Source organism: Streptomyces albidicamelliae, assembly GCF_025642175.1.
Classification (GTDB): Bacteria; Actinomycetota; Actinomycetes; order Streptomycetales; family Streptomycetaceae; genus Streptomyces; species Streptomyces albidocamelliae.
The window spans coordinates 6394874-6853271 of sequence record NZ_CP106795.1 but is presented as its reverse complement, the minus strand read 5'-3'; the positions used below and the strand labels follow the sequence as shown (position 1 = coordinate 6853271).

386 protein-coding genes, 1 tRNA gene and 28 pseudogenes (2 of these 415 cut by a window edge) are annotated in these 458398 nt (G+C 73.3%); 177 read left to right on the top strand and 238 right to left on the bottom strand.

Going from position 1 to position 458398, the window contains the following annotated elements; all coding sequences use genetic code 11:
• The 3 genes from N8I86_RS30990 to N8I86_RS30980 all read right to left on the bottom strand — a co-directional run.
• On the bottom strand, nt 1-567 hold the beginning of the coding sequence (locus N8I86_RS30990) for an ABC transporter substrate-binding protein (RefSeq protein WP_263279230.1). It extends 786 nt beyond the left edge of the window; only the first 567 of its 1353 coding nucleotides appear in the window; the start codon lies at nt 565-567; its stop codon lies beyond the left edge, outside the window.
• Nucleotides 568-698: 131 nt separating this feature from the next.
• The gene (locus N8I86_RS30985) at nt 699-1697 is read right to left on the bottom strand and encodes a LacI family DNA-binding transcriptional regulator (RefSeq protein ID WP_198960363.1); all 999 of its coding nucleotides are present in this window, start codon (nt 1695-1697) and stop codon (nt 699-701) included.
• A 170-nt stretch (nt 1698-1867) separates the two neighbouring features.
• Nucleotides 1868-2539 carry an MmyB family transcriptional regulator gene (locus N8I86_RS30980; protein WP_263279229.1) on the bottom strand — a complete coding sequence of 224 codons (672 nt, stop codon included), beginning with the start codon at nt 2537-2539 and terminating at the stop codon, nt 1868-1870.
• Nucleotides 2540-2779: 240 nt separating this feature from the next.
• Here N8I86_RS30980 and N8I86_RS30975 point away from each other — a divergent pair, with 240 nt between their 5' ends.
• Nucleotides 2780-3436, top strand: coding sequence for a helix-turn-helix domain-containing protein (locus tag N8I86_RS30975; protein ID WP_263279228.1), 657 nt, complete (start codon nt 2780-2782; stop codon nt 3434-3436).
• A 184-nt stretch (nt 3437-3620) separates the two neighbouring features.
• Complete coding sequence (locus tag N8I86_RS30970; protein WP_073891612.1) at nt 3621-3848, top strand: hypothetical protein; 228 nt, start codon at nt 3621-3623, stop codon at nt 3846-3848.
• Between the two features lie 80 nt (nt 3849-3928).
• Here the strand turns inward: N8I86_RS30970 and N8I86_RS30965 are convergent, their stop codons facing one another.
• Entirely contained in the window at nt 3929-4609 is a 681-nt protein-coding gene (locus tag N8I86_RS30965) for a 4'-phosphopantetheinyl transferase family protein (RefSeq protein ID WP_263279227.1), read from the bottom strand.
• Nucleotides 4557-5459 carry a metallophosphoesterase family protein gene (locus tag N8I86_RS30960; RefSeq protein ID WP_073891616.1) on the bottom strand — a complete coding sequence of 301 codons (903 nt, stop codon included), beginning with the start codon at nt 5457-5459 and terminating at the stop codon, nt 4557-4559. The genes N8I86_RS30965 and N8I86_RS30960 overlap by 53 nt, the downstream gene beginning before the upstream one ends.
• A 397-nt stretch (nt 5460-5856) precedes the next feature.
• Between N8I86_RS30960 and N8I86_RS30955 the strand changes: the two genes are divergently transcribed.
• Together N8I86_RS30955 and N8I86_RS30950 are read left to right on the top strand one after the other, a co-directional pair.
• Complete coding sequence (locus N8I86_RS30955; RefSeq protein WP_263279226.1) at nt 5857-6978, top strand: ATP-grasp domain-containing protein; 1122 nt, start codon at nt 5857-5859, stop codon at nt 6976-6978.
• A 139-nt stretch (nt 6979-7117) separates the two neighbouring features.
• Nucleotides 7118-8803 (top strand): carbohydrate binding domain-containing protein, encoded by a 1686-nt coding sequence (locus tag N8I86_RS30950; RefSeq protein ID WP_263279225.1) that lies wholly within the window; start codon nt 7118-7120, stop codon nt 8801-8803.
• Between the two features lie 52 nt (nt 8804-8855).
• On the opposite strand, the gene N8I86_RS30945 is transcribed toward N8I86_RS30950, so the two are convergent.
• The gene (locus N8I86_RS30945; protein WP_263279224.1) at nt 8856-10193 is read right to left on the bottom strand and encodes a 6-phospho-beta-glucosidase; all 1338 of its coding nucleotides are present in this window, start codon (nt 10191-10193) and stop codon (nt 8856-8858) included.
• A gap of 148 nt (nt 10194-10341) precedes the next feature.
• Here N8I86_RS30945 and N8I86_RS39095 point away from each other — a divergent pair.
• A pseudogene (locus N8I86_RS39095) lies at nt 10342-10887 on the top strand (DUF4981 domain-containing protein); the annotation flags it as partial.
• A gap of 585 nt (nt 10888-11472) precedes the next feature.
• Here N8I86_RS39095 and N8I86_RS30935 read toward each other — a convergent pair.
• Nucleotides 11473-11811 (bottom strand): nuclear transport factor 2 family protein, encoded by a 339-nt coding sequence (locus tag N8I86_RS30935; protein ID WP_073891624.1) that lies wholly within the window; start codon nt 11809-11811, stop codon nt 11473-11475.
• A 343-nt stretch (nt 11812-12154) separates the two neighbouring features.
• On the opposite strand from N8I86_RS30935, the gene N8I86_RS30930 reads away from it, so the two are divergent.
• The gene (locus tag N8I86_RS30930; protein WP_073891626.1) at nt 12155-13549 is read left to right on the top strand and encodes a glycoside hydrolase family 16 protein; all 1395 of its coding nucleotides are present in this window, start codon (nt 12155-12157) and stop codon (nt 13547-13549) included.
• A 299-nt stretch (nt 13550-13848) separates the two neighbouring features.
• On the opposite strand, the gene N8I86_RS30925 is transcribed toward N8I86_RS30930, so the two are convergent.
• Nucleotides 13849-14790: a helix-turn-helix domain-containing protein gene (locus N8I86_RS30925; protein WP_263279223.1), complete on the bottom strand. Its 942-nt coding sequence runs from the start codon at nt 14788-14790 to the stop codon at nt 13849-13851.
• A 146-nt stretch (nt 14791-14936) separates the two neighbouring features.
• Between N8I86_RS30925 and tkt the strand changes: the two genes are divergently transcribed.
• The 9 genes from tkt to N8I86_RS30880 all read left to right on the top strand — a co-directional run bounded on the left by tkt (nt 14937) and on the right by N8I86_RS30880 (nt 26174).
• Nucleotides 14937-17012, top strand: a complete 2076-nt coding sequence (tkt, locus tag N8I86_RS30920) for a transketolase (RefSeq protein WP_073891628.1) — start codon at nt 14937-14939, stop codon at nt 17010-17012.
• 19 nt (nt 17013-17031) lie between these two features.
• Nucleotides 17032-18174, top strand: a complete 1143-nt coding sequence (gene tal, locus N8I86_RS30915) for a transaldolase (protein WP_073891630.1) — start codon at nt 17032-17034, stop codon at nt 18172-18174.
• Nucleotides 18174-19763 carry a glucose-6-phosphate dehydrogenase gene (zwf, locus tag N8I86_RS30910; RefSeq protein ID WP_263279222.1) on the top strand — a complete coding sequence of 530 codons (1590 nt, stop codon included), beginning with the start codon at nt 18174-18176 and terminating at the stop codon, nt 19761-19763. Before tal ends, zwf begins: the two co-directional genes overlap by 1 nt.
• Nucleotides 19760-20686: a glucose-6-phosphate dehydrogenase assembly protein OpcA gene (gene opcA / locus N8I86_RS30905; protein WP_073891634.1), complete on the top strand. Its 927-nt coding sequence runs from the start codon at nt 19760-19762 to the stop codon at nt 20684-20686. The genes zwf and opcA overlap by 4 nt, the downstream gene beginning before the upstream one ends.
• Nucleotide 20687: 1 nt before the next feature.
• A complete protein-coding gene (gene pgi / locus N8I86_RS30900; RefSeq protein ID WP_263279221.1) occupies nt 20688-22349 on the top strand; it encodes a glucose-6-phosphate isomerase in 1662 nt (553 codons plus the stop codon).
• 2 nt (nt 22350-22351) lie between these two features.
• Nucleotides 22352-23230, top strand: coding sequence for a phosphogluconate dehydrogenase (NAD(+)-dependent, decarboxylating) (gene gnd / locus N8I86_RS30895; RefSeq protein WP_073891638.1), 879 nt, complete (start codon nt 22352-22354; stop codon nt 23228-23230).
• A gap of 6 nt (nt 23231-23236) precedes the next feature.
• Nucleotides 23237-23830, top strand: a complete 594-nt coding sequence (locus tag N8I86_RS30890) for a histidine phosphatase family protein (protein ID WP_263279220.1) — start codon at nt 23237-23239, stop codon at nt 23828-23830.
• 45 nt (nt 23831-23875) lie between these two features.
• A complete protein-coding gene (locus N8I86_RS30885; protein ID WP_263279219.1) occupies nt 23876-25333 on the top strand; it encodes a pentapeptide repeat-containing protein in 1458 nt (485 codons plus the stop codon).
• A gap of 175 nt (nt 25334-25508) precedes the next feature.
• Nucleotides 25509-26174, top strand: a complete 666-nt coding sequence (locus N8I86_RS30880) for a TetR/AcrR family transcriptional regulator (RefSeq protein ID WP_263279218.1) — start codon at nt 25509-25511, stop codon at nt 26172-26174.
• 37 nt (nt 26175-26211) lie between these two features.
• Here N8I86_RS30880 and N8I86_RS30875 read toward each other — a convergent pair.
• Nucleotides 26212-26807: pseudogene (locus N8I86_RS30875) on the bottom strand (TetR/AcrR family transcriptional regulator).
• A gap of 104 nt (nt 26808-26911) precedes the next feature.
• On the opposite strand from N8I86_RS30875, the gene N8I86_RS30870 reads away from it, so the two are divergent.
• On the top strand, nt 26912-27790 hold the full coding sequence (locus N8I86_RS30870) for an NAD(P)-dependent oxidoreductase (RefSeq protein WP_263280176.1): 879 nt from the start codon (nt 26912-26914) through the stop codon (nt 27788-27790).
• 22 nt (nt 27791-27812) lie between these two features.
• Here the strand turns inward: N8I86_RS30870 and N8I86_RS30865 are convergent, their stop codons facing one another.
• Nucleotides 27813-28250, bottom strand: coding sequence for a PPOX class F420-dependent oxidoreductase (locus N8I86_RS30865; RefSeq protein ID WP_073891651.1), 438 nt, complete (start codon nt 28248-28250; stop codon nt 27813-27815).
• Between the two features lie 110 nt (nt 28251-28360).
• On the opposite strand from N8I86_RS30865, the gene N8I86_RS30860 reads away from it, so the two are divergent.
• The 4 genes from N8I86_RS30860 (at nt 28361) to N8I86_RS30845 (ending at nt 32200) form a co-directional block, all read left to right on the top strand.
• Nucleotides 28361-28945: a TetR/AcrR family transcriptional regulator gene (locus N8I86_RS30860; RefSeq protein WP_073891653.1), complete on the top strand. Its 585-nt coding sequence runs from the start codon at nt 28361-28363 to the stop codon at nt 28943-28945.
• The gene (locus N8I86_RS30855) at nt 28942-30291 is read left to right on the top strand and encodes an MFS transporter (protein WP_263279217.1); all 1350 of its coding nucleotides are present in this window, start codon (nt 28942-28944) and stop codon (nt 30289-30291) included. Before N8I86_RS30860 ends, N8I86_RS30855 begins: the two co-directional genes overlap by 4 nt.
• Nucleotides 30292-30355: 64 nt before the next feature.
• Nucleotides 30356-31579, top strand: a complete 1224-nt coding sequence (locus N8I86_RS30850; protein WP_263279216.1) for a serine hydrolase domain-containing protein — start codon at nt 30356-30358, stop codon at nt 31577-31579.
• 24 nt (nt 31580-31603) lie between these two features.
• Nucleotides 31604-32200 carry a hypothetical protein gene (locus tag N8I86_RS30845; RefSeq protein WP_263279215.1) on the top strand — a complete coding sequence of 199 codons (597 nt, stop codon included), beginning with the start codon at nt 31604-31606 and terminating at the stop codon, nt 32198-32200.
• A gap of 140 nt (nt 32201-32340) precedes the next feature.
• Here the strand turns inward: N8I86_RS30845 and ribA are convergent, their stop codons facing one another.
• Entirely contained in the window at nt 32341-33000 is a 660-nt protein-coding gene (ribA, locus tag N8I86_RS30840) for a GTP cyclohydrolase II (RefSeq protein WP_263279214.1), read from the bottom strand.
• A gap of 39 nt (nt 33001-33039) precedes the next feature.
• Between ribA and N8I86_RS30835 the strand changes: the two genes are divergently transcribed.
• Nucleotides 33040-33804, top strand: coding sequence for a creatininase family protein (locus N8I86_RS30835; RefSeq protein ID WP_317633654.1), 765 nt, complete (start codon nt 33040-33042; stop codon nt 33802-33804).
• Between the two features lie 143 nt (nt 33805-33947).
• Here the strand turns inward: N8I86_RS30835 and N8I86_RS30830 are convergent.
• The 5 genes and pseudogenes from N8I86_RS30830 to N8I86_RS30810 form a co-directional block, all read right to left on the bottom strand.
• A pseudogene (locus tag N8I86_RS30830) lies at nt 33948-34874 on the bottom strand (lysylphosphatidylglycerol synthase transmembrane domain-containing protein); the annotation flags it as partial.
• A 104-nt stretch (nt 34875-34978) separates the two neighbouring features.
• Entirely contained in the window at nt 34979-36145 is a 1167-nt protein-coding gene (locus N8I86_RS30825) for a class I SAM-dependent methyltransferase (protein WP_263279212.1), read from the bottom strand.
• A complete protein-coding gene (locus tag N8I86_RS30820; RefSeq protein ID WP_404830883.1) occupies nt 36142-37341 on the bottom strand; it encodes a glycosyltransferase family 4 protein in 1200 nt (399 codons plus the stop codon). Before N8I86_RS30820 ends, N8I86_RS30825 begins: the two co-directional genes overlap by 4 nt.
• 29 nt (nt 37342-37370) lie before the next feature.
• Nucleotides 37371-37769, bottom strand: coding sequence for a 6-pyruvoyl trahydropterin synthase family protein (locus tag N8I86_RS30815; protein WP_073891665.1), 399 nt, complete (start codon nt 37767-37769; stop codon nt 37371-37373).
• A 111-nt stretch (nt 37770-37880) separates the two neighbouring features.
• On the bottom strand, nt 37881-38870 hold the full coding sequence (locus tag N8I86_RS30810) for a zinc-dependent alcohol dehydrogenase (RefSeq protein ID WP_073891667.1): 990 nt from the start codon (nt 38868-38870) through the stop codon (nt 37881-37883).
• A gap of 107 nt (nt 38871-38977) precedes the next feature.
• Between N8I86_RS30810 and N8I86_RS30805 the strand changes: the two genes are divergently transcribed.
• Nucleotides 38978-39763, top strand: coding sequence for a CDP-alcohol phosphatidyltransferase family protein (locus N8I86_RS30805; protein WP_073891669.1), 786 nt, complete (start codon nt 38978-38980; stop codon nt 39761-39763).
• Between the two features lie 237 nt (nt 39764-40000).
• Here the strand turns inward: N8I86_RS30805 and N8I86_RS30800 are convergent, their stop codons facing one another.
• Nucleotides 40001-40714, bottom strand: a complete 714-nt coding sequence (locus tag N8I86_RS30800; protein ID WP_073891670.1) for a YcnI family protein — start codon at nt 40712-40714, stop codon at nt 40001-40003.
• Between the two features lie 39 nt (nt 40715-40753).
• Entirely contained in the window at nt 40754-41440 is a 687-nt protein-coding gene (locus N8I86_RS30795; RefSeq protein ID WP_263279211.1) for a hypothetical protein, read from the bottom strand.
• Nucleotides 41441-41650: 210 nt separating this feature from the next.
• Here N8I86_RS30795 and N8I86_RS30790 point away from each other — a divergent pair, with 210 nt between their 5' ends.
• Nucleotides 41651-42772 (top strand): hypothetical protein, encoded by a 1122-nt coding sequence (locus tag N8I86_RS30790; protein WP_263279210.1) that lies wholly within the window; start codon nt 41651-41653, stop codon nt 42770-42772.
• 323 nt (nt 42773-43095) lie between these two features.
• On the opposite strand, the gene N8I86_RS30785 is transcribed toward N8I86_RS30790, so the two are convergent.
• From N8I86_RS30785 to N8I86_RS30770, 4 genes are read right to left on the bottom strand one after another with little or no spacing between them, the layout of a single operon-like run.
• A complete protein-coding gene (locus N8I86_RS30785; protein ID WP_073891676.1) occupies nt 43096-44460 on the bottom strand; it encodes a GH1 family beta-glucosidase in 1365 nt (454 codons plus the stop codon).
• A 29-nt stretch (nt 44461-44489) separates the two neighbouring features.
• The gene (locus tag N8I86_RS30780; protein WP_073891678.1) at nt 44490-45329 is read right to left on the bottom strand and encodes a carbohydrate ABC transporter permease; all 840 of its coding nucleotides are present in this window, start codon (nt 45327-45329) and stop codon (nt 44490-44492) included.
• 13 nt (nt 45330-45342) lie between these two features.
• A complete protein-coding gene (locus tag N8I86_RS30775) occupies nt 45343-46329 on the bottom strand; it encodes a carbohydrate ABC transporter permease (protein WP_263279209.1) in 987 nt (328 codons plus the stop codon).
• A gap of 8 nt (nt 46330-46337) precedes the next feature.
• On the bottom strand, nt 46338-47654 hold the full coding sequence (locus N8I86_RS30770; RefSeq protein ID WP_263279208.1) for an ABC transporter substrate-binding protein: 1317 nt from the start codon (nt 47652-47654) through the stop codon (nt 46338-46340).
• Nucleotides 47655-47851: 197 nt separating this feature from the next.
• On the opposite strand from N8I86_RS30770, the gene N8I86_RS30765 reads away from it, so the two are divergent.
• Nucleotides 47852-49141, top strand: a complete 1290-nt coding sequence (locus tag N8I86_RS30765) for an ROK family transcriptional regulator (RefSeq protein WP_263279207.1) — start codon at nt 47852-47854, stop codon at nt 49139-49141.
• Between the two features lie 620 nt (nt 49142-49761).
• Nucleotides 49762-50040: a ribosomal protein L7/L12 gene (locus tag N8I86_RS30760; RefSeq protein WP_123440266.1), complete on the top strand. Its 279-nt coding sequence runs from the start codon at nt 49762-49764 to the stop codon at nt 50038-50040.
• A gap of 63 nt (nt 50041-50103) precedes the next feature.
• On the opposite strand, the gene fusA is transcribed toward N8I86_RS30760, so the two are convergent.
• Together fusA and N8I86_RS30750 are read right to left on the bottom strand one after the other, a co-directional pair.
• On the bottom strand, nt 50104-52161 hold the full coding sequence (fusA, locus tag N8I86_RS30755) for an elongation factor G (RefSeq protein ID WP_263279206.1): 2058 nt from the start codon (nt 52159-52161) through the stop codon (nt 50104-50106).
• Between the two features lie 429 nt (nt 52162-52590).
• Nucleotides 52591-53637: a nucleotidyl transferase AbiEii/AbiGii toxin family protein gene (locus tag N8I86_RS30750; RefSeq protein ID WP_263279205.1), complete on the bottom strand. Its 1047-nt coding sequence runs from the start codon at nt 53635-53637 to the stop codon at nt 52591-52593.
• Between the two features lie 483 nt (nt 53638-54120).
• Between N8I86_RS30750 and N8I86_RS30745 the strand changes: the two genes are divergently transcribed.
• Nucleotides 54121-56133, top strand: coding sequence for a serine/threonine-protein kinase (locus N8I86_RS30745; RefSeq protein WP_263279204.1), 2013 nt, complete (start codon nt 54121-54123; stop codon nt 56131-56133).
• Between the two features lie 59 nt (nt 56134-56192).
• On the opposite strand, the gene N8I86_RS30740 is transcribed toward N8I86_RS30745, so the two are convergent.
• From N8I86_RS30740 to N8I86_RS30730, 3 genes and pseudogenes are all read right to left on the bottom strand, one after another.
• Nucleotides 56193-56280, bottom strand: a tRNA-Leu gene (locus tag N8I86_RS30740).
• A 221-nt stretch (nt 56281-56501) separates the two neighbouring features.
• Nucleotides 56502-57169 (bottom strand): annotated as a pseudogene (locus N8I86_RS30735) (GntR family transcriptional regulator); the annotation flags it as partial.
• 160 nt (nt 57170-57329) lie between these two features.
• Nucleotides 57330-58277, bottom strand: coding sequence for a beta-ketoacyl-ACP synthase III (locus N8I86_RS30730; protein ID WP_073891690.1), 948 nt, complete (start codon nt 58275-58277; stop codon nt 57330-57332).
• Nucleotides 58278-58412: 135 nt separating this feature from the next.
• Here N8I86_RS30730 and N8I86_RS30725 point away from each other — a divergent pair.
• Nucleotides 58413-58625: pseudogene (locus N8I86_RS30725) on the top strand (2Fe-2S iron-sulfur cluster-binding protein); the annotation flags it as partial.
• An 8-nt stretch (nt 58626-58633) separates the two neighbouring features.
• Nucleotides 58634-59482 carry a formate dehydrogenase accessory sulfurtransferase FdhD gene (gene fdhD, locus N8I86_RS30720; RefSeq protein WP_073891692.1) on the top strand — a complete coding sequence of 283 codons (849 nt, stop codon included), beginning with the start codon at nt 58634-58636 and terminating at the stop codon, nt 59480-59482.
• Between the two features lie 130 nt (nt 59483-59612).
• Here fdhD and N8I86_RS30715 read toward each other — a convergent pair whose 3' ends face one another.
• Nucleotides 59613-60050, bottom strand: a complete 438-nt coding sequence (locus N8I86_RS30715; RefSeq protein ID WP_073891694.1) for a MarR family winged helix-turn-helix transcriptional regulator — start codon at nt 60048-60050, stop codon at nt 59613-59615.
• A gap of 157 nt (nt 60051-60207) precedes the next feature.
• Here N8I86_RS30715 and N8I86_RS30710 point away from each other — a divergent pair, with 157 nt between their 5' ends.
• Together N8I86_RS30710 and N8I86_RS30705 are read left to right on the top strand one after the other, a co-directional pair.
• On the top strand, nt 60208-61125 hold the full coding sequence (locus N8I86_RS30710; RefSeq protein WP_263279203.1) for a quinone oxidoreductase family protein: 918 nt from the start codon (nt 60208-60210) through the stop codon (nt 61123-61125).
• A gap of 115 nt (nt 61126-61240) precedes the next feature.
• On the top strand, nt 61241-63118 hold the full coding sequence (locus tag N8I86_RS30705) for an exo-alpha-sialidase (RefSeq protein WP_263279202.1): 1878 nt from the start codon (nt 61241-61243) through the stop codon (nt 63116-63118).
• Here the strand turns inward: N8I86_RS30705 and N8I86_RS30700 are convergent.
• Nucleotides 63068-64084: a bile acid:sodium symporter family protein gene (locus N8I86_RS30700; RefSeq protein ID WP_198960364.1), complete on the bottom strand. Its 1017-nt coding sequence runs from the start codon at nt 64082-64084 to the stop codon at nt 63068-63070. The two genes, N8I86_RS30705 and N8I86_RS30700, sit on opposite strands and share 51 nt — an antisense overlap.
• 209 nt (nt 64085-64293) lie before the next feature.
• Here N8I86_RS30700 and N8I86_RS30695 point away from each other — a divergent pair, with 209 nt between their 5' ends.
• The 3 genes from N8I86_RS30695 to N8I86_RS30685 all read left to right on the top strand — a co-directional run bounded on the left by N8I86_RS30695 (nt 64294) and on the right by N8I86_RS30685 (nt 68254).
• Entirely contained in the window at nt 64294-65163 is an 870-nt protein-coding gene (locus N8I86_RS30695; RefSeq protein WP_263279201.1) for a LysR substrate-binding domain-containing protein, read from the top strand.
• A 321-nt stretch (nt 65164-65484) separates the two neighbouring features.
• Nucleotides 65485-67311: an AMP-dependent synthetase/ligase gene (locus N8I86_RS30690; RefSeq protein WP_263280174.1), complete on the top strand. Its 1827-nt coding sequence runs from the start codon at nt 65485-65487 to the stop codon at nt 67309-67311.
• A 106-nt stretch (nt 67312-67417) separates the two neighbouring features.
• On the top strand, nt 67418-68254 hold the full coding sequence (locus N8I86_RS30685) for an aldo/keto reductase (protein WP_073891706.1): 837 nt from the start codon (nt 67418-67420) through the stop codon (nt 68252-68254).
• A gap of 86 nt (nt 68255-68340) precedes the next feature.
• Here N8I86_RS30685 and N8I86_RS30680 read toward each other — a convergent pair whose 3' ends face one another.
• The gene (locus N8I86_RS30680) at nt 68341-68952 is read right to left on the bottom strand and encodes an antibiotic biosynthesis monooxygenase (RefSeq protein WP_073891708.1); all 612 of its coding nucleotides are present in this window, start codon (nt 68950-68952) and stop codon (nt 68341-68343) included.
• A gap of 208 nt (nt 68953-69160) precedes the next feature.
• Here N8I86_RS30680 and N8I86_RS30675 point away from each other — a divergent pair, with 208 nt between their 5' ends.
• Nucleotides 69161-69868 carry a glycoside hydrolase family 75 protein gene (locus N8I86_RS30675; protein WP_123440256.1) on the top strand — a complete coding sequence of 236 codons (708 nt, stop codon included), beginning with the start codon at nt 69161-69163 and terminating at the stop codon, nt 69866-69868.
• 15 nt (nt 69869-69883) lie between these two features.
• Here N8I86_RS30675 and N8I86_RS30670 read toward each other — a convergent pair whose 3' ends face one another.
• The 4 genes from N8I86_RS30670 to N8I86_RS30655 all read right to left on the bottom strand — a co-directional run bounded on the left by N8I86_RS30670 (nt 69884) and on the right by N8I86_RS30655 (nt 73033).
• Entirely contained in the window at nt 69884-70585 is a 702-nt protein-coding gene (locus N8I86_RS30670; protein ID WP_263279200.1) for an SDR family oxidoreductase, read from the bottom strand.
• A 385-nt stretch (nt 70586-70970) separates the two neighbouring features.
• A complete protein-coding gene (locus N8I86_RS30665) occupies nt 70971-71888 on the bottom strand; it encodes a class I SAM-dependent methyltransferase (protein WP_073891712.1) in 918 nt (305 codons plus the stop codon).
• Between the two features lie 87 nt (nt 71889-71975).
• Nucleotides 71976-72722 carry a class I SAM-dependent methyltransferase gene (locus N8I86_RS30660; protein WP_263279199.1) on the bottom strand — a complete coding sequence of 249 codons (747 nt, stop codon included), beginning with the start codon at nt 72720-72722 and terminating at the stop codon, nt 71976-71978.
• Between the two features lie 5 nt (nt 72723-72727).
• The gene (locus N8I86_RS30655) at nt 72728-73033 is read right to left on the bottom strand and encodes a 4a-hydroxytetrahydrobiopterin dehydratase (protein WP_073891716.1); all 306 of its coding nucleotides are present in this window, start codon (nt 73031-73033) and stop codon (nt 72728-72730) included.
• Between the two features lie 156 nt (nt 73034-73189).
• Here N8I86_RS30655 and N8I86_RS30650 point away from each other — a divergent pair, with 156 nt between their 5' ends.
• From N8I86_RS30650 to N8I86_RS30600, 11 genes and pseudogenes are all read left to right on the top strand, one after another.
• Nucleotides 73190-74023 carry a helix-turn-helix domain-containing protein gene (locus N8I86_RS30650; RefSeq protein ID WP_073891718.1) on the top strand — a complete coding sequence of 278 codons (834 nt, stop codon included), beginning with the start codon at nt 73190-73192 and terminating at the stop codon, nt 74021-74023.
• A gap of 98 nt (nt 74024-74121) precedes the next feature.
• On the top strand, nt 74122-74985 hold the full coding sequence (locus N8I86_RS30645; protein ID WP_123440253.1) for a helix-turn-helix domain-containing protein: 864 nt from the start codon (nt 74122-74124) through the stop codon (nt 74983-74985).
• Between the two features lie 121 nt (nt 74986-75106).
• On the top strand, nt 75107-75793 hold the full coding sequence (locus N8I86_RS30640) for a hypothetical protein (RefSeq protein WP_263279198.1): 687 nt from the start codon (nt 75107-75109) through the stop codon (nt 75791-75793).
• Nucleotides 75793-76287 (top strand): nitrate reductase molybdenum cofactor assembly chaperone, encoded by a 495-nt coding sequence (gene narJ, locus N8I86_RS30635; RefSeq protein ID WP_073891724.1) that lies wholly within the window; start codon nt 75793-75795, stop codon nt 76285-76287. Before N8I86_RS30640 ends, narJ begins: the two co-directional genes overlap by 1 nt.
• 88 nt (nt 76288-76375) lie before the next feature.
• Nucleotides 76376-76535, top strand: a pseudogene (locus N8I86_RS30630) (respiratory nitrate reductase subunit gamma); the annotation flags it as partial.
• Nucleotides 76536-76587: 52 nt separating this feature from the next.
• Nucleotides 76588-77472, top strand: coding sequence for an LLM class F420-dependent oxidoreductase (locus N8I86_RS30625; RefSeq protein WP_073891726.1), 885 nt, complete (start codon nt 76588-76590; stop codon nt 77470-77472).
• 239 nt (nt 77473-77711) lie between these two features.
• Nucleotides 77712-78974: a phenylacetate--CoA ligase family protein gene (locus tag N8I86_RS30620; RefSeq protein ID WP_263279197.1), complete on the top strand. Its 1263-nt coding sequence runs from the start codon at nt 77712-77714 to the stop codon at nt 78972-78974.
• Nucleotides 78971-80251: an MFS transporter gene (locus tag N8I86_RS30615; protein ID WP_263279196.1), complete on the top strand. Its 1281-nt coding sequence runs from the start codon at nt 78971-78973 to the stop codon at nt 80249-80251. Before N8I86_RS30620 ends, N8I86_RS30615 begins: the two co-directional genes overlap by 4 nt.
• Nucleotides 80248-81384 carry a GNAT family N-acetyltransferase gene (locus tag N8I86_RS30610; RefSeq protein WP_263279195.1) on the top strand — a complete coding sequence of 379 codons (1137 nt, stop codon included), beginning with the start codon at nt 80248-80250 and terminating at the stop codon, nt 81382-81384. Before N8I86_RS30615 ends, N8I86_RS30610 begins: the two co-directional genes overlap by 4 nt.
• On the top strand, nt 81381-82547 hold the full coding sequence (locus tag N8I86_RS30605) for a LuxE/PaaK family acyltransferase (RefSeq protein ID WP_123440247.1): 1167 nt from the start codon (nt 81381-81383) through the stop codon (nt 82545-82547). The genes N8I86_RS30610 and N8I86_RS30605 overlap by 4 nt, the downstream gene beginning before the upstream one ends.
• On the top strand, nt 82544-85045 hold the full coding sequence (locus tag N8I86_RS30600; RefSeq protein WP_263279194.1) for an acyl-CoA reductase: 2502 nt from the start codon (nt 82544-82546) through the stop codon (nt 85043-85045). The genes N8I86_RS30605 and N8I86_RS30600 overlap by 4 nt, the downstream gene beginning before the upstream one ends.
• Before the next feature lie 23 nt (nt 85046-85068).
• On the opposite strand, the gene dnaK is transcribed toward N8I86_RS30600, so the two are convergent.
• From dnaK to N8I86_RS30580, 4 genes are all read right to left on the bottom strand, one after another.
• Nucleotides 85069-86970, bottom strand: coding sequence for a molecular chaperone DnaK (dnaK, locus tag N8I86_RS30595; RefSeq protein WP_123440245.1), 1902 nt, complete (start codon nt 86968-86970; stop codon nt 85069-85071).
• A 138-nt stretch (nt 86971-87108) separates the two neighbouring features.
• Entirely contained in the window at nt 87109-87534 is a 426-nt protein-coding gene (locus tag N8I86_RS30590; RefSeq protein WP_073891740.1) for an OsmC family protein, read from the bottom strand.
• A 167-nt stretch (nt 87535-87701) separates the two neighbouring features.
• Nucleotides 87702-89777 (bottom strand): phage holin family protein, encoded by a 2076-nt coding sequence (locus tag N8I86_RS30585; protein WP_263279193.1) that lies wholly within the window; start codon nt 89775-89777, stop codon nt 87702-87704.
• Between the two features lie 111 nt (nt 89778-89888).
• On the bottom strand, nt 89889-90290 hold the full coding sequence (locus N8I86_RS30580; RefSeq protein ID WP_073892197.1) for a hypothetical protein: 402 nt from the start codon (nt 90288-90290) through the stop codon (nt 89889-89891).
• Nucleotides 90291-90404: 114 nt separating this feature from the next.
• Between N8I86_RS30580 and N8I86_RS30575 the strand changes: the two genes are divergently transcribed.
• Nucleotides 90405-91178, top strand: coding sequence for an MBL fold metallo-hydrolase (locus tag N8I86_RS30575; protein WP_263280173.1), 774 nt, complete (start codon nt 90405-90407; stop codon nt 91176-91178).
• An 8-nt stretch (nt 91179-91186) separates the two neighbouring features.
• The gene (locus N8I86_RS30570) at nt 91187-91828 is read left to right on the top strand and encodes a DedA family protein (RefSeq protein WP_263279192.1); all 642 of its coding nucleotides are present in this window, start codon (nt 91187-91189) and stop codon (nt 91826-91828) included.
• Nucleotides 91829-91902: 74 nt separating this feature from the next.
• Here N8I86_RS30570 and N8I86_RS30565 read toward each other — a convergent pair whose 3' ends face one another.
• The 3 genes and pseudogenes from N8I86_RS30565 to N8I86_RS30555 form a co-directional block, all read right to left on the bottom strand.
• Nucleotides 91903-93033 (bottom strand): MBL fold metallo-hydrolase, encoded by a 1131-nt coding sequence (locus N8I86_RS30565; protein ID WP_263279191.1) that lies wholly within the window; start codon nt 93031-93033, stop codon nt 91903-91905.
• Nucleotides 93030-94285 (bottom strand): annotated as a pseudogene (locus tag N8I86_RS30560) (aminotransferase class I/II-fold pyridoxal phosphate-dependent enzyme). The gene N8I86_RS30565 and the pseudogene N8I86_RS30560 overlap by 4 nt, the downstream one beginning before the upstream one ends.
• Nucleotides 94286-94503: 218 nt before the next feature.
• Nucleotides 94504-94905 (bottom strand): hypothetical protein, encoded by a 402-nt coding sequence (locus tag N8I86_RS30555; protein ID WP_263280227.1) that lies wholly within the window; start codon nt 94903-94905, stop codon nt 94504-94506.
• Between the two features lie 955 nt (nt 94906-95860).
• Here N8I86_RS30555 and N8I86_RS30550 point away from each other — a divergent pair.
• From N8I86_RS30550 to N8I86_RS30540, 3 genes are all read left to right on the top strand, one after another.
• Nucleotides 95861-97657 carry a thiamine pyrophosphate-requiring protein gene (locus N8I86_RS30550; protein WP_123440241.1) on the top strand — a complete coding sequence of 599 codons (1797 nt, stop codon included), beginning with the start codon at nt 95861-95863 and terminating at the stop codon, nt 97655-97657.
• Nucleotides 97658-97757: 100 nt separating this feature from the next.
• Nucleotides 97758-98135: a DUF2795 domain-containing protein gene (locus N8I86_RS30545; RefSeq protein WP_073891750.1), complete on the top strand. Its 378-nt coding sequence runs from the start codon at nt 97758-97760 to the stop codon at nt 98133-98135.
• A gap of 166 nt (nt 98136-98301) precedes the next feature.
• Complete coding sequence (locus N8I86_RS30540; protein ID WP_123440240.1) at nt 98302-98844, top strand: type 1 glutamine amidotransferase domain-containing protein; 543 nt, start codon at nt 98302-98304, stop codon at nt 98842-98844.
• Nucleotides 98845-98932: 88 nt separating this feature from the next.
• Here the strand turns inward: N8I86_RS30540 and N8I86_RS30535 are convergent, their stop codons facing one another.
• The gene (locus N8I86_RS30535; RefSeq protein ID WP_073891752.1) at nt 98933-99190 is read right to left on the bottom strand and encodes a DUF6158 family protein; all 258 of its coding nucleotides are present in this window, start codon (nt 99188-99190) and stop codon (nt 98933-98935) included.
• An 87-nt stretch (nt 99191-99277) separates the two neighbouring features.
• Between N8I86_RS30535 and N8I86_RS30530 the strand changes: the two genes are divergently transcribed.
• On the top strand, nt 99278-100390 hold the full coding sequence (locus tag N8I86_RS30530; protein ID WP_073891754.1) for a baeRF2 domain-containing protein: 1113 nt from the start codon (nt 99278-99280) through the stop codon (nt 100388-100390).
• A gap of 26 nt (nt 100391-100416) precedes the next feature.
• On the opposite strand, the gene N8I86_RS30525 is transcribed toward N8I86_RS30530, so the two are convergent.
• Nucleotides 100417-102036 carry an ABC-F family ATP-binding cassette domain-containing protein gene (locus N8I86_RS30525; RefSeq protein WP_263279190.1) on the bottom strand — a complete coding sequence of 540 codons (1620 nt, stop codon included), beginning with the start codon at nt 102034-102036 and terminating at the stop codon, nt 100417-100419.
• Nucleotides 102037-102078: 42 nt separating this feature from the next.
• Nucleotides 102079-102798: a histidine phosphatase family protein gene (locus tag N8I86_RS30520; RefSeq protein WP_073891758.1), complete on the bottom strand. Its 720-nt coding sequence runs from the start codon at nt 102796-102798 to the stop codon at nt 102079-102081.
• A gap of 82 nt (nt 102799-102880) precedes the next feature.
• Here N8I86_RS30520 and N8I86_RS30515 point away from each other — a divergent pair.
• Together N8I86_RS30515 and N8I86_RS30510 are read left to right on the top strand one after the other, a co-directional pair.
• A pseudogene (locus tag N8I86_RS30515) lies at nt 102881-104376 on the top strand (phosphatase PAP2 family protein).
• A gap of 123 nt (nt 104377-104499) precedes the next feature.
• Nucleotides 104500-105321: a class I SAM-dependent methyltransferase gene (locus tag N8I86_RS30510; protein ID WP_263279189.1), complete on the top strand. Its 822-nt coding sequence runs from the start codon at nt 104500-104502 to the stop codon at nt 105319-105321.
• A 94-nt stretch (nt 105322-105415) separates the two neighbouring features.
• Here N8I86_RS30510 and N8I86_RS30505 read toward each other — a convergent pair whose 3' ends face one another.
• The 13 genes from N8I86_RS30505 to N8I86_RS30445 all read right to left on the bottom strand — a co-directional run bounded on the left by N8I86_RS30505 (nt 105416) and on the right by N8I86_RS30445 (nt 115535).
• A complete protein-coding gene (locus tag N8I86_RS30505) occupies nt 105416-105706 on the bottom strand; it encodes a gas vesicle protein K (protein WP_073891764.1) in 291 nt (96 codons plus the stop codon).
• Nucleotides 105703-105891 carry a gas vesicle protein gene (locus tag N8I86_RS30500; protein ID WP_073891766.1) on the bottom strand — a complete coding sequence of 63 codons (189 nt, stop codon included), beginning with the start codon at nt 105889-105891 and terminating at the stop codon, nt 105703-105705. Before N8I86_RS30500 ends, N8I86_RS30505 begins: the two co-directional genes overlap by 4 nt.
• Nucleotides 105888-106727, bottom strand: coding sequence for a GvpL/GvpF family gas vesicle protein (locus N8I86_RS30495; RefSeq protein WP_073891768.1), 840 nt, complete (start codon nt 106725-106727; stop codon nt 105888-105890). The genes N8I86_RS30500 and N8I86_RS30495 overlap by 4 nt, the downstream gene beginning before the upstream one ends.
• Entirely contained in the window at nt 106724-107089 is a 366-nt protein-coding gene (locus N8I86_RS30490; protein WP_073891770.1) for a gas vesicle protein, read from the bottom strand. The genes N8I86_RS30495 and N8I86_RS30490 overlap by 4 nt, the downstream gene beginning before the upstream one ends.
• Complete coding sequence (locus tag N8I86_RS30485; RefSeq protein WP_073891772.1) at nt 107086-108303, bottom strand: SRPBCC family protein; 1218 nt, start codon at nt 108301-108303, stop codon at nt 107086-107088. The genes N8I86_RS30490 and N8I86_RS30485 overlap by 4 nt, the downstream gene beginning before the upstream one ends.
• Nucleotides 108300-108956, bottom strand: coding sequence for a DNA primase (locus tag N8I86_RS30480; RefSeq protein WP_263279188.1), 657 nt, complete (start codon nt 108954-108956; stop codon nt 108300-108302). Before N8I86_RS30480 ends, N8I86_RS30485 begins: the two co-directional genes overlap by 4 nt.
• Nucleotide 108957: 1 nt before the next feature.
• Nucleotides 108958-109215 (bottom strand): gas vesicle protein GvpG, encoded by a 258-nt coding sequence (locus N8I86_RS30475; RefSeq protein ID WP_073891776.1) that lies wholly within the window; start codon nt 109213-109215, stop codon nt 108958-108960.
• A 29-nt stretch (nt 109216-109244) separates the two neighbouring features.
• Complete coding sequence (locus tag N8I86_RS30470) at nt 109245-110015, bottom strand: GvpL/GvpF family gas vesicle protein (RefSeq protein ID WP_073891778.1); 771 nt, start codon at nt 110013-110015, stop codon at nt 109245-109247.
• Nucleotides 110012-110446: a gas vesicle structural protein GvpA gene (locus N8I86_RS30465; RefSeq protein WP_073892207.1), complete on the bottom strand. Its 435-nt coding sequence runs from the start codon at nt 110444-110446 to the stop codon at nt 110012-110014. Before N8I86_RS30465 ends, N8I86_RS30470 begins: the two co-directional genes overlap by 4 nt.
• Before the next feature lie 60 nt (nt 110447-110506).
• A complete protein-coding gene (locus tag N8I86_RS30460; RefSeq protein WP_073891780.1) occupies nt 110507-110926 on the bottom strand; it encodes a gas vesicle protein GvpO in 420 nt (139 codons plus the stop codon).
• Between the two features lie 76 nt (nt 110927-111002).
• Complete coding sequence (gene ligD, locus N8I86_RS30455) at nt 111003-111965, bottom strand: non-homologous end-joining DNA ligase (RefSeq protein ID WP_263279187.1); 963 nt, start codon at nt 111963-111965, stop codon at nt 111003-111005.
• Nucleotides 111962-113809: a transketolase gene (locus N8I86_RS30450; protein ID WP_263279186.1), complete on the bottom strand. Its 1848-nt coding sequence runs from the start codon at nt 113807-113809 to the stop codon at nt 111962-111964. The genes ligD and N8I86_RS30450 overlap by 4 nt, the downstream gene beginning before the upstream one ends.
• Nucleotides 113810-114131: 322 nt before the next feature.
• Complete coding sequence (locus N8I86_RS30445; RefSeq protein WP_185091650.1) at nt 114132-115535, bottom strand: NAD(P)/FAD-dependent oxidoreductase; 1404 nt, start codon at nt 115533-115535, stop codon at nt 114132-114134.
• Nucleotides 115536-115757: 222 nt separating this feature from the next.
• On the opposite strand from N8I86_RS30445, the gene N8I86_RS30440 reads away from it, so the two are divergent.
• Nucleotides 115758-116714 (top strand): LLM class F420-dependent oxidoreductase, encoded by a 957-nt coding sequence (locus N8I86_RS30440; RefSeq protein WP_073891786.1) that lies wholly within the window; start codon nt 115758-115760, stop codon nt 116712-116714.
• Between the two features lie 396 nt (nt 116715-117110).
• Here the strand turns inward: N8I86_RS30440 and N8I86_RS39460 are convergent.
• Nucleotides 117111-117320: pseudogene (locus tag N8I86_RS39460) on the bottom strand (phage holin family protein); the annotation flags it as partial.
• Nucleotides 117321-117401: 81 nt separating this feature from the next.
• On the opposite strand from N8I86_RS39460, the gene N8I86_RS30430 reads away from it, so the two are divergent.
• Nucleotides 117402-117749 (top strand): VOC family protein, encoded by a 348-nt coding sequence (locus N8I86_RS30430; protein WP_073891791.1) that lies wholly within the window; start codon nt 117402-117404, stop codon nt 117747-117749.
• A gap of 5 nt (nt 117750-117754) precedes the next feature.
• Here N8I86_RS30430 and N8I86_RS30425 read toward each other — a convergent pair whose 3' ends face one another.
• The 11 genes from N8I86_RS30425 to N8I86_RS30375 all read right to left on the bottom strand — a co-directional run bounded on the left by N8I86_RS30425 (nt 117755) and on the right by N8I86_RS30375 (nt 133191).
• On the bottom strand, nt 117755-119716 hold the full coding sequence (locus N8I86_RS30425) for a DUF5107 domain-containing protein (RefSeq protein WP_263279185.1): 1962 nt from the start codon (nt 119714-119716) through the stop codon (nt 117755-117757).
• 40 nt (nt 119717-119756) lie between these two features.
• A complete protein-coding gene (locus tag N8I86_RS30420; protein ID WP_263279184.1) occupies nt 119757-120656 on the bottom strand; it encodes an arginase family protein in 900 nt (299 codons plus the stop codon).
• Nucleotides 120657-120738: 82 nt separating this feature from the next.
• Nucleotides 120739-121290 (bottom strand): GNAT family N-acetyltransferase, encoded by a 552-nt coding sequence (locus tag N8I86_RS30415; RefSeq protein ID WP_263279183.1) that lies wholly within the window; start codon nt 121288-121290, stop codon nt 120739-120741.
• 82 nt (nt 121291-121372) lie between these two features.
• Nucleotides 121373-122296: a S66 peptidase family protein gene (locus tag N8I86_RS30410; protein WP_263279182.1), complete on the bottom strand. Its 924-nt coding sequence runs from the start codon at nt 122294-122296 to the stop codon at nt 121373-121375.
• Entirely contained in the window at nt 122293-124260 is a 1968-nt protein-coding gene (locus N8I86_RS30405) for a prolyl oligopeptidase family serine peptidase (RefSeq protein WP_263279181.1), read from the bottom strand. The genes N8I86_RS30410 and N8I86_RS30405 overlap by 4 nt, the downstream gene beginning before the upstream one ends.
• 3 nt (nt 124261-124263) lie before the next feature.
• Nucleotides 124264-125568: a M20/M25/M40 family metallo-hydrolase gene (locus N8I86_RS30400; protein ID WP_123440225.1), complete on the bottom strand. Its 1305-nt coding sequence runs from the start codon at nt 125566-125568 to the stop codon at nt 124264-124266.
• Nucleotides 125561-126394, bottom strand: coding sequence for a M55 family metallopeptidase (locus N8I86_RS30395; protein WP_263279180.1), 834 nt, complete (start codon nt 126392-126394; stop codon nt 125561-125563). The genes N8I86_RS30400 and N8I86_RS30395 overlap by 8 nt, the downstream gene beginning before the upstream one ends.
• 267 nt (nt 126395-126661) lie before the next feature.
• Nucleotides 126662-127381, bottom strand: a complete 720-nt coding sequence (locus tag N8I86_RS30390) for a class I SAM-dependent methyltransferase (protein ID WP_073891813.1) — start codon at nt 127379-127381, stop codon at nt 126662-126664.
• A gap of 139 nt (nt 127382-127520) precedes the next feature.
• On the bottom strand, nt 127521-129965 hold the full coding sequence (locus N8I86_RS30385; RefSeq protein WP_263279179.1) for an ATP-binding SpoIIE family protein phosphatase: 2445 nt from the start codon (nt 129963-129965) through the stop codon (nt 127521-127523).
• A 143-nt stretch (nt 129966-130108) separates the two neighbouring features.
• A complete protein-coding gene (locus N8I86_RS30380; protein WP_263279178.1) occupies nt 130109-132595 on the bottom strand; it encodes an MFS transporter in 2487 nt (828 codons plus the stop codon).
• A gap of 152 nt (nt 132596-132747) precedes the next feature.
• Entirely contained in the window at nt 132748-133191 is a 444-nt protein-coding gene (locus N8I86_RS30375) for an SRPBCC family protein (protein ID WP_073891822.1), read from the bottom strand.
• Between the two features lie 134 nt (nt 133192-133325).
• Here N8I86_RS30375 and N8I86_RS30370 point away from each other — a divergent pair, with 134 nt between their 5' ends.
• The 4 genes from N8I86_RS30370 to N8I86_RS30355 all read left to right on the top strand — a co-directional run bounded on the left by N8I86_RS30370 (nt 133326) and on the right by N8I86_RS30355 (nt 137152).
• Complete coding sequence (locus N8I86_RS30370) at nt 133326-134378, top strand: Rv2578c family radical SAM protein (RefSeq protein WP_123440221.1); 1053 nt, start codon at nt 133326-133328, stop codon at nt 134376-134378.
• A gap of 136 nt (nt 134379-134514) precedes the next feature.
• Nucleotides 134515-136104 carry an alpha/beta hydrolase gene (locus tag N8I86_RS30365; RefSeq protein WP_263279177.1) on the top strand — a complete coding sequence of 530 codons (1590 nt, stop codon included), beginning with the start codon at nt 134515-134517 and terminating at the stop codon, nt 136102-136104.
• 49 nt (nt 136105-136153) lie between these two features.
• Entirely contained in the window at nt 136154-136552 is a 399-nt protein-coding gene (locus tag N8I86_RS30360; protein WP_263279176.1) for a RidA family protein, read from the top strand.
• A 75-nt stretch (nt 136553-136627) separates the two neighbouring features.
• Nucleotides 136628-137152: a GNAT family N-acetyltransferase gene (locus N8I86_RS30355; RefSeq protein ID WP_263279175.1), complete on the top strand. Its 525-nt coding sequence runs from the start codon at nt 136628-136630 to the stop codon at nt 137150-137152.
• Between the two features lie 7 nt (nt 137153-137159).
• Here the strand turns inward: N8I86_RS30355 and N8I86_RS30350 are convergent, their stop codons facing one another.
• A complete protein-coding gene (locus N8I86_RS30350; RefSeq protein ID WP_073892210.1) occupies nt 137160-137744 on the bottom strand; it encodes an adenylosuccinate lyase in 585 nt (194 codons plus the stop codon).
• 374 nt (nt 137745-138118) lie between these two features.
• Here N8I86_RS30350 and N8I86_RS30345 point away from each other — a divergent pair, with 374 nt between their 5' ends.
• The 9 genes from N8I86_RS30345 (at nt 138119) to pssA (ending at nt 149062) form a co-directional block, all read left to right on the top strand.
• Nucleotides 138119-139933, top strand: a complete 1815-nt coding sequence (locus tag N8I86_RS30345) for a 3-hydroxyacyl-CoA dehydrogenase family protein (RefSeq protein WP_073891837.1) — start codon at nt 138119-138121, stop codon at nt 139931-139933.
• A gap of 145 nt (nt 139934-140078) precedes the next feature.
• Complete coding sequence (locus N8I86_RS30340) at nt 140079-140900, top strand: TetR family transcriptional regulator (protein WP_185091649.1); 822 nt, start codon at nt 140079-140081, stop codon at nt 140898-140900.
• Nucleotides 140901-141325: 425 nt separating this feature from the next.
• Nucleotides 141326-142669: a crotonyl-CoA carboxylase/reductase gene (gene ccrA / locus N8I86_RS30335; RefSeq protein WP_073891842.1), complete on the top strand. Its 1344-nt coding sequence runs from the start codon at nt 141326-141328 to the stop codon at nt 142667-142669.
• A 9-nt stretch (nt 142670-142678) separates the two neighbouring features.
• Entirely contained in the window at nt 142679-144706 is a 2028-nt protein-coding gene (locus N8I86_RS30330) for a protein meaA (protein ID WP_073891844.1), read from the top strand.
• Nucleotides 144703-145665, top strand: a complete 963-nt coding sequence (locus N8I86_RS30325) for an HpcH/HpaI aldolase/citrate lyase family protein (RefSeq protein WP_073891846.1) — start codon at nt 144703-144705, stop codon at nt 145663-145665. The genes N8I86_RS30330 and N8I86_RS30325 overlap by 4 nt, the downstream gene beginning before the upstream one ends.
• A 5-nt stretch (nt 145666-145670) precedes the next feature.
• Nucleotides 145671-146183 carry a MaoC family dehydratase gene (locus N8I86_RS30320; RefSeq protein ID WP_073891848.1) on the top strand — a complete coding sequence of 171 codons (513 nt, stop codon included), beginning with the start codon at nt 145671-145673 and terminating at the stop codon, nt 146181-146183.
• Nucleotides 146184-146185: 2 nt separating this feature from the next.
• Nucleotides 146186-147391 carry an acyl-CoA dehydrogenase family protein gene (locus N8I86_RS30315; RefSeq protein ID WP_073891851.1) on the top strand — a complete coding sequence of 402 codons (1206 nt, stop codon included), beginning with the start codon at nt 146186-146188 and terminating at the stop codon, nt 147389-147391.
• A gap of 170 nt (nt 147392-147561) precedes the next feature.
• The gene (locus tag N8I86_RS30310) at nt 147562-148218 is read left to right on the top strand and encodes a phosphatidylserine decarboxylase (protein ID WP_073891853.1); all 657 of its coding nucleotides are present in this window, start codon (nt 147562-147564) and stop codon (nt 148216-148218) included.
• Nucleotides 148219-148240: 22 nt separating this feature from the next.
• Nucleotides 148241-149062: a CDP-diacylglycerol--serine O-phosphatidyltransferase gene (pssA, locus tag N8I86_RS30305; protein ID WP_073891855.1), complete on the top strand. Its 822-nt coding sequence runs from the start codon at nt 148241-148243 to the stop codon at nt 149060-149062.
• 81 nt (nt 149063-149143) lie between these two features.
• Here the strand turns inward: pssA and N8I86_RS30300 are convergent.
• Nucleotides 149144-150261: pseudogene (locus tag N8I86_RS30300) on the bottom strand (glycerate kinase).
• 288 nt (nt 150262-150549) lie between these two features.
• Between N8I86_RS30300 and N8I86_RS30295 the strand changes: the two are divergent.
• Nucleotides 150550-151638, top strand: a complete 1089-nt coding sequence (locus N8I86_RS30295) for an ADP-ribosylglycohydrolase family protein (protein WP_198960366.1) — start codon at nt 150550-150552, stop codon at nt 151636-151638.
• 28 nt (nt 151639-151666) lie between these two features.
• Complete coding sequence (locus N8I86_RS30290; RefSeq protein ID WP_123440214.1) at nt 151667-152161, top strand: NUDIX domain-containing protein; 495 nt, start codon at nt 151667-151669, stop codon at nt 152159-152161.
• Between the two features lie 25 nt (nt 152162-152186).
• Here the strand turns inward: N8I86_RS30290 and N8I86_RS30285 are convergent, their stop codons facing one another.
• A complete protein-coding gene (locus N8I86_RS30285; protein WP_123440213.1) occupies nt 152187-152387 on the bottom strand; it encodes a type II toxin-antitoxin system VapB family antitoxin in 201 nt (66 codons plus the stop codon).
• Nucleotides 152388-152512: 125 nt separating this feature from the next.
• Between N8I86_RS30285 and N8I86_RS30280 the strand changes: the two genes are divergently transcribed.
• On the top strand, nt 152513-152848 hold the full coding sequence (locus N8I86_RS30280) for a hypothetical protein (protein WP_263279174.1): 336 nt from the start codon (nt 152513-152515) through the stop codon (nt 152846-152848).
• Nucleotides 152849-152897: 49 nt separating this feature from the next.
• On the top strand, nt 152898-153635 hold the full coding sequence (locus tag N8I86_RS30275) for an SIR2 family NAD-dependent protein deacylase (protein ID WP_263279173.1): 738 nt from the start codon (nt 152898-152900) through the stop codon (nt 153633-153635).
• Nucleotides 153636-153669: 34 nt separating this feature from the next.
• Here N8I86_RS30275 and N8I86_RS30270 read toward each other — a convergent pair whose 3' ends face one another.
• The 3 genes from N8I86_RS30270 to N8I86_RS30260 all read right to left on the bottom strand — a co-directional run bounded on the left by N8I86_RS30270 (nt 153670) and on the right by N8I86_RS30260 (nt 156659).
• On the bottom strand, nt 153670-154170 hold the full coding sequence (locus N8I86_RS30270) for a methylated-DNA--[protein]-cysteine S-methyltransferase (RefSeq protein WP_073891871.1): 501 nt from the start codon (nt 154168-154170) through the stop codon (nt 153670-153672).
• Nucleotides 154171-154183: 13 nt separating this feature from the next.
• Complete coding sequence (locus N8I86_RS30265) at nt 154184-155734, bottom strand: DNA-3-methyladenine glycosylase 2 (protein ID WP_263279172.1); 1551 nt, start codon at nt 155732-155734, stop codon at nt 154184-154186.
• Nucleotides 155735-155837: 103 nt separating this feature from the next.
• A complete protein-coding gene (locus N8I86_RS30260; protein ID WP_073892216.1) occupies nt 155838-156659 on the bottom strand; it encodes a methylenetetrahydrofolate reductase in 822 nt (273 codons plus the stop codon).
• A 451-nt stretch (nt 156660-157110) separates the two neighbouring features.
• Between N8I86_RS30260 and N8I86_RS30255 the strand changes: the two genes are divergently transcribed.
• Entirely contained in the window at nt 157111-157566 is a 456-nt protein-coding gene (locus N8I86_RS30255; RefSeq protein WP_073891876.1) for an SRPBCC domain-containing protein, read from the top strand.
• A 102-nt stretch (nt 157567-157668) separates the two neighbouring features.
• On the top strand, nt 157669-158937 hold the full coding sequence (locus tag N8I86_RS30250) for an FAD-dependent oxidoreductase (RefSeq protein WP_263279171.1): 1269 nt from the start codon (nt 157669-157671) through the stop codon (nt 158935-158937).
• A 119-nt stretch (nt 158938-159056) separates the two neighbouring features.
• On the opposite strand, the gene N8I86_RS30245 is transcribed toward N8I86_RS30250, so the two are convergent.
• The 7 genes from N8I86_RS30245 to N8I86_RS30215 form a co-directional block, all read right to left on the bottom strand.
• Nucleotides 159057-160307: a cytochrome P450 gene (locus tag N8I86_RS30245; RefSeq protein ID WP_073891879.1), complete on the bottom strand. Its 1251-nt coding sequence runs from the start codon at nt 160305-160307 to the stop codon at nt 159057-159059.
• A gap of 186 nt (nt 160308-160493) precedes the next feature.
• Nucleotides 160494-160910, bottom strand: coding sequence for a hypothetical protein (locus N8I86_RS30240; protein ID WP_123440207.1), 417 nt, complete (start codon nt 160908-160910; stop codon nt 160494-160496).
• Nucleotides 160911-161035: 125 nt separating this feature from the next.
• Entirely contained in the window at nt 161036-162094 is a 1059-nt protein-coding gene (locus N8I86_RS30235) for a ketoacyl-ACP synthase III family protein (protein WP_263279170.1), read from the bottom strand.
• Between the two features lie 54 nt (nt 162095-162148).
• Nucleotides 162149-163801, bottom strand: a complete 1653-nt coding sequence (locus N8I86_RS30230; protein ID WP_073891888.1) for a phosphopantetheine-binding protein — start codon at nt 163799-163801, stop codon at nt 162149-162151.
• Nucleotides 163791-165377, bottom strand: coding sequence for a class I adenylate-forming enzyme family protein (locus N8I86_RS30225; protein ID WP_123440204.1), 1587 nt, complete (start codon nt 165375-165377; stop codon nt 163791-163793). Before N8I86_RS30225 ends, N8I86_RS30230 begins: the two co-directional genes overlap by 11 nt.
• A gap of 281 nt (nt 165378-165658) precedes the next feature.
• Nucleotides 165659-167002: an MFS transporter gene (locus tag N8I86_RS30220; protein ID WP_263279169.1), complete on the bottom strand. Its 1344-nt coding sequence runs from the start codon at nt 167000-167002 to the stop codon at nt 165659-165661.
• Between the two features lie 146 nt (nt 167003-167148).
• Nucleotides 167149-167361, bottom strand: a complete 213-nt coding sequence (locus tag N8I86_RS30215) for a DUF6059 family protein (RefSeq protein WP_073891896.1) — start codon at nt 167359-167361, stop codon at nt 167149-167151.
• Nucleotides 167362-167580: 219 nt separating this feature from the next.
• Here N8I86_RS30215 and N8I86_RS30210 point away from each other — a divergent pair, with 219 nt between their 5' ends.
• From N8I86_RS30210 to N8I86_RS30195, 4 genes are all read left to right on the top strand, one after another.
• Nucleotides 167581-167754, top strand: a complete 174-nt coding sequence (locus N8I86_RS30210; RefSeq protein WP_176985518.1) for a hypothetical protein — start codon at nt 167581-167583, stop codon at nt 167752-167754.
• Nucleotides 167751-170072: a TOMM precursor leader peptide-binding protein gene (locus N8I86_RS30205; protein WP_263279168.1), complete on the top strand. Its 2322-nt coding sequence runs from the start codon at nt 167751-167753 to the stop codon at nt 170070-170072. The genes N8I86_RS30210 and N8I86_RS30205 overlap by 4 nt, the downstream gene beginning before the upstream one ends.
• 219 nt (nt 170073-170291) lie before the next feature.
• Nucleotides 170292-171407: a sensor histidine kinase gene (locus N8I86_RS30200; protein ID WP_241840898.1), complete on the top strand. Its 1116-nt coding sequence runs from the start codon at nt 170292-170294 to the stop codon at nt 171405-171407.
• A 139-nt stretch (nt 171408-171546) separates the two neighbouring features.
• Nucleotides 171547-172155, top strand: a complete 609-nt coding sequence (locus N8I86_RS30195) for a response regulator transcription factor (RefSeq protein ID WP_073891905.1) — start codon at nt 171547-171549, stop codon at nt 172153-172155.
• Nucleotides 172156-172186: 31 nt separating this feature from the next.
• Here the strand turns inward: N8I86_RS30195 and N8I86_RS30190 are convergent, their stop codons facing one another.
• Nucleotides 172187-172882 (bottom strand): NADH oxidase, encoded by a 696-nt coding sequence (locus N8I86_RS30190; RefSeq protein ID WP_263279167.1) that lies wholly within the window; start codon nt 172880-172882, stop codon nt 172187-172189.
• Nucleotides 172883-173051: 169 nt separating this feature from the next.
• On the opposite strand from N8I86_RS30190, the gene N8I86_RS30185 reads away from it, so the two are divergent.
• From N8I86_RS30185 to N8I86_RS30165, 5 genes are all read left to right on the top strand, one after another.
• Entirely contained in the window at nt 173052-174935 is a 1884-nt protein-coding gene (locus N8I86_RS30185) for a 2-oxoacid:acceptor oxidoreductase subunit alpha (protein WP_404830845.1), read from the top strand.
• Nucleotides 174925-175983, top strand: coding sequence for a 2-oxoacid:ferredoxin oxidoreductase subunit beta (locus tag N8I86_RS30180; protein ID WP_263279166.1), 1059 nt, complete (start codon nt 174925-174927; stop codon nt 175981-175983). Before N8I86_RS30185 ends, N8I86_RS30180 begins: the two co-directional genes overlap by 11 nt.
• Complete coding sequence (gene fdxA / locus N8I86_RS30175) at nt 175980-176303, top strand: ferredoxin (protein ID WP_073896923.1); 324 nt, start codon at nt 175980-175982, stop codon at nt 176301-176303. Before N8I86_RS30180 ends, fdxA begins: the two co-directional genes overlap by 4 nt.
• A 209-nt stretch (nt 176304-176512) precedes the next feature.
• A complete protein-coding gene (locus tag N8I86_RS30170) occupies nt 176513-177517 on the top strand; it encodes an AfsA-related hotdog domain-containing protein (protein WP_263279165.1) in 1005 nt (334 codons plus the stop codon).
• A gap of 46 nt (nt 177518-177563) precedes the next feature.
• Nucleotides 177564-180395: an AfsR/SARP family transcriptional regulator gene (locus N8I86_RS30165; RefSeq protein WP_263279164.1), complete on the top strand. Its 2832-nt coding sequence runs from the start codon at nt 177564-177566 to the stop codon at nt 180393-180395.
• 117 nt (nt 180396-180512) lie between these two features.
• On the opposite strand, the gene N8I86_RS30160 is transcribed toward N8I86_RS30165, so the two are convergent.
• The 18 genes from N8I86_RS30160 to N8I86_RS30075 form a co-directional block, all read right to left on the bottom strand.
• Nucleotides 180513-181529: an alpha/beta fold hydrolase gene (locus N8I86_RS30160; RefSeq protein ID WP_073896932.1), complete on the bottom strand. Its 1017-nt coding sequence runs from the start codon at nt 181527-181529 to the stop codon at nt 180513-180515.
• Nucleotides 181526-181708, bottom strand: coding sequence for a hypothetical protein (locus N8I86_RS30155; protein WP_073896935.1), 183 nt, complete (start codon nt 181706-181708; stop codon nt 181526-181528). Before N8I86_RS30155 ends, N8I86_RS30160 begins: the two co-directional genes overlap by 4 nt.
• Nucleotides 181705-182817, bottom strand: coding sequence for an esterase FrsA (locus N8I86_RS30150; RefSeq protein WP_263279163.1), 1113 nt, complete (start codon nt 182815-182817; stop codon nt 181705-181707). The genes N8I86_RS30155 and N8I86_RS30150 overlap by 4 nt, the downstream gene beginning before the upstream one ends.
• A gap of 111 nt (nt 182818-182928) precedes the next feature.
• Entirely contained in the window at nt 182929-183759 is an 831-nt protein-coding gene (locus tag N8I86_RS30145) for a 4'-phosphopantetheinyl transferase family protein (protein ID WP_385326523.1), read from the bottom strand.
• Entirely contained in the window at nt 183713-184579 is an 867-nt protein-coding gene (locus N8I86_RS30140; protein WP_263279161.1) for a 2-oxo acid dehydrogenase subunit E2, read from the bottom strand. The genes N8I86_RS30145 and N8I86_RS30140 overlap by 47 nt, the downstream gene beginning before the upstream one ends.
• Nucleotides 184576-184818: an acyl carrier protein gene (locus N8I86_RS30135; RefSeq protein ID WP_073896941.1), complete on the bottom strand. Its 243-nt coding sequence runs from the start codon at nt 184816-184818 to the stop codon at nt 184576-184578. Before N8I86_RS30135 ends, N8I86_RS30140 begins: the two co-directional genes overlap by 4 nt.
• Nucleotides 184815-185837 carry a 3-oxoacyl-ACP synthase III family protein gene (locus N8I86_RS30130; RefSeq protein ID WP_263279160.1) on the bottom strand — a complete coding sequence of 341 codons (1023 nt, stop codon included), beginning with the start codon at nt 185835-185837 and terminating at the stop codon, nt 184815-184817. The genes N8I86_RS30135 and N8I86_RS30130 overlap by 4 nt, the downstream gene beginning before the upstream one ends.
• Nucleotides 185834-187249 (bottom strand): acyltransferase domain-containing protein, encoded by a 1416-nt coding sequence (locus N8I86_RS30125; protein ID WP_263279159.1) that lies wholly within the window; start codon nt 187247-187249, stop codon nt 185834-185836. The genes N8I86_RS30130 and N8I86_RS30125 overlap by 4 nt, the downstream gene beginning before the upstream one ends.
• Nucleotides 187250-187317: 68 nt before the next feature.
• Nucleotides 187318-188868 (bottom strand): beta-ketoacyl synthase N-terminal-like domain-containing protein, encoded by a 1551-nt coding sequence (locus tag N8I86_RS30120; RefSeq protein WP_263279158.1) that lies wholly within the window; start codon nt 188866-188868, stop codon nt 187318-187320.
• Complete coding sequence (locus N8I86_RS30115) at nt 188868-189146, bottom strand: acyl carrier protein (RefSeq protein WP_073897824.1); 279 nt, start codon at nt 189144-189146, stop codon at nt 188868-188870. The genes N8I86_RS30120 and N8I86_RS30115 overlap by 1 nt, the downstream gene beginning before the upstream one ends.
• A 50-nt stretch (nt 189147-189196) precedes the next feature.
• Nucleotides 189197-190981: an acyl-CoA dehydrogenase gene (locus N8I86_RS30110; protein WP_123440193.1), complete on the bottom strand. Its 1785-nt coding sequence runs from the start codon at nt 190979-190981 to the stop codon at nt 189197-189199.
• Nucleotides 190982-190990: 9 nt separating this feature from the next.
• Nucleotides 190991-192766, bottom strand: a complete 1776-nt coding sequence (locus N8I86_RS30105) for an acyl-CoA dehydrogenase family protein (RefSeq protein ID WP_263279157.1) — start codon at nt 192764-192766, stop codon at nt 190991-190993.
• Between the two features lies 1 nt (nt 192767).
• Nucleotides 192768-194552 (bottom strand): fatty acyl-AMP ligase, encoded by a 1785-nt coding sequence (locus tag N8I86_RS30100; RefSeq protein ID WP_073896951.1) that lies wholly within the window; start codon nt 194550-194552, stop codon nt 192768-192770.
• Nucleotides 194553-195035: 483 nt separating this feature from the next.
• Complete coding sequence (locus tag N8I86_RS30095) at nt 195036-196967, bottom strand: HAD-IIIC family phosphatase (protein WP_263279156.1); 1932 nt, start codon at nt 196965-196967, stop codon at nt 195036-195038.
• 218 nt (nt 196968-197185) lie between these two features.
• On the bottom strand, nt 197186-197881 hold the full coding sequence (locus N8I86_RS30090; protein WP_263279155.1) for a hemerythrin domain-containing protein: 696 nt from the start codon (nt 197879-197881) through the stop codon (nt 197186-197188).
• A 109-nt stretch (nt 197882-197990) separates the two neighbouring features.
• On the bottom strand, nt 197991-198461 hold the full coding sequence (locus tag N8I86_RS30085; RefSeq protein ID WP_263280171.1) for an SRPBCC domain-containing protein: 471 nt from the start codon (nt 198459-198461) through the stop codon (nt 197991-197993).
• A 145-nt stretch (nt 198462-198606) separates the two neighbouring features.
• A complete protein-coding gene (locus N8I86_RS30080; RefSeq protein WP_073896959.1) occupies nt 198607-199239 on the bottom strand; it encodes a TetR/AcrR family transcriptional regulator in 633 nt (210 codons plus the stop codon).
• A gap of 1086 nt (nt 199240-200325) precedes the next feature.
• Nucleotides 200326-202515, bottom strand: coding sequence for an MMPL family transporter (locus N8I86_RS30075; RefSeq protein WP_263279154.1), 2190 nt, complete (start codon nt 202513-202515; stop codon nt 200326-200328).
• Nucleotides 202516-202662: 147 nt separating this feature from the next.
• On the opposite strand from N8I86_RS30075, the gene N8I86_RS30070 reads away from it, so the two are divergent.
• Both N8I86_RS30070 and N8I86_RS30065 read left to right on the top strand, forming a co-directional pair.
• Nucleotides 202663-203784: an amidohydrolase family protein gene (locus N8I86_RS30070; RefSeq protein WP_263279153.1), complete on the top strand. Its 1122-nt coding sequence runs from the start codon at nt 202663-202665 to the stop codon at nt 203782-203784.
• Nucleotides 203781-204188 carry a metal-sulfur cluster assembly factor gene (locus N8I86_RS30065; RefSeq protein ID WP_158075362.1) on the top strand — a complete coding sequence of 136 codons (408 nt, stop codon included), beginning with the start codon at nt 203781-203783 and terminating at the stop codon, nt 204186-204188. The genes N8I86_RS30070 and N8I86_RS30065 overlap by 4 nt, the downstream gene beginning before the upstream one ends.
• A 216-nt stretch (nt 204189-204404) precedes the next feature.
• Here N8I86_RS30065 and N8I86_RS30060 read toward each other — a convergent pair whose 3' ends face one another.
• The 10 genes from N8I86_RS30060 to N8I86_RS30015 form a co-directional block, all read right to left on the bottom strand.
• Nucleotides 204405-205013 (bottom strand): NADPH-dependent FMN reductase, encoded by a 609-nt coding sequence (locus tag N8I86_RS30060; RefSeq protein ID WP_263279152.1) that lies wholly within the window; start codon nt 205011-205013, stop codon nt 204405-204407.
• 41 nt (nt 205014-205054) lie between these two features.
• Nucleotides 205055-206329, bottom strand: coding sequence for a phytoene desaturase family protein (locus N8I86_RS30055; protein WP_263279151.1), 1275 nt, complete (start codon nt 206327-206329; stop codon nt 205055-205057).
• Complete coding sequence (locus N8I86_RS30050) at nt 206326-207822, bottom strand: aminotransferase class III-fold pyridoxal phosphate-dependent enzyme (protein WP_263279150.1); 1497 nt, start codon at nt 207820-207822, stop codon at nt 206326-206328. The genes N8I86_RS30055 and N8I86_RS30050 overlap by 4 nt, the downstream gene beginning before the upstream one ends.
• 46 nt (nt 207823-207868) lie before the next feature.
• Nucleotides 207869-208750: a methyltransferase domain-containing protein gene (locus N8I86_RS30045; RefSeq protein WP_263279149.1), complete on the bottom strand. Its 882-nt coding sequence runs from the start codon at nt 208748-208750 to the stop codon at nt 207869-207871.
• Nucleotides 208751-208794: 44 nt separating this feature from the next.
• Entirely contained in the window at nt 208795-209898 is a 1104-nt protein-coding gene (locus tag N8I86_RS30040; protein ID WP_263279148.1) for a type III polyketide synthase, read from the bottom strand.
• A complete protein-coding gene (locus tag N8I86_RS30035; RefSeq protein ID WP_073896978.1) occupies nt 209895-210374 on the bottom strand; it encodes an SRPBCC family protein in 480 nt (159 codons plus the stop codon). The genes N8I86_RS30040 and N8I86_RS30035 overlap by 4 nt, the downstream gene beginning before the upstream one ends.
• Before the next feature lie 117 nt (nt 210375-210491).
• Nucleotides 210492-211307, bottom strand: coding sequence for a bifunctional 2-polyprenyl-6-hydroxyphenol methylase/3-demethylubiquinol 3-O-methyltransferase UbiG (gene ubiG, locus N8I86_RS30030; RefSeq protein WP_263279147.1), 816 nt, complete (start codon nt 211305-211307; stop codon nt 210492-210494).
• Nucleotides 211307-212521, bottom strand: a complete 1215-nt coding sequence (locus tag N8I86_RS30025; protein WP_263279146.1) for an acyl-CoA dehydrogenase family protein — start codon at nt 212519-212521, stop codon at nt 211307-211309. The genes ubiG and N8I86_RS30025 overlap by 1 nt, the downstream gene beginning before the upstream one ends.
• A 5-nt stretch (nt 212522-212526) precedes the next feature.
• Entirely contained in the window at nt 212527-213717 is a 1191-nt protein-coding gene (locus N8I86_RS30020) for an acyl-CoA dehydrogenase family protein (RefSeq protein WP_263279145.1), read from the bottom strand.
• A complete protein-coding gene (locus N8I86_RS30015; protein WP_143050254.1) occupies nt 213714-214028 on the bottom strand; it encodes an acyl carrier protein in 315 nt (104 codons plus the stop codon). The genes N8I86_RS30020 and N8I86_RS30015 overlap by 4 nt, the downstream gene beginning before the upstream one ends.
• Nucleotides 214029-214223: 195 nt before the next feature.
• Between N8I86_RS30015 and N8I86_RS30010 the strand changes: the two genes are divergently transcribed.
• Nucleotides 214224-215735 carry an MFS transporter gene (locus N8I86_RS30010; protein WP_263279144.1) on the top strand — a complete coding sequence of 504 codons (1512 nt, stop codon included), beginning with the start codon at nt 214224-214226 and terminating at the stop codon, nt 215733-215735.
• 379 nt (nt 215736-216114) lie between these two features.
• Here N8I86_RS30010 and N8I86_RS30005 read toward each other — a convergent pair whose 3' ends face one another.
• The 7 genes from N8I86_RS30005 to N8I86_RS29975 all read right to left on the bottom strand — a co-directional run bounded on the left by N8I86_RS30005 (nt 216115) and on the right by N8I86_RS29975 (nt 224904).
• Nucleotides 216115-217893, bottom strand: coding sequence for a fatty acyl-AMP ligase (locus N8I86_RS30005; RefSeq protein WP_263279143.1), 1779 nt, complete (start codon nt 217891-217893; stop codon nt 216115-216117).
• 26 nt (nt 217894-217919) lie between these two features.
• Nucleotides 217920-218714, bottom strand: a complete 795-nt coding sequence (locus N8I86_RS30000; protein ID WP_073896998.1) for a thioesterase II family protein — start codon at nt 218712-218714, stop codon at nt 217920-217922.
• Between the two features lie 204 nt (nt 218715-218918).
• A complete protein-coding gene (locus N8I86_RS29995; protein ID WP_263279142.1) occupies nt 218919-219719 on the bottom strand; it encodes an AfsR/SARP family transcriptional regulator in 801 nt (266 codons plus the stop codon).
• 374 nt (nt 219720-220093) lie between these two features.
• Nucleotides 220094-220603, bottom strand: coding sequence for an O-acetyl-ADP-ribose deacetylase (locus tag N8I86_RS29990; protein ID WP_073897001.1), 510 nt, complete (start codon nt 220601-220603; stop codon nt 220094-220096).
• Complete coding sequence (locus N8I86_RS29985; RefSeq protein WP_073897003.1) at nt 220600-222009, bottom strand: phytoene desaturase family protein; 1410 nt, start codon at nt 222007-222009, stop codon at nt 220600-220602. Before N8I86_RS29985 ends, N8I86_RS29990 begins: the two co-directional genes overlap by 4 nt.
• Before the next feature lie 142 nt (nt 222010-222151).
• Entirely contained in the window at nt 222152-222997 is an 846-nt protein-coding gene (locus N8I86_RS29980; RefSeq protein ID WP_073897829.1) for an inositol monophosphatase family protein, read from the bottom strand.
• A gap of 92 nt (nt 222998-223089) precedes the next feature.
• Nucleotides 223090-224904 (bottom strand): gamma-glutamyltransferase family protein, encoded by a 1815-nt coding sequence (locus N8I86_RS29975; RefSeq protein WP_263279141.1) that lies wholly within the window; start codon nt 224902-224904, stop codon nt 223090-223092.
• A 120-nt stretch (nt 224905-225024) separates the two neighbouring features.
• On the opposite strand from N8I86_RS29975, the gene N8I86_RS29970 reads away from it, so the two are divergent.
• The 3 genes from N8I86_RS29970 to N8I86_RS29960 all read left to right on the top strand — a co-directional run bounded on the left by N8I86_RS29970 (nt 225025) and on the right by N8I86_RS29960 (nt 227621).
• Nucleotides 225025-226089 carry a lipoate--protein ligase family protein gene (locus tag N8I86_RS29970; protein WP_073897833.1) on the top strand — a complete coding sequence of 355 codons (1065 nt, stop codon included), beginning with the start codon at nt 225025-225027 and terminating at the stop codon, nt 226087-226089.
• Nucleotides 226090-226237: 148 nt separating this feature from the next.
• On the top strand, nt 226238-226801 hold the full coding sequence (locus N8I86_RS29965) for a hypothetical protein (protein WP_263279140.1): 564 nt from the start codon (nt 226238-226240) through the stop codon (nt 226799-226801).
• A 151-nt stretch (nt 226802-226952) separates the two neighbouring features.
• Complete coding sequence (locus N8I86_RS29960; RefSeq protein WP_263279139.1) at nt 226953-227621, top strand: hypothetical protein; 669 nt, start codon at nt 226953-226955, stop codon at nt 227619-227621.
• Between the two features lie 15 nt (nt 227622-227636).
• Here N8I86_RS29960 and N8I86_RS29955 read toward each other — a convergent pair whose 3' ends face one another.
• The 9 genes and pseudogenes from N8I86_RS29955 to N8I86_RS29915 form a co-directional block, all read right to left on the bottom strand.
• A complete protein-coding gene (locus N8I86_RS29955) occupies nt 227637-229163 on the bottom strand; it encodes an NCS1 family nucleobase:cation symporter-1 (protein ID WP_263279138.1) in 1527 nt (508 codons plus the stop codon).
• Nucleotides 229164-229284: 121 nt separating this feature from the next.
• Complete coding sequence (locus tag N8I86_RS29950; RefSeq protein WP_073897014.1) at nt 229285-230304, bottom strand: TIGR03842 family LLM class F420-dependent oxidoreductase; 1020 nt, start codon at nt 230302-230304, stop codon at nt 229285-229287.
• A gap of 11 nt (nt 230305-230315) precedes the next feature.
• Nucleotides 230316-231719 carry a dihydropyrimidinase gene (hydA, locus tag N8I86_RS29945; RefSeq protein ID WP_123440174.1) on the bottom strand — a complete coding sequence of 468 codons (1404 nt, stop codon included), beginning with the start codon at nt 231717-231719 and terminating at the stop codon, nt 230316-230318.
• 91 nt (nt 231720-231810) lie between these two features.
• Nucleotides 231811-232653 (bottom strand): nitrilase-related carbon-nitrogen hydrolase, encoded by an 843-nt coding sequence (locus N8I86_RS29940; protein ID WP_263279137.1) that lies wholly within the window; start codon nt 232651-232653, stop codon nt 231811-231813.
• 155 nt (nt 232654-232808) lie between these two features.
• A complete protein-coding gene (locus N8I86_RS29935; protein WP_263279136.1) occupies nt 232809-234392 on the bottom strand; it encodes a PucR family transcriptional regulator in 1584 nt (527 codons plus the stop codon).
• 120 nt (nt 234393-234512) lie between these two features.
• Nucleotides 234513-235763, bottom strand: a complete 1251-nt coding sequence (locus N8I86_RS29930) for an aspartate aminotransferase family protein (protein ID WP_185091739.1) — start codon at nt 235761-235763, stop codon at nt 234513-234515.
• A 29-nt stretch (nt 235764-235792) separates the two neighbouring features.
• Complete coding sequence (locus N8I86_RS29925) at nt 235793-236635, bottom strand: nitrilase-related carbon-nitrogen hydrolase (protein WP_263279135.1); 843 nt, start codon at nt 236633-236635, stop codon at nt 235793-235795.
• An 876-nt stretch (nt 236636-237511) separates the two neighbouring features.
• A pseudogene (locus N8I86_RS29920) lies at nt 237512-238758 on the bottom strand (hypothetical protein).
• Nucleotides 238759-238891: 133 nt separating this feature from the next.
• A complete protein-coding gene (locus N8I86_RS29915) occupies nt 238892-239143 on the bottom strand; it encodes a helix-turn-helix domain-containing protein (protein ID WP_073897033.1) in 252 nt (83 codons plus the stop codon).
• Between the two features lie 64 nt (nt 239144-239207).
• Between N8I86_RS29915 and map the strand changes: the two genes are divergently transcribed.
• Nucleotides 239208-239984, top strand: a complete 777-nt coding sequence (gene map, locus N8I86_RS29910) for a type I methionyl aminopeptidase (RefSeq protein WP_263279134.1) — start codon at nt 239208-239210, stop codon at nt 239982-239984.
• Nucleotides 239985-240277: 293 nt separating this feature from the next.
• Nucleotides 240278-242821 carry an ATP-dependent Clp protease ATP-binding subunit gene (locus N8I86_RS29905; RefSeq protein WP_123440169.1) on the top strand — a complete coding sequence of 848 codons (2544 nt, stop codon included), beginning with the start codon at nt 240278-240280 and terminating at the stop codon, nt 242819-242821.
• Nucleotides 242822-242881: 60 nt separating this feature from the next.
• Here the strand turns inward: N8I86_RS29905 and ggt are convergent, their stop codons facing one another.
• A complete protein-coding gene (gene ggt / locus N8I86_RS29900; protein ID WP_073897835.1) occupies nt 242882-244681 on the bottom strand; it encodes a gamma-glutamyltransferase in 1800 nt (599 codons plus the stop codon).
• Between the two features lie 142 nt (nt 244682-244823).
• Between ggt and N8I86_RS29895 the strand changes: the two genes are divergently transcribed.
• On the top strand, nt 244824-245570 hold the full coding sequence (locus N8I86_RS29895) for a hypothetical protein (protein ID WP_263279133.1): 747 nt from the start codon (nt 244824-244826) through the stop codon (nt 245568-245570).
• Between the two features lie 25 nt (nt 245571-245595).
• On the opposite strand, the gene N8I86_RS29890 is transcribed toward N8I86_RS29895, so the two are convergent.
• Nucleotides 245596-245868 (bottom strand): hypothetical protein, encoded by a 273-nt coding sequence (locus N8I86_RS29890; protein ID WP_073897045.1) that lies wholly within the window; start codon nt 245866-245868, stop codon nt 245596-245598.
• Nucleotides 245869-246285: 417 nt separating this feature from the next.
• Between N8I86_RS29890 and N8I86_RS29885 the strand changes: the two genes are divergently transcribed.
• Nucleotides 246286-247851: a CocE/NonD family hydrolase gene (locus N8I86_RS29885; RefSeq protein ID WP_123440168.1), complete on the top strand. Its 1566-nt coding sequence runs from the start codon at nt 246286-246288 to the stop codon at nt 247849-247851.
• Between the two features lie 48 nt (nt 247852-247899).
• Here the strand turns inward: N8I86_RS29885 and N8I86_RS29880 are convergent, their stop codons facing one another.
• From N8I86_RS29880 to N8I86_RS29800, 18 genes and pseudogenes are all read right to left on the bottom strand, one after another.
• On the bottom strand, nt 247900-248778 hold the full coding sequence (locus N8I86_RS29880; protein ID WP_263279132.1) for an amino acid ABC transporter permease: 879 nt from the start codon (nt 248776-248778) through the stop codon (nt 247900-247902).
• A complete protein-coding gene (locus N8I86_RS29875; protein WP_073897054.1) occupies nt 248775-249419 on the bottom strand; it encodes an amino acid ABC transporter permease in 645 nt (214 codons plus the stop codon). The genes N8I86_RS29880 and N8I86_RS29875 overlap by 4 nt, the downstream gene beginning before the upstream one ends.
• A 10-nt stretch (nt 249420-249429) precedes the next feature.
• A complete protein-coding gene (locus N8I86_RS29870; protein WP_263279131.1) occupies nt 249430-250353 on the bottom strand; it encodes a glutamate ABC transporter substrate-binding protein in 924 nt (307 codons plus the stop codon).
• Between the two features lie 17 nt (nt 250354-250370).
• On the bottom strand, nt 250371-251114 hold the full coding sequence (locus N8I86_RS29865; RefSeq protein WP_263279130.1) for an amino acid ABC transporter ATP-binding protein: 744 nt from the start codon (nt 251112-251114) through the stop codon (nt 250371-250373).
• Nucleotides 251115-251283: 169 nt separating this feature from the next.
• Nucleotides 251284-251703, bottom strand: a complete 420-nt coding sequence (locus N8I86_RS29860; protein WP_263279129.1) for a DUF6278 family protein — start codon at nt 251701-251703, stop codon at nt 251284-251286.
• A 15-nt stretch (nt 251704-251718) separates the two neighbouring features.
• Entirely contained in the window at nt 251719-252498 is a 780-nt protein-coding gene (locus tag N8I86_RS29855; RefSeq protein ID WP_123440164.1) for an exodeoxyribonuclease III, read from the bottom strand.
• 41 nt (nt 252499-252539) lie between these two features.
• Nucleotides 252540-253175, bottom strand: coding sequence for an MBL fold metallo-hydrolase (locus tag N8I86_RS29850; protein WP_073897067.1), 636 nt, complete (start codon nt 253173-253175; stop codon nt 252540-252542).
• Between the two features lie 36 nt (nt 253176-253211).
• Nucleotides 253212-254528 (bottom strand): bifunctional 3-oxoadipate enol-lactonase/4-carboxymuconolactone decarboxylase PcaDC, encoded by a 1317-nt coding sequence (gene pcaDC / locus N8I86_RS29845; RefSeq protein ID WP_263279128.1) that lies wholly within the window; start codon nt 254526-254528, stop codon nt 253212-253214.
• A gap of 148 nt (nt 254529-254676) precedes the next feature.
• On the bottom strand, nt 254677-255090 hold the full coding sequence (locus N8I86_RS39620; protein ID WP_450169256.1) for a hypothetical protein: 414 nt from the start codon (nt 255088-255090) through the stop codon (nt 254677-254679).
• Between the two features lie 400 nt (nt 255091-255490).
• Nucleotides 255491-255943 (bottom strand): annotated as a pseudogene (locus tag N8I86_RS39615) (SWIM zinc finger family protein); the annotation flags it as partial.
• Between the two features lie 530 nt (nt 255944-256473).
• Complete coding sequence (locus tag N8I86_RS29835) at nt 256474-256878, bottom strand: hypothetical protein (protein WP_263279127.1); 405 nt, start codon at nt 256876-256878, stop codon at nt 256474-256476.
• Complete coding sequence (locus N8I86_RS29830; protein WP_263279126.1) at nt 256875-259733, bottom strand: DEAD/DEAH box helicase; 2859 nt, start codon at nt 259731-259733, stop codon at nt 256875-256877. Before N8I86_RS29830 ends, N8I86_RS29835 begins: the two co-directional genes overlap by 4 nt.
• Nucleotides 259734-259829: 96 nt before the next feature.
• On the bottom strand, nt 259830-260411 hold the full coding sequence (locus N8I86_RS29825; RefSeq protein ID WP_073897076.1) for a sugar kinase: 582 nt from the start codon (nt 260409-260411) through the stop codon (nt 259830-259832).
• A complete protein-coding gene (locus N8I86_RS29820) occupies nt 260408-261553 on the bottom strand; it encodes an ROK family glucokinase (RefSeq protein WP_073897079.1) in 1146 nt (381 codons plus the stop codon). The genes N8I86_RS29825 and N8I86_RS29820 overlap by 4 nt, the downstream gene beginning before the upstream one ends.
• 117 nt (nt 261554-261670) lie before the next feature.
• On the bottom strand, nt 261671-262462 hold the full coding sequence (locus N8I86_RS29815) for an ATP-binding cassette domain-containing protein (protein WP_073897082.1): 792 nt from the start codon (nt 262460-262462) through the stop codon (nt 261671-261673).
• A complete protein-coding gene (locus N8I86_RS29810; RefSeq protein WP_263279125.1) occupies nt 262459-263550 on the bottom strand; it encodes an ABC transporter permease in 1092 nt (363 codons plus the stop codon). Before N8I86_RS29810 ends, N8I86_RS29815 begins: the two co-directional genes overlap by 4 nt.
• Nucleotides 263547-264551 (bottom strand): sugar ABC transporter substrate-binding protein, encoded by a 1005-nt coding sequence (locus tag N8I86_RS29805; RefSeq protein WP_263279124.1) that lies wholly within the window; start codon nt 264549-264551, stop codon nt 263547-263549. The genes N8I86_RS29810 and N8I86_RS29805 overlap by 4 nt, the downstream gene beginning before the upstream one ends.
• A 202-nt stretch (nt 264552-264753) precedes the next feature.
• On the bottom strand, nt 264754-265491 hold the full coding sequence (locus N8I86_RS29800; protein WP_123440160.1) for a GntR family transcriptional regulator: 738 nt from the start codon (nt 265489-265491) through the stop codon (nt 264754-264756).
• Between the two features lie 130 nt (nt 265492-265621).
• Here N8I86_RS29800 and N8I86_RS29795 point away from each other — a divergent pair, with 130 nt between their 5' ends.
• Entirely contained in the window at nt 265622-266644 is a 1023-nt protein-coding gene (locus N8I86_RS29795) for a Gfo/Idh/MocA family protein (RefSeq protein ID WP_073897091.1), read from the top strand.
• Nucleotides 266645-266676: 32 nt separating this feature from the next.
• Here the strand turns inward: N8I86_RS29795 and N8I86_RS29790 are convergent, their stop codons facing one another.
• The 3 genes from N8I86_RS29790 to N8I86_RS29780 all read right to left on the bottom strand — a co-directional run bounded on the left by N8I86_RS29790 (nt 266677) and on the right by N8I86_RS29780 (nt 270005).
• Complete coding sequence (locus N8I86_RS29790) at nt 266677-267867, bottom strand: cytochrome P450 family protein (RefSeq protein ID WP_263279123.1); 1191 nt, start codon at nt 267865-267867, stop codon at nt 266677-266679.
• A gap of 73 nt (nt 267868-267940) precedes the next feature.
• A complete protein-coding gene (locus tag N8I86_RS29785; protein WP_263279122.1) occupies nt 267941-268615 on the bottom strand; it encodes a response regulator in 675 nt (224 codons plus the stop codon).
• A 130-nt stretch (nt 268616-268745) separates the two neighbouring features.
• Nucleotides 268746-270005, bottom strand: a complete 1260-nt coding sequence (locus N8I86_RS29780; RefSeq protein WP_263279121.1) for a sensor histidine kinase — start codon at nt 270003-270005, stop codon at nt 268746-268748.
• A gap of 179 nt (nt 270006-270184) precedes the next feature.
• On the opposite strand from N8I86_RS29780, the gene N8I86_RS29775 reads away from it, so the two are divergent.
• The gene (locus tag N8I86_RS29775; protein ID WP_073897100.1) at nt 270185-270385 is read left to right on the top strand and encodes a hypothetical protein; all 201 of its coding nucleotides are present in this window, start codon (nt 270185-270187) and stop codon (nt 270383-270385) included.
• 64 nt (nt 270386-270449) lie between these two features.
• Here the strand turns inward: N8I86_RS29775 and N8I86_RS29770 are convergent, their stop codons facing one another.
• The 6 genes from N8I86_RS29770 to allB form a co-directional block, all read right to left on the bottom strand.
• Nucleotides 270450-270845, bottom strand: coding sequence for a guanyl-specific ribonuclease (locus tag N8I86_RS29770; RefSeq protein ID WP_263279120.1), 396 nt, complete (start codon nt 270843-270845; stop codon nt 270450-270452).
• Nucleotides 270846-270930: 85 nt separating this feature from the next.
• A complete protein-coding gene (locus tag N8I86_RS29765) occupies nt 270931-271839 on the bottom strand; it encodes a DMT family transporter (RefSeq protein WP_263280170.1) in 909 nt (302 codons plus the stop codon).
• Nucleotides 271840-271972: 133 nt separating this feature from the next.
• Nucleotides 271973-272581 (bottom strand): dihydrofolate reductase family protein, encoded by a 609-nt coding sequence (locus tag N8I86_RS29760; RefSeq protein WP_263279119.1) that lies wholly within the window; start codon nt 272579-272581, stop codon nt 271973-271975.
• A 74-nt stretch (nt 272582-272655) separates the two neighbouring features.
• Nucleotides 272656-273471, bottom strand: a complete 816-nt coding sequence (locus tag N8I86_RS29755; RefSeq protein WP_073897112.1) for an AIM24 family protein — start codon at nt 273469-273471, stop codon at nt 272656-272658.
• Between the two features lie 145 nt (nt 273472-273616).
• Nucleotides 273617-274732, bottom strand: coding sequence for an allantoicase (gene alc / locus N8I86_RS29750; RefSeq protein WP_123441296.1), 1116 nt, complete (start codon nt 274730-274732; stop codon nt 273617-273619).
• A 47-nt stretch (nt 274733-274779) separates the two neighbouring features.
• The gene (allB, locus tag N8I86_RS29745) at nt 274780-276120 is read right to left on the bottom strand and encodes an allantoinase AllB (protein WP_263279118.1); all 1341 of its coding nucleotides are present in this window, start codon (nt 276118-276120) and stop codon (nt 274780-274782) included.
• A 273-nt stretch (nt 276121-276393) separates the two neighbouring features.
• Between allB and N8I86_RS29740 the strand changes: the two genes are divergently transcribed.
• Nucleotides 276394-277188, top strand: coding sequence for an IclR family transcriptional regulator (locus N8I86_RS29740; protein ID WP_123440155.1), 795 nt, complete (start codon nt 276394-276396; stop codon nt 277186-277188).
• 165 nt (nt 277189-277353) lie between these two features.
• Here N8I86_RS29740 and N8I86_RS29735 read toward each other — a convergent pair whose 3' ends face one another.
• Nucleotides 277354-277668 (bottom strand): DUF5955 family protein, encoded by a 315-nt coding sequence (locus N8I86_RS29735; RefSeq protein ID WP_073897121.1) that lies wholly within the window; start codon nt 277666-277668, stop codon nt 277354-277356.
• Nucleotides 277669-277811: 143 nt separating this feature from the next.
• On the opposite strand from N8I86_RS29735, the gene N8I86_RS29730 reads away from it, so the two are divergent.
• Nucleotides 277812-278420, top strand: a complete 609-nt coding sequence (locus N8I86_RS29730) for a nucleotidyltransferase family protein (RefSeq protein WP_263279117.1) — start codon at nt 277812-277814, stop codon at nt 278418-278420.
• 184 nt (nt 278421-278604) lie between these two features.
• On the top strand, nt 278605-280230 hold the full coding sequence (aceB, locus tag N8I86_RS29725) for a malate synthase A (RefSeq protein WP_263279116.1): 1626 nt from the start codon (nt 278605-278607) through the stop codon (nt 280228-280230).
• A 99-nt stretch (nt 280231-280329) separates the two neighbouring features.
• Here aceB and N8I86_RS29720 read toward each other — a convergent pair whose 3' ends face one another.
• The 7 genes from N8I86_RS29720 to N8I86_RS29690 form a co-directional block, all read right to left on the bottom strand.
• Nucleotides 280330-281244: a HipA family kinase gene (locus N8I86_RS29720; RefSeq protein WP_073897845.1), complete on the bottom strand. Its 915-nt coding sequence runs from the start codon at nt 281242-281244 to the stop codon at nt 280330-280332.
• A gap of 156 nt (nt 281245-281400) precedes the next feature.
• Nucleotides 281401-282384 (bottom strand): carbohydrate kinase family protein, encoded by a 984-nt coding sequence (locus tag N8I86_RS29715; RefSeq protein WP_263279115.1) that lies wholly within the window; start codon nt 282382-282384, stop codon nt 281401-281403.
• 125 nt (nt 282385-282509) lie between these two features.
• Nucleotides 282510-283736 carry a methionine adenosyltransferase gene (gene metK, locus N8I86_RS29710; RefSeq protein ID WP_123440150.1) on the bottom strand — a complete coding sequence of 409 codons (1227 nt, stop codon included), beginning with the start codon at nt 283734-283736 and terminating at the stop codon, nt 282510-282512.
• A 229-nt stretch (nt 283737-283965) separates the two neighbouring features.
• Nucleotides 283966-284613, bottom strand: a complete 648-nt coding sequence (locus N8I86_RS29705) for a class I SAM-dependent DNA methyltransferase (RefSeq protein WP_263279114.1) — start codon at nt 284611-284613, stop codon at nt 283966-283968.
• A 45-nt stretch (nt 284614-284658) separates the two neighbouring features.
• Nucleotides 284659-285657 carry a DMT family transporter gene (locus N8I86_RS29700; protein ID WP_073897134.1) on the bottom strand — a complete coding sequence of 333 codons (999 nt, stop codon included), beginning with the start codon at nt 285655-285657 and terminating at the stop codon, nt 284659-284661.
• Entirely contained in the window at nt 285657-286655 is a 999-nt protein-coding gene (locus N8I86_RS29695; RefSeq protein ID WP_263279113.1) for a PLP-dependent cysteine synthase family protein, read from the bottom strand. The genes N8I86_RS29700 and N8I86_RS29695 overlap by 1 nt, the downstream gene beginning before the upstream one ends.
• A 291-nt stretch (nt 286656-286946) precedes the next feature.
• Nucleotides 286947-287933: a class I SAM-dependent methyltransferase gene (locus N8I86_RS29690; protein ID WP_123440146.1), complete on the bottom strand. Its 987-nt coding sequence runs from the start codon at nt 287931-287933 to the stop codon at nt 286947-286949.
• Nucleotides 287934-288718: 785 nt separating this feature from the next.
• On the opposite strand from N8I86_RS29690, the gene N8I86_RS29685 reads away from it, so the two are divergent.
• Genes N8I86_RS29685 through N8I86_RS29675 form a run of 3 tightly spaced genes read left to right on the top strand, consistent with a single transcriptional unit; the run spans nt 288719 to nt 291673 of the window.
• A complete protein-coding gene (locus N8I86_RS29685) occupies nt 288719-289393 on the top strand; it encodes a class II aldolase/adducin family protein (protein ID WP_263279112.1) in 675 nt (224 codons plus the stop codon).
• Nucleotides 289390-289998, top strand: a complete 609-nt coding sequence (locus N8I86_RS29680; RefSeq protein ID WP_263279111.1) for a cupin — start codon at nt 289390-289392, stop codon at nt 289996-289998. The genes N8I86_RS29685 and N8I86_RS29680 overlap by 4 nt, the downstream gene beginning before the upstream one ends.
• A gap of 31 nt (nt 289999-290029) precedes the next feature.
• Nucleotides 290030-291673, top strand: a complete 1644-nt coding sequence (locus N8I86_RS29675; protein WP_317633625.1) for a helix-turn-helix domain-containing protein — start codon at nt 290030-290032, stop codon at nt 291671-291673.
• Between the two features lie 43 nt (nt 291674-291716).
• Here N8I86_RS29675 and N8I86_RS29670 read toward each other — a convergent pair whose 3' ends face one another.
• Nucleotides 291717-292277, bottom strand: coding sequence for a TetR/AcrR family transcriptional regulator (locus tag N8I86_RS29670; RefSeq protein ID WP_073897145.1), 561 nt, complete (start codon nt 292275-292277; stop codon nt 291717-291719).
• 311 nt (nt 292278-292588) lie between these two features.
• Between N8I86_RS29670 and N8I86_RS29665 the strand changes: the two genes are divergently transcribed.
• Nucleotides 292589-293293: a haloacid dehalogenase type II gene (locus tag N8I86_RS29665; protein WP_123440142.1), complete on the top strand. Its 705-nt coding sequence runs from the start codon at nt 292589-292591 to the stop codon at nt 293291-293293.
• A 49-nt stretch (nt 293294-293342) separates the two neighbouring features.
• Here N8I86_RS29665 and N8I86_RS29660 read toward each other — a convergent pair whose 3' ends face one another.
• Nucleotides 293343-294842, bottom strand: coding sequence for an IucA/IucC family protein (locus N8I86_RS29660; RefSeq protein WP_073897151.1), 1500 nt, complete (start codon nt 294840-294842; stop codon nt 293343-293345).
• Nucleotides 294843-295015: 173 nt separating this feature from the next.
• Between N8I86_RS29660 and N8I86_RS29655 the strand changes: the two genes are divergently transcribed.
• The 3 genes from N8I86_RS29655 to N8I86_RS29645 are packed head-to-tail and all read left to right on the top strand — an operon-like array spanning nt 295016 to nt 298629.
• A complete protein-coding gene (locus N8I86_RS29655; protein ID WP_263279109.1) occupies nt 295016-296557 on the top strand; it encodes an IucA/IucC family protein in 1542 nt (513 codons plus the stop codon).
• A gap of 9 nt (nt 296558-296566) precedes the next feature.
• A complete protein-coding gene (locus N8I86_RS29650; RefSeq protein WP_073897157.1) occupies nt 296567-297829 on the top strand; it encodes a VWA domain-containing protein in 1263 nt (420 codons plus the stop codon).
• Complete coding sequence (locus tag N8I86_RS29645) at nt 297829-298629, top strand: hypothetical protein (protein ID WP_073897851.1); 801 nt, start codon at nt 297829-297831, stop codon at nt 298627-298629. The genes N8I86_RS29650 and N8I86_RS29645 overlap by 1 nt, the downstream gene beginning before the upstream one ends.
• A 66-nt stretch (nt 298630-298695) precedes the next feature.
• On the opposite strand, the gene N8I86_RS29640 is transcribed toward N8I86_RS29645, so the two are convergent.
• Nucleotides 298696-299322, bottom strand: a complete 627-nt coding sequence (locus N8I86_RS29640; RefSeq protein WP_263279108.1) for a winged helix-turn-helix transcriptional regulator — start codon at nt 299320-299322, stop codon at nt 298696-298698.
• Nucleotides 299323-299409: 87 nt separating this feature from the next.
• On the opposite strand from N8I86_RS29640, the gene N8I86_RS29635 reads away from it, so the two are divergent.
• The 5 genes and pseudogenes from N8I86_RS29635 to N8I86_RS29615 all read left to right on the top strand — a co-directional run bounded on the left by N8I86_RS29635 (nt 299410) and on the right by N8I86_RS29615 (nt 304591).
• Nucleotides 299410-300618, top strand: a complete 1209-nt coding sequence (locus N8I86_RS29635) for a pyridoxal phosphate-dependent aminotransferase (protein ID WP_263279107.1) — start codon at nt 299410-299412, stop codon at nt 300616-300618.
• A gap of 253 nt (nt 300619-300871) precedes the next feature.
• Nucleotides 300872-302683, top strand: a complete 1812-nt coding sequence (locus tag N8I86_RS29630; RefSeq protein WP_263279106.1) for a trypsin-like serine peptidase — start codon at nt 300872-300874, stop codon at nt 302681-302683.
• A gap of 113 nt (nt 302684-302796) precedes the next feature.
• Entirely contained in the window at nt 302797-303396 is a 600-nt protein-coding gene (locus N8I86_RS29625; RefSeq protein ID WP_263279105.1) for a histidine phosphatase family protein, read from the top strand.
• Nucleotides 303397-303483: 87 nt separating this feature from the next.
• Nucleotides 303484-304115, top strand: a pseudogene (locus N8I86_RS29620) (hypothetical protein).
• A gap of 53 nt (nt 304116-304168) precedes the next feature.
• Complete coding sequence (locus tag N8I86_RS29615; RefSeq protein WP_123440135.1) at nt 304169-304591, top strand: acyl-CoA thioesterase; 423 nt, start codon at nt 304169-304171, stop codon at nt 304589-304591.
• Nucleotides 304592-304654: 63 nt separating this feature from the next.
• Here the strand turns inward: N8I86_RS29615 and N8I86_RS29610 are convergent, their stop codons facing one another.
• Nucleotides 304655-305509, bottom strand: a complete 855-nt coding sequence (locus N8I86_RS29610; RefSeq protein WP_185091641.1) for an SDR family oxidoreductase — start codon at nt 305507-305509, stop codon at nt 304655-304657.
• A gap of 95 nt (nt 305510-305604) precedes the next feature.
• On the opposite strand from N8I86_RS29610, the gene N8I86_RS29605 reads away from it, so the two are divergent.
• On the top strand, nt 305605-306402 hold the full coding sequence (locus tag N8I86_RS29605) for a helix-turn-helix domain-containing protein (RefSeq protein ID WP_404830844.1): 798 nt from the start codon (nt 305605-305607) through the stop codon (nt 306400-306402).
• Nucleotides 306403-306475: 73 nt separating this feature from the next.
• Here the strand turns inward: N8I86_RS29605 and N8I86_RS29600 are convergent, their stop codons facing one another.
• From N8I86_RS29600 to N8I86_RS29565, 8 genes are all read right to left on the bottom strand, one after another.
• A complete protein-coding gene (locus N8I86_RS29600; RefSeq protein ID WP_073897168.1) occupies nt 306476-307843 on the bottom strand; it encodes a nucleobase:cation symporter-2 family protein in 1368 nt (455 codons plus the stop codon).
• A 272-nt stretch (nt 307844-308115) separates the two neighbouring features.
• Nucleotides 308116-309501, bottom strand: coding sequence for an 8-oxoguanine deaminase (locus N8I86_RS29595; RefSeq protein WP_263279104.1), 1386 nt, complete (start codon nt 309499-309501; stop codon nt 308116-308118).
• Nucleotides 309502-309570: 69 nt separating this feature from the next.
• Entirely contained in the window at nt 309571-310983 is a 1413-nt protein-coding gene (locus N8I86_RS29590; RefSeq protein ID WP_263279103.1) for a nucleobase:cation symporter-2 family protein, read from the bottom strand.
• Between the two features lie 64 nt (nt 310984-311047).
• Complete coding sequence (gene pucL, locus N8I86_RS29585; RefSeq protein ID WP_073897176.1) at nt 311048-311971, bottom strand: factor-independent urate hydroxylase; 924 nt, start codon at nt 311969-311971, stop codon at nt 311048-311050.
• A 4-nt stretch (nt 311972-311975) separates the two neighbouring features.
• Complete coding sequence (gene uraH, locus N8I86_RS29580; RefSeq protein ID WP_073897178.1) at nt 311976-312371, bottom strand: hydroxyisourate hydrolase; 396 nt, start codon at nt 312369-312371, stop codon at nt 311976-311978.
• A 4-nt stretch (nt 312372-312375) separates the two neighbouring features.
• Nucleotides 312376-312888: a 2-oxo-4-hydroxy-4-carboxy-5-ureidoimidazoline decarboxylase gene (uraD, locus tag N8I86_RS29575; protein ID WP_073897180.1), complete on the bottom strand. Its 513-nt coding sequence runs from the start codon at nt 312886-312888 to the stop codon at nt 312376-312378.
• A gap of 128 nt (nt 312889-313016) precedes the next feature.
• Nucleotides 313017-313328: a helix-turn-helix domain-containing protein gene (locus N8I86_RS29570; protein ID WP_073897861.1), complete on the bottom strand. Its 312-nt coding sequence runs from the start codon at nt 313326-313328 to the stop codon at nt 313017-313019.
• Nucleotides 313329-313375: 47 nt separating this feature from the next.
• On the bottom strand, nt 313376-313639 hold the full coding sequence (locus N8I86_RS29565; RefSeq protein ID WP_073897183.1) for a YkoF family thiamine-binding protein: 264 nt from the start codon (nt 313637-313639) through the stop codon (nt 313376-313378).
• A gap of 160 nt (nt 313640-313799) precedes the next feature.
• On the opposite strand from N8I86_RS29565, the gene N8I86_RS29560 reads away from it, so the two are divergent.
• The 5 genes from N8I86_RS29560 to N8I86_RS29540 all read left to right on the top strand — a co-directional run bounded on the left by N8I86_RS29560 (nt 313800) and on the right by N8I86_RS29540 (nt 318761).
• Nucleotides 313800-314630: a TIM barrel protein gene (locus N8I86_RS29560; RefSeq protein WP_263279102.1), complete on the top strand. Its 831-nt coding sequence runs from the start codon at nt 313800-313802 to the stop codon at nt 314628-314630.
• Nucleotides 314631-314671: 41 nt separating this feature from the next.
• Nucleotides 314672-315562 carry a 2-hydroxy-3-oxopropionate reductase gene (locus N8I86_RS29555; protein ID WP_263279101.1) on the top strand — a complete coding sequence of 297 codons (891 nt, stop codon included), beginning with the start codon at nt 314672-314674 and terminating at the stop codon, nt 315560-315562.
• A 223-nt stretch (nt 315563-315785) separates the two neighbouring features.
• On the top strand, nt 315786-317249 hold the full coding sequence (locus tag N8I86_RS29550) for a catalase (protein WP_073897190.1): 1464 nt from the start codon (nt 315786-315788) through the stop codon (nt 317247-317249).
• A 402-nt stretch (nt 317250-317651) separates the two neighbouring features.
• Complete coding sequence (locus N8I86_RS29545) at nt 317652-317885, top strand: hypothetical protein (RefSeq protein ID WP_073897192.1); 234 nt, start codon at nt 317652-317654, stop codon at nt 317883-317885.
• Nucleotides 317886-318239: 354 nt separating this feature from the next.
• Complete coding sequence (locus N8I86_RS29540) at nt 318240-318761, top strand: TIGR04222 domain-containing membrane protein (RefSeq protein ID WP_263279100.1); 522 nt, start codon at nt 318240-318242, stop codon at nt 318759-318761.
• Nucleotides 318762-319097: 336 nt separating this feature from the next.
• Here the strand turns inward: N8I86_RS29540 and gcl are convergent, their stop codons facing one another.
• Entirely contained in the window at nt 319098-320885 is a 1788-nt protein-coding gene (gcl, locus tag N8I86_RS29535; RefSeq protein WP_073897197.1) for a glyoxylate carboligase, read from the bottom strand.
• A 260-nt stretch (nt 320886-321145) separates the two neighbouring features.
• Here gcl and N8I86_RS29530 point away from each other — a divergent pair, with 260 nt between their 5' ends.
• Nucleotides 321146-321955, top strand: a complete 810-nt coding sequence (locus N8I86_RS29530) for a hypothetical protein (RefSeq protein WP_263279099.1) — start codon at nt 321146-321148, stop codon at nt 321953-321955.
• A 149-nt stretch (nt 321956-322104) separates the two neighbouring features.
• Here N8I86_RS29530 and N8I86_RS29525 read toward each other — a convergent pair whose 3' ends face one another.
• Entirely contained in the window at nt 322105-323715 is a 1611-nt protein-coding gene (locus tag N8I86_RS29525; RefSeq protein ID WP_263279098.1) for an AMP-binding protein, read from the bottom strand.
• On the bottom strand, nt 323712-325385 hold the full coding sequence (locus N8I86_RS29520) for an AMP-binding protein (protein ID WP_263279097.1): 1674 nt from the start codon (nt 325383-325385) through the stop codon (nt 323712-323714). The genes N8I86_RS29525 and N8I86_RS29520 overlap by 4 nt, the downstream gene beginning before the upstream one ends.
• A gap of 110 nt (nt 325386-325495) precedes the next feature.
• Here N8I86_RS29520 and N8I86_RS29515 point away from each other — a divergent pair, with 110 nt between their 5' ends.
• The 3 genes and pseudogenes from N8I86_RS29515 to N8I86_RS29505 all read left to right on the top strand — a co-directional run bounded on the left by N8I86_RS29515 (nt 325496) and on the right by N8I86_RS29505 (nt 330355).
• On the top strand, nt 325496-326380 hold the full coding sequence (locus tag N8I86_RS29515) for a response regulator transcription factor (RefSeq protein ID WP_382984065.1): 885 nt from the start codon (nt 325496-325498) through the stop codon (nt 326378-326380).
• A 160-nt stretch (nt 326381-326540) separates the two neighbouring features.
• Nucleotides 326541-329359 (top strand): annotated as a pseudogene (locus N8I86_RS29510) (ATP-binding protein).
• Nucleotides 329360-329563: 204 nt separating this feature from the next.
• Entirely contained in the window at nt 329564-330355 is a 792-nt protein-coding gene (locus N8I86_RS29505; protein WP_073897211.1) for a S1 family peptidase, read from the top strand.
• A 98-nt stretch (nt 330356-330453) separates the two neighbouring features.
• Here N8I86_RS29505 and N8I86_RS29500 read toward each other — a convergent pair whose 3' ends face one another.
• A complete protein-coding gene (locus N8I86_RS29500) occupies nt 330454-331635 on the bottom strand; it encodes a winged helix DNA-binding domain-containing protein (protein ID WP_263279096.1) in 1182 nt (393 codons plus the stop codon).
• Between the two features lie 158 nt (nt 331636-331793).
• Between N8I86_RS29500 and N8I86_RS29495 the strand changes: the two genes are divergently transcribed.
• On the top strand, nt 331794-332933 hold the full coding sequence (locus tag N8I86_RS29495) for a magnesium and cobalt transport protein CorA (protein ID WP_263279095.1): 1140 nt from the start codon (nt 331794-331796) through the stop codon (nt 332931-332933).
• On the opposite strand, the gene N8I86_RS29490 is transcribed toward N8I86_RS29495, so the two are convergent.
• On the bottom strand, nt 332911-334296 hold the full coding sequence (locus N8I86_RS29490) for a diacylglycerol/lipid kinase family protein (protein WP_263279094.1): 1386 nt from the start codon (nt 334294-334296) through the stop codon (nt 332911-332913). The genes N8I86_RS29495 and N8I86_RS29490 overlap by 23 nt on opposite strands.
• A gap of 185 nt (nt 334297-334481) precedes the next feature.
• Between N8I86_RS29490 and N8I86_RS29485 the strand changes: the two genes are divergently transcribed.
• Nucleotides 334482-335324, top strand: a complete 843-nt coding sequence (locus tag N8I86_RS29485) for a patatin-like phospholipase family protein (protein ID WP_073897220.1) — start codon at nt 334482-334484, stop codon at nt 335322-335324.
• Between the two features lie 377 nt (nt 335325-335701).
• Here N8I86_RS29485 and N8I86_RS29480 read toward each other — a convergent pair whose 3' ends face one another.
• Nucleotides 335702-336343, bottom strand: coding sequence for a phosphoribosyltransferase (locus N8I86_RS29480; protein ID WP_263279093.1), 642 nt, complete (start codon nt 336341-336343; stop codon nt 335702-335704).
• 159 nt (nt 336344-336502) lie between these two features.
• Here N8I86_RS29480 and N8I86_RS29475 point away from each other — a divergent pair.
• Together N8I86_RS29475 and N8I86_RS29470 are read left to right on the top strand one after the other, a co-directional pair.
• Nucleotides 336503-336597, top strand: a pseudogene (locus N8I86_RS29475) (polysaccharide deacetylase family protein); the annotation flags it as partial.
• A 173-nt stretch (nt 336598-336770) separates the two neighbouring features.
• Nucleotides 336771-337211 (top strand): SRPBCC family protein, encoded by a 441-nt coding sequence (locus tag N8I86_RS29470; protein WP_263279092.1) that lies wholly within the window; start codon nt 336771-336773, stop codon nt 337209-337211.
• Between the two features lie 13 nt (nt 337212-337224).
• Here N8I86_RS29470 and N8I86_RS29465 read toward each other — a convergent pair whose 3' ends face one another.
• The 5 genes from N8I86_RS29465 to N8I86_RS29445 form a co-directional block, all read right to left on the bottom strand.
• Nucleotides 337225-338376 (bottom strand): XdhC family protein, encoded by a 1152-nt coding sequence (locus N8I86_RS29465; protein WP_123440122.1) that lies wholly within the window; start codon nt 338374-338376, stop codon nt 337225-337227.
• Between the two features lie 48 nt (nt 338377-338424).
• On the bottom strand, nt 338425-339882 hold the full coding sequence (locus tag N8I86_RS29460) for an NCS2 family permease (RefSeq protein WP_263279091.1): 1458 nt from the start codon (nt 339880-339882) through the stop codon (nt 338425-338427).
• Between the two features lie 210 nt (nt 339883-340092).
• Entirely contained in the window at nt 340093-342477 is a 2385-nt protein-coding gene (locus tag N8I86_RS29455; protein WP_123440121.1) for a xanthine dehydrogenase family protein molybdopterin-binding subunit, read from the bottom strand.
• 5 nt (nt 342478-342482) lie between these two features.
• Nucleotides 342483-343067, bottom strand: coding sequence for a (2Fe-2S)-binding protein (locus tag N8I86_RS29450; RefSeq protein ID WP_073897234.1), 585 nt, complete (start codon nt 343065-343067; stop codon nt 342483-342485).
• Entirely contained in the window at nt 343067-343960 is an 894-nt protein-coding gene (locus N8I86_RS29445) for an FAD binding domain-containing protein (protein WP_093697896.1), read from the bottom strand. Before N8I86_RS29445 ends, N8I86_RS29450 begins: the two co-directional genes overlap by 1 nt.
• Nucleotides 343961-344303: 343 nt before the next feature.
• On the opposite strand from N8I86_RS29445, the gene N8I86_RS29440 reads away from it, so the two are divergent.
• Both N8I86_RS29440 and N8I86_RS29435 read left to right on the top strand, forming a co-directional pair.
• Nucleotides 344304-345977 (top strand): PucR family transcriptional regulator, encoded by a 1674-nt coding sequence (locus tag N8I86_RS29440; RefSeq protein ID WP_073897238.1) that lies wholly within the window; start codon nt 344304-344306, stop codon nt 345975-345977.
• A gap of 166 nt (nt 345978-346143) precedes the next feature.
• Nucleotides 346144-346910: pseudogene (locus N8I86_RS29435) on the top strand (hypothetical protein).
• Between the two features lie 185 nt (nt 346911-347095).
• Here N8I86_RS29435 and N8I86_RS29430 read toward each other — a convergent pair.
• The gene (locus tag N8I86_RS29430) at nt 347096-347887 is read right to left on the bottom strand and encodes a GntR family transcriptional regulator (RefSeq protein ID WP_263279090.1); all 792 of its coding nucleotides are present in this window, start codon (nt 347885-347887) and stop codon (nt 347096-347098) included.
• Nucleotides 347888-348055: 168 nt separating this feature from the next.
• Here N8I86_RS29430 and N8I86_RS29425 point away from each other — a divergent pair.
• Nucleotides 348056-348897 (top strand): annotated as a pseudogene (locus N8I86_RS29425) ((2Fe-2S)-binding protein).
• A 315-nt stretch (nt 348898-349212) separates the two neighbouring features.
• The gene (locus N8I86_RS29420) at nt 349213-350253 is read left to right on the top strand and encodes a DUF2637 domain-containing protein (protein ID WP_073897244.1); all 1041 of its coding nucleotides are present in this window, start codon (nt 349213-349215) and stop codon (nt 350251-350253) included.
• A gap of 114 nt (nt 350254-350367) precedes the next feature.
• On the opposite strand, the gene N8I86_RS29415 is transcribed toward N8I86_RS29420, so the two are convergent.
• From N8I86_RS29415 to N8I86_RS39450, 4 genes are all read right to left on the bottom strand, one after another.
• Nucleotides 350368-350814 (bottom strand): ATP-binding protein, encoded by a 447-nt coding sequence (locus N8I86_RS29415; RefSeq protein ID WP_123440116.1) that lies wholly within the window; start codon nt 350812-350814, stop codon nt 350368-350370.
• Nucleotides 350815-351192: 378 nt separating this feature from the next.
• Nucleotides 351193-352935: a pyruvate dehydrogenase gene (locus N8I86_RS29410; RefSeq protein WP_263279089.1), complete on the bottom strand. Its 1743-nt coding sequence runs from the start codon at nt 352933-352935 to the stop codon at nt 351193-351195.
• A 74-nt stretch (nt 352936-353009) separates the two neighbouring features.
• On the bottom strand, nt 353010-353966 hold the full coding sequence (locus tag N8I86_RS39455; protein ID WP_351947290.1) for a protein phosphatase 2C domain-containing protein: 957 nt from the start codon (nt 353964-353966) through the stop codon (nt 353010-353012).
• 298 nt (nt 353967-354264) lie between these two features.
• Nucleotides 354265-354624, bottom strand: a complete 360-nt coding sequence (locus N8I86_RS39450) for a hypothetical protein (protein ID WP_404830843.1) — start codon at nt 354622-354624, stop codon at nt 354265-354267.
• Nucleotides 354625-355028: 404 nt separating this feature from the next.
• Here N8I86_RS39450 and N8I86_RS29400 point away from each other — a divergent pair, with 404 nt between their 5' ends.
• Both N8I86_RS29400 and N8I86_RS29395 read left to right on the top strand, forming a co-directional pair.
• Entirely contained in the window at nt 355029-356012 is a 984-nt protein-coding gene (locus N8I86_RS29400) for a TrmB family transcriptional regulator (RefSeq protein ID WP_073897252.1), read from the top strand.
• A gap of 45 nt (nt 356013-356057) precedes the next feature.
• Complete coding sequence (locus tag N8I86_RS29395; RefSeq protein WP_263279088.1) at nt 356058-356540, top strand: DUF456 domain-containing protein; 483 nt, start codon at nt 356058-356060, stop codon at nt 356538-356540.
• A gap of 97 nt (nt 356541-356637) precedes the next feature.
• Here the strand turns inward: N8I86_RS29395 and N8I86_RS29390 are convergent.
• The 8 genes and pseudogenes from N8I86_RS29390 to N8I86_RS29355 all read right to left on the bottom strand — a co-directional run.
• A pseudogene (locus N8I86_RS29390) lies at nt 356638-357803 on the bottom strand (GDSL-type esterase/lipase family protein); the annotation flags it as partial.
• A gap of 231 nt (nt 357804-358034) precedes the next feature.
• Nucleotides 358035-358529: a methylated-DNA--[protein]-cysteine S-methyltransferase gene (locus N8I86_RS29385; protein WP_073897258.1), complete on the bottom strand. Its 495-nt coding sequence runs from the start codon at nt 358527-358529 to the stop codon at nt 358035-358037.
• Nucleotides 358526-359918, bottom strand: a pseudogene (locus tag N8I86_RS29380) (DNA-3-methyladenine glycosylase 2 family protein). Before N8I86_RS29380 ends, N8I86_RS29385 begins: the two are co-directional and overlap by 4 nt.
• A 170-nt stretch (nt 359919-360088) precedes the next feature.
• Nucleotides 360089-361183: a ribosome small subunit-dependent GTPase A gene (gene rsgA / locus N8I86_RS29375; RefSeq protein WP_263279087.1), complete on the bottom strand. Its 1095-nt coding sequence runs from the start codon at nt 361181-361183 to the stop codon at nt 360089-360091.
• A 228-nt stretch (nt 361184-361411) separates the two neighbouring features.
• Nucleotides 361412-362896 carry a cellulose-binding domain-containing protein gene (locus N8I86_RS29370; protein ID WP_263279086.1) on the bottom strand — a complete coding sequence of 495 codons (1485 nt, stop codon included), beginning with the start codon at nt 362894-362896 and terminating at the stop codon, nt 361412-361414.
• Nucleotides 362897-363130: 234 nt separating this feature from the next.
• On the bottom strand, nt 363131-364462 hold the full coding sequence (locus N8I86_RS29365) for a radical SAM protein (RefSeq protein ID WP_263279085.1): 1332 nt from the start codon (nt 364460-364462) through the stop codon (nt 363131-363133).
• A 58-nt stretch (nt 364463-364520) separates the two neighbouring features.
• Nucleotides 364521-365195: a pyridoxamine 5'-phosphate oxidase family protein gene (locus N8I86_RS29360; protein WP_263279084.1), complete on the bottom strand. Its 675-nt coding sequence runs from the start codon at nt 365193-365195 to the stop codon at nt 364521-364523.
• 103 nt (nt 365196-365298) lie between these two features.
• On the bottom strand, nt 365299-366306 hold the full coding sequence (locus N8I86_RS29355; protein ID WP_263279083.1) for a hydroxyacid dehydrogenase: 1008 nt from the start codon (nt 366304-366306) through the stop codon (nt 365299-365301).
• 108 nt (nt 366307-366414) lie between these two features.
• On the opposite strand from N8I86_RS29355, the gene N8I86_RS29350 reads away from it, so the two are divergent.
• The 5 genes from N8I86_RS29350 to N8I86_RS29330 all read left to right on the top strand — a co-directional run bounded on the left by N8I86_RS29350 (nt 366415) and on the right by N8I86_RS29330 (nt 373518).
• Entirely contained in the window at nt 366415-367659 is a 1245-nt protein-coding gene (locus tag N8I86_RS29350; RefSeq protein WP_263279082.1) for an FAD-binding protein, read from the top strand.
• A 146-nt stretch (nt 367660-367805) separates the two neighbouring features.
• The gene (locus N8I86_RS29345) at nt 367806-369119 is read left to right on the top strand and encodes an ROK family protein (RefSeq protein ID WP_263279081.1); all 1314 of its coding nucleotides are present in this window, start codon (nt 367806-367808) and stop codon (nt 369117-369119) included.
• 71 nt (nt 369120-369190) lie between these two features.
• Nucleotides 369191-372067, top strand: coding sequence for a glycoside hydrolase family 2 TIM barrel-domain containing protein (locus tag N8I86_RS29340; RefSeq protein ID WP_263279080.1), 2877 nt, complete (start codon nt 369191-369193; stop codon nt 372065-372067).
• A gap of 129 nt (nt 372068-372196) precedes the next feature.
• On the top strand, nt 372197-372799 hold the full coding sequence (locus N8I86_RS29335) for a TetR/AcrR family transcriptional regulator (RefSeq protein WP_073897277.1): 603 nt from the start codon (nt 372197-372199) through the stop codon (nt 372797-372799).
• Nucleotides 372796-373518: an alpha/beta fold hydrolase gene (locus N8I86_RS29330; protein ID WP_263279079.1), complete on the top strand. Its 723-nt coding sequence runs from the start codon at nt 372796-372798 to the stop codon at nt 373516-373518. The genes N8I86_RS29335 and N8I86_RS29330 overlap by 4 nt, the downstream gene beginning before the upstream one ends.
• Here the strand turns inward: N8I86_RS29330 and N8I86_RS29325 are convergent.
• Both N8I86_RS29325 and N8I86_RS29320 read right to left on the bottom strand, forming a co-directional pair.
• Nucleotides 373452-374242 (bottom strand): annotated as a pseudogene (locus N8I86_RS29325) (isocitrate lyase/PEP mutase family protein). The gene N8I86_RS29330 and the pseudogene N8I86_RS29325 sit on opposite strands and share 67 nt — an antisense overlap.
• Before the next feature lie 87 nt (nt 374243-374329).
• On the bottom strand, nt 374330-376021 hold the full coding sequence (locus tag N8I86_RS29320; RefSeq protein ID WP_263280168.1) for a DUF2264 domain-containing protein: 1692 nt from the start codon (nt 376019-376021) through the stop codon (nt 374330-374332).
• Nucleotides 376022-376167: 146 nt separating this feature from the next.
• Between N8I86_RS29320 and mmuM the strand changes: the two genes are divergently transcribed.
• Entirely contained in the window at nt 376168-377097 is a 930-nt protein-coding gene (gene mmuM / locus N8I86_RS29315; protein WP_073897286.1) for a homocysteine S-methyltransferase, read from the top strand.
• Nucleotides 377098-377212: 115 nt separating this feature from the next.
• Here the strand turns inward: mmuM and N8I86_RS29310 are convergent, their stop codons facing one another.
• A complete protein-coding gene (locus N8I86_RS29310) occupies nt 377213-378820 on the bottom strand; it encodes a carboxylesterase/lipase family protein (RefSeq protein ID WP_263279078.1) in 1608 nt (535 codons plus the stop codon).
• A gap of 198 nt (nt 378821-379018) precedes the next feature.
• Here N8I86_RS29310 and N8I86_RS29305 point away from each other — a divergent pair, with 198 nt between their 5' ends.
• On the top strand, nt 379019-379249 hold the full coding sequence (locus N8I86_RS29305) for a hypothetical protein (RefSeq protein ID WP_263279077.1): 231 nt from the start codon (nt 379019-379021) through the stop codon (nt 379247-379249).
• 80 nt (nt 379250-379329) lie between these two features.
• Here N8I86_RS29305 and N8I86_RS29300 read toward each other — a convergent pair whose 3' ends face one another.
• Entirely contained in the window at nt 379330-379608 is a 279-nt protein-coding gene (locus tag N8I86_RS29300; protein WP_263279076.1) for a hypothetical protein, read from the bottom strand.
• Nucleotides 379605-380468, bottom strand: coding sequence for an isocitrate lyase/PEP mutase family protein (locus tag N8I86_RS29295; RefSeq protein WP_263279075.1), 864 nt, complete (start codon nt 380466-380468; stop codon nt 379605-379607). Before N8I86_RS29295 ends, N8I86_RS29300 begins: the two co-directional genes overlap by 4 nt.
• Nucleotides 380469-380839: 371 nt before the next feature.
• Here N8I86_RS29295 and N8I86_RS29290 point away from each other — a divergent pair, with 371 nt between their 5' ends.
• Nucleotides 380840-381679 (top strand): DUF817 domain-containing protein, encoded by an 840-nt coding sequence (locus tag N8I86_RS29290; protein WP_404830841.1) that lies wholly within the window; start codon nt 380840-380842, stop codon nt 381677-381679.
• Nucleotides 381680-381703: 24 nt separating this feature from the next.
• Nucleotides 381704-382108, top strand: a complete 405-nt coding sequence (locus N8I86_RS29285) for a VOC family protein (protein WP_073897297.1) — start codon at nt 381704-381706, stop codon at nt 382106-382108.
• On the opposite strand, the gene N8I86_RS29280 is transcribed toward N8I86_RS29285, so the two are convergent.
• The 3 genes from N8I86_RS29280 to N8I86_RS29270 all read right to left on the bottom strand — a co-directional run bounded on the left by N8I86_RS29280 (nt 382088) and on the right by N8I86_RS29270 (nt 385369).
• A complete protein-coding gene (locus tag N8I86_RS29280) occupies nt 382088-382777 on the bottom strand; it encodes a helix-turn-helix domain-containing protein (protein ID WP_263279074.1) in 690 nt (229 codons plus the stop codon). The two genes, N8I86_RS29285 and N8I86_RS29280, sit on opposite strands and share 21 nt — an antisense overlap.
• A 288-nt stretch (nt 382778-383065) precedes the next feature.
• Nucleotides 383066-384019 (bottom strand): AraC family transcriptional regulator, encoded by a 954-nt coding sequence (locus N8I86_RS29275; RefSeq protein WP_263279073.1) that lies wholly within the window; start codon nt 384017-384019, stop codon nt 383066-383068.
• Nucleotides 384020-384205: 186 nt separating this feature from the next.
• Nucleotides 384206-385369, bottom strand: coding sequence for a YihY/virulence factor BrkB family protein (locus N8I86_RS29270; RefSeq protein ID WP_198960477.1), 1164 nt, complete (start codon nt 385367-385369; stop codon nt 384206-384208).
• A gap of 129 nt (nt 385370-385498) precedes the next feature.
• Between N8I86_RS29270 and N8I86_RS29265 the strand changes: the two genes are divergently transcribed.
• The 15 genes and pseudogenes from N8I86_RS29265 (at nt 385499) to N8I86_RS29200 (ending at nt 400445) form a co-directional block, all read left to right on the top strand.
• A complete protein-coding gene (locus tag N8I86_RS29265) occupies nt 385499-387136 on the top strand; it encodes an acyl-CoA dehydrogenase family protein (protein ID WP_073897303.1) in 1638 nt (545 codons plus the stop codon).
• 316 nt (nt 387137-387452) lie between these two features.
• A complete protein-coding gene (locus N8I86_RS29260) occupies nt 387453-388742 on the top strand; it encodes a GAF domain-containing protein (protein ID WP_185091735.1) in 1290 nt (429 codons plus the stop codon).
• A 160-nt stretch (nt 388743-388902) separates the two neighbouring features.
• The gene (locus N8I86_RS29255; RefSeq protein WP_123440093.1) at nt 388903-390237 is read left to right on the top strand and encodes a hypothetical protein; all 1335 of its coding nucleotides are present in this window, start codon (nt 388903-388905) and stop codon (nt 390235-390237) included.
• A gap of 127 nt (nt 390238-390364) precedes the next feature.
• A complete protein-coding gene (locus tag N8I86_RS29250) occupies nt 390365-390937 on the top strand; it encodes a GNAT family N-acetyltransferase (RefSeq protein WP_073897309.1) in 573 nt (190 codons plus the stop codon).
• Between the two features lie 127 nt (nt 390938-391064).
• Nucleotides 391065-391148: a putative leader peptide gene (locus tag N8I86_RS39090; RefSeq protein ID WP_310739661.1), complete on the top strand. Its 84-nt coding sequence runs from the start codon at nt 391065-391067 to the stop codon at nt 391146-391148.
• A gap of 127 nt (nt 391149-391275) precedes the next feature.
• Nucleotides 391276-392973 carry a nitrite/sulfite reductase gene (locus N8I86_RS29245; protein WP_263279072.1) on the top strand — a complete coding sequence of 566 codons (1698 nt, stop codon included), beginning with the start codon at nt 391276-391278 and terminating at the stop codon, nt 392971-392973.
• Nucleotides 392970-393152 carry a hypothetical protein gene (locus tag N8I86_RS29240; RefSeq protein WP_073897313.1) on the top strand — a complete coding sequence of 61 codons (183 nt, stop codon included), beginning with the start codon at nt 392970-392972 and terminating at the stop codon, nt 393150-393152. The genes N8I86_RS29245 and N8I86_RS29240 overlap by 4 nt, the downstream gene beginning before the upstream one ends.
• Nucleotides 393149-393859 carry a phosphoadenylyl-sulfate reductase gene (locus N8I86_RS29235; protein WP_123440091.1) on the top strand — a complete coding sequence of 237 codons (711 nt, stop codon included), beginning with the start codon at nt 393149-393151 and terminating at the stop codon, nt 393857-393859. The genes N8I86_RS29240 and N8I86_RS29235 overlap by 4 nt, the downstream gene beginning before the upstream one ends.
• On the top strand, nt 393856-394422 hold the full coding sequence (cysC, locus tag N8I86_RS29230; RefSeq protein WP_073897317.1) for an adenylyl-sulfate kinase: 567 nt from the start codon (nt 393856-393858) through the stop codon (nt 394420-394422). Before N8I86_RS29235 ends, cysC begins: the two co-directional genes overlap by 4 nt.
• Nucleotides 394419-395354 carry a sulfate adenylyltransferase subunit CysD gene (gene cysD / locus N8I86_RS29225; RefSeq protein ID WP_073897319.1) on the top strand — a complete coding sequence of 312 codons (936 nt, stop codon included), beginning with the start codon at nt 394419-394421 and terminating at the stop codon, nt 395352-395354. The genes cysC and cysD overlap by 4 nt, the downstream gene beginning before the upstream one ends.
• A gap of 2 nt (nt 395355-395356) precedes the next feature.
• A complete protein-coding gene (locus N8I86_RS29220) occupies nt 395357-396691 on the top strand; it encodes a sulfate adenylyltransferase subunit 1 (RefSeq protein ID WP_263279071.1) in 1335 nt (444 codons plus the stop codon).
• A gap of 223 nt (nt 396692-396914) precedes the next feature.
• The gene (locus N8I86_RS29215) at nt 396915-398015 is read left to right on the top strand and encodes an aliphatic sulfonate ABC transporter substrate-binding protein (RefSeq protein ID WP_073897325.1); all 1101 of its coding nucleotides are present in this window, start codon (nt 396915-396917) and stop codon (nt 398013-398015) included.
• Nucleotides 398016-398049: 34 nt separating this feature from the next.
• Nucleotides 398050-398835 (top strand): ABC transporter ATP-binding protein, encoded by a 786-nt coding sequence (locus tag N8I86_RS29210; RefSeq protein WP_073897327.1) that lies wholly within the window; start codon nt 398050-398052, stop codon nt 398833-398835.
• Nucleotides 398822-399700 carry an ABC transporter permease gene (locus N8I86_RS29205; RefSeq protein WP_263279070.1) on the top strand — a complete coding sequence of 293 codons (879 nt, stop codon included), beginning with the start codon at nt 398822-398824 and terminating at the stop codon, nt 399698-399700. Before N8I86_RS29210 ends, N8I86_RS29205 begins: the two co-directional genes overlap by 14 nt.
• 5 nt (nt 399701-399705) lie before the next feature.
• A pseudogene (locus N8I86_RS29200) lies at nt 399706-400445 on the top strand (sirohydrochlorin chelatase).
• Between the two features lie 34 nt (nt 400446-400479).
• Here the strand turns inward: N8I86_RS29200 and N8I86_RS29195 are convergent.
• From N8I86_RS29195 to N8I86_RS29180, 4 genes are all read right to left on the bottom strand, one after another.
• Nucleotides 400480-400800, bottom strand: a complete 321-nt coding sequence (locus N8I86_RS29195) for a hypothetical protein (RefSeq protein WP_123440088.1) — start codon at nt 400798-400800, stop codon at nt 400480-400482.
• 651 nt (nt 400801-401451) lie between these two features.
• The gene (locus tag N8I86_RS29190) at nt 401452-402357 is read right to left on the bottom strand and encodes a sigma-70 family RNA polymerase sigma factor (RefSeq protein WP_263279069.1); all 906 of its coding nucleotides are present in this window, start codon (nt 402355-402357) and stop codon (nt 401452-401454) included.
• A gap of 87 nt (nt 402358-402444) precedes the next feature.
• On the bottom strand, nt 402445-403470 hold the full coding sequence (locus tag N8I86_RS29185; RefSeq protein ID WP_263279068.1) for a ketopantoate reductase family protein: 1026 nt from the start codon (nt 403468-403470) through the stop codon (nt 402445-402447).
• Between the two features lie 55 nt (nt 403471-403525).
• Nucleotides 403526-404077: a DUF1697 domain-containing protein gene (locus N8I86_RS29180; RefSeq protein ID WP_073897873.1), complete on the bottom strand. Its 552-nt coding sequence runs from the start codon at nt 404075-404077 to the stop codon at nt 403526-403528.
• Nucleotides 404078-404478: 401 nt separating this feature from the next.
• On the opposite strand from N8I86_RS29180, the pseudogene N8I86_RS29175 reads away from it, so the two are divergent.
• A pseudogene (locus N8I86_RS29175) lies at nt 404479-406721 on the top strand (MMPL family transporter).
• Between the two features lie 85 nt (nt 406722-406806).
• Here the strand turns inward: N8I86_RS29175 and mgt are convergent.
• Nucleotides 406807-408100, bottom strand: a pseudogene (gene mgt / locus N8I86_RS29170) (macrolide-inactivating glycosyltransferase).
• Between the two features lie 103 nt (nt 408101-408203).
• Here mgt and N8I86_RS29165 point away from each other — a divergent pair.
• Entirely contained in the window at nt 408204-409067 is an 864-nt protein-coding gene (locus N8I86_RS29165) for a phosphotransferase enzyme family protein (RefSeq protein ID WP_263279067.1), read from the top strand.
• Between the two features lie 52 nt (nt 409068-409119).
• Here N8I86_RS29165 and N8I86_RS29160 read toward each other — a convergent pair whose 3' ends face one another.
• From N8I86_RS29160 to N8I86_RS29145, 4 genes are all read right to left on the bottom strand, one after another.
• Nucleotides 409120-409842, bottom strand: coding sequence for a 3'-5' exonuclease (locus N8I86_RS29160; protein WP_073897345.1), 723 nt, complete (start codon nt 409840-409842; stop codon nt 409120-409122).
• A gap of 102 nt (nt 409843-409944) precedes the next feature.
• The gene (locus N8I86_RS29155) at nt 409945-411183 is read right to left on the bottom strand and encodes an SAV2148 family HEPN domain-containing protein (RefSeq protein ID WP_123440083.1); all 1239 of its coding nucleotides are present in this window, start codon (nt 411181-411183) and stop codon (nt 409945-409947) included.
• A 116-nt stretch (nt 411184-411299) separates the two neighbouring features.
• Nucleotides 411300-412622: a copper amine oxidase gene (locus tag N8I86_RS29150; RefSeq protein WP_263279066.1), complete on the bottom strand. Its 1323-nt coding sequence runs from the start codon at nt 412620-412622 to the stop codon at nt 411300-411302.
• A 76-nt stretch (nt 412623-412698) separates the two neighbouring features.
• Complete coding sequence (locus N8I86_RS29145) at nt 412699-413508, bottom strand: Tat pathway signal sequence domain protein (RefSeq protein ID WP_073897351.1); 810 nt, start codon at nt 413506-413508, stop codon at nt 412699-412701.
• A gap of 194 nt (nt 413509-413702) precedes the next feature.
• Between N8I86_RS29145 and glgX the strand changes: the two genes are divergently transcribed.
• Entirely contained in the window at nt 413703-415811 is a 2109-nt protein-coding gene (gene glgX, locus N8I86_RS29140; protein ID WP_263279065.1) for a glycogen debranching protein GlgX, read from the top strand.
• Nucleotides 415812-415902: 91 nt separating this feature from the next.
• Here glgX and N8I86_RS29135 read toward each other — a convergent pair.
• Nucleotides 415903-416201: pseudogene (locus N8I86_RS29135) on the bottom strand (hypothetical protein); the annotation flags it as partial.
• Between the two features lie 81 nt (nt 416202-416282).
• Here N8I86_RS29135 and treY point away from each other — a divergent pair.
• Both treY and N8I86_RS39085 read left to right on the top strand, forming a co-directional pair.
• Nucleotides 416283-418651: pseudogene (gene treY, locus N8I86_RS29130) on the top strand (malto-oligosyltrehalose synthase).
• Complete coding sequence (locus tag N8I86_RS39085; protein WP_317633623.1) at nt 418590-420077, top strand: M14 family zinc carboxypeptidase; 1488 nt, start codon at nt 418590-418592, stop codon at nt 420075-420077. The pseudogene treY and the gene N8I86_RS39085 overlap by 62 nt, the downstream one beginning before the upstream one ends.
• 45 nt (nt 420078-420122) lie before the next feature.
• On the opposite strand, the gene N8I86_RS29115 is transcribed toward N8I86_RS39085, so the two are convergent.
• Both N8I86_RS29115 and N8I86_RS29110 read right to left on the bottom strand, forming a co-directional pair.
• Nucleotides 420123-420401, bottom strand: coding sequence for an SSI family serine proteinase inhibitor (locus tag N8I86_RS29115; RefSeq protein WP_404830840.1), 279 nt, complete (start codon nt 420399-420401; stop codon nt 420123-420125).
• Between the two features lie 256 nt (nt 420402-420657).
• The gene (locus N8I86_RS29110) at nt 420658-421209 is read right to left on the bottom strand and encodes a DUF1707 and FHA domain-containing protein (protein ID WP_073897361.1); all 552 of its coding nucleotides are present in this window, start codon (nt 421207-421209) and stop codon (nt 420658-420660) included.
• A gap of 176 nt (nt 421210-421385) precedes the next feature.
• Here N8I86_RS29110 and treZ point away from each other — a divergent pair, with 176 nt between their 5' ends.
• Nucleotides 421386-423131, top strand: coding sequence for a malto-oligosyltrehalose trehalohydrolase (treZ, locus tag N8I86_RS29105; protein WP_263279064.1), 1746 nt, complete (start codon nt 421386-421388; stop codon nt 423129-423131).
• 37 nt (nt 423132-423168) lie between these two features.
• Here the strand turns inward: treZ and N8I86_RS29100 are convergent.
• From N8I86_RS29100 to cyc2, 5 genes and pseudogenes are all read right to left on the bottom strand, one after another.
• Nucleotides 423169-424103: pseudogene (locus N8I86_RS29100) on the bottom strand (phosphotransferase).
• A 51-nt stretch (nt 424104-424154) separates the two neighbouring features.
• Complete coding sequence (locus N8I86_RS29095; RefSeq protein ID WP_263279063.1) at nt 424155-425282, bottom strand: aminopeptidase P family protein; 1128 nt, start codon at nt 425280-425282, stop codon at nt 424155-424157.
• A 263-nt stretch (nt 425283-425545) separates the two neighbouring features.
• The gene (locus N8I86_RS29090; RefSeq protein WP_263279062.1) at nt 425546-426109 is read right to left on the bottom strand and encodes a PDZ domain-containing protein; all 564 of its coding nucleotides are present in this window, start codon (nt 426107-426109) and stop codon (nt 425546-425548) included.
• 119 nt (nt 426110-426228) lie between these two features.
• Nucleotides 426229-428103 carry an O-aminophenol oxidase PhsA gene (phsA, locus tag N8I86_RS29085; protein WP_123440071.1) on the bottom strand — a complete coding sequence of 625 codons (1875 nt, stop codon included), beginning with the start codon at nt 428101-428103 and terminating at the stop codon, nt 426229-426231.
• A 181-nt stretch (nt 428104-428284) separates the two neighbouring features.
• On the bottom strand, nt 428285-430447 hold the full coding sequence (cyc2, locus tag N8I86_RS29080; RefSeq protein ID WP_263279061.1) for a germacradienol/geosmin synthase Cyc2: 2163 nt from the start codon (nt 430445-430447) through the stop codon (nt 428285-428287).
• A gap of 176 nt (nt 430448-430623) precedes the next feature.
• Between cyc2 and N8I86_RS29075 the strand changes: the two genes are divergently transcribed.
• Together N8I86_RS29075 and N8I86_RS29070 are read left to right on the top strand one after the other, a co-directional pair.
• Nucleotides 430624-431451 carry an alpha/beta fold hydrolase gene (locus tag N8I86_RS29075; RefSeq protein ID WP_263279060.1) on the top strand — a complete coding sequence of 276 codons (828 nt, stop codon included), beginning with the start codon at nt 430624-430626 and terminating at the stop codon, nt 431449-431451.
• Complete coding sequence (locus tag N8I86_RS29070) at nt 431448-432728, top strand: cytochrome P450 (RefSeq protein WP_263279059.1); 1281 nt, start codon at nt 431448-431450, stop codon at nt 432726-432728. Before N8I86_RS29075 ends, N8I86_RS29070 begins: the two co-directional genes overlap by 4 nt.
• Here the strand turns inward: N8I86_RS29070 and N8I86_RS29065 are convergent.
• The gene (locus tag N8I86_RS29065; protein ID WP_263279058.1) at nt 432673-433887 is read right to left on the bottom strand and encodes a damage-control phosphatase ARMT1 family protein; all 1215 of its coding nucleotides are present in this window, start codon (nt 433885-433887) and stop codon (nt 432673-432675) included. The two genes, N8I86_RS29070 and N8I86_RS29065, sit on opposite strands and share 56 nt — an antisense overlap.
• 22 nt (nt 433888-433909) lie before the next feature.
• Nucleotides 433910-434557, bottom strand: coding sequence for a ScbR family autoregulator-binding transcription factor (locus N8I86_RS29060; protein ID WP_073897378.1), 648 nt, complete (start codon nt 434555-434557; stop codon nt 433910-433912).
• Between the two features lie 436 nt (nt 434558-434993).
• On the opposite strand from N8I86_RS29060, the pseudogene N8I86_RS29055 reads away from it, so the two are divergent.
• A pseudogene (locus N8I86_RS29055) lies at nt 434994-435945 on the top strand (lytic polysaccharide monooxygenase auxiliary activity family 9 protein).
• Nucleotides 435946-435960: 15 nt separating this feature from the next.
• Here N8I86_RS29055 and N8I86_RS29050 read toward each other — a convergent pair.
• Nucleotides 435961-436614, bottom strand: coding sequence for a Tat pathway signal sequence domain protein (locus N8I86_RS29050; RefSeq protein WP_123440066.1), 654 nt, complete (start codon nt 436612-436614; stop codon nt 435961-435963).
• A 636-nt stretch (nt 436615-437250) separates the two neighbouring features.
• On the opposite strand from N8I86_RS29050, the gene N8I86_RS29045 reads away from it, so the two are divergent.
• The 3 genes from N8I86_RS29045 to N8I86_RS29035 all read left to right on the top strand — a co-directional run bounded on the left by N8I86_RS29045 (nt 437251) and on the right by N8I86_RS29035 (nt 438968).
• Nucleotides 437251-437952 (top strand): DUF6230 family protein, encoded by a 702-nt coding sequence (locus N8I86_RS29045; RefSeq protein WP_263279057.1) that lies wholly within the window; start codon nt 437251-437253, stop codon nt 437950-437952.
• 5 nt (nt 437953-437957) lie between these two features.
• A complete protein-coding gene (locus N8I86_RS29040) occupies nt 437958-438416 on the top strand; it encodes a DUF6114 domain-containing protein (RefSeq protein WP_241841184.1) in 459 nt (152 codons plus the stop codon).
• Between the two features lie 96 nt (nt 438417-438512).
• On the top strand, nt 438513-438968 hold the full coding sequence (locus N8I86_RS29035; RefSeq protein WP_263279056.1) for a tellurite resistance TerB family protein: 456 nt from the start codon (nt 438513-438515) through the stop codon (nt 438966-438968).
• A gap of 99 nt (nt 438969-439067) precedes the next feature.
• Here the strand turns inward: N8I86_RS29035 and N8I86_RS29030 are convergent, their stop codons facing one another.
• The 9 genes and pseudogenes from N8I86_RS29030 to N8I86_RS28990 form a co-directional block, all read right to left on the bottom strand.
• Nucleotides 439068-440024, bottom strand: a complete 957-nt coding sequence (locus tag N8I86_RS29030) for an ABC transporter substrate-binding protein (protein ID WP_263279055.1) — start codon at nt 440022-440024, stop codon at nt 439068-439070.
• Nucleotides 440025-440191: 167 nt separating this feature from the next.
• On the bottom strand, nt 440192-440860 hold the full coding sequence (locus tag N8I86_RS29025; RefSeq protein WP_073897391.1) for an ABC transporter permease: 669 nt from the start codon (nt 440858-440860) through the stop codon (nt 440192-440194).
• Nucleotides 440857-441510 (bottom strand): ABC transporter permease, encoded by a 654-nt coding sequence (locus N8I86_RS29020; RefSeq protein ID WP_073897393.1) that lies wholly within the window; start codon nt 441508-441510, stop codon nt 440857-440859. Before N8I86_RS29020 ends, N8I86_RS29025 begins: the two co-directional genes overlap by 4 nt.
• Complete coding sequence (locus tag N8I86_RS29015) at nt 441507-442637, bottom strand: ABC transporter ATP-binding protein (RefSeq protein ID WP_073897395.1); 1131 nt, start codon at nt 442635-442637, stop codon at nt 441507-441509. Before N8I86_RS29015 ends, N8I86_RS29020 begins: the two co-directional genes overlap by 4 nt.
• Nucleotides 442638-442765: 128 nt before the next feature.
• The gene (locus N8I86_RS29010; protein WP_073897397.1) at nt 442766-444046 is read right to left on the bottom strand and encodes a PP2C family protein-serine/threonine phosphatase; all 1281 of its coding nucleotides are present in this window, start codon (nt 444044-444046) and stop codon (nt 442766-442768) included.
• 63 nt (nt 444047-444109) lie between these two features.
• Nucleotides 444110-444517: a peptide-methionine (R)-S-oxide reductase MsrB gene (msrB, locus tag N8I86_RS29005; RefSeq protein WP_073897399.1), complete on the bottom strand. Its 408-nt coding sequence runs from the start codon at nt 444515-444517 to the stop codon at nt 444110-444112.
• Between the two features lie 14 nt (nt 444518-444531).
• Nucleotides 444532-445923: a UDP-N-acetylmuramate--L-alanine ligase gene (murC, locus tag N8I86_RS29000; protein ID WP_263279054.1), complete on the bottom strand. Its 1392-nt coding sequence runs from the start codon at nt 445921-445923 to the stop codon at nt 444532-444534.
• Between the two features lie 98 nt (nt 445924-446021).
• Nucleotides 446022-446495, bottom strand: coding sequence for an indole-3-glycerol phosphate synthase (locus tag N8I86_RS28995; RefSeq protein WP_107423773.1), 474 nt, complete (start codon nt 446493-446495; stop codon nt 446022-446024).
• Nucleotides 446496-446645: 150 nt separating this feature from the next.
• Nucleotides 446646-447510 (bottom strand): annotated as a pseudogene (locus N8I86_RS28990) (pyrimidine reductase family protein).
• Between the two features lie 37 nt (nt 447511-447547).
• Here N8I86_RS28990 and zapE point away from each other — a divergent pair.
• From zapE to N8I86_RS28950, 8 genes are all read left to right on the top strand, one after another.
• Entirely contained in the window at nt 447548-448651 is a 1104-nt protein-coding gene (zapE, locus tag N8I86_RS28985; protein ID WP_073897407.1) for a cell division protein ZapE, read from the top strand.
• A gap of 194 nt (nt 448652-448845) precedes the next feature.
• Nucleotides 448846-449241, top strand: a complete 396-nt coding sequence (locus tag N8I86_RS28980) for a hypothetical protein (protein ID WP_263279053.1) — start codon at nt 448846-448848, stop codon at nt 449239-449241.
• A gap of 78 nt (nt 449242-449319) precedes the next feature.
• The gene (locus tag N8I86_RS28975; RefSeq protein ID WP_073897411.1) at nt 449320-449898 is read left to right on the top strand and encodes a carbonic anhydrase; all 579 of its coding nucleotides are present in this window, start codon (nt 449320-449322) and stop codon (nt 449896-449898) included.
• Between the two features lie 8 nt (nt 449899-449906).
• On the top strand, nt 449907-451421 hold the full coding sequence (locus N8I86_RS28970; protein WP_073897413.1) for a SulP family inorganic anion transporter: 1515 nt from the start codon (nt 449907-449909) through the stop codon (nt 451419-451421).
• Between the two features lie 172 nt (nt 451422-451593).
• Nucleotides 451594-452532 carry a slipin family protein gene (locus tag N8I86_RS28965; RefSeq protein WP_079192623.1) on the top strand — a complete coding sequence of 313 codons (939 nt, stop codon included), beginning with the start codon at nt 451594-451596 and terminating at the stop codon, nt 452530-452532.
• A gap of 29 nt (nt 452533-452561) precedes the next feature.
• Nucleotides 452562-454088, top strand: a complete 1527-nt coding sequence (locus N8I86_RS28960; protein ID WP_263280166.1) for an FAD-dependent oxidoreductase — start codon at nt 452562-452564, stop codon at nt 454086-454088.
• 93 nt (nt 454089-454181) lie between these two features.
• Complete coding sequence (locus N8I86_RS28955) at nt 454182-455030, top strand: polysaccharide deacetylase family protein (protein ID WP_263279052.1); 849 nt, start codon at nt 454182-454184, stop codon at nt 455028-455030.
• A gap of 18 nt (nt 455031-455048) precedes the next feature.
• A complete protein-coding gene (locus N8I86_RS28950; RefSeq protein WP_263279051.1) occupies nt 455049-455231 on the top strand; it encodes a hypothetical protein in 183 nt (60 codons plus the stop codon).
• 40 nt (nt 455232-455271) lie between these two features.
• On the opposite strand, the gene N8I86_RS28945 is transcribed toward N8I86_RS28950, so the two are convergent.
• Nucleotides 455272-455712, bottom strand: coding sequence for a DUF6086 family protein (locus N8I86_RS28945; RefSeq protein ID WP_263279050.1), 441 nt, complete (start codon nt 455710-455712; stop codon nt 455272-455274).
• Between the two features lie 170 nt (nt 455713-455882).
• Between N8I86_RS28945 and N8I86_RS28940 the strand changes: the two genes are divergently transcribed.
• From N8I86_RS28940 to N8I86_RS28930, 3 genes are all read left to right on the top strand, one after another.
• Nucleotides 455883-456599, top strand: coding sequence for a peptidyl-tRNA hydrolase (locus N8I86_RS28940; protein ID WP_263279049.1), 717 nt, complete (start codon nt 455883-455885; stop codon nt 456597-456599).
• Nucleotides 456600-456738: 139 nt separating this feature from the next.
• Nucleotides 456739-458193: an MbnB/TglH/ChrH family RiPP precursor modification enzyme gene (locus N8I86_RS28935; protein ID WP_404830839.1), complete on the top strand. Its 1455-nt coding sequence runs from the start codon at nt 456739-456741 to the stop codon at nt 458191-458193.
• Nucleotides 458194-458258: 65 nt separating this feature from the next.
• On the top strand, nt 458259-458398 hold the beginning of the coding sequence (locus N8I86_RS28930; RefSeq protein ID WP_263279048.1) for a DUF4142 domain-containing protein. Its footprint extends 604 nt past the window's final position; only the first 140 of its 744 coding nucleotides appear in the window; the start codon lies at nt 458259-458261; its stop codon lies off the right edge, out of view.

Sequence of the window (458398 nt, the reverse complement as noted above, 5' to 3'; positions counted from 1 at the left end):
GATCCTCTTGGCGTCGGCGCGTACCTCGTCCCAGGTGGCGGGGGCCCTGTCGGGGTCGAGACCGGCCTTCTCGAAGAGCTTGCGGTTGTAGATCAGCCCCATGGAGTAGCCGGTGCGCGGGATGCCGTAGACCTTCCCGTCGACGGTGTAGATGTCCCGCAGCTGCTTCTGGATGGTCGCGTAGCTCTTCAGTTCCTTGAGGTACGGGGTGAGGTCGGCGGCCTGGCCGATGTCGACGACGTGCCGCGCGTCGGTGAAGTACGTGTAGAAGACGTCCTCCATCCGGCCGCCGGCGAGCTTGGCGTCGAAGGTCTTCGGGTCCTGGCAGGGGAAGGCGTCGTGCGCCACGACGTCGATGTCCGGGTTCTTCTTCTCGAAGGCCGCGACGTCGTCGTCGAAGAACTTCCGGTCGACCTTGGCGCTCTTCGGCGGCTCACAGTTGACGGTGATGCGCGTCTTGCCGTTCGCCGCGTCGTCGTCGCCCGACCCGCAGGCGGTCGCGGTGAGCGCGAGGGAGGAACAGACGCCGATCGCGGCGAAGGTGCGGCGGAACCCGGTGCTTCTCATCGGTGGACCCCTCAAGGCAGGAGCGGTGGGCGCCGCACACTCAAGCACCGCCGACACCTCTTCGCAAGATGCGGCGCAGAATCTGTAATTATTTGACAGCCAGGTGGAACTCTCCGTCGTGTCGGGGGATGTCAGTCGCGAGGCGCCTGCCCGGTGGATCCGCGCACCACGAGTTCGGGTTCGAACAACAGCTCCTCGGCGGGTACGGCGGTGCCGCCGATCTGCGCGTTCAGCAGCTCGACGGCCGCGCGCCCCATGGCCTCGATGGGCTGGCGGACGGTGGTGAGCGGGGGTTCGGTGCAGTTCATGAAGGCGGAGTCGTCGTAGCCGACGACGGAGATCCGGCCCGGGACGGCGTATCCCTTGCGGCGGGCCGCCCGCACGGCGCCGAGCGCGAGCGGGTCGCTGGCGCAGATCAGGCCCGTGACACCGCGGTCGATGAGCCGGGAGGCGGCGGCGTGCCCGCCCTCGATGGAGAAGATGGCGCGCGCGACGGAGTCCTCCGGCAGATCGCCGGCGAACGACCGCGCCGCGGCGAGCTTGCGGGCCGAGGGCACGTGGTCCTCGGGGCCGAGGACGAGGCCGATGCGCTCGTGGCCGAGGGAGGCGAGGTGCCGCCAGGCCTGCTCGACGGCGACGGCGTCGTCGCAGGACACGCTGGGGAAGCCGAGGTCCTCGATGGAGGCGTTGACCAGCACGACGGGGATGTTCCGCTCGGCGAGCAGCCGGTAGTGGTCGTGCGGCGCGTCGGCCTGCGCGTACAGGCCGCCGGCGAACACGACGCCGGAGACGTGCTGTTGGAGCAGCAGCTCCACGTAGTCCGCCTCGGAGACGCCACCCTTGGTCTGGGTGCACAGCACCGGGGTGAGGCCGAGCTGGGCGAGCGCGCCGCCGATGACCTCGGCGAACGCGGGGAAGATCGGGTTCTGCAGCTCCGGCAGGACAAGGCCGACGAGCCGGGCGCGTTCGCCGCGCAGCTGGGTGGGGCGTTCGTAGCCGAGGACGTCGAGGGCGGTGAGCACCGCCTGCCGGGTGGGCTCGGAGACTCCGGGCTTGCCGTTGAGCACCCGGCTGACCGTGGCCTCGCTGACCCCGACCTTCTTCGCCACTTCCGCAAGTCGTCGCGTCATGGACGCAAGTCTAGCGCAAATCACGCAAGCGGCTTGCGTAACCGTGCGGGGAGAACGCGACGCGGCGACACACTCCCGCCCTCGCCCACCGGGTGCAGGGGGGCGGGAACGTGTCGCCGCGGAATCTTCGACCCGGCGCCGCCGGCGACCTGAACGCCGGCGGTGCCGGGTCAGTCCTCGGGCGGCGGAACGACCGTGAGGTGGGTGGCGGCGCCGTGCGGCCGGCGCGGGCGGCGTACCGGCGGGGCCGGGCGGCGCGGGTCGCGCAGGACCATCGTCAGGCGCCGGTGGCCGAGGTCCCGCAGGGTCCGCGGGGTCTCCTCGACGATCCGGCACTCGGTCGGACCCCGGCGCGGGTCGGGGTGGAGCAGCAGCCGGACGGCCCCGTCCAGACGGGTCGCGGCCTCACCGACGGCCCGGATCCAGTGCGGCAGGCCCTGCCGGTAGGCGGCCTCCATGAGCGGGTCCTGGGCGATGTCCCGGCGGACCGTCTGGAGTTCGTGGTCGTGGCCGTACGTGTCCAGCGCGGTGCGCAGATGGGCCAGCATCGGCAGGCACCAGCCCGGCTCGTGCTCGCCCAGGATCTCGGCCGCGTCCGGGTGGAACAGCACGAAGCGGAGGAAGTTGTCACCGGGCATGGCGGTCGGATGAGGGCGCACGCCCCGGAAGAGCGTCTCGAAAGCGCCGTTGGCCATGACCACGTTCCAGCGGTGGTCGACGACCAGGGAAGGAAAGGGCAGCGACTCCAGCAGCATGGCGTAGTCCTGGACGTAGGCCCAGGTCTCGTCGGTCTCGGGGACGGGCCGCGGTGCCGGCCGCTGCCCTCCTGCCTGATGTGCCATCGGGAGGTCACCCCTCTTGCCTCTGCGGCCTTCACGCGGCGATGCGATCCTGGTGCCCAGCGACAAGTGATGTCAACTATCGTGGCATTCCATGCCGGTTGACGGCTGAAATTCGCCACAGTTGTGGCGAGACCTGGATGTGGGTTCGACGCACCCGCTACTCTCCGGGAAGTTCACGGCGACCGCTTGCGAGATGCACGCACGCGTCTGAAACCCTCGAGAGACGTAGGAGTTCTGTCGGTGACGGATGGCTACGAGGATCCGGGCGCCGCGGCGACCGCCCAGCTGCCGGCCGTCGTCGCCCGCGTCACCGCGCTCGCCGAGCGGCTCGGTGTGCCGCACCCCGAGGTCTTCGACGTCGCGCGGCTCTCCACCGCCTGCGGGGTGCCCGAGCCGGTGGTCAAGGCGCTGCTCAGCGGACGGCCCGCGGGTGAGCCCGATGTCCAGGCACGCTTCCTCCAGCGCCTGGACCTGCTGCGCCGGACCCGGCTGAAGCCCAACGGCCGCAAGTACACCCAGCAGGAGATCGCCGACGGCGCGGGCATGTCCCGGCAGCAGGCCGGCGCCCTCATCAACGGCGACCGGCGGCCCACCATGGAGCACTGCGACGCGTTGCAGCGCTTCTTCCGGGTGCACGCCGGTTTCCTCACGGCGGAGGACCCGGAGGCGCTGGCGGGTGCGCTCCAGCGCACCGAGCAGGAACTGTTGCAGAAGCTGGCCGACCGTGAGCGGGCCGCGGCGGAGACCGCCGAGGACCCGCTGGAGCGGCTGCTCCAGGACCACGGGGTGCGCGGAATCGCCTGGCGGGCCGCGCAGTTGCCCACCGACCAGCACCGGGACAAGGTCGCGGAGTGGCTCGACATGCTCCTGGAGAGCGTCAAACGGCCCGAGTCGTAGGAGGGGCGTCAGGGCTCCCTCCAGGGGATGCCGGTGTGTTTCCGGTCCGCTGAGCGGGCGAACCGGCGCGGAGCCGGACGGCGTTGTCAGTGGTGGACGGCAAGCTGGATGCGTGCGCCGTCCGACTCGGCGCACGGCGCCGCAGGGCGCGCGACCGTGACGCCTACTCGGGGAGAGCCGACCGATGCCCACCGCCGTACTGACCGACCGTGAGCGTACCGCCGTGCAGGCCTACCTGCGGCTGCTGCATACGGTGCGCGCCGCCTTCGACGGGCCGCCGGACGGCGACCGGCCCGCCGTCGTCCCGCCCGCCGTGCTCGCCGAGGCGGAAGCGGCACTCACCCGGGCCGGACTCGCGGGGAACGAGGAGCAGTTCTTCCGCCTGCTGCGCGAGTGGTGCCCGCCCGCCTGACGCACGGCCCCGCCGATCCGCCGCCGTCACGCGAACCGGAGCGAGGACGGCGGCGGTCGCGCGGGCGTCCCGGCGGGCCGTCAGGCGTGCGGCACGGTGACGGCCGTCGCGACCACTCCGCCGTGTACGAGCCAGCGGCCGTCGAAGGACTGGAGCCGGTGGCCGCCGACCAGGGGCCCGGGGACGAGGAGTTCGGCGTGCAGCGTGCCGGCCGTCCTGCCGCCGGGGTCCGGGCGGAGGGTGATGTCGGCCTCGGAGAAGTCCAGCCACTTGCGGGTGAGGGGGTACCAGGCCTTGTAGACGGACTCCTTGGCGCTGAACACGATCCGGTCCCAGTGCACGGCGGGCCGCTGTGCGGCGAGCAGCGCGACCCGCTCGGCCTCGGCGGGCAGCAGGACGGACGGCCCGACGCCCTGCGGGAGCGGCCCGTGCGGTTCGGCGTCGATGCCGAGGGAGGCCAGGTCGCGGACACGGACCAGGGCGGCGGCGCAGTAGCCGTCGCAGTGGGTCATGCTGCCGGTCAGGCCGGCCGGCCAGAGCGGGACGCCCCGGTCCCCGTTGACGACGGGGTGCGCGGCCACCCCGAGCTTCTCCATGGCGCGCCGGGCGCAGCCGCGCACGGCGGCGAACTCGCGGCGCCGCTTGGCCACCGCGCGCGCGACCAGCGGCTCCTCCTCCGGGTGGAGCGGGGCGTCCCACAGCGGGTCGTCACCGTGTGCCTCCACGGCCACGACCGACTCCGGGAGCAGCTCCTCGATCACCGGTGTCCTCCAGGGGCAGGATGCGGCGCAGCCGTCCCGGGGGCCCGGGACGCTTGCGCCATTCGCGGGGGTATCCGACGGAGACCTCTTCGAAGCGGACGCCGTCGAGCCAGGTGGTGCGGGGGATGTGCAGATGGCCGTACACCATCGTGGCGACTCGGAACCGGCGGTGCCAGTCCGCGGTCAGCCCGGTGCCGCACCACATGGCGAATTCGGGGTACCACAGGACCTCGGTGGGGTGCCGGTCCAGCGGGTAGTGGTTGGCGAGCACGGTCGGCAGGTCCGCGGGCAGCGCGGCGAGCCTGCGCTCCGTCTCGGCGACCCGGGCGCGGCACCAGTCCTCCCGGGTCGGGTACGGGTCGGGATGCAGCAGGTGCTCGTCGTTGCAGACGACGCCCGTGCTCCGGGCGTAGGCCAGGCCCTCGGCCTTGGTGGCGCTGCCGGCCGGCAGGAACGAGTAGTCGTACAGCAGGAAGAGCGGGGCCACGGCCACCGGGCCGCCGGGGCCCTCCCACACCGGGTACGGGTCCTCGGGGGTGACCACGCCCAGTTCCCGGCAGAGTCCGACCAGGTGCTCGTAGCGCGCGACGCCGCGCAGCTGGACCGGGTCGCGCGGGTGCGTCCACAGCTCGTGGTTGCCGGGCGCCCAGATCACCTTGCGGAAGCGGTCCGCGAGGACGGCGAGGGTCCCTCGGATGTCGGCGACGGTCTCGGCGACGTCTCCGGCCACGATCAGCCAGTCGTCCTCGCCGTCCGGCCGCATCCGCTCGACGAGGGCGCGGTTGTCGGGGTACCCGACGTGCAGGTCGCTGATGGCGAGCAGCTGTCCGGCCCCGGCCGTCGACTCCACCGCACGCCCCCTTCCGATCACCGTCCCGCCGTGACCACCAGAACACATTCAGGGACGGCGGACAAGAGGCGCCGGACGGCGCACGGGCGTCCGGCACGGCTCGGCGTACGGCCACGGGCCGGCTCGGGCGGGCCGGATCAGGGCGTCCGCGCGGCCGTCGGCGGGCGGTGCGACGACCGCCTCCGGGGCCGTCGCGGGCGGCCGCGAGCCCTGGGGACAGCGCCCGGGATTCCGTAACATCCGCGTTGCACGCGGGGGCCTTCGCAAGCCGTATGATCGCCCCAACACCGGCGCCCCTCACTCCCTTTCGCACAGGGCCGTTCGGTGTCCCTTCCTTCCTTCTGCCCGGGCACGGGTCGCCGAGCCCTGCCCGCACACCCCCGAAAGGCGGCCCTGCATGGTCTCTCGCGTACGCGTATGGCTCAACCGCACGTACGCGGAGAACGTGTTCTTCATGGATCAGCTGCGGAGGAATCCCAGCGACCGTGCCGTGGAGATCCACGCCACGCACGGGGACCCCGACTCCCCCGTGCTGGCCGCCGCCGACACCGCCGACCTGGAGCCGGAGGGCCTGTCCCCGGCCGGCTACGTGGAGTACGCCCTCGACCAGTGCGCCCGGCGCGGCATCGACGTGTTCGTGCCCCGCCTGCACCAGTCCGCGATCGTGCGGCACCGGGCCGACTTCGCGGCGGCGGGAACGGCACTGATGGCCCCGACGCGCGAGGCGGTGGCCGTGTTCGAGGACAAGGCCACCGCGTACGAGGCCGTCCGTTCGGTGGGGGTTCCGGTGCCGCCCTGGTGGCGGGTCCGGACGGCGGACGAACTGCTCGTCGCCGTCGAGGAGTTGGAGTCGGCAGGCCACAAGGCGTGCTTCAAGCCGGCGGCCGGCGCGGGCGGGGTCGGCTTCCGGGTGATCACCCGGGCCCCCTTCTCGCTGGCGAACCTCGCCGGCTTCCCCGGCCCGCACGTGCAGCTGGACCTGGTCCTGGAGGCGCTGGCGCGGGCCGGGGAACCGGTGGACTGGCTGGTGATGCCGCGCCTGGAGCAGCCGGAGGTGTCCGTCGACTGCCTGACCGGGCCGGACAACGTGGTGCGGCTCGCGGTGGGCCGTACCAAGAACGGCCGCCGCCGGGGCTTCACGCTGGACGAGCGGTGGCTGGCACCGGCCCGGCTGATCGCCGGCGGCTTCGGTCTGCACCACCTGTCCAACATCCAGTTCCGTATGTTCGGCGACCACCCGGTGCTGCTCGACGTCAACACCCGGCCCGCCGGCGGCCTGCACCAGCTGGCACTCTGCGGGATCAACGCCCCTTGGGCGGCGGTGCAGTTGGCGCTCGGTGAGGACCCGGGGACCCTGGAGCCGCCGTTCCTCGGGCAGGACTACACGGTGGTGTCCGGACCGCGCCCGCTGGCACCCGTGACACTTCCGCGGCAGCGGACGGGGCCGGCGGAGGTGCTGTTGCCGGCCGTGCCCGCACCCGCGCAGCCGGCCTCGGCGGCGCAGGCACTGCCCCTCTGACCGGTTCCCGTCGGTCCATCGGTATGGACCAATCCCGCTCTTCTCCTTGACAGCGGGATTGGTCCATACCAAATTCGTTGGCGCACCTGTTCCGCACCTCCCGCACTCCCCGACACCCCCATCCCCACAGGGAGATCGCGTGCGTCATCCACTCGGGCGTTCCAGACGCCGACTCCTCGCCGTCCTCGGCTCCGCGGCCCTCGCGCTCGGCGGGGCCGTCGCCCTTCCCGGTACGGCCCATGCGGCGAACGTCCTCACCAACCCCGGCTTCGAGTCGGGCGGCCTGTCCCCCTGGAGCTGTTCCGGCAACCTCGGCTCGGTCGTCTCCTCCCCCGTGCACGGTGGCTCCAAGGCCCTGCAGGGCGCGGTGACTTCGAGCGACAACGCGCAGTGCAGCCAGACCGTCGCGGTCCAGCCGAACACCACGTACAAACTGACCGGCTGGGTCCGTGGCAGCTACGTGTACCTCGGTGTGAACGGCGGCGCCTCCACCTGGACGTCGTCCCCGTCCGCGTACAGCCAGCTCAGCGTCTCCTTCACCACGGGCGCCTCGCAGACCAGCGCCACCGTCTACGTGCACGGCTGGTACGCCCAGGGCACCTACTACGCCGACGACATCGGTCTGGACGGACCCGGCGGCGGAGGCGGCGGTGACACCCAGGCGCCGACCGCGCCGAGCGGGCTCGCCTCCACCGGCAGGACCTCGTCGAGCGTGTCGCTGAAGTGGAACGCCGCCACGGACGACGTGGGAGTGACGGCGTACGACATCTACAGCGGCGCCAACCGGCTCCTGAGCGTGTCCGGCACGTCGGCCACCGTCAGCGGGCTGTCGCCCAGCACGTCGTACACCTTCACCGTGAAGGCGCGCGACGCGGCCGGCAACACCTCGCCCGCCTCCGGCCCGGTCACCGTGACGACCGACGCGGGCGGTGGCGGCGGCACCGGCTTCAAGCAGGCCGCGCCCTACCTGTACGAGGGTTGGGGCGATCCCCCGAACCCGACCACGGTGATGAACGCGACCGGGGCCAAGTGGTTCACGATGGCGTTCGTGCTGGACTCCGGCGGCTGCACCCCGGCCTGGGACGGCAGCCGGGCCCTGACCGGCGGCGTGGACCAGACGGCGATCAACCAGATCCGGTCCGCGGGCGGTGACATCGTCCCGTCGTTCGGCGGCTGGCAGGGCAGCAAGCTCGGCGCCAACTGCTCGTCCGCGAGCGCACTCGCCGGTGCCCTGCAGAAGGTGATCGACGCCTACGGTCTGAAGGCCGTGGACATGGACATCGAGAACACCGACGAGTTCGAGAACGAGGCCGTGCAGGCGAGGATCCTGACCGCGCTCAAGACGGTCAAGGCCAACAACCCCGGCCTGAGGACCATCGTCACCTTCGGCACGTCCACCACGGGCCCGACGTACTACGGCAACCGGCTCATCGAGCAGGCCCAGTCGCTCGGCGCGAACATCGACGTGTTCACCATCATGCCGTTCGACTTCGGCGGCGGCTCGGACATGTACGGCAGCACCGTGAACGCGACGGAGGGACTGAAGAACAAGCTGAAGTCCACCTTCGGCTGGGACGACGCGACCGCCTACGCCCACATCGGCATCTCCGGCATGAACGGGCTGTCCGACCAGCAGGAGACGACCACTCCGGCGATCTGGACCCAGATCCGGGACTGGGCGAACGCGCACCACATCGCCCGGCTCGCGTTCTGGTCCGTCAACCGCGACCGGCCCTGCCCGGGCGGCGGCGTCGCCGAGAACTGCTCCGGCATCAGCCAGAACACCTGGCAGTTCACCTCGATCACGGCCGGGTTCACCGGCTGACGATCGCCCCCCGGTACGGCGGAGGGCCGCTCGGCGGAGCGGCCCTCCGCGCTCACTTCAGATACGCGAGCCCCGGGTGGGCCCGGGTGTAGCCCTCCACCAGCCGGCGGGCAACGGTGACCGAGTCGACCAGCGGATGCAGGGCGAACGCCTTCACGGCCGTCGTACGGGATCCGGACGCGGCGGCGGCGAGCACCTCCCGCTCCACGGCCTTGACCGCGCACACGAGACCGGTGGCGTGACCGGGCAGCGGGTCCGCGGCCAGCGGGTGGGCACCGTTGGCGTCGACCAGGCACGGGACCTCGACGACCGCGTCGGCGTCGAGGGCGGACAGGGTCGAGCGGTTGCGCACGTTGAGGATCAGCGTGGCGCGCTCGTCCCGGGCGATGGCGCGCATCAGGGCGAGGGCCACCTCCTCGTAGCCGCCGGACAGGTCGGCCTCCTCACGTTCGCCGGCGCCGGCGCTCTCCCGGTTCTCGGCCATGTACGTCGCCTCGCGCTCGGCGCGGGTGCGGTCCCAGGCCGCCAGGGCGGAGACACCGGGGTCGCCCGCCTCCTCGTAGAACCGGGCCTGCTGGTCGCGCAGGAAGGCGCCCCGGGTCCGCTCCGCCCCCTGGTAGGCGCGGACCGTCTCCCGGTTGAAGTAGTAGTAGTGCAGGTACTCGTTGGGGATCGCGCCCAGCGACGCGAGCCACTCGGGACCGAAGAGCCTTCCCTCCTCGAAGGAGCCGAGCAGCGCGGGATCGGCCAGCAGGTCGGGCAGCCGGTCGCGTCCGGCGACGCGCAGACCCCGCACCCAGCCGAGGTGGTTGAGGCCGACGTAGTCGACGAACGCCTCTCCGGGGCCGGCGCCCAGGACCCGGGCGATACGGCGGCCCAGGCCGACCGGCGAGTCGCAGATGCCGATGACGCGGTCGCCGAGGTGGCGGGACATGGCCTCGGTGACCAGGCCGGCCGGGTTGGTGAAGTTGATGACCCACGCGCCGGGCGCGCGACGGGCCACTCGGCGGGCGATGTCGACGGCGACGGGCACGGTGCGCAGGCCGTAGGCGATCCCGCCCGCGCCGACGGTCTCCTGGCCGAGCACACCTTCGGCGAGGGCCACCCGCTCGTCCTCGGCACGGCCGGCCAGGCCCCCGACCCGGATCGCCGAGAAGACGAAGTCGGCGCCGCGCAGGGCCTCGTCGAGGTCGGTGGTGGCGGTCACCCGGGGCGGGTCGGGCACCCCGGCGGCCTGTTCGGCCAGGACCCGGCTCACCGCGCGCAGCCGCCGGTCGTCCAGGTCGTGCAGGACGACCTCGGTGACCCGCCCCTCGGCGTGATCGGTCAGCAGTGCCCCGTACACGAGCGGCACCCGGAACCCGCCGCCGCCCAGAATCGTCAGCCTCACACCCGCACCTTCCTCACGTCCGACGCTCGCCGCCTTCCTCCCGGACCACCTTGTCAGCACCGGCGCGTCCCACCCCCACCGGGCGGCCATCGACTCCACGCCGCGTCTTCAGAGCGGCTTCATCCGAGGGTTCCGGGCCCAGGAGATCGTGCGGTACGTGAGCGACACAGGAACGGCCGCACCCGTGCACGCCGGACCACGGAACACCCGGGCGGACGGCCATGCCCCGGAGATCGTGCGGTACGTCAGCGACGCGCGAGCGACCGCACCCGTGGACGCCGGACCACGGGACACCCGGGCGGACGGCCATGCCCCAGGGATCGTGCGATGCGTGAGCGACGCGCGAGCGACCGCACCCGTGGACGCCGGACCACGGGACGCCCCGGTGGACGACCGTGACCACGCCGGGCCGGCGCACGACGAGGTCGCGGCGGTCCGCATCCGGTGCCACCGGCACGAGGGCATCGTGGTCACCAACCAGCAGCGCCTCCAGGGGCTCGCCCGGCTGACGGCCACCTGGGAGCTCACCCTCCCCGACGGACGGACCCTGACCGCCCCGGCCGCACTGCCCGATCTCCGGCCCGGGGAGACCGCGGCCGTACCGCTGCCGCTGCGGCTCCCGAAGGACGACGGCGCGATCCGGCTGACCCTGCGCGTGCTGACGGCCGAGGACCGGCCGGGGACACCGCGCGGTACGCAGCTGTGCGCCCCACGACTCACCCTCCGCCCGACGGCGCGTTCCCCGCACCTCGACGGCCACGGGGCAGCGTGCCAACCCCTGCGACAGCTCACCGCCGGCAACCGCACGGCCGGGTCCCCGTACATCGCGAGTGCCCCGCTGGAGGGAGCATCCCCCCACCGGACGCCGGAGGGATCGCCGCTTCGCACCGGCGACCGGATGCCTGACAGCCGTCGGCCGGACCCCCGCGCTGGCGGAACCATGCCGACAGGTCACCCACGCCTCCGCACGCACGACCGGGGCACGGACGGCCACCACCCGGTGGACCACTCCACGACGGACGATCCCGACGAGGCCATCGGCGCCGGCCCCGCAACGGACGGACGCATACCGCCCCTCCCCATCGCCGAGGCCACACCCGCGGACCGCCCACAGACCCCCACGCACGACCGGGGCACGGACGGCCACCCGCCGAACGACCGCACCACGACGGACGCCTCCCGTCATGACGCCGCCGGCGACGGAGCGGCGGTGGGCAACCCACTCCGGCCGGCCCTCGGCAGAGCCGTATCTGCGCGAGGCACAGCGCCCGCGTCCCGCTCAGACCGTGCCGCCGAAGAAGACCCGCACCTCCCGGATCCGGCCGTCCCGCACGGTGATCGCCTCGATGTTGCGGTAGCGGCCGCCGGTGACCGGCGCGTACTCGTAGTGGGCGAGGACCAGTTCCTCGTCGACGGCGACGATGTGCAGGATCCGGTAGTCGGTGAAGTGGTCGGCGGTGGGAAAGCATCGCTCGAAGAACGCCGTCCTGTCGATGTGGTCGTCCTGCGGGCTGGTGAAGGTGAAGTCGTCGGCGTAGAGCGGAAGGGCCGCCTCGCGGTCCTGTGACCGGTAGTGGCGGAACGCCGCCTCGACGACGCTGGCCGGGGAACCGTTCATGCGCTGTCCTCGGTCGGGAGCGGGACCGTACCCAGCCACGATAGGCCCGGGCGGGCAGGCGCGGGCGGAGCGCGGCGCCGCGCGTCCTCACCGCGATCGGCGTCCGGCCGTCGGCGGGTGAACCGGCGGCCCGCACAGCCACCCGCGGCCCGGACGCCGCGCGCTCCGAGCGGCGTCGGGTGGCTTCGGGCGGTGAACTCCCCTACCTGGCAAGGACTTTCCTTGCTTCAAGTCTTGACGACCGACGGGCCGGGGAGCACATTGGCCGCATTGTGAGAGCGCTCTCAGATCGACGTGGGAGCGCTCTCACGGCCCCCGCACCCTTACACCGAGAGGCTCCCTCATGAGCGCATCCCCCGGCCTGCCCAGACCCCGCCCGCTGCGGCGGGCGTTCGTCGCCGCGGCGGCGACGCTCGGCCTCGCGGCGGCCGTCGCCATGGCGGCCACCGCGCCCGCCGACGCCTCCGCGCCCACGCCTCCGTCGGGCTGGACCCAGGTCTTCGCGGACGACTTCGACGGCGCGGCGGGCTCCGGTGTCGACACCGCGAACTGGCAGTACGACACCGGGACTTCCTACCCGGGCGGCGCGGCCAACTGGGGCACCGGCGAGGTCGAGACGATGACCACGAGCACCAGCAACGTCGCGCTGGACGGCAGCGGCAACCTGCGCATCACCCCGCGCCGGGACGCGTCCGGCAACTGGACCTCCGGCCGGATCGAGAGCACCCGCAGCGACTTCCAGCCTCCCTCGGGCGGCAAGCTCCGCGTCCAGGCCCGGATCCAGATGCCGAATGTCACCGGTGCCGCGGCGAAGGGCTACTGGCCGGCGTTCTGGATGCTCGGCTCCCCGTTCCGCGGCAACTACTGGAACTGGCCGAGCGTCGGTGAGCTGGACATCATGGAGAACGTCCAGGGCCTGAACACCGACTGGTCCACCGTGCACTGCGGCACGAACCCCGGCGGCCCCTGCAACGAGACCACCGGCATCGGCGGCTCGACCTCCTGCGCCGGTTCCACCTGCCAGGCCGGCTTCCACACCTACGCGATGGAGTGGGACCGCTCGACCAGCCCCGAGGAGATCCGCTTCTACCTCGACGGCGTCAACTTCCACACGGTGCGGGCGAACCAGGTCGACGCGACCACCTGGGCCAACGCCACGAACCACGGCTACTTCCTCATCCTCAACGTGGCGATGGGCGGCGGGTTCCCGGGCGCGTTCGGCGGCGGCCCCGACGGCGGCACCGAGCCCGGCCACCCGATGGTCGTCGACTACGTGCAGGTCCTCAAGTCCTCGGGCGGCGGCACCACTCCCCCGCCGTCCGGCGGCCGGGACGCCTACAGCGCCATCCAGGCCGAGTCCTACGACGGCCAGTCCGGCATCGGCACCGAGACCACCACGGACACGGGCGGCGGCCAGGACATCGGCTACATCGCAGGCGGGGACTGGGCGCTGTACAAGGGGGTCGACTTCGGCTCCGGCGGCGCCAGGCAGTTCTACGCCCGGGTCGCGAGCGGTGCCGCGAACGGGGTGAGCGGGCTGGTCGAGGTGCGTCTGGACAGCCGGAGCAACGCGCCCGTCGGCAGTTTCGCGGTGGGGAACACAGGCGGGTGGCAGTCGTGGCGGACGGTCCCGGCCAACATCGGCACGGTGACCGGTACGCACGACGTGTACCTCACCTTCAGCAGCGGCCAGCCGGCCGACTACGTCAACGTGAACTGGTTCGACTTCGGGCACTGACCCGGCACACCGCGCAGGGTCCCGCGGCGGCGCGGGGGCCGGCCCCTGGCAGGGCGGCCCCCGTATCGCCGTACAGCCGTGTCCGGGGCACGGCCCGGCGCCCGACGGGCGCCCTAGGGCCTGTCGTTTGGATCAGGCCGGCCTGGCCCACGGTGCCTTGTCTGCCGACCCGAGCGGGGCGTGGTGCGTGCATCTGCAAGGCGGAGGAGGGCGGCGACGCGGAGCGTCGACAACCGACGACAACGCCGCAGATGCGCGTGCCACGCCCCGCGACGCCGGCATGATCCAAACGACAGGCCCTAGCGCAGCTCCGCGCGGAACGCGGCCGGGGTGCGGCCGGTGTGCAGGTGGAAGAACTTGGAGAAGTTCGCCGCGTCCGGGAAGCCGACGGCGGCCCCGACGCGGCCGATCGGCAGGTCCGTGTGGGCGAGGAGGCGTTTGGCCTCCAGGACGACCCGCTTGTCGATGAAGCCCTTCGGGGTCTCGCCGGTGGCCGCGCGGACGGCCCGGACGAGGGTGCGCCGGGAGTATCCGAGCGTGTCGGCGTAGGCGCTGACGCTGTGGTTGGCGGGGAAGCCCAGTTCGACGGCGTCCCGGAAGCGGGTGAAGGTGCTGTCCGTCTGCTGTCGCGAGGCCCGCGACGAGCTGGCCGCGAGATGGGCGAGGCGCAGCAGGAACGCCGTCAGGGAGTGCCTGAGGACGGCCGTGTGCAGGCTGAGCGGGAGTGTCGCGGTGTCCTCGTACTCGCGGCGCAGTTGGCCGAGGGCCGCCTGGAGCGCGGTGAGCTGCGCGGGAGCGGGGCGCAGCAGCGGCGGGAGGTCGTAGCGGTACAGGCCGGTGGCCTCGACGGTCGCACGCGGGAGGAAGCCGGGCTGCATGGTCAGCACGGTTCCGCGGTACACGTTCTCGCGGGAGAACCGGTGGACCTGTCCGGGGCGGATCCACAGCAGGTCGCCGGCCAGGGCCTCGTACTCGGTGAAGTCGACCATGTGCCGGACCGGGCCCTCGGTGAAGAGCATGACCACGTGGAAGTCGATGCGGTGGACGCGGTGGAGGGGGGCGTCGGCGTGCCAGGTGCGGTCGGTTCCCATGCGGCCGATCTGTATGCCGACGCCGCCGACGGCCAGTTCGGCGGGGAAGGGGAAGGTTCTGATCCCGTCGCCGTCCGTGCCGCGGTCGCCGTGGGTGCCGTCGTCGCCTTCCATGGCGCCGTCGGCCGCTTCGCGGGTTCTGTCAGCCATGTCCTTTTCGTGCCGTCCCTGTCGCGCGATCACTGTCCCAGATTCACCACAGGCTGACACACCCTGCCCTTCCTTCGAAAAAGTCAGACTTTTAAGTTTGAACGCGTCCGGCCCGCCATTCCGCACTTTGCGAGGACTTCTTGAAGATGAGCACGCAGACCTCCGACAGCTTCGAGTGGACCGACCTCGACCGGCGCGCCGTGGACACCGCCCGCCTGCTGGCGGCCGATGCGGTGCAGAAGGTCGGCAACGGCCACCCGGGCACCGCGATGAGCCTGGCTCCTGCCGCGTACACGATCTTTCAAAAGGTGATGCGTCATGACCCCGCCGACCCGGAGTGGGCCGGCCGTGACCGCTTCGTCCTGTCCCCGGGCCACACCTCGCTGACGCTGTACACCCAGCTGTTTCTCGCGGGGTACGAGCTGGAGCTCGACGACCTGAAGGCGTTCCGCACGCACGGTTCGAAGACGCCGGGCCACCCCGAGTACGGCCACACCGCCGGTGTGGAGACGACCACGGGCCCGCTCGGCCAGGGTGTCGCGAACGCCGTCGGCATGGCGATGGCCGCCCGCTACGAGCGCGGCCTGTTCGACCCGGAGGCCCCCGAGGGCACCTCCCCGTTCGACCACACCGTCTGGGCGATCGTCTCCGACGGCGACCTGGAGGAGGGCGTCTCCGCCGAGGCCTCCTCGCTCGCCGGCCACCAGCGGCTCGGCAACCTGGTCCTCCTCTACGACGACAACCACATCTCGATCGAGGGCGACACCGCGACCGCGTTCTCCGAGGACGTGCTGAAGCGGTACGACGCCTACGGCTGGCACACCCAGCGGATCGAGCCGACAGCCGAGGGCGACGTCGACGTGCCCGCCCTCCACGCCGCCCTGGAGGCCGCGAAGGCCGAGACCGGGCGCCCCTCCGTCATCGCGATGCGCACGATCATCGCCTGGCCGGCCCCGAACGCGCGGAACACCGAGGCCTCCCACGGCTCGGCGCTCGGCGAGGACGAGATCGCCGCGACCAAGCGCGTCCTCGGCTTCGACCCCGAGCGGACCTTCGAGGTGGCCGACGAGGTCCTGAAGCACACCCGCCGGGCCCTGGACCGGGGCGCCGAGGCGCACGCCGCCTGGGACAAGCGGATCGCCGAGTGGCGCACCGCCGACCCGGAGCGTGCCGTCCTGTTCGACCGGATCGGCAAGGGCGAGCTGCCCGAGGGCTGGGAGGACGCCCTGCCCGTCTTCGAGGAGGGCAAGTCGGTCGCCACCCGCGCCGCCTCCGGCAAGGTGCTCCAGGCCCTCGGCCCGATCCTGCCCGAGCTGTGGGGCGGCTCCGCCGACCTCGCCGGCTCCAACAACACCACCATCGACAAGACGTCCTCCTTCCTGCCGAAGGGCAACCCGCTGCCCGAGGCCGACCCGTACGGCCGAACCGTGCACTTCGGTATCCGCGAGTTCTCCATGGCCGCGGAGATGAACGGCATCGCGCTGCACGGCAACACCCGGATCTACGGCGGCACCTTCCTGGTGTTCTCCGACTACATGCGCAACGCCGTCCGTATGTCGGCGCTGATGCAGCTGCCGGTGACCTACGTGTGGACGCACGACTCCATCGGTCTCGGCGAGGACGGCCCCACCCACCAGCCGGTCGAGCACCTGGCCTCCCTGCGCGCCATTCCGGGCCTGAACGTCGTCCGCCCGGCGGACGCCAACGAGACCGCGATCGCCTGGGCCGAGATCCTGAAGAGGCACGCCACGAACCCCGCCCCGCACGGGCTCGCGCTCACCCGCCAGGGCGTGCCGGTGTACGCGCCCGACGAGGACGCGGCCAAGGGCGGCTACGTCCTGCGCGAGTCCTCGACGGAGGTCCCGGAGGTGGTCATCATCGCGACGGGCTCCGAGGTGCACCTCGCCGTGGCCGCGCGCGAGCTGCTGGAGGCCGAGGGGATCGGCACCCGGGTGGTGTCGATGCCGTCCGTGGAGTGGTTCGAGGAGCAGCCGCGCGAGTACCGCGAGCGGGTGCTGCCGCCGGCCGTGCGGGCCCGGGTCGCCGTGGAGGCCGGCATCGGCCTGACCTGGCACCGGTTCACCGGCGACGCCGGACGCATCGTCTCCCTGGAGCACTTCGGTGCCTCCGCGGACGCCTCGACCCTGTTCGCCGAATTCGGCTTCACCCCCGAGAACGTCGCCGCCGCAGCCCGGGAATCGCTCGCTGCCGCGCGCGCCTGATCCGAACGCGACAAGAAAGATGAGTACCGTGACCGAAGCAATCGCCACCGCCGGAGCCCTGAAGCGCCTGTCGGACGAGGGTGTCTCCGTCTGGCTGGACGACCTGTCGCGCACCCGGATCACCTCGGGCAACCTGGCCGATCTGATCGAGAACCGCAACGTCGTCGGTGTGACCACCAACCCGTCGATCTTCCAGGCCGCCATAGGCTCCGGCGAGGGCTACGAGGAGCAGCTGAGCGACCTCGCCGTCCGCGGGGTCACGGTCGACGAGGCCGTACGGATGATGACGACCGCCGACGTCCGCGCCGCCGCCGACGTGCTGCGCCCCGTGTACGACGCCACCGGCGGCCGGGACGGCCGGGTGTCCATCGAGGTCGACCCGCGGCTCGCCCACGACACCGCGGCCACCGTCGCCGAGGCCAGGCAGCTCGCCTGGCTGGTGGACCGGCCCAACGTGATGATCAAGATCCCGGCCACCCGGGCGGGTCTTCCGGCGATCACCGAGGTCATCGGCCTGGGCATCAGCGTCAACGTGACACTGATCTTCTCGCTGGAGCGCTACCGCGAGGTCATGGCCGCCTACCTGGCCGGTCTGGAGGAGGCCCGCGAGCGGGGCGTCGACCTGTCGGGGATCCACTCCGTGGCGTCCTTCTTCGTCTCCCGCGTGGACGCCGAGATCGACGGGCGGCTGACCGCCCTCGGCACCGACGAGGCCCAGGCGCTCAAGGGCCGCGCGGCCCTCGCCAACGCCCGCCTCGCCTACCAGGCCTACGAGGAGGTCTTCGCCTCCGCGCGCTGGACGGCCCTCGCCGGGGACAGGGCGAACCGCCAGCGGCCGCTGTGGGCGTCCACCGGGGTGAAGGACCCCGCGTACAAGGACACCCTGTACGTGGACGAGCTGGTCGCACCGGGCACTGTCAACACCATGCCGGAGGCCACCCTGAACGCCACGGCCGACCACGGCGAGATCACCGGCGACACCGTGACCGGCGGCTACGCGCAGGCCCACGCCGACCTGGCCGCCGTGGAGCGGCTCGGCATCTCCTACGACGAGGTCGTCCGGAAGCTGGAGGACGAGGGCGTCGCCAAGTTCGAGGCGGCCTGGCAGGACCTGCTGCGGGCCGTCACCAAGTCCCTGGACAGCAAGGGAGTTGACGCGTAATGACGAACCAGGCCCCGGAGGCCCCGGCCGCGCGACAGGACGTCCGCGTGCCGGTGGCCCCGGCCGCCGACTGGGTGAACCCGCTCCGGGACACCCGCGACCGCCGGCTCCCCCGCATCGCGGGCCCGTCCGGTCTGGTCATCTTCGGCGTGACCGGTGACCTGTCCCGCAAGAAGCTGATGCCGGCCGTGTACGACCTGGCCAACCGCGGCCTGCTGCCGCCGGGCTTCTCCCTCGTCGGGTTCGCCCGCCGGGACTGGGAGGACCAGGACTTCGCGCAGGTCGTGCACGACGCGGTGCGCGAGCACTCGCGCACCCCGTTCCGGGAGGAGGTGTGGCAGCAGCTCGCCGAGGGCATGCGGTTCATCCCCGGCGACTTCGACGACGACACCGCGTTCAAGCAGCTGAAGGACGCCGTCGACGAACTGGACGCCTCCCGTGGCACCGGCGGCAACTTCGCGTTCTACCTCTCGGTGCCGCCGAAGTTCTTCCCCAAGGTCGTGCAGCAGCTGAAGAAGCACGGCCTGGCGAGCCCACCGGAGGGCTCGTGGCGGCGCGCGGTCATCGAGAAGCCGTTCGGCCGCGACCTGGCCAGCGCGCGCGAGCTGAACGCGATCGTGCACGAGGTGTTCGAGCCGGACCAGGTGTTCCGCATCGACCACTACCTCGGCAAGGAGACCGTCCAGAACATTCTGGCGCTGCGCTTCGCCAATCAGATGTACGAGCCGATCTGGAACCGCAGTTACGTCGACCACGTGCAGATCACGATGGCCGAGGACATCGGCATCGGCGGGCGGGCCGGCTACTACGACGGCATCGGCGCCGCCCGTGACGTCATCCAGAACCACCTGCTCCAGCTGATGGCGCTCACCGCCATGGAGGAGCCGATCGCCTTCGACGCGGAGGCACTGCTCACCGAGAAGCTGAAGGTGCTGAAGTCGGTGCGGCTGCCGCAGGACCTGGGCCGCAGCACCGTGCTCGGGCAGTACGCGGGCGGCTGGCAGGGCGGCGAGAAGGTCGTCGGCTACCTGGAGGAGGACGGCATCGACCCCCAGTCGAAGACCGACACCTTCGCCGCGATCAAGCTGGGCATCGACAACCGCCGCTGGGCGGGCATCCCGTTCTACCTGCGCGCCGGCAAGCGGCTGGGCCGCCGGGTCACCGAGATCGCGGTGGTCTTCAAGCGGGCCCCGCACTCGCCGTTCGACTCCACGGCCACCGAGGAGCTGGGCCAGAACGCGATCGTCATCCGCGTCCAGCCCGACGAGGGCATGACCGTGCGGTTCGGGTCGAAGGTGCCGGGCACCTCCATGGAGATCCGGGACGTCTCCATGGACTTCGCCTACGGCGAGTCCTTCACCGAGTCCAGCCCCGAGGCGTACGAGCGCCTCATCCTGGACGTGCTGCTCGGCGACGCCAATTTGTTCCCCCGTCACCAGGAAGTGGAAGAGTCCTGGAAGATCCTCGACCCGATCGAGGAGTACTGGGCGGCGCACGGCAGGCCGGCGCAGTACGCGTCGGGCAGCTGGGGACCGAGGGAAGCGGACGAGATGCTCGCACGAGACGGACGGAGCTGGCGCAGGCCATGAAGATCGACCTGACCGACACCACGGCAAGCAAGATCAACAAGGCGCTGGTGCAGGGCCGCCGCGCCATCGGCACACCGGCCGTGGGCATGGTCCTGACGATGGTCATCGTCACGGACGAGGAGAACGCCTACGACTCGATCAAGGCGGCCGAGGAGGCCTCGCACGAGCACCCCTCGCGCACCCTGGTCGTCATCAAGCGGCACGCCCGCACCCTGCGCGACCGCACCGCCTCGCGCCTCGACGCGGAGGTCCGGGTCGGCTCCGAGGCGGGCACCGGCGAGACGGTCGTCCTGCGCACCTACGGAGAGGTGTCCGACCACGCCGACTCGGTCGTCCTGCCGCTGCTGCTGCCGGACGCCCCGGTGGTCGTGTGGTGGCCGGTGGACGCGCCCGAGGCACCGGCGAAGGACCCCCTGGGCGCGCTGGCCCAGCGGCGGATCACCGACCTGTACGCGGTCGAGCGGCCCATGGAGGTCCTGAACAACCGCGCCCGCACCTACGCCCCCGGCGACACCGACCTCGCCTGGACCCGGCTCACGCTGTGGCGGTCCATGCTGGCCGCCGCGCTGGACCAGGCACGCGTGAAGGTGACGTCGGCGGCGGTCGAGGCCGAGGCCGACAACCCCAGCGCCGAGCTGCTCGCCCGCTGGCTGGAAGCCCGGCTGCACGTCTCCGTGGACCGCGTGGTCACCGCCGGACCCGTCGTCACCGCCGTGAAGCTGGGTACCGGTACCGGCGAGATCGTCATCGACCGTCCCGAGGGCCCCCTCGCGACCCTGACCCTGCCGGGGCAGCCGCCGCGCACCCTCGCCCTGAAGGTCCGCCCCACCTCCGAACTCATCGCCGAGGAGCTGCGCCGCCTCGACGCCGACGAGATGTACGCCATCGCCCTGACGGGCGAGGCAGCCAAGGAGAACGCCTGACATGTCCGACGCCCCGTCAGACACCACCGAGCTCAACCGCCGGCCCGAGTGGACGGCCCTGGCCGACCACCGCGCCAAACAGCAGCCGCACCTGCGCGAGCTGTTCGCGACTGACCCCGGCCGCGCCGAGCGGTACGTCGTCGAGGTCGGCGACCTCCACATCGACTACAGCAAGCACCTGATCATCGACGAGACCCTGGCCCTGCTGAGAGAACTCGCCGAGGCCACGGGTGTGTTCGCGTTGCGGGACGCGATGTTCCGTGGTGAGCGGATCAACGTCACCGAGAACCGGGCGGTACTGCACACGGCGTTGCGTGCGCCGCGGGACGCGGTGGTCGAGGTCGACGGTGAGAACGTCGTGCCCGGTGTGCACGCCGTGCTGGAGAAGATGGCCGCTTTCGCGGAGCGGGTGCGTTCGGGTGAGTGGACCGGTCATACCGGCCGGCGGATCCGGAACGTGGTCAACGTCGGGATCGGTGGGTCGGATCTGGGTCCGGCGATGGCCTATGAGGCGCTGCGTGCGTTCACCGACCGTGATCTGACGGTGCGTTTCGTGTCCAATGTGGACGGTGCGGATCTGCACGAGGCCACGCGGGATCTGGATCCGGCGGAGACGCTGTTCGTCATCGCGTCGAAGACGTTCACGACGATCGAGACGATCACCAACGCGACGTCGGCCCGCTCGTGGGTGCTGGACGCGCTGGGTGATCAGGCGGCGGTGGCGCGGCATTTCGTGGCGCTGTCGACGAACGCCGAGAAGGTGGCGGAGTTCGGTATCGACGTGGCGAACATGTTCGAGTTCTGGGACTGGGTGGGGGGCCGGTACTCCTTCGACTCGGCGATCGGGCTGTCGTTGATGATCGCGATCGGTCCGGAGCGGTTCCGGCAGATGCTGGAGGGTTTCCGTCTGGTCGACGAGCATTTCCGGAGCGCGCCGGCGGAGGCGAACGCGCCGTTGCTGATGGGGCTGCTGGGGATCTGGTACGGCAACTTCCATGACGCGCAGTCGCATGCGGTGCTGCCGTACGCGCATTATCTGTCGCGGTTCACGGCGTATCTGCAGCAGCTGGACATGGAGTCCAACGGCAAGTCGGTGCAGCGTGACGGTGAGCCGGTGCACTGGCAGACGGGTCCGGTGGTGTGGGGCACGCCGGGTACCAACGGGCAGCACGCCTACTACCAGTTGATCCATCAGGGCACGAAGCTGATCCCGGCGGACTTCATCGGGTTCGCCCGTCCGGTGGGTGAGCTGCGGGGTGAGCTGAGGGACCAGCACGATCTGCTGATGGCGAACTTCTTCGCGCAGACGCAGGCCCTGGCGTTCGGCAAGACCGCCGAGGAGGTCCGTGCGGAGGGTGTCGCGGAGGAGCAGGTCCCGCACCGCACGTTCCCCGGCAACCGTCCCACCACCACGATCCTGGCCCGGGAGCTTACCCCCTCGGTCCTCGGCCAGCTCGTCGCGCTGTACGAGCACAAGGTGTTCGTCCAGGGCGCGATCTGGAACATCGACTCCTTCGACCAGTGGGGCGTCGAACTCGGCAAGGTCCTCGCCAAACGCGTCGAACCCGCCCTCACCGAAGGCGCCGACGTCCCCGGCCTCGACCCCTCCACCAAGGCACTCGTCGCCGTCTACCGCACTCTCAAGAACGCTCAGGAGAACTGATCATGCAGCTCGGTCTCATCGGTCTCGGCAAGATGGGCGGCAACATGCGCGAGCGGGTCCGCCGCGCCGGCCACACCGTCATCGGCTACGACCGCAATCCCGAAGTCTCCGACGTCAAGAGCCTCGCCGAGCTGGTCGAGAAGCTGGACGCGCCCCGCCACGTGTGGGTGATGGTCCCGGCCGGCACGGCCACCCAGGGCGTCATCGACGAGCTCAAGGACCTGCTGTCCGAGGGCGACACCGTGATCGACGGCGGCAACTCCCGCTGGACCGACGACGAGAAGCACGCCGCCGAACTCGGCATCAAGGGCATCGGCTTCGTCGACGCGGGTGTCTCCGGCGGCGTGTGGGGCCTGCAGAACGGCTACGCGCTCATGGTCGGCGGCGACAAGGAGCACGTCGAGAGGCTGAAGCCGGTCTTCGACGCCCTCAAGCCGGAGGGCCCGTACGGATACGTCCACGCGGGCCGGGTCGGCGCCGGGCACTTCTCGAAGATGGTCCACAACGGCATCGAGTACGCCATGATGCAGGCCTACGCCGAGGGCTGGGAGCTGCTGGAGAAGGTCAAGTCGGTGGACAACGTCCGCGAGGTCTTCCGCTCCTGGCAGGAGGGCACGGTCATCCGCTCCTGGCTGCTCGACCTCGCGGTCAACGCCCTGGACGAGGACCAGCACCTGGAGAACCTGCGCGGCTACGCGGAGGACTCCGGCGAGGGCCGCTGGACCGTCGAGGCGGCCATCGACAACGCGGTGCCGCTGCCCGCGATCACGGCCTCCCTGTTCGCCCGGTTCGCCTCCCGGCAGGACGACTCGCCGCAGATGAAGATGGTCGCGGCGCTGCGCAACCAGTTCGGCGGCCACGCCGTCGAGAAGAAGGACTGATCCGCCGTGGGGGACCTCCTGCTGGTCCGCCACGGTGAGACGGAGTGGAGCGTGTCGGGCCGGCACACCAGCTGGACCGACCTGCCCCTGACCGGGCACGGCGAGGAACAGGCCAAGTCCCTCGCCCCGCTCCTCACCGGCCGGACCTACGCCCTCGCGCTGTCCAGCCCGCTGGGCCGCGCGATACGCACCGCCGAACTGGCGGGTCTGCCCGGGGTCGTGACCGATCCCGACCTGCACGAGTGGGACTACGGAGGCTACGAGGGCGTCACCACCGCCGAGATCCACCGCGCCCGGCCCGACTGGGACCTGTGGACCGACGGCGTGCCGCCCGGCCCGCAGGGACACCCGGGCGAATCCCCCGCGGAGACCGGCGCCCGCGCCGACCGGGTCCTGGCCCGCGTCGACGCCGCCCTCGCCGAGGGCACCGGCGACGTGGTCCTCGTCGCCCACGCCCACTTCCTGCGGGTCCTCACCGCGCGCCGCCTGGGCCTGCCCCCGGCGGAGGGCCGCCTGTTCCAACTGGCCACGGCCACGGTCAGCCGCCTCGCGACGGAGCACGGCCGCCCGGTGATCGCGGAGTGGAACGTGCGTCCGTAAACAGGCGGTTGACACGGTTCCCGGGGCCCGCCAGAGTCACGGCCGATGGAGATCAACGATCCGACACCGGCCGAACGACGACTCCGGCGGGCCTTCGCCACGGGGGCGGAGGTGGACTTCCGCGACGAGAGCGGCGACACGGCCGGACGGTGGGGACCGGAACGGACCGTCCGCGCCCGCGTGTTGCGCACCCTCCTCCTCGACGGCCCCCGGGAACCCGGCGAGACGGCCGCCCTCAAGCTCAGGGGGGCGCGTATCACCGGAACGCTGGATCTGCGGGACGCCACGGTCGAGAACGTCGTCCACCTCACCCACTGCCGCTTCGACGACGCTCCGCTCCTCGACGGCGCCCATCTGCGCTATGTCAGCCTGCGCGACTCCGAGTTGCCCGGTCTGATGGCGACCCGCGCCCGAACCGACGGCAACCTGCGGATGACGCGCTGCCGGTTCGACGGGCCCGTGCGTCTCGACGGGGCGCGCATCGGCGGAGTGCTGCTCCTGGACTCGGCGGAGCTCACCGCCGGGGAGGCGGCCGGGACCACGCTGCGCCTCAACCATCTCGCCGTCGCCGACGACCTGTACGCACCGGGTCTGTCCGTCCGCGGTCCGGTGCGCCTGGACGGCGCCGATGTCGCCGGGTCCGTCGACCTGACCGGGGCGCGCCTGGAGAGTGCGGGCCCGGAGGCCGTCCTGCACGCGCAGAGTCTCGCCGTGGCGGGCGATGTCCTGCTGCGCGAAGCCCGTGTCACGGGCCGGACCGACCTGCGCGGCGCGCGCGTCGCGGGGCGCCTGGACCTGTCGTACGCCGACCTGTCGCACCCGGGGCGGACGGCGCTGCGGGCGAGCAGCGCCACGATCGGCGAACTGTGGCTGCGCGCCGGTCCGGCCGTGCGCGGAACCGTGAACCTGCGCCGCTCCCAGATCGACGTGCTCTTCCTGGACTCCGAGAAGGTCACCGGCGAGGTCCTGTTCAACAGCCTCGGCTACACCTCCCTCACCCCGCACGAGCCCGCCGAGCACCGGCTGGCCCTGCTGGAACGCGACGGCGACGGCTATGTCCCGCACGCCTACGAGCAGTTGACCGCCGCCTACCGCCGCATCGGCGACGACCACGCGGCACGGCTGGTACAGCTCGCCAGGCAGCGCCGCCACCGCCGCACCCTGCCGTGGTACGGCCGGCTCTGGGGCTTCGCCCAGGACGTCACCGTCGGCTACGGCTTCCGGCCGCTGCGGGCCGCCGGGTGGCTGCTGTCGCTGCTGGCGATCGGCTCCGTCGCCTACGCCCTGCACCATCCGCAGCCGCTGAAGGCGGGCGAGGCGCCCCCGTTCAGCCCGGTCTTCTACACCCTGGACCTGCTGCTGCCCGTGATCTCCTTCGGGCAGGAGTCGGCCTTCGCGCCGCGGGGCTGGTACCAGGCCCTCGCCTACGCCCTCGTCCTGACCGGCTGGATCCTGGCGACGACCGTGGTCGCCGGTGTCACCCGTGCCGTCAGCCGGCAGTGAGGGCGTGCGGGCGGACCTCCCGAGGGCGCCACTGACGTACCGGCCAGTCCATCAGTGGCGCAGGCCGGGGCCGGGTGTGACGAAGACCCCGGCCGGTACGGGCGGTCCGGCTTCTAGAATCACCGCACGCGAACGCGCGTGCCGCCCAGGCGTCCCCTGGCCCCGAAGGAATCCGATGACGAGCGTCGAAGAACCGCCGCGATCCGCGGGACGCGTGCGCGACGCCGCCCGCACCCGGGCCGAGATCCTCGACGTGGCCACGCAGGAGTTCGCCCGCGCCGGCTACGACGGCGCCCGCGTCGACGAGATAGCGGCGCGCACCCGCACCACGAAGCGGATGATCTACTACTACTTCGGCGGCAAGGAGCAGCTGTTCACGGCCGCACTGGAGCGGGCCTACGGCGCGATCCGGGAGGCCGAGCGACAGCTGGACGTGGAGCACCTGGACCCGGTCGCGGCGATCCGGCGGCTGGCCGAGGTCACCTTCGACCACCACGAGCGGCATCCGGACTTCATCCGTCTGGTCAGCATCGAGAACATCCACGGCGCCGAGCACATCGCGGCCTCGGGGAAGCTGGACCGGATCGGCTCCCCGGCGCTGGAGGTGATCCGCCGGATCCTGTCGGCGGGGCAGGAGTCCGGGCTGTTCACGGCCGACGTGGACGCGGTCGACCTGCACGCGGTGATCAGCTCGTTCTGCTTCTTCCGGGTCGCCAACCGGCACACCTTCGGGGTCCTGTTCGGCCGGAACCTGGTGGATCCGGGGCAGCGCGAGCACTACCGGACCATGCTCGGGGACATGGTGATCGCGTACCTGACGGCGGACCGCGCCGCCGGCTGAGCTCCGGCCGGCCGCGCCGAGCCCACTCGGGCCGCTTTCACCGCGCGCCGGTCGCCGCCTCGTCGAGGAGGGGGCCGAGTTCGCGTGCGACCGTGGTCAGGGGGCGGCGTCCTGTTCGGCGCGGGCGAGGATGATGGCGCCCTCCAGGCTGCTGATCATCAGCGTGGCCAGGTTCCCGGCGCGGCGGGCCGGTACGCCCATGCCGGTGAGGGCCTCGGCGAGCGGGCCGCGCCAGGTGGCGAACGCGGCGGCCGCCGCCTCGCGGGTGGAGGCGCCGGCCGAGGCGCAGTCGACCGTGGCGGCGGCCACCGGGCAGCCCTTGGCGAATCCGTCCGTACGGTACTCCTCGGTCCACTGCCCGACCATCGCCGCGAACAGCGCGCTCGGTGTCGGTTCGTCGAGCCCCTCGAGGAAGCGCGCGATCCGCCCGCCCGCGTACCGGCCGGCCCAGTCGACGGCCTCGTTGACCAGCTGCTCCTTGCCGCCCGGGAAGTAGTGCTGGAGGGAGCCGCGCGGCGCCCCGGCGTGCTCGGCGACGGCGCGCATGCCGGTCGAGGTGACCCCGTCGCGCCGGATGAGCTGGGCCGCGCTGAAGACCATCCGCTCCCGCGGTCCCCGCCGCTCATCGCCCATGGTCCGACCTCCGCTCGCCTCCCCCCCACTCTATGACGGGTGACATAACGCCCGCTACTATGACCACTGTCATAGTCAGGCCCGCGTCGGCGGAGGGCGGCCCCATGGACATCGGATTCCTCGGTCTCGGCGTCATGGGCCGGCCCATGGCGCTGCGTCTGGCCTCGGCCGGCGTCCCCCTGGTGGTGTGGAACCGGACCCCGGAGCGCGCCGAACCCCTGCGCGCGGCCGGGGCCCGGGTCGCCGACGGCGTCGACGAGGTGTTCGCGCGGGCGGACGTGGTGCTGCTGATGCTGGCCGACGAGGCCGCCGTGGACACGGTCCTCGGCCGCGGCACCCCCGGACTGGCCGCACGCGTCGCGGGGCGGACCGTCGTCCACATGGGCACCACCTCCCCCGAGTACTCCCGCGCCCTGGAGGCCGACGTGCGCGCCGCCGGCGGCCGGTACGTCGAGGCACCCGTCTCCGGATCCCGGGTCCCGGCCGAACAGGGGCAGCTGGTGGCGATGCTCGCCGGGGAGGAGGACGCCGTGGACGCCGTACGGCCGCTGCTCGCCCCCCTGTGCCGGGAGACGTTCGTATGCGGTCCCGCGCCCGGCGCCCTGCTGATGAAGCTCTCCGTGAACCTCTTCCTGATCACCCTCGTGACCGGACTGACGGAGGCGTTCCACTTCGCCGAGCGGCAGGGCCTGGACCGGCGGCTGTTCCTGGACGTCCTCGACGCGGGCCCCATGGCCAGCGGGGTCTCCCGGATGAAGGCGCCCAAGCTGCGTGAGCGGGACTTCGCGGTGCAGGCGGCCGCGCTCGACGTGCTCAAGAACAACCGGCTCATCGCCGAGGCGGCCCGCGGGACCGGCCTCGCCTCACCGCTCCTCGACGTCTGCCACGCCCTGTTCGAGGAGACGGTGGCGCAGGGGCACGGCGGCGAGGACATGGTCGCCGTCCTGCGGGCGATCGAGGCGCGGACCGCCGGGACCCGGTGACCGCTTCCCGGCGGGCCGCGCCTCAGCGCTTCGGGGCGCCGTACGCCCGCTCGACGCGCAGCCGCACCACGAGACGGCGGTCGCGGACCATCGCGGCGCGGTACTCGTCCCAGTCCGGGTGTTCGCCGAGCACCTCGCGGTAGAGCCGGATCAGTTCCTCGACGGTCTCGTCGTGCGGGTCGCCGGCGACCGGCGTCAGCTCCGCCGTGCCCTCGGCGACGGTGTACGCCCAGCGGTCGGCGCTGGTCACGTGGTACGAGGCGCGGGGGTCGCGGCGCAGATTGCGGGTCTTGGCCCGGTCGTCGGTGACCGAGATCCGGATGGTCCGCTCGTCCGGGTCGTAGGCGTGGCTGACGTTGGACAGCTGCGGGCGGCCGTCGCGCTTGAGGGTGACCAGCACCCCGCCGTGGCCTTCGGAGAGCAGTTCGAGCAGCGCGTCCTGCGCGGAGTCCTGGTTCATATCCGTGTCAACTGTCGCGGGCCGTGCGGGCATTCCCCGGCGCCGGATCGGCGGACACCACTCGGTCACCTCGGTAGACACTGTCTACACGCCCCTGGTAGACAGTGTCTATGACCGAATCCGACACCACCCTACGCGACCGGCTCGTCGACGCCGGCGTGGAGCTGCTGGCTGCCGAGGGGCCGCAGGCGCTGACCCTGCGGGAGATCGCCCGGCGCGCGGGCGTCTCGCACGGGGCGCCGCGCCGCCACTTCCCCACCCACCGGGAACTACTGTCGGCCATCGCCCGGCGGGGCTTCGCCGAGCTGGCGGCCCGGACCGAGTCGACGCTCGCCCGGGAGGCGGCGGCCGGTCCCCGCGCCCGGGTGGCGGCCCTGGCGCGGACCTACGTGGAGTTCGCGCTGGACAGCCCCGGCATGTACGAGCTGATGTTCCGTCACGATCTGCTGGAGAGCGGTCACCTGGGGCTGCGGGAGACCAGCCTTCCCCTGTTCGCGCTGCTCACGGAGCTCGTCGGCCGGGCCGCCCCCGAGGCAGAGGCCCGGCTGGTGGCCGGTGCGCTGTGGGCGAACCTGCACGGCCTCGCCCAGCTGTGGCGCTGGCGCAGCCTGCAACTGGCCGTCGGAGAGGCGGACTTCGGACCGCTCCTCGACGCCGTGCTGCTCGCGCACCTCGGCCCCGGCGACGACCGGTGAACCGGCGGTGGACGCTGGTGAGCAGCGTGGCCGGCGCGGTGATCGTCGCCCTGGACGGCACGGCCCTCACCGTCGCGCAGCCCAGCCTGCAACGGGAGTTGAAGGCGGGCTTAGCGGGCGTGCAGTGGACGAGCACCGCGTATCTGGTCGCGGTGGCGAGCCTGCTGGTGTTCACGGGGCGGCTCGGCGACCGGTACGGGCACCGGCGCATGTTCGGCCTCGGCATGCTGGGCTTCGGCGCGGTCTCGGCGGGCATCGGACTCGCCCCGAGCGTGGAATGGGTGATCGGACTGCGAGCTGCGCAGGGGGTGTTCGGTGCGCTGCTCCAGCCCGCGACGCTCGGCATGCTGCGGGCCGCGTACCCGCCGGACCGGCTGGCGAAGCCCCTCGCCGTGCGGACCGCCGCCATCGGACTGGCGGCGGCAGCGGGCCCGTTGGCGGGTGGGGCGCTGGTGTCCGGGCTGGGCTGGCGTGCGGTGTTCTTCGTCAACGTGCTGCCCGCGCTGGCCTTCGGACTGCCGGCCCTGCTGCGGCCCGAGCACCGACCGGCGCACCTGCGGACTCCGCTGGACCTGCCGGGTGCCGCACTCCTCGCGGTGACCCTGGGCTGTCTGGTGCACACCCTCGCCGGCCGGTCCGCCTCTCCGACGGGTGTGGTCGTCGCCCTGCTCACGGCCGCCGCTCTCGTCCGGCACGAGCGGCGCACGGCGAGTCCGCTGCTGCCGCCCGAGGTGATCGGCTCCCGGGCGGTCGGGGCGGCCCTCGGCGTCCTGGTCACCGTGTCCGCGTCCCTGTTCGGCACCCTGTTCGTCGCCACGTACGTCCTTCAGCGCCGGCTCGGCATGGACGCGTTCCGCAGTGCGGTGATCAGCCTGCCGCTGGCGGTGCTGATGATCCTGTCCGCCGTCCTGTGCCCCCGGCTGCTGCGCAGGCTGGGCACGCGCCGGGCGACGGCGGGAGCGACGGCGCTGCTCGCGCTCGGTGTCCTCGTACTGTCCGCTACCACTGCGGTACCCGTCCTGGCCTGCGGGTTCGCGGCACTGGGCGCGGGGTTCGGCACGGTGATGGTGACGGCCACCCACGTGATCGTGCACCGGGCGGACGTGGCGGTGGCCGGAGTGGCGGGCGGGCTCCAGCAGACCGCGCTGAACATCGGCCCCGCCGTGGGCGTGGCCGCGGCGGCGGCGCTGCTCGGCGCGGGCACCGGGCCGGCCCTGCTCACCCTGGCGGCCGTGGCCGCGCTCGCCGTACCCCTGAGCGGCGCGCTGCCCACCGCCGCCGACGTCACCTCGCGCACGGAGAGCGCCGACGAGCGGGTCCCCGGCGGCGTTCCTGCGCGATCATGAGGGACGGGTGGGTGCCGGTGGGGTAGACGGTACGCACCGCGAGGGACGCGAGCGGAGGAGAGCGATGGGACGACTGCGGCTGGAAGCCGAGCCCGGCGAGGTCGGGCTGGACGCCGAGGCGCTGGCCCGCCTGGACCGGTGCTTCGCCCGGCACGTCGACGAGGGGCGGCTGCCCGGCCACCTGGTGGCCGTGGCCCGCGGCGGGCGGGTCGCCCACCTGACGGCGTACGGCCTGCGCGACGTCGCGGCCGGGCTGCCGGTCGAGCCGGACACCCTGTGGCGGATCTACTCGATGACCAAGCCGGTGACGGCCGTCGCGGTGCTCATGCTGGCGGAGGAGGGCGCGCTGTCCCTGGACGATCCGCTGGAGCGCCATCTGCCGGCGTTCGCCGAACCGCGTGTGTACGAGGGGGGTTCGGGCGCGGGCGTACGCACCCGCCCGGCGGCCGGGCCCATCCTGCTGCGGCACCTGCTCACCCACACCGCCGGCCTGACGTTCGGCTTCTATCACAAGCACCCGGTCGACGCCCTGTACCGCGAGGCCGGCCTGGAGTACTCGGTGCCGCCGGGCGCCGGTCTGGCCGAGACGGTCGAGGTGTACGCGCGGATGCCGCTGCAGTTCGATCCGGGCACGCAGTGGAACTACTCGGTCGCCTCCAATGTGCTCGGCCGGGTCGTCGAGGTGGTCTCCGGGCAGCCGCTGGACGCGTTCTTCGCCGGGCGGATCCTCGGCCCGCTCGGCATGTCCGACACCGGCTTCCAGGTCCCGCCCGAACAGGCCGGGCGGCTGGCCGAGTTGTACGGCGAGACGGAGGAGGGCGGGATCACTCCGGTGCCGGGGCTGCCGGTGCACGGCCGGCCGCGGTTCCTGTCCGGCAGCGGCGGCCTGGTCTCCTCGGCGCTCGACTTCCACCGGTTCATGGAGATGCTGCGGCGGGGCGGTGAGCTGGACGGTGTCCGGCTGCTGTCCGCGAAGACCGTCGCGGCGATGACCCGGAACCAGCTGCCCGGCGACGCGATCCTGCGGGAGTTCGGCGCGCCCGTCCACCGGGAGCCCGGCATGGACGGTCTCGGCTTCGGCTTCAACGTCTCCGTGGTGGTCGATCCGTCCCGCACCCTCGCCCCGTCGAGTCCCGGCACGTACGGCTGGACCGGCGCGGCCACCACCGCGTTCTGGGTCGCCCCCCGTCACGACCTCACGGTGCAGTTCATGAGCCAGGTGCGCCCGAAATCCCTGAAGCTCTTCCCGGAACTGCGCCGCCTGGTGCACGAGTCGATCGTGGACTGACGGCCCAGGCCTACAGTCCCACCCATGGGAATCACCACCGCCTGGAGCATCACCGCCCACGACGACTCGTTCATCGCCGAGTTGGCGCCACGCGCTCTGCCGCTGATCGAGGCGGAGCGGAACGAGCCGCTCGCCCGTGACCGCTGGGCCCGCTGGACGGCCGGGGGTATGACGGCCGAACCGTCCGAGGAGTTCCTGGATTTGGTGCGGGGCGGTGGGCATGTCCAGCGGATGTACGACGGGCTGTCCGAGGACGACCCGTTCTCCCTGCTGGACGACGTGTGGGGCCAGGAGGACATCGGCGACCGCGTCTTCCTCGCCGTGCGGAGCAAGGACTGGGCCGTGTGGTCCTTCTTCCACGCGGTCGGGCCCGACCGGGCCGCGCTGCTCCCCGGGTGGTGCGGCACCTTCCTGCTCACCTCGGCCGAGGTGCGGGCCACTCTGCCCGATGTCGAACGGGCGTTGGCGTTCCGTCCGGTGGACCGGGCCGTCGCCGAGCGGCGGGACTGGCTGGAGTACTCCGACGGCGAGGAGTCGGTCCTCGACGGCCCACTGCGCCTGTGGCGGCTGGCGGCACGGCGCGGACTGGGGCTGTGCGGTGTCTCCGTGGTGATCTGCTGAGAGGTTCACGCGGCCGCCTCCTGGAGGCCGAGCCCCCGGGCCGGTGGACGTCCACGGTCGCACCGGACGCGGGGGCGGCCTGGAGGGGCGCCGCCGGGCACCGCACCCGGCGGAGTGTCGAGGCGGCCGCGGCCCCCGGATCAGGAACCGTGGGCGACGGCGTCCAGATGCGGCAGGTGGTGGTCCATCCGCTCGCGCTTGGTCCGCAGATAGGTGATGTTGCTCTCGCACGGCTCGATGAGCAGCGGTACCTGCTCGGCGACCTGGACGCCGTGCCGGACGAGCGCCTCCCGCTTGCGCGGATTGTTGGACATCAGACGCACCGAGCGGACCCCGAGGTCGTGCAGGATGTCCGCGGCGACACCGTAGTCCCGGGCGTCGACCGGCAGGCCCAGCGCCAGGTTGGCCTCGACCGTGTCCAGGCCCTCCGCCTGGAGCGCCATCGCGCGCAGCTTGGCCAGCAGGCCGATGCCGCGGCCCTCGTGGCCCCTCAAGTAGACGACGACGCCGCTGCCTTCGGCGACGACCGCACGCATCGCCGCGGCCAGCTGGTCACCGCACTCGCAGTGCTGGGAGCCGAACGCGTCGCCGGTCAGGCACTCCGAGTGCAGCCGCGTCAGCACGCCCTCAGCACCGATCTCGCCGTACACCAGGGCGACTTGCTCGTCGCCGCGGTCGTGGTCCAGGTAGCCGATCGCCTGGAATTTCCCGTACACGGTGGGCAGCGGCGCATTCACGACGCGTTCCGCGCCCGAACGCCGCGGGGACTTCTTGCCGAGGACACCGATGTTTTCTGTCATGATCTGATTCCTAAGCAGAGATGAAAGGCCGTGAGAAAGATGACTGGTTCGGGCGCGCGTACGGTGGCACACGGGGTGCTGCCGACGGACACCACAGAAGATGTCCGGACGCGGGGGGCGGGCGTTTCAGCACAGGTGGCCGTCCTTCCCGTGGGGAGTTTCGAGCAGCACGGTCCGTTCCTTCCGCTGGCGACCGACACGCTGATCGCCTGCACCGTGGCGAGGGAGATCGCCGCCGCGTACCCGGTGCACCTCCTGCCTCCGCTGACCGTCGCGTGCTCGCACGAGCACGCGGACTGGCCGGGGACCGTCAGCATCTCCGCCACGACGCTGCACGCGGTGGTGCGGGACATCGCCGAGTCGCTGCGCCGCTCGGGCGTGGAGGCGCTCGTCGTGGTCAACGGGCACGGCGGCAACTACGTGCTGGGCAACGTCGTCCAGGAGGCCTCCGCGCGCGGCGAGCGGGCGGCCCTGTTCCCGGCCTCCGAGGACTGGGAGGCGGCCCGGGAGCGGGCCGGGGTGCAGACCTCGCTGCTCACCGACATGCACGCGGGAGAAATCGAGACCTCGATTCTTCTGCACGCTCACCCCGAATTCGTCCGCCCTGGTTACGAGTCCGCCGATTTCATCGCCGACGACCGTCGTCATCTGCTCACCGTGGGAATGTCCGCCTATACCGAATCGGGCGTCATCGGCCGCCCTTCCCTGGGTTCGGCGGAAAAGGGGAAGGAACTGCTGACGAGCCTCGTCGAATCCTTCGAGCCGTATTTCGCGTTGCTCACCTCGGCCGGCCGGCAGGGGTAGTCCGCCGCGGGTGCGCGGCCGGGGTCCGCCGACGCGGCTCCGGCCCGCAGGCCCGCGTACCAGCGGGCGACCAGGACGACGGCACCGGGCAGGCTCGCGACGAAGCTGAGCACGCCGTAGACGACGGCGACCGCGACCCCGCTGCTCGCGCCGAGCCCGGCGGCGCCGAACGCCCAGGCGGTGACGCCCTCGCGGGGGCCGAAGCCGCCGACGTTCAGCGGCACGCCCATGGCGACCAGGGCGAGCACCGCGAGCGGCACCAGCGCCGCGACCGACGCTCCGGAGCCGGCGACGCGGGCCGCCACCACGAACATCGCGAGGTGGCCGGCGAGGACGACGGCCGAGGACAGCGCGATGCCCGGCCCGCCCTGCCGGGAGAGCAGGCCCTGCCGGGTCTCGCGCAGCACGGCGTGCAGGGCGCCGCCGCGCCGCGCGGGAGCGCGGTTCAGGCGGACGGCGAGGACGACGGCGAACGCCCCGGCGGCCGCGAGGGCCACCAGCGGGGCGAAACCGCGGACCTCGGCACGCACCGGCGACGGCAGCGTCACCAGCACGGCCGCTCCGAAGAGGGCGAGCGCGACCTGCCCGGCGACCCGCTCCAGCACGACCGCCTTCACCCCGCGCCGGACGTCGCCGGCGCTCTGCCCGTGCCGCACGGCCCGGTGCACGTCGCCGAGGATCCCGCCGGGCAGGGCCGCGTTCAGGAACAGTGCCCGGTAGTAGTCGGCGACGGCCGGCCCCAGCGGCAGCCGGAGGAGCAGCCCGCGGGCCACCAACTGCCAGCGCCACGCGCTGAACACGGTGGTGACCAGGCCGATGCCGAGGGCGGCGAGCACCGTCCGGGTGTCGATCCGCCGCAGCCCGTCGAGCAGCGGGCCGGTACCGAGCCGCCACAGCAGCGCGCCGAGGATGACCACACCGGCGGCGGTGCCGAGGTGGGTGCGCAGGGCCCGCGCACCGGAGCGACGGCCGGCCGGGCCCTGCTCCGCACCGGGGGCTTCGGGGGCCACGGTGACCGTTTCGGCGCCGGGGCGGGTGCCGGCGGAGGGTGTCCTGGGGGGACGGACCATGACCGCGTCACGGGTACGGCCCGTACCGGACGTTCTCCTGCGCGTGCCCGGCGTGGCGGCGGTCCGCGCCTCCGTCGCCGCGCCCGCCGTCGCCGCCCGGGTGCTCATGACACGCCCCCGAGGGGACCGGGCAGCGCCAGCAGGTCGCTGTGGTGGATGACCACGCGCAGTTCACCGGCCGCGCAGGCGGCGAGCCGGTCGCGCAGGTAGCGCTCGGCGCGCTCGCGCAGTTCCGGGCGCTGCTCGACGGCCGCGCCCACCCAGCCGCGCAGCCACTGCTCGGTCAGCGCGGCCTCGTCCGGGCCGAGCCGCCAGGGGCTCGGTGCCACCCGTACGGTGACGCCGCGCTCGCCGAACGCCTCGCAGGCCGCAGCGATCGCGTCGGGGCCGAGCAGCCCGTCGCGCCGCTGGTGGGCGTTGAACGCCTCGGCGATCTCGGCGTCCAGGGGGTCGGCGGGGACGAGTTCGACCCGTCCGGCGACGGACAGCGTGAGCAGCGCGGGGCAGCCGGCCCCGGCACAGGCCTCCGCCAGGGCGCCGATCTCGTCCTCGGTCAGGACGTCGAGCAGCGCGGACGCGGTCAGCAGCGCGGCCCCTTCGAGCGCGTCCGGGGTCAGCCGGGCCACGTCACCGCGGCGCGTCTCGACCGTGACGCGGCTGCCGTCGGCGGCGGAGCGCGGGGAGGCGACGGCCGCGAAGTGCAGCAGGTAGGGGTCGCGGTCGTGGAGGACCCAGTGCTGGGCACCGTCGAGCCGGGGCGCCAGCCAGCGGCCCATCGACCCGGTGCCGCAGCCGAGGTCGTGCACGACCAGTCCGCCCTCCTGGCCCGGCATACCGGCCAGCCGGGCGCGCAGCGGGTCCAGCAGCTCCTGCGCACGGGCCGCGGCGTCGGCGCTCTCCCGCAGCTGGAGCCACTCGGGCGCGTAGCGCGGCGGCTCCTCCGAGCCGCCGTCCCGCAGCCGTACGGTGGCCCGTTCACCCGGGCGGCCGACGGGTCCGGCACCGGCGATGACCGGGGCGGGGGCGCCCTCGTCCGTCGCGTCGCCGGCGGCGTCGCGGTCCTCGGCGCCACGCGCCGCTTCGTCCGGGGCGTCCACGATCCGCGCCTCCTCGTGTGCCGGACCACCGGCGTTCCGCATGACGGCCTCCCGCTCGCTGTCCGTTCCGGTCCCGGACTCCGCCTCGCCGGGGCCGGGCTGGGCCGGGATCGACCCGCCCGGCGTCTGCCGGGCCGTGGCCGGCCCGCCAGGTGCGGTCCTCTGGGTGCTCATGCCGCCCTCCGCGGGGGTTCGGGGAGCCGTCCGAGGACTCCGGCGAGGCTGCGGGCCGTGGTGGCCCAGCCGTCGAGCGCGGCGCGCCGGCCCCGGGCGGCGGCCTTGAGACGGCGTCGTACGTCGGGCTCGCCGAACCAGCCGCGCAGTTCCGCCGCGATCGCGGCCGGCTCCTCCGGCGGGACGAGAATGCCGGGCACCCCGCCGTCGGGGGCGCGGCCGACCGCCTCGGGCAACCCGCCCACGTCGGTGGCGAGGACGGGGATGCCGCGGGCGAGGGCCTCGGTGACCGCCATGCCGTAGGTCTCGGCGTAGGAGGTGAGGACCATCAGGTCGGCGGCCGCGTAGGCGGCGTCGAGGGCGGCGCCGGAGCGCGGCCCGGACAGCTGGAGGCGGTCGGTGAGGCCGTACCGCTCGATGAGGGCGCGCAGCTCGGCGACGTACTCGGGGTCGTGGCCGAGGCCGCCGACGCATTCGCAGGTCCACGGCAGGTCCCGTACCGCCGCCAGTGCCTCCACGAGCCGGTGCTGCCCCTTGCGCGGGGTCACCGCGGCCACGCACAGCAGCCGGGAGACGCCGTCGGTGCCCGGCGCGAGGGGCGCGATGTCGGCACCCGGCGCGGCGACGTGCACCCGGTCCGGGGCGAGCCCGTGGTGGGAGACGAGACGGCGCACCGCCCAGTCGCTGGTGGCGATCACCGCGGGCACCGCCCGCAGCACCGCGCGCTCGCGGGCGTCGAGGTCGGCGGCCACGTCCGGGGCGAGACCGGTCTCGTCGCCGAGCGGCAGATGGACGAGGACCGCGAGCCGCAGGCGCTGCGCCTCGGGGACGACGATCTCCGGTACGCCGCAGGCCACGATTCCGTCGAGCAGGACGACCGAGTCGTCGGGCAGGTCACCGAGGGTCCGGGCGAGGCCCTCCCGGGCGTCCCGGCCGGGGCTCGGCCAGTCGCCGGGCACGGCGTGCCGGGCCACCTGCCAGCCGAAGCCCGGCAGGTCCAGGCAGACCCGGCGGTCGTAGGCGTTGCCGCCGCTGGGCGCGGCCGGGTCGTCGACGCCGCCCGGCATGACGAAGTGCACGGTGCGCAGGGACATGGAGATGATTCCGGCGGTGTCGGCGGCGATGGGCTGCGCGGGCACGTACGTGAGGCGTGGCCGCTCCACGGTGTCGCGGCTCCCGGTGCCGAGGCTCGGCACGGACGGCTCCGGACCCACGGTCAGATCGGTCACAGGTCACGCTCGTAACTCGCCCAGGCGATGTGCGACTCGTGCAGGGTGACGGTGAGGCCGGCGAGGCCCTTGGCGCCCTCGCCGAGGGCACCCTTGTGGACGCGTTCGGCGAGCCGGTCGGCGATGACCTTGGCGAGGAACTCGGTGGAGGTGTTGACCCCCGCGAACTCGGGTTCGTCGTCGAGGTTGCGGTAGTTCAGCTCGGCGACCACGGCGCCCAGTTCCTGCGTGGCCAGACCGATGTCGACCACGATGTTGTCCTCGTCCAGCTGCTCGCGGCGGAACGTCGCGTCCACGAGGAACGTGGCGCCGTGCAGTCGCTGCGCGGGTCCGAACACCTCGCCGCGGAAGCTGTGGGCGATCATGATGTGATCGCGGACGGTGATGCTGAACAACGGACGACCCTCCAGGTGCGGCGCGTCTGGTCCCCCGGCCCTTGGCCGCCGGGGGATGCCGTGTAGTACGGCTCTTCGCTTCCCCGTGTTCAGCCCCCTCTCACTCTTTTCTCAGGTCAGACCCGTCTCGGCGTACCGCACCCGGTGGCACAGGGCGGGGATCTCCCCGGAGGCGAGCCTGGGCATGACGTCCGGTAGATCGTCGAAGGCGCTCTCGCCGGTGACGAGCGCGTCCAGCGCCGGGTCGGCGAGCAGGTCGAGGGCGAGGGCCATCCGGTCGGCGTAGGTGCGGCCGGCGCGCGCCGCCGGGGAGACGGTGCCGACCTGGCTGCTGCGCAGGGTGAGCCGGCGGGAGTGGAAGGCCTCGCCGAGCGGCAGGGCGACCCGCCGGTCGCCGTACCAGCTCAGTTCCACCACCGTGCCCTCCGGGGACAGCAGTTGCAGGGCGCGGGCGAGGCCCTGCTCGGTGGCGCTGGCGTGCACGACGAGGTCGCAGTCGCCGAGGGCGTCGGCCGGTGCCGCGAAGTCGACGCCGAGCGCCTCCGCGGTCTTCGCGCGGGCCGGGTCGGCGTCGACGAGCTGCAGCCGTACGCCGGGGAAGCGGGCGAGCAGCGCGGCCACCGAGCAGCCGACCATGCCGCCGCCGATCACCGCGATCCGGTCACCGATCAGCGGCGCGGCGTCCCACAGGGCGTTCACCGCGGTCTCCACGGTCCCGGCGAGCACGGCCCGGGCGGCGGGCACCCGCTCGGGCACGACGGTCACGGCGCTCACCGGAACGACGTAACGGCTCTGGTGCGGATACAGACAGAAGACCGTACGGCCGATCAGCTCAGCCGGGCCCTCCTCGACCACGCCGACGTTCAGGTAGCCGTACTTCACCGGGCCCGGGAAGTCACCCTCCTGGAACGGCGCCCGCATCGCGGCGTGTTGGCTCTCGGGCACGCCCCCGCGGAAGACCAGCGTCTCGGTGCCGCGGCTGATCCCGGAGTACAGGGCACGCACCAGCACCTCGTCCTCGGCGGGCTCCGCGAGGGTGACGTCACGCAGCTCGCCGTGGCCGGGCGAGCCGAGCCAGAACGCGCGGGCGGAACGGTTCATCGGCATCCTCCTGAACGATCGGCAAGTTGTTCACGTACCGAGAAGTGCACAGGCCGCGCAGAGTACGCGGCGTTGATCGACTCTGTCACTCGGCCGGAGGGTGTGCGGTGGCCCTGAACAACACGTACGACGCGAGGCTCCAGCAGGAGACCGCCGTGGGAGCGGGTATCCAGATCCTGCTGCTGGCCCTGCTCGGCTCGGTGATCGGCCTCGGGCCGGCCGGCTGGCTGACGGGGCTGGTCTTCGCGTTCGCCACCTGGGCGGTTCTCTCCCGCGCCCTGCACCGCTCCCGGCTCAGTTCCTTCGGGCCCGCGAACCGGGTGACGCTCGGCCGGGCGACCCTGGTCGGCGGGGTGACCGCGCTGGTCGCGGACTCCTTCGAGAGCGCGCCGCCGGTGACGCTGCTCGTCGGTCTCACCGCCGTCGCCCTTCTCCTGGACGGTGTGGACGGCAAGGTGGCCCGCCGTACGGGCACCTCCTCGGCGCTGGGCGCCCGCTTCGACATGGAGGTCGACGCGTTCCTGATCCTGGTGCTGAGCGTGTACGTGTCCATGCAGCTCGGCCCGTGGGTGCTGCTGATCGGCGGCATGCGGTACGCCTTCGTCGCCGCGGCCCGGGTCGCCCCCTGGCTGAACGCCGCGCTGCCGCCGTCGTTCGCCCGCAAGACCGTCGCCGCGGTGCAGGGCATCGCCCTGCTGCTGGCCGGCTCCGAGCTGCTGCCGTCCGCGGTGAACCTCACCATCGTGCTGTCGGCCCTGGGTTCGCTGCTGTGGTCGTTCGGCCGGGACGTGCTGTGGCTGCGGCGCAACTCCCGCACCCTGGCCCAGGACCCGGTCCCGGCGCCGGCCCCGGCCGCGCCGGAGCCCATGGTGCTGGAGCTGGCGGGGCGGTGACCCGGGGCGGGCGGCCGGCGGGGGCGCTCCGAGGGCGACGGGATCGCAGCCGCCCCTCCTGACCGCCCCCGGCCGACAGCGACCGTCTTTCATCCGCACGTCAGCATGGAGAAGGGCCCGGACCGGTGGACGGTCCGGGCCCTTCTCCATGTGCCTACGAGGTGCCTGTTCGGTGCCTGCTCGGTGCGTCCGAGGCGGTGCGTCCGAGGCGGTGCGTCCGAGGCGGTTACGGCGTGCCTACGACCGTGCCGACCGCCCCCGGAGGATCGCGAACGCGGCCGCGGCGAGGCCGAGTACGCCGACGACCAGCCCGGCGATACCGAGGCCCCGGGCGGTCGAGTCGGTGGAGTCCGCCGGGTCGGCGGCCCGGGGCGTGGTGCTCTTCGACGCCGTCGACGCCGAATCCGCACCGGCCGCGGTCAGCTTGAGCACCGGTGCCGGGTTCTCCGGCTCCTCCCCTCCCGTCGGCTCCTCGATCCAGCGGGCGACCTTGCCGTCGGAGTAGGTCTGCAGCGTCTTGAACGTCAACTGCCCGGTGTCGTCGGGGAGCTGGCCGAAGGCGACATCGAAGTCCTCGTACTGGCCCGCGCCGATCTTCCCACCGGTGAAGGTGATGGCGGAGGCCGCCTCGGTGACGGTGCCGTCGTCGGTCTCGACGGGCTTCTTCAGCTTCGTGGTGGTGACCTTGGCGGTCCAGCCGTCCTGCGGGTGGACGAGGACACCGAGCACGGGGTGGTCGGTGGGCAGGAACACCTGGACCTTGGTGGTGGCCGCGCTGTCCTCCTCGTTCGGGACGCGGAAGGTGAGCACGCCGTCGGTGGCGCCCTTGGCGTAGCTCTCCGGGTGCACGGTGACGTGCGCGGAGGCGGCGCCGGCGGCGAGGAGGACGGAGGCGGCCGCCACGGCGGTGACGGTTCCGGCGCGGCGCAGGGTGATGCGGGACGTGGGCATGGGTGAGTCGATCTCCGTACGAACGAGATGGGTGAGGGGTCAGGCCGAGTACGGGATCGGGGCGGGGGGCCCGCGCCGATGTACCGCGTGCCGCAGCGGGGTTCGGCGCGGTGGTGCCGGGCCGGCCGGGACGCGCGGGGCGGAACCGGCGGGGGCGGGCAGGGGCGCGTCCCGCCACCAGGCGACGAGCCCGGGTACGAGCGTGCCGGCCCGACGGAGCAGCGACCACAGCGCGGCCTCGCCCCGCCGCAACCACCAGGCGGCGACGAGGGCGGCGAGGAGGTGGGCGAGGGTGGCGTGACCGGTGGCGGTGGGGTGGGCCGCGGTGTGGAGGTGGACGGGGTGCGCGTGGGTCATGTGCGCCATCTGGGCGATGTGGGCCACGTGCGCCTGCATCGCCGTCATGGTGTGTCCCGGCGCGGAGGCCGTCCGCGAGGAGCTGTCGGGCGTGCTCCGTCGGTGGGCCGCGCCGAACACCAGGTGCAGCCCTGCCTGCGTGCCGAGCATGGCGGCACCGATGCCGGCCAGCGACCGCTCGCGCCCGCCGAGCGCGCAGCCGAGCACGAACACGGCGAGGAACCCGCCGGCGTCTGCCCACGGCGACGGCATGTCCCCCACGGCCAGCCCGTGCCCGGCGGCGGCGAGCAGCACGCACACCGCGGCGAACACCGCGGCCCGCAGGCCTCGCACCACCGGGGACGCGCTCATGGTGAGGGATCTTCCCATGGTGGGGGGATACGGGGTGGGTGGTCGGGGCGTTCACTCACGACTCGGGCAGGTACCGGTCACCCCGGCGTCGGCCCGCAGTTCGGTCAAGGCCTCCTCGGAATAAGAAGCCCCCCGGCGGTTGTCGAAAGGGCCGGTATCAACCACATGATGACGCGTAAAGTTGCCGCAACCTGGCTATTCGCTGAACCGCCCGGGGGGAAAATCGTCATGCCCAAAGCTCCTATGGACGCTGCCGACATCGAGGCGGACGACGCCGCCGACCGGAAGGTCGTCGAGCAGGAGCAGGACGAGATCAAGGACTTCGTCAAGGGACTGAGCGCGGACGACATCAAGTCGGGCAACTGGTTCACCAAGCTCGCCGCTCATGCCATGAACTCGTACACCAAGAAGGTCGACTGGCAGTATTTCCAGGACCGGTACGCCGGTGTTCCCGCGGACGCCATCGTCGATCAGCGGACCAAGATGGCGGCTCGGTACGCCGCGCTCGAAGGAGGACTCTCCGCGGGGGCCTACACGGCGACTGTGGCCGCCACCATCGGGAGCCTCGGGGGTGCCTCACCGGCGACGGTTCCCGCCGCCGTCGCCACCATGATGGTCGATGTCGCGTACATCACCAGGCTCCAACTCCACTTGGCCTACGACATCGCAGTCCTGTACCGGGTCCCGCTCGACCTCTCCGACCCCGACGACCTGTGGAAGCTCATTCGAGTGGCCTTCACCATCAAAAGCGGGGAAGCGGTCCGGGAAGGCGTGACCAAGGCGGTCCCGGCTCTCGTACGGCCGGTGATCAAGCGCTTCTTCTCCGGAGAGGTACTCACCGCCGCGAAGACTCTCCCGGTCGTCGGGAAACACCTCCTGCAGCGCAACGTCATCAAGATCGGTATCCCCCTGGTCGGCGTTCCCCTCGCCGTCCTGCTGAACCGCTACACCACGCTCCTCGCCGGCCGGCACGCGCAGGCCGTCTTCCGGAACGAGGCGCGGGTGATCGAAGTCGCCGAGGGTATGACCAAGCGGAGTCGGCACCCGCAGTTGATGCTGTGGGTCGCCTGGCTCGTCATCAGGGCGAACAACAAGATCGCCGATGATGAGGCGCTGCTGATGCGGCACCTGGTGAGGCTGGTCCGGGAGCGGCATCAGGTCGTCGACGACCAGCTCGCCCAGCTCGTCGACATCGACCCCGCCGAGGTGTGGGAGCGCGTAGAAGCCGAGTCCGGGGATCTGAGCGACATCCTCGACGCCGCCGACCGGGTGGCCACGGTGGACGGTGCCCCCGACGCACGCGAGAAGGCCGTCATCTCCGAGCTGCGGGAGCGCTGCCTCCGCGTCTGACGCCGACATGCGCTGCCTCTTGAACGGGCAGCCTCCGGTGAATTGACACCACTCCCCCGCAGCGGTCCGCCGGCAACTCCACATCGGAAGGAATCCACTGTTCAGCCAGGCGCTCCGGCGCGACGCCCGCCATGGGCTGGTCGTTGATGGCGATGTTGGTGGCCCGGTCCCGCGCGGTGTCTCGCGGCGCGGCGATGTGGAGCAGCTCGAAGACAGCGTGCGTATGACAGTCCAGAAGGCGTCGCGGCGTTCGGGCGCGATCGGGTCCGGAACCGGTGGGCGCGGGCTCGCGCACCCGCGCCCACCGGTCGTCCGGGCCGGACTCAGGCGGCCCGGCGTGCCTGCCCCCGGTGCACCCGGACGATGTCGGCGTACCGGTGGCCGCTCCCCTTGATCGTGCGGACCTGGGTGCGGTAGTCGACGTGGACCAGGCCGAAGCGCTTGTCGTAGCCGTAGGCCCACTCGAAGTTGTCCAGCAGCGACCAGGCGTAGTAGCCGGCGAGCGGGGCACCCCGGCGGACGGCCGAGGCGCAGGCGGCGAGGTGGCGCTCCAGGTAGTCCTGGCGTTCCGGGTCGTCGACGCTGCCGTCGGGGCGGACCACGTCCGGGTAGGCGGAGCCGTTCTCGGTGACGTAGATCTTCCGGGCGCCGTACTCCTCGGTGAGCCGGAGCAGCAGTGTCTCGATGCCGGACGCGTCGATCTCCCAGTCCATGCCGGTGCGTGCGACGCCTTCGCGGCGGACGGAACGGACGTACGGCGCCGGGCCGTCGGGGTCGTCGGCGACGTAGGCCGGGAAGTAGTAGTTGAGGCCCAGCCAGTCCAGTGGTGCGGCGATCGTCTCCAGGTCGCCCGCCCGCTCGGGGAGTTCCACGCCGTAGACCTCCCGCATGTCGGCGGGGAAGCCGCGGCCGTGCACCGGGTCCAGCCACCAGCGGTTGACGTGGCCGTCGTGCCGGCGGGCGGCCGCCAGGTCCTCCGGGCGGTCGGTGGCCGCGTGCACGGTGGAGAGGTTGTTGACGATGCCGACCTGCGCGCCGGGGACGGCGGCGCGGATGGCCCGGGTCGCGAGGCCGTGGCCGAGGAGCAGGTGGTAGGAGGTGCGTACGGCGGCGGTCAGATCGGTCCAGCCGGGGGCCATCGTGCCTTCCAGGTGGCCGATCCAGGACGAGCAGGAGGGCTCGTTGAGGGTCGCCCAGAGCTTGACGCGGTCGCCGAGGCGGGCGGCGACGGCCGAGGCGTACTCGGCGAAGGCGAGGGCCGTGTCCCGTTCGGGCCAGCCGCCGCGGTCCTGGAGCACCTGCGGCAGGTCCCAGTGGTAGAGGGTGACGGACGGGGTGATGTCCGCCTCAAGCAGTGCGTCCACCAGTTCGTCGTAGAAGGCGAGCCCCGCGGGGTTGACCGGACCCGTCCCGCCGGGGACCACACGCGGCCAGGCCACCGACAACCGGTAGGCGTTGACGCCGAGTCGCCGCATCAGGCCGATGTCCTCGCGCCAGCGGTGGTAGTGGTCGCAGGCGACGTCGCCGTTGTCGTCGTTCGCGACCTTCCCGGGCGTGTGGGAGAAGGTGTCCCAGATCGAGGGCGTACGGCCGTCCTCGGCGACGGCCCCCTCGATCTGGTACGCCGCTGTCGCCGTGCCCCACAGGAAGTCGTGCGGGAAGGCGGCGAGGTCGATGGGTTCGGACACGGAAGTCCCTTCGGGATCAGGGGTGTTGTTCACTTGACGGCGCCCGCCGTCAGACCGGCGACGAGATAGCGCTGCAGGAGCAGGAACCCCGCGACCACGGGCACGCTCACGACGAGCGAGGCGGCCATGATCTGGTTCCAGTAGACGTCGTTGAGGGTGGAGTAGCCCTGGAGGCCGACGGCGAGGGTGCGGGTGGTGTCGTTGGTCATGACGGACGCGAAGAGCACCTCTCCCCACGCGGTCATGAAGGCGTAGACGGCGACCGCGACGATGCCGGGGATGGCGGCCGGCACGACGATCCGGAAGAGCGCCTTCAGCGGGCCGCAGCCGTCCACCAGCGCCGCCTCGTCCAGGTCGCGCGGCACCGAGTCGAAGTACCCGATCAGCATCCAGATCGAGAACGGCAGCGAGAAGGTGAGGTACGTCAGGATCAGCCCGCCGCGCGAGCCGAACAGGGCGATGCCGGTGGCGTTGCCGATGTTGACGTAGATGAGGAACAGCGGGAGCAGGAAGAGGATGCCGGGGAACATCTGCGTCGACAGCACGGTGACCGTGAAGACGCGCTTGCCGCGGAAGTCGTAGCGGCTGACGGCGTACGCCGCGAACACGGCGATGACGACGGAGCAGACGGTCGCCGCGCCGGCCACGATCAGCGAGTTGGCGAAGTACCTGGCGAGAGGGACCGTCGACCAGATGTCGATGTACGGCCGGATCGTCACCTCGCTGGGCACCCAGCGGAACTTCCCCGTGACGTCCGCGAGCGGCTTCAGCGAGCTGGAGACCATCACGTACACCGGGATCAGCACGAACCCGGTGAGCAGGACGAGGAAGACCCGGCGGGACCAGATGAACGAACGCGGCGGCGCCATGGGTGAGTTGGTGCTAGACATCGGCGGCCCTCCGTCCGCGCGAGGTGAACAGCAGGTACACGCCGGTCACGACCAGCAGGAAGAGCAGCAGCAGGACGGACATGGCGGAACCGGTGCCGAAGTTCCAGGTGACGAAGGAGGCCTGGTAGATGTGGACCGAGATGAGGTCGGCGGCCTCCGGGGCGGCCTTGCCGAACAGGACGTACGGGGTGTTGAAGTCGTTGAACGTCCACAGGAACAGCACGAGGACCAGCACCTGGTTGACCGGGCGCAGCGACGGCAGGGTGATGCGGCGGATCTGCTGCCACATCCCGGCGCCGTCCAGTGCGGCGGCCTCGTACAGCTCCTTGGGGATGTTCTGCAGGCCCGCCATCACGATGAGGAAGGCGAACGGCCAGCCCTTCCAAACCGACACGGTCAGCAGGGCGTAGAAACTGTTGTCGCCGATCAGCCAGAAGGACGGCTGGTCGGTGAGGTGCAGCTGGTCGTGCAGGACGTGGTTCACCAGGCCGTTTTCGTGCTGGAACATGAACACCCAGGTGATGACGGCCGCGTAGACCGGCAGGGCGTACGGCACCAGGAACAGCGCCCGCAGCAGACCCCGGCCGCGGAAGGTGTCCTGCAGGTAGACGGCCGCCGCGGTGCCGATGAGCCAGCACAGGCCGACCGACAGCAGGGTGAAGCCGACGGTGACGAAGAAGGAGTGCAGCAGGGCCTCGCCGACCGGCGCGTCGAAGTCCACCGACACCTGGTAGTTGCCGAGGCCCGACCAGGGCGCGGTGCCCCAGTCGCGGATGTAGAACTGGGTGAGCTCCTTGAAGCTCATCACCATGCCGATGACCATCGGCACCAGGTGGACGAGGAGTTCGAGCAGCAGGGCGGGCAGGAGCAGCAGGTAGGGCAGGGAGATCCGGCGGATCCGCCCGGTGCGGCGGCGGGATTCGCGCGCCGCACCGGGGGACGTCTTCCGCACCGGCTCCTTCAGAGCGGTGGTGGTCATGGTCGTGCTCACGCCTTCGGCATCTGCTGCTGGGCCTTCTCCAGCTTCGCCTTGACGGAGCCGGTGGTGACCGCCCGTCCGGCGGCCACGTCGGCGAACAGCTCCTTGACGGCCGTACCGACCGCCGTCTCGAACTGCGACTCGGACGCGACCTGCGGGAGTGCCGCGGCGCTGGTGGCGAGCGTCTGCTTGAGCACCGCGGTGGCCGGGCTGTTGAACGCCGCGTCGGTCTGCGCGCCCTTGACCGGCGGGATGGACGTGTAGGCCGTGTTGAGGGTCTTCTGTTCCTCGTCGCTGGTCATGAACTTCACGAACTTCGTGGCGCCGTCGAGGTTGTGGCTGTTCTTGAAGACGGCGATGTTGATGCCCGCGACCATCGAGTTGGTCTGGGCGCCGGCGCCGGGCGTCCCGGAGCGCACGGGCACGGGGGCGATGCCGTAGTCGTCCTCGCTCATGCCCTGGGACTTGAGGTTGGCGGCCGCGGACTGCCAGAGCAGCATGGCCTGCTTGCCCTTGGCGAAGTCGCTGACGGACTGGTTCTGGGCGTACTCGGCGTCGCCGGTCGGGATGACCTTGTCCTTGGCCATCAGGTCGACGTACTGCTTGACCGCGTCGACCACCTTCGGGTTGGTGAAGTCCGGTTTGCCGTCGGCGGTGAAGAATTCGGCGTCGTGCTGCTTGGCGAAGACGAAGACGTGGTGAATGTTCTCCGACAGGTTGGAGCCCTCGGCGCCGAGCACGGACTTGCCCTTGGCCTTGATTTTCTTGCCGTCGGCCACCAGCTCGTCCCAGGTGGCGGGCGGCTTGGCGATGCCCGCGTCGGCGAAGATCTTCTTGTTGTAGTAGAGCGCGTACGCCATCGAGTAGAGCGGGACCGCGGCCGGGTCCTTGCCCTCGGCGCCGGTGGAGCCCAGCGCGGAGTCGACGAAGCGGTCCCTGCCGCCGATCTTGCCGAAGTTCTTCGCGTCCCAGGGCAGCAGGGCGCCGGTCGCCTGGAGCGAGGCGCTCCAGGTGTTGCCGATGTTCAGCACGTCCGGGCCCTGGCCGGAGGTGGTCGCCGTGAGGATGCGGTTCAGCAGGTCGGACCAGGGTACGACCTCCAGCTTCACCTTGATGCCGGTCTGCTTCTCGAACTTGTCGAGTTCGGGCTGGAGGACCTTCTTGTCCACGGCGATACTGGCGCCCTGGTTGGAGGCCCAGTACGTCAGCGTCCTGGGCGAGTCGTTGGACCCGCCACCGCTGGACGAACCGCCTCCGCAGGCCGTGGCCGCGAGGGCGAGAGACATGGTCACGGCGCCTACGGCCGCGGCTCGGATGCTGCGCATGGCTCCTGGTGTCCCTTTCCGGGAGTCGAGAACCCCGAGGGGCGTTTTCGGGGAGCCGACACCCCGTTCGGCCCACGAAGCCCCCTCATGGCTTAATTTAGGACGTGAGTTAAACCTCAAGAGAAACGCACGTCAAGGGATCCGGCAGCGACAGACGGTCCAACGGGCCGGAAAAGCACGGACATTTGGGAGGCCAGGTGGCAGGGCTGAGCGGTCGCACGGTGCGTGACCTGCGGCGGGAGAGCCGGAGTACCGTTCTGCAACGGTTGTATGTCGACGGGCCGATGAGCCGGCACGCGCTGGGCCCGGCGACCGGTCTGAGTTCGGGCTCTGTCAGCAACGTCGTCGCCGAACTGCTCGCCGACGGCCTGGTGGAGGAGGCCGGACTGATCGGCGCGGACGTCGGCAGGCCGCGCCGGCTACTGCGGGTACGGCGGGACAGCGGGCGGCTGATCGGGGTGGACGTCGGCGAGACCCGGGTACGGGTCGAGCTGTTCGACCTCGGCATGAGTGAACTCGCGCGCACCGAACGGCCCCTGGGGCCGCGCGGGTACGAGGTCGACGCCGTCGTCGGCCATGTCGCGGACGGCATCGGCGAGGTCCTGCGGCTGTCCGGCCTCGCCCCCGGCGAGCTGCTGGGTGTCGGTATCGGCGTGCCCGGCATCATCGAGGACGGCGGCGCGGACGGAGCGGTCGTGCACGGGCAGACGATCGGCTGGGACGCGGTGCCGCTGGAACTCCTGCTCCGCCGGACGGGCCGGCTCCCGGTGCAGGTCCCGTTCTTCGTCGACAACGGTGCCAAGGCGCTGGGGCAGGCGGAGATGTGGTTCGGCGCGGGGCGCGGGGCACGCAACGCCGTGGTGGTGCTGTTCGGTTCGGGGGTCGGCGCGTGCGTCGTCGCCGAGGAGGCCGAGCAGGGGCGGGCGGTGGAGTGGGGGCATCTGACCGTGCGGGTCGGCGGGCGCCGGTGCCGGTGCGGGGCGCGCGGCTGTCTGGAGGCCTACGCGGGCGCGGAGGCGCTGGTGGCGCGCTGGCGGGAGGCGGGCGGACGGCCGTCCGCCGGGGCCGGTGAGGAGCGGGCGCTGACCGAACTGCTCGCCGCGGCCCGCCCCGCCGACGGCCGGGAGCCGGATCCGGTGGCCGCGGCCGTACTCGCCGAGACCGCCGCGTACCTCGGCGCCGGGCTGTCCGACCTGATCAACCTCTTCCAGCCGGAACGAGTGCTGATCGGCGGCTGGGCGGGACTCCAGCTGGGCGGCGGCTTCCTGGACGAGGTCCGGGGGCAGGCCCTCGCGCACGCCCTGCGCTTCCCCGCGAGCCGGGTGGGCATCGACCTGGGCCGCCTCGGCCCGGACGCGGTCACCGTCGGCGCGGCGGTCCTGCCCCTCGCCGCGTTCTTCGGCCGCGGCGGCAGACACCCGCGACCGTCCGACGGCACGGTGCCGTCACCGGCGTGGCGGGCGGCACTGGACGGGAGGCTGGCCTGACCTGGGTCTCTCGGGCCTCCTTGGCGAGGGCCGAGAGCCGAGGGCGCAGAGCGGTCGCGGGACCTCCCGGCGAGGATGGCCGCGGGATTCCGCGTGGGCACGGCGCGGTCGCAGAACTTCGGGCAGGGACGGCCGCGGGACTCCCGGCGGGAACGGCTGCGGAACTCCCGGCGGGGGCGGTCGCGGCAATCCCGGCGGAGACGGCTGTGGTACCCCGGCCGGGGACGGCCGCAGGACTCCCGCGGGACGGCCGCAGGACTCCCCGCGGAACGGCTGTGACCCCCGGCCCGCGACAGCCGCAGGACTCCCCGCCGAACGGCTGTGACCCCCGGCCCGCGACAGCCGCAGGACTCCCCGCCGAACGGCTGTGACCCCCGGCCGGCGACGGCCACAGGACTCCCCGCGGGACGGCCGTGACACTCCGGCCGGGGGACGGCCGCAGGACTCCCGGCGGGTAAGGCCGCAGAACCCCCTGGCGGAGACGACCGCGGCACTCCTGGCGGAGACCCAACCGCAGGACCGCCGCCCGCGTCGATGTGCCCGGCGCCACGGCCGCGGTGGCGGCATGGCAGGCGTGTCCACGTCAGAGGGACGGAGCCGCGCGTCTAGCATGCTCGGTCATGAACACAGTGGTGTACCTCGCACTCGCCCTCGCCTTCGTCGGCTGCGCTCTCGGCGTGACAAGCCGGTTGGCACGGGCCGAAGGGCGTCTCGCGCGTGTCGAGCGCAAGCTCGACCTGATCATGGAGCATCTGGACCTGCGGGAGGACGTCGCGCGGATGGACGAGGTGACCGCACTGGTACGCGAGGGCAAGAAGATCCACGCCATCAAGGTGTACCGGGAGACCACCGGCGCCGGCCTCAAGGAGGCCAAGGAAGCGGTCGACAGGCTCGGCTAGGGCGGGCAGGGGCGCCGGTGCGGACTCGCCGCACCGGCGCCCCACCCCCGCGCCCCCGCTCCCCTACCGCACCGGCACCGGCCGCGGTGCCGGGGCATGACCGGCCGGACGGGTCGTGAAGGTGCCCCGCCCCTGGGTGCGGCCGCGCAACCGGGTGGCGTAGCCGAACAGTTCGGCCAGCGGCACGGCGGCGGTCACCGCCGTCGAGCCGCCCCGGGTCTCGGATCCGCTCACCCGGCCGCGCCGGGCGGCCAGATCACCGAGCACAGCGCCGACCGCGTCGGCCGGCACCGTGACCGTCACCTCGGCCACCGGCTCCAGGAGGACCATCTCGCAGGCGCGCAGCGCCTCCCGCAGCCCCAGCCGGCCGGCGGTGCGGAACGCCGTGTCGGACGAGTCCTTCACATGCGTGGCACCGTCGGTCAGCGTGACCCGCAGCCCCGTCACCGGATGCCCGTCGAGCGGGCCCTCGGCCAGGGCGTCCCGGCATCCGGCCTCCACCGCGCGGACGTACTCCTGCGGCACCCGCCCGCCGACCACGGCGGACCGGAACTCGAAGCCGGTGACGCCTGCTTCGGGGCCGAGCGGCTCCACGTCGAGCACGACGTGGGCGAACTGCCCCGCCCCGCCGTCCTGTTTGACGTGCCGGAAGACGAACCCGCCGACTCCGCCTACGACGGTCTCGCGGTACGCCACCCGGGGGCGGCCCACGCCGACCTCAGGCCCTCCGGCACGGCGGATCTTCTCCACCGCGACCTCCAGGTGGAGTTCGCCCATCCCCGACAGCACGGTCTGCCCGGTCTCGGGGTCCGTCCGCACCACCAGTGAGGGGTCCTCCTCCGCGAGCCTCGCCAGCGCCGACGCCAGCCGGCCGGTGTCCGTGGCGCGCCGCGCCTCGACCGCCACGGACACCACGGGGTCGGCGGCCACGGGCGGTTCGAGGAGCAGCGGAGCGCCCGGATCGCACAGCGTGGATCCGGCCCTGGCCGACTTCACCCCCGCGAGCGCGACGATGTCACCGGCCACCGCCCGGTCGAGCTGGACGTGCCGATCGGCCATGACCCGCAGGATCCGTGCCACGCGCTCGGTGCGCCCGGTGCCCGGGTCCCGCACGGTGTCCCCCTTCTCGATCGTGCCCGAGTAGACGCGGACGTGGGCCAGCCGTCCCGTGGTGTTCGCGCTCACCTTGAACACCAGCCCCGCGAACGGTGCTTCGGCGTCGGTGGCCCGCCGCTCCTCGGCGCCCTCGTGGACACCGCGTACGGCGGGCACGTCCAGTGGCGACGGCAGATAGGCCGCCACCGCGTCCAGCAGCGGTTCGATGCCGCGGTCGCGGTAGGCGGAGCCGCACAGTACGACCACGCCGTCCCCGCTGCGCGTGAGGTCGCGCAGGGCCGCGTCGAGGGTGCCGATGGAGAGCGACTCGCGGTCGCAGAACTCCTCCAGCGCGGCCGGATGCAGGGCGGCGACCGCCTCCTCCAGCACGCGGCGGCGCCGTGCGGCCTCCTCCCGCAACGCCTCGGGCACCGGTCCCCGGACGGCCGTACCCGCGCCGTCCGGCCAGGTCACGGACCGCATCCGCACCAGGTCCACCACGCCCGCGAACGCGTCCTCGGCGCCGATCGGCAACTGGACGACGAGCGGGGACGGGTGCAGCCGTTCCCGGATGGAGTCGACGGCCCGGTCGAGGTCGGCGCCCGCGCGGTCCAGCTTGTTGACGAGCGCGATCCTCGGTACGCCGTACCGGTCGGCCTGCCGCCACACCGACTCGCTCTGCGGCTCCACGCCGGCCACGGCGTCGAACACGGCGATCGCCCCGTCGAGTACGCGCAGCGAGCGCTCGACCTCGTCGGCGAAGTCGACGTGGCCGGGGGTGTCGATGAGGTTGATCCGGTGCCCGTCCCAGACGCAGCTGACCGCGGCGGCGAAGATCGTGATGCCGCGGTCGCGTTCCTGCGGGTCGAAGTCGGTGACGGTGGTGCCGTCGTGCACCTCTCCCCGCTTGCGGGTGGTGCCCGTCGCGAACAGGATCCGCTCGGTGACGGTGGTCTTGCCTGCGTCGACGTGGGCGAGGATGCCGAGATTGCGGACGGCGGCGAGGGTGGTGAGGTCGGTGCGCACGGCCCGGGGCCTTTCGGGAAGTTCTGCTGAACAGGGCAGCGCGATCTCCCGTGTGCCGGGCGGACGGGACCGTAGGGCGGGAACGGCCGTACGGAGGTGGCGGCTCGGCCGCTCGTCGGAGCGGTCCGCCGGGTGTCAGCGAGGCGTCACGGGCGTCCGGTGCCGGCCGCGCAGCGGGCACCGGGCGGACGAGGACACCAGAATCACCTCGGTCCGCGCAGGGGGGACGACGACGGCGGTACGGTCACGCACGGCCCGGCTCCCCTCTTCCTCACACTTCGCGGACAGCGCCGCCGGCGGTGTCCGGTGCGGCGCGCGATGCTTCGGCGAGTGTAGGAAGAGGATCGGTCAGGCGCGTAGTGATTTTCTCCCGGCAGGACAGGTGCGGTGCGCCAAGTGGTCGGTGTGAGAATGGAGTTGAGTCCCCCGCTATCCGACGCTCCGCTGCCCGACGACCGGCTCCAGGGCCCGGACGAGTCGCCGGAGCCACTCCCCCGCGGTCCCCTCCGCCCCGGGGTGCCCCTCCTGGAACACGGCCCAGTCCACGTCCCATCCGGCCACCGCGTCCGGACGGAGGGCGCCCGAGGACGTGGCCCAGTCCGGCGTCTCGCCGAAGACCTTCCGCAGCAGACGGGGTGACAGCGGCGCGTCCGTCGCCTCGGCGAGGAGCACCGCGTCGTACAGGTCCTTGCCCCGGGCCCGGCCGCCGTCCCTGGTGTCGGTGTGCAGCCACAGCAGCTTCCAGGCCAGGGACAGCTCCCGGCTCGCGGTCCGCACCGGCACCGGGCGCCCGCCGCGTCCCGTCGGTACGAGGGTCCACACCGGGGGCTCGGGGAGTGGTTCGTCGCGGGCGAAGTCCAGGCGCACCTCGCCGGACGGCAGGCCCTCAGCGTGCCAGGGGACGAGCAGCCGTATCCCGGGTGTGTCGTAGTGCCGGTACGTCCACGTGCCGTCCACGCGGGCCCCGGCCGCGTCGAGCCGGACCCCGCGGGCCGCGCCCGGGCGCCGGGCGAGGCGTTCGAGCAGGTCCAGGTACGGCGGGCCGGTCTCCACCGCGGCCTCCTCGGGCACCCAGGAGAGTCCTTCGGGAGGCAGGACCGGGCGGCGGCCGCCGGTGCCGAACTCCTCGTACGTCCACATCTCGTACCGCGCGGCCCCGTCCGCCGCCTCGGGCCACTGCTGCACGGCCTCCAGCAGGTCGACGTACGGGTACGGGTCCAGCGGGTCGACTCCGGCGGCGTCCTCCAGCACCACCCAGTCGAGGTCGGCGGGTTCGCGGGCCGCCTCTCCCACCCAGGCGGGCATGACCATGCTGCCGCGCAGGACCAGGCTTCCGCTCCAGGGGGCCTCGGCGACGAGGGTCAGCACATGGTCGAGCGCGGCCCGGCGGGCCGCGGCCGCCGACAGCGGCGGACAGCCCCCGGCCACCGTCGGGAACGGGTCGTCGGGCCCGCCGTCACCTGGCTGTGGGATCACGCGGCCGACCGTAGCGCGGGCCACTGACAAGCTCGGGATCACCGGTTCACGGACCGGCGCCCGAGGCACGCTCGTATGCTGTTGATGTACGGAGTTCACAACAATTCCGTCCACATGTGGGGACTTGCCCTGCCCGTGGCCGCCAACGGCACATAGGCTCGACGGGACAGGGGCGACGGTCGGGAGGGGGACCGCTCATGCGGAAGGTGAAGGTCGCGTACGGACAGGACGGGGATCCTTCGCCAGGACGTCCGCGGCGGCTCTGACGACCCGTGCGGCCGCCGGTGGGCGCCCCTCGCGGCGGCACACCGTAGGTCGCACCCCGTAAGTCGCACACCCGCACGCCTTACCCGGCCGGTACGCCGGCCCGGGAGAGGCGTTCCGCCGCGCGGCCCGAGACGGCCCCGGACCCCGCACGCCTGTCCGCCGGCCGCGCACGCCGACGCCCCACTCAGGCCATCACCCAGTTCGAGGAAGTACTTCGTGAGCGAAATCGGCCCGGCCGGAAGAGTACTGCCGGCGCGCCCCGGTGACCCGTCCCACATAGGCCCGTACCGCATCGTCGGCCGTCTCGGCGCCGGAGGCATGGGCACCGTCCACGCCGGAGTCGCCCCGGACGGTCTGCGCGTGGCGGTGAAGGTGGTCCACGCCGAGCAGGCCCAGGACCCGGAGTTCCGGGCGCGTTTCCGGCGCGAGGTGGAGCTGTCCTCGCGCGTCACCGGGCCGCACCTCGTCCCGCTGCTCGCCGCCGATCCCGACGCGCCGACCCCGTGGCTGTCGACCGCCTACGTCCCCGGGCCGACGCTGAACCAGCACGTGAGCGCCCAGGGTCCGCTCACGGAAGGCAGCCTGTACGCCTTCGCGGCCGCCACGGCCCAGGCCCTGGCGGCGATCCACGCCGCCGGTGTGGTGCACCGCGACGTCAAGCCGCAGAACGTCCTCCTCACGTCCACCGGTCCCCGGGTGCTGGACTTCGGCATCGCGCACGCCGTCGACGGCACCAGCGTCACCCGCACCGGCATGATGACCGGCACGCCCGGGTGGATCAGCCCGGAGCAGTACCGGCAGGGCACCGCGGGTCCGGCGAGCGACGTGTTCACCTGGGCGGCGCTCGTCGCGTACGCGGCCACCGGACGGCTGCCGTTCGGGGCGGGCGCGCCCGATGTGGTGGCTTTCCGCGTGATGTCCGGTGAGGCCGACCTGGACGGCATGCCCGCAGCGCTGCGCGCGATCGTCGAGCGGGCGCTGTCCCAGGCGCCCGGGGACCGCCCGACCGCCGCCCAGGCGGCCCAGGAGTGCGGGGTCCTGCTGGCCGCGCAGGTCACCCAGGTGGTGAGCACCGGCGCGATGCCGGCGACGGGTGCGGACATGGTCGCGGCCGTCTGGGACATGCCCACGGCGGACGGCCCCGTCTGGCACGTGCCGCCGGAGCGCGGCCGGTCGAGGAAGAAGCAGATCATCGGCGCGGTGGTCCTGGCGGCGGGACTCGTGGGGGGCGTGGCCGGTGGCGTGGCGGCCCTGCTGCCCAAGGACACCGGGACGAAGACGCACGCCTCGTCGACGGACTCGGCCTCGTCCGCCACGACCGGTTCCGGACGGCCCTCCGCGAGTACCGCGAAGAGCGACGCGTCGGCGAAGCAGCAGGCGGGGAGCGGCGGTTCGGCGACCGCGGCGAGCTGGAGCCAGGCGCGGGCGGCACAGGGCACGGGCGAGCACGACATGGCGCGCTCGATCCTGCACGACGAGGGGGTCGTCGCGCAGGAGATGAGCGACGGCGTCGACTTCTCCCCGGAGAGCGTCCGGTTCCACGAGACGCGGCGGGAGGTCTACCTCTCCTACCGGCTGACCTCGGACGAGGCGGCGAAGATGTACGCCGAGACCCAGATAGCCAAGAGCATGTGCCTCTCGGCGCGGGATGCCGTGCTGCGGCTGCACCCGGATCTGCCGTACAGCAAGTTCGTCATGGTGAACGACGAGAGCGGCCGGGATCCCGAGGTGACCTGGCAGGACGACTTCATCAGCAACGCGCAGTGCCGGTCGGCCGCCGACGACGGCAGCGGTCAGGGCACGGGCGGTGCCTCGCAGGGCTGGAAGCCGGACAAGGACGGCCTGGCGCAGGCGATGGTCCCCAGCACCGACAGGACCGAGTTCCGGGTCGCGGACGGCGCCGCCACGAAGATCATCGCGGGCACCAACGGCATGCGGGACACCCTGGGCACGGATCGCGTCGTCGGGAACGACGAGATCAAGGTCGGCTACGACCCGGGCAACTCGGCCATGTACGTGTGGTCGGACTACGGGCAGTGGAACCAGTCGCAGACCGAGTCCTGGGCGGACATGGCCGCGGGCAAGGCGTGCCGGGCCCTCGTGAACGAACGCGAGAGCGCGGGCAGCGCATGGCCGTACACCCGCTACGCGGTCGCGGAGATCATCGGCAACGGCTACCGGATGGTCCGCTGGGGCACGGCGAAGACGTCGGCGGACTGCCCGGCGTAGGCCGCGCGCGGAGGCACACGACAAGGGCCCCGACCGTCAGGTCGGGGCCCCTGTCACTCTGGTGTCCGAGGGGGGACTTGAACCCCCACGCCCGATAAAGGGCACTAGCACCTCAAGCTAGCGCGTCTGCCATTCCGCCACCCGGACCAGGTGTCTGCCGCCCGGCCGGGGTGTTCCCCGCGGCGACGAGACAACAATACCAAGGTTTCGGAGTGCGTTTCACCTGCGTATATCGGGGCCGGGCGGGGGCCGGACAGGGCGCCGTACGGATGGTGACCGGACAGTCGCGTTGGGCGCCCGCACGGGATGGGCCGACGGGCCGGAGGGGGTGTCCGCTCACGTCGCGTCGCGTCGTGCTCGTGCTCGTGCTCGTGCTCGTGCGACGGCAGCCGGGCGTGCCCGGTGTGCGTGCGCATCACACGGTGGGCGCGCTGCTCGTCCCGCTCGGCGATCGCGGTGATCAGCTCGCGGTGTTCGGTCCACGACCGCCGGCCGCGCCGCCCGGCCACCGGGGAGCGGTACCAGCGGGCCCGGCGGCCCACCTGCGCGGCCAGTTCCGCGAGAGCCGCGTTCCCGGCGAGCTCCATCACCTCGGTGTGGAAGGCCGCGTCGAGGGTGTCCGCGCGGTCGGCGTCCTCGGCCGCCACCGCCTTCTCCCCCTCGCCGCAGAGCTCTTCGAGGGCATAGATACCGGGACCGTCGGCGTGCGTCGCGGAGGCCGGGCGGCCTCCGCCCCCAGGAGCGTGCGCACCGGGGGGAGCTTGTCGGTCTCCTCCCGTGTGGGTTCGTGGACGAACACGCCCTGCGCGGGGAGCAGATCGACCCTGCCCTCGGTGGCCAGACGCTGGAGCGCCTCGCGCACCGGCTGCAGGGAGACACCCAGGTGCGCGGCGAGTTCGCTCTCCACGAGGTGCCGGCCGGGCCGGAGGGCACGGGTGGTGATCAGCTCAGGCAGCGCCTCGTGGACCCGGTCGCGCAGCGGGCCGGGCCGCTCCAGTCCGGGCGTGGCGCCCTGCGGCAGCCCGGTCGGCAGCATCGGTCCCCCTCCTGGGCCGGCGGCCGTGCCCGCCGGGCCGCCCGCGTGCACGGTGGACTGCCCACTATGGGTGTCCTCCGTCCCCAGTCGACGGCGGCCGGGAGCCGGAGGGCAGGGAGGCGGTCGCGTCACGCCGCCCCGCGCACCCGCGCGGAGGGCGTCACGGGCACCGGACGACCTGCCCCGCGTACGACAGGTTGCCGCCGAAGCCGAACAGCAGGGCCGGGTCGCCGCTGCGGACCGCCCCCTGCTCGATCAGCTTGGACAGCGCGAGGGGGATGCTGGCCGCGGAGGTGTTGCCGGAGTCGGTGACGTCGCGCGCGACGACCGCGTTGACCGCGCCGATCTTCCCGGCGAGCGGCTCGATGATGCGCAGGTTGGCCTGGTGCAGGACGACCGCGGCGAGTTCGGCGGGGTCGACGCCGGCCTTCTCGCAGGCGCGCCGCGCGATGGGCGGCAGCTGGGTGGTGGCCCAGCGGTAGACGCTCTGCCCCTCCTGGGCGAACCGGGGCGGTGTGCCCTCGATGCGCACCGCGTTGCCCATCTCCGGCACCGAACCCCACAGCACCGGCCCGATCCCCGGCTCCTGTCCGGGTCCGCACGCCTCGACCACGGCGGCCCCCGCGCCGTCGCCGACCAGGACGCAGGTGGTGCGGTCGCTCCAGTCGGCGACCTCGGACATCTTGTCCGCGCCGATGACCAGTGCCCGGGTCGCCGCACCCGCCCGGACCGTGTGGTCGGCGGTGGCGAGCGCGTGCGTGAAACCGGCGCAGACGACGTTGACGTCCATCGCGGCGGGCCGCGGGATGCCGAGGCGGGCGGCCACCCGGGCGGCGGTGTTCGGGGAGCGGTCGATCGCGGTGGAGGTGGCGACCAGGACCAGGTCGATGTCGTCCGGTGCGAGGCCGGCGGCGGCCAGTGCCTTGGCGGCGGCGTGCGCGGCCAGCTCGTCCACCGGTTCGTCCGGGCCGGCGATGTGCCGGGTGCGGATGCCCACCCGGCTGCGGATCCATTCGTCACTGGTGTCGACCATGCCGGCCAGGTCGTCGTTGGTGAGCACCCTGGCGGGCTGGTAGTGGCCGACGGCGGCGATGCGCGAGCCGTTCATGACGTGGGTCCCCCTCGTTGCCGTGAGTAGCGGGATCCACCAGTCTGATCAGTGACCGGCTGGTACGGGGGCAGGCACAGCAACAGGAAACCGGCGCCGGAGTTGTCGCTTTCGGCAGACCCTCGGACGACCGAGGAGTTCGGCGTGCGGGCCGCGGGTACCTGGGACGCGTCCCGGCTGACGGGGACGGGCACGGTGTGCGCCCACCGCGGAGCGGGCCGCACCGTCGCGCTCCTGTGCAGGACAATGAGATCGTCGGGTCACCTCACCGCACGACGGCGCGGTGACCCACGGCGACCTCCGCCACAGGGCCGATTCGGCTGCCAGAACGTACAGAACCGGGGCTGATCAGAGACATGGGACGAGTCACGGAACGCCGCAAGGTCCTCCGCATCCGCGACGGGGCCGTCTCCACCCGGCCGGACACGCTCGTCGCCGAGGAACCCCTGGAGATCCGGCTCGACGGCAAGCCGCTCGCCATCACCATGCGCACGCCGGGCGACGACTTCGCGCTCGCCGCCGGATTCCTGGTGAGTGAGGGGGTGCTCGCGAGGGCGTCGGACCTGCAGAACATCGTGTACTGCGCCGGGGCGACCGCGGACGGCTCCAACACCTACAACGTGGTCGACGTGAAGACCGCTCCCGGTGCCACCCTGCCCGACTTCACCCTGGAGCGGAACGTCTACACGTCCTCCTCCTGCGGACTGTGCGGCAAGGCCAGCCTGGACGCCGTACGTACGACCACGCGCTGGCCCATCGCCGACACCCCGGCGGTCCGGGTCACCCCCGAGCTGCTGGCGAGCCTGCCCGAGCGGCTGCGGGCCGCCCAGCGGGTGTTCGACCGCACCGGCGGACTGCACGCGGCGGCCCTCTTCACCGAGGACGGGGAACTGCTGGACATCAAGGAGGACGTCGGCCGGCACAACGCGGTCGACAAACTGGTCGGCCGGGCCCTGCAGAACGGCGATCTCCCGCTGTCCCGGACGCTCCTGCTGGTCTCCGGCCGGGCCTCGTTCGAGCTGGCGCAGAAGGCGGTGATGGCGGGCGTCCCGGTACTGGCCGCGGTGTCGGCGCCGTCCTCGCTGGCGGTGGATCTGGCGGCGGAGACCGGCCTCACCCTGGTCGGCTTCCTGCGCGGCAGCTCGATGAACGTCTACGCGGGTGAGGACCGGATCGCCCTGCGGGAGTCGGCCGACCGGGGCTGACGGGCGGGGCTGACGGGCGGGGCGAGGTCCGCGACGGGAGGGCGACGGGAGGGCGACGGTGGGCGGTGCGCCGATATCGCGCGCGTCGGCCTCAGCCGTGACGGAACATCAGCCCACCCAGGACAGATCGTCAGCCGTCCGTTCCGGAGATCCGCGTCAACAGGGCCGTGAACTGCTCGCGTTCGGCGGCCGTCAAGGGGGCGAGCAGCTCGTCGTTGGCCGAACGGGCCGCCGTTTCGCAGCGGTCCAGCACGCGGGCGCCGTCGTCGGTGAGGGACACGGCGTTCTTGCGCCGGTCCGCGGGGTCGGGGACGCGTACGACGAGACCGGCGGACTGCAGGTCGTTCAGGATGCCGACGACGTCCTTGGGATCCAGGCCCACACCGCGGCCGAGGTCGGCCTGGGCCACCGGGGCGAGGTCCCGGACCGCCGAGAGGACGACGTGGTGCCACATCTTCATGCCCTCCGCGGCGAGGGCGTCGGCGACCAGGGCGCGGCCCCGCGCGGCGGCCCGGCCGAGGAGCCAGCTGGGCAGGGAGCGGATCGCGGGCAGGGGTGCTTCGGCCATGACGGCAGCCTAACCGATAATCATTGGACTTCCCAACGAACCTCTCTTATCGTTGGGACTCCCAACGAAATCGTGGGTGCCCGAATCAGGGGTGTTCCCCATGTTCAGGGGTGTTCCCCGTGAACCGATCGCCGGATGCCCGGCAAGGAGATCCGTGATGCGTCGCGTCCGGTACGAGTCCACCGGCGGCCCGCTGTTCCCGGAGGAGGCGCCCGTTCCCGAGGCCGGCCCCGGCGAGGTGCTGGTGCGCGTCGAGGCGGTCGGCGTCACCCTGCCGGTCGTCCGCAAGGTCACCGAGGCCGCGGAGCCGGTCCCGCTGGGAGGCGAGATCGCCGGCGAGGTGGTGGCCGCGGGGGACGGGGTGACCCGCTTCCGCGCGGGCGACCGGGTGACCGGACTCTGCTTCGGCCACGGATACGCCGACTACGCCCTGCTGCGGGAGTCCATGACCTCCCCGGTGCCGGACGGCGCGTCCGCCGTGGACGCGGTCGCCCTGGTCCGCGGCGGACTGGTCGCGCTCGGGGCCCTGGACGCGGCCCGGCCCGCACCCGGCGAGGCGGTGCTGGTCACGGCCGCGGCGAGCGGTGTGGGGCACCTCGCGGTGCAGCTCGCGCGGCTACGGGGCGCGGGCCGGGTGGTGGGTGCCGTGTCCGGCGCGGGCAAGGCGGACTTCGTCCGCTCCCTCGGCGCGGACGACTGCGCGCTGTACGGCGACGCGCGCTGGGGCGAGCCGGTCGACTGCGTGCTGGACGCGGTGGGCGGCGACCTGCTCACCCCCGCTCTCGCCGCGCTCGCCCCGCACGGCCGGCTGGTCGCCTACAGCTCGGGAGGCGGCACGATCCGGGCGTACGACCTGCTGGTGGGCGCCAAGTCGGTGATCGGCTTCCAGATGGCCCTGATCGCCCGCGGCCGGCCGCAGCTGTACGAGCGGTGGCGGCAGGAGCTGTGGCGGCTGTTCGCCGACGGCGCGCTACGGCCCGTGGTGCACGGGGAGTTCGCGCTGGAGGATGCGGCGAAGGCGCACGCGGTGGTCGAGTCCCGGGCCAACCTCGGCAAGGTCGTCCTGCGCCCGTGACCGCACGCACGCTTCTTGTGGGGTGCGCGGGCCGCAACTACCTTCGATGGAGCGCACGTTGGACGTGGGATGTCCGGATGTCCAGTCGTCCGGCCGACGAAGGGCAGGTCGCACCGTGCCGTCAGGTCTTCGGGTCCGTACCGCCTCCGCACTCGCCACCGCCGCCCTCGCGGTGACCGCCCTGTTCGTGTCCCTCGCCCCGGCTCCCCCGGCGGCGGCCCAACCCTCCCGGGCGGCGCCGGAGTTCGAGCAGCAGGTTCTCTTCCGGGCCTCCCAGGACCCGGGTTACGCCTGTTTCCGCATCCCGGCGGTCGTCCGGACCACCGACGGCACGCTGCTGGCCTTCGCCGAGGGGCGCGTCCTCAACTGCGGCGACGCGGCCGACATAGACATCGTGGTCAAGCGCTCCACCGACGGCGGCCGCAGCTGGGGCCCGCTGCGGGTGGTCACCGAGGGCGCCGGGGACACCCACGGCAACCCGGCACCGGTCGTGGACCGCGACACCGGCCGGATCTGGCTGGCGGAGACCTACAACACGGGCCGTACGGACAGCGCGAGCTGCTCGGTCCCGTGCGACCGCACCCCGCATCTCCAGTACAGCGACGACGACGGACTGAGCTGGTCCGCCCCGCGCGACCTGAGCCCCGAGATCCTGCCCGCCGACTGGAACTCCTGGTACGCCACCGGGCCCGTGCACGGCGTCCAGCTCACCCGCGGCCGGTACGCGGGACGCCTGGTCTTCGGGGTCAACACCGAGACCTGGGACGGCGGCCGGGTCAGCGCCAACCACGCCGCGCTCGTCGTCAGCGACGACCACGGCGGCCACTGGCGGATCGGCGCGAGCGACACCTGGCCCATCGCCGCCGACGGCACCTTCCGGCAGAAGCCGTCCGAACTCACCCTCGCCGAGCGCGCCGACGGCTCGCTCCTGGTCAGCGGCCGGGAGCAGGACGGCACCGATCCGGGCCACCGCACCCAGGCCGTCAGCCGGGACGGCGGCACCGGCTTCACCGCGCCCTTCCGCGACCTGCCCGACCTGTACGCCCCGCAGGTCCAGGGCTCGCTGCTGCGCCTCGGCGACCGCCTGCTGCTGGCCTGCCCCGGCGACCCGGACCGGCGCCGCACCATGATGGTCCGGTCCTCGTACGACGGCGGCCGCACCTGGGAGGGGGCGGACCGCGGCACGGTCGTCACCACGGACTGGTCCGGCTACTCCGACCTGGTCCGCGCGGGCCGGGACACGGTCGGCCTGCTCTACGAGGGCGGTGCGGTGGACGCCCGCGACGAGATCCGCTTCGCCCGCTTCACCGAGGACTGGCTCGCGCCGCGCCGGGGCCCCGACCCGGTCACCGCCGACCTCGCCCGGCACGCACGCCCTGCCCTCGTCCTGGGCGGCGCCACGGAGACGGACGGCGTGTCCGGGGGCGCGCTGGAGTTCGACGGCACCGACGACGCCGTACGCCTGCCGTACCGCGACGGGCTGCCGCTCGGGTCGGGGAACTTCACGGCGTCCCTCTGGTTCCGGTACACCGCCACGAGCGGGGAGCAGCCGCTGCTGTGGATGGGCGGGATCGGCACCAGCCAGCCGCAGGTCTGGGTGCGTGGCGAACCGGCCTCCCACCGGGTGCAGGGCCTGATCACGGTGCGGGACGGAGCGGCGGCGCCGCGGACCGTGTCCGTGCGCACGGACGACGCGTACAACGACGGCGCCTGGCACCACCTGGTGCTGCGCCGGGGCGGCGGCCGGCTGTCGCTGTCCGTCGACGGCACCGGGTCGTCCGCCGACGACGTCCCGGGCTCCGTCAGCCGCAACTCTCCGTTCGGCGTGCACGTCGCCCAGCGCATGGACGGCCGCGCCTTCTTCACCGGGGCCATCGACGAGGTGCACGTGTGGGACCGGGCGCTCACGGACGAGGAGCTGGCGGACCCGGCCCCGCGGCGGTCAGCGAAGGGCACGGTGCTGTGGCTGCCCCTGGACCGCGTCCGCGGCTGACTCCCGCGCCGGGTCCGGGGTCTCCTCCGGATCGCGGGCCCGGCGTTTGGCGATGACCGCGCACACCATCAGCTGCATCTGGTGGAAGAGCATCAGCGGCAGCACGGCCAGGGAGGCGTGGGCGCCGAACAGCACGCCGGCCATCGGCAGACCGGAGGCGAGGGACTTCTTCGACCCCGCGAACTGGATGGCGATGCGGTCCTCCCGGCCGAACCCGAGCGCCCTCGCGCCGTACCAGGTCAGCAGGAGCATGACGGCCAGCAGCACCGCCTCGACGGCGAGCAGCGCGGCCAGCCGTACGACGCTGACCTGGTGCCAGATGCCGCGGGTCATGCCCTCGCTGAAGGCGGTGTACACGACCAGCAGGATCGAGCCGCGGTCGACGAACCCGAGGATCTTCTTGTGCCGGGTGACGAATCCGCTGATCCAGGGCCGCAGCAGCTGCCCCGCGAGGAACGGCACCAGCAGCTGGAGCACGATCTTCACCAGCGAGTCGGCGGAGAAACCGCCGCCGCCGTTGCCGAGCAGCGCCGCCGCGAGCAGCGGGGTCAGGAGGATGCCGACGAGGGACGAGAAGGAGCCCGCGCAGATCGCCGCGGGCACGTTTCCGCGGGCGATCGAGGTGAACGCGATGGACGACTGGATCGTGGACGGCACCAGGGTCAGGAACAGCAGGCCCTGGTAGAGGGGCTGGGTCAGCAGGGCCGGCACCAGTCCGCGCGCGGCCAGGCCGAGCACCGGGAAGACGACGAAGGTGCAGATCAGCACGGTGCCGTGGAGCCGCCAGTGCTTGAGCCCGTCCAGTGCCTCGCGGGTGGAGAGCCGGGCGCCGTAGAGGAAGAAGAGGAACGCGATCGCGGCCGTGGAGGCACCCGAGGCCACATCGGCGCCGACACCGCGGGCCGGCAGCAGCGCCGCGAGGCCCACCGTCCCGAGCAGCAGGACGATGTACGGGTCGATCGGCATCCAACTCGGCCAACGAAGGCGTGTCACGGTGCTCCGATTGCTGTGCGGGTCTGTGCGGGCCCATGCGGGCCTGTGGGGGTCCGCGCGTGCCGTGCGGTCCCGGGGCACGGGGCCCTCCTCCATCGTCCTCCGCGGGCCGCCGATCGGGAATCCCGCACACCACTCTGACTGTCATCGTGTTCCGTGATGGGCGGGTAGGCTCGGGAGGCGTGTACGAGCCGACGCATCTGCGTACGTTCCTCGCGGTGTCCCAGACGCTGAGCTTCACCCAGGCCGCCGCCCGGCTGGGGCTGCGCCAGTCCACGGTCAGCCAGCATGTGCGGCGGCTGGAGGACGCGGCCGGCCGGCAGCTGTTCTTCCGGGACACCCACTCGGTGGAGCTGACCGAGGACGGCGAGGCGATGCTGGGCTTCGCCCGCCGCCTGCTGGAGGTGCAGGAGCAGGCGGCGGCCTTCTTCACCGGCACGCGCGTGCGGGGCCGGCTGCGGTTCGGCGCCTCGGAGGACTTCGTGCTCACCCGGCTGCCGGAGATCCTCGAGGGCTTCCGTCACGACCATCCCGAGGTCGACCTGGAGCTGACGGTGGAGCTCTCCGGCATCCTGCACGAGCGGCTGGCCGCCGGGAAGCTGGACCTCCTGCTGGCCAAGCGGCGCCCCGAGGACCCACGCGGCGAGCTGGTCTGGCGCGACGACCTGGTGTGGATCGGCGCGGAGCGGCTGCGGCTGGACCCGGACCGGCCCGTGCCGCTGATCGTGTATCCGCCGCCCGGCCTCACCCGCGCCCGCGCGCTGGAGGTCCTGGAGCGGCAGGGCCGCGACTGGCGCATCGCGTGCACGAGCGGCAGCCTCAACGGGCTGATCGCGGCGGCCCGCGCCGGCCTCGGGGTGATGGCCCACTCCCGGCGGCTGATCCCGCCCGGTCTTGTCCGGCTGCCCGACCGGGCCGGCCTGCCGGATCTGGGCAAGGTCGACTTCGTCCTGGTGCACGGCAGGCGCCGGGACACGACGGCGGGCGCCGCGCACGCCCTGGCGGCCGCGATCCTCTCCGGAGGCGCGCGCCTGCGGCGGCACAGCGACTGACCGGCGGTGCACGCCTGCGGCCGGCACAGCGGCTGACCGGCGGCGACGGCCGACGTGGCCACCGCGCCTTTCGTGGGCCGCCACGCCGTAATCGGCGCGTACAGATTCGGTGGAGATTACGGTGCCGAAACTTACTGACCCGTCAGTATTGTGTCCGTCCCTTCCCCATGTGGGGGCATTTTCCGGCCACCGTGCTGGGAAAACGTGAGGTTTGCTAGGTTTCCGACCCCCTCCCGCCCGGCGGAACCGTGGGGTAGCTTTCACGGCGCTGTGCCGAGCGTCACGGGCGTGCCCATGCAGCGAGGATCGGGGAGCGAGGTTTTGCGCGAGTTCACCAACCCGCCGTTGGCGTCGGGGCCGCCGGTGGGCGGTCTGGCCGATGTCGTCTTCGAGCATGCCCTGACGGACCCGCTGCATGTCGCGCTCGGCCGCAAGGGCACCGCCGGAGAGTGGCGCGATGTGACCGCCGCGGAGTTCCGCGACGAGGTCGTCGCCCTCGCCAAGGGCCTCCTCGCCGGCGGGATCCGTTTCGGCGACCGGGTCGCCATCATGTCCCGCACCCGCTACGAGTGGACCCTGTTCGACTTCGCCCTGTGGTCGATCGGTGCCCAGGTGGTGCCGATCTATCCGACCTCGTCGGCCGAGCAGTGCTTCTGGATGCTCTACGACGCCGAGGTGACGGCGGCGGTCGTGGAGCACGAGGACCACGCGATGACCATCGCCACGGTCATCGACCGGCTGCCCCGGCTGCGCCAGCTCTGGCAGCTCGACGCGAACTGCGTTCAGGAGCTGTACGACGCCGGGGCGCACGTCGACGACGAGGTGGTGCACCGGCACCGGCAGGCGGTCACCCCCGACTCCGTCGCGACGATCATCTACACCTCGGGGACCACCGGCCGCCCCAAGGGCTGCGTCCTGTCGCACGCGAACTTCATGTTCGAGGCGGACACGATGATCCAGCGGTGGGAGCCGGTGTTCCACACGAAGAAGGACAGCGAGGCGTCCACGCTCCTGTTCCTGCCGCTCGCGCACGTCTTCGGGCGGATGGTGGAGGTCGCCGCCGTCCGCGGCCGGGTCCGCTTCGGCCACCAGCCGCAGCTGCACGCCGCGGCCCTGCTGCCCGACCTGGCCGCGTTCAGGCCGACCTTCATCCTGGCGGTGCCGTACATCTTCGAGAAGGTGTTCAACGCGGCCCGCCGGAAGGCGGAGAAGGAGGGCAGATCGGGCCCGTTCGAGAAGGCGGTCGACATCGCCGTCAAGTACGCCGAGGCCGTCGAGGCCAAGGCGTGGGGCACCGGGCCCGGTCCGTCGGCGGGGCTGCGCATGCAGCACCAGCTCTTCGACAAGCTCGTCTACTCCAAGGTGCGCGCGGCGATGGGCGGCCGGATCCGCAACGCGATGTCGGGCGGCTCCGCGATGGACCGCCGGATGGGCCTGTTCTTCGCGGGCGCCGGCGTGCAGATCTACGAGGGCTACGGCCTGACCGAGTCGACGGCCGCCGCCACCGCGAACCCGCCCGAGCGCACCCGCTACGGCAGCGTCGGCCAGGCCATCCCCGGTGTGACCGTGCACATCGCCGACGACGGGGAGGTCTGGCTGCACGGCGGCAACGTCTTCCAGGGCTACCTCAACAACCCGAAGGCCACCGACGGGACCCTGCACGACGGCTGGCTGGCCACCGGCGACCTCGGCGTGCTGGACGAGGACGGCTATTTGACGATCACCGGCCGCAAGAAGGAGATCCTGGTCACCTCCGGCGGCAAGAGCGTCTCACCCGGTGTCCTGGAGGAGCGGGTCCGCGAGCATCCGCTGGTCAACCAGTGCATCGTCGTCGGCAACGACCGCCCCTACATCGCCGCCCTGATCACCCTCGACCAGGAGGCCGTGGAGCACTGGCTCCAGATGCGCGGCAAGCCGGGGATGCCGCCGGCGCAGCTGGTGCACGACGCGGACCTGGAGACGGAGGTGCGGCGCGCGGTGGTCGCCGCGAACACCCTCGTCTCGCAGGCCGAGTCGATCCGCACCTTCCGCATACTGGCCCAGCCGTTCACCGAGGAGCACGGTCTGCTGACCCCCTCGCTGAAGCTGAAGCGCAAGGCGATCGAGAAGGCGTACGAGAAAGAGGTCGACGCGCTGTACCGGACCTGACGCATCCGGTTCGGCCCGGCCGATCGCGGCGTCAGGAATGCATTGCGGGCCGTGATCGTTGACCATAGGAGAGCCACCTGTAGACAACCGAAGGATCAAGAAGCTCGTGAGCAGCAAGGTCCCCCCGATCATCCTCAACAACGGCGTCGAGATGCCCCAGCTGGGCTTCGGCGTATGGCAGGTGCCGGACGACGAGGCCGAGCGGGCCGTCGCCACGGCACTGGAGGCCGGGTACCGCAGCATCGACACAGCGGCGATCTACGGCAACGAAGAGGGCACCGGCAAGGCGATCGCCGCCTCCGGCCTGCCCCGCGAGGACATCTTCGTCACCACCAAGCTCTGGAACAGCGACCAGGGTTACGACGCCGCGCTGCGCGCCTTCGACGCGTCGCTGGAGCGGCTGGGTCTGGACTACCTGGACCTGTACCTGATCCACTGGCCGCTGCCGTCCCGGGACACGTACGTCGACACCTACAAGGCGTTCGAGAAGCTGCACGCCGACGGCCGGATCCGGGCCATCGGTGTGTCCAACTTCCTCCCCGAGCACCTGCGGCGCCTGATCTCCGAGACCTCCGTGGTCCCGGCGGTCAACCAGATCGAACTGCACCCGCACCTGCAGCAGCACGCCGCGCGCGAGCTGCACGCGGAGCAGGGCATCGCCACCGAGGCCTGGTCCCCGCTCGGCCAGGGCAGGGGCCTGCTGGAGGTGCCGGCGATCGTCGCGATCGCGCAGAAGCACGGCCGGACACCGGCCCAGGTCGTACTGCGCTGGCACGTCCAGCTCGGCAACGTCGTCATCCCGAAGTCCGTGACGCCGTCCCGGATCCAGGAGAACATCCAGGTCTTCGACTTCAGCCTGGACGACGAGGACCTCGCGGCGATCAGCGCCCTCAACGAGGACCGGCGCCTGGGTCCCGACCCGGCCGCGTTCGACATGGCCTGAGGCCCCGATGGCCTGAGGCCCCGGGAATCACGCGAGATCACCCCGTGCGCCCCGCCGGACCGGCGGGGCGCACGGCCGTCTCCGGCTCACTCCGCCCGCGCGTCCGTGTGCACGACCTCGAACTCCTCCAGGCAGACCACCGTCACGTGCGCCTTGGCCGCGCCCTCGTGCCGGGCCGCCGCCTGGCCGGCGCGGGACGCCGCGAGGTGGCGGCGGTCGGTGAAGAACGTGCCGACCAGCCCGCGCCCGTGCTCCCGGTCCAGGAACAGGACCGCTCGCGCCAGACCGGGCAGCGTCTCGTACCGGGGCACCACACTGGAGTGGAACGTGTCGGCGAACAGGTCGGCGTCCACCGGTTCGAACTCCACCCGGCTCAGGCGCAGTCCGCCGCCCGCCGTGGGGTGCTCGATCGAGTGGAACACCGCGACCTCGTAGTTCTCGACCGCGACGGTGCCCGCGAAGGGTTCCAGCAGCGCGGGCCGGCGCTCGCGCATCACCTCGTCGCTGTTGTGCCGGGCCTCCTCGGAGTCCCACCAGCTCACCGTGAGCAGTTTCCCGAGTTCCCGGTCGACGTAGACGTCCGCGCCCCGGTATCCGGGCCGCTCCTCCAGCAGGTCGCGTCCCTCGGAGTTGAGGGCCCGGATCGCCGTGTCCAGCTCGGCCGGATCGCCGGTCGCGTACACCGTGCGTACGAACATGGAACCCCTCGCCTCCCGGTGCGGTGACCACTGACAGGGTCGGACACTTCCGGAACATCCGGTGCATCCACTCTTGCCCAAGTCACAATTCGCCGCAATCGGCGCCGGTTTCGTGACTTCACCCCGGAGGGTTGACGCGAACATGCAAGCAGGGCCATTTTGTACGACACTCGGTAAGGAAACTTTCCTAACAGAAGGGTCCCCCACAGTGCGTCTTCGATCACTGACCCTCACCGCGGCTTCCGGGGCCGCCCTGCTCGCCGCCGGAGTCCTCCCCGCGAACGCGTCGGCGACCTCGGCACCCCGAACCACCCCCGCATCCGCTCAGGAAGGCACCGTGAGCGCCTCCGACCTGCTCGCGAAGGTGACGTCCTGCTCCCAGATCTCCAACGGCAAGTACAAGACGGACGACGAGACCTCGGCCACGGTGCCCGTGTGCGGCAAGAACGGCGCGGTGTTCTGGAAGGCCGACATGGACATCGACTGCGACGGCCAGCGCACCACCAACTGCAACGAGGACCGCGACCCCTGGTACCAGGACGACACCGCCTTCCACCAGTCCGACGGCAAGCCGCTGAAGGCCGAGTCGCTGCCGTACGTGGTGGTGCCCAGCTCCAGCAGCATCTGGAACTACTCCGGCGCGGGCATCAAGGGCGGCGGTGTGGTCGCCGTGATCTACAACAACAAGGTCGAGTACGCCGTCGTCGGCGACACCGGCCCCACGAAGATCATCGGCGAGGCGTCGTACGCCACGGCGAAGGGGCTCGGCATCGACTCCGACCCGGCCACCGGCGGTGTCGACTCGGGCGTGACGTACATCCTCTTCAAGAACTCCAAGGTGTCCCCCATCGAGAGCCACAGCGCGGCGGTGACCCTCGGGGACCAGCTGGCCAGGCAGTTCCTCGCGAACAACTGACGACGTCCGCGTACGTCAGTTGGGCTGCCCCAGCGGGCGTACGACCACGGTGTTGACGTCGACCCCGGCCGGTTGCCGGATCGCCCAGAGGACCGAGTCGGCGATCTGGTCGGCGGTGAGGAGACGCCCCGGCGGCAGGCTGCCCAGGCCGTCCCAGAACGGGGTCTCCACCCGGCCGGGGGCGACCAGGGTCACCCCGATACCGAACTCGGTGACCTGCCGCCGGGTGTTCTCGGCGAGTCCGGTGACGGCCCACTTGGTCGCGCCGTAGAGGTTGCCGGGTGTGTTCACGAACCCGGCGACGCTGCCCACCAGCACGATCCGGCCGCGGGTCTCCTTCAGCGCCGCCACGGAGGCGCGGACGAGGAGGGCCGGGCCGAGGACGTTGGTGAGCACCATCTCGGTCCAGCCGGCCGGGTCGCCGTCCGCGACGGAGTCGTGGGTGGCGACGCCGGCGTTCGCGACGACGGTGTCGAGCCGGCCGTACGCCTCCAGCGTGCGGCCGACCGCGTCCCGCACGTCGTCGTACTCCGCCGCGCTGCCGACCACAGTCAGCAGCCCGTCGGGATTCCCCAGCTTCTCGGCGAAGTCCCGCAGCCGCCGCTCCCCGCGCCCGGTGACGGTGACCCGGTACCCGGCGTCCAGCAACTGCCGCGCGACGGCGGCGCCGATACCGCTGCCCCCACCGGTGATGAGCGCGACCGGAGAGTCGTTCATGTCTTCCCCCTGTGTCTCGGTGAACTCCGCCCAGCCCACCACTTGAAGAGCACTCGAAGTCAAGTGGGACGGCGCGCGGGCGTCACGGGACGCCGACGCCAGGGGGCTCAGCCGCCTCGCCGCCTCCCGGCACGACATTGCCGGGGCGGCACGGTGATCCGGCGTGAGCCGGGTGGCCCGCGGCGACCGACGGCACCGGCCGGTGGCCGGGGCGGGGCCTCGTGCCGGGCCCGGCGGGCCGGCCGGGCGCGGTCTCGCGGCACCGCGACCCGAGTCGCGGCCCCCGGCCGGACAGGAGAGGGCGCGCCGGACCAGCAGAACCGCCGGGTGTGGCGCGTCAAGACCCTCGCCCGGGCGGCAGCCCCGCCGGACTGGACTGGGCCGGTCAGAGGGGGCGTACCGCTGCGTGGACCGTGTAGGCGCTCAGGATGAAGGCGTCCGGCCTGCGGTGGACGCTCGCCGGGTCCGCCGGGTCGAGCAGGCGGTCCAGCGTGGCGAGGTCGTCGGCGTCGAGTCCGTCCCCGATGCCGTCGCGCAGCCGGGCCAGGTGCGAGGCGATGTAGGCGCGGGCCCGGTCGCTCAGCGGGGCCGGGAGGTCGAGCAGGAAGCTGCGGGTGCGGGCGTGCCGGAGGCCGGCGGCGGTCAGCAGGGCCGGCCAGTCCTCGATCTCCGCGACGGAGCCGGGCAGGTCGGCCCGCATCCGGGCGAACCACTCCTCCTCCAGCACGTCGATGCGCGCCGACAGCCCGGGGCGGCCGATGCCGATGTCCCGGGGCAGGAGGCGGGTGGGCAGGCCGCCTTCGAGGAGGGCCAGCGTGCCGCCGGGCGCCAGCCGCTCGGCGAACGCGGTGAGCCCGGCGCGCTGGTCGCCGAGGTGGTGCAGACTGCGGCTGGCCCACAGCAGATCGGCCGGATATTCCAACTCGCCCAGCACGTCCGGAAGTTCACCGGTCAGGGTGTCGAAACGGTCGGCGACGCCCTGCCGGGCGGCCCGGGCGCGGGCGCGCTCCAGCAGCGGACCCGCACTGTCGACGGCGAGGACGCGGGCGCCGGGGAACGCCTCGGCGAACAGGCACGCGACGACTCCGGGGCCACTGCCCGCGTCCACGATGAGCCCCGGCTCGGTCACCTCCTTCGCGAGCCAGGCCATGGCCCGCTCGTAGACGGGCGAGAGCAGTTCCGCCTGCGCCTCCAGCAGGGAGCCCATCTCGTTCCAGTCGATGTCCGTGCCCGAGCCGTGCCCGTGGCCGTGCCGGTGACCGTGGGCGGAACGGTGCTCGGTGCCGTGGTGGTCGTGCGCCATGTGGGTCAGCCTCTCGTCCGGGTGCCGCCAGCGTGCGACGGCGCACCGGCCGGGGGCCAGCCCCGTTGCCGGTACGGCAAATCCCGCTCAGTCCGCCACCGGTTTCCGGAAGGCGCGCAGGTGGAACACCGGGTCGGGGCGGGGACGGTCCTGGTCCGGCAGCCGGGCCAGGCGGGCGGCGAACCCCTCGGTGCGCGGCTCGCCCGGCGGAAGCATCGTGAACCAGCCGCGGCGCAGGTCGGCGATGGTGGCGCGGGGGCTGCGGCCCTGCCCGGCCCCGGGGAACGAACCGCGGCCCGCGGGCCGGAGTCCGTGCCCGGCGGCGTGCGCGGTGACCGGGCCGGCCGCGTCCGCGGCGGGGCGGCGCGGACGCCCGGTGAGGACGGCGTCGATGTCGCTGCCGACGTCGTGCGCCGCGGCCTTGTCGACGGTGGTGACGTAGACCCCGCCGGGCCGCAGCACCCGGGCGCACTCGGCGATGGTGGCGCGCACGCCCTCGGGGTCCAGCAGGTGCAGCAGCCACACGGTGGTGACCGCGTCGACGCTGCCGGTGCGGAAGGGCAGGCGGCGGCTGTCGGCCCGGACGACCGCGCCGGGCAGCCGGGCCGAGGACGTACGGACCATGGCGGGGGTGAGGTCGGCTCCCGTCACCCGCAGCCCGGGGCGGGCGGCGGCGAGCCGCCGGGTGACGATCCCGGTGCCGCACGCGACGTCCAGGAGCCGGCCCGCGGCGTCGGGTATCAGGCCGAGCAGGGCGTCGGTCGCCGCGGCGGCTCTGGCCTCGCCGCCGCGGGAGCTGTCGTAGTGCCGGGCTTCCTCGTCGTAGTCGAGCACGCCCCTCAGTGTGCGCCGTGGGCCGGGGCGATGTCCTCCACCCTGCGGGCGAGGTCGAAGTCCTTCTCGGTGACGGCGCCGCCCGCGCTGTGCGTGTTCACGCTGAGGGAGACGGTGTTGTAGCCGAGGGTGAGGTCGGAGTGGTGGTCGAGCTCGTCCTGGATGCCGGCGACGTGCATCACCAGTGCGGCCGCCGCGAAGTGGGAACCGAGGCGGTAGGAGCGGGTGAGCCGGTCACCGTCGGCCGACCAGCCGGGCAACTCGGCCAGCCGGTCCTCGATCTCCTTCTGCGACAGCGGTTCGACGGCCATGGCGGGGGCTCCCTTCGGGGCGGGGGGTGTCCCTCTCGGGGGAAAGCGGGTACGTCCTCAGCCTGCCACGTCGGGAGCGTCCCCACTCCGCCGACGCGGCGGGCCCCGGCCGCCGCTCCTCCGCCGGCCGGGTGCGCCTCGACTAGGGTCGTCGGTATGACCACTGTCGCGTCCGGTCCTCCCGCATCCGGGTCCGCCGCCGTCACCGACAAGGGTGTCGGCCCGATGCTGCGCGCCTGGCGGGAGCGGCGCCGGATCTCCCAGCTGGAGCTGGCGCTGCGGGCCGACTCCTCCGCCCGGCACATCAGCTTCGTCGAGACCGGCCGGTCCCGGCCGAGCGAGGAGATGGTGCTGCGGCTCGCCGAGCACCTGGAGGTGCCGGTGCGTGAGCGCAACTCCCTGCTGCTGGCGGCCGGTTACGCCCCGCGCTTCCCCGAGACCCCGCTGGACGACCCGGCGCTGGACGCGCTGCGCGACGGCATGGAACGCCTCATCGTGGGCTACGAGCCCTACCCCGCCCTGGTGGTGGACGCCGGCTACACCGTGGTCGCGGCGAACCGGGGCATCGCGATGCTGCTGGAGGGCGTGCCGGAGGAGCTGATGGCACCGGCGCCCAACGCGATGCGCCTGACCCTGCATCCCGACGGGCTGGCGCCGCGCATCCGGAACCTGCGGGAGTGGCGCGGGCACCTGCTGGCGCAGATGGAGCGGGAGATCGCCCTCCAGCGCTCCGAGCGGCTGCGCGCCCTGTACGAGGAGGTGTCGGCCTACCCGGTGCCCGAGGACGCGCACGACGGCGAACCGGCCGAGCCCGTCCCCTATTTCGCGCTGCCGCTGCGGATCGAGCACGACGGCCGCATCCTGTCCTTCGTGTCGTCGATCTCCACCTTCAACACCCCGATGGACGTCACGGTCGCGGAGCTCGCCATCGAGACCTTCCTGCCGGCAGACCCGGCGACCACCAAGTACCTGCATTCACTGGCGGGTTGACGAAGGAGCCCGGAACCGGGTCCTCTCGACCGCGTGTGCGAGACGGCGTCCCGTGGCAGACTGCCCGCGTACTTCCGGCGCGTAGGGGAGGGCGTGGCGTGAGTGAGCGGCGTGCCGCGCCCACTGTGGGTCAGGTGGTGCTCGGGAAGCGGTTGCAGGAGCTGCGCGAGGCGTCCGGGCTGAGCCGCGAGGAGGCCGCGCGGGTGCTGCGGGTGGCGTCGGCCACGGTGCGGCGCATGGAGATGGCCGAGGTCGCGCTCAAGATCCCCTACGTGCAGGTGCTGCTGGACGCCTACGGGGTGGCCGAGGACGAGGCCGCCGCGTTCGTGGGGCTGGCCGAGGACGCGAATCAGCCCGGCTGGTGGCAGCGGTTCCACGACGTGCTGCCGGACTGGTTCAGTCTGTACGTCAGTCTGGAGGGCGCCGCCCGGGTCATCCGCTCCTACGAGCCGCACTTCGTGCCGGGGCTGCTCCAGACCGAGGCGTACGCGCGTGCGGTGATGGAGGCCGGGACGATCGGGCAGACGGTGCCGGAGACGATAGAGCGGCACGTGTCACTGCGCATGGAGCGGCAGACGCTGCTGGAGCGTGACGATCCGCCCCACCTGTGGGTGATCATGGACGAGACGGTGCTGCGGCGCCCGGTCAGCGTGCGGCCCGAGGTGATGCGCGGCCAGCTGGACCGGCTGCTGGAGTACGCGGAGCGCGACCGGGTCACGCTGCAGCTCGCCGAGTTCGCGTCGGGCCCGCATCCGGGGACGTACGCGCCGTTCACGCTGTTCCGGTTCGCCGAGCCGGAGCTGCCGGACATGGTCTTCACGGAGTACCTGACAGGCGCGCTCTACCTGGACTCGCGCCGGGAGGTCGCGGCGCATCTGGAGGTGCTGGACCACATGACGGCCCGGGCGGCCTCGGCACAGCGCACGAGGAAGCTGCTGCAGGAGTGCCGCGAGAGACTGTGAGACCACTCCCCCGGCCGAACGTCCGTCCCCGGTGACCCGATGACCCGTACGGGTCTGTGAACGGGTGCGCTCCGGTGCCCGCCCCTAGGTTCGAACCACAGGGCGAGGCCGAGGAGCGCAGGTGACCGACACGCACATACCGCCCGGGGAGCCCGGCGCGGCCCTGCCGGCGGCCGGGCGGTTCTTCCGGCCCGGCACGCCCGCGGCCGACCTGCACAGTCTCACGCTGACCGGCGGCCGGGAGGGGGACGCGTTCCACCGGGACCGGTGGAGCCGTGACAAGGCCGTGCACTCCACGCACGGGGCGTCGGTGGGCCCGGACCGGCCGGAGTACGAACCGCGGGGCTGCCCGCGCGGTGCCGCGTTCTCCTGGTACACCTACTCCCCCACCCGGGTGCGCCACCCGTACGTCAGAGGCGTGCTGCTGGAGATGTACCGGGAGGCCAAGGGCCGGCTGCGGGACCCCGTGGTGGCCTGGGCGGACATCCTGGACGAGGAGCCGGACACCTGCGCCGCAGAGGCGGTCGGGACGGCGCCGCGGGAGATCGAGGAGATGTACCGGCTGCCGGCGATCGCCAAGTACGAGGACCGGTACGTCATCCCCACCGCCGCCGTCGGCGACGCCCGCCGGCTGGAGGAACCGGCCCTGCCCGAGGGATGCAGCCTGGAGTACGAGGGCGGCCCCGGCATGGGCGGCGACGGCCCGTTCGGGCAGGACTCCGGCCGCAGGAACCTGCCGCTGGTGTCCGTGGAGAACCTCCGTCTGCTGCGCAGACGGCAGACGTCCGACGACACGGAGGAGGCGTGATGCCCGCGGACGCGGTGCTGTACCAGGCGGCGGCCCTCTGCCTGACCTACCCGGACGACGACTTCGTGGCCCGGCTGCCGCTGCTGCGTGAAGCCGCCCCGCAGCTGCGGGAGTTCACCGACCACGCGGCCGTCACCCCGCTGCCCGAGCTGGAGGCGCACTACGTGCAGGTCTTCGACCTGCGCAACCGGCACAGTCTGTACCTCAGCTGGTGGCACGACGGCGACACCCGGCGGCGCGGCATGTCCCTGGCGCGCTTCAAGGAGGTCTACCGCGAGCACGGGCTGGAGTTCACCGGCGAGGAGCTGCCGGACTTCCTGCCGGCGGTGCTGGAGTTCACGGCGCGCACCGGCGAGACCGGGCTGCTGACCGGGCACCGGGACGGTCTGGAGCGGTTGCGCGCCCGGCTCGGCGAGCACGGCACGCCGTACGCCAGTGTGCTGGACGCGGTGTGCGCCGCGCTGCCGGCCGCACGGTGCGGGGTGCGCCCATGACCACCCTGCTGTGGGGCGCCCTGCCGTACACCGCCTTCGCGCTGCTGGTCGCCGGTCTCCCAGGTACGTCCTGCTTCTGGGGGCCGTGGTGCTCGGCATGGTGGTGATCGCGTTCGTGCCGTACAGCCGTCCGGTGCACATGTTCGGCGCGCCGGTGCAGTACCTGTTCCGGCCGTACGTGGTCTACCGGGCCCGGGACCCCCGGCAGTTGGGGCCGCGTGGAGCGGCGCGGCTGGGAGCGGCAGGGCGGTCAGGGCCCCTTTCCGGGCGGCCGTGGGCAGACGAGTCAGGAGGCGGCGCATGCGGGTGGCCCTGCACGCCCTGGGCATCGGGCACGGCGCCCGTCCGGAGGTCGTCCGGGCGGTCGCGCGGGCGGCCGAGGCGCACGGGTTCGCCCGGCTCTGGGCGGGTGAGCACGTGGTGCTGGTCGACGCGCCGGTCTCGCGGTACCCCTACTCCGACGACGGCCGTATCGCCGTCCCGTCCGACGCCGACTGGCTCGACCCGCTGCTCACGCTGAGCTTCGCGGCGGCGGTGACCGAACGGATCGGGCTCGCCACGGGGGTGCTGCTGCTCCCGGAGCACCAGCCCGTCGTGGTGGCCAAGCAGGCGGCGACGCTGGACGTGCTGTCCGCCGGGCGGCTCACCCTGGGGGTCGGCATCGGCTGGTCGGCGGACGAGTTCGCCGCGCTCGGCGTCCCGTTCGCGGGCCGGGGCCGGCGGACCGAGGAGTACCTCGCCGCGATGCGCGCAGTGTGGCGGGACGACGTGGCCACCTTCGAGGGGGAGTTCACCCGCTTCCGGGACATCAGGGTCAACCCGAAACCGGTGCGGGAGCGGCGGGTCCCGGTGGTGATGGGCGGCAACGGCGACGCGGCCCTGCGCCGGGCCGTGACGCTCGCGGACGGCTGGTACGGCTTCAACCTCTCAACGGCGCAGGCTCTGGAGCGGGCGTCCGTGCTGGCCGGGCTCTGCGCGGCGCGGCGGCGTCCGACGGACGCGCTGACCGTGGCGGTCGCCCTGACCGACGCCACTCCCGCCGTGCTGCCCGAGCTGGCCCGGGCCGGTGTCACCGAGGTGGTGGTCGTCGGCGCGCCGCCCGGGACACCGGACGAGGCGGCCCGCTGGGTCGGCGGTCTCGCCGCACACTGGTTGAACGGTGGCCATTCCATAAAGGCCACTTGAGGGGTATTCAACAATTACTTATGGGAGTGGCCGCCCGGCGGGATTCCGAAGTGCCACTGCTCACATGCGTAGTTGCCACGCAAGTGCGTCCCGGATTCTGAGATATCCTTCTGGTCCGGCACCCCTTTTCCGCGGGTGGACCGTTGATTCGTATTTTCAACGACTTTTCTTTCGACGACTCTTCGCACCGCCGTCCGCCTTTCTCGCGCCGACGGTTCCACGCCTTCGAGCAGGAATTGATGCCCGTTCAACCACTGGCGGAGCTCATACGCTTCGCACGCCTCAACTCGCCCTTCTACCGGGAGCTCTACGCCCATCTGCCCAGCCATGTGGCGGACCTCACCGAACTCCCGCTGGTTCCCCAGGCCGACTTCTGGCGGGCCAACTCCCCCCGTGACAACACGCTGCTGACCGCCCCTCTGGAAGAGGCCGTCGTCTTCCGCAGCGGCGGCACCACGGGATCGCCGAAGTTCTCCTGCTACACCCGCGACGAATGGCGCGAGTTCACGGCCGCGTTCGGCGCCGGAATCGTGAACGCCGGCCTGCGGCCCGGACACCGGGTGGCCGACCTGTTCTACGCGGGCGACCTGTACGCCAGTTTCAGCTTCGTCCTCGACTCGCTGCACCGCTCCCCGGTCGCGAACGTGCGCCTGCCCATCGGCGGCGCGGCTCCCTGGGAGTCCACGACGGCCACGCTGGAGGAGTTCCGGGTCCAGGTCGTGGCCGGCACACCCACCACCCTGTGCGCGCTCGCCGAACGCCTCGTCGCCGCCGGCCGGACACTGCCGGACGTGGAGCTGCTGTTCTTCGGCGGGGAATGCCTCTTCGGCGACCAACTGCCGCTGCTGCGCGCCGCGTTCCCCAGCGCCGAGGCCCGCTCGCTCGGCTACGCCAGCGTGGACGCGGGCCTGCTGGGCGAGGCCGTACCTGGCGGCGATCCACGCGTCCACCGGGCCTTCGCACCGCACACGGTGGTCGAGATCGTCGACGAGGAGAGCGGACAGCCGATCCGGCGGGCCGGTGTGCCGGGGCGGCTCGTCGTCACCGACCTGCGCAGACGGCTGATGCCCGTCCTGCGCTACCCGGTCGGCGACCGGGCCGAGTGGGTGGACCCGGGCGCCGCCGTCTTCCGCATCCTCGGCCGCGCCGAGGAGGGCGTGCGGGTCGGCCCGGTGACCCTGCACACCCAGGACGTCCACGACATCGTCACGGCCGCCGACACGGCCGGCGATGTCACCGGACTGCAACTCGTGGTGCGCCGCGAGGACGGCCGGGACGGCCTCGTCCTGCGCCTGGCCACGGCCGGACCCGCCCGCCCGGGGGCGGCGCTGGCCGACGCGGTCACCGCCGCGGTCCTCGCCCAGCGCCCGCTCTACGGCAGCGCCGCCGCCGCGGGCCACGTGAACCCGCTCGCCGTCGAGTGGGCCCACCACCGCGATCTGGCCGTCAACTCCCGTTCCGGCAAGCTCGTGCGCGTCGTGGACGAACGGCCCCTGTCATGAGCGTGTCACCGCATCGGCCCCTCGTGCTGCGCAACCCCTCGTTCGGCCGGGTCTGGGCCGGGCAGCTCCTCACCCAGGCGGCCGGCCGGATGTTCCAGGTCGGCGCGGTCTGGTGGCTCGTCGCCGTCGCCGGCGGGGCGCACCGCGGGCTCGGCTCCGGGCTGTTCCTCATGGTCAGCACCCTGCCCGCGGTCGCACTGGCCCCCCTGGTCGCCCGGATCGTCGCGGGCCGCGCGCACCGCACGGTCCTGGCCGGCACGGCGGCCACGGCGGGAGTGGCGGCCGCTGCCGCCGCCGCGGCCGCGCAGGCCGGGGCGCTGCCCCTGGCCGCCGTCTACGCCGTGGGACTGGTGCTCGCCGCCTGCCAGGCGGTGTTCGACCCGTGTCTGACGACCTCCGTGCCCGAACTCGTGGAGGACGCCGACATCGAGGCGGCCACCGGCTTCGAGCTGTCCACCCAGTCGGTCGCCGGGCTCGGCGGCGGGCTGCTCGGCCCCCTCGTGGTCGACTCCGGCGGCCTCGCCGGTGTCGTCGCCGGATGCGCGGCCGCCTATCTGCTCGCCGCCCTGCTGGTCGTCTCGGTCCGCTTCCCGCACGCCGGGACGGCGGCCCAGGACCCCGCCGGCGCTCCCGCGCCACCGCGGCGGACGCTGCGCCGGATCCTGGCCGGGCTGCCGTTCATCCGCCGGATCCTCATCTGCTTCGCCGCCGCCAACGTCTGCACCACGGCCGTCTTCGTCGTGATGCCGCTGTACACCCGCGGTGTCCTGCACTCCACCGGATCCACCGTCGCCCTGCTGGAGGCCGCGCTCGGCGCGGGCACGCTCGTCGGGTCCTTCACCGGCGCCCGTGTGCCGGGGCGCCCGGTCGTCATCGGCAGCGTGTGCCTGGCCGGGACGGCGGCGGCCCTCGCCCTGCCGGGCCTGGTCGCCGCCCGCCCGGTCGCGCTCGGTGCGCTCGCCGTCGTCGGCTGGTGCGTCGGCGTGATCGGCGTCCGGTTCGTGGCGCTGTTCCAGCGCCTGGTGCCCGCCGAGGACAAGCCGGGGTTCTTCGCGGTGATGCAGGCGCTGCTCGGCGCCGCCTTCCCGCTGTCCTCCCTCGCCTTCGGAGTGCTCGGCGACCACCTGACGGCCCGTGTGCTCTGCCTGGTGCAGGGCGCCGGTCTGGCGCCGGTGGCCGTGGCGCTGTGGTGGCTCGGCGGCCGGACGGGCACCGACGGGACGACGGCACCCGCCGAAGCCGTACCGGCGCTCGCGACGGCGGGTGAGCGGTCGTGAGCGTCGTCCTCGCCCCCGCCGCCCTCCAGGACGTGGCGGAACTGCGGCAGTTGTACTTCGACGTGTACGGGCACGGCTACCCCGTGCCGCTGGGCAGCGACCCGGCCGTCATGCGCCGGCTGATCACCGGCGGCAGCGACCACTGGCTGACCGCCCGCACGCCCGGCGGTGCCCTGGTCGGCTCCGCGGTCGTGCAGACCGATCCGGGCAGCCGTATCGGCAAGCTCCTGGGCCTCGCCGTGCATCCCGGCCACCGCGGCGGCGGTCTCGCCTCTCGGCTGACCGGCGCGGTCTGCGACGAGGCCTTCGCGACCGGCCTGCTGGACTCGGTGTACGCCACCGTCCGGGTCGTCACCGAGGGCCCGCAGCACGTCGTCGTGCGCAACGGCTTCCGCCCGCTCGGTCTGCTGCCCAACGCCGTCGAGGTCGACGGGTGCGAGACCCTCGCGCTGTTCGCCCGCTACGCCGACGGCGTGCTGGACCACCGCGCCCCCGTGCCGCACGTCCCCGAACGCCTCTCGGAGCTGCTGTCCGCCGCCCGCGCGGGCGTCGGCATCGACTACGCCGGCACCGGCCGCCTGCCGGCCCGCGCCCCGCTGCCCACCGCGCCCGGTGCCGAGCCGATCGAGCTGATCGCCGCCCCGGCGTTCGTGCGCCGCCGCTTCCTGGAGCACTTCCCCGACGCGGGTGACCGCTTCTTCCCGCTGCACACGCCCAACGCGGTCCTGGTGGCCGCCGACGGCAGCTTCGAGGCGTACGCCGATCTCGACCCGGTCGCCGGCAGCTGTGCCCTCGTCGCCGTCCATCCGCGTCCGGCCGCGGTCAGCGGCGCGCTGGAGCCGCTGATGACCGCGGTCACCCGGGCCGGCGCGGACTACGCCGAGACGCTGCTGCCGCTCGCCGACACCGCGGCCCTGGACGTCTTCCTCGCCTCCGGCTTCGTACCGAGCGCGGTCTATCCGGCCATGCGCCGCATCGGCGACCGGCTCCACGACTACGTCGTGCTGTCCCGTACCAGCCGTCAGATCGACTTCCGCGCGACGGCCGCCGGGCCGCTGCTCCAGCCCTACCTCGGCGCCTACCTGAGCGCCTGGACCACCACCTACCTGCCCCTTCACGAGGTGTCCAGTTGAACCCCCATCTCGCTCCCGTCGAGGTCCCCGACCCGGCGGCGCTCGGCCGTGTGCAGGCGCTGTGCGACCTGGCCGAGCCGTACGCGTCCGGAGCCGGACCCGACGCCCTGTTCGCCGCCGCCATGGCCGAGACGCACGCCTGGCACGCCGAACGCTCCGCCTTCTTCGCCGGTCTGCTCGCCGATCCGCCCGAGGACCCGGCGCCCACCATCGGCGCGGGGGTGCGCGCTCCACTGGTGCCCGCCGCCTTCTTCAAGCGCCACGAAATCCTCTCGATCCCCCGCGACGAGGTGTTCCTGCACCTCACCTCCTCGGGCACCACCGGTCAGAAGTCGCAGATGTTCTTCGACGAGTGGACCATCCGCTCGGCACAGCGCATGGTGGCCCGGATCTTCGACCACTACGGCTGGATCACCCCAGAGCAGCCCGTCAACTACCTGCTCTACAGCTACGAGCCCGCGCCGTCGCTGAAGCTCGGCACCTCGTTCACCGACAACTACCTGTGCGACTTCGCCCCGGCCCGGCACACCACGCACGCTCTGCGGCACACCGGCGGCGGCCACGAGTTCGACGTGCACGGCTGCATCGCCGCGCTGCGCCGCTACGCCGAGGACGACGTACCGGTGCGCATCCTGGGCTTCCCCGCCTTCCTGTACTTCACCCTGGAGCGGATGCGGGCCCTGGGTGCCGAGCCGCTGCGGCTGCCGGCGGGGTCGCTGGTGATCCTCGGCGGCGGCTGGAAGGGCCACGCCGACCGGGAGATCGGCAAGGAGGCGTTCCGCGCCGAGGTCACCGAGCTCCTCGGCATCCCGGGCGACCGCATCCGCGACACCTTCGGGTCCGTAGAGCACTGTGTGCCGTACGTCGAGTGCGCCCACCACCGGCTGCACGTGCCCGTCTGGTCCCGGGCCGCGGTCCGCGACACCGCGACCCTCAGGCCGCTGCCGTACGGCGAGCCCGGCTTCCTGCACCTGGTCAGCCCGTACATCACCGCCGTGCCGGCGCACAGCGTCGTGATGGGCGACCTCGCCTCGCTGCATCCGGGCGAGGAGTGCCCCTGCCCGTCGCCCACCGACTGGTTCACCGTGCACGGCCGTGCCGGAGTGAGCCGCAACCGCAGTTGCGCGGTCGCCGCCGCCGAACTCATGAAGGGAATGTCGTGACCGCCGTACTCCAACTCTGGCAGGGCGAGTTCGTCGACGACGCCGAGGCGGGCCGGCGGCTCGCGGGGCTGTCCGAGCGGGCCGGGCGCGTCCTGGCCCGCCCGCTGCCCACCGACGTGGTCCTCGACGCCTGCGCCGCCGTCGGCGGCCGGCTCGCCGATCCCGACTCGGACCTGTACGGCCGCCTGGCCGGGCAGCTGCCCGCCGGCGAGGCCGCGGGCGTCCTCGCGGAGCTGGCGGCCGCCCTCACCCGGCAGGCGCTGGAACGCAAGCTGCGCCGGGAGCTGGGCGGGCTGCGTCCGGAGCGCCTGACCCGGCCGGACGCCCGCGCGACGGTCTACGAGTCGTGGGCGCCCGTGGGCCTGCTGGTGCACATCGCCCCGTCGAACGCCGCCGCCGTGGCGCCGCTCAGCGTCGTCGAGGGACTGCTCGCCGGGAACCTCAACGTCCTCAAGACGAGCAGCGCCGACAGCGGACTGGCCACCGCACTGCTCACCGCGCTGGGGGCGGCCGACCCGAGCGGTCTGATCGCCGAACGCGTCGTCGTGCTGCGTTTCGCGTCGTCTCGCCGGGACTGGCTCCGGACGCTGTGCGGGCAGGCCGACGGGATCGCCGTGTGGGGCGGCGAGGACGCCGTGCGCGCGGTGGGCGAACTCGCGCCGCCCGGCTGCCGCGTGGTCGAGTGGGGCCACCGGATCTCCTTCGCCTACCTGACCCCCGGCGCGGCGGCCGACGACGCCCTGCTCGACGCCCTCGCCGACGACGTCTGCCGTTTCGAGCAGCAGGCGTGCTCCAGCCCCCAGGTCGTCTACCTGGACACCGCGGACACGGCGGAACTCCTCGCGTTCGCCGCCCGGTTCGCCGAGCGGCTGGCGAAGGTGTCCGACGCCCGCCCCGCACCGCTGCCCGGCACCGCCGAGCAGGCGGAGATCACCACCGTGCAGCAGCTCGCGCGGCTCGAACAACACCTGGGTCTCACACGGGTGTTCGCCGCCGAGGACGGCTCCTGGCGGGTGCTCGCGGACACCCGTCCGGCGCTCGACGCCTCCCCGCTGCACCGCAGCGTGTGGGTGAAGCCGCTGCCCCGGGCCGAGATCGTCGCGACACTGCGGCCGATGCGCCGCTACCTCCAGACCGCCGCCGTCGGCGGCGACCGGCCGGACCTCGCCGCGCTCTCCCGTGCCCTGCTCGCCGCGGGCGTCACCCGTGTCACCCCGGTCGGCTCCATGCTGGACGGCTACGAGGGCGAACCGCACGACGGGGTCTACGCGTTGCAGCGGTACAGCCGCCGGGTCGGCGTCCGCGCGCCGGGCGCGGACTTCGGCGACGTCGCCTGCCTGGACGACCTGGTGGCGCCCCCGGTGCTGCCCCCGGCCCCGGACGCGCCCCTGCTCGGCAAGGAGGGCGTGCAGCGCGCGCTCGCCACGCTGGACCCGCGCCACGCGCACCTGTACTTCCGCAGCGGAGGTTCCACCGGCGCGCCCGCCCTGTCGGTGTTCACCTGCGACGACTACGACAACCAGATGCGGGCGGCGGCGCACGGGCTGCTCACCGCCGGGTTCGACCCGGCCCGCGACCGGGCGGCCAACCTGTTCTACTGCGGCGGGATGTACGGGAGTTTCATCAGTTTCTTCTCCATCCTGGAGCGGCTCGACGCCACCCAGATCCCGATGGCCGCGGGTCCCGACCACGCCGTGGTGGCCGAGGCGCTGGTCGCCCACCGCGCGGACACCGTGTTCGGCATGCCGTCCTACCTGTGGCAGCTCTTCCACGCGGAGGCGGACCGGCTGCGGGCCTACGGCGGCGTGAAGAAGGTGTTCTACGGCGGCGAGCACTTCACCGACGAGCAACGCCGGGTGCTGCGCGAGGAGTTCGGGGTCGAGACGATCCGGTCGGCCGCGTACGGAAGCACCGACCTGGGGCCGCTCGGCTACCAGTGCACCGCGTGCGAGGGTTCCGTGCACCACGTGCTGACCGACCTGCACACGCTGGAGATCCTCGACCCGCTCCAGGACCGGCCGGTGGCGCCGGGCGAGCCGGGCCGGCTGGTCTTCACCTCCCGGGCCCGCTCCGGTCAGCGGCTGGAGCGCTACGAGATCGGGGACCTGGGGCGGGCCGTGGAGGGGCCGTGCGCGTGCGGCAGCCACGTACCGCGCCTGGAACTCCTCGGACGCCACGGCGACGTGGTGCGGGTCGGCACCTACTTCGTCAACTACCGGCGCGTCCTGCGGGCGGCGCAGGAGCGGCTGGCGTACCACGGCGAGGTGCAGTTGCTGGTCGCCCCCGGACCGGGCCGGGAACTGCTGACGGTCCGGCTCGACGAGCAGTACGCCGGGGACGCGGCCGCCGCCCGCGAGGCGCTGGCCGCCGAGGTCCCGGAGCTGGCCGCGGCCGAGGCCGAGGGCCTGCTGACCGTGGCCGTGGAGACGGTGCCCAGGGCGGCCTTCGCCCGCACGGCGACCAGCGGGAAGCTGCGCACGGTCGTCGACCTGCGGTAGCCGGCCCGCCGGAGGGGCGCGGCCTAGGCCGCGCCTCCCTTGGCGTCCCCGTCCTCGTCGACGATCTCCGCGTCGACGACGCCGTCCTCGTCGGGGGCGGTGCGGTGCTCCCCGCCGCTCCGCTCCCCGGCCCCGTCACCGCCCGACGCGTCACCGCCGGGTCCGTCACCGCCGGACGCGGACGCGTACATCGCCTGGCCCATCTTCTGGCTGACCGTGGCGAGCTTCTCCACGCCCGTGCGCAGCGCGGCGGTGTCGGCCTCCTGTTCCAGCAGGGCCTTGAGTCCGGCGGTCGCCTCCTCGACCTCGCCCCGGGTGTCGGCCGGTACGCGGTCGCTGTTGTCGGCGAGGAACCTCTCGGTCTGGTAGACGAGTTGTTCGGCCTGGTTGCGGGTCTCGGCGGCCTCCCGGCGCCGGCGGTCGTCCTCCGCGTACTGCTCGGCCTCGCGCATCATGCGGTCGATGTCGTCCTTGGGCAGGGCGGAGCCGCCGGTGACGGTCATCTTCTGCTCGCGGCCGGTGGCGAGGTCCTTGGCGAAGACGTGCATGATCCCGTCGGCGTCGATGTCGAAGGCCACCTCGATCTGCGGGACACCGCGCGGCGCGGGCGGCAGCCCGGTGAGGTCGAAGACGCCGAGTTTCTTGTTGTACGCGGCGATCTCGCGTTCGCCCTGGTAGACCTGGATGGCGACCGAGGGCTGGTTGTCGGCGGCGGTGGTGAAGATCTCCGAACGGCGGGTCGGGATCGTGGTGTTGCGCTCGATCAGCCTGGTCATGATGCCGCCCTTGGTCTCGATGCCCAGGGACAGCGGGGTGACGTCGAGCAGCAGGACGTCCTTGACGTCACCGCGCAGGACGCCCGCCTGGAGGGCCGCGCCGACCGCGACCACCTCGTCGGGGTTGACGCCCTTGTGGGGGTCCTTGCCGGTGAGTTCCTTCACCAGCTCGGTGACGGCGGGCATCCGGGTGGAGCCGCCGACCAGGATGACGTGGTCGACCGCGGACAGCTCCACCCCGGCGTCCCGCACCGCCTGGTGGAAAGGGGTCCTGCAGCGGTCCAGCAGGTCGGCGGTGAGCTCCTGGAACTGGGCCCGGGTGAGTTTCTCCTCCAGGTGCAGCGGGCCTTCGGCGGAGGCGGTGATGTAAGGCAGGTTGATCGACGTCTCCGAGGAGGAGGACAGCTCGATCTTGGCCTTCTCCGCGGCCTCCCGGAGCCGCTGCACCGCCATCTTGTCGGCGGCGAGGTCGATGCCGTACTGCCCCTTGAACCGCTTGGCCAGGTGCTCGACGACCCGCTGGTCCCAGTCGTCGCCGCCGAGGTGGGTGTCGCCGTTGGTGGCCTTCACCTCGATGACGCCGTCGCCGATCTCCAGCAGCGACACGTCGAAGGTGCCGCCGCCCAGGTCGAACACGAGGACCGTCTGCTCCTCACCGCGGTCCAGGCCGTAGGCGAGGGCGGCGGCGGTCGGCTCGTTGATGATCCGCAGCACCTTCAGTCCGGCGATCTCCCCGGCCTCCTTGGTGGCCTGCCGCTGGTGGTCGTCGAAGTAGGCGGGCACGGTGATCACCGCGTCCGTGACGTCCTCGCCCAGGTAGGCCTCCGCGTCCCGCTTCAGCTTCTGCAGCACCCGTGCCGACAGCTCCTGCGCGCGCAGCCGGGTGCCGTCCAGGGAGCCCTGCTCGGGGAAGCGCCACTGCGGATCGCCCATGTGCCGTTTCACCGAGCGGGCGGTGCGCTCCACATTGGTCACGGCCTGCCGTTTGGCGACCTCGCCGACCAGCACCTCCCCGTTCTTCGCGAAGGCCACCACCGACGGGGTGGTCCGCGCACCCTCCGCGTTGGCGACGACCGCCGGCTCGCCGCCCTCCAGGACGGCGACCACCGAGTTCGTCGTCCCGAGATCGATTCCGACCGCACGTGCCATGGTCCGTCCCCTTCCGCCCGGGCGCCTTCGGCACTTCCAGCACAGGACGTGCGCACGGCGCTGTCAATCCACGGGTTCCCAGGAAACGGCGGTGCCGCGCCCCCGGCGAGGGGCGCGGCACACGGGGGCGTACGAGCGTCAGGCCAGCTCGGCCGTCAGGGTGATGGTCGTGCCGGTCAGCGCCTGGCTGACGGGGCAGTTCTTCTTGGCGTCCTCGGCGGCCGAGGCGAAGCCCTCCGCGTCCAGGCCGGGCACCTCGCCGCGGACGGTGAGGTGGATGCCGGTGATGCCCTCACCGGGCTGGAAGGAGACGTCGGCGTTGGTCTCCAGCCGGGTGGGCGGGGTGCCGGCGCCGGCCAGGGCGTGCGAGAGGGCCATGGAGAAGCAGCTGGAGTGGGCGGCGGCGATCAGCTCCTCGGGGCTGGTCTTCCCGTTCGCGTCCTGGGCGCGCGAGGCCCACGTGACCGGCTGCTGGCCGATGCCGGAGGAGTCGAAGGTGACGACGCCGTTGCCCTCGAGCAGGTTGCCTTCCCAGACCGTGTGCGCGGTGCGCGTGGTAGCCACGATGGTTCCTTTCGCGAGTGGTCCCGTGTGCGGACTTCCTGCCCCTATCCGATCACATCCCGGCGCGTCGCACTCCGAAGACCGGCCCGCGCGGGGTGAACGGGAGGTGACTTCCCGGCCGGACCGGCCGGGGCGGCGGACGCGCGGAAGCACGGGCGGGCCCGTGTTCAGGCGGCCCGCTCCGGGGCCGTGTCCGTGGTCAGCGGCACCTGGGGCCCGTCCAGTTCGCCGAGCCAGCGGCGCAGCAGGCGGTGCACGTCCTCGGCGCCGGTCAGCAGCTCCCCGTCCGCCGCGGGTGTGGACAGTTCCCGCGGGGCGAGCAGGAACGGATGGGACTGGGCGCCGCCGAGGCCGCCGTGCGAGCCGATCTGCTCCTCGAATGCGAGGACCTCGCCGTCGGCGGGGTCGTGCGCGGAGTTGACCATGATGTCCGCGGTGTGCGGGAACGCGTGGGTGCGCCGGACGGCGTCGGCGGCGCCGGGCCCGAACCGGGCCAGCGGGCCGGGGTCGTCGTCCAGTGCGGCCAGCGGGATCTCGGCGCCGTACGCGCCGAGGACCACGCCGTCGTGCCGCTCGCTGCGCACCAGCAGGAAGCCGATGCCGGGGTGGTTGGCGAGGGTGGTGAGCAGGCCGGGGTGGCGGGCGTCGATTTCCTCCCTGGTCATGCGGTGCGGCACGTCGGGGAAGGAGACCAGGCCCAGGTTGCCCGAGGCCAGCACGATCGGGTCGGGGCCGCCGGCGGCGGGGTGGCGCGCGCCGTTCTCCTCGGGGCGGCGCAGGGCCGCGCGGACGGCGGCACGGGCCTCGGCGCCGCTGCGGGTGCGTTCGGCGCGGCGCGGCACGGGCAGTCCGCAGCCGGCCCGGACGAGGTCGCCGAGGGTGAGGCCGTAGCGGGCGCGGAAGGTCTCGCCGGGGCTCTGGCCGTGGTCGGAGAGGACGACGATGCGGTAGGGGCGGGGGGCGTGTTCGGCGACCCGCTGGAGCAGGGCGAGGGACCGGTCGAGGCGTCCGAGCACCTTCTCGGCGTCCCGGCTGTGCGGTCCGGAGTGGTGGGCCACCTCGTCGTAGGCGACGAGGTCGGCGTAGACGGCGGTGCGGCCGGCGAGCATGTCGCCCAATACCGCGGCGACGACGACGTCCCGTTCGACGACGGTGGCGAAGGCGCGGATGAGGGGGTAGAGACCGCCGCGGCCGACGCGCGGGCGCTGTCTGCGCAGGCGGGCGCGGGTGGACTGGCCGATCTCGCGGCCGACCTCGGCGGCGAAGGACAGGGCGGTCCGCACGGCGTTGGCCGGGTCGGAGAAGTAGGCGAAATAGCCGGCGCGGGAACGGTTCTCCCGGCTGCGGCGGCGGGCGGCGATGGACAGCACGAGGGCCTGTTCGCCGGCTCCGCCGCTGAACAGGTTGCCGCGGCTGGCGCCGTCGACGGCCAGCAGCCCGCCGTCCCCGGTGCGCTCGACGGCGCGTCTTTGGAGCTCGGCGGCGCTGGTCGGCCGGTTGGACACCATCACCTCGCCCCGGTCCTTCTCGTACCAGCGGAAGGCCGGCACGTCGAAGGTGCTGCCGTGCAGGATGCCGAGCTGGCTGGCGCCGGTCTGGCTGGACCAGTCGGTGCGCCAGGGCACGAGGCGGTGGGTGGGCCGTGCGCCGTCGGCCGTGGCCAGCCAGCCGGCGAGGGTGGGCATGAGGCCCTTGCGGACCGCGGCGGCGAGGACGTCGTGGCCGACGCCGTCGAGCTGGACGCAGACCAGACCGGGGGCGGGCGGGCAGGGCGGGTGGGCGCGGCGGCTGCGGGTGGCGAGCCGGTGCAGCCGGCGCCGGTAGGTCTCGTCGTCGCGTACGGCGAGGCCGGCGCCGGTCGCCGAGGCCACGGCGGACATCACGGCGGCCACGATGACGGCGGTCTCCGGCGCCGCCTCGCCCTGCCCGGTGGGGTTGATGCGCAGGGCGAGCAGCAGCAGGGAGCCGTTGAGGAAGAAGACCAGCAGGCCGAGCACCAGCGCCGGCACCAGCAGCAGCAGCCGGACCAGCAGCGGCCAGACCACGGCCGACAAGGCACCGAAGGCACCGGCGCCGCACGCCGCGGTGACGGCTATGCGGGTGGTGCTGTCGCCGTCGTCGGACTGGAGCTGGAAGTCGGGCAGGATCCCGGCGAGAAGCAGCATGGTGACCGTGGAGACCGCCCACACGGCGATGCTCCGCCCGATCTGACTGGCGATCCGCCGCCACCGCACCCCACGCACGCCCCGCACCCCTCACGTCCCGGCCCCTGAACCGGCCGGGCCGGTCTCCACCTTGTCATACCGGTCAGGGGAGGTAGCGGGCCGTCGGGCCACCGGCGAAAGCCCAGGGGGTCAGCGGCCGTCGTAGCCCGCCGTCGGCATGGACAGCCGGCGGTGGACGTGCGCCTTCATCTGGGCGTCGTACGACGGCTCGGCGCGCCCCACCGTCTCCACCCGCACGCCCCGGCGCGCGCACTCGGCGGTGAACTCCTCCACCGAGGACAGGGCCCGCTCCAGCACCCGGCGGCTGGGGGCGACGAACACGTCCACGCCGGCCCGCACCCCGTCCCACAGGGCGCAGTGGTCGAAGCGCAGCCCGCCGACGAGCAGTTCCCGGGCGATCACATAGCCGCGCTCGGCCGCCCAGCGGGCGCACATCGCGTGCTGGCTGCGGGAGTCCACCAGGAAGGGGTCGGCCTCCAGCTCCTCCAGAGGTGTCAGGCTGGCGATCGCGGTCACCCGCACCGGCATGATCGCGCCGAAGGCACCCCGCAGCTGTCCCATGGCGTCCCCCTCACCTCCGGGTTTCGCCGCCGACCCTACTCCTGCCCGTAGGCTTCGGGGAGTCGCGTGAAGGAGGCGAAGAAGGTGCCGGTGGAGATCACCTGGTGGGGTCACGCCACCTGCACGGTGGAGGACGCGAACACACGGGTGCTCACCGATCCTCTGTTCGCCCGCAGGCTGGCGCATCTGCGGCGCCGCCGCGGGGACGTTCCGCCCGCCGAGGCGCGCCGCGCCGACGTCGTCCTCGTCAGCCATCTGCACGCCGACCATCTGCATCTGCCCTCGCTGGCCGGCCTGGCACCGGGCACGCGCCTGCTCGTGCCCCGGGGCGCACCACGGGCGGTACCGGGTGTGCGCCGGCTGCGGCAGCTGCGGGTGACCGAGGTGGCGCCCGGGGACGAGGTGCGGATCGGCGACCTGCTGGTGCGGGTGGTGCCCGCGCTGCACGACGGCCGGCGTCTGCCGGTGGGTCCGCACAGCTGCCCCGCGCTCGGTTACGTCGTCGAGGGCGAGGCACGCACGTACTTCGCCGGGGACACCGGGCTGTTCGACACGATGGCGGAGCAGGTGGGCCCGGTGGACGTGGCCCTGCTGCCGGTGGGTGGCTGGGGTCCGTACCTCGGCGAGGGGCACCTGGACGCGGGGCGGGCGGCGCACGCGCTGGCCCTGCTGGCGCCGCGGGCGGCGGTGCCGGTGCACTACGGGACGTACTGGCCGATCGGGATGGACGCGATCCGGCCGCACGAGTTCCACGCGCCGGGCGACGAGTTCGTGCGGCTGGCGGCCGTGGCCGCACCGGAGGTCTCGGTGCACCGGCTGGGACACGGGGAGAGTGTCCGGCCGGAGGTCGCCCGGTGAGAGGTTCGGTGCCCGCCGCGATACTCGCGGCCGCCTCGGTCTCGGCCGTGCCGACGGAGTCGACCCGACAGGCGCTCGGGTATCCGTCGTTGTTCCTGCTGGTGCTGATCGGCGCGCTGGTGCCGGTGGTGCCGACGGGGGCGCTGGTGAGCTCGGCCGCGGTGGTGGCGTTCCATCAGACGGCGCCGTTCTCCCTGCTCCTGGTGTTCGTGACGGCGTCGCTCGCCGCGTTCCTCGGGGACGCGGCGCTGTACTGGCTGGGGCGGCGCGGGCTGCGGTCGAGGAACGGCTCCCGGTGGCTGGAGGCGATCCGGTCGCGGGCGCCGGAGGAACGTCTGGAGCAGGCGCAGGGCAAGCTGGCCGAGCACGGGGTCGCGGTGCTGGTGCTGTCCCGGCTGATCCCGGCGGGGCGCATACCGGTGATGCTGGCGTGTCTGCTGGCCGAGTGGCCGCTGCGGAGGTTCGCGCGGGGGAACCTTCCGGCGTGTCTCGCCTGGGCGGTGACGTACCAGGTGATCGGCATTCTGGGCGGGTCGCTGTTCCCGGAGCCGTGGGAGGGCGTGCTGGCGGCCGTCGCGCTGGCCGTGGTGGTCAGCGCGGTGCCGGGTCTCGTACGGCGGTTCCGTCAGCAGCCGAAGAGGGCCGGGTAGCGACCGGGGAGGGCCGGGCGGTGGCCGGTGTGGTCCCGTGGCGGCCCGCGAGGCCCGGTGGCGGTCCGGCGGTCCTACGGGGTGCCGTCCGCCAGCACCCGCGATCCGCCGACCGGGAGGTCCCACAGGTCGCCGGCGTCGAGTCCGGCCTGCTTCCAGGCCGTCCGCACCCGGGTGAGCGGTTCCAGGACCGGCTCGGCGGAGAGGACGAAGGTGCCCCAGTGCATGGGGGCCATCCGGCGGGCGCCCAGGTCGAGCGTGGCCCGCACCGCCTCCTCCGGATCGCAGTGCACGTCGCTCAGCCACCAGCGGGGGTCGTAGGCGCCGATGGGCATCAGCGCGAGGTCGATGCCCGGGTAGCGGCGGCCGATGCGGGAGAACCAGTGGCCGTAACCGGTGTCGCCGGCGAAGTACAGGCGCTGCCGGCCGGGTGCCGTGAGGATCCAGCCGCCCCAGAGGCTGTGGCAGGTGTCGGTGAGGGTGCGCTTGGACCAGTGGTGGGCGGGCACGAAGTCGAAGCGGACACCGGCGAGTTCGGCTCCCTCCCACCAGTCCAGCTCGGTGACCCGGGTGAACCGGCGGCGCTTGAACCAGCGACCGAGTCCGGCGGGGGCGAACACCGGGGTGTCGCGCGGGAGTCGGCGCAGGGTGGGGGCGTCGAGGTGGTCGTAGTGGTTGTGGCTGATGACGACGGCGTCCACGCGGGGCAGGCTGTCCCAGGGCACGCCGACCGGGGTGATGCGGGCCGGGGTGCCGAGGATGCGGCGGGACCAGACGGGGTCGGTGAGGACCGTGAGGCCGCCGATCCGGACGATCCAACTGGCGTGCCCCGCCCAGGTGACGGCGAGGGCACGGGTGTCGACGGGGGGCAGTGGCGCGGGCTCGTAGGGCACCCGCGACGCGTCGGCGAGGCCTTCCGGACCGGGGCGTACCGCGCCTTCGCGGGCGAAGCGGGCGAAGGCCTTGAGGCCGGGCAGGGGGGCGGTGAGCCGGTCGTGGAAGGTCCGCGGCCAGACCCGGTGTTCGCCGAGGGGGCGGGGCTCGGCGAGCGGTGGCGAGGCGGGCACGAGCGGGGTCGGGGCGTCGGGCGCGTGGGCCGCCGCGGTCGTCGCGGCGGTGGGGGGCGTCTCGGCGGTCGTCGTGTCGGCGATCGTCGTGTCGGCGGTGGTCGTGGCCGGTCCGTGCTCGTGCGTCTGCTGCGTCATCGAGGAGGCTCCCATCGCTGAGCGTCGTCGCGGAGATCGTCGAGAGCCGACCCCAAGGAGATCAACGCGCGTTCCACGTGTGGCAGTTCCAACGGCTCGGGGGACATGAGGCATTCCGCGCGATCCTCGTCCGTGCCGCGCAGCAGGGATCCGGTGGCGAGCCGGACGCGCAGGGCACCTAGGTCGTCGCCGAAGCGGTGGCCACCGGGCGCGGGCATGCCGAGCCGGGCGGTGAGGAGGTCCTCCAGTTCCTGGGCGTCGCCGACCCCTTGCGCCGTCAGGGACGCGCGCAGCGGGGCGAGATCGGCGTAGAGGTGGCGGCCGGCCTGCGGCGGGCGGGCGAGCGCGCCCGCTGCGACGACCGCGGCGTGCACGGCGGCGGCCAGCCGGGCGTGCAGCCGTACGGCGGCCTCGCGGCGCTCGGTGACGGGCGGGGGTTCGTCGAGGGCGTAGCCGGCGGCCGCGGCGACGGGTGCGGCGATCCGCGCGTCGAGCGCGGTGAGGATGTCGAGCACGCGCGCGTGGAGGTGCCGTCCGTCCCCGGTCGCGGGGAAGCGGGCCACGGCGGCGGGCCAGCCGGGGGGCAGGAGGGAACCTCCGAGGTCGGTGACGACGGTGACCCGGTCGGGCTGCATCTCGGCGGGGCTGAGCAGCACGGTCGCGTGCGGGGCGTGCAGGGTGTCGCGCCAGGTCTCGTCGCTGACCAGGTGCAGTCCCTCGGCCGTCGCGGCCTCGACGGTCTCGTGCAGCAGTTCGGGCGGGGCGACGGTGGCGGTGGGGTCGTCGGCGACGGAGAGGACCAGCAGCCGGGGGTCGCCGCCCTCGGCGCGGACCCGGCGGACGGTCTCCAGCAGGGCGTACGGGTCGGGGACGCCGCCGCTCTCGGCGGGGGTGGGCACGTGGTAGACGGGCCGGCCGAGCAGGCGCGCGTACGGCGCCCACCAGGCGGCGCAGGGCCGGGGCACGAGGACGTCGGCGCCGTCCCCGGCGAGGGCGGCGGTGAGGGCGAGCAGCAGTGCCGGGGCGCCGGGGCCGACGGCCACCTGGTCGGGGGCGCAGGCCAGTCCCCGGCGCGTGAAGTAGCCGCAGGCCGCCTCCAGCAGCGCGGGGCGCCGCCGACGGGCTGGGCCTCGGCGCGGTGTGCCGCGCCGGCGAGGACGGCCGACAGCTCGGGCAGCACGGGCAGTCCGTCGGCGGGCAGGGGCGGGCCGTACCGGACGGGTCCGTGATCCTCGGGTTCCGTCCGCCGCATGTCCGCCTCCGCGCAGTCCGTGGTGCCGTGTGCTGTCCCGTCGGGTCGTGCTGTGGCCGGGGATCCGCGGCTGGTGCGTGGGGTGCCCGTGGCCGGTGCGTCCTCGGGGGGTGTGTACCCGCCGGGCGGTCCTCCATGGGCGGCGTCCGCGGGAGCGCGGGTCACCGGTCGGTGTCCGGGGCGGCCGGGATCACGGGGCGCGGTCCCGGCCGCGGCGGTCACACCGCGGACCGCCCGCGGCCGTACACCCGGTACACGGCTCCCGCGCAGGCGGCGGCGATGAAAAGGCCGCCGGCGACGAGGGCGGGGACCGAGTCGCTGAAGGTGCCTCCCGTTCCGGCCTGCACGGGACGCTGCACGGCGGCCGGGTCGCAGTCGCCGGCGTCGCGGGTGTCGCGGCAGCCGTGGTCGCCGGAGCAGTCCGCGCCGTGCGACTCCCCGCACGGGCGGTCCTCGTCGGAGCAGACGGCGCCGGCGCAGTCCCGACCCCCGCCGCCGCCCTGGCACTGCTTGCCCGCCCCGGTGTCCCCGGCGTCCGTGCAGCGGTCCCCGCCGCCCGGGCACTGCTCCCCGTCCCCGCGCAGGGCGTGTCCTCCCGCCCCGGGGTCCGGTCCGGGCACGGCTCGTCCGCCCGGCAGCCGGTGCCGGTCGGGCAGGACTGCCCCGCCCGGCACTGGCCCCCGTCGGCGCACTGCGCTCCCTCCTCGCAGGGCCGGGTGTCGCCGCCGGGGACCGCGAAGGCCGGGTCCCTGGGGTCGGCCGGTCCGCTCGGCGCCCCCGGGCAGGCGCCGTCGTCGGTCGGGACGGGGCCCGGCACGCCGCCGAGCGACAACTCGTCACCCGCGGGGCCGTCGGAGGCGGTGCCGGCGGCGCTTTCGAAGGCGTCCCCGGCCGGCGGGCCGGCCCTGCCGGTGACCCGGCCCGGCTGTGCGGTGACGCCCTCGTAGGAAGGCAGGGCGGGGTCACCGGAAGGCGAGGCGGGGTCACCGCCGCGTGGTGGCGGCCCGGTGCCGGGATCGCAGGCGGCGGACACGGCGGCGGAGCCGGCGGCGGCTGCCGGGTCCGCGGAGGCGGCCGGCCCGGCGAGCACGAGCGCGGCACCGGCGGCGAGGGCGACGGACAGGGCGCGGGCGGTGCGGCGCATGCGAAGGGCTCCTCGGCGGATACGGCGGATACGGCGGGGTCCGTGGCGCCGGGACGGCGCTGCCGCCGGGCCGTGCCACGGGTACGGGCACGGGGCGTGCCCTCGCTGCCATGACAGCCCGCACCCCGGCGCACCGCGCGCGGCCGGACCCCATTCGAGGGGACCCGGACGCCCGGCCGGGTGACAGACCCGCCCGGCAGGCGTAGGCCGGCCCGCGGAGAGCCGGCCGGCGGACACCTCGGCCGGACCGTCACGGCTCGGCCGGCGGGCACCCGGCGGGGCCGTCCGGGGATGCCGGCCGCGCCCGGCCCGCCGCCACCGGACGAGAGCGGCCACGCGGCCGGACCACGAAGGTTTTCCGTGCCTCCCACAGGTGACTCGGCACGTACTGACCGGATCGTCCAATCGGCACCGCACCGGGAGGTTCCTTCATGACCACCAAGGTCTCCGACCACATCCTCGAACGCCTGCGCGCCTGGGGCGTGGAACAGGTCTTCGGCTATCCGGGCGACGGCATCAACGGACTGCTCGCCGCCTGGGGCCGCGCCGACGACAAGCCGCGGTTCGTCCAGTCCCGTCACGAGGAGATGTCCGCGTTCGAGGCCGTCGGCTACGCGAAGTTCAGCGGCCGGCTCGGAGTGTGCGCGGCGACCTCGGGACCGGGCGCGATCCACCTGCTCAACGGCCTGTACGACGCCAAGCTCGACCACGTGCCGCTGCTGGCGATCGTCGGGCAGACCAACCGGACCGCGATGGGCGGCTCCTACCAGCAGGAAGTGGACCTGCACACGCTGTACAAGGACGTCGCCTCCGACTTCGTGGAGACGGTGACCGTCCCCGAGCAGCTGCCGAACGTCCTGGACCGGGCGATCCGCACCGCCTACTCCCGGCGCAGCCCGACGGCGCTCATCATCCCCGGCGACGTGCAGGAGCTGGACTACTCGCCGCCGACGCACGAGTTCAAGATGGTGCCCTCCAGCCTGGGCATGAGCGACTACACGGCGACCCCGACGGACGAGGCGCTGCGCCGGGCCGCGGACGTGCTCAACGAGGGCGACAAGGTCGCGATCCTGGTGGGCCAGGGTGCGGCGGGCGCGGTCGTGGAGGTCCAGGAGATCGCCGAGCTGCTCGGCGCGGGCGTCGCGAAGGCGCTGCTGGGCAAGGACGTCCTCAGCGACGAACTGCCGTACGTCACCGGCCCGATCGGCCTGCTGGGCAGCCGGCCGTCGTACGAGATGATGCGGGACTGCGACACGCTGCTGACGATCGGTTCGTCGTTCCCGTACACGCAGTTCATGCCGGACTTCGGCAAGGCGCGCGGGGTGCAGATCGACATCGACCCGCACATGATCGGCATGCGCTTCCCGTACGAGGTGAACCTCGTCGGCGACGCCAGGGCGACGCTCCAGCGGCTGATTCCGATGCTGAAGACCGACCGGGGCGGCCGCGAGTGGTACGACACGGTGTCCGCGAACGTGCGCCGCTGGCACGAGACGATGGAACGGCGGGCCGGCCTGTCCGCCGATCCGATCAACCCGGAGTACGTGGCCCGGGCGCTGGACCCGCTGCTGCCGGACAACGTCATCCTGACCTCGGACTCCGGTTCGGTCGCCAACTGGTACGCGCGGCACATCACCATGCGGCCGGGCATGCGCGGATCGCTGTCGGGGACGCTGGCGACCATGGGTCCCGGGGTGCCGTACGCCATCGGCGCCAAGTTCGCGCATCCGGACCGGCCGGTGGTCGCGCTGGTCGGGGACGGCGCGATGCAGATGAACGGGCTGGCGGAGATGATCACCGCGGCCAAGTACCGGGACCGCTGGTCGGATCCGCGGATGGTGGTCGCCGTGTGGAACAACCGCGATCTGAACCAGGTGACGTGGGAGATGCGGGCCATGGAGGGCTCCCCGTCGTTCCTGCCGTCGCAGGAGATCCCGGACGTGCAGTACGCCGCGTTCGCCCGCTCCCTCGGTCTGACCGGCATCCGGGTGGAGAAGCCCGAGGACGTCGAGGCGGGCTGGCGCGCCGCCCTGGACGCCGACGGACCCGCCGTCGTCGAGTTCCTCACCGACCCCGCCGTACCACCGATCCCGCCGCACGCCACGTGGGAGCAGATGGAGGCGACGGCGACGTCGATCCTGAAGGGCGACGCCGACCGGGGCTCGATGATCAAGCAGGGGCTGAAGGCCAAGATGCAGGAGTTCCTGCCGGGCCGGGACAAGAAATAGCGGGACGACCGGATCCGGCCGCCTTCCGGTGGCCGCATCCGGTGTCGGCCCCCGGACCGCCGGGTACGCGGTGCGGACCACCGACCCTCTGGAGGGAGATATGCAGCGAGGCAGTGACCGGCTGAGCGTGCACCGGGACGACGAGATGAAGCACGAACTGCAGGGCCTTCTCAGGTCCGGCCACCCGACACGCGTCGAGGAGTGGCACGACCCGGAGCCGGCCGCGGACGACGACCCCCAGGTCTGGAGCGGCCCGGTGGGCGGCCTGGGATCGCAGGCGTCGCTGGAGCGGTGGCGGCTGGAGCTGGCCCGGCACCTGAGCCGGCACACCTTCCCCGCGCGGACGGGCGAGCTGGCCCGGGCCCTGCGCCGGAGCAACGCCCCCGGCGGGCTCGTGGACGCGGTCGCCCGGCTGCCGCACGGGGACCGGTTCGAGAACGTGCAGCAACTGGCGGAGGCGCTGACGGGCGGCGAATGAGCCGCCCGGGCGCCCGGGCTCGCGAGGACGAGCACCGCCGTCGACGCCGGTGAGGCCACCACGGCGAGGAACCCGCTGCCCTGCCGGCGGGCGGCGAGGGACAGGAAGCGGCGCGTGTCCGGGCGGCCGAGGCCGCCGTGCGCGCCGGGAAAGGGATGTGAGGATCATGCGTATCGCGTTTCTCGTGGCGCCGGAGGGCGTCGAGCAGGTCGAGCTGACGGAGCCGTGGCAGGCCGCCTCGGACGCCGGGCACGAACCGGTGCTGGTGTCGACGGAGTCCGGGAAGATCCAGGCGTTCAACCATCTCGACAAGGCGGACACCTTCCCCGTGGACGAGGTGGTGGGCGAGGCGTCGGCCGGTTCGTTCGGGGGGCTGGTGCTGCCCGGCGGGGTCGCCAACCCGGACTTCCTGCGGATGGACGACAAGGCCGTGGGGTTCGTGAAGGACTTCTTCGAGCAGGGCAGGCCGGTGGCGGCGATCTGCCACGCGCCGTGGACGCTGGTGGAGGCCGACGTGGTGCGCGGCCGCGTGCTGACGTCCTGGCCGAGCCTGCGGACGGACATCACCAACGCCGGCGGCACCTGGGTGGACGAGCAGGTCAAGATCTGCGACCACGGCCCGAACCAGCTGGTGACCAGCCGCAAGCCGGACGATCTCAAGGCGTTCTGCGACGCGTTCCTGCACGTCTTCGCCGGGGAGGCCGGCTGACCGGACGGTCCGTCGCGCGGAAGGGGCCGGCCCGTGCGGGCCGGCCCCTTCCGCGTCCCGGGCTCTCGGGTGCCGGGGCCGCCGCGGGTCAGGTGGCGGGCGTACCCGGAGTCGCCGCCTCGCCGCAGCTCCGCTCGCGGGCGCCCTCACGGGTGCGGCCCGCGCTCACCAGACGGCGCGGGTTGCGGCGCAGGTACTCGCCCTCCAGCTGCGCCATGCGCTCGTTGTGGGCGCGCAGCGCGTCGTTCGAGGCGTACAGGAGGGTGTCGTGGCGCGTGCGGTGGATCGTCTCCAGCTCCTTCATGAGCTGCTGGTCGTCCAGCCTGCTGGGGTCGACTCCGGTCATCGTGGTTCCCCGCTCGTCGTGTTCGTGTCCGCGGTCCGGGTACCCGCCCGGCCGGCACTGCCACCAAGCGGTTTCCGGGAGGAATCCATGGAGCTCGCGTTCCTGAATCCACTGTACGAACATCCGGGGTCCTGGGCCTCCGCATACGTCGACCTCTCCCAGCACGACGAGGACATGGACCACCGCAGGCGCCTGACGGCGGAGGCGGTGTCCCGGGAGCTGCGCGACCAGGGCGCCGACGAGGCCACCTGCCGGGCGGTGCACGACGCCGTCGAAGGGCTGAGCCCGTCGGAGCCGTACGGCAGGGCCGTGTTCGCCCGCGACGGCGAGGTGGCGCTCCTGGTGCCGCTGACGAAGGCGCCGCCGCAGGGCCTGGTGCACTGGGGCACGCTGCCGCACGTGACACCGCTGCTGGACCTGGCCGGTGAGGACCCCGTCTCGCTGGTGGCCTACATCGACCGCACGGGCGCCGACCTCGAACTGCGCAGCGCGCTGCTGCAGGAGGAGGCGGGGCAGGTGACGGGCCGGCAGTGGCCCGTGCACCGGGCGAAGTCCTCCGACTGGTCCGAGCGCCACTTCCAGCTGAAGGTGGAGAACACCTGGGAGCACAACGCCCGGGAGATCGCCGACGCGCTCGCCGAGTGTCAGGAGGAGACCGGCGCCGATCTGCTGCTGCTGTGCGGGGACGACCGGGAGTGCCGTGCGGTGCACGAGCGGCTGCCCGGACATCTGCGCGACCGGGCGGTGGAGACCGAGCACGGCAGGGGCAGCCGGCTGCTGCCCCAGGAGGTCGACGACATCCGCGCCCGGCACGTGCGCGAGCGCGTCCTGGCCGAGGTCGAGCGGTACCGGGCGGCCCGGGTGCCGGACGAGGAGCGGCGGACCGCGGCCTGCGAAGGGGTGCCCCAGCTGATCGAGGCGGCGCGTGAGCACCGGCTCGCCGGGCTGCTGATCCGCCCCGACGCCCCGGACACGCACCGCCAGGTGTGGATCTCCGAGGATCCCGACCAGCTGGCGGCCCGCCGTACGGAGCTGACGAACCTCGGTGAGCGGCAGTCCTGGCCGGCCCGCGCGGACGACGCGCTCGTCCGGGCGGCCGTGGTGACGGACGCGCCGGTCTTCTCGCTGACGCCGGTCCTGGAGGAGACCGGCGACGAGGTCCCGGCGGGCGGTATGGGCGCCCTGCTGCGCTGGAAGTGACCGCCGGGCGGTGACGGGCGGGCCCGCTAGCGGGCCCGCTCGACGCGTCGTTCGTCCCAGACCGGCTCCGGCGTCTCGCGGACGCGGCCGTCGGAGCCGAAGACCAGGTAGCGGTCGAAGGACCGGGCGAACCAGCGGTCGTGGGTGACCGCGAGCACCGTGCCCTCGTAGGCCTCCAGGCCCTCCTGGAGCGCCTCGGCGGACTCCAGGTCGAGGTTGTCCGTGGGCTCGTCCAGCAGGAGGGCGGTGGCCCCCTCCAGCTCCATCAGCAGGATCTGGAAACGGGCCTGCTGGCCGCCGGAGAGCCGGTCGAAGGACTGCTCGGCCTGCTGGGTCAGCTCGTAGCGGCGCAGCCGGGACATGGCCGCGCCCCGGTCCTGGGCGTGTTCCTTCCACAGGATGTCCAGCAGGGTGCGGCCCCGCAGCTCCGGGTGGGCGTGGGTCTGCGCGAAGTGACCGGGTACGACCCGCGCGCCCAGCTTGAACGCGCCCGTGTGCGCCACGTCCTGCCCGGCCAGCAGCCGCAGGAAGTGCGACTTGCCCGAGCCGTTGGAGCCGAGGACGGCGACCCGTTCGCCGTAGAACACCTCCAGGTCGAAGGGCTTCATCAGACCGGTCAGCTCCAGCCCCTCGCAGGTGACGGCCCGCACACCGGTACGGCCGCCCTTGAGGCGCATGGTGATGTCCTGCTCGCGGGGCGGCTCCGGCGGCGGCCCGGCCTCCTCGAACTTGCGCAGCCTGGTCTGCGCGGCCGCGTACCGGGACGCCATCTCGTGGCTGACGGCGGCGGCCTGGCGGAGGTTGAGGACGAGCTTCTTCAGCTGGGCGTGCTTCTCGTCCCAGCGGCGGCGCAGCTCCTCGAAGCGGGCGAAGCGCTCCCGGCGCGCCTCGTGGTAGGTGGCGAAGCCGCCGCCGTGCACCCAGGCGTCCGCGCCGGCCGGCCCGGGCTCCACCGAGACGATCTTCTCCGCGGCGCGGGCGAGGAGTTCCCGGTCGTGGGAGACGAACAGCACGGTCTTGCGGGTCTCCCCGAGCTGTTCCTCCAGCCAGCGCTTGCCGGGGACGTCGAGGTAGTTGTCCGGCTCGTCCAGCAGCAGCACCTCGTCGGTGCCGCGCAGCAGCGCCTCCAGCACGAGGCGTTTCTGCTCGCCCCCGGACAGGGTGCGCACCTGCCGCCACTGCGCGCGCTCGTAGGGCATGCCCAGCGCGGCGGTGGTGCACATGTCCCACAGGGTCTCCGCCTCGTAGCCGCGCACCTCGGCCCAGTCGGCGAGGGCCTGCGCGTACTGCAGCTGGGCGGCCTCGTCGTCGACGGTCATGAGGGCGTGCTCGGCCTCGTCCACCGCGCGGGCCGCCTCCCGGATGCGCGGCGGGGCGACGGACACCAGCAGGTCCCGTACGGTGCTCTCGTCGCGCACGGAGCCCACGAACTGGCGCATCACGCCGAGGCCGCCGCCGACCGTGACGCTGCCGCCGTGCGGCTTCAGCTCGCCGGAGATCAGGCGCAGCAGGGTCGTCTTGCCGGCGCCGTTGGGGCCGACCAGGGCGACGACGGCGCCTTCGCCGACCCGGAAGGACACGTCCCCGAGCAGGGTCCTCCCGTCGGGGAGGTGGTACTCGAGGTGCGCGGCTTCCAGATGTCCCATGGTCAGGCATTCTGCGGGGCGGCCGGGACCGGGGGCAAACCCTTATCGGCCGCTACCGCCCGGCGGCTCCGGCGCGTGCCCGCGCCGCCCCGCCGTGTCCGGCGGTCCCGCGAACGGGTCGAGCGGTTCCCCGGCCGGGCCGCCCTCGCCCGCCGGTTCCACGGTCGCCCCCTCCCACGTCAGGGCGTTCCAGCCGGTGGCGGGCGAGCCCTCCAGGACGACCACGCCGGTGTTCTCCAGGGGGCGGGCCGCGGCGTAGGCCACCTCGACGTTGCCGGCGCGGGCGGCGGTCCACATACGGATCGCGGCGCCGTGGCTGACCATGGCGACCGTGCGGGCGCCGTCGGCGGCGGCCTCGGCGACCACGGCGTCGTACCGTGCCAGCACCTCCGCGCCGCTCTCCCCGCCGGGGATGCGCAGCGCGGTGTCGCCCGCCGCCCACGCGAAGACCGTGCGCAGGTACCGCTCGCCCTCGGGTGAGCGGCCGGGGCGCATCTCCAGGTCGCCGGCGGCGACCTCCCGGATGCCGTCGCGCACGAGCACGTCGAGACCGCGGGCCGCGGCCAGCGGGGCGGCCGTGAGCTGGGTGCGGACCAGGGTGGAGGCGTACAGCGCCTCGATGTCCTCGCCGGCGAGCGCCCGGGGCAGGGCGGCGGCCTGGGCCTCGCCCAGCGCGGTCAGTCCCGGTCCCGGTGCGGCCGTGTCCAGCAGGTGGTGCAGATTGGACGGGGTCTGGCCGTGGCGGACGAGCAGCAGGCGCATCCGGGCGATCTCCTTACGCGACACCGGTCGTGCGCGCGGCACGGGCGCACAAGATACGGGCACTTCAGGGTAACCGGAGCCCATGAGCCCAGACCTGGACCTGACCGCCCTCCCCACCGGCCGCAAGGCGCTGCGCAAGTTCCTCGACGTCGACGGCCGTGTGTTCGAGGCGGCCGCCGCCTGGCACTGGCCCGGTGCCGAGCGCGTGCTGCCCCGGCTGAGCCGCAGCGCGAACCACGGGGTGCTGTGGTTCGCCACGGCCGCCGCGATGGCCGCGATCCGGACGCCGCGGGCCCGCCGGGCCGCCGTGCGGGGGCTGGCCTCGCTGAGCGTGGCGTCCCTGACGATCAACACCATCGGCAAGCGTTCGGTGCGCCGGGCGCGGCCGGTGCTGGATCCGGTGCCGCTGGTGCGGCAGCTCAAGCGGCAGCCGATCACCACCTCGTTCCCGTCCGGGCACGCGGCGTCGGCGGCGGCGTTCGCGACCGGGGTCGCGCTGGAGTCGCCGGCGTGGGGCGCTGTGGTGGCGCCGGTGGCGTTCTCGGTGGCGGCCTCCCGCGTGTACACCGGGGTGCACTTCCCGAGCGACGTGCTGGCCGGGGCGGCGCTCGGCGTGGGCGCCGCGTTCCTGGTACGGCGCCTGGTGCCGACCCGGGCGCAGATCCGGCGGCCCGCCCGGCCCCGCGCGCAGGCGCCGGCGCTGCCGGAGGGCGAGGGTCTGGTGGTGGTCGCCAACCGGGCCTCGGGCACGGCGGACCGGGTGCGCGCCCTGCACGCGGCGCTGCCGATGGCGGAGACCGTCGAGTGCGCGCCCGAGGAGGTCAGGGACGAGCTGGAGAAGGCGGCGGCCCGGGCCCGGGTGCTCGGGGTGTGCGGCGGCGACGGCACCGTGAACGCGGCCGCCGAGGTGGCGCTGCGGCACGGCCTGCCGCTCGCGGTGCTGCCCGGCGGCACCCTCAACCACTTCGCGTACGACCTGCACGTGGAGGACGAGCGCGATCTGGCGCGGGCGATCCGGCACGGCGAGGCGGTCCGGGTGGACGCGGGGCGGTTCGTCACGAGCGACGGCGAGGGGCTGTTCCTCAACACGCTCAGTCTCGGGGTGTACCCGGAGCTGGTGCGCGAACGGGAGCGCTGGTCGCACCGGATCGGCGGCTGGCCGGCCGGGCTGCTGGGGACGCTCAAGGTGCTGCGCGCCGACCAGCACCCGCTGGAGGTGGAGCTGGGCGGTGAACGGCGTCCGCTGTGGCTGCTGTTCGTCGGCAACGGCGTCTACCACCGCATGGGGCTCGCGCCCGGCCGCCGCACCGACCTGGCGGACGGCCTGCTCGACGTACGGGTGGTGCACGGCAGCCGCCGGCCCGCGCTGCGGCTGCTCGCGGCGGCCGTGGCGGGCCCGCTGACCCGCTCCCGGCCCACGCCGCGGTGCAGGTGAACCGGCTGCGGCTGAAGGGGATCGCTCCCGGCACCCCGCTCGCCTACGACGGTGAGGTCGTGCCCGTCTCGGGCGGCGAGGTCACGGTGGAGAACCTGCCCGAGGCGCTGACCGTGTACCGCCCGCTGGAGCCCACCCTCTGACGACCCGTCAGTCCACCATGCAAAACGTGGATCTCATCATTCGGCAGGCAGGCGTACCGTGACGCGTACCGCCGGCCCGGTGCCGCAGGGCGCCGGGCCGGTACGACGAGAAGGGGTGCAGCCATGCCGAGAGCGCAGGAGACCGCCGTCTACACACACGGGCACCACGAATCGGTGCTGCGGTCCCACACCTGGCGCACCGCCGCCAACTCCGCCGCCTACCTGCTCGGTTCGCTGAAGCCGCACATGCGGATCCTGGACATCGGCTGCGGCCCGGGGACCATCACCGCGGACCTGGCCGAGCTGGTCCCCGAGGGGCACGTCACCGGTGTGGACCACGCGCCGGGCGTCCTGGAGCAGGCCCGGGCCACCGCCGCCGCCCGCGGACTGGACAACACCGACTTCGCGGTCGCCGACGTGCACGCCCTGGACTTCCCCGACGACACCTTCTGCGTCGTCCACGCCCACCAGGTGCTCCAGCACGTGGGGGACCCGGTGCAGGCACTGCGCGAGATGCGCCGCGTCACCAGGCCGGGCGGCTACATCGCGGTACGCGACGCGGACTACGCGGCGATGACCTGGTACCCGGCGCTGCCCGGCCTGGACGCGTGGCTCGACCTGTACGAGCGGGTGGCGCGGGCCAACGGCGGGGAGCCCGACGCCGGGCGCCGGCTGAGGGCCTGGGCGCTGGCCGCCGGGCTCCGGGACGTCACCGCCACCTCCGGCACCTGGACGTTCGCCACGTCCGAGGAGCGTGCGTGGTGGAGCGGGCTGTGGGCGGACCGCACGCTCGCCTCCGCCTACGCCGAGCGGGCCACCGGGGGCGGCCACGCCACCGCCGAGCAGCTGCGGGCGGTGTCGGAGGCCTGGCGGGAGTGGGGCAACCGGGAGGACGGCTGGTTCGCGGTCCTGCACGGGGAGATCCTGTGCCGTAAGGAGGCCTGACCGGGCCGGCCCGGGCGCGGGGAGGCGGAGGACGGCCGCGGGACAGCCGGGGGCGTTCGCGGAGAAGTGCGGGTCACAGGCGGGAGAGTCCGGGTCACTCGCGGGGAAGCAGGGGGCCGAGCGGCCCGAGGTCCAGATTCAGGTCCTCGGGCCGCAGGCCGTACCGGTCCCGCAGCTCGGCCATCCGGTCCTCCAGCAGCATCAGGGTGAGCCCGATGCGCTCCTCCTGCTCCTCGGTCAGCTCCCCGGTGTCGAAGCGGCGCACCGCCTGCCGTTCCATCAGCTGGCGCAGCAGCTCCACCACGGTGAGGACGAGTTTCACCAGGTCGCGCTCGACCGTGTCGGGTTCGAGGTCGAGCCGGGCCCGGCTCTTGCCGGCGGTCATGCGAGCTCCTCGAAGGGCGAGGGGACGTTCTCGTTCACCGAGCTGATCAGGGCGTTCAGGTCGATGCGCACCAGGTCGACGTCCGCGATGCGCAGGGTGAGGTCGCCGGTGATGACGACCCCGCCGGCCAGCAGCCGGTCGAGGAGGTCCACGAGGGCGATCTCACGCCGTTCGACGACGGTCACGACGCATCCCCCGCTGTCTCCCCCGTCGGCTCCGCGGCCTTCCCCGCCGGCTCCCCGACCGTCTCGCCGCCCGTCTCTCCGGCGGCCTCCCCGGAGAACGAGTAGGCGGCCCACGGCCCGGTGAGTTCCACCCGGATCCCGGGGGCCTCGTCCTTCGTACGGTCGACCATCTCGACGAATTCCTCGGAATGCGCCCGGGGCACCAGGTAGGCCGCGTTGAGCACGTTCCGCCCCGGGGCCGTGGACAGCGCGGCGTTCTGCGGGGCGTGCAGCCGGAAGTCCTCGGCGTGCCCGCGCAGCCTCTCGTGCAGGGAGTGGGCGAAGGCCTCGGCCCGCTGCCACTTCTCCTCGTGCGCGTGACTGCTCGCGCGCCGCCGGCGCAGATAGTCCCGGCCGCTCGCGGGCTTCTCCGGCGCGGCGGGCTCGGGTTCCGCCGGCTCGGGCTCCAGGTACACCTTGACGCCCCACTCGACCCGGCCGGCCAGCCGGTCGAGGATGCGCCGGAAGTCGTCCTCGCGGGCCTCGATCATCGTGCGGAGCCCGCTGTCGTCCCGGAAGACGGTCGCGAGCCGCATCGGCAGCGGCGTGGTGACCGTGGTGAGCGCGTCGATCACCCCCTGATGGGCGCGGGCGGTCGCGGCCAGCCAGTCCAGGTCCTCCAGGTGGGCCTTCAGGGCCTCCTCGGAGAAGTCGGCCTCCGAGACGGTGCTGACGACCGCCACCAGGCCGTGGTGGTGCACCACCGCGGGCGGGGCGCCCCCGATGCCGGTGAGCTGGGACTGCAGGGGCAGCTCGAAGGGGCGGCAGACGGCGTACACGTACCGCAGTCCGGTCATGGTGCCTCCCTCTTCGGCGTGCGTCCGGTCCGCTCCGCCGAGCCGGGTTCGAGGCTCAGCTCCTCGAGCCGGGCCAGCCGCTCGCGCAGCTCGGCGTTCTCCCGTGCCAGCTCGTCCCGGCGGGCCCGGGAGGAGAGCGCCGGATCGGTCTCCCACCAGTCGATCCCCATCTCCTTGGCCTTGTCGACCGAGGCGACGATGAGCCTCAGTTTGACGGTGAGCAGCTCGATGTCGAGGAGATTGATCCGGATGTCACCCGCGATGACGACACCCTTGTCGAGCACGCGCTCCAGGATGTCGGCGAGGTTGGCCCCCGAGCCCTGACCACCGTAGGGCTCGGGGAACCGGCTGGCCGTCGTCATCGACGGCTCCCGCGCTCGGCGTACTCGGGCTCCTCGTCCTCGTACTCCTCAGCCTCGTCCTCGTACTCCTCGGGCTCCTCGCCCTCTTCCTTGCTCTCTTCCTCGCCCTCTTCTCCGTCCTCGTAGGGCTCCTCGCCCTCTTCCTCCTCGTCCTCGTACTCGTCCGCCTCGTCCTCGTAGGGCTCCTCGCCCTCCTCCTCGGACTCCTCGGGCTCCTCGGACCCTTCGGGCTCCTGGCCCTCCTCCTCGGACTCCTCGGATTCCTCGGATCCGGCGGACCCTTCGGGCTCCTCGCCCTCCTCGTCCGCCTTGCCCTGCTGTTCCTGCTCCTCCTCCTCGGCCACGGCGTCCTCGTGGGTCTTGACGACCTCACCGTCGCGGATCTCGCCGCGCCAGCCGTCCTCCGCCTCACCCTTGAGGGAGATGTGGCGGGCGAAGTGCTTCAGGTCCAGCCTGGCCCGTCGGCCCTGGGCGCGCCAGATGTTGCCCGTCTTCTCGAACAAACCGCTCGGGTAGTACTCCAGAACCAGCAGCACCCGGGTGAGGTTCTCCCCCAGCGGGTGGAAGGTGACGACACCCTTGACGGTGCCCTTCGCGCCCTCGGAGGTCCACTGGATGCGGTAGTCCGGGATCTGCTCGGTGGTGTGGGCCTTCCAGCTGCGGCTGGACCAGAAGATCTTCGCCTGCCAGTCGGAGTCGGTGTCACTGGCGCGGCTGGCGCTCTTGACTCCCTTGGTGAAGTTGGAGAAGTCCTGGTATTGCGTCCACTGGTCGTACGCGGTGCGCGCCGGGACGCCGACGTCGATGGACTCCAGGATGACGGTGGGCTTGTTGCCGCCGCCGCCCTTCTTCCTGCCCTTGCCTCCCCCGAGGTTCTTCAGCGCGCCCATCACGTTCTCCTTGGCGTGGGAGGCGCCGAGCTCCAGCGCGGAGCGCAGCGGGCCCTTGCCCTCGGCGATCTTGCGTCCGCCTTCGAGAGCGAGTTTGGCAAAGCCGGGGCTCTTGCCGTCGGCTATGTCGTTGAGCTTGAGGGTGGTCTCGCCGAGCTTGCGGCCGAGGCCGACGAGCATCTTCTGAGCCTGCGCGGCCAGGAAGTCCTGGGCCTCCGCCTTCAGCCGGTCGGCGGCCTCGCTGTGCGCGAGGTCCGCGAGCGGATTGGCCTTGCCCGCGGCGCCGCCGGCCTTGGAGGCCGCTGATCCGAGGGTCTCGGTCATCCGTCATCACCGCCCTTCGCCTGCCGGGACGTGGCGCGCCGGGCGGCGCCACCGGTGCCGGCCGTCTTCTTCGCCGCCGTCCTGCGCGCCCCGTCGGCCTTCTTGGCCGCCGCCTTCTTGGCGGGGGCCGCCTTCTTCGCCGGGGCCTTCTTGGCCGCGGCCTTCTTGGCGGGCCGCTTCGCCGCGGGCCGGTCCTCCGACCGCTCGCCGCGTGCCTCGCGCTCGCCGTCGCCGCGCTCGTCGTCGCCGCGCTCGTCGTCGTCGCGTCCGCCCGACTCCTCCGCGGAGTCGTCGTAGGCGTCCTCGTCGTCCTGATCGTCGGAACCGGTCGGTGCCACCCCGGAAAGCTGGTCGCGCATCGACGCGGTCCGGCCGTGCAGCCGGTCGGCGAGCGAACCCATCTGCCGCTCGACCATCGCCCCGCCGGCCGCCTTGCCGACGCCTCGCAGGTCCTGGCGGAGCTGGTCCCCTATCTCCTTGAACTGCGGGTTGTTCTGCAGCTGCTGGTTCACCAGGTCCGCGATCCCCCGCGGACCGAGGTTCAGCTTCTTCCCGGCCACCAGGGAACCCACCGCGAGCGCCATTTTGAGTTTCTTCGTGCGTCCCAGGAAATATCCGGCCCCTACGGCGAGGCCCAGTGCCGTTCGGTTCATGTCACGTCCCGTTGCCTGTGGTGGTGCCGGAGCTCAGCGCGGTCTCCAGCCGGTCGAGCAGTTCGTCCTCGCGCCGGTCGAACTCCTCCTCGGTGATCTCGCCCGCCTCCAACTGCTCCTCGAGGCGGGCGAGTTCGGCCCGTACGGTGGCGGGGTCGTAGTAGATCCGTTCCGCCTCGCGGAGCACCTGCCTGATGGCCCACGCACTGCCGCGCACGGGCGCGAACGGCAGCAGCAGTACTTCGCCGATCAGTCCCACGGTGTTCTCCTTCCGCTCGGGCCGGTGCGCTACTGCGCGCCGGCGTCCGCGCCGGCCGTGCTGCCGGCGGGCTCGGCGGGGCCGGGCTCGACGAAGCTGTACGGCGGCAGCGGACCGTTGACCCGAAGGTCGAGGTGGGTGTGGCTGCCGCGGACCTGTTCGACGGCGGCCAGGAAGCGCTCGGCCGTGTCGCGGGCGACCAGGAACGACACGTTGACCAGCCAGCCGGTGGACTCGGGGCCCACGCTGACCGCGGCGGCGGTCGGCGTCAGCGCGCTCTGCACCTCGCTCGCGTCCTGGGCCTCCCGGGCCTTCACGGCGGCCGCGACCATCTCACCGAGGCGGATCTTGTCGTCGTAACTGCCGCCACCGGACTTGCGGTTGGCCTCGGCGAGCGAACGCACCTCCGCGTTCTCGGCCATCACCAGGTGCAGCACGGCCTCTTCGACGTGCGTGGCCTTGACGTTGTACTCGACCTTGCCGTCGAGTTCGCGCAGCCGTTCCTGGTAGTGCTCCGAGCGCTCGGTGAGCACCTGCGTGACGGAGTCGTCGTCGTCGGCGACGCTCCCGAAGCGCATCGGCAGGATGCAGCCGGCCGCGCCGGTCTCGGCGAGTACGTTCTGGTGGGCGAGCAGGTCCCTGCGCTTGGGCCGCAGGTCCTCCGGGGCGTCGCTGACCACGGCGGCGAGGGGGCCGGCCGAGAGGATCCGGACCGGGCGGGCCGGTTCGCCCACACCGGTCATGCCCTCGGGCAGTTCCGGGTGCGAACTCGCGGTGATCCCGTAGACGTACGTGCTCACTCCTGCTCCTCCTTACGACGGCGCGCCGGAGCCTTGCGGGCGCGCGGCCGGGACTCGGACTCCGACTCCGACTCGCCCTCGCGGGCCTGGCTGAAGGCGTCGGATATCGTCTGCGCGGCGCCGGAGAGGGCTCCCTTGGACTTGCCGCGGGCGCCGGACTCGGTGACCTCGCCGACGATCTCGGGCAGGCCGGGGCTCTTCTTGGGCCCGGATTCCAGGTCGAGGCGGTTGCACGCCTCGGCGAAGCGCAGATAGGTGTCCACGCTGGCCACGACGACCCGGACGTCGATCTTCAGGATCTCGATGCCGACCAGGGAGACACGCACGAACGCATCGATGACGAGCCCCCGGTCCAGGACCAGCTCAAGTACGTCGTAGAGGCCACTGCTGCCGCCTCCGCCTCCGGTCTGCTGTGCCGGAACAACAGTCATGCCGGACATTCCTCCTCGTACGTAGTCGGTTTCTTCGTGAGTGGGGTCGCGGGCGGCGGCCTAACGGCCGCGCGCGTCGGCCCTTCCGCGTTCGTAGCGGCGGACGCGCCGGTAGCCGGTGAGCTGGCCCTCCGGGTCGAGCTCGACCTGGTAAGTCGCCAGCAGACTCATGGTGTCGGGCACCCGCTCGAGTTCGAGGACCTCGACCTCCAGCGACCACCCTTCCTCGGTCTGCTCGAACGAGGACACCGACTCCGGTACCAGACCGGTGAGTTCGGCGAGCTGGGCACGCGCCTCGCGCAGCACCTCCATGAGGGGCGGACGCCGGTTGCCGCCCGCCGCGCGCCTGTCCGTGCTGCCCTGCGGCTCTTCCGCTTCCGTCTCTTCCGCCTCTTCCGTCTCTTCCGTCTCTTCCACGTCCCGGGAGTCTTGGGGCTCCCGTGAACCCTGTGATCGGGATGTGCTCTTTGTGTTCGACATGGCCACCTCTCCCTGCGTGTGGCCGCCACATCCATGGCCAAACCTCAAGCGCGGAAGGCATACCGCGAACGGGCCGTCATGCCTGGTCGGAATGGATGTCCGCGTCACCACGCAGCGTCGCCAAACGGCTTCGCGCGGTGTTCAGGGACCGCCCGCGGACCGGCAGTGCGGCCCAGGGTTCCGTACGCGCCTGGTCCACGGCGTCGGCGATCGTCCAGTGGCGGGCATTCGTGCCCGGTTCGTCCACCTGTTCCCAGGCTAGGGGCACCGCGACGGGCGCGCCCGGCAGGGCGCGCACCGTGTAGGGGGCGACGGCGGTCTGGGCGTAGCCGTTGCGCTGCACGTCGAGGTACAGCCGGCCGCCGCGGTCGCTCTTGCGGGCCGCGGTGGTGAGCCGGTCGGGATGCCGGGACTCGGCGACCTCGGCCACCTCGTGGGCGAACCGCCGGACCTCGTCGAAGTCCTGGCGGCCGTCCAGCGGGGTGACCAGGTGCAGCCCGCGCGATCCGGTGGTCATCGGCGCGGCGGGCAGCCCCAGCTCGTCCAGCAGCTCGCGCAGCCATCCGGCGGCCTGCCGCACCGCCGCGAAGTCGTCACCGGGCGGGTCGAGGTCGAACACCAGCCGGTCCGGGTGGTCGAGCCCGCCCGCGCGGTCGGTGCGCGAGAGCCAGCGGTGCAGGGTCAGACACGCCTGGTCGGCCAGGAACAGCAGGGTGGCCGTGTCGTCGCAGACGACGTGCGTCACCGTGCCGCCCTCCTTGGCGACCTCGGCCCGCCCGATCCAGTCCGGGTAGTGGTCCGGCGTGTTCTTCTGCATGAACCGGGGCCCGTCGACGCCGTCCGGATGCCTCTCCAGCATCAGCGGACGGCCCCGGACGTGCGGCAGCAGCCAGGGCGCGACGGCCCGGTAGTAGTCGGCGAGGTCTCCCTTGGTGTACTCCGCGACGCCCGCACCGCCCGGGAAGAGCACCTTGCCGGGCCGCTGGATCCGTACCGTGCGGCGGCCCGCCCGGACGGTCCTGGCGTCGCCGGGGCTCATCGCACGACCGCCTCCTCCACCAGCAGCTTCGCGGCCGCCGCGATACCGGCGGCGTCGATGCCGGCCGCGTGCAACTGCTCGTCGGGGGCGGCCGATCCCGGCATCACGCGCACCGCGAGCCGGACCAGCCGGGGTACGGGCCCGCCGTCGGCGAACGCCTCCGCCACGGCGTCACCGAGCCCGCCCTCGGGGTGGTGGTCCTCGACGGTGAGCAGGCAGCCGGTCTCCTGCGCGGCCCGGCGCAGGGTCTCCTCGTCCACGGGCTTCACGGAGTACAGGTCGACGACCCGCACCCGGATGCCGTCCTCGGCCAGCCGGTCGGCGGCGGCCAGCGCCTCGGGCACGGTGACCCCGGCCGCGACGACGGTCAGCCGGTCGTCCTCCGAGGAGCGCAGCGTCTTGCTGCCGCCGACCGGGAACTCCTCGTCGGGACCGTAGACGACCGGGCTCTTGCCCCGGGAGGTGCGCAGGTAGCGGACGCCGTCCAGGCCGGCCATCGCCCCGACCAGCCTGGCGGTCTGGTTGGCGTCGCACGGGTACAGCACGGTCGAGCCGTACACGGCACGGAACATCGCCAGGTCCTCGAGGCCCATCTGCGAGGGCCCGTCCTGCCCGATGGAGACACCGGCGTGCGAGCCGACCAGGTTGAGACCGGAGCCGCTGATGGAGGCCATCCGCACGAAATCGTAGGCACGGCTGAGGAACGCGGCGAACGTGGAGGCGAACGGCACCCAGCCCCGCGCGGCCATGCCGACGGCCGCGGCGACGAGCTGCTGCTCGGCGATGTAGCACTCGAAGAACCGGTCGGGGTGGGCCTTGGCGAACTCCTCGGTCCGGGTGGAGTCGCCGACCTCGCCGTCCAGGGCGACGACGTCGCCGCGGGCGCTGCCGAGCGCGGCGAGGGCCGCGCCGAAGGCGTCGCGGGTGGCGACCTCGTCCCCCTGGTCGTAGCGCGGGAGCTGGAGGACGTCGGTGGTGGCCGAGCGCAGCACGGCGGCGGCCGGCGGCTCGCTGACGCGGACGTGCACGTCGCGCGGTCCGCCGAGTTCGGCGATGGCCTCCTCGGCGTCCGGCAGCGGCTTGCCGTGCAGTCCCTCGCGGTCCTCGACGGCCGCCACGCCCTTGCCCTTGAGGGTGCGGGCGAGGATCACGGTGGGCTGTCCCGTGGTGGACAGCGCCTCCCCGTACGCGCGGTCGATCTTGTCGACGTCGTGCCCGTCGATCTCGACGGTGTGCCAGCCGAAGGCCTGGAAGCGGCGGGCGTAGGCGTCCAGGTCGTGGCCGTGCCGGGTGGGGCCGCGCTGCCCGAGCCGGTTGACGTCGACGATCGCGATCAGGTTGTCCAGGTTCTCGTGCCCGGCGTGCTCGGCGGCCTCCCAGACCGATCCCTCCGCCAGTTCGCTGTCGCCGCACAGCACCCACACCCGGTAGTCGACGCGGTCCAGCCGCTTTCCGGCGAGGGCGATGCCCACGCCGACCGGGAGGCCCTGGCCGAGGGAGCCGGTGGCCGTCTCCACCCAGGGCAGGCGCCGCGGGGTGGGGTGGCCCTCCAGCCGGCTGCCCAGCTTGCGGAAGGTCAGCATCTCGCCGTCCTCGACGGCGCCGGCGGCCTTGTAGGCGGCGTACAGCAGCGGCGAGGCGTGGCCCTTGGACAGGACGAAGCGGTCGTTGGCGGGGTGTTCGGGGCGCTCGAAGTCGTAGCGCAGATGGTTCGCCAGCAGGACCGCCATCAGGTCGGCCGCGGACATCGAGGACGTGGGATGCCCGGACCCCGCGGCGGCGGCCGCACGTACGCTGTCGACGCGCAACTGCTGTCCCAGTTCGGCGAGTTCGGCGGTGTTCATGTGTCTCCTCGGTCTCCTTGCGCAGAGTCGTCGGGGTGGGGGCGGTCCACGGGGCCGGGGGAATCGGTCCGCCTGACCGGGCCGGGGGCGGGATGGCCGGGCGCCGTGTGCTCCGGCCGGTTCCCGGCGGGCTCCGCGCCCGGCTGGTTCTTCGCCGGTTCACCGCCCGGCTGGTTCCTCGCGGGCTCACCGCCCGGCTGGTTCCTCGCGGGCTCACCGCCCGGCTGGTTCCTCGCGGGCTCACCGCCCGGCTGGTTCCTCGCGGGCTCACCGCCCGGCTGGTTCTTCGCCGGCTCGGTGCTCCGCCGGTACGGCTGCTTCGTCATGAGGTCGCCTCCTTGCCGTCCGGCCCGGTACCGGACGCCGGCGGCGCCCCGGAGTCCGGGCCCTTCGCGGTCCGCTCCCCCGTGCGGTCCGGTCCGCCCGGTACCCGCGCCAGCTCGGGTGAAGCCGTGTCGAGGGGAACCGACCACGCCCGTACGAGCCCGAGCTGGACGCCCTGGCGCGGCAGTACGGCGTCCAGCAGCCAGTCGGCGGCGACCCGGACGCGGTTGCCGGGCAGCGAGGCCAGGTGGTAGCCGCGGGTGACCGCGCCGGCCGCCGCGCCGGACAGCGGGACGCCGAAGGGGTTGGCGGCGGCCCGGATCCCGCCCAGGTCGACGGCGAAACCGAGGTCGCGGTGGCGGTACGGGCGCCGCCGCCGGCCGAGGCCGAGCGAGGCGGCCACGTTCTCCCCCGCCACCCGGCCCTGCCGCCAGGCGTGCTGGGCCGTCATCGACGTGAACTGCCCGGGCCGTTGCAGATCCGGTACGGCGGCCGCGTCCCCGCAGGCGAACACCTCGGGGCGGCCCGGCACCTGCAGATACGGGTCCACGATCAGCCGGCCCCGCTCCAGCGGCTGCCCCACGGCCTCCACCAGGGGATCGGGCCGTACGCCCACGCACCACACCAGCGTCCGGGAGGCGACGAACTCGCCGTCCGTCAGCAGCACCCCGTCCCGGGTGGCCTCCTTCACCGACGTCCCCATCCGTACGTCCACGCCCCGCGCGCGCAGCACGCGGTCGGCCGTACGGGACAGCCGCTCGTCCATCTCCGGCAGCACCCGGGGCGCCACGTCCAGCAGGATCCAGCGCGGCCGCACACCGGCCGGCAGCGGGCTGTGGCGGGCCAGCCGGTCGGTGAGCATCTTCAGGTGGGCGGCCACCTCGGTGCCGGTGTACCCGGCGCCGACCACGACGAAGGTGCACCGGGCCGCGCTGGTGGCGGGGTCGTCGTCCGCCGCGGCCAGTTCCACCTGCCGGGTGACGTGGTCGCGCAGGTAGAGCGCCTCGGGCAGGCCGCGGAAGCCGTGCGCGTGCTCGGCGACCCCGGGGATGGGCAGCAGTTTGTTCACGCTGCCGACGGCGAGCACCAGGCGCTCGTAGCCGAGGGTGCCCGTGCCGCCCTCCGGATCGGTGTAGTGGACGGTCTGCCCGTCGAGGTCGACCCGGCCGGCCTCGCCGAGCACCGTCCGCACCCCGCGCAGGGTGCCGGGCAGCGACACGGTGACCCTGCGGGCCTCCAGGACGCCGGACGCGACCTGGGGCAGCAGGGGCAGGTACAGGAAGTAGTCGGTCGGGTTCAGCAGGATGATCTCGGCCCGGTTCCGGGTCAGGCGGGCCAGGGTGCGGGCAGCCCGGTACCCGGCGAAACCGGCGCCGACGATCACGACGCGAGGTCGACTCACGGTGCGCCTCCGGCAGTGTGGCTCGTCCCAGGTTTTCCGCGTAACCGGGGCCGGGGCACCCAAACGCCGGGCGGGTCACCCGTACGCGGGTCGGAGCACCCGAACGCCGTCCCGCGGGACCCCGCGCGCCCGGCAGCGGCGGCGTTTCGCCCGGTCGCGTCCGGTTACCCGGCCGGGGACCGTTCGAAGACCCCCTGCCGATGCTCCCGCGGAGGTGCCCCCATGCCCGAGTACGGCTATTTCCTGGCGAGCGAGGAACACGACCCCGCCGGTCTCGTCGAGCAGGCCCGGATGGCCGAACAGGCCGGCTTCCAGGCGCTGTGGATCTCCGACCACTTCCACCCGTGGAACGACGCGCAGGGGCAGAGCCCCTTCGTGTGGTCGGTGATCGGCGCGCTGTCCGAGGCGGTGTCGCTGCCCATCGAGACGGCGGTGACCTGCCCGACCGTGCGGATGCACCCGGCGGTGGTGGCGCAGGCGGCGGCGACGAGCGCGGTGATGACCGAGGGCCGCTTCCGGCTCGGCGTCGGCACCGGCGAGGCGCTGAACGAGCACATCCTGGGCGACCGTTGGCCGCCGCTGCACGTGCGCCTGGAGATGCTGGAGGAGTCGATCCAGGTGATGCGCCGGCTGTTCACCGGCGAGGAGGTCGACCACCACGGGAAGCACTACACGGTGGAGAACGCCCGCCTCTACACCGTCCCCGACGAACCCGTGCCGATCGACATCTCCGGCTTCGGCCCGAAGGCCACCTCGCTCGCCGCCCGGGTGGGCGACGGCTACATCACGATGATGCCGGAGGAGGAGATGGTCACCAAGTACCGCAAGGGCGGCGGCGGGGCCAAGCTGGTCAGCGGCGGGACGAAGGTCTGCTACGGCACGGACCGCGACGCCTGCGTCCGTACGGTGCACGGGCTCTGGTACAACGAGCTGCTGCCCGGCGAGATGGGCCAGGTGCTGCCCTCACCGCGGCACTTCGAGCAGCTGCACGAGCTGGTCACCGAGGACATGGTGCGGGAGAAAGTGGTCTGCGGGGACGACGCCGAACAGCACGTGTCGGCGCTGCGGGCGTACGCGGACGCCGGGTTCGACCGGGTGTACGTGAACCAGATCGGGGCGGATCAGCGGGGGTTCTTCGACTTCTACCGCACGAAGGTGCTGCCGCGGCTCGGCGAGTGAGGGGCGGGTCGGTACCGGTGCGTTTCCGGGTGCCGGTGCGCTGTGGCCCTTCGCGCAGTTCCCCGCGCCCCTGAGGCCGGTCGGCCCGGCCTCGGGCGAAGGGCCCCGGCCACTCCTGGTGGCCGGGGCCCTTCGCCTTCCGGTGCTGTGCTGTTCGTCAGGCCCGGTGGTGGGGGCCGCCGGGGTCCGTGGGGGCGGGGGCGGGGGGTCCGTCGGCATCGGGGGATAGGGCATGCCGAGACCGCTGGGCGGGCCGGGCGGCGGCGTGCCTCCGACCACGTGGTGCGGCGCGTGCGGCGCGTGGTGCTGCCCGTGGCCCGGGCGTGCGGCACCGCGCAGCAGGAAGGCCGCCACGCCCATGATCGCCGCGGTGATCAGCGCGGCCGCCCAGCCGGGGAGGCCGATCGCGAGGGCCAGGCCGACGGCCAGGGCCACCGCGGCGCCCGCGTAGAGAGCGGTGGCACCGGAGGCGGCGTAGAGCATGGCGGTGCGGCGTTGCTTGCGGCTCTGCTCGCGCAGTTCGTCGCGTACCGTCTCGCGTGCCACCTGTGCCAGCTCTTCGACAAGGTGCTTGTCCAGATGTTCCAGGTGATCCAAACGGTCCATGTCCTGCGTCTACCCGGTGGGAACAGCGGGTAACGCCCAGGACCCTGCGCCGCCGGCGCCGCCCCAACTAGGCTCGGGCGCATGGAGATTCTGGGCGCCTCGCTGCGCATCTGCGTCGACGACATCGACACCGCGATCCCGTTCTACGAGCGTCTGGCGGGCGGCAGAGCGCAGCGCTTCGACCGCGGCGGGGTCCAGGTCGCCGCCGTCGGCTCCTTCCTGCTGATGAGCGGCCCGGAAGCGGAACTGGAGATTCTGCGCCGGGTGACCGCGACGATCGCGGTCGAGGACGTGGAGGAGGCCCACCGGCTGCTGACCGACCTCGGCGCCCGGGTCCTCGCCGGGCCGGTGCCGACGCCCGCGGGCCGCAACCTCCTCGCGATGCATCCCGACGGATCGGTCTTCGAGTACGTCGACCAGCGGGGCTGACCCGGTCAGACCGGATCCGGCCGCATCCGGAAGTCGTACCGGCCGGGCAGCGGCTCGTCGCCGAGGCGGGCCCACAGCCGGCCGATCACGTCCGCGCCCTCCCGGAGGTCGGCGACCTCGAAGTCCTCGTCGAAGACGGCCCTGGCCCGCGCGCGGCTGCCCTCGGCCAGCAGCAGTTCCGCGTGGAGCAGCCGGAACCGGCCGCGCTGCCGTACGGCGGGCAGCAGCCGGTCCCACACGGCCCGTGCCTGCGCCGTGCGCCGGGCCCGGAGCAGTGCCTCGAGGGCCTCGCGGCCGAGCGCGGCGACGGCGGCCGTCCAGACCTCGCCGTCGTCGCGGCGCTCGCGGCACAGGTCGTCGAAGGCGTCCGCGTACCGCTCGGCGGCCCGCTCGTGGTGCCCGGCCTCCTGGTCGGCGACGGCCAGGCAGCGCAGCAGGGGCCAGAGGGAGGGCGCCAGCGGCAGGGCGCGTTCCCAGCTGCGGACCGCCTGGGCGCGGTCGCCTGCGTGCCACTGGGCGACGCCGAGGTGGTACTCGGTGTGCGGGGTCGCCGGGGCCGTCTCCAGCATGTCCCGCCAGTGCGGCGCGACCAGGGTCTCACCGGGCGGCCGCACCCGGCGCGGCTCGGGCAGGGATCCGGTGCGCAGCAGCTCCCGCCAGGGCGCCTGCGCCTCGCCGAGGGTGGACTCGGGGAACGGGGTGCCCGGCAGTTTCCAGTCGGCGCGCAGTACCTCGAGCGCGCCCCAGCCGGAGCCGACGGCCAGGGTCTGAGCGGGTTCGGTGTCGGCGCACGGCTTCCAGGCGGCGTACGCCTCCTCGACCCGGGTGCGGGGCAGTGCCGACGCGAGCCGCCCCTCCGCCTCCCGGACGGCCTCGGTCCACTCCCCGCCGGGCGGGGCGCCGAGCGGCCCGTACGCCTCCAGCCAGGACACCTCGCTCTCCGCCTCCAGCCGGACGTGCTCCAGCTGGGTGCGGGCGAGTCCGGCCTGGATCTCGCAGTAGCCGCCGGTGCCGGGCTCGGTCAGCCACTGCTGCCAGCGCCGGCCGCCGGGTCCGGCGCCCCACACGAAGAGCTTGCGGCCGCGCAGTACGTCGGTGGAGGTCTGCACCAGGCCGTGCCCGTCCGCGTCCAGCGCGGCGATCCAGCGGCGGCGGCCGTCCGGCACCTCGTAGAAGTAGTCGGCGGCGTACGGGCTGTTCGCCGGGTAGGTGCGGTCGACACCGTCGTACGACGGGACGGGCACGCGGCGCAGCCGGCGCTCGTAGCCGAAGAACCAGGCCTCCTCGGCGGGGGCGAGGACCCTGACGTCCTCGGGGACGGCGATGTTGGACCACCAGTAGGTGGCCACCGGCCGCTCGTGGGGGTTGCGGATCCGGGCGCCGACGTAGAGGAAGTCGGAGCCCTCCGGCAGCCACAGGTCGACCTGGAAGGGCAGGTCGCGCAGCCGCTCCCACTCCCACAGGCGCAGCATCTCGCCGCCGTCGGGGGCGGGGACGCGGGCGGCGTGCAGGGGGGCGCAGGAAAGAGTGGTGTGGCCGGTGGCGCCGATGTTCCATTCGATGCCGCCGGAGTACCAGGCGCCGTTGAGGGCGAAGTTGGCGGGCTGGAACACCGGGTTGCGGTAGAGGAGTTCGCGTCCGGTGGGCAGGTGGAGCAGGGAGGCGATCCGGCCGCCGAGGCCCGGCAGGACGGTGGCGCGCAGCCGGTCGTTCTCGATGACCAGCGCCTCGACCCGGCGGGGTTCGCGGGTCCTGCCGTAACCGTCGCGGACACGGACCGGCAGCAGGCCGGCCAGGGGTTCGAGGCCGAGCTGGCGGGCCATGTCGCGGGGCATCTCCTCCCGGTCACGGTCGTCGATGCGGTGGACCTCGTCGAGCGGGCGCAGCGGGGGCAGCGGGTTGTCGGCCCCCAACCGCGCGGCGGGCAGGGTCAGTACCTCACGTCGGATCCTCGTCACGACGACCATGGAACCCGGCGGGGCGGGACTCGGCCAGGGGAGCTGCCGGTCAGGATTGCGCAAAGGCGGCCACGACCAGGTCGGCCAGGAGCGCGCCCGCCGTGCCGTCGGGGTCCAGGTCGGGGTCGTAGATGGTGATGTTGAGGCCCACGCAGCGCGGTGCGGCGAGCAACGGGCGCAGCAGCCGCTCCAGTTCGCCGGGCAGCAGGCCGTCCGGGTCGGGGCTGTCGACGGCCGGCATCACGCTCGGGTCGAGGACGTCGGCGTCGAGGTGGACCCAGAAGCCGTCGAGTCCCGGTGCCCCGAAGGCCTCGACGGCGGCCCGGGCGACCGCGTCGGGGCTCTCGGCGCGCAGGTCGCCGACGGTGGCGACGGACATCTTCAGCGCGGCGAGCTCGGCCGTGTCGTCGGTGTAGGCGTCGCGGATGCCGAAGAACCGTACGTCCTCGTCCCTGAGGTAGGGGCCGAGGCCCTCCAGGTCGCTCAGGTCGGCCTGGCCGCGGCCGGTGGCGAGGGCGACCTCCTCGCCGCCCGCGGCGCCGATCCGGTCGGAGTTGCCGGGGTGCCGGAAGTCGTGCGAGGCGTCGACGGCGGCGAGCCCGTACCGGCCGATGCGGCGCAGGGCGAGGGAGGCGCCGAGCTGGATCGAGCAGTCGCCGCCGAGGACGACGGGGAACTCCCCCGCACGCACGTGGTGTTCGATGCGGTCGGCGAGCTTGACGGTGTACGCGGCGAGCGCGGCGGCGTTGAAGACGCCGTCGCCCTCCTGCCAGTCGCCGCGGTCGTAGCGCGGCGGTACGACCACCCCGCCCTCGCGGGCGCCGAGCCGCCGCGGGAGGCGCTGCTCCCTGAGGGCGCCCGCCAGCTTGTAGCAGCCCGGGACGGTGCCGGGAGCGGGTGGGCGCAGGCCCAGGTTGGAGGGGGCGTCGAGCACGACGAGCGTTCGCATGGCGGCCTTCCTCGGCGGGACTTCCTGGCGGGTCTGCGGCGGCCGGTCCTCCCCGGCGGCTCCTCCGTGACCGGTGACGGGATCAGCCGCCGGGGCGCATCTCGGCGGTGAGGGCCCAGCGTTCGTGGTCGCGCCAGGCGCCGTCGATGTAGATCATGCGGGGCGAGAAGCCCTCCAGGCGGAAGCCGGCGCCCCGGGCCAGGGCGATGGAGGCGGTGTTCTCGGGCTGCGCGTTGATCTCCAGGCGGTGCAGGCCCAGCGGCCCGAACGCGTACCCGATCACCAGGTCCAGGCCCTCCCGCATCAGCCCCCGTCCGGCGGCGTGGGCGAAGGCGCCGTAGCCGAGGGCGCCGCACTGGAAGCCGCCCCGGACGATGTTGTTGATGTTGATGAACCCGGCGAGGTCACCGCTGTCCTTCTCGCACACCAGGAAGCCGGCCTTGGACGGGTCCTCGATCAGCCGGTCCGCGTAGGCCGCGTAGGCCTCGTCGGTGTCCGGCGGGAACAGCCACGGCCGGTGCAGGTCCTTGCTCTCCTGGGCCCGCGCGGTGAACTCGGGTCCGTCCTCGGCGGTGAAGTGGCGGACGGCCACGCGGGGGCCCTCGGCGAGGTGGCGGGGGGTGGAGTGGGGCATCCGGCCAGCCTACGGCGTCGCCGCCTCCGGTGCGCCGGGATTTCCCGGCCCCGGCGCCGCGGGGCGTCGCGCGGTCCGGGGCTCAGCGCAGGGCGGGCCGGTCCAGGGTCAGCGTGGCGGCGCCGGCGTCCAGTTCCGCCGTCGCCCCGAAGGGGATCGTCAGGGCGCCCGCGCAGTGGCCGAAGCCGAAGTCCTCCACGACCGGCACCCCGAGCGCGCCGAGCCGGTCGGCCAGCAGGGGACGCACCTCCGTGTACTCGGCGCAGTTCTCCCAGGAGCCGAGCAGGACCCCGCGCACGCCGTCCAGCCAGCCCGCGCGCAGGAGGTGGGTGAGGTACCGGTCCAGCCGGTACGTCTCCTCGCCCACGTCCTCCAGGCACAGCAGCCCGCCGGCCGCCGAGGCGCGGGCGTGCGGGGTGCCGAGTTCCGCGGCGAGCAGGCACAGACAGCCGCCGAGGGTGACGCCACGGGCCCGGCCGGGCACCAGGGCCGTGCCGCCGGACGCGATGGTGCGCACGGTCTCCGGGGCGAAGAGCGTGGCCCGCAGGTGCTCCTGGGCCCGGGTGTTCTTGACGAAGTCGATGCCGGCCGCCATCGGCCCGTGCAGCGTGGCGAGTCCCAGGCGGGTGGCGAAGGCCTCGTGCAGGACGGTGATGTCGCTGAAGCCGACGAAGACCTTGGGGCCGGCCGCGCGCATCGCCTCCCAGTCGAGCAGGTCGACCATGCGCTGCACCCCGTACCCGCCGCGGGCGCAGAGCACCGCGTCCACGGCGGGGTCGCACCACGCGTTCTGGAAGTCGGCGGCCCGGTCGGCGTCCGTGCCCGCCAGGTAGCCGAAGTCGCGGTGCCGGTCCAGGACATGGGGTGCGACGACCGGGTCGAGGTCCCAGCCGCGCAGCACGTCGAGCCCGGCCTGGAGCCGCTCCTCGGGCACCGGCCCGCTGGGGGCGACGACGGCCACCCGGGCGCCGGGGGCGAGCCGGGCGGGCCGCAGCAGTTCTCTCACGTGCGCAAATCCACCTTCGGGACCTCGGGGACCGGCTCCAGTCCGAACACCTGGGCGTACAGGGACAGTTCCGCCTCCAGGGCGCGGACCATCGTCTCGGCCCGACGGAACCCGTGCCCCTCCCCGGCGAAGGTGAGGTAGGCGTGCGGTACGCCCCGGCCGTCGATGCGGGCGAGGAGGCGCTCGCACTGGGCGGGCGGGCAGATGACGTCGTCCAGGCCCTGGAGCAGCAGGAACGGCACGCCGATCCGGTCGGCGTGGGCGGTCGGCGAGCGTTCGGCGTAGCGGGCCGGCACCTCGGTGAGCGGGCCGATCAGCGACTCCAGGTAGCGGGACTCGAAGTCGTGGGTCTCCCCCGGCCCCCAGGTGGCCAGGTCCAGGACCGGGTAGAGGATGGTGCCGCAGGCGTACAGGTCGGTGGTGGTCAGGGAGGAGGCGGTGGTCCAGCCGCCCGCGCTGCCGCCCCGGATCGCGAGGCGGGCGGGGTCGGCGGTGCCCTCGTCGGCGAGGGCACGGGCGACGGCCGCGCAGTCCTCGACGTCGACCACGCCCCACTGTTCGCGCAGCCGCTCGCGGTAGGCCCGGCCGTAACCGGTGGAGCCGCCGTAGTTCACCTCGGCGACGCCGATGCCCCGGGAGGTGAAGTAGGCGACCTCCAGGTCCAGTACGAGCGGGACGCGGCTGGTGGGGCCGCCGTGCGCCCAGATGACGTAGGGCGGCAGCTCGCCGTCGGGTGCGGTCCGTTCGGGGTGGTGCGGCGGGTAGACGTGGGCGTGCACCTCGCGCCCGTCCGGCCCGGTGAAGACCCGGATCTGCGGTTCGGGGTAGTACGCGGGGTCGACGGGGTCCTCGTGCGGGGCGCCGATCGGGCGGGCGCGTCCGCTCCTGGTGTCCAGCTCGATCACCTCGTAGGCGGTGCGCGGGCTGGCGCCGACGGCGACGACCCGCTCCCCGTGCGCGGTGAGGCCGGCGGTGAACTCGGTCCAGGGTCCGGCGGCGTCGACGAGCTCGCCGGTCTCGGGGTCGAGTATGCCGAGTATCGTCGCGCCCTTGCCGTGCACGACCGCGATCAGCCCGCTGTCCAGCGGCGCGAACCAGCGCAGGCCGAGCTGCCAGAGGGCGCCGCCGAACTCCTCCTCGCGCGGGCACAGCGGCGTGCCGTCGCGGTAGAGGTTCCACCAGCCGCTGCGGTCGCTCGCGTACAGGAGCCTGCCGTCCGCGCTCCACTCGACCTGTGCGACCGCTTCCCGGGGCCCGCCCGCGACCGTGCGCGCGTCGCGCAGGGTGCCGTCGTCGGCGACCTCCGCCACGAGCAGCTCCGTGCCGTCCCAGGGCATCCGGGGGTGGTCCCAGGTGAGCCAGGCGGCCCGCCGGCCGTCCGGCGACAGCTTGGCCCCGGTGACGAACCGCTGCCGCTCGGGGGTGAGTTCGCGGACGGCGCCGCGGTCGTCGGCGGCGGAGCCGTCGAGCGGTACGGCGGCGAGGACGCGCCGCACGTCGTCGGGTCCCTCGCCGGTGAACTCCTCCAGCACGCACCACACTTCGCCGCGTTCGAGGTGGATCTGCGGCTCGACCCAGCGCAGTCCGCCGCCCACCGCGGAGTGGGGGGTCAGCGGGCGCGGCTCGCCGCCCGGCTCGAAGAGGTACAGCCGCTGGTCGGCGAAGTGCGTGAACACGGCGAGCGGCCGGCCGTCGCGCATCACCCCGGACCAGGGGCGGCCGCCGTACTCGATGACCCGGCTGCGCACGTTCCACGGCGCGGGCAGCACCGGCTCCTCGCCGCCGTCGGCCCGCCGCCGCACCAGTGCCCGGCGGCCGCCCTCGGCGGGCCGGGGCTCGGTCCACCAGATCTCGTCGCCGACGACCCCCACCCAGTCCGGCCGGCCGTCGTGCGCGGCGGCCAGCGCCGCGTCCACGGGCGAAGGCCACGATCCGTACGGTGACTTGAGCACCTCGTCCCCCATCGTCTACGCCGTCCGCAGGAAGCGGTCGAGCACCTGCACACCGAAGTGCAGCGCCGTCACGGGCACCCGCTCGTCGACCCCGTGGAACAGCGCCTGGTAGTCGAATCCCTCGGGCAGCTTCAGCGGGGCGAAACCGTACCCGGTGATGCCGAGCCGCGAGAACTGCTTGGCGTCCGTGCCGCCGGACATGCAGTACGGCACCACGTGCCCCTCGGGCGCGAACTCCTCCACGGCGGACCGCATCTTCGCGAAGACCGGCGCGTCCACGGGGGCCTCCAGGGCCACCTCGCGGTGCGCGAACTCCCAGCTCACGTCCGGGCCGACCAGCCGGTCGAGGGTCGCGCGGAACTCGTCCTCGGCGCCCGCCAGATAGCGTCCGTCGACGAAGGCGACCGCCTCGCCCGGGATGACGTTCAGCTTGTAACCGGCTTCCAGCATCGTCGGGTTGGCGCTGTTGCGGACGGTGGCGTCGACCAGCTTGCCGGCCGGCCCGAGCTTCTCCAGCAGCCGGTCCACGTCGGTGAAGTCGGGCTCGATGCCGTAGAGCGCGGCGAGTTCGGCGAGCGCGGCGCGCACGGTCGGGGTCAGCCGGAGCGGCCACTCGTGCTCGCCGAGGCGGGTGACGGCCGCGGCGAGCCGGGTGACCGCGTTCTCGTTGTTGACCTTGGAACCGTGCCCGGCCCGGCCGCGCGCGGTGAGCTTGAGCCAGCCGGTGCCCCGCTCCCCCGCCGCGATGGGGTAGATCTGCCGGCCGGCGCCGTCGTGGAAGGTGAACGCGCCGGACTCGCTGACGCCCTCGGTGCAGCCCTCGAACAGTTCCGGGTGCCGGTCCGCGAGGAACCCGGAGCCGTCCTCGGCGCTGGCCTCCTCGTCCGCGGTGAACGCGATGACGAGGTCCCGGCGGGGCCGTACGCCCTGCCGGGCCCAGGACCTGAGGACGGCCAGGATCATCGCGTCCATGTTCTTCATGTCGACGGCGCCCCGGCCCCACACCACCCCGTCGCGGATCTCACCGGAGAAGGGGGGCACGCTCCAGTCGGCGGCCTCGGCCGGGACGACGTCCAGGTGGCCGTGGACCAGCAGCGCGTCGGCGGACGGGTCGGTGCCGGCGACCCGGGCGACGACATTGGTGCGGCCCGGGGTCCGCTCCAGCATCAGCGGTTCCAGACCGGCCCCGGCCAGCCGCTCGGCCGCGTACTCGGCGGCGGGCCGCTCCCGGCAGTCCCCGCCGCCCCGGTTGGTGGTGTCGATCCGGATCAGGCCTGAGGTGAACTCCACGACCTCGTCCAGGGCCTGCTGGTCAGCCATACTGCTCCTCCACGGCGGCAGAGACGATCGTGGTGACCGCCTTGAACGTCCTGATCCCCTCGTACATCCCGGCGCTGGTGTAGGCCACCTTCCGTTCCCCGGTCCGGGCGACGCCGGGGACGACGGTCGCGGCCATCGCCAGATGCTCCGCGTCGAACTCCAGGGCGATCGTGTGCGGCCCGGCGCGCACGGGTTCGGCGCGGACCGCGAGCCGTGCGGCCTCCTTGGCGGCGGCCCGGATGTCGGCCGCGGTGCGGGCCGGGGTGCGGCACACGGCCGCGTACCGGGACACATGGTCCTTCACGGCGACCTTCAGCGCCTCGGGCGCGTAGCCGAGCGCGTCCTCGCAGGCCACGTCGTCGCCGGTGACGAGCACGACGGGAACGCCGTACTCGGCGACGACGCGGGCGTTCAGCAGGCCCTCGCTGGCGCGGACGTCGTCCAGCCAGACCCCGGTCAGCTGGTTCGCCAGATAGGTGTGGGCGAGGACGCCGTCCATGCCCGCGCCCGCGTGGTAGCCGACGAAGGCGATGCCGTCCACGTCACCGTGCTGGACGCCCTCCACCATGGACAGCGACTTGTGCCGCCCCGTGAGCATCTCGACCCGCTCGTCGAGCCGCTCAAGGAGCAGGTTGCGCATGGACCAGTGGGCCTCGTTGACGAGCACCTCGTCGGCGCCGCCGTCGAAGAATCCTTGCGCGGCGGCGTTCACGTCGGAGGTGAACATCGACCGGCACCGCTCCCACTGCGGCGTCCCCGGCAGCACGTCGGCCGGCCAGGTGACGCCCGTGGCCCCCTCCATGTCGGCACTGATGAGGATCTTCATGCTGCGTCACGTTACGCGCCGACGGGCGCCCAGGCTACGACCCCGACCTCGCGAAACGACCGCCGCAGGCCACTGCCGTGCCGGACCCGGATCCCGAGGTGCCCGGCCGCCTGCGAGGCGCGGTGCGCCGGCGAACCGGTGGGGCGGCAGCGGCCGGAGAGGCGCTCTTCCCGGCGCACGACGGCCACCGCCGGCGGGTGCGCGGAGCGGATGGCCGTGGCCGCCGCTCCGCGCACTCCAGATGCCGGTCCGGGCGCGGGGCCGGGGTCAGGCGCCGGCGAGGACGAACCAGTGGGCCGGCAGGTCGATACGGGTGCCGTCCGCCAGGTTCTCGGTCTGCGGCAGGGCGGTCTCCCCCTCGGCGAGGATCTTCAGGCCCGCCTCGGTCAGCAGCCGGGGGATCTCCGCGTCGTCGGCGTCGGCGGGCTTGAGCCCGTGGTGGAAGACGCGCTGGAGCTTGGGACCCGGGCCGCCCGGATCGGACGCGGCGCGCTGGAGCACGTCCCGGGAGCCGGAGGTGAGCTCGACGACGAACGCCCGGCCCTCGGCGCCGATGATCTCGGCGACGGCGGCGGCGACCGCGGGGCGCGCGGCCGGTTCGCTCTGGTGGATGACGGCGCGCATGTAGACGTTGCTGTCGCCGAGCCGCTCGTGCAGGGCGCGGACGGCGCCGGTGTCGGTGAGGTCGAGCTGCTGGAACTCGACGGTGCCGGCGCTCTCGGCGCGGCGGGCGTGCTCGACGGCGGCGTGCGAGAGGTCGACACCCACGGCGCGCGCGAACCGGGTGGCCAGGTAGCGGGTCTGGGTGCCGTTGCCGCAGCCGAGGTCGACGATGGTGCGGGCGGGGTCGGCGTGCGGCAGGAGGAGGGCGCTGTGGGGTTCGGCGCTGAGGGAGGGATCGGCGTCCCAGATCGCCTCGCCCCGGCCCTCGGCGGTCTCGCTCCAGTAACTCTCCCACGCGTTGCGGTAGTTGTCCGAGACGTTCATGCGCTCTCCCCACGGTCGGTTCCGTGATCGGGATATCGCGTCGAAGTCGCCTCGGGCAAGGGGTGGGGAACCACGTTCACCGGATGTACGGGATCCGGTGGAGCGAGGGGCGTGCGACACGGTGCCGCACGCCCTCCGTTCAGCGAGTGCCGGTCAGGGTCTGCTCGAACCAGACGGTCTTGCGGTGTCCGCTGGTGCTGGCACCCCACTCCCGGGCGAGCCGGCTGACCACCCGCAGTCCGCGGCCGGACTCGTCGAGAGGGCCGGCACTCAGCATGGCGGGCAGGGCGGGCTCGTCGTCGGTGACCTCGAACAGCAGCGCGTCGGTGCGGACCACGCGCAGCCCGATCCGGTCGCCGTGCGCGTGCCGTACGGCGTTGGTGACGACCTCGCTGACCAGCAGCTCGGCCGTCTCCACCGCATGGGGCAGGCACCACGTGAGGAGCCGTTCGCGCACCAGGCGGCGGGCCCGGGGCACCGCGAGCGGCTCGGCGTCGAGCCGCCATTCGGCGACGTGATCGTCGGGAATGCCGTTGAGGCGGGCCATGAGCAGGGCGACGTCGTCCTTGCGGCCGCCGCGCGTGTTGAGGGCGCGGATGATGGTGTCGCACGCGTCGTCCATCGAGGCGGCCGGGTGCGCGGCGGACTCGCAGAGCGCGGCGAGACCCTCGCCGATGTCGGAGCCGCGCACCTCGACCAGGCCGTCGGTGCACAGCACCAGACGGTCGCCGGCGGCGACCCGGATGCGGACGGCCTCGAAGGGGACGCCACCGACGCCTATGGGCGCGCCGGTGGGCAGGTCGAGCAGTTCGCTGCTGCCGTCCTCGGCGCGGACCAGGACCGGCGGGATGTGGCCCGCGTTGGCGAGGGTCAGCTCGCCGCGGATCGGGTCGTAGACCGCGTACAGGCAGGTGGCGAGGTAGTTCTCGCCGAGCCGGCGGGCCAGGTCGTCGAGGTTGCGCAGCAGCTGGGCCGGCGGGGTCTCCATGGTGGCCATGGTCTGTACGGCGGTGCGCAACTGGCCCATCATCGCCGCCGAGTTCAGGCCGTGGCCCATGACGTCGCCGACCACGAGGGCGGTGCGCGAACCGGGCAGCTTGATGGTGTCGAACCAGTCGCCGCCGATCCGGCCGAGCCGGGTGCCGGGCAGGTAGCGGGTGGCGACGTCGCACCCGGCCATCCGCGGGTTCACCTGCGGCAGCATGCTGTCCTGGAGGGTGTCGGCGACGTTCTCCTGGTACGTGTACATGCGGGCGTTGTCGAGCACGAGGCCGGCGCGGGCGGCGAGTTCGGCGCCGGTGGTGCGGTCCATGTCGTCGAAGGCGGGGCGGTCCGGGCGGCGCATCAGCACCATGAAGCCGAGGACGACGTTGCGTGCCTTGAGCGGGACGATCAGCAGGGAGCGGCCGCCGATGAGGGGCCGGAGATCGCGCTTCTCGAACTCCCCGGCGATGCGCTCGGACAGCTCCTCGGTGACCCTCGGGACGACGACGGGCTCGCCGGTGACCATGCACTTGTAGAAGGGGGTGTGCTCGGGGAAGGCGAAGGCCTCGCCGACCGGCACGGTGTCGTCCCAGCGGCCCGGTTCGTCGTTGTGCTCGACCCAGACGCGGAACATCACCGTGCTCGCGTCGGGCGGTCCGTCCGGGAAGCCCTCGCCGGCCAGGACCGCGGCGCGCAGGTGGGTGCCCGCGAAGTCCGCGAAACGGGGGACGGCGGCGCTGGTCACCTCGCGGATGGTCTCGCCGAGGTCGAGGGAGGTGCCGATGCCGGAGCTGACCTCGTTGAGGAACTCCAGCCGCTCGCGGACGGCGGCGTACTCCAGGTCCAGCTCGGCTCCGGCCGGGACCAGGGCGGCCGCCGCCCGCTCCCGCGGCGCGACGGCCTCGACGCGCGCACGGCGGGGCACACCCCAGTACGGGGTCACGGGCACCCGGTCATACTGGCTGAACTCCAGGACCGGGTAGCCCAGTTCGAGGACCTGGGAGACGATGCGGCCGCTCAGCCCCGGCCCCATGTTGGGCAGGATCTCGGGCAGCCGCCGCTCCAGCTCGTCGAAGGCGGGCAGTTCGGTGTGGCGGGCGAAGCCGGGCGAGATGCGTTCGGCGGTCTCGTCGTCGTAGCCCCGCTCCTCGCGGAGCCGGGTGGCGTCCGCGGCGAGCACCAGCAGCCGGAAGGAGCCGGGCCCGACCAGCGGGTAGGCCCACCAGAGCACGTCGAGCCGCTCACCGTCGGCCGGCTGCTCGTACGGGACGAGACGGGCGCGGCCCGCCGTGGCGTACGAGGTCCGGCCGCCGAGCGAGGACTCCAGGTCGGGGCCGAGCGCGTCGTACGCCTCGTAGGCGTCCGGCATCGGCTCGCCGTGCAGGTCGTCGGCGAGGGCGCCGGAGACCGGCAGCAGGTCGGCCGCGGAGCGCCCGACCGCTTCCTCCCGGCCCACACCGAACAGCCGCCGCGCACCGCTGCTCCAGTGGGAGACGAGGCCGTCGCGGTCGACGACGACCACGGCCAGCGGAATCCGGCCGGCCGCCGTGTCGCCGGTGTCGCGCCCGGGAGCTGTGTCCCGCTCGCTGCCACGGTCCATGGCCCAGGCCCTCTCTCCCCACGGCTGTTCGCAAACGATCTGTGCCGCCCGCCACTACGGTAAGGCGGCGGCCGGTGGCGATGTGTGGCAATCCGGGAATTGGTGCCGCCCGATCGCACCGGCGCGCGGCCCCGTGCGCCCGCTCAGTCCTCGTGCCCCAGTTGCAGGTCCCGCTCCGTGCGGCCACCGCCCGCGACCTGCAGCACCGTGGCGACCGGCGGGTAACCTGCGGCGATGACGGTGTACTCGCCGGAGGAGAGATCCACGAACCGGAACGTTCCGTCGGCTCCGGTGGTGAGGGTGTCGACGACGTTGCCCGCGGCGTCGAGGAGCGTCACGCGCGCGTCCTCCACCGCGCGGCCGCCGTGGGCCCGCACGGTGCCCTTCAGCACGGCGCCGCCCGCGAGTTCGACGTCCTGCCGGGTCTCCCGGGAGGCCTGCACGGTGACGGGCAGCGCGGCGGGCCGGAAGGCGGGGGCGCTGGCGGCCAGGGTGTACTCGCCGGCGACCAGTTCGCTGATGATGTAACCGCCCTCCCGCCCGCTACGGGTGGCGGCGACGACCTCGCCGTGGACGTTGGTCAGCGTGACGGTGGCGTCCCGCACGGGGCTGCCGTCGGCGGTGAGCACGCTGCCGGCCAGTCGCCCGGCGCCACCGAGGACGACGTCGAGTTCGACCGGCCGTTCGCCGACGGTGACGGAGACGGCCTGCGGCTGGTGACCGCCGGCGGCGGCGATCAGCACGTACGCCCCGGAACCGGGGGTGCTGAGCGCGTAGCGGCCGTCCTCGCCGCTCGCGCCCCGGCCGATCTGCTGTCCGGCGACGTCGATGAGGGTGAGCGCGGCGCGGGGCACCACGGTGCCGTCGGGGTGCTGCACGGTGCCGCAGACGGGGACGCCCGCGGTGTGGGGCGTGCGGGCCGTCGGGATCGGGGCGCCGGCGCTCAGGGTCTCGGGCTCGGTTTCGGCGGTGTGGTGGGACACCAGGGGTTTCTCCTTGAGGAAGAAGGCGATGAGCAGGCCGAGGGCGAGCACCGGGACCAGGTAGAGGAAGATCCGGGGCATCGCGTCGGCGTAGGCGCGGATGTAGGCGTCGCGCAGGGCCGGGGGCAGCGCGCGCACGAGCTGCGGGGTGAGGGAGTCGGGGTCGGGCAGCGCGGTGCCCGTCCGCGGGGGCAGTTCCCGGCGCAGGGAGTCGGTGAGCCGGTCGGCGAAGAGGGTGCCGAAGACGGCCGCGCCGACGCTGCCGCCGATCTGCCGGAAGTAGTTGTTGGCGCTGGTGGCGGTGCCGAGGTCGGCGGGGCGCACGGAGTTCTGCACGGCGAGCACCAGGACGGGCATCACCAGGCCGATGCCGGCGCCGAGGACGGCCATCCAGACGCTGTAGTGCAGCCGGGGCGTGTCGGTCTCCAGCCGGGACAGCAGCCACATGCCGGCGGCGGAGACGGCGCCGCCCAGCACGGGGAAGATCTTGTAGCGGCCGGTGCGGCTGATGAGCTGCCCGCCGATGATCGAGGCGCCGACGATCCCGGCCATCATGGGCAGCATGAGCAGCCCGGACCCGGTGGCGCTGGCCCCGTCCACCATCTGCAGGAAGGTCGGCAGATAGCTGGCCGCGCCGAACAGGGCCACACCGATGACGAGCCCCACCAGGCCGCTGACGTTGAAGACGGAGTCGCGGAACAGCCGCAGCGGAATGAGGGGTTCGGCGGCGAAGCGCTCGGCGACGAGGAAGAGGACGACGGCGGCGACCGCGCCGGCCGCCAGGCCGAGGATCTGCCGGGAGTCCCACGCGTACTCGGTGCCGCCCCAACTGGTGAGCAGGACCAGGCAGGTGGAGGCGGCGGCGAGCAGCAGCGCGCCGGGCACGTCGAGCCGTCCGCGCACCACGGGCCTCGGGAGCTTCAGGACGGCGGTGACGACGGCGAGGGTGGCCAGGCCGAAGGGGACGTTGACGTAGAAGCACCAGCGCCAGGAGAGATGGTCGGTGAAATAGCCGCCGAGGAGCGGTCCCGCGACGGAGGCCAGCCCGAAGGCGGCGCCGATCAGGCCCATGTACCGGCCGCGTTCGCGGGGCGGCACGATGTCGGCGATGATCGCCTGCACGCCGATCATGAGCCCGCCCGCGCCCACGCCCTGGACCGCGCGGAAGGCGATCAGCTGGTCCATGCTCTGCGCCCGGCCGGCGAGCGCGGAGCCGACGACGAAGACGGCGATGGCGAACTGGAAGACGCCCTTGCGGCCGACCAGGTCGCCGAGCTTGCCGTACAGCGGCAGGCCGATGGTGGAGGTGAGCAGATAGGCGGTGATCGCCCAGGACATCCGGTCCAGGCCGTGCAGTTCGCCGACGATCTTCGGCAGCGCGGTGGCGACGATCATCTGGTCCAGTGCCGCGAGGAGCAGCGCGAGCATCAGCCCGACGAACACCAGCCGCACGCGGCGCGGTCCGAGCCGGGCCATGGCCGCGGCGGGCGGGGGCGCGGCGGTGAGGGTGGCGGTCTCCCCGGCACCCGGGGCACCCGGGGCACCCGGGGCACCCGGGGCACCCGCGGGACCCTCGGCCGCCCGGGGCGCCTCCCCGGCGTCCGGTGCCGCCGCCGGCTCGTGCTTCACCAGAGTCGACCCGCCCACGTACCGCTCCCCTCGTCGCACCTGTCACAATTCCCGCGTAAGGCGACAACTGCGAACAACTACGGCGAGTTACGGCACCACCGCGGAGGTGGCGGAGATCCACTCGAACCGGTGAAGGGACGCAACGCCCCTTCACCGGTGGGTGCTTGACGCTACTTCTCGACCTCGGCGGCGAGGTTGGCGAGCACGGCGTCGTAGATGCGGCCGAGGCCCTTGGGCGCGAAGGTCTTCTCGAAGAAGCCGCCGATGCCGCCGGCGCCCTTCCAGGTGGTGGTGACGACGACGCGGGAGCTGCCCTCGCCGGCGGGGGTGACCCGCCAGACGGTGACCATGGAGGAGTTGCGGTCCTTCTCGGCCAGCTCGCCGTCGGTGGGCTCGGTGACCTCCAGGAGGCAGTCGCGCACCCGCTTGCTGGTGGCCTGGAGCTTCCAGTGGACGAGGGTGCCCTCGCCGTCGCCGCCCTCGCGCACCTCGTACTCGCTGAAGTGCTCGGGCAGCAGCCGCTGCCGCGTGCCGCGGTAGTCGGCCAGGGCGTCGAACACCTTCTCCGCGTCCGCCGCGACGACCCGCTCCGTAGTGGCCTCGACCTGCGCCATTGCGTTCCTCCAGGACCTGTGTGCTCGGGGTTGGGGCAAGCCAACCACCCCGGCGCCCGGCCGCCCAAATCGGGGGTCGCACGATCATGGGAACAGATGTTCTATTGTGTGGGCAGTCCTACCGAGGAGGCGTCATGCGCTGGGAGAACCTCACCGTGGAGTCCGGGGAGCCCGCCGAGCACGGCCGGGCGGCCGATCCCGCGCTGTTCGGCGCGGAGGCCGTGACCACCCGGACGTTCGACACGCCCGAGTTCCGCGGGATCACCTTCCACGAGGTCCGGGCCCGCTCCGTACTGAACCGGGTGCCGGGCGCCTCGCGCATGCCGTTCGAGTGGACGGTCAATCCGTACCGCGGCTGCTCGCACGCGTGCGTCTACTGCTTCGCGCGCAAGACGCACAGCTACCTGGACCTGGACACCGGCATCGGGTTCGACACCCAGATCGTGGTCAAGGTGAACGCGCCCGACGTGCTGCGCCGCCAGCTCGGCTCCCGCCGCTGGACGGGCGATCACGTGGCGATGGGCACGAACGTGGACTGCTACCAGCGCGCCGAGGGCCGCTACCGGCTGATGCCGGGCATCATCTCCGCCCTCACCGAGCACGCGAACCCGTTCTCGATCCTCACCAAGGGCACCCTGATCCTGCGCGACCTGGAGCTGCTGACCCGGGCGGCCGAGGTGACCGACATCGGCGTCTCGGTCTCCGTCGGCTTCCTGGACAGCGCGCTGTGGCGCACGGTGGAGCCCGGCACCCCGGCGCCGGAGCGCCGGCTGGACGTCGTGCGCACCCTCGGGGAGCACGGCATCGGCTGCGGGGTCCTCATGGCGCCCGTGATCCCGTTCCTGAGCGACGACCCGGCCCAATTGCGGGCGACGGTACGGGCGATAGCGGCGGCCGGGGCCACCTCCGTCACCCCGCTGGCGCTGCACCTGCGGCCGGGCGCCCGGGAGTGGTTCATGGCCTGGCTCGGCCGGCACCACCCGCACCTGGTGCGCCGCTACGAGCGGCTGTACGCGGACGGCGCCTACGCGCCCAAGTGGTACCAGCGCCGGATCACCCGTCAGGTGCACGAGCTGGCGCAGGAGTACGGCATCGGACCCACGCGCGCGGGCCTGGCCCGCCGGATCCGCCCGGTGGAGCCGGAGCCGCGGGAACCGTCCGAGCCGACCCAACTCACCCTCATCTGAGAGCGTTCGAGGGCATCCCTCGGCCCATCCGGGTCAACTATGGCCGCGCCGCGTTCTCCGGGTGGCCGATTCCGGGACGATCCGGCGAGAACCGTGATCCTCACGGCTCGCCGACACCTCCGTCCCGGGAGGACCCATGAGAACACGCGCAGCCGTGCTGTGCGCAGCCGCCACCGTGCTGGCGGGCTCGGTCGCGGCCGTCCCCGCGCACGCGGCCCGGACCGCGCCGGCGGCACCGGCCGCTCCGGCCGCGGCACCCGTCTGGAAGAAGTGCGCGACGAGCGACTACCCGACGCTCCAGTGCGCGTCCCTGACGGTGCCGCTGGACCACGCGCGGCCGTCCGGCCGGCAGATCACCCTCGCCCTGTCCCGTGTCCCGCACACCGCGAAGACCTCCCAGGGCCCCCTGCTGGTCAACCCGGGCGGCCCGGGCGGCAGCGGGCTGACCCTCGCCGGGTTCGTCGCCTCGACACTGCCCAAGGCCGTGGCGGCCCAGTACGACGTGATCGGTTTCGACCCGCGCGGGGTCGGCCGCAGCACCCCCGCCCTGGACTGCGTGCCGGGCCACTTCAAGCCGGTGCGCCCGGACACCGTGCCGTCCACACCGGCGCTGGAACAGGCGAACGTGGAGCGCGCGAAGTCCTTCGCGGCCGCCTGCGGCCGCAAGTACGCCGACGTGCTGCCGTACATCGACACCGTCAGCGCCGTCCGGGACATGGAGTCCATCCGCAGTGCCCTCGGCGCCGAGCGGATCAACTACTTCGGCTACTCCTACGGCACCTACCTCGGCGCGGTCTACGCCAAGCTGTACCCCGAGCGGGTCCGGCGTCTGGTGCTGGACTCGATCGTCGACCCGTCCGGCGTCTGGTACGACGACAACCTCGGCCAGGACTACGCCTTCGACGACCGCCACCGCGCGCTGATGGCGTGGATCGCCAAGTACGACGCCCGGTACCAGCTGGGCACGGACCCGGCGAAGGTCGAGGCGCGGTGGTACGCGATGCGGGCGGCCCTGGCGCGGACCCCGGCCGAGGGCCGGATCGGCGCCTCCGAGCTGGAGGACACCTTCATCCCGGGCGGCTACTACGACGGCTACTGGCCGTACCTCGCCGAGGCGTTCGCGGCCTACGTCCACGACGGCAGGACCGGGCCGCTGGTGGAGGCGTACGACAACTTCGCCACCGTGGACGGCTCGGGCGACAACGGCTACAGCGTCTACACGGCCGTGCAGTGCCGTGACACCGCCTGGCGGCGCACGTGGAGCCGGTGGAGCGCGGACACGTGGGCGGTGTACGGCAAGGCCCCCTTCATGGCCTGGAACAACGCCTGGTACAACGCGCCCTGCGCGTTCTGGCCGACGGCCGCGCTGAAGCCGGTGGACATCGCCAACACCGAGCTGCCGCCCGCGCTGCTGTTCCAGGCCACACGGGACGCGGCCACCCCCTATCCGGGCGGTACGCGGGTCCACCGGCTGCTGGCCGGCTCCCGTCTGGTGGTCGAGGACGGCGGCGGCAACCACGGCATCTCGCTGAGCGGCAACGCCTGCCTCGACGGGTATCTCGCCGCGTATCTGGCGGACGGCACGCTGCCGCACGGCACCGGCACGGCCGACGCGGCCGACGCGGTCTGCCCGAAGTCGCCCGACCCCGAGCCGCTCACCGCGAAGGCGGCGTCGGTGTCGTCCCGCGGTTCGGCCCTGCACGGGCTGCTGGGCTTCCGCCGCTAGCGGCCCGGCCGGCCGGGGGCGTTGTCCGTGGGGTGTCCACCATGGAGCCATGAGTGAACCGACCCGGATCTCCGCCCCCGCCGGGGTCGCCCCCGCGACCCAGTACAGCCACGTGGTCTCGGCGACCGGCCGCTTCGTCGCCGTCTCCGGGCAGCTCGCCCTGGACGAGGACGGCCACCTGGTCGGCGAGGACGATCCGGCGGCACAGGCCCGTCAGGTGTTCGAGAACCTGCGGCGCTGCCTGGCCGCCGCGAGGGCCGGCTTCGAGGACGTCGTGAAGCTGACGTACTTCGTCACGGACCGGGCGCACCTGCCGGCGATCCGGGCGGCGCGCGCCGCGCACCTACCCGACGACCGCCTGCCGGCCTCCTCCGCCGTGCAGGTGGCGGGTCTGGTGGCGCCGGAGTTCCTGCTGGAGATCGAGGCGTTCGCGGTGGTGGGCGGCTGACCTCGGGCGGACGAAGACGGCAGGTGCGGGAGGTAACTCCGGGCGCTCCCGGGAGCCCTTGCCTAAGGTGCCGTCATGGACGGCCCACTCACCCGCATCCGCCCGATGGCCCTCGCCGACTGCGAGCGCGTCTCCGAGATCCGCGTACGCGGCTGGCAGCACGCCTACCGGGGCCTGATACCCGAGACGTACCTCGCCGGTCTCGACGTCGCGGCGGACGCCGAGCGGCGGCGGGCGCGGTTCGCCGGGGGGACCGGCTCCGTGGGGAACCTGGTCGCCGAGCGGGCCGGCGAGATCCTCGGCTGGGCGGCGTACGGGCCGTACCGGGACGGTGGCCCGGCGAGCGGGGACGCCGAGTTGTACGCGATCTACCTGGACCCGCGGCACGTCGGCGGCGGGATCGGGCGGGCGCTGCTGACGGAGGCGGTCGCGCGGTGCGCCGCCTACCCGCGCATGCGCCTGTGGGTCCTGAAGGGCAACACCCGGGCCCGCCGCTTCTACGAGCGCGCCGGGTTCCGGCCGGACGGCGCCGAGGAGCCCTTCGAGGCGGGCGGCGTGCCGGTGCCCGAACTGCGGTACGTGAAGGAGCTGCGCGGCTGACCGCGCGTCACCTCACGCCTCGCTGCTGCGGGATGCGCGCGAGCGCGTGCACCGCCGCCTCGGCGAGGGCGGGGTGGGCCAGCGCCTCGTTCAGCACCCGCCGGGCGCGGCCGTCGCCGAGCACGCCCAGGCCCTCCACGCAGGCGAGGGCCACCCGCCGGTAGGGGTCGTGCGGGCGCAGCCGCCGCTCCAGGGTGGTGATGAGCGCGGGCACCGACTCCGGGGCGCGCAGGGCCGCCAGCAGCCGTACCGGGTGCAGGGCGTAGGCGACGCGGAGTTCGTTGGTGGCGAGGGCGGCGGCCGCCCGGGCCGTGCGCGGGTCGCCGAGCCGGGCGAGGGCGTGGGCGGCGGAGGCGCAGCGCGGCGGGTCGCGGTGGTTCAGGAGCAGCACCAGGGACTCGAAGGCGCGCCGGTCGCCGGCGAGGCCGAGACGGAACGCGGCCAGTTCCCTGGCCCACAGGGGCTGGCCGGGTGCGGTGAGCACGTCCGCGAGTTCGTCGTGGTCGTCGGTCGCCAGCAGCCGGTCGTACGCGGCCGTGCCGTGCGACTCCTGCCGTAAGCGTTCCGTGAGCGATCGCAACTCTTCGTCCACGCGCACCAGCGTAGAGGGACGGTGCCGCCGGAGGGAGGTACATCACAAAGTCCGGGGGCTGGCGCGCTCGTTACTCGCCGGTTAAGCTCAGACGAGCGAGTACCCCTCGCACTCTCGCTGGCGCCGGTTTGGTGACGCAGCCGTCGCGAGCTTGTCGGTTCGGTGCACCGTGTGTACCGCAGTACGACCCGGCTTCGGGACAGAGCCGGTCGGCATCAGCCGCTCCCGGGCGTGTGCACGCCCGTGGGACCGGCACACCGGGCGTGTGCGCTCGCGGCCCGGAAACACCCGCATCCCTTTCACGCACCGCGGTGCGCCCTCCCCGGGCGCACCCGGGCGTTCCTCGTCGTCACCCTCATTCCTGGAGTCCCGCGATGGCCACTCCCCTGTCCCCTCAGTCCGGCAGCTCCCTGTCCCCGTTCAAGACGATCGCCGTGGTCGGCCTCGGCACGATGGGCACCGGCATCGCCGAGGTCCTCGTGAAGGCCGGCCGCGAGGTGATCGGCATCGACATCAGCGAGGCCCAGGCCGCCAGGTCCCGCACCGCCCTGGAGGCCTCCACCGCCCGCGCCGTGGCGCGCGGCCGGCTCACCGAGGAGGAGCGCGCCGAGGCCCTGGCCCGGGTCCGCGTCTCCACCGACCTGCGTACGGCGGCCGACGCCGACCTGGTCATCGAGGTGGCCCCGGAGTCGTACGAGATCAAGCAGCAGATCTTCCGCGAACTGGACGGCATCGTCCGCCCGGAGACCATCCTCGCGACGGGCACCAACGCGCTGTCCGTGACCCGGCTGGCCGCGGACTCGGCCCGCCCGGAGCGCATGCTCGGCCTGCACTTCTTCAACCCCGCCCCGGCGATGAAGCTGGTCGAGGTCGTCTCCTCGGTGCTGACCGCGCCGCAGGCCGTCGCCGCGGTCACCGACCTCGCGGTCGAGCTGGGCAAGGAGCCGGTCGCGGTCGGCGACCGCCCCGGTTTCGTCGCGGACGGCCTGCTCTTCGGCTACCTCAACCAGGCGGCCGCGATGTACGAGGCCCGGTACGCCTCCCGCGAGGACATCGACGCGGCGATGCGGCTCGGCTGCGGTCTGCCCATGGGCCCGCTCGCCCTGCTGGACCTGATCGGCATCGACACCGCGCGCACGGTGCTGGAGGCCATGTACGCCGAGTCCCACGACCGGCTGCACGCCCCCGCCCCCATCCTCAAGCAGCTCAGCGAGGCCGGTCTGACCGGCCGCAAGTCCGGGCGCGGCTTCTACACCTACGAGGCGCCGGGCAGCGCCACGGTCGTGCCGGACGCGCTGACCCCGGCCACGGGCGGCACGCTCACCGCGGGCCGCGAGATCCGCTCGGTCGGTGTCGCGGGCTCCGGCACGATGGCCTCCGGCATCGCCGAGGTGTTCGCGAAGGCGGGCTACGAGGTGGTCCTGGCCGCCCGCAGCGAGGAGAAGGCGCAGACCGCCAAGGCCCGTATCGGCAAGTCCCTCGCGCGCTCCGTCGACAAGGGCCGGCTGACCGCCGAGGCCGCCGCGCAGATCCTGGACCGGATCGCCCCGGCCGGCTCCTACGAAGCCTTCGCCGGCGTCGACCTGGCCGTCGAGGCGGTCGCCGAGGACCTGGAGGTCAAGCGGCAGCTGTTCCAGGCGCTGGACAAGGTCTGCAAGCCCGGCGCGATCCTGGCCACCACCACCTCCTCGCTGCCCGTCGTCGCCTGCGCCCGCGCCACCTCGCGCCCGCAGGACGTGATCGGCATGCACTTCTTCAACCCCGCCCCGGCGATGAAGCTGGTCGAGGTCGTCCGCACGGTCCTGACCGCCGACGACGTGCACGCGACCGTCCGCGAGGTCTGCGGGAAGATCAAGAAGCACGCGGTGGACTGCGGCGACCGCGCCGGATTCATCGTGAACGCGCTGCTGTTCCCGTACCTCAACAACGCGATCAAGATGGTCCAGGAGCACTACGCCTCGCTGGACGACATCGACGCGGCGATGAAGCTCGGCGGCGGCTACCCGATGGGCCCGTTCGAGCTGCTGGACGTCGTGGGGCTGGACGTCTCGCTGGCCATCGAGAAGGTGCTGCACCGCGAGTTCCGCGACCCCGGTCTCGCCCCGGCGCCGCTGCTGGAGCACCTGGTGGCCGCGGGCTGCCTCGGCCGCAAGACCGGCCGCGGCTTCCGCGAGTATGCCCGCCGCTGACGGCGCCGGGGACTGGTTCGACGGCGCCGCGGACGGCGCGGACTGGGGCGGACTGCTCGACCCGGTGGACGCTCCCCCGCCCCTCACGGGCGGGGGAGCCCCCTCACCCGCGCACCGAGCTGCGCACATGCAGTACTTTCGGGTCATGCCCCAGCCCGCCAAGTCCTCACGTACACCAGCCACGCCCGACGCGCCGGAAAGTGCCGCAGGCAGTCGCGCCGCCGCCCAGCGGCTGAAAATGCGCCGGGAACTGGCGGCCGCAGCGATGGAACTGTTCGCGACGAAGGGGTACGAGGCGACCACCGTCGACGAGATCGCGGCCGCCGCCGGGGTCGCGCGCCGCACCTTCTTCCGCCACTTCCGCTCCAAGGAAGAGGCGATCTTCCCGGACCACGACGACACGCTGATCCGCGCGGAGGCGGTCCTGAACGCCGCGCCCGCGCACGAGCATCCGCTCGACACCGTGTGCCGCGGGATCAAGGAAGTCATGAAGATGTACGCGGCCAGGCCGGAGATCTCGGTCGCCCGCTACAAGCTCACGCGCGAGGTGCCCACCCTGCGCGAGGCCGAGATCGCCTCGGTGGCCCGTTACGAGCGTCTGTTCACCCGCTATCTGCTCGGGCACTTCGACGAGCACGCGCACGCGGACGACGCCAACGACGACCCGCTGCTCGCCGAGGTGGCGGCCTCCGCGGTGGTCACCGCGCACAACCACGTCCTGCGGCGCTGGCTGCGGGCCGGCGGCCAGGGCGACGTGGAGACGCAGCTGGACCACGCCTTCGCGATCGTGCGCCGGACGTTCGGCTCCGGGATCGGCGCCGGGCGCGGCTCGGCACCCAGGACGGCGACGACCACTGCGCCCGCCTCGGTGTCGGCCCACGGCGAGGTGCTGGTGACCGTCGCGCGGACCGACGCACCCCTGGACGAGGTCATGCGGACCATCGAGGAGGCTCTGAAGGAGCGCTGACGGACCGCTCGCCCTGTGATGACGGCCACCCTTCGGGGTGGCCGTTTTGCCATGTCAGAGGCCGTTTTCGCGGAGATTTCCGAGGCCGTTCGATCGATCATCGCTCATTTGTTACGTAAAGATTTCATCTGAGGCCAAGTCATGGCACTCAGTGCCTTGCCACCTGACACGCGGTGTCATACGTTGAAGATGTCCGGGCGGCCGGCGAGCAGAGACCAAGCGTTCGCCGGCTGTCCCCGCAAGCCGACGGCCTGCGCGCCCGGACGCCTGCGTCACAGGCAACCTCCCGCGCCACAAAGCGCTGCCGAAGCACCACCGAGCCGAACCGACGGCACCTCTCCACCCACCCTCAGCAGCACTCATCGCAGCACCGACGAATCCCAAGGCGCCCCTCCCTCAGGGCGCTCACCGCCGGAGGCAACACCGTGACCGTGAAGGACATCCTGGACGCGATCCAGTCGAAGGACGCCACGTCCGCCGACTTCGCCGCCCTGCCGCTCCCCGAGTCGTACCGCGCGATCACCGTCCACAAGGACGAGACCGAGATGTTCGCGGGCCTCGAGACCCGCGACAAGGACCCGCGCAAGTCGATCCACCTCGACGAGGTCCCCCTGCCCGAGCTCGGCCCGGGCGAGGCCCTGGTGGCCGTCATGGCCTCCTCGGTCAACTACAACTCGGTGTGGACCTCGATCTTCGAGCCGCTGTCGACCTTCGGGTTCCTGGAGCGCTACGGCCGCACCAACGAGCTGGCCAAGCGCCACGACCTGCCGTACCACATCATCGGCTCCGACCTCGCGGGCGTCGTCCTGCGCACCGGCCCGGGCGTCAACGCCTGGAAGCCCGGCGACGAGGTCGTCGCCCACTGCCTCTCCGTCGAGCTGGAGTCCTCGGACGGCCACAACGACACCATGCTCGACCCCGAGCAGCGCATCTGGGGCTTCGAGACCAACTTCGGCGGCCTCGCCGAGGTCGCGCTCGTCAAGTCCAACCAGCTGATGCCGAAGCCGGACCACCTGAGCTGGGAGGAGGCCGCCGCCCCGGGCCTGGTCAACTCCACGGCGTACCGGCAGCTGGTGTCCCGCAACGGCGCCGGCATGAAGCAGGGCGACAACGTGCTCATCTGGGGCGCGAGCGGTGGTCTCGGCTCCTACGCCACGCAGTTCGCGCTGGCCGGCGGCGCCAACCCGATCTGCGTCGTCTCCAGCGAGCAGAAGGCGGACATCTGCCGCTCGATGGGCGCCGAGGCGATCATCGACCGCAGCGCCGAGGGCTACAAGTTCTGGAAGGACGAGCAGACCCAGGACCCGAAGGAGTGGAAGCGCTTCGGCAAGCGCATCCGCGAGCTCACCGGCGGCGAGGACATCGACATCGTCTTCGAGCACCCCGGCCGCGAGACCTTCGGCGCCTCGGTCTACGTCACGCGCAAGGGCGGCACCATCACCACCTGCGCCTCCACCTCGGGCTACATGCACGAGTACGACAACCGCTACCTGTGGATGTCGCTGAAGCGGATCATCGGCTCCCACTTCGCCAACTACCGGGAGGCCTGGGAGGCCAACCGCCTCATCGCCAAGGGCAAGATCCACCCGACGCTGTCGAAGGTGTACTCCCTCGAGGACACCGGCCAGGCCGCCCACGACGTCCACCGCAACGCCCACCAGGGCAAGGTCGGCGTGCTGTGCCTCGCCCCCGAGGAGGGCCTGGGCGTGCGCGACGAGGAGATGCGCGCCAAGCACATCGACGCCATCAACCGCTTCCGGAACATCTGAGGGCCTTAGATGACAGAGCGTCAGAAGGACCGTCCGTGGCTCATGCGGACGTACGCGGGTCACTCGACCGCGGAGGCGTCCAACGAGCTGTACCGGCGCAACCTCGCCAAGGGCCAGACCGGCCTGTCGGTGGCGTTCGACCTGCCGACGCAGACCGGCTACGACTCGGACCACATCCTCGCCCGCGGCGAGGTCGGCCGGGTCGGTGTGCCCGTCGCGCACCTCGGTGACATGCGCCGGCTGTTCCAGGACATCCCCCTGGAGCAGATGAACACCTCGATGACGATCAACGCCACCGCCATGTGGCTGCTGGCGCTCTACCAGGTCGTCGCCGAGGAGCAGGGCGCGGACATCACCAAGCTCCAGGGCACGACCCAGAACGACATCGTCAAGGAGTACCTGTCCCGGGGGACGCACGTCTTCCCGCCGGGGCCGAGCCTCCGCCTGACGACGGACATGATCGCGTACACGGTCTCCCACATCCCGAAGTGGAACCCGATCAACATCTGCAGCTACCACCTGCAGGAGGCCGGGGCCACGCCGGTGCAGGAGATCGCGTACGCGATGTCCACCGCGATCGCCGTGCTCGACGCGGTGCGCGACTCCGGCCAGGTGCCGCAGGAGCGCATGGGCGACGTCGTCGCGCGCATCTCCTTCTTCGTGAACGCGGGCGTCCGCTTCGTCGAGGAGATGTGCAAGATGCGGGCGTTCGGCCGCATCTGGGACAAGGTCACCCATGAGCGGTACGGCATCGAGAACCCCAAGCAGCGCCGGTTCCGCTACGGAGTCCAGGTCAACTCGCTGGGCCTGACCGAGGCGCAGCCGGAGAACAACGTCCAGCGGATCGTGCTCGAGATGCTGGCCGTGACCCTCTCCAAGGACGCACGCGCGCGTGCCGTGCAGCTGCCGGCCTGGAACGAGGCGCTGGGCCTGCCCCGGCCCTGGGACCAGCAGTGGAGCCTGCGCATCCAGCAGGTGCTCGCCTACGAGAGCGATCTGCTGGAGTACGAGGACATCTTCGCGGGCTCGCACGTCGTCGAGGCGAAGGTGGACGCCCTCGTGGCGGAGTCCCTCGCCGAGATCGAGCGGATCCAGGAGATGGGCGGCGCGATGGCCGCCGTGGAGTCCGGCTACCTGAAGTCCCAGCTGGTCGCCTCGCACGCCGAGCGGCGGGCGCGGATCGAGTCCGGCGAGGAGAAGATCATCGGTGTCAACGCCTTCGAGGGCACCGAGCCGAACCCGCTGACGGCCGATCTGGACACGGCGATCATGACGGTCGACCCGGCGGTCGAGGCCCGCGTCATCGAGTCCCTCCAGCACTGGCGCGACACCCGCTACCAGCCGCCCTTCAACCACCCGCGCCCGTGCAAGGCGCTGGACCGGCTGAAGGAGGCCGCGAAGGGCACCGACAACCTGATGGAGGCCACGCTGGAGTGCGCCCGCGCCGGTGTCACGACCGGCGAGTGGGCCGGGGCCCTGCGGGAGGTGTTCGGCGAGTTCCGGGCGCCCACCGGGGTGTCGTCGGCGCCGGTGGCGGTCACGGCCGAGCCGGGCTCGGCGCTCGCCGAGGTCCGCGCCAAGGTGGACGGCACCGCCCGTGAACTGGGCGTCGGCAAACTGCGCTTCCTGGTCGGCAAGCCCGGCCTGGACGGGCACTCCAACGGCGCCGAGCAGATAGCCGTCCGGGCCCGCGACGCCGGCTTCGAGGTGGTCTACCAGGGCATCCGGCTGACGCCCGAGCAGATCGTGGACGCGGCGCTCGCCGAGGACGTCCACGCCGTCGGCCTGTCGATCCTGTCGGGCTCGCACGCCCAGCTGGTGCCGGACGTGCTCCAGCGGCTGCGTGTGGCCGGTGCCACAGATATACCGGTGATCGCAGGTGGCATCATCCCGAACGGGGACGCCGACCAGCTCAGGGCCGCCGGAGTGGCCGCCGTCTTCACCCCGAAGGACTTCGACATCACCGGAATCATCGGCCGCATCGTCGACGAGATCCGGAAAGCGAACAAGCTCGACCCTCTGGAGGTCCCCGCATGACGACCGTCAACCGCCTTCGCCCGCGGCGCTCCTGCCTGGCCGTTCCGGGCTCGAACCCGCGCTTCCTCGAGAAGGCGCAGGGCCTGCCGGCGGACCAGGTCTTCCTGGACCTGGAGGACGCGTGCGCGCCGCTCGCCAAGCCGGAGGCGCGGCACACCATCGTCAAGTTCCTCAACGAGGGCGACTGGACGGGCAAGACGCGGGTCGTGCGCGTCAACGACTGGACGACCGAATGGACGTACCGCGACGTCGTGACCGTCGTCGAGGGCGCCGGCCAGAACCTCGACTGCATCATGCTGCCGAAGGTGCAGACGGCCCAGCAGGTCGTCGCCCTCGACCTGCTGCTCACGCAGATCGAGAAGACCATGGGCTTCGAGGTCGGCAAGATCGGCATCGAGGCGCAGATCGAGAACGCGCAGGGCCTGAACAACGTCAACGAGATCGCGCAGGCCTCCCCGCGTGTCGAGACGATCATCTTCGGCCCGGCCGACTTCATGGCGTCCATCAACATGAAGTCGCTGGTCGTGGGCGAGCAGCCGCCCGGTTACCCGGCGGACGCCTACCACTACATCCTGATGAAGATCCTGATGGCCGCCCGCGCCAACAACCTCCAGGCGATCGACGGCCCCTACCTGCAGATCCGCAACGTCGAGGGCTACCGCGAGGTCGCGCAGCGCGCCGCCGCGCTCGGCTTCGACGGCAAGTGGGTGCTGCACCCCGGTCAGGTCGAGGCGTCCAACGAGATCTTCTCGCCGTCGCAGGAGGACTACGACCACGCCGAGCTGATCCTGGACGCGTACGACTACTACACGTCCGAGGCGGGCGGCAAGAAGGGCTCCGCGATGCTCGGCGACGAGATGATCGACGAGGCCAGCCGCAAGATGGCCCTGGTCATCTCCGGCAAGGGCCGGGCCGCCGGCATGCAGCGCACGTCGAAGTTCGAGATCCCGGAGGCCTGAGCGCGATGCAGTTCGGACGCACCTACGAGGAGTTCGAGGTCGGCGCGACGTACAAGCACTGGCCGGGCAAGACGGTCACGGAGTACGACGACCACCTGTTCTGTCTCCTCACCATGAACCACCACCCGCTCCACATGGACACCAACTATGCGGAGAAGACGACGGACTTCGGCAGGAACGTCGTCGTGGGCAACTACATCTACTCGCTGCTGCTCGGCATGTCCGTGCCGGACATCTCCGGCAAGGCGATCGCCAACCTGGAGATCGAGTCGCTCAAGCACGTGGCGCCGACCTTCCACGGCGACACGATCTACGGCCAGACGACCGTGCTGGACAAGTGGCCGTCGAAGTCGAAGGACGACCGCGGCATCGTCTACGTCGAGACCAAGGGCTACAAGCAGGACGGCACCCTGGTGTGCGTCTTCCGCCGCAAGGTCATGGTGCCCACCGAGACGTACATCAAGGAGCGCGGCGGCGAGCAGCCGGGCCGCCCCGAACCGAAGCAGCAGGAGAAGTAGAGATGGCCCGTCTCGCCCAGACCGCCGGTCTGACCGACGTCCAGCAGGAGATCCTCTCCACGGTCCGGGACTTCGTCGACAAGGAGATCATCCCTGTCGCGACCGGGCTGGAGCATCGCGACGAGTACCCGCAGCAGATCGTGGACGGCCTGAAGGAACTCGGCCTCTTCGGTCTGATGATCCCCGAGGAGTACGGGGGCCTGGGCGAGTCGCTCCTCACCTACGCGCTGTGCGTGGAGGAGATCGCCCGTGGCTGGATGTCGGTGTCCGGCATCATCAACACCCACTTCATCGTGGCGTACATGCTCAAGCAGCACGGCACGCAGGAGCAGAAGGAGCACTTCCTGCCGCGGATGGCGGCCGGCGACATCCGGGGCGCCTTCTCGATGTCGGAGCCGGGTCTCGGCTCCGACGTGTCGGCGATCACGTCCAAGGCGGTCAAGGACGGCGACGAGTACGTCCTCAACGGCCAGAAGATGTGGCTGACGAACGGCGGTACGTCGTCCCTGGTGGCCGTGCTGGTCCGAAGTGACGAAGGACACCCCGAGGGCACCGCGCCCCACAAGTCGATGACCACCTTCCTGGTCGAGAAGGAGCCGGGCTTCGGCGAGGTCCGCCCGGGCCTCACCATCCCCGGCAAGATCGACAAGATGGGCTACAAGGGCGTCGACACCACCGAGTTGATCATGGACGGCCTGCGGATTCCGGCCGATCGGGTGCTCGGCGGCGTCACCGGCCGAGGTTTTTACCAAATGATGGACGGCGTCGAGGTCGGCCGCGTCAATGTGGCGGCCCGTGGCTGCGGTGTCGCCCAGCGTGCCTTCGAGCTGGGCGTCCAGTACGCCCAGCAGCGTCACACTTTCGGCAAGCCGATCGCCCAGCACCAGGCCATCCAGTTCAAACTGGCGGAGATGGCCACCAAGGTGGAGGCGGCGCATGCCATGATGGTGAACGCTGCACGTAAAAAGGACTCCGGCGAACGAAACGACCTCGAAGCAGGGATGGCGAAGTACCTCGCCTCCGAGTACTGCAAGGAGGTCGTGGAGGATGCCTTCCGGATCCACGGCGGCTACGGCTTCTCCAAGGAGTACGAGATCGAGCGCCTCTACCGCGAGGCCCCGATGCTGCTCATCGGTGAAGGCACTGCCGAGATCCAGAAAATGATCATCGGGCGCAGACTGCTCGAAGAGTATCGATTCCAGGGCTGATTGTCCGGTTACGGGGTGTTTTCTTCGAGAAGAAGATCACACCCCGTAGGCGGCCTTCGGCCGCCGACTCGGCTGACTGGCTTGCCCAGTTGTAGGCCCCGACCGGTACGATCCCGGGAAAGCCGCCGTCCCCCGTCGAAGCGCGGCATCATCCGCTACGAAGGTCATCCATGCCCCACAGCCAAACCTCTGCACCTCGCGACAGCCGAGCAGGCGTACGCCTCGCGCGCGGAGCATCGCCGTGGCTTCTTCCGACCGTCGCCACCGCAGCCCTCAGCCTGGCCCGTGCCCGCCGCTCGGGCGCGGCCAGGGCCGTCGCCGTGCCCGCCACCGCGCTCGCGGCGGGCATGCTGTGGTTCTTCCGCGACCCCGAGCGCGAGATCGCCACGGGCCGGGTCATCTCCCCCGCCGACGGCGTGGTGCAGAGCATCATGCCGTGGAAGGACGGGCGCACCCGCGTCGCGATCTTCATGAGCCCGCTCAACGTCCACGTCAACCGCGCGCCCCTCGCGGGCACGGTGACGTCGGTCGAGCACATCCCCGGCGGCTTCGTTCCCGCTTTCAACAAGGAGAGCGAGAACAACGAGCGCGTAGTCTGGCATTTCGACACCGAACTCGGCGACATCGAGATGATCCAGATCGCCGGCGCGGTGGCCCGCCGCATCGTGCCCTACCTTCCCGAGGGCACGAAGGTCGAGCAGGGCGACCGTATCGGTCTGATCCGCTTCGGCTCGCGTGTCGACCTCTACCTGCCCGAGGGCGTGGAGGTCGCCGTCGAGGTCGGTCAGAAGACCGTGGCTGGGGTGACTCGCATTGACCGTGATTGATCCGGAGACCCAGGCGGGCTGGGTGCCCGAGGCAGACGAGGTGGACGAAGAGGAGGAGATGCCCCTCTCTCTCCGCCTGTCGATAGCGGACACCCTCACCCTGGGCAACGCGACGTGCGGATTCATGGCGGTGTACTTCACCACCACCGGGATCCTCATCCCGCACCTCACGGGCAACGACGAGTCCGCCGGCATGGCCCGGCACAGCGCCGCCACCGCCGTGATCCTGATGCTCTGCGCGGCCGTGTTCGACCTGTTCGACGGCCTGGTGGCGAGGAAGCTGCGCTCCTCCCCCATGGGCGCCGAGCTGGACAACCTGTCCGACCTGATCAGCTTCGGCCTGGCGCCCGCGTACTTCGTCCTCGTCTACGGCATGGTCGCGGACGACGCCCACCAGAGAGTGGCGGCGCTCGGGGCGATCGTGGTGCTCCTGGCCGTCGTGCTCAGACTGGCGCGCTTCTCGTGCGTGACCTTGAAGGACGGCATGTTCCAGGGCATGCCCTCGCCGTTCGGCGCCCTCACGGTCGTCTCCATCGTGCTGCTGGAGCTGCCCTTCGTGGCGACGCTGCTCGCGATCCTGGGCACCGCCTGGCTGATGGTGAGCCGGGTCGAGTACCCGAAGCCGCGGGGCCGCCTCGCCGGCGCGATGCTCGGCTGGATCGTCCTGTCCATGGGCCTCCTGGCCGCCTGGGCCTTCGACGCCCCGAGCGGTCAGCTGCTCCTCCAGACGGGCTGCGCCCTGCAGCTGGTCATGGGCGCGGTGATCCCGCTGTTCGCCACGGCCCGCCGGGTGAACAACTTCCGCGACAACCGACGCGAGGCACGCGCGGCACAGCTGCCGTAGCGACGCTCGTACGAAGGGCCCCGGACCGCTGTGGTCCGGGGCCCTTCGTCATGCTTGGGCTCGCCCGTCCGAGGCGGGGCCTCAGCTCAGGTGGTCCTCGGCGATCCGGGCGGCGACCTGCTCCAGGATCGGTCCCGCTTCCGCGATGCACCGGGCGACGTCCGGCTCCACCGACGTCAGCGGGTACGCCTGGCCGATACCGGCCCGCAGCAGGGCCTCCTCGGGCAGAGCGAGCCGTCCGCACACCGCGACGACCTCCTTGCCCGCCGCCCGCGCCGCCGCGGCCACGCCCGCCGGTGCCTTGCCGTGCAGGGTCTGCTCGTCCAGCGAGCCCTCGCCGGTGACGACCAGGGAGGCCCGCTCCAGAGCGGGCGCGAAGCCCAGCACGTCCAGCATGACCTCGATACCGGCACGGAACCGGGCGCCCATGAGCAGCGCGCCGTACCCGATGCCGCCGGCCGCGCCGGCCCCGGCGACGCGGCGTGCTCCGCCGCCCGTGGCCCGGCCTCGCCCTCCAGCACCTTCGCGAAGTGCGCCAGGGCCGCGTCCAGGGTCTCGACGTCGTCCGGCGTGGCCCCCTTCTGCGGGCCGTACACCGCCGGGGCGCCCTTCGGCCCGGTCAGCGGGTTGTCGACGTCACTGGCCAGCACCAGCTCGACCGAGGCGAGCCTCGGGTCGAGACCGGACAGGTCCGCGCGGGCCAGCGCGGCGAGGCCGCCGCCGCCCGGGGACACCGGCTCGCCGTTGCCGTCCAGGAAGCGCGCGCCGAGCGCCGCCAGCATGCCCGCGCCGCCGTCCGTGGTGGCGCTGCCGCCGACGCCGAACACGATCGTCCGCGCGCCCGCGTCCAGCGCGGCCCGCAGCAGCTCGCCGGAGCCGTACGTGGACGCGGTCAGCGGGGCGAAGACCCCCGCGGGCAGCCGCTGGAGCCCGCTCGCCTCGGCCATCTCCACGACCGCCGTGCCACCGCGCAGCGCGAACGCGGCCGTGACCTCTTCGCCTAGCGGCCCGGCCACCCGGACCTCCCGGCGTTCGAAGCCGGCCGCCACCGCCGCGTCCACGGTGCCGTCGCCGCCGTCGGCGACGGGCAGCGCCTCCACCTCGAGGTCCGGCACGATCCGGCGCAGCCCGGCCGTCACCCGCTCGGCGACCTGTACGGCCGTCAGCGAGCCCTTGAACTTGTCCGCGGCGATGAGCACCCGACGGGTCTCGTTCACTGCAGCGTCCGCCACCTTGCTTTCCCCTTGCTCTCCGGGCCCCGCGCACGTCAGGGCCAGTCGCGCCGCTGCGACCTTAACCGCAGGACGCACCCGCCGTCATGCCCCGACCGAACCGTGGAAGGCCGCCGGCGGACGGGCGGCGGGTGGCTGGGAGGCGGGCGGCGGCTGGCTGGGCGGCGGGTGACTGGGAGGCGGCGGTCGGCGGGTGGGAGGCGGCGGCCGGCGGCCGGCCGGGAGTCGGCCCGGGAAAACGGGTAGACCCCAGCCATGACCACGCGGCCCCTGACCACCCGGCGGACCGAACCCGACCTGGCCGACCGCATCCACGGCGGCTGGCTCGGCCGGATCGCGGGGAACATGCTCGGCAAACCGGTCGAACAGGGCGAGGTGTGGACCCGCGAGCGCATCGACCGCTACCTGCGCCGGGCGGCGGCCCTGCCGCTCACCGACTACCTGCCCGAACCCGCCGACGCCGAGGAGAGCGCCGTGCTGCGCCCGGAGTGGCGGGCCTGCGTGCGCGGCCGGATCCACGGCAGCTGCCGGGACGACGACGTGGACTACGCGATCCTCGGACTGCACCTGCTGGAGACCCACGGCTTCGGGTTCACCACCGAGCAGGTCGGCGATCTGTGGCTGCTGCGGATGCCGTACCTGCAGACCTTCACCGCGGAACGGGCGGCGTACCGGAACCTCGCGAACGGGATGAAACCGCCGCTGACGGCGACGTACGAGAACCCGTACCAGGAGTGGATCGGCGCGCTGATCCGCGCCGACGTCTACGGCTGGACCTGTCCCGGCGAACCGTCGCGCGCCGCGGGGCTGGCCCGCCGGGACGCGGTGCTCTCGCACACCGGCAACGGCGTGTACGGGGCGATGTTCGCGGCCGCGCTGGTCTCGGCGGCCTTCACCGCCGCGACCGTCCGGGACGCCCTGGACACGGCGCTCGGGGTGATCCCGGCGAGCAGCCGCCTCGCCCGGACGGTCCGGCGGGTCGCGACCCTGCACGAGACCAGGCTGCCCTGGGAGGAGACCCTGGCGACGGTGTCGCAGGAGACGGCCGGCCTCGGCTGGATCCACACGGTGCCCAACGCGGCCGTGCTCACCGCGGGGCTGCTGTACGGCGACGGCGACTTCACCCGGACCATCGCGCTGACCGTACGCGGCGGCCTGGACACCGACTCCAACGGCGCGACCGCCGGCTCGGTGGCCGGGGTGGTCACCGGTGCGGCGGCGATCCCGGAGCAGTGGACGGAGCCGCTGGAGGACACCGTCCGGAGCGCGGTGTTCGGCTTCGACGGCGTGCGGATCAGTGCGCTGGCCGAACGCACCCTGCGCCTGGCCCGGAGCGCGCCGTAGCCCGGTGGCGGCTGGTTACCCTTCCTGGATGACCACGACTCCAGACTTCGCCGCGTACATCGCGAGCCTGCCCCGGGTCCTCGCCGGTGCCGCCGTGCTTTTCCGGGACGACGAGGGACGGGTGCTGCTCGTCGAGCCGAATTACCGCGAGGGCTGGGCGCTGCCGGGCGGGACCATCGAGTCCGACGACGGGGAGACCCCGCGCCAGGGCGCCCGCCGGGAGACGCTGGAGGAGATCGGGCTCGACCGTGAGCCGGGCCGGCTGCTGGCCGTGGACTGGGTGCACGGCACGGGCCGGCCGCCGCTGGTGGCGTACCTGTACGACGGCGGTGTCCTCGCGGACGCCGACCTCAAGGCGATCCGCCTCCAGGAGGAGGAGCTGCTGTCCTGGCGTGTGGTGCCGCGCTCGGAGATCCCCGAGCATCTGCCGGGTGCCCTCGGGCGCCGGGTGCTGGCCGCCCTGGACGCCGTGACGGACGGCTCCCCCACGGTCGAGCTGGAGAACGGCCACCGGGTCGCGTGAGGCGGGCGGCGCCGCGGGATGCCGGTCAGCCCTCGGGGTCGCGGGGCTTGGCGTCGACCTCGCGCAGGGCGTCGTCGCGGGCGGCGGCCCTCGCCTCCGTGCGGTGTCCGCGCTCGATGTAGTCGCGGACGACCAGTTCGACGGCGTCCTGCGGGTTCCCGACACCGGCGAGCACCATGACCTCCACGACGAGCTGGGCGTCGAGCGAGACAGTCACCTTGGCCATGCCCGGACGCTAGCATCGGAGGCTCCCCGCCGTGACGGCTTCCGCCCGACCCGGCGACCGTGACCGGTTCCGCCCGCCCCGGCGACCGTGACGGCTCCGCCCGACCCCGAGGACGACGACCGCCGATGCCGCGCACCACGGACCCGCTCGACGGCCACCTCGACGACCCGCTCGACGACCGTGGCGGCGTCCGCCGCGTTCTCGCGGTACCCGTCGCGCTGCTCACCCTCGTCGCCGCGTTCTTCTGCTGGGCGGCGCTCGTCACGCGTCCCAACGGCCCCTGGGACGACGGCGCGTACGCGGGCATCACCGCGGCCTGCCTCCTCACCCTGGCCGCGGCGGGCGCGGTGACGGCCCTGTGGCTGCTGCCGTCGGTACGCCGGGCCATGGGGTGGGCCTGGACGGCGCCCGCACTGACGCTGGCGGCGCTGGCGATCCTCCGCCTGGCCCTGCTCGACTGACGTTTTATCCGTTCGCCCGGGCCACGGCACCCGGCCTACCCTCGGCGGCATGACCAAGCCTCTCGTCGCCGTCCTCAGCGGGGCCGGTATCTCCACCGACTCCGGGATCCCCGACTACCGCGGCCCGAACGGGCTGTGGCGGCGCGATCCCGAGGCGGAGAAGCTGGTGACCTACGAGTACTACATGGCCGATCCGGAGATGCGGCGGCGGTCCTGGCTGATGCGGCGCGAGAGCGGCGCGCTCCGGGCCCGGCCGAACGCGGCCCACCGTGCCGTCGCCGACCTGGACCGGTCCGGCATCCCGGTGCGGGTGCTCACGCAGAACGTGGACGGGCTGCACCAGCTGGCCGGGATGCCCGCCCGCAAGGTGCTCGAACTGCACGGCAGCGCCCACGGTGTCGTCTGCACGAAGTGCGGTGCGCGCGGCTCCATGGCGGACGCGCTCGCCCGGGTCGAGGCCGGCGAGGACGACCCGGCATGCCTGGACTGCGGCGGCATCCTCAAGTCGGCCACGGTGATGTTCGGCGAACGGCTCGATCCGGTGGTGCTGGGCGAGGCGGCCGCCATCGCCAAGGCCTGCACGGTGTTCGTCGCGGTCGGCAGCACCCTCCAGGTGCAGCCCGCCGCCGGCCTCGCGGGCGTCGCCGCCGACCACGGCGCCCGCCTGATCATCGTCAACGCCGAGCCGACCCCGTACGACGACCGGGCCGCCGAAGTGATCCACGAGCCCATCGGCACCGCCCTGCCCGCACTGCTGCGCCGGATCGGCGCCGAGGACGCAGCCTGACGCCTGTCCCGGCCGTCCGTGCCGCCCCCGTCGGCTAGAACAGCGCCGAGCCCCGTTCGAAGTCCAGGAGGCGGCGTTTGCGGGGGAGGCCGCCGCCGTAGCCGGTGAGGCTGCCGTCGGAGCCGATCACGCGGTGGCAGGGGACGATGATGCCGACGGGGTTGCGGCCGTTGGCGAGGCCGACGGCGCGGGAGGCGGCGGGGTTGCCGAGGGCGCCGGCGAGTTCGCCGTAGGTGCGGGTCTCGCCGTAGGGGATGCGGGTGAGGCCGTCCCAGACCAGGCGCTGGAACGGCGTCCCGTACAGGGCGAGTTCGAGGGTGAACTCGGTCAACTCACCCGCGAAGTAAGCCGACAGCTGCTCCTCCGCCTCGGCGAAGCAGCGCAGGCCGTCCTCCGGCGGGCCGAAGCTCTCCTCGGGCGGCCGGTGCCGCTGCTCGGCCATGTACAGGCCGCACAGGGCGCCGTCCGCGTCGGCGACCAGGGTGAGCGGGCCGTACGGGCTGTCGATCAGGGTGTGGCGTCTCACGGCTTCCATCACTCCAAGGGGCTTATACGGGAAGGAAGTTGATCGGGTGGCTGTCGGTCGCCCACAGGTACTGCACGGCGTACGCCCGCCAGGGCCGCCAGGCCTCGGCGCGCGCGGTGAGCGCGGCCGGGGTGGAGGGCAGGCCCAGCTCCCCCGCCGCCCGGCGGATGCCGAGGTCGGTGGGGAGGAAGGCGTCGGGATCGCCGAGGGCCCGCATCGCGATGACGTCGACCGTCCAGGGGCCGAAGCCGGGCAGCGCGAGCAGCCGGGCGCGGGCCTCCGCCCAGTCCGAGTCGACGCCCAGGCTCAGGGTGCCGTCGGCGAGTCGCCGGACGAGGGTGGTGAAGGTGGTGCGCCGGGTGCGGGGCATCGCCAGGGTCTCGGGATCGACGGCGGCCAGCGCCTCGGCGGACGGGAAGAGGTGGGTGAGGCCGCCCTCGGGGTCGTCGAGGGGCTTGCCGTGCGCGGTGACCAGGCGGCCCGCGTGGGTGCGGGCGGCTGCCGTGGACACCTGCTGCCCGAGGACGGCGCGCACCGCGAACTCGGCCTCGTCGACCGTGCGCGGTACCCGGCGGCCCGGGGCCCGGTCGACCAGGGGCGCGAGCAGCGGATCGGTGCGCAGCCTGCCGTCGACGGCGACGGGGTCGGCGTCCAGGTCGAGCAGCCGGCGGCAGCGGCTGATGGCCACCGTCAGGTCGCGCAGGTCGCTGAGGGTGAGGCGGCAGGCGATGTGGTCGGGGCGCGGGCCGAGCGCGACGATGCCGTGGCCGTACGGCAGCCGGAGCGTGCGCCGGTAGGCACCGTCGCGCCACTCCTCGACACCGGGTACGGCGGTGGCGGCGAGGTGGCCGAAGAGGTTGTCGGGGTTGAGCGGGGCGCGGAACGGCAGGCGCAGGGCGAGGGTGCCGGGGGTGCCTGGGGCGGCCGCCGCGCGGCTGCCGGGGACTCGGGCGCGCAGCTCGCTCGGGGACAGGGCGAAGACCTCGCGCACGGTGTCGTTGAAGGTGCGGATGGAGGAGAAGCCGGCGGCGAAGGCGATCTCCGCCATGGGCAGCGGAGTGGTCTCGATGAGCAGCCGGGCGGTCTGGGCGCGCTGGGCTCGGGCCAGTGCGAGGGGTCCGGCGCCCAGCTCGGCGAGCAGTTGGCGTTCGACCTGCCGGGTGCTGTAGCCGAGCCGGGTGGCGAGGCCGGGCACGCCCTCTCGGTCCACGACGCCGTCGGCGATGAGCCGCATCGCGCGGGCGACCAGGTCGGCGCGCAGGTTCCACTCCGGGGAGCCGGGGCTGGTGTCGGGGCGGCAGCGCTTGCAGGCCCGGAAGCCGGCCTGCTGGCAGGCGGCGGCGCTCGGGTAGAACGTCATGTTCTCGGGCTTGGGCGGGACCACCGGGCAGCTGGGCCGGCAGTAGATGCGGGTGGTCAGGACGGCCGTGAAGAACCAGCCGTCGAACCGCGCGTCCTTGGACTGGACGGCGCGTACGCAGTGCTCCCGGTCGAAGTGCGTCCCTGGTTGCGTCCTCGTCCGTGTCCTCGTCTGCGTCCCTGTCTGCGTCCCTGTCCGCGTCCCTGTCTGCATGACTCCAGGATCGGCCAAGGCGGGGGCGGACCGCTGGCGAGAATGCGACACGTACGTGGGGTGGCCAGGGAGGGGCGCGGCCGGGGCGAGGGCGTACCCGGCGTCACGGCCGTCCGGTGGGGGTGTGGTCCTCGTGCCGGAAGCGGGCGACCCACTCCGCGGTGGTCCGCAGCCCGCCGAACGTGTAGAAGTGCACCTTCACCCGGCCGTGCCGTGCCGGGTCGTACCGCTCGGCCAGCGCGTGCAGGAAGCGGTCCGGGCCGGTCGTACCCATCAGGTTGGTCAGCGAGAAACCGTACTTGCGGGCCACGGAGGCGCTGGTGGCGACGCCGAACCGGGTGGCGTAGCCGAGCAGCCGGCGCACGCCGGCCGGGCCGGGGACGCCGATGCGGACGGGCAGGTGGACGCCCCGGGCGCGGACGGCCTCCAGCCAGCCGAGGACCGGGGCGGGGTCGAAGCCGAACTGGGTGATGACGTCGCCGCCGAAGCGGTGGGCGCCGATGGCGGCCGCCTTGTCGGTGAGGGCCGACCACAGGGTGGGGTCCGGTATCGCCGGGTGGCCCTCGGGATACCCGCTGATGCCGACGTGGCGTACGCCGTGCTCCTGGAGCAGCCCGGTGCGCAGGAGGGCGAGGGCGTCCGCGTAGGGGCCCTCGGGCCGGGCGGGGTCGCCGCCGACCAGGAACACGTTCTCGGCGGTGCCGTCGGCCGCCAGCCCGGACAGGAACTCCTGCAGGGCGGCCCGGGAGGGCAGGCGGCGCGCGGAGATGTGGGGCACGGGGACGAAGCCGAGCCGGCGGACGGCGCGGGCGGCCGTCAGCCGCGTCGCGAGGTCCTCGCCGGCGAGGAAGGTGATGTTGATCCGGGTGCCGGGCGGGATGCCGTCGGACGCCTCCTCCAGGCGGGACACGTCCTTGCCGGTCATCTCCAGGGAGAAGTCGTCCAGCAGGCCGGTGGTGCGCTCCTGGCTCTCGGCTCCGTGCGGGCCGGGGGTGCCCCCGTCGGGCGGGGCGGTGAGAGCGGGGTTCATCGTGCTCCTCGTACGGCGTGGTCCTGACCCCGGCCGATGATGCCACGCGCTCCGCCGGAGCCGGGGCCCAGGGGGAGGCCGGCCCCGGCCCCCGTCCTCGGCCGAGCGGGCTTCGGGGCCGTCGCCGGAGCACCGCCGGGCACCTCGCGGACCGGGCGGGGACGCCGGTCCGCGCCGTACCCCCGCCCGCGCGGGCGCTAAGGCGTCGCTTGTGCGGGCCGGGCCGGCGCGTGCGGTCGTGCGGGGGCGTTCAGTAGCGTGTCGCGTCGGACAACGCTTGCCGGAGCACGGCACATTCCGCCCCGCCCCGCGTGGACGTCCCGCCGGGCTTCTGGAAGGACCCCGTATGCGTCGCATCTCGTCCGCAGTGCACATTTCCGCCTCCGCCGAGCAGGTGTGGGCGGTCCTGACCGACTTCGAGCGGTTCCACGAGTGGAACCCCTTCCTCGTCGAGGCCGCCGGACGGGCCGTTCCGGGCACGCGGCTGAGCCTGCGGTTCCGGCTCCCCGGCGGCGGGCGGGAGATGGTCTTCACGCCCACCGTGCTGGAGAGCGAGCCCGGCCGGCTCCTGCGCTGGCGGGGCCGGTTCGGTGTGCCGGGCGTCTTCGACGGGGTGCACAGCTTCGAGCTCACGGCCCGGGACGGCGGCACGCACGTGCTGCAGAGCGAGCGGTTCAGCGGTCTGCTGGTGCCGTTCTCCGGTGCGGTCATCACCCCCTCGGAGAAGGGGTTCCAGGCGCTGACCGACGCGCTGAAGGAGCGGGTGGAGTCCGCCTCCGTCCCGGCTCGGCCGCGGGACTGAACGCCGGGCCGGGCGTACGGCGTCCGGGGCACGTCGGCTGCAAGAGGAGCTTTAGGGCGCGGTCACACGATCGACCGACCATGACTCCGCTGGAGAGGCAGCATGACGATGACAGCAGAGCTGACCGCACAGGTGTGCGTGGTAGGAGGGGGGCCCGCCGGGCTCACGCTCGCCGTGGAGCTCGCCAAGCGTTCCGTTTCGGTGGTGGTCCTGGAACAGAGCGGGCATTTCAACCGTTCGTTCCGGGGCGAGTCGGTGTCTCCGGACTCGGTGTGGATGCTGGACCGGCTCGGGCTGCTCGACCGGCTCGAGGGGACGTACGTCCAGATGCACCACATGGAGATCGTCGACGGTGGCAGCGTCGTGCTGCGCGCCGACCTCTCCGAGTTCCCCTATCCGCACCCCTACCCCGTCGAACTCCCCCAGCCGGCCCTGCTGTCCGCGCTCGCCGACGCCGGGCGGGAGCACCCCGGCTTCACGCTCGTCCAGTCCGCGACCGCCGTGGGCCTGCTGCGCGAGCAGGGCGAGGACGGACCGGTGACCGGGGTGCGGGCCCGCACCCCCGACGGTGAGATCACCGTACGGGCCGCGGTGACGGTGGCGGCCGACGGCCGGTTCAGCAAGGTGCGGGAGCTGTCCGGGCTGTCCTACGAGAAGCTGCCGCTGGACCGGGACGTCATCTGGCTGCGGCTGCCGTTCCCCGAGCAGTGGGACGGCCACACCTACCGCATCCGCATCCGGGGCGGCGAGCACGGGCTGTTCATCCCCACCCATCCGGACAGTGTCCGGGTGGGGCTCAACATCCCCAAGGGCGGCCTGAAGGCGCTGCGCGCGCAGGGTCTGGGCGCGCTCCACGAGCGCCTGGACCGGCTCGCGCCCGAGCTGTCGGACGCGGTGCGCGACACCGTGCGCGCCTGGTCGGACACGTCGATGCTGGACATCTTCACCACGCTGGTGCCGCGCTGGTCGACGCCCGGTCTGATCCTCATGGGGGACGCCGCGCACACGCTCACGCCGATCCTCGGGCAGGGCGTCAACCACGCGATCATCGACGCGGTCACCCTGGCGCCGCTGGTGGAGAAGGCGCTGGCCGCCGGCGGCGGTCCGGAGCGGCTGCAGCGGGCCGGGGAGGCGTTCCAGGAGGCGCGTGAGGAGTCCGTACGCCGGTCCCGTGCCCTCCAGCTGCGCCAGGAGCGCCTGTTCGCGCTGGAGGGTCGGCTCGGCGGTGTGTTCCGCCGGTCGCTGTACCGGGTGATGGACCGCAACCGCTCGGTGCAGCAGCGCGTGCTGTCGCGGGCGTACTTCCAGGTGCAGCAGCCGGGTCCCACCGTGGCCCGGCGGATGGTGCAGGAGCCCGCCCGGCGGGCCTGAGCCCGGTCGCCGGCGCGGGGCCCGCCCCCGCGCCGGACGCCGGCACCCGTCGACACGCCGCCGCCCGGATCCCTCGGCAGGGATCCGGGCGGCGGCGTCGCGGGCTCACCGGCGGCGGGTCACCAGGTGACCGGCAGGCTGCTCAGGGCGTGCACCATCATGCCGCTGGTCATGGTGAGGTTGCCGACCTCGTCGGCCAGGCGCAGCGTCGGGAAGCGGCGGATCAGCGAGGAGACGGCGATCTGCAGCTCGGCGCGGGCGAGGGCGGCGCCCAGGCAGAAGTGCGCGCCGTGCCCGAACGCCAGGTGGGCGGAGGCGGTGGGCCGGGACGGGTCGAAGGAGTCGGCCGACTCCCCGAAGCGGTCGGCGTCCTGGTTGGCGGAGCACACCGAGGCGATGACCCCGCTGCCCTTGGGGATGGTCGTGCCGCCGAGTTCGACGTCCTCCAGGGTGATGCGGAACGGGCCGCCGTCCCCGATGGGGTTGATCCGCAGCAGTTCCTCCACCACGTGGTCGATCGTCCCGGGGTTCTCGCGCAGCGCGGCCAGGTGCTCGGGGTGCCGCAGGAGCGTCAGCACACAGGTGCCGATCATGCTGACGGTGGTCTCGTGGCCGGCCACGAGCAGGGTGATGCCCATGGTGATCAGCTCGTGCTCGCTGAGCCGGCCGCCGTCCTCGTCGTGGACGGAGACCAGGGCGCCCATCAGGTCGTCGGTGGGTTCCTCGCGCTTGCGCTGCACCAGCTCGCCGAGGTACTGCACCATCGCCATCCGCTGCTCCAGCACCTCCTCGGGGGTGTGCGAGGTGAGCGAGACGAAGGCGTCGGACCAGGCGCGGAACCTGCCCCGGTCCTCGAAGGGGACGCCGAGCAGCTCGCAGATGACCATCACCGGCAGCGGGAACGCGAAGACGGGGTTGAGGTCGACGGGCCCGGAGAGCTTCTCCATCTCGTCCAGCAGCCCGTCGGTGAGCTCCTGGATGCGGGGGCGCAGGTTCTGCACCCGGCGGGCGGTGAACTCGCGGGACACGAGCTTGCGCAGCCGGGTGTGCTCGGGCGGGTCCATGGTGAACAGGCTGCCGGCCATGGGCGGGGCAGCGGTGAGCCGCGGCGCCCCCTCGGCGAGCATCGCCGCCCGGCTGAACCGGCCGTCCGCGAGGACGGTGCGGACGTCGTCGTAGCGGCTGACCACGTACCCCTCGTCACCGCTGGGCAGCCGGACGTGCGCCACGGGGCACTTGCCGCGCAACTCCTCGTAGACGGGTGGTGTCTGCACGGCCGAGGGGCGGTGGAAGGGGTACTGGAGTCCGGGCTCCGTCCCGGTCTCGGGCGCCGTCCCGGTGTCGGTGCCGGGCGCTGAGGCGGTGTCCATCGTGTGGCCTCCGGTGCTTCGGAAGGTGCATGCGTTCGGGACTGTCCAGCGAGGTTCGCAGCACCGGCTTGCGCGCCGATAAAGGCCGCCGGAGCCGGCTCGTCCGCTCCCGGTGTCCGGGTACGGCGACGGGCCCGCAGCTCCCGGGGGGAGTGGGAGGCTGCGGGCCCGGGATCACGGGCCGGTTCAGCGCAGGCGGCCGTCCGGCGTGCGCAGGCCCTGGCCCAGCGCGCGGGTGAGCGCGATGGTGGTCAACCAGGACATGCCGAAGGTGAAGGGGGCCGCGATGTCGTCCGGGCTGTCCCCCAGGAACGAGAAGACCACCATGACGGCGAAGGGGATCAGCGGCCGGTTCAGCAGGTTGTACAGGGGCACGGCCCGGGGCGCGAGCCGGCCCGGTGCGTGGCCCCGCCCGAGGCCGGCCAGCCGGGGCAGCTCGGGCAGGACCAGGCCGAGGGCGGCGGCCGGGTACACCCAGCCGGCGTGCTTGACCGCCTCGAAGACGTCCCAGGCCAGCAGCAGGATTCCCACCACTCCCCAGACCACGCGCACCACGGTGGAGGTGGAGCTCTTCGTGGCGCCGTCGGGTTCGGTCGTCACCATGCTTCTCTCCTCGTGTCCAGACGGACGGACGGCGGGCGCACGGACGGCGCAGGCGTCCGGCGGTGCAGTGTCCCGCGACGCGCTGAAGCCCCACTGAAGTCGCAGGTGGACGCGGCGCGTTGCGGTCAGGTTCCGCTGGTCGTGCCCCCGCTGCCGGAGCGTTCCCATTCCGGTGCGTCGACAATCTCCAGCACGGCACAGGTGCAGCTGAATCCGGAGCCGCCGCCGACGAACAGCACGTGGTCGCCCGGGCTCAACTCGCCCTGTTCGACGAGGTGGTTGAAGCCGGCGATCTGGTCCCCGGCACCGAGGTGGCCGACCCGGCGGGCGAAGTCCCAGGTGGACCGCTCCACGGGCAGGCCGAGCAGCACCGGCACCTGCCATTCCAGCCGGCTGCGTCCGCTGGCGAGGGTCACCACCCGGGACACGTCCCCGAGTGCGATGCCGGCGTCGGCCAGCGCGGTGCCGACGACGTTCTTCATCACGGCGCCGACGCGTTCGGTGGCCTCCCGGACGCTGCCGTGGGCGCGCATGAAGTGCCCCACCCGGCCCAGCAGGTCCAGCGGTTCCCCGGACGGCAGGGGCCGCAGCCCGGCCCCGCGGACGACCGCCTCCAGGGAGTTGTCCGATCCGCTCGCGGTGGACAGCAGCCGGGCGAAGCCGCCGGCGGCGGACAGCAGCAGGGCGGTGCCGCCGTCGCCGTAGACGAAGCCGGGCTCGCTGCTCCACCTCTTCACCAGCGGGGCGCCGAACCGGTCGGCGGTGGTGACCATCGCGGCTCCGGTGCCCGGCTGGGCGGCGACCTGGCGGGCCGCGACCTCCAGGGCGCCGAGTCCGCCGTTGCACTCCTGCTCGAAGCCGAACGCGGTCGCGTCCCGGCCGAGGGCGTGACCGGCGACGTAGGAGGCCGCGGGCCACATCTCGACGCCCTGGAACCAGATGCCGCTGTGGATCAGCAGGTTCACCCGGGACGCGTCGAGACCGGACCGCTTGAGCGCGGTCGTCGCCGCGTGGACCGCCATGTCCGGAGGGGCCATGGACTCCTCGGCGACCGAGACCGACTCGATCTCGTCGGCCGCGTGCTGCTCCGCGTCGTACGCGCCGGACTCCACGGCCGACCGGGCGGACTCGGGCTCGCCGAGCCACGCCCCCGTCCCGGCCACGTACACGCCTTCCCACCGCATGGTGACTCCTCTCGTCCTGTGTCGTCGGGATGTCCTGGCCGGCGGCCGGCCCGCTCAGGCCGGTCCGACGGAGCCGTCGCGCAGGGCGGACACCACGCGCCACAGCGCGGCCGGGGTGGCGAAGGTGTCGGCGACCAGCTCCGAGTCGGGTACGGCGATCCCGTAGGTCTGCTCGACCCGGACCAGGGTCTCCACCATGGCGAGCGAGTCCAGGCCCGCCGCCTTCAGGCTGCTGTCGGGCCGCAGCGGCCCCTGGGAGGCGAGCCTGGGCAGCAGTTCGAGCAGGAGTTCCTCGTACGCCTTGTCCCAGGGCGGCGCTGACGCGTCGGTCGCGGGGACGGCGGCGGTGGTGTCGGTCATGGCGGCGGATTCCTCCGTACGGGGTGCGGTGAGGGGCTCGGCGTCGTGGCGGCCGAGGGCCAGACGCGTGGCGGAGACGACCTCGTGGCCGTCCACGACGATCTCGGCGGGTGCCGGATGACCGAGGAAGCCGAGGAGGCTCGCGGACAGTCCGTAGGCGCCGACGTTGGGGAAGGCCAGCAGGTCCCCCGGGCGCAGTCCGGGCAGTTCGGCGGCCCGGGCCAGGATGTCGGCGGGGGTGCACAGCGGGCCGGCGAGGGTGACGGTGGCCGGACGGGCGCCGTCGGCGGGGGCACCGTCCGGCGGGCCGTGTGTCTCCGGGTGGTCGTCGCCGGGGTCCGCCGGGTCGAGCGGCCGGGCGGACAGCGGCAGCAGCCGGCCCAGGCCGGCCAGCCCGCCCAGGTGGTTGATGCCGGAGTCGAGCACCGCGTACACGCTGCCCCGGCTGTGCTTCACGTCGGTGACGGTGGCCACCAGCTGACCGCTGTCACCGACCAGGTAGCGGCCGGACTCGAAGGCGACCACCGGCTCGCCGTCCCGCCAGCCGGGCAGGTGCTCGTCCAGCACGGCCGTCAGTGCCGCCCGCAGGCCGCGGTAGACGGGGCGCTCGCCGGGCGTGGCGTAGGGCGCGGCGAATCCTCCGCCCAGGTCCAGGAGGTGCAGCGGGATACCGAGTTCGGTGCGCAGACGGGCCGCGGTGCGCACGCTCTGCGCGAGTTCGGCGCACAGGCCGTCCTCGTCGCGGGCGTTGGTCAGCGGGAAGAAGTGCATGCCGACGATCCGGGTGCCCTCCGTGAGCAGCCGGGCCCGGTGCTCGGTCAGGTCGTCGAGGTCGAAGCCGAACTGCGAGGGGGCGCCGGTCATCCGCAGCCCCGCCTGGCCGGGCGCGCCGGCGGCGTTGATCCGCAGCACGCAGTCGGCCGTGACGCCCTGCGCGTGCGCGGCGGCGCCGATCCGCTCCAGGTCGCCGAAGGACTCGGCGGAGAAGGTGCGCATCCCCGCGGTGATCGCCTCGTCCAGTTCGGCGCGCACCTTGCCGGGGCCGGAGTACATCAGCTCGGCGGCGGGGTGGCCGGCCTGGAGCGCCGCGGCGAGTTCGCCGCGCGAGGTGACCTCGGCGCGGGCGCCGCCCCGGCGGAGTTCGGCCACGAGGGCCGGGTGCGGGTTGGCCTTGAGGGAGTAGTAGACGCGGCTCGGCTGCGGCAGGGCGGCACGCAGGTCCGCCAGCGCGGTCCGTACCCGGTCCAGGTCGTAGACGTAGAGCGGGCTGCCGTATCGCTCGGCGAGGCGGCGGACGGCCGGGGCGGCGGGGCCGGTCCGTCCGGCCAGGTCGCTGTCAGTGCTCATCGGTGCCCTCCACGAGGCGGCGGCGCAGTTCCTTGCGGTCGGTCTTGCCGTTGGGGGTGAGCGGGAGCGCGGTCAGCACGTGGCAGACGTCCGGGACCTTGGCGGCCTCCAGGCGGTCGCCGAGCCGGGCCAGCACCTGCTCGCCGGTGAGTGAGGGCGTCTCGCCGACGACGAACAGGACCATGTCGCGGTCCTCCTCCGGGACCAGCAGCGCCGCCTCGCGCACGTCGTCGATGTCCAGGACGGCGGACTCGATCTCGACGGAGCTCATGCGCGAGCCCCGGCGCTTGAACAGGTCGTCGCGGCGGCCCTGGAAGTAGACGTGGCCGTCCTCGTCGAGCCGCCCGTAGTCGCCGGTGTGCAGGGTGACCGGGCCGCCGTCCGCGGGGCGCCGGAAGCGCAGCGCGGTCGGTTCCGGGGCGCGCCAGTAGCCGGCCATCACGTGCGGGCCGCGGACCACGATCTCGCCGGTCTCCCCCGGTGCCAGGGGCCGGCCCTCGTCGTCGACGACGAGCACCTCGGTGCCGGGCAGCGCGGGCCCGACCGAGCCGGGGCGGGCCAGGTCCCCGTCGGGCTCCAGGATGGTGATGCGCTTGCACTCGGTGGTGCCGTACATGGGCACCACGGCGGCGCCGCGGAAGGTCTCCCGGAGCGAGGCGATGAGCGGCGCGTTGAGCGCGGCGCCGGTGTTGGTGAACATGCGGATGCGGGTGGGCCGTTCGTCGCGGGAGGCGAGGCGGACCAGGAGCTCGCCGAGGGAGGGGACGAGCGGTACGACCGTGGCGCCGTGGTCGCGGGCGAAACCCAGGACGCGGGCGTGGTCGGCGGGGCCGGACAGCAGCAGCTCGGCGCCGGCGAGGGCGCAGAGCAGGATCTGGTAGAGGCCGTAGTCGAAGGAGAGCGGGACGGCGGTGAGCACGACGTCGTCCGGGCGGTAGCCGAGCCGGGCCTCGATGGCGCGGGCGGCGAACGCGACAGGACCGTGCGGGCAGGCCACCGCCTTGGGCGCCGAGGTGCTGCCCGAGGTGTAGATGAGCAGGGCGAGCCGGTCGGCGGGTACCTCCCGCTCGGTGCGGGCGGCCGGGTCGGCGGGTCCGGACAGGTCGAGTTCCGCGGCGACGGCGACCGGAGTGCCGGCCGGCCAGGTGAGGCCCCCGGTGCCGGTGCGCTCCGCGGCGTCCACGACGATCAGGGAGGGTTCGGAGTCGGCGAGCACGGCCTTGAGGTGGAACGCCTTCATGCCGGGGTTGATCGGCACCAGGACGGCGCCGCGGCGCCAGGTCCCGTACAGCAGGGCGGTGAACTCGCGGGCGCTGTCGACGCGGGCCAGCACCCGGTCGCCGGGCCGGATGCCGTGGCCGTCCAGGACGCGGGCGAAGGAGTCGGCGGCGGCGTCGAGCTGTGCGTACGTCCAGGCGCCCGCACGGTCGCGCACGGCGGGTGCGCCGGGGCTCCGGTCGACGGCGGCCGTGAGGAAGACCTCGGCCGCGTTGGCCACCCGGGGGGCGGCGGGCGTGCCGACGGCGTCGTCTATCAGGGCGGTGGCGGGGGCGGATCCGAGTGCGGTCGCGGTCATGGCTGCATCTCCGGTTTCTGCGCATCCTGCGGTTCAGCGGCCGGAATCGTCCGGTCCGGTGGGCGGAGGTCCCCGGGCACGGCACGGCCGGTGGCCCCGGCCGGTGCCGGAGGCCGGCCGCCGGTCCGGGGCACGGACGCCGTGCCGCGGTCGCCGCGCCCTTCGTGCGGCGCCGCCGGGGGCGCCGGCTCCGGGCCGGGGCGGGGGCCCGCCCGGGGGCCGGGGGCGCCGTCCGCACCGCGTGGACGCTCCGGCGCATGGCCCTCCCCTCGTCGGCGGCCTCACCCGTGGACGGGCTCGTGTCCTGCGCAAAGCGTCGGGGGTGGTGCTTTGGCACGGCTAAAAAGGCAGTTGGCGCGCGCCGCTCCCGAAGCGGGCGCGCGGGGTGCGGTCCCGGCGCCGTCACGCCGTGCCCGCCGTCGCCGTCTCCGGCCGGGTGGCGGTCCCGGCCGGTACGGCGGGGGTGCCGGGGTCAGCGAGCGGGCGGCGAGGAGGACGCCCAGGGTCAGCAGCAGCGGTACGCACATGGCGGCGCGGTAGGAGACGGCCGCGCCGACCGCGCCGACCAGGGGCGGACCGACCAGGAACCCGACGTAGTTGAAGAGGTTGATGCGGGCCACGGCGGTGTCCGCCGCGCCCGGCAGGCGCTGCGCCGCGGCCGTGAAGACCTGGGGGACGATCACCGAGAGCCCCGCGCCGAGCACGGCGAAGCCCGCGACGGCGGTCCAGGGTCCCGGTGCGGCGGCGACCGCGGCGAAGCCGGCGGTGCCGAGCAGGGCGCCGGCGCGCACCACGGCGGTCGCGCCCCAGCGCCGCACCCAGCGGTCACCGAGCCCGCGGCCCAGCAGGGTGGTGGCCATGTAGAGGGCGTACGGGACCGTCGCCATCGCCTCGGAGCTGTGCAGCGTGTCCTCGAGGAACTTGGCGCTCCAGTTGCTGGAGGTGGAGTCGGCGACGAAGGCCGCGCCCATGATCAGGCAGAGCGGCAGCAGCGGCCGCCACGGGACGGCGGCGGGGCGGCCCGCCGCGCCACTGTCACCGGCCCTGTCGGCCGGCCCGTCGGCGACCGCCGTGAGCCGGGGGCCGGCCGTCGCCGCGATCGCCAGCAGCGGTACGGCGGCGCCCGCGAAGAGGACGAACAGGGACAGGTGCCAGCGGGCGCCGGCGCCGGCCAGCAGGGCACCGAGGATGCCGCCCAGGCTCATCGCGCCGTGGAAGCCCAGCATGACGCTGCGGCCGTAGTGGCGCTGCACCGCCACCCCGGTCATGTTGACGCTCGCCTCCAGGGCGCCCACCAGCAGGCCGAAGACGGCCAGGCAGAGCGCGAGTTGCCACCAGGTGTCGCCCGCGCCGATGCCGGCGGGCAGCAGGCAGACCGCCGGCTGGAGCACGCGGACGACGGTGGGGGCGGGCACCCGGCGGACCAGCCGTGCGGCGGTGACGCTGCCCGCGCCGGCCAGGACCGGCACGGCGGCGAGGAAGAGCGGGAGGGTGGTGTCACTGAGCCCGTAGCGGTCCTGGACGGCCGGGATGCGGGTGACCAGCAGGGCGAAGACCGCGCCGTGGACGAGGAACACCGCCAGCAGTGCGAGGCGGGCCTGCCGCAGCCGTACCGATGTCTCCATGGCACCCCTTCCGGTGACCGCCGGCGCCCCGGCGGGCGCGGCTCCGGCGCGACCGTAGGAGCCGGACCTGAAGTGCCGCTTGCGCGGGGACCCGCCGGGCCACCGCTGTGAACGGGCGGCCCGGTGGCCGGAACTGGACCGTCCGGTCAGCTCCGGAAGTCCAGGTCCCGCAGCTGCTCGTCCAGAGCCCGTTCGGCCGGGGTGAGGGGAAGGTCGGGGCGCAGGCGTTCCAGCAGGTGGGCCGGTGTCGGGTGGGGCGGTTCGGCCGGGAGGTACAGCCACATCTGGCCGTACGCGACCAGGCACCGGTACGCCTGGCCCACGGCACGGGCGGCGTAGTGCGCCAGGAGGCGGATCATCTGGGGCTTCCTCTCGACCCGGGCGGGCAGGGCCCTCGATGTTCCCGGACGGAGCTAAAACGGCCCTTGGGCCGGGGCCCGTTGGCGTGAAAAGTTCACCCTCGACAGATGACGGCAGCACTGTCTGTGAGGTCGCCGCCCTCGCCAGAATCTTCGCCACAAGGACAGTCGTTCGAAACACCCTAAGTCAGCGGAATCCCAACGGGGAAAGGTTGTCCCATGGTCAACGCAGTTCCGTCCGGCGTCCACCGTCGTACCGACGACACGGCTCAGTCCGCCCGTTCCCTGGTGATCGAGGACCTCGACTCCCTCGGCCAGAACGACGCCGTGCTGTTCAGCATCTGCATCATCGCGTTCCCGGCCGCCGAGGCGAGCGGGCAGTTCGGGGCATGACCGACGCCGGGGGGCACGAGGCCGGGACGACGCTCCCGGACGACAGCGTTCTGGTGGGCTTCAAGCGCCATCTGAGCCCGGTCGTGGTTCCCGGTGAAGCCACCTACCTGGTGTCGCGCCGCGGGGTCACCGCGCTGCGCGGCCCGCACGCCGAGGTGCTCGCGCCGCTGCTCGACGGGACGCGGAGCGTGCGCTCGGTGCTGCGGGAGGCGTCCTCGGCGCTGACCGCGGAGGAGGCCGGCTCCTCCCTCGGCGAGCTGGCGCGCTCGGGTCTGCTCGGCTTCCGCCCGGCGGAGGCCGACGACCGCGGTCCCGTCCGGCGGGCCGACCCGATGGCCGAGGCCTACTGGGACCTGATGGGCCTGGACGGCTGCCGGGCCACGGCCGAACTGGCGGGCGCGGCGGTCTGTGTGGAGGTGCTGCCGGCGGTCGACGCGGCGCCGGTCCTGGCGGCGTGCAGGGAGTCGGGGGTCGCCGTGGCGGCCCCCGGCTCGGCCGGCACCCTCTCCCTCGTGCTGTGCGACGACTACCTGTCGCCGGAACTGGCGGAGGTGGACGCCCGGCACCGGGCGAGCGGAACGCCGTGGCTGCTCGCCAAGGTCTGCGGTGTCGACCCGTGGATCGGGCCTTTCTTCCGGCCGGGCCACGGCCCGTGCTGGACCTGCCTCGCCCACCGGCTGCGCGGGCACCGCCGCTCCGAGTGGCCGGTGCAGCGCGCCCTCGGGCTGACCGGACCGCCGGAGCGGCCGGCCGCGTCGGTCGCGGCGGGCCGGGCCCTCGGTGTGCACATGGCGGTGCTGGAGGTGACCAAGTGGCTGGCCGGGATGCGGTATCCGTCGCAGGACCTCGTGCACACCCTGGACACCATGCTGCTGCGGGCGGCCTGCCATCCGGTGCGCCGGCGCCCCCAGTGCCCGGTGTGCGGTGATCCGCAGGCGGTGGCGAAGCGGGTCAGCGCACCGTTCGTCCCGGTGTCCCGGCCGAAGGCCGCGCACCACGGCAACAGCCACCGGTCCGCCTCCCCCGGGGAGATGCTGGACCGGTACGGCCATCTCGTCGGCCCGGTGACCGGGATCGTCAAGGAGATCCGCCGCGCCCCGCGCACGCCGGACTTCGTCGACACCTTCCTGTCCGGGCACAACCTCGCCTTCAACCCGCACAGCGTGGCCGGACTGCGGGCCGGACTGCGGGCGCTGAGCGGCGGCAAGGGCCTGGACGCCACGGAGGCCCGGGTCAGCGCGCTGGGCGAGGCGGTGGAACGGTACAGCGGCACCCGGCAGGGCGACGAGCCCGTCGTACGGGACACCTACCGGGCGCTCGGCGCGGACGCCGTGCACCCGAACGCCTGCCAGCTGTACCACGAGCGGCAGTTGCGGGACCGCGACCTCTGGAACGGCCGCGGCTCCCACTTCCAGCACGTGCCGCGGCCGTTCGACGAGGACCGGCCCACCGACTGGACGCCCGTGTGGTCGCTGACCGCCGGGCGGCACCGGCTGCTGCCCACCTCGATGCTCTACTTCTCCGACGGCGGCGGGTCCGCGGACGGGCTGCACGCGGATTCCAACGGCAACGCGGCGGGCAGCAGTCCGGAGGACGCCCTGGTGCAGGGTTTCCTGGAACTGGTGGAGCGGGACGCGGTGGCCCTGTGGTGGTACAACCGCACCCGCCAGCCCGGGGTGGACCTGGACGCGTTCGCCGCCCCCGAGACCGACCGGATCCGCGAGGGGTGCCTGCGGCTGGGTCGCGAGCTGTGGGTGCTCGACCTGACCTCGGACTTCGGCGTCCCGGTGCTGGCGGCGGTGTCCCGGCGGACCGGCCGGCCCGCCGAGGACGTGATCTTCGGCTTCGGTGCCCACTTCGATCCGCGGGTGGCCCTGCGCCGGGCGCTGACCGAGATGGGGCAGATGCTGCCCGCGGTGACGCCGCGGCGGCCGGACGCCCCGGGCTACGGCATCGACGATCCCGACGCGGTCCACTGGTGGCGCACCGCGACGACCGCCAACCAGCCCTACCTGCTGCCGGATCCGTCCGTCCCCGCACGCGGTCCGCGGTCGTGGCCGGCCGACCTGCGCCCGGATCTGCTGGACGACGTGAACGCCATCGGCGAACTGGTCCGGGACCGCGGCATGGAACTGCTCGTCCTCGACCAGACGCGCCCCGATCTGGAGCTGCCGGTGGTCAAGGTGATCGTGCCCGGGATGCGGCACTTCTGGGCCAGACTGGCCCCGGGCCGGCTCTACGACGTACCCGTGGCGCTGGGGCGGCTGCCGGAGCGAAGACGGTACGAACACCTCAACCCCGTACCCATGTTCGTCTAAATCTCCAGCTATCAATACAAGTCACACACGGCCTTCACGTAGGTCCCATACGATCCGAAACGAACTCCGCCCCTTGCTGCGAAAGAGGAGTCCGTGAAGGCCAGTGCACCTCGCGAGCCGCGTGCAGGTCTCGTCCCGCCTCCGGCCGGCGCCGGAGGCACGGACACACGCATCAACCAGGCTCTCCCCGGGCCCCGACTGGCCCGGGTCATCCTGCGGGTGGCACTGCTCAGTTACCTCTTCATCACCGCGCTGAACGTCATCAGCACCGGTCTGTCGCCGGCCGCGGACGTCGGCGCGATCCTGGCGCTCGTCGCCGTCTTCCTCATCCAGCTGCGGCACTCCGCACCGGGGGCCGGACGGCGCCCGGGGCGCGAGCGGTTCCTGACGCTGGGCGCGCAGATGCTGCTCACCTATCTGCCGATCCTCGTGTACCACGCCCAGTGGGGCGCGCTCGGCGGCTTCCTCTCCGGGTCCCTGCTGCTCCTGCTGCCGCCGCGGCCCGCGTGGTGTCTGTACGCGGCCGTCGGGCTCAGCATGTTCCTGCCCCCGCTGCTGGACGGCCGGAGCATCGTCGACGCGGTCTACCTGTGCCAGTCGACGCTGCTGACGGGCCTCATCGTGTACGGCCTGACGCACCTGGCCGAGGTCATCCAGGAAGTGCACGACGCCCACGGCGAGTTGGCGCGGCTCGCGGTGGTCAGGGAGCGGCTGCGGTTCGCCCGGGACCTGCACGACCTGCTCGGCTTCAGCCTGTCGGCGATCACCCTCAAGAGCGAGCTGGTGCACCGGCTCATCCCCCTGCACCCCGAGCGGGCGGTGCAGGAGGTCGACGACATCCTGACCATCTCCCGCCAGTCCCTCGCGGACGTGCGCCGGGTCGCCAGCGGCTTCCGCAACATGTCGCTCGCCCAGGAGGTCACCTCCGCCGAGTCGGTCCTGAACGCCGCGGACGTGACCGTCGAGGTGGAGGTGTCGGTACGGGATCTCGACCGGCGGGTGGAGAACGTGCTGGCGGCCGTGGTGCGCGAGGCGGTCACCAACGTGCTGCGGCACAGCAAGGCCGCCCACTGCGCGATACGGCTGGTGGCGGAGCCGGGGACGATCGTGCTGTCGGTGGTCAACGACGGCTCCCCGGCGGGCGGTCGTGTGCCCTCGGAGCACGGCGGCAACGGTCTGGAGAACCTGGCGCTGCGACTGCGGGAGATCGGCGGCAACCTCACCTCCGGCGCCCTGCCGGGCGGCACGTTCCGGGTCCGGGCGGTCGCGCCGGCCGCACTCCCGGCACCGGCCGGGGCCGAGAGACCGACCGGAGCCGTGCCGGACCCCCCGTAGTCCCGGCCGGTATCCGGAAGAGCCTCTGCCAGATGCCGGATCCGCCCGGCGGGACTCTCCCCCCGGGAACCGGAGTTGGTACAGTCGCCGCGTCCGGGACGTGGGAAGGCGACAACTCGGTACGGGGGACGGGGGTTCGGTGATTCGTGTACTGCTGGCCGAGGACATGAACATGGTGCGCGGTGCCCTGACAGCACTGCTCGACCTGGAGCATGACATCGAGGTCGTCTGCGGGGTCGAGAACGGCAACGACATCGTGCCGGCGACGCTGCGGCACAAACCCGACGTGGCGGTCATCGACATCGACCTGCCCGGCATCGACGGACTGACCGCGGCCGCCCGGCTGCGGGACCGGGTGCCCGAGTGCCGGGTACTGATCCTCACCAGCATCGGACGCCCGGGGACTCTGCTGCGGGCCATCTCCGCACAGGTGGGCGGCTACATCCTCAAGGACGCGCCGCCGAACGAACTGGCCTTCGCGGTACGGCAGGTGGCCGCCGGCCGTCGGGTGGTGGACCCGCAACTCGCCCTCGCCGCCTGGGGCGGGCAGGAGAGCCCGCTCACGGAACGCGAGACCGAGGTGCTGCGGCTGGCGTCCAAGGGCGCCGAGCCCTCGGAGATCGCCGCCGAACTGCACCTGTCCACCGGGACGGTACGCAACTACCTGACCACCATCACCACGAAGCTCAACGCGCGTAATCGCGTGGACGCCGTGCTGATCGCCCAGGAGTCCGGCTGGCTGCTGTGAGCGCCGGCCGGGGCCCGCGGCGGGTGAACGCTCAGCCGTGCGGCACCGGTTCGCCGCAGTCCTCGGTCATGCCGGCGGCCGCCAGATAGCTCAGCACGGCCTGGGTCACCTCGGGCGGCAGCGGCAGCACGGAGGAGGCGTCGGACGGGGTGGCCGGCCAGGCCAGCAGCCCGACCACCCAGACGGCCTCCGGCCGGTGCAGCTGGACCCGGTGCGGGGACGTGCCGCGGGCCAGTGCGAACCCGGCCTTCTCCAGGGTGAGCGACACATCGCCGATCAGCCGGATCAGCCGCCGCGCGGACAGGGTCACGGGGGCGAACGGCGCGTCCCTGCTGGTGGAGACGACGGACAACAGGGGTCCGCGCAGGTCCTCCCAGCCCAGGGTGCGCACGATCAGGTGCGAGAGCCGGTCGAGCACCGGCAGCAGCACCAGGTAGGCGCCCTCCGTGACGTCGTCGGTGGCGTCGTCGGTGGCGTCCTCCGCGGCGGCGGACTCGGTGGCGTCCTCCGCGGCGGCGGACGCGCGGGGCACGACGTTGGCGAGCAGGACGGGGCCGAGCTCCATGCGCCGCAGGGCCTCGCGCACCAGCGGATCGGGGCGGCTGATCCGCTCCGTCCCGAACCGGCTGCGCAGCACCAGGCCCTGGCCCGTGGCGTCCTCCTCGACGACCACGTCCTCGTGCAGCGACCAGAGATGGACTGCGCGGCTGCCGACCACCCGCGACATGGGGACCCCCTTCTTCCGTGCCGATTGTGACGGCCGGGACCGCGCGCCGGACAGCCACGCCGTCACCCCGATCACGTGAAGTTCTCACATACGCGGAGGGGCTTTGGCGGGTCGCAAGGAGGGCTTCCTACGGTGCGAGCCGGACATCCGACGAGGAGAGGGACAGCTGGTGACCGTTGACACAGCAGCCACCCGGTCCAGTACGGTCCGCCGGCTGGACCGGGTGGTCATCCGGTTCGCCGGGGACTCGGGTGACGGTATGCAGCTCACGGGCGACCGTTTCACCTCGGAGACGGCGTCCTTCGGGAACGACCTCTCCACCCTGCCGAACTTCCCCGCCGAGATCCGTGCCCCTGCGGGGACGCTGCCGGGCGTCTCCTCGTTCCAGCTCCACTTCGCCGACCACGACATCCTGACCCCGGGTGACGCGCCGAACGTGCTGGTGGCGATGAACCCGGCGGCGCTGAAGGCGAACATCGGCGATCTGCCGCGCGGCGCCGAGATCATCGTCGACAGCGACGAGTTCACCAAGCGGGCCCTGCAGAAGGTGGGGTACGCCGGCTCACCGCTGGAGGACGGCTCGCTCGACGGCTACCAGCTCCACCCGGTGCCCCTGACGACGCTCACGGTGGAGGCGCTGAAGGACTTCGGCCTGTCCCGCAAGGAGGCCGAGCGCAGCAAGAACATGTTCGCGCTGGGCCTGCTGTCGTGGATGTACCACCGGCCGACCGAGGGCACCGAGAAGTTCCTGAATTCGAAGTTCGCGAAGAAGCCGGACATCGCGGCCGCCAACATCGCCGCGTTCCGGGCCGGCTGGAACTTCGGCGAGACGACGGAGGACTTCGCGGTCTCCTACGAGGTCGCCCCGGCGGCTGCCGCCTTCCCGCCCGGCACCTACCGGAACATCTCCGGGAACCTGGCCCTGGCCTACGGCCTGGTCGCCGCGTCCCGGCAGGCGGACCTGCCGCTGTTCCTGGGCTCGTACCCGATCACCCCGGCCTCGGACATCCTGCACGAGCTTTCCAAGCACAAGAACTTCGGTGTGCGGACCTTCCAGGCGGAGGACGAGATCGCGGCCATCGGCGCCGCGCTCGGGGCCGCCTTCGGCGGTTCCCTCGCGGTCACCACGACCTCCGGACCGGGTGTGGCGCTCAAGAGCGAGACCATCGGGCTCGCGGTGTCGCAGGAGCTGCCGCTGCTGGTCGTCGACATCCAGCGCGGCGGTCCGTCCACGGGCCTGCCGACCAAGACCGAGCAGGCGGACCTGCTGCAGGCCATGTACGGCCGCAACGGCGAGGCACCCGTCCCGGTCGTGGCCGCGAGGACGCCCGCGGACTGCTTCGACGCCGTCCTGGAGGCGGCCCGGATCGCGCTGACGTACCGCACGCCCGTCTTCCTCCTCTCGGACGGCTACCTGGCCAACGGCTCCGAGCCGTGGCGGGTCCCGGACCTGGAACAACTCCCGGACCTGCGCGTGCAGTTCGCGTCCGGCCCCAACCACACGCTGGAGGACGGCACGGAGGTCTTCCGGCCCTACAAACGCGACCCGCGCACCCTCGCCCGGCCGTGGGCGGTTCCAGGCACGCCCGGGCTGGAGCACCGCATCGGCGGCATCGAGAAGCAGGACGGCACGGGCAACATCTCCTACGACCCCGCCAACCACGACTTCATGGTCCGCACCCGCCAGGCGAAGATCGACGGCATCGAGGTCCCGGACCTGGAGGTCGACGACCCGCACCAGGCCACCACCCTGGTGCTGGGCTGGGGGTCCACCTACGGGCCGATCACCGCGGCGGTACGGCGGCTGCGGGTGGCCGGCGACTCGGTCGCGCAGGCGCACCTGCGCCACCTCAACCCCTTCCCCGGGAACCTCGGCACGGTCCTGCGCTCCTACGACCGGGTGGTCGTACCGGAGCTGAACCTGGGTCAGCTCGCGCGGCTGCTCCGAGCCGGGTTCCTGGTCGACGCGGAGTCCCTCACCCAGGTCAACGGCATGCCGTTCAAGGCGGAACAGCTCGCGCAGGCTCTCAAGGAGGCCGTCCATGCCCACTGAGGCGCTGTCCCTGGTGCCGAAGAGCGAAGTCGCCCTCGGTGCACGCGACTTCAAGTCCGATCAGGAGGTGCGCTGGTGCCCGGGCTGCGGTGACTACGCGATCCTCGCCGCCGTACAGGGCTTCATGCCCGAGCTTGGCCTGGCGAGGGAGAACATCGTCTTCGTCTCCGGCATCGGCTGCTCGTCCCGCTTCCCGTACTACATGAACACCTACGGGATGCACTCCATCCACGGCCGCGCCCCCGCCATCGCCACCGGACTCGCTTCCTCCCGCCAGGATTTGAGCGTATGGGTGGTCACCGGCGACGGCGACGCCCTGTCCATCGGCGGCAACCACCTCATCCACGCCCTGCGACGCAACGTCAACCTGAAGATCCTGCTGTTCAACAACCGGATCTACGGACTCACCAAGGGCCAGTACTCCCCCACCTCCGAGGTCGGCAAGATCACCAAGTCGACGCCGATGGGATCACTGGACGCCCCGTTCAACCCGGTGTCCCTCGCCATCGGCGCGGAAGCGTCCTTCGTCGCCCGCACCATCGACTCCGACCGCAAACACCTCACCGAAGTGCTCCGCGCCGCCGCCGGCCACCCGGGCACCGCCCTGATCGAGATCTACCAGAACTGCAACATCTTCAACGACGGCGCCTTCGACGCCCTGAAGGACAAGCAGCAGGCGGAGGAGGCACTGATCCGGCTGGAGCACGGACAGCCGATCCGCTTCGGCGCCGACGGCTCCCGCGGGGTCGTACGGGACCAGCGGACCGGTGACCTGAAGGCCGTCACGGTGACCGCGGAGAACGAGGCGGACGTCCTCGTGCACGACGCCCACTCCGCGTCCCCCACCACCGCCTTCGCGCTCTCCCGGCTCGCCGACCCGGACACCCTGCACCACACCCCGATCGGCGTCTTCCGCTCGGTGGAACGACCGGTCTACGACACGGCGATGGCCGACCAGCTCGACACCGCCGTCGAACAGAAGGGCAAGGGCGACCTGGCCGCCCTGCTCGCCGGCAACGACACCTGGACCGTGGAGAGTTCCTCATGACGTACGTGATCGCCCAGCCCTGTGTCGACCTCAAGGACAAGGCCTGCATCGACGAGTGCCCCGTGGACTGCATCTACGAGGGCCCGCGCAAGATGTACATCCAGCCGGACGAATGCGTCGACTGCGGCGCGTGCGAGCCGGTGTGCCCGGTCGAGGCCATCTTCTACGAGGACGCGCTGCCCGCGGAGTGGGCCGGCTACCGCCGGGCCGACCAGGAGGTCTTCGCCCCGGTCGGTTCGCCCGCCGGGGCGAGCGCCGCGGGACCGCTGCCCGCCGACCACCCGCTCGTGGCCGCTGAGCCGGTCCGGGAACCGGGCTGACCGGCCCGGGGAAAGCGGACTCCAGGGGTCCTTCCCTGGAGCTTCCCCGATTCTTCAGCGGCGTCGGAGACCGTTCAGAGGAAGGCTCACCGCTTCCCCTCCCGTCCCACCGCACGAACGTCCGGACTCCGTCGCAGCAGAGGACCTTCATGAATCTCCCCTCTCCTCCCTCCATCGGCCCGCGGTCCGCCCGCCAGGGCGGGCCGCTCATGGACAGCGGATCGCTGCTCGCTCCCTCGCCCGCGGCCGACTTCCTCGGACCGCACCACCTCGTGCACCGGCCGGACACGCCCGAGGGCCTCCTGCTCTCCGCCATGCCGCCCGGCCGGCACCGGTTCGGCTTCTCCGCCGAACTTCCCGAGCGCCACGCCCTGTTCTCCGACTCCACCGCGCCGTTCCACGACCTGCTGTACCCGATGGAGTCGCTGCGGCAGATGGCGGTGTTCGCCGCGGGCCGCTACTTCCGGGTCCCGGAGAACCGGCGGATCCTCCTCGCGGACTGCATGATGGCCGTCACCGCGCTGGCGCCCTGGGAGCGCACCTCCCCCACCGCCCAGCTGACCCTGGACCTCGACCTCACCCCCACCGAGCTGGTCGGCGGGGTCCCGCGGGCGATGGACTGCCGGGCCTCGATCAACATCGAGGGCGAGCGGTGCGGCACGGTCACCGCCCGGCTGGTGTTCCTCATGCCCGGCGTCTACCGCAGCCACCGCGCGCACAGCCGCCGGGAGAGCGAAGCCACCGCCCACGGCCACAGCGGACTGCCCGCGGGGCACGGGGTGCCCGGTCCGGAACTAGTCGGCCGGCGCACGACCCGCAATGTGCTGATCGGGCTGCCGCTGCACGAGGACGAGGCTGCGCTGGTCTTCCCGGTCAACATCCCGGCGGCCCGCGAGGTGCTGCCGGACTCCGGATCCGAGGTGCCGGCCGCCCTGTTCCTCGAAGTGTCCCGCCAGGCGGCCCTGTTCGGGGCCGGCGAGCTGTACGGGCTGGCGCCCGCCCACGCCGTGCTGACCGACTGGCACGCCGCGTTCCGCGGGTTCGCCGAACCGGGTCTCCCGCTGCGCTGCGGCGTACGGCCGCGCACGGCCGACGCCTCCGGCGAGGTGCGCCGCGACGGCGCCGGCCGGCCCGTCGCCGAACTGGACCTCGTCTTCACCCAGGGCACGCGGGTCGTCGCCACCATGTCCACCTCCGTCCTCCAGATCTGCTGAACCACGCCGACGGTCCCGTACCGGCCGGCGTCGCGAAGGAGCACCGATGCGCTTTCGGGTACTGGGACCCGTGCGGATGGACCCGCGCACCCCGACGGCAGCCAAACCGCGCGTGGTACTGGCCACGCTGCTCGTGCAGAGCAACAACGTCATCTCCACGCACAGCCTCATCGACGAGCTCTGGGGCGTGGCCCCGCCGCGCACCGCGGCCACCACCCTCCAGGTGTACGTGTCACAGCTGCGCAAGGCGCTGCTGGCGGAGGGTGGCCCCGAGCCGGAACCCGGCCGGCAGCCGCTGCTGACCCAGCCGCCCGGCTACGTCATGCGGGTCGGCCCCGACGACCTCGACCTCACGGTCTTCGAGTCGCTGCGCGCACGCGGGCGCGCCGCCTTCGAGGAGCGGGAGTACGCGACCGCCTCCCGGCTGCTGGCCGAGTCGCTCGCGCTGTGGAGCGGCCCCGCCCTCTCCGGCATCCCCCACGGGCCGTCGCTGCAGACGACCGCCATACGGCTCGAGGAGTTGCGCTCCGAGGTGCTGGAGCAGCGGATCGCGGCCGATCTGAAGCTGGGGCGCCATCAGGAACTGATCGGTGAACTGATGGCTCTGGCACACGAGTTCCCGATGCGGGAGACGCTGCACGAGCTGCTGATGGTGGCGCTGTACCGGTCCGGGCGGCAGTCGGACGCGGTACGCGCCTTCCACCGGGTGCGGCGCACGCTCGTCGACGAGCTGGGCGTCGAACCCGACGCCTCGCTCAAGCGCGTACTGAGCCGGGTCCTCGCCTCCGATCCGGCGCTCGCCTGGCATCCCGGCCGGCGGCCGCCGCGGCCGCGGGCGGTTCCGTCGCGGGCCGCACCCGCCGGCGCCTCGGGCGGGACGGTGCGCGGGGCCGGCGCGGGGGCTGGCTCCGACACCGCCGTCCGGGTCCGGTCCTCGGCACAGGCCGGGGCGGCGGCAGGTGCGGCGGCCGGTGCCGGACACCCGCCCGGTTCCGCCGCGGCGCCCGCCGCCCCGCTGCTGTGGCTGCCGCCCGCGCTCACCGACTTCACCGGCCGGGATGCCGAACTGGCCCGGTACACAACACTGTTCGCCGAGTCACGCACCGGGACGCGGCCGTGCGTCGTGGCCGTCTCGGGCCGCCCGGGCGTCGGCAAGACCGCGCTGGCGGTCCAGCTCGCCCACCACGCCGAGGAGTTCAGCGGACGGGTTCTGGTGTCCCTGCGGGACTCGGCGGGCCGCGCGCTGACGGAGCGGGCCGCGCTGATTGCCCTGCTGCGCCGGCTGATGCGGCCCGGCGACGGCCCGGAGGAGCTGCCCGGCGAGCCGGACGAGCTGGCGGACCTGCTGCACCGGACGGCCCGGGGCCGTGATCTGCTGATCGTCCTCGACGACGTGGTGGCGGAGGCACAGGTGCGGCTGCTGCTCTCCGCCGTTGCGGACGCCTGTGTCGTCCTCACCTCCCGTCGGCCGCTGGGCGCCCTGGAGCAGGCCCGGCACCTGGTGCTCGACGTACTCGACCGCCCCGCATCGGAGTCCCTGCTGCTCGCCACGGGTGGCCCGCGCATGGCGCAGGACCCGGCCGCGGTCGCGGAGATCGCCCGGCTGTGCGGCCGGCTGCCGCTCGCCCTCCGGGTGGCGGCCGGCGCGCTCGCGGTGCGGCCGCACTGGACGCCCGCCGACCTCGCCCGCCGGCTCGGCGACGAGCGGACCCGGCTCGCCGCGCTCTCGCTCGGCGACCTGGACGTACGGGGCGGGCTGCTCGCGGCGTACCAGGAGGTGCCGGAGGCGGAGCGGCAGGCGTTCCGGACGCTGGGACTCGCTCCGCTGCCGGACTTCCCGCTGTGGGTGGCCGAGTCCCTGCTGGACCTGGCGCCGGAGGCCGCCGAGGAGCGGCTGGAGGAGCTGGTCCGGGCCCAGTTGCTGGAGGCCCGCCGGCCGGCGGACGACGCGGGCGAGGTGCGGTACGGCTATCACCCGCTGCTGCGTTCGCTGGCGCTGGAGACGGCGGCCGAGGTGGACGGTCCGGCGGCGGTCGCGGAGGCCGTGGCCCGGCTGGGCCGGGCCTGTCTGCTGCGGGCGCGGGCCGCCGACGCACGGCTCGCGCCGGGGCGGGACCGGCTGGCGTCCGTCCTGGTGACGGACCTCGGCGACCTCGCCGGGCACGACCCGGCCGCGGCCGCCCCGCTGCGCTGGCTCCAGGCGGAGTCCGCCGGGCTGCTGGGTGTGCTGCGCGGGCTGCACGCCGGCGGCCACTGGGACCTGGTCTGCGCGCTGGCCTCCGCGCTCGGCGGCTACTACGAGGCGTGCGCGCTGTGGGACGACTGGGAGGCCAGTCACGAGCAGGCGCTGGACGCGGCCCGGCGCTCCGGGAACGCCGTGGCCGAGGCGGCGTTGCTGCGCTCGGTCGGGGACCTGTCCTGGCAGCGCAGGCACACCGGCCGGGCCGTCGACTGCCATCGGCACGCGGCACGGCTGTTCGCACTGGCCGGGGACGGCATCGGGGCGGCCCGGTGCCTCACCGGGGAGGCGGACGTGCTGCTCGGACAGGGTGAGCCGGAGCGCGCGGGGGCGCTGTACCGGCAGGCGCTCGCCCGGGCCCGGTCCGCCGGCGACGCCCGGGGCTGCGCGGACGCCCGGCGGGGCCTGGCGCTCCTGGCCCTCGTCGAGGGCCGCCCGGCCGACTGCCTCGCGGAGCTCGACGCCTGCGCCGCCGCGGCGGCCGCCCTGGGCGACGTCCGCTGGCACGGCTACGCGCGGCGCACCGCCGACCACGTCCGCGCCCAGCGCCGCACCGGCCCGGCCGCCTGGTCCCGGCTGGAGATACGTCCCGGTGTATGGCTGATGAACCCGCCCGCGGCGACCTCCGGCCGGGGGTGAGGCCCGCACGAGAAGAAGGACGACGACCGCGGAAAGGACCGGTCCCCGCAGAGCCGTGGCTCTGCGGGGACCGGTCCTTTCGCTGCCGGCCGCTCTCCCGTGGCGTCCGGCGCGGGGTCAGGCCGGGCGCAGGGTGCGGGGTGACGGGCCGTCGGCCGCCGGCTCCGGTGCGACGCGGGGCCGGGAGGTGGGGCGGCGGTTGCGGAGCAGGTCGCGCCATTCCTCGGGGCTGAAGCTCGCCGGGCGGGTGGTGTCGATGAAGTCCCGCAGGACCGCGCGGAACCGGTCGGGGTCGGTGCGGAACGGGAAGTGGCCGGCCTCCTCGAAGATCTCCAGCCGGCTGCCCGGCATCGAGACGTGGCCGAGCCCTCCGTGCAGCGCCGGCACCACCTGGTCGCGGCCGCCCCAGACCAGCATGGTGGGCATGCCCTGGGCCAGGTAGCAGCGGTCGAGCATGGTGCCCACCTGTCCGCGCCAGTCGACGACCGCCCGCAGTGTGCGCACGAACGCGTTGATGGAGGTGGCGTCGGGCAGCGCGTCCACCACCCGCAGGATGTCGGGCGCGTCCACGGCCAGGTCGGTGCGCAGCCACTGGAGCACCTTCACCGCGGCCCCGATCTGCCAGCGTGAGGTGGGCAGTTGCAGCAGGTGGAGCAGGGCCTGCGCGCCGGGCAGGGTGGCCGCCCGCAGCAGCGGGGTGACCTGGCGGCTGATTCCACCGGTCCCGACCAGCACCAGCCGCTCGCAGCGGTCCGGGAACTGGTAGGCGAACTGCATGGCGACCGCGCCGCCGAGGGAGTGCCCGACGATGGTGGCGCGTTCGACGCCGAGGACGCTGAGCAGGTCCCGCATGCCGTTGGCGTACGCGGCGAGCGAGTAGTCGGCGCGGGGTTTGTCGGACTGTCCGTGGCCGAGCAGGTCGGGTGCGATCACCCGGTAGTGCTTGGCGAGTCCGGGCATGACGTCGCGCCAGGTGTCGGACGAGTCGCCGATGCCGTGGATGAGCAGGACGGCGTCGCCCTTGCCGGCCATCCGGAAGGCTCTGCGGTAGCCGTGCACCGTGCGGTGGCGCAGCCGGATGCTGCCGCCGCCCGGGGACCTGCCCGGAGTGTTCTGCGCGGCCACTGGTCTCATGCCTCCTCGTGGCGGCTCGGGCGGTGGGTGGGGCCCGGCCGGTCCTCGGTGTCGTGGGGGGCCTGCGCGGTCCGGAAGCGGGTGTGCGTCAGATCGCTCTCGATCACTCCGAGCGAGGCGAGACTGTGCCAGGGGCGCACGGCGGCGACCTTGGTCCTGGTGAAGGGTTTGCCGGTCATGACTGCCTCTCTCCGGGTGCGAAGGCGGTGGGTCGGGGGTGGGTGCGGGCGGTGTCCTCTTCGGTCGTGGGGGCGGCGGCCGCGGTACGGCGGCCGGTGATCCGGGTCAGCAGCAGCTGCGAGACCAGCCAGCGCCGCATCGCGCCCAGGTGGGCGGGTGAGCCGTGGACGTCGTCGAAGGTCTTGACGCGCAGGTCGGGCAGGGCGCGCAGCAGGTGCTGCTCACCGGCCGGGATGATCTCGTCGCGGCTGCTGGCGACGTACCGGACGGGGATGCGCACGCGGCGCAACTGCTCGGCCGTCATGGCGTGCCGGGGCAGTTCGGACCAGAGGGCGGCGCGGTCGGGGGCGCCGGTCAGGGCGCACAGGGTGTCGGCGGTGATGCCGGGGACGCGCGGCCACCAGGCGGGGTCGGTGAAGAAGGCGCCGACGGGGGCGCCGACGGTGAGCACCCGGCGGATGCGGGTGTCCTCGGTGGCGGCGCGCAGGGCCAGCCGGCCGCTGAAGCTGAGGGTGAGCATGGAGGTGTCGGAGACCTTCGCCCGGCCTTCCAGGCGGTCCATCAGGTGGGGCAGCAGCCGCCAGGAGCCGGGGGTGTGGCGGACGGTGTTCTCGCCGACGCCGGGGAACTCCGTCACGACGGCCGCGTAGCCGAGCCGGGCGAACAGCGGCAGCAGCGGTGCCCACTGTTCCTTCACGCTGACGATGCCGCCCATCACGACGAGCAGGGGGCGCGGGCGCGGGGCGTCGAGGCCGGTCGCCCAGGCGGCCACGGTGCCGCCCTCGTAGGGCAGTTCGAGGCGGACGATGTCCCGGCGGCGTTCGCGCCAGATGTCGAAGGTGGACACCACGAGCCGTCCGGCGGCTTCACGGGCGGGGTCGCCGTGGTGGGGGAAGCGGGCGAGCGCGAAGTGCGCGCAGGCGTCGAGGAGCCGGCCGTAGGAGGCGGCGATGCGGCCCTCGCGGGTCCAGGTGGCGGCCCAGGAACGCGGGTCGCCGCAGGTGTCGTTGGTGATCCCGGTCAGGATCCGTTCGACGCGGCGCGGTGCCATGCCCTGTCCCCTGGCGTGCAGGAGGGCGAATTCCTTGAGTTCGGCGAGATGGTCCATGTGCGTCTCCGGTCTCTTCCGTCCCGCGGGACGTCCACCGTCCCGGATCCCGCTTGCGGGCCGGTTGCACGGCGGGCCCCGGCGGGGTGGTTCCGGCGGGGCGGGCTCCGCTCACCACCAGTCGTCGTCGCGCCGGTGGTCGGGCTCGTCGGCGCCGAGGGCCTCGGCGAGGGCGTCGACGATGCCGTCGTCGAGCATCGTGTGCGCCTGGGTGTCGGTGGTGACGCCGAAGCCGGAGTCACCGACGGCCACGCTGACCGTGTACCGCCCGAGCAGCGAGAAGGTACGGAAGGCCCACTCGCTGCCGGTGCCCGGAGTCCCGTCCGGGCGCCGCACCTCGGTGGGGGTGCCGTCGGTCTCGAAGCCGAAGTCGGTGAAGCGGAACTGCATGCCGAGCCCGATGGCCTTGCTGTACGCCTCCTTGAGGGTCCACAGGCGGACCAGCGCGGGGTCCCGGTCCGCCGGTGCCATGGCCTCGATCAGCTGCACCTCGCGCGGGGTGCACAGGTGCCGGCCGAGGCCGGCCCCGTACAGGGTGCGGTCGGCGCGCTCGGCGTCCACGCCGATGACCGCTCCGGTGGCGAGGCCCACCAGCAGCAGGTCCTCGGTGTGGCTGAGGCTGATCTGCACACCGTCGTATCCGTGCAGGTACGGCCGCCCCGAGGGGGTGTAGCCGAGTTCGACCGTCTGCGGCTGCACGCGCAGGGCGGCGCCGGCCGCGAACTTCAGGAGCACCCGGGAGGCGGCGAAGCGGGTGCGCACCTCCGGGTGGGTCAGGTCCAGGTAGCGGGCCCAGTCACGGCCGAGGAGGGTGCGCAGGCGGGGGCCGCCGGCCCGTTCCGGACGCCAGTGGTCCAGTTGGGCGTACAGGACGGCGGTGGCGTGCGTCGCGAGGTCACCGCGGACTCTGTTCCAGTCCCCGCGCGGCCCGCTGATCATGATCGGTTCCCCGAAGGTCCGGCCCGGGGACGCCTTCCCTGGAGCCGTCATCGAATTCCTCCATGCTGTGTCGGAGATCGCTGAGCACGTCGGCGGCGGTGGCCCCGTCGATCACCCGGTGGTCGAAGGTGAGCCCGAGCCGCATGACGGGCGCGGGGACGACCTGCCCGGCGCGTACGACGGCCCGGTCGATGATCCGCCCGGCGCACAGGGTGACCGCCGTACCGCCCGCCGAGTGGAAGCCGTCGACGTCGCGGTGGCCCAGGGAGCTGACCGAGACGGTGCCGAAGACCTCGGGGCGTCTGCGGGGGCTGCGCAGCGCGGCGGCGAAGGCCGCGCGGCCGAGCGGCACCGGGAGCCGGCCGAGCATCCGGACGCCCTTGAACTCGGGGAGGGTGCCCGCGTCCGCGCCGCGGTAGCGGTCGACACGGTCCTGGATCTCCTGGAGCGAGGCGCTCTCCAGCCCCGGCACCAGGGCGGAGAGCACCGTGCGTTCGCCGTCCAGGGTGCGGTCGAGGGCGAGCTTCGCGGTGACCTCGCCGAACCGCAGGGTGCGGGGGCGGCGCAGCGCCGACGGCCAGCCGGGTGCCAGAACCGCGTTGGCCCGGGGGTGGCGGGCGAGGACGCGGCCGGTGGCGTGCAGCAGGTAGCTGACCACGGAGACGCGGGTGCCCTCCGCGCGGGCCGCGCCCCGGTGCTCCTGGATCCGGGTCATGTCGACCTCGGTGTCCAGGTGCACCGGCCGCTGGTCCGCCGCCCACTCCAGGAAGTACAGGGTGTGGCGGCGGCGCCGTTCGGTGTGCGGGACGGGTGTGCCGCTCACGCGGGGACCGCCAGTTCGTAGATCTCCTTGAGGCTGCGGGCCTCCAGCACGCGGCCGACGGGTACGGGCCGGCCGGTGGCCTGTTCCACGGCGGTGACGAGTTTCAGCAGGTGCAGGGAGTCCCACTCGGGGACCTCGTCGAAGTCGGCGGCGATCTGCTCGTCGGTCAGGGGCAGGCCGAGTTCGTCGCGGACGGTGTCGGCGAAGTCGTCCAGGCTGTACGCGTGTCGGGTGCTCATACCTTCTCCAGGGCGAAGCCGGCCTTGATCCATTTGCTGGACTCGATGGCGACCGCCAGGGCCTTCTGGCCGGCGGACATGGTCTCCAGGAGCCGTTCGATCTGCAGGAACGGCAGGGCGTTGCCGTTGTTGCCGGTCTCGGCGACGCAGGAGACCTCCGTGGCCGTCGGCACGTCGAGCTGTTCGGTGATCTTCCGGGTCATGCGGCCGGACAGCTGCGGCGGCAGCAGGTAGTCCAGTTCGCCGGCGTCCCAGCCGAGTTCGCCGAGGAGTTCCCAGAGGATCTCCACGGCCATGACCGGGACCTGTTCCTCGATGGCCTTGTAGTCCTCGGTGAGGGCCTGGCGGTCGTCGAAGCGGTCGGCGAGGCCGAACCACTCGATGACCTGGCCGGCTTTGCGCCCCAGCCCGGTGAAACGGTTCAGCACCTGCTTGACCGCGACCTGTTCGCCGCGCGGCTCGTCGGTGAGCACGGCGGCCCCCGCCCCGTCCCCGAACAGGACGAAGTTGACGAGGTCGCTGGGCGCGGCCTTGGACAGGTCGCGGTTCAGGTCGAGGTGCTTGCTGCACACGTCACCGCCGATGACCAGGCCGGTGCGGTACTCCCCGGAGGCGATGAGGGTGCGGCCGAGGCTCAGCGCCTGCACCGCGCCCGCGCAGCCCGACTGCAACTGGAACGTGGGCACCTGGTCGATGCCGAGCTGGTCGGCCACGTTGTTCACGGTGGCCGGCATCAGCGTGTCCGGGGTGGCGGTGCCCAGCACCACGAACTCGATGTCGGCGAGGTCCACCCCGGACGACTTCACCGCCCGTTCGGCCGCGCGGGCGCACAGGTCGGCCAGCGACCAGCGGACCTCACCGGTCGTCAGGTCGCGGGCGAAGTGCCGGGTCCGGGTGCCGATGAACACCTCGATCCATTCCTCGTTGGCGCCGAGCACCTTGGCCAGTTCGGCGTTGCCGACCGGATCGCCGGGCAGCGCGGTGCCGACCGAGGCGAGATACACCTGGTTGTCGGTCATGCCGTCCTCTCCTCGACAGGGGCGGATGCGGTTCCGCAGTGGTCCCGCAGGAAGTCCACGAGGTCCCCGACCGAGGCCAGCCTGGGCAGCAGGTCCTGCACGGTCAGCGTGGCGACGGCGGGCAGTCGCTCCTCGATGCGGCCCTTCAGCTCCATGACCATCACGGAGTCGAAGCCGAGGTCCTCGTAGAGCCGCAGGTACGGGCTGAGTTCGTCGGTCTCGTAGCCGCCGACCTGGCCGATGGCCTCCAGGGCGGCCTCGGTCACCGGGTCGCCGGGTGCCGGGCGCTCCAGGGTGAGCACGCCGGTACCGGCCGGTTCGCGTTCCGCGGCCGGCGCGCTCTCGCGGGCCGCGGAGCGCGGCAGTTCGGCGAGCGGCGCGTCGTGGCGGGCGCGGACGGGTCCGCCGCGGGTCCAGTAGCGGTGGGCGTCGCTGAAGACGTACGGCGGCAGCCGGTACGCGGTCCGGTCCCGCTCCTCGTACACGGCGTCCCAGTCGGGGGTGACGCCGCCCCGGTACAGCTCGGCGAGCGCGTCCGCGAGGTCCCGGCCGGCGGAGTCCTCGCCGCGCACCGGCAGGACGAACGCGGGCCGGGCTCCGGGGGCGGCCTGCGGCAGCTTGCGGGTCATCGAGGACAGCACGGGTGACGGCCCGATCTCCACGGCGTGGGTCGGTCCCGCCGCCAGCAGTGCGGCGGCCGCGTCCGCGAAGAGCACCGGACGGCGGACGTGCGCCACCCAGTAGTCGGCGTCCATCGGCTCGTCGTCCAGCACCCTGCCGTACAGGGTCGAGAACAGCGGCAGCCGGGGCGTGCCGCCGCCGACCTCGCGGGCAATCTCCGCGAACTCCTCCAGCATCGGGTCCATGAGGTACGAGTGGAACGCGTGCGACACCCGCAGCGTCCGGGTGCGTATCCCGTCCCGGTCGAGTTCCTTGTCGATCCGCCGCAGTGCCGCCAGCTCGCCGGACAGCACCGTGGCGCGCGGGCCGTTGACGACGGCGACGCCGACGCGCGGCTCTGCCGCCAGGCGCTCCTCCAGTTCCTCGCGGCCCGCCAGGACGGCCAGCATGCCGCCGCCGTCGGGCAGCCGCTGCATGAGCGCGCCGCGGGCGGCGATCAGCCGGGCGGCGTCCTCCAGCGGGAACACACCGGCGAGGCAGGCTGCCGCGTACTCGCCGACGCTGTGGCCGAGCAGCAGGTCCGGGCGCACGCCGAGTTCCCCGAGGGTACGGCCGAGCGCGTAGCCGACGGCGAACAGCGCGGGCTGCGCCCACCGGGTGCGGTGCACGGACTCGTCGCCGCCGAGCAGCAGGTCGCGTACCGACTCCCCGGTGTGCGGGAGCAGGGCCGCGTCGGCCTCGTCGAGGAAGCGGCGGTAGAGGGGCGAGTCCCGGTAGAGCCCCGCCGTCATGCGCGGGTACTGGGAGCCCTGGCCGGTGAAGAGGAACGCGGTGCGCGGCCGGGCGCCGGGCGCCCCGGTCAGCCGGGCCAGCAGATCCGGGTCGGCGGCGGCCGCGCGGAGCCGCTCGACGAGGGCGTCGGTGTCCCCGCGGACACCGCGAAACGGTAGCGGTGTCCGGCCTTGACCCGGTTGGAGGTCCAGGCGACGGGCCCGAGCGGGGCCCGGCGCGCGGCGAGCGCCTCGGACTGCGCGAGCAGGTTGCGGCGCAGCGCGTCGGGTGCCGGGGCGGACAGGGTGAAGACGCCGGTGCCGATCCCGGTGGTGTCGCCGGCCGGTTCCGGGCGCGGGCGGGCGGACTGCGGCGGCGCGGACTCCAGTACGGCGTGGGCGTTGGTGCCGCCCATGCCGAAGCTGCTGAGGCCGGCCACGGACGTGCCGCGCGGCAGCCGCAGCGGGGCCTTGAGCAGCCGCAGCCCCTTCTGGCGCAGGCCCAGCTGCGCGTTCTCCTTGGCGGAGAACCGGCTGGCCGGCACGGTCCGGTGGTGCAGGGACAGGGCGACCTTGATGAGCCCGGCGATACCGGCCGCGCCCTCGGTGTGGCCCAGGTTTCCCTTGACCGAGCCCAGCGCCATCGGCTTGGCGGAGCGGCCGGCGTGGTGGTGGCCCAGGGCGGCGGCCTCCATCATGTCGCCGAGCGCGGTGCCGGTGCCGTGTCCCTCGGTGAAGGCGACGTCGGCCGGCTCGACGCCGGCGCGGCGGTAGGCCGCCGCGATGACGTCCTGCTGGGCCCAGCGGTTGGGCGCGGTCAGCCCGTTGCTGCGGCCGTCCTGGTTGACCGCGGTGCCGCGGACGACGGCGTAGATCTGCTGTCCGTCCGCGAGCGCGTCCTCCAGGCGGCGCAGCACCACCGCGCCGACGCCCTCGCCGCGGCCGATGCCGTCGGCCTGGGCGCTGAACGGCTTGCACCGTCCGTCGGGCGCGGACAGCCCGGCCTGGGTGTAGAAGATCGACAGGGCGGGGGTGAGCGCCACGTTCACCCCGGCGGCGATGGCGTAGTCGCACTCCCCCGACAGCAGGGCGTTGCCCGCCAGGTGCACGGCGACCAGGGACGACGAGCAGGCGGTGTCGACGGCGAGGCTCGGGCCCTTGAGGTCGAGGTGGTAGGAGATCCGGTTGGCCGTCATGCAGTAGCCGTTGCCGGAGCCGGCCTGGGCGGTGACGTGGTCGTAGTCGGTGAGGTGCAGCTGGGCCCACTCGTTGCCCATGATGCCGACGAAGACACCGGTCGCGGTGCCGGCGAGCCGCTGGGGCGGCAGGCCGGCGTCCTCGACGGCCCGCCAGGCGCACTGCAGCAGCAGGCGCTGCTGCGGGTCCATGGCGGCCGCCTCGCGGGGCGAGATGGTGAAGAACTCGTTGTCGAACGCGTCGGGGTCGTCGATGAAGCCGCCCTGGGTGGTGTTGCTGCGTCCCTCGGCCTGGGTGGCCGAGTGGAATTCCTTGGCGGCCCACCGCTGTTCGGGGACGGTGCCGATGCCGTCCCCCGAGCGCATGAGCAGGTCCCAGTAGGCGCCCGGATCGGGCGCCCCCGGGAACCGGCAGTCGATGCCGACGATGGCGATCCGGTCCATCAGCTCGCCGCCGCCTCGGTGGCCAGGCTCTCCGCGAGGTGGGCGGCGAGCGCCTGGACGGTCGGGTAGTCCCAGGCGACGGTGGGTTCGAGGACCAGGTCGAAGTCCTCCTCGATGTCGCCGCACAGGCTGAGCGCGGCCACCGAGTCCAGGCCGTACTCGGCGAGCGGCACGACCGGGTCGATCTCCTCGGGCCGGCGCTTGAGGTAGAGGGCGATGCGGTCGGACAGCCACGCGGTCAGCTCGTCGGCGGTGCGTCCGGTGGTGGGAACGGCCATGATGTGCTCCTCGGAGAGGGTCTGACGGTGCGTGCGCACCGACGGCGGGGTCAGCCGGCCAGCGGGGCGTTGTAGAGGTCGTAGCTGCGGGTCCCGTCGAAGCGGCGGAGCACTTCGTCGTGCAGCCGCTGCTCGCAGGAGTCGGGCAGGTCGGGCAGCTGGAGGCCGAGCCGTCGGCCCAGCCGGTGCAGTGCGGCGGCGAGCCAGGCCGGATCGGCCAGGAAGGGGTCGGTGCCGCCCTGGGCCTGCTGCCACACACCGATCACGGAGGCGGCGGCGAGCACCACCGCGTACCGGTCGGCGAGCGCGAAGGCGGCGGGGCTGGCGAGGGCGGTGCGGTCCTGGGGGGCGAGGCCGAGGCTCTGCTCCTGGAGCCGGCGCAGCTCGTCCATGAAACGCAGGGCGATGCCGTGCGCCGCGCGTTCCTCGGGGCTGCCGCTGGGCAGCAGGTCGACGGCGGCGACCAGGGTGGCGCTCAGTCCGTCCCGGCCGCTGGCGAGGGTGAGCCGGTCGAACGGGATGCCGGGCAGGTCCTCGCGCGGCCGGAACACGGTGGCGGGCGCCGGTTCGTCGCGGAACCAGGAGCGCCGGGCGAGCCGGGACAGCTGCGGGATGATCGTGGCCTGGCAGGCCGCGGAACCGGCGTGGCCGAGGCTGAGCACCGGCAGGTCGCGCACATGCTTCTGGAAGATCCCGAACTCGCCCTCGCGGACGTAGAAGCGGGCACCGAGCACGATGGACAGGTCGTACATCGCGTCGGTGAGCATCTTGGGCACCAGGTACTTCACCGCGGCCGCGTAGACGCTGGTCTCCTCCGGCAGCACGTGCACCGCGCGGGTGGCGGCCAGCGACAGGCTGTCGCTGATCAGCAGGTCCAGGAAGGTGTTCGCGAGGGTCGAGCGGGCGTGCGGGATGTCCATCACGGACTTGCGGTACAGCTGTCGGCCGAGTGCGAAGCCGACGACGGTGCGCAGGGCGGTGTCGGTGGCGCCGATCGCCATGCCGGGGACGGCGCTGCGGGTGATCTGGAAGGCGCGCAGGGCCAGTTCGACGCCCTTGCCCTCCTCGCCGACCAGCGCGGAGGCGGGGACCGGGCAGTCGGTGAAGTCCAGGCCCGACAGGTGGCAGCCGCGCACCCCGACGGCGTCGTAGCGCGGCAGGACCTGGAAGCGGTCCTGGTCGAGGCCGGCCCGTTCGGCGAACACCACGGAGTGGCTGCGGCTGCCGGGTGCCGGGCTGGTACGGCTGAACAGCACCCAGGCGGCGGCCCGGTCGGCGTTGTTGATGACCTGCTTGGCGCCGTTGAGGAGGTAGCCGCCGTCGGCCGGGCGGGCCTGGAACTCGTTGCGCACGAAGTCGTTGCCGTGCGCCAGTTCGTGGTAGGCGACGGACACCTTCTGCCCGTCGAGCAGGAGCTCCGCGAGGCGCCCGCGCTGCTCGGCGGTGCCCGAGCTCCACACGTTGACCGCGGCCATGAACGAGGTCACGCCGTAGCCGAGGCCGAGCGCGATGTCACGCCGGAAGACCTGCCGCAGCACGCGGACCAGGGTGTCGATCCGCTCCAGCCGTCCGCCGTGCTCCAGCGGTACGAAGTCGGCGTTGAGGACCAGTTCGTCCAGGGCCCGCTCGCCGGCCTCGGAGAGCTCGGCGCGCTCGTCGGCCTCCAGCAGCCTGGCGTACGACAGTTCGCCGCGCTCGTCCGTGGGGTCGCCGAGCCGGCGCTCCAGTTCGGCGATGCGGGCGACGACCCGCTCCTCCTGGCCGCCGGGCGGGTGCGGTCCGGGTCCGGGGGCGGGCGCTCCGTGCGGCCCGGGGGCCGCGGTACCGATCAGCATGGCGTCCTCTCAGTTCCTCGCGGTCGCCGCGTCGGCCACCGGCTCGGTCGGCTTGCCCGGCAGCCGGTAGGGGTGCAGCGAGAAGAGTTCGCCGGAGCGCCGGGTCGTGTGCAGGTGGTCGAGCAGCGCGTCGTAGGCCTCGGTGTCCCCGGTGTCCGGCTCGCCGAGGCGGGTCAGCAGCCGGTCCAGGCCGGCGCGCAGCCACAGGCCGTCGCGCCACAGCGGTTCGGCGCGGGTGCCGGTGAACTGCGGGGCGCTGTGGGTCCACAGGCCGAGGCAGACCGCCGCCGCGTGGCACAGGGTGTAGCGGCGGGCGGTGTCGAACGCGGCGGGCGGTACGTCGCCGATGACGCCCTGCCACCGTTCCATGTCGGTGTGCACGCGGTCGGTGACCTCGGCGATCCGCCGGGCCGCGGCGGCCGCGGGGAGCAGGGCGGGGCGTTCCCCGGCCAGCGCGGTGAGCCGGGCCACGGAGGCGTCGAGGCCGGCCAGGACGGCGCTGCCGTGCCGGGCCACCAGGGACAGCCGGCCCGGATCGAGCGCCGGCAGGGGGGCCGACAGGTCGTACGCGGTCTGCGCGCCGGCCAGGTTGCCGGTGCCCCGGCCTCTGCCCCGGACGAGTGAACGGAACTGGTTGATCAGGGAGTTGAGGTTGACCAGGGTGTTGCCGTCGAAGAGGCCGACGATCCGGTGGTCGCGCTCCACCTTTTGGAACATGCCGTTCGCGTGGACGCCCTTGAGGAAGGCGCGGGCGCCGAGGAGCCGGGTCAGCTGGGCGAGGACGTCCTCGGTGCCGCTGGGCAGCAGGTACTTGGTGACCGCCGCGGTGACGCTCATCTCCTCGGTCAGGGTGTGCACGAAGCGGGCGGCGACGGTGGCCAGGGCCTCGTGCACGAGGACGTCGGCGGCCGCCGTGCCGAGGGTCCGCCGTGCCTGGGGCAGGTCGGACAGGCGGCGCCCGTACAGCTCGCGCCCCTCGGCGAAGTCCTGGGCGAGGCGCAGCCCGTGGTCGGCGGCGCCCAGCGAGAGGGCGGCGCACATCGTGCGGGTCAGCTGGAGTGCCTTCAGCACGGTCTCCAGGCCGGTGCCCTCGGTGCCGACCAGCGCGGACCGGGGCACCGGCGCGTCCTGGAAGGCGATGCCGGAGATGTCGGCGCCGCGGATGCCGTGGGTGTGCACCTTGGGCAGATGGCGGTAGTGGTCCTTGTCCAGCTCGCGCTTGTCCACGAGCAGGACGCTGAACCCGCGCGGGCCGCCGGCCGGGTCGGTGCGGGTGAGCAGGGACAGCAGGCTGCCCCGGGTGGCGTTGTTGATCAGCCACTTCTCGCCGTTGACCAGCCAGCCGTCCGTGCCGTCGGTGCCCCGCACCTCGCCGGCGAGCAGGTCGCTGCCGTGGGCGCGTTCGGTCAGGCCGAGCGAGACGGGCACACCGGCCCGGATGTCCGCGCCGAGCCGGGCGGCCTGCTCGGGGGTGCCGGCCACCCAGACGCAGACTCCGCCGAGGTAGGTCTTGCCGTGCCCGATGGCGACGGTGAGGTCGCGGCGGGCCACGGCTCGCATCAGCTGGAGCAGTTGCTCGTAGTCGGTCAGCCGGCCGCCGTGCTCGGCGGGGACGTAGTGGCCGGGCAGTCCCCAGTCGTCCAGGCGCCGGCAGATGGCGGCGGGGAACTCCTCCTTCTCGTCCAGCTCGACGGAGCGGGCGTGCGAGAACCAGCCGCTGGGATCGCCGGGGTCGCCGAGGAACCGGTCCAGTTCCTCGGCGAGCCGGTAGGGCGTGTCGCGCATGTCAGACCGCCGGGGCGAGCGAGGAGCCGGTGGCGTCGGCGACGATCCGGCGGACCGCCGGTTCGAGCACCTCGTACAGCGGGGTGAGCGCGCCCTCGAGGAACAGCTTGCGCATCAGGGTGCGCTGGATCTTCCCGCTGGTGGTCTTGCGGATGGTGCCGGGCCGCACCAGGACGACGTTGCCCGCCGGGATCTGGAGGTCCTGGCCGAGCAGCCGCTGTACGCCGGTGGCGAGGCCGCGCAGGTCGCCGCTGACGGCGCTCACCCGGACCTCCTGCACGACGATGAGGTGCTCCCGGTCGGTCTCGACGGTGAACACGGCGCCGGAGCCGATGCCGAGGGCCTTGTCGGTGGACTGGACGGCCCGCTCGACGTCCTGCGGGTAGAGGTTGCGGCCGGCGAAGATGATCAGCTCCTTCAGGCGGCCCGTCACATACAGTTCGCCGTCCTCCAGCGCGCCCAGGTCACCGGTGCGCAGCCAGCCGCCGGCGTCCTCGCCGCCCTTGCCGTCGGTGATGTGCGCGTCGAAGATCTCGACGTTGGTCAGCGGGCGCTTCCAGTAGCCGTCGGCGACGCTGTCGCCCTTGACCCAGATCTCGCCGACCGTGCCCTCGGGCCGCTCGCGGCGGCTGTCGGGGTCGACGACGCGGACGGTGAAGTCCTGGACGACGCCGCTGCTCACGAGGTGGCGCACGGAGCCGCCGTCCCGCGGGCCGTCCAGCGTGCCCTGCTCCAGCGAGGCGGAGTCGACCGTGCGGACCGCGGGCTGCCGGTCCTTGGGGGTGCCGGAGACCAGCAGGGTGGTCTCGGCCATGCCGTAGCAGGGGAAGAACGCCTCGGGGCGGAAGCCGGCCGGTGCGAAGCGCTCGCTGAACGCCTTGATGGTCTCGGCGCGGACCGGCTCGGCGCCGTTGCCCGCGCATTCCCAGCCGGACAGGTCGAGTTCGGCGAGCTGCTCGTCGGTGATGCGACGCGTGCACAGGTCGTACGCGAAGTTGGGGCCGCCGCCGATGTTGGCGCCGTGCTCGCCGAACACCTTCAGCCAGCGCTGCGGGCGGCGCAGGAAGGACACCGGGGACATCAGCACGGCGGAACCGCCGACGTACAGCGGGTGCAGCACGTGCCCGATGAGTCCCATGTCGTGGTAGAAGGGCAGCCAGCCGCCGAACCGGGAGCGGGCACTGGTGCCGGCCGCCCGCTGGATGGCGGCCTCGTTGGCCAGCAGGTTCCGGTGGGAGACCATCACGCCCTTGGGGTCGCTGGTCGAGCCGGAGGTGTACTGCAGGAAGGCGAGGTGCTCGGGGCCGAGGTCCGGCACGGTGTAGGCGCCCGGGTCGCCGTACTCCCCGGTGTCGGTGGCGAGGCAGAGCACGTCCGTCATGCCCTCCGCGGCCAGCCAGGCGGAGATCTCCGGGGCGCTGGCGGAGTCGGTGAGGACGGCACGGACCTCGGCGTCGCGCAGGATGCCGGAGACCCGGGTGAAGTGCTGGCCCTGCTCGGTGGGCAGCGGGGCGGGCACGGCGACGGAACCCGCGTAGAGGCAGCCGGTGAACGCCTTGATGAAGTCGTTGCCCGACGGGTACAGCAGCAGCACCTGCCGGCCGGCGGCGCCGTTCTCCTGGAGCCAGGAGGCGATGCGCCGGGCCTCCCGGTCGAGTCCGCTGTACGAAAGGTGCTCCGGAGCCGATCCGTTGGCATCGTCCGGCAGGAAGATGAAGGCGTCCTCGGTACCGAGCTCGGCCGCACGATCCAGGACCAGTTCCGTGAAGGTTCGGAAGCTTGTCAACGTCTTTGCCTGACCTCTCCGGGATCCGCAGGCATGGCGCCGGCGATGGGGTTGGGACGTACTCGATGCTGGTTCGCCCCGCTAAGGCGCCGCTTGCGCTGGACACTTGGGGCGAACCGGGACCGTCCGGCCGCGCGAAAGGGCCTGCCGTCCGCCACGGGGGATGGCGGACGGCAGGCCGGAGGGGGTGCGGTCGGTTCCCGGCCCCGCCCGGTGGGAGGCGGCACATCGCGACGGGGGACGTGAGCGACGTGGCGGACCCACGGGCGGGACCGGGAAGTGCGGTGGGCCCTAGGGGGTTTCGTCTGGATCAGGTCGGACCAGGCCGCGGCGTCCGGTGCGGTGCGTCGCAAGGCGGAGGACCACCCGCGTTCTGGGCGTACTCGGGTGGTCCGACAACGCGGCGTGGGGGTACCCCCGGCCGAAGGCTGGGGGAGTGCCGTGCCGGGCGTCGCGGACCCGGGCTGATCCAGACGAAGCCCCCTAGACCGGCGGGGCGGTGAACGTGGCGTCGAGGGTGACGTGGCCGGGGACCGGCGGGAGGTCGGTGAGCGGGTGGACGAAGTCCAGCCCGCCGTCCGGGGTCTCGCCGGCCGTCCGGAAGCCGAGGGACGGGTAGAGGTCGCGTACCTTGTGGTTCTTCGCGGTGGGCCGGTACGCGGCCGTCACCGCTTGGGCGCCGGTCTCCCGGGCGTGGGCGAGGAGCGCGCCGAGCGCGGACTGCTCGATGCCGCGGGCGAAGACACGGCAGCTCAGCAGCATGTTGTCGATCCGCAGACCGTCCCCGGTGCGCTCCGCGAACACCGCGCCGACCAGACCGTTGTCACCGAAGCGGTCCCGGGAGCGGACGGCGAGGACCAGGTGCCCGGGGGTGTCCAGCAGCCGCCGTACGTCGGCGGGCTGGAGCCGTCGGGTGGTCAGGTTGAACTGGTTGGTGCGCAGGGTGATCTGGGAGATCCGGGCGACGTCCGGCTCGGTCACCGGGGACACGGTGACCCTCACGTCCAGGGCACGGAGGTAGTCCTCCGGGGTGGCCGCCGAGTCGAGCAGTTCACGGCGGCCCGCGTCGGCCCGGTACTGTCCGGCGCGCTGCCGGTCCGCCTCGGTCAGTTCGGGGGTGTCGAACCAGCCGTCGGCCAGCAGCCGGTCGATGTGCAGCGCGGGCTCCTCGTCGAGGCGCACCACGGCGGCCTCGGGCAGGCCGGTGGCGACGAGACCGCACTCGAAGGGCGAGTCGTCGGCGAAGACGAGGCTGTCGGTGCCCAGGTTGAGCCGGGAGGCGATCTCGCGCAGATTGGCGTCCTTCGGCCGCCAGTTGGCGGTCACCTGCACGAACGCGTCGGGCCTGAGCACCATGTCGGGGTGGTCGGCCAGCACCCGCTCCACGGGTTCCTGGTCGTTCTTGCTGCACACGGCGAGGAGTACGCCCTGCGAGCCGAGCTGGGCGACGACCTTCTGGAAGGCGGCGAAGGCCTCGCCGCGGTAGCTGCCGGCCATCGCGATGCCGTCGGGTCCGTCGTCGCCGAGCACGCCGTCCCAGAGGGTGTTGTCGAGGTCGACGACGAGGACCTTCTTGGTGCGGCCGCGTACGACGCGGGCTAGGTGGCCGACCCGGCGGGCGTACCGGGCGAGCAGTTCGGCGCCCAGGTGCTCCTTGGTGTAGACGGCGAGCCTGCTGTCGCGGACCGGTCCGGACTCGGCGACCAGCGGTTCCAGGTCGACCACGTGCACCCGGGCGTGGCGCAGCGCCAGCTTCAGCAGTCCGGTGTTGAACTCCCGCCAGAGAATTGAGAGTTCGGTGCGCGAGCGATGGTCCACGAGCTGGTTCAGCTGGCCGGTCAGCAACGGGAGGGTGTTGAGGACCAGGGTGCCCGAGCCCTCGCGGACGTAGGTCTCCGCCAGCCGCTCGATGAGCCTCAGGTTCGCCGCGAGCGCCTCCTCGGCGTCCGGCAGCCGCCAGGGCGAGGGGAGCTGGTCGAAGACGAACTGGGCGTCGAGCAGGACGAGGGAGAGGTCGGTGTCCCGCGCGTAGAGCGGTCCGGCGGTGTCCTGGAGGTCGCGGCGCCAGGAGTCGTGGTCGCCGACGACGGCGCGCAACGGGATGCCGTGGCGGGCCAGTTCGGCGGTGAGCGGGCCGGTGAGGGCGTCGAGGGTGCCGTGGCCCGACACGGTCACGGTGAGCGGTAGGGCCTCGGGGTGCAGGGCGTGCACGGCGTCGGGGTCGACACGGGCGAGCAGCCGGCCGGCGCGGGACAGGTCGCCGGCCGCGGTGGGGCCGGCGGCGAGCACGGCGAGCAGTCCGGGCAGGGCCGGGAACTCCGCGGCGAGCCGGTCGGTGCGGTGCAGGGTGCGGACGCGGTCCAGGGCCTCGTCCCGGTCGGCAGGCAGGGGCCTGGTGGTCACGGGTGCGGTCACGGGCTCTTCCTCACTTCGCTGCCTTCACTTCGTGGACGACTTCGACGGGTTTCGGGGTCGTGACCGCGGGCCCGCCGCGGCGGGTACCGGTCCCGCGATGGCAGGTCCCGGGTCCGCCGCGGCAGATGCCGGGACCGCCCGGGAGCCATCTGGCCGCCGCTCGCCGGCGACGGCCGGGCACCGCCTCGTGCGCCGTGCCGTGCTCCGCCGCTGCCGCGTCAGGCCACCGGCACGCCGACGCCGCCGGACGCGCGGGTGCCGTGCAGCCGCGCCCTGGTGCGCCAGCGCAGGGTGCGGCCCGCGATCCGGTAGATCAGCCGTACGGGTCCGGGGAGCCGGCCCAGGAACTCGTCCCGGCGGTCGTCAGCGGCGGCCTCCCCCAGCGCGCCGAGCATGTAGAGGCGCTGCGCCTTGGGTACGACGGCCCGGCCGCGTTCGCTGAGCACCGCCCACTCGGCGACGGTGAACCGCCCGGGCACCAGCGGCAGGATGTGCTCCTCCTCGTCGCCGAGGTGGGCCTCCAGCGCGGGCAGCAGTTCGGCGCAGGCGTCCGCGACGGTGTCCCGGAGCGCCGGGTCGGCGCTCGCGCGCCACTGCGGCAGTGCCGAACGCAGCCGGCCGAGGGCGTCGGCGATCCGCTCGTGCTGTTCCTCCATGCGGGCCGTCAGCGCCGGTTCGACGGCGGGATCGACCGCGAGCCGCGGCCAGACCAGCTCGTCCTCCGCGAGGTGATGTTCCGTCAGCATGGCGTCGAGCGCGTCGAGATGGTCCGCGACGATGCCGCTGCGCGCGCGGTCGCCGGGGCGGACCCCTCGCACCAGTGGCACCGCCGCCCTGTACTCCTGCATGAAGAGCCGGTGCACCACGATCATCTCGTCGGTGTCCGGCACACCCCGCCCGTTCCTGGCCGCCATCGGTCTCACCTGGCCCTCGTGATCGGTACGTCGCGACCGGATCGTCTCCGGCCGCCCTTAAGCCGTTCTTGCGCCGGCGTCCCCGCGCGGGCGGGGTCGCCGGCCGTGCTCAGTGCCGCGTGTTCTCCACGCGCTTCTTCAGCGCCTCGTTCATCGCCCGGAACTGGGGCGGGGTCTCCGCGCGCAGTTTGCTCTCGGCGATCGGGACCAGGACCCCGCTGAAGCTCTCGCTCTGGGTGAGCCGTACGGTGCCGGGTCCCGCGCGTTCGATGACGAAGCGGTGTTCGCCGTCCACGAGCCAGCCGGGGCCGAGCTTGCCGAGCCAGCGCAGTTCCCGGCCCGGCCGTGCGACGAGGACCTCGGGGTCGAAGGTGGAGGTACCGCTCGGCTGCCGCAGCTGGTTGCGCATGGTCGCGCCGGGGCGCAGCCGGCCGTCGTCGGAGGTGATCTCGGCGCTGGTCATGAAGGGGTTCCACTGCGGGTACGCCGAGAAGTCGGTGAGCACGCCCCAGACCTGCTCGGGGTCGGCCTTGATCTCGACGGACGCGGTGAGCCGTACCGGATGCTCGTGGGTCCACAGGGTGTAGCCGCCCAGGGCCGCCAGCAGCGCGGACGCGGTGACCAGCGGCCAGGTGCGGCGCCTGCGCCGCCGGGCGGCCGGTGTCGCGGCGGACGCGCTCGGCAGGGTCGCGGGTGCGGTGGCGGTGGGGGTGTGGAGGGCATGGTCAGTTCCTCTCCGGGTGGGGGGTGGCGGCGGCTCCGGTCAGTGCGTGGTCGACCAGGTCCCGGACGTACGCGGCGTCGATCGGCTCGCCGGTGACGAGGAGCCGGTAGTACAGCGCTCCGGCCAGCTGGTCGAAGAGCACCGTGGAACTGGTGCCCGCGCGCAGGTCGCCGCGTTCCCGGGCGTGGTCGAGCAGAGCCAGGACGAGGGTGTTGCGCCGGGCGAACAGGCCCCGGACGGCGTCGCCGACGTCCGGGTGGCGGGCGGCCGCGGCGACGAGTTCGGCGACCATTCCGGCCGACCGGTCGTCCCGGTCGCCGGTCCGGCCGACCGCGCGCATCCGGTTGAGCCCGGTGGCGATGGCGGTGAGGTAGACGGTCAGGTCGGCGCGGACGTCTCCGGTGTCGGCGACGGGCACCTCGTCCTGGACCTTGGCGACGAGGGCGACGAGCAGGTGGTCCTTGGTCGGCCAGCGGCGGTAGAGCGTGGTCTTGGCGACCCCGGCCCGCACGGCCGCCTCGTCCATGACGAACCGGTCGTACCCCCGCGCGAACAGCAGTTCCTGCGCGGCCCCGAGGATCCGCGCGTCGGCGTCCTCGCTCCGTGGACGCCCTCTGCGTGCGGTCCCTGTCATACGCCCGCTCCTCCTCGCCGTCGTGTCGCCGAGCCGTCGCCGGTCCGGCTTTCCGCTACGGCCGTTTCGATATTCAGAGTAGGAAGGGGCCGGGGATATCCGCAACGGCCGTAGCGTAATTGGCCGGATCGAACCGGGCGCGCGGGGGCGCGAAGGGGGTTGTTTACGGGGCGCGCGCCCGGGGGCGGTCGACTGGGAGGGTGCGTCTCCTGACGGCCGGGACACACGAGGTGCGTCCGGGGACTTATCGGTGCGGGGCACGGGCGGCGAGGGCCGGAGCGGGCACGCACGCCCGAGAGGCCCGCGCGCGGCCACGCGGCCGACTGCGCACGCGGTCGGGGGCGGCAGGGGTGGGCGTGCGGATGCCCGTGGAAGGACGCATCGTGCGGCCGTCGCCGCTTCAGGGACGCGTGCCCCTGCGGATGTCCCGTGCCGGGGCCCAACGGCCGACGTCGCGGCGCGCAACCGCCGGGCGGCAAGGGGCGAGTGTGCGGGCGGGCCGGGCGTGGAAGGTCGTACCGCGGCCGTCGCCGCCTCCGAGACGGGTGCCCGTGCAGATGTCCCGTGCCGGGGCCCGACGGCTAGCGTCGCGGCGCGTAACCGCCGGGCGGCAAGGGGCGAGTGTGCGGACGGGCCGGGCCTGGTAGGTCGTATCGCGGCCGTCGCCGCCTCCGAGACCGGTGCCCCTGCGTGTCCGGGTGCCCCAACAGCCGACGTCGCGGCGAGAAACCGCCGGGCGGAAAGGGGCGAGTGTGCGGACGGGCCGGGCCTTGAAGGACGTACCGCGGCCGTCGCCGCCTCCGAGACGGGGCCCCTGCGTGTCCGGAGCCGGGACCCCGACGGCCGGCGTCGCGGCACGTAACCGCCGGGCGGCAAGGGGCACGTGTGCGGCTGGCGTATCGCGCGGCCGCCGCCTCCGAGACCGGTGCCCCTGCGGGTGCCCGGGGCCGGGGCCCCGACGGCCGGCGTCGCGGCGCGTGCCCGGCGGGCGGCGTACGCGGGGCGTCGGGCCAGGGCCGCGCGTGGCGGGGGACGTGGGCGGCCCGGGGCCCCCGTCGACGGGGGCCCGGGCCGTGTGGGGTGGGGTCAGGTGGTGGACACCGCCGGGCCCCGTGTCTGGGTCTCCTCGGCGGGGGACGTGGCCGGCTCGGTCTCCGGCGGTTCCATGCGGTCCAGGCGGAGTCTGGTGTGCAGGCGGCGCAACGGGCCCGGTGCCCACCAGTTGACGCTGCCGAGCAGGGCCATCAGCGAGGGCACCAGCAGGGCCCGTACCACCGTCGCGTCGACCAGCACGGCGAACGCCGTGCCGAGGCCCAGCTCCTGCACGAAGACCAGCCGGGACAACGCGAGCGCGCCCACCGCCAGGCAGAACAGCGCCGCCGCCGAGGTGACGATCGGGCCGGTCCGGGCCAGGCCCTCGGCCACCGCCTCCCGGTCGTCGAGGCCCGCGCCCCTGCCCTCCTTGATCCGGCCCAGCAGGAAGACGTTGTAGTCCGTGGAGAGTCCGAAGGCCAGGGCGAAGACGAGGACCGGGGTGGTCGCCTCGATGCCGTTCTGGGCGGTGAAACCGAGGTTGCCGTCCTGGAACACCCACACCAGGAAGCCGAGGGCGGCCCCCGTGGACAGCGTGTTCATCAGCAGCGCCTTGAAGGGCAGGATCACCGAACCGGAGAAGGCGAACAGCAGCACCAGGGTGATCAGCGCGAGGACCCCGGCGGCGAGCGGCACCTTGGCGGCGATGCTGGCCTTCTGGGCGAGGAAGTCGGCGCTCACACCGGTGTAGCGGGCGGGCACCGGCGCCGGGACGTCCTGCACCTTCGCCGCCGCGTCCTTGGCCGTGGTGCCGAGCGGGGCGCCGCGCAGTACCGCGTCGACCTCCCAGTGCCGGGCGTCCAGACGGAAGGGGGTGCCCACCGACTCCACGCCCGGGACCCGGCCGATCCGCTGGGCGTAGGAGGCGAGTTCCGTGCCGCCGGGGGTGTCGAGGACGATCTGCAGCGGTGCGGCGGGCGGCTTGTCGAAGTCGCTGGTCAGAGCCCGGGACACCTTGCCGGCACTGGTGGAGGCGGGCAGTGTCGAGGGGTCGGCGCCGGTGAACTTCAGACCGGCGACCGGTGCCGCCACGAGCAGCAGCACAGCCGTCGCCGCGACCGCGACCACCACGGGCCGGCGCATCACGCCGGAGGCGATCCGGTGCCAGCGGTCACCGGCCTCCTCCCGTGCGGTGCTGTCGCGCTGCCAGCGGCGCGGGGCCAGGGAGTTGACCCGCCGCCCGAGCAGGGCCAGCAGGGCGGGCAGTCCGAGCAGCGCGAACAGCGCCGCCGACACGACGGTGATGACGCCGGCGAGGCCCATGGAGCGCAGGTACGGGTGCGGGAAGACGGTGATGGCGGCCAGTGCCGCGGCCACCGTCAGGGAGCTGAAGAACACGGTCCGGCCGGCGGTCGCGACGGTGCGCGCGACGGCCTGGCGGCCCGGACCGTGGACCGCCAGTTCCTCGCGGTAGCGGGAGACGATGAGCAGTCCGAAGTCGACCGCGAGGCCCAGGCCCAGCGCGAACGCGAGGTTGAGGGCACCGGTGGAGACGTCCATGAACTCGGTGGCGACGCGCAGTCCGGCGAGGGTGAGCAACAGGGTGACGATCGCGCCGACCAGCGGCACCAGGGCGGCGACGACGCCCCGGAACACCAGCACGAGCAGGATCAGGATGAACGGCAGCGCGAGGCTCTCGGCCTTGGCCAGGTCCTCGTTGGACACCGAGGCGACCTGGACGTGTCCCGGCGTCGAACCGCCCAGCCAGGCCCTGCCCTTGAGGTCCGGGTTGTCGGCGATGGCCTGCTGGAGCGCCTTCTCCGCGTCGACGGTGTCCTTCTCCCGCATGGGGGCCACCGTGCCGAGGACGACCGTGCTGTGGCCGTCCCTGCTGATCAGAGCCGGGTTCGTGGCGTAGTCGACGACCTGTTCGGTCTCCGGGCGCCCGCGCAGCAGAGCCACAGCGGCGGACACCGGCGCGGGCGGCGGGGCCTTCGGATCGAGGGCCGCGTCGGTGCGCACGAGTACGGCGTAGCCCTGCTGGGCGTCGACGCCGGTGGCCTGCTGGATGATCCGGCGGGCCGTGACGTTGGCGCCGCCCGGGTCGTCGTAGTCGGAGAGTCCGTTGGTGAGCTTGCTGTCGACGGTACCGCCGAAGAAGGCGGCGAGGACGGCCGCCAGGACCGCCAGTAACAGGGCGGCGCGCCGCCTGGCGTGCAGTGCGGAGCCCAGGCCAGAGAACATCGATCGTCACCTTCCGTTGGTGTACGCAGTGTTCTAGCGAGCGCTTTAGCCCCGCTGAAGGCGAGGGGGCGAGACTCGGCCACACGCGCTCGCCCATGACCGCGCCGTGCGGTCCGCGCGTTCGCCTTGCCGTGACGGGAGACCCAGTTGATCGACAACATGTTCGTCATTGACGCCACCGTGCACCCGTACAACGTGGCGGACAGCAATCTGCGCAAGGACGGCGAGTTCCCCGACCTGCACGCGTTCGCGCTGCGGGAGATGCTCTGGGGCATGCACGAGCGCTTCGCGACCGCCGGCTCCGGCATCCCGCGCGAGGTGTTCTGCACCGACTGGCCGCCGGAGCTGCTCGCCTGGACCATGTTCACCGAGTCCGACGTGGACATGGCCGTCAACCACCGGCTGCGCATCGACGCCGTCTTCGAGGACGGTCTGTGCAACGGGGAGAAGAACCAGGTGCTGGCCGAGAAGTGGCCGCGCCGGATCGTGCCGTACGCCGGGATCAACCCGGCCCTCGGCATCGAGGCCTGCCTGCGGGACCTGCGCGAGCAGGTGGCGCGGGTGCCGGGCACCATCGGCATCAAGATGTACCCCAACGCCGGTTCCCCGGACGTCAGCTGGCGGCTCGACGACCCCGAGTTCACCCCGCTGTTCGAGCTGGCCAAGGAACTCGGCATAAAGATCGTCGCGTTGCACAAGATCGTGCCCAACGGCCTGGTGCCGCTCGGCCCGTTCGGGATCGACGACCTCGAGACCGTCGCCATCCGGCACATCGACCTCTCCTTCGAGATCGTGCACGCCGGCCTCCCGCCCTTCGTGGAGGAGGTCGCCATGGCGCTGATGCGGCTGCCCAACGTCTACGCCAACCTGGAGATCACCTCGGCGATCCTGGCGCACGGCATGGGGTACGTCGAGGAGGCGCTGGCCCAGCTGATCTCGCTCGGCGGCGCCGAGAAGATCATCTACGCCTCCGGCGCCCTGCACTTCCACCCGCAGCCGGTGCTGGAGAAGATGGCGCGGCTCACGTTCTCCGACCGCATCCTGGAGCGGTACGGGCTGGAGCAGATCACCCACGAGCAGCGGGCGGCGTTCCTCGCCGGCAACTACGCGCGCATCGCCGGGATCGACCTGGCCGCGGCGGCGGAGGCAGTGCGGGACGACGAGTTCGCCCGGCACCGGGCCGAGCACGGCGGCAACCGGCCGATGTGGACGTACTGGCGCGAGTCGCAGCCCGAGCTGTGGGCGGCGGCGGCCGGGGCCTCGGCGTGAGCGCCGCGGACCGGGCGGTCGCCACGGTCGCGACCGTCACGCCGGACCAGGTGCACACCGCGCTGGGCGAGGTGTACGACCCCTGCAGCCAGTCCTGGCAGCGGCCGATGAGCCTGGTCGACCTCGGCCTCGTACGCGATGTCGCGGTGGACGGCGAGGGCCGGGCCACCGTGCGCATCAGCCTGACCGCGCCGTTCTGCATGGCGGTTCCGGTGATCATGCAGTCGGTCGAGCAGAAGGTGGGCGCGGTCGACGGCGTCACCGGGGTGACGGTCGAACTCGACGGCGGCACGCTGTGGCGTCCCGAACTGATGACGGACAAGGGCCGCGCCCAGCTGGCGGCGGCCCGCACCGAGGACCGCCGCATGCTGCCCCTGACCCCGGTCCGGACGACCGCGGGCTAGTCGGCGCACCACCCACCGGCAGGCCGGGCACTCCCTGAGGGAACCGAGGGAGGGAGTGCCCGGCCCTCACCGTGTCCCGGACGCCGCAGGCACATGCCCGTGCCGTGTGTCGCCCGCTCCCGTCCGTGCGCCCCGCCGTCCGCCGCGGCGGACACGCCGCCGGCCCCCGAGCCGTTCCGGTGGGCTCGGGGGCCGGTCGCGGGTGGGGACGGCGGGCTACAGCGCGGCCCCCACCCCTGAGCCGACGGGTACGGCGGCCGCCTCGCAGCTGCGGCGCATGCGGGCGAAGTCGAGGACCTGGTCGGTGAGGATGTCGAGGCGGCGGGCGGCACGCGGGTCCGCGCAGGTGTCGGCGGCCGTGAACTCCGTGGCGGCGGACACCACCACGCCCATCGGCACCGCCCAGCCGCGCAGCGCCTGGGCCGAGGCGCGCAGGGAGGCCAGCGCGGAGGCGCCCGCCACCTCGTTCCACGCCACCGTGAGGCAGCCCACCGCGCGCCCGTCCAGGTAGCCGGGAGTGTCCTTGGCCAGGGCCTCGGTGTGGTCGAGCGCGTTCTTCAGCAGCCCGGACATGCCGCCGTGGTAGGTCGGGCTGGCCAGCAGGACACCGTCGGCGGCGCGCAGGGCGGCCAGCAGCCGCAGCTCCGCCGCCGACCTGACACCTGCTTCCGGGTCGTAGGGCGGCAGCGCCAGTTCGGGCCCGCACAGCAGGGTCACCTCGGCGCCCGCCCGGCGCGCCCGGGCGGCGCAGGTCCGCAGGGCGGCGGTGGAGACCGAGCCGGCACGCAACGAGCCGCCGAGGGCGGCGATACGGATCGGACGCATGACAACTCCGTTGGTCGGTAGGGGCCTTGTCTTCCCCGCGTTCACAGCCGCGCCGCCGCCTCCTCGGCCGCCCGCGCCCCGCTGAGCACGCACGCGTCGGCGAGCAGACCGCGCTGGCCGACCCAGTCGCCGGCGACGAAGACGCCCGGCCGGCCGGGGACCCGTGGTCCGGGCCGGCCGGGGAGGCCGCCCGTGCGGGCTTCGGGCACCGCGGTCATGGTGGTGATCCGGGGCAGGAACCGTTCATGGACCAGCACCTCGCGCCAGCCGGGCTGGCACAGGTCGAGCAGTTCGTCCAGCCGCTTGCGCACCTCGGTGGCGCCGAGACCGGACCCGTCGTCGTAGCGGGCGAGGTGGAGCACGGCGCCGCCGTCCGGCGCGAGGCGTGCGGTCTGGGACGCGACGGACAGGTAGAGGGGTTCGTCGACGCCGAGGACCAGGGTCCGGCGCGGGTCCGGCAGCCGGCTCAGGGCCACGTCCAGGCAGGCGGTGTGCAGGGGCCGGCCGGGCGGGCCGGCCGGTCCGGGCTCGTCCAGCAGGCGGTGCGCCGCGCGCTGCGGCAGTCCCGCCAGCACCACCGAGCGGGCGCGGATGCCGTGCCCGTCCGCGAGGGTCAGCCGCGGCCGTGCCCCGCCCTCGACCGCCGTGACCCGGCAGCCGGTGCGGGTCTCCACGCCCAGGGCGCGGGCGCGGCCGAGCAGCGCGTCCACCAGGGTGCGCCAGCCGCCGTCGACGTACGTCACCCCGCGCCGTACCCCGGCGAAGTGCGCGGCCAGCGCCCCGGCGTCGATCATCTCGGGACGGCCGGCGTAGGCGCTGACGCGCAGCACGGCGAAGGCCGCCTCCCGCGCCCGCTCGGTGGGCAGGCGGTCGGCGAGCCACCGCGCGGCATCGGTGCCGGCCAGGTTCGGGCGGCCGCGGGACAGGGCCAGCAGCCGGGCCACGGCGAGGCGTTCGCGGGGCGCGAGCAGTCCGGTGCGCAGCAGCGGGCCGGGGGCGGCGTAGCCGGGGTGCAGTGCGCCGTCGCGAAGGGCGAGAGAGCCGCTGAGGTCGGGTTCACCGCCCGGTACCCGCACGCCCAGGGCCCGCAGCTCGTCCCGTGTGGTCCGGTACAGCGCCCGGGGACCGAGGCCCAGCCGGTACCCCCGGTGGTCCGTGGTACGGGCCCGCCCGCCGGGTTCGCCGCCCGCTTCGAGCAGCAGCACCCGCCGGCCCGGTCCGGCGGTGCGGGCCAGGCGGACGGCGGTGACCAGACCGGTGAGCCCGGCCCCGACCACCACGGCGTCCGCCCGCTCGTCCGGGCCGGCGCCGGTCATGCCCCGTCGGCCCCGGGCAGGACGAACGGGAAGCCGTGGCGGCCGAGTTCGCGGGCCGAGTCGGTGACCGCGTCGACCAGGGAGTCCAGGTCCTCGGTGCTGTGCGCGCCGCCGGTGAACAGCATCGGCAGGCTGAGGGTGTAGAAGCCGCGCCGGCGGAGCATCAGGGTGAGCAGGAAGAAGGCGATCGGGTTCACCGCGCCGGCGAAGGCGCGGTAGTCGTCGTAGCTGTCCTTCTCCAGGAAGCCGAACGAGCCGATGAAGTCGCCGAATCCGACCAGGCGCAGCGGGATGCCGGTCTTCCCGCGGAACGCGGCCAGGCGCCGCTGGATGCCGTCGACCTTGGCCCGGGTCTCGGTGTAGTACGTGTCGCGCTGCTCGTGCAGCAGCCGCAGACTGGCGTACGACGCGGCCAGCGCGAGGTGGTTGCCGGCGTGGGTGGTCTGCACGCAGGTCTTGCGGCCGATGTCGGTGAGCGGCAGGCCGGAGGTCTGGGTGTGGTCGAGCAGGGCCGCCCGGCCGCCGACGGCGGACAGCGGGATGCCGAGCCCGCTGAGGACCTTGCCATAGGTGTACAGGTCGGCCTCGATGCCGAAGTGGGCGGCGGCGCCGCCGGGCCCGAACCGGAAGCCGGTGAGGACCTCGTCGAGGACGAACGGGATGCGCAGCGCCCGGCACCGCTCGGACACGGAGCGCAGCAGCGGGACGGTGTGCTCGACGAACGGGAACGAGGAGGACGCGGCCTCGGTGATCACGCAGGCGAGCTCGCCGCGGTGGCGCTCGATCAGTTCGACCGCGCGCACCGGGTCGTTGGGCAGGACGAGCAGGTCGCGCGGGTCGGCGAGGGGTACCCCGGTGAGCGCGGACTGCCGCTCGACGCCGCCGTCGGGGGCGTTGCCCGGGAAGGGGTGGGTCGGGTGGCCGTGGTACCAGAAGGCGGTGTTGTGCATGCCCAGGTCGTGCACACCGTGCAGGGAGCCCTCGAACTTGGCCACCATGCGCCGGCCGGTGTGCGCGCGGGCGAGCCGGATGGCGGCCGCGGTGGCGTCGGTGCCGGAGTTGAGGAACGCGAACTTCTCGCAGTGCGGCACGAACTCGCCCAGCAGGTCGACGAGTTGCTGCTCGACCGGGTGGCAGTAGCCGTTGCCGGTGGTCGCGGCGAGCTGTTCGGTGACGTACCGGACGACGGGCTCGGGACTGTGGCCGTGCAGTGCCTGGGCGCCGAAGCCGAGGTGGCAGTCGACGTAGGTGTTGCCGTCGGCGTCGAGGATGCGGCTGCCGTGCGCCTCGCGCGCCACGAGCGGGAACTGCGGGGAGTGGAAGGGCCAGAAGACATGGGTGGCGGCGTCGCGGGCGCGCAGCTTCTCGGTCGCGGCGGTCGAGGCCTGCTGGCGCTCGGCGAGCTCGGAGAACAGGTCGATCAGCCACTGCTGGGTGAGCAGTTCGGCGACCAGTGACTCGACGGACGCCGTGGGAGCGGCAGTTGTCGTCATCGTCGGCTCCAGGAGGGAACGGGAAGTCGGGTGGGTGGGCGCCGGTTCACAGCGGCTTGGTGGCGCGCAGCACGCCGTAGCGCATCACGCCGCGCTCGTACGCCTGCTTCATCAGCGGTACGGAGTTGAGGAAGCGGAAGATGTCCATGCCCTTGGCGCGGACCAGCTTCCAGATCATGGAGGGGTCGCGGACCACCGGCTTGACGATGTCGGTGGAGAGCTTCCAGGTGTCCCAGACCCGCTCGGACCAGTCGGCGGTGCGGACGCCGGTGAAGCCCAGCTCGTCGGCGAGGGCGCCGTACCGGTTCAGGGGCAGCACGTGGGAGACCACGAAGTCGCGGTAGATGCGGTGCAGCAGCCGGGTCTCGTCGGGCGCGAGGGCGTCGTCGCGGGCGCACCAGGTGGCGACCAGGAGCGTGCCGCCCGGCTTGAGGACGCGGTGGCACTCGGCGAGGAACGCCTTCTTGTCGGGCATCAGCTCGCAGCTCTCCAGCGCCCACACCACGTCGAAGGTGCCGTCCGGGTAGTCGGTGTGCATGGCGTCGACCAGGCGGAACCTGGTGCGGTCGGCGACCTTCGCCTCGGCGGCCTTGCTCTCGGCCCGGCCGATCTGCTCGGCGCTGATGGTGATGCCGTCGACCGTGCAGCCGAGCCGTCCGGCGAGGTGGACGGCGGAGGCGCCGATGCCGCAGCCGGCGTCCAGGATCCGGGCGCCCTCGGGCACGGGTCCGAACGCGATCAGCTCCTCCACGAGCCGCACCTGGGCGCCGTGCCGGCCGGGGTCGGGTTCTCCTTCGGCCCAGTACCCGTGGTGGATGTGCTCCCCCCACAGGTCCTCGTACAGCTCGATCAGCCCGTCGTAGTGGTCCTTGATCGCGGCGTGCAGGTCGGGGGTGGTCCAGCGCGGTTCGAGTGCGCTCGTCGTCATGAGGGTGTCCCATCGGTGTCGGAGGTGCGGGGTGCGCGGCGGGATCAGAAACGGACGAGCGCCGACTCCATGGTCAGCCCGGGGCCGAACGCCATCAGCACGGCGAGCTCCCCCGGCGCGGGCCGTGAGGTGCGCAGGATGCGGTCCAGGATCAGCAGGATGGTGGCGGAGGAGCAGTTGCCGTGCTCGGCGAGCACCGCCCGGGACGGGGCGAGCTGTTCGGGCGTGAGGTCGAGCTTCTCGCCGACGAAGTCGATGATCTTCGGGCCGCCGGGGTGCACGCCCCAGTGCCGCACGTCGCCGACGTCGAGGCCGTGCGGGGCGAGCAGCCGCTTGACGAACGGCTCGATGCTCTCGGCCAGGTAGAACGGCACGTACGGGGAGAGCGTCATGCGGAACGCGAGGTCCTCGATGTGCCAGCTCATGGCGTGGGTGGTCTCGGGGTGGGTCTCGGTGTGGGTGCCGAGGAACACCGGGCCGGGACCGCCGTCGTCGGCGCCGAGCAGGGTCATGGCGCCCGCGTCGCCGAACAGGGCGTTGACGACCGCCTGTTCGGCCGACACCTCGGGGCGGTGGTGGACGGAGCAGACCTCGGCGGAGCCGGCCAGGACCAGTTCGCCGGGGCGGGCGGCCAGCGCGTCGAAGGCGGTCTTGAGCACGTTGAAGGCGGCGTTGCAGCCCATGTGCCCGATGAAGGTGCGGCGCAGGTCCTGGCGCAGCTCGAACTCCTTGGCCAGCAGGATGTCCGGGGTGGGGCCCGCGTATCCGGTGCAGCTGGCCATCACGAACGTGCCGATGCGGTCCCGGAGTTCGTCCGCGCCCGCGTCCTCGAGCACCCCGCCCACCGTGCGCCGGCTCATGGCGAGGACGCTCTCCTCCCAGGCCGCCATGCGGGGCTTGATGGTGGGGAACCCGTCGGCGTAGGCGGTGCGCGGGTCCCAGGCCATGTGCCGCTGGGTGACCCCGGAGCCGCGGAAGATCTCCTCGGCCTTGGACACGTCCCGGTAGACCTCGCGGTAGTACGTGTCGAAGGCGCTCGCCTGCGGGACGACGGTGTCGGGTGCGGCGGTGCGCAGGGCCAGCAGTCTGGCCACCCCGCGGGCGGCGGTCCGTCCGGCGGCGTCCGGCGCCTCGGTCGCGGTCGTCATGCCGCCGCCCTCGCGCCCGATTCCAGCCGGCCCTTGATGGCGGCGAGGAACCCCTCGGTGACCTCGTCGCTCTGCTGCCGGGCGAACGGCTCGACCAGCGGCAGCACCACGGGCGCGATGTCGACGTCGGCCTCGGAGCGGGTGTCGATCTCCAGATAGGTGGTGCCGGGCCCGGTGCCGGGGGTGGTGCGGAACTCGCCCCAGGAGCGGAAGTTGTGCGTGCCGACCGGTTCCCAGCGGATGCGGGCGGGGTCGCCGGTGTCGAAGCGGGTGCGGTGGTCGGGGGTGTGGCTGACGGCTCCGTTGGAGATGGTGGCCAGCACGTAGTGGTAGACGTCGTCGCCCTCGGCGGTGAGGCTCTCCACGCCCGGCATCAGCAGGCCGCAGCCCACCACGTCGAGCAGGAGCCGTCGTACGGCGTCGGGTGCGGCCCCTATTTCGGTGCCGGCGAGGCTGGCGGAGCGTATGGAGACCATGGGTGTCCTGTCCTTGGCGAGGTGCTTCGCGGGGTCCTGGGCGAGGGGCCCGCCGCCGGCCCCTCGCGGGGCGGTGGGGGCGGTGCGGGGCGGGCGCGGGGCCGGTGGGGGCCTGCGTCAGCCGGCGTCGGCGTCCGGCGTACCGGATTTGACGGCGTGGCCGATGTAGCTGGCCGAGACGTCGCCGGTGAGGGTGAACTCGCCCAGCCGCCGGTGGCGCAGCAGGCCGGGCAGCAGCGCGGGGAGCGGGCGGGCCGGGCCAAGGCCGCGGGTCTCCGCCAGCCGCATCCCGGCGCGGCCGAGGAGGCCGTGCAGTTCGGCGGGGCGGATGAACATCTTCCAGTTGTGCGTGCCCGGCTTGATGATGCCGAGCAGTCTCTCGGCGACCAGGATGAGCAGCAGGTAGCTGCGGATCGTCCGGTTGACGGTGTCGAAGAGCAGGACCCCGCCGGGGACGAGGAGCCGCTCGATCTCGGCGAGCGCGGCGGGCAGGTCGTGGAAGTGCTCCAGCACGTCGGAGGCGACGACCGCCTCGGCGCAGCCGTCCGGCAGGCCGGTGCCGTAGGCGGAGCCGACCCGGTAGGTGACGTCGACGCCGGAGGCCGCCGCGTGCCGCCGGGCCGCCTCGACGGTGCCGGGCGACAGGTCGATGCCGGTGACCCGGTAGCCGCGGGCGGCGAGGTTCTCGGCGACCAGGCCGCCGCCGCAGCCCAGGTCGACGACGCGGATCGTGCCGGGCGGGCGGCCGTGGTGGCGGGCCTTGAGGATCCGGTCGAAGTAGCCGGTGCGGGCCGGGTTCATCTCGTGCAGGGCCCGCAGCGGTCCCTCCGTGTTCCACCAGTCGTCGCCGACCTCTTCGTAGTACTCGTTGTCGATCGGCACCCGGCCGGGGTCCAGTGCGCCGGTGCGGTCCGGGCTCGTGGAGGTCGCCATCACACCCACCTCGGGGTCTCGACCGGGCTGATGCCCAGGGTGGCCTTGCCGATGAACTCGCGGGCCATGTCGTTGGTGAAGGGCAGCAGCGGGCCGGCCTTGACGTCCCGCCAGATCTGGCCGATGCGGGAGCCCTCGCGGATGCCGGAGCCGCCGATCACCTCGAAGGCGGTGGCGACGACGTGCTCGGCCTCGTTGGTGATGTAGTACTTCGGTACGCAGGTGTCGGCGACGAAGGCGGGCAGGTCCTCGCCCGGGTCGACGTGCCGGGTGGCGTACTCGGTCAGCAGGGCGTCCATGGTGGCCAGCGAGGAGCGCATCCGGGCCACCGCGAACTGGATGCCGGGCAGCCGGGCGAGATCGGCGACGGCGGTCGTGGACCGGCCGCGGGTGCGTTCGACGGCGAGCGTGTACGCCCGCTCGGCGAGCCCGAGGAAGACGGCCGCGAAGCAGTAGTGACCCCACTGCTGGCGCGCCATCACGAACAGCGGGGTCAGTCCGTCGGGGAACACCGAGTCGTCGGCGTCGACGCGCAGTCCGTCGAGCCGCAGCGAGTGCGAGCCGGTCATCGGCAGCGCGAAGCCGCTCCAGGGCGCGACCACCTCGATGCCCCGCTCGGGCTTCTCGACGAAGAACGCGGCGAGGTTGAAGGGCGGTTCCAGGTGCTCGTCGTCCAGGCCCGCCGTGACCACCAGGTGGGTGGCCGCGTCGTAGCCGGTGGCGAAGTGCTTGAGCCCGTCCAGGACGAAACCGTCCGGGACGCGGCGGGCCGTGGTCGAGGGCCGCACCCAGTTGCCGCCCGAGCCCTCGTCGGTGAACGGCCCGACGACGAACGCGCCGTCGCGGACGGCGCCGAACATCCGCTCGCGCACGGCCACGCTCAGGTCGCTGCGCATGGAGCCCGTCAGCACGGCGTGGATGGCGAGGGTGAACGCGGTGGAGCCGCAGCCGCCGGCGATGATCCGCAGCAGCCGGGTGTTCTCCTCCAGGGTGGCCTCCAGACCGCCCATGTCCCGGGGGACGTTGACCGCGGTGACGCCCGCCTCGACGAGGTCCCGGATGTTGCGGCCGACGAACTCGCCGGAGTCGTACCCGTCCGTCGCCCGCTCCTCGAACCGGGCGGCGAGCGCGCGTGCCGTCATCTCCAACCGCGCCCAGCGGGCGTCCCGTTCGGCGTCGTCGACGGCGATGGTGTCCTGTACGGCGGTGGCCATGGTGTTCAGCCCTCCCAGCGGGGTTCGGCGAAGACCGGCACTCCGAGCGCGTGCTTGCCCGCCCATTCGGCGGTCACGTCGGAGTTCGGCGGGACGAGCAGCCCGGCCACCACGTCCCGGTAGGCGCGCTGCAGCGGGTGCCCGGACAGCAGCGCGGAGCCGCCCTGGACCTGCATCGCGAGGACGACCACCTCGTGCGCGAGGCGGGCCACGCTGTTCTTCATCACGCTCATCTCGATGTAGTGGCCGAGCGGGTCCGCGGCGATCGCGGTGTCGTGGTCGGCGCGCACCGCCTGGTACAGGTGCGCCTCGGCCGCCGCGAGCCGGGTCCTCATCTCGGCGATCCGGAACTGCACACCCGGCAGATGGGCCACGGTCCGGTCGAGGACGTGCAGGGTGCGGCCGCGCTGCTCGCGCACCACCTGCTCCAGGGCGCCGCGGGCGATGCCGAGGAACACGGAGGCGAAGCTGCACCAGGCCCAGTGGACGCCCTGCATGAACATCAGCGGCAGCGCGCCGGGCCGGCCGACCATCCGGTCCTCGGGCACGAACAGGTCGTCCAGCAGCAGGGAGTGGCTGCCCGTGGCGCGCATGCCGGCCGCGTCCCACTCCGCGGTGACGGTGACCCCGCGCTCCGGCTTGGGCACGAGGAAGCCGACGGGCTCGGGCAGTCCGCGGTCGTCCGTGCGGGCGGCGGAGAGGAAGAGCAGGTCGGCGGCCGGGAATCCGGTGAAGAAGCCCTTGCGCCCGTTGAGCAGGTAACCGCCCTCCACGGGCTCGGCCTTGGTGGTGGGGTGCCACCAGTTGCCGCCGACACCGGGCTCGCTGAACCCGCCGGCGATGACCGCGCCGTCCTGGGCGATCGCCCGGTAGGCGCGCTCGGCGGCGGGGCCGCCGATGCCCGCGATCATCGCGATGCCGTGCACGTGCATGTTGACCGCGAAGGAGGTGCTCGCGCAGCCGGTGGCCAGCGTCTCCTGGGCCCGGCACAGCTCCTCCAGGCCCGCTCCCCCGCCGCCGTACTCGCGGGGCACGGTCATCGCGGTGTAGCCGGAGGCGACGAGCTCCGCGAAGTTCTCGTGCGGGAAGCTGGCCTCCGCGTCGTGCCGCGCGGCCCGCTCGGCGAACCGGCCGGCCAGTTCGGCGGCGAGGGCCACGTAGTCCGTACGGGCCGGCGCCTGCGTCGTCACGGTCATCGCGCGCTCCCCGCCACCAGCGGCTGCCCCGCGTCCTCGGGCAGCACCATGGACAGGTAGCGGACGAGGCTGCCGACCGTGTCGCCCTCGGCGCGGGTCGCCAGCGCCAGCCAGTCCGCGATCTCGACCTCCCCGTACACCTCCCGGATGCGCTCGAAGAGTTCGGCGAGCTCCACCGAGTCCAGGCCGAGGTCGCCGGTGAGCCGGGAGCGCTCGGTGACCTGCCGGCCCGCGGTCTCGGGGCGTACGGCGACGAGTTGCTCGATCAGGGTCGTCATGAAGGCTTGCGCCCGGTCGTCCTGCACATCCACTCCTGGAAGTCCTCGAAGCCTCGGAAGGTCGCTGCCTGTGGGTGCCTGCGGCGATCCATGCTCGGGGCGGCGGCTGTAGCGGCGGTTGCGCCACCGGCCGGAAATCGCTCAACCACGCCTTCAGGGCCGGACGGCAGGCTGTGGCCGGGCGCACGGCGTCGTGGCGCTCTCCCGCCGGCCCGAGAGGAGATCCGCATGCAGGACGCGACGGAGTCGTACGGGAGGCAGGCGTCCGCACTGCCCTCACCGCCGGACCCGCGCCGCTGGTGGATGCTCGGAGTGCTGTCCCTCGCCCTGTTCCTGATCATCCTCAACAACGGGCTGCTCAACGTCGCGCTGCCCAGCCTGATGCGGGACCTGCACGCGGGCATAGGCACCACCCAGTGGATCGTGGACGGCTACGCGCTGGTCTTCGCGGCCTGCCTGCTCACCGCGGGCACGCTGTCCGACCGCTACGGCCGCAAACGGGCCACGCTCCTCGGTGCCGCCCTGTTCGGCGTGGGCACGCTGATCGCGCTCGCGGCGCGGGACGCCGGGCAGCTGATCGCGGCCCGGACCGTGATGGGCGTGGCCGCGGCGCTCGTGATGCCGGGCACCCTGTCGATCCTGGTGAACGTGTTCCCGGAGGCCGAGCGGCCCCGGGCGATCGCGGTGTGGGGTGCCACCTCGGCGCTGGGCGTGGCCGCGGGCCCGGTGCTCGGCGGCGCCCTCGTCGCCCACTTCTGGTGGGGTTCCGTCTTCCTGGTGAACCTGCTGCCGGTGGCCGTCGTCCTGGTGGCCGGCGCGCTGCTGCTGCCGGAGTCGGCGGCGCCCGTGCCGCGTCCGGCGGACCCGGTGGGGGCGGTGCTGGGCTCGGCGGCGATGGTGGGCCTGGTCTACGGCGCGATCCACGCCTCGGGCGAGGGGTGGACGTCCGCGCCGGTGCTCGGCTCGTTCGCGGCGGCGCTGCTCGCCGGTGCCGGGTTCGCCGGGTGGGAGCGGCGGCACCCGAGTCCCATGGTGGACTTCGCCCTGCTGCGCCGTCCCGCGTTCCTCGGGGCGGGCGCGGGCAACATGCTGCTGTTCAGCGGCATGTCCGGGACGCTGTTCGTGCTGACCCAGTTCCTCCAGTCCGGGCTGGGCTACAGCCCGCTGCGGGCCGGCCTCTCGGTGGCTCCCGTGGCGGTCGCCGTGGGCGCCGGCTCGGCCCTGTCGCCGTGGGCCGCCCGCCGCACGGGCCCGCGCGGCGCGGTGGCGGGCGGTCTGGCGGTCAGCGCCCTGGGCATCCTGTCCCTGGCCCGGGCCGACAACTACCCGGGCGTCCTGCTGAGCCTGTGCCTGATGGGCACCGGCGTGGGTGTGGCGCTCGCGCCCGCGACGGACGCCGTGCTGGCCCTGGTCCCGCCGGAACGCTCGGGCAACGCGGCCGCGCTGAACGACACCATGCAGGAGCTGGGCAACGCGCTGGGCGTGGCGGTCGTCGGCACGGTCCTGGCCCGCGAGTCGGGCTCCCACCTCACCGGCGGTGCGCCGGGCGACCGCGTCGCGGCAGCCGCCCCGGCGGGCTTCACGGCGGCCGCCGCGATCGTCGCGCTGGGCGCCGTCCTCTCAGCCGTCCTGCTGAAGGGCCCGGCCCGTGAACCCGCCCCGGCACCGGTCTCCGCAGCAGACTCCGAGGAGGGAACACCGCCCCGGCCACCGACCGCACACCGGGACGCGGCCGCGTAGGCGACGCCGCCGGACCGGCGGGCGAAGCGCCGTTGCCCCCCCCCGGGCCCGACGCCTGCCGAGCCCCCGGTCCGCGATGCGCGGGGTGTCGTGCCGCGGCGGGGGCGGATCCGATCGAGCCGGCGTGCGCGGACGTGCCGTCACGAGGTCGTCCATCTCGTTCGCGCGGCCCGCCGACAGTCGCCCGGTCCATTCCTCGCCACCGGCCGCCGCGTCGGGCGGACGCCCCTCACCAAGGCGGGTTCCCGCGACCGCCGCTCCCCCGCACCGCAGGCGGCACCGAGCGCGGCACCGGGCCCCCGGCCCGGAACGAGGGTGCCGTTCCGGGCCGGGGGCCCGAGGGGGTGCCGTCTGCCTGTGCGGGCGCGGTGGCCGGTGGTCAGCCGACCGTCGCCGCCGTCCGCTCGGCCGGCGGCCGGACGTCGGCCTCGAGGACCGCGTACAGCGGCTCGATCGCGCCGGTCAGGAACAGCTTCCGCATCAGCGTGCGCTGGATCTTCCCGCTGGTCGTACGGCGGACCGTGCCCGGCGCGACCAGCAGGACGTTGCCCGCCGGCACCGCGCACTCCGCGGCGACCGCGTTCTGCACCCGCTCGACCAGCAGCGGCCCGTGTTCCCCTGCGGCGGCGTCGAGGGCGGCGCCGGCGACCTCCTGGACGACGACCAGACGTTCCCGTCCGGCGCCGCCCGCCTGCACCGCGAAGGCGGCGCCCGTACCGAGCACCGGGTCCGCCGCGCGGGCCGCGGCCTCCACGTCGTGCGGATAGATGTTCCGGCCGTTGACCAGGATCATTTCCTTGAGCCTGCCGGTCACGTACAACTGCCCGTCGCTCAGGGCGCCCAGGTCCCCTGTGCGCAGCCAGCCGCCGCCCGCCGGGCCCGCCTCCTCCGCCGTCCGGGCCCCGAAGGTCTCCGCCGTGGCATCGGGCCGGGCCCAGTAGCCGTCGGCCACGCTCGCCCCGCGCAGCCAGATCTCCCCGACACGTCCGGGCGCCAGGGTGCGCGCGGTCTCCGGGTCGACGATCCGCACCTCGAAGTCCTCGGGGCTCACCACCCCGCTGCTGACCAGCGTCCGGCCCGCCGTCCCCGTTTCCGGGGCGCGGAGTTCGCCGTTCTCCAGGGCCGCGGCGTCGACGGTCCGGGTCGTGGGCCGGATGCCGCGCGGGGTGCCCGACACGAGCAGGGTGGTCTCGGCCATGCCGTAGCAGGGGAAGAAGACCTCGGCCCGGAAGCCCGCCGGGGTGAACCGCCGGGTGAACGCGTCGATGGTGTCGGCCCGTACCGGTTCCGCCCCGTTGCAGGCCCGCTCCCAGCTGGACAGGTCGAGCCGGGGCAGGTCGGCGTCCTTGACCCGCCGTACGCACATGGCGTACGCGAAGTCGGGTCCGCCGCCGATGGTGATCCGGTGGTCGCCGACCATCTCCAGCCAGGCCGCCGGCCGGCGCAGGAACGAGCCCGGGTCCATGAGAGCGGCCCGGGCGCCCAGCCACAGCGGCTGGAGCACGTGCCCGATGAGACCCATGTCGTGGTAGAGCGGCAGCCAGCTGCCGAAGCAGTCGTCGGCGCCGGAGCCGAGGGCCCGCTGGATGGCGGCCTCGTTGGCCATCAGGTTGCGGTGGGAGACCATCACGCCCTTGGGCGCGCTGGTCGAACCCGAGGTGTACTGCAGGAAGGCGAGGTCGTCGGGGCGCAGTCCGGGGTTCCGCCACCCGCTCGCATCCCCCACCGGGCCCGCGTCGGTGGCCAGGCAGGGCACCCGCTCGGGGCCGGTGCCCGCCAGCCAGGACTCGACGGCGGCGGCGTGCCGGGAGGTGGTGAGCACCGCCCCGATCCGTGCGTCGGCGGCGATCCGGGTCAGCCGGTCGAAGTGCCGTTCGCGGTCGGAGGGCAGAGGCGCGGGGACGGCGACCGCACCCGCGTACAGGCAGCCGACGAAGGCCGTGACGAAGGACAGGTCCGAGGGGTGGAGCAGCAGCACCTGCCGTCCGCTCAGCCCCCGTTCCTGGAGCCAGGAGGCGATCCCCCGGGCCCGCCGGTCGAGTTCGGCGTACGAGAGCCGGTCGTCGCCGTCGTCCCGGACGAAGGTGAAGGCGGGGGCGTCCCCGCGGTCCGCAGCTCTGGCGAGAACGCGGTCGGTGTACGTTTCCTGAGCTGTCATCGTGTCCCTCCGGGGGCCTTGCGTCGTCAGGCGGACAGGGCGCCCGCGAGCACCGGCGCGTAGGCGTACTGGCGGATGACGGCGGCGAGTTCGCGCAGGAAGCCGTCCTCGTGGGCGCGCATGAAGAAGTGCCCGCCGGGCATGACCCGCACCTCGCAGCCGCGTCCGGCGTGCCGCCGCCAGGCGACGACTTCCGGCACCGACACCAGGCGGTCGCGCGCGCCGACGAACAGATGCAGCGGCACCCGGATCGAGTCGGCGTCCGCGCCGACGGACGCGGTGCACAGCAGCAGGTCGTCACGGGCTATGGGCAGCAGCGCGGCGAGGAAGTCGGGGTGGTCGAGGATCACCCGCGGGATACCGCCCAGCGCGGCCAGTCCGGCGACCAGTTCCTCGTCGCTGGCGCCCGGGTCGGCGATCTCCGGTGCGGGCAGGTGGGGGGCGCGGTAGGAGCTGAGGGCCAGGGCGAGTGGCAGGGGCGCGCCCCGCGACTGCCGGCGGGCGGTCAGCGCGTAGGCGATCAGGGCGCCCATGCTGTGCCCGTAGAACACGTGCGGGTGCTCCAGTTCGGCGTCGAGTTCCTCGTCGAGGTCGGCGACGAGCGCGGCCAGGTCGGTGAACCGGGGCTCGGTCATCCGGCCCTCACGGCCGGGCAGATGGACGGGCAGCACCTGGGCGCCGGCGGCGTGCACGTCGAGACCGCGCTGCCAGCGCCGGTAGGCGGAGGCGCCACCGCCCGCGTACGGGAAGCAGAACAGCCGCACTCCGGCGTCATCGGGGTCCAGTTCGGACGGGGATGTCTGGGACAGGTAACGCGTCATTCCGTTCCGCCTCGGGCTAGTCCGACGTCGGTGGCCGGCCGGGGCCGGTCCGCGCCGCGCGGCCGACCGCGGCCGGCCGGCGCGGGGGCGGACGTCCGTGCCCGGGACGCGGACACGGGCGGATCACCTGCCCGACCGGCCGGACGCCTTCGGCTCGCGGTCGAGCAGGCCCCGGCAGGCACGCCCCGAGGGTGGCGGGAACCGCTAAAAAACAGCCAAACCGGCGGCGGGCGACTCCAGGGCGGGGTCGTCGCGGAGGATGGCGTGATGCAGCCGCTGGAGCCGCTGCGAGGGCTCGATGCCGAGTTCACCGACCATGGCCGCGCGCAGCCGCCGGTACACCTCCAGCGCCTCCCCGGAACGGCTGCTGCGGTGCAGGGACAGGATCAGCAGGGCGTGCAGGCTCTCCTGCAACGGATAGCGGGCCGTCAGCACGCCGAGTTCGCCAATGAGTTCGGTGTGCCGTCCGAGCAGGAGGTACGCGCTCATCCGGCTCTCCAGGGCGCCGCGGCGGGCCTCGTCGAGCCGGCGCACCTCGGTCTCCAGCACCGGTCCGGTCCGTACGTCGACCAGTGCGGGGCCCCGCCACACGGCGAGGGCCTTGTCCAGCAGCGCCGCCGCCTCCTCGGCCTCGTGGCGGGCGAGGGCCTGCTGCCCGCGGACCGTCATCCGCTCGAACTCCCGGGCGTCCACGTCCGCGCCGGGCAGGCCGAGGACGTAGCCCGTGTGGGTACGGCTCAGCACCTGCTTCGCGTCCGGCCCGCCGGCCGGGGCGAGTGCGGCGGCCAGGGCGCGCCGCAGCTGCTTCACATAGGTCTGCACCACCGCCGTGGGGCAGCCGGGGGTCGCGTCGCCCCAGAGTTCCTGCACGATGGTGCCGACGGACACATGCCTGCCGAGGTTGGACGCGAGCAACGCGAGCACCTGTCTCGGCTTGGCCGCGCTGGGCACGAGGGACGTTCCGTTCACCCTCACCACGAGCGGCCCGAGGATTCCTACCTCCATCTCCGCAGCTCCTTCCACGCCGTCGAGACCTTCCGACGGTCTCCATGGCGACGGTCGCATATGCGCCAATCACGCCGACAGGGACGGGTGCATGCGGGCGGGGTGAATCCGCCGGGGTACGCCGTGTGAGATCTTCACATCGCCCTGGTCACCCCGCGTCCGGCGGCGTCCTCGCGCGCATCCGCGGCGGCCTTCGGGGCGGCTCACGGCCGGCCCGCGGTGGTGCTGTTCACGTCGTCGCCCGGAAGCAGCCCGGTCGCCGGGCGGCAGCCTCTCCGCCCGGAAGCAGCTCCGTCGCCCGGAAGCAGCCCCCGTCGCCCGGCGGTTGTCCGGAGCCCTGCGTGCCGTCCGGGTCCCGGGCCCGACGCCGTGCGTCAGCCGAGCTGCCGGCCGAACACGTCGTACGCCCGCTCGTCGAACAGGACGAAGCGCACTTCCTCGACGGACGTCGGCGTCGTGCGCACCGTCCGCGTCGCGATGCGGGCGGCGTCCTCCATGGGCCACCGGTACACCCCCGTGGAGATCGCCGGGAAGGCGACCGTACGGGCGCCCAACTCGTCGGCGACGCGCAGGGACTCGCGGTAGCAGGAGGCGAGCAGGTCCGAGCGGTCCTCGGTGGCGGACCACACGGGGCCCACGGTGTGGATCACCCAGCGGGCGTCCAGTGCGCCCGCCGTGGTGGCGACCGCCTGCCCGGTGGGCAGGCCCTTGCCGTAGTGGGAGGCGCGCAGCCTGCGGCACTCCTCCAGGACGGCCGGGCCGCCGCGCCGGTGGATCGCGCCGTCCACCCCGCCGCCGCCGAGCAGCGAGGAGTTGGCCGCGTTGACGATCGCGTCGACGCTCTGCCGGGTGATGTCGCCCTGGACGAGGGTGATGGTGGTCATGTCTGCCTCAGTCTGCGCCAGACGGCCTTGGCCGCGTTGTGACCCGACATCCCGTGCACGCCCGGTCCCGGCGGAGTGGCCGACGAGCAGAGGAACACCGCCGGGTGCGGGGTCTGGTACGGGAACAGGGACAGTCTGGGCCGCAGCAGCAGCTGGAGCCCGGACGCCGCGCCGCAGCCGATGTCCCCGCCGACGTAGTTGGCGTTGCGGGCGGCCATCTCGGCGGGGCCGGCGACGGCGCGGGCGAGCACCCGGTCACGGAAGCCGGGTGCGTAGCGCTCCAGTTGGCGTTCCATGGCGTCGGTGAGGTCGCCGGTCCAGCCGGCCGGGACGTGTCCGTACGCCCAGAAGACGTGCTTGCCCGCCGGTGCGCGGCCCGGGTCGACGACGCTGGGCTGGACGGTGATCAGGAACGGCCGCTCCGGGGCGCGGCCCTCGCGGGAGGCGGCGCGCAGGGCGGTGTCGATCTCGGTCGCGCTCGCGCCGATCTGCACCGTCCCGGCGACGCGCGCCTCGGGGGCGGTCCAGGGCACCGGTCCGTCCAGCGCGTAGTCGATCTTGAAGACGCCCGGGCCGTACCGGTAGCCGGCGTAGTGGTCGCCGAAGCCGGCGATGCGGGCGAGCGCGGTGGGCGAGGTGTCGAAGACGTAGGCGCGGGCCGGCGGCAGGTCGTCCAGCCGCTTGACCTCGTAGTCGGTGTGCACGGCGCCGCCGAGGTCCTTCAGGAGGGCGGCGAGCGCGTCGGAGACGGCCTGGGATCCGCCGCGGGGCACCGGCCAGCCGCGGGCGTGGGCGGCCAGCGCGAAGACCAGGCCGACGGCGCCGGTGGCGGGGCCGCCGAGGGGGGCCATCACATGCGCGACGAGGCCCGCGAGGAGGGCCTTGGCCCGCTCGTCCTTGAAGCGGCGCATCATCCACGTGTACGGCGGCAGCCCGGCGAGGCCGAAGCGGGCCAGGGTGACCGGGTCGCGCGGGAGCGCCGTCAGGGGCAGGGACATGAAGTCCCGTACGAGCGTGTCCCAGTGGCCGAGGAACGGCGCGACCAGCCTGCGGTACGCGCCCGCGTCGCGCGGTCCGAAGGAGGCGGCGGTCCGGGCCACCGAGCGGGACAGCACGGCCGCGGTCCCGTCGGGGAAAGGGTGCGCCATGGGCAGTTCGGCGTGCAGCCATTCGAGGCCGTAGCGGTCGAGGGGCAGGCCGCGGAACGCCGGGGAGTTGACCCCGAGGGGGTGGGCGGCCGAGCACGGGTCGTGCCGGAAGCCGGGGAGGGTCAGCTCCTCGGTGCGGGCGCCGCCGCCGACGGTGGACCTGGCTTCGAACAGGGCGACGGAGAAACCGCGCCGGGCCAGCTCCACGGCGGCCGTCAGTCCGTTCGGCCCCGCACCCACCACGACCGCATCGAGCATCGACGGCACCTTCGGACCCCTTCGTCAGCCGATGGCCACTGGCGGTCAGGATATGCCGGGGGGCCGGCGCGCCCCGGCCCGGGTGGCCCCGCGGCCGGTCCGGCGTCGGGCCCGGCCGGTCCGGCGGGCCGTGCGCCGCTCGTCAGCCTTCCGCGCGGAGCAGGGCGGACACGCGACGGGCGGTGGCCGCGTCACGGGCGGCGGTGAACGGCAGGGCGTTGCCGCCGGTCACACGGAAGGGTTCGCCGGTGATTGTGAGGTGCGCCCCGCCCGCCTCCTCGACCAGGAGCAGTCCGGCCGCGTGGTCCCAGGCGGCCTCCCAGGAGAACGCCACGGCGTCCAACTCGCCCCGGGCGACGGCGAGGTACTCCAGGCCCGCGGAGCCGCAGGGGCGGGGCGCGACGCCGTCGGTCCACAGGGCGCGCAGTGCGCCCTTCTGCTCGTCGGTGGTGTAGTCGGGGTGGGAGGTGGCGACGACGAGGTCCCGGCCGGGTGCGGGCGGGCCGGCGAACAGCCGCTCGCCGTCGAGGAAGGCTCCCTGGCCGCGCACGGCCGTGGCGAACTGGTCGCGGGCGGCGGCGTAGGTCCAGGAGGCGATGACGACGCCCTCGTGGGCGAGGGCGACCAGGGTGCAGAAGCCGTCGTCGCCGTGCACGAACTGCCGGGTGCCGTCGACCGGGTCGACGATCCACACGGGCGCGTCGCCCTGGAGCGCGTCGTACGTCGCGGGGTTGGCGTGGACCGCCTCCTCGCCGACCACCACCGAGCCGGGCAGCAGGGAGCCGAGGTCCTCGGTGAGCCGGAGTTCGGCGAGCCGGTCGGCGTCCGTGACCAGGTCGTGGGGGCCGCTCTTGGTGTCCACCTCGTGGTCGGCGAGGCGGCGGAAGCGGGGCAGGATCTCGGCCGCGGCGGCCTTGCGGACCGCCTCCTCCACGTCGGCCGAGCAGCGCAGAAGAAACTCTTCGATGGTTTCCGTGTCTTCGTTCATGCCCTCCATGAGAGCACGCACCACTGACAGGCCACGCCGGGCGGGTGGCCGCGCGGTGGATTCCGGATGAACAGCGGGTGCCGCGGCGGACCTCAGCGGCCCACCGCGTATCCCTGCATCCCGCGCGGGTTCGCCGCCGCGAGCAGGACACCGGTCTCCGGGTCGCGGGCGACCGCGCACAGGCGGCCCTCGGACCAGGGGGGTCCGACGGTGACGTCGTGGCCGCGCCGCCGCAGCTCCTCGATCACCCCGGCGTCCGCGCGGGACTCCACGGTGACGCTGCCGGGACGACGCCCGCGCGGGTGGAAGGAGCTGGGGAAGCTGTCGTTGTGCCAGTTCGGAGCGTCGATGGCACCCTGCAGGTCGAGGCCGCCGCGGACCGGGGCGCGCAGGGCGGCGGCGAGGAAGAAGTGCAGCTGCCACTGGTCCTGCTGGTCGCCGCCGGGCGTGCCGAACGCCAGGACCGGCACCCCGCCGCGCAGGGCGAGGGACGGGGTGAGGGTGGTGCGCGGACGGCGGCCCGGGGTGAGGGTGTTCGGCAGGCCCTCCTCCAGCCAGGTCATCTGCAGGCGCGTGCCGAGCGGGAAGCCGAGCTCGGGCACGACGGGATTGGACTGGAGCCAGCCACCGCTGGGCGTGGCCGCGACCATGTTGCCCCAGCGGTCGACGACGTCCAGGTGGCAGGTGTCCCCGCGGGTGGTGCCGTCGACGGCCACGTGGGGTTCGCCGGGGATCTCGGCGACGGTCGGTTCGCCCGCGCCCATCGGGTCGAACGCGCGGTCGCCGTCGTCCACGCGCGCGTGTGCCTGCTCGGGCAGGCGCGGGCTGCGCCCGCCGGGACGGCCCGGGCGCAGCTCGTAGGAGGCCTCCGCGCCGACGAGGGCACGGCGGCCGGCGTTGTACCCGTCCGACAGCAGGTCGGCGAGGGGTACGTCGGCGGCGTCGCCGTACCAGGCCTCGCGGTCGGCCATGGCGAGCTTGCAGCCCTCGATCAGCAGGTGGACGTAGTCGGCGGAGCCGTACGCGGGCAGCTCGGCCGGGAGCAGGGCGAGCTGCTGGAGCAGGGCGGGGCCCTGGCTCCAGGGGCCGGCCTTGCACACGGTCCAGCCGTTCCAGTCGTACGTCACCGGGCTCTCGTAGCTCGCCGACCAGCCGGCGAGGTCGGCCTCGGTGAGCGTGCCGGTGTGCCGTTCGCCGCTGGTGTCCAGGGTGGGCCGGCGGGACTGCCGCACCAGGGCCTCGGCGATGAAGCCGGTGCGCCACACCTCGCGGGCGGCGTCGATCCGGGCCTCCCGGTCGCCGGTCCCGGCGGTCTCCGCGAGCAGCCGCTTCCAGGTGGCGGCGAGGGCCGGGTTGCGCAGCGGTTCGCCGGGCCGGGGCGCCCTGCCGCCGGGCAGATAGAGGTCGGCCGAGGACGTCCACTCCGTCTCGAACAGCCTGCGCACGGTCTCCACGGTCGCGCCGATCCTCTCCACGGGCGGGTGCCCGTGCTCGGCGTAGCCGATGGCGTACCGCAGGACGTCGTCGAGGCTCCGGGTGCCGTGGTCGCGCAGGAGCAGCAGCCAGGCGTCGAAGGCTCCCGGCACGGCGGCGGCGAGCGGCCCGGTACCGGGGACGAGGTCGAGGCCGAGCCCGCGGTAGTGCGCGGCCGTGGCGCCCGCCGGGGCCACGCCCTGCCCGCACAGCACCCGCACCGCGCCGCCCGCGGGGGCGAGCAGGATCGGCACCTCGCCCGCGGGCCCGTTCAGGTGCGGCTCCACCACGTGCAGCACGAACGCCCCGGCCACCGCCGCGTCGAAGGCGTTGCCGCCGGCCTCCAGGACCGCCATCGCCGACTGCGAGGCGAGCCAGTGGGTGGAGGAGACCATGCCGAAGGTGCCCTGGAGGGTCGGCCGGGTGGTGAACAACAGCGTGCTCCTCGGCTCGGGTACGTCGTCCGGGTGATCGTACGGACGGGCCCGGCGGCCGGGGAACACCCCGGTGGCGGGCGGCGTTGATCTCGTGTGGCGGGAACGGAGGCCCAGGCGGTGCACGGTGAGTACAAGGTGCCCGGCGGCAAGCTCGTCGTCGTGGACGTGGACGTCGAGGGCGGCGTGCTGCGGCACGTGCGCGTGGCCGGCGACTTCTTCCTGGAGCCCGACGAGGCGCTGGACGCGGTGAACGGCGCGCTGGAGGGCGCACCGGCGGACACCGACGCGGCGGGGCTGGCCGCGCGGATCGACGCCGCGCTGCCCGCCGGGACGGTGATGTACGGCCTGACCGCGGAGGGCGTCGGCGTCGCGGTGCGCCGGGCGCTGGCCCGGGCGACGGACTGGACGGACTACGACTGGCAGCTGATCCACGAGGGCCCCCAGCCGCCCGCCCTGCACATGGCGCTGGACGAGGTGCTGACCGCCGAGGTCGCCGCGGGCCGGCGGTCGCCGACGCTGCGCGTGTGGGAGTGGGGCGCGCCCTCGGTGATCATCGGCAGCTTCCAGTCGCTGCGCAACGAGGTCGACCCCGAGGGCGCCGCGCGGCACGGCATCGAGGTGGTGCGGCGGATCTCCGGCGGTGGCGCGATGTTCGTGGAGCCGGGCAACACGATCACCTACTCGCTGTCGGTGCCCGAAGCCCTCGTGCAGGGCCTGTCCTTCCAGGACAGCTACGCCTATCTGGACGACTGGGTGCTCGGGGCCCTCGGCGACATGGGCATTAAGGCCTGGTACCAGCCGCTGAACGACATCGCCACCGACCAGGGCAAGATCGCGGGCGCGGCGCAGAAGCGGATCGTCGGCCCCGACGGCGGGCCGGGGGCGGTGCTCCACCACGTGACCATGTCGTACGACATCGACGCCGACAAGATGGTCGAGGTACTGCGGATCGGACGGGAGAAGCTGTCCGGCAAGGGCACCGCGAGCGCGAAGAAGCGGGTCGATCCGCTGCGGCGGCAGACGGGTCTGCCGCGCGAGGCCGTCATCGACCGGATGATCGGCTCGTTCCGCGCCCGGTACGGCCTCGCGCGGGGCGGGATCACCGCGGCGGAGCTGGCCCGGGCCGAGGAGCTGGCCCGGACGAAGTTCACGTCCCCGCAGTGGACGGCGAGGGTGCCGTAGCCACCGGCCTTCCGGTCGGGAGTGGTTCAGGAACGGTTCAAGGGCTGCCCAGCCCCGGGCCAAGGGGTCGTACGGGTTCCGTGTGCGTCCGGGCGACCCGCCCGACATAGCCGGATGTGGCCCGCCGCCCACCGGCTACCGTGGTCGGATGTCCGGCATCGCGTCACGAGCGTCCTCCGAGGCGCCGGCCCCCGGAGACTCCGTCCCGGTCCCGGCCCTGCCGCGGCTGGGCCGGACGTGGTACCGGCGGGGCGCGCCGTACTGGCTGCGCCGCGCCCGGACGGCGGTGTTCGCCGTCCTGGCCATGACGCTGTTCTCCCTCTTCGTGCTGGGGCTGTACGAGGGGGTCCGCGACCTGCTGCCCTCGGCCGCGCGGGAGGTGTGGGACGGCGTGCAGGTGGCCGCGTCCGCGGTGGCGCTGGTGTGGGGCGGGGTGGCGCAGCGCCGGGAGCACCGCGAGGCGCTGCTGGATCCCCCCGATCCCGACCGGGCCCTGCGTGCCCGGCGCGACCACGAGCGGCGCGTCCCGGGCCGGATCGCCCTGGGCCGCGGGCTCGTGCTGCTCGCGGCGCCCGTGATGCCGGCGATCGCGGCCCATGTCGTCGGCCGGCTCGCCGTCCGGCTCACCGTCCGTGAGTACCCCAGCGAGGTCGGCGCCCGCCGCCGACTGGAGGCGCACGCCACCGGGCCCGCGCCCCGGAAAGGAGCATAAGGGGCGAAGCGAAGCGTCGTGACCGGGCTGCCGTGACCGGCCGCGCACACAGCGGAGTTGGCCCTTCCGCCGCACAGACAGTCGTGTGACACTGTCGTCCCCGTCCACACTGCGGACCCTTCCGCGCCCCGTCCCCCACGAGAAGTGCGACGTGCGTTTGCTTCCTCTGCCGCTCGCCCTCACCGCGCGTCTGTCGCCGGTCGCGGTCCTCGCCTGCGCCGGCTGGGCGCTGACGTCCGGCCCGGCGGCACAGCCCGCGGCCACGCACCGGCCGGCGCCCCAGGGCGCGCCCGCCGAGTCCTCCTCCGCCCCGTCGTCGGACGCCGGGGTGAAGACGTACGCCGACGCGCCCTCCCCCTGCGGCAGTGTGCCCGTGGAGACCGTCAAGTCCCTGGTGCCCGGGGCGAAGACGGCGGGCAAGGAGATCCCGTCGACGGACACCAAGCTGCGCCGCACCTGCTCCTGGAACGCGCTCAAGGGCTTCGACTACCGCTGGCTCGACGTGTCGTTCGAGATCAGCGACTCCGACCGGGCGGCGAAACAGCAGTACGAGCAGCGGGTCGGGGAGAAGAGCGGCGGCGGCCCCGTCCCCGGGCTCGGGGACTCCGCCTACTCGGTCGTGAACCTCACCACCCAGGACAAGCAGGAGACCCGGGAGGGCGTGGTCCTCGTCCGCAAGGCCAACGCCCTGGTGGTCGTCACCTACAACGGCAGTGACTTCGAGTCGAAGAAGGCCCCGAGCACGGACGAGATCAACAAGGGGGCCATCAAGGCGGCGAAGGCCGCGGTCGGCGCGCTGGGGGGCGGCCGGTCCGGCTGACCGCCCCCGGCCGCCTCAGGCCGCGGCTCCCCTGCGGCCGGTCGACAGGGTGAGCGCGAGGTAGAGCACCAGGGAGGTGCCGAGCCCCACCACCCAGCCGTAGTCCGCGAGCGGGGAGAGCGCGGGGACGGGCCGGCCGTCGATCAGGGGTTTGAAGCTGGCGCCGCCGATGGCGAGGACGCCGCCCACCAGGAAGGCCACGACCGCCCGCCAGTTCCAGCCGCCGGCGTACCAGTAGCGGCCGCCCGTGCGGTACAGGTCGGCGAGGTCGAGGCGGGTGCGGCGCACGATCCAGTAGTCGGCGACGAGGATGCCCGCGACCGTGCCGAGCAGGCCGCCGACCAGGCCGAGCCAGGTGAAGATGTAGCCCTGCGGGTCGGAGTACAGCTTCCACGGGAAGATCAGCACGGCGAGGACCGCGGTGATCAGCGCTCCGGTGCGGAAACTCACCTTCCTGGGCGCGACGTTGGAGAAGTCGAAGGCCGGGGAGACCAGGTTGGCCGCGATGTTCACGGACAGGGTGGCCACCAGCACGGTCACCAGGGCGTAGAGCAGGCCGACCACGCTGTCGGTCTTGGCGGCGAGCTGGACCGGGTCCCAGACCGGCTCGCCGTACACGGCCTGCGAGCCGGAGGTGACCAGCACCGACAGGAAGGCGAACAGGGTCATCGTCGTCGGCAGACCGAGGGCCTGGCCCCAGGTCTGTGCCTTCTGGCTCCGGCCGTAGCGGGTGAAGTCGGGGATGTTCAGCGACAGCGTGGACCAGAAACCGATCATGCCCATCAGGGAGGGCCAGAACAGCTTCCAGAAGTCGCCGCCCCAGCCCAGCTCGGACGGCTGGTCGAAGAGCGGGCCGACACCGCCGGCCTTGTCGCTCATCCACCACAGCATCACCAGCGCGCCGACGATCACGAAGGGCGCCGCCCAGTTCTCGAAGCGCCGGATGGTCTCCATGCCGCGGTGGATGATCGCGACCTGGATCACCCAGAAGATCGCGAACGACAGCCACATGGTCCAGGCGTGGCCGCCGATCCGTGCGGCGTCGGCCCAGCTGTCGCCGATCAGCTTGCCGGCGAGGAAGTAGATGGCCTCGCCGCCGATCCAGGTCTGGATGCCGAACCAGCCGCAGGCCACCAACGCCCGTACGACGGCGGGCAGGTTGGCGCCGCGCACGCCGAAGGAGGCGCGGGCGAAGACCGGGAACGGGATGCCGTACTTCGGTCCGGCGTGCCCGGTCAGCAGCATCGGCACCAGCACGATCAGGTTGGCGAGGGCGATGGTGAACACGGCCTGTTTCCAGTCCATGCCCACCGCGATCAGCCCGGAGGCCAGGGTCCAGGAGGCGGTGTTGTGGGCCATGCCGACCCACAGGGCGGAGAAGTTGTACGTCGTCCAGGTCCGCTTGGCCGCGGGAACCGGGAGGAGGTCGGCGTTGGCGTACGGGCCGCTGGGCGGCTCGGTGCCGGGTGCGAGTTCCACGCGCCCGTCGGGCAGGGTCACCTGGCCGGACAGGGGTATGGCCGTGGGAGCGGTGTCGGTCATGGGCTGGCCAATCGGGGAGAGAGGGATCGGGGAGAGGCCGTTGCGGGCACCAGCCCCCTCCCCGGGACGGCGGGGAGGGGAGACCAAGAGGGGCGCGGGGGGTTCGGGCCGGCGGTCGGGGTCAGGAGTTGACGGCGGGGATGATCCGGCTGCCGTAGGCGTCGATCGTCGCCTCCTGCGCGTCGTGCATGTCGTACACCGCGAACTGGTCGACGCCCAGAGCGCGGAGCGCCTTCAGCTTCTCCACGTGCTTCTCGGCGGGGCCGATCACACAGAAGCGGTCGACGATCTCGTCGGGGACGAACTGGGTGTCCGGGTTGCCGCTGCGCCCGTGGTGGGCGTAGTCGTAGCCCTGCCGTGCCTTGATGTACTCGGTGAGTTCCTCGGGGACCTGCGCGGAGTGCGCGCCGTACTTGTCGACGAGGTCGGCCACGTGGTTGCCGACCATGCCGCCGAACCAGCGGCACTGCTCGCGGGCGTGGGCGAGGGCCTCGGGCGAGTCGTCCTCGGTGACGTAGGCGGGGGCGGCCACGCAGATCGTCACCTCCGCGGGGTCTCGTCCGGCGGCGACGGCCGCGTCCTTGACGGCCTTCACCATGTACTCGGTGAGGTACAGGTCGGACAGCTGGAGGATGAACCCGTCGGCCTCCTCTCCGGTCATCTTGAGCGCCTTCGGGCCGTACGCGGCCATCCAGACGGGGAGTTCGGCACCTTCCCTGATCCACGGGAAGCGGATCTTCGTACCGCCGAGGTCGGCCTCCTCGCCGTGTCCGAGGGCGCGGATGACCTTCATGGCCTCGCTGATCCGGGCCAGGGTGTTGGGCTTGCGGCCCGCGACGCGCATGGCGGAGTCGCCGCGGCCGATGCCGCAGACGGTCCGGTTGCCGAACATGTCGTTGAGGGTGGCGAAAGTGGAGGCGGTGACCTCCCAGGTGCGGGTGCCCGGGTTGGTGACCATCGGGCCGACCGTCAGCTTCGTGGTGTTGGCGAGGATCTGGCTGTAGATGACGAACGGCTCCTGCCACAGCACGGCGGAGTCGAAGGTCCAGCCGTAGCGGAAGCCGTTGCGCTCGGCCCGCTTCATCAGGCTGATGACGCGGGAGGCCGGCGGATCGGTCTGCAGGACGAGTCCGAAGTCCATGGGCGCCACTCCTAGTTGAGGTACTGACAGGTGGAGCGCGGGGTGTAGACGCCGTGGCCGGCGCGTCCGGTGTACTCCCGCTGGTCGATGACGGGTACGCCGCGCGAGAGCACCGTCTCGACCCGGCCGGTGACGCGTTTGCCCTCGTAGGCCGAGTAGTCGACGTTCATGTGGTGGGTCTCGGCGGACATGACCTGCTCGGCGTGCGGGTCGTAGATGACGACGTCGGCGTCGGCGCCCGGGGTGATGGTGCCCTTCTGCGGGTACATGCCGAACATCCGGGCCGGGGTGGCGCAGGCGATCTCGATCCAGCGGCGGCGGGTGATGTGCCCGTCGACGACGGCCTGGTGGAGCAGGTCCATGCGGTTCTCCACCCCGGGCAGGCCGTTGGGGATCTTGGAGAAGTCGCCGCGGCCCAGTTCCTTCTGGCCGACGAAGCAGAAGGGGCAGTGGTCGGTGGAGACCACCTGGAGGTCGTTGGTGCGCAGCCCCCTCCACAGGGCGGCCTGGTGCTCCCGGGGCCTGAGCGGGGTGCTGCACACGTACTTGGCGCCCTCGAAGTCGGGCTCGGCGAGGTTGTCGGTGGACAGGAACAGGTACTGCGGGCAGGTCTCGCCGAAGACGTTCAGCCCCTCGTCCCGGGCCCGCGCCAGCTCGGCCACCGCCTCCGTGGCCGAGACGTGCACGACGTACAGCGGCGCCCCGGCGACCTGGGCGAGGCGGATGGCGCGGTGCGTGGCCTCGGCCTCCAGCAGGGCCTTGCGGACCTCGCCGTGGAAGCGCGGGTCGGTCTCCCCGCGGGCCAGCGCCTGCTCGACCAGGACGTCGATCGCGATGCCGTTCTCGGCGTGCATCATGATCAGGCCGCCGTTCTCGGCGGAGCGCTGCATGGCCCGCAGGATCTGCCCGTCGTCCGAGTAGAACACCCCCGGATAGGCCATGAACTGCTTGAAGGAGGTGACCCCCTCCTCGATCAGCAGGTCCATCTCCTTCAGCGTCTCCTGGTTCACGTCGGAGACGATCATGTGGAAGCCGTAGTCGATCGCGCAGTTGCCCTCGGCCTTGGCGTGCCAGGCGTCGAGGCCCTCGCGCAGGGTGTGGCCGACGCTCTGCACCGCGAAGTCGACGATCGTCGTCGTACCGCCCCAGGCGGCGGCGCGGGTGCCGGTCTCGAAGGTGTCGGAGGCGAAGGTGCCGCCGAACGGCAGCTCCATGTGGGTGTGGGCGTCGACGCCGCCCGGGATGACGTACTTCCCGGTGGCGTCGATGGTCCGGTCGGCGCCGAACGCCTCGGCGGCGGGGGTGCCGGTGGCGGCGAGGGCGGCGATACGGCCGTCCTCGATCAGCACGTCGGCGTGGATCTCGTCGGACGCGGTGATGACGAGACCACCGCGGATCACTGTTCGGCGGCTCATGGGCCCTCTCCTTCGTGGTCGCCTGCGGGTCGTCGGTGGCCGGTCGCGCGGTTGCCCGCGCCCCGTGCCGGAGCCGTTGCGGGCGCCGTCGTCAGGGCGCCGTCAGCGGCCCGTAGGCGCCCGGCGCGCGGTCGCGGTAGAACTGCCAGCGGTCGCGGACCTCGCGGAGTTTCGCCAGGTCGAGGTCGCGGACGACGAGTTCGGTCTCCTTGTCGCTCGCCACCTCCCCCACGTACTGGGCCTCCGGGTCCACGAAGTAGGTGGTGCCGTAGAAGTCGTTGTCGCCCAGGTCCTCCACGCCGACCCGGTTGATCGCGCCGACGAAGTACTCGTTGGCGACGGCCGCCGCCGGCTGCTCCAGCTGCCACAGGTAGCGGGAGAGGCCGCGCGAGGTCGCCGAGGGGTTGAAGACGATCTCGGCGCCGGCGAGGCCCAGTGCCCGCCAGCCCTCCGGGAAGTGCCGGTCGTAGCAGATGTACACGCCGATCCGGCCGACGGCGGTGTCGAAGACCGGCCAGCCGCTGTTGCCGGGACGGAAGTAGAACTTCTCCCAGAAGCCCCGCACCTGGGGGATGTGGGTCTTGCGGTACTTGCCGAGGTAGGTGCCGTCCGCGTCGATCACGGCGGCCGTGTTGTACAGGACGCCCGGCTGCTCCTCCTCGTACATCGGCAGGACCAGGACGATGCCCAGCTCGCGGGCGAGGGTCTGGAAGCGCCGGACGGTGGGGCCCTCGGGGATCCGCTCTGCGTACTCGTAGAACGCCTTGTCCTGGACCTGGCAGAAGTAGGGGCCGTAGAACAGCTCCTGGAAGCAGAGGACCTGGGCGCCCTGCGCGGCCGCGTCGCGCGCCGCCTGCTCGTGCACCTGGATCATGGATTCCTTGTCGCCGGTCCAGGCGGTCTGGAAGAGGGCGGCTCGGATCACTCGGCTCATCGGGACCTCCGGTAGCTCGGTGTGCCGAGAGCCTAGGAAGCCCGGACGGCCCCTTTGAGTGGCAGCGTGTCACGTCTGCGGGGTCCGGGCGTGCCACCGTGTCACGTGTGCGTGGGCCCATGTTTCACCGCCGTTTTCCCAGGTCGTCGCATGTTTCACCCCTGTTGCGCGTCATGCGCGAGGAGCGCGATGTGCACCGAGGCCGCCTGTTCGAAGTCGTCGAGGTCGACCCCGAGGCGGCCCTGTATCGCCTCCAGGCGGCGGTAGAGGGCGGGCCGGGAGACGTGGTGGAGCTGGGCGGTACGGGACTTGTTGCGGCCCGTCGCCAGGTAGGTCCGCAGGACGTTCAGCAGTTCCGGTTCGGCCGCGCGCAGCAGCCCGTCCAGCTCCCGCTCGGCGAAGGACTGCACGTGCGGGTCGTCCCGCAGCAGCCGGACCAGCCCGCGCAGATGGACGTCCTTCAGCCGTACGACGGCCGGCAGGTCGAGGGCCGCCGTGGAGTCGGCGACGGCCTCGGCGACGTGCCGGGCCTCCCGCAGCCCGGCGGGCACGTCGTCCCAGACGGTGCGCGGTTCGGCGGCGGCGACCGTGGCCGCCGGGTCGGTCTCGTCGCGGAGCCGGGCCGCGAAGTGGGCGGTGAGCGCCTCCGCGTGCTGGTCGCGGGCCAGGCTGAGCAGGACCGCGGTGACCCCGTCGGCCAGCTCGGCGACCAGCCCGGGCAGCCCCAGCATGCGCAGCACCCGGCCGAGCCGGGCCGGGTCCCCGCCGGGTACGACGAGCGGGACGAAGGTCCGCCGGTTGACCGGCAGTCCGGCCGCGCGGGCCCGGGGCAGCACCTGCCGGGCCGGTACGACCCCGAAGACCAGGTCGGTGAGGAGGCTCTGCGCGGACTGCTCCTCCCAGCTGTGGGCGGAGCCGCCGCCGAGCATGCGGTGCAGGACCAGCGCCTCGGCGGCCCGGTCGGCGAGCAGCCGTCCGGTGGCCGTGTCGCCGCGGTAGCCGCACAGCAGCAGCCGGCCCCACCGCTCCCCGCGCCCGCCCAGCTCGGCGCTGATCCAGCCGTCGCCCGCGGCGCCGCCGGCCTGCCGGGCAATGCGTTCCCAGTCGCGCAGCACGTCGTCCACGGCGGACCGCTCCCCCGCCGTGGCGAGGACGCGGTGGGCGAGGTTGGTGACGACGACCGGGCAGCCGCTGTGCTGGGCGACCTCGTCGAGGAGCCGACCGAGCGGGGCGCCGGCCGTGATGAGTCCGGTCAGGGCCGTCCGCACGGTCTCCGACAGACTGACGGCGGCGAACTTCCGGCGCACCAGCCGGCACTGGACCTCCTCCGTCAGTTCGGCGAAGGGGAACGGCCGGTGCAGGACCACCATGGGCAGCCCGCAGCGCTCGGCGGCCCGGCGCATCACCTCGGGCGGGGTGGGGAAGGCCCGGCCGAGGCCGAGCACGACGGCCGAGGCCTCGGCCCGGTGCAGGGACTGGATGTACTCGGCCTGCTTGGCCTCGTCCCCGGCGAGGAGCACCCCGGTGGTGAGCACCATCTCGCCGCCGGTGAGCATCACGCCGACGTCGGCGGCCTCGGCGACGTGCACCCAGCGCACGGCCCGGTCGAGCTGTCCGGCCCCGGCGACCACTTCCGGTTCCCCGGCGAGCACCCGCTCCAGGGTGAGCACCTGGCGGACGGAGAGGACGGGTTCGGACGGCTGCCGGGCGGGGTGGCAAAGGTCGGTGTCGGATGCCATGGCCGTATCCCTCGCTCGGACGGTGGCGCCCCGACGGGGCGCGGGGAACTGCGCGAACGGCCGCGACGGCCCCGCGGACGACCGCCCGCGAGGCCCGTCACGGCTTCCCTCGCCACGCGCCTAGTACGAACTCCGCAGCGCGCGTTCGAGGATGGCCGCCCCTTCCTCGGCCTCCGCCACCGTCAGGGACAGCGGCGGGGCGATGCGCAGGGCGCTGGTGTCGTGGCCGCCGCCCTTCCCGATGAGCAGGCCGCCCTCGCGGGCCGCCTCGAGCACGGCTGCGGCCGCCTTCGGGTCGGCCTCGTCCGTCCCGGGCCGGACCAGCTCGACGCCGATCATCAGCCCGCGTCCGCGCACCTCGCGTACGCCCGGCAGCCTGGCGGCGACGGCCCGCAGCCGCTCGATGAGCAGCCCGCCGACCCGGCGCGCGTTGCCCTGCAGGTCGTGTTCGACCAGGTAGGCGAGGTTGGCGAGGCCGGCGGCCATGGTGATCTGGGTGCCGCCGAAGGTGGAGATGCTGTTCGCGTCGAGGCAGTTCATGATCTCGGCGCGGCCGACGACCCCGCCGATGGACATGCCGTTGCCGATGCCCTTGGCGAAGGTGACGAGGTCCGGCGGGCCGCTGCGGGCGTGCGCCTGCCAGCCCCAGAAGTGGTCGCCGGTGCGGCCCCAGCCGGTCTGCACCTCGTCGGCGATCCACAGGATGCCGTGCTCGTTCAGGACCTCGCGGAAGGCGGCGTAGAGGCCGTCCGGCGGGGAGGTGAACCCGCCCACGCCCTGCACCGGTTCGGCGATCAGCGCGGCGGGCGGCCGGGTGTGGCCGAGGATGTCCCGCAGGTCGGCCACGCAGGCGTCGATGAACGCGCGGTCGTCGAGGTGGGCGTACGGGCCCCGGGTGCGGACGCCGCCGTGGACGTACAGGGTCTGCAGCGGGGACAGCGAGGTCGGGGACCAGCTGCGGTTGCCGGTGATGCCGACCGCGCTGAAGGAGCGACCGTGGTAGCTGTTGCGCATCGCGAGGACCGTGTTGCCGCGCCGGTAGGTGGTGGCGAGCAGCAGCGCGGTGTCGTTGGCCTCGGTGCCGGAGGTCGTGAAGAACACCCGGGCGTCCGGGATGCCGCTCAACTGGGCGATGCGCTCGGCGAGGTCGACCATCGGCCGGTTGAGGTAGAGGGTCGAGGAGTGCAGGATCCGCCCGGCCTGCTCGGTCACCGCCTTGGTCACCTCGGGCAGCGCGTGGGCGGTCATCGTGGTCAGGATGCCGCCGAAGAAGTCCAGGTACCGGTTGCCCGCTGAGTCCCAGACGTGCCGCCCCTCGCCGTGGGTGATCTCCAGCGGGTCGTCGTAGTAGAGCGCGAGCCAGTCGGGCATGACCTGGCGGTGGCGGGAGTAGAGGTCGTTCACGGCTGTACCAGTCCTTCGTAGGCGTCGGGGCGGCGGTCGCGGTAGAAGGCCCACTGCTGCCGCACCTGCTCGATGAGGTCGAAGTCCAGGTCGCGGATGAGGAGTTCCTCGGTCTTGTCGCTGGCGACGTCGCCCACGAACTGCCCACGCGGGTCGACGAAGTAACTCGTGCCGTAGAAGTCGTTGTCGCCGTACTCCTCCTGGCCGATGCGGTTGATGGCGGCGACGAAGTACTCGTTGGCGACGGCCGCGGCGGGCTGCTCCAGCTGCCAGAGGTGGGCGGAGAGACCGCGGTGGGTGGCGGAGGGGTTGTACACCAACTGGGCTCCGTTGAGTCCCAGTTGCCGCCAGCCCTCCGGGAAGTGCCGGTCGTAGCAGATGTACACGCCCACCTTGCCGACGGCGGTGTCGAAGACGGGCCAGCCCAGGTTGCCGGGCTTGAAGTAGTACTTCTCCCAGAAGCCCTTCACCTGCGGGATGTGGTGCTTGCGGTACTTGCCGAGGAACGTGCCGTCGGCGTCGATGACGGCGGCGGTGTTGTAGTAGAAGCCGGACTGCTCGACCTCGAAGACCGGTACGACGATCACCATGCCGGTGTCGCGGGCGAGTTGCTCCATACGGCCGACCGTCGGGCCGTCGGGGACCGGTTCGGCCCACCGGTAGTGCTCCGCCTCCTGGACCTGGCAGAAGTAGGGGGCGTTGAAGACTTCCTGGAACCCGATGATCTTCGCGCCCCGGCGGGCCGCCTCGCGGGCGTACTCCTCGTGTTTCGCCACCATGGACTCGGTGTCGCCGGTCCAGGTGGCCTGGACCAGCGCGGCGCGGACGACGTTGGCCATGAGCTGCTCCTTCGACGCGGCCTCAGAGCCTCTACGCCCGTAGAGCAGGGCGTAGAGGGACGAAAGTAAGCCTCCGGGCGCCCCTTGCCAAGACCATCGTCGTCAACCCGCGGAGTCGATCACGTTTCACACTCCTGTGGGTGAGCGAAGCCGCCCGGCCAGGCGGCGGACGGGGCCCGCCGAGGCCGGGTCCCGGGGGGGTGCCTCACGGCGGGGTGGCGGATAGGGCGGGGCCCGGCCGACGAGGCACGGGGCAGCCGACGGATCGAGGCCCGGCCGGCAAGGCGGAGGCCCGGCCGACGAGGCAGGGGGCGGCCGACGAGGTAGGGGGCGGCCGGCAAGGCGGAAGCCCGGCCGACGGGGCGGGGGCCGCCCGACAGGCACGGGGCGGCCGACGAGGCGGAGGCCCGGCCGACCAGGTAGGAAGCAGCCGACGAGGCGGAGGCCCGGCCGACCAGGTAGGAAGCAGCCGACGAGGCGGAGGCCCGGCCGACCAGGCGGGGGCGGCCGGCAAGGCGGAAGCCCGGCCGACGAGGCAGGGAGCAGCCGACGAGGCAGAGGCCCGGCCGACCACGCAGAAAGCAGCCGAAGAGGCGGAAGCCCGGCCGACCACGCAGAAAGCAGCCGGCAAGGCGGAGACCCGGCCAGCACGGCGGAAGCCCGGCCGACGAAGCAGGGCCCGGCCAACAAGGCGGAAGCCCGGCCGACGAGGCAGGGGGCGGCCGACGAGGCGGAAGCCCGACAGGCAAGGCGGAAGCCCGGCCGTCGAAGTGGCTGCCCGGTGAGGCGGCAGCGGGCGGCGGGACGCGCTCCGGCGTTCCATGGGGCGACCGGTCCCACGGGCCCGCACGGCGCGCACCGGGTTCGGCGGGGGCGTCACGGGGCGTGGCCGGCGACGCGGAGGGCGTGGACGAGGTCCCAGTGGCGTTCGGTGGAGACGGCGCGGGCCGCCTCCAGGAGAAGGGGGACGAGGCGGTCGGGGGCCGCGGCGACGCTCCGGGCGGCCTCTTCGGGCGTACGCATGCGCACGTACGCGTCCAGCAGGGCCCGCACCTCCCGAACGCGCCCCTCGCCCGCCAGCCGCAGCACGGCGGCGCCGATCTGGTCCGCCGGGCGCACCACGCCCTGCCTGAGCATCTGGCGGCCGTCGGCGTCCCGGCCGGCCCCGGCCAGCGCGTCGGCCGCGGCGACCAGCCGCTCGGCGGGCAGCGCGGCGGACTCCCACAGCAGGGTCGCCCAGTCGGCGCCGAGCCCCGCCCGGTGCAGGGCGTCCGCGAGCAGCGGGAGCCGGCCGGCGGGCCACCCCGAGGCCTCCACCAGCAGCGCGTGCGCCTCCCCGCTGCGCCCCTCCGCCCGCAGCCGCGCCAGCCGCTCCACCGCGCGCTCGACGGCCTCGGCGTCCGCGTCGTCGACCGGGTCGACGGGGACCGGCACCGGCTCGGCCTCCGCCGCGGCCCCGGCGAACCGGGCCCCCGCGGCGCGCGCCGCCCACCGCGCGGCTCCGCCACCGGCAGCGGCGTCCGCGGTACGGGCACCGCGGCGGCCTCGTCCCCGGCCAGCCCGGCGAACCGGGCACCGCCGCGACGGCGTCCGCGGGCCGCCGCCGCCTCGGCCGGCTTACGCGCCAACCCCTCCAGACGTGAGCGGAGTTCGGCGCAGCGGGCGGTGGCACGGTCGTGGTCGTCCTGGGCCCAGGCGAGGTCGAGGCGCAGGGCTTCCGCCTCCTGCGGGGAGGCCGGCGCCGACAGCAGGCGGCTCAGTTCGGCCTGGCGTTCGGCGGCGTACCGCTGCTCCCCGAGCATGGCGTCGAGCCGGCCCGTCAGGGCGTCCCGGGCGCCAGGCCGGGCGTCGTACGCACCGGTCGCGGCGGTGTGCAGCGCACGGGCCCGCTGCCGCTCGGCCGTCGCGGCGGCGGGACCGTACGCCGCACCGAGGTCGTGGAGCAGCGCCTCCACCACGTCCCAGGGCAGTACCTCCCGCCCGTCCAGGCAGGCCTGCATGCCCTCCGGGTCGCGCTGCCAGAAGACCGCGCTCCAGCCTCCGCCCGGGTCGAGGCGCACCATGAGGCCGTCCAGGTAGCTCGCGAACTCCCGTACCCGATCGGGGAGTCGATCCCATGCCATCGCCCAGCTCCCGCCCGACTGCCAGCACTCCGGTCGGTAGGCAACACCAGTTGTGTTACGGGACTGCTACGCAGAGTTTTCGAAAAGCCTGCGGGCGGCTCGGCAGGGCGGCGGGCCTGCGCGGACGGACGCGTCAGACGACCACCAGCGCGCACCGCTCGACGATGTCGTCCATCGAAAGACCGAGCACCCGGGCGAGCGCGGCCACCGTGAAGAACGCGGGAGTCGGCGCCCGGCCCGTCTCGATCTTGCGGAGGGTTTCGGCCGAGACGCCGGCCTCGGCGGCGACCTCGGGCATGCTCCGGCCGCCGCGCGCCTGGCGCAGCAGCCGCCCGAGCCGCTCGCCGCGTTCGCGCTCTTCGGGGGTGAGAGGGGTGCGCACCATGGAACCGATTCTAATACCGCCCCCACGACAGGACGCCTATTCAAATACCGGTATAGTAATTGGCATGGTGGAGTTGAAGACGGACGCATCGATCGACGCGATGCACGCGGCGGGCCGGGTCGTCGGCCGGGCCCTCACGGCCGTACGGCAGGCCGCGCGCGTGGGCGTCTCCCTGCTGGAGCTGGACGAGATCGCACGGGAGGTGCTGCGCGAGGCGGGGGCGTCGTCGCCGTTCCTCGGCTATCGCCCCTCGTTCGCACCGACCCCGTTCCCGGCGGTGATCTGCGCGTCGGTCAACGACGCGATCGTGCACGGCATCCCGACCCGGTACCGGCTGCGCGACGGCGACCTGCTCTCCGTCGACTGCGGCGCCGAGCTGGACGGCTGGGCCGGGGACTCGGCGGTCAGCTTCGTGGTGGGCCGTCCGCGGCCGGCCGACCTCCGGCTGGTCGACACCGCCGAGCGGGCGCTGGCGGCGGGGATCGAGGCGGCCGTGCCCGGCAACCGCATCGGCGACATCGCGCACGCCGTCGGCAGCGTGTGCCGTACGGCCGGCTACGGCATCCCGCAGGGCTTCGGCGGCCACGGGGTGGGCCGGCGTATGCACGAGGACCCCGAGGTGCCGAACGAGGGCCGCCCCGGACGCGGCCTCCCCCTCCGCCCCGGCATGGTCCTCGCCATCGAGCCCATGCTGATCGCGAGCGGCAGGGACCACTACTACGAGGCCGACGACGGCTGGACGCTGCGCACGACCGACGGCTCCCGCGCGGCCCACGCCGAGCACACCGTGGCCGTCACGGAGTCCGGCCCCCGCGTCCTGACGGCCCGGGAAGCCCTCTGACCGAAGCGACACGCGAGCCGTGAGCCGTCACCTCGGCCGGCGGCGCCCCGCCCCGCCCGGGCCGCGTCGGCGGCCGTCCGGGCCGGCGGGGCGGAAGCGCACCCGCCCGAGGCCCGCTGGACGCCCTCCGCCCCGCGGGCCACGGGCCTCCGCCCGGAGGCTGCGGACAGAACCGGCATCTCCGTCCGAAGGCGAACATGCCCACCCCCACGGATCGTGACATCGTGGGCATGAGCAACCCGCTCCTGGGTTACCCGGCCGCTCCGCTTGTCGTCAGCGAAGGAACCCATGCCATGACCAACGGCTACCCTCCTGACCCCTTCGGTGAGTTCCTGGCCCGCTTCTTCAGCGGTGCCGTGGGCGGGGCCAACCGCCCTCGCCACATCGACATCGGCCGACTGCTCAGCCAGCCGGCCCGGGAGCTGGTCAAAGGGGCCGCCCAGTACGCCGCCGAGCACGGCAGCCGGGATCTGGACACCCAGCACCTGCTGCGCGCCGCGGTGTCCACCGAGCCCACCCGGAGCCTGCTGAGCCGGTCCGGCGCGGATCCCGACTCGCTCGCGACGGAGATCGACGACCGTTCCGGGCCCGTCCAGCACCAGGCGGGCGAGGTACCGCCGCCGACCTCGCTCTCGCTGACCCCGGCCGTCAAACGGGCCCTGCTCGACGCGCACGACATGGCGCGGGCGAGCGGCGCCGGGTACATCGGCCCGGAGCACGTGCTGAGCGCCCTGGCCTCGAACCCCGACTCGGCGGCCGGGCACATCCTGAACGCGGCCCGGTTCTCGGCGGCGGGCTCCCTGCCGCCCGAGACGCCGGAGAGCACGCAGACCCGCCCCGAGCGGCAGCGGCCCACCTCCACACCCACCCTGGACAAGTACGGCCGCGATCTGACCGAGCTGGCCCGGCAGGGCCGCGTCGACCCCGTCATCGGCCGGGACACGGAGATCGAGCAGACCATCGAGGTGCTGTCGCGGCGCGGGAAGAACAACCCCGTGCTGATCGGTGACGCGGGCGTCGGCAAGACCGCCATCGTGGAAGGGCTCGCGGAACGGATCGCCGACGGGGACGTGCCGGACGTGCTCGCCGGGCGGCGGGTGGTCGCCCTGGACCTCACGGGGGTCGTGGCCGGCACCCGCTACCGGGGCGACTTCGAGGAACGCATGAACAACATCGTGGAGGAGATCCGCGCCCACTCCGACCGGCTGATCGTCTTCATCGACGAGCTGCACACCGTGGTGGGCGCCGGCTCGGGCGGCGAGGGCGGCGCCATGGACGCGGGCAACATCCTCAAGCCCGCGCTGGCCCGCGGCGAGCTGCACATCGTGGGCGCGACCACCCTGGAGGAGTTCCGCCGGATCGAGAAGGACGCGGCGCTGGCCCGGCGGTTCCAGCCGGTCCTGGTGCCCGAGCCGACCGTCGAGGACACGATCGAGATCCTGCGCGGGCTGCGCGACCGGTACGAGGCGCACCACCAGATCCGCTACACCGACGAGGCCCTGGTCGCGGCCGTGGAGCTGTCGGACCGGTACCTCACCGACCGCCGGCTGCCGGACAAGGCGATCGACCTGATCGACCAGGCGGGCGCGCGGGTCCGGCTGGGCGCCCGGTCGAAGGGCGCGGACGTGCGCGCGATGGAGCGCGAGGTGGAGCAGCTGGTCTGCGACAAGGACCAGGCCGTCGCTGACGAGGACTACGACCGCGCCAAGGAGCTGCGCGACCGCATCGGCGAGCTGAAGCGGCGCATCACCGAGGCGAGCGACGACGACAGGGGCGACGAGGGGCTGGACCTGGAGGTGACGGCCGAGGCCATCGCCGAGGTGGTGTCCCGTCAGACCGGCATCCCGGTCAGCCGCCTCACGCAGGAGGAGAAGGAGCGGCTGCTCGGCCTGGAGACGCACCTGCACCAGCGGGTCGTCGGCCAGGAGGAGGCCGTCGGCGTGGTCGCGGAGGCCGTGCTGCGCTCCCGCGCCGGGCTCGCGAGCCCGAACCGGCCGATCGGCAGCTTCCTCTTCCTCGGCCCGACCGGCGTCGGCAAGACCGAGCTGGCCCGGGCGCTGGCCGAGGCGCTGTTCGGCAGCGAGGACCGCATGGTCCGCCTGGACATGAGCGAGTACCAGGAGCGGCACACGGTGTCCCGGCTGGTGGGCGCCCCGCCCGGGTACGTCGGCCACGAGGAGGCCGGGCAGCTCACCGAGGTGGTGCGCAGGCACCCCTACTCGCTGCTGCTGCTCGACGAGGTGGAGAAGGCGCACCCGGACGTCTTCAACATCCTGCTCCAGGTGCTGGACGACGGCCGCCTGACCGACTCCCAGGGGCGGACGGTGGACTTCACCAACACCGTCATCGTCATGACGAGCAACCTCGGCTCCGAGGCGATCACCCGGCGCGGCGCCGGCATCGGCTTCGGGCCGGGTGGCGCGGAGGCCGACGAGGAGGCGCGGCGCGAGCAGATCCTGCGGCCGCTGCGCGAGCACTTCCGGCCCGAGTTCCTCAACCGCATCGACGAGATCGTGGTCTTCCGGCAGCTGACCAGCGAGCAACTGCGGCAGATCACCGACCTGTTGCTGGAGGGCACCCGGCGGCTGCTGGACGGGCAGGGCGTCGGGGTCGAGTTCACGACCGCGGCCGTGGACTGGCTCGCCGAGCGCGGCTACCAGCCGGAGTACGGCGCCCGGCCGCTGCGCCGCACCATCCAGCGCGAGGTCGACAACCAGCTGTCCAGGCTGCTGCTCGACGGCACGATCTCGGAGGGCAGCCGGGTCACGGTGGACGTGAAGGACGGGCGGCTGGACTTCCGCACCGGTGACGCCCCGCACCCCGCGCCGGAGTTGTGAGGATCACGGCGCCGCGCCCCGCCGGGGGGAACAGCGCCGTGACGTCGGGCGAAGCGGGCCCTAGCGCGCCGGACGCACGACCATCGCCGAGCCGCCGCCGCGCCGTACCTTCTCGGCGGCCGCCAGCCACTTCCCGTCGGGCAGCCGCTGCACACCGGTGGCCGCGCCGATCTCCGGATTGAGTTTGAAGCTGTGCCCGATCGCCTCCAGCCGCGACCGCAGGTCGCTGTCGTAGAGGGCGGGTTCCAGCTCGGTCTGGGCCGCGTTGCGCTGGCTGGCGCGGGGTGCGGCGATCGCGTCGACCAGGGGCAGCCGCCGGTCCAGGAACCCGGTGAGCGTCTGCAGCACGGTGGTGATGATCGTCGCGCCGCCGGGTGAACCGAGGGCCACGACGGGCCGGTTGTGCCCGTCGAGGACGATCGTCGGCGAGATGGACGAGCGGGGCCGCTTGCCCGGGCCCGGCAGGTTCGGGTCGTGCACGGCGGGGTTGGCCGGGGTGAAGGAGAAGTCGGTCAGCTCGTTGTTGAGCAGGAAGCCGCGGCCGGGCACGGTGATGCCGCTGCCGCCGGTCTGCTCGATGGTGAGCGTGTAGGCGACGACGTTGCCCCACTTGTCGGCCACGGTCAGATGGGTGGTGTTCTCGCCCTCGTAGGTCGTGGGCGCCGTCGTACCGCCCTTGCCGCAGGCCGCCGGGTGGCGCGGGTCGCCGGGGGCGAGCGGGCTGCCGAGGACGGCGTCGTCCTTGATCAGGCAGGCGCGGGAGTCGGCGAACCGCTGCGACAGCAGCTCCTTCGTCGGTACGTCCTCGAAGGCGGGGTCGCCGACCCAGCGCCCCCGGTCGGCGAAGGCGATACGGCTCGCCTCGATGAAGTGGTGCAGGTACTGCACCTGATCGGCCTTCGAAAGGTCGCTGTTCTCCAGGATGTTGAGGGCCTCGCCGACCGTCGTGCCGCCGGAGGAGGAGGGTGCGATGGAGTACACGTTCAGGCCGCGGTACGACGTCCTGGTGGGCGCCTGGAGCTTGGCGCGGTAGACGGCGAGGTCCTTCTCGGCCAGCTTGCCGGGGCGGGCGTTCCAGCCGGAGGCGGGGTCGACCGGCGGGTGCTCGACCGTCTTGACGATGTCGTCGCCGATGTCCCCGCGGTAGATCGCGTCGGCGCCCTCGCGGCCCAGTTGCTCGTAGGTGCGGGCGAGTTCGGGGTTCTTCAGCGTGGAGCCGACCTCGGGGAGCCGCCCGTTCGGCAGGAACAGCCTGGCGGTGTCGGGGAAGTAGCGGAACCGGGTCTCGTTGGACGCGGTCTGGGAGCGGAAGGTGTCGTCCACCGTGAAGCCGTCGCGGGCGATCCGTTCGGCGGGCCGCAGGACGGTGCGGAGCTTCTGGCTGCCCCACCGGTCCAGTGCCGTCTGCCAGGTGGCGGGGGTGCCCGGGGTGCCGACGCTCAGGCCGCTGCTGACGGCGTCGGCGAAGGCGAGCGGCTTGCCGTTCTCCGTGAAGAGGTCGGAGTCGGCGCTGAGCGGTGCGGTCTCACGGCCGTCGACGGTGTGCACCGTACGGGTCCTGGCGTCGTAGTAGACGAAGTAGCCGCCTCCGCCGACGCCGGCGGAGTAGGGCTCGGTGACGCCGAGGGCGGCGGCCGTGGCGACGGCCGCGTCGACCGCGTTGCCGCCGTGCTTCAGTACGTCGATGCCGGCGGCGGAGGCGTCCGCGTCGACGCTGGAGACGGCTCCGCCGTAGCCGACCGCCACGGGGACCTTGGCTGGCTTCCCGTCCGCCGCTGCGGGCGGCGCCGTCGCGCCCGCCGACACCACGACGGCCGAGACCGCCAGAACCACGAGTTTCCGGGTACCGGGACGACCCATGCGTACCTCCCGTCGGGACAGTCCGCGCAGCGTAACGAGATCGCCGTAGTACCGACAGTACGCCTCGACGACCTGCCACACGAACGTCACACGTCGAACACGGGTACGTACCGGCCGCCTCGGCCCGCTACCATGCGCGGCCATGAACGACGACGTGCGCAACATCGTTTTGGGCGTGGTGGCGGCGGGTGTCTCCGCCTCGCTCGGCTGGGTCGCCCGTACCTATCTGTGGCGGCGAAGACTGCGGCGCAAGCAGGTCTTCTTCGGGCTGCCGGACCACTCCGAGTCGCTGCTGGTGGTCAACCGCAACGCGGGCGGGCCCGAGTTGTCGGTGATGCGGCACGACGTGTTCGCCCTGCTGGAGCTCTCGGCCCTCATCAAGGACTGCAACGCGCACGCGCAGGTCGTCGCGCACGACGCCACCCAGCAGGGGTTCGGCGAGCGCACGGAGTTCTGCCTCGGCGGTCCCGCCTCGAACCGCCGGATGGCGGCCCATCTCTCCTCGTTGCTGCCGGGCGTCCGCATCAACGTCGAGGCGGAGGCGGGGCCGGAGCTCGGCGCCTTCCGGATCGGCGGGAACGACTACCGGATGCAGAGCGGGAAGAGCGAGTACGTCCTGCTGGCCCGGCTGACCGCGGGCGGCCGGCACGACGCCCGGCCGGTGTTCCTCTTCTGCGGCCAGCGGGCCATCACCAACCAGGCCGCCACCCGCTATCTCGCCCGGCACTACGAGCGGCTGGCCCGCAAGCACGGCGCCGGCTCCTTCGTGCTGCTGCTGAAGGTGGTCAACTCGCAGGCGTACGGGCCCGATGTGGTCGAGCTGGTCGCCGATGTGACGCGGGCGGCGCAGGCGCCGGTGCCGGAACCGGCCGCGACGGGCACGGCCTAGGCCCCGGGCAGCCGCCGCGGCGTCGTCAGACCGCCGGGAAGCCGCTGGAGCTGCGCACCTCGGACAGCGCCTTCTTGATGGTGACCTTCGCGAAGTAGCCGGCGCCGAAGAATATGCACTGGACGACGTACCAGAACTTCTCGGCCCCGGTCATCTCCACCAGGCCGTACTCGCTCAGGGCCTTCTTCACCGGGACCTTCTGCATGTAGGCGGCGCCGAAGTAGACGCAGCCCAGGATGTACCAGAACTTCTCCGCGGAGGTGGTGGTGCCCTGACCGAGGTACTGCCGTTCCGACATGACGTGCCCTGCCTTTCGCATACAACGGGGTGACTGCGGATCCGGGGAGGTACGCGCCGGTCCGGACCCTCGCGGGCAGGCTCGGGCGGCAGCCGCGCCGGCGCGGACGTGCGGCGGCGTGCCGAAGCACGAGTGGAGATTGGCGTGATACGCACTTGTCACGGTGCTGGTCGTCGTGACGACCAGCCGCCCCCGGATGCGCAAGCGGCAGCATAGGGCAAGAGATCTTGGCCGTCACATCGGTTCTCCGGGGAACCGCGCGCACCCCGTCCGGCCCGTCCGGATCGGGCCCGCCCTTCAACAGTCCGGCCGATCAACAATCTTTACCCGCACGTAACTTACCGACGGGTTACTTGCGGTAAGTCGACACGGTTACCGTCGGGTCACTTTGCACCGGACCAAGTGAAGGAGTGACCCATGGGACACGGTCGCGCCCCCCTGCGCACCGCCGCCGCCGGAGCCGTCTCGGCCGCGCTGATCGCCGGCACCGTCGTCGGCCTCGCGCCGGCCGCCCAAGCCGCCCCGGCCGTCCGCTTCGTCGACATCACCGGCGACGGCGGCACCGTGCTGAAGGCCAACGTCCTCACACCCGCGGGCGCCGACGGCACGCGCGACTACCCGCTCGTCGTGCTGCCCACGAGCTGGGGCCTGCCGCAGATCGAGTACCTCGCGCAGGCCCAGAAGCTCGCCGACTCCGGCTATGTGGTGCTCACCTACAACGTCCGCGGCTTCTGGCAGTCCGGCGGGCAGATAGAAGTGGCCGGTCCGCCCGACATAGCGGACGCCTCCAAGGTCATCGACTGGGCCCTCGCGCACACGCCGGCCGACCCGCAGCGCGTCGGCATGGCGGGCGTGTCCTACGGCGCCGGGATCAGCCTGCTCGCCGCCGCCCACGACAAGCGCATCAAGGCCGTGGCCGCGCTCAGCGGCTGGGCGGACCTCATCGACTCCATCTACTCCGGCCGCACCCAGCACGTCCAGGCGGCGGCCGTGCTGGACGGGGCGGGCACCCTCACCGGCCGCGAGAGCCCCGAGGTGCGGGAGATCTTCGACAACCTCTACGCCTCGGACCTGTCCAAGGAACAGCAGATGATCGACTGGGGGAGGAAACGTTCCGTTGGAACCTACGTCGACCAGCTGAACAGCAACGGCGCCGCCGTCATGCTGGCCAACGCCTGGGGCGACACGGTCTTCCCGGCCAACCAGTACGCCGGCTTCTACGAGAAGCTGACCGGCCCCAAGCGGCTGGAGCTGCGCCCCGGCGACCACGCGACCGCCGAACTGACGGGCCTGTTCGGACTGCCGAACGACGTGTGGACGGACACGGAGCGCTGGTTCGACCACTACCTCAAGGGCGCCGACAACGGCATCGACCGTGAGCAGCCGGTCCAGCTGAAGTCCCGTAGCGCGGGGGGATACGAGGGCTACCCGGACTGGAAGTCGGTCGGCGCCACCCGGCGGAAGGTCGCGCTCGCGGGCTCCACCACCATCCACGCCAACGTCGACTCGGGCGCGGACGGCGGGATCGTCTTCCTCTCCAGCATCCTCGACCAGGTCGCCCAGTTGCCGCCGATCGCCTCGATGCCGCTGCTGCCGCGCCGCTGGGCGGCCGTCTGGCAGTCGGAGCGGTACGGCACGGCCCAGCAGGTGCGCGGCACGGCACGGCTGCACACCACGCTCACTCCGACCAAGGAGAGCGGCACGTTCGTCGCGTACCTGTACGACGTGGGCCCGCTCGGTATCGGCAAGCTGGTCACCCACGCGCCCCTGAGCTGGCACGGGCGGACGCCGGGCGAGCCGTTCGGCGTCGACCTGGACCTGTTCTCCACGGCCTACGACGTCCCCGCCGGGCACCGTCTCGCCCTCGTGGTCGACACGGTGGACCCGCTCTACACCGAGCACAACCCGTCCGGCGCGCAGCTGACCTTCTCCTCGCCCTCGGACGACCCGTCGTACGTGTCCGTCCCGTTGCGCGAGCAGTGATCTCCGGCTGCCGCCGGACGAGCCTGGCCCGTGTGAACTGCCGCCCCCCTACGGTCTCGGGGCCGTGGGGGGTTCCCCACCCGGCAGCAGCGTCCCGGGGCCGGCCGTGGCGACCGCCACGGCCTCGGTCCTGGGACTGCGCTGCTCACGGCGGGACACCCAGCCGGCGAACCACGAGAGCAGCATGCACATCCCGATGTAGATCGGCGAGATCACCATCACCACGGGGATGAACGGCAAATCGTAGTCGAGGTTCGAGGCGATGAGCTTCCCGGCGTGGAGGAACTCCTCGTAGGTGATGAGAAAGCCCAGGGAGGTGTCCTTCAGCGCGACCACCAACTGGCTGATGACGGCGGGCAGCATGGCCCGTACCGCCTGCGGGGCGAGGACGTGGGCCATGACCTGGGTCTTGCGCATGCCGAGCGCGAACGCGGCCTCGTGCTGGCCGCGTTCGACGGCGTTGATCCCGGAGCGGAAGATTTCGGCCAGCACCGAACCGTTGTACAGGGTGAGTCCGGCGACCAGCGCCGGCAGCGGCTGCGCCTTGAGCGCCACGAAGATGAAGAAGATCATCACCAGGACGGGCATGGCCCGGAAGAACTCCACGACGAGCGTGGCCGCCCAGCGCATCGGACGGTGGTCCGACAGCCGCCCGGCGGCCAGCACACCGCCGAGGGCGAGGGAGAGGACGGCCGCCGCCGCGAAGGCCTTCAGGGTGTTGCCGAGCCCGCGCAGCAGCAGTCGCTGGATGCCCTCGTAGGCGAAGGGCATCCACTTGGTGTACGTGAACTGCTCCGTGTCGACCAGCAGATACAGGATCCACGTGGCGAGCGCGACGATGACGACGGCGGACACGGCACCGTAGAGGCGGTGGCGTCGCCGGGTGCGCGGTCCCGGGACGTCGTAGAGCGCGGTGGCCTCGGTCATCGGGCGACTCCGTACGTGCGCTCCAGGAAGGTGAACAGGGCGCTGATGGCGAGCGTGATGATCAGATAGCCGACGGCGATCCAGACGAACGTCCAGACGACGTTGTAGCCCAGCTCGTTGATGGTCTTGTAGGTGCCGAGCAGCTCGGTGACGCTGAAGGCGCCCGCGATGGCGGAGTTCTTGGCCAGCGCGATGAGCGTGGAGCCGACGGGCGGGATGACGGCCCGGAAGGCCTGCGGCAGGACGACCAGGTGCAGCGTCTGGCCGAAGGTCATGCCGAGGCTGCGGGCGGCCTCCCCCTGCCCCCTGGGCACGGTGTTGATGCCGGCGCGCAGCGCCTCGCAGATGAACGCCGAGGTGTAGCAGCCGAGGGCGAGGACGGCGAACACCTGGAAGGGCAGGACCAGTCCGAACCGCGGCAGTCCGAGCAGCACCGCGAAGAACAGCAGGGTGAGCGGGGTGTTGCGCAGCACGGTCACCCAGGCCGTGCCGAAGGCACGCAGGGAGGCGACGGGGGCGACCCGAAAGGACGCCGTCACGAAGCCCAGGGCGAGGGCCAGCAGGGAGGACCAGACGGTCAGTTGCACCGTGCCGAGGAATCCTTCCCAGTAGACCGAGAAGTTGTCTTTCAGTACGTACATGCCGTCCTCGTCAGCTCGCCGGGTAGCGGTCGATCGCGGGCGGGTGGGGGGCGGGTACGCCCGAGAGGCCGAGCGTGGCGTCGTACGCCTTCTTCCAGTCGCCGTCGCCCTCCCGTGCCCGCAGCGCGTCGTCGAGGGCGAAGCGCAGGGCGGCGTCGCCGTGCGGGACGCCGATGCCGTACGGCTCCCTGGAGAACGGCCTGCCGACGACCTTGAGTTCGTCCGGCGCCTTGGCCGCGTAGCCGATGAGGATGGCGTCGTCGGTGGTGACGGCGTCGACCTGGTAGGTGAGGAGGTTGTCGACGCAGATGGAGTAGGTGTCGTAGGCGACCAGGACGGCCTTCGGGTAGTCAGTCTGGATGCGCCGGTACGGTGTCGAGCCGGCCGCCGAGCAGACGCGTCTGCCGGCGAGGTCCCGGGGGCCGTGGATGTCCTTCTCGTCCTTGCGGACCAGCAGCGACTGGCCGGCCAGGTAGTAGGGGCCGGCGAACCCGACGAGCTTCCTGCGGTTCGCGTTGATGGTGTAGGTGCCGACGTAGTAGTCGATCTGGCCGTTCTGCAGCGCGGTCTCACGGTTGGCGGAGGCGATGGTGCGGAAGCGCACGGTCTTCGGCGGGAAGCCGAGGGAGGCGGAGAGCATCCTGGCGATCTCGACGTCGAAACCGGAGTAGGTGCCGGTCGCGGGGTCCTTCTCGGCCAGGTAGGGCTGGTCCTCCTTGGTGCCGACGACGAGGTGGCCGCGTTTCCTCGCCCGGCTCCAGGTGCTGGAGGCGGGCAGGCCGAAGCCCCGCGCCACCTGGTAGACGGGGAGCTCGTCGGCGGCCGGCCCCTTGGCGGGCGGGCTGCCCTCCTTGCCGCAGGCGGCCGCGAGCAGCGCGAGGGCGGCGGACAGCACGGCGCACAGGGCGCGGGGCACACGGGTGGCACGGAACACGGTTTGCACTCCCCCGGTCAGTGCTTGAGGATCTTGGAGAGGAAGTCCCTGGCCCGCTCGCTGTGCGGGTGGGTGAAGAACCCCTCGGGGCTGCGGTCCTCGACAATCCGGCCGTCCGCCATGAACACGACCCGGTTGGCGGAGGCGCGGGCGAAGCCCATCTCGTGGGTGACGACGACCATGGTCATGCCGTCCCGGGCGAGCTGCCGCATGACCTCCAGCACCTCGTTGATCATCTCCGGGTCGAGGGCGGAGGTGGGCTCGTCGAAGAGCATCGCCTTGGGGTCCATGGCGAGGGCCCGGGCGATCGCCACGCGCTGCTGCTGGCCGCCGGAGAGCTGTGCCGGGAACTTGTCGGCCTGGTTCAGCAGGCCGACGCGGTCGAGGAGTCCGCGGGAGCGGCGGTCGGCGTCGTCCTTCTTGCGCCGGCGGACCTTGATCTGTGCGAGGGAGACGTTCTGCAGGACCGTCTTGTGGGCGAAGAGGTTGAAGGACTGGAAGACCATGCCGACCTCGGCGCGGAGCCGCGCGAGGGCCTTGCCCTCCGCCGGAAGCGGCTGCCCGTCGAGCGTGATGGTCCCGGACTCGATGGTCTCCAGCCGGTTGATCGTCCTGCACAGCGTCGACTTGCCCGACCCGGACGGGCCGATGACCACGACCACCTCCCCCTTGCCGACGGTCAGGTCGATGTCCCTGAGGACATGCAGCTGCCCGTAGTACTTGTTGACGTCGCGCAGTTCGATCAACGGATCGACGGCCATCCGCAGCCCTACTCGTTCGCAGCTGTGTCGTGGTCGCCGCAAACTATCCAGAGCAAAGCGGAGTTGACGGACGACACGCACCTTCCGGGCAATAGCCGTATTTACACCAGCGGGGTGCGCGCGGGGGCGAACGGCCGGCTTCCGGGGAGGGGCGTGCGGGGCCGCGGGATCAGGTCTCGGCGATCTCCGCGTACAGCTGCGACAGCTCCGGGGCGCCGCTCGCGGCCCACTCCTGTCCGGCCGGGACCACGTCGACCTCACGGCCCGAGGCGAGCAGGACGACGGGTTCGCCGTCCGGGCGGATCCGCCAGACGGCGCCCGTCACCGTGCGCACCACCACCGTGCCGAGGTACAGCCCCGCGTCGTTGCCCAGCCAGGGCAGGATCTCGGCGTCGTCGCGCCAGCGCGGGACCATCTGGTCCAGGGCCTCCAGGGAGGCCGGGGTGTCGTCGAGGCGGACACCAGCCCCGGCCGCCTGCGAGCGGAGCAGTTCGCACTCCGACAGCAGCTCCGCCACCGCCTCGGGGTCGGCGGCGAGCGCCGTGCGAACGTCCTTCTTGTGCCGGTGGCCCAGGAACGGAATGTTCATGGCCCCAGCGTGGCATCAGACGTCGAGGTCGACCACCACCGGCGCGTGATCGGACGCGCCCTTGCCCTTGCGCTCCTCACGGTCGACGTAGGAGTCCTTGACGGCCTTGGCGAACGGCTCGTTGCCGTAGACCAGGTCGATGCGCATGCCGCGGTTCTTCGGGAAGCACAGCTGGCGGTAGTCCCAGTAGGTGAACGCGTGCTCGTACTTGAGGGGGCGCGGGACCACGTCGCTCAGACCGGTCTCGCGCAGGGCGGCCAGGGCCGCGCGCTCGGCCGGGGTGACGTGGGTGGAGCCCTCGAAGGCGGCCGGGTCGAAGACGTCGTCGTCGGTCGGCGCCACGTTGTAGTCGCCGAGGACGGCGAACGGGCGGCTGCCCTGCGCGTCGCCCTGCACGGCGGCCTTCAGGGCCTCGAACCACTGGATCTTGTACGCGTAGTGCGGGTGGCCGACCTCACGGCCGTTGGGCACGTACACCGACCAGACGCGGACCGGCCCGCACGTCGCCGAGACGGCGCGCGGCTCGACCGCGCCCTCGTAGCCCGGGTCGCCGGGCAGGCCCTTGACCACGTCCTCGAGGCCGACGCGGGAGAGCACCGCCACGCCGTTCCACCGGCCGGTCGCGTGCACCGCGGCCTCGTAGCCCAGCTCGCGCAGCTGCTCGAACGGGAACTGCTCCTCGGCGATCTTGGCCTCCTGGAGGCAGAGCACGTCGGTGCCGCTGCTCTCCAGCCAGGCCAGCAGCCGGGGAAGACGGGCGGTGATCGAGTTCACGTTCCAGGTGGCGATGCGCATGTCTCACAACCTACCTGCCGGGTGTGACAACCGGTCCCGGCTCACAGGTCGGCGAAGGCTCCCGGGGCGAGACGCAGGTGCTCGGCGCCGGCCAGGGCGCCGATCTGGCGGTCGTAGATCGGGCGGGCCAGGTCGGTGAGCAGCGCGTCGTGCACGTCGTACGCACGCTGCGGCTTGACCTCGCGGACGTACTCGATCACCTCGGAGATCTTGTTCCACGGTGCCATCACCGGGAGCATCAGGGTCTGGACGGGCCGGTCGGGGACGGTGAGCGCGTCGCCCGGGTGGAAGACCCGGCCGCCGTCGATCAGGTAGCCGACGTTGGTGATGCGCGGGATGTCCGGGTGGATCACGGCGTGCAGCTCGCCGTGGACCTGCACGTCGAAGCCGGCGGCGGTGAAGGTGTCGCCGTGGCCCACGGTGTGCACCCGCCCGGGGAAGGCCGCGGTGATCCGCTCCGCGACGGCCCGGAGCGTCCAGATCTGAGCCGCCGGGTTCGCCTCCATCGCCGTACGCAGCCGGCTCTCGTCGAAGTGGTCCGCGTGCTCGTGCGTGACCAGGATCGCGTCCGCGCCGGCCGCCGCGTCCTCCTCGCTGAAGCCGCCGGGATCGATGACGAGCGTCCGCCCGTCCTTCTCGAGGCGGACGCAGGCGTGGGACTTCTTCGTGAACCTCATGTCTCACCATCCTGCCGCCTGCGGCCGCGCGCGGCCTCACTCGGCGGGGGTGGTCTCCTCGCGGATGACCTGCTGGACGACCCGGAACGCGCTGTTCGCCGCCGGCACCCCGCAGTACACGGCGGCCTGGAGCAGCACTTCCTTGATCTCGTCCGGGGTCAGCCCGTTGCGCAGGGCCGCCCGGGTGTGCGCGGCCAGGTCCTCCAGGTGGCCGCCGGTGACCAGCGCGGTCAGCGTGACGCAGCTGCGGGTACGGCGGTCCAGGCCCGGCCGGCCCCAGATCTCGCCCCAGGCGCTACGGGTGACGAACTCCTGGAAGTCCCCGGAGAAGTCGCCGGCCCGCGCCAGCTCCTGGTCGACGTGCGCGTCGCCCATCACCTCACGGCGGATCTTCAGCCCGGTCTCGTACCGGTCGGCCTGCCCGGCGGTCCGGGCCGGTACGGCGGCCGGGGCGATCTCCGCGACCGGTACCGGCTGCGGCGGCGCGAGCGGGACGGGGGCAGCCGGGATGCCCGGCAGGACCGTCTGGCCGGTGTCGTAGGACTGCTGCCAGGCGGTGGCGAAGTGGTGGACCAGCAGGTCCGTGACGGCGGCGGGCTGCTCGACCGGTACCAGGTGGGAGGCGCCCGGCACGACGGCGAGCCGGGCGTCCGGGATGCCCGCGACCAGCGTGCGGGCCTCGGCGGGGCCGGTGACCTGGTCGTCGGAGCCGACCAGGACGAGCGTCGGCACGCCGATCCGGCCCAGTTCGGGCCGTACGTCGAACGCGGCGAGCGCCTCGCAGGCGGCGATGTAGCAGCCCGGGTCGGTGGTGCGGACCATCTGCACGGCCCACTCGGTGATCGCGGGCTGCGCCGCGGCGAACCCACCGGTGAACCAGCGGTCCGGGGAGGTGCGGGCGATCGGGTCGAGTCCGTTCGTGCGGACGATCACCCCGCGCTGCCGGAACTCGTCCGCGGTGCCGAACCGGGGCGAGGCCGCGACCAGTGCCAGCGAGGCGACGCGCTCCGGGTGGCGCAGCGCCAGCTCGATGCCGACCGCGCCGCCCAGCGCGCACCCGGCGTACCCGAACCGCTGCACGCCGAGCGCGTCCAGCGTGGCCAGCAGCCGGGCGGTCACCTCGGCGACCGAACCCGCCGGGTGGGCCGGGGCCCCGCCGTGTCCCGGCAGGTCGAACCGGAAGACCCGCCACTGCTTCAACAGCTCCGGTATCTGGCGGTCCCACATGTGCCAGGTGGTGCCGAGGGAGGGGCCGAGGATGAGGACCGGGGCCTCCTCCGGGCCGTCGAAGCGGTACTGGAGGGTGGGGGGTGCGGGGATCGCCGGGGTAGCAGGGGTCTTCGTCTCACTCACCGCTCCACGCTAGCGGCAGTGGGCCGGTCCGCTGCCCCGGGGTCCCCGCCGTCCCCATCCGGCCCCCCGGGATCACCGGCGAACCCTCACACCGTCTTCACCGAGTCGCCGGAGCCGGCCCGACGTCCTTTCCGGCCGTGGTCGTCGGTCACAGGTCGTCCGGGGTGCCCAGTCCGGTCAGGGCGCCCACCGGGTCGAGGTCCGGGGTGCCGCGGGGCCACCAGTCCTCCTGGCCGGGCTCCGACTCGTAGGCGTACCAGAGGCCGTCGTGGCCGAGGCGGAGCTGGACGTGACCGCGTGGATGGGTGAGGCGGTTGCGCCAGGGGCGGAACGCGGGCAGGTCGGCGGCGAGCAGCAGGGGGCGGGCCCGGTCGAAGCGGCCCGCCGGCGGATCCCAGGGCTCCTCCAGGACGGCCAGCCCCTCCGGACCGCCCTGCCGCCAGGCCGCGACGGCCCGGGCGAGGTCGGCGGTGGTGCGGCCGACGGCCGTGGCGAGCGTGGCGTACAGCGTGCGGGTGGCCGCGGTCAGGCCGGAGCCGGGACGCGCCGCGGCGAGGCGCACCGCGTCCTGCCAGAGGGTCAGCTCGCCGACCGGATCGCGGCCGGTGCCGAGCAGCGCGTGGGCGCGGGCGGCGGCGTCGGTCGCCAGCTGGTCCAGCGCGAAGGGGTCGGGGCCGCCGGGTGCGGCCGGGTAGACCGGGGCTGCTCGGGGTGCGGCGGCACCGGTGCCGGCGGGGGCAGCGGCGGCAGTCGCCGGGGGTGAGGGCGTCGGTGGCGCGCACGCCGGGCAGGGACTGCGGCCGGCGTTCCTGCGCGGCGCGGGCCGCTCGGGCGGCGCTGCGCCGGGAGAGCGCGTCGAGCAGCTCCTTCTCGCCCCGGCCGCGCAGCAGGAGCAGCACGAAGGGGTCGGCGTCGAGCAGGCGTGCCATCTGGTAGCAGAGGGCGGCCGCGTGCTTGCAGGGGTGCCCGGAGTCGGGGCAGCTGCACCGGGGGGCCAGGTCACCGGGGCCGGGCAGCAGGGGTACACCGCAGCCGGCGAGGGACTGGGGCAGCTCCTTGTCGAGCAGCGCGGCGATGTGTCCCGGCCGGTCGGCGGCCGCGTCCAGGAAGCGGGTCCAGTCGTCGTCCGCGAGGGTGCGCACCCGCACCTGCGCGCGGTACGGCCGCGGCCGGCTGCCGCGCACGTACGCGAGCACGAGCCCCGGTGTGACGGTGATGGCGTCCACGTGGCCCTGCTCCGCGTAACCGCGGCCGCGGGCCAGCCGCTTGGGGTCCAGCGCACCCCGCTCCAGCGCCTCGACCCAGGCGTTCCCCCACCAGGTCCCGGCGAACTCCGTACCCTCCTCGGCACCCGGGCGCACCGCGAACGCCGGGAACGTACGCCGGAGTTCCGTGTCCCGGTGGGGAGTGGCCATGGTGGACGGCGCGTGCGGGACGGCGGGGGTGGGCGCCGCTGCCGGTGCCGGTCCCGATTCCCGTGCCGATTCCACTGCCGACTCCGGTGCCGACTCCGGTGCCAGATCCGGGGCCGGACTCAGGGCCGGTGATGAGGACCGCGCCGGCGCCGGGGGCGTCCCGTCGGGGGCCGTCTCGTCGGCGGGCGTTCCCGGTCCCGGTGCCGTCTCCTCGGTCTCCGCCGTCTCCCGACCCGCCTCCCTCTCGGGCGTCCCCTCCGGCTCCTCCGCCCCGCCGGGGCCTTCCGGTCCCTCGGGTCCCTCGGTCCAGGCGGGCATGCGGAAGGCGTTCGCCAGGTAGTTCCGCATGTCCTCGGCGGTCCTGCCCCGCGTGGTGCCGGATGCGGGGCGGGGAGCGGCCGTGACCGGCCGTGCGGTGTGCCTCCGGTTCCCGGGTTCCGCCGCCTCCGCGCGCCGCGCCTCCCGCAGGGCCGTACGGAGCGCCTCACGGGCGACGTCCCCGGGGCGCTGTCCGCCCGCGGCCCCGGCGGTCACCGCGCTCGTCGTGGCGGGCGGTTCCGGGTCGGGGTCTCCTCCCCTGCCGGTTCGTCGGCTTCGGCGGTCGTGCGGCCGTCGGCTTCGCCCCGGCGGTCGGCGATGGCGGCCCGGAGGGCGGCCCGCACCGCGTTCCCCGGCCTCGGCTCCGCGCCCTGCCCGGGCCCGGCGCAGGACTCCGTGCCCGTCAGGGCGTCCGTGCCGTCGGCGGCCGCGGTCCCGGCGGTCTCGTCATGTGGCCCCGCGGCCTCGCCGGTGTGGTCCCGCGGCGCGTCCGCGTCCCGTACCGCGTCCTCCGCCGACCCGGCGGTGTCGTGCCGCTCCGTCTCCGTGCGCTCCCGGGCCTCCCGCAGGGCGCGGCGCGCGGCGTCGGCGGGGCGTGGCTGCCCGCCGGCCGTCATGACGTCCTCCGCAGCGAGACGAGGTCGGACAGTTCACGGTCGGTCAGCTCGGTCAGCGCCGCCTCGCCGGAGCCGAGGACGGCGTCGGCGAGCGCCCGCTTGGACTCCAGCATCTCGGCGATGCGGTCCTCGACCGTGCCCTCGGTGACCAGACGGTGGACCTGGACGGGCTGGGTCTGGCCGATCCGGTAGGCGCGGTCGGTGGCCTGCTCCTCGACGGCCGGGTTCCACCAGCGGTCGAAGTGGACGACATGGCCCGCCCGGGTGAGGTTCAGGCCGGTGCCGGCCGCCTTCAGGGACAGCACGAGGACGGGGGTCTCGCCGTCCTGGAAGCGGTCCACCATGCGCTCGCGCTCCGGCACCGGGGTGCCGCCGTGCAGCAGGTCCACGGGGATCGCGCGGGCGGACAGGTGCGCGGTGATGAGGCGGGCCATGCCGACGTACTGGGTGAAGACCAGCGCCGAACCGTCCTCGGCGAGCAGGGTGTCCAACAGCTCGTCCAGGAGGGCGAGTTTGCCGGACCGTGCCGCGAGCCGGTCGGCCCGCGGGTCCTCTTTCAGGTAGAGCGCCGGGTGGTCGCAGATCTGCTTGAGGGCGCCGAGCAGCTTCAGGACGAGGCCGCGGCGGGCGATGCCGTCGGCGGACTCGATGGCCAGCAGCGACTCGCGCACCACCGCCTCGTACAGCGCGGCCTGTTCGCGGGTGAGCGGAACCGGGTGGTCCGTCTCGGTCTTGGGCGGCAGTTCGGGCACGATGCCGGGGTCGGACTTCTTGCGGCGCAGGAGGAAGGGGCGGACGAGGCGGGCCAGGCGCTCCACCGCCTCCTCGTCCTCGCCGTTCTCCACCGCGCGGGCGTGCCGGGCGCGGAAGGACTTGAGCGGGCCGAGCAGCCCGGGGGTGGTCCAGTCGAGCAGGGCCCACAGCTCGGAGAGGTTGTTCTCCACCGGGGTGCCGGTGAGCGCCACGCGCGCGGGGGCCGGGATGGTGCGCAGCGCCTTGGCGGTGGCCGAGTAGGGGTTCTTCACGTGCTGGGCCTCGTCGGCGACGACCATGCCCCAGGGCTGCTCGGCGAGGCGGGCCGCGGCGGAGCGCATGGTGCCGTACGTGGTGAGGACGAAGCCGCCGCCCGGGCCGTCCAGGCTGCGGTCGGGGCCGTGGAAGCGGCGGACGGGGACGCCGGGCGCGAACCGGGTGATCTCGCGCTGCCAGTTGCCCAGCAGGGACGCGGGGCAGACCACGAGGGTCGGCTCGCTGCGCGCCCGCTTCAGATGCAGGGCGATGAGCGTGATCGTCTTGCCGAGGCCCATGTCGTCGGCGAGGCAGCCGCCGAGACCGAGCGAGGTCATCAGGTCGAGCCAGGCGAGGCCGCGCAGCTGGTAGTCGCGCAGGGTGGCGGCGAGACCGGCGGGCGGGTCCGCGGGGCGCAGGCCGGCCGTGAGCCGGTCGCGGAGGGTGGCCAGGGCGCCGACGGGGACGGCGTCGACGGTCTCGCCGTCGACCTCCGCGGTGCCGGTGAGCGCGACGGACAGCGCGTCGACCGGGTCGAGCAGGCCGAGCTCGCGCTTGCGGGCCTTGCGGACGAGGGCCGGGTCGACCAGCACCCAGCTGTCCCGCAGCCGGACGACCGGCCGGTGGGCCTCGGCGAGCAGGTCCATCTCGGCCTCGCTGAGCGGTTCGCCGCCGAGCGCCAGCTGCCAGCGGAACCGGAGCAGGTCCTCGCTCTCGAAGAAGCCGGTGCCGTCGGTGGCCGAGCCGGGTGCGGGCCGGACGACCGCCGCGGCCGTCAGGTCGCGGGCGAGGTCCCGGGGCCAGTGCACGGCGACGCCCGCGGCGGCCAGGCGGCTCGCCGCGACGCCGAGCAGTTCGCCCAGCTCCTCCTCGGACAGGGCGAGGACGTCGGGCACGTCCTGTTCCGCGAGCCGGTCGAGGGGCTGCCACACGCGGGCCGCGCGCCGGACGGCGAGGGCCGCGTCGACGCGCGCGCGGGGCCCGAACGCGGTGTCCGCCTCCCCCGCCCACAGGGCCGCCGCGTCGGCGACCAGGGTGGGGTCGGCGAGGCTGTGCACCTGTACGACGGCCGCTCCCGCGCCGCGCGCGCCGTCGGCCGAGCCGGCGTCGAAGAGGTCGTACGCGGACAGGTCGAGCCGGAGCGAGATCCGCACGCCGGCGTCCATCCCGGCGGCGACCTCGGCGGCCCACGCGTGGGCCTGCGGCAGGGCCTGGGGCTCGCGGGCGGCGAAGGGCCGGCCGGAGGTGTGGGGGGCCGCGGGGGTGCGGGGCAGGGTGTCGGCGACCGCGTCCAGGAACGAACGGACCAGGGCCTCCGGCTCGGGCAGCCGCAGCGGCCCGGGGTCGGTCAGGGGCACGGCGTGGCCCTCCGGGGGCAGGGCGGCGGCGATCGCGCGCAGGTGGGCGATGTCGTCGGGCTCCAGGGGGCCGGCGCGCCAGGCGTCGTGACCGCTCGGCGTGAGGCCGGGCAGCAGGCGGCCGCGGGCGACCAGCCGCAGGGCGTGCAGGGCGGCGGCGCCCCAGCATGCCGTGGCCGGGTGGGCGGCCGGGTCGCGACGGGCCCGGACCAGCAGCGGCAGGGCCTCGGCGAGGGGCAGGGTCAGGGCGGGGACCTGACGGCGGCGCACGCCGCCGCCGTGACGTCGTACGACCGTCAGTTCGGCCGGGTCGCCGCCGGTGTCGCCGTCGGCGGGCAGGGCGCCGCCGTCGGGGTCCCAGAAGGCGACGCGGCCCTCGCGCGGGAGGGGTGCGGGCAGGTAGACGGACGCGAGGCGGACGGGGACCTGGTTCCCGTCCGGCGCGGATCCCGCCCCGCGCTCGGCCACCGCCGCGGTGCCGCCGCTCATACGTCCTGCCACCTCCCGCCCGTGTCCCGGATCAGCTGTCTCCGACTCTACGGGCGGGGTCCGACAATCGGCTCCGGCGGCCGGTGCGGGCCCGCTCTACGGCACCGTGCGGGAGACGACGTAGAGCACCGGGTTCTTCGGGTCGGACGTGTTCACGACGACGTCCTGGGTGGGCGAGGGGTTCTTCTGCTTGTGCGTGAACCCGGACCACGGCCCCGGACCGTCGAACTTCCAGCCGGAGACCTTGCGGTCGCGCGCGCCGATGGTGATGTGGTCCTTCTTCAGCTGGTCCTCGCGCACGCCCATGGCCGCGAGGAAGCTGTCGAGTCCGGCCTGGTTGGTGCTGAACATCACGTAGAGGCGGCTGGTCTTCCAGTTGTTCGTCTCGTAGTAGGCGATGTGGTCGGCGGGGTGCGGGACGTTCACCTGGTAGAGGCGGCGCTGCACCTTGGAGGGCCAGCCGGCGGTGAGGCCGGTCGCCGAGTACTTCGCCTCCTTGTCCTTGCCGCTGTCGCGGCTCTGGTTCGCGGAGATCACCAGGTAGCCGGCCGGGACGCCGATGAGCAGGCCGATGATCAGCAGGGTGATCGCCCGCCGCTCGGCCTTGTGGCGCGGGTTCTCGGGCGGCCGGCTCGGCTCGTCCGGCGGGGCGGCCTGGTGCGGCAGGGAGGCGGTCATACGGTGTCCCGGTCGCGACGGGCCTCGACGTACCGCTCGTAGCGCTCGTACCGCTCCACACGCCGCCGCTTGGCGCGGCGGAAGCGGCGGGCGACCAGCCGGGCCAGATCGGCCGCGCCCACCATGCCCGCCTCCGGACCGAGCTGGGCGCGGGTGATGCGGGCCTCGGGCCGGTAGCCGCGGCCGGTGAGGTGGCGCTTGAAGGCGTCCCGGGCGGGGCCGATGAGCAGGTCGTCGGCGGCGCTGACGCCGCCGCCGATCACGAAGCAGGACGGGTCGAGGGCGGCCGCCAGGTTGGCGATGCCGACGCCGAGCCACTGGCCGATGTCCTGGAGGAGCTCCACGCACATCGCGTCGCCGTCGCGGGCCAGCTCGGTGATCATCGGGCCGGTGATGTCGCCGATGTTGCCCTTGACGTGCTCGATGATCCCGTAGGCCACCGGCGAGTCGGCGGCGGCCAGCTCGCGCGCCTCGCGCACCAGCGCGTTGCCCGAGCTGTACTGCTCCCAGCAGCCGCGGTTGCCGCACGGGCAGCGGTGGCCGCCGGGGACGACCTGCATATGCCCGAACTCGCCGGCCACGCCGAACTTGCCGCGCTTGACCTGGCCGTCCTCCAGGATGGCGCCGCCGATGCCGGTGCCGAGCGTGATCATGACGAGGTGGTCCTCGCCGCGCCCGGCGCCGAAGCGCCACTCCGCCCAGGCGGCGGTGTTGGCGTCGTTGTCCACGAGGACCGGTACGGAGAGACGGCCGGCGAGACGGTCCCGCAGGGGCTCGTTGCGCCAGGACAGGTGGGGGGCGAACAGGACGCGGTTGCGGTCGGCGTCGACCCAGCCGGCCGCGCCGATGCCCACCGCGTGCACGTCGTGCCGGTCGGACAGGTCCAGGACCAGTTCGACGATGGTGTCCTCGACGACCTTGGGGCTCTTGGACTTGTCCGGGGTCTCCGTGCGGAGCCGCTCCAGGATGTTGCCGTCGGCGTCCACGACACCCGCCATGACCTTGGTGCCGCCGATGTCGATGCCGACGGTGGGGACACGGGGGGCGGTCAGGTGTGACCGGCGCTCCCGGGTACCGACCGTTCGCAGGACGGGGGCCCGGCGGGAGCCTATGGGGGCCGTGAGGTCGCGGTAGGTGCTCATCGCGGTCGATTGTGCCGCACGCTCACGCCCGGTGCTGCGCGGGGCGGGGGGACGCGAGCCGCGAGCGCCGCCGTCGGCGGGCACGTTCGTGGCTCGCGGCGCGGCCCCCCGAATCCCTCAGTCGCGGCGCAGTTCATGGCGCAGGGCGTCCAGGTCGGACCCGCCCGCCATCTGCCGGGTCAGTTCGTCCAGGGTCGTTTCGTCCCGTGTGCAATTGCCCACCATCGTGCCGCGGCGCAGCAGGACGAACCGGTCCCCCACCAGGTAGGCGTGGTGCGGGTTGTGGGTGATCAGGACGACGCCCAGGCCCTCGTCGCGGGCCGCGGCCACGTACTTCAGCACCACGCCGGACTGCTTCACGCCCAGTGCCGCCGTCGGCTCGTCCAGGACGAGGACCTTCGCACCGAAGTGGACCGCGCGGGCGATGGCCACGCACTGGCGTTCGCCGCCGGAGAGGGTGCCGATGGGCTGGTCGACGTCCCGGAGGTCGATGCCCATGCGCAGCAGGGCCTCGCGGGTGGTGCGGCGCATGAGGTCGACGTCCAGGCGCTTGAAGGGGCCGGTGCCCTTGCGCGGCTCGGAGCCGAGGAAGAAGTTGCGCCAGACCGGCATCAGGGGGACGACGGCGAGGTCCTGGTGGACCGTGGCGATCCCCCGGTCCAGGGCCTCGCGCGGGGAGGCGAGCGCGGTCTCCTCGCCGTCGATGCGCAGCGTGCCGCCGTCGTGGCGGTGCAGACCCGCGATGATCTTGATCAGGGTGGACTTGCCCGCGCCGTTGTCGCCGAGGACGCAGGTGACGTCGCCGGCGTGCACCTCCAGGGAGACGCCCTCCAGGGCGCGTACGTTGCCGTACCGCTTGCCGACGCCGGACAGCGCCACCAGGGCCGTACGCGATTCGGTCTGCGTCATGCCGTCGCCTCCGCGCGCTTGCGGACCCAGGCGTTGAGCAGGGTCGCGAGGAGCAGCATCGCTCCGAGGAAGAACTTGAACCAGTCCGGGTTCCACTCGGCGAAGACGATGCCCTTGCTGGTCATGCCGAACAGCAGCGCGCCGACGGCCGAGCCGACCGCGCTGCCGTAGCCGCCGGTGATGAGGCAGCCGCCGATGACGGCCGCGATGATGTAGATCAGCTCGTTGCCGACGCCCTCTCCGGACTGGACGGCGTCGAAGGAGAAGAGCAGGTGCTGGCCGGAGATCCAGGCGCCGAACGCGACGCCCGTGTAGAGGCCGGTCCTGGTCCCGTCGACCGGGACTCCCACGGCGCGGGCCGCGTCGGCGTTGCCGCCCACGGCGAAGATCCAGTTGCCGATGCGGGTGCGCAGCAGGATCCAGGAGCCGAGGGCGACGAGTCCGAGCCACCACAGGACGGTGACCTTGAGGCCGACTCCGCCGACGGTGAGCGTGGAGGCGAAGACGGCGTGGGCGCTGGGGAAGCCCTCCATGTCGCCGATGGTCTTGGTGGAGACCGTGTCGTCGATCAGCTTGGTGAAGCCGAGGTTCATGCCGGTCAGCATCAGGAACGTGCCGAGCGTGATGATGAAGCTGGGCAGCCGGGTGCGGGTGAGCAGGAAGCCGTTGAGGGCGCCGACGGCCAGGGTGACCAGGAGGGACACGCCGACCCCGACCCAGGTGTTCGCGGTCGTCTGGTAGCTGAACATCGAGGAGATCAGCGCCGAGGACGTCACGAGGACACCCGCCGACAGGTCGAACTCACCGCCGATCATCAGCAGGGCGACGGGTACGGCCATGATGCCGATGGTCGAGGACGCGTACAGGACCGTGCCGAGGCTGGCGGGGCGCAGGAAGCCGTCGGCGGCGACGGCGAAGAAGACGAGGACGGCGAGGGCGCCCACGACGGAGCCCAGTTCGGGGCGGGCGAGCAGCCTGCGCGGGCGAGAGGTCCGCAGAAGCCTTTCGTCGGCAGTTTTGCGCAGCTCGCCGGGCGCGGCGCCCGCTTCGCCGGCCGCCCCGCTCACCTCGTCGGTCGCCGCGCTCATCGGGTGCCCCGCTCGGTGTAGCCGGCCAGCGCGGACGCCTGGTCCTTGGTGATGATCTGCGGTCCGGTGAGCACCGGCTTGCCGCCGCCGAGGACGTCGCCGTTGTACTTGTACAGCCACAGCAGGTCGACGGCCTGGTAGCCCTGGAGGTACGGCTGCTGGTCCACGGCGAAGCCGAGGGTGCCGTTCTTCAGCGAGGCCGCGACCCCGGCGTTGAGGTCGAAGGTGTCGATCTCGGCCTTGCTGCCCGCGTCCGTCCTGGCCTTCACGGCGGTGTCGGCGTAGGGCGCGCCGAGGGTGACGACGGCGTCGAGGGACTTGTCGGCCTGGAGCTTGGCGCCGATCGCCGACTGCCCGTCGGGCATGTTGGTGCCGTTGACGTAGAGCTTGCGCAGCGTGCCGTGGAACGTCTTGGCGACGCCGTCGCAGCGCTGCTCGTGGCCGACGTTGCCCTGCTCGTGCAGCACGCACAGGGCCTTCTTCCTGCCGCGCTCGTTCAGCTCCTCGCCGACGGCCTCGCCGGCGATGGTCTCGTCCTGGCCGATGTGGGTCAGGGCGCCGAACGCCTTGGAGACCTCGGAACCGGAGTTGACCGTGACCACCGGGATGCCGGCCTTCTCGGCGCGGGCGACGGCCGCCTTCATCGCGTCCGGCTTGGCGAGGGTGACGATGATGCCGTCGACCTTCTTGTCGACGGCCGCGTCCACCAGCTGTGCCTGCTGCTGGGCCTCGTCGTCGTGCGAGTACAGGAAGTTGATGTTGTCCTTGACGGCGGCCTGCTCGGCGCCGCTCTGCACGATGTCCCAGAAGGTGTCGCCGTCCCCGGAGTGGGTGATCATCGCGATGGTCCAGCGGGGGGTGTTCACCGCCGCCCTGCCCTGGGCCGCGGCGGCCTTGCGGGCGTCCTCGGCCCGCTTGCCTCCGGTGCTGCTGCATCCGGCCAGGGACACGGAGAGTGCCCCTGCCAGCGCTATGCCTACCCAGGTCCGAAACCGTGCCACGAGGCCGTGCCCTTCTTGCTGTGCTCTTGATCTGCTCCGACGTGCGTAAGGGGCGGGCGACCTCGCCGCCGGTGTGTCCCGGCGTCGAATTCACCAGCCCCAAACACCTCAGTATCGAACACGTGGAACACCCATGACACGGCAGGGGCACCGCAGACCGGTCATATTGTCCGGACATTGAGACGAACGTCCGGGAGCACCCTCAGGGACGGACGAGCAGCTGGAACTCGAAGGAGTAGCGCGTCGGGCGGTAGGTGTGGTCGCCGAACTCGACCGCGCGGCCGGTGTCGTCGAAGGTGGTGCGCTGCATGGTGAGCAGCGGGGCGCCCTCGGTCTCGGTGAGCCGCTCGGCCTCGTCGGCCGTGGCGCCGCGCGCCCCGATGGACTGCCGGGCACTGTGCAGGGTGATCCCGGCCGAACGCATCAGCCGGTACAGGCCGGTGGCCTCCAGTTGGCCGGTGTCCAGGTCGAGCAGGCCGGGCGGCAGGTGGTTGATCAGGTAGGCCATCGGCTCGCCGTGGGCGAGCCGCAGCCGCTCGACGCGGTGGACGTCGCTGCCCTCGGCGACCCCGAGCGCCGCGGCGACCTCCGGGGAGGCCGGCAGGACGGAGTTGACCAGGACCTTGGTCGCGGGCCGCTGGCCGGCCGCCTCCAGGTCGTCGTAGAGGCTGCTGAGCTCCAGGGGGCGCTTGACCTGGCTGTGCACGACCTGGGTGCCGACGCCCCGGCGGCGGACCAGGAGCCCCTTGTCGACGAGCGACTGGATGGCCTGGCGGACGGTCGGCCGGGACAGGCCGAGCCGCGCCGCCAGCTCGATCTCGTTGCCCAGCAGGCTGCCCGGAGTGAGGCTGCCCTGCTCGATGGCGGCCTCCAGCTGCTGGGAGAGCTGGAAGTACAGCGGCACCGGGGAACTACGGTCCACACGAAGGTCGAGCGACACGGTCGGGTCCACATCTGGTTTCGGCACGGCCCCGAGCGTAGCCCCGTGCCCGGTTGACGGGAAGTTGTGTAGTCCGATTGTCCGGACATACGCATTGACAGCGTACGGGGTCGGCCCTCACTTTGTTTCCATGCGCATCGGGGTCATCGGTACGGGCCGCATCGGCACCATTCATGCGAGGACGCTCAGCCGGCACCGCGAGGTCGGGTCGCTGATCCTCACGGACGCGGACCCGGCACGGGCGCAGGAGCTCGCGCACCGGCTGGGCGAGACGGCGGCGCCGGGGGTGGACGAGGTCTTCCGGTGGGGCGTGGACGCGGTGGTGATCACCGCGGCGACCGCCGCCCACGCGGAACTGATCGGCCGGGCGGCCCGCTCGGGACTGCCGGTGTTCTGCGAGAAACCGATCGCCCTCGACCTGCCGGGCACCCTCCAGGCGCTCGCCGAGGTGGCGGCCGCCGGGACGGTGCTGCAGATGGGCTTCCAGCGGCGGTTCGACGCGGGGTACGCCGGCGCCCGGGAGGCGGTGCGCGCGGGACGGCTCGGGCGGCTGCACACCGTACGGGCCATGACCTGCGACCAGTCCCCGCCGCCCGCGGAGTGGCTGCCGCTGTCCGGCGGGCTGTTCCGGGACACGCTGATCCACGACTTCGACGTGCTGCGCTGGGTGACGGGCCACGAGGTGGTCGACGTGTACGCCACCGGATCCGAAGCCGGTCCCGCGATGTTCCGTGAGGCCGGCGACGTCGCCACGGGCGCGGCGGTGCTCACCCTGGACGACGGCACGCTGGCCACGGCGTCCGCGACCCGGCTGAACGGCGCGGGCTACGACGTGCGCATGGAGCTGGCGGGCGAGCGGGACACGGTGGTGGTCGGTCTGGACGACCGCACACCGGTCGCGTCCACCGAGCCGACCGGGCCGCCGCCCGCCGACAAGCCGTGGCCGGGGTTCCTGGAGCGCTTCGGGCCGGCCTACGAGGCCGAGCTGACCGCGTTCGTGGCCCTGGTCCGCGGCGAGCGGGACAATCCGTGCGACGGCCGGGAGGCGTTGCACGCCCTGCGGATCGCCGAGGCCTGCGAGATCTCCCGCCGGGAGCGGCGGCCGGTGGCGCTGGCGGAGATCCCGGACCGGGCGCAGCCGTCGTACGGCTGAGCAGCCGTACGACGGCCGGGGGCGGGAGCCGGTCACCAGCGGACCGGGAGTGTGCGCACCCCCCTGATCAGCATGCCCGGCAGCCACTCCCCCGGCTCACCGTCCAGCGCCAGGCCGGGGGCGCGCTCCAGCAGGGAGCCGATGGCCGCGCGGGCCTCCAGGCGGGCCAGGGGCGCGCCCAGGCAGAAGTGGAGGCCGTGGCCGAAGGCGAGGTTGCCGCGCGGTTCGCGGCGGATGTCGAAGCGGTCCGGGTCGGCGTGGCGGGAGCCGTCCCGCTGGGCCGCGGCGAGACCGATCACCACCTGCTCGCCGCGCGCGATGTGCGTGCCGCCGATCTCCAGGGGCTCGGCGGCGAAGCGGAAGGTGGCGTTCTCCACCGGGCCGTCATAACGCAGCATCTCCTCGACCGCGCCGTCCAGAAGGCTCATGTCGGCCCGCAGCAGGTCGAGTTGGTCCGGGTGCGTGAGCAGGGCGAGGACGCCGTTGCCGATCAGGTTGACCGTGGTCTCGTGGCCGGCGATCAGCAGGAGGAAGGCCATGCCGCGCAGCTCGCCCGGGGAGAGGCGGTCGCCGTCCTCGGCGGTGGTGCGGATCAGGTCGCTCAGCAGGTCGCCGGTCGGTCCGGTGCGGGTCTTGTCGTCGATCAGCTCCGTCAGGTACTCGGCGAGGCGGACGACCGCGGCGTACTCGGCCTCGGGGCTGGAGGGGGCGACCACCTCGGTGGACATCTTCCGGAACTCCGCGCGGTCCATCTCGGGGACGCCGAGCAGCTCGCAGATGACGGTGATGGGCAGGGGGTAGGCGAGGGACTCGATGAGGTCCGCGCGGCCGTGCGGCAGCATCGCGTCGAGCAGGTCGTCGGTGATCCGCTGGACGCGGGGGCGCAGTGCCTCGACCCGGCGCATCGTGAACGCGCGGGTGACGAGGCCGCGCAGCCGGGTGTGCTGCGGCGGGTCGGCGAGCAGCATGTGCTTGCCGATCAGCTCCTCGTCGAAGAAGGCGGCGTCGACCTTGGTGGCGTCTTTGGCCAGCCGGGGGTCGGCGAGGGCGGCGCGTGCCTCCTCGTAGCCCACGACGAGCCATGGCCGGTGACTCTCGTCCGCCCCCGGGATCCGGATCCGGTGCACCGGGCCCTCGGCGCGCAGACGGGCGTACACCGTGTGGGGGTCGCGGCGGAACGCGTCGCCGAACTCCCCTAAGTCGACCAGCTGTCGGCTGTCCATCGGTCCCCTTCCGGACTCCCCCCGAGGTCCGCCGGGCGTCTCCCGGCAAGGGGACAACGCCCGGGACGGCGGCTTAGTGCCCGTCCTCGAGAAGTCCCGCGTCGTAGGCGAGCAGGGCGATCTGGACGCGGTTGTCGAGGTCCAGTTTGGCGAGGATGCGCGAGACGTGGGTCTTGACGGTGGCCACGCTCATGAAGAGTTCGGTGGCGATCTGGGCGTTGGCCAGTCCCCGGCCGACGGCGACGGCGACCTCGCGCTCGCGGTCGTTGAGGACGGTGAGCGTGTCACGCGCGCGTGCCTGGCGGGTGTCGGCGGCGGAACCGGCGGCGTGCCGCATCAGTTGCCGGGTGACGGCGGGCGACAGGACGGGGTCGCCGGCCGCGACCCGGCGGACGGCCTGGACGATCTCGGCGGGCGGGGTGTCCTTGAGGACGAAACCGGCGGCGCCCGCGCGCAGGGCGTGCAGCACCTGTTCGTCGGCGTGGAAGGTGGTGAGCACCACGACCTGCGGCGCGTCGGGGCGGGCGCGCAGGCGCCGGGTGGCGGTGAGACCGTCCACCGACGGCATGCGGATGTCCATCAGGACGACGTCCGGCCGGGTGTGCCGGACGAGTTCCTCGGCCTCCGCGCCGTCGGCGGCCTCCCCGACGATCTCGATGTCCTCGGCTCCGCCCATCATCAGCGCGAGCCCTGCCCGCACCAGGGGATCGTCGTCGACGAGGAGAAGTCTGATCGGCGTCGCAGTCATGGCCCTACGTAACCATGGAGCGGGCCGCCCGCGGAGCGGTCGTCGCAAGCCGGTGCCCCGTTCCCCGGCGGCACGCACGGGCCGGGCGGCCGGGGCGGCGCGCCCGGTTCCGGTTCCCCGGCCGCTCGCCTCAGGTGCGTGGCCACGGCAGCCCGCACCGGACCTCGAAGCCGCCGTCCGGCGTGGGGCCGTGTGCCAGGTGGCCGCCGGCCAGCGTGGCGCGTTCCGTCAGGCCGATGAGGCCCTGGCCGGAGCCGGGGACCGGCGGGACGTCGCTCCGCGGGGGCGGGTTGGTGACGGTGAGGGTCAGGCCGTCGCCGGGGGCGCCGGCGAGGCGGACGGTGACCTCGCTGCCGGGTGCGTGCTTGCGGGCGTTGGTCAGGGTCTCCTGGGCGATGCGGTAGGCGGTGCGGCCGACGGAGGCGGGGACGGCCGCCGGGTCGGCGATCCGGTGGTCGAGGGTGACCTTCATGCCCGCCTCGCGGCACTCGGCGACGAGGGCGTCCAGCGCGGCGAGCGTCGGCTGTGGCCGCCCGCCCGCGTCGTCGGACTCCCCGGTCCGCAGCACGCCGATGATCTCCCGCAGGTCCTGGAGGGCCTCGTGGGCGCTCTCCCGGATGACGCCCGCCGCCCTCGCGATCTCCTCCCGGGGCGCGTCCGGCCGGAACTCCAGGGCGCCCGCGTGCACGCTGAGCAGGGTGAGCCGGTGGGCGAGGACGTCGTGCATCTCGCGGGCGATGGCCTCCCGGGCCAGACGCTGCGCCTGCTCGGCGCGCAGCCGCGCCTCGGTCTCGGCCCGGTGGGCGCGCTCCCGCAGGCTCAGCATCAGCATCCGCTTGGAGCGGACGAACATGCCCCAGCCGATGACCGTCAGGGTGAGCAGGACGGTGAAGGCCACGACTCCGGCGTAGGGCAGGTCGGGGTCGGGCCGCAGCCAGAAGAAGACCGGGATCAGGGCGAGTTGGGCACCGCCGATCCAGGCCACGTACCGGAAGGGCCGGTGCACGGCGAGGGTGAACAGGATGACCGTCGCCGCGCCGCCCGCGGTGTTGGACAGCAGGCCGACCGGGACCGTCGCGACGGCGAGCCCGACCGGCCACCGGCGCCGCAGCCAGACCGCCGCGCAGGCGACGGCGCCGAGCGTCTGGTCGAGGACCGCGAAGCCGTGCGGCAGTCCCGGTTCGTCGCCGAGGGATGTGGCGGCCGCCAGGCCGAGGACGACGGACAGCAGGAAGCAGGAGAAGTCGACGACCCAGTCGCGTGCCGTGCGCCGCGGCCGCCGGCCGGCGCCGTGGGTGTCCGGGGACAGCTCGTGGATCAGGGCGGACGGGAGGAGCCAGCGCGGGCCCGCGAAATCCTGCGGCGCCCGGGCCGACTCGTCAGTGCTCACGGTCCACGAATCTACGCAGGATCCGCCCGGGCGAGAGCGTCACCGAAGGGATCGTCGACCAAAGTCGCGGCCCTGTGGACTTTCGGTGGTGCGGCACCGCCGTGCGGCAGCCTTGTGGCCGTACGGGACTCGCCCCGCGGCCGATGTGTGGGGGGAAGCCGCGGGGCGAGGGTCGTCGCATGAAGCAGTTGCTGGAACTTCTCGGATTTCTCGCCCTGGTGCAGGGCGTCCTGGGCCTGGTGCACGAGTTCACGCACTGGCACGTGGGTCTCGTGCGGCGGCTCGGGTTCCTCGACGGTTACGAGGTCTATGCGAGCGTCGCGCTCGTGGTGCTCGCGTTCGCCCTGTTCGCCGCCGCGGAGAGCCGGGGGTCCGGCTGAGTTCGGAGGCGGACCCCCGGCCGGCGCGCCGTTCCTCGGTTCGACGGCCCCGACCGGCCGGTCTTCAGCAGCCGAAGTCGATCAGGTCGAACGTGGCGTAGTGGTCCGAGGTGTAGTAGTCCTCCTGCCGCTTCTCACCGGTGACGATGCGCCGCGCACCGCGGTCCGGGGAGCCGGGGGTCTTCACCGTGTACTCGTGGTAGTAGCCGGACTGCTGCGTGGGCAGCACGCCTTCGCGGTTGGAGAAGACGGTGCCGTCCTGGTCGTACGGGAAGGGCCCGCCCTGGTCGATCAGCTTCAGGGTGTCGTCGGCCTGCGACGGCAGGGCGCTGTGGCAGACGCTGCCGACCGAGGCGGTCGCGGCGTCCGCCGTCGTGACGGACACGGTGCCGCCGACGAGGAGGGCGGAGAGCAGGGCGCCCGCGGCGCCGATACGGGTGATCCGTGGGGGGAAGGTCATGACTTCATGATGACGCGCGTAGACGTTGGCATGTCAACGACAAAGTTGAAGAGTTTCCGTTCAAGTCCCGTGAAGCTTCGGGAAGTTAACCGGTCACACGGCGTCCCCACGCCGTCCCCACAAGGACCAGCGCGCCACCCGCGAGTCCCACGGCGCCGAGCCGGTCCCCGCCCAGCGCGATACCGGCCGTGGCGGCCCAGAGCGGCTCGGTGCCGAGCAGCAGGCCGACCCGGGAGGGCGAGGTGCGCCGGACGGCCCACATCTGCACGAAGAAGGCGAACACGGTGCACAGCACGGCCAGGAACAGCAGCCCCGCCCACCGGCGCCCGTCGAGGCCGGCCGCGACGGTCCAGGGCGCGGGGCCGCCGCCGACGGCCGACAGCAGGACGAAGACGGTCACGCACGTGCCGAGCTGGACCGTGGTGAGCGGCAGCGTGTCTGCGTCCCGCACGGCCCTGGTCCGCGCCATGACGAGGACGTGCGCGGTGCGGGCGAACGCCGCGAGCAGCATGAGCAGGTCGCCGGCGGACGGGCGGGTGAAGCCGGCACCCTGGGTGAGCAGGACGACGCCGAGGACCGAGAGGCCCGCCGCGCCGAGAAAGGGGGCCGTGGGCCGGGTGCGGGTGACGGCTGCCTCGGCGAGCGGGGTGAACACCATGGTGAGGCTGATGATCAGACCGGCGTTGGTCGCGGACGTATGGACCACGCCGTAGGTCTCCAGCAGGAAGATCCCGCTGAGGATCAGCCCCAGCACGGCCGCGCCGCGCCACTGGGCGGCGGTCAGCGCGCGCAGGGAGCGGTGTCCCGCGGCCGCGAGGAGCGGCAGCGCGAGGGCGAACCGCAGCACCAGGACGGCGAGCACCGTACGGGCGGTGGTGACGTCCTTCGCCGCGAGGTAGCTGGCGCCCCAGCAGACCGCCACCAGGAGGACGGGCAGATCGGTGTGCCAGGCACGGCGGGGCGCGAACGCGCCCGGTACGGCGATCGACGACATGCGGCGGCTCTCCGGGTCCGAGGCGGGGGGTGCGCAGACGTCGGCGGCTCGCACGGGACGCGCTCACCGTACCCACGGAGACGATCTTCGGCCAGAGCGCTGCCGCACGACGGGACCGGCCGCCGTCGGGACGTCAGTACGACCCGTACTCCGGGCGGCCCGCCAGGTCGTACGTCTGGATGGAGACGCCCGCGCCGGTCACGTGTCCGCAGCGGCGGGTGAAGCGGGTGGGCAGCGCGCCGTCCCCGAAGAGGCGGCGGCCCTCGCCGAGGACGACCGGGAAGGTCATCAGGTGCAGGGTGTCGAGGAGCCGCAGGTCGACGAGCGAGCGGACCAGGGCGCCGCTGCCGCTGATCTGGAGTTCGCCGTCCGTGCGTTCCTTGAGGGCCGTCACCTCCTTGGCGAGGTCGCCCGAGACGACGGTGGTGCCGGACCACTCGGGAGCCGTGAGGGTGGAGGAGACGACGTACTTCGGGAGGGTGTTCAGCCTGGCCGCGATCGGATCGGCCGGGTCGGTCTTCCCGGGCCAGTGGGAGGCGAAGATCTCGTAGGTGCGGCGGCCGAGCAGGAAGCCGCCCGCGCTGTCGAAGACGCCGGTGATGAAGCGGCCGGAGTCGTCGTCGCCGTACGGGAAGGTCCAGCCTCCCTGGTCGAAGCCGCCGCTGGTGTCCTCCTCGGGACCGCCGGGCGCCTGGTACACGCCGTCGAGGCTGACGAAGACGGTGGAGACGAGCTTGCCCATGGCGGGTGCCTTCTTCCGGGTGCGGGGTCTGCTGTCAGCACTTCAGACCCCGCCGGGCCCCGCGACTCATCGGTTCAGCCGGTGTGGGTGGAGAACAGTCCGCCGGTCGGGCCCTGCTTGTCACCGCCCTGGGCCTTCTTCAGAGCGTTGGCGAGGCTCTCGATGGTGAGGGACTGCAGGATCACCCGCCCGTTGCCCTCCAGCGTGGCCAGGGACAGGCCCTCACCGCCGAAGACGGCGTTCATGATCCCCTGCCGGTTGAGGCCGCCGACGCGCTGGACGCCGTACTCGATGCCCTCCTCGAAGGCGACCACACAGCCGGTGTCGACCTCGATGCGGCCGCCGAAGTCCGCCGGGTTCAGGTCGATGAAGTTGCCCGCTCCGGCGATGATCACCGTGCCCCGGCCGGTGAACTTCTCCAGGACGAAGCCCTCGCCGCCGCTCATGCCGGTGCGCCCGCCGGCGAAGGCGATGCCGAAGTCGACGGTGGACTCGGCGGCCACGAAGGCGTCCTTCTCGGCGAACCACGCGCGCGTGCCGTCGAGCTCCAGGGCGCGCATCTCCCCCGGCAGCACACCCGCGAAGCCGACCGTGCCCTCGCCGCCCTGGGCGGTGAAGTACTGGAAGGCGAGCGACTCGCCCGCGAGCATGCGCTGGCCGACCTGCATCGCGGTGCCCATGGCCTGGCGCAGCATGCCGCCCATGCCGCCGCCCGAGCCGCCCGCCTGCCGCCCGCCGTCGCCCGACGGGCCGGACAGCCGGGTCTCCATGGTCACGTTGGTGGTCTTGAACAGGAACTTCCCGGCCTCGCAGTACACGGTCTGGCCGGGGAACAGGTTGACGACCGCCATCTGCATGGCGTTGCCGACGATCTCTTGCTTAAGGGTCACGACGGGAAGAACGCGGGAGGCGGACGGAAGAGTTCCGCACCGGGGGAACATGGTCCGCGCGAGTGACACACGCGCGGGCGGGAGGGACACGCGGGGCGCCCCGGTGCTGTCCGGCCGGGGCGCCCCACGCGCGCGTGCGGGCGGGTCAGCCGCCCAGCTCCTGGTGGCGGGCGGCGAGCCGGGCCGCGCCCTCCTCGGTCAGGGAGCCGAACAGGCGCAGCCGGGAGATGCCGCCGTCGGGGAAGATGTCGACGCGCGCGTGCGTGCCGACCGCCGGCCGCGGCAGGACGAAGCGGTGGTTGGTGTCGGGCTGGAGGCGGGTGCGCGGCAGGATCTCCGTCCACTCGCCGTCCTCCCCGTCCCTGACGGAGACCGAGGCCCAGCCGGCGCTGTTGCCCTTCAGGTAGGCCGTGTCGATCTCGACGGCCCGGATCTGCGACTCGGACACCAGGCGGTAGCGGATCCAGTCGTTGCCCTGGTCGCGGCGGCGGCGGGTCTCCCAGCCGTCGTCCATCTTGCGGGAGCGGCCGGGCTGGATGGTGTTGGTGGCCGGGGAGTAGAAGAGGTTGGAGGCGTCCTCGACCTGGCCGCCGTTCTCCAGCGCGACCACGTCGAAGGTGCCCAGCACCGTCAGCCACGCGGGGTCGGGCACGACCTCGCCGTACACGCGCAGCCGGGCGATGCCGCCGTCGGGGTGCTGGTTGACGCGCAGGTGCGTGAAGCTCTGCTCGACGGAGACGGCGAAACCGTTCGCCGCGTGGCCGCCGACCGCCGTGCGCGGGACGAGCGTCGTCCACTTCACGTCCTCGGAGAGCAGTTCCTCCGGGGAGGGCGAGCCCGGTACGGAGGTGCCCTCGACCGAGACCGCCTGCGGGTAGTTGCCGCGGAAGTGGGCGGTGTCGACGACGATCCCGCGGATCACACCGGGCGCGCCGAGGCGCACCAGGGCCCAGTCGTGGTCCTCCGCGGTCGGCCAGGGGTGCTCGGCGGAGGCTCCGCGCCGGCGGCGGGTCTCCCAGCCGTCCATGATCTTGCCCTTGTGGCCGAAGTGCTCGGGGTCGAACTCGGCCGGCTCGGGCACCAGCAGGTTCTCCCGCTGGGCGAAGAACTCGTCGTTGGCGGCGATGACACCGGCGCCGAGCTGCCGGTCGGCGAGGTTGGCGTACTGGGTGAAGGGCAGGTCGGCGGTGCGGTAGTCCGCGTACGGGTCGCCGCCTCCGTAGGGGTTCGCGTCGCCGGTGAAGGTAGGTATCGCCGTCACGGTGATCAGGGGTTCCTTTCTGGAGTCGGCCGGGTTCGGGGGGTGGCTCACTGGGGGCGGGCGAGCAGCGTGCCCTTCGGCGCGGTGAACTCGCCGTCGGCGACGATGCGCTCGCCGCGCAGCCAGGTGGACTTGACGACGCCGTACAGGGTCTTGCCGGCGTAGGCGGTGACCCGGTTGCGGTGCTGGAGGCCGGCCGGGTCGACGGTGAAGGTCTCGTCGGGGGCGAGGACCGCGAAGTCGGCGTCCCGGCCGGGGGCGATCGCGCCCTTGGAGCCGTCGAGACCGACGAGTTCCGCGGTCCGCGTGGACATCCAGCGGACGACGTCCTCCAGCCCGTGGCCGCGCCTGCGGGCCTCGGTCCAGACGGCGGACAGGCTCAGCTGGAGGCCGGAGATGCCGCCCCAGGCGGTGGCGAAGTCGTCGGTCTTGAGGTCGGCGGTGGAGGGCGAGTGGTCGGTGACGACGCAGTCGACCGTGCCGTCGGCGAGGGCCTCCCAGAGCAGGTCCTGGTTGGCGGCCTCGCGGATGGGCGGGCAGCACTTGAACTCGCTCGCGCCGTCCGGGACCTCTTCGGCGCTCAGGGTGAGGTAGTGCGGACAGGTCTCCACGGTGACGCGGACGCCGTCGGCGCGGGCGGCGCGGATCAGCGGCAGCGCGTCGCTGGAGGACAGGTGCAGGACGTGCACGCGCGCGTTCAGCCGCCGGGCCTGCGCGACGAGGCTCGCGATGGCCGTGTCCTCGGCGTCGCGGGGGCGGGAGGCGAGGAAGTCGGCGTACCTGGGGCCGCCGTGCTGCGGGGCGGCGGCCAGGTGGTGCGGGTCCTCGGCGTGCACGATCAGCAGCCCGTCGAACCCGGCGATCTCCGCCAGGGACTGGGCCAGCCGGTCCTGGTCGAGGTGCGGGAACTCGTCGACGCCGGACGGGGACAGGAAGGCCTTGAAGCCGAAGACGCCGGCGTCGTGCAGCGGGCGCAGGTCCTTGACGTTGTCGGGCAGCGCCCCGCCCCAGAAGCCGACGTCGATGTGCGCCTTGTCCCGGGCCACGTCCTGCTTGATCCGCAGGTGGTCGACGGTCGTGGTGGGCGGGAGGGAGTTGAGCGGCATGTCGATCAGGGTGGTGATGCCGCCGGCCGCCGCCGCGCGCGTGGCGGTCCAGAAGCCCTCCCAGTCGGTGCGGCCCGGGTCGTTGACGTGCACGTGGGTGTCGACCAGGCCGGGCAGCAGGACGTGGTCGCCGACGTCCTCCAGCCGGGCCGCGGCCGGGACCTCGGCGTCGTACGGCAGGACGGCGGTGATCTTCCCCGCGGACACGGTGACCGTCGCGGCCCGCGTCCCTTCGGGGGTGATGACGCGCGTCGAGCGCAGCACCAGTTCAGCGTCGGACACCCGAACCCCTCTCTGTACCGCTGTTGTACGTCCAGGAAACGGGATGTACACCTACGTAACGGATTTCAACGTTCTGTTGAAGGAGTCTTCACTCCCGCCACCGCGCCGTCAAGGGGCACACTTCTGGGCAGTACGTCCCCCGCGTCCACTCTAGACGTTTCCACAAAGCGGAATTAGAATTCCAGCAAGCAGAACGTAGCTACGTACAAGCGGGCAGTCAACCGGCCGCCGGGTAGGCTTCTGCCCTCCCGCCAGTCCCGAAAGGAACGCGCCGTGCCGACGTCCAGCGCCAGCACCACCGACTCCGCCAAATCCTCCTCCGCAGGCGGGGTCCAGTCCCTGGAGCGCGCCTTCGACCTGCTCGAGCGCATGGCGGACGCGGGCGGCGAGGTCGGCCTGAGCGAGCTGTCCGCGACCAGCGGGCTGCCGCTGCCGACCATCCACCGGCTGATGCGCACCCTGGTCGCCTGCGGGTACGTCCGCCAGCAGCCGAACCGGCGCTACGCGCTCGGCCCCCGGCTGATCCGGCTCGGCGAATCGGCGTCCCGGCTGCTCGGCACGTGGGCGCGGCCCTACCTGGCCCGGCTGGTCGAGGAGACCGGCGAGACCGCGAACATGGCGCTGCTCGACGGCGACGAGATCGTGTACGTGGCACAGGTGCCGTCGAAGCACTCGATGCGGATGTTCACGGAGGTCGGCCGGCGGGTCCTGCCGCACTCGACCGGGGTGGGCAAGGCCCTGCTCGCGGGGGTCCCGGACGACGAGGTGCGCGCGCTGCTGTCCCGTACGGGCATGCCGGCCGCCACGGAGAAGACCATCACCACGCCGGAGGGGTTCCTCGCCGCGCTGGAGGACGTCCGGCAGGCCGGGTACGCCGTCGACGACAACGAGCAGGAGATCGGGGTGCGCTGCCTGGCGGTGTCCGTGCCGGACTCCCCGACGGCCGCGGCGATCTCCATCTCGGGGCCGGCCGGGCGGGTCACCGAGGCCGCGACCGACAAGATCGTGCCGGTGCTCCAGCAGATCGCCGTCGAACTCTCCCAGGCCCTGGCCAGCTCGGGCGCGTAGGTGTATTGATCACGAGCGTTGTTGACACCGGTGGGTCTTGAACATGGCGAAGACCTCCGATGTGGTGGAGCTAGCCACCCCGGCCGCTCGCACGGCGGCAGCCAGGGGCCCCGCGAGGGCGTCGTTGGCGACCGGCCGCGCTCGGACCGGCACCCGTACCCGGTGTCACGTCCGTGGGGGTTCGCCGAAGAGGTCGACCGCTTCTCGTACGCCCCTGAGTGCCCTCGCCAGTGCGCTCACCGAGCCGATCGCCGCCGCGATCAGTAACAGGCTGCCGCGCAGGCGCAGCGTCTCCGGGGTGCCGCCGGAGGCCATGGCCGCGAGGGAGGCCAGTTCGTCCTCGGCTATGCCCCGGTCGGGGAAGTCGGTGGGGAGCGCGGCGAGTTCGCGGCGCAGCCGGGAGACGGCGGTATGGAGTTCCGCCACCCTCGGGTCCTCGTCGCTGCCGGTCACTGGCCTCTGCCCCAAGCTCCGCAACACAGCCCTCCCCCAGACACGCCGACGTGCGCGGGTCAGTAAACGCCACCCCGAACGGGAGCGCCACAGCGCGGACCGAAATTCAGCCCAACGGAATCGGCGCCGGAAATCAGGACGCTTCCGCCGTCGTCGGGTATGCAGGACCCATGACGCACAACCAGGATCATCGGGGGGATGTCGCCGGGCTGCTGCTCGCCGCCGGCGGCGGCCGGCGGCTCGGCGGGCGGCCCAAGGCACTGCTGGAGCACCGGGGGCGGCCCCTGGTCGAGCACGCGGTGGGCGTCCTGCGCGCGGCCGGATGCGGACGCGTCCACGTCGTCCTGGGCGCCGGCGCGGACGACGTGCGCAAGCGCGCCGAGCTCGACGACTGCGTGCTCGTGGAGAACCCGGACTGGGCCGAGGGCATGGGCACGTCCCTGCGCGCGGGTCTTGAATCGCTCGCCGGCACGGGCGTGCGCGCCGCCCTCGTGAGCCTGGTGGACCAGCCCGGCATCGGCCCCGCCGCGGTGGCCCGGGTGCTGGGCGCGTACGAGGACGAGACCTCGCTGGTCTCGGCCGCGTACGACGGGCGGCGGGGGCATCCGGTGCTCTTCGGGTCCGCGCACTGGGCGGGCATCGCGGCGACCGCCACCGGGGACCGCGGGGCGCGCGCCTACCTGAAGGAACACGCGAACTCGGTCGGGCTCGTGGAGTGCGCGGACGTGGCCCAGCCGTACGACATCGACACCGCGGCCGACCTGCGCCACCTTGAGTGAGCGGGGTGGCACCGGGCGCCACCTTGCCTCGACTCAGAGAATCTCGACATCAACAAACCATTGAAGTTCCACGATGAGGAAACTACTATCCACTGTTCAGAAGCGCCTGGCCGCACAGCTGGCGCGGTTCGTCCTGTTCGTGCCACTAGGCACCCGGTGCCACCGCTGAAGGAAGTGACAGCTCATGTCCGCACCAGCGCCGTCCCCGCTGGCCATCGTCGACGCCGAGCCCCTGCCCCGGCAGGAAGAGGTCCTCACGGACGCCGCGCTCGCCTTCGTGGCGGAGCTGCACCGGCGGTTCACCCCGCGCCGTGACGAACTCCTCGCCCGCCGGGCCGAGCGCCGCGCCGAGATCGCCCGCACCTCCACGCTCGACTTCCTCCCGGAGACCGCCGCCATCCGCGCGGACGACTCCTGGCAGGTCGCCCCGGCCCCGGCCGCGCTGAACGACCGGCGCGTCGAGATCACCGGCCCCACCGACCGCAAGATGACCATCAACGCGCTCAACTCGGGCGCCCGGGTCTGGCTCGCCGACTTCGAGGACGCCTCCGCGCCCACCTGGGAGAACGTCGTCCTCGGCCAGCTCAACCTGATCGCCGCCTACACCCGGAGCATCGACTTCACCGACCCCGGGTCCGGCAAGTCCTACGCCCTGCGCCCGAACGAGGAGCTGGCGACCGTCGTCATGCGCCCGCGCGGCTGGCACCTGGACGAGCGCCACCTCGTCGACGCCGACGGCCGCGCCGTCCCCGGCGCCCTCGTCGACTTCGGCCTGTACTTCTTCCACAACGCCCAGCGCCTGCTGGACCTCGGCAAGGGCCCGTACTTCTACCTGCCCAAGACCGAGTCGCACCTCGAGGCCCGCCTGTGGAACGACGTGTTCGTCTTCGCCCAGGAGTACGTCGGCATCCCGCAGGGCACGGTGCGCGCCACCGTCCTGATCGAGACGATCACGGCCGCGTACGAGATGGAGGAGATCCTCTACGAACTGCGCGACCACGCCGCCGGGCTGAACGCCGGCCGCTGGGACTACCTGTTCTCCATCGTCAAGAACTTCCGTGACGGCGGGGCCAGGTTCGTCCTGCCGGACCGCAACGCGGTGACGATGACCGCCCCGTTCATGCGGGCGTACACCGAACTCCTCGTGCGCACCTGCCACAAGCGCGGCGCGCACGCGATCGGCGGCATGGCGGCCTTCATCCCGTCGCGGCGCGACGCCGAGGTCAACAAGGTGGCCTTCGAGAAGGTCCGCGCCGACAAGGACCGCGAGGCGAACGACGGCTTCGACGGCTCCTGGGTCGCCCACCCCGACCTGGTGCCGATCGCCCTGGAGTCCTTCGACCGGGTCCTCGGCGACAAGCCCCACCAGAAGGACCGGCTGCGCGAGGACGTCCACGTCGAGGCCGCCGACCTGATCGCCGTCGACTCGCTGGAGGCGAAGCCGACGTACGCCGGTCTCGTCAACGCCGTGCAGGTCGGCATCCGTTACATCGAGGCCTGGCTGCGCGGGCTCGGGGCGGTCGCCATCTTCAACCTGATGGAGGACGCGGCCACCGCCGAGATCTCCCGTTCCCAGATCTGGCAGTGGATCAACGCGGGCGTCGAGTTCGAGAACGGCGACCGGGCCACCCCGGAGCTGGCGCGCAAGGTCGCCGCCGAGGAACTCGACGCCATCCGCAAGGAGATCGGCGAGGAGGCCTTCGCGGCCGGCCACTGGCAGGAGGCCCACGATCTGCTGCTGCGGGTCTCCCTCGACGAGGACTACGCCGACTTCCTCACCCTGCCGGCGTACGAGCAACTGCGCGGCTGAGCCGCACACCGGCCCGTCCGCGCGACCGAGCGGCCCAGGGACTCCCCGGGCCGCTCGGTCGCGTACGCGCACCCGATCCGGACGCGAGCGCGCGGCGGGTCAGCCGAGGTGCGCCGACCAGTCCTGTTCCGCCGCCGGCTTGCCGTGCAGGTCGGGCACCCGCTTCAGCCAGTCCGGGCGGGCCGCCTGCGTCCTCGCCGCGCGGGCGGCCTCCTCGGCCGCGAGCTCCGCACCGCTCGGGAAGTCGGTGGGCAGCCACTGGGGCGAGAGCCGGACGCGGGCCAGCAGGTAGTCGACGTAGGCGTCCCGGACGTCGTCGGCGGTGGCGAACCCGGCGTCCTCGGCCAGCCAGGCGTCCGGCACCTCGGCGGCGATCGCGCGCAGCAGCTCCCGAGTCACGCGGGGCGCCAGCTCCGCGTCGGCGGCGCGGACGTCGGGGCCGTACTGGCCGAGGGCGTGGTGGCGGAAGTCGTACTTCCTGCCGGGGGTCGTGGTGTCCCAGCGGTGGTGGAAGACCAGCGCGGCGCCGTGGTCGATGAGCCACAGGCGCGGGGGCACGGTGCCGGACGTGGGCCAGACCATCAGGTTGGAGCTGTGCACCGTGCGGTCCACGTTGGCCGTCAGCGCGTCCAGCCACACGATCCGTCCCGCCTCCAGCGGATCCACCGGGAAGACCTTCGCGATGTCCGGGGTGAGGTCCCGGGCGCCCGGGAGATAGTCCATGCCGAGGTTGACCCCGGCGCTCGCGCTGTGCAGGTCCCGCACCTCCTGGTGCGGCTCGCCGGCGGCGATCGCCGGGTCGAAGCGCACCAGGACCAGCTCGGGGAAGCGCAGCCCGAGCGCGCGGGCGAGCTCGCCGACGATCACCTCGGCGACCAGCGCCTTGTGGCCCTGCGCCGAGCCGGTGAACTTCACGACGTACGTGCCGAGGTCGTCGGCCTCCACGACACCGGGGACGGAACCACCGGAGCGCAGAGGTTCGACGTAGCGGGTCGCGGTTACCGCTCGCATCATCTTCCAGGGCCCCACCGGTCGATTACCTTCTATTTCACGGCCAGCTTCGACGCGGTGCAATCCGGGGAGGCCTCCCGGAAGTGAGCATAGTGACCGGTGACCGGGCCCCGCTCCTCGGTGCCGGGACGGACGCCGTGGGGCCGGCGGTCCCGACGGTCACGGCACGCGGACCAGCCGCGGTTCGCTGGCGCGCGCTGCGTGCGTGCCGTACGTCCGGTCGATGCGGGCGATCAGGTCCGGGGCGGTCGGCTCGTACTCCTGGGTGCCGACCGATTCGAGGGCCGTGGTGGCCAGTGCGCAGCCCAGCCGGGCGGCCTGCTCCGGCGGCCAGCCCCAGGCCACGCCGGCGAGGAATCCGGCGCGGAAGGCGTCCCCGGCGCCGGTGGGGTCGGCGATCCTGTCCGTGGGCACGGCCGGGACCCGCAGCGTGACGCCGTCCGCTCCCCGCAGGGACACTCCCGCCTCGCCCCGCGTGGTGATCCAGGTGCCGATACGGCCGAGGAGCTCCCGCTCCGTCCAGCCGGTGCGCTCGTGCAGCAACGCGGCCTCGTACTCGTTGGTGAACAACCAGCGTGCGCCGTCCACGAGTTCGCGGGCCTGCTCGCCGGTGAGACGGGCGAGCTGCTGGGAGGGGTCGGCGGCGACCGGGACGCCGAGCCGGTGGGCCGTGGCGGTGTGGCGCAGCATGGCGGTGGGGTCGTCGGCGCCGACCAGGACGAACGCGGGCGCGCCGTGCCGGCGGACCACGCCGGCCAGGTCGATCCGGGCCGCCTCGGCCATGGCACCGGCGTAGAAGGTGGCGATCTGGTTCTGGTCGTCGTCGGTGGTGCACACGAAGCGCGCGGTGTGCAGGCGCTCGCTGACCCGGACCTCGGACGTGTCGACGCCGTTCGCCGCGAGCCGGGCGCCGTACTCGGCGAAGTCGACGCCCGCCGAACCGATCAGCAGGGGGGCGAGGCCGAGCCGTCCCAGGCCGAAGGCGATGTTCGCGCCGACTCCCCCTCTGCGCACGTCCAGCCGGTCGGCGAGGAACGACAGGGAGACCCGCTCCAGCTGCTCCGCGAGCAGCTGTTCCGCGAAGCGGCCGGGGAACACCATCAGGTGGTCGGTCGCTATCGAACCGGTCACGGCGATACGCATGGGCAGCACTCCTTGAGGCTGGGGCCGGGGCGAAGCCGGGGCCGGGGCGGTGCGGGGGCGGCTTCGGTGGCCGGCGCGTTCCGGGGCGCGGCGCGCGGCCCGGGAGGGGGACCGCGCGCCGTCCGTCAGGCGGTCTTCGCGGCCTTGCGCAGTGCGTCGGCGCGGTCGGTGCTCTCCCAGGTGAACTCGGCGAGTTCGCGGCCGAAGTGGCCGTAGACGGCCGTCCGGGAGTAGATGGGGCGGAGCAGGTCGAGGTCGCGGATGATCGCGGCCGGGCGGAGGTCGAAGACCTCGGTGACGGCCTGTTCGATCTTCTCGACGGCGACCGCGTGGGTGCCGAAGGTCTCGACGAACAGACCGACCGGCTCGGCCTTCCCGATCGCGTACGCGACCTGCACCTCGCAGCGCTCCGCCAGCCCGGCGGCGACGACGTTCTTGGCGACCCACCGCATCGCGTAGGCGGCCGAACGGTCCACCTTGGACGGGTCCTTGCCGGAGAAGGCGCCCCCGCCGTGCCGGGCGTAGCCGCCGTACGTGTCGATGATGATCTTCCGGCCGGTCAGTCCCGCGTCGCCCATCGGGCCGCCGATCTCGAAGCGGCCGGTCGGGTTGACCAGCAGGCGGTGGTCGCCGGTGGCCAGCTCGATGCCGTCGTCCGCGAGCCGTTCGAGGACGTGGTCGACGACATGGGTGCGGATGTCGGGGACGAGGTGGCCGTCCAGGTCGATGTCACCCGCGTGCTGCGAGGAGACGACGACGGTGTCCAGGCGGACCGGCCTGCTGCCCAGGTACTCGATGGTGACCTGGGTCTTGCCGTCCGGGCGCAGGTAGGGGACGGTGCCGTCCTTGCGGACCTCGGCCAGGCGGCGCGCGAGCCGGTGGGCCAGATCGATCGGCAGCGGCATCAGGGTGGGCGTCTCGGCCGTCGCGTAGCCGAACATCAGGCCCTGGTCGCCCGCGCCCTGCCGGTCGAGTTCGTCCTCGTCCTCCCCCTGGGAGGCGCCGCGGACACGCTGCTCGTACGCGGTGTCGACGCCCTGCGCGATGTCGGGGGACTGCGCGCCGATCGACACCGACACCCCGCAGGACGCTCCGTCGAAGCCCTTGGCGGAAGAGTCGTAGCCGATGTCGAGGATCTTCTGCCGCACCAGGGTGGCGATGTCGGCGTAGGCGGAGGTCGACACCTCGCCCGCGACGTGGACCTGGCCGGTGGTGATCAGGGTCTCGACCGCGACGCGCGACGCGGGGTCCTGACGGAGCAGTTCGTCGAGGATGCCGTCGCTGATCTGGTCCGCGATCTTGTCGGGGTGTCCTTCGGTGACGGACTCGGAGGTGAACAGGCTGCGGGACATGACACTCCAGGACGGTGAGGGATGGGCACGTGACGGCACGTCGCGTCACGTGCGGGGTGCGCCTTCGGTCCGGCGTCCCGTGCGCTGCCGGGCGCGCCGGGCGGGCGGAGCGGACCGGCCGTGCCCCGCCCCGCCGGGTGCGCCCGTCCGCCGTCGCGGCGGGCGCCACCGGCCGGTGCGGTCCGTGACGGCGGCGGCGCCTTTCGTACGGGCGCCTTCCCGCCCCGTGTCACCGCGTGGCCGGGGCCTTGCGGAACACCCAGTAGTCGGCGCCCTCCTCCGCGATGTAGTTGGCGTTCCTGAGGGTCAGCTCCAGCGCTGCCCGGCCGGTCACCTCGGGCGAGCGGGCGAAGTCCTCGAAGCCGGTCTCCGTGGCGTAGCTGCCGCGGGTGGACACCGCGACCAGGGCGCCGGGGCGGGCGTACTCGAAGAGCGTGAGGAGTGCCGTCGGACGGACGTGGCCCAGCGTGAAGACGCCGCTGCTGACCACGATGTCGTACACGTCGAGGCGCTCGTCGCGGCGGCCGGAGGACAGGTCCACCCCGCCGTAGACCTTCCGGTAGGCGTGGGTCCTGGCGGCCTCGGCGGCCATCTGCTCGGAGAGGTCGACGCCGTCGACGACGTAGTCGCCGAGGGTGCGCAGGAAACCGCCGACGAGGCCGGTGCCGCAGCCGGCGTCGAAGACGGTGGTCCGCGGCGGTCCGTAGGCGGAGGCGAGCAGGTGGACGAGGTTCGCCGCGACGCGGGGCGCCACCCACTGCTGGTCGGCGAGATCCTGGTTGTACCGGGTCGCCCAGTCCTCGTAGTAGCTCTTCAGTCCGGTGGCGTCGTCGAAGAACACATGCGAATTGGCTATGTTCGCGAAGGAGTTGCTCATGATTTTCCTTCCTTGAGGGTCAACTGGACATGTGTGGCGCTTTTCTCACCGGCTCGCGCGGGTGGTCGCGGGGACCGCGTCCGCGTCGGATTCGTCGGGGGCGGAAAGGGCTTCTTTCGAGCGGACGTTCCTCACGTCGAAGACCATGTAGACGGAGATTCCGGCGAGAATGCAGAGGGCGCCGGCGATTTCGGTCCAGGTGGGGGTCCGCTGCTCCACCGGAAGGCTGAGGATCGCCCCGAAGATGGTCTCCGTGGCGAGGAGCGGGCCGACCAGCGGCACCGGAATTCCCTGTGCCGCCTTGACCCAGATGTAGGTCCCCCACCAGGAACCGATGACGCCCAGGAAGACGCACCACGTGATGATCTTGAACAGCGGGTACGGGCTGAACGTCTCCTCCGGGGTGGAGGCGATCGCGTACGGCAGCAGCACCATCGACGCGCCCCCGGCCCCCATCGCCACGAGGGCGGCCCAGATCGTGGGGTCGGGCTTGGTCTCCCAGGTGCGCTGGGACTGGGCGTTGCGCACCACGAAGTACGACCACGTCAGCATCGCGCCGAGGGCGAGGGCGATCCCGAGGATGGAGTTCCCGGCATCCTCGCTCCTGCCCTGGACGAAGTCGGTGACGCTGAGCAGGTTGATGCCGGCGAGGATGAGGACGACCGGGGCGATCAGCTGGCTCCAGGACATCCGCTTCTCGGCGAAGTTCCCCGCGAGCGCGATGGTGATGGGCGACGCCCCGACCACCACGGCGGTGATGAAGCCGCTGCCCGCGGTCGCCGAGTAGGACACGCAGATGTAGAAGACGAAGTAGCCGACGAATCCGATGTACAGCCCGAAGAGGATCCGGCGCAGCGGCATCAGCTTGAGCTGCTTGCGGCTCCTGATCAGCACGTAGAGACCGCACAGGCCGAACAGGGAGTACCGGCCGGTCACCAGCAGCAGCTCGCTCGCGGGTTTGACCGCGGCCGGGGCGACGAACGCCGTGGCCCACAGCAGGGCCGCCGTCAGCGCGGCCATCACGTTCTTCTGTGTACTACCCATTACAGAGTCGGCTCCAGTGCACGGACCTCACCGGTCTCGAACCCGTTCCGGGTGAGCCAGTCCGCGTTGTAGATCTTGGACAGGTACTTGCTGCCGCTGTCCGGGAGCACGGTGACGACCGTCGCCGGGCCGGACAGCGACCGGGCCACCTGCACGGCGCCCCACACGTTCGCGCCCGCGGTCCCGCCGCAGACGAGTCCTTCGCGGCGGGCCAGGTGCCGGCAGGTGGCGAAGGCGTCGGCGTCGCTGAACCGGAGCACCTCGTCGATCGTGGAGAAGTCCATGCACCGGGCGAGGTGGTCCTCGCCGGCGCCCTCGACGAAGTACGGCGCGATCTGACCCGGGTCGATGACACCCTCGTGGAAGTAGCGGTGGTAGACGGAGCCGACGGGGTCCAGCAGGACCGACCTGACGTCCGGTTTCCGCTGCTTGAGGTAGCGCGAGGTGCCGGAGATGGTGCCGCCGGTGCTCCCCGACGCGACGAACGCCGTCACCGCGTCGCCGAGGGCGTCCCAGATCTCCGGGCCCGTGGAACGGAAGTGGGCCTCCGCGTTGAGGGGGTTGTCGTACTGGTTGAGCATGAAGGAGCCCGGCGTGGCGGCGTGGAGGGTCCTCGCGCGCGTCACGTAGTGGTCCGGCGTGTCCGGGAGCGCCGAGGTGGGGCAGACGACCACCTCCGCCCCCATGGCGCGCAGGGCGTCCTGCTTCTCCTTGCTCACCTTGTCGGGCATCGTCAGGACCGCGCGGTAGCCGCGCGTGGCCGCGAGCATCGCGATGGCCGCGCCGGTGTTGCCCGACGTGTTCTCGACGATGGTCGCCCCCGGTGCGATCAGCCCGCGGCGCTCGGCGTCGTCGACGATGTACCGGACGATCCGGTCCTTGATGCTGCCGCCCGGATTCATGAACTCGGCCTTGGCGAGGATCCGCACGTCGGCCGGAACGTCGAAGGTCTTCAGCTCGACGAGGGGTGTCTTGCCGATGAACGACTGGATATCCATCCCGAATCCTTAGTGATCACTTCCGAAGAGGGCGGCCCGGGGTGTGCTCCGGCCGGCTGGGCCCTGGCCGGGGTGGGCGTTGGCCGAGTGGGCGTTGGCCGAGTGGGCGTTGGCCGGGGACGAGCCGTGCCTACGTACCGGTCCTGGCCGGGGCGCGGGTCCTGCCCGGGGTACGGCGCCTGCACTGGGTGGGGCCGAGGCCTTCGGGGTGGGGCAGGGGGTGCGTGGCGATCCCGCTCGCGTCCGCCCCTGAGGCGTACGCCGCCGCGCCGGTGGTGCGCCCGGTGCTGCTCAGAGGGCGGAGCCGGGGATCTTGACGGAGTCGAGGATCGCCACGGTGTGCCCGACCTTCTCCCCCTGCTCGACCAGGCGCAGGGCGTCCGCGGCCGTGATGGCGTGCGGGGCGAGCTCCTGCTCGATCCCCAGGGCCCGGGCGCCCGCGCCGGCCGGGGACAGTCCTGCGAAGGCGTCCCGCAGGACGGGCACCGGATAGAAGTGGAAGGGGCCGAGACCCTCCCCCTCCCAGCGGGCGAAGCCGCCGACGACCTCGTCCGGTTCGGACTGGACCTTCCAGGTGTACGTCAGGATGCTGCCGTTGTAGCCGGCGGCACCGGAGAGGGCGAGGATCTCGGACAGCGGGATACGGGCCCCGATCGAGGACAGCACCCGGCCGCCGACCCGGAGTGCCGGGTGGGCCTGCTGGAGCGCCAGGTAGTGCAGGGTGACGAGGTTCTTCTCGGCGAAGCCGGGGATCTCCTCGTCGCGCTCGGCGATGAACGTCGAGCTGGTCTGGCCGTCGTCGAGGTCGGCGCTGCGTGCCATCGGGATGTTGGGCAGGTTCTCGTAGACCACGTCGAGCTGCGACAGCTTCCCGGCCAGCGGGGCGAGCAGGTCGCCGGCGCCCGCGACCAGTTCCACGTCCCGCGCCAGGAGGTTCGCCTCGATGTTGGCCCTCGCACAGGCGACGACGTCCTCGTGGAGGTCGGTGAATCCGACGTGGCGCGCCTTCAGGATCTCCACGGCGGCCAGGACGTCCAGGCCCGCGCCCGTGCCGATCGTGCAGAAGCGCGGGGCGAGGAAGCCCATCTCGGCCAGGGTCTTGAAGGCGGGGACCGCGACGCTCGCGACCCAGTCGGCCCGCGGCTCGTCCGCCTTCGGAAGGTACGAATGGTCCGAGAGCCTCAGCCCCAGGGAGGACCTGATGCGGGCGGGATCCTCGATCTCGAAGAACTCACCCGGCGACAGCACCAGTTCGGCATGGGCGATCTGCGTACTCATCTGGTTCTCCTTCGGTGTGACGGCAGCGCGACTTCTGCGAGAACTTCCGGGCTCGACCGGCGCGGAACGAGGCCGACGGCCGTACGAACCGGCCCGCGGCGAGGAATGGGCGGTGACCGCGCCCTCCTGCCGATCCGCTCTTCAGGAACGGCATTCCTGCGGTGGAAGTGATTTCACTATCGCCAGCCGTCACCGAGGCTGTACAGGGTTGCCCTGTTGCCTCTCGACAGGCAACTCCGGTGCACACGGCACGCATCCGGCCTGTTCCGATTCCTCCGCCGGCCGCGCGGTGCCACGAATTCGCGCCATACCGTCACCCTTTCGGCCGTGGCACGGCGCGGTGCGAGTGATGCCGGGCGGGACGCGGGCGCCCGTTCCGCGATCGCCAGCGCGGGCCCCGGTCCCCGGGCCCCGCGCGCCTCCGGCCTCCCCGCACGGCGCCGCGGAGGACGGGCCGACGGCGCCGGAGGGGGTCGTTCCGTAGCAGCGCCGTCGGCGTGCCGCAACCGGAGGAACCATTCAAGTCAGCTTGCTCGGGGCGCCGTTGACACCGCGAAGATCGAATCCATAGCATGTAGCTATACCGGTTGGTATACGCCTCACCTCCCCCCACACGAAGGAGATGGGAACGTGTCGCTCCACAGGTCGGCCACGGCGACCACCGGGGCAGCGGTACCCCCCGCACCACGCGGCCGCGCACGCGCCGCCGCTCCACCTCGGCACCCACGGGAGGCGGGACACCGCACGACGGCCCCCCGGCCCGTACCCGCGAGGGGAGTTCACCCGTGAAACCCCTCTACCTCCGCGAGGACACCGAGCGACAGCGGGAACGGCTCGCAGTCACGGTCCGGCGGCTGCACCGGAGCGGCTGGATGCCGGGAACGTCCGGCAGCCTGTCCCTGCGCTCCGGCGACGCGGTCCTCATCACGGCACAGGACCTCGACAAGGGCCGGGCGGACGCCCGGGACACGGTCCTGGTCGACCCGTCCGAAGGGCTGCCGCTCCTCGGTGAGACCGAGTGGCCCTGCGCCGAGGCGCCGGTCCACCTCGCACTCCACGGCTACCTGCCCGACTGCGAGACGGTGGTGCACGTGCGGGCGGCGGGCGGCACCGCGCCGGACGCGCTCGACGCCGGCGCGGGAGACGGCGGCGCGGGACACGCCGGCCCTCCCGCGGCTGAGCCTCACCTCCGTTCTGGCCCGGCCGGTTTCACGCCGACGGTGCTGCCGGACCCGCCGGAACGGCTCGACCCCGGCCGTACGGCCGACGCCGTGCGGGCCGTCCTCGGCGGCACCGCCGCAGGCGCGCCGCCGGCTCTCCTCGTGACGGGCCTGGGCGTGTTCACCTGGGGCCGGGACCTCGGCGAGGCGCTCGCCGCGCTGGACCGGGTCGAGGAGGGGAGCCGCCCGCCGCTGGGGTCCGGCGCCGGCGTCCCGGACCCGGCCGGGTGGGCCAGGTGACGCTCCTTCAGGTGATGCCCGTGGAGGCACCGGCGGACGTGCGGCTGCGCTCCGACGACGAGGAGGTCATCCGCAGGGAACTGCTCTGGATCGGCGTGCGTTTCGGCAGATGGCACGCCGCGCACCGGCTTCCCGCCGAGGCCGACGACGCCGCCATCACCCGCGCGTACCGCTGCCACATCGACCATGTCCGCGCCGAGAGCGGCTACCGGGCCGTCGAGATCGCCCGTCTGCCGGAAGGGCCGGAGGGACCGCACGGTCCGGCCGCGGCAGGGCACGATCCCCCACCGGCGGGCCCGGATCAGGCGCTCTGCGAGGACTGCCCCGGTGAGCACCTCCACGAGCAGGACCTGGTGCGGTTCGTCGTGGCGGGCTCGGCCTGCTTCTTCCTCCATGTCTCCGGTGCGGTGCACGCGGTGCTCTGCACGGCGGGGGACCTGCTGTCCGTACCCGGGCGTACGGCCCACTGGTTCGACGCCGGTGCGGACCCCCGGTACACGGCCATCCGTTTCCGCCAGGGCGCGGGCGGCGCCGGGACGCGGTGCCTGCCGAACGGCCTCGCCGCCCGGTTCCCCGGCTTCGACGCGCTGGCGGCGCCACGATGACGGGCGCCGGTCCCCGGTCCCGGACCGGCCGATGTCGCGCCTTCGGCAGACCGGGCGTCGACGTCACCGGCGCGCGCTGACCTCGACGGCGCGCCGGCGGTCCGGTGCCAGGTCGCGGCACGGACCTCGCGGCACGGACCTCGCGGGCCGACCCGCGACAGGGACTCCCCTGGACGCGCGGCCGTCGGGGAATCCGCCGACCCGGCCAACTCCCCTCCGGGACTGGCCACTCGCAACCGTCTTCACGATCTCAGGGGGCTCGAAAGTGGTACGGGAACCGGCACAGGGCACCACACCGATGCGCGCGTCGCGCCAGGAGACCGGTTGCCCACCGAGTGCGGGCGAGCCGGCGTCCTTCGGGCAACTGCTCCGCTCCCTCCGACAGCAACGAGGACTCTCCCTGAGCCAGTTGGCCAACCGTGCGCACTTCAACCGGGGCCACGTCAGCAAGATCGAGAACGGCAAGCGGCCCCCGTCGGTGAGCTTCGCGAGGGCCTGCGACCGCGCGCTCGACGCGGGCACCACCTTCGCCACCATCGCCCTGGCCCTGGAGTCCGCGTCCCGGCCGCAGCAGGGCTGGGTGCGTCCCGGTCAACTGCCGTCGGCCAAGCGCAACTTCGTCGGGCGGCAGGAGGAGATGCGGCATCTCGACGGCCTGCTGCGAGGGGCCGAGCAGACCCTCGCCGTACCGGTGGCGGTCATCAGCGGACTGCCGGGCGTGGGCAAGACCGCCGTCGCGGTCCAGTGGGCGCATCACGCGGTCAACAGCGGTCACTTCCGCGACGGCCAGCTCTTCGTCAACCTGCAGGGGCCAGGGCCGGGAACGGCGGCCACCCCGTCCGACGTGCTGGCCGGCCTGCTCCGCACGCTGGGGGTCCCCGCCGACCGGATCCCGGCCGATCTGGACCAGCGGGCCGCGACGTTCCGCTCGTACCTGCACGGCCGCGAGATGCTGCTGGTGCTGGACAACGCGGCGGACGCCCAGCAGATCTACCCGCTGCTGCCCGGCTCCCCCGGATGTGCGGTGGTCGTGACCAGCCGTTCACGCCTGCCGGGTCTGATGTCCGTGGCCGAGGCGGCCACGCTGCGGCTCACCGAGTTGTGCCAGCCGGAGGCCGCCCTGCTGATCCGGGCGATCATCGGGGACCCGCGGGCCGACGCCGACCCCGGGGCCGTCGACCTGCTGGCCGATCGATGCGGCCGGCTGCCGCTGGCCCTGGTGCTGGCCGGCGAGCACATCGTGAGCCGTCAGCAGCGCAGCGCCGACGCCCTGGCCCGCGAACTCAAGCCCGAACGCGCCCGGCTGAACCTGGCCGAGGGCGATGTCGTGCTGCGCGACGCCTTCGCCACGTCGTACCGGGCCCTGGACGAACAGAGTGCCCGTCTGTTCCGCCTTCTGGGTCTGCTGCCCAGCCGGCTCATCGACGCCGACGCCACCGCGGCCACCGCGGGGGTCAGCCAGGACGAGGCGTCGCGCATGCTGCGCGGCCTCGCCAGCATGCACCTGATCCACCGCCAGGACGAACGCCACTACCTGATGCACCAGTTGCTGCGGACCTACGCGGCGGACCTGGCACGCCAGATGGACAAGGAGGCCGGGCACATCCAGGCACTGCGCTCCACCCTGGACGGGGTCACCACGGGTGCGGCCCCCCTGTCCTCGCTCGTCGCCTAGGCGGACACGGGGCGGGGACGCCCCGGCCGGGCGGCGGCGTTCCTCACGAACGCGCGAGCTCCCCGGCGAGGGACGTGTCGACCAGGACGGCGGCCATGTGCGCCGCACGGTCGACGGCCTGGTCCACGGAGTGCATGGAGTCGGCGACGCAGGCACCCTCGTGGAGGATCAGCACCTGGGCGGCCAGCGCGGCCGGGTCGGCGGCGCGCGCCTGCCTCGCGAGGTCCTCCAGGTAGGTGAGGAGCCAGGTCTTCTGCTCGCGGGCCACCTTGCGCCCGGGGTGGTCCTCCGGCAGTTCCACGGCGGCGTTGATGAAGGCGCACCCGCGCGAGTTGCGCTCCCGCATCCAGGAGCGCAGGGCGTCGAAGGTGGCGAGGATCTTCTGCTCGGCCGGTCCGTCGTGACCGTTGACGTGCTTCACCAGCGTGGAGCGCCACAGCCCGTCACGGGCGCGCAGGTACGCCACGATGAGCTGTTCCTTCGAGCCGAACCGGTCGTAGATGGTCTTCTTGGTGACGCCCGCCTCCTCGGCGATCGCCTCCACGCCGACGGCACGGATCCCCTGCTCGTAGAAGAGCCGAGACGCGGTCTCGAGGATCCTCACGCCCGCAGGGGTCAGATGCTGCGTCCCGCGCCTCTTGCCGCCTCGGCCTGCGGTGCCGTTGCCAACAGTCACGGCCACACGGTACACCGATCGGTATAGTTCCGACAGTCACCGAGCGCCCCGGGAACGCGGAGGCGCACCTCGCCGCGCGCCCTCAACGCGCGCCCGCGGCAGGGCACTTCCCGACCCCTCCCCGACCCCTTCCCGACATGCCGCCGATGGCGCAATCGGCGTCCGCGGCACCGCGCCGGGGCACGCTGGGCCGCGCACGCGCACCCGCGCCGCGTCCCTACGCAGACCAGGGGAGACGGATGCCACCGAACTCCGGCGTCGAGGCGGTCGTCCTCGACGTCCTCGGCACGATGGTCGACGAGCCGGGCGGGCTGCGCACGGCCCTGCGCGAGGCGCTGCCGGCCGCCGGCGAGGAGACGGTCGAGCGGCTGCGCACCCTGTGGCAGGAGCACGTCGAGAGCCAGCAGCGGCGGATCGCCGACGGCAGCCGCCCGTACGCCGACAGCGAGGTCATCGACCGAGAGGCGGCGGAACGCGTCGCCGGCCACGCGGGGCTCACCGACGCCGGGGCCGTCGACCGGCTGGCCACCGCCGGTCAGCGGCTGGAGCCCTGGACCGACTCGGTGGCGGGTCTGGCGCGTCTCGCGGAGCGCTTCCCCCTGCTCGGGCTCAGCAACGCGAGCCGGGCGGCGCTGCTCCGGCTGAACTGCCACGCGGGACTGCGGTGGCACCAGGCCCTCTCCGCTCAGGAGGCCCGCGCCTACAAGCCGGCGCCGCAGGTCTACCGGCTCGCTCTCGACGTCGTGGGGCGTCCGCCCGCGCACGTCCTGATGGTCGCCGCCCACGCCTGGGACCTGCGCGGGGCGCAGCGGCTGGGCATGCGCACCGCCTACGTGCGGCGCCCGGTCGGTGATCCACCGCTGCCCTCCGACGACTTCGACTGGCGCGCCGGCAGCCTCGCCGAACTGGCGGAGGTGCTGACGTCGGACCGCGGCGGCGGCTGACCGGTCCGGCCGGGGCCGGCTCCCTCCCCCTGCCGGGGCGGCCGTCGCGTCAGCCGGCTCGCAGCGGGTTCGGCAGGGGCAGATAGCGGGCTTCGGCGCCGTCCGCTCCCGTCCAGCGCAGCAGCAGGTTGGTCTTGCCGGGCAGGGTGGGCGCGGTGAGCAGGGCGGGGATCTCGGGCAGGTCGTGCCGGGCCAGCTCACGGCGGGCGGCGGGCCAGGGGTCCAGGCCCGGGTGGTGTTCGGCGAGGGCGGCGGCGATCTCGCTCAGGTGGTTGACGACCAGGCAGTACACCAGGCGCTCCCAGCCGGCGGCGCGGGAGACGTCCGGCAGCAGCTTGGCGCCCTCGGCGTCCCGGAACAGTGCCTGGACGGGCGTGCCGGCCGCGTCCACGGCGACGAGGGTGTTCTGCAGGTGGGCCTCCAGCACCACGCCGTGGTCGTGGAAGGCGGTGAGGGCGGGCGGGACGACCTGCCGCAGATAGGCCTCCCACCAGGCCGCCGGGTCCGCGGTGGCCGCCGCGGGGCTGCCGTCGAAGCCCTCGGCGAGGCCCGCGGCGAGCAGCGGGGTGGCGCCGGGCAGCAGATGGCCGCGCAGGCCGTCGCGGACGAGTACGGCGAGTTCCTCGAAGGCGAACGCGGCGGTGCGGTAGCCGCGGTCGCTCAGCCAGGCGGCGGGCGGGCCCATCGCCGCGAAGGCGTGCCGTGCGGCGGTGTCCGTGCGGCGCAGCCGCCGCAGGTCGTGGCGCCACAGCCGGCGGACGTCGTTGGTGATGCGCACGTCCAGGCTGAACTTCAGGAACAGGTCGCGCCGGGGCGCGTACACCGTGCGGACCGCGGCCGTCGGCCAGGCGTCGAAGGCGGTCGTACCGAGGCGGAGCAGGCGTCCGTCGGCGAGCGCCGGCGCGAGTTCGCGGGCGACCAGGGCGAGCTGCCAGGGGTGGGCGGGCAGCAGCCGGTAGCCGGGCGGTGCGGTGCCGAGGGCGTCCAGGGCACGGGTGTCGCCCTCCTCGGCCACCTGGTCCTCGCGGACCCCGAGCAGCACCAGCGGGAAGCGGGCGTGGGCCTCGGGGGCGTACGGCAGCCAGGAGGCGACCGGGCCGCCGCCGCGCGCCTTGGGGGCCGGGTGGTGGGGGTGTCCGGTGAGCAGGGACTGCTCGGAGCGCAGGTACGGGTCGCCGGGCGGGGTCGCCCGCTCGCGGGCGGTGAGCAGCGCGGCGACCGCGTCCCGGCTGTCGATCATCTCGGCGGGCAGGTCGCCGCCGGTCAGTCCGGTGTGCCGGCGCAGCTCCTCGGCGACCAGCTTGACCAGTTCGGTGTGGCCGACCGGGTGCCAGGCACCGGCGCGGTGGACCTCGGGGTCGGCGGGGCGCCGGCCGGCGCGCACGCGCAGCAGCCGCCCGCTGGGCAGCCGGTGGACACGGCGTGTCCCGGCGTCCGGAAGGGGTTCGGCCACCTCGCGCAGCAGGCAGTTGAGCAGCGGCGCGGCGGCGTATGCGTCGGCGCGGGGGCCGACGGCGCCGGTGGGGGGTGTGTGGTCCACGCGATCCATTCGTTCTTCGTCCAGGTGCCGATCGCGGCGTTGCGCATGCGGTGTTCCACGGCGCGGGACGGGTCCGTCGCACACCGCGTACGACTCGCTCGTCGTCCGGGAGCCGGTGGTGATCAGTATGTCGGTCTTCCCTGACAATCGTGCCCGTTGCCCGTGTATCCGAGGAGCCGACCGTGCACCGACCCCCCACCCGTGAGGCCGAGGTCGCCGAGGAGCTGGCCGGCGTACGGCCGGACCTGCTGTCCCGCTACGCGGCGGAGCTGCCGGGCGCCCGCGCCGCCGTGCTGACCAGGCTGTGGCGGGCGCTCGCGCACGAGCCGCTGCCGTGGTGCGCGGGCCGGGTGCGGGGCGCCCACGGCCTCGCCCTGCGGCTCGCCGACGGCCGGACGCTGTACGGACCGCACGCGGACCCGTACGCCACGAGCGCGTACGTCACCGGCGTCCGCCTCGGCCAGGAGCGGTACGCCGATCCGGCGGCCCTGATGGCGGCGCTGGGGGTGTCGCACGGGTCCGCTTTCGCGGCCGAGCTGGCGGACAGCGTGGCGTCGCTCGCGCTGTCGCGGGCGGGCGCGGATCACCCGAAGGGATGGCCGGTGGAGATCACCCCGGCCGGTGGCCGGCGGAGGGACTGGGAGTGGGAGCAGCGGGTGGTCGACGGGCACCCCTTCCATCCCAACTGCCGTTCCCGGCCCGGTTTCTCGGTGGGGGACCAGCTGGCGTACGGTCCGGAGCACCGGCCGGTGGTGCGGTTGTCGGCGGTGGCGGTGCCGGCCGCCGGGTGCCTGGCGACGGGTGAGTGGCCTGAGGAACTCCGCGAGGGTGGGCGGCTGTTGGTGCCGGTGCACCCGTGGCAGGCGGCGCACGTCCTGGGGCGGCCGTGCGCCCCGTGGCGGCCGGCCCACCCGCTGATGTCCCTGCGGACGCTGGCGGTGCCCGACGGGCCGCACGTGAAGACCGCGCTGAGCGCCCGGCTGACCTCCTCGGTGCGGGACATCTCCCCGTACTCGGTGCGGGCCGCGGCGCCCCTGTCCGATCTGGGCGAGGAGCTGGCCGCGCGCACCGGCGGGCTGCTGCACGTCACCCGCACGCTGGGAGCGGTCACCGCACACTCCGCCGACCTGGCCGCACTGCTGCGGGAGTCGCCCGAGGAGTACGCGGCGCCGGACGAGCACGTCCTGCCGGTGGCCGCCCTCGCCACCACCTCGCTGCCCGGATCCCCTGACTGGCTGGCCGGGTTCGCGCGGCTGGCGCTCACGGTGGGCCTGTTCCTGCTGGATCTCGGCGTGGCCCTGGAGGCGCACGGCCAGAACCTCCTGGTCGTCCTGTCGGCCGACGGCACCCCGCGGCGGCTGGTCTACCGCGATCTGGCCGACATCCGGATCAGCCCCGCCCGCCTGGCCGCCCACGGCATCACCCCGCCGCCGCTCACCGGCCGGCTGGTCACCGACGACGAAACCGCCCTGCGGCGCAAGCTGTTCGGCTCGCTGGTGGCGGGTGCCCTGGCGGGTACGGCGGGCTCCGGACCGGCGCTCGGCGCGGCCCTCGCCGCGGCGCTGCCCGGTCTCCCGGACACCGCCGGCCTGCGGGCCCTGCGCGAAGGACCGGTGCCGGCCAAGGCGCTGACGCTGATGCGGCTGTCCCCGGGGACGCCGGGGGACCAGTGGACGTCGCTGCCGAACCCGCTCGTTTTGGAGCACGGACCGTCTGATCAATAGGATCCGCCGATGATCAGAAGACAACGGCTGGCGGCGGGCGTCTGCGCTCTGCTCGCCGCCCTGACGGCCGGGCTCGCCTTCCCCGCCGGTGCGGTCGCCGACGAGACCGAGCAGGCCTCCCCCAAGGTCGAACTCGTCCTGGACGTCAGCGGTTCCATGCGCACCCGGGACATCGACGGCGGCACCCGGATGGCCGCGGCGAAGCAGGCGTTCAACGAGGTGCTGGACGCGACGCCGGAGGAGGTGCGGCTGGGCATCCGCACGCTCGGCGCCAACTACCGCGGCAACGACCGCAAGGAGGGCTGCAAGGACACCGAACAGCTCTACCCGGTCGGCCCGCTGGACCGGACCGACGCGAAGACGGCCGTGGCCACGCTGTCGCCGACCGGCTGGACGCCGATCGGGCCCGCGCTGCTGAAGGCGGCGGGCGACCTCAACGGCGGTGACGGCACCCGCCGTATCGTCCTGATCAGCGACGGCGAGGACACCTGCCAGCCCCTCGACCCGTGCGAGGTGGCCCGCGAGATAGCCGCCAAGGGCATCGGGCTGACCATCGACACCCTCGGCCTGGTGCCCGACGCGAAGACCCGTGACCAGCTCAGCTGCATCGCGGACGCGACCGGCGGCACCTACACCTCCGTGCAGCACAAGGAGGAACTGAGCGACCGGGTGGGCCAGTTGGTCGACCGGGCGGCCGATCCGGTGGTGACGCCCGTGGCGACGCGGGGCGCGGACCGGTGCGAGCAGGCACCGGCGCTGAAGTCCGGGCTGTACACCGACCGCGAGGAGTTCGGGCAGCAGCGCTGGTACAAGGTGGACGTCGAGCCGGGCCAGGAGCTGCGCGCCTCGGTGAGCGTGGCGGACGACCGGGCCGTGAACCCGCACTACGGGGTGCTGCTGCGGGCGGTGACCCTGCACGGGCGGGAGATCGTGCGCGGTGAGGCGGCGGGCACCGGCCGCACCGACGTGATCTCGACGGGTCTGCGCTACCCGACGGCGGAGAGCGACGACGACAGCGCGCCCGCCGAGACCGTGTGCCTCCAGGTCACCCAGTCGTTCTCGGCCGCCGCGGGCGTGAAGACGACGCCCGGTCTGCCGCTGGAGCTGACCGTCGACGTCGTGGACGGGCCGACGGGCCACCGGGACGTGGCCGCCTTCGGGCTCGGGCGCGGCTGGTGGCTGCTGGGCGTGCTGGTGCTGATCGGCTTCGTCGCCGGTCTGCTGTGGGGCTGGCTGTCGCGCTGGCGGGTCGCCGTCTGGAGGACGAACTGATGCGTATCACACGGATACTGGGCGCCGCGCTGCTGGCGCTGGGGCTGGCCGCCGGGCCGGCCGCCGCCGACTCCTCGCCCTCGCCGAGCGCCTCCGGCGACGACAAGGCCCCCACCCAGGCGGGCACCTCCTTCCGCACGGCCACGGAGATCGAGCAGGGGCAGCGGGCCACCGCGTCCGGCTCGACCGGTGACTACCTGTACTGGTCGTTCCCGGCGGACACCGGGCAGCGGCCCACCGTCGAGGCGACGGTGAAGCTGCCCGAGACGCACGGCTCGCAGACCTGGCAGCTGGACGTGTACGACGGACTGCGGCGCCGTCAGGCCTGCCAGTACGGCGCCCAGTCCCGCACCGCCGCGCAGGGCACCTCCTCGGTCGAGCTCGCCTGTGTGCTGCGCACGGTGCGCGGCTGGTCGGAGCCCTGGGCGAACGACCCGCTGCCGGGCACCTACTACGTCCGGCTGACCGTGCTGGACCTCGGCTCCTCCGACCTCGGCCTTCCGGTGAGCGCCGAAGTCCGCGTGGACTCCGAGGACATCGGCGGCGCGGCGGCGGTCGACGGCTCGCTCGGCAAGCCGCTCGTGCCCGGCATCGCCGTCAAGGCCGACGAGGAGAAGGACGGTTCGAAGGCGGCGGTGCTGTCCAGCTTCGGCTCGGACGACGGCTGGTCCTCCGGCTGGTGGTCCGACCGCTGGGTGTGGACCGGGATCGGCGCGGTGCTGGCCGCACTGGCCGGCATCGGCGGGTACGCCCTGACCCGGGGCTCGGGCCGCCCCACCCGGGTGCCTCCGGGCGCCTGACCGCCCACCGCCCCCCCCACACACAAGAAGGCCCGCCCGCCCGGCGGGCCTTCTTCCGTTCCCCCCTCATGCCTCCTGGAGCGCCTTGGCGAGGGTGCCGTCGCCCGTCACGGTCACCCGGCCGTCCCGTACCGCGTCCGGCAGGCGCGCCTGCCCCCGGGCGATGGCCTCACAGGTGGCCGCGTCCAGGGCGAGCCGTGCGTCGAACCCGGCCGGGGCGGGCCCGTCGCCGTACACCGGCCCCTCCTCGGCGCCCACGAACAGATGGAAGTCGCCTTCGTCCAGGTGTACTTCGACGACCCCCTCGCCCTCCAGGGCACGCAGCAGCGGCAGGGCGAACCAGTGGGCGCGCACCGCGTCCGTCGGGCGCCGCTCCCCCAGTTCGGCCTCGCCCCAGCTCCCCAGAGCCCGCAGCACCGGCAGCAACTCCCGTCCTCGCACCGTGAGTTCGTACACGTACGCCGCTCCGGGCGGGGGCAGCCTGCGGCGCGTGGTGAGGCCGTCGCGTTCCATGTCCTTCAGCCGGGAGGCGAGTACGTCCGTGCTCACGCCCGGCAGGTCCGCGTGCAGATCCGTGTAGCGGCGCGGCCCGGCGAGCAGCTCCCGGACGATCAGCAGCGTCCAGCGGTCGCCGACGAGGTCGAGGGCGCGGGCTGCGGAACAGTACTGGTCGTAGCTTCGGCGAGGTGACATGCGGCGCAGTCTAGACGGGTTGTTGGACTTTCCAAGCTCACACTTGGTAAAACCAAGTAACACCAGATACCGGAGGGGAAGCGGCGCATGGAGTTCCGGCAGTCGAACAAGCTCAGCGAGGTCTGCTACGAGATCCGCGGCCCGGTGATCGAGCACGCCAACGCCCTGGAGGAGGCGGGGCACAGCGTGCTGCGCCTGAACACCGGCAACCCCGCGGCCTTCGGTTTCGAGGCGCCGGAGGAGATCCTCCAGGACATGATCCGGATGCTGCCCCGGGCGCACGGCTACACGGACTCGCGCGGTGTCCTCTCCGCCCGGCGCGCGGTCGCCCAGCGCTACCAGAACCTGGGCCTCGAAGTGGACGTGGACGACGTCTTCCTGGGCAACGGCGTCTCGGAGCTGGTCTCCATGGCCGTACAGGCGCTCGTCGAGGACGGCGACGAGATCCTCATCCCCGCACCGGACTTCCCCCTCTGGACCGCCGTCACTACCCTCGCGGGCGGCAAGGCCGTGCACTACCTGTGCGACGAACAGGCCGACTGGAACCCGGACCTGGCCGACATGGCGTCGAAGATCACGGACCGGACCAAGGCCGTGGTCGTCATCAACCCGAACAACCCCACGGGCGCGGTGTACCCGAAGGAGGTCGTCGAGGGCATCCTGGACCTCGCCCGCCGGCACGGCCTGATGGTGTTCGCCGACGAGATCTACGACCAGATCCTGTACGACGACGCGGTCCACCACTCCGCCGCCGCGCTCGCCCCCGACCTGGTGGTCCTCACCTTCTGCGGCCTGTCGAAGACGTACCGCGTGGCGGGTTTCCGCTCCGGCTGGCTGGCCGTCACCGGGCCCAGGCAGCACGCCAAGGACTACCTGGAGGGCCTGAACATGCTGGCCTCCATGCGCCTGTGCGCCAACGCGCCGGCCCAGTACGCGATCCAGGCCGCGCTCGGCGGACGCCAGTCGATCAGCGAACTCACCGCGCCCGGCGGCCGGTTGCACGAACAGCGGAACGTGGCCTGGGAGCGGCTCAACGAGATCCCCGGCGTGTCCTGCGTGAAGCCCAAGGGCGCGCTGTACGCCTTCCCGCGCATCGACTCCAAGGTGCACGCGATCCATGACGACGAGAAGTTCGTCCTCGACCTGCTGCTGCGCGAGAAGATCCAGGTGGTGCAGGGCACGGGCTTCAACTGGCCCTCCCCCGACCACTTCCGCATCCTCACGCTGCCGCACGCGGACGACCTGGAGGCGGCGATCGGCCGGATCGGCCGGTTCCTCGGCGGATACCGGCAGTAGGGCGGCGGGCCCCCGGTGCGCGGGAGCCGCCGTCGGTGTCACAGGAGCTCCCGGCCGGTGCCGCGGGAGCCGTCACCTCGGTGGCACCTTTTCGCGCACGTGTGCGAAGATCGCTCCTCATGACCGGGGGAGCGCCTCCGCCCCGGGCGCCACGCGCCGCGGAGGACAGGTCACACGGACCGCCGGTGCGCGCCTGACCAGCGCCGCACCGCCGTTCCCCCTGGTCCGGTTCCAACGACCACGGGGAGCACCCTTGTTCATCGATCACCGACGCCGTACGGCCCTCGCCGCCCTGTGCGCGGCGGCCCTCGCACTCACGGCCCCGGCCGCCCAGGCCGCGCCGTCCGCACCGCCCCGGCCCGCGGACGGCCAGGAGGCCGCGGACGCCGCCCGGTTCTGGACCGCCGAGCGCATGGCCGACGCGGCACCGCTGGACGCCGTACGCCAGGCACCGCCGGGGCCGACGCGGCCCGGGAGCGCGGCGGCGCACCGGCCCCAGGGCACCCTCTACAAGGGGACCCGGCTCGTGGGGACGTTCTTCGGTTCCGACGGACCGCGCGGCACCACCTGGCACTGCACCGGCAGCGTGATCGACACGTCGGCGCGGAACATCGTCCTCACCGCGGCCCACTGCGCGCGGAACATGAAGGGCGACTACATCTTCGTCCCCAAGTTCAAGAAGGGCGCCGGACCGGACCAGCAGCCGTACGGCATCTTCCCCGTCAAGCGCGTCTTCATCGACTCGCGGTACCGGCCCGACAACGGCGGTACGACCACCAAGAAGGCCTCGTCCGACCTGGACACCGCGTTCGCCCGGGTCTCCCCCAACCAGCACGGAACCTCGCTGCAGGACGCGGTGGGCGGCGGGCTGACCTTCACCCGGGCCGGCGGATACGACCACCGCGGCGTGACCGTCGTGGGCTACCCCTCGTACCGGCACAACGGCGCGGGGCGCGCGGTGAAGTGCACCGTGCCCACCAGGCAACTGCACGGGTACCGGCAGATGTCGATGACCTGCGGCGGCTACTACGGCGGGGTGTCCGGCAGCCCGTGGATCACCGACTACAAGGACGACGCGCGCTCCGGGCACGTGATCGGCAACCTCGGCGGCTACAACGGCGGCGGCAACGACGCGAACGCCGACTACATCAGCTACGCCCCCGCGTTCGGCGCCGACGCCGAGAAGCTCCTCGCCGACGCCGTGGCCGACCGGACCCCGCCCGCCGACCAGCCGCCGTACCAGGGCCTGGGCGAGAAGCTGGCGGGCGGCGCCACGCGGTGGCGCGGGGCCGCGCTCATGGCCTCCGGCGACTACACCGGCGACGGACAGGGCGACCTGGTCGTGGTCTGGTCCGACGGCGCCGTCACCCTGCATCCCGGCGACGGTGACGGCGGGTTCCGCACCGAGCTGCGGCTGCGGAAGGCCAACTCCACCTGGAAGCACGCCCGCACCCTCACCGGCGGGGCCTTCGCCGGCACCGGCCACGACGGCCTGCTGGTGCGCTGGTCCGACGGCGAGGTGACCCTCTACCCGGACCTCGGGGCGTCCGGTACGGGCCGCGAGATACGCATGGCGGCCCCCGGTTCCGGCTGGAAGAACGCCGTGCAGCTGACGGCCGGGCAGTTCCACGGCGGCGACGGCGCGACCGACCTGCTGGTCCGCCGGTCGGACGGCCGGGTGAGCGTCTACACCAAGATCACGGCGGGCTCGTTCGGCACCGGCAGGCAGCTCGTCGCCGCGAACGGCACCTGGACCAAGGCGGCCCTGCTCACCGCCGGGAACTTCGGCCGCACCCCCGACTGGGACCTGCTCGTGCGCCGGACCGACGGCACGCTCGACACCTACGCGGGCACCTCGGCCGCGGGGCTCGGCACGAAGTCCCGGATGCGCGGGCCGAACGGCCTGTGGAAGCACGCCCAGGTCATGACGGCCGGCGACCTCACCGCCGGCCACACGGCCGACGATCTGGTCGTCCGCTGGTCCGACGGCGAGACCAGCCTGTACGCCGACACACGCCCCCGGACGCTCGGCACCGAGCGGACGCTGGTCCATCCCGGCACCTGAGCGCACGGCCGTCTGGCGCAGTCCGCCCTGCGGGTCTCGGCCGCCCTGTGGCACCGTGCTGGGAGTGCTGACAGTGCTGGGAGCGCTGGCAGGCGAGCGGGAAGGGCGCTGACGTGGGTGACCTGTTTCTCGTCCGGCACGGTGAGACCGAGTGGTCGCGTTCCGGACGGCACACCGGCTGGACCGACGTGCCCCTCACCGAGCACGGGCGGCAGGAGGCGCGCCGGCTGGTGCCGCTGATCCGCTCGCACCGGATCGGGGCGGCCTTCGTCAGCCCCTCGCAGCGGGCCCGGGAGACCGCCGAGCTCATCGGCATCCCCGACGGTCGGGTCGACGCCGACCTGCGCGAATGGGACTACGGCGGGTACGAGGGCGTGACCACCGTGGAGATCCAGCGGACCCGGCCCGACTGGTTCCTGTTCGACGACGGGGTCGCGCCCGGCCCGCCGGAGCATCCGGGCGAGAGCCCGGAGCAGGTCGGGGAACGCGCCGACCGCATGCTGGGCAAGGTCGACGCCGCCCTCGCCAACACCGAGGGGGTCGTCGTGCTGGTCGCCCACGGCCACTTCCTGCGCGTCCTCACCGCCCGCCGCCTGGGCCTGCCCCCGCGGCACGGCGCCCTGTTCCAGCTGGCGACGGGGACGCTGTGCCGCCTCGGCACGGAGCACGGCCGCCCGGTGGTGGCGGGCTGGAACATCCGGCCGCCGGAGTAGGGCGGGGCTGTCGGACCCGGGTCGTACGCTGCGAAGAGGCCGTCCACCGGGGCGGTCCGTGCAGGACGGCATCGGAAGGAGCGCGCCGTGACACGACCCCCGACCGCCGCCCAGCAGCGGGTGATCGAGGCCGCCGACGCGGTCACCGGCCGGCTGCGCGGCACGGAGGCCCAGCTCGCCGCGCTGGTGAAGCGGGGCCTCGCCTTCCGGCACCCGCGGCCGCCGCACGACCACTTCCTGACCCCGGCCGGGCACCGGATACGGGAGGCGGCGCCGGACCCGGTGCCCGAGGCGCCACGGGAGCAGGGGCCGCCGACGGGGGTGTTCGCGGCGCGGGTCGGCGGCGAGGAGGACGCCCCGCCGTCCGGCCCGGCCCGGCGGCGCGAGGTGCACGGCGCTGGCAGGGGCTGCTGGAACTGCGCCGGATGACCCATCCCGACGGGGCGACGGACCGGCCCTGCGGCTGGGAGCGCGCGCATCTGGTGCGGGCCGCCGCCCTGGCCCTGGAGGCGGCGGGCCACCGACCGGCGGGCGGGGACACCGACGGCTACCGGGTGCGGGCGACCCCGCAGCCGGAGGCGGTCGCCGTGTACACGCCGGACGCGGAGACGCTGGCGGCCTGCGCGGCCACGCTGGAGGGGGCCGGCTGGCAGACCGGCGAGTACACCGAGCCGCGGAGCAGGGCGCGGTATCTGCTGGCCTCGCCGCGCCGGGTGTGACCCCCGTGCCATGATCGGTGCACCGCAGATCCGAACGTGAGAAGGGCAAGCAGGTGTCCGAACCGTTTTCCGTCCGTGTGACCGTCCGCGGGTACGAGACCGACGTACAGGGACACCTCAACCAGGCGGTGTACCTCAACTACGCCGAGCACGCCCGCTGGTCGCTGCTGCAGGCGGCCGGCATCAGCCAGGCCCGGCTGGTGGGCCGGGGCGTGGGCCCGGTGGCGCTGGAGACGACGATCCGCTACCGGCGCGAGCTGCTCGCGGGCGACGAGGTCGACGTGTCCTGCGCGTTCGAGTGGGGCGGCGGCAAGACCTTCCGGATCCGGCAGGAGATCCGCAAGGCCGACGGCACCCTCGCTGCGGAACTCACCGCGGTGGGCGGCATGCTGAACCTGGCGGAACGCAAGCTGCTCCCCGATCCCCGGAAGATCTTCAAGGACCTGGCCACCGACCTGGACCTGTTCGGGCTGTAGCGCTCGCGTATGGGCCGGCCCGGCCCGGCCGCCCCTACGACACCCGGCGCCCCCGGCGTACTGTCAACTGCCCGTGAAGGCAGCCCGGTTGTCCTCGGCCCACTCCCGGTAGGGCCGGGCCCTCCTGCCCAGCACCTCCGGTACGTCCGGTGTGACCAGCGCGTTGCCGCCCCGGCGGACATGGGCCGTTCCGGTCAGGACGCCCTCGGCCCGCGTCTCGTCGAAGCCCCAGACGGTGCGGAGGAATTCCCGGGTCCCCTCCGGGGACAGGTCGCGGGTCCGGACCGGGCGGCCGAGGACCGAGGCGAGGACGACGGCCTGCTCCGGGACGCTGATCGCCTCGGGACCGGTCAGGGTGTACGTGCGTCCGGAGTGCCCGTCGTCGAGCAGGGCCCGCACGGCCACCGCGGCCACGTCCCTCGGGTCGATCACCCCGGACGCCCCGTCCCCGGTCATGTTGGGTACCGGTTCGCCGTTCCGGAGCGCCGGCGCCCAGCTCAGCGTGTTGGAGGCGAACGACGAGGGCCGCAGGACCGTCCACTCGGCCCCGCTCTCCCGGACGGCCCGCTCACCGTCCGCATGCCACTGACCGAACGGGCCGGCCTCGGGGTCGCCGGTGCCGATGGCGGAGAGCTTCACCAGCCGGCGTACCCCCGCCCTCTCCGCCGCGGCCACGAGCGCCCGGTCGTGCTGCGCGGACGGGCCCGGGACACCGACGAGGAACACGGCCGTCACGCCCTCCGTCGGAGCGTCGAGGGAGCCCGGGTCGCCGTAGTCCCCGCGCACCACCTCGACGCCCTGCGGCACCTTCGCCCGCGCCGGGTCGCGGGTCAGGGCGCGGACCTCGGCGCCGCTCTCCGCGAGCTGTCGTACGACTTCACTTCCGATGGTGCCCGTGGCACCCGTCACCAGGATCATGGGGTCCACGGTGGCCCGGACGGGGTCCGCGGCTCTTGGAAAAACCGGCACGCTTCGCCCGCCCCGGGGGCGTGCCGCGCGCCTAGGCTGGTCAGGTGCCGAACGCGAGCGCCGAACTGGCCCTGAACACAGCCGAGATGCTGCGCCCCTGGATCACCGGGGTGAGGAACGTGTCCTCCGCCGATCCGGGCGGGGCCGCCTTCGTCCATCTGCCCGACGCGGTCACCAAGGTGGTGCTGCGGGTGTCGGCCGACGGGCACCGGGACGTGCTGGCCGTCGGACCGCGGGTGCGTGCCTCGTACCACGAGGGCAAGGCCCATCTGTCCTGTCTGGAACTGCGCCTCGCCCCCGGAACCGCCCTGCCCCTGCTGGGCGTCCCGGCCGCCGAACTGGTCGGCCGGGCCGTGCCGTTGGACCGGCTGCCGGGCGGGACGGCGCGGCGGCTCGCGAGGAAGCTGCGCCATCTGGAGCCCGGGGAGGTGGTTCCGTATCTGGCGGAGGCGCTCCCCGGGACGCTGCCGGCGGCCGCGGACCACGGGCGTACCGCGCTGGTGCGGGCCGGGGCCGACGCACTGTCCGTCCGGGCGGGCCGGGCCCCCGCGCAGGTCCGTGACGTCGCGCGCGAACTGGCGGTCAGCGAGCGCCAGTTGCGCAACCTGTTCGCGGAGGGGGTGGGGGTCTCCCCCAAGCACTACGCGCGCATCGACCGGGTACGCACGGTCGTCACCCGGGCCGCGACGGCTTCCTGGTCCGAACTCGCGGTCGCCACCGGGTACTACGACCAGTCGCACATGACGTCCGACTTCCGGTCCCTGATGGGCGTACCGCCCCGCTCGTACGTCACCGGCCGGCTGCCCTCGACGACCCCCTGCCGGGCTGCGGCGGGCGGCTGAGGCCGGGGCGTCCGGGGCCCCGGCCGTCACGGCGGGCGGACCGCGGTGTGCTGCGCCGCGGCCCGCCGCGCGGTCAGTGCACCGCCGCGATCTCCTCGCCCGCCTCCATCGGGTGGGTGACGTCGTGGGCCTCCCGGCCCTTGCCGAGGTGGTTGAAGAGCAGGTTGAGCACCACGGCCGTGACGCAGCCGGTGGAGATGCCCGAGTCCAGGACGATCTTCGCGGTCTCGGGGAACGCGTGGTAGAACCCGGGCGCGGTGATCGGGATGATCCCGACGGCGAGGGAGACGGCGACGATCAGAACGTTGTTGTCCCGGTCGAGGCCGGCCCGCATCAGGGTCTGGATGCCGCTCGCTGCGACCGACCCGAACAGGACGATGCCGGCGCCGCCGAGGACCGGGCGGGGCACGACGGCGATGAGCGAGGCGGCCATCGGACACAGGCCCATCAGGACCAGGAAGCCGCCACCGGTCGCGACGACGTACCGGCTGCGGATCCGGGTCATCGCCACCAGGCCGATGTTCTGGGCGAAGGCGCTGCACATGAAGCCGTTGAACAGCGGGCTGAGCGCCGAGCCGAGGGTGTCGGCGCGCAGGCCGGCCGCGATGGTCCGCTCGTCGGCGGGCCGTTCGACGATCTCGCCGAGGGCCAGCATGTCGGCGGTCGACTCGGTCATGGAGACGACCATCACCACGCACAGCGAGAGGATGGCGGCGAGCTGGAACTGCGGGGCGCCGAAGTGGAACGGCGTCGGGAAGCCCACCACGTCGGCGTGGGCCACCGGGCCGAAGTCCGTGACCCCGAAGGGGATCGCGACGAGGGTGCCGACGACCAGCCCGAGGAGCACGGCGATCTGCTTGACGAACCCGCGGGTGAAGCGGCGCAGCAGCAGCACGATGAGCAGGGTGATGCCGGCGAGGGCGAGGTAGGTGGTCGAACCGTAGTCCCCGGCCTTCGGGTTGGGACCCTGGGCCCAGCCGAAGGCGACCGGCAGCAGGGACACACCGATGAGGGTGATGACCGAGCCGGTGACCACCGGCGGGAAGAAACGTATCGCTTTGCTGAAGAAGGGCGCGGCGACGAACCCGAGGAGGCCGGCGACGATGACCGCGCCGAAGATGATCGGCAGGGCGTCGGACTTGTCCTCGGTGGAGGCGACGACGGCGGTCATGGGGGCGACACCGGCGAAGGTGACGCCGTTGACGAAGGGCAGCCGGGCGCCGATCTTCCAGATGCCCAGCGTCTGCAGGAAGGTGGCGAGGCCCGCGGTGAACAGGCAGGCGCCGGTGAGGAACGTCAGATCGGTCGCGCTCAGGCCCACGGCCGCGCCGACGATCAGGGGTGGTGCGACTACTCCGGCGTACATGGCGGCCACGTGCTGCAGGCCGCTGGTCGCCATTTTCAGGGCGGGGAGTTTCTCGTCAACAGGATGGGCGGCCACGGCTGCTCCTCCGGGCGGGTAACACGTCGTCGTCGACGTGGGTTTCTGGGAGGTGGTGCGTGTGGTCGTGCGGGACCGTGACGGGGTGGCGCTCGAGCGGTGAGCGGTGGGGCGGTGACCGTTCCGGGGCGCGCGCGTGCGCACGCGCCCCGGAGACGGCTTGCCGTGGATCCCGCTCGGATCCACGGCTCCGGCCGTGAGCCGTCCCTCCCGGCCGGAGTCGACCGGCGCCTCGCCACGGGGGGCCGGGGCGCCGGAGTGCGGGGTGTGGATCAGCCCTGGGCGGCGATCCGGGCGAGGCGCTGGGCCTCCTCGCGGGTGGAGCGGGCGATGGCGTCCTCCTCGACGTGCAGCAGGCGGCCGTTCTCGACGATCTGCCGGCCGTTGACGAAGGAGGCGGTGACCGGGGCCGCGGCACCGAAGACGAGCGCGGTCACCGGGTCGGCGATGGAGGCGTGGGCGAGCGTGTCCATCTTCCAGAGCACCAGGTCGGCGAGCTTGCCGGGCTCCAGCGAGCCGATCTGCTCGGCGCGGCCGAGCACCTGGGCGCCGCCGTACGTGCCGAGCCGCAGTGCCTGGCGGGCGTCGAGGGCGGCCTCGCGGTGGGCGCCGAGGCGGTTGATCAGCAGGGCGTTGCGCAGTTCGGTGTGGAGTTCGCCGGACTCGTTGGAGGCGGTGCCGTCCACGCCCAGGCCGACCGGGACGCCGGCCCGGAGCATGTCGGGCACGCGGGCGATACCGGCCGCGAGCCGGGCGTTGGACGAGGGACAGTGGGCGACACCGGTCTTCGTGCGGGCGAAGGCGGCGATGTCGGAGTCGTTCATGTGGACGCAGTGGGCCATCCACACGTCCTCACCGAGCCAGCCCGTGGACTCGAAGTAGTCCGTCGGGCCCATGCCGAACAGCTCGTGGCAGAACTTCTCCTCCTCCACGGTCTCCGAGCCGTGGGTGTGCAGCCGTACGCCGAGCCGGCGGGCCAGCTCGGCGCCCTGCCGCAGGAGTTCGGTGGAGACGGAGAACGGGGAGCAGGGGGCGACGGCCACCTGGGTCATGGCGTCGAAGGAGGCGTCGTGGTGCTTCTTGACGGTCTCCTCGGTGGCGGCGAGCGCGCCCTCCAGCGTCTCGACGGCGAAGTCCGGCGGCAGGCCCCCGTCCTTCTCGCTGCGGTCCATCGAGCCGCGGGCCAGCGTGAACCGTACGCCCATCTCCGCGGCGGCGCGGATGATCGAGCCGGACAGGTCGCCGGAGCCCTGCGGGAAGACGTAGTGGTGGTCCATGGCGGTGGTGACACCGCCGCGGGCCATCATGCCGAGGGACCCCTGCGCGGCCGCGTACGTCATCTGCTCGTCGATGCGCGCCCACGTCGGGTAGAGCGCCACCAGCCAGTTGAACAGGTTGTGGTCGGTGGCCAGGCCCCGGGTGATCCACTGGTAGAAGTGGTGGTGGGTGTTGACCAGGCCGGGCGTGACCAGGTGGCCGGTCGCGTCGATCCGGCGCACCACGTTCTCGAGGCCTTCGGGGGCCTTGCCCGCGCCGACCGACTCGATCCGGTTGCCGGCCAGGACCAGGTACCCGGAGGCGTACTCCGTGTCGCCCGCGTCCACGGTCGCGATCGCGCAGTTCTCGATGACGATGCGCTGGGCTGCCGATGGTGCCATGGTGCTTCCTGTCTGTCAGTGGCGGCCCGTGGACCGAAGGGGTGTCCACGGGGAGGGCACGGCAGGACCCTAGGAGGATTTGAGTGCCGGAACGGGCCTGCCGCTCCGGGTGCCGAGGTGGTGGAAGAACAGATTGAGCAGGACGGCGACGAGCGCGCCCGCGCTGATGCCGGAGCCGAGCACGGTCTGCGCCCAGGCCGGGAAGTCCGCGTAGAAGGTCGGCGCGGCCAGCGGGATGATGCCGGCACCGAGCGCCACGGCCACCAGGATGATGTTGGAGCTGTCGTCCAGCCCCGCCTCGGACAGGGTTCGGATGCCGCTGACGGCGATCGAGCCGAAGAGCACGATGCCCGCGCCGCCCAGGACCGGCATGGGGACCAGGGAGACGACGGCACCGAGGACCGGGAAGGCGCCGAGGACCAGCAGGGTGGCTCCGGCGACGGCGACGACGTACCGGCTGCGCACCCGGGTGAGGGAGACGACGCCGACGTTCTGGGCGAAGGCGGAGGTGGGGAAGCCGCCGAAGGCGGCTCCGAGCAGGGTGGCGAGACCGTCGGTGCGCAGGCCGCGGGTGATGGTCCTCGCGTCGGCGGGGCGGTCGCAGATCTCGCCGAGGGCGAGCATGCCGGCGGAGCTCTCGGTCATCAGCACGAGCATCACGATGCACAGCGACAGCACGGCCGCGGGCTGGAACTCGGGGGCGCCGAAGGCGAACGGGGTGGGCAGCGCGGCGACCGGCGCGGACCGCAGCCCGCTGAAGTCGGCCATGCCGAAGGGGATCGCGGCCAGGGTGCCGACGAACAGCCCGAACAGCAGGGCGACCTGTTTGACGAAGCCGCGGCCGAAGCGCTGCACCAGCAGGATGACGGCGAGGGTGAAGCCGGCCAGCGCGAGGTGCCGCATGGCGCCGAAGTCGGCGGCGGCCTTGTCGCCGCCCTGGGCCCAGCTCACGGGGACGGGCATGAGGGTGACGCCGATCAGGGTGATGACGACGCCGGTGACCAGGGGCGGGAAGAAGCGCAGCAGCCGCCCGAAGAACGGGCCGAGCGCCAGGCAGAAGGCGCCGGCGACCATCACCGCGCCGTAGATCGCGGGGAGTTGGTGTCCCTTGCCGGTGGTCTCGGCGATCGCGAGGATCGGGGCGATGCCGGCGGAGGAGGCGGCGTTGACGAAGGGCAGCCGGTTGCCGACGAGGCCCTTGACGCCGATGGTCTGGAGGACGGTCGCGACGCCCGCGATGAGCAGGCTCGCGGCGATGAGCCGGGTACGGGCCGCGATGTCGAGCCCGCAGGCCTGGCCGATGATGAGCGGAGGAGTGACGACGCCCGCGTACATCGCGGCGATGTGCTGGAGCGCGGCCGGGACGAGCCGGGTGACATGGAGCTTCTCGTCCACCGGGTGCACGGACGTGACGGCGTCCTCGGTGTGCGCCGGCGGGGTGGGACCTAGGGCTGTGGCGGGCCCTTTCGCAGGCTGTGCCATTTCGTTCCCTCCGGTGTGGCGGGCCCCCGGCCCGGGTGGCGGGGCCGGGGGCGCGCGTCCCGCGTCAGAGGTTGGTCGTGTCGACCGGGATCAGGGCCTCACAGCCGTCCCGCAGGATGGTGGCCTCGATGAGGCCGTAGGGGCGGTCGGCGGCGAAGTAGACCTCGTTGTCGTTCTTCAGGCCGAACGGCTCCAGGTCCACCAGGAAGTGGTGCTTGTTCGGCAGCGAGAAGCGGACCTCGTCGATCTCGCCGCGGTTGTTGATGATGCGCGAGCCCATCTGGTACAGCGTCTGCTGCAGCGAGAGGGAGTAGGTCTCGGCGAAGGCCTGGAGCATGTGCTTCTTGACCTGCGCGTAGGACTTCTCCCAGTTGGGCATCTTCTGCTCGTCGTCGGTCCAGTTGAACCGCCAGCGGCCGGAGACCGAGGTCGCCAGGATGCGGTCGTACGCCTCCTGGAGGGTGGTGTACTTGTCCTTGACGTAGCCCCAGAACTCGGAGTTGGTCGAGTTCATCACCGTCAGGTCCTTGAGGCCGGAGACGACCTCCCACTTCCGGCCGTCGTAGGTGATCTGGGTGAGACGGGTCTCCTGGCCCTTCTTCACGAAGGAGTGCTTGACCTCGTCCGAGCCGATGAACTTCGAGTTGGCGTCGGAGGTCTCGATCCGCTCCCAGGCGTACTCCTCGATGCGGATCCGGGCGCGGTGGATCGGCTCCTGCGAGGTGACGAAGTGGCGGGCGAGGTGGATGCCGAACTGCTCGGCGGACTCTATGCCGTGCTCCTTGGCGAACGCGAACACCGTGTTCTTGGTGGTGTCGGTCGGCAGGACGTTGGCGTTGGAGCCGGAGTAGTGGACCTCTTCCATGTCGCCGCTCAGCGCCACGGATACGTTGAGGTCCTTGATGTGGTGGGTGGCGCCGTCCCGCGTGATCTTGACGACTCGGTTCTCGGCCTTGCCGTACTGGTTCTGTCCCAGAATCGTGGGCATTTAGCTAGCTCCCTCGGTAAACGGAGTAGCCGAACGGGTTGAGCAGCAGCGGCACGTGGTAGTGCTCGCCCGGTACGACGGCGAACGTGATCGCCACCTCCGGGAAGAACACACCGGTTCCGCTGTCCCGATTCGCGGGGGCGTCCTGCTGCGCATCGGCTTGCTTCTTCTCGAAGTACGCCTCGACGGCGAAGTCGAGCCGTACGTGGGTGGTCCCCTCCGGCAGGGCCGGCAGGTCCTTGCACCGGCCGTCGGCGTCGGTCGCGGAACCGCCGAGCGCCTGCCAGTTCGCGTCGCGCCCGCTGCGGGCGGCGAGCTGGACGGCGACGCCCTCGGCGGGGCGGCCGACGGAGGTGTCCAGGATGTGCGTGGACACGGAGGCGGTGGTGCTGGTGCTCATGGTGTCAGGCGTCCTCTTCGACGAGTCGGGCCAGTCGGATGCGGTTGATCTTGCCCAGCTCGGTGCGGACGATCTCCCGCTCCTGCTCGGGCGAGTTGCCGATCCGCTCCTTGACCGCGTCGCGCATCTGCTCGCCGGTACGGCCGGTGGCGCAGATGAGGAAGACGTGGCCGAACTTGTCCTGGTAGGCCAGGTTGAGTTCGAGCAGCTCCGCCTTGAGGTCCTCGGAGGCGCCGGCCATGCCGCGCTGTTCACGGGCGGAGGTCGGGTCGCCGGGCTTGGGACGCCCGATCGGCGGGTGCCCGGCCATCGCCTCGGCGAGGTCCTCGGCGGTCAGCTCGGCCGTGGCGGCGTCACCGGCCGCGTAGAGCGCTTCGGCGGTGGGGTAGGGACGGGCGGCGAGCAGTCGCCGGGCCCACTCGGTGGAGGCGCACGCCTCGTGGAGGGCGGCGAGGGCCGCGTCCTCCTCCAGGTCGTTGAACCGGGCGAGGCCCGGGGGCGTGGAAGTCGACGTCACGGGAGCCTCCGTGGCCGCGATGGGCCTTCGTGCTGAACGGGCTGCCGATAGCTAACGCCCTCGGAAACATCACGTCAACACTTTGTTGAAAAATCCGCGTAACAAGCCGCGGAGGCGCCCGGGGCCGCTCAGGCCCCCTTCTCCCGGTTCAGGTAGTTGTAGACCGTGAAGCGGCTGACGCCCAGCGCGCCCGCCACCGTCTCCACGCCGTGCCGCACGGCGAAGGCGCCCCGCGCCTCCAGTATGCGCACGACCTCCTGCTTGGCCTTGCGGTCCAGGTCGGCCAGCGGCCGGCCCTGTCTGCGCTCCATGGCGGCGAGGATGTGGTCGAGGGAGTCGGCGAGCTGGGGCAGGCGTACGGCGACGACGTCAGCACCCTCCCAGGCGAGGACGACGTCCTCCGGCCCGGCCTCGTCCGGCGGGAGCATCTCCCCGCCCATGGCGTCGATCAGCGGCTTCACGGCCGCGATGAAGGGCTCGTCCCCGGTCAACGCTCGCCCTCCCCGCTCGCGCCCTCGATCACGTTGACCTGGAGCGAGACCCGGGTCGCACCGGCCTCCAGGGCCTTGCGCAGCAGCGCGTCGACGGCGGTGAGCACACCGTCGGCGGCCCCTTCCGCGGTGTTGCCGAACGGGCCGACGTCCACGGCGTCCAACTCGGCCGCCTCGAGGACCTGCCGCGCCACGAGGGCGTGCGCGGGTGCCTCTTCCAGGTCGAAGGGTTCGGTCGTGAACTCCACTCTCAATCGCACGCGCACAACCTAACGCGCGCCGCGGGTTTTGGGGCCGCCCGGTGCGGACGGGCTGCCGGGCCCTCTTGACAAGCGCCGACACCCGGCGGCAATCTTCCATTACGCAGAAACGAACTTCCGCGATATGGAAACTAGAACCACGGAAGGGAGCGCGGCCCGAATGGGATTCGCAGACCAGCGCTTCAACGTCAACCTGTCGATCCTCTTCACGGAACTCCCGCTCCTGGAGCGTCCCGCGGCCGCCGCCGCGGCCGGCTTCACCGCGGTCGAGCTGTGGTGGCCCTGGATCGACTCCCCCACCCCCGAGCGGTCCGAGCTCGACGCCCTGAAGAAGGCGATCGAGGACGCGGGCGTCCAGCTCACCGGGCTGAACTTCTACGCCGGGCAGCTGCCGGGCCCGGACCGCGGCGCCCTGTCGGTCCCGGGCGAGGAGTCGGAGAGGTTCCGCGCCAACATCGACGTGGCCGCGGACTTCGCGCAGTCGCTCGGCTGCAAGGCCTTGAACGCCCTGTACGGCAACCGCGTCGACGGCGCGGACCCGGCCACCCAGGACGCGCTCGCCCTGGAGAACCTGGTGCTCGCCGCCCGGGCCGCCGACCGGATCGGCGCGATCCTGCTGATCGAGGCGCTCAACCGGCCCGAATCGCCGCTGTACCCGCTGGTGTCGGCACCGTCCGCGATCGAGGTCGTCGACAAGGTCAACGCGGCCACGGGCCTCGGGAACGCCAAGTTCCTCATGGACCTGTACCACCTGTCGATGAACGGCGAGGACCTGCCCTCGGTGATCGACCGGTACGCGGCGCGGACCGGGCACGTGCAGATCGCCGACAACCCCGGCCGCGGCGCCCCCGGCACCGGCTCGCTCCCGCTGGAGGAGCTGCTGGACCGGCTGCGGAAGGCCGGTTACGACGGCTGGGTCGGCCTGGAGTACAAGCCGGGCGACCGTCCCAGCGCCGAGGCCTTCGAGTGGCTCCCGCGCGAAGCGCGCTGAACCCCCCGACCTTGCAGAGCAGTCAGAGAGGCACCCCGAAGATGAGCAACCTTCCCAAGATCGCCTGGATCGGCCTCGGCATCATGGGCTCCCCCATGTCCGAGAACCTGGTCAAGGCGGGTTACGCGGTCACCGGCTACACCCTGGAGCAGGACAAGCTGGACCGCCTGGCCGCCGCCGGCGGCACCGCGGCCGGCTCGATCGCCGAGGCGGTCCGGGACGCCGACGTGGTGATCACCATGGTCCCCGCCTCCCCGCACGTCGAGGCCATCGCCTACGGCCCCGACGGCATCCTGGAGAACGCCAGGTCCGGCGCCCTGCTGATCGACATGTCCTCGATCACCCCGCAGACCTCCGTGGACCTGGCCGCCGCCGCGAAGGACAAGGGCATCCGGGTGCTGGACGCCCCCGTGTCCGGTGGCGAGGCCGGCGCCGTGGAGGCCGTGCTGTCGATCATGGTCGGCGGCGACCGGGCGGACTTCGACGAGGCCGAGCCGATCTTCGAGGCCCTCGGCAAGACCATCGCGCTGTGCGGCCCGCACGGCTCCGGCCAGACCGTGAAGGCGGCCAACCAGCTGATCGTCGCCGTGAACATCCAGGCGTGCGCCGAGGCCGTGGTCTTCCTGGAGAAGTCGGGCGTGGACCTCAGGGCCGCGCTGGACGTCCTCAACGGCGGCCTCGCCGGCTCCACCGTGCTGACGCGCAAGAAGGACAACTTCCTGGCCCGCGACTTCAAGCCCGGCTTCCGCATCGACCTGCACCACAAGGACATGGGCATCGTCACCGACGCCGCCCGCAACGTCGGCGCGGCCCTGCCCGTCGGCGCCGTGGTCGCCCAGCTGGTCGCCTCCCTGCGCGCCCAGGGCGACGGCGGCCTGGACCACTCGGCCCTGCTGCGGGCCGTGGAGCGGCTCTCCGGCGCCCAGGTCTGACGCACCCCGAGACTTCCGGGCGGCGCCGCCGCCGACACCTGTCCTGTCGCGCCCAGGCGTCGGCGCCGCCCGGAACCCACTTCAACAAACTGTTGACGCCCCGTCCACCCAAATCTAGGCTCACGCCAGCGGAAGCTCCATGAAGCGGAAGTCTGTTTCCGAAGATTCCGAACATCTCGCAGTTCCGCAGATTCCCGCTGCCCTCTCGCACGGAAGGTCCCCGATGTCGAAGCGCGTGCTGACGACAGAGTCCGGCGCCCCGGTCGCCGACAACCAGAACTCCGCCTCCGCCGGCGCAGGCGGCCCGCTCCTCCTCCAGGACCAGCACCTCCTGGAGAAGCTCGCGCGCTTCAACCGCGAGCGGATCCCGGAGCGCGTCGTGCACGCCCGCGGTTCCGGCGCGTACGGCCACTTCGAGGTGACGGACGACGTCACCGGCTTCACCCACGCCGACTTCCTGAGCGAGATCGGCAAGCGCACCGAGGTGTTCCTGCGCTTCTCGACGGTCGCCGACTCCCTCGGCGGCGCGGACGCCGTCCGCGACCCCCGCGGCTTCGCGGTGAAGTTCTACACCGAGGAGGGCAACTACGACCTCGTCGGCAACAACACCCCGGTGTTCTTCATCAAGGACCCGATCAAGTTCCCCGACTTCATCCACTCGCAGAAGCGGGACCCGTTCACGGGCAGGCAGGAGCCGGACAACGTCTGGGACTTCTGGGCGCACGCCCCCGAGGCCACGCACCAGGTGACCTGGCTGATGGGCGACCGCGGCATCCCGGCGTCGTACCGCCACATGAACGGCTACGGCTCGCACACCTACCAGTGGACGAACGCGCAGGGCGAGGCCTTCTTCGTCAAGTACCACTTCAAGACGAACCAGGGCATCCGCTGCCTGAGCAGCGAGCAGGCCGCGGAGACCGTGGGTCAGGACGCGAACTCCCACCAGACGGACCTGCTGCAGGCCATCGAGCGGGGCGTGCACCCGTCCTGGACCCTGTACGTGCAGCTCATGCCGGCGGCCGAGGCGGCCGACTACCGCTTCAACCCGTTCGACCTCACCAAGGTGTGGCCGCACAAGGACTACCCGCTCCAGCGGGTGGGCCGCCTGGTCCTCGACCGCAACCCGGACAACGTCTTCGCCGAGGTCGAGCAGGCCGCGTTCTCCCCGAACAACTTCGTGCCCGGCATCGGGCCGTCCCCGGACAAGATGCTCCAGGGCCGGCTGTTCGCCTACGCGGACGCCCACCGCTACCGCCTCGGCGTCAACCACACCCTGCTCGCCGTGAACGCCCCCAAGGCGGTCCCGGGCGGCGCCCGCAACTACGGCCGGGACGGCCTCATGGCGGTCAACGGCCAGGGCCGCGGCGCCAAGAACTACGAGCCGAACTCCTACGACGGCCCGGCCGAGACCGGCCGCCCGCTGTCGGCCCCCCTGCCGGTGTCGGGTCACACCGGCACCCACGAGGCTCCCCTCCACACCAAGGACGACGACTTCGTCCAGGCGGGCGACCTGTACCGCCTGATGTCCGAGGAGGAGAGGTCCCGCCTCGTCGCGAACATCGCCGGCGGCCTCTCGCAGGTCTCCCGCGACGACGTGATCGAGAAGAACCTGGCCCACTTCCACGCCGCCGACCCGGAGTACGGCAGGCGCGTGGAGGCGGCGGTCCGCGCCCTGCGCGAGGACTGACCCAGGAACCCGCAAGCAGCGTACGGAATCTGACGGGAGGTCATGATTTCGGACGCGGCCCGCGCGCTGTGCCGGACGGCCCGGATGAGGGGTGGCCGCCGGTGGAGGCGCGGGCAGGGCGAGGACCGCGGCGGCGTGCGAGCCAGTGCGGTGGTGAAGGAACGGCGTGCCCTTCTCGACCTGAGGGAAGAGCACCCGGATCCGTCGCATCCGCCGCGGTCCCACCCAGCCCCCGTACCGGGGGCCACCTGCCCCGTCCGGCGGCGCGAACGACCTGTCGCGCCCAGCCTCGCGCCGTCGGACGGCCATCACCGGACACCGAAGCGCCCCCTGCCCAGGGGGCGCTTCGCGTCGTCGCGGCCCCGGCGTGCGCGGGGTCCCCTTCCGCAGGAGGCTGATGCCATGGGCAATCCGACGCAGTACCCGCACATCGTGGTCCACTCGCCCGCCCTGGACGGCTCCCGCCGGGTCACCGAGGGCGAGGTGACCCTGGGCATCGCCTCCCACCTGGACGACGTCGTGGAGATCCTGCGGCTGGCCGACCTGGACCGGATCGAAGTGGAGGAGAGCGATCTGATCGAGTGGCAGGGCGGGGGCCCGGACGACTGGCCCGGACTCTCCGAGCACGAGTGGTAGCCGCGCCGCGTACGGCAGGGACCGTAGCGGCACTACGCCATCCTCAAATCAACCTCTGAACAGCGCGGACCATGCTTGGGCCACCCCCGCGCGCGGGCATGTCACCGGCAGACGGGGCCCGCCGGCACGGGGGCGGCGGGCCCCCTCGCGGGGGTGAGCCGTGGACCGTACGCCATCGATTCCACCGGACGCCTGCGCGGTGGCCCTGTTGCGGGGCGGCGACCGCGCCGCGCTGACCGTCGCCGTGCTCGGACTGCATCTGCGCGGCGTGGTGGAGGCCGGCCGGCCCGGCACCCTGCGCAGGGCCGGCGGGCCCGCTGCCGCAGGCCCTTCCGCCACCCGCTGGAGAAGGCGGTGCGCACCGGTCTGTACCGGGCCGCCGGACCGCGGGAGCTGCCCGGCCGGGCGGTGGTACGGCGGGCCCTGGCCCGGATGCGCGCCGAGCTGCGGGCCGCCGGACTGCTGCGGTCGCTGCCGCCCGGCCCCACCCGTGCCGCCCGCCGTGAGCTGGCCGCGCTGCGTGCGCTGCATCCGCTGCCGGACGGCCCCGGCGACCTTTCCCACGACCAGGTCCTGCTCACCGTCGCGCTGCACGGCGAGCGGGCGTTGACCGTGCTGGTGCCGGTGTTCGCCCGCGACTCCGGGCTCACCGGCCGCGGTGCGCTCGCCGACGAGGGGCTCTTCCCCTTCGGCCGGGGCTCGGGCCTGCGCGGCATCGCCGGCGACGGAGGGCTGCCGGGCCGGCACGACGACAGCCACGGTCCGGGCACCGACGCCCCCACCCACGGCACCGGCCACGGTCACGGCGCCGACTTCGGCGGGCACGGCGGCGGCCACGACCACGGCGCCGGATGCGGAAGCGGCGGCTACGGCTGACCCCCACCCCCGCTCGGCCACGGCCGACACCAAGGCCCGGGCGCGACCGGGTCCGGCACCCAGCCACATCGGCGCCCCCGCGACACGGCCACGGCGGCCACGGTCCGACGGCGACTTCACAGGGCACGGCGCCGGCGCCGACCCCCACCCCGCTCGGCCACGGCCGACACCAAGGCCCAGGCGCAACCGGGTCCGGCCCCCAGCCGCATCGGCGGCAGTCGCGGCACGCACGCGCGTGCGGGACAAGGCCGCTCATGCGGGCACCGCGCGCCGGAGCCGTACGGCGAAGGGGCGGGCCGTCCTTCCGGACGGTCCGCCCCTGCTGGGCCGGGTGGGTCAGACCTTCAGCGGCTTCACCGACGTCGGCGCGTGGCCGGGCTCGGTGGCCAGTTCCTCGAACTCGGAGATGTCGCTGATGTCCATCGTGCGGCTCATGGAGATGTTGGTGATCCGCTCCAGGATCGCCTCGACGACCACCGGCACCTGGTACTCGGCGGCCAGCTTCTTCGCCTGCTCGAAGGCCGCGCCCAGCTGGCCCGGCTCGGTGACCCGGATGGCCTTGCAGCCCAGGCCCTCGGCGACCTTGACGTGGTCCACGCCGTAGACGCCGATCTCCGGCGTGTTGATGTTCTCGAACTCCAGGTTGACCTGGAAGTTGATGTCGAGACCGATCTGCGCCTGCCGGATCAGGCCCAGGTAGGCGTTGTTGACCAGCACGTGGACGTAGGGGATCCGGTGCTGCGCGGCGACCGCCAGTTCCTCGATCATGAACTGGAAGTCGTAGTCGCCGGAGAGCGCGACGACCGGGGAGTCCGGGTCGGCCTTGGCGACGCCGATCGCGGCCGGGATGGTCCAGCCGAGCGGGCCGGCCTGACCGCAGTTGATCCAGTGGCGCGGCTTGTAGACGTGCAGCATCTGCGCGCCGGCGATCTGGGACAGGCCGATCGTGGTGACGTACCGGGTGTCCGGGCCGAAGGCCTTGTTCATCTCCTCGTACACGCGCTGCGGCTTCATCGGCACGTCGTCGAAGTGCGTACGGCGCAGCAGGGTGGCCTTGCGCTCCTGGGTGGAGGCGACCCACTCGGCGCGGTCGGGCAGCCGGCCGTCGGCCTTCAGCTCCCGGGCGACCTCGACGAACAGCTCCAGCGCGGCCTTGGCGTCGGAGACGACCCCGTAGTCCGGCGGGAAGATCTTGCCGATCTGGGTGGGCTCGATGTCGACGTGGACGAACTTGCGGTCGCCGCGGTAGACGTCGAGCTTGTAGCCGGTGTGACGGTTGGCCCAGCGGTTGCCGATGCCGAGGACGCAGTCCGACTCCAGGAAGGTGGCGTTGCCGTACCGGTGCGAGGTCTGGACACCGACCATGCCGGCGTTCAGCTCGTGGTCGTCGGGCAGGGTGCCCCAGCCCATCAGGGTCGGGATCACCGGGGTCCGGGTCAGCTCGGCGAACTCGACCAGCAGATCGGTGGCGTCGGCGCCGATGACGCCGCCGCCGGCGACGATGACGGGGCGCTCGGCGGCCAGCAGGAAGGAGATCGCCTTCTCGATCTGGGCACGGGTCGCGGCCGGCTTGTAGACGGGCAGCGGCTCGTACGTCTCCGGGTCGAACTCGATCTCGGTGAGCTGCACGTCGATCGGCAGGTCGATCAGGACCGGTCCGGGGCGGCCGGAACGCATCAGGTGGAAGGCCTGCTGGAAGACGCCCGGGACCTGCGCGGCCTCCAGGACGGTCACCGCCATCTTGGTGACCGGCTTGGCGATCGAGGCGATGTCGACGGCCTGGAAGTCCTCCTTGTGGATCACGTGCGTGGGCGCCTGCCCGGTGATGCACAGGATCGGGACCGAGTCGCCGATGGCGGAGTAGAGGCCGGTGATCATGTCCGTGCCGGCCGGGCCGGACGTGCCGATGCAGACACCGATGTTGCCCGGCCGGGTCCGGGTGTAGCCCTCGGCCATGTGCGAGGCGCCCTCGACGTGGCGGGCGAGGGTGTGGTTGATGCCGCCGCCCTCCTTGAGGGCTTTGTAGAACGGGTTGATCGCCGCGCCCGGCACACCGAAGGCGTCGGTGACGCCCTCGCGCTTGAGGATCTCAACTGCCGCGCGGGCAGCGGTCATACGGGCCATCGAGTACTCCTGCTTCGGCTGTCGGATGCGTACTCCCGTCGCGCCCCGCGGTGAGCACAGTCTCCAGATGGGCAATCTTCCGCATGACTTCCACGATGCGGAATCTAACTTCTACTATCTGGAAGCAATGTACGGGGGCCGCCGAACCTCGTCAAGAGACGCCGGGACACGGCAAGCACCGGACAGGAGGGGTGCGGGAGGAGGACGATGGGTGCGCCGTCGTCCGACGGCCGCTGCGACGCGACGCCTTGGAGAGGGCCATGCCCGAGAGCGTGCCGGTGCGCTGTCCCGCCTGCCGGCGCGCGCACCTGTATTCCGCACCGGTCTACCCGTGCGCGTGCGGCGCTCCCACCGCCCCGCGGCTCGACCCGGCCACCGAAGCGGCCGTCTCGGCACACCGCGCCTGGGACGACGAGTGGCTCACCGTGCCCTGCGCCGTCTGCGGGCGCCGCAACCAGTGGCCCCGGCCGGAACTGGGCTGCCCGTGCGGCACGGTGCTGCGGGTCCCGGTGACGACCGCGCCCGAGCCGTCCGCCGGTCCCCTGACCGAGGCGGCACCCGGCTCGCGAGGCACACCGGAGCAGGCACCGGCCGCACCCGGCTCGCGAGGCACACCGGCCGGGCCGGACGCCGGGAAGGCCGCCGCCGCGCGGCGGCCCGCCTTCCAGCCCCGCGCCATCCGCACCGCCCGTGACGCCGTCACCGCCGCCGCCCTCTATCTGCGCTGGCTCGGCTACCGGGGCATCCGCCGCGCCGACCGGCGGCCGCCGAACGGCGTCGGGCTCGCCGCCCGTGACCTGCTCGCCCAGGTGGACCCGACCGTGCGGCCGGCCGCGCTGCGGGACGTGGAGTGCCTGTGGCTGACGGCGATGACGGAGTCGGCGAGCTGCGTCTACTTCTCCCTGGCCGGCTACACCGACGCGGCCCGGACCCGCGCCGCCTCGCTCGGCGTCCCGCTGTTCGTCCTGGACCTCGCCGGAGCCCCGCGGCCGATGAACGACCCGGCCGAGGCGCTGCACGGGGAAGGGGCCCCGGCCCCGGGCACCGAAGCGCGGGACCGGCGCACCTGACACCGCGGGCGGCGCGCCACCGGCGCCCGCCCGCGGGCGGCACACGTCGGGGACGCCGACGGGCCCCGGGCCGAGTGCGCCGCCGACAGCGCGCTCCGGCGACCGGGACCCGTCCTCGAGCAATCAGCGCATGCTCGATTCCCGCTGGGTTACACCTGGAACTTCTCCCGCAGTTCGACCTTGCGCACCTTTCCGGACACCGTCATCGGAAAGGAGTCGAGGATCCGGAGCCTGCTCGGGATCTTGTAGTGGGCGAGCCGGCCCTCGCAGAAGGCGCGCACCTCCTCCAGCGTGGGCGGGTCGGCCGCATCGTGCGGGATGACGCAGGCGAGGACCTCCTCGCCGTACCTCTCGTGCGGCACCCCGACGACCTGGACGTCCCTGATCTTGGCGTGGGCGTAGAGGAACTCCTCGATCTCGCGCGGGTAGATGTTCTCGCCGCCCCGGATGATCATGTCCTTGATGCGGCCGACGATCTCGACGTAGCCGTCCTCGCGCATCGTCGCGAGGTCGCCGGTGTGCATCCAGCGTCCGGCGTCGACGGCCTCGGCGGTCTTCTCCGGCTCGTCCCAGTAGCCGAGCATCACGCTGTACCCGCGGGTGCACAGCTCGCCGGCCGTGCCCCTCGGCTGCGTCACGCCGGTGGCCGGGTCGACGACCTTGACCTCCAGGTGCGGCAGGACGCGGCCGACGGTCCCGGTGCGGTGCTCCAGGTCGTCGTCGATGCGCGTCTGGAGCGACACCGGCGAGGTCTCGGTCATGCCGTAGCAGATGGAGACCTCCTCCATGTGCATCTCGGCGACCACCCGCTTCATCACCTCCACCGGACAGGGCGAGCCCGCCATGATGCCGGTGCGCAGGGTGGAGAGGTCGTAGGAGGCGAAGTCGGCGAGGTTCAGCTCGGCGATGAACATCGTCGGAACCCCGTACAGGGACGTGCAGCGCTCCCGCTGCACCGCCTCCAGGGTGGCCCTCGGCTCGAAGGACGGGGCCGGGATCACCATGCAGGCGCCGTGCGAGGTGACGGCCAGGTTCCCCATGACCATGCCGAAGCAGTGGTAGAAGGGCACCGGGATGCAGATCCGGTCCTGCTCGGTGTAGGAGATCGACTCCCCCACGAAGTAGCCGTTGTTGAGGATGTTGTGGTGGGAGAGGGTGGCGCCCTTCGGGAAGCCGGTCGTGCCCGAGGTGTACTGGATGTTGATGGGGTCGTCGCAGGACAACGACGCCTCACGGTCCCGCAGTTCGTCGCGCGGGATGTCCGAACCGCGCGCGGTGAACGCCTCCCAGCCCGGGTCCCCGATGTACACGGTCTCGGTCAGCCGCGGGCATCGGCCGCGTACCTCCTCGACCATCGCCCGGTAGTCGCTCGACTTGTGACTGAGGGAGGCGAACAGCAGGGAGATCCCCGCCTGGTTGAGGACGAACTCCACCTCGTGGGTGCGGTAGGCCGGGTTGATGTTGACCATGACGGCGCCGACGCGTGCGGTGGCGTACTGCACGAGCACCCACTCGGCGCAGTTGACCGCCCAGATGCCCACCCGGTCGCCCTTGGCGATCCCGCTCGCGAGCAGCGCGCACGCCAGCCGGTCGACGTCGGCGGCGAACGCGGCGTAGGTCCAGCGCCGGCCGGTGGGGACGTCGACCAGGGCCTCCCGGTCGGGCCAGGCGGCCACCGCCCGGTCCAGGTCGGCGCCGATGGTGTCGCCGAGCAGGGCGGTGGTCCCCGTCCCGTGGGTGTACGACAGCTGTGCGGTCACCGGAAGTCCTCCTCGCGGTACTCGTCGGCCGAGCCGGCGGCCGTGGCCTCGCGCAGCTCGATCCGGCGGATCTTGCCGGAGACGGTCTTCGGCAGCGCGCCGAACTCCAGCCGGCGGATGCGCTTGTAGGGGGCGAGGACCTGGCGGGAGTGCTCGAAGACGACCTTCGCGGTGTCGGGTCCGGGCTCCCAGCCCTCGGCGAGGACGACGTACGCCTTGGGGACGGCGAGCCGCAGGTCGTCCGGTGCGGGCACGACGGCCGCCTCGGCCACCGCCTCGTGCTCCAGCAGCGCGCTCTCCAGCTCGAACGGGCTGATCTTGTAGTCGGAGGCCTTGAAGACGTCGTCGGCGCGGCCGATGTAGGTCAGGTAGCCGTCCTCGTCGCGGGAGGCGATGTCGCCGGTGCGGTAGTAGCCGCCCGCCATGGCCTCGGCCGTGCGGTCGGGGTCGCCGTGGTAGCCGGTCATCAGGCCGACCGGGCTCTCGGAGAGGTCCAGCGAGATCTCGCCCTCGGTGGCGCCGGGGGCGCCGGAGACCGGGTCGAGGAGTTCGACCCGGTAGCCGGGGCTGGGCCGGCCCATCGAGCCGGTCTTGAGCTCCTGGCCGGGGCTGTTGGAGACCTGGACGGCGGTCTCGGTCTGCCCGAAGCCGTCCCGGACGGTGCGCCCCCAGGCCCGCCTGACCTGTTCGATCACCTCGGGGTTCAGCGGCTCGCCGGCGGCCACCACCTCGCGGGGCGGGGTGCGCAGCTGACCGAGGTCCGCCTGGATGAGCATGCGCCACACCGTCGGCGGGGCGCAGAAGGTGGTCACCCCGGCCCGGTCCATCTCGGCCATCAGCCGGGCCGCGTCGAACCGGGTGTAGTTGTGGATGAAGACGGTCGCCTCCGCGTTCCACGGGGCGAACAGGTTGGACCAGGCGTGCTTGGCCCAGCCCGGCGAGGAGATGTTCAGGTGGACGTCGCCGGGCTTCAGACCGATCCAGTACATGGTGGCCAGGTGCCCGACGGGGTACGAGGTGTGGGTGTGCTCGACCAGCTTGGGGCGGGCGGTGGTCCCCGAGGTGAAGTAGAGCATCAGCGGATCGTCGGCCAGGGTGGGGCCGTCGGGGAGGAACTCGGCGGGTGCCGCGTAGGCGTCCTCGTACGGCTCCCAACCCTCCTCCGGCAGGCCGCCGACGGAGATCCGTGTGTAGGCGCCGGGCACGTCGTCGAACTTGGCGGTGTCCCCGGCCCGCGCGACCACGTGCTTGACCCGTCCCCGCTCGACGCGGTCGCGCAGGTCGGCGGGGCCGAGCAGCGGGGTGGCGGGGATGACGACGGCACGCAGCTTCATCGCGGCCAGCGCGGTCTCCCACAGCTCGGCCTGGTTGCCGAGCATGACGAGGATGCGGTCCTCGGCGGCGACGCCCCGCTCACGCAGCCAGTGCGCGACCCGGTTGGAGCGCTCGGCCATCTCCGCGAAGGACAGCCGGGTCTCGGTGCCGTCCTCCTCGACGATGTGCAGGGCGGTCCGGTCGTTGCCCTCGGCGATCACGTCGAACCAGTCCAGCGCCCAGTTGAAGTGCTCGGGCCGCGGCCAGGCGAACCCGTCGTAGGCGGCTGTGTAGTCCTCGCGGTGCTCCAGCAGGAAGTCCCGGGCGCCCCTGAAGGCCTCGGTCGCCGTCGTCATCTGCGTCCTCCATGCTTTCCGGTCGTTCACCCCCGGGCGCCGGTGCCCCGGGGGCCACTCCCCTGTTCCGGACCATTGCCGGGCGGCTCTCTGGCATCGTCTAATCCGTGATGCAGGTCTCACTACCCCCGAACGGGGGTGTGGGAAGCCGAATCGGCGAACAGGTGACGGCGGAGGTGGCGGGAGTGGTGGAGATCGGCGGCGCCCCGGCCCGGCTGCGGCGCGCGACCGGGCTCCCGGTGGCCTTCGGCGGGCTGGTCGAGCCCGGCCGGCCGCGGATCCGCATCACCGAGCTCAGCGGTACGACCACGGCCGCCCTGCGCTCCCTCGCGGTGACCTCGGGCAACGGGCTCGGCGGCAAGGCGGTGGCGCTGGCCCGGCCCTGCGCGGTGACGGACTACTCCAGCTCCCGGCAGATCAGCCACGAGTACGACGCGCCGGTGGCGGCCGAGGGCATCCACTCGGTGCTGGCGGTGCCGGTCGTCGTACGGCGGCGGGTGCGCGGGGTGCTGTACGGCGCGCTGCGCTCGCCCCAGCCCCTGGGGGACCGGGTGCTGGGCGCGGCGATGGCGGTGGCCCGGGACATGGAGCAGGCGTTGGTGGTGCGGGACGAGGCGCGGGGGCTGCTGGCGGCGGTCCGGCCGGAGCCCGGCGGCTCGGAGCGGGGCGCGGCCTGGGAGCAGGTGCGTGAGGCGCACGCGGCGCTGCGGGCACTGGCGCCGCGGATCGCCGACCCGGAGCTGCGCGCGGAACTGCTGGCGGCGTGCGGTCTGCTGACCGCGTCGCGGCCGGCCGGTGGCGCGAGCCTGGCGCCACGCGAACTGGACGTGCTCTCCTGGGTGGCGGCGGGTGCCACCAACACGGCCGTGGCCGAGCGGCTCGGGTTGCGCCCGGAGACGGTCAAGGGCTACCTGCGCTCCGCGATGCGGAAGCTGGGCGCGCACACCCGAGGGGAGGCGGTGACGGCGGCCCGCAGAGCGGGGCTGCTGCCGTAGACGAACCGGGCGGAGCCGGTGAGGAAACCTTTTCATTCATGCGGTGACGCGCTGAATTTCCCTATGCTTTGACCGTTTGTTATTTCCCTCACCACGGCTTCCGTCCGAATTTCAAGGATCGTTGCCTAGAATTTGGCCCGGACACGACACGAGGGGAGCGGTGACCGTGCGACGGGACTTCCAGGAGCCTGCCAGGTGCCGCCCCGCCCTGGTCATCGGCCGCGAGGAGCTGTTCACCGGCGCCCGGGACCAACTCGCCTCGGGCGGCAGCGTGCTGCTGCACGGCCCCGCCGGAATTGGCAAATCCACCGTCCTGCGGGCATTGGCCGAGGAATATGCCACCACCGCGCGTACCGTCCTTCGCTGCTCGGCGACCGAGTCCGAATCGCACCTGCCCTTCCTCGCCCTGGCCGACCTCCTCGGCCTGGTCCTCGACGACGTCGCCCCCCGGCTGCCCGCCGCCCAGCGCACCGCCCTGGAGTCGGCGCTCACCGGCCGCGGCGAGTCCAGCCTCCAGCGCGACGGGCTCGCCCTGCGCCTCGCGGTGCTCTCCGCGCTGCGCGCCCTGGCCGCCGAGGGCCCGGTGCTGCTCGTCGCCGACGATCTGCAGTGGCTGGACCCGGCCAGCGCCGAACTGCTCGGCTTCGCCGCGCGCCGCCTCGAGGGGACCCCGGTGCAACTGCTGTGCGCGGTGCGGACGGAGGGTCAGGAGAGCCAGGAGTACGACCGCCATCTGCGCGCCTGCCCGCCGGGCACGCAGGCCGTCCGGCTGGGCCCGCTCTCCCGCGCCCAGGTCGCGCAGCTGCTCGACCACCGCGGCCACGGCGGCCTGCCCCGCTCCACGGTGCGCGAGATCCACCGCACCAGCGGCGGCAACCCGTTGTTCGCCCTGGAACTCGGCCGCGCGCTCGCCGAGAGCAGCACTCCGCCGCGGCCGGGTGAACCGCTGCCCGTGCCCACCTCGCTGCGCGCCCTGGTGCTCAGCCGCCTGGACATGCTCTCCGTGGAGGCCCGCCGCACCCTGCTGGTGGCCAGCGCGGGCGCCCGCCCCACCCCGGCGCTGCTGCACGCCGCCGGCCGGGAGAACGCCGAGGCCGAATGCGCCCAGGCCGCCGAACTCGGGCTGCTGGCCACCGAGCCGGACGCGCCCGCCGTACGGTTCGCGCACCCGCTGATCTCCGCCGCGCTCTACGCGGAGGCGCCCGCCCACGAGCGGCGGGCCGCCCACGCGGCGCTGTCCACCGCCGCCTCCGACCCGATCGAGCGGGCCCGGCACCTGGCCCTGGCCACCACCGGCACCGATCCCCTGGTGGCCGCCCGGCTGGCCGAGGCCGCCGCGCTCGCCCGCGACCGGGGGCGCCCTCGGTCGCCGCCCAGCTCGGGCTGCTGGCCGCCCGGCACACGCCCGCCGACGGCACGCCGACCCAGGAGGAGCGCCGGCTGCAGGCCGCCGAGGACGCGATCACCGCGGGCGAGGTGGACCTGGCCCGCGACATCGCCCGGGAGGTGCTGTCCCGGGCGAGCGTGCCCGCCGACCGGGTGCGGGCCTGGATGATCGTCATCGACACCGCCGGCCACACCATGGCGGAGGTCGACGCCGTCTTCCCGCAGGCCCTCGCCGACGCCGGTGACGACCCCCGGCTGCTGGCGCTGGTCCACTACCAGCTGGCCTGGCGGGCGCTGATCGTGGAGGGCGACTTCACCGAGGCGCGGGAGGCGGCCGCGCACGCCGCCGAGCTGGCCGCACGCGGTCAGGACCGGCGCACCGAACTGCTCGCCCTCGCCTTCCAGGCGCAGACCGAGACCCTGATGGGCCATCCGGAGGCGCCCCGCACCATCAAACGGGCCCTGACGGAACCCCAGGACCCCAGGGTGACCTGGCACCACAACGGCGCGGGCAGCGCCCGGTTCCGCTGGCTCGTCATGGGCGACCAGCTCGCCGAGGCCCGGACCACGGTCACCGCGCTGCTGCGCGAGGTGCGCAGGCGCGGCTCGGTGGAGAGCGAGGTGCACTTCCTGCGCGGGCTCGCCGAGACCGAGCTGCGCGCCGGGCACTGCGGCCGGGCGCTGGAGCTCGCCCGCGAGAGCCTGCGGCTCGCCCGGGACTCCGGGATCGGCGAGACCGCCTCGGCGATGCTCACCTCGCTCGCCGAGGCCTCCGGGGGGGACGTCGACCGGGCGCTGGCCCTCGCCCGGGAAGCGGTGGAGCACGCCGAGGAGGACGGCGACCAGATGTACCTCTCCCGGGCCCTGGGCGCCCTCGGGCACGCCCAGTTGGTGGCCGGGGACCCGGCGGGCACGGTCCGTTCGCTGCGCCGGGTGCGCAGCCTGGAACTGGGCCTCGGCATCACCGATCCGGCCCGCGGCCGCTGGCAGGGCGACCTCGCCGAGGCACTGGTCCGCATCGGCGAGCCGGCCGAGGCGCAGAACGTCATCGACGTGAGCCGGGAGCACGCGCTGCGCCTCCACCGGGCGAGTGTCCTCGCGGTCCTGGACCGGTCCGAGGCCCTGGTGCGGGCCGCCCGGGGCGACCTGGAGGCCGCCGTCGGCCAGCTGACGTCCGCTCAGGCGCGGCTGGCCGAGCTCGGCTACGGCCTGGAGGAGGCGCGGGCCGCGTTCGCCCTGGCCCGGCTGCCGGGCCGGGGCCCGAAACCCGCGGCCTTCGAGGAGGCCACCCGGATGTTCCGCCGCTGCCGGGCGCTGCCCTGGTTGCGCCAGGTGGAGGAGTCCCTGACCGCACCCGAGCCGCCGGCCGCGCTCGCCGTGCCGGACGCGCTGGACGTGCTGGACATCCTCGCGGCGATGGAGCGTCAGGTCGCCGCGCTGGTCATGGAGGGTGCCACCAACCGGGAGATCGCGGCCCGGCTGTTCATCAGCGTCAAGACGGTGGAGGCCACCCTGACCCGGGTGTACCGCAAGCTGGGGATCCGCTCGCGCGTCGACATCGTCCGATTGGCGGCAGGTCGACGGGCGCACTGAGCAGCGCTCTTGTTAACTGATCGGGACCGAGGGTTTTCCCTCACCCCACCCCCTAGGGGGTTCCCTCATTGGGAGCCGAGGGTCCGGGTCCTAGCGTAAAGGGCGTGCCGCTCGCCCGGGCATGTGGGGGTCGGTCCCGCGACCCCCATGCACAACCCACACCCGCGCGACCCCCCACCGGTGCAACCCCCACTGAGGAGACTCATGTTCGGGCTCAGACGTGCGAGACAGACCGCCGCGATCATGGCGGCCACCGCCGCCGCGGCGGCGGCCGGGCTGCTCGCCTCCCCCACCGCGAGCGCCGCCCCTCAGCCCATCGTCGGCGGTACGACCACGACGACGACCGCGTACCCGTTCATGATGCAGATCACGGACGCGTCCCAGAACCAGTTCTGCGGCGGCACCCTCGTGGCGCCCAAGAAGGTCGTGACGGCCGCGCACTGCATGGTCGGCGAGACCACCGGCAGCGTCCGCGTGGTCGGCGGCCGGACCTATCTGAACGGCACCAACGGCACGGTGAGCCGTGTCAGCAAGATCTGGATCAACCCGGACTACACGGACGCCACCAACGGCGACGACGTGGCCGTGCTGACCCTCTCGACGTCGATGCCGTACACCACGGCGAAGTACGTCAGCTCTTCCCAGACGAGCGTGTACGCGGCCGGCAGCACGGCCCGCATCCTCGGCTGGGGCACCACTTCGGAGAACGGCAGCTCCTCCAACCAGCTGCGGACCGCGACCGTCCCGATCGTGTCCGACTCCAGCTGCCGTTCCTCCTACGGCTCGGACTTCGTGCAGTCCGACATGGTGTGCGCCGGATACACGTCCGGCGGCGTAGACACCTGCCAGGGCGACAGCGGCGGTCCCCTGCTCATCGGGGGCGCCCTGGCAGGGATCACTTCCTGGGGCGAGGGGTGCGCGGAGGCGGGTTACCCGGGTGTGTACACCCGGCTGACCACCTTCTCGAACCTGGTGACCACGCAGGTCAACTCGTGACCCGGAAGACTTCCCGAGCATCCCTCGGGTAACTGCCAGGGGGGCGTTGCGGGCCACCACGAGCGGCCCGCAACGCCCCCTATCCATGTCCGGCCGGGTCAGCGCCGGGCGACCTCCCCGAACCGGACGTCGTGCGCGCCGCCCGGGTGGAGGGCCCGCAGCATCCGCTCGCCCTCCGCGGCCACCGCCGCGCGCCGGGCCCCGGTCGGCCGGGTGAAGAACTCGACGACGAGGGCGTCGCCGTCCGGCTTCCACAGTCCGGCGAGGAAGCCGTCGACCAGCAGGGTCCGGTAGGCCTGGTTGCCCTGCCGGTTCCGGCCGTGCAGGGTCGGCGGCACGACGCGGGCGCGGTCGGCGTGGGACAGCAGGAGGTTGTCGAACTCGGGCAGGAAGCGCGGCGGCGCGGGGGTGTCCGGGTCCGGCCGCGGGGCGTCGGGCAGGTCGAAGAGCTCGACGCCGTTCTCGTCGCGGAAGGTGAGCAGCCGCGGGCGCAGCCGCTCGAAGGCGTCCCGCAGACGGGTGAGTCCGGCCCAGGTCTGCATGTCCTTGACGGAGGCCGGGCCGAAGGCCGCGAGGTAGCGCAGGACCACGGACTCCGTGGAGGGCGCGGGCCGGGCGGGGCGGCCCAGCCAGTGCTCGGCCGTGGTGAGGGCGACCTGGCCGCTCCCGCCCCACAGGCCGCGCGGGGTGACCTGGACGAGCGGGAGCGTGCAGCGGGCGGCGACGGCGAGGGCCCGCGGGTCGGCGTCCGGCCACTCGGTGCCGAGCGCCCGCCGCAGCCCGGCCATGGTCCGCGGCTCAGCCTCCACCAGCTCACGGGCCAGCGCCGCGAGCCGGCCGAGGTCGACGCCGTCGAGTCCGGCGCGGAACTGACCGAGTTCGCGGTCGCGGGCCGGCTGGACGAAGGGCCGCAGGCCGAGGCAGTCGTCGGCGGTGTGGGTGTGGATGGTGGAGCGCAGGGTGACGAGCCGGGCCACCTCGCGGCTGGCCATCAGATCGGACAGCGCCTGTGGTGCGAACCCGTCGAGGCGCGCCGCGAGGGCGACGTAGGGGGGCTCGACGTTCTGCGCCTGGAGGCCGAGCAGATGCCGTACGGCGTCCTGGGCCGGCAGCGGGGCGCGGCGCAGCAGGAGCTGCCGTTCGAGGGTGGCCCGGTTCAGGGCCCGGGCGTCCAGCACGGGAGCGGTCGCCGCGCCGCCGCGCACCGGGCGCCTCCTCGTACCGCTCGCCGTCCCGCCGCCGGTCGTCACGCCGCTCTTCGTCACGCCGCTGTTCGTCATGGACGCAACGTAGCGTCCGTCGCGGACATCCTCTGTCCGCGATTCCCCCGGGGCGGCACGGCGATGCGGGCGCCCGGGCCGGGGGTCCCCGGGTGGCTATCCTTCTCGTACCCCGCCGCGTGAGCACGCCGTACGCAGGTTCGACGGAGAGGCAGCCGATGGCCGAGCGACCAGGTGGCAGGAACGGCGGCCGCAGGTCGGTCTGGCGCCGGGCCCAGACGCCGCCCGCGCCCGCCGCCGAGACACCCTCGCCCGGCCCCGCGGAACCGGCCGGCCCGGCGGGCGTCGTCCAGGCGGCGCTCTACCGGGACGGCGTCCGCGTCTCCTCCCCCGCGGGCCTCGCCGAGACCTACCGCGAGCTGCGCGAGGAGCCCCCGGGCATGGCGTGGATCGGCCTGGCCCGCCCGACGGCGGCCCAACTGCACTCCCTGGCGGCTGAGTTCGGGCTGCATCCGCTGGCGGTCGAGGACGCCATGGAGGCGCACCAGCGCCCCAAGCTGGAGCGGTACGGCGACACGCTCTTCGTGGTCCTGCGGGCCGCCCGTTACCTCGACGCGCCCGAGGAGGTCGACTTCGGCGAGCTGCACGTGTTCGTCGGCCCGGACTTCGTGCTGACGGTCCGGCACGGCGCGGCGCCCGACCTGTCGGCGGTCCGCCGCCGCATGGAGGGCTCCCCCGAGCTGCTGGGACTCGGCCCGGAGGCGGTGCTGTACGCGATCCTGGACGCGGTGGTCGACGGCTACGCGCCGGTGGTGGCCGGCGTCCAGAACGACATCGACGAGATCGAGACCGAGGTGTTCCGCGGCGACCCCGCGGTCTCCCGCCGCATCTACGAACTGTCCCGGGAGATGGTCGAGTTCCAGCGTGCCACGCGCCCGCTCGTCGGCATGCTGCACGGCCTGATGGCCGGCTTCGCCAAGTACGAGACCGACGAGGAGCTCCAGCGCTACCTGCGCGACGTCGCCGACCACGTCACCCACATCAGCGAGCGCGTCGACGGCTTCCGCCAGGCCCTCACCGAGATCCTGACGGTCAACGCGACCCTGGTCACCCAGCAGCAGAACGCGGAGATGCGGGCGCTGGCGGAGGCGGGCTTCGAGCAGAACGAGGAGGTCAAGAAGATCTCCTCGTGGGCGGCCATCCTCTTCGCGCCCACGCTCGTCGGCACCATCTACGGCATGAACTTCACGCACATGCCCGAGCTGAGCTGGACCTTCGGGTATCCGTTCGCGATCGGGCTGATGGCGGTCGTCTGCGTCAGCCTGTACGTGATCTTCAAGCGCCGGGACTGGCTGTAGGGGAGGACCCGGACCCGGACGGGCCGTCGTCGCGTCCTGCCGCCACCCGTCCCATCGTCAGGGCCAGCCGTCGCACCCGGCGCCAGTCCATGCGCGGCGCGATCGGCGGCACCCCGGGACGGTCCCGCGGCACCCGTACGCGCAGGGCGCCGGGTACGAGACGGCAGTGCACCGGGGTGGGCAGCGACAGTGCCTCGCCGTCGACCCCGACCGGGACGGCCGGGGCGTCGGCCTCGATGACGACCTCCCGGGCGGTGACGGAGGTCAGGCCGCGGCTGTTCTCACCGCGCAACAGCAGATCCGTCGCCTCGGCCGCGCCGGCGACCTCGACGGCCAGCACCCCGAGCCGGCCGGAGTCCAGCCGGTCCCGGCGCCCGAGTCCCGCCGGGTCGTCGACGCGGTAGGGGTTGTTGCTCACCAGCACGGCCTGCGGATCCGTCAGGGTCCGCCCGCCGACGCGGACGGTGAGCCGGGCGCCGCTGTGGTGGGTCAGCAGGTCCGGCAGCATGTCCAGGGTGGTGCGGGCCTTGTCCTCGCGGTAGGCGGGGCTCTGCACCACGGCCGCGTACACCCCGAACGAGGCGTTGTTGACGAAGACGCGCTCCTCGCCGGACCGCGCGGACCCGGCTCCCGCCCGGATCCGGCCGAGGTCGACGCGCAGTTCGACGCCGTCGGTCAGCGCGTCCAGGCAGGCCGCCGGGTCCTGCCGGTCCAGGCCCAGGTCCATGGCGAAGTGGTTCCGGGTGCCGGCGCTGATCACCAGGAACGGGACGTCGTGCTCGGCGGCCACACCGGCCACCAGGGCCTGGGTGCCGTCGCCGCCCGCGACGCCGAGCAGGTCCGCTCCGTCGACGACGGCCCGCCGTGCCAGCTCGGCCACGTCCTGGTGGTGCTCCGGGTCGAGGACGACGACCTCCGCGCCCAGGGCGCGGGCGCGCTCCACGAGGCGGAACTTCTCCACCTTCCCGCCCCCGGACCGCGGATTCATGATCAGGAAGGGCCGCCGGGCCCGGCCGGCCGGATGCTCCGCCATGGGCCGGGACGTGCCGTCGGCGAGGGCCGCCCGGCCCGCGGTGACGGCCAGCGCCCACAGGCCGAGCGAGACCAGCACGACCCACAGCAGCCCGGCGAGCGCGTACAGCGCGAGGACCGCGAGCGGCGCGCCGAGCGCGAGCAGCGCGCCCAGCGCCCGTACCCAGCGGGTGCGGGTCACCACCCACCAGCCGCCGACCGCCGTGAGGACCAGCCCGGCCGCTCCCACCAGGAGCAGGAAGACACTGCCGAACCCGGCGAAGAGGAGCAGCACCACCAGTGCCGCCGCGCCCGCCAGGAGGGCCAGACGCGCGGTCCAGCGCCTGTTCATGGCAGCACCTCCCGTCCGGGCCCGGCCTCCCGGTTCCGGGGGCGTCGGGAACCCTCCCAGGCTACGAGGAGGCACCGCGCGGGGCACGTCCGGCCGGTCCCTTGGGTGGCGTCCGGGAAAGCCCTCGCCGTCCGCGTGTCGTTCCGGGAGGATCAAGGACCGTCACGAGCAGTCAAGGAGGCGTCATGAGTGAGGCGTTGGTGCTGGGCGGCGGCGGGGTGGGCGGTATCGCCTGGATGACCGGGCTGCTGGCGGGGCTCGCCGATGCCGGGCGGGACGTGAGCGGCGCGGGTCTGCTCGTCGGGACCTCCGCCGGTTCCGCGGTGGCGGCGCAGCTGGGGAGCGGGCTCGGTCTGGAGGAGCTGTACGCCCGGCAGGTGGACCCCGCGCTGCAGTCCGCCGAGATCGCGGCGGAGATGGATCTGGAGAAGTTCGCCGCGGAGATCGGCGCCGCGGCCGAGTCGGCCGCCTCCACGGCGGATCTGCGGCGCGCGGTCGGCCGGGCGGCGCTCGCCGCGCCGACGGTCTCCGAGCGGGAGCGGCACGCGGTGATCGCGTCCCGGTTGCCGGCCCACGGGTGGCCGGAGCGGGCGGTGAGGATCGTCGCGGTGGACGCCGGGAGCGGTGAGCCGCGCGTCTTCGACCGGGACTCCGGGGTGCCGCTGGTGGACGCCGTCGCGGCGAGCTGCGCCGTGCCGGGCGTGTGGCCGCCGGTGACGATCGGCGAACACCGGTACATGGACGGCGGGGTACGGTCCATCGCCAACGTCGACCTGGCCGCCGGGGCGGACCGGGTGCTGGTGCTCGTGCCGCTGGGCACCACCGAGCCGTTCCCCAGCGACCGGCCGCTGGAGCGGTGCGTCGGGGAACTGCGCGCCCGGGGCGCCGAGGTGCTGCTCGTCGCCCCCGACGAGGCGTCACTGGCGGCGATCGGCGACAACGCCCTGGACCCCGCCACCCGCCGCCCGGCAGCAGAGGCGGGCCGCGCCCAGGGCCGCGGCCTGGACCTGCGCTGGACTGAGGACTGACCGCCCCGCCGCTGACTCCGACCGGGGCAGCCTCCCCTGCGGCACGCCGACCGAGCCGAAACGCTTGTGCCGGCGCGGCGACCCGGCCGGGCAGGCCCGGACCATCGCGCGACCGCGGGCGGCCGGCGCCCGAGTCTGCGTCGCGGCGCGGGCCGGTCTCCCTGCGGCACGCTCGGCCGGGCCGCGGCGTCGCGCGAGCCGGGCCGCCCCAGGGATGCCCGGCGGGTCGGCGCGACGGCAGGCCAGCCTGCCCGACCCGCACCGTCGAGGGCTACGCCCCGCCCCGGCTCGTCCAGCCCTGTCGGCCCCGTGCCGACCGCCCGTGGACGGCCACGGCCGGTGCCCGGCCGATGCGCGTCGCGCCGGAGGGCCGCGGGTCAGTGTGTCTGCAGGGCCGTCAGTACCTCGTCGTCGGTGAGCTGGGCGAAGTCCTCGTACCACTGGCCGACGGCGGAGAAGCCCGGCGGGCGGTGCGGGCAGAGGATCGTGTCGGCCTCGGCGGCGAGCAGATCGACGGAGTCGGGGGCGCCGACGGGCACCGCCAGGACGAGCCGGGCCGGCCGGCGGCGCCGGAGGTGGCGCAGGGCCGCGCGGGCGGTGGCACCGGTGGCCAGGCCGTCGTCGACGACGATCACCGTGCGGCCGGTCAGCGCGGGGAACGGCCGGTCCCCGCGGTAGCGCCCCTCCCGGCGGCGCAGTTCGCGCCGTTCGCGCTCGACGACGGGGGCCAGCGACTCCTCGGTCAGGCCCAACTGCTCCAGGGTGTCCGGGTCGAAGAGCGGCGGGTCGTCACCGGCGAGCGCGCCGACGGCGAACTCCTCGTGGTGCGGGGCGCCGATCTTGCGGACGACGAGCACGTCCAGCGGGGCGTCGAGAGCCCGGGCGACGGGCTCGGCCACGGCGATGCCCCCGCGCGGCAGGGCGAGCACCACGGGATCGGTCAGCTCTCCCCGCGCCTGCGCGTCCGCCAGCAGCCCGGCGAGTTCCCGGCCGGCTTCGGCGCGGTCCCGGAAGCGCATGGTCGTCCTCCTCCGCGGAGCCCCTGCCTCCATGGTGCTACTGCGACGAGATGTACCGCGGATCACACCCAGGAATTCGCACACCTGCTCTATGCACTGAGTGAATAGTCCCGATGCCTCTTTCGACCGACGGGATCCCGACCGGCGTCCCGACCACGTCCGGGCCTCATCGACGCCCCCAAGGAGCCGGCTACGTCTTCGTGACGGACCCTCAGCTACTCGCGCCCGGCAAGCCCGAGCCGGGCAGGGTGTAACGGCCCTGAGGCCGGGCGGGCTGTCGCGCGGCCGCGGTCACAGCCCGCCGAGTCCCGGCGAACGCCGTCCGGCGGCGGGCCGGACGCTCCCGTGGCGGACGGGGCGTTGGTCCGGTCAGGTGAGCCGGGGGCGAACGCGCTGACGGCCGGCGCCGATTCCCTACGATCGTGCCGTGCCCACCTTTTCCCTCGAACGCACGCCCCCGCTCGCCCCCGCGGAGGCGTGGCGCAGGCTGACGGAATGGCCCCGCCACGCCGACGTGGTCCCGCTGACCAGGATCGAGGTGCTCACCGCGCCGCCGACGCACGAGGGCACGCGTTTCGTGGCCCGTTCGGGCGTCGGACCGGTGACCGTGGACGACGTCATGGAGGTGACGGTCTGGCGGCCGCCGGCTGGCGAGGGGTCCGGCCTGTGCCGGCTGGAGAAGCGCGGCCGGGTCGTCCTGGGCTGGGCGGAGATCGAGGTCCGGCCGGAGCCGGGGGGCCGCAGCCGGGTGGTGTGGCGGGAGGAACTGCGCATCCGCCTCCTGCCCCGCCTCTTCGACGGCGTCCTGGACCGGACGGCCCGCCTCGTGTTCGGCCGCGCGGCGGATCAGCTGCTCAGGAAGGCCTGAACGACGGCGGCTCTCAGGCGACCGAGCCGATACGCCGCGCCGGCCGGGTCGCCGTGTCGTGGTGGATCGGGGTGTGCGCGCCCGTCAGGGACACCCCGCTGCCGCCCCGGCGGTGGGCGACGATCTCCGCGCCGATGGACAGGGCGGTCTCCTCGGGCGTACGGGCGCCGAGGTCGAGGCCGATCGGGGAGCGCAGGCGGGCCAGTTCCAGCTCGGTGACGCCGACCTCGCGCAGCCGCTCGTTGCGGTCGAGGTGGGTGCGGCGGGAGCCCATCGCGCCGACGTAGGCGACGGGCAGGCGGAGGGCCAGTTCGAGCAGGGGGACGTCGAACTTGGCGTCGTGGGTGAGGACGCAGAGGACCGTACGGGCGTCGGTCGTGGTGCGCTCCAGATACCGGTGCGGCCACTCGACGACGATCTCGTCGGCCTCCGGGAAGCGGACGCGGGTGGCGAACACCGGGCGGGCGTCGCAGACCGTGACGTGGTAGCCGAGGAACTTGCCGACCCGGACCAGCGCGGACGCGAAGTCGATCGCGCCGAAGACGATCATCCGGGGCGGGGGGACGGAGGACTCGACCAGGACGGTGAGCGGGGACCCGCAGCGCGAGCCCTGCTCGCCGATCTCCAGGGTGCCGGTGCGGCCCGCGTCCAGGAAGGCGCCGGCCTCGGCCGCGACCGTGCGGTCCAGTTCGGGGTGGCCGCCGAAGCCGCCGTCGTAGGAGCCGTCGGGACGGACGAGGAGGGCCCGGCCCCGCAGCTGTGCCGGTCCCTCCGCGATCCGCGCGACCGCCGCCGCCTCCCCACGCGCGGCGGCGGCCAGCGCGGCCGCGAGCACCGGCCGGGCGGGACCGTCCGCCCGGACCGGCACGACGAGGATGTCGATGACGCCGCCGCAGGTCAGGCCGACGGCGAAGGCGTCCTCGTCGCTGTAGCCGAAGCGCTCCAGGACGGTCTCACCGTCCTGGAGCGCCTGCCGGCACAACTCGTACACGGCGCCCTCCACGCACCCGCCGGAGACCGACCCGATCGCCGTGCCCTCGGCGTCCACCGCGAGGGCGGCGCCGGGCTGGCGCGGGGCGCTGCCGCCGACGGCCACCACGGTGGCGACGGCGAAGTCACGGCCCTGCTCGACCCACCGGTCGAGCTCCTCGGCGATGTCCAGCATCTGTCGGTCTCCTCACGGGGTTGCGCGGAAGGGCTTCCGGCGCGGCGGCTAGTGCACGCCGAGCCAGCCCTCGATCGGATGAAGGGCGAAGTAGACGAGGAAGATCACGGCCAGGCCCCACATGAAGGCGCCGATCTCGCGGGCCTTGCCCTGGCCGGTCTTGATGGCGACGTAGGAGATGACGCCCGCGGCGACACCGGAGGTGATGGTGTACGTGAACGGCATCAGGACGACCGTCAGGAAGACCGGGATGGCGGTCGCGCGGTCGGCCCAGTCCACGTGCCGGGCGTTCATCAGCATCATGGCGCCGATGACCACCAGGGCCGCGGAGGCGACCTCCTGGGGGACGATCGCGGTCACGGGGGTGAAGAAGAGACAGGCCGCGAAGAACAGGCCGGTGACGACGGAGGCCAGGCCCGTGCGGGCGCCCTCGCCGACGCCGGTCGCCGACTCGATGAACACCGTCTGGCCGGAGCCGCCCGCCACACCGCCGATCGCACCGCCGGCGCCGTCGATGAACAGCGCCTTGGACAGGCCGGGCATCCGGCCCTTGTCGTCGGCGAGCCCGGCCTCCGTGCCGACGCCGATGATGGTGGCCATCGCGTCGAAGAAGCCGGCCAGCACGAGGGTGAAGACGATCATGCCGATCGTCATCGCGCCGACCTTCTCCCAGCCGCCGAACTCCACGTGGCCGAAGAGCGAGAAGTCGGGCATCGAGACCGCGGTGCCGTGCAGTTCGGGGGCGCCGTTGGCCCACTGCTTCGGGTCGATGACGCCGAGGCCGTTGAGCACGGCGGCGACGATCGTGCCGGAGACGATGCCGATGAGGATGGCGCCGGGGATGTTCCGGGCCTGCAGCATGAAGATCAGCAACAGCGTGCCGGCGAAGAGCAGCACCGGCCAGCCGGCGAGTTCACCGGCGGGGCCGAGGGTGACCGGGGTGGCCTTGCCCTGGTGCACGAAGCCGGACTTGTAGAAGCCGATGAGCGCGATGAACAGGCCGATGCCCATGGTGATGCCGTGCTTGAGCGCGAGCGGGATCGCGTTCATGATCATCTCACGCAGGCCGGTGACGACCAGCAGCATGATGACCACGCCGTACATCACGCACATGCCCATGGCCTGCGGCCAGGTCATGTTGGGCGCCACCTGCGAGGACAGCACGCCCGAGACGGACAGGCCGGCCGCGAGCGCGAGCGGCACCTTGCCGACGAAGCCCATCAGCAGCGTGGTGAAGGCCGCCGCGAACGCGGTAGCGGTGATCAGCGCCTTCTGGCCGAGCGTGTCCCCCGCCACGTCCTTGCCGGACAGGATGAGGGGGTTGAGCAGGAGGATGTAGGCCATCGCCATGAAGGTGGTGATGCCGCCGCGCACCTCACGCGCGACTGTGGATCCTCTTCCGGATATGTGGAAGTACCTGTCGAGCCAGGACCGTCCGGCCGGGATGCGACTTCCGTCGCCGGCGTCTTCGGACGCGGTCCTGGGCTCCACCGACTGCTGGGTCATGGTGCCATCTCCCAAGGTTCACAGGGGCACCCGTGCGACCGCCCTGGCGGTCACGGGATTTGGGAATGGACGGCCCGGGGGACGGCCCGAGACGAACGAGTTTCCTGGTGCTTCAAGACCCGCGAGCGGTGCGGAACTCAAAGGGGGGTTCCTCCGGGCGGCGCGGCGGAGTGTGTGACGTTCCCTCACACCGCCCGGAGAGTCGGGGTGTTACACGGTCCCCGTGAGGTGCTCGGGCCGCACCGGGGTGCGGTTGAGCTCCAGCCCGGTCGCGTTCCGGATCGCCGCGAGGACGGCCGGGGTGGACGACAGGGTCGGGGCTTCGCCGATGCCGCGCAGCCCGTAGGGCGCGTGGTCGTCGGCGAGTTCGAGGACGTCGACCGGGATGGTCGGCGTGTCGAGGATGGTCGGGATCAGGTAGTCCGTGAAGGAGGGGTTCCTGACCTTCGCCGTCTTCGGGTCGACGATGATCTCCTCCATCACGGCCACGCCCAGGCCCTGGGTGGTGCCGCCCTGGATCTGGCCGATGACGGAGAGCGGGTTGAGCGCCTTGCCGACGTCCTGGGCGCAGGCCAGTTCGATGACCTTGACCAGGCCCAGCTCGGTGTCGACCTCGACCACCGCGCGGTGCGCGGCGAAGGAGTACTGGACGTGCCCGTTGCCCTGGCCGGTGCGCAGGTCGAAGGCCTCGGTCGGCCGGTGCCGCCACTCCTCCTCCAGCTCCACGACCTCGCCCTCCAGGACGTCGACCAGGTCGCCGAGGACCTCGCCGCCGTCGGTGACGACCTTGCCGCCCTCCAGCAGGAGTTCGGCGGTCGCCCAGGCCGGGTGGTAGGAGCCGAACTTGCGGCGCCCGATGTCCAGCACCCGCTCGCGGACCAGCTCGCAGGCGTTCTTCACGGCGCCGCCGGTGACGTAGGTCTGCCGGGAGGCCGAGGTCGAGCCGGCCGAGCCCACCTGGGTGTCGGCGGGGTGGATGGTCACCTGGGTGACGCCGAGTTCGGTGCGGGCGATCTGCGCGTGGACGGTGACCCCGCCCTGGCCGACCTCCGCCATCGCGGTGTGCACGGTGGCGACGGGCTCGCCGCCGATGACCTCCATGCGCACCTTGGCGGTGGAGTAGTCGTCGAAGCCCTCGGAGAAGCCGACGTTCTTGATGCCGACCGCGTAGCCGACCCCGCGGACGACGCCCTCGCCGTGCGTGGTGTTGGACAGTCCGCCGGGCAGCTGCCGTACGTCGGCGCCCTCGCTGGACTCCCACTGGCGCTCGGGCGGCAGCGGCATCGCCTTGACGCGGCGCAGGAGTTCGGCGACCGGGGCCGGGGAGTCGACCGGCTGCCCGGTCGGCATGAGCGTCCCCTGCTCCATCGCGTTCAGCTGCCGGAACTTCACCGGGTCCATGCCCAGCTTCTTCGCCAGCTTGTCCATCTGCGCCTCGTAGGCGAAGCACGCCTGGACCGCGCCGAAGCCGCGCATGGCGCCGCAGGGCGGGTTGTTGGTGTAGAGGGCGATGGCCTCGATGTCGACGTCGTCGACGACGTACGGGCCGACGGAGAGGGAGGAGGCGTTGCCGACGACCGCCGGGGAGGCGGAGGCGTAGGCGCCGCCGTCCAGGACGATCCGGCACTTCAGGTGCGTGAGCTTGCCGTCCTTGGTGGCGCCGTGCTCGTAGTAGAGCTTCGCCGGGTGCCGGTGGACGTGCCCGAAGAAGGACTCGAACCGGTTGTAGACGATCTTCACCGGCTTGCCGGTGCGCAGCGCCAGCAGGCAGGCGTGGATCTGCATCGACAGGTCCTCGCGGCCGCCGAACGCGCCGCCGACGCCGGCCAGCGTCATGCGCACCTTGTCCTCGGGCAGGCCGAGGACCGGTGCGATCTGGCGCAGGTCTGAGTGGAGCCACTGGGTGGCGATGTAGAGGTGGACGCCGCCGTCCTCCTCGGGCACGGCGAGGCCGGACTCGGGGCCGAGGAAGGCCTGGTCCTGCATGCCGAAGGTGTACTCGCCCTCGACGATCACGTCGGCCCGCTCGCGGGCCCGCGCCACGTCGCCGCGGACGATCGGCTGGCGGTGCACGATGTTGGGGTGCGGGACGTGGCCGCTGTGGTGGTCGTCGCGGCCCTCGTGGACGAGGATCGCGTCCGGGGCGGTCGCCGAGGCCTCGTCGGTGATGACGGGCAGTTCCCGGTAGTCCACCTTGATCTTGGCGGCGGCGCGGCGGGCCGTCTCCGGGTGGTCGGCGGCGACGATCGCGACCGGCTCGCCGTGGTGGCGTACCTTGCCGTGCGCGAGGACCGGGGTGTCCTGGATCTCCAGGCCGTAGTTCTTCACCTCGGTGGGCAGGTCGTCGTACGTCATGACGGCGTAGACGCCCGGCATGGCGAGGGCCTCGGAGGTGTCGATCGACACGATCTCGGCGTGCGCGACGGTGGAGCGCAGGATCTGGCCCCACAGCATGTCCTCGTGCCACATGTCGGACGAGTACGCGAACTCGCCGGTGACCTTGAGGGTGCCGTCCGGGCGGAGCGTGGACTCCCCGATGCCGCCCTTGGTCTGCGAGCCCTGCGTGATCTTCGTAGGAGCGCCGTTGGTCGGCATGGCTGTCAGACCCCCTCGGACTGGCGGGCGGCGGCCAGGCGGACCGCGTCCATGATCTTCTCGTAGCCCGTGCAGCGGCACAGGTTGCCCGACAGCGCCTCGCGGATGTCCGCGTCGCTCGGGTTCGGGTTGCTCTCCAGCATCTCGTCGGCGGCGACGAGCAGACCGGGGGTGCAGAAGCCGCACTGGACGGCGCCGGCGTCGATGAACGCCTGCTGGATCGGGGAGAGTTCGGTGCCCTCGCCGGTCTGCGAGTCGGTGCCCTTGGCCTGCCACCGCTTGGCCTCGTCCAGCGAGGTGCCGCCGCAGGCGCCGGTCGCGCAGCCGCTCTCGGCGCGCTGCTTGGCGAAGTCCGCGAGCCCCTCGACGGTCACCACCTCGCGGCCCTCGACCTGGCCGGCCGCGACCAGGCAGGAGCAGACCGGGACGCCGTCCAGGCGGACGGTGCAGGAGCCGCACTCGCCCTGCTCGCAGGCGTTCTTGGAGCCGGGCAGGCCGAGGCGCTCGCGCAGGACGTACAGCAGGGACTCGCCCTCCCAGACGTCGTCGGCCTCCTGCGGACGTCCGTTGACGGTGAAGTTGACGCGCATTACGCAGCTCCCTCGGTGGTGCGGCGGGCGCCGCGGTACGACTCCCAGGTCCAGGTCAGCGTGCGGCGGGCCATCACGCCGACCGCGTGGCGGCGGTAGCTCGCGGTGCCCCGGACGTCGTCGATCGGGTTGCAGGCGCCGGAGCACAGCTCCGCGAACTGCTTGGCGACCGAAGGGGTGATGATCTTTCCGTTGTCCCAGAAGCCGCCCTCTTCGAGCGCCGCGTTCAGGAACTCCTCGGCTGCCTTGGCCCGCACCGGGGTGGGGGCGGCCGAGCCGATGCCGGTGCGCACGGTGCGCGTCCCGGGGTGCAGGGCCAGGCCGAACGCGCACACGGCGATGACCATCGCGTTGCGGGTGCCGACCTTCGAGTACTGCTGCGGGCCGTCGGCCTTCTCGATGTGCACGGCCCGGATCAGCTCGTCGGGCTGGAGCGCGTTGCGCTTGACGCCCGTGTAGAACTCGTCGATGGGGATCAGCCGGGTGCCGCGGGCCGCGGACTCCGCCTCGACCTGCGCGCCGGCCGCCAGCAGGGCGGGGTGGGCGTCACCGGCGGGCGAGGCCGTGCCGAGGTTGCCGCCGACGCCGCCTCGGTTGCGGATCTGCGGGGAGGCGACCGTGTGCGAGGCGAGCGCCAGGCCCGGCAGCTCGGCACGGAGGTTCTCCATGATCCGGGTGTACGGCACGGAGGCACCCAGCCGCACGGTGTCCTCGCCCACCTCCCACTCGGAGAGGTCGCCGATGCGGTTGAGGTCGAGGAGGTACTCGGGCCGGCGGTGGTCGAAGTTGATCTCGACCATCACATCGGTGCCACCCGCAATCGGCACAGCGGTGGGGTGCTCGGCCTTGGCGGCGAGCGCCTCCTCCCAGCTGGCGGGGCGAAGGAAGTCCATGACCGGCTCTCTTCTTCGTCTCGTGGGTCGTTCAGATTGAGCCAATCCGTGTGCGGCGGGCCCGGCTCGTTCATGTCCTGTTAACGCGGAGTGGACTCAGTACACCGCTCCGTACTCCGGCGGGGTCAGTCACCGAAACCATGAAGGAGTTCGCTGGCCAGGCTGAGCATCTTGTAGATTCGTATGAACGGAGGTCATCGGCAGCCTCTCGGTTTTCCCTGGACAACGCGGGAAACAGCACCCGGACCCGGGGGTACGCCCCCGAGCGTCCGGTTCCGGGTGACCCTCGCGTCACCCCTGAAGATCCATCGTAGGTTTCGAGACAAAGAACGGCGGCGACGAGATGCGGCTGCGCGCACTGCTGGACACCGACGCGCTGGGCCTGCGGCTGCTCGGCGGCGAGGACGAGCTGGACCGCTCGGTCCGCGGGGTCATGACGACCGACCTGCGCGACCCCTCCCGTTACCTCTCGGGCGGTGAGCTGGTCCTCACGGGTCTGGCCTGGCGCCGGGACGCCGACGACTCCGAGCCGTTCGTCCGCATCCTGGTGCAGGCCGGGGTGGCGGCCCTCGCCGCCGGCGAGGCCGAGCTGGGCGATGTGCCGGAGGACCTGGTGGTGGCCTGCGCCCGGCACCGGCTGCCGCTGTTCGCGGTGCACGAGTCGGTGGCGTTCGCGTCGATCACCGAGCACGTCGTACGGCAGGTCTCCGGGGAGCGCGCTGGGGACCTCGCGGCGGTCGTGGACCGGCACCGGCGGATGATGACCTCGGGCCCGGCGGGCGGCGGCCCGGACGTCGTCCTGGACCTGCTCGGCTCGGACCTGGACCTGCGCGCCTGGGTGCTCTCCCCCACCGGCCGCCTGATCGCCGGCTCCAAGGAGACCGGCCCGGCGCTGCCCGTCGAGACCTGCGCGCGGCTCGCCGCCGAGCACCTGGCTGCCACCCGCACCGGACGGCGCGGACCGCACCGCTTCCTGCTGGACGGGGTGACGTACTCGCTCTTCCCGGTCCGTTCCTCCGGCCGCTCCCCGCAGGCCGCCCGGGACGTCCGCGAGACGGTCCTGTCGGACTGGCTGCTGGCCGTCGAGGCGGACGCCGGCGACTGGCCCGAGGAGCGCCTGGACCTGCTCCAGGGCGTCACCCAGCTGATCGCCGTGGAGCGGGACCGCCGGGACGCGGCCCGCACGGTCCGGCGTCGGCTGGCCCAGGAGGTGCTGGAGCTGGTCCAGACGGGCGCCGCGCCCGCCGAGATCGCGGCCCGGCTGCGGGTGGCCGCGCCGGTGCTGCTGCCCGGGCTCGGCACGGCCCCGCACTGGCAGGTCGTCGTGGCCCGCGTCGAGTGGGAGGGCCAGGAGGCCGAGGGCGGTCCCGTCGCCCAGTCGCTCCTGGAGGAAGTGCTGGTCGACCCGCTGGCGACCGGCCCGGAGCCCTCGGACCGCATCGCCGTGGCCCACACCGGCGACGAGGCCATCGCCCTGGTCCCGCTGCCCGCGGTCTCCGCCGAGCACGACGGCTCCGAGACGGGGCTGCTGGCCGACTCGCTGCTGCAGTCGGTGCGGGAGCCGCTGACGGCGGGCCTGAACGACGACGGACGGCTCACCCTCGGCGTGAGCGCGGCCGTGCACTCCGCGGAGGGGCTGCGCGGCGCCCTGGAGGAGGCCCGGCACGCCCGCCGGGTCGCCGCGGCCCGTCCCGGCCGGGTCTGCGCGGCCGGCCACCAGGAACTGGCCTCGCACGTCCTGCTGCTGCCGTTCGTCCCCGACGACGTCCGCCGCGCCTTCACGGCACGCCTCCTTGACCCCCTGAAGGACTACGACCGCCGCCACCGGGCGGAGCTGATCCCGACCCTGGAGGCGTTCCTCGACTGCGACGGCTCCTGGACCCGCTGCGCCACCCGTCTGCACCTGCACGTCAACACGCTGCGCTACCGGGTGGGCCGTATCGAGCAGTTGACGGGACGGGACCTCTCGCGCCTGGAGGACAAGCTGGACTTCTTCCTGGCCCTGCGCATGAGCTGAGGTCAGCGGGGGCGCGAGGGGCCGGATCCGGTCACGCTCGCGCCCCACGACTTTGTGAAATCTTTCACCCGACGTCTTGGCCCCGCCCCGCGACAGATGCTGGAATGCCGCCACCACTCAACAGCTCGATGGCGTGCTCGGGGAGGGCAACGTGGCGCATACCGCCATGTCTGGTAACGGAACGACCGCTGGTGACGATCCTCTCCAGACCGCGGTATGGCGGCTGCGCTCGCGGGCCTGCTGGGCCGACGCGGCGGCGCTGCTGCCACCCGGCACACCGGCGACGGCGCTGCAACGGGCCGCGCTGCTCGTCGAACGGTGCCTGTACACCGAGCGGGGCTGGCAGGAGGCCGAGGACGCGCTGCGCACGGCGGAGGCGCTCGCGCACGGCGACGAGGAGCGCGGCGCCGCGGCCTGCGAGCGGGGCCAACTCGCCTACGCGGCGACGCTGCACGGGGTGCGGGACCGGGCCGACGAGGCGCGGGCCGCGCTCGGCCGGGCGGCGGCGCTGATCGCCCCGGCGCGGCCGGGCGGGCCCTGCTGGACTTCCGCCGCGGGCTGCTGGCGGAGAACCTGAGCCATTCGCCGCAGGCGGCCCGGGCCGCGTACCGGCGGGCGCACGCGGGCGCGGTCGCGCACGCCGACCCGTTGCTGCTGTCCTTCACCTGGCGCCATCTGGCCGGACTCGCTTTGCGGGACGGCGAGTTGGCCGAGGCCCGGCACGGCTTCGCCGAATCCCTGCGGATCCGGGAGGAGTTGGGCTACCTGGTGGGTACGGCACCGGCGCTGGCGTCGCTGGCCGACGCGGAGTCGGAACCGGAGGCGTCCCGGCTGCGGGAGGAAGCGCGCCGGCTGTTCCGGCTGCTGGGCGGCGTACCGACCTGGCTGGCGGCCCAACTGACGCCTCCGGCCCCGGACGCGGCGACGGCGTAGCACCCCCCGCCGAACGCGCAGTTCCCCGCGTCCCTCGGAACACCGCCCCCGGCACTCGCCGCGACGGCGCCGCCCGACCTGCCGGTGGCGCCGGCCGCACCCCCTCAGGGGCGCGGGGAACTGCGCGACGAGCCACTACGGACCGCACCCGAAAGCGGACAGCCCTCGGCGCGGGCCCGGGGTCCTCAGACCGCGCCCGCGAAGTGCTCGTGCACCAGCGCGGCCACCACGTCCAGGTCACGCGCGGTCAACGCGTCCAGCAGGGCCGTGTGCTCCGCCGCGTCGGCCAGCAGTCCGGCCCGCCCGAGCGGTACCGGCGGCCACTGCGCACGCCGGTGCAGGTCCTCCGCGATCCGCACCAGCTGCCCGTTGCCGGACAGGACGAGCAGGGCCCGGTGGAAGGCCCGGTCGGACTCCGCGTACGTCGCCGGACAGCCGGAGGCGGCCGCGCGTGCCGTCTCCTCGGCGAGGGGGCGCAGCTCGGCCCACCGCTCGGCCGGCACCGTGCGGGCCAGCCGCAGCATCACCGGCACCTCGATGAGCGCCCGCACCTCCGCCAGCTCGGCCAGCTCCCGCGCCCCGCGCTCGACCACCCGGAAGCCGCGGTTGGGCACGACCTCGACGGCGCCCTCCAGCGCGAGCTGCTGCATGGCCTCCCGGACCGGGGTGGCCGAGACGCCGAAGCGGTCCCCGAGCACCGGCGCCGAGTAGACCTCGCCCGGCTTCAGCTCGCCCGCGAGCAGGGCCGTGCGCAGCGCGTCCAGGATCTGCCCGCGCACCGAGGACCGCTGCACCACGGGCCGCTGCCCGGGGACCGGCCGCTCGGCGTGCGTGTGCTCGCCCCGTACGCCGGGCAGGGCGGTGCCCCGCTCCCGGTAGCCGTCGAGGGCGTCCGCCGCGCGCTGCTGCGCCGGCACCCGGGGCGTGCCGCTGGTGGGCGCACCCGCCCCGGCGGAACCCTGCACGCCCTGCTTCACGGGTCCTCCTGGCGGCTTGTCGGTACTTGGGGTCATTAACGACGGCTTGTCACTTGTCCGTCAAGCACCTTAGGCGCACCGGGGGCCAGTTCAAACTCCCGTACGAGCGGATAAGGTAAGGCTTACCTGCTCCCGTGTCGCCCGCGATCAAGGATCGGTGGTCCCGCCATGCCCGCTGCGGCCTCGCCGTTCACCGCCGCCTACGACCGTCTCGGCGCCGCCTTCCCCGGCCTGACCGTGACGGAGCAGGGCCCGGCCGGGCCGGCGCCCCGGGGGACGGCTGGGTCACCGCGGCCGCGCTGGCGGCGGGCGGGGCGGAGCTGGACGCCTTCCTCGCCTGGGACGAGAACCAGGTGCTGCGGGACTACGGCACCCGGGCCCGCCCGGACGTCGTCGCGAGCTTCGGCCTGCACCGCTACGCCTGGTCCGCCTGCCTGTTGATCACCGTCCCCTGGTTCCTGCGGCGCCGGGTCCCCCGGCTGCCCGTGACGCATGTCTCGTACGACCGCGCCGCCGGCCGCATGGCGATACGCGGGCCCCTCTCCTTCGCCTGCCTGCCGGACGACCCGGCCGCCGCCCTGCCCGGCGCCGTCGTCGTCCCGGACGAGGAGGCGCTGCGGGCCGAGGTGCGGGCGGCCGTGGCCGAGCACCTGGAGCCGGTGCTCGCCGCCTTCGGGCCGCGGATGCGGCGGCGCGGGCGAGCACTGTGGGGCATGGCGACCGACGAGGTCGTGGAGGGGCTGTGGTACGTCGCCCACCTGTTCGGCGAGGACGAGGAGCGGCGGGCCGTGCGGGAGCTGGAGCTGCTGCTGCCGGGCGCGACCCGGCCCTACGTCGGCTCCGCCGCGTTCCGGGTGCTGACCGGCCCGGACGGTGAGCCCCTGCCGACCCGCGACCGGGCGAGCTGCTGCATGTTCTACACCGTGCGCCCCGAGGACACCTGCGCCACCTGCCCGCGCACCTGCGACAGCGACCGGATCGCCAAGTTGTCGCTGTCTGCCTCTGCTTGATTGCCCATCAGGTCCCGAGCACGGTCCCGGGTCCATTAGGATCATCGCCGTCGGACCACCCGGTCCCGGAGGGCCCGCCCGGCGGATGCTTCACCACTTCCCCACCCGTCGCGGGAACTTTCCGTGGAACCACCCGTACGGGTAGTGTTATTCGAACTCAACTCCCGCCCGTCACACGGCAGTTCGAGCAGAAAGCCGCCTTGGGCATCCCCTTGCACCTTATTGGCGGCCTCTTGCCCCGAAACCCCCTGAGGGCCGTCGGGAGTGGGCCACTATGGCGGGCGTTACGCCCTATCCCAATGCAAGGGACCCCTGATGAGACTGACCGACATATCGCTGAACTGGCTGCTTCCGGGCGCCGTGCTGCTCCTGGGCATGCTGGCGGCGGTGGCGGTACTCGCGCGCGGGAAGCGCACCTCCGGGGAGAACGCGAGTGCGGACGACTCGTGGGAGCGCAGCGAGGAGCGACGCAGGCGCAAGGAGGCCGTCTACGGCACCGCCTCCTACGTCCTGCTGTTCTGCTGTGCGGCGGTCGCGGCCGCCCTGTCCTTCCACGGCCTCGTCGGCTTCGGCGAACAGAACCTGGGACTGACCGACGGCTGGCAGTACCTGGTGCCCTTCGGCCTGGACGGCGCGGCGATGTTCTGCTCCGTGCTCGCCGTGCGGGAGGCCAGCCACGGCGACGCGGCCCTCGGCTCCCGGATACTCGTGTGGATGTTCGCCGCGGCGGCGGCCTGGTTCAACTGGGTGCACGCGCCCCGGGGTGTGGGGCACGCCGGGGCACCGCAGTTCTTCTCCGGCATGTCGCTGTCGGCGGCCGTCCTGTTCGACCGGGCGCTGAAGCAGACCCGCCGGGCCGCGCTGCGCGAGCAGGGCCTGGTGCCGCGTCCGCTGCCGCAGATCCGGATCGTGCGCTGGGTGCGGGCACCGCGCGAGACCTACGGCGCCTGGTCGCTGATGCTCCTGGAGGGTGTGCGCAGCCTCGACGAAGCGGTCGAGGAGGTGCGCGAGGACAAGCGGCAGAAGGAGGAGACCCGCCAGCGGCGGCGCGACCAGCAGCGTGTGGAGCGCGCCCAGCTGAAGGCCATCAGCCGGGGACACCGCGGCCTGATCGGCCGGGCGAACCGGGAGGTGGAGGTGCAGGCGGTCGAGCGCGGGCCCGCCCAGGCGACCGCGGAGCCTGCCATATCGACGGCGGAGCAGCTGCCCGTGCGCGCCCGGCCCTCCCTGCAGCCGGTCCGCAGCGGTTCTGAACCGGTGACCGTCGACCTCACCGCGGAGGACGACACCATGGCGCTGCCGCGCCTGGACTCCCTGGAGCGCAAGCTGAAGGATCTGGAGCAGCAGTTCGGCTGACGGCCGGCCCCGCGGCACGGACCGCGGTGGGAGCAGTGGGACGGGGGCGTGACCGCGCGGGTCACGCCCCCGTCCCGTGCTCGTGCCCGCACACGCCGTCGCGGCCACCGCTCCTCAGGCGGCCTCGGCGCCGAGTTCGAACCACACCGACTTGCCCACGCCGTGCGGCCGTACCCCCCAGCTGTCCGCCAGGGACTGCACCAGCACCAGGCCCCGGCCGTGGGTGTCGTCGTCCCCGTCCGGGCCGCGCAGGTCGGGTCTGCGGGCCACGAAGTCCCGTACCTCCACCCGCAGTCCGTCCGCGTCCACGACCACGATCAGGACGGCGTCGTCGTCGGTGTGGACGAGCGCGTTGGTGACCAGTTCGCTGGTGAGCAGCTCGGCGATCTCGGAGCGGCCCGGCTTGCCCCAGTGCCGCAGCAGTTCGCGCAGCTCACGGCGGGCCCGGGGCACCGCCCTGAGATCGGCCCGGCCCAGCCTGCGCCGGAGCCGGTGCGCGTATTCCGTGATGGTGTCGGCCTGTTGTTCCCCCGCGTCCGCCGAGGAGGCCCCGATGACCACGGGACCGCCCCCTCGCGCCTGCCTCTTCATGACCCCCGCCCGCACGCCGCCGGTCCCTGCCCCTCCTGGTCGAACACGTTCACGGGGGGATGCTTGCCCAGTGGGCTCACAGCCAGTCATCGCGGATGTCCGATGACCGGCGGTTCGGCCACCGCCGGACGCCGCCGCTCCCGGTCCGGGAACCCCCGGACCGGGGTGCCGAGGGCTCCCGGACCACCGCCGGCCGCCACTGACGCCCCGTTACGGCAGCGCAGCTGCGTCCGGCACCGGCCGTCGGCATACCGTCACGGGCGGTGAAACTGGCCGAAATCCGCTCCCTCGACGGTGGTCCGGAGTCGTCGGGTCCGCAGGATCGGCCCGCCCGCCCGGTCCGCCGGGTCAGGGGCGCGGCACGTTCCGCAGGTTGGAGCGGGCCATCTGGACCATCCGGCCGACCCCGCCGTCGAGCACCATCTTCGACGCCGACAGGGCGAACCCCGTGACCATCTCGGCGCTGATCTTCGGCGGGATGGACAGGGCGTTGGGGTCGGTGACGACGTCCACCAGGGCCGGTCCCCTGTGCTTGAGGGCGTCCTTGAGCGCCCCCGCGAGCTGCTTCGGCTTCTCCACCCGCACGCCGTAGGCACCGCAGGCCCGGGCGACGGCGGCGAAGTCGGGGTTCACGTTGGTGGTGCCGTACGAGGGCAGTCCGGCGACCAGCATCTCCAACTCCACCATGCTGAGGGAGGAGTTGTTGAACAGGACGACCTTCACGGGCAGGTCGTACTGCACGAGCGTCAGGAAGTCGCCCATCAGCATGGAGAACCCGCCGTCTCCGGACATGGAGATCACCTGCCGGCTCCGGTCGGTGAACTGCGCCCCGATCGCCATGGGCAGCGCGTTGGCCATCGACCCGTGCGAGAACGAACCGATGATCCGGCGGCGGCCGTTGGGCGAGATATACCGGGCCGCCCAGACGTTGCACATGCCGGTGTCGACGGTGAAGACCGCCCGGTCGTCCGCGATCTCGTCGAGTACGGCGGCCACGTACTCGGGATGGATCGGAACGTGCTTCTCGACCTTCCGCGTGTACGCCTTGACCACGCCCTCCAGCGCGTCGGCGTGCTTGCGCAGCATCCGGTCGAGGAAGCGCCGGTCGTTCTTCTCCCGCACCCTCGGGAGCAGGCAGCGCAGCGTCTCGCGGACGTCGCCCCACACGGCGAGGTCGAGGCGGGAGCGGCGGCCGAGCACCTCGGGCCGCACGTCGACCTGGGCGATCCTGACGTCGTCGGGCAGGAAGGCGTTGTACGGGAAGTCGGTGCCGAGCAGGATCAGCAGATCGCATTCGTGGGTCGCCTCGTACGCGGCGCCGTAGCCGAGCAGTCCGCTCATGCCCACGTCGTACGGGTTGTCGTACTGGATGAACTCCTTGCCGCGCAGCGCGTGCCCCACCGGCGACTTGATCCTCTCCGCGAAGCGCATGACCTCGGCGTGCGCGCCGGCCGTGCCGCTGCCGCAGAACAGGGTGACCTTGCGCGCCGCGTCGATCATCTCCACGAGCCGGTCGATCTCGGTGTCGCCGGGCCGGACGGTGGGCCGGGAGGTCACGAGGGCGCTCTGCGCGGCCTTCTCCGGGGCGGGTTCGGCGGCGATGTCACCGGGCAGCGAGACCACGCTCACCCCGCTCTGCCCGACCGCGTGCTGGATGGCGGTCTGCAGCAGCCGGGGCATCTGGCGGGGGCTGGAGATCAGCTCGCTGTAGTGGCTGCACTCCTGGAAGAGCCGGTCCGGGTGGGTCTCCTGGAAGTAGCCGAGGCCGATCTCGCTGGAGGGGATCTGCGAGGCGAGGGCGAGCACCGGGGCCATGGAACGGTGGGCGTCGTACAGGCCGTTGATGAGGTGCAGGTTGCCCGGGCCGCAGGAGCCGGCACAGGCCGCCAGTTTCCCGGTGATCTGGGCCTCGGCGCCGGCCGCGAAGGCCGCGGTCTCCTCGTGGCGCACATGGATCCAGTCGATGGCGGAGTTGCGGCGCACGGCGTCCACGACCGGGTTGAGGCTGTCGCCCACGACGCCGTACATGCGGCGTACCCCGGCGCGGACGAGGATGTCGACGAACTGCTCGGCGACGTTCTGTTTGGCCATGGCTGTCGTCTGCCCCTTCGGTCGTCACGGATCCCTCCGCGGTCCTCAGGTCCATGAATTCACAGGGGCAGCGGTTACGCCTCCCACACGGCGGCCGCCGTACGGTCGTCGGCGTAGCCCTTCACCCGTACCTGGGCGTCGGCGAGGAAGGCGGCCAGGCCGGGTGCGGCGCGGCCGGACCAGCGGCGGGCCAGGTAGGCGCAGAGCGCGGCCTCGCCGCGCAGCGGCCCCGCGAGGCCCTCGGTGCACATCACCAGCGCGTCACCCGGCCGGGCTACCGAGGCGCGGAAGCGGAACGGTTCGCGGGGCGGCTGCGGTGCCGGTTCGTAGGGGCTGGGCGGGGTCGGGATGCCGAAGTCCAGGGTGAGGCGGTCGCCCTCCGGGGTCTCGGCGGGCGGCGAGCCGAAGCCGACGACGGGGGCGCCGGTGGTCGCGGCCGCCGACGGGCGGGGTTCGATGTCCTGCCATTCGCCGTCCCGCAGCCGGAACAGCCCGCCGTCCCCGACGCCGAAGAACACGCGGGTACGGCAGTCCGGGTCGGCGGGCAGCAGCAGGCAGCGCAGGGTCGCCGTGTACTCCTCGGGGTCGGCGCCCTGTTCGGCGGCGCTCGCGCGGAGCCGGCCGAGGCTGCGGTCGGTCAGCCGGTGCAGTCCGGACTTGAGGTCGCCGCGCCGGGCCGCCCGCAGGTCCTCGACCAGCCGCTGGTGGCTGCGGCCCACGGCCCGCCCGATCCACCGGCAGGCCTCGGCCGCCGCGAGGTGGGCGCCGGGCGTGGCCCGGGCGCCGGTCGCCATCGCGACGAGGAGCAGCGCCTGTTCCCCGCTGCCGAACCGGGCGGTGAGCAGCGCGTCCCGGCGGGGCTCGCCCCGGTACCGGGCGGAGTCCCCGCGCAGGGAGACCGCCCGCAGGGTGCAGGCCCCGTACCGGGCGCCGTCGAGCACGGTGTCCGGCACGAGGTCGCCGAGCTCGTCGGGTTCCGCGGTGGGCAGCGCGGTGGGCTCGGGGTCGTAGGTGGGGGGCCCGGAGCCCACGTAGTCGACGGAGACGGGGGCGGCGGAGTCCGGCGGGGGCTGCGCGGGCGTCCGGGGCGCGGCCTGCGGCGGCTCGCCGGGGGGCGCGGGGGTTCGCCGCCGGCCGCGGGCGGGCCGGGTGGCGTGGTGGCCGCGGGCGGCTCGGCCGGGGGTGCGGGGGGCGTGAGGCCGGGTGCGGGCGGCGGCCCGGCCGGTGCCGGGGGTGTCACCGGTGGGGCCTCCGGCGGCTCGGAGGGCGGTGCGGGTACCCGCGGGGCTGCCTGGGCGGCTCTCGGCGGCTCGGCGGGTACCGGGGGTGTCACCGGTGGCGCCTCCGGCGGCTCGGTGGGCAGTGCGGGGGCCGCGGGGGCCGGACGGCCGGCCGGCGGTCCTCCGGGGGAGCGTGTGGGGCGCGCTGCCCGGGGACCGACGGCTCCTGGGGCCGTCTCGTCCCGGTGGCGCCGCCGTCGTCGTCACCGTCGCCGCCCTCGGCACCCGGCTCCGCACCGCTTCCCGGCCGCCCGCCCGGACGTCCCGCCACCGTGTTCCTCGCCGAGGCGAACCGGTCGTCCAGGGAATCCGGCGCGGACGAGGGGCCCGTGTCCTCGGTGGAGTCGTCGTACAGCTGCCGCCACCAGTCGTCGTCACGACGGGCGGGCCTTCCCCCCTGCTGGCTCATGCCCCCAATTGTCCACCGCGGGAGCCGGATGGAAACGGGGCATCGGGAAATTCGGGGACTCCCGGTCCGCCTCGAACGGCGTGTCGGGTGAAGGGGCGAACAGCCGTACGAGGAAAGGGTGATGGCCGCCGGGCGGCCCCACCCCCCACGGGAGGACCGCCCGGCGACATCCTGGGTGGCCCGGACGGCCGGATCGTGGCTCGGATCCCCCGGCGACGGCGGTGGGCCGTGGGTACGGCCGTGCGTCCCGGGGTCCTGCCACCTTGGCAGAGTCCCCACCGGTACGGCGATGATGTGCTGCGGCGGGTTTGCGCCGTGGCCGGTTTCCGCCACGACGTACCACCTCCACAGCTCGTTCACCGGGCTGGTTCACACAGGTCGTTCACCGGGAGGGACGTAGGCCGATGCTGGCGGCGATAGGGCTGGACGAGACGCACGAGGCGGCCTACCGGGCGCTGGTGTCCGTGGGTGCGGCCGAGGTGGCCGATCTGGCCCGGCACCTGACGCTGGCCGAGCCGGACACCGAGCGGGCGCTGCGCCGGCTGGAGCTCCAGGGGCTCGCGGCCCGGTCCTCGGCCCGCCCGGGGCGCTGGGTGGCCGCCCCGCCCGGAGTGGCCCTGGGCGCGCTGCTCACCCAGCAACGGCACGAGCTGGAGAAGGCGGAACTGGCGGCGGCGCTGCTCGCGGAGGAGTACCGGGCGACGGCGGCCGAGCCGGCGGTGCACGACCTGGTGGAGGTGGTGACCGGCGCCCCGGCCGTCGCCCAGCGCTTCCTGCAGCTGCAGCTGGGGGCCGCCGAGGAGGTGTGCGCGCTGGTCACCGGCAAGCCGGTGGTCGTCTCCGGCATGGAGAACGACGCGGAGGAACAGGCCGCCGGACGCGGGGTGCGCTACCGGGTGGTGATGGAGCGGGCGGTGCTGGAGCTGCCGCACGGGATGACCGAGCTGACGGCCGCGCTGGGCCGGGACGAGCAGGTGCGGGTGGTGGACCGGGTGCCGACGAAGCTGGTGATCGCCGACCGGTCGCTCGCGATGGTGCCGCTGACCTCGCGGACGGCGGAACCGGCCGCGCTGGTGGTGCACGCCAGCGGGCTGCTGGAGCTGCTGGCCGGGCTGTTCGAGTCGGTGTGGCGGGACGCGCTGCCCCTGCGCCTCGGCGCGTCCGGGACGGCCGAGGAGCGGCCGGACGGTCCGGACGCCACCGATCTGGAGGTGCTGTCGCTGCTGCTGGCCGGGCTGACCGACGCGAGCGTGGCGAAGCAGCTCGATCTGGGCCTGCGCACCGTGCAGCGCCGGGTGAAGCGGCTGATGGAGCTGGCCGGGGTGACGACCCGGCTCCAGCTGGGCTGGCACGCCTACGAGCGGGGCTGGGTGAGCAGGCCCTCCTGACCGGTTTGACCTGCGGTTTCTTCACCCGTCCGGCACTCTGGGCAGATGGGCGTGTGGGAGCTCGTGCTGGTCGGCGTGGTGATCGCGCTCGGCGTGTGCGGGGTGCTGGTGCCCGGGGTTCCGGGGTCCTGGCTGGTGTGGGCCGGGGTGCTGTGGTGGGCGCTGACGGACCCCCGGCCGGTGGCCTGGGCGGTCCTGGTGGGAGCCACCGCGGTGCTGCTGCTGTCGCTCGTGGTGCGCTGGGCGCTGCCGCCCCGCCGGCTGCGGGACAGTGGCGCCACGCCCCGGATGGGGGTGTACGCGGGCGCCGGGGCGCTCCTCGGTTTCGTCCTGCTGCCGGTGGTGGGGGCGGTGCCCGGTTTCCTGGCCGGGGTCTATCTGCACGAGCGGCTGCGGCTGGGCGGCCACGCCGAGGCCGTGGCCGCTGTGCGCACGACGATGCGCGCGGGCGGCTCCAGCGTGCTGGCGGAGCTCTTCGCGTGTCTGCTGACGGCCGGGGCCTGGCTGGTCACGGTGGTGTGGGCGTGACCGGGCGGGCCGGGCGGTGGGCGGTCGCCGGCGGGCGGTGGCCGGAGTGTGCGGGCCAGTAGTGCACGAGGTGTCCCGCCGGGCCGCCGGAGAGCGCCAGCCGGACGGTGTCGGCGACGGCCGTCATGCCCGCGTCGTTGAAGTGCAGGTGGTCGCCGGGGTCGTAGCCCGGCAGGATGCGGGTGGGGTCGGCCGGGTCGCGTACGGCGGCGTCCGCGTCGGCGACCGCGTCGAAGACGCCGCCGGTGCGGATGAAGGCGTTCACCCGCTGCCGTACGGCCTCGCCGGCGGCGGTGTGGGCAGGGTAGCCGCCGTACGGGGTGAGAGTGACGCCGACCACGGGGATGCCGCGGGCGTGGGCGCGGGCGACGAGGGTGCGGTAGGCGTCGGCGTACGCGGCGGCGTCGAACGCCTCCGGGGTGCCCTTGATGTCGTTGATGCCTTCGAACACGACCAGGGCGCGGACCCCGGCCCGGTCGAGGGCGTCGGGGCCGAGGCGGGCGAGGGCGCCGGGGCCGGTGCCGTCGCGCAGCAGGCGGTTGCCCGCGATGCCGGCGTTGAGCACGCCGAGCCGTTCCGGGCGCAGTTGCTCGGCGAGCCGGTCGGGCCAGCGGTGATTGGCGTTCGGAGTGGAGCCGTTGCCGTCGGTGAGGGAGTCGCCGAACGCGACGACGCTGCCCCGGGTGGGCCCTTGGACGTCCACGCCGGTGACGTAGTACCAGGTGCTGATCTTCCGGGTGTAGGCGGTGCCGGCCTCGTCGGCGGCCCGGCCCGCGCCCGCCCTGGCGACGTAGCTGGTCTGCAGGGCGGTGCGGTGGTGGGTGGCGGGTCCGCTGTCGCCGGGGGTGTACACGGTGACGAGGAGGTCGGCGCCGGGCGCGACGGTCAGCGGTACCGGGTCGGAGACGATGTCGCGGCCCACCGGGACGGTGACGCCGGTGGCGCCCCGGAAGGTGGCGGTGCGCATGGTGCCGGGTGCCGCGTCCGCGCCGGACGTCCCCGCAGGGCGACGGTGACGGCGGCGAGGGTGAGCGGCGCGGTGCCGAGCCGGTTGCTCAGCCGGACGCGCACCGCGCTGCCCCCGACGCTGAGGTGGACGACGTTGCGGACCGCGGCGCCGGGCAGCGCGGGCGTGGTGCCCGAGGGCGCGGTCTCCCAGCTGCCGGTCCACGGCGGGTTCGCCGGCCCGGCGACCGCCGGGGCCGCCGTACCCGGCAGCACCGTCAGCAGCAGGACCGTGAGGACCCGTCGGACTGTGGCCATGTGAGCGCCCGCCCTTCCCCGTTGGCTCGTCGGAGGCGACCGTCCCACACGCCGGGCCCGCACCACCGGATCACCGGCGCCGGTCCACCCGCTCGGCGCAACCGGCCCGCGACGGCGGCCCTCGGGGCGCACGGCCGGGGCGGAGGCGGGCCAGGGTCTGTCGTTCGGATCAGGCCGGCCTGGCCCCCGGTGCCTTGTCTGGCGACGCCGGCATGATCCGAACGACAGGCCCTAGCAGCCGGTGACCGCGCCTTCCAGGGTCAGCAGCCACACCTTGCGCTCGAGTCCGCCCGCGTACCCGGTCATCGCCCCGTTCGCGCCGACGACCCGGTGGCAGGGGCGCACGATCAGCAGGGGGTTGGCGCCGATCGCGCCGCCGACGGCGCGAACGGCCATGCGCTGGGCGCCGATACGGGCCGCGATCGCACCGTAGGTCACGGTGGCTCCGTAGGGCACCTCGTCCAGCGCGGCCCACACCCGCTGCCGGAACTCGGTGCCGTCCGCGCGCAACGGCAGCCGGAACTCCTTGAGTTCCCCGGCGAAGTAGGCGGCGAGCTGGTCGCCGGCCGCGCGGAACGGTCCGGGGTCCTGCCGCCAGCCGTCCTGGACCATCCGGCCGCCTTTCTGCCCGGGCACGGACAGCGAGGTGAGCGTGCCGTCCGGGTCGGCGGTGAGCAGCAGCGGTCCGACGGGGGCGTCCAGCCGGGTGTAGTACACGGTCGTCATCGGATCGGCTCTCCTGCCACGCGCAGATGCTGGACGGCGTACGACCGCCACGGCCGCCACTCGTCGGGGACGGCGGTCCCGGGCGGGACCACGTCCGGATCGCCCAGGGCCCGGACGCGGACGGTGGCGACGGCGGCCGGGTCCATGCCGGGCAGGGCGAGCAGCGCCCGCCGGGCGTCGTCCCGGTCGGCGCCCGGGTCCAGCCGTACCGTGCCGTCCGCGAGGGCGGCGGCGAGCGCGCCCAGTGGGCCGTGTGGCTCGGCCTCGGCGAGGACGGCCGGCTCCGGGAAGAGGTGGGTGAGGCTGCCGCAGGGCGCGTCGAGCGCCTTGCCGTACCGGAGCACCAGCCGCTCGGCCCCCTCCGCGCCGGCGAGGGCGCGTACGGCGGGTTCGAGCGGGTCGGCGGCGCCGGGCGAGCGCAGTCCGGGCCGGGCGGCGACGAGGGGGGCGAGCCGGGGGTCTTCGCCGAGCCGCTCGTCGACGGCGTAGGGGTCGGAGTCGAGGTCGAACAGGCGCCGCAGCCGTTGCACCGCGCTGCCGAGGTCCCGGGGGTCGGTGAGGTGCAGCCGTGCCTCCAGCCAGCCGCCGGGATGCGTGCCGCCGGTCGTCCTCGGCGCCCCGGTGCGTTCGGCGACGGCGACGAGCGCGGTGCCGTACGGCAGGCGCAGGGTGCGCCGGTAGGTACGGCCGCCGGGGGTGCCGGACACCTCCTCGACGCCCGGTACGGCCTCCTGTGCCAGCTGGTCGAAGACGGCGGCGGCCTGGTACGGGCCCCGGTACGCCAGCCGCAGCGGGATGCCGGCGCCGGGGTGGCCCGGCGGTCCGCGCGGCCCCGGGCGCGGCGGCGCGTACCTCGGTCGGTGTCGCGTCGTACACCTCGCGGATGGTGTCGTTGAACTGCCGCACGCTGGCGAATCCGGACGCGAACGCGATCTCGGTGACCTGGAGGTCGGTGGTCTGCAGGAGCACCCGCGCGGAGTGCGCCCGCTGGGCCCGGGCGAGCGCCACGGGTCCGGCGCCCAGCTCGGCGGTGAGCTGCCGCTGCACCTGCCGGGCGCTGTAGCCGAGGCGGGCGGCGAGTCCGGCGACGCCCTCGCGGTCCACGACGCCGTCGGCGATCAGCCGTACGGCCCGGCCGACGACGTCCGCGCGGACGTTCCACTCCGCCGAGCCCGGCACGGCGTCCGGCCGGCAGCGGCGGCAGGCCCGGAAGCCGGAGCCCTGCGCCGCGGCGGCGGTCGGGAAGAAGCGGACGTTGTGCCGCTTGGGCGTCACCGCCGGACAGCTCGGCCGGCAGTAGATCCCGGTCGTCTCGACGGCGAAGAAGAACGCGCCGTCGAACCGTCCGTCCCGGCTGCGCACCGCCTCGTACCTGCTGTCCTCGTCCATCACGGTTCCAGTGTGGAACGGCGGGCCGGGGCCGGGCCAGCGGGATTCGGACATGGAGCTGGGGCGGGCCGCGGCCGCGCCGGTCGGCGGACCGGCCGTACGGCGACGGGGCCCCGGGAGGGGGCGGCGCCGGGGGCGGTCGCTCCCGGCCCCGCCCCTGCCGCGGGCGGCTACGGGCGGCGGCCCCGCTTGGCCTCCATCGCCGCCTTGCCCTCGGCCCCCCTCCGCTTCCAGTCCTTCTTGATCTCCGCCCGGAGCCGGGCGTCGGTCTTGGCCACGATCCACTGGTTCTCCCGCTTGAGCTTGCGGTAGCTCTCCAGCCGCCGGACCGGGAGCGCGCCGTCCTCGACCGCGGAGCGGACCGCGCAGCCCGGCTCGGTCTCGTGGGCGCAGTCGTGGAAGCGGCAGTCCGCGGCGAGTTCCTCGATCTCGGCGAAGACCTGGCCGACGCCGGTCTCCGCGTCGAAGAGGCCGACGCCGCGCAGTCCGGGGGTGTCGATGAGGACACCGCCGGAGGGCAGTGCGAGGAGGTTGCGGGTGGTGGTGGTGTGGCGGCCCTTGCCGTCGACGTCCCGCGCGGCCCGTACGTCCATGACGTCGTCGCCGACGAGGGCGTTGGCCAGGGTGGACTTGCCCGCGCCGGACTGCCCGAGGAGCACGGTCGTGCCGGAGCCGACGAGCGAGACGAGGATGTCGAGCCCCTCGCCGTACAGGGCGCTGACGGTGAGGACGGGCACGCCGGGCGCGCTCGTCTCGACGTCCTGGACCAGGTGGGCCAGGGTGACCGGGTCCGGCACGAGGTCGGCCTTGGTGAGGACGAGCACGGGCTGGGCGCCGGACTCCCAGGCGAGGGCGAGGAAGCGTTCGACGCGGCCGAGGTCGAGTTCGACGGCGAGGGACACCGCGATGACCGCGTGGTCGACGTTCGCGGCGAGGATCTGCCCCTCGGACCGCTTGGAGGAGGTGGAGCGCACGAAGGCGGTGCGGCGTGGCAGGTACGCACGCACGTAGCGGGGGTGGCCGCCGGGTTCGACGGCGACCCAGTCGCCGGTGCACACGACCCGCAAGGGGTCGTGCGGGGTGACGAAGGCGGTGTCGGCGCGGACGACTCCGTCCGCGGTGACGACGTCGCACTGTCCGCGGTCGACCCGGACGACCCGGCCGGGCAGCAGCCCTTCCGCGGCGTGCGGGGTGAACGCGTCGGCCCAGGCGTCGTCCCAGCCGTAGGGAGTCAGAGCGGTGGACTGAACAGAGGTGGAAGTCAAGGGTGACCCTTCACAAGGGTGGCCCGGCAGGCGCTTCGGCGCGGTCGTGTCAGCCGGCGGCCACGGAGGTGGACTTGATGAGTTCCTGGATGAGGGCAGCGCTCAGCACAGTGACAGCCATCGGTCGACACCTCCTCGATTCCACTCGTACGTCCGCACACCATCTGGCGTGCGGGGCAACTGTAGCCCGCGGGCGGGCTCTTGCGTCAACGTATTTTGTTCGCGCGCTCAGCCGGACGTGCAGGGGGCCCCGTCGAGGGTGAAGTCGTACGGCGCCCGGTTGCCGTTCCGCAGCGAGCCGATGAAGCCGAAGGAGAGGGTGCCGTGCGCGGCGACCGCCTTGTTGTAGTCGGCGGCGGTGGCGGTGACGCGCGAGCCGTCCTGCCGGCCGGTGGCGTCCCACATCTGGCCCACCCGCTGGCCGTCGCGGAAGCTCCAGGCGACCTGCCAGCCGGTGAGGGCCCGGTCGGTGGTGACGCTGACGGTGGCCTGGAAGCCGTCGGCCCACTGGTCCGTCACGTCGTACGCGACCCGGCAGGCGGCCGCCTCGGGGGTGGCCGGGGCGGCGCTGTGCCGGGGCGGGTGCGTGGTGGCGGAGGTCTCCCGGGGCTCGGGGCCGGGCTTCTTCCGCTTCGCCGTCGCGCTGGTGGCGGGGGCGGGCGGGGTGACGGCGGGCGTGGCGGTGCGGGGCGGGGCGTGGGTGGTGTGCGGGACGGTGCCGGGGACGTCGGGACCGACGACGGGCCGGCGGTTCTGGTGGGCGGCGACCGTCTCGTCGCCGGAGCCGTCGAACGGCATCAGCGACACGCCGAGGGCCAGTGCGGACAGCAGCACGGCGGCCGCGAGCAGGCCGCGTCGCAGCACCCGGCCGCCGCCCGCCTCGTCCGCCGGGTCGCCGGCGTCGGGAGGGGCGGCGGCGGGGGCGCCGAGGCGGACCTCGGCGGCGCGGCGGCGGCGCTCCAGGTAGGCGAGGCCGCCCCAGCCGACGACCCCGCCGGTCAGCGCGGCGGGCAGTCCGCCGCCGTGCAGCCGCAGACAGGCGGCGGCCTCCGCGCAGCGCACACAGGTGGCCAGGTGCCGGGACAGGTCCTCGGGGGCGTCGGCGGCGGCCGAGCGGGTGACGGCGTCCAGCAGCCGGGCGTAGCTGCGGCACTCCGGGTCCAGCGGGGTGTCCAGGTGGGCGCGGTGGCAGCGGTCCCGGAACAGGGTGCGGACCTGGTCGAGTTCGTCCGTGACGGTGGCCGGGTCCAGGCCGAGCCGGCGGGCCACGGTCGGCAGGGGCAGCGCCTCCACCTCGGCCAGCCACAGCAGGGAGGCGTCGGCCTCCTGCATGTCCCGCAGGCCGCGCAGCGCCACCGGGCGCTGCAGCGGGGGCCCGGAGAAGCGCGCGGCGCTCGGGGAGTTGAGCCACAGCCTGAGGTCGGGGTCGAGTCGGTGTCCCTGACCGCCGGCCTCCCAGGCGGTCGCGGTGTCGCGGACGGCGGTGAGCAGCGCCGGTATCGTCGGCAGCCGCGCGGTGCGGCCCGCGCCGCGTACGTGGGTGCTCGCGGCGGCGCGGACCTCGCGCATGCCGAGCGCGAACGCCTCGTTGGCCAGCTGATGGGCCGTCAGTGACCCGGAGGTGCACAGGTCCGCGTAGGACAGCACCGCGTCCCAGCCCTCCGAGAACAGCGCGGCCTCGGTGGCGTCCTGGGGGGTCGGCAGGTCGGGCATCTGACTCCTGCATCCACGTGCGAGGTCAACTCACCAAGGGGAAAGCGGAGTTGCACGGAACCTCGCGGCAGGGCACCGAGCCTTTCACGTCCTCGACGCAACTGACAAGCGGCCTGTTCACATCCGGTCACCGACAGTGGCGGCCCCGGCGCGCGCCGTACCGTTCCCGCAACTCCGGCCTCCTGTACGGATGCCGGAGGCGTCGCGTTCAACGGCGCGGGGCGGGCCGCCGGGTCACGCCTCGGCCGGCTCCTCCGCCGCTTCCCGGGCGGGCAGGCTGTCCATGAAGGAGCTGACGGAGAACACCGCCTGGCCGGGCCCGGGCGGGCCGTAGCCGGGGGGCGAGGACAGTCCGAAGTCGTCCATGGTGGCCCGGTAGGCCTCCAGCAGCCGGATGTGGTACTCCAGCGGGGCACCCTGCGGGTTGGCCTTGCCGAGCGGCGTCGTGGGCTCGGGGCACCAGGTGGTGAAGCGGGGGGTGATGCCGTGCGACATGAAGAAGCGCAGCCCCTCGGTGGTGGAGGCGATCGCCTCGTCCACCGTGGTGAAGCCGAACGGCTCGGCCATCTCCACGCCCGCGACGAAGTTGGGGATGACGTTGCGCGCGCCGAACACGTCCGCGGAGTCGAGGATCCGCCGGTGCCACTCGTCCCGGCCGACGTACCGCTCCTTGCCCGGGCAGTACAGCTCGAACAGCCGCCGGTCCCACACCTCGAAGTTGGGGTGGTAGATCTGCACGCCGTAGTCCTTGAACCGCTGGACGTCGGGCTTCGGCAGCGCCTGCGCCACGACCTTGCCGATCCAGCGGCCCGGGAAGCGCTCCTCGATGGCCTTGGCGTAGTGGCCGTAGAAGTCGGCCTCGTCGCGGCCGGAGACCGTCTTGGTGATGGCGCCGCCGGTCAGGGTGTAGGCGGTGGACGCCTTCTGGGTGTCGTACCGGTCGATGATCTCCAGCGCCTCCAGGACCTCCTCCACGTCCTTGACGCCGGTGTACGGCCGGCCGGCCGCCTTGTGCTGGCGCCAGTTGTGGTTGATGTCGCAGTACTGGCACTCCTCCTTGGCGCCGAAGTACTGGCAGACCCGGAAGACGGTCAGGTAGATCAGGTAGCCCCACTGGATGGTGGGGGCGACCTCCATCACGGACTTCCCGTTGGAGAGCGTGTGCCGGTAGTACTCCGGCATCGGCGGCACCCCGACGTCGGCGATGCGCCTGCCGTCGAGGTAGAGCCCGAGGAGCCCTTCGTCGTCGGCGGCGACCCGGTAGGGCGAGGCGGGATTCACCCGTACGGAGACGACCGTACGGCGCAGGTCGTACGGCCCGCCGGTGAGGATGATCTCCTCCGGGGGCCGGCGCAGCGCGGCCTCGCCCAGTTCGGGCAGGGTGCCGTGGTCGAAGGAGAAGATGAAGTACGACTTCGGCTTGACCTCGCCGCTGTCGTTGTCGCTGAGGGCGGACGGGTCGAAGGCGACGCCGCCGCGGAGCAGGTCCTCCTTGAAGACGGCTTCCCGTGGCACATGGGGAAAGCGCTCCATCAGATCCTCGACCAGCGCGGTGCGGCTGCCCATCCGTATGTCTCCTCCCGGCTCAGGCGTTCGTCTCTCACCGTATGCCCCCGCCTCCCGGTCAGCCGTGCCGGGTCCCCGCACGTCGCGCGACGTGTTCCGGTACGGCGGTGCCCGGCGGCAGCGCCGGGTCGGGTTCCGGAGTGCCCCAGGCGCTGGTGAGCGGCAGGACTCCGGCCCACAGTCCGAGCGCCGCGTCGGGGCCGTCGCCGTCGTCGGGGGCACCGGTGCGGATCTTGACGGAGGCCTCCTGGAGGGAGACGGCGAGGAGGGTGGTGGCGGCCAGCTCCCTGCGGTCGGGGCGGCGGGCGTACGACCACTGGCCCGGGGCCGCGTGCTCGGTCAGCAGGCGCAGGCCCGCCAGTCTCTCCTCGGGGTCGGTCACCTTGCGCGCGGTGCCGTGGATCATGGCGCTGCGGTAGTTCACGCCGTGCTCGAAGACGGACCGGGCGAGGACGAGTCCGTCCACGTGCGTGACCGTCACGCACACCGGGGTGTCCCCGGCGAGGCTGCGGCTCGCCACCGAGCCGTGCAGGTACAGCCACCGCTCGTCCCGCCCGTAGACGGTGGGCACCACCACCGGCCGCCCGTCGACCACCACGCCCAGATGGCAGACGAACCCCGCGTCGAGGATGGCCTCCAGATCCGCCCGCTCGTGGCTGCCCTGCTCGCGCAGCCGGCGGTGGCGGGTGCGATCGGTGACGGGCAGCACGCGAGGAAGCGGTTCGGCAGTCATACCCGCACGCTACCGATATCGCGACCGGACGGCCAGATCGATGACGAATTGGCCCGCCTCAAGACCTACAGACAACGAAATCCGCAGGCGCCGCCTGCGTGCGTCAGGCCGTGCGGTCCAGCTCCGTGGGGTCGACGGCGTGCAGCAGGGCCGCGCCCGACGACAGCCGTTCGGCCTCCTCCACCACCGTGCGGCCGAGCCGCGCCACCTCGTTGCCCTGGGAGCCCGCCAGGTGCGGGGTGACGAAGGCGCCCGGCAGATCGAACAGCGGGGAGTCGGCGGGCAGCGGCTCGGGGTCGGTGACGTCCAGGACGGCGCGGAGGCGTCCGGTGCGCAGTTCCCCGACCAGCGCGTCGTGGTCGACGAGGGCACCGCGCGCGGTGTTGATCAGCACCGACCCGTCGGGCATCAGGGCGAGTTCCCGGGCGCCGACGAGGTGGTGGGTCTCGGGGGTGTGCGGGGCGTGCAGGGTGACGGTGTCGGAGGTGCGCAGCAACTCGTCCAGCGGCAGCAGCGGTACCCCGAGCCGCGCGGCCTGCGCCGCGTCGGCGTACGGGTCGGCGAGCGCGACCGCGAGGTCGTGGGGGCGGAGCAGCTCGATCAGGCGGCGGCCGATGCGGGACGCCCCGACGACGCCCACCCGGCGGCCGTGGTTGCCGAGGCCGGCGAGGATGCCGCCGTAGGGGAAGGCGCGCCGGGCGCGCAGGCGGTCGCGGGCGCCGAAGGCGTCCTTGCCGGCGAGCAGGATCACGGCGAGCGTGTACTCGGCCACGGGCAGGGCGTTGGCCGCGGCGGCCGAGGAGACGGCGATACCGCGTCGCCACACCTCCGGGGTGGTGAATCCCTTGACCGAGCCGGCCGCGTGCAGCACCGCGCGCAGCCCGGGGGCGGCGTCCAGGGCCGCGGCGTCCAGGAGCGGGCAGCCCCAGCCGGTGATCAGGACCTCGGTGCGGGAAAGGGCTTCCCGCACCCGCGGCTCGGTGAAGTCCTCGGCCACCAGGGCGGGATCGAGGTCCACGCAGGCGCGCAGCCGGGCGAGGAGGTCCGGTGGGAAGACGTGCTCCACGTTCTGCGGGGTCATGGCGAGCATGGCCTGCGGACGCTCGGGCAAGGACGTGACCCTCCGGCTCGACGACGCGTGCGGGGCAACCGCTCTCCACGGTAGGCGGCGGCGAATGAGAGGGTCAACGCACACTCACTCTCCGGGAGGGACGTCGGGATGACGGACAGGGTGACCAATTGGGCCCGCACCATCACGTACACCGCCGAGGCGTACCGGCGTCCGCCCACTCTGGACGCGCTGCGGGCGCTGGTGGCCCGGAGTGCGAAGGTGCGGGTGCTGGGCAGCGGCCACTCCTTCAACGGCATCGCCGACCCCGGCCCGCACGGCGTCCTGCTGTCGACCGCCGCCCTGCCTCCGGTGATCGAGGTCGACGCGGCCGCGCGCACGGTCCGGGTGGCCGGTGGGGTCCGGTACGCCGAACTGGCCCGCGAGGTCCACGCGTACGGTCTCGCGCTCCCCAACATGGCCTCCCTGCCGCACATCTCGGTGGCGGGTTCGGTGGCGACCGGCACCCACGGTTCGGGCGTCGGCAACGCGCCGCTGGCGTCCGCCGTCCGGGAGGTGGAGCTGGTCGTGGCGGACGGTTCGCCGGTGACGATCGCCCGCGGCGACAAGCGGTTCGACGGCGCCGTGACCTCGCTCGGCGCGCTCGGTGTCGTCACCGCGCTCACCCTCGACCTGGAACCCGCGTACGACGTCGCGCAGCACGTCTACACCGGACTCCCGCTGCGCGGACTGGACTTCGCGGCGGTCGCGGCCGCCGGGCACAGCGTCAGCCTGTTCACCGACTGGCGTGCACCGTCCTTCGGGCAGGTGTGGGTCAAGCGGCGCACCGACCGGCCGGCGGTGGACTTCCCGTGGGCGCCGCCGGCGGCCGGGCCGGTGCATCCGGTGCCCGGCATGCCCGCGGCCAACTGCACGGAGCAGCTGGGGGTCCCGGGGCCCTGGCACGAACGGCTGCCCCACTTCCGGGCCGAGTTCACCCCGAGCAGCGGGGAGGAGATCCAGTCGGAGTACCTGCTGCCGCGGCCGGCGGCCGTGGACGCGCTGGAGGCGGTCGCCGGGGTCCGGGAGGCGGTCGCCGCCGTCCTGCAGATCTGCGAGGTGCGGACGGTCGCCGCCGACGCGCAGTGGCTCAGCCCGGCCCACGGGCGGGACTCGGTCGCGCTGCACTTCACCTGGGTGCGCGACGCGCCCGCCGTCCTCCCGGTGGTGCGCCGCCTGGAGGAGGCGCTGGCCCCCTTCGACCCGCGCCCGCACTGGGGGAAGGTGTACGAGGTCCCGGCGGCCGGCCTCCGCCGGCGATACCCCCGCCTCGCCGACTTCCGCGCCCTCGCCCGTGCACTGGACCCCGCGGCCAAGTTCACCAACGCGTTCGTGGGGGACCTTCTCGCGGGGTGACCCGGCCGCCACCCCGGACCCGCCTCCCTCCCCGGCTTTCGCGAACCCCTTTCCGAACCCCTTGTCGAAAGGCCGTCCCGGCCCTAGCCTGGCGCCGCCGGAGCCGATGCCGCTGCGGTCCGGGCCGGCACTGGAGGGGCAGCCGCGTGAAGCGCACGTCACGTGACATCCGCACCGCGAACCGCTACGAGGTGCTGCGCCGGCTCATCGCCGCGTCCCCCACCAGCAGGCAGGAGCTGGCGGCCGCCACCGGTCTGAGTCTGGCCACCGTCGCCACCCTGGTCGGCGAGCTGCTGGAGCTCCGCCTGGTCACCGAGGTCGGGTTCGAGGACTCCGCCGGGGGCAGGCCCAGGGGGCTGATCGCCGTCGACGCGTCGGGAGGCGCGCTGATCGGCGTCGACATCGCGGAGACGTACGTCCATGTCGAGCTGTTCGACCTGGCGTTGAACGTGCTCGCGCGCGCCGAGGAGCAGCTGCGGCCCGACGGGAGCCGGCCGGAGCAGGTGGCCGGCCGGGTGGCCGCCGCGGTCGCCGCGGTGGTGGACCGGGCCGGGACGCGGGCGGGCCGGGTGCTGGGCGTCGGGGTGAGCGTGCCGGGCCAGGTGGACCGGGACACGGGCGTCGTCGAGTACGCGGCCAACTGGCAGTGGCACGGTGTGCCGTTGCTGGACCTGCTCGCCGGACTCCTCCCCTACCCCCTCCACCTGGACAACCCGCTGCGCGCCTGCACGGTGGCCGAGCTCTGGTTCGGGGCCGCGCGCGGACGCGACGACGCCGTGGTGGTCAATCTCGGCACCGGGGTCGGCGCCGGGCTGGCGCTCGGCGGCGGACTGCACCGGGGCGTGAGCAACAGCGCCGGCGAGTGGGGGCACACCACGCTGGTGCTGGACGGGCGGCCGTGCCACTGCGGCGGCCGCGGCTGCGTGGAGACGTACGTCGGCGCCCCCGGCATCATGCAGCATCTGCGCGAACTCGGCCCGCACTCGCCCCTGTTGCACCCGGACGACCAGACGGCCACCATCGACGCGCTGGCCCGCGCCGTCGCCGAGGGGGACCCGGTCGCGCGCGCGGTCGTCCGGGAGACCGCCCGTTACCTCGGCGCCGGCATCTCCGACCTGATCAACCTTCTCAACCCCGAGGTGGTCGTCCTCAGCAGCTGGGTCGCCGCCCGGCTGGGCGAGCCGCTGCTGGACGAGGTCCGCCGGGCCGTCGCCGGGCACGCCCTGCGCCGGCCGCTGGCCGCCACCGAGATCGTCCTCTCGCCGATCCCCACCGACCCGGTGTCCCTCGGCGCGGCCACGTTCGCGCTGGAAGGGGCGCTGCGATCGGTACGGCAGAGGAGCGGCACCACCGTCACCACCGGACGCGCCGCCACCACCGGACGCGCCGCCACCACCGGTCGCGCCGTCGCCACCGGTCGCGCCGTCGCCGCGGGGAGCCGTACCGCCCCGTCCTCATGACGGCTCCGGGGAGTGCCCCGCGGCCGTCGACCACCACCCTTCTCTTCTCATGAGCTGAGCCAGGGAGACCGATGCCTTTCCGCCCGTACTCCGTCACCGACTACGTGGAGGACGTCTCCCCGGGCCACGGGGCGCTGCCTCCCCGGGCCCGGTACTCCTCCTCCGACGCCGCGTCCCTCTCGCTGAACGGCACCTGGCGGTTCCGGCTGTCCGGCACGGCCGACGCCGAGGACGACTCCTTCGCCGCGGCGGAGTACGACGCCGGCGGCTGGGCGGAGGTCCGGGTGCCGGGCCACTGGGTCCTCCAGGGTCACGGCTCCCCGATCTACACCAACCACCTCTACCCGTTCCCGGTCGACCCGCCGCGCGTGCCCACCGAGAACCCGACGGGCGACCACCGGCTCGTCTTCGACCTTCCGCGGGACTGGCCCGGCCCGTCCGACGGCGGCGCCGTCCTGCGGTTCGACGGGGTCGAGTCCTGCGCCCGGGTCTGGCTGAACGGCACGGACCTCGGCGAGTTCAAGGGCTCCCGGCTGCCGCACGAGTTCGCGGTCGGTGACCTGTTGAGGGCCACGGGCAACGTGCTGGCCGTCCGTGTCCACCAGTGGTCGGCGGGCTCCTATCTGGAGGACCAGGACCAGTGGTGGCTGCCCGGCATCTTCCGTGACGTCACGCTGCTGCACCGCCCGGCGGGCAGCGCGCTGGACTTCTTCGTGCACGCGTCCTACGACCACCGCCGCGGCACCGGGACCCTGCGCGTGGACTCCGACGTGGACGGCCGGGTCACCGTCCCGGACCTCGGTATCGACATCGGGACCGGCGACGAGGCGACCGTACCGGTGGAACCGTGGTCGGCCGAGATCCCCAGGCTGTACGACGCCGTCCTCGCCACCGAGGGCGAGCGGGTGCCGCTGCGCATCGGTTTCCGCACGGTGGAGCTGTCGGACGGCCTGATCAAGGTCAACGGACGGGCCGTGCTGTTCAAGGGCGTCAACCGGCACGAGTGGCACCCCGAGCGGGGCCGCGCGCTGGATCCGCAGACCATGCGCGAGGACGTGCTGCTGATGAAGCGGCACAACGTCAACGCCGTCCGCACCTCCCACTATCCGCCGCACCCCGCCTTCCTCGACCTCTGCGACGAGTACGGCCTCTGGGTGATCGACGAGTGCGACCTGGAGACGCACGGTTTCACCGAGCAGGGCTGGCGGGGCAACCCCGTCGACGACGACCGGTGGACCCCGGCGCTGCTCGACCGGGCGGCCCGTATGGTCGAGCGCGACAAGAACCACCCCTGCGTCGTCGTCTGGTCCCTCGGCAACGAGGCGGGCACCGGCCGGGGCCTGACCGCGATGGCCGACTGGATCCACCACCGCGACCCGTCCCGTCCGGTGCACTACGAGGGCGACGTCGACTGCCGCGACACCGACGTGTACTCGCGGATGTACGCCGGCCACGCCGAGGTCGAACGGATCGGCCGCGGCCTCGACGGTGGCCCCGCGAGGCGCCGCGAACTGCCCTTCATCCTCTGCGAGTACGCGCACGCCATGGGCAACGGCCCCGGTGGACTCGCCGACTACCAGCGGCTGTTCGAGCGGCACGACCGGCTCCAGGGCGGATTCGTCTGGGAATGGATCGACCACGGCATCGCCCACCCCGAACTGGGCTACGCCTACGGCGGGGACTTCGGCGAGGAACTGCACGACGGCAACTTCGTCTGCGACGGACTGGTCTTCCCGGACCGGCGGCCCTCCCCCGGCCTCGTCGAGTACAAGAAGGTGATCGAACCGGTCGCCGTCGCCGGTGACGGCGCGGACGGCACGGTCCGCATCACCAACAAGTACGACTTCGCCGACCTGTCGGCCCTGGCGTTCACGTGGTCGTACCAGGTCGACGGGGAGACGGTGGAGTCCGGTGGCCTGCCGGTGCCGGCCCTGGCGCCCGGCGAGTCGGCCGACGTGAAGCTGCCCCAGCCGCCGCCCGGGGCACCGGCCGGCGAGGCCCTGTGGACGGTCCGGGCGGTCCTCGCGGCGGACGCTCCCTGGGCGCCGCGGGACCACCTCGTCGCCTGGGGCCAGATCCGGGTGACGGAGCGCCGGGTGCCGTACGTCGCCGCGACCGCCCGCCCGGTGCGCGACGACGGCGTGCTCACCCTGGGCCCCGGCACCTTCGACGCCCGCACCGGCGCCCTGACGGCGATCGGCGGGGTGGCCGTCTCCGCGCCGCGGCTGGACGTGTGGCGGGCCACCACCGACAACGACGACGGCGCCGCCTGGCAGAGCGACGTCCGGTACGGCCCGCTGTGGCGCAAGCTCGGTCTGCACCGCATGCGGCACCGCCTGGACGGGGTGCTGGCCGACGAGGACGCGCTGACGGTCCGCACCCGGGTCGCGCCGGCGGCCCGTGAGCTGGGCCTGGCGACGGTGTACCGGTGGACGTCCGACGGCGGCCGCCTGCGCCTGACCGTGTCCGTCGGCCCGGAGGGCGACTGGCAGGTGCCGCTCCCCCGGCTCGGCGTCCGCTTCGGACTGCCCGCCGCCGACCGTGTCCGGTGGTTCGGCGGCGGCCCCGGCGAGGCGTACCCCGACACCCGTTCGGCGGCCGCGATCGGCCGGTGGCGGTCGACCGTGGACGACCTGCAGACCCCCTACGTCCGCCCGCAGGAGAACGGCGCCCGCGTCGACGTGCGCTGGGTGGAGCTGGGCGGACTGCGCATCGAGGGCGACCCCGAATTCCTCCTCACCGTCCGCCGCTGGACCGGCGAACACCTGGACGCCGCCGCCCACCGCACCGACCTGACACCCGGCGACCAGGTCTGGGTCAACCTGGACCACGCCCAGCACGGCATCGGCTCGCAGTCCTGCGGCCCCGGCCCCCTGCCCCAGTACCACCTGCACGCCGAACCGGCGGAGTTCTCCTTCGTCTTCACCCCGGCTCCCGGCACCGTCTGACCCCACCCGCACCCGCGCCACCCGAGGCCGCCCGGCTCCACGCCGGGCGGCCTCTCACCTTGCGCTCCTGCTCTCCCTAGGCATTAACCTAGGGACCATAGGAAACAGGACCGGCGAAAGGGGGTCCCCATGGCCCGTGCGGGCCTCAGTGGGGAGCGGGTCGTCGCGGCGGCGGCCGAACTGGCCGACGAGGTGGGCTTCGAGCGGGTCACCCTGTCGGCGCTGGCCCGCCGGTTCGGGGTGAAGGACGCCAGCCTGTACTCGCACGTCCGGGGCATGGAGGACCTGCGCACCCGGCTCGCGCTGTACGCGGGCGGCGAGTTGATCGACCAAATCGCGGTCGCCGTCGCGGGACGGGCGGGCAGGGAGGCGCTGGCCGCCTTCGCCGGCGCCTACCGCGCGTACGCCCTGCGGCACCCGGGCCGGTACGCCGCCACCCAGATCCGCGTCGACCAGTCCCTGATCGCCGGCACGCCGGCCCTGCGCCGTACCGCCGAGATCACCTACGGCATGCTGCGCGGCTACGGCCTCGAAGAACCCGATCTGACCGACGCGGTGCGCCTGCTGCGCAGCACCTTCCACGGCTACTGCGCACTGGAGTCCACCGGCGGCTTCGGCGCGGACCGTGACGTCCAGGCCTCCTGGGACAAGGCGGTCGACGCACTGCACCTGGCGCTGGAGCACTGGCCGCGCGAGACCGGCCCCAACCGGAAGAAGGCGGAAGAGCGATGACCGAGCCCCTTCCCGACGCCTACGACGTCCGGGGCAGCGGCCCCGTGCTGCTGCTCGTGCCCGGCGGCGCCGGACACCCGATGGGGCTCGGTCCGCTGACCGAGCGCCTGTCCGCGCGCTTCACCGTGGTGACGTACGACCCGCTGGGCCTCGCCCACGGCAGGCTGGGCCTCCCGGTCGCCGGCCGGCGGGTGGCGGACTGGAGCGAGGGCGCGCACCGGGTGCTGGAGACCGTGCTTCCGGCGGGCGGGTCCGCGTACGTGTGCGGCACCAGCTCCGGCGGCATCGCGGCCCTGGACCTCCTCGCCCGGCACCCGCACCGGCTGGCCCACGTGGTCGCGCACGAACCGCCCTGCGTCACCCTGCTGCCCGACGGGGCCGAGCGGCGCGCGGAGCTGATCGGGCAGCTGGACGGCCCCGGACGGCCGCCCGCCGAGGGCGCGTCGGCGACCCCGATGGGAGTGTTCCTCGCCCATGTCCTGCGTCCGTTCACCGCTCACACGCCCGCCTTCACCGCTCCGCCGGGCCGGCTCACCGTGGCCGCCGGCACGGCATCGCGCGGTCAGCTCCTGCACCGCACGGCCGAGGTCACCGCGGGCCGGCTGGGCGGCGCCTTCGCGGAGTTCCCGGGCGGCCATCTCGGCACGCTCGATCACCCGCTGGAGTTCGCCGACCGGCTGGCCGACATGTTCCTCTCCAGCGCGCGGACGTCCGCGTAGGAGGGGTCGGACCGGCCGGGGCACGCCCCGCGGCGATGTCGGCCGCCGCGTCCAGCGCCGCGCCGAGCGCGCGCCGGTACAACAGCGAGCCGAGGCTGACGCGGCGCACACCGAGGCGGGCGAGCTCGGGGACGGTGGGACCGGTCGGCGAGTAGAGGACGTTGAGGGGTGCTTCGAGATGCCGGGTGAGGGACGCGATCCGCCGCGGATCGGTCAGCCCCGGTACGAACACCCCGTCCGCGCCGGCCTCCTGATACGCGTCGAGCCGCCGCAGGGTGTCCCGCGCGTCCCCGTCCCCCGACCAGTGGGTGTCGGTGCGGGCGTTGACGAACAGCTCCGGTACGGCCGCCTTCACCGCGGCGATCTTCGCGGCGTGCCGGCCGCTCGGCCCGAGACCGTCCTCCAGATTGATCCCGGCGACCCCGGCGGTCCACAGCTCCCGGGCCAGCTCGGCGACTTCGTCCGGGTCGTCGCTGAAGCCGTTCTCGGCGTCGACCGAGATCGGGTACGGCTCCGAGCCGAGGGTCCGGGCGAGGCGCAGGGTGTGCTCGCGGGTCGCCGCCTCCCCGTCGGGCAGGCCGGCGGCCGCCGCCACGGCCAGGCTCGTCGTGCCGATCGCGGGGAAGCCCCGGGCGGCGAGGGCGGCGGCCGAGGCGTGGTCCCACGCGTTGGGCAGCAGCAGCGGCACGCCGGGCCGGTGGTGCAGTGCGGCGAAGGACGTCATGGTGGTCTCTGCGCTCATACGGCCACGCTAGGCGCCGGACGTTTCGGTCGCGGCCGAAGTGTGCGGCGCCCAGGTCCGCGGCGGCGCTCACCCGCGCACGGTCACCGTCACCCCCGGCCCGTCCCACCGCACCCGCGCCCCCGTTCCCCCGGCCCACTCGACCTCCAGCTCCGCCGCACCGGCCGGCCGTACGGACACCAGCTCGGCCAGCGGCGGCGGATCCGGCTCGGCGGTGAGGCGGGCCAGGGCGACGAACAGGGTGTCCCCCACCCCGACGGCCCCGGCGAGGTCGTCGCACAGGCCCACCGCCGGCAGGAGTTCGGCGCGTGCGCCCGCCCCCTCCGTCCACCCCGTGACCCGCACCCGCGTGCCGGGCACGGCTCCGGAGACCAGGTGGCACCGCACCTCCGCCGCGCCCTCGGCGAGCACCACGCTGGTCACGGTGACCCCGTCCCCGACGGTGTGCCGGGAGGCGATCCACCCCTCGCCCGTGCCCAGCGGCTCGATGCCCGTACGGCCCGGATTCCCCCCGACGATCACGCTGTTGTCGTACGACGCCGCCGGAACGGTGGCCGAGGAGTACGCGAGCCGCGTGTAGAACGGGTCGTAGCGGACGTCCTCGCTGCCGTGGTTGTGCAGCCGGACCAGCCCGTCCGAACGGGTCGTCTGCAGCAGCCAGTTGGGTGCGGGCAGCGGCCTCACCGCGTCCGCGCGCCCGACCGGGCCCGGTTCCTCGGGTGCCGTCCACACCTCGTGCCCGGCCGGCAGCAGCAGTCCGAGGAAGCCCTTGCTCGCCCAGTACGGGGAGGCCGGGCCCGAATAGGCCTGCACGAAGGAGGTGTCGGGCCCGAGCCGGCCGAGCGGGAGCAGGCCCCGTTGGTCCACCGCGCCGCCGTCGACGAAGTACCGCAGCGTCCCGGAGGCCAGCCGCCGTGTCTCCCCCGGCGACAGAGGGGTGTGACCGGTCAGCGCGCCCAGCCACAGCGGGGCCGCGGTGGCGAAACGGTAGGTCAGCGAGCGCCCTTGGGCCACGGGGGCGCCGTCGCCGCCGAACAGGTGGGCGTAGTCGGCGAGGTACCGTGCCAGGCGTCCGCCGTACCGGGAGAGCAGTTCCCGGTCGTCGGCCAGCCAGGCGTGCAGGACCGGGTACAGGTGCAGGGCCCAGCCGTTGTAGTAGTCGAACCTGCGGCCGTCGCCGTCGGTGTACCAGCCGTCGCCGACGTACCAGGTCTCGATCCGCTCCAGGCCGCGGTCGATCGCCCGGCGCGCCGCCTCCGGCCGGTGGCCGATCTCCGCCAGGAACCCGCCGACGGTGACCGGGAACAACTCCCAGTTGTTGGGCCAGGGTTCGGCGGTGAGGGCGTCCGCGAGCCAGTCGGCGGTCCGTCGGCGCACGGTGTCGTCCAGGCGGTCCCACAGCAGCGGCCGGGTCAGTCGCAGGGCGAGCGCGATCGACGCGGCCTCGACGAGCGGCTGGCTGCGGTCGGTGACGTCCGGCCAGACTCCGCGGGGCCCGGTCGCGAGTCCGTCGGCGTACCGGCCGAGCACGGTCGCGTCCTGCCGGAAGGCGGCGAGCAGCAGCGTGCGGGCGTATCCCTCCAGGCCGTCGGAGAGGTGGCCGGAGTGGCTCACATGGTCGCCGGGGAGGTGGTAGAGGGCGCGGTCGGCGGTGGCGTACGGCTCGACCGCGGCGAGCAGCGCGTCGGCCGCGGCCTCCCAGTGGGCACGGGTGCAACCGGTGTACGGGCTTCGCCCGCGGTCGTCGGGGGGCAGTCGGATCACGGCGGTGGCGGTCCTTTCCCGGCGGGCGGCCCGTCGCTCGGGGAGCGAGGGATCGCCGGGACCGTACCGCTCGGGAAAGCGCTTTCGAAAGGGGTGGGGGCTCCCCCGCCCGCGCGGTGCACCCCGTCGACTAGCGTCGTGGCATGACCAGCGACACCTCCCCCGGCCTCGCCGACGCCCTCGCCGACGGCACCGTGGTGCTCGACGGCGGCCTGTCCAACCAGCTGGAGTCCGCGGGACACGACCTGGGCGACGAGCTGTGGTCGGCGCGGCTGCTCGCCGAGCGGCCCGAGGCCGTCACCGAGGCGCACCTGCGCTACTACCTCGCGGGCGCGAGCGTGGCGATCACGGCCAGCTACCAGGCCACCTTCGAGGGCTTCGCGAGGCGCGGCACGGGCCACGACGAGACGGCGCGGCTGCTCGCACTGAGCGTGGACCTCGCCCGCGAGGCGGCCCGGCGGGCGGCGGACGCGGGTGCGGACCGGCCGCTGTGGGTGGCGGCCTCGGTCGGGCCGTACGGGGCGATGCTCGCGGACGGCTCCGAGTACCGCGGCCGGTACGGTCTCGGCGTCGACGAGCTGGAGCGGTTCCACCGGCCGCGGATCGAGGTGCTGGCCGCCGCCGAGCCGGACGTCCTGGCGCTGGAGACCGTGCCGGACGCCGACGAGGGCGCCGCGCTGCTCAGGGCGGTGCGGGGGCTGGGGGTCCCGGCGTGGCTGTCCTACTCGGTCGACGGCCTGCGCACGCGTGCCGGGCAGCCCCTGGAGGAGGCCTTCGCGCCGGCCGCCGCCGTGGACGAGGTGATCGCGGTGGGGGTGAACTGCTGCGCACCGCGGGACGTGGCGCCCGCCGCGGAGATCGCGGCCCGCGTCACCGGGAAGCCGGTCGTGGTCTACCCCAACAGCGGCGAGACCTGGGACGCGCGGGCACGGGCCTGGACCGGGCGTACGACGTTCAGCGCCGAGCAGGTTCGGACGTGGCGGCGGGCCGGGGCGCGGCTGATCGGGGGCTGCTGCCGGGTGGGGCCGGACGCGATCACCGGGATCGCCGCGGCCGTGCGTGAGCTCGGCTGACACCCGCACCCGCACCCGTGCCCCGTGAGCGCCGGCGCCGGCCCGCCGCGAGCGGGCCGCGCGGCCCACGCGCCCCGCAGGATGGCCGCGGCCGTGGACGGACACCTTCGCCGGCTCAGCGGCGTCGCACCCCGACGGACCGCCGCAGACGCCGTACCGCGGCGGCCAGTTCGGCTCCGGTGGCGCGGATGACGGCCGGGGACGGGGGGTCCGGCCGTAGGTCCGGTGCCGGGACGGTGGGCGCGGCCGACCACAGGGCGGTCTCGGCGTCCCGGGGGCCGTGGGCGGTGTACGCCACGGCGTCCGCGGCATCCGGTTCGGGGTCGCCGAAGGTCCGCACGGGGTGCGAGGCGTCCCAGGCCTGCCAGCCGGGGTCCCCGGTCTTCACGAAGCGCACCCAGGCCCCGTGCATCGCGTCGCACAACTCCTGCGCTGCGCCCTCCCCGGCCAGCTTCTTGGACTCGGGCACGTCACCGGTGTCGAAGACGAACCCCAGTTCCAGGGCGTGGCAGGCGCCGAGGCCGGGAAGGCCGGAGGGCCAGGCGAACTCGTAGAGCCAGGACTGGGCGGGGCGGGCGTCGGCGAGGCGGTGCAGCGGCAGGCGGAGCAGGTGGTCCGTGACCATCTGGCCGACGATCTCGGCGGCGCCGGCGCCGGGGCGCAGGGAACGGTAGCCGCGGGGCACTTCGTGGCCGGCGTGACAGCGGGCCATGGCCCCGGCCAGGGCGACCGGGCCGAGCCGGTCGACGTGGTCGAGCAGCCCGCCGGGCACCAGCCACAGCCGGTACTCGTCCCGGGTCCAGCCCATGAGGAGGTCGACGCCCGGTGCCGCCTCGCCGTCGAGCAGGGCCCGGAGCGGGTCGCGGGGCACGACGTCACCGTCGACGACGATGCCGAACGAGGGTCCGCCCAGCACCGGGCTGCTGAGCCGGCCGACCTCGGCCTGGGTGCGCAGCAGCAGGTCGCGGTCGACGGCGGCGAAGGCCTCGGCGGTGGCGGGGATCTTCAGCCGGGTGGCCATACGGCGCACCATGCGGCGCACCTTGTCCCGGTCCGCGGCCTCCGGCGCGCCGCTCTGCAGGACGGCCCGCCGGATCAGCCCCTGGGACCGAGGGGCGGCGAGCAGGGCGCCCGCGCTGATCGCGCCGGCCGACTGGCCGCCCAGGGTGATCCGGTCCGGGTCGCCGCCGAAGGCGGATATCGCCTCGTGCACCCAGGTCAGGGCGGCGAGCTGGTCGCGCAGGCCGGGGTTGGGGGGTGCGTCGGGGAAGAGTCCGTAGCCCTCGGTGCCCAGCCGGTAGTTGACCGACACGAAGACCACGCCGTCCCGGGCGAAGGTGCCGCCGTCGTACACGGGCACGGCCGACGAACCCCGGGTCAGGGCGCCGCCGTGCAGCCAGAGCAGGACCGGGAGCCGGGCGCCGGGGTCCGGGGCGGGCGTCCACACGTTGAGGTTGAGGCAGTCGTCGCCCGGGATCTCCGGGTCGGACAGGTAGTGGGCGAAGGCGTCGGAGTACGGCGGCTTGGGCGCGGTCGGCCCGAAGGCGACGGCCTCACGCGTGCCGTCCCAGGGCTCGGGCGGCTCGGGCGGGCGGAACCGCCGGGGGCCGAAGGGCGGGGCGGCGTACGGGATGCCCCGGAAGACGGCGACACCCTTCTCGTACCGGCCGCGCACCCTCCCGTGCGGCGTTCCGACCACGGGGCCCGCCTGGTCTGCCGTCATCGCCCACCAGCCCTTCGACGTGTCCGCGCACTCTCCTCGGTCACACCGGTGCACTGCCGCACCGTGCACAACAGAGCATCACAGTGGGCGCGGGTATTCCGGTGCACGGACCCCGTGCTGGGCCGTTCGAGGGACGTCGGCCCCCTCTGTGCGGACTTTCGAAGGTGACCCCGCACCCCGCAAGATCGTTTGCCGGGCATGAACCGCACCACGCGTACCGCAGCGGCCCTCGCCGGGACCGCAGTCGCTCTGGTCACGGCGTACGGCACGGCGCAGGCCGCCGACCATGTCCTCGCCCCGGGACAGCACCGCGCCACCGTGGCCGCGCCCGCCGGCGGGCAGGACCCGGAGGGGGACCGGCAGGACCGGCAGATCCGGGAGGACGTCGGGACGGGCGGGCACGGCCGCCCCGCCCCGGGTCAGGACTGAATGCGCGGACGGCCGGGCACCTCCCGCGCGGAGGTGCCCGGCCGTCGTCGTACGCGCTGGTCCGTCACGGAGCGGCCCGGTCAGTCCTCCGCGCCGCGTCCGGCCGCTCCCACCAGCGCCTCGACCACGTCCACGGCACTGCCGTCGTGGTCGCTGCCCGCGGTGCCGCTGCCGGTCTGGGCGTTGCCCGCGCGGTCGATCTCCAGGATCGAGTCCTGCTCCGAGTTGTCGACCACGGTCCGCGAGTTGTCGATGACGGTGATCACTCCGCCGGACGCGGCGGCCGGCACCGCACCGGAGGCGAGGAGCGCCGCCGCGCAGAGCGCGGCGGCCCCGATCCGGGGGACCGCACCCGTCACACGCCCACGCCCTCGGGGGCGAGCCGCTCGGGGGCGATGTTGCGTTCCAGCAGGCTGGTGGAGGCCTTCACCCCGATGCCGCTCGCGGGGTCCACCTCCGGCAGCCGGCCGTCGGCCGCCTTCAGACCGGAGAGCGCCGAGTCCATCGCCTCGTGCGCGGCGAACAGGCAGGGGGTGCTGTAGATCGCCACGTCGACGCCGAGGTCGGACAGTTCGCCGAGGGAGAGCCGGGGGGACTTGCCACCGGCGATCTGGTTGAACAGCAGCGGCTTGCCGCCCACCACCTCGCGGATGCGCTTGATCCACTCGACGCTGCGGACGCCGTCGACCAGGACCACGTCGGCGTCGGTCGCGGCGAGCCGCTCGGCGCGGTGCAGGATGTCGTGCTCGTCGGTGGCGTCCGTACGGGCGACGACGACCAGGTCCTTGCGCGTCTGCAGGACCTTGTCCAGCTTCTCCAGGTACTCCTCCAGCGGCAGCACCTGCTTGCCGTCGGCGTGCCCGCAGCGGCGCGGTCGCTTCTGGTCCTCCAGGATCACGCCGGAGGCGCCGATGCGTTCCAGCCCCTCGACGACGTGACAGGCGACCTCGGGGTCGACGTAGCCGTCGTCGATGTCGACCAGCAGGTGGTGGTACGGGAACGCGCCGCGCAGCCGCTGGACGAAGGCCACCATGTCCGGCCAGGCGATGAATCCGATGTCCGGCAGGCCGTAGTACGAGGCCGCGAACCCGAAGCCCGAGACGAACATCCCGTCGTAGTGCTTGGCCGCGATCGACGCCGAGTACATGTCGTACACGCCGATCAGCGGTGTGGTCCCGGGCCCGGCGATGCGCTCGCGCAGCTTCTTACCGTGGGTCAAGGTCCGGCTCCTTCTGTGGGTGGGTGACGCGGGTCGGGGTCGACCGCCGCGTCTCGACGCCCTTTACCAGGACAAGAGCATCCCTAGGTGATCGCGTGACCATCCACGGACGCCGGCTTTACTCACTCCAATGGTGGAGACGGTTCACCGCAGAAACGTCACTCGGCGAGCCGTCCCGCCCAGGCGGGGCCGCCTTCGGGGCGGGCGGGGACGCCCGGGGCAGGACAGGGGCCCGGCCCGCGCGCCGAGTACCGCGTCGCACACACGTCCGCCACCGCGCCGACGGCGCACCACTCGCGGACCCAGGTATTTGAACACGTTCAATCGCACCCCTAGGATCGGGGGCCTCACCGGCGCTCGAAGGAGGGGGCATGCGTCGCATGATGAGGGAGCTCCGTCATGGCCTGGAGCAGTTGGCGCGGTTCGGACTGGTCCAGGCGCGCTGCTGCGCCTTCGCCGTGGCACTGCTCGCGGGCATCGCCGGCTCCCGGCTCCTGCCCGAGCTGCCGGTGGCGCGCTACGACCTGGTGCTCGTCTACGGGGTGCTGCTCACCCTCGTCGCCCGCAAGGCCGGCTGGGAGACCCGCCGGGACACCGCGGTGATCGCCGTGTGCCACGTGCTGGGGCTGCTGTTCGAGCTGGTCAAGGTGCGCATGGGGTCGTGGAGTTACCCGGAGGACGCGCTCACCAAGGTCGCCGGGGTGCCGCTGTACGGCGGCTTCATGTACGCGGCGGTCGCGAGCTACGTGTGCCGGGCCCGGCGGCTGATGCGACTGCGCTTCACCCGCTACCGCGCCGCCGCCACGACCGTGGTGGCCGCCGCCGTCTACCTGAACTTCTTCACCCACCACTGGATGCCCGACCTGCGCTGGCCGCTCGCGCTGGCGATGGCCGCCGCGACCGCCGGGACCTGGGTCGGCTTCCGGGTGGGCGCCCACCGCTACCGTATGCCGCTCGCCGTCTCCTTCGTCCTGATCGGCTTCTTCCTCTGGGTCGCCGAGAACGCCGCCACCTGGGCCGGCGCCTGGAGCTATCCCCAGCAGCTCGCCGGCTGGCAGCCGGTACCGCTGAGCAAGTTCGGCGCCTGGTCCCTCCTGATCAGCGTGACGTTCGTACTGGTCGAGCACCTCGCGGCCACCGGGCCCGGCCGTACCGCCGGCCACCCCGGGGACGGGCCGCCCGCGGTGTCCGATTCCTTCAAGACCGGCTGATCCCCGCCCGCCTACGGTGGCCCCATGACTCCACGATTCGCCGTGATCGGCGTGGTCGCCTCCGACCTCGCCGCCTCGCTCGCCTTCTACCGCCGCCTCGGGCTGGTCTTCCCCGACGGCGCCGAGGACCAGCCACACGTCGAGGCCGAGTTGCCCGGCGGCCTGGTGCTCGCCCTGGACACCGAGGACACCGTCCGCTCCTTCCACTCCGGCTGGCGGCCCCCCGCCGGCGGCGGCCGGGTCGGGCTCGCCTTCCGGTGCGGCTCACCGGCCGAGGTCGACGCGCTCTACGAGGATCTGGTGAGCGCCGGCCATCACGGGGAGCTGAAGCCGTGGGACGCCTTCTGGGGGCAGCGGTACGCCACCGTGCACGACCCCGACGGCAACGGCGTGGACCTGTTCGCCCCGCTACCGGCCGCCGCCGAGTAGCCGCCCGAGCGGGCGGCCCGCCAAGTCCCTGACCTCACGCGCGAGGTGCGGCTGGTCCGCGTACCCGGCCCGGACGGCCGTCTCGGCGTACGGCAGCCCGGAGCGGGCCAGAGCCAGCGCGCGCTGCAGACGCAGGATGCGGGCGAGCGTCTTGGGCCCGTAGCCGAAGGCGCCGAGGCAGCGGCGGTGCAACTGACGTGCGCCCAGCTCCAGTTCGTCGGCCGTGCCGGCCACCGGGCGGCCCTCGTCCAGGCACTCCACCAGTCGGCGCAGCAGCGGGTCCGGAACGGCCGCCCACGCGCTCCGGTCCAGGGCGATTTCCTCCAGGGCCGTCGCGGCGTCGGGCGCGGCCTCGATCCGGTCCCGCAGCCGCCCGACCCGGGAGGCGGGCCACAGGTCCGCCAACTCCACCCGTCTGTCGCGCAGTTCGTGCGCGGGGACACCGAGCAGGGCCGGCGCGGTGCCGGGGAAGAAGCGGATGCCGGCCCAGGCCCGAGGCGGTCCGTCCGGGACATGGGCTCGGGTGTCCGGGCCCGCCACCAGCAGCCGGCCCTCGGTCCACAGCAGGTCCATGCAGCCGTCGGGAAGCACGGGCCGGGCACCCGTCCCGGCCGGGGTGTTGGTCCACACGACCGCCCCGGTCAGCCGCGACGCACGTTCCGCGTACACGGCTGCCAGCCTACGTCGGCACGCCGCCGGTGCGGGTCGCGCGGGGCGGACGGCACGGTCCCTCCCTTCCGTCATGCCTTCCCGTGCGTGACCGTCAGGAGCGGCCGGTCGCGGATATGGGCGCGCCGAACAGGGGCAGGCCGTGGCGGGCGCGGAACCGTCGGGCGTACACCGCGGTGACGACGGCGGCCAGGGCCAGCAGGGTGAGGGACTCGGCGCGGGCGAGGAGGGGACGGTTCCGGCAGCAGCCCCGGAACGAAGGCCGGGAACGAGCCCCCGTACCGCCGTTCAGGCCCGGCCGGCCGTGCCGGTGCCCGCGCGGTGCTCCTGGGGGCTGACGCCGTACACCCGCTTGAAGGCGGTGGAGAGGGCGAACGGGCTGCTGTAGCCGACCTGGCGGGCGATGGTGTCGAGCGTGAGGTCGGTGTCGCGGAGCCGGTCGGCGGCGAGGGCGAGCCGCCAGCCGGTCAGGTAGGACATCGGCGGCTCCCCCACGAGGCCGGTGAAGCGGCGGGCCAGCGCCGCGCGGGACACCCCGGCCTCGGCGGCGAGCGCGGCGACCGTCCACGGACGCGCCGGATCGTCCTGGAGCAGGCGCAGCACGGGGCCGACGACCGGGTCCGCCAGGGCGCGGTACCAGGCGGGCGCCGCCGAGTCCGGGCGGGAGAACCACGCCCGCAGGGAGCTGATCAGGAGCAGGTCGAGCAGCCGGTCCAGGACCACCTCCTGGCCGGGCTCGTCGCGGACGATCTCCTCGGTCAGCAGCGGGGTGAGCGGGCAGGACCACAGCTCGTCCGCCAGGGTCAGCAGCGGCGGCAGCGCGTCGAGCAGGCGGCCGCTGATCTCGCCGCGCAGGAGATAGGTGCCGATCAGCATCATCGTGCCCGCGTCGGGGCGGTCGCCCCAGGTGCGCACGCCGAGGTCCATGGAGCCGTTCAGGGAGCCGCCGTCGGGATACCGGCACTCGCCGCCGGGCAGGATCAGCGCCTGCGGGGCGGTGTCCGGGGCGTCGCCGCAGGTGTAGGACAGCGGGCCGCGCGCGATCGCCAGGTCCCCCGGGCCGAGCCGCACCGGACCGCCGCCGGCGTCGTGGGTGATCCAGCAGCTGCCGCGCGCCATGAGCATCACCGTCAGCGGCGCCTCGTCCGCCACGCGCACGGCCCACGGCGGGTCGAAGCAGGCGCGGATCATGAAGGCGCCCCGCGCGCGTGGACCGTCCAGCAGGCCGGCGAGTGCGTCCATGGGGGGCAGCGTAGACGCACGCTCCGGGCGCCGCGGACGCACGCCGGAGGCCGGGCGGACACAGGAAGCCCGCGTGGACGCGGGAAGGCCGCGCGGTGGCCCGCTCACGGGGACGAGCGGCCCGGCCATGTCCGTGGGCCGCGGCGTCCGGCGCGTGGCCGGACCGGCCGGACCGGCCCGTACGGGTCACCTCTCCGGATGCGTCGCGTCCCCCGTGCCGCCGCCTGACTTGTGGGAGTGGTGCGGGTTCTTCGCGTGGGTGCGCAGGCGGGCGGTCACGTCCGTCGGGGGCAGGAAGCGGGACCAGCGCTCGGGGAACTCGGAGGGCATGTCCGGGTCGTCGGGGTCGGTCTCGCGGCCGGCCGCCGTACGGGCCACGTACTCGGCGACCTGGGCCTCCCGGATGCGGTCGTTCGCCTCGCGGGCGGCGGCCGTGGCCGCGGCGGGCCAGACCCGGTCGATCGCGGCGTTCACCGCGGCGCCGACGAGGACCGCGAAGGCGGACACACCGATCCACAGGAGGACGGCGACGGCGGCGGCGAGCGAGCCGTAGATGGTGGCGCCCTCGATGGTGCTCGTGAGGTAGATGCGGAGCAGGAAGCTGCCGAGGACCCACATGGCCAGGGCCACCAGAGCCCCGGGCACGTCCTCGATCCAGGGAGAGCGGACCGGCACCGACACGTGGTACAGCGTGGTCAGGAAGACGATGGACAGGACCATCACGACCGGCCAGTACAGGACCTGGACGACCGTCTCCGACCAGGGCACCACACGCACCACCGCGTCCGGTCCGGCGACCATCAGCGGCAGCGCCACCGAGCCGATCAGCAGCGCCACGATGAACAGCAGGAAGGCCATGATCCGGGTCTTGACGATGCCCCGGACGCCGTCGAGGCCGTACATGACCGTGATCGTGTCGATGAAGACGTTGACCGCGCGCGAGCCCGACCACAGGGCGAACAGGAAGCCGATGGAGATGACGTCGGGCCGGCCGCCCCGCATCACGTCGTGCAGGATCGGCTCCGCGATGTCCTTCACGCCCTTGTCGGACAGCACCGTGTGCGAGGCGACCAGAAGGTTGGTCTCCAGGCTGTGGATGGTGTCCGCGCCGGTCCAGTCGTCGACGTAGCCGAGCAGCCCGATGAGGCTCAGCAGCAGCGGCGGCACGGACAGCAGCGTGAAGAACGCCGCCTCCGCCGCCAGGCCCAGGATGCGGTACTCCATGCAGGAGTCGACGGTGTCCTTGAGCAGCAGCCAGGCGGTCCTGCGCTTGGAGACGTTCCGGTAGAGGGCTCTGGCCCGGTGGAGCCGGCCGGCGGGCCGCTCTGGGGATTCACTTGCTGGCTGCACGTCCTAACGGTATCCGCCGTACCGGGCCGCCCTCACCTTCCGGGGGCGATCACCGGTCCGGGCATCGGGTTCCGGGCGTCGTGCAGCTCCGGGGTCATCACCGCCGCCGTCCCGGGTAGGTTCGCAGTCATGGCAGGCACCCCCACCCACACCGTGACGAACCAGCCGCCCCCGCTGGCCGGCTACGACGTCTTCGCGGCCGACCGGGCCCTCGTCGACGCGGTCGAGCGGTACACCGACCCGGGCGTGCTGGACGAGGTGCGCGCCGAGCTGTCCGCGCTCGGCCGGGCCTCCGGCTCCGCACAGCTCCAGGAGTGGGCGGTGCAGGCGAACGAGCACCCGCCCCGGCTGCGCACCCACGACCGGTACGGCCACCGGATCGACGAGGTCGACTTCCACCCGGCCTGGCACCGGCTGCTCGGCAAGGGCGTCTCGGCGGGCCTGACCGGGGCCTGGTCCCGGCCGGCCGGGCACGTGCGGCGGGCGGCGGGTTTCCTGGTGTGGACGCAGGTCGACGCGGGCAACTGCTGCCCGCTGTCGATGACCCACGCCGCCGTGCCCGCGCTGCGCGCCGATCCGGAGTTGGCCGCCGAGTGGGAGCCGCGGCTGGCGTCCACGATCTACGACCGCGAGCTGCGGCCCGCCGGACAGAAGCCCGGGGCCGTCCTCGGTATGGGCATGACCGAGAAGCAGGGCGGCAGCGACGTACGGGCGAACACCACCGAGGCGCGGCCCCTGGCCGAGGCCGGCACCTACGTGCTGACCGGGCACAAGTGGTTCTGCTCGGCCCCCATGTCGGACGCCTTCCTGGTGCTCGCGCAGGCCCCGGGCGGGCTCACGTGCTTCCTCGTGCCGCGCGTCCTGGACGACGGCACCCGCAACGTCTTCCGGCTCCAGCGGCTGAAGGACAAACTGGGCAACCGCTCCAACGCCTCCGCCGAGGTGGAGTTCGACGGCACCTGGGCGCGCCGGGTCGGCGAGGAGGGTCAGGGGGTGCGGACCATCATCGGGATGGTCTCCGCGACCCGGCTGGACTGCGCGCTCGGTTCCGCGGGCCTGATGCGGCAGGCGGTGGCGCAGGCGGTCCACCACAGTGCCCATCGCGAGGCGTTCGGCGGGCGGCTGATCGACAAGCCGCTGATGCGCAACGTGCTCGCCGACCTCGCGCTGGAGTCCGAGGCCGCGACGGCGCTCGCGCTCCGGCTCGCCGCCGCGTACGACGACGGCGGCGAGCGGGAGCGCGCCTTTCTGCGGCTCGCGGTGCCGGCCGCGAAGTACTGGATCACCAAGCGCTGCGCGCCGCTGGCCGTCGAGGCCGCCGAGTGCCTGGGCGGCAACGGCTACGTCGAGGAGTCGGGCCTGCCCCGCCTGGTGCGCGAGTCGCCGCTGAACTCCGTCTGGGAGGGCGCCGGGAACGTGCAGGCGCTGGACGTGCTCAGGGCGCTGCGGCGGGAGCCGGGCGCGCTCGACGCGTGCCTCACGGAGATCGGGCGGGCGCACGGCGCCGACCACCGTCTCGACCGGGCGGTGAAGGACCTGTTCACCGAGCTCGCCGACCTGGACGGCATCGAGGGCCGGGCCCGGCGGCTGGTGGAACGGCTCGCGCTGGTCCTCCAGGGTTCGCTGCTGGTGCGGCACGCGCCCCCGGCGGTCGCCGACGCGTTCTGCGCGTCCCGGCTGGGCGGTGACCACGGCGCGTCCTTCGGCACCCTGCCGGCGGGCCTGGACCTCGCGGCGGTGGTGGAACGGGCCCGGCCGGTCTCCTGAGCGGGCGCGTGCACCCGCTTGTCCACCGAACCCCCGGTGAGGGTGGTGCTGCGCCGACACGGCACCACCCCCACCACGTGGGCCCCTTGAAGCCCGCGGACGCACGAGGCGTCAGGTCAAGTCTCAGCCACCCCGCATCGGGGCACCAGGGTTGCAAGGGGTTGCAACTTGTGGGCGCACGTGCGCGGAGTGTGTGCCTCCGTCCTGCTCGCGACGGCACTATGAGAGGCGGAGCCGGACCGGAATCCGCCGCCCGGACGGCTTGACAAGCGTGTTCGATGCGTCCCCCGGGAGGGCCCCAGTGGTGAACTCGCCCATGAACGTGGCGCGTCTGGCCGCCGTGGACGCGGCGCGGGCGGCGCGGGTGCTGAGCGAGGTGCGCGAGGCGACCCTCGCCGGGCAGCCTGCGCGGATCGCGCCCCGGCCGGTGATCGAGCAGTCCTGGGAGCGGATGCTGCGCAGCGGCGTCGATCCCGACCACGACTCCAGGTCCGCGCCGCTGCCCTCCGAGGAAGTGCGGCGCAGGCGTGAGGAGTCACCGCTCAGGCATGTCCTGCCCGTGCTGCGCCAGGGGCTGCTTTCGGTCGCGGACGTCGCCCACCACATCATGGTGGTCGCGGACGCCGAGGGGCGCGTGCTGTGGCGGGAGGGCTCGCGTCCGGTGCTGCGCAAGGCGGACGGACTCGGTTTCGAACTGGGCGCGGACTGGCGGGAAGACGTCGTCGGCACCAACGGCGTGGGCACCCCGGTGGTCGTACGGCGGCCCGTCCAGGTGTTCGCCGGCGAGCACTTCGTCCGCTCGCACACCTCGTGGACGTGCACCGGCGCCCCGATCACCGATCCCAGGGACGGCACGCTGATCGGGGTCGTGGACGTCAGCGGCCCGCTGGAGACCATGCATCCGGCGACCCTGGCCTGGGTGGACTCGGTGGCCAAGCTGGCGGAGGCGCGACTGCGGGAACTCCACGGTGCTTCGCTGGAGCGGCTGCGGGTGGTCGCGGCGCCCGTGCTGGCCCGGCTGGAGGGACGGGCGCTGGTGGTGGACCGGGACGGCTGGGTCGCCGCGGTGACCGGGATGCCGTACGTGCGGCGGGTCGCGCTGCCCACGTCGTGTACGCCGGGCCGGCGGTGGCTGCCCGCGCTGGGTTCGTGCGCGGTGGAGCCGTTGGCCGGGGGCTGGCTGCTGCGGGCGGCCGACGAGCCGCTCGCCACCGCCGCCACCCGGATCGTGCTGGACCTCGCCCGGCCGGGCCGCTGCGTGCTGACCGTGGAGGCCGCCGCGGGTTCCTGGTCCCGGGAAGTGAGCCCGCGGCACGCCGAGTTGCTGTTCCTGCTCACCGAACACCCGTCCGGGCGCGGGGCGGCGGGCCTGGCCGGCGACCTGTTCGGGGACACCTCCCGGACGGTGACCGTACGGGCGGAGATGTCGCGAATCAGACGGTATCTGGGGGAACTTCTGCAGCATCGGCCCTACCGGTTCGGCGGCACCGGAGAGGTCGTCGTCCTGCTCCCCGACGACCCGCGTGACCTGCTGCCCCGGTCGACGGCGCCCGCGGTGGTACGGCGGCGGACGGGCCCGGCGCCGGTCCGGCGGGCGCTCCCCTGACACCCCGGGCAGGCGCTCCGTGCGTGTGTCTTCCGCATATTTGCGGGGTCTTCGCCCTGCGCGGCCCGTTACTGCCGTAGAGTCCCCTACGGGCCTCCCCACCTGCTCCTCGGTCAACGTACGGACCATCAGGCGCAGTTGGCCCGCCTCGGGAGGAGACATGAAGCATCGCGGCAGACACCGCCGACGCAGACGGGGCGCGGCGCTCCGCGCGGTCCTGACCGGGACCGCGCTGGCGCTCACCGCGGCCGCCACCATGATCAGTGTGTCCCAGGCCGACGTGACCGACGACCCGGGTGCGCTCAAGCCGCTCACCTCAGCCGCGGACACCGGCAGGCTCCAGCTCCGGGAGCACCTGGTCCCGGCCCGTACGCTCGACCGGCTCTCCGCCGCGATGGGCCGCCCGGTCGGCGTGGACGGGGTGCTCGGGAACGCGGAGCGCGCGATGCGGGAGGGCCCGGCCTGCTCCGCCGACGACCGCGCCTCCCTGCCCGTGGCCCCGGCCGCCACCCGCGCCTACTGCTGGGACGATGCCGACGCCGCGTCCGCCGACTGGCGGCCGGCCTCGGTGACCGGCTCCGGGGACGCCGACGACGACGGCGTCTGGGGCACCCACCGCGCCCTGGTGGCCGGCTGGACCCACAGCACCACCACCGGCCGTCCCGCCGAGCGGGGACTCGCCCGGGTCGCCCTCGTCGACGCCGACGACCCCGACCACCTCACCTACGACTGGGTGCTGCTGGTCGTCCCGGTCCAGGGCGGCCGGGACTACCGGGGCCTGGCATCCGGCATCTCCGGCCTGGTCTGGTACCAGGACAAACTGCTGGTGACCACCAGGACCGGCAGCGCGGACGCGCTCTACGTCTACGACCTCGACCGCATCCAGCGCACCACGATCGACGCCACCGCGATCGGCCGGGTGCCCGGCGGCTGGTCCGCCGACGGCTACCGGTACGTACTGCCCGCGGTCGGCTCGTACCGCTTCACCTCCGGCCGCTGCACGGCGGCCGGGGCGCCCTGCCCGGGTGCCCTCGCCCTCGACCGCGGTACGGCCCCCGACAGCCTGGTCGCCGCGGAGTGGACCGCACCCGACGGCGACCGGCGGGCCCGGCTGTGGCGGTACGCGTTCAGCGCCGATCCCGCCCGCGCCGGGCTGCTCGCGACGGACGCCGCGGGGCGGGCCGACGCGGTGGAGGCGTACCGGACCGGGACCTCCGGCATCCGGGGGGTGCTGTCGTACCGGCAGCCCGGGGCGAAGCTGCCGTCCTGGTATGTGGGACACCTGCCCGGTTCGCGGGACGGACACGGCGGGCTGTGGCGACAGGACACGAAGGGAGCGCGGGCGGCACAGTGCGGCGCGGACTCCTCGCACCGCTGCTGGGCGCGGGAGGCCGGCTCCCTCTCCTACTGGCAGGAGACCGGCGAGGTGTGGTCGCTGTCGGACCGGATGCTCTTCTCCCTGCCCCTGGCGACCCTCGACCGCTCACTGCGGTGACCCCGGGCGGCCCGGGTGCCGTCCGGCCCGGGTGAGCGGTGCGCGGCCGCCGTGACCTGCGCACCTGCGCGCCCGGCGTGACCTGGTCGATCGACAGACGGGCCGGCGGGATGATTCCCTGGCCCGCATGAGCAGCGTCCCTGTCACCACCTGGTCCCTGGAGCAGACGTCCCCGTCCGACCTCCTGCCGGCCGCCGCCCCGGAGGGCGACGTCAGGATCGTCCGCGCCGAGGTCCCCTCCCCCGAGTTCAGCCGCTTCCTGTACGCCTCGGTCGGCGGCGACATCCGGTGGACGGACCGGCTCGGCTGGAGCCACGCGCGGTGGCGGGAGCACCTGGAGCGGCCCGGCGTGGAGACCTGGGTGGCGTACGACCGGGGCACCCCGGCCGGTTACGTCGAACTGGAGGCACAGGGCGAGGGCGTCGTCGAGATCGTCTACTTCGGTCTGCTGCCCGCCTCCCGCGGCCGGCGCATCGGCGGCCATCTGCTGTCGTACGGCACGGCCCGCGCCTGGGACCTGGCCGAGCGGTGGCCCGGGCGTACGCCGACCAAGCGGGTGTGGCTGCACACCTGCAGCAAGGACGGCGAGTACGCGATGGACAACTACCAGCGGCGCGGCTTCACGCTGTTCGACACCAAGGTGGAACTGGAGCCCGAGATCGCCACGCCCGGCCCGTGGCCCGGCGCATACCCCGCCTGACCTGCCGGGACAAGTCTCCCGACAGCACATGTGAGCGACGACACCCTTGTTCCACATTTCGGGACAAGGGTGTCCGCATCTTGGACGAAGCTGGACTGTGTCCAGATCGCCGTGACAGGCTTCCGCCATGCCTGGAACTGGAATTGCCTTGGTGAGTCGGCGGCACGTCGACCTCGGCCGCATGTCCAGCGCCATCTGTCCGGCGAGCTGAGCCTCCAGCACCGCCGAGAACCCGGGTTTCCCGAACTTCCTGCCCGCGCAAGGACGCGCACGCGTGCGCGCATGCCCGTATATGCAGGTCAGAGCCGCTTTCCCCTGTCCCGAAGGACGTACCAACCATGGCCGCCACCCCACAGAACCCTGCCGCCTCCGCGCCCCGCCGCAAGGTGAGCCGTCACCGCGGCGAGGGTCAGTGGGCAGCGGGGCACTTCACCCCGCTCAACGGCAACGAGCAGGTCAAGAAGGACGACGACGGTCTCAATGTGCGGACACGCATTGAGACGATCTACTCCAAGCGTGGTTTCGACTCGATCGACCCGAGCGACCTGCGCGGCCGGATGCGCTGGTGGGGGCTGTACACCCAGCGCAAGCCCGGGATCGACGGCGGCAAGACCGCGATCCTGGAGCCGGAGGAGCTGGACGACGAGTACTTCATGCTCCGGGTCCGCATCGACGGCGGCGCGCTCACGACCCGGCAGCTGCGGGTGATCGGGGAGATCTCGCAGGAGTTCGCGCGCGGTACGGCGGACATCACCGACCGGCAGAACGTGCAGTACCACTGGATCCGGATCGAGGACGTGCCGGAGATCTGGGACCGGCTGGAGGGTGTGGGCCTGTCCACGGTCACGGCCTGCGGCGACACCCCGCGCGTGATGATCGGCTCGCCGGTCGCGGGCATCGCCGAGGACGAGATCATCGACGCGACCCCGGCGCTGGAGGAGATCAAGCGCCGCGTCCTGAACAACCCGGCGTACTCGAACCTCCCGCGCAAGTTCAAGACGGCCATCTCGGGTTCGCCGCTGCTCGACGTGGTGCACGAGATCAACGACGTGGCGTTCGTCGGCGTCCGGCACCCCGAGCACGGCCCGGGCTTCGACGTGTGGGTCGGCGGCGGTCTGTCCACCAACCCCAAGCTCGGTGTGCGGCTCGGCGCATGGGTGCCGATCGACGAGGTCCCGGACGTCTACGAGGGCGTCATCTCGATCTTCCGCGACTACGGCTACCGCCGCCTGCGCAACCGCGCCCGGCTGAAGTTCCTCGTCGCCGACTGGGGCGCGGAGAAGTTCCGTCAGGTGCTGCAGGACGAGTACCTCCGGCGCGAACTGGTCGACGGGCCCGCCCCCGAGCAGCCGAGCCGGCAGTGGCGCGACCACATCGGCGTGCACCGGCAGAAGGACGGCCGGTTCTACGTCGGTTTCGCGCCGCGCGTGGGCCGCGTCGACGGCGCCACCCTCACCAAGGTCGCCAACCTCGCCGAGGCGCACGGCTCCGGCCGGGTCCGCACCACCGTCGAGCAGAAGATGATCGTCCTCGACGTCGAGGAGGACCAGGTCGATTCGCTGGTCGAGGGCCTGGAGGCGCTGGACCTCACCGCCCGCCCGTCCACCTTCCGGCGCGGCACGATGGCCTGCACCGGCATCGAGTTCTGCAAGCTCGCCATCGTCGAGACCAAGCAGCGCGGTGCCCAGCTGATCGACGAACTGGAGCGCCGGCTGCCGGGCTTCGAGGAGCCGATCACCATCAACCTCAACGGCTGCCCGAACGCCTGCGCCCGCATCCAGGTGGCGGACATCGGTCTCAAGGGCCAGCTCGTCCTCGACGAGCGGGGCGAGCAGGTCGAGGGCTACCAGGTCCACCTCGGCGGCGCGCTCGGCCTGGAGGCGGGCTTCGGCCGCAAGGTCCGCGGTCTGAAGGTCACTTCGGACGAGCTGCCCGACTACATCGAGCGGGTCCTGAAGCGTTTCCAGGCGGAGCGCGAGGACGGCGAGCGGTTCGCCACCTGGACCGCGCGTGCTTCCGAGGAGGCCCTGTCGTGAGCGAGCGGGCCGCGCCCTTCTTCTGCCCCTACTGCGGCGACGAAGACCTGCGTCCGAACGAGCAGGGCCACGGCGCCTGGGAATGCGGGGCGTGCAACCGCGCCTTCCAGCTGAAGTTCCTCGGGCTGCTCGCCCGGGGCCTGCAGCGAGCCGACGACGGAGGGGACGAGCACATATGACGACCGCTCAGGACCAGCGCACCGACGACGAGTTGCAGCAACTCGCCGAGCAGGCCGGCCGCGACCTGGAGGACGCCTCCGCCCTGGAGATCCTGCGGTGGGCGGTGGACACGTTCGGCAGCGGATTCTGCGTCACCTCCTCGATGGAGGACGCCGTGGTCGCCCACCTCGCCTCGCGCGTACTCAAGGGCGTCGACGTCGTCTTCCTCGACACCGGCTACCACTTCCCGGAGACCATCGGCACCCGGGACGCCGTGGCGGCGGTGATGGACGTCAACGTCATCACCCTCACGCCGCGGCAGACCGTCGCCGAGCAGGACGCCGAGTACGGGCCGAAGCTGCACGACCGCGATCCGGACCTGTGCTGCGGGCTCCGCAAGGTGCGGCCGCTGGAGGAGGGCCTCAAGGGCTACCGGGCGTGGGCGACCGGCCTGCGCCGCGACGAGTCCCCGACCCGGGCGAACACCCCCGTGGTCGGGTGGGACGAGAAGCGGCGGAAGGTCAAGATCTCCCCGATCGCCCGCTGGACCCAGGACGACGTGGACGCGTACGTCGCGGAACACGGCGTGCTGACCAACCCCCTGCTGACGGACGGCTACGCGTCCGTCGGCTGCGCCCCGTGCACCCGCAGGGTCCTGGAGGGCGAGGACGCGCGTGCCGGCCGCTGGGCGGGGCGCAACAAGACCGAGTGCGGGCTGCACGGATGACCGACGAGCGGATTCAGGAGAACCACGTGACGACCGGAGCCACCGTCTGGCTCACGGGTCTGCCGAGCGCCGGCAAGACCACCATCGCGTACGAGCTGGCGGGCCGGCTGCGTGCCGAGGGCCACCGGGTCGAGGTGCTCGACGGCGACGAGATCCGCGAGTTCATCTCGGCGGGGCTCGGCTTCTCGCGCGAGGACCGGCACACCAACGTGCAGCGCATCGGCTTCGTCGCCGAACTGCTGGCCCGCAACGGCGTCAAGGCGCTGGTGCCGGTGATCGCGCCGTACACGGACAGCCGGGACGCGGTGCGCAAGCGGCACGAGGAGAACGGGACGCCGTACCTGGAGATCCATGTGGCGACCCCGGTCGACGTGTGCAGCGAGCGCGATGTGAAGGGGCTGTACGCCAAGCAGGCCGCGGGCGAGCTGTCCGGGCTCACCGGGGTGGACGACCCGTACGAGGAGCCGGAGACGCCCGATCTGCGGATCGAGTCGCAGCACCAGACGGTGCGGGAGTCCGCCGCGTCCGTGCACGCGCTGCTGAGCGAGAGGGGACTGGCATGACCACGGCCTTCAAGGCGGAGGAAGGCACGGAGAGCCCGTACGCGCTCTCGCACCTGGACGCGCTGGAGTCCGAGGCGGTCCACATCTTCCGTGAGGTGGCGGGCGAGTTCGAGAACCCGGTGATCCTGTTCTCCGGTGGCAAGGACTCCATCGTCATGCTGCACCTCGCGCTCAAGGCGTTCGCCCCGGCGGCGGTGCCCTTCTCCCTGCTGCACGTGGACACCGGGCACAACTTCCCCGAGGTGCTGGAGTACCGGGACCGGGTGGTCGCCGCCCATGGTCTGCGCCTGCATGTGGCCTCCGTACAGGACTACATCGACCGCGGTGTGCTCAAGGAGCGCCCCGACGGCACCCGCAACCCGCTCCAGACGCTCCCGCTGACGGAGAAGATCCAGAGCGAGCGGTTCGACGCCGTCTTCGGCGGCGGCCGCCGGGACGAGGAGAAGGCCCGCGCCAAGGAGCGCGTGTTCTCCCTGCGCGACGAGTTCTCCCAGTGGGACCCGCGTCGCCAGCGCCCGGAGCTGTGGAACCTCTACAACGGCCGGCACGCCCCGGGCGAGCACGTCCGGGTCTTCCCGCTGTCGAACTGGACCGAGCTGGACGTGTGGCAGTACATCGCCCGCGAGGACATCGAGCTGCCGCAGATCTACTTCGCGCACGAGCGCGAGGTGTTCGCGCGGGCCGGCATGTGGCTGACCGCGGGCGAGTGGGGCGGCGCCAAGGACGGTGAGACCGTCGAGCGGCGCCTGGTCCGCTACCGGACCGTCGGCGACATGTCCTGCACCGGCGCGGTCGACTCCGACGCCACCACGCTGGACGCCGTCATCGCCGAGATCGCCGCCTCCCGGCTCACCGAGCGCGGCGCGACCCGCGCCGACGACAAGCTCTCCGAGGCCGCGATGGAAGACCGCAAGCGCGAGGGGTACTTCTAAGCATGAGCACCACCACGACCGAGGCGCTCTCGGCCACCACGCTGCTGCGGTTCGCCACCGCCGGCTCCGTCGACGACGGCAAGTCCACGCTGGTCGGACGGCTGCTGCACGACTCCAAGTCGGTCCTCGTCGACCAGCTGGAGGCCGTGGAGCGGGCCTCCGCGAGCCGCGGACAGGACGCCCCCGACCTCGCGCTGCTCACCGACGGCCTGCGTGCCGAGCGGGAGCAGGGCATCACGATCGACGTGGCGTACCGCTACTTCGCCACGCCCCGCCGCCGTTTCATCCTGGCCGACACCCCCGGTCATGTGCAGTACACGCGCAACATGGTCACGGGCGCGTCCACCGCGGAGCTGACGGTCGTCCTGGTCGACGCCCGCAACGGCGTGGTCGAGCAGACCCGGCGGCACGCGGCCATCGCCGCCCTCCTGCGGGTCCCGCACGTCGTCCTCGCCGTCAACAAGATGGACCTCGTCGGCTACGAGGAGGGCGTCTTCGCGACGATCGCCCAGGAGTTCACGGCGTACGCGACCGAGCTGGGCGTCCCGGAGGTCACCGCGATCCCGATCTCGGCGCTCGCCGGCGACAACGTCGTGGAGCCGTCCGCGAACATGGACTGGTACGGCGGCCCGACCGTGCTGGAGCACCTGGAGACGGTGCCGGTCAGCCACGACCTGGCGCACTGCCACGCGCGGCTGCCCGTGCAGTACGTGATCCGGCCGCAGACCGCCGAGCACCCGGACTACCGTGGCTACGCGGGCCAGATCGCGGCCGGCACCTTCCGCGTCGGCGACCGGGTCACGGTCCTCCCGTCCGGCCGGACGACGACGGTCTCCGGCATCGACCTGCTGGGCACGCCGGTCGACGTGGCCTGGACGACCCAGTCGGTGACCCTCCTGCTGGAGGACGACATCGACGTCTCGCGCGGCGACCTGATCGTGCCGACGAAGGACGCGCCGGCCACCACGCAGGACGTGGAGGCGACCGTCTGCCATGTCGCGGACGCCCCGCTCACCGTCGGCCACCGGGTCCTGCTCAAGCACGGCACCCGCACGGTCAAGGCGATCGTGAAGGACATCCCGTCCCGGCTGACGCTCGACGACCTGTCCCTGCACCCGCACCCGGGCCGGCTCGCCGCCAACGACATCGGCCGGGTGAAGATCCGTACCGCGGAGCCGCTGCCGGTCGACGCCTACGCCGACTCACGCCGCACGGGCTCCTTCATCCTCATCGACCCGAACGACGGCACCACGCTCACCGCGGGCATGGTCGGCGAGTCGTTCGCGGCCCCCGAGCCCGTCAAGGACGAGGCCGGGGACGACGGGTGGGACTTCTGACCATGAACATCACCGACTACTGGTCCACGTTCGCGAAGGAGGGCGGCCGCGTCGGCAGCGGTGCGCTCGGCAGCGGACAGGGCGGAGTGGCGCGATGTGCGTGCTGACGTACGCGCACTGCCCGCGCGCCCTGACCCCCCACAGCCGTAGACGAAGACCTGCCGACCTCCCGGCCACGACCTGAAAGACCGTGACCGCCGGGCCTCCGAGAGGAACACCTCCCGTGCCTGCCACACAAGCGTTCCGCCGTACCCTCGCGGTGATAGCCGCGCTCCCTCTTCTCACCCTCGCCGCCTGCGGTTACGGCTCCGAGGCAAAGGACGACGACACCGCCAAGGTCGCCGCCGGGGCGAAGAAGATCGACGGTCTCGACTCCGTCAAGATCGGCTACTTCGGCAACCTGACGCACGCCACCGCGCTGGTCGGTGTGCAGAAGGGCATCTTCCAGAAGGAACTGGGAGCCACCGAGGTCGAGCCCGCGACCTTCAACGCCGGCCCGTCCGAGATCGAGGCGCTGAACTCCGGGTCCATCGACATCGGCTGGATCGGCCCCTCCCCCGCGATCAACGGCTTCACCAAGTCGGGCGGCAAGAGCCTGAAGATCATCGGCGGTTCCGCCTCGGGCGGCGTGAAGCTCGTGGTGAACCCGAAGAAGATCAAGACCCTGAAGGACGTCGAGGGCAAGCGGATCGCCACCCCGCAGCTGGGCAACACGCAGGACGTGGCCTTCCTCAACTGGGCCGCCGAGCAGGGCTGGAAGGTCGACGCGCAGAGCGGCAAGGGTGACGTGACGGTCGTCCGCACCGACAACAAGATCACCCCGGACGCCTACAAGTCGGGGTCGGTCGACGGTGCCTGGGTGCCGGAGCCGACCGCGTCGAAGCTGGTCGCCGAGGGCGGCAAGGTGCTGCTGGACGAGTCGTCGCTGTGGCCGGACAAGAAGTTCGTGATCACGAACATCATCGTGCGGCAGGCCTTCCTCAAGGAGCACCCGAAGGCGGTCGAGGCCGTCCTGAAGGCGTCGGTCGAGACCAACAAGTGGATCAACGCCAACCCGGACGAGGCGAAGGCCGCCGCGAACAAGCAGCTGGAGTCGGACTCCGGCAAGGCCCTGCCGGCCGACGTCCTCGACCCGGCGTGGAAGTCGATCCGCTTCACCGACGACCCGCTGGCGTCCACGCTCCACACCGAGGCGGACCACGCGGTCAAGGCCGGTCTGCTGGAGAAGCCGAACCTGAACGGGATCTACGACCTCACGCTCCTCAACAAGGTCCTGAAGGCCGAGGGCGCGAGCGCGGTCGGCGACGCCGGTCTCGGCAGCTGACACGGATCCGACGAGTTCCCAGGAGGTGACGACCATGGCCACGACCACGACTCTCACCAAGGCCGCCGAGTCGGTCGAGTACGCGGCACGCCTTGAGCACGTCTCGAAGTCCTTCGCGACCCCGGCGGGGCAGCAGCTCGTGCTGGACGACATCAGCATCGATGTCGCGCCGGGTGAGTTCGTCACCCTCCTGGGGGCCTCGGGCTGTGGCAAGTCCACGCTGCTCAACCTGGTGGCCGGCCTCGACCGGCCCACCGCGGGTGCCATCCGCACGGACGGCCGCCCGGCCCTGATGTTCCAGGAGCACGCCCTCTTCCCGTGGCTGACCGCGGGCAAGAACATCGAACTCGCCCTGAAACTCAGGGGGGTGCCGAAGAACGAGCGGCGCGGCAAGGCCGAGGAGCTGCTCGAACTCGTCCGGCTGCGGGGCGCGTACGGCAAGCGCGTCCACGAGCTGTCGGGCGGTATGCGCCAGCGGGTGGCGCTGGCCCGAGCGCTGGCCCAGGAGAGCCAGATCCTGCTGATGGACGAGCCGTTCGCGGCGCTGGACGCCATCACCCGGGACGTGCTGCACGACGAGCTGACCCGGATCTGGCAGGAGACGGGTCTGTCGGTCCTGTTCGTCACGCACAACGTGCGCGAGGCGGTGCGGCTCGCCCAGCGGGTCGTCCTGCTGTCCTCCCGTCCGGGCCGGATCGCGCGCGAGTGGACGGTCGACATCCCGCAGCCGCGCCGCATCGAGGACGCGCCCGTGGCCGAACTGTCCCTTGAGATCACCGATGTACTGCGTGGGGAGATCCGCCGTCATGGCCAGCACTGAGACGAAGCCGGGCCAGGACGCGGGGAGCGTCGAGGCGGGCCTGGACGCACTGGAGACGGCGGCCACCGGGCGGCCGACCCTGCGGCACACCCTCGTCAACAAGGTCCTCCCGCCGGTCATCGCGATCGCGGTGGTCCTGGTGGTCTGGTCCCTGCTCTACCCGGTCGTCGACGACCCGACCAAGCTGCCCTCGCTGTCGGCGGTGGGGCACGCGTTCCAGGACGCCTGGGTGCAGGGCAATCTGCTCGGCTACATCTGGACCAGCGTCTCGCGCGGTCTGCTGGGCTTCTTCTTCGCGCTGCTCATCGGCACCCCGCTGGGACTGCTGGTGGCGCGGGTGAGGTTCGTGCGCGCGGCCATCGGCCCGATCCTGTCCGGTCTGCAGTCGCTGCCCTCGGTGGCGTGGGTGCCGCCGGCCGTGATCTGGCTGGGCCTGGACAACTCCATGATGTACGCGGTGATCCTGCTCGGCGCGGTCCCCTCGATCGCCAACGGGCTGGTGTCCGGTGTCGACCAGGTCCCGCCGCTGTTCCTGCGCGCCGGCCGCACGATGGGCGCGACGGGCGTCAAGGGCGTCTGGTACGTCACCCTTCCCGCGGCGCTGCCCGGTTACGTGGCGGGCCTGAAGCAGGGCTGGGCGTTCTCCTGGCGGTCGCTGATGGCCGCCGAGATCATCGCCCAGTTCCCCGATCTGGGCGTGGGCCTCGGCCAGTTGCTGGAGAACGCCCGCACCGCGAGCGACATGGCCATGGTGTTCGAGGCGATCCTGCTCATCCTGTTCGTGGGCATCGCCATCGACCTGTTGATCTTCAGTCCGCTGGAGCGGTGGGTGCTGCGCAGCCGCGGTCTGCTGGTGAAGAGCTGATCACCGTGCACACGAAGCCCGTTCTCCTCGTCGTCGCCCACGGCAGCCGCGATCCCCGGCACGCCGCGACCGTGCACGCCCTCGTGCGGCGGGTGCGGTCGATGCGGCCGGGGCTGCGCGTGGAGACCGGCTTCCTGGACTTCAACGTCCCCTCGGTGCCGGGGGTGCTGGAGTCGCTGGCGGCGGAGGGCGTGCGGGACGTCGTCGCCCTGCCGCTGCTGCTGACCCGCGCCTTCCACGCCAAGGCAGACATCCCCGCCGTGCTGCGGGAGGCGCCGGCGCGGCTGCGGATCCGGCAGGCTGAGGTGCTCGGCCCGTCCCCGCTGCTGGTCTCGGCGCTGGAACGGCGCCTGTACGAGGCGGGTCTGACGCCCGCCGACAAGTCCTCGACCGGGGTCGTGCTGGCCTCGGCGGGGTCCTCCGACCCGGAGGCGAGCGCAGTGATCGCCGACATCGCGCGGGAGTGGTGGCACACCGGTTGGTGCGCCGTGCGGCCTGCGTTCGCCTCCGCATCCCTTCCGCGCACCGAGGACGCCGTACGGGAGCTGCGCGCTCTCGGCTGCGAGCGGGTGGCCGTCGCGCCGTACGTCCTGGCGCCCGGCTTCCTGCCGGACCGCATCGCGCGGGGCGCGGCCGGGGCGGACGTGCTCGCGGATGTGCTGGGCCCGCGCCGGAGGTGGCGCGGGTGCTGCTGGAACGCTACGACGCGGCCCGCCGGCCGGTCCTCGCGGCGCTCGGCGCCTGATCCCGGCCGCCGCGCCCGGTGCGGCTGCGGCCGGTCACAGACCGAGGGCGTGCGTGAGGTGCTGGGTGTAGGTGAGGCTGCCGGTCCCGGCCGCCGCCCGGATGGCGACCACCTCCAGCGCGGTGCGGATACGGCCGCGGTTGGGCGGCAGGCCGTCCTCGGCGGACAGCGCCAGCTCGCGCTGGATGACCTCGCCGTGGCCGACGAGCGCCGGGTACTCGGCGTGCAGGGTCTCGGTGAGCCGGTCGGCGGTGTGCATCAGGCTTTCGAGGTCCAGGGCGTAGGGGTCGGCGGTGCTGCCCGGATCACCGAAGCCGGCCGGTCCGTTGACATGTCCGAAGTTGTACGTGCTCATGTCCTGTCCTCGCTTCTGGTCCTGGGGCTTCGGTCCTGAGCGGCCGTGGCGGGCTCGGGTCCGGATTCGGGCGGGCGGTGCCGGGGGCCGACGTTACCGATGCCGGGGGTCCGGGTACGGGCGTCCGGTGCGGCCTTGACGTGCGCCTTGACGGACGCCGTGACATGCGCCTCGACGCGCGGCCCGGACGGGGAGGAAGGTCCGACGGGTCGCGTCGGGCGCGTTTTCGCGATCACGGTGCCACGGACGGCCGCACGCACGCCAAGTGGGCCGAAAACCGCCACCCGTCCGAGTGACGACGGTCCGTTGACCGGCGGCCGGAGGCCTGCGCGGCGGGCATGTGCCGCCGCCGCACTGAGGCAGGGGCCCGCCCGTCGCCTTCATCCGTCTCCCCTCCGGCTGTTCCGCGCGCTCCAGACTAGGGAGCGGCTACGGATTTCTCGCGGAGTTCGGCGACCCGGGCCTATCGGGGGCGGCGCCGTGGTAACGGCCCCCGCGGTCCGGCGTTCCCCTGTGACGTCGGACCGCGGTGGCTCTTGGTTCTGCGCCGGACACGCCCCGTGTGTCACAGGCGGAGCGGGGTGTCCGGGCTCGATGGACGTTTATCGGCCAACCCCGGTCCGGGCGGCTTCGGGCCCCCCGGGGGGCGGCTCAGCGGCCGGTGTCCGCGGGGCCGATGTCGATGGCGCGCAGGCGTTCCGGGTCCGCCGTGATGTCAATGCCGGTGATCAGACCCTCCGTGCCGAAGGTGAAGGCCAGGACCAGGCGCGGGTGTCCGCGCTCCGCCATGACCAGGCCGATCCGGCCGTCCAGCAGGGCGACCCCGGTGAGCCGGGCCCGGGCCACGGCGGCCATGGCTCCCCGGGCGACGGGCTCGGCGCCCTGGACGGTGAGCGGTTCGGGTGTGGGCACCACCAGGGCGTCGGCGCGCAGCACCACGTCCGGGGCGAGCAGGGCGAACAGTGCCGTGAAGTCGCCGCCGCGGGTGGCCGCCAGGAACGCCTCGACGGCCTCACGGCGGCGGCCCGCGCCGGCGGTGGGCACGGGTTCCCGGCCCCGGACCCGGCGCCGGGCGCGGCTGGCCAGTTGCCGGGTGGCGGCCGGGTTCCGGTCGATCAGCGGGGCGATCTCCTCGAACGGCACCGCGAACATGTCGTGCAGCACGAAGGCGACCCGCTCGGCGGGGCTCAGGGCGTCGAGGACGACCAGCAGCGCGATGCCGACCTCGTCGGCCAGCAGTGCCTCACGGGCCGGGTCGCCTGACTCGGTGACGGCCGCGGCCGGGGAGTCGTGGGCGTCGAGGGCGTCCTCGCGACGGTTGCGGCGGGCCCGCAGCAGGTTCAGGCAGACGCGGGTGACGACGGTGGTCAGCCAGCCGGTGAGGTTGCCGACCTCGCCGGTGTCGGCCTGCCGGGCCCGCAGCCAGGCCTCCTGCAGCGCGTCGTCGGCCTCGGTGGCCGACCCGAGCAGCCGGTAGGCCACGGCCGTGAGGTGCGGCCGGTCCGCCTCGAACCGCGCGGCCAGCCGCTGCCCGGCGTCCCCCGTGAAGTCGTCCACCCGTTTCCCGTCCTCCCCTGTGCCCGCCGGCCCCGAGCGGCCGCGCGCCCCGGACGGGGCCCACGAAACACCGAACCGGCCCGAAGATCAACCGTGTTGTGCCGCCGCCCCGCCGGCCCGGTCGGCCATGGCGACCAGTTCGGCGACCGGCAGGGAGCCGGCCGCCCGGCGCCGCGCCGCGAACTCCCCGGCGATCCGCTGGAGCAGCTCGTTGAGCGGGGTCGGCACGCCGTGCAGCCGGCCGAGGAGGACGATCTCGCCGTTGAGGTAGTCCGCCTCGATGGTGCCGGTGCCCCGGACGAGGGACTGCCAGGACGAACCGCCGCCGCGCGGGGCCCCGTCCAGCGGGACCGGCGTGACCTTGTCGCCGCGAGCCGCGCGCTGCTCCTCGGCGCTCACGTGGGCGATGCCTGCCGCGTCGAGCACGCCCTCCCCCTCGGCCCGCACCCGGGCGTACAGGGCCTCGGCCGCCTCGCCGCTGACGGGCCCGCTCACCGCTTCCAGGGCGTTGCCGAGATTGCCCAGCAACTTGGCGTACTGCCAGCGGGCCACGTCCGGTACCACCGGCGCCTCGAAGTACGCGTCCTGGAGGTCGGCGGCGATCCGGTGGGCGGTGCCGTCGGTGCCGTGCGGGACGCGGCCGAGGTGCAGGATGCCGGTGAGCGGGGTGCCGGCCGCCGAGACCACGCCGGGTTCCACGAAGGTGGAGGGCAGCCAGACGCAGACGCCGTACACCCGGCGGAAGCGGCGCAGGGCGAGCCGTCCGCTCTCCACACCGTTCTGCAGGCAGACGAGCGGCAGTCGTTCGGCCGCCGTGCCGCCGCCCGCGACGGGCGCGCGCGCCCAGGCGTCCAGGGCGGCCACGGTGTCCTGGGTCTTCACGGCGAGGACGAGCACGTCGTCGGCGCGCAGTTCGCCGAGCGGGCCCGGTCCGTCGACGGCCGGCAGCCGGTACGTCGACTCGCCCTGCGGCACCCGCAGCCGCAGCCCGTGCGCGGTCAGCGCGGCGAGGTGCCGGCCGCGTGCGACCAGGACGACCTCGCGCCCCGCCTGGGCCAGCCGGCCGCCGACCGTGCCGCCGACCGCTCCGGCCCCGATGATGACGTAGCGCATGGAACAGAGCCTCGCACACCACGTGCCGCGCCCCGGCGGCGGGAAGGACGCGCGGTCACGCCCCCGGAGCCGTCAGCTCGACCAGCTTGGTCACCGTGTTCCAGTTCCGGCTCGTGGCGATCAGGCCCTTGGTGATCCGCGGCCGGGCCAGCGCCTCCGCGAGCTTGGAGCGGCCGAGGCCGTCGGGGGCGTACAGGTAGAGGCAGCGGTCGCCTAGCCGGAACTCCTCGGGGAGGTGGGCGGCCGGGTCGATGTCCGCGAAGCGGTCCGGGGTGACGGGTGCGGAGAAGTAGGTGACGTGCAGCTGCTTGGCCTCGAGTTCGGCGGCCGGGAAGGGGCAGGCCGCGGCGACCGCCGACAGATAGCCGTGGTCGCGCACGAGCACGTCGACCAGGAACCCGAACCGTTGCTCGATGGCCCGGGTCAGCTCCGCGGCCAGCGACTCCGCGTCGCCGCGGTCGGCGGTGAAGACGGCCTGGCCGCTCTGCAGATGGGTGCGTACGCCGGAGTGGCCGAGACCGGTCAGCAGCGTGCGCAGGTCGGCCATGGGGAGCTTCTTGTTGCCGCCGACGTTGATTCCGCGCAGCAGCGCCGCATAGGTCGTCACCCGGCCCACTGTAGAGCGGCCGTCGTGCCCCGTGGGGGTGGGCACGACGGCCGGCGCCCGGCGTGCGCCGGGTTGCGCGAAACTCTCGCGGATGAGCGGGGTGCGGATCAACTCCTACACGCAGCTGTGACTTGTTCAACAAGGTTTCGTAATCACAAAGTGGATCTTGGCGGCGGATCGGACACCGCCGCGCGCACCCGGGAGGCGGCACCCCTGAGCCTCGTACCGGTGGATCCCCGATAGATGTAAGGGCCCGTCGTCCTCCCCAGCGGTGAGCCGGGGCCGCCGCAGCTCACCGGGCAGCACGACGAGACGCGCCGGCGGGGCCCATACCGTCGAACGGAGAAAGCACGGAAGTGGCGGCAGGGGGTCGCCACCGCACACGAGGGGGCGTGCCCGTCATGGGGAAGACACAGGTGCGGGGGCTGGCCGCCCGCGCCGGCGGCTGGAGCGCACGGCACCGCTGGGCGGCCGTCGGCATATGGGTGCTGTTCGTGGTCCTGGCGATGGGGCTCGGCTCGGCGGCGGGGCGGGTCGACGTGGACGAGAGCGACCAGCTCAAGGGAGAGACGCACACCGCGGCCCGCATCATCGAGGACGCGGGGATCGAGGAGCCGGCCGGTGAGACCGTGCTCATCCAGTCCAAGGGCGGCTCCGTCGAGGCCACGAGCGGCGAGTTCCGGGCCGCCGTCGCCGATGTCGTCGACGCGGTGCGCGACACCGGCAAGGTGACCGGTGTGACCTCGCCGTACGACACGCACACCATCTCCAGGGACGGCCGCAGCGCGCTGGTGCAGTTCGATCTGCGCGGTGACGCGGAGACGGCCGCCGACCGGATCGAGCCGGTGCTGAACGCCGTCGCCGAGGTGCGGAAGGACCACGGCTCGCTGCGGATCGAGGAGATCGGCGGCGCCAGCATGCAGAAGCAGTACAAGGACGCCTTCGGGGACGACTTCCAGCAGGCCGAGTACTCGGCGGTGCCGGTGGCCCTCGGCATCCTGCTGATCGCCTTCGGGGCGCTGGTGGCCGCGCTGCTGCCGGTGGCGCTCGCGATCACCGCGATCATGGCGACGATGGGTCTGATGGGGATCGTCAGCCATCTCCAGCCGATGAGCGACACCGCCAACTCCGTGATGCTGCTGGTCGGGATGGCCGTCGGGGTCGACTACTGCCTGTTCTACCTGCGGCGCGAGCGCGAGGAGCGGGCCGCCGGGCGGGACGCGGGCACGGCTCTCAGGATCGCCGCCGCCACCAGTGGCCGGGCGATCGTCGTCTCCGGAGTCACGGTGTGCGTGGCGATGGCCGGCATGCTGTTCACCGGCCTCGCCGAGTTCGAGGCGATGGGGCTCGCCTCGCTGATGGTCGTGGCGGTCGCCATGGTCGGGTCGGTGACGGTGCTGCCGGCGCTGCTGTCGCTGCTCGGCGAGCGGGTCGAGAAGGGCGCCTGCCCTTCGTGGGCCGGCGGCGCCGGGAGCGGGGCGCCGACGGCGGGAGCCGGTTCTGGTCGGCGGTGCTGCGGGGCGTGCTCGCCCGGCCGCTGGTGTCGGTCGCCGTCGCGGGCGGCACCCTGCTGGCGATCGCGGCACCCGCGCTCGGCATGAAGACCCAGCAGCTCACCCTGGACCAGGAGTTCGGCGACTCGCTGCCGATCGTGCAGACCTACAACCGCATCAACGACGCCTTCCCGGGCGGCAGCGAACCCGCCCAGGTCGTGGTGCGGGCCAAGGACATCGGCGCACCCGAGGTCCGGCAGGCGCTCGCCGACTTCAAGGAGCGGGCGATCTCCTCGGGTGCCTCGCGCGGTCCGGTCGACATCAAGCTGCACCCGGCGCGGAACGTGGCGCTGGTGTCCGTGCCGCTGGTCGGCGGCTCAGACATGGACAAGGCGACGAAGAGCCTCGACACCCTGCGGGACGAGGTACGGCCCGCGACCCTCGGCAAGGTCGACGGGGTGCAGGCGCCGATCACCGGACAGGTCGCGGGCAACAGCGACTTCAACGACCAGCTGATGGGCTCGGTGGTGCCGGTCTTCGCGTTCGTGGTCGTCTTCGCCTTCCTGCTGATGCTGCTGTCGTTCCGCTCGCTCACCGTGGCGCTCACCTCGATCGTGCTCAACCTGCTGTCGGTGGCGGCCGCCTACGGCGTCCTCGTCGCCGTCTTCCAGCACGGCTGGGGCGCCTCGCTGGTGGGCGCGGAGGGCGTCGGCGCGATCGTGACCTGGCTGCCGCTGTTCCTCTTCGTGATCCTGTTCGGACTGTCCATGGACTACCACGTGTTCGTGGTCTCCCGGATCCGCGAGGCCCGGATGCGCGGCCGCGACACCCGGGACGCCATCCGGCACGGCGTGGTCACCACGGCCGGGGTGGTCACCAGCGCCGCGGTCATCATGGTCGCCGTGTTCGCGATCTTCGGCACGCTGTCCATGCAGTCCATGAAGCAGATGGGCGTGGGTCTCGCCGCGGCGGTCCTGATCGACGCGACGGTCATCCGCGGGGTGCTGCTGCCGGCGGTGATGGCGCTGCTCGGCGAGCGCAACTGGTACTTCCCGAAGTGGCTGCACCGTCTTCCGGACCTGACCCACGACGAGGCGTCCGAGGTGATCGCCCGGCCGGTGCGCGGCGAGAGCGAGCGGCTGCCGGTCTGATCCCACCCGCCCGGCAGGGCCCGCCGGTTCCTCCGAGGAACCGGCGGGCCCTGCCCGTCGCGGGGCCACTGGTGCCCGCTGGGTGCTACTTCCGGCGGGCGGTGGGCAGTTCGGCCTCGATGAGGTCCGCCGCCCGCCGGGTGCCGCCCTCCTGGGCCATCTCCGCCTGGACGGTCTTCAGGCGGCGGGCCACCTCGGGGTCGTCCAGCAGCGCGAGGGCGGTCTCGCGGAGGCGGTCGGCCGTGGCCTCCTCGGTGGACAGGCGCCGGGCCACCCCGAGCGCCTGGAGCATGTCCGCGTTGCCGAACTGGTCGACGGCCTGCGGCACGGCGATCATCGGTGTGGCGGTGGCGAGCCCCTCCTGGCTGCCGCCGGCGCCCGCGTGCGTGACGAACAGGTCCGCCTGCCGCAGGATCGCCAACTGGGGCACCCAGTCGTGTACTTCGACGCCGGACGGTACGTCGCCCAGCTCGGCCGGGTCCACGTGGCTGCCGATCTGCAGGACGAGATGCCAGCCGGGCAGGTCGCCGAAGGCGCGCACGCACGCGCGGTAGAAGGCGGGCTGCCTGGTGAAGGCCGAGCCGAGGGAGACCAGGACGACCTTCTCGGCGCCCGCGGGCCGCTGCCAGTCGCCCTGCTCGGCCCGGTCGCCCTGGCAGGCGCCGACGAAGCTGTGGACGCGTTCGTCGACGCGGTCGGCGTGCGGCTGGAGCGCCTTCGGGATGAGCACCAGGGAGCGTGCCGGGCGGCCGGTGAACGGGTCCGGGTGCTCGCTGATCCCGTTCTCCGCCAGCCATGCCGCGAACCGCGCGTAGTAGGCCCGCCCACGCGCGGTCTTCCTCGGCTCGGCCCACATCGGCTCGGCGACCTCCTCCTCGTAGCCCTCCCAGGCGACCAGGTTCGGGGACAGGGAGACCGCGGGGACGCCCCAGCGACGGGCGAGGACGCGGGCCGGGTAGGAGGCGATGTCGTGCAGGACGAGGTCGGGTTCGTCGCCGGCGTAGGCGTCGGCGAGCTGCGGGAGCGCCTGGATGGCGTCGTCCAGGAACGGCTCCACGTTGTCGAGCAGGGTGCTCCCCCAGGCCTCGGGATCGGCGTCGGGGCCGGGCAGGGTGGAGGTGTACGGCACGGGCCGGGCCCCCGTGGCGGCCACCTTGCCGGCGAACACCGGCGGGACGGCGTAGGTCACGCGGTGCCCCCGGGCGACGAGTTCGCGGATCACCTCCAGGCTGGGGTTCACATGGCCGTGGGCGGCGATGGAGAACATGGCGATGTGGGCGGGGGTGACGGTCTTCGCGGTCATGGGCAGGACCGTACGCGAGACGAACCGTCTCGTCTAATCGATTTTCGGCACTCTCCGTCCTCCGGCGGGCACCCACACCCGCCGACCTGTGCGAATGCGAGACTGGCCGGGAACGGCCCGCACCCGGCACGCCCGGTGGGCCCACGGACCGCACGGGCAGACGGCACGGAGGCACGACGATGGACGAGGCACGCGCGCGGGACGTACTGGACGCGGCGGGAGTCGTCCCGGGCCGGGCCCGGGACGCGCGGCTCCTCGCCCTCGGCGAGAACGCGGTGTTCGCCGCCGGCGACCTGGTGGTGAAGGTCGGCCGGGACGCCGAGCTGCTGGAGCGGGCCCGGCGCGAACTGGACATCGCCGGCTGGCTCGCCGGGGCGGAGGTCCCGGCGGTACGGGCGGCCGAGCCGAAGCCACGGCTGGTGGAGGGACACCCGGTGACGGTGTGGCACCGGCTGCCCGACGCCGTACGCCCGGCCGAGCCGAGCGATCTGGCGCGGCTGCTGCGGATCGTGCACGCGCTGGACGCGCCGCCCTTCGCCCTGCCGCCGCGGGAGCTGCTGGGCGGTGTGGAGCGGTGGCTGCGGCTGGCGGGAGACGCGATCGACCCCGCGGACGCGGCCTACCTCCGGGCGCGCCGGGACGGTTTCGCGGCCGCCGCGGCCGCCCTGACACCGCGTCTGACGCCGGGGCCGATCCACGGTGACGCGCTGCCGCGCAACGTGCACATCGGCCCGGACGGGCCGGTCCTGGTCGACCTGGAGACCTTCTCCGCCGATCTGCGCGAGCACGACCTGGTGGTGATGGCCCTCTCCCGCGACCGGTACGGACTGCCGGCCGAGGCGTACGGCTCCTTCACCGAGGCGTACGGGTGGGACGTACGGGAGTGGGAGGGCTGCGCCGTGCTGCGTGGTGCGCGGGAGACGGCCAGCTGTGCCTGGGTGGCCCAGCACGCGCCGAGCAATCCGAAGGCACTGGCCGAGTTCCGGCGCCGGGTGGCGTCCCTGCGGGACGGGGACGAGACCGTGCGCTGGTATCCGTTCTGAATCCGCGCGGACCGGCCGGCCCGTGGCGAGCGGCGGCGCCGGTGCGGCCGGGTCAGACGGTTTCGTCCACCAGCTCCCGCAGCGGCCAGGTCCCGTCCACCACCGCCGTGGCGTCCCCCTTGCGGCGCAGGAAGCCCTGGAAGTCCGCCGCCCACTCCGCGTACCACCGGATCTGCTGCTGGTGCAGTTCCGCGGCGCCCAGGGCGGCGATCTTCGGGTGGCGGTCGGCTATCGCGGACGCCAGGCACGCCGCGGCCAGGGCGTCGGCCGAGGCGGTGTGGGCCGCGTCGAGGGCTATGCCGTACTCCGCGCAGACCGCCTCCAGATTGCGCTTGCCGCGGCGGTAGCGGTCGACCCTGCGGTCGATGGTGTAGGGGTCGATGACGGGACCGGGGTGCGCGCCGCCCAGGCGGTCGGAGAGGGACGGCAGCCCGTACCGCCGCAGTTCGGCGGAGAGCAGGGTGAGGTCGAAGGCCGCGTTGTACGCGACGACCGGGACGCCCGTCTGCCAGTAGGAGACCAGGACGCCGGCGATGGCCTCGGCGACCTGGTCGGCGGGGCGGCCCTCGGCCGCCGCGCGTTCGTTGCTGATGCCGTGCACGGCGACCGCGTCGGCCGGGATCTCCACGCCCGGATCGGCGAGCCATTCCCGGCGCCCCATGGGCTCACCGGCCCTGACCTCGATCACCGCGCCGGTGACGATGCGCGACTCGCGCGGATCGGTCCCGGTCGTCTCCAGGTCGAAGCCGATCAGCAGCTCCCGGTGCCAGCCCATGGGCGGCCCCCCTTCTTGGTGGTGCTTTCCCCCAGCGGCCTCCACCTTCGCACGCGGCACTGACAATCCGGGGACCGCCTTCCGCCGGCCCCCGTGGACAGTTCAGGACACCGGGCGCGAATCCGCCCAGGCCACCTCGAATTCCTCGCGGTACGTGGGGAAGAGTCCGGCTTCGCCCACGTCGTCCTTCTTGACCAGCCGGCTGCCGTTGCGCAGCACCAGCACCGGCGACTCCATCCCGCGCGCGCCCCGCAGATAGGACTGCACGACCGCGATGCCGTCGGCGCCGTCCCCGTCGACCAGGTAGGCGGTGAAGCGGGGCGTCTCGTCGTAGACCTGGATCTCGAAGGCGCCGGGATCGCGCAACCGGGACCGGACCCGGCGCATGTGCAGGATGTTCATCTCGACCGACCGGCTCAGTTCGCCCCGTTTCATCCCGAGTTCGCGCTCGCGGCGCTTGACCGAGCTGGAGGCCGGGTTGAGGAAGAGCAGCCGCACCCGGCAGCCGGCCTCCGCGAGCCGGACGAGCCGGCGTCCGGAGAAGTTCTGCACGAGCAGGTTGAGTCCGATGCCGATGGCGTCGAGCCGGCGTGCGCCGCCGAAGAAGTCCTCGGCCGGGAACTGGCGCAGCAGCCGTACCCGGTCGGCGTGGACGGCGACGACGTCGGCGTACCGGTCGCCGACCAGGTCCTCCACCGCGTCCACGGGCAGCCGCCGCGCGGAGGGCACGTCGCCGGCCGAGCCGAGCATCTCCAGCAGCCGGGCCGAGGCCCGCTCGGCCTGGCCGAGGACCGCCTCGGACAGGGCCCGGTTGCGGGAGACGACGTTGCGGGTCACCTCCAGCTCGTCCAGGGCGAGTTCGAGGTCCCGGCGTTCGTCGAAGTACGGCTCGAAGCAGGGCCAGTGCTGCACCATCAGCTCGCGCAGCTGGGGCAGGGTGAGGAAGCTGAGCACGTTGTCGTCGGCCGGGTCGAGCAAGTAGCCCTTGCGGCGGCTGACTTCACGCACCGCGACGGCGCGCTGCACCCATTCCTGTCCGGCCGGGCCGGCCGCGGCCACCACCCAGTCGTCGCCGTGGACGGGTTCGTAGACGGGACGCAGGACCGCGGCCACGACGGCGCGCAGCCGCTGTTCGACGAGGTTCAGCCAGATGTAGGCCCGGCCGGCCCGCTGGGCGCGGGTGCGCACCTCGCGCCAGGCGTCGGCGTCCCAGTCCAGCTCCGGCCCGATGGTTCCCGCGTCCATCGGGCGGGCCAGGGACACCGCGCCGGGCGGGACGTCTGCGGAGTTCCCCTCGTGACCCTCGTCACCAGGGGGCAGCTCCAGCCCTCCCGAGCCCACCCGTGCACCGCCTTCCGACCCCCCGGGCCTTTCCCGTCTCAACGATCAAGGAAGGGTACTCCGCGAGCGGTCGGCGGTGCAGCCGGATGGACAGGTCGGTTTCTCAACCGGTTTTCTCAACTACGCGGTTTCCAATGGCCGTTCTGCCATGCGAGGTCACGCGGAGTGAGCGGATTCATAGCCGTGACGTCCCGCGGGGCGATGGCGAAGCCCTGCCAGTGCACGGGCATGGGCTGCTGGTCCTCGTCGCGCGCGATGTGGTGGAAGCCGATGTTCATCCAGACCACCGGGTGGGTCAGGGCGGTCCGGCCGTCGGCCCACTTGTCGACGGACGTGGGGTGGCCCTGCCCGCACCTGGGGTTGTTGCTGGCGAACAGCTCGCACTTGTCGTACTGGGTGACGTACAGATCGTGTCGGGTGAAGCTGCGGCCCGCGTACTCGGTGGAGGGGCCGGGCACGATCTCGTACGAACGGGCGTGCCCGTCCTTGTTCCTGCCGGTGGCGCTGACCACGCGCCACCAGCGGTAGTTCTTGTGGTCGCCGGCGAGTTCCCTGGTGACCTCGGTGCGGGTGGTCCTGGTGGTCGGGCCCTCCTGCCGGCCGGCCGGCGGGCTGACCGCCGAGTCGTACTGCTCGATCTTCGACGCGGAGGAGCCGTCGAGCCCGAAGTCGAGCCGCCAGAAGACGTTGTGGCTGTGGCTCGTGGCGTAGTCCTTGGCGCCCTTGCCGAGGGGCCAGCCGCGGCCGTCCCGGGCGTTGTAGTCGTCCCACGAGAGGCTGCCGGTCGCGCCGACGTTCATGCCGAGGGTGCCGTCGTCCTGGAAGCGCCACTCGGTGATGTACTCGTACCAGCCGACCTGGTTGACCGTGTAGACGAGGAAGTCCTTGCCCTGGGCCTGGTAGAGCTTGTTCGTGCTGAGGACGTCCTGCATGCGGTAGGCGTGACCGCGCGAACGGGTGGTGGTGCACAGGCCCTTGACGTTCGGGTGGGCCGGATCGCCGTCGGGCACCTTGACGGTCTTGATGGTGCCGCCGGGGCACTCGCCCGGCGCCAGGTCCATCAGTCCCTGGGCGAAGTTCTCGCCCGTGAGGTCGTCGTACTCGTGCGAGCCGTCGTCGTACGGGACGTGGATCTGCGCGAGCCGGGCGCTGTTGAGGACCTTGACCGGCTTCGGTTCGCCCTTGGGCTGGTAGGTGATCCGCTCCAGGACGAGCCCGGCCATGCTGTCGTAGCGCCAGCACATGCGCCAGGTGGTGCCGCTCGTCAGCTTCTGCTCGATCCGGTGCGCGGCGCCGCAGTCGGCGGCGGCCGGTGCGGCCGCGCGCGGCTGCGCGGCCGCCGGTCCCGCGGCGGTCGTCGCACCGGCGGCGAGCGCGGCCGCCGCCAGTCCGGCCGCGGCCGCCCTGCGCCGGGTGCGGCTGATTCTGTGCTCGGGCATGACGAGATGACTCCCTTGCCGGAGTTGCCGATGGTGCCGGAGTGGCCGGACCTGCCGGGGTGTGAGGTGACGGCGGTCAGCCGCGTCCGAGAGCGGCGACCTTGTGAGTGCTCAGATCGATCACGAGGGACCTCGTGTCGATCCACGGCCCGTTCCTGACCTTGGTGAACAGCCGCACGCAGCGGTGCGTTCCGCACCGGTCGAGAGCCGCCGGCCGGGCGCCCGGAGCGGCCCGGTAGACACCGCCGCTGAGCAGCAGCTGGTCCGGGGAGGTGAGTTCCCGGTCCGTGGCGTCCTTGTAGTCGGCCTTCAGGCCCGCGCCCAGCGGGTCGGCGATCAGGAGCCGCGCCGCCTCGGTGTTCTCGGCCCGGCTCATCGGCGGCTGGACGCCCCGCCGGGTGGTGGTCGCCTCGACCTTCCCGGTGTCCAGGTCGACGGTCCTGCTGATGAGGGTGTCGTCCCGGTAGTCGTAGAAGGTGACCTCGGCCCGCCGGGGCGCACGCGCGTCGTCCGCCTCGCCGTCCTCCGGTTCGGCGAGGTCGACGCTCAGCCGCTGCGGGCCACGGCCCCCGTCGACGTCCTCGGCCGAGCGCAGCAGCCGCCGGTCCAGGGCGATCCGCTCGACGCGCCGGATCTCGTCGTCGGTCAGCGGGTCCCGGCCCGTGCCCCTGCTCTCCTCCGCGGGCGCCCGCTCCACGACACCGGGCGGTGGCGCCCCCTGGCCCCGGGCGCTCCGCACGGTGTTCGCGCGTCCGTCGTTCCCTCCCGTCTCGTCGGCCCCTGCCGTGCCCGGCAGGGTGATCGCGACCATCGCGGCGGTCCCCACCGCCGCGAGGGCCGCTCCGGCCATCACCTTTCCCAGATGGCGGTGCACTGTCTCGCGCACGTGTTCCCCCTACTCCCCGTGATGCCGGGAGTATGTGTGCCCCACTGGTTCGGCCCACGGCGGGTACAGGAACCACCGCAGGCACTGGTCGGTGGGTAAGAGGGAGGCAGGGCACCTAAGGTTCCGTCACTTTCGGGGAGACTCGGAAGCCAACGCGGCCCCAGGGGGGCGGCACACCTGGGAGAGTCGTATCCATGCAGGTCTGGCCTGGAGAGGCGTATCCGCTCGGCGCCACGTACGACGGCGCCGGAACCAACTTCGCGGTCTTCACGGAGGCCGCGGACCGAGTAGAGCTGTGTCTGCTGCACGACGACGGCTCGGAGACGGCGGTGGAACTGCGCGAGAGCGACGCGTTCGTGCGGCACGCGTACCTGCCGGGCGTGATGCCGGGGCAGCGGTACGGGTTCAGGGTGCACGGCCCGTACGACCCCGGGCGCGGGCTGCGCTGCAACTCGGCGAAGCTGCTGCTGGACCCGTACGCGAAGGCGGTCAGCGGCTCCGTCCGGTGGGGCGAGGAGGTGTACGGCTACCACTTCGGCGCGCCCGAGCGGCGCAACGACCTGGACTCGGCGCCGCACACCATGGCGTCGGTGGTGATCAACCCGTACTTCGACTGGGGCGACGACCGGCCCCCGCGCACCGAGTACCACCACACGGTGATCTACGAGGCGCACGTCAAGGGCCTCACCATGCGCCACCCGGGGCTCCCGGAGGAGCTGCGCGGCACGTACGCGGGGCTCGCCCACCCGGCGGTCATAGAGCACCTGACCCAGCTGGGTGTGACGGCGCTCGAACTGATGCCGGTGCACCAGTTCGTGAACGACCACCGGCTGGTCGACATGGGCCTGAACAACTACTGGGGCTACAACACGATCGGCTTCTTCGCCCCGCACAACGCGTACGCCTCCTGGGGCGACCGCGGCCAGCAGGTGCTGGAGTTCAAGTCGGCGGTCCGGGCGCTGCACGAGGCCGGCATCGAGGTCATCCTGGACGTCGTCTACAACCACACGGCGGAGGGCAACCACCTCGGCCCGACGCTGTCCTTCAAGGGCATCGACAACCCGTCGTACTACCGGCTCACCGACGATCCGCGCTACTACATGGACACCACGGGCACCGGCAACTCGCTGCTCATGCGGTCCCCGCACGTGCTCCAGCTGATCATGGACTCGCTGCGGTACTGGGTGACCGAGATGCACGTCGACGGCTTCCGCTTCGACCTCGCGGCCACGCTGGCGCGGCAGTTCCACGAGGTGGACCGGCTGTCGTCGTTCTTCGACCTGGTGCAGCAGGACCCGGTGGTCTCCCAGGTGAAGCTGATCGCGGAGCCCTGGGACGTCGGCGAGGGCGGCTACCAGGTGGGCAACTTCCCGCCGCTGTGGACCGAGTGGAACGGGAAGTACCGGGACACGGTCCGCGACCTGTGGCGCGGCGAGCCGCGGGCGCTGGCGGAGTTCGCCTCCCGGCTGACCGGCTCCTCCGACCTCTACCAGGACGACGGGCGCCGTCCGCTGGCCTCCATCAACTTCGTCACCTGCCACGACGGTTTCACGCTGCACGACCTCGTGTCGTACAACGACAAGCACAACCAGGCGAACGGGGAGGACAACCGGGACGGCGAGAGCCACAACCGGTCCTGGAACTGCGGGACGGAGGGAGACACCGACGACCCCGAGGTGCTGGGTCTGCGCGCCCGTCAGATGCGGAACTTCATCGCCACGCTGATGCTGTCGCAGGGCGTGCCGATGATCAGCCACGGCGACGAGTTCGCCCGTACCCAGAGCGGCAACAACAACGCCTACTGCCAGGACAACGAGCTGTCCTGGGTGAGGTGGCCGGAGGACGACAAGGACCTCCTGGAGTTCACGCGGGCGATGGTGTGGCTGCGGCGGAACCATCCGGTCCTGCGCCGGCGCCGCTTCTTCCACGGGCGCCCGGTGGAGGGCACGCACGACGACCTGTCCGACATCGCCTGGTTCACCCCCGAGGGCAGCGAGATGACCCAGCAGGACTGGGACTCGGCGCCGGCGTCCGCGCTGACGGTGTTCCTCAACGGCAACGCCATCTCCGAGCCCGGCACGCGCGGGGAGCGGATCAGCGACGACTCGTTCCTGCTGATGTTCAACGCCTCCCCGGAGCCGCTGGACTTCCTGGTGCCGGTCAACCACGGCCGGCAGTGGCAGGTGGTCGTCGACACGGCGCGCCCCGAGGGGACGCCGGAGGATCCGGCCGCGAAGGTCGCGGCCGGCGAGCGCCTCACCCTGGCCGACCGCAGCCTGACGGTGCTCCAGCGACCGGCGTAGCCGGACGGCGGGGCCGGGCGGTGTCACCCGCCGGCCCCGCGCCGTCCGGCTTCCGGCTTCCGGCCGGCGGGGCCGATGGTGTCGGGCGGAACGCGAGGACCATCACCCGCTGCCCGTGCCGGTCCGCGAGCCGCCCCACCAGCGGGCCGCAGGCCACCTGGCCGAGCGCCAGCGCGGTCACCCCGCGGCCGACAGGGAGCCGCTGGTGCGGGCGACGAGCAGCACGCTGCCGAACTGGACGGTGGCCGTCGGCAGCCGCCCCAGGAACGACACGCAGGGCAGCAGCGGGCCCGTCAGGCCGATCACCCGCCGGTAGGCGTCCCGGGTGCTGCGCCGGCCGGGGCCCCCGGTCGCGGCACCGCTCGCCGAACCCGTCCGTGACGTTCCCATCGTTCGAAGCCAGGCACGCGCGCGGAGGTCCGGGCAGGGGTGGATGACACGAAAGACGGCAGTCTGGGTACGTAGGTTCCCATGACTTCTGCGCGCCCCGGACCCGCAGTGCCCACGGCCACCTACCGGCTGCAGCTCCAGCCCGCGTTCCCGTTCGCCGCCGCGGCGGCGGCCGTACCGTACCTGGCCTCGCTCGGCGTCTCGCACCTGCACCTCTCCCCCGTCCTGGAGGCCGTCCCCGGCTCCGCCCACGGCTACGACGTCGTCGACCACGCGCGCGTGCGCGGGGAACTCGGCGGCGAGGAGGGGCTGCGCGCGCTCTCCGCGACCGCGCGGGAGCACGGCCTCGGCCTGGTCGTGGACATCGTGCCGAACCACATGGCGATGGCGCCCCGGCACAACCGGGCCCTGTGGGAGGTGCTGCGCGAGGGGCCCGAGTCACCGTACGCGCGCTGGTTCGACATCGACTGGAACGCCCAGGGCGGGCGGGTGCTGCTGCCCGTGCTCGGCGGCCCGGTCGGCTCCCAGCTCGACCACCTCGTGCCCGACGGCGACGTGCTGCGCTACCACGACCACGTCTTCCCGCTCCGCGCGGGCACCGAGGACCTGCCGCTGCCGCGGCTCCTGGACGCCCAGTGGTACCGGCCGGTGTGGTGGCGGCTGGCCCGCACCGAGCTGAACTACCGGCGGTTCTTCAGCATCTCGGAGCTGATCGGGGTGCGCGTGGAGGACCCGGAGGTGTTCGACGCCACCCATGCCAAGATCCTGCAGCTGCTGGCGGAGGGCGTGGTCGACGGACTGCGGGTCGACCACCCCGACGGGCTGGCCGACCCCGACGGGTACCTGGCGCGGCTGCACGAGGCGACCGGCGGCCGCTGGACGGTCGTGGAGAAGATCCTCGCCGACGGCGAGCACCTGCCGGCCTCCTGGCCGGTCGCGGGCACCACGGGCTACGACGCCCTGCGCCAGATCGACGGCCTGTTCACGGACCGGACGGGGGCCCACGAGCTGCTGGGCCGCTACCGGGCGTACGCCGCCCCGCAGACGGACCGCGGCGGCAACTGGGACGCCACGGTACGGCGGGCCGCCTACAAGGTCCTCACGCACGAGCTGGCCACGGAGACCGAGCGGCTCACCCGGGTGGCGGTACGGCTGTGCGCGGCCTCGCCCGACCTGTCGCTGCGCGACCGGGCCCCCTGGGCGCTGCGGACGGCCCTGGAGGAACTGCTCGTCCGGATGCGGGTCTACCGGCCCTACGCCCGCGGTGACGCCTCCGCCGTCGTCACGGAGGAGGCCGCCGAGGAGGCCCGGCTGGCCTTCGTGGTGCCCGAGGAGGCGGAGGCCGTCGGCATCGTGCGGCGGCTCCTGGTGGATCCGCTCGGCGACCCGTCCGACGCGGACCACGCCGACCGGGTGGAGTTCCGCACCCGGTTCGCGCAGACCGCGTCCGCGCTGCGCGCCAAGTCCGTCGAGGACACGGCCTTCTACCGGTACGTGCCGCTGCTGTCGGCGACCGAGGTGGGCGGCGACCCCGGCGCTCCCGGCGTGCACCCGGACGACTTCCACGCGTACTGCGCGCGCGTGCAGCGCGACTGGCCGGACACCGGAACGGTGGTCTCCACGCACGACACCAAGCGCAGCGCCGACGTCCGGGCGGCACTGGCCGTGCTCAGCGAGTGCCCCGGGCGCTGGGCCGACCTGCTCGCCGAGGTGACGCGGGCCGAGGAGGGGGCGCCGGACGGGCAGCTGGCCTGGGCGGCCTGGCAGACGGTGTTCGGGCTGGGCCCGGCCGAGGAGGACCGGGTCCGCGAGGCGCTGCTGAAGCATGTGCGCGAGGCGGGGATGTACACCAGCTGGACGGAGCAGGAACCGCCGTACGAGGACGCGGTGGCGGCCTTCGTCACCGCCGGCCCCTGCGGGCCGCCCGGTGAGCGCGTGGCCGCCTTCCGCAAGGTCCTGGAGCCGCACATCCGGGCCAATGTCCTCGGCACCGCGCTGGTCCATCTGACGATGCCGGGCGTGCCGGACCTGTACCAGGGCACGGAGGGCGAGTACCGGGCGCTGGTGGACCCGGACAACCGGCGGCCCGTGCCGTTCCCGCCCGAGGTGCCCGGTGAGAAGGACGCGCTGACCGCGGCCGCGCTGCGGCTGCGGGCGCGGCGGCCGGACGTCTTCGGCACGGCGGCGGCGTACGCGCCGCTGGCCGCCGAGGGGCCCGCGGCGGAGCACTGTGTGGCGTTCGCGCGCTCGGGCGAGGCGGTCACGGCGGTGACCCGGCTCTCGCTGCGGCTCGCGGAGGCGGGGGCTGGCGGGAGACCCGGCTGCCGCTGCCGCCCGGACGGTGGGCCGACGTCCTCTCCCCGGACCGGGAGTTCACCGGCGACGCGCGTGTGGCGGACCTGTTCGAGCACCGGCCCGCGGTGCTGCTGGAGCGGGTCCCCGGCAGCTGAGACGTACGTCGGCCGGCCGCGGCCCGCACCAGCGCCGTTCGGGCGGAGTGCGGGCCCGGACGGCCGCCGGGTGACTGCGTCCGGGCGCCCCCGGCTCCCGCCCCGTCGCGTGCTTGACAGTTCACTCATCCCGTGGGGGACTTGGAGTGCGAAGCCGGGCGGAAACAAGTCGGGGGTGAGTCTCCTGCCGGAGCTGCGCTACCCCAGCGTTCCCGAACTGGTGGCCCATGCACGCGTGTTGGCCGCTCAGGAGCCCGGGCTGTGCACGCTGCGGCAGGTGGGCAGCTCGCGGGCGGGCAGACCCCTGCACCTGCTGTCGGTGGGGCACGCCGAGCGAGCGGTGCTGGTCGTCGCCGGTGCGCACGCCAACGAGCCGGCGGGCGGCTCCACCCTGCAGGCGGTGGCGGAACGGGTCCTGGCGGAGCGCGAGTTGCGGTCGGGCACGTCCTGGCACTTCCTGCTGTGCGCGGACCCGGACGGGGCGAGCCTGCACGTGACCCCGGCGCCGCGCAGCCTCTTCGACTACCACCTCGGCTTCTACCGGCCCACGGGCGCGGAGCAGCCGGAGTGGTCGCCGTCGGTGCTGCCGCCGGACCGACTGCCGCCCGAGACGGTGGCCCTGACCGGGGTGATCGACGAGCTGCGCCCGTACCTCCAGGTGACGCTGCACGGCACCGATCTGGGCGGCAGCTGGGTGCAGTTGACGCGGGACGTGCCGGGCCTCGCCGAACCGTTCGCGAAGTCCGCGGCTGAGCTGCACATCCCGGTGGAGACCGGCGCCTCGGACGCGGCGGGCTGGCCGGCCTCCGGGCCCGGGGTGCATGTGATGCCAGGCCCGGAGTCGGGCGTCGCCTACCCCAGCATGCCCGACGACGCGCGGCACAGCACCTGGTACCACGCGCACCGCCACGGCGGTCTGACGGCCGTGGTGGAGGTGCCGATGTGGGCGAGCGACCTGGTGGACGACCCGGCGCCGCACCCGGCGCCCGCGGCCGCCATGCGCCGGCTGGCCCGGCGGCTGCTGCGGGACTCGCTGGAGGTGGAGGGGGTGCTCGCCGAGGCACTGCCCCGGCTGGACGGCGCGGACGGGCCGCTGCTGCGGGCCGCGCGCTGGGCGCTGGAGCTGATCCCGGGTCTCGCCGAGGACTGGGTGCACACGCCCCCGGCCGCCACGACGATGGCGTACGTGGGCAGCGTGGACGCCTTCGGACGGCGGCTGCCGCTGCGGGCGGCGGCGATGCTGCTCCGGGTGCTGCGGGAGGCGGACGACAGCGCGGCCCCGCGGCTTGAACGGCTCGTGGCGCTGTGGTGCGACGCCTTCGCGACGCGTTTCCGGGCCCGCTGGGTGCCGCTGGAGAACCAGGTCGAGCATCAGTCGCGGACGGTGCTGGTGGCCGCGCAGCAGGCCCGGGAGCAGGCGGGGTGAGGCGGTGCGGCGCCCCGCACCGCCCGGCCCGAAAGCCCGCGGGGCTCAGTCGTCGAAGGCGAGGACCGCTCCGGTCCGCGCTTCCATGACGCACCGGCTCGTGTACGTCTGGCGGAAGTCGACGGACCGTCCATCCCACAGTCCGCGCGCGTGGAGGGTCACCGGCGCGAAGATCATGGGGCAGAACACGTTCCTGGCCGGGATGCGGTCGATGTCGCCGCCGGCGGCGCCGAGTTCGGCGCACGCCTCGGCGGCGCGCGCGTGCCCGAGGGGCGGGTCGCACAGCAGCAGACCGCCGCGCGCGACCGCCCGGCCGGCCGTCACCCTTGGTGACCGAAAGGTAGAGCCAGTTGCCGGTAGGGGTGTCGCCGGCCGCCGCCCGGGCCGGGCCCGCGGCGAGGAGCCCGGCGGCCGCCAGCAGGGCGCCGGCCGCCGCTGTCGCTCTGGTGATGTAGGTCATGCAGGGTCCATCGGCACGGAGGGCCGGCTTCCGCAGTGCGGCTCACCCGATCGGGACGGTACGCGCGCGCGACGGAGCGCCAGTTCGAAGGCGGCCGGGTTCCGTTCGGCCCGGCGGGCGTCAGGCGGTGGCGAGCCGGAACGCCATCCTGCCGAAGGAGACCTGGTCGCCCTCGCGGACGACGACGGAGCCGGTCACCCGGCGGCCGTTGACGGTGGTGCCGTTGGTGGAGCCGAGGTCCCGCAGGATCCACATCCCGCCGCGGCGGCTGAGTTCGGCGTGGACGCGGGAGACGGTCTCGTGGTTCAGGCGCAGCCCGCTGGCGGGGTCGCGGCCTATGCGCAGCGGGTGGGTGTGCTCGGGGTGCGGCAGCAGCAGCTTGGGCAGCCGCTCCGCCTGCCAGGCCCGGCGCAGCCGTACGGTGAAGCCGGAGACGGCCTCGACGCTGCCGAGGACCATGCGGGAGAAGCGGTTGTCACGGGGCAGGTCGGCTACGAGGACGGCGAGTTCGTCGGAGCGGCGCGCGGCCAGGGCCAGTTCCATGCGGCGCACGAACGTGTCGTGGGACAGCCGTCCCACGGCGACGCCGTCACGCAGCGCCTGCAGCGCCTTGTCGCGCTCCGCGTCGGACAATCGCGCGGGGTACGTGGAGAACTCGAAGGACGACGTCACGCTCGTGATTGTCGGGCAGTGAACCCCGAGTGTCCAGAAAACGCGGAACCGGTGCCGAAACGCGGGTACTTCCGCGACACCGGCCGGGAAAGGACCGATTGCGAAGCGGATCGATCGCCCGGGCGGCACGATGGAGTCGCGGGACATCACGGTGAGCAGACGAAGGGGAACCGTCCGTGCAGTTCGAGGTGTGGGCACCGCAGGCAGACCGAGTGACGCTCCAGTGCGAGGGCGGCACGCGCGCGTTGGCGCGCGATCCCGAGCGCGCGGGCTGGTGGACGGGTGAGGCGGAGGCGGTGGACGGCGCCCGGTACGGGTTCGCGCTGGACGACGGGCCGGTGCTGCCCGATCCGCGCTCGCGCCGTCAGCCGGACGGCCCGGACGGCCTGAGCGCGGTGGTGGACCACGGCGGGTACACCTGGCGGTCGCGGTGGGCCGGGCGCGGGCTGCCCGGCGCGGTGCTGTACGAGCTGCACGTGGGTACGTACACGCGCGAGGGCACCCTGGACGCGGCCGCGGCCCGGCTGGAGCATCTGGTGGAACTGGGTGTCACGCATGTGGAGTTGATGCCGCTGTGCCCGTTCCCCGGCCGGCACGGCTGGGGGTACGAGGGGGTGTCGCTGTGGGCGGTGCACGAGCCGTACGGCGGCCCGGAGGCACTGAAACGGTTCGTCGACCGGGCGCACGAACTCGGCCTGGGCGTCGTCCTGGACGTCGTGCACAACCATCTGGGCCCCTCCGGCAACCACCTGCCGTCGTTCGGCCCGTACTTCACGGACACCCACCACACGCCGTGGGGCTCGGCCGTGAACCTGGACGCCCCCGGCTCGGACGAGGTCCGGGCGTTCCTGCTGGAGAGCGCGCTGGCGTGGTTGCGGGACTACCGCGTCGACGGTCTGCGCCTGGACGCGGTGCACGCGCTGTACGACACGCGCGCGTGCCACTTCCTGGAGGAGCTGTCGGCCGCCGTGGACGGGCTCGCCGAGGAGGTGGGACGCCCGCTGTTCCTGATCGCCGAGTCGGATCTGAACGACCCGCGGCTCATCACCCCGCGCGCGGAGAACGGCCTCGGCCTGCACGCGCAGTGGAACGACGACTTCCACCACGCGCTGCGCACCACGCTGACCGGTGAGTCGCAGGGCTACTACGCCGACTTCGCCCGCGCTCCGTTCGCCGCGCTGGCGAAGACGCTCACCGGCGGCTACTTCCACGACGGCACGTACTCCAGCTTCCGGGGCCGGCGGCACGGCCGTCCACTGGACCGCGCGCGCGTGGCCGGGCACCGGCTGCTCGGCTACAGCCAGACGCACGACCAGGTCGGCAACCGCGCCCAGGGCGACCGGCTCGCCGCCGTCCTCTCCCCCGGTCTGCTGGCGTGCGCGGCGGCCCTCACGCTGACGGCGCCGTTCACCCCGATGCTGTTCATGGGTGAGGAGTGGGCCGCGGGCACGCCGTGGCAGTTCTTCACCGACCACACCGACCCCGAGCTGGCCGAGGCGGTACGGCGGGGCAGGCGCCGGGAGTTCGCGGAGCACGGGTGGGCCGAGGAGGACGTACCGGACCCGCAGGACCCGGCGACCCGGGAGCGGTCCTGCCTGGACTGGTCGGAGCCGGAGCGCGAGCCCCACGCGCGCGTGCTGGCCTGGTACCGGCGGCTGATCGCGCTGCGCCACGAGCAGCCCGACCTCACCGACCCCGATCTCGCCGACACCAAGGTGGCGTACGACGACGAGGCCCGCTGGCTGGCCTTCCGGCGCGGGGACGTACGGGTGGCGGTGAACCTGGGCAAGGAGGCGGCGGCGATCCCGCTCGGCACCGGCCGGACGGAGGTGCTGGCCGCGTGGGAGCCGGTCGAGGCGCCCGGCCCGGACGGGCTGCTCCAGGTGCCCGGGGAGTCCTGCGTGGTGCTGACCCAGCCCTGAGCCGCCCCGGGGCCGCTCAGGGCCCTGGAGGACGTCCCTAGGGCTCGGTCTCGTCGTCCTTGAACTCCGTCACCCGCTCCAGCAGGATCGGCTCCCAGACCCGGCTCAGACGGGCGCGCAGCAGTGTTCCGTCGCCGCCCGTGCGGCCTTCGAGGTGGCCGGTGAGGCGCATGACGGTGTCGCAGCGGGCCAGCCAGAGGCCGCGCAGGCAGGGGCGGGGGCCGTAGCCGGCCAGGGTGGCGGCGCGGACGGCGCCGGGGAGCCGACGGCGACGGCGAGCCCGGCGATGTCCTCGGCGGGGTCGCCGAACGCCGCCTCGGTCCAGTCCAGGACGCCGCGCACCCGTCCGTCGGCGCTGACCACCACGTGTTCGCCGGTCAGTCCGTGGTGGGTGAGGACGGCGGTGCCGGGCTGCGCGGCGAGCTGGGCCGCCCCCGGCGGGGTGAGCTGGTGCATCCGGGAGGCGTCGAACTCGTCGGCGGCGGCGAGCCGTTCGGCCGCGTGGACGGCCATGCGGCGCAGCGCCTCCAGCGACCGCGGGGCGGTGCGGGGGACGCCGGCGGTCTCGGCCTGGCGCTGGGGCACCGCGCGCAGCCCGGTGAGCAGCCCGGCGAGGTCGGCCTCGCCGACGGCGGAGACGTCGTGCTCGTCGGCCGTGCCGCCGGGCACCAGGGTGTCGAGGGTGTAGGCGAGGCCGGGCGCCCAGTCGCCGTGCGCGACGCTGGTGGGCACGGCGACGGGCACGTGCGGGCGCACCAGGTCGCGCAGCCGCAGTTCGCGACGGCGGCGGGCGGAGGCCTCGCGGTCGGGGGCGAGGCGCAGCACGTGGCGGGTGCCGACCCACCAGGTGTGCGCGTGGCCTTCCCGGACGGGCCGCACGTCGGGTCCGCCGGTGCCGCCGGTGCCCTCGTCGAGCAGCGAGCGGACCAGTCTGCGGACGGTGTCCGCGGTGGGTGTCGGTGCCTGGGTCATGGGTCGCGCGTGTGCCGTTCCGGTGTCGACTGGGGATGTCCTCGGGGCCGCTCAGTCCACTATGACCATCTCACGAGTGGTGTCGTTGAGGCGGCGGCCGCCGTCCTCGGTGACCGTGACGATGTCCTCGATGCGCACGCCGAACCTGCCCGGCAGGTAGATGCCGGGCTCCACGGAGAAGCACATGCCGGGCACGAGCGGCTGCTCCTCGCCCTCGATCATGTACGGCGGCTCGTGCGTGGTGACGCCGATGCCGTGCCCGGTGCGGTGGATGAAGTACTCGCCGTAGCCGGCGTCGGTGATCACCGCGCGGGCGGCGCGGTCGACGTCCTGGCAGGCCGCGCCCGGCCGTACGGCGCGGAAGCCGGCCTCCTGGGCGGCGCGCACGACGTCGTGGACCCGGCGCTCCTCCTCGGTGGGCTCGCCGACGTGGACCGTGCGGGTGGTGTCGGAGCCGTAGCCGTCCTTCAGCCCGCCGAAGTCGAGGACGACCATGTCGCCCTCGCGGATGACGCGGTCGCCGACCTCGTGGTGCGGGTTGGCGCCGTTGGGGCCGGAGCCGACGATGGTGAAGTCGACCTGGGAGTGGCCGAAGCGGCGCAGCAGGCCGGCGAGGTCGTGGCCGACCTCGGACTCGCAGCGCCCGGCGAAGGGGACCTTCCGGATCTCCTCGAAGGCGGCGTCGGCGGCCGCGCCCGCGGCCGCGAGGAGGTCCACCTCGGCGGCATCTTTCACCGCGCGGAGCATGGGCAGGGCGTCGGTGAGGGCGGCGTAGGAGGTGCCGGGCAGGGTCCGTTGGAGGCCCAGCAGGTGCAGGGACCAGGTGTTGTCGCTGATGCCGAACCGGCCGCCGTCGTCGAGGAGGGCCGCGGTGACCGCGTAGGGGTCCTTGCCGTCGGTCCAGTCGCGCAGGGTCAGCGCCTCGGCTCCGACCGCGCTCTCGACGTCCGGGGCCTCCAGGGTGGGCACGACGAGGACGGGCTCGCGGCCGGGGGCGAGGACCAGGACGGTGAGCCGTTCGGTGACGGCGGTGGGTGTGTAGCCGGTCAGCCACACCATGTCCGGCCCCGGCGCCACGAGGAGCCCGGCGAGGCCGGCGTCGGCCGCCGAGCGTGCGGCACGCTCCATGCGGGCGCCGTACTCGGCGGCGGTGAAGGGCGCGGGCGTACTACCGGTCATCCGGGCCTCCGGGCGCGGGTGGGGAAACGGGCGACGGCGTCTCGGGCAGCATCCTGCCCGGCCGGGCGGGGCGGCGCGAGCCGGTCGCCGGGGGCCGGCCGGCCCGGTGACCGCGCGGGCGCCGGGGCGGCGGGTCGCCCGGGGCGCGCGGAGAGGGGGCTCGGCATGGGGCCATCATGGCGCGCGGGCCGGGAGGCCACCAGCGGGTTTCACTGGGGCGCGGGTGGCGCGCCCCGGCCGGCCCGGGTGGTCCGCGTGTCCCCTCAGGTCACCACTCCCGGCGTCGCCGTCAACTGCTGGTAGCCGCCGCTGCTGTGACGCACGGTGAGGACGACGGTCTTCCCGGGCGTGGCGCGGGCGACGGCCCGGGCGAGGTCGGCGGCGGTGTCGACGCGGGCACCGCCGAACTGGAGCAGGACGTCCCCGCGGACCAGGCCGGCGGTGAAACCGGGGCCGGGCACGTGGACGCCCACCACCAGCGCGCCCGCCTTCTCCGCGTCGACGGCCTCCACCCCGAGGGTCGCCCCGGAGTCGGCCGTGACGGGGGCCGGGGCGGCCGTGGGGACGGCCCGGCCCGAGGGGGCCGCCGACGGGGCCTGGCGCTGCAGCTCGGCCAGTCTGCTCATGCCGATGACCGTGGCGCCGACGGTGCCGAGTCCGGCACCGGCGAGCAGCAGCAGGATCCCCGCGGCCAGGCCGAGCAGCAGGGTCCGCAGCCGCCGCCCGCGCCGCCGGGCGGCGTGCGGGCGACGGGCCGGGGCGGGGGTGTCCCCGCCCCGGCGGTCCTGGCCGGGCATCGGCTTGGGCCGCAACACAGTCTGTTCCATGGTTCGCTCGCCTCCGGCTGGTGCTCTACCCGGGGCACCGCGCCGCGACGAGACACGAACGAGTGAGACTGGCCGGAGGGTCGCGCAGGGTAGTCATGGCCGACGAGGCACCGGCCCGCTCAGCCGGTGTGGCCCTCGCCGTGGCCGCCGTGCGCCCCTCCGTGGTCGAACTTCAGGGCCTCCGGCGGCATCACGACGAACGGCCTCATCATGCCCATGTCCTCGTGCTCCAGCAGGTGGCAGTGGTACATGAACCGGCCGTACGCCCCGTCGAAGCGGCCCATGACCCGCAGCAGCTGGTTGCCCGGCACCCGGAACACGTCCTTGTGACCGCGCTCGTTGGGCGCGAGCGGGATCGTCCGGCCGGTGTCGTACCGCAGGGGCGTGCGGGTGCCGCCGACCGCGGGGTCGAAGCCGGAGACGTCGTAGGCGTCCCGTCCCATCAGCTGGAAGTCGGCCAGGTGGATGTGCATGGGGTGCACGATGGGCGCGAGGTTGAGGAAGCTCCACTGCTCGTGGCTGCCCTCGGCGACGGTGAACCCCAGACCGTCGTTGAACGTCCGCGCGGTGCGCCGGTAGGTCTTCGTGGTCCCGTCGGCTCCGGTGACCTGCACGATGCCGTCGGCCGGCAGCTTCAGGCCGTCCGGGGCCGCGACCTCGGTCATCTCCCACATCTCCGGATGGCCGCCGGCGCCCTTGGTGGCGGGCGGGGTGAGCAGGACCAGGCGGTGGCCGTGCGGGATGTCGTGGGTCAGCCGGCGGAAGGAGCCGGAGAGGACCTCGGGCAGTTCGAAGGTGTCCTCCTCGCACGTCTCGCGGACCCGGAACTCCAGCACGTCCGGGTAGCGCACGTCACCGGCCGGGTCCGGCACGCCCGGCGGCCGGCCGGGACCCTTGTTGACGAGCCGGAGGGTGCGGCCCGCCAGGGCGCGGAAGTCGACGAGCAGGTCGAAACGCTCGGCCGGGGCCGCGGTCAGCGTGGGCATCTCCGTGTCGAAGTCGACCGGCACCGGGCGCGGCAGCAGTCCGCCGTCGCTGCCGATCTGGTACACGGTCTCCGGCACCGGCTCGCCGTCCTCGTCGATCAGGACGAACTCGAAGATGCGCGCGTTGGAGGCGTTGACCAGCCGAAAGCGGTACCAGGCCGCGTCGACCTCGGCGTACGGCCAGATACGGCCGTTGACCGTGGTGTAGGGACCGGTGAAGGGCAGCGAGACCGGCTTGCCGGTCTCCGGGTTGCTCTGCTGGACGACCACCGTCTTGTGCAGCAGCCGGCCGTTGAGGCGGCCGTCCTCGTCGGTGTCGAGGTTGCGGTCGGCGACGAGCAACGGGATCTCCCGGTCGCCGGAGGGCAGCCCCAGGGCGTCCTCCTCGTCGTCACGGACGAGGTAGGTGCCGTACAGGCCGGTCATCACGTTCCACCGGGTGATGTTCATGGCGTGGTCGTGGTACCACCACTGCACCGCCTGGTGGTCGTTGGGGTACTCCGACAGCTGGGCGTCGCCGTGGCCGACGGCGTTGTCCGCCCAGCCGTCGTTGCCGCCGCCCGTCTGGGCGCCGTGCAGATGGGTCACCGACCAGGCGGGCAGCGCGGCCACGTCCTTGTTCGGCTCGGCGCCCCCGCGGCCGGGCTCGGTGGTGGCCGGCGGGGTGCCGGGCGCGCGGACGGGCACCTCGACGGAGGTGACCGGGTACTCGCCGCCCTCGGGGATGCGGTTGGTCCAGGCGATGCGGATCCGCCGGCCGCGCCGCACCTCGATGGTCGGGCCGGGCACCTGGCCGTCGTAGCCCCACATCAGGGTCGGCGGGAGCTGCGGGTGCAGGCGCACCCAGGTGGGGCGCAGGGCGATCTCGGTCTCGCGCAGGACGTCGTCCGCGGCGGGACGCAGGACGGTGGGCACGGATAACGGCGCCGCGTACGGCGTGAGTTCACCGGGTTCGGGTGCCTTCTCCTCCGTGGTCCGCGCGGCCGGCTTCTCGATGGTCTCGGTCATGGTCGAACACCCCCGTGTGTCGCGAAGCTTGGTGGTCCGTCGTTCCTCTCGTTGCGCAAGACCCCGTGGGCGTCACGGAAGTTCCCTGAATGCCCGGTTCCGTACGCGGAGATTCGGCGACCGGCGCCGGACGTGCCACGAGCCGTGGACCGGTCCCGGTCCACGGCTCGTACGGAGGCGGTCAGGCGGGTGCCAGCGCCGGGGTGCCGGGGGCGCGGTCCGGCAGGAAGCCGTGGGCCCGGCGGCCGAGCCACTCGGCCTTGTAGCGGTCGACGCGGCGGTGCCAGTTCAGGATGCCGGCGAGCCAGTTCTGCAGGTCGAGGACATAGCCGTCCATGGCGGCCCTGGCCTCCTCGGACAGCCGGAAGTCGTCGTACAGCACGGGCAGTTCATGGGCGATCACGTGCTCGAACTGCTGCATGCGCTGGGTCGTCAGGTCGTGGACGACGCCGAGCGCGGTCGGGTAGTCCACGCCGAAGAAGTTCTGCACGACCAGGACGGCGTTGTGGATCTCACCGTCGTACTCGATCTCCTTCTGGTACGAGAAGATGTCGTTCAGCAGGCAGGCGTAGTCGACGGCGGCGTTCTCCAGGGAGCGCACCGGGCCGCTGCGGTACACCTCCGGGGGTACGGCGGGGCCCCGGCCCATGCGGCACAGGCTCAGGGTGAGGTCCGAGCCGAACGTGGCGCGCCGCATCTCCAGGTAGTCGACCGGGTCGGGGATGCGGTTCTGCAACTGGTTGGAGAGCTCCCACACCCAGCTCTCGGTCATGGAGTCGACGGCCGCCTTGAGGCCGCGCCGCTGGTCGGGCGTCATGCCGGCGGCGGTGCGGTTCCAGAGGTCGATCAGCCCACGCTCCATGGCGTTGCCCGGGACGAGGGCCCGCTCCCCCTCGACCGGCATGCAGTCCGACAGCCGGGCCGTGGTCAGCCGGGCGGTGGCGAGGTCACGGCGGTGGCCGTACACGAGGGGGTAGTAGTCGTCGCCGTACGTCCCCCAGGCGAGCCACTGGGCGCTGAGGTCGAGGGCCTCGGGAGTGGCGCCCGGGTCCAGTCCGGCGGAGCACAGCGCGAGGTCGTACGCGGCGAGCTTGTCCTCGTCCCAGACGCCCTCCTGGAGGATGCCCGTGCGGTGCGACCAGTCGACGAGACGCCGCCGGGCGGTGTCCAGATGCGGGCTCAGCGCGAGCTCGTAGGGCATGTGGAACTCGGGGATCAGGGACGGGCCGACCTTCTGGTGGGGCACGTGGGAGTGGGCGCGCAGCCGCTCCCGGGCGGCGCCGGCGAGGAGCGCGCCGACATCGGCGGCGGAGGCCCCCGGACCGCTCGGGATCCGCCACGGCGTGCCGGCGCGGGCGCCCTCGTTCATGTAGCGGCTGGAGCGCAGGTGCCATTCGTGGCCGCCGGACTGCCAGTCCTGGAGTCCCTTGGTGTAGGCGGCGACCGCGGCGGCCTCGTCCGGCCTCAGGGCCTGCTCCAGGGCGACGGCCGGGACCTCGGTCAGCGCGGTGTGCTCGAACTGGTGCAGCCGTGAGGTGAGGATGTCGTTGACGGTCTCGGCGGCCTCCTGGGTGGTGCAGCCGAAGAACTTCTCCAGGACGAGCACACCGTTGCTGTTCTCCCCCTCGTCCTCCACCTCGCGCTGGTAGGAGAACAGGTCGTTGCGCAGGTGGACGGCGTCGGAGAAGGTCTCCATCAGCACCCGCAGCGGCCGGGTGGCGGCGACCCGCGCCGGCACCTCGGCGGTCGCGTACTCCACCAGCCCCGCCGACCAGGGGGCGCCACCCACCTTGCGGCGCATCTCGATGTACTCGACGGGGTTGGCGATCCGCCCCTCGTTGATGTTGGACAGCTCCCACATCGACTCGTTGAGCAGGTGCTCGGTGGCCACGGAGAACCGGCGGCGCCAGTCCACCGACATCGCCGGCACCGTCCGCGCCCACAGGTCCCGCAGCCCGGCCTCGACGGGATTCCCCGGTTCGGGTACGGGCGTCGCGGGGTCGAGCGGCATGAACAGGGGCAGGCGGTCCAGGTGGGCCTTCCCGGCGGCGCGGTCCTGGGTGCGCTTGAACATGTCCAGGAAGTGGTCGTCGAAGAAGAACACCCACACGTACCAGTCGGTGATGAGCGAGAGGGCGGGACCGTCGCAGTCGGGGTGGGTGTAGGCGCACAGCAGTCCGTAGTCGTGCGCCTCCAGGTCGGCCTGCTCCCAGATCCCGGAGCCCTCCAGCATGCCCATCTCCCGCGCCCACGCCGTCGAGTGGGCGCGGGCCTGATCGAGGTGCGGATTGAGCCGCGCGGGATACGGCATGTAGAAGTGCGGGAGTTCGAACGGCTGCGTCATGGCCGGGCCCTACCCGCGGCCACCGGGGCCCATCCGCCACGCCGGACATGATCACACCATCGCGTGAAAGGACCGCGAAGCCCTGAACCTCCGGGGCGGACATGGGCGTTCGCCGCGCGGGCCGACCGTCGTACGCCCCCTTGCCCGGCCGGCCGCGCGGGCGCCACGGTAGCCCCATGACCTCCTTCGTACTGCCCCATGAGGTGCACGGCGACGGCGCCCACAAGGTGTTCGCCGTGCACGGCTGGTTCGCCGACCGGACCGCCTGGGCCGCCGTCCTGCCGGACCTCGACCGCACCGCGTTCACCTACGCGCTGGTCGACCTGCGCGGCTACGGCGCGGCCCGGGACGCCGTCGGCTCGTACACGACCGCCGAGGCGGCCGCGGACCTGGTGGAGCTGGCCGACCGGCTCGGCTGGGAGCGGTTCTCGGTGGTCGGGCACTCCATGGGCGGCGCGGTGGCGCAGCGGCTGCTGTCCGTCGCCCCGCACCGGCTTCGGCGGATCGCCGGTGTGTCGCCCGTGCCGGCCGCGGGCATGCCCCTGCCCGACGAGCAGGGCGAGCTGTTCCGGGACGCAGGCCACAAGGCGGAGAACCGGCGCGCGATCATCGACTTCACCACCGGGAGCCGCCGTCCCGCGGCGTGGCTGGACCGGATGGTCGCCCGCTCGCTGGAGCGCAGCGACGCCAAGGCGTTCCGGGCCTGGCTGGACTCGTGGGCCGGGGACGACTTCCGTGCCGACGTCGAGGGCAGCGAGGTGCCCGCGCTCGCCGTGGCCGGTGAGCTCGATCCGGCGCTGTCACCGGCGGTGCTGCGGGAGACCTGGCTGACCTGGTATCCGCGCGCCGAGCTGGTCGCGCTGCCGACCGCCGGCCACTACGCGATGGACGAGGCGCCGCTGGACCTGATCCGGGTGGTGGAGGACTTCCTGCGCGCGGACGGCGCCGACGGCGCGGGCGGGGCCGCCGGCCGGGACCGGGCCGCCGCGGGCGAGCCGGCGTGAGCGTGCCCGAGGCCCCGCCGGTGCCGGACGTCTTCGACCCGCGCCGGTACGCGCGCGGGGTGCCGTACGACGACTACCGGGTGCTGCGCGACCACCATCCGGTGGCCTGGCAGGAGGAGCCGGAGGTGCTGGGCTGGCCGGCGGGACCCGGCTTCTGGGCGGTGACCCGGCACGCGGACGTCGTCCGGGTACTGAAGGACGCCCAGGTGTACTCGTCGCACCTGGGCGCGACCCAGATCCGCGACCCCGACCCGGCGGACCTGCCGTACATCCGCCGGATGATGCTCAACCAGGACCCGCCGCACCACAACCGGCTGCGGCGGCTGGTGAGCCGGGCGTTCACGCCGGCACGCGTCGAGCGGTTCGCGGACCTGGCCCGGGAGCGGGCGCGCACCCTGCTGGCGGGGGCGCTGGAGCGGGCCCGGCAGGGGGACGGCACGGCCGATCTCGTGGCCACGGTCACCGACGAGTACGCGCTGCTGAACCTGGCGGATCTGCTGGGCGTCCCGGAGGGCGACCGGCGGCTGCTGCTGCGCTGGACTCAGCGGGTCATCGGCTACCAGGACCCGGACGAGGCGGGGGAACCGGTGCGGGACGGGGCGGGCCGGCCCGTCGACCCGCGCTCACCGGCAATGCTCGGGGACATGTTCGCGTACGCGCGGGACCTGGCCGCGCACAAGCGGCGGCATCCCGCCGACGACGTCATGACGACCCTCGCCCAGGACGGCCGGCTCGCCCCGGCCGAGCTGGAGATGTTCTTCTTCCTGCTCACCGTCGCGGGCAACGACACGGTGCGCAGCGCCGCACCCGGCGGGCTGTCGGCCCTCGCCGGGCACCCGGAGGCGTACGAGCTGCTGCGCGCCGGGAAGGCGGAACCGTCCGCGGCCGTGGAGGAGTTGCTGCGCTGGCATCCGCCGGTGCTGACGTTCCGCCGGACGGCCGCGCGGGACACCGAGCTGGCGGGGCGGCGGATCCGGGCCGGGGACAAGGTCGTGGTGTTCCACGCCTCGGCAAACCGGGACGAGCGGGTCTTCGCCGGACCGGACCGGCTCGACCTCACCCGCTCCCCGAATCCGCACGTCTCCTTCGGTGACGGCCCGCACGTCTGTCTCGGCGCGCACTTCGCCCGGCTGCAACTGCGGTTGCTCTACGAGGAGACGGTGCGTGCCGTGTCACGGCCACGTCCGGCCGGCCCTCCGGGGCGGCTGGTCTCGCACTTCATCAACGGCGTGAAGTCGCTGCCGATGCACCTCGTCCGGCCGGGGACACCTGGATGAGGGCGTGCGTGCCGTCGGTACGCCACCGTTGGCCCTCCGCCGCCACCAGCGCGTCCTCGGTCCGCGCCGAAAGACCGGTGATCACGTCGGACTTGAGGGTGCGCAGCGCGCCGACCGGTCCGGGGAAGTGTTCGGTCACCCGCGCGAACGGCGTGGTCGGCGGCCACAGCCGGTCGCCCACCAGGCGCCGGTAGTTGAGGTCGCCCTTGAGCAGGGTCAGCGTGGCCGCCGCGAAGTCGGCCCGCAGGTCGCCGGGCATCCGCTCGTAGGGCAGCGGCGCGCAGGAGAACGGGTGGGCGCGGACGTCGAGCCGGCCGTCGCCGAGGGCCGACCAGAGGGCGCGGCCGTACTCGCCGGCCGCGCCCGGGGCGGTGCGCAGCCGGCGCAGGGCGTCGACCACGTCGGCGGTGGTGGCGTCGGAGACGTAGTACGGGTACGGCTTGACGTGCAGCACCACCCGGGCCGCGCGCCCCTCGGTGAGGAGATGGGCGATCAGCAGCAGGTCGGGGACGAGTTCGCGGCCCGCGTTGTCCGCGACCAGGACGAGGGTGCCCGCCCCGCCGGGCGGCAGCAGCGACCACAGCGTCTCGCTGTCGTCGGCGACGAGCGCGGGGGCCGGTTCGCGGGCCTCGGCGCCCGCGGCGGAGAGCCGGAAGCCCAGGTCGGCGCGGTTGCCCCACAGCGAGCCGTGCAGCAGCGCCCGGGCCCGGTCCTCCTCCGGCAGGTCCCGCAGGCCGTCCAGGGCCGCCAGTTCCTCACCGGTCTCCGGCGCGTCGAGCTCGGCGCGCTTGAACGGCCGGAAGGGGTCGACGCCCTGCCAGGCGCCCGGGCCGAAGTATCCGACGGCCTGGAGCAGCCGGCGGTAGAACCAGCTCTCGGACCACAGCCACGGCACGTCGTACCAGGACCGCCCGGTGTGGTCGGCCAGGTCCCACTCCTGCCAGCGGTCCCGGTCCGGGGCGTCGGCGGGCAGCGGTTCGACGGTCCCCTCGGTGCAGCTCTTCAGCAGCTCGTCCAGTGCCCGGTGCTGTCCGGGGCCGTAGGGGAAGGCGTCCCGCACCTGGCTGATGATCGCGGGGTGCCGCTCGGCCAGCACGCTGTGCGGGAACGAGCCGGGTTCGTTGCCGAGGATCACGGGTGCGAACGGGGTGTCGGCCATGTCCGTCACCGTACCCCGCACGTCAGGCGGTTCTGATCTCCCGCTCCAGCTGGGTGGCGAGGCTGACGTAGCGGGGGCGGCGGTGCACCGGGACCAGGCCCCGGATCATCAGGTGCCACATCTCGGCGACCCGGCGCGGAAGCCGTCCGACCGGTTCGAGCGAGCGGCCGGCGACCCGGGTGCCGACGAAGAAGCAGACGAGGGAGTGGGCGACCATGCCGACGTCCAGGTCGCCGTGCACGTCGGACTCCCGGACGGCTCCGGTGAACTTCCGGGTGGCGAACTCCAGCCACTCGGTGAAGGGGTGGCGCATGGGGGGCCGTACCGCTATGTCCGCGGTGGCCAGGCGGAGTCCGGCGCGGGGCACGGGGTCCTCCACGGCGAGCCGGGCGATGCCGAAGGTGGTCCGCATCAAGGACTCCAGCGAGGAGTAGCCGCGTCCCTCGACCTCGTTCACGAGTTGCCTGGCGGCGTCGGCCTGGAGTTCCAGGATGGCGTGGGCCAGGTCCTCCTTGGCGGCGAAGTGGAAGTACAGCGCGCCCTTGGTGACCTTCGCGTGCGCGACGATGTCACTCAGACTGGTGGACTCGTAGCCGTGCTGGTCGAACAGATCGGCGGCAGCCGTGATGATCGTTGCCCGGGTCTGCTCAGCACGTAACTGCCTCGCCATCGTGTGACCCTTCCTCGCGACTCCAACGAACGGGACATGCGGTTTGTTTTTCACCCGTTGCATACGATAACTCACGGGAGGGCGGCGGGAGTCCGGGCGGAGGCCTCACGGCAGGACACGTGTCAGCCGTACGTCCGGCCGTCGTCGGGACGCTCGGCGGCCCGTGCGCGGACGAGACCAGAACGGCTCCCCCCTTCGTGGCGCGGCTGTTCCCGGCAGCCGCGGGGCGACGGGTGCCGCACCCATGATCGCCACGATACGAGGCGGACGGCCGGCACCTCAACGGGGTCGCACGGGGGGCGCGAAGCAGTGGAACCGGCCGGTTCCACGCGCCCCCTGGGCGGCGGACGGGCCGTTGCGCTGAACACGGGGGGCGCACGCGCCGTACAGGACACCGGAAGAACTCGTTGCCGCCCCCGCCCAGGAGACGTCCCCGATGACTCGGAACACCGCCCGACTGGGCGTCACGGCGGCCGCCGCCGCGGCACCGCTCCTGCTGCTGCCGTGGACGGCCGGACCCGCCCTGGCGCACGGCGCCCCCACCGACCCGGTCAGCCGGGTCTACGCCTGCTCCCCCGAGGGCGGCGACGCCGCCCGTTCGACGGCGTGCGCGGCCGCGGTCGCGGCGAACGGCGCCCCGTTCACGGCGTGGGACAACCTGCGGGTCGCCGGGGTGGCTGGGCGGGACCGGCAGGTGATTCCGGACGGCCGGCTGTGCAGCGGGAACCTGCCCGCGTACCGGGGCCTCGACCTGGCCCGGCGGGACTGGCCGGCGACCCGGCTGACGCCCGGGGGCCGGCTGACGATGACGTACGCCTCGACGATCGCGCACGAGGGCACGTTCCGGCTGTACCTGACCAGGCCCGGTTACGACCCGGCGAAGCCGCTGAAGTGGTCCGATCTGCCGGAGCGCCCCTTCGCCGAGATCACGGACCCACCGCTGCGGAGCGGCGCCTACCGGTTCGGGGTGAAGCTGCCCGCCGACCGGACGGGCCGTCAGGTGCTGTACACGATCTGGCAGAACAGCAGCACGCCGGACACCTACTACTCGTGCTCCGACGTGGTCTTCCCGGGGGGCGGTACGGCGGCCGGGGCCGCGCGGGCCGCGGGTACGGCGACGGCCCCGGCGTCCCAGAAGCCGTCGGCCCGGGCCGGCGCGCCCTCGGCCGAGGGCGGTTCCCCGGCGAAGAGCAAGCCGTCGGCGGCGTCGGCCACGCCGTCGGCGAAGGAGCGTCCACGAAGAGCGACGCCGCCGCGGACGCCGCCCCGTGGCGGAGGCGACGCGCGGCGGTTCGGGCCCCTCGGCCCCGCTGCTGGCGGCCGGTGCCGCCGCGGTGCTGGTGCTCACCGGGGGCGCCGCCCTGGCCCTGCGTCTGCGGCGGCGCTGAACCGCGCCTGACGCATCAGTTGACGTAGACCGGGGCTCCGCCGTCGGTGACGGGCGCGTACTTGGCGGTGAAGTAGCCGTTGGCGAAGCACAGCGACGAGCCGGAGCTCTTGGTGAACTGCTGGCTGGTGAAGGTGATGCTGCTGTCGGTGTTGTCGGCCCTGCCGGTCAGCCCGGCCGCCCGGTAGACGCACGAGACGCTGCCCAGCAGGGTGCGCAGCTTGACCGTGGCCTGGACGACGGAACCGCTCGGCGGCAGGACGGAGAGGGTGCCGTCGGAGGCCACCGTCGCCGTGTAGGGCAGGTTGTCGATGGTGATGCCGTTGACCCCGAGGACTCCGATGACGTTGCTGGTGCAGCTGCCGCTGTCGAAGGTGTGCGCGGTGACGGACTCGGTGGCCGTGCCCGGCGCGCTCGGGTTGTCGGTGACGGTCGCCGTGAACTGGGAGGACGTGCACTTGACGCCACTGGTGCCGGTCGCGCTGGAGTAGAAGTTCGCGGACGTGCCCGAGGCGAGGGGCGCGGTCAGTACGTCGCCGGCCGCGACGGCCGTACCGCCGGCGCCGCCGGTGGTGAGGACGGCGGCGCCGTCGGCGGAGGCGGGTGCGGCCACGGTGAGGGCGAGCGCGGTGGCGGTGCCGGCGAGAGCCAGCAGGGATCGCGTACGCATGCGGGTGCCTCTTTCCTGAGTGGGGTTCGGACGAGGTGACGTGCGCTGTGCGGGCCGTACGGGTGATGCCGCCGGCGCGGGGCCGTCGCGCCTTCTCCGTACGCGACGGACCCACGACGGCGGCAGGCCGGGCGCCGCCGGCCGGAGGTCCCGGGGTGAACCTCCGTCCGGCGGGCGGGACACGTGCGGACACCGGCCGGCCCGGGGGGAAGGAGCCGTGCCGGATCCGCGACGGGGAACGACTGCCGTGCAGGTGCGTGAGCGATTGCCGTGAACCGGCGAGGGCGTCGCCTGACAGGGCCGGGAACGCGGCCGGTACCTCCCGGCGGACCCGGCGCCACGGATCCGCGGAAACAGGTGAAGTTGTAGACCTGATGTTGCGTCAACGTCAAGCGTTACCAAGGCAGTTGACGCTGGCGGACGCGGGTCGCGCACATCCGACACCCTTTTCTCACATCTGTATTGACCCCTTGCTGTAACCGGCGGTAACTTCCTCGCAGGCCGCCCCCACGCCGTCAGAAAGCCCTTGCGTCCGCAGGGAGTGCGAGGAGTGCGTGAGCGGCAGCCGCCGTCCGCGCCAGGACACCGCGCCACGGAAGTCAGATCCGCATCGCCTTCACGCCCCTGGGAGCAGACATGGCCTCGTCCCCGGACGTCCCGTCCGCAGACAGCACCCCCGAGACCCCGGACCCGGGTGCCTCGTCCGAAGTGCCGGGTGCCGCCGCCACCGGCGGCGAGGGCGGTGAGAGGCGGGGCCGCGTCAGGGCCCGCCGGGCGGCGGTGATGGCGGTGCCCGCCACGCTCGTCCTCGCGGGACTCGCGGTCCTCACCGCGCAGGGCGCGCTCGGTGTGCAGTTCGCGATCTCCGGCATGCCGTTCACGGTGACCGCGACCGAGCTCGACGGCACCGGTTTCGAGCAGTTCGGCGGGCTCGACACCATGGCGGACGGCAGCCCCAACGCCGGGGACACCGGCGGGCAGGTGCTCGTGGTCACCTCCGCCATCAAGAACGCCACCCTCACCAAGCTGTGCCAGAGCGTCGACCTCGGCGGCACCAACCTGCTGATCACCGCGGGCAGTGGTGCGGAGAAGGTCAGCGCGACCGACCTCACCACCGACTCCACCGAGCTGACGGGTGACGCGGCGTTCGGCAACATCGAGATCGGCAACGACGCGAGCACGCTGACCAAGGCGGGCGTGAAGGGGCCGATCGGCGTCTTCAGCCAGCAGGCGGACACCGTGCGCATCGCCCATCTTCGGCAGACCAACTACGCGACGACAGCCGGTGTGTTCAAGCTGCCCGGTCTCAAGCTCCGTTTCAGCGAATCGGGTTGCTGACCGCCGTGCCGGACCGTCCACGCCGGGAACCGAGGCTCGCCTTCCGCGGATGGCGGGCCCGCCGGCCGTTCTGGGGCGGGCTGCTGCTCGCCCTGGGCGGCGGCGAGATCCTGCTCACCGAGAAGGCCTCGCTGAAGGTCGTGATGCACATCGGCATGCAGGGCCTGGCCGGCTATCTGCTGCCGACGCTGATGGTGCTGCTGGGCCTGCTCGTCCTCGTCAATCCCACCCAGCGGCTGTTCTACTCCGTCACCGGCGTCCTGGTCTCCCTCGGCACCTGGCTCACCTCCAACCTGGGCGGCTTCCTCCTCGGCCTTCTCCTCGGGGTGGCCGGCAGCTGTCTCACCTTCGGCTGGCTGCCGGACCAGGAGCCCCGCGCCGGCCGCCGCCGACGCCGGGAACGGGCACGGGCCGAACGGCGGGCGGCGCGCCGCCCACGCGTGTCTCCGGGGATTCGGTCCTGATCTCCGGAACTTCCCGGCCGCTCCGGAAGTTTCTACGGTGCTGTAGAAGTTGCTGTCGGCGTGCTGAGCAGCCGGCCGGGGATACGAGGAGTGCGCATGGCCCTGTGGGACCGCTTCAAGGAGTCGGCGTCGCAGATGCAGACCCAGTTGGTGGCGAAGAAGAACGACCTGAAGAGCGGCGCGTTCCGCGACGCGAGCATGGCGATGTGCGCCCTGGTCGCGGCGGCCGACGGGACCGTCGACCCGTCGGAGCGCCAGCGGGTGGCCCAGCTCATCTCCACCAACGAGGTGCTGCAGAACTTCCCCGCGGACGACCTGCGGCGCCGTTTCGAGGAGCACCTGGCCAAGCTGACGACCGATTTCGCCTTCGGCAAGGTGAGCGTGCTCCAGGAGGTCGCCAAGGCGAAGAAGAAGCCCGCCGAGGCGCGTGCCGTCGTCCAGATCGGCATCGTGATCGGCGGTGCCGACGGCGACTTCGACAAGACCGAGCAGGCGGTCGTGCGCGAGGCCTGCTACACGCTGGACCTGCCGCCCCACGAGTTCGACCTCTGATCCCGGCCTGACGACGGGACGGGGGCCCGGACCACGGTGTGGTCCGCGCCCCCCGTCCTCGGTGCGCGACGGTGCCGGCCGGTGGCCGGCACCGCGGGGTCAGTCGAGCCCGACGGACTTCAGCCAGGCCTTGGCGACGTCCAGCGGGTCCTTGTTCTCCGTCTGCACCTGGGTGTCCAGGTCCAGCAGGGTCGCGGTGTCCAGCTTCGCGGAGACCGCGTCGAGCGCGTCGGCGCCCTTCTGGTTCAGCGCGCCCTTGTAGACAAGCGGCTGGACGTTCTCGAAGCCGAAGAGGTTCTTCGGGTCCTGGAGGACGACGAACTTCTCCTTGGCGATGGTCGGGTCCGTGGTGAAGAGGTCGGCGGCCTGCACCGCGTCCTTCTTGAGCGCCGCCTGGGTGAGCGGGCCGCCCGCGTCCAGCGCCTTGAAGGACTTGAACTGCAGGCCGTAGACGGACTTGAGGCCCACCAGGCCCTGCTGCCGGGTCTGGAACTCCGGCGAGCCGCCGATGACCAGGTCCTTGGCGACGTCCTTCAGATCGGCGATGGACGACTTCTCGGTGAGGTGGTACTTCTTCGCGGTAGCCGCGTTGACCGTGACCGAGTCCTTGTTCTGTGCCGCGGAGGGCTTCAGCAGGGTCAGCTTGGAGTCCAGCTTGGCCTCGATGGCGGTCGTGGTGGCGTCCGCGGTCTTCGGGGTGGCCTTCGGGTCGAGATAGGCCAGCAGCGCGCCGTTGTACTCCGGCAGCACCGAGAGGGAACCGTTCTTGATCAGGCCGTAGGTCGTCTCCCGGCTGCCGATGTTCGGCTTGTAGGTGACCTTGATCCCCTTGGCCTTGAGCGCTTCGCCGTAGATGTCGGCGAGCAGGGTGCTCTCGGGGAAGTTGTTGGAGCCGACGACGACGCCGTCACCGCTCGCCTTCCCCTCCGACAGGGGGTCGTCGGCCTTGTCGTTGGAGGAGCAGCCCGCCAGCAGGGCCGTCGCCGCCGCCAGGGCGACGACCGCCGCGCCTCGGTTCCTCCGGATGGACCTGCTGATAAGGGTCGTATAAGTCACTTGCTGATCCAATCCAGCCTGTTCTCGGTCGGTCAAGTGCCCAGGGGCACCGATTGGCCTCGATCTGTGGTCAGTTGTGGGTATAGGGCGGATGCCTTGTCACGACCTCTTCACACGGGCCCGGGCCGTACGAATCTCACGAGGCCTGTCCGCCGGGGCGGTCGGCGTCAGCCGCTGCGGCGCACCCCGGGCGACACGGTGAGTCGGGAAGCCGCCCAGAACACGGCGAGGGTGGCGAGGGCGAGGCCGGCGACCAGAGTGGCGCCGCCCACGACCTTCTCGTAGTTGCGCTGGTAGAGGCCGTCGATGATGTAGCGGCCGAGACCGCCGAGGCTGACGTAGGCGGCGATGGTCGCCGTGGAGACGATCTGGATCGCCGCGGTGCGCAGTCCGCTCAGGATCAGCGGGAGCGCGACCGGCAGTTCCACCTGGAACAGCACCCGCGCCTCCGGCATGCCCATGCCCCGCGCGGCGTCCACCGGGGAGGGGTCCACGGAGCGGACCGCCTCGTAGGTGGTGACCAGGATCGGCGGTACGGCGAGCACGACCAGCGGGATCATGACGGGCAGCAGACCGAACCCGATCCAGATGAACATCAGCACCAGCAGACCGAAGCTGGGCAGCGCCCGCCCCGCCGTGGCGATCAACGCGAGGGCGTTGCCGCCGCGCCCGTAGTGTCCGGTGACCAGGCCGACGGGCAGGCCGATCAGGGCCGCGAGGAGGAGGGCCTCCAGCGAGTACCGGACGTGCTCGACCAGCCGGGTGGGGATGCCGTCGTACCCGTGCCAGTGGGAGGCGTCGCCGAAGAAGGCGTGCGCGAAGTTCAGGACGTTCACCGGGTGGCACCCTTCGTCGGCATCCAGGGGGTGAGGAGGCGGCGGACGAGGACGAGCAGGGCGTCGGCGAGGACGCCCAGCACCGCCGTGGTGAGCACCGAGTTCACGGCCAGGGCCGGCCGGTGGTACGTGGTGGCGGCGTACAGCATGTTGCCGAGGGCGCCCTGGTTGCCGATGAGCATGCCGACGCTGACCAGGGAGAGGCTGGACACGGTGGCGACCCGGAGTCCGGCGATGATCGCGGGCACCGCGATGGGCAACTGGACCTGCGCGTAACGGCGTACGGGACCGAAGCCCATGGCCTGCGCGGCGGCCAGGGTCTCCGGCGGGACCGAGCGGACGCCGTCCACGATCGCCGGGACCAGCACCACCAGGCTGTAGATCGCGAGCGGGACCATCACCGTGGTCTCGCTCTGGCCGAAGTAGTCGATGAGGACGACGAAGAAGGCCAGCGAAGGGATGGAGTAGAGCACCGTGGTGACGCCGAGGACGGGCGGGTAGACCCAGCGGAAGCGGACGCAGAGCTGGGCCACCGGCAGGGCGAGCAGGAGCCCGGCCAGCACCGGCAGCAGTCCCTCGCGCAGATGCAGGCCGACGAGTCCCAGGTAGCCGTACTGAAGGTCGCTCGGGAGGTCGAAGAAGCCGTTCATGGGGCGGCCTTCACCGCCGCGTCCTCCGCCACCCGGCTGTGGGCGGCCCGGATCGCCTCCCCGATGGCCTGCTGGGAGACGACGCCGACCGCGCGTCCCGCCTCGTCCACGGCGACGGCCCAGCCGGTCGGCGACAGCACGGCCCCGTCGAGCGCCGCGCGCAGCGAGTCGGTGCCGGGCACGAACGGACGGCCGTGGTCGATGAGCCGTTCGCGGTCGATCGCGCCGGCGGTGAGCCGGTCCGGCTCGCTCCAGCCGAGCGGCCTGCCGTCGGAGTCGGTGACGAGGAGGTAGGGAGCCGTGGCCCGGGAGGCGAGCTGCTCGGCGTCCGCGTCGGTCCCCACCAGCGGCGCGGTCTCCAACTCCAGTTCCGCGGACGGGAAGAAGGACAGCCGGCGGATGCCGCGGTCGGCGCCGAGGAAGTCCTCCACGAAGGAGTCGGCGGGCGCGCTGAGCAGTTCGGCGGGCGGGGCGAACTGGGCGAGCCGGCCGCCGGTGCGCAGGACGGCCACCATCGTGCCGAGTTTGATCGCCTCGTCGATGTCGTGCGTGACGAAGACGATGGTCTTGCCCAGCTCGGCCTGGATGCGCAGGAGTTCGTCCTGCAGTCCCTTGCGGACCACGGGGTCGACGGCGGAGAAGGGCTCGTCCATCAGCAGCACCGGCGGGTCGGCGGCGAGCGCGCGGGCCACGCCGACCCGCTGTTGCTGACCGCCGGAGAGCTGGTAGGGGTACCGCTTGGCCAACGAGGTGTCCAGGCCGACCCGTTCCATCAGCTCCGCGGCCCGGGCGCGTGCCTGCTGCTTGCTGCGGCCGAGCAGCCGGGGCACGGTGGCGATGTTGTCGAGGATGGTGCGGTGCTGGAAGAGCCCGGCGTTCTGGATGACGTAACCCATCGACCGGCGCAGGGTGTTGACGGGCTGCTGCCGGATGTCGTGGCCGTCGAGGAGGATGCTGCCCTCGCTGGGTTCGACCATCCGGTTGATCATCCTCAGGGTCGTCGTCTTGCCGCAGCCGGAGGGCCCGACGAGGACGGTGATCGCGCGGTCCGGTATCTCCAGCGACAGCCGGTCGACCGCGACCGTGCCGTCCGGATACCGCTTGGTGACTGAATCTATCCGTATCAAAACGCCGAGTACCCTTCGGGTTTGGCAGCTTTCGCCCGGTCTCGGCAACGACTGTCATGCGCAGGCCGTTGCGGGAAGAGTCTAGACCGCGAGTGTTTCGGCGCTTCGTAGATCATGTGGCGGCCGGTTCAGACCTCCGGTGACGCCTCCTGACCGCGCGAGTGCGGGCGGGCCGCGAGCACCGCCACGTCGTCCTCGGCGTGGCCGGCGTCCAGCCGGTCGACGATCGTCTCCAGGACGTCGTCGACCCCCTTGCCGGCGGGGAAGCGGAGGGCGGCCAGCCGGGCGAGGGAGTGGTCGATGTCCTCGCCGCGGCGCTCCACCAGCCCGTCGGTGAACAGCACCAGGATCTCGCCCGGGGCCAGTACGTGCGTGGCCGACTCGTACCCGCCGAGTCCGGTGCCGAGCGGTGGTCCGACGGGGACGGGCAGTTGCGTCGCGCCGCCGTCCCGGGTGATCAGCACGGGCGGCAGATGACCGGCGCTGGCCAGCGTCATCTGGCCGCGTCCCGGATCGACGCGGGCGAGCAGGCAGGTGGCGGGCCTGCGGTCCGCCTCCCCGGAGGCGATGTCGTCCATCTGCCGCAGCACGCGGTGCGGGGGCAGGTCGGAGGCGGCGATGTAGCGCAGGGAGGAGCGGTAGGCGCTCATGTCGACGGCGGCCTCCAGGCCGTGCCCCATCACATCGCCGACCACCAGCAGGGTGCGGCCGAAGTGCAGCCGTACAGTCTCGCACCAGTCGCCGCCGACCAGCGCGCTGCCGCCGACGGGCAGGTAGCGGATGGCGACGTCCAGGTTCGGATGCGGCCGGCCGGGACTGGCCAGCAGGGCGCGCTGCAGGTCGCCCGCGGTGCGGCTGACGTCCTCGTAGGCGCGGGCGTGCCGGATGTGGGAGGCGCCGCGCTCGGCGAGCAGGGCCAGCTGCTCGGCCTCGGGCTCGCTCGGCGGCCCCGCGTCCCGCGCCCACACCAGTACGCCGTAGGTCTCGTCGCCGCTGGTCAGGGGCGTACAGAGGGCGCCGCCCGGTGGGGCGCCGGCCGATCGTTCCAGCCATGCGGCGCGGTGCGCGTCCATGGCCTGCGGGCCCGTCGTCCGCAGCGCGGCCGCGACCCGGCGGGCGTCGGGCAGCAGCCGGGCGTCGCCGGCCACGGCCTCGTAGCCGGAGGGGGCGTCGCCGGTGCGGCGCAGCACGGCGGCGGCTCCGCCGGCCAGCACCACGACGGCCCGCGCCAGCTCGGTGCAGGTGGTGGCCTCGTCCAGGGTCGTGCCCAGCCCGGCGAGGGCGTCCCGCAGCGCGCCGATCGGCACTGCGGGCTCCGTTGCCGCCGGGGTGCCGCCGTCCTCACGACGGCCGGCACCGACGGGCACGGGCCTGCGGCGGGACTGGATCCAGCGCGCCACACCCAACACCCTCACAGAATCTCAAACCGGAGCGGGCGGGGCACCAGCCGCGGCCGGTGCCACCTGTCCCGGTCAGCCCTCGGCCGGCTCCAGCCGCAGGGAGATCGAGTTGATGCAGTACCGCTGGTCGGTGGGGGTGGGGTACCCCTCGCCCGCGAAGACGTGCCCGAGGTGCGAGCCGCACCGGGAGCACCGCACCTCGGTGCGGACCATGCCGTGGGACCGGTCCTCGATCAGCTCCACCGCGTCGGTGTCCTTCGGGTCGAAGAAGGACGGCCAGCCGCAGTGCGACTCGAACTTGGTGTCCGAGGTGAACAGCTCGGCGCCGCAGGCGCGGCAGGAGTAGACACCCTGGGTCTTGGTGTCCGTGTACTCACCGGTGAACGCCGGCTCGGTGCCGGCCTGGCGCAGCACGGCGTACTCCGCCGGAGTCAGCTCCGCGCGCCACTCCTCGTCCGGCTTCTCGACGTCGTACGACATGAGCCTCAGCTCCTTCACTGCGACAGGCGGTCCAGGATCTTCGGGCCCAGGTCGGTCACGTCGCCCGCGCCCATGGTGAGAACGAGATCACCGGGCTTCGCCATTCCCGCGACCACCGCGGGGATCTCCGCCTTGTCGTGCACGGCCGTCACGTCGGCGCCCGCGGCGCGCGCGGCCTCGATGATGAGTTCGCTGGTCACCCCGGGGACCGGGTCCTCACGGGCCGGGTAGATGTCGAGCACGACGGAGGCGTCGGCGAGCGTCAGCGACTGGCCCATCTCCTTGCCCAGCTCCTGGGTGCGGGAGAAGAGGTGCGGCTGGAAGACGACGAGGATGCGGGCGTCACCGGCGGCGGCGCGCATGGCCTCCAGGTCGGCGGTCATCTCGGTCGGGTGGTGGGCGTAGGAGTCGATCACCTGGACGCCCGCCGCCTCGCCCTTGAGCTGCAGGCGCCGCTTGACCCCGGTGTACGCGGCGAGCGCGGGCGCGAGCTCCGCGGCCGGGACGCCGAGCGCGGCACCGGCGGCGAGCGCGGCGACGGCGTTGAGGGCGTAGTGGCGGCCGGGCACGGAGACGGTGAAGGTGAGCTCGCGCCCGTCCAGGAGGACGGTCACCTCGCTCTTGAGGCCCTGCGGCACCACGGACAGGACCCGGACGTCGGCGTCCTGCGCCTCGCCGTACGTCACCACCCGCACCGCACGGCCGGCGACCCGCCGGGTGAGCTCGCGCGCGCCCTCCTGGTCGGCGGAGACGACCAGGGTGCCGCCCTCGGTGACGCGGTCGACGAACGTCTCGAAGGAGGCGTAGATCTCGTCCATCGAGGCGTAGTTGGCGTGGTGGTCCAGCTCGACGTTGAGGACGATGGCGACGTCGGGCGCGTACTTGTGGAAGCTGCGGTCCGATTCGTCGGCCTCGGCGACGAAGATGTCGCCCTCGCCGTGCAGCGCGTTGGAACCGGGCGCGTCCAGGTCGCCGCCGATGGCGTACGACGGCTTTTTGCCCAGCGCGGTGAGGGAGACCGCCAGCATGGAGGTGGTGGTGGTCTTGCCGTGGGTGCCGGCCACCGCGATCGGGCGCAGCCCCTCCATCAGCGCGGCCAGCGCGTCGGAGCGGTGCACCACCGGGATGCCCAACTCGGCGGCGCGGGCCAGCTCCGGGTTGTCCTCGCGGATGGCGGAGGACACCACGACACAGCTCGCGTCGTCGGCGAGGTGCGCGGCGGCGTGCCCGATGTGCACGGTGGCGCCGAGCGCGCGCAGCGCCTCGGCGGTCGCCGAGTCCTTGGCGTCGCTGCCGGCGACCTTCGCCCCGCGCTGGGCGAGGATCTTGGCGATCCCCGACATCCCGGCGCCGCCGATGCCGATGAAGTGCGGTCGGTCCATGGCGGTAGGAAGGCCGGGTGCCATGCGTTTCTCCCCAGAGACGGTACGTACGAGAGCGGGCCTAGCCTATGCGCTCGGGCACCGCTCGCCCCGCAAGGGCCCGGGGGCGGACCGCGGTGCGGCTACGCCTTGCTGTGCGAGAACAGCTTGAGCACCGGTACGCCCACCTTGTGCCGGGCCCGGGAGGCCCAGTCACGGTGGAAGAACTCCTCCACGTAGTGCGGGTCGGTCAGCACGATCACCTCGTCCGCCCCCACCTCGCCGACCAGCGACTTCAGCGCGTCCAGCGGGTGGTCCTCGACGAGCCGCCCCTCGGCCCTGCTGCCCGCGGAGCGCAGCGCCTGCAAGGACACGTCGAGGGCCTGCTGCCCCACGCTCCGGGCCTCCTCGCCCTCCGGTGTCCCGCCCTCGCGCACGGCGTCGTCGAGTTCACCGAGCGCGATGTCGTCGATGGCCCGCAGCAGGCGGTCCGCCTGGTCGCCGCGCGGCTGGAGCAGCACGTGGAACGCGACCTGCTCGTCTCCGTGCAAGGTGGTGACGAACTCCACGTCGGCGGACGTCAGGGCCTTCTCGATCATCAGAACGCTTGTGAACACCCAACGCCTCTTCTCCTCCGTGGGCCCGGGACCGGGCCCCTGCGGAAACCATCCTTCCCCGTGATCGCACGGGTACTGCCGGACTAAGTCTGCCCTCCGGAAGTCGACCGGAACGGTAGATTCCACCTATTTCAGGACCGACGGCCCATTTCAGGAGCGACGGTAACGACCGAAGAGGAATCCGTCCTCCTCCAGGAGGGAGACGAGACCGAACCGGCGCGGGATGGCGACCGACGGACCCCCCGCGATGCGCTGCGCGTCCCCGGCGGTCAGCGTCGGCGAGACCGTGAGGCACAGCTCGTCCAGCACCTCCGCGGCGATCAGCTGGCCGAGCAGCCGGGGGCCGCCCTCGGTGAGCAGCCGGGTGTGGCCGAGCTCGGCGAGGGCGCGCACCGCGCGGGCGGGCTCGACGCCCATGCCCTCGCCGGCCACCACCACCCGGGCGCCCGCCTTCTCGGCCGCGGCGACCCGTTCGGGGCCGCGGCGGCTCCGGTCAGGACGAGGGTGGGGACCAGCGGCGAGGTGAACAGCGGCAGGGAGAAGTCCAGCTCCAGGCTCGCGGTGACGACCGCGATGGCCGGGGCCGGGCCCTGCCCCGCGGCCGTGCGCGCGCCGGCGAACTCGGCCCGCGCCCGGGCGGGGCGGTACCCCTCCTGCCGTACCGTTTCGGCGCCGACCACGACGACGTCGGCGAGCGCGCGCAGCGTGCCGAAGATCCGCATGTCGGCGGCGCTGGAGATGGGCTGCGAGTGCCCCTCGTGCTGGGCGGCGCCGTCGAGCGAGGAGACCATGTTGGCCCGCAGCCACGGCCGCGGGGCGCCGGGCTCCGGCACGGGGTAGGCGTAGGCGGCGGCCAGCTCCGCGAGGGTCCACTCGCGGTTCACGTGGGCGTCGGCCCCGGCGGCCCGCCCGGCCCGCCGGCGGCACCGGTCCCGGCGGCCCCGCTTCCCCCTTCCTCGGCCCCGCCGAAGTCCTGGGCTGCTGTTTCGTCGGTCACAGGGAACAGGCGTCGCATGTCGTGCAGTGTGACACGGCGCTTAGCATGGGTAACCGTGTCGTCCTCCACCTCCGCCCCCGGATCCAGCCCCGTGACCGACGCGGGCCCCCTCTCCCTGTGCGCCCGCGAGCCGCATGTGCCGGCGGACCGGCTGGTCGCCGAGATGGTGCCGCCGCCCCGGTTCGACTCGGTGCGCTTCTCCACCTACATCCCGGACCCGAACCAGCCGAGCCAGACCGAGGCCGTAGGGGTCCTGGAGGGCTTCGCCGCCGGGCTCGGCGGGGCGCACGCCTCCGGCGCCGGCAGGCGCGGCCTCTTCGGGCTCGGCCGGTCCAGGGCGCCGAAGACCCCGGCCGGACCGCGCGGGGTGTACCTGGACGGCGGCTACGGCGTCGGCAAGACCCATCTGCTCGCCTCGCTGTGGCACGCCACTCCCGCCGAGCCCGCGCTCAAGGCGTTCGGCACCTTCGTGGAGCTGACCAACCTGGTCGGCGCGCTCGGCTTCCAGCAGACCGTGGCGACGCTCAGCGGCCACCGCCTGCTGTGCATCGACGAGTTCGAGCTGGACGACCCGGGTGACACGGTCCTGGTGTCCACGCTGCTCGGCAAGCTGGTCGACGCCGGCGTGGCGCTCGCCGCCACCTCCAACACCCTGCCGGGCAAGCTGGGCGAGGGCCGGTTCGCCGCCGCCGACTTCCTGCGCGAGATCCAGGGCCTGTCGGCCCACTTCCGCGCCCTGCGCATCGACGGCGAGGACTACCGCCACCGCGGTCTGCCCGAGGCGCCGGCGCCGTTCGGCGACGAGGCCGTGACCAAGGCGGCGTACGCCACCGAGGGCGCCTCGCTGGACGACTTCCCGCACCTGCTGGACCACCTGGCCAAGGTGCACCCGAGCCGGTACGGCGCGCTGACCGACGGACTGCGGGCGGTGTGCCTCACCGGTGTACGGCCGGTGCCGGACCAGTCGACGGCGCTGCGGCTGGTGGTCCTCGCGGACCGGCTCTACGACCGCGAGGTCCCGGTCCTCGCCTCCGGGATGCCGTTCGACAAGCTGTTCAGCGAGGAGATGCTGAACGGCGGCTACCGCAAGAAGTACTTCCGCGCGATATCCCGGCTCACGGCGCTGGCCCGCGACGCGAAGGGACTCGCCGGCTCCTAGGCGCCCCTAGTCGATCAAGCCTGCACGGGTCAAGGGCGGCTTCACGCCACCCGACCCGCACTTTTCACGCTCTCTTGCGCGTGTGACGCGCAGTTGACCCTGCAAAGGACTTTGCAGGGCTAACGTGGTTCTTGACCAATCATTGACCAGTGCTTGGTGTGAACAAGAGATGCGGATGTGGCGAAGGGGGGCGCATGTTCCGAGGTCCGACGGCCCGGGCCCTGTTCGCCCTCCTCGCCGTGGCACTGTTCGCGCTTCAGCTCCTCACTCCCACGGGAACCTTCGCACCCGCGCACACGGCCGGTCAGCCACTGGCCATGACCGAGCCCGGAAACGCCTCCCCCGCCCTGCCGGTGCGCGACGGAGCGGACACGTTCCGCGATCCGGACCGCCCGGGTGGACCCGTGGGCCTTCCGCACGTCCGTGACCGGCAGCGCGGCTCGGCCTCCGGCTGGGCCCAGGAGCACCCGCTGATACCCGGCCGGGCGGCCGGGGCGGACCCGTCGGACACCTCCGGCGCCCCGCGGCACGCCCTGCCCGGCACCTCCAGAGCGCACACCCCGGCAGCGCTCCAGGTCTTCCGCTGCTGAGGGGCGTTCCGCTCTCCCCCCACAACCGTCGTGCAAGCCCGACGCGCCGGTGCGGCGCGCCAGGAGGAACCCACACGTATGCAGCCCCTCATCGACAACGCCCGTACCTTCGGACAGCGCCCTGAGGAGTTCGCCAAGCTCGCCGAAGGCCAGTCCCCTCAGGTCCTCTTCATCACCTGCTCCGACTCCCGGGTCGTCCCGGCCCTGATCACGGGCGCCCGCCCGGGCGAGCTGTTCGAGCTGCGCACCGCGGGCAACATCGTCCCGCCCCACGCCTCGCGGCACCCCACGAGCGAGGCCGCCACCATCGAGTACGCCGTCGAGGTGCTCGGCGTCCGCGACATCGTCGTCTGCGGTCACTCGCACTGCGGCGCGGTCGGCGCGCTGGTGCGCGGCGACGACCTCACCGCCGTACCCGCCGTGCGCGACTGGCTCGCGCACGCCACCCCGCGCCCGGCCGGCGCGGCCGAGGACCCGGAGGTCGCCGAGGGCGTCCAGAGCCACGTCCTGACCCAGCTGCTGCGGCTGCGCTCGTACCCCTGCGTCCAGCGGAGGCTGGCCCTGGGCGCGCTCGGCCTGCACGCCTGGTACTACGAGGTGCACACCGGCGCCGTACGGACGCACCGCCCGCAGACCGACACCTTCGAGTCCCTGTGAGCGCGCCGATGACCAGTGACCGCAGCCCCACCTCCCGTTTCCCTCACCTCCGGCACGACTTCGCCGCGTCCCTCGTGGTCTTCCTGGTCGCGCTGCCGCTCTGCGTCGGAGTGGCCGTGGCCTCCGGTGTCCCGGCCGAACTGGGCCTCGTCACCGGCATCGTGGGCGGCATCGTCACCGGGCTGATGCGCGGCAGCAGCCTCCAGGTGTCGGGGCCGGCGGCCGGGATGACCGTGCTCGTCTTCGAGGCGGTCAAGGAGTTCGGCCTGCCCGTGCTCGGCGTGATCGTGCTGGCCGCCGGCCTGCTCCAGGTGGCCATGGGCGCCCTGGGGCTCGGCCGCTGGTTCCGCGCCATCTCGGTCTCCGTCGTGGAGGGCATGCTGGCCGGAATCGGTCTGGTGCTCATCGCCGGACAGCTGTTCCCGGCGCTGGCGGCGAAGGCGCCCGACTCCGGTCTGGGCAAGATCGCCGGGCTGCCCCGCGCGTTCCTGGACGCCCTCGGCGACGGAAAGGCACTCGCCTCCCTCGCGGTGTGCGCGGGCACGGTCGCGGTGCTCGTGCTCTGGAAGCTCGTCCCGGCGCGGGTGCGCGCGCTGCCCGGTCCGCTGGCCGCGGTCGGTCTCGCCACCCTGGCCGCGTACCTGCTGAGCCTGCCGGTGGCCACGGTCGAGGTGAAGGGGCTGCTGGGCTCGGTCCAGCCGCCGCCGGTGAGCGCCTTCGGCGAACTGGCCGGTGTCGGCGTCCTCGGCACGATCGTCGCCTTCACCCTGATCGCGTCCGCCGAGTCGCTGTTCAGCGCGGCGGCCGTGGACCGGCTGCACTCCGGTCCGCGCACCCGGTACGACCGGGAACTCATCGCCCAGGGCACCGGCAACACGGTGTGCGGGCTGCTGGGCGCGCTGCCGATGACCGCGGTGATCGTGCGCAGCGCGGCCAACGTCCAGGCGGGCGCCCGTACGAAGGCCTCCCGGGTGCTGCACGGCGTGTGGCTGCTGCTGTTCGCCGCGCTGCTGCCCGGCGTGCTCGCGTACATCCCGATCCCGGCCCTCGCCGGCATTCTGATCCACTCCGGCGCCAAGCTGGTGCCGGTGCGGGCGCTGGCCGCGCTGTGGCGGGAGAACCGGGGCGAGGCGCTGATCCTGGCCGTCACCGCCGTGTCCATCGTGGCGGTCAGCATGTTCGAGGGCGTGCTGATCGGCCTGGCGCTGGCCGTGGTCAAGACGGCGTGGGAGGCCTCGCACATCCGCCTGGAGGTCGTGGACAAGGGAGCGGGGCCGGTCGAGGCCCGCCTCTCGGGCAACGCCACCTTCCTCAGGCTGCCCAGGATCCTGGACAGCCTGGAGTCCCTGCCCGAGGACCGCCCGGTCCGCCTCGACCTCTCCGGCCTCCACCACCTCGACCACGCCTGCCGCACCGCCCTGGAGAACTGGGCCGAGCGGCACAGCGCGGCGGGGACCGAGCCGGTGCAGGTCACGATCCCGGCGGCGCGCGGACACGAGCCGGCGAAGGCGAGAACGGCCTGACAACGACCCGTCCGCGCGCCTGTCGCGCGGCTCGCCTCCGGGCGGCCGCGCGGCACGGCCGGTGGCGGGCACCCGGTGTCTGCCGCCGGCCCGGGGCCCATGGCCTCCGGCCCGGCCCCGGGCATATCGTTGCAGGAGCGGACAGAACGGGCCTCTGAACGAGGAGGTCATCATGCTCCAGGAAGTGCTGGGCGCCATCGCCGCCGCGGGCGCCGTCGGCGCCGTCTATCTCGCGATGGCCGCACGGGTGGTCAAGCAGTACGAACGCGGCGTCCTGTTCCGGCTCGGCCGGGTCGCGGGTGACGTACGGGACCCGGGCCTGACGCTGGTCATCCCCTTCGTCGACCGGCTGCACAAGATCAACATGCAGATCGTGACGCTGCCGATCCCCGCCCAGGAGGGCATCACCCGGGACAACGTCACCGTCCGCGTGGACGCGGTCGTCTACTTCCGGGTGATGGACCCGACGAGCGCGCTGGTGAAGGTCGAGGACTACAAGTTCGCCGTGTCGCAGATGGCCCAGACCTCACTGCGGTCGATCATCGGCAAGAGCGACCTCGACGACCTGCTCTCCAACCGGGAGAAGCTCAACCAGGGCCTGGAACTGATGATCGACAGCCCGGCCGTGGGCTGGGGCATCCAGGTGGACCGGGTGGAGATCAAGGACGTCTCCCTGCCGGACACGATGAAGCGGTCCATGGCCCGCCAGGCCGAGGCCGACCGGGAGCGCCGGGCCCGGATCATCAACGCCGACGCCGAGCTCCAGGCCTCCAAGAAACTCGCGGAGGCCGCCCAGCAGATGTCCGGCACGCCGACGGCGCTCCAGTTGCGGCTGCTCCAGACGGTGATGGCGGTGGCGGCCGAGAAGAACTCCACGCTGGTCCTGCCCATCCCGGTGGAACTGCTGCACTTCCTGGAACGGGGCGGGCAGCAGGGCGCTCCGGAGACCGGCGGGGGGCGGCGCGAGGCACCGAGGGAGGCGCCGCGGGAGGTTGCCGCCCTCCCGGACAGCCTGCCGGAGGGGCTCGCGGAGGAGCCCGCCCCCAACGGCGGCGGAGGGGCACGCCCGCCGGGACAGGGGCCGCGGGAACGGCTGCCGAAGCAGACGTGAGCGCCGCCCGCTGGGGGTACCCGGCGGGCATGCACGAGCAGCGCAGGGTCACCGACTCGTACTGGCTGACGACCGCCCCCGGGCCGTCCCGTCCCCCGTTGACCGAGGACGTCGACGTCGACGTGGCGGTCGTCGGCGCGGGCGTGGCCGGCATCAGCACCGCCCACGAACTGACCCGTGCCGGCCTGCGGGTGGCGGTCCTGGAGGCCGGCCGGGTCGCCGGCGGGGTCACCGGCTTCACCACCGCCAAGCTGACCGCGCAGCACACGCTCGTCTACGACCGGCTGCGCCGCACGCGCGGGCCCGAGGGGGCGCGGCTGTACGCCCGTTCGCAGTCCGAGGCGATCGAGCACGCGGCGATGCTGGTGGCCGAGCTGGACATCGACTGCGAGTGGGAGGTGCGGGACGCCTACACCTACGTGCGGGACCGGGAGCGCGCCGAGGAGGTGCGGGCCGAGGCGGAGGCCGCGCGGGAGGCGGGGCTGCCGGCCACTTTCGTGACCAGGACCGGGCTGCCGTTCCCGGTGGCGGGCGCGGTCCGGGTCGCCGAGCAGGCCCAGTTCCACCCGGTCAAGTACCTGCGGGCGCTCACCGCCGACCTCGTCGCGCGCGGCGGGCGGGTGTACGAGGAGACGCGGGTCGTCGGACTGCAGGAGGGCGGGGAGCCCTGCCGGCTGACGACGGAGGCGGGTCACACGGTGACCGCCCGGGACGTCGTGATCGCCACCCACTATCCGGTGTTCGACCGGGCTCTGCTGTTCGCCCGGCTGTCGCCCCGCCGGGAACTCGTCGTCGCGGGGCCGCTGGGCGACGGCCCGGACCCGGCGGGCATGTACATCACCCCCGAGGAGAACACCCGCTCGGTGCGCACCGCGCCGTACGGCGCGGACGGGCGGCGGCTGCTCGTCGTCACGGGCGAGCACTTCACCCCGGGCACCGGCGATCCGCGCGCGGGCTTCGACCGGCTCGCCGGCTGGGCCGAGGTGCACTTCCCCGGCGTGAAGCTCGACCATGCCTGGGCCACCCAGGACAACGAGTCGACCGACACCGTCCCGCTGGTCGGCCCCTTCCACCCGGGCGCCCGGCACACCTACGTGGCCACGGGCTTCGGCGGCTGGGGCCTGAGCGGCGGCATCATGGCCGGTCTGCTGCTGACCACGCTGATCACCGGCGGCGACAGCGCCTGGCGCGAGCTGTACGACCCGCGCCGGCTGAAGTCCGTGGTGCGCGAGGCACCGGCGCTGCTGAAGACGCAGGCGGAGGTGGCCCGGCACTTCGTCGGCGACCGGCTGAAGCCGGCGGCGTCCGTGGACGACCTGGCACCCGGGGACGGCGCGCTGGTCCGGGCCGGCGGCGAGCGGCTCGCCGTGCACGGCGACGACGAGGGCCACCTGCACGCCGTGTCGGCCCGCTGCACCCATCTGGGCTGTCTGGTCTCCTTCAACCGGGCCGAGCGCGCCTGGGAGTGCCCCTGTCACGGCTCCCGCTTCGGCGTGGACGGCTCGGTGCTCCAGGGACCGGCGGTCAAGCCGCTGGAGCAGCACGATCTCGGCTGACCGGTGGCCGACGGCCCGCCGCGCGGGTGACCGTACCGCCGCGCCACGGGACATATCACCATACAAACGGGCATTCAGTCCTACGTTCGTCCGGTGATCCCACTTGCACGCCGTCTCACCGCCGTCTGCGCCCTGGGCGCGGCCCTCACCGCCTGCGGCACCGCGGGCCCCACGGGTACCGCGCACCCGGCCAAGTCGTCCGCGTCCTCCTCCCCGTCCCCGGCCCGCCCGCCGGTGCTCGCCCCGGGTCCGGGCGGTCTGACCCCGGTCTTCGAGCACGGTCCGCGCACCCGGGGCAAGACCGTCGCGCTGACCTTCGACGCCGACATGACCGCCGACGAGGGCCGCCGCGCGGCCTCCGGCGAGCACTTCGACAACCCGGGCCTCATCGCCGCCCTGCGTTCGCTGAAAGTGCCGGCGACCGTCTTCATGACGGGCCGCTGGGCCGACCAGTACCCGGCCGAGGCGCGCAGCCTGGGCCACGAGGCACAGTTCGAGGTCGCCAACCACTCCTACAGCCACTACGCGTTCACCGAGGACTGCTACGGCCTGCCGACCGTCGGCGCGGACCGGATGCGGTCGGACGTCGAACGGGCGTACACCTCCCTGCGCAAGGCGGGCGTGCCGAGGCCGATGCCGTATTTCCGCTTCCCGGGCGGCTGCTACGACCAGCAGGCCCTGCGCGCGCTGAGCGGGCTCGGGGTGACGGCCGTGCAGTGGGACGTGGTGAGCGGTGACGCGTTCGCCACGGACGCCGACGCGGTGGTCCGCCAGGTCCTGGACGGGGTGAAGCCCGGCTCGGTGGTCGTCATGCACTGCACCCGCAGCGCCGCCCCGACGACCGAGCGGGTCGTCCGGTCCGTGGTGCCGGAACTGCGCAAGCGCGGCTACCGCTTCGTCAAGGTCTCCGAGCTGATCGGCGAGAGCGGCGGTAACCGCTGAGCGTCCTACGCTGGGAGCATGAGCGACGAGGACTACTGCACGATCGTCGACGCCACGAAGCCGCCGAGGGCCGACGGGCCGCCGTACGCGGAGTGCGTGCTGTGCCAGGAGCCGACGGAGTACCCGGAGTCGTACCGGGGCATCACGCTCTGCCCGGTGTGCGAGTGGCAGGAGGCGCAGCGCACCGCCTGCTCGGGGTGACCGGCGGGCGGCGCGGCCCCCGGGCCGCGGCCGCGGCCGGTCAGCGGGGCATACCCCGGCCCAGCTCCGCCGCCCGGGCCCGCAGCTCCGCCGCCCACGTCCCGCTCTCGGCCGGTCCGGACATCCCCGTACGGGCCGAGGCCTGGACGTCCCGCAGCGGGCCGTCCGGGACGGCTTCGAGCCCTGCCCAGTCCACCGGGACGCCTGCGCGCCCGGCGAGGACCAGCACGGTGGCGACGAACCCCTCGGACAGGGCCAGCAGGACGGAGTGTCCGGTGCGGCGGTGCCGGGCGAGGAGGGAGTTCGTGAAGACGCCGAAGGCGACGGGGTCGACCTGGCACTCGTCGTTCTCCATGCGCCCGAGGCCCGACGGCAGCCCCAGCTCCGCCTCGAAGACGGCCACCTGGCGCAGGAAGAGCCGCGCGGCCCCGTCGGAGGGGTTCCACAGCGTCTCGTCACCGATGTCGAAGTACCGACTCATTCCCGCTCCCCCGCCCGTCGGTCCGTCGCGGACCGCCCCTCGATCCGTCGTGGATCAAAAGTTGATCAAGGGAGCAGAGTAGTCGGCCGGTCCGGTGCGGGGCGCCGGAATTCCGTCGCCGGGGAACGCGCGTTGATCGGCGGGCCGGCGGCTTCGTAGGGTGGGCTGTCGTGAGCCACGTTCCCCCCTCCGGTGACAGTCCCTTCCAGGCCGACCGCACTCCCCGCGACGAGGCACCGCAGTTCGTTCTGCCGCTCGTCGTGCGGATCGAACGCGACGCGCCGCCCGCCCGCACCGACGCGCTGGAGACGGCCGCCCGTGCCGTGCTCCTGCTGCTCGGCGACGCACGGGCGCACGGCGACGGCGAGTGGGCCGAGGCCGTCCGGAACTGGGAGGACGCCCGGATCCGCAAGGTCGTGCGGCGGGCCCGCGGTGCCGAGTGGCGGCGCGCCGAGGCGCTGCCGGGGATCACGGTGACCGGCAAGTCCGCGGAGGTCCGCGTCTTCCCGCCGGTCCCGCTGGACGGCTGGCCCAAGGACCTGGCCAGACTCCAGGTGTCGGGCACGGAGCTGGACGACCCGGAACCGCCCGCCGCCGCGGACCCGGGCGAGCCCGTGCTGTGGCTCAACCCGGAGCTCAGCATGTCGGCCGGCAAGGCGATGGCCCAGGCCGGGCACGGCGCCCAGCTGGCCTGGTGGGCGCTGTCCGACGCCGAGCGCGCGGGCTGGCGGGAGGCCGGCTTCCCGCTCTCCGTCCGCACCGCCCAACCCGCCGACTGGGCCCGGCTGACCGGCGGCGGGCTGCCCCTGGTCCGGGACGCCGGTTTCACGGAGATCGCACCGGGCTCCTGCACGGTCGTCGCCGACCACCCGGCGCTTCACCGCTGAGGCGAGCCGGCCGGGACCCCGCGCCGGAACCTCAAATGTTGCTCTGAACACGCCATCGGCGGGGTTCGGGGCCGCCCGCCGGGGCCATACCCCCGTCACTCGGCGCACGAGGTTCGCGCGAGGATGAGGGGGAGGCGCCATGCGGCGACTGGGCACGGGGATCGGCTGGCGGCCGGAGATCGCGGACGCCGTGGAACGCATGCCGGGCATCGACTGGGTGGAGGCGGTGGCGGAGAACCTCTGCCCGGGCCACCTCCCCGAGTCGCTGCGGCGGCTGCGCGAGCGGGGCGTGACGGTCGTCCCGCACGGCGTCTCCCTCGGCCTGGGCGGCGCGGACCGCCCCGACGAGGGCCGGCTGACGGCGCTGGCCGAGCGGGCGGAGGCGCTCGGCGCCCCCCTGGTCACCGAGCACATCGCGTTCGTCCGGGCGGGCGGTGCGCTCACCGCGTCCCCGCGTCTCGAAGCGGGCCATCTGCTGCCCGTGCCGCGTACCCGGGACGCCCTCGACGTGCTGTGCGAGAACGTACGCATAGCGCAGGAGGCGCTGCCGGTGCCGCTCGCCGTGGAGAACATCGCCGCCCTGTTCTCCTGGCCGGGCGAGGAGCTGACCGAGGGACAGTTCCTGTCCGAACTGGTCGAGCGGACCGGGGTACGGCTCCTCATCGACGTGGCCAACCTGCACACCAACCACGTCAACCGGGGCGAGGACCCGGCGCAGGCGCTGGCCGCGCTGCCGCTGGAGGCGATCGCCTACGTCCATGTCGCCGGCGGCTTCGAGCGGGACGGCGTCTGGCACGACAGCCACGCGCACCCGGTGCCGGCCCCGGTCCTCGATCTGCTGACCGACCTCGCCTCCCGGGTCGCCCCGCCGGGCGTCCTGCTGGAGCGCGACGAGAACTTCCCGGAACCGGCAGAGCTGGAGAGGGAGTTGACCGCGATCGGGGACGCGGTCGGCGAGGGGCGCGCCCGGGCGGCCGACGGCCGGGCTCCCGCGGCCTGCCCACCGGCCGGCCCGGCGGGCAGCGCGGCGGCCGGTCCGGCGGACGGGGGTGTCGCGGTCCTCACGCGGACGGCGACGGGAGTGCGCGCCCGGGAGGCGACCCGGGAACGGCTGGGGGTCGCGCAGGCCGCCGTACTGTCCGCGCTGGTCGCCGGGACACCGGTGCCGGAGGGCTTCGACCGGGTGCGGATGGGGGTGCAGGCGCGGGCGCTCGCGGCGAAACGGGCCGGCGTGGTGGCGAGGGTGGCCCCCGAGCTCCCGGAGATCCTGGGCGCGGGATACCGGCCGGCGTTCCTGGAGTACGCCCGGACGCGGCCGATGAGCGGGGGCTACCGGCGGGACGCGCTGGACTTCGCCGGCCATCTGCTGCGCACCGCGCCGCCCGCCGGGGCGGCGGCCCGCCGGGAGCTGCGGAACTGGTGGCTGGACCGGGCCGGCCCGGCCCCCGCCCCCGCGGCCCGGTGGCACGGGCACGGGCGCTGCTGCGGAGGGGCTGAGACCCGGGGGGGACGGCCGGGCGGGGCCGGTGCGTCCGAGGGCACGGGCGGGGGCCTGACGCCCCGGGGGCGCGGGCCGGGTCCGCGCCCCCAGTAATATGCCAAGCCGCACCCACCCACCCTCAAGCACCCCTGGTGTGCGGTGCCGTATCAGGAGGCGCCATGCGACCGCGACCCCCGCTCGAGGGCCGAGGCATATTCAGCGGTACCGGGCTCATCATCACGGGCCTGGCGGCGACGGTCGTGGCGCTGCTCGTCCCGCTCTGGTCGTACGCCGACCGGCCGGACACCGCCTCCGCGGG

Coding starts and splice junctions, on each gene's coding strand:
- N8I86_RS29760 (WP_263279119.1), bottom strand. CDS start 272,581: ATGGGCAAGCTCGTCTCCACCGTCTTCGTCAGCCTCGACGGCGTGTAC.
- N8I86_RS30125 (WP_263279159.1), bottom strand. CDS start 187,249: ATGACGGCGGGGCTCTACCGGGACTCGCCCCTCTACCGCCGCTTCCTC.
- N8I86_RS29020 (WP_073897393.1), bottom strand. CDS start 441,510: ATGAACGGCTTCTTCGACCTCCCGAGCGACCTTCAGTACGGCTACCTG.
- N8I86_RS30320 (WP_073891848.1), top strand. CDS start 145,671: ATGCAGTTCGGACGCACCTACGAGGAGTTCGAGGTCGGCGCGACGTAC.
- mmuM (WP_073897286.1), top strand. CDS start 376,168: ATGACCAGCGACACCTCCCCCGGCCTCGCCGACGCCCTCGCCGACGGC.
- N8I86_RS29790 (WP_263279123.1), bottom strand. CDS start 267,867: ATGGACAGCCGACAGCTGGTCGACTTAGGGGAGTTCGGCGACGCGTTC.
- N8I86_RS29775 (WP_073897100.1), top strand. CDS start 270,185: ATGAAGCAGTTGCTGGAACTTCTCGGATTTCTCGCCCTGGTGCAGGGC.
- N8I86_RS30005 (WP_263279143.1), bottom strand. CDS start 217,893: ATGACAGCTCAGGAAACGTACACCGACCGCGTTCTCGCCAGAGCTGCG.
- N8I86_RS30010 (WP_263279144.1), top strand. CDS start 214,224: ATGCAGGACGCGACGGAGTCGTACGGGAGGCAGGCGTCCGCACTGCCC.
- N8I86_RS29075 (WP_263279060.1), top strand. CDS start 430,624: ATGACCTCCTTCGTACTGCCCCATGAGGTGCACGGCGACGGCGCCCAC.
- fdxA (WP_073896923.1), top strand. CDS start 175,980: ATGACGTACGTGATCGCCCAGCCCTGTGTCGACCTCAAGGACAAGGCC.
- N8I86_RS29965 (WP_263279140.1), top strand. CDS start 226,238: ATGTCCGGCATCGCGTCACGAGCGTCCTCCGAGGCGCCGGCCCCCGGA.
- N8I86_RS30120 (WP_263279158.1), bottom strand. CDS start 188,868: ATGGACCGGATCGCCATCGTCGGCATCGACTGCCGGTTCCCGGGGGCG.
- N8I86_RS29700 (WP_073897134.1), bottom strand. CDS start 285,657: ATGGGTAGTACACAGAAGAACGTGATGGCCGCGCTGACGGCGGCCCTG.
- N8I86_RS29465 (WP_123440122.1), bottom strand. CDS start 338,376: ATGCTGGACATCGCCGAGGAGCTCGACCGGTGGGTCGAGCAGGGCCGT.
- N8I86_RS30040 (WP_263279148.1), bottom strand. CDS start 209,898: ATGACGACCGCGACCGAGGCGCCGGACGCCGCCGGACGGACCGCCGCC.
- N8I86_RS29210 (WP_073897327.1), top strand. CDS start 398,050: ATGGCCACGACCACGACTCTCACCAAGGCCGCCGAGTCGGTCGAGTAC.
- N8I86_RS29640 (WP_263279108.1), bottom strand. CDS start 299,322: ATGTCACCTCGCCGAAGCTACGACCAGTACTGTTCCGCAGCCCGCGCC.
- N8I86_RS30230 (WP_073891888.1), bottom strand. CDS start 163,801: ATGAGCACTGACAGCGACCTGGCCGGACGGACCGGCCCCGCCGCCCCG.
- N8I86_RS29395 (WP_263279088.1), top strand. CDS start 356,058: ATGGGCGTGTGGGAGCTCGTGCTGGTCGGCGTGGTGATCGCGCTCGGC.
- glgX (WP_263279065.1), top strand. CDS start 413,703: ATGCAGGTCTGGCCTGGAGAGGCGTATCCGCTCGGCGCCACGTACGAC.
- N8I86_RS29220 (WP_263279071.1), top strand. CDS start 395,357: ATGAGCACCACCACGACCGAGGCGCTCTCGGCCACCACGCTGCTGCGG.
- N8I86_RS30825 (WP_263279212.1), bottom strand. CDS start 36,145: ATGAGCACCCAGAGGACCGCACCTGGCGGGCCGGCCACGGCCCGGCAG.
- N8I86_RS30495 (WP_073891768.1), bottom strand. CDS start 106,727: ATGACCGGACTGCGGTACGTGTACGCCGTCTGCCGCCCCTTCGAGCTG.
- N8I86_RS29445 (WP_093697896.1), bottom strand. CDS start 343,960: ATGGACTTCCTTCGCCCCGCCAGCTGGGAGGAGGCGCTCGCCGCCAAG.
- N8I86_RS30655 (WP_073891716.1), bottom strand. CDS start 73,033: ATGGCCGTCGAACCGCTGTCGCAGAAGGAGATCGAGGACCGGCTGGCC.
- N8I86_RS29850 (WP_073897067.1), bottom strand. CDS start 253,175: ATGAGGTTCACGAAGAAGTCCCACGCCTGCGTCCGCCTCGAGAAGGAC.
- dnaK (WP_123440245.1), bottom strand. CDS start 86,970: ATGGCACGTGCGGTCGGAATCGATCTCGGGACGACGAACTCGGTGGTC.
- N8I86_RS30045 (WP_263279149.1), bottom strand. CDS start 208,750: ATGACGACGAGCGCACTCGAACCGCGCTGGACCACCCCCGACCTGCAC.
- N8I86_RS29865 (WP_263279130.1), bottom strand. CDS start 251,114: ATGGCCGTCGATCCGTTGATCGAACTGCGCGACGTCAACAAGTACTAC.
- N8I86_RS30450 (WP_263279186.1), bottom strand. CDS start 113,809: ATGAACACCGCCGAACTCGCCGAACTGGGACAGCAGTTGCGCGTCGAC.
- N8I86_RS30280 (WP_263279174.1), top strand. CDS start 152,513: ATGCCGCGCACCACGGACCCGCTCGACGGCCACCTCGACGACCCGCTC.
- N8I86_RS29150 (WP_263279066.1), bottom strand. CDS start 412,622: ATGCCCGAGCACAGAATCAGCCGCACCCGGCGCAGGGCGGCCGCGGCC.
- N8I86_RS30160 (WP_073896932.1), bottom strand. CDS start 181,529: ATGAGACCAGTGGCCGCGCAGAACACTCCGGGCAGGTCCCCGGGCGGC.
- N8I86_RS30485 (WP_073891772.1), bottom strand. CDS start 108,303: ATGACCGAGACCCTCGGATCAGCGGCCTCCAAGGCCGGCGGCGCCGCG.
- murC (WP_263279054.1), bottom strand. CDS start 445,923: ATGGCACCCGGCCTTCCTACCGCCATGGACCGACCGCACTTCATCGGC.
- N8I86_RS29260 (WP_185091735.1), top strand. CDS start 387,453: ATGAACGTGGCGCGTCTGGCCGCCGTGGACGCGGCGCGGGCGGCGCGG.
- N8I86_RS30780 (WP_073891678.1), bottom strand. CDS start 45,329: ATGGCGCCGCCGCGTTCGTTCATCTGGTCCCGCCGGGTCTTCCTCGTC.
- metK (WP_123440150.1), bottom strand. CDS start 283,736: ATGTCCCGCAGCCTGTTCACCTCCGAGTCCGTCACCGAAGGACACCCC.
- cyc2 (WP_263279061.1), bottom strand. CDS start 430,447: ATGACGCAGCCGTTCGAACTCCCGCACTTCTACATGCCGTATCCCGCG.
- N8I86_RS29500 (WP_263279096.1), bottom strand. CDS start 331,635: ATGACGAACAGCGGCGTGACGAAGAGCGGCGTGACGACCGGCGGCGGG.
- N8I86_RS29205 (WP_263279070.1), top strand. CDS start 398,822: ATGGCCAGCACTGAGACGAAGCCGGGCCAGGACGCGGGGAGCGTCGAG.
- N8I86_RS30345 (WP_073891837.1), top strand. CDS start 138,119: ATGGCCACTCCCCTGTCCCCTCAGTCCGGCAGCTCCCTGTCCCCGTTC.
- N8I86_RS30865 (WP_073891651.1), bottom strand. CDS start 28,250: ATGAACCAGGACTCCGCGCAGGACGCGCTGCTCGAACTGCTCTCCGAA.
- gnd (WP_073891638.1), top strand. CDS start 22,352: ATGCAGCTCGGTCTCATCGGTCTCGGCAAGATGGGCGGCAACATGCGC.
- N8I86_RS30080 (WP_073896959.1), bottom strand. CDS start 199,239: ATGACAGGGACCGCACGCAGAGGGCGTCCACGGAGCGAGGACGCCGAC.
- N8I86_RS29460 (WP_263279091.1), bottom strand. CDS start 339,882: ATGACCCAGCAGTCGGTGGAGCCCAGGACCGCGTCCGAAGACGCCGGC.
- N8I86_RS29915 (WP_073897033.1), bottom strand. CDS start 239,143: ATGGTGCGCACCCCTCTCACCCCCGAAGAGCGCGAACGCGGCGAGCGG.
- N8I86_RS29785 (WP_263279122.1), bottom strand. CDS start 268,615: ATGACTGCGACGCCGATCAGACTTCTCCTCGTCGACGACGATCCCCTG.
- N8I86_RS30390 (WP_073891813.1), bottom strand. CDS start 127,381: ATGAACGTCTCGGACAACTACCGCAACGCGTGGGAGAGTTACTGGAGC.
- N8I86_RS29815 (WP_073897082.1), bottom strand. CDS start 262,462: ATGACGCAGACCGAATCGCGTACGGCCCTGGTGGCGCTGTCCGGCGTC.
- N8I86_RS29505 (WP_073897211.1), top strand. CDS start 329,564: ATGTTCGGGCTCAGACGTGCGAGACAGACCGCCGCGATCATGGCGGCC.
- aceB (WP_263279116.1), top strand. CDS start 278,605: ATGTCCGCACCAGCGCCGTCCCCGCTGGCCATCGTCGACGCCGAGCCC.
- N8I86_RS30490 (WP_073891770.1), bottom strand. CDS start 107,089: ATGACGACGGCCAGCCGGTTCCCCGAGCCCTACGGTGGTCAGGGCTCG.
- N8I86_RS29490 (WP_263279094.1), bottom strand. CDS start 334,296: ATGAACAGGCGCTGGACCGCGCGTCTGGCCCTCCTGGCGGGCGCGGCG.
- N8I86_RS30375 (WP_073891822.1), bottom strand. CDS start 133,191: ATGGCGCAGGTCGAGGCCACTACGGAGCGGGTCGTCGCGGCGGACGCG.
- N8I86_RS30220 (WP_263279169.1), bottom strand. CDS start 167,002: ATGGAGACATCGGTACGGCTGCGGCAGGCCCGCCTCGCACTGCTGGCG.
- N8I86_RS30275 (WP_263279173.1), top strand. CDS start 152,898: ATGACCAAGCCTCTCGTCGCCGTCCTCAGCGGGGCCGGTATCTCCACC.
- pucL (WP_073897176.1), bottom strand. CDS start 311,971: ATGCCCACGATTCTGGGACAGAACCAGTACGGCAAGGCCGAGAACCGA.
- N8I86_RS29855 (WP_123440164.1), bottom strand. CDS start 252,498: ATGCGCATCGCCACCTGGAACGTGAACTCGATCACCGCCCGTCTTCCC.
- N8I86_RS29705 (WP_263279114.1), bottom strand. CDS start 284,613: ATGAGCAACTCCTTCGCGAACATAGCCAATTCGCATGTGTTCTTCGAC.
- N8I86_RS30980 (WP_263279229.1), bottom strand. CDS start 2,539: ATGGCACATCAGGCAGGAGGGCAGCGGCCGGCACCGCGGCCCGTCCCC.
- N8I86_RS29530 (WP_263279099.1), top strand. CDS start 321,146: ATGCCCGAGAGCGTGCCGGTGCGCTGTCCCGCCTGCCGGCGCGCGCAC.
- N8I86_RS28965 (WP_079192623.1), top strand. CDS start 451,594: ATGCTCCAGGAAGTGCTGGGCGCCATCGCCGCCGCGGGCGCCGTCGGC.
- N8I86_RS30225 (WP_123440204.1), bottom strand. CDS start 165,377: ATGACCGCGACCGCACTCGGATCCGCCCCCGCCACCGCCCTGATAGAC.
- N8I86_RS30425 (WP_263279185.1), bottom strand. CDS start 119,716: ATGGTCGTCGTGACGAGGATCCGACGTGAGGTACTGACCCTGCCCGCC.
- N8I86_RS30260 (WP_073892216.1), bottom strand. CDS start 156,659: ATGACCGGCAAGGACGTGTCCCGCCTGGAGGAGGCGTCCGACGGCATC.
- N8I86_RS29450 (WP_073897234.1), bottom strand. CDS start 343,067: ATGCGCGTCAACTTCACCGTCAACGGACGTCCGCAGGAGGCCGACGAC.
- N8I86_RS29675 (WP_317633625.1), top strand. CDS start 290,030: ATGTCGCGCCTTCGGCAGACCGGGCGTCGACGTCACCGGCGCGCGCTG.
- N8I86_RS30620 (WP_263279197.1), top strand. CDS start 77,712: ATGCCCGTTCAACCACTGGCGGAGCTCATACGCTTCGCACGCCTCAAC.
- N8I86_RS30290 (WP_123440214.1), top strand. CDS start 151,667: ATGACCACGACTCCAGACTTCGCCGCGTACATCGCGAGCCTGCCCCGG.
- hydA (WP_123440174.1), bottom strand. CDS start 231,719: ATGAGCCGCCGAACAGTGATCCGCGGTGGTCTCGTCATCACCGCGTCC.
- N8I86_RS29635 (WP_263279107.1), top strand. CDS start 299,410: ATGGAGTTCCGGCAGTCGAACAAGCTCAGCGAGGTCTGCTACGAGATC.
- N8I86_RS29930 (WP_185091739.1), bottom strand. CDS start 235,763: ATGCCCGACTGGCTCGCGCTCTACTACGACGACCCGCTGGAGATCACC.
- narJ (WP_073891724.1), top strand. CDS start 75,793: ATGCCCGCGGACGCGGTGCTGTACCAGGCGGCGGCCCTCTGCCTGACC.
- N8I86_RS29980 (WP_073897829.1), bottom strand. CDS start 222,997: ATGAACGAAGACACGGAAACCATCGAAGAGTTTCTTCTGCGCTGCTCG.
- ligD (WP_263279187.1), bottom strand. CDS start 111,965: ATGAGCCCCGGCGACGCCAGGACCGTCCGGGCGGGCCGCCGCACGGTA.
- N8I86_RS28945 (WP_263279050.1), bottom strand. CDS start 455,712: ATGAGTCGGTACTTCGACATCGGTGACGAGACGCTGTGGAACCCCTCC.
- N8I86_RS29495 (WP_263279095.1), top strand. CDS start 331,794: ATGGCCGAGCGACCAGGTGGCAGGAACGGCGGCCGCAGGTCGGTCTGG.
- N8I86_RS29990 (WP_073897001.1), bottom strand. CDS start 220,603: ATGACCACCATCACCCTCGTCCAGGGCGACATCACCCGGCAGAGCGTC.
- N8I86_RS29715 (WP_263279115.1), bottom strand. CDS start 282,384: ATGCGTATCGCCGTGACCGGTTCGATAGCGACCGACCACCTGATGGTG.
- N8I86_RS30770 (WP_263279208.1), bottom strand. CDS start 47,654: ATGCGCAGCATCCGAGCCGCGGCCGTAGGCGCCGTGACCATGTCTCTC.
- N8I86_RS30540 (WP_123440240.1), top strand. CDS start 98,302: ATGCGTATCGCGTTTCTCGTGGCGCCGGAGGGCGTCGAGCAGGTCGAG.
- N8I86_RS30215 (WP_073891896.1), bottom strand. CDS start 167,361: ATGATCCGCCTCCTGGCGCACTACGCCGCCCGTGCCGTGGGCCAGGCG.
- N8I86_RS29935 (WP_263279136.1), bottom strand. CDS start 234,392: ATGGCATCCGACACCGACCTTTGCCACCCCGCCCGGCAGCCGTCCGAA.
- N8I86_RS29560 (WP_263279102.1), top strand. CDS start 313,800: ATGGGATTCGCAGACCAGCGCTTCAACGTCAACCTGTCGATCCTCTTC.
- N8I86_RS29520 (WP_263279097.1), bottom strand. CDS start 325,385: ATGACGACGGCGACCGAGGCCTTCAGGGGCGCCCGGGACTTCCTGCTG.
- N8I86_RS29650 (WP_073897157.1), top strand. CDS start 296,567: ATGATCAGAAGACAACGGCTGGCGGCGGGCGTCTGCGCTCTGCTCGCC.
- N8I86_RS30415 (WP_263279183.1), bottom strand. CDS start 121,290: ATGCCCCACTCCACCCCCCGCCACCTCGCCGAGGGCCCCCGCGTGGCC.
- N8I86_RS28960 (WP_263280166.1), top strand. CDS start 452,562: ATGCACGAGCAGCGCAGGGTCACCGACTCGTACTGGCTGACGACCGCC.
- N8I86_RS30710 (WP_263279203.1), top strand. CDS start 60,208: ATGCGTCGCGTCCGGTACGAGTCCACCGGCGGCCCGCTGTTCCCGGAG.
- N8I86_RS30850 (WP_263279216.1), top strand. CDS start 30,356: ATGGGACGACTGCGGCTGGAAGCCGAGCCCGGCGAGGTCGGGCTGGAC.
- N8I86_RS30505 (WP_073891764.1), bottom strand. CDS start 105,706: ATGACCGCCGGCAAGAGCCGGGCCCGGCTCGACCTCGAACCCGACACG.
- N8I86_RS30170 (WP_263279165.1), top strand. CDS start 176,513: ATGGACAGCGGATCGCTGCTCGCTCCCTCGCCCGCGGCCGACTTCCTC.
- N8I86_RS29045 (WP_263279057.1), top strand. CDS start 437,251: ATGGCCTCGTCCCCGGACGTCCCGTCCGCAGACAGCACCCCCGAGACC.
- N8I86_RS30665 (WP_073891712.1), bottom strand. CDS start 71,888: ATGGCGCACGACCACCACGGCACCGAGCACCGTTCCGCCCACGGTCAC.
- N8I86_RS30760 (WP_123440266.1), top strand. CDS start 49,762: ATGAACACAGTGGTGTACCTCGCACTCGCCCTCGCCTTCGTCGGCTGC.
- N8I86_RS30955 (WP_263279226.1), top strand. CDS start 5,857: ATGGTCTCTCGCGTACGCGTATGGCTCAACCGCACGTACGCGGAGAAC.
- N8I86_RS30355 (WP_263279175.1), top strand. CDS start 136,628: ATGGACGGCCCACTCACCCGCATCCGCCCGATGGCCCTCGCCGACTGC.
- N8I86_RS30880 (WP_263279218.1), top strand. CDS start 25,509: ATGACGAGCGTCGAAGAACCGCCGCGATCCGCGGGACGCGTGCGCGAC.
- N8I86_RS29265 (WP_073897303.1), top strand. CDS start 385,499: ATGGCAGGCACCCCCACCCACACCGTGACGAACCAGCCGCCCCCGCTG.
- N8I86_RS30370 (WP_123440221.1), top strand. CDS start 133,326: ATGCGCTGGGAGAACCTCACCGTGGAGTCCGGGGAGCCCGCCGAGCAC.
- N8I86_RS30255 (WP_073891876.1), top strand. CDS start 157,111: ATGCGTCGCATCTCGTCCGCAGTGCACATTTCCGCCTCCGCCGAGCAG.
- N8I86_RS29360 (WP_263279084.1), bottom strand. CDS start 365,195: ATGACTGCCGAACCGCTTCCTCGCGTGCTGCCCGTCACCGATCGCACC.
- N8I86_RS30315 (WP_073891851.1), top strand. CDS start 146,186: ATGGCCCGTCTCGCCCAGACCGCCGGTCTGACCGACGTCCAGCAGGAG.
- N8I86_RS30795 (WP_263279211.1), bottom strand. CDS start 41,440: ATGGGAAGATCCCTCACCATGAGCGCGTCCCCGGTGGTGCGAGGCCTG.
- N8I86_RS30295 (WP_198960366.1), top strand. CDS start 150,550: ATGACCACGCGGCCCCTGACCACCCGGCGGACCGAACCCGACCTGGCC.
- N8I86_RS29830 (WP_263279126.1), bottom strand. CDS start 259,733: ATGAGCGGCGGCACCGCGGCGGTGGCCGAGCGCGGGGCGGGATCCGCG.
- N8I86_RS30730 (WP_073891690.1), bottom strand. CDS start 58,277: ATGAACGGCTCGCGCATCGCCGCCGTCGGCCACTACCAGCCCGCCAGG.
- N8I86_RS30525 (WP_263279190.1), bottom strand. CDS start 102,036: ATGGGACATCTGGAAGCCGCGCACCTCGAGTACCACCTCCCCGACGGG.
- N8I86_RS29660 (WP_073897151.1), bottom strand. CDS start 294,842: ATGGATCGCGTGGACCACACACCCCCCACCGGCGCCGTCGGCCCCCGC.
- N8I86_RS30925 (WP_263279223.1), bottom strand. CDS start 14,790: ATGGCTGACAGAACCCGCGAAGCGGCCGACGGCGCCATGGAAGGCGAC.
- N8I86_RS30835 (WP_317633654.1), top strand. CDS start 33,040: ATGACTGGTTCGGGCGCGCGTACGGTGGCACACGGGGTGCTGCCGACG.
- N8I86_RS28950 (WP_263279051.1), top strand. CDS start 455,049: ATGAGCGACGAGGACTACTGCACGATCGTCGACGCCACGAAGCCGCCG.
- N8I86_RS30680 (WP_073891708.1), bottom strand. CDS start 68,952: ATGTTCGTACGCACGGTGTACGCGACCGGCGATCCGGCCGAGCTGGAC.
- N8I86_RS29590 (WP_263279103.1), bottom strand. CDS start 310,983: ATGGCACAGCCTGCGAAAGGGCCCGCCACAGCCCTAGGTCCCACCCCG.
- N8I86_RS30885 (WP_263279219.1), top strand. CDS start 23,876: ATGGAGATCAACGATCCGACACCGGCCGAACGACGACTCCGGCGGGCC.
- N8I86_RS29310 (WP_263279078.1), bottom strand. CDS start 378,820: ATGACGGCAGACCAGGCGGGCCCCGTGGTCGGAACGCCGCACGGGAGG.
- N8I86_RS29255 (WP_123440093.1), top strand. CDS start 388,903: ATGAAGCATCGCGGCAGACACCGCCGACGCAGACGGGGCGCGGCGCTC.
- N8I86_RS30860 (WP_073891653.1), top strand. CDS start 28,361: ATGACCGAATCCGACACCACCCTACGCGACCGGCTCGTCGACGCCGGC.
- N8I86_RS29665 (WP_123440142.1), top strand. CDS start 292,589: ATGCCACCGAACTCCGGCGTCGAGGCGGTCGTCCTCGACGTCCTCGGC.
- N8I86_RS29485 (WP_073897220.1), top strand. CDS start 334,482: ATGAGTGAGGCGTTGGTGCTGGGCGGCGGCGGGGTGGGCGGTATCGCC.
- N8I86_RS29595 (WP_263279104.1), bottom strand. CDS start 309,501: ATGGCACCATCGGCAGCCCAGCGCATCGTCATCGAGAACTGCGCGATC.
- N8I86_RS29195 (WP_123440088.1), bottom strand. CDS start 400,800: ATGAGCACGTACAACTTCGGACATGTCAACGGACCGGCCGGCTTCGGT.
- N8I86_RS29275 (WP_263279073.1), bottom strand. CDS start 384,019: ATGGACGCACTCGCCGGCCTGCTGGACGGTCCACGCGCGCGGGGCGCC.
- N8I86_RS29370 (WP_263279086.1), bottom strand. CDS start 362,896: ATGCCCGACCTGCCGACCCCCCAGGACGCCACCGAGGCCGCGCTGTTC.
- N8I86_RS30510 (WP_263279189.1), top strand. CDS start 104,500: ATGCCGAGAGCGCAGGAGACCGCCGTCTACACACACGGGCACCACGAA.
- N8I86_RS30110 (WP_123440193.1), bottom strand. CDS start 190,981: ATGCTGATCGGTACCGCGGCCCCCGGGCCGCACGGAGCGCCCGCCCCC.
- N8I86_RS29720 (WP_073897845.1), bottom strand. CDS start 281,244: ATGATGCGAGCGGTAACCGCGACCCGCTACGTCGAACCTCTGCGCTCC.
- N8I86_RS30405 (WP_263279181.1), bottom strand. CDS start 124,260: ATGGGGGACGAGGTGCTCAAGTCACCGTACGGATCGTGGCCTTCGCCC.
- N8I86_RS29985 (WP_073897003.1), bottom strand. CDS start 222,009: ATGCTCGATGCGGTCGTGGTGGGTGCGGGGCCGAACGGACTGACGGCC.
- N8I86_RS30330 (WP_073891844.1), top strand. CDS start 142,679: ATGACAGAGCGTCAGAAGGACCGTCCGTGGCTCATGCGGACGTACGCG.
- N8I86_RS30210 (WP_176985518.1), top strand. CDS start 167,581: ATGGTCAACGCAGTTCCGTCCGGCGTCCACCGTCGTACCGACGACACG.
- N8I86_RS30790 (WP_263279210.1), top strand. CDS start 41,651: ATGCCCAAAGCTCCTATGGACGCTGCCGACATCGAGGCGGACGACGCC.
- N8I86_RS29610 (WP_185091641.1), bottom strand. CDS start 305,509: ATGATCCTGGTGACGGGTGCCACGGGCACCATCGGAAGTGAAGTCGTA.
- N8I86_RS30775 (WP_263279209.1), bottom strand. CDS start 46,329: ATGACCACCACCGCTCTGAAGGAGCCGGTGCGGAAGACGTCCCCCGGT.
- N8I86_RS29835 (WP_263279127.1), bottom strand. CDS start 256,878: ATGACGGCCGGCGGGCAGCCACGCCCCGCCGACGCCGCGCGCCGCGCC.
- N8I86_RS29410 (WP_263279089.1), bottom strand. CDS start 352,935: ATGGCCAAACAGAACGTCGCCGAGCAGTTCGTCGACATCCTCGTCCGC.
- cysC (WP_073897317.1), top strand. CDS start 393,856: ATGACCGACGAGCGGATTCAGGAGAACCACGTGACGACCGGAGCCACC.
- N8I86_RS29895 (WP_263279133.1), top strand. CDS start 244,824: ATGAACGACGACGTGCGCAACATCGTTTTGGGCGTGGTGGCGGCGGGT.
- N8I86_RS29880 (WP_263279132.1), bottom strand. CDS start 248,778: ATGACCGAGGCCACCGCGCTCTACGACGTCCCGGGACCGCGCACCCGG.
- N8I86_RS29860 (WP_263279129.1), bottom strand. CDS start 251,703: ATGAACATTCCGTTCCTGGGCCACCGGCACAAGAAGGACGTTCGCACG.
- N8I86_RS28975 (WP_073897411.1), top strand. CDS start 449,320: ATGCAGCCCCTCATCGACAACGCCCGTACCTTCGGACAGCGCCCTGAG.
- N8I86_RS30930 (WP_073891626.1), top strand. CDS start 12,155: ATGAGCGCATCCCCCGGCCTGCCCAGACCCCGCCCGCTGCGGCGGGCG.
- N8I86_RS30870 (WP_263280176.1), top strand. CDS start 26,912: ATGGACATCGGATTCCTCGGTCTCGGCGTCATGGGCCGGCCCATGGCG.
- N8I86_RS30650 (WP_073891718.1), top strand. CDS start 73,190: ATGACCACTGTCGCGTCCGGTCCTCCCGCATCCGGGTCCGCCGCCGTC.
- N8I86_RS29555 (WP_263279101.1), top strand. CDS start 314,672: ATGAGCAACCTTCCCAAGATCGCCTGGATCGGCCTCGGCATCATGGGC.
- N8I86_RS30055 (WP_263279151.1), bottom strand. CDS start 206,329: ATGACCGGCGCCGGCCCGGACGAGCGGGCGGACGCCGTGGTGGTCGGG.
- N8I86_RS30700 (WP_198960364.1), bottom strand. CDS start 64,084: ATGCCGATCGACCCGTACATCGTCCTGCTGCTCGGGACGGTGGGCCTC.
- N8I86_RS30060 (WP_263279152.1), bottom strand. CDS start 205,013: ATGCGTCCGATCCGTATCGCCGCCCTCGGCGGCTCGTTGCGTGCCGGC.
- N8I86_RS29730 (WP_263279117.1), top strand. CDS start 277,812: ATGACGCACAACCAGGATCATCGGGGGGATGTCGCCGGGCTGCTGCTC.
- opcA (WP_073891634.1), top strand. CDS start 19,760: ATGAAGATCGACCTGACCGACACCACGGCAAGCAAGATCAACAAGGCG.
- N8I86_RS30460 (WP_073891780.1), bottom strand. CDS start 110,926: ATGTCGAACACAAAGAGCACATCCCGATCACAGGGTTCACGGGAGCCC.
- N8I86_RS29095 (WP_263279063.1), bottom strand. CDS start 425,282: ATGACCGGTAGTACGCCCGCGCCCTTCACCGCCGCCGAGTACGGCGCC.
- N8I86_RS30520 (WP_073891758.1), bottom strand. CDS start 102,798: ATGCGCCTGCTGCTCGTCCGCCACGGCCAGACCCCGTCCAATCTGCAC.
- N8I86_RS29890 (WP_073897045.1), bottom strand. CDS start 245,868: ATGTCGGAACGGCAGTACCTCGGTCAGGGCACCACCACCTCCGCGGAG.
- N8I86_RS39090 (WP_310739661.1), top strand. CDS start 391,065: ATGCCTGGAACTGGAATTGCCTTGGTGAGTCGGCGGCACGTCGACCTC.
- N8I86_RS30165 (WP_263279164.1), top strand. CDS start 177,564: ATGCGCTTTCGGGTACTGGGACCCGTGCGGATGGACCCGCGCACCCCG.
- N8I86_RS30265 (WP_263279172.1), bottom strand. CDS start 155,734: ATGCAGACAGGGACGCGGACAGGGACGCAGACAGGGACGCAGACGAGG.
- N8I86_RS30935 (WP_073891624.1), bottom strand. CDS start 11,811: ATGAACGGTTCCCCGGCCAGCGTCGTCGAGGCGGCGTTCCGCCACTAC.
- msrB (WP_073897399.1), bottom strand. CDS start 444,517: ATGTCGTACGACGTCGAGAAGCCGGACGAGGAGTGGCGCGCGGAGCTG.
- N8I86_RS29350 (WP_263279082.1), top strand. CDS start 366,415: ATGACGGACAGGGTGACCAATTGGGCCCGCACCATCACGTACACCGCC.
- N8I86_RS30240 (WP_123440207.1), bottom strand. CDS start 160,910: ATGGTGACGACCGAACCCGACGGCGCCACGAAGAGCTCCACCTCCACC.
- N8I86_RS30000 (WP_073896998.1), bottom strand. CDS start 218,714: ATGACGCGTTACCTGTCCCAGACATCCCCGTCCGAACTGGACCCCGAT.
- N8I86_RS29925 (WP_263279135.1), bottom strand. CDS start 236,635: ATGGCCAACGTCGTCCGCGCCGCGCTGGTCCAGGCCACCTGGACCGGC.
- N8I86_RS29770 (WP_263279120.1), bottom strand. CDS start 270,845: ATGACCTTCCCCCCACGGATCACCCGTATCGGCGCCGCGGGCGCCCTG.
- N8I86_RS29090 (WP_263279062.1), bottom strand. CDS start 426,109: ATGGAACAGACTGTGTTGCGGCCCAAGCCGATGCCCGGCCAGGACCGC.
- N8I86_RS30545 (WP_073891750.1), top strand. CDS start 97,758: ATGCAGCGAGGCAGTGACCGGCTGAGCGTGCACCGGGACGACGAGATG.
- N8I86_RS30715 (WP_073891694.1), bottom strand. CDS start 60,050: ATGGCCGAAGCACCCCTGCCCGCGATCCGCTCCCTGCCCAGCTGGCTC.
- N8I86_RS29235 (WP_123440091.1), top strand. CDS start 393,149: ATGACGACCGCTCAGGACCAGCGCACCGACGACGAGTTGCAGCAACTC.
- N8I86_RS30285 (WP_123440213.1), bottom strand. CDS start 152,387: ATGGCCAAGGTGACTGTCTCGCTCGACGCCCAGCTCGTCGTGGAGGTC.
- N8I86_RS30090 (WP_263279155.1), bottom strand. CDS start 197,881: ATGGCGGCCAGGAACGGGCGGGGTGTGCCGGACACCGACGAGATGATC.
- N8I86_RS30845 (WP_263279215.1), top strand. CDS start 31,604: ATGGGAATCACCACCGCCTGGAGCATCACCGCCCACGACGACTCGTTC.
- N8I86_RS29330 (WP_263279079.1), top strand. CDS start 372,796: ATGACCGAGCCCCTTCCCGACGCCTACGACGTCCGGGGCAGCGGCCCC.
- N8I86_RS30480 (WP_263279188.1), bottom strand. CDS start 108,956: ATGAACCGAACGGCACTGGGCCTCGCCGTAGGGGCCGGATATTTCCTG.
- N8I86_RS30025 (WP_263279146.1), bottom strand. CDS start 212,521: ATGGCCACCGCCGTACAGGACACCATCGCCGTCGACGACGCCGAACGG.
- N8I86_RS29875 (WP_073897054.1), bottom strand. CDS start 249,419: ATGTACGTACTGAAAGACAACTTCTCGGTCTACTGGGAAGGATTCCTC.
- N8I86_RS30985 (WP_198960363.1), bottom strand. CDS start 1,697: ATGACGCGACGACTTGCGGAAGTGGCGAAGAAGGTCGGGGTCAGCGAG.
- N8I86_RS28980 (WP_263279053.1), top strand. CDS start 448,846: ATGTTCCGAGGTCCGACGGCCCGGGCCCTGTTCGCCCTCCTCGCCGTG.
- N8I86_RS29810 (WP_263279125.1), bottom strand. CDS start 263,550: ATGAGCGCGGCGACCGACGAGGTGAGCGGGGCGGCCGGCGAAGCGGGC.
- N8I86_RS29065 (WP_263279058.1), bottom strand. CDS start 433,887: ATGGCCGACACCCCGTTCGCACCCGTGATCCTCGGCAACGAACCCGGC.
- N8I86_RS30365 (WP_263279177.1), top strand. CDS start 134,515: ATGAGAACACGCGCAGCCGTGCTGTGCGCAGCCGCCACCGTGCTGGCG.
- N8I86_RS29285 (WP_073897297.1), top strand. CDS start 381,704: ATGACTCCACGATTCGCCGTGATCGGCGTGGTCGCCTCCGACCTCGCC.
- N8I86_RS30550 (WP_123440241.1), top strand. CDS start 95,861: ATGACCACCAAGGTCTCCGACCACATCCTCGAACGCCTGCGCGCCTGG.
- uraH (WP_073897178.1), bottom strand. CDS start 312,371: ATGAGCACCAGCACCACCGCCTCCGTGTCCACGCACATCCTGGACACC.
- N8I86_RS29060 (WP_073897378.1), bottom strand. CDS start 434,557: ATGGCGAGGCAGTTACGTGCTGAGCAGACCCGGGCAACGATCATCACG.
- pgi (WP_263279221.1), top strand. CDS start 20,688: ATGTCCGACGCCCCGTCAGACACCACCGAGCTCAACCGCCGGCCCGAG.
- N8I86_RS30035 (WP_073896978.1), bottom strand. CDS start 210,374: ATGGTCTCCATACGCTCCGCCAGCCTCGCCGGCACCGAAATAGGGGCC.
- ribA (WP_263279214.1), bottom strand. CDS start 33,000: ATGACAGAAAACATCGGTGTCCTCGGCAAGAAGTCCCCGCGGCGTTCG.
- N8I86_RS30155 (WP_073896935.1), bottom strand. CDS start 181,708: ATGACCGGCAAACCCTTCACCAGGACCAAGGTCGCCGCCGTGCGCCCC.
- gcl (WP_073897197.1), bottom strand. CDS start 320,885: ATGGCCCGTATGACCGCTGCCCGCGCGGCAGTTGAGATCCTCAAGCGC.
- tal (WP_073891630.1), top strand. CDS start 17,032: ATGAGTACCGTGACCGAAGCAATCGCCACCGCCGGAGCCCTGAAGCGC.
- tkt (WP_073891628.1), top strand. CDS start 14,937: ATGAGCACGCAGACCTCCGACAGCTTCGAGTGGACCGACCTCGACCGG.
- N8I86_RS30150 (WP_263279163.1), bottom strand. CDS start 182,817: ATGGACCATCTCGCCGAACTCAAGGAATTCGCCCTCCTGCACGCCAGG.
- N8I86_RS30430 (WP_073891791.1), top strand. CDS start 117,402: ATGGAGATTCTGGGCGCCTCGCTGCGCATCTGCGTCGACGACATCGAC.
- cysD (WP_073897319.1), top strand. CDS start 394,419: ATGACCACGGCCTTCAAGGCGGAGGAAGGCACGGAGAGCCCGTACGCG.
- N8I86_RS29820 (WP_073897079.1), bottom strand. CDS start 261,553: ATGAGCACCTACCGCGACCTCACGGCCCCCATAGGCTCCCGCCGGGCC.
- N8I86_RS30465 (WP_073892207.1), bottom strand. CDS start 110,446: ATGACTGTTGTTCCGGCACAGCAGACCGGAGGCGGAGGCGGCAGCAGT.
- N8I86_RS30530 (WP_073891754.1), top strand. CDS start 99,278: ATGGAGCTCGCGTTCCTGAATCCACTGTACGAACATCCGGGGTCCTGG.
- N8I86_RS29995 (WP_263279142.1), bottom strand. CDS start 219,719: ATGGAGGTAGGAATCCTCGGGCCGCTCGTGGTGAGGGTGAACGGAACG.
- N8I86_RS29480 (WP_263279093.1), bottom strand. CDS start 336,343: ATGCGCTTCCGGGACCGCGCCGAAGCCGGCCGGGAACTCGCCGGGCTG.
- fdhD (WP_073891692.1), top strand. CDS start 58,634: ATGGGACGAGTCACGGAACGCCGCAAGGTCCTCCGCATCCGCGACGGG.
- N8I86_RS30340 (WP_185091649.1), top strand. CDS start 140,079: ATGCCCCAGCCCGCCAAGTCCTCACGTACACCAGCCACGCCCGACGCG.
- N8I86_RS29545 (WP_073897192.1), top strand. CDS start 317,652: ATGGGCAATCCGACGCAGTACCCGCACATCGTGGTCCACTCGCCCGCC.
- N8I86_RS29570 (WP_073897861.1), bottom strand. CDS start 313,328: ATGGGCGGGGAGATGCTCCCGCCGGACGAGGCCGGGCCGGAGGACGTC.
- N8I86_RS29050 (WP_123440066.1), bottom strand. CDS start 436,614: ATGCGTACGCGATCCCTGCTGGCTCTCGCCGGCACCGCCACCGCGCTC.
- N8I86_RS29905 (WP_123440169.1), top strand. CDS start 240,278: ATGACCAACGGCTACCCTCCTGACCCCTTCGGTGAGTTCCTGGCCCGC.
- N8I86_RS29165 (WP_263279067.1), top strand. CDS start 408,204: ATGGACGAGGCACGCGCGCGGGACGTACTGGACGCGGCGGGAGTCGTC.
- N8I86_RS30180 (WP_263279166.1), top strand. CDS start 174,925: ATGCCCACTGAGGCGCTGTCCCTGGTGCCGAAGAGCGAAGTCGCCCTC.
- N8I86_RS29160 (WP_073897345.1), bottom strand. CDS start 409,842: ATGGGCTGGCACCGGGAGCTGCTGATCGGCTTCGACCTGGAGACGACC.
- N8I86_RS30050 (WP_263279150.1), bottom strand. CDS start 207,822: ATGACGACAACTGCCGCTCCCACGGCGTCCGTCGAGTCACTGGTCGCC.
- N8I86_RS29400 (WP_073897252.1), top strand. CDS start 355,029: ATGCTGGCGGCGATAGGGCTGGACGAGACGCACGAGGCGGCCTACCGG.
- N8I86_RS29550 (WP_073897190.1), top strand. CDS start 315,786: ATGTCGAAGCGCGTGCTGACGACAGAGTCCGGCGCCCCGGTCGCCGAC.
- N8I86_RS30075 (WP_263279154.1), bottom strand. CDS start 202,515: ATGTTCTCTGGCCTGGGCTCCGCACTGCACGCCAGGCGGCGCGCCGCC.
- N8I86_RS29185 (WP_263279068.1), bottom strand. CDS start 403,470: ATGCGCTACGTCATCATCGGGGCCGGAGCGGTCGGCGGCACGGTCGGC.
- N8I86_RS29690 (WP_123440146.1), bottom strand. CDS start 287,933: ATGAGTACGCAGATCGCCCATGCCGAACTGGTGCTGTCGCCGGGTGAG.
- N8I86_RS29950 (WP_073897014.1), bottom strand. CDS start 230,304: ATGGACTTCGGACTCGTCCTGCAGACCGATCCGCCGGCCTCCCGCGTC.
- N8I86_RS29795 (WP_073897091.1), top strand. CDS start 265,622: ATGCGCATCGGGGTCATCGGTACGGGCCGCATCGGCACCATTCATGCG.
- N8I86_RS30385 (WP_263279179.1), bottom strand. CDS start 129,965: ATGGACCGTGGCAGCGAGCGGGACACAGCTCCCGGGCGCGACACCGGC.
- N8I86_RS30130 (WP_263279160.1), bottom strand. CDS start 185,837: ATGACCGACAACCAGGTGTATCTCGCCTCGGTCGGCACCGCGCTGCCC.
- N8I86_RS30970 (WP_073891612.1), top strand. CDS start 3,621: ATGCCCACCGCCGTACTGACCGACCGTGAGCGTACCGCCGTGCAGGCC.
- N8I86_RS30135 (WP_073896941.1), bottom strand. CDS start 184,818: ATGAGCACCCGACACGCGTACAGCCTGGACGACTTCGCCGACACCGTC.
- N8I86_RS30420 (WP_263279184.1), bottom strand. CDS start 120,656: ATGCGAACGCTCGTCGTGCTCGACGCCCCCTCCAACCTGGGCCTGCGC.
- N8I86_RS29365 (WP_263279085.1), bottom strand. CDS start 364,462: ATGGGCAGCCGCACCGCGCTGGTCGAGGATCTGATGGAGCGCTTTCCC.
- N8I86_RS30020 (WP_263279145.1), bottom strand. CDS start 213,717: ATGACCGTGACGACGCAGGCGCCGGCCCGTACGGACTACGTGGCCCTC.
- N8I86_RS29515 (WP_382984065.1), top strand. CDS start 325,496: ATGCAGGTCTCACTACCCCCGAACGGGGGTGTGGGAAGCCGAATCGGC.
- N8I86_RS29335 (WP_073897277.1), top strand. CDS start 372,197: ATGGCCCGTGCGGGCCTCAGTGGGGAGCGGGTCGTCGCGGCGGCGGCC.
- N8I86_RS39450 (WP_404830843.1), bottom strand. CDS start 354,624: ATGAGCCAGCAGGGGGGAAGGCCCGCCCGTCGTGACGACGACTGGTGG.
- N8I86_RS30535 (WP_073891752.1), bottom strand. CDS start 99,190: ATGACCGGAGTCGACCCCAGCAGGCTGGACGACCAGCAGCTCATGAAG.
- N8I86_RS30565 (WP_263279191.1), bottom strand. CDS start 93,033: ATGACGCAGCAGACGCACGAGCACGGACCGGCCACGACCACCGCCGAC.
- N8I86_RS29245 (WP_263279072.1), top strand. CDS start 391,276: ATGGCCGCCACCCCACAGAACCCTGCCGCCTCCGCGCCCCGCCGCAAG.
- N8I86_RS28970 (WP_073897413.1), top strand. CDS start 449,907: ATGACCAGTGACCGCAGCCCCACCTCCCGTTTCCCTCACCTCCGGCAC.
- N8I86_RS29035 (WP_263279056.1), top strand. CDS start 438,513: ATGGCCCTGTGGGACCGCTTCAAGGAGTCGGCGTCGCAGATGCAGACC.
- ggt (WP_073897835.1), bottom strand. CDS start 244,681: ATGGGTCGTCCCGGTACCCGGAAACTCGTGGTTCTGGCGGTCTCGGCC.
- N8I86_RS29385 (WP_073897258.1), bottom strand. CDS start 358,529: ATGACGACCGTGTACTACACCCGGCTGGACGCCCCCGTCGGACCGCTG.
- N8I86_RS29340 (WP_263279080.1), top strand. CDS start 369,191: ATGCCTTTCCGCCCGTACTCCGTCACCGACTACGTGGAGGACGTCTCC.
- N8I86_RS30270 (WP_073891871.1), bottom strand. CDS start 154,170: ATGGAAGCCGTGAGACGCCACACCCTGATCGACAGCCCGTACGGCCCG.
- N8I86_RS30400 (WP_123440225.1), bottom strand. CDS start 125,568: ATGGCTGACCAGCAGGCCCTGGACGAGGTCGTGGAGTTCACCTCAGGC.
- N8I86_RS29695 (WP_263279113.1), bottom strand. CDS start 286,655: ATGGATATCCAGTCGTTCATCGGCAAGACACCCCTCGTCGAGCTGAAG.
- N8I86_RS29440 (WP_073897238.1), top strand. CDS start 344,304: ATGCGGCTGCGCGCACTGCTGGACACCGACGCGCTGGGCCTGCGGCTG.
- N8I86_RS29455 (WP_123440121.1), bottom strand. CDS start 342,477: ATGCCGACCAACGGCGCTCCTACGAAGATCACGCAGGGCTCGCAGACC.
- N8I86_RS30615 (WP_263279196.1), top strand. CDS start 78,971: ATGAGCGTGTCACCGCATCGGCCCCTCGTGCTGCGCAACCCCTCGTTC.
- N8I86_RS30310 (WP_073891853.1), top strand. CDS start 147,562: ATGCCCCACAGCCAAACCTCTGCACCTCGCGACAGCCGAGCAGGCGTA.
- N8I86_RS30325 (WP_073891846.1), top strand. CDS start 144,703: ATGACGACCGTCAACCGCCTTCGCCCGCGGCGCTCCTGCCTGGCCGTT.
- phsA (WP_123440071.1), bottom strand. CDS start 428,103: ATGACCGAGACCATCGAGAAGCCGGCCGCGCGGACCACGGAGGAGAAG.
- N8I86_RS30625 (WP_073891726.1), top strand. CDS start 76,588: ATGCGGGTGGCCCTGCACGCCCTGGGCATCGGGCACGGCGCCCGTCCG.
- N8I86_RS30250 (WP_263279171.1), top strand. CDS start 157,669: ATGACGATGACAGCAGAGCTGACCGCACAGGTGTGCGTGGTAGGAGGG.
- N8I86_RS29955 (WP_263279138.1), bottom strand. CDS start 229,163: ATGACCGACACCGCTCCCACGGCCATACCCCTGTCCGGCCAGGTGACC.
- N8I86_RS30235 (WP_263279170.1), bottom strand. CDS start 162,094: ATGCGGTGGGAAGGCGTGTACGTGGCCGGGACGGGGGCGTGGCTCGGC.
- N8I86_RS30190 (WP_263279167.1), bottom strand. CDS start 172,882: ATGTCGCGGGTGGTCGGCAGCCGCGCAGTCCATCTCTGGTCGCTGCAC.
- N8I86_RS30115 (WP_073897824.1), bottom strand. CDS start 189,146: ATGGCCGTTCCCACCACCGGACGCACCGCCGACGAGCTGACCGCGTGG.
- N8I86_RS29290 (WP_404830841.1), top strand. CDS start 380,840: ATGCGTCGCATGATGAGGGAGCTCCGTCATGGCCTGGAGCAGTTGGCG.
- zwf (WP_263279222.1), top strand. CDS start 18,174: ATGACGAACCAGGCCCCGGAGGCCCCGGCCGCGCGACAGGACGTCCGC.
- N8I86_RS29250 (WP_073897309.1), top strand. CDS start 390,365: ATGAGCAGCGTCCCTGTCACCACCTGGTCCCTGGAGCAGACGTCCCCG.
- N8I86_RS29420 (WP_073897244.1), top strand. CDS start 349,213: ATGAGACTGACCGACATATCGCTGAACTGGCTGCTTCCGGGCGCCGTG.
- N8I86_RS30245 (WP_073891879.1), bottom strand. CDS start 160,307: ATGGACACCGCCTCAGCGCCCGGCACCGACACCGGGACGGCGCCCGAG.
- ubiG (WP_263279147.1), bottom strand. CDS start 211,307: ATGGCGACCTCCACGAGCCCGGACCGCACCGGCGCACTGGACCCCGGC.
- N8I86_RS30800 (WP_073891670.1), bottom strand. CDS start 40,714: ATGCCCACGTCCCGCATCACCCTGCGCCGCGCCGGAACCGTCACCGCC.
- N8I86_RS30205 (WP_263279168.1), top strand. CDS start 167,751: ATGACCGACGCCGGGGGGCACGAGGCCGGGACGACGCTCCCGGACGAC.
- N8I86_RS29305 (WP_263279077.1), top strand. CDS start 379,019: ATGAACCGCACCACGCGTACCGCAGCGGCCCTCGCCGGGACCGCAGTC.
- N8I86_RS29765 (WP_263280170.1), bottom strand. CDS start 271,839: ATGTCGTCGATCGCCGTACCGGGCGCGTTCGCGCCCCGCCGTGCCTGG.
- N8I86_RS29885 (WP_123440168.1), top strand. CDS start 246,286: ATGGGACACGGTCGCGCCCCCCTGCGCACCGCCGCCGCCGGAGCCGTC.
- N8I86_RS30440 (WP_073891786.1), top strand. CDS start 115,758: ATGCCCGAGTACGGCTATTTCCTGGCGAGCGAGGAACACGACCCCGCC.
- N8I86_RS29940 (WP_263279137.1), bottom strand. CDS start 232,653: ATGAGCCGAGTGATCCGAGCCGCCCTCTTCCAGACCGCCTGGACCGGC.
- N8I86_RS30810 (WP_073891667.1), bottom strand. CDS start 38,870: ATGAACCGTTCCGCCCGCGCGTTCTGGCTCGGCTCGCCCGGCCACGGC.
- N8I86_RS28935 (WP_404830839.1), top strand. CDS start 456,739: ATGCGGCGACTGGGCACGGGGATCGGCTGGCGGCCGGAGATCGCGGAC.
- N8I86_RS30105 (WP_263279157.1), bottom strand. CDS start 192,766: ATGCGCGACACGCCCTACCGGCTCGCCGAGGAACTGGACCGGTTCCTC.
- N8I86_RS30670 (WP_263279200.1), bottom strand. CDS start 70,585: ATGAACGACTCTCCGGTCGCGCTCATCACCGGTGGGGGCAGCGGTATC.
- N8I86_RS29645 (WP_073897851.1), top strand. CDS start 297,829: ATGCGTATCACACGGATACTGGGCGCCGCGCTGCTGGCGCTGGGGCTG.
- N8I86_RS30395 (WP_263279180.1), bottom strand. CDS start 126,394: ATGAAGATCCTCATCAGTGCCGACATGGAGGGGGCCACGGGCGTCACC.
- N8I86_RS30360 (WP_263279176.1), top strand. CDS start 136,154: ATGAGTGAACCGACCCGGATCTCCGCCCCCGCCGGGGTCGCCCCCGCG.
- N8I86_RS29825 (WP_073897076.1), bottom strand. CDS start 260,411: ATGACCGCCTCCCTGCCGCACCAGGCCGCCCCGCCGGACGAGCCGAGC.
- map (WP_263279134.1), top strand. CDS start 239,208: ATGGTGGAGTTGAAGACGGACGCATCGATCGACGCGATGCACGCGGCG.